This is a genomic window from Oceaniradius stylonematis (assembly GCF_965223445.1).
Classification (GTDB): domain Bacteria; phylum Pseudomonadota; class Alphaproteobacteria; order Rhizobiales; family Rhizobiaceae; genus Roseitalea; species Roseitalea stylonematis.
Genome location: NZ_OZ244994.1, coordinates 3,126,498 through 3,575,521, shown reverse-complemented (window position 1 = coordinate 3,575,521; position 449,024 = coordinate 3,126,498). Strand labels below are relative to the sequence as shown.

At 64.6% G+C, this 449,024-nt stretch carries 451 protein-coding genes, 9 tRNA genes, 1 pseudogene and 1 riboswitch (2 of these 462 cut by a window edge); of the genes and pseudogenes, 189 read left to right on the top strand and 272 right to left on the bottom strand.

Features of this window, described 5'->3' with window-relative positions; genetic code table 11:
• The 26 genes from secY to rpsL all read right to left on the bottom strand — a co-directional run.
• Positions 1-448, bottom strand: partial view of a preprotein translocase subunit SecY gene (gene secY, locus ACOQOU_RS17685; RefSeq protein WP_109768005.1) — the 5' portion only. Its footprint begins 893 nt before the window's first position; only the first 448 of its 1,341 coding nucleotides appear in the window; it begins with the start codon at positions 446-448; the stop codon falls past the left edge of the window.
• Between the two features lie 153 nt (positions 449-601).
• On the bottom strand, positions 602-1,084 hold the full coding sequence (gene rplO, locus ACOQOU_RS17680; RefSeq protein ID WP_109768006.1) for a 50S ribosomal protein L15: 483 nt from the start codon (positions 1,082-1,084) through the stop codon (positions 602-604).
• A gap of 15 nt (positions 1,085-1,099) precedes the next feature.
• Entirely contained in the window at positions 1,100-1,300 is a 201-nt protein-coding gene (gene rpmD, locus ACOQOU_RS17675; RefSeq protein WP_306026307.1) for a 50S ribosomal protein L30, read from the bottom strand.
• A gap of 50 nt (positions 1,301-1,350) precedes the next feature.
• The gene (gene rpsE / locus ACOQOU_RS17670) at positions 1,351-1,929 is read right to left on the bottom strand and encodes a 30S ribosomal protein S5 (RefSeq protein ID WP_109768007.1); all 579 of its coding nucleotides are present in this window, start codon (positions 1,927-1,929) and stop codon (positions 1,351-1,353) included.
• A gap of 101 nt (positions 1,930-2,030) precedes the next feature.
• Positions 2,031-2,393: a 50S ribosomal protein L18 gene (gene rplR, locus ACOQOU_RS17665; protein WP_109768008.1), complete on the bottom strand. Its 363-nt coding sequence runs from the start codon at positions 2,391-2,393 to the stop codon at positions 2,031-2,033.
• A gap of 12 nt (positions 2,394-2,405) precedes the next feature.
• Positions 2,406-2,939, bottom strand: a complete 534-nt coding sequence (rplF, locus tag ACOQOU_RS17660; RefSeq protein ID WP_109768009.1) for a 50S ribosomal protein L6 — start codon at positions 2,937-2,939, stop codon at positions 2,406-2,408.
• Between the two features lie 50 nt (positions 2,940-2,989).
• Positions 2,990-3,388: a 30S ribosomal protein S8 gene (gene rpsH / locus ACOQOU_RS17655; protein WP_109768010.1), complete on the bottom strand. Its 399-nt coding sequence runs from the start codon at positions 3,386-3,388 to the stop codon at positions 2,990-2,992.
• 12 nt (positions 3,389-3,400) lie between these two features.
• On the bottom strand, positions 3,401-3,706 hold the full coding sequence (rpsN, locus tag ACOQOU_RS17650; protein ID WP_109768011.1) for a 30S ribosomal protein S14: 306 nt from the start codon (positions 3,704-3,706) through the stop codon (positions 3,401-3,403).
• A gap of 25 nt (positions 3,707-3,731) precedes the next feature.
• Positions 3,732-4,295 (bottom strand): 50S ribosomal protein L5, encoded by a 564-nt coding sequence (rplE, locus tag ACOQOU_RS17645; protein ID WP_109768012.1) that lies wholly within the window; start codon positions 4,293-4,295, stop codon positions 3,732-3,734.
• A complete protein-coding gene (gene rplX, locus ACOQOU_RS17640) occupies positions 4,288-4,599 on the bottom strand; it encodes a 50S ribosomal protein L24 (RefSeq protein WP_306026306.1) in 312 nt (103 codons plus the stop codon). Before rplX ends, rplE begins: the two co-directional genes overlap by 8 nt.
• A gap of 12 nt (positions 4,600-4,611) precedes the next feature.
• Positions 4,612-4,980, bottom strand: coding sequence for a 50S ribosomal protein L14 (gene rplN, locus ACOQOU_RS17635; protein ID WP_109768014.1), 369 nt, complete (start codon positions 4,978-4,980; stop codon positions 4,612-4,614).
• Between the two features lie 65 nt (positions 4,981-5,045).
• The gene (rpsQ, locus tag ACOQOU_RS17630) at positions 5,046-5,288 is read right to left on the bottom strand and encodes a 30S ribosomal protein S17 (protein ID WP_109768015.1); all 243 of its coding nucleotides are present in this window, start codon (positions 5,286-5,288) and stop codon (positions 5,046-5,048) included.
• 5 nt (positions 5,289-5,293) lie between these two features.
• Complete coding sequence (gene rpmC, locus ACOQOU_RS17625; RefSeq protein WP_109768048.1) at positions 5,294-5,500, bottom strand: 50S ribosomal protein L29; 207 nt, start codon at positions 5,498-5,500, stop codon at positions 5,294-5,296.
• A 12-nt stretch (positions 5,501-5,512) separates the two neighbouring features.
• Entirely contained in the window at positions 5,513-5,926 is a 414-nt protein-coding gene (gene rplP / locus ACOQOU_RS17620; RefSeq protein WP_109768016.1) for a 50S ribosomal protein L16, read from the bottom strand.
• A gap of 21 nt (positions 5,927-5,947) precedes the next feature.
• Positions 5,948-6,655 (bottom strand): 30S ribosomal protein S3, encoded by a 708-nt coding sequence (rpsC, locus tag ACOQOU_RS17615; protein ID WP_109768017.1) that lies wholly within the window; start codon positions 6,653-6,655, stop codon positions 5,948-5,950.
• Positions 6,655-7,038 carry a 50S ribosomal protein L22 gene (gene rplV, locus ACOQOU_RS17610; RefSeq protein WP_109768018.1) on the bottom strand — a complete coding sequence of 128 codons (384 nt, stop codon included), beginning with the start codon at positions 7,036-7,038 and terminating at the stop codon, positions 6,655-6,657. The genes rpsC and rplV overlap by 1 nt, the downstream gene beginning before the upstream one ends.
• Before the next feature lie 2 nt (positions 7,039-7,040).
• A complete protein-coding gene (gene rpsS, locus ACOQOU_RS17605; RefSeq protein ID WP_109768019.1) occupies positions 7,041-7,319 on the bottom strand; it encodes a 30S ribosomal protein S19 in 279 nt (92 codons plus the stop codon).
• 18 nt (positions 7,320-7,337) lie between these two features.
• Entirely contained in the window at positions 7,338-8,171 is an 834-nt protein-coding gene (rplB, locus tag ACOQOU_RS17600; RefSeq protein ID WP_109768020.1) for a 50S ribosomal protein L2, read from the bottom strand.
• 21 nt (positions 8,172-8,192) lie between these two features.
• Positions 8,193-8,486 (bottom strand): 50S ribosomal protein L23, encoded by a 294-nt coding sequence (locus ACOQOU_RS17595; RefSeq protein WP_109768021.1) that lies wholly within the window; start codon positions 8,484-8,486, stop codon positions 8,193-8,195.
• Positions 8,483-9,103 carry a 50S ribosomal protein L4 gene (rplD, locus tag ACOQOU_RS17590; RefSeq protein WP_109768022.1) on the bottom strand — a complete coding sequence of 207 codons (621 nt, stop codon included), beginning with the start codon at positions 9,101-9,103 and terminating at the stop codon, positions 8,483-8,485. The genes ACOQOU_RS17595 and rplD overlap by 4 nt, the downstream gene beginning before the upstream one ends.
• Complete coding sequence (gene rplC / locus ACOQOU_RS17585; protein ID WP_109768023.1) at positions 9,103-9,819, bottom strand: 50S ribosomal protein L3; 717 nt, start codon at positions 9,817-9,819, stop codon at positions 9,103-9,105. Before rplC ends, rplD begins: the two co-directional genes overlap by 1 nt.
• A 34-nt stretch (positions 9,820-9,853) precedes the next feature.
• The gene (rpsJ, locus tag ACOQOU_RS17580; protein WP_026481640.1) at positions 9,854-10,162 is read right to left on the bottom strand and encodes a 30S ribosomal protein S10; all 309 of its coding nucleotides are present in this window, start codon (positions 10,160-10,162) and stop codon (positions 9,854-9,856) included.
• A 71-nt stretch (positions 10,163-10,233) separates the two neighbouring features.
• A complete protein-coding gene (gene tuf, locus ACOQOU_RS17575; protein WP_306051289.1) occupies positions 10,234-11,409 on the bottom strand; it encodes an elongation factor Tu in 1,176 nt (391 codons plus the stop codon).
• A gap of 71 nt (positions 11,410-11,480) precedes the next feature.
• Positions 11,481-13,571 (bottom strand): elongation factor G, encoded by a 2,091-nt coding sequence (gene fusA / locus ACOQOU_RS17570; protein WP_109769366.1) that lies wholly within the window; start codon positions 13,569-13,571, stop codon positions 11,481-11,483.
• A gap of 31 nt (positions 13,572-13,602) precedes the next feature.
• On the bottom strand, positions 13,603-14,073 hold the full coding sequence (gene rpsG / locus ACOQOU_RS17565) for a 30S ribosomal protein S7 (RefSeq protein WP_109769367.1): 471 nt from the start codon (positions 14,071-14,073) through the stop codon (positions 13,603-13,605).
• Positions 14,074-14,164: 91 nt separating this feature from the next.
• Positions 14,165-14,536, bottom strand: coding sequence for a 30S ribosomal protein S12 (rpsL, locus tag ACOQOU_RS17560; protein ID WP_109769368.1), 372 nt, complete (start codon positions 14,534-14,536; stop codon positions 14,165-14,167).
• 389 nt (positions 14,537-14,925) lie between these two features.
• Between rpsL and ACOQOU_RS17555 the strand changes: the two are divergent.
• From ACOQOU_RS17555 to ACOQOU_RS17540, 4 genes and pseudogenes are all read left to right on the top strand, one after another.
• Positions 14,926-15,207 (top strand): annotated as a pseudogene (locus ACOQOU_RS17555) (transcriptional regulator); the annotation flags it as partial.
• Positions 15,208-15,363: 156 nt separating this feature from the next.
• A complete protein-coding gene (locus ACOQOU_RS17550) occupies positions 15,364-16,023 on the top strand; it encodes a hypothetical protein (protein WP_109769369.1) in 660 nt (219 codons plus the stop codon).
• A 2-nt stretch (positions 16,024-16,025) separates the two neighbouring features.
• Complete coding sequence (gene yidD, locus ACOQOU_RS17545) at positions 16,026-16,445, top strand: membrane protein insertion efficiency factor YidD (protein ID WP_109769370.1); 420 nt, start codon at positions 16,026-16,028, stop codon at positions 16,443-16,445.
• A gap of 157 nt (positions 16,446-16,602) precedes the next feature.
• Positions 16,603-17,679 (top strand): NAD(P)-dependent alcohol dehydrogenase, encoded by a 1,077-nt coding sequence (locus tag ACOQOU_RS17540; RefSeq protein WP_306026576.1) that lies wholly within the window; start codon positions 16,603-16,605, stop codon positions 17,677-17,679.
• Between the two features lie 87 nt (positions 17,680-17,766).
• Here the strand turns inward: ACOQOU_RS17540 and rpoC are convergent, their stop codons facing one another.
• The 11 genes from rpoC to tuf (ACOQOU_RS17485) form a co-directional block, all read right to left on the bottom strand.
• Positions 17,767-21,978, bottom strand: a complete 4,212-nt coding sequence (rpoC, locus tag ACOQOU_RS17535; protein WP_306026575.1) for a DNA-directed RNA polymerase subunit beta' — start codon at positions 21,976-21,978, stop codon at positions 17,767-17,769.
• A 109-nt stretch (positions 21,979-22,087) separates the two neighbouring features.
• Positions 22,088-26,230 carry a DNA-directed RNA polymerase subunit beta gene (gene rpoB / locus ACOQOU_RS17530; RefSeq protein WP_109769373.1) on the bottom strand — a complete coding sequence of 1,381 codons (4,143 nt, stop codon included), beginning with the start codon at positions 26,228-26,230 and terminating at the stop codon, positions 22,088-22,090.
• 337 nt (positions 26,231-26,567) lie between these two features.
• A complete protein-coding gene (gene rplL / locus ACOQOU_RS17525) occupies positions 26,568-26,948 on the bottom strand; it encodes a 50S ribosomal protein L7/L12 (protein ID WP_109769375.1) in 381 nt (126 codons plus the stop codon).
• Between the two features lie 60 nt (positions 26,949-27,008).
• Complete coding sequence (gene rplJ, locus ACOQOU_RS17520; RefSeq protein WP_109769376.1) at positions 27,009-27,527, bottom strand: 50S ribosomal protein L10; 519 nt, start codon at positions 27,525-27,527, stop codon at positions 27,009-27,011.
• Positions 27,528-27,865: 338 nt separating this feature from the next.
• Positions 27,866-28,567, bottom strand: a complete 702-nt coding sequence (gene rplA, locus ACOQOU_RS17515; protein ID WP_109769377.1) for a 50S ribosomal protein L1 — start codon at positions 28,565-28,567, stop codon at positions 27,866-27,868.
• Between the two features lie 2 nt (positions 28,568-28,569).
• Positions 28,570-28,998 (bottom strand): 50S ribosomal protein L11, encoded by a 429-nt coding sequence (gene rplK, locus ACOQOU_RS17510; protein ID WP_109769378.1) that lies wholly within the window; start codon positions 28,996-28,998, stop codon positions 28,570-28,572.
• Positions 28,999-29,147: 149 nt separating this feature from the next.
• Positions 29,148-29,678, bottom strand: a complete 531-nt coding sequence (nusG, locus tag ACOQOU_RS17505; protein ID WP_306026579.1) for a transcription termination/antitermination protein NusG — start codon at positions 29,676-29,678, stop codon at positions 29,148-29,150.
• 34 nt (positions 29,679-29,712) lie between these two features.
• The gene (gene secE / locus ACOQOU_RS17500; protein WP_109769379.1) at positions 29,713-29,910 is read right to left on the bottom strand and encodes a preprotein translocase subunit SecE; all 198 of its coding nucleotides are present in this window, start codon (positions 29,908-29,910) and stop codon (positions 29,713-29,715) included.
• Between the two features lie 259 nt (positions 29,911-30,169).
• Positions 30,170-30,245: transfer RNA gene (locus ACOQOU_RS17495), tRNA-Trp, on the bottom strand.
• 120 nt (positions 30,246-30,365) lie between these two features.
• The gene (locus ACOQOU_RS17490; protein WP_306026574.1) at positions 30,366-32,390 is read right to left on the bottom strand and encodes an OmpA family protein; all 2,025 of its coding nucleotides are present in this window, start codon (positions 32,388-32,390) and stop codon (positions 30,366-30,368) included.
• Positions 32,391-32,656: 266 nt separating this feature from the next.
• Positions 32,657-33,832, bottom strand: coding sequence for an elongation factor Tu (tuf, locus tag ACOQOU_RS17485; RefSeq protein WP_306051289.1), 1,176 nt, complete (start codon positions 33,830-33,832; stop codon positions 32,657-32,659).
• 194 nt (positions 33,833-34,026) lie between these two features.
• Between tuf (ACOQOU_RS17485) and ACOQOU_RS17480 the strand changes: the two genes are divergently transcribed.
• The 14 genes from ACOQOU_RS17480 (at position 34,027) to ACOQOU_RS17415 (ending at position 48,286) form a co-directional block, all read left to right on the top strand.
• A complete protein-coding gene (locus ACOQOU_RS17480) occupies positions 34,027-35,361 on the top strand; it encodes a DUF2793 domain-containing protein (RefSeq protein ID WP_306024863.1) in 1,335 nt (444 codons plus the stop codon).
• A 198-nt stretch (positions 35,362-35,559) separates the two neighbouring features.
• Complete coding sequence (locus ACOQOU_RS17475) at positions 35,560-36,147, top strand: GNAT family N-acetyltransferase (protein ID WP_346433261.1); 588 nt, start codon at positions 35,560-35,562, stop codon at positions 36,145-36,147.
• Complete coding sequence (locus ACOQOU_RS17470) at positions 36,144-37,424, top strand: glycosyltransferase family 4 protein (protein WP_420578755.1); 1,281 nt, start codon at positions 36,144-36,146, stop codon at positions 37,422-37,424. The genes ACOQOU_RS17475 and ACOQOU_RS17470 overlap by 4 nt, the downstream gene beginning before the upstream one ends.
• Positions 37,421-38,536: a DegT/DnrJ/EryC1/StrS family aminotransferase gene (locus tag ACOQOU_RS17465; protein ID WP_420578754.1), complete on the top strand. Its 1,116-nt coding sequence runs from the start codon at positions 37,421-37,423 to the stop codon at positions 38,534-38,536. The genes ACOQOU_RS17470 and ACOQOU_RS17465 overlap by 4 nt, the downstream gene beginning before the upstream one ends.
• A 25-nt stretch (positions 38,537-38,561) precedes the next feature.
• Entirely contained in the window at positions 38,562-39,323 is a 762-nt protein-coding gene (locus ACOQOU_RS17460; RefSeq protein WP_420578753.1) for a class I SAM-dependent methyltransferase, read from the top strand.
• Between the two features lie 89 nt (positions 39,324-39,412).
• Positions 39,413-40,213, top strand: coding sequence for a transketolase (locus tag ACOQOU_RS17455; protein ID WP_306024858.1), 801 nt, complete (start codon positions 39,413-39,415; stop codon positions 40,211-40,213).
• A 1-nt stretch (position 40,214) separates the two neighbouring features.
• The gene (locus ACOQOU_RS17450; RefSeq protein ID WP_306024857.1) at positions 40,215-41,174 is read left to right on the top strand and encodes a transketolase family protein; all 960 of its coding nucleotides are present in this window, start codon (positions 40,215-40,217) and stop codon (positions 41,172-41,174) included.
• Between the two features lie 2 nt (positions 41,175-41,176).
• Positions 41,177-41,923, top strand: a complete 747-nt coding sequence (locus ACOQOU_RS17445) for a sugar transferase (RefSeq protein WP_306024856.1) — start codon at positions 41,177-41,179, stop codon at positions 41,921-41,923.
• Complete coding sequence (locus ACOQOU_RS17440; protein ID WP_306024855.1) at positions 41,920-43,359, top strand: O-antigen ligase family protein; 1,440 nt, start codon at positions 41,920-41,922, stop codon at positions 43,357-43,359. The genes ACOQOU_RS17445 and ACOQOU_RS17440 overlap by 4 nt, the downstream gene beginning before the upstream one ends.
• Positions 43,360-43,447: 88 nt before the next feature.
• Positions 43,448-44,326: a D-glucuronyl C5-epimerase family protein gene (locus ACOQOU_RS17435; RefSeq protein WP_306024854.1), complete on the top strand. Its 879-nt coding sequence runs from the start codon at positions 43,448-43,450 to the stop codon at positions 44,324-44,326.
• A gap of 45 nt (positions 44,327-44,371) precedes the next feature.
• The gene (locus ACOQOU_RS17430; RefSeq protein WP_306024853.1) at positions 44,372-45,400 is read left to right on the top strand and encodes a class I SAM-dependent methyltransferase; all 1,029 of its coding nucleotides are present in this window, start codon (positions 44,372-44,374) and stop codon (positions 45,398-45,400) included.
• Positions 45,387-45,623, top strand: a complete 237-nt coding sequence (locus ACOQOU_RS17425; RefSeq protein ID WP_306024852.1) for a hypothetical protein — start codon at positions 45,387-45,389, stop codon at positions 45,621-45,623. Before ACOQOU_RS17430 ends, ACOQOU_RS17425 begins: the two co-directional genes overlap by 14 nt.
• The gene (gene murJ / locus ACOQOU_RS17420) at positions 45,623-46,918 is read left to right on the top strand and encodes a murein biosynthesis integral membrane protein MurJ (RefSeq protein ID WP_306024851.1); all 1,296 of its coding nucleotides are present in this window, start codon (positions 45,623-45,625) and stop codon (positions 46,916-46,918) included. Before ACOQOU_RS17425 ends, murJ begins: the two co-directional genes overlap by 1 nt.
• A gap of 81 nt (positions 46,919-46,999) precedes the next feature.
• Positions 47,000-48,286, top strand: a complete 1,287-nt coding sequence (locus tag ACOQOU_RS17415; protein WP_306024850.1) for a lipopolysaccharide biosynthesis protein — start codon at positions 47,000-47,002, stop codon at positions 48,284-48,286.
• A gap of 71 nt (positions 48,287-48,357) precedes the next feature.
• On the opposite strand, the gene asnB is transcribed toward ACOQOU_RS17415, so the two are convergent.
• The 6 genes from asnB to ACOQOU_RS17385 are packed head-to-tail and all read right to left on the bottom strand — an operon-like array spanning position 48,358 to position 55,274.
• Entirely contained in the window at positions 48,358-50,208 is a 1,851-nt protein-coding gene (gene asnB / locus ACOQOU_RS17410) for an asparagine synthase (glutamine-hydrolyzing) (protein WP_306024849.1), read from the bottom strand.
• A gap of 23 nt (positions 50,209-50,231) precedes the next feature.
• A complete protein-coding gene (gene wecB, locus ACOQOU_RS17405) occupies positions 50,232-51,320 on the bottom strand; it encodes a non-hydrolyzing UDP-N-acetylglucosamine 2-epimerase (protein ID WP_306024848.1) in 1,089 nt (362 codons plus the stop codon).
• Positions 51,317-52,438 carry a DegT/DnrJ/EryC1/StrS family aminotransferase gene (locus ACOQOU_RS17400; RefSeq protein ID WP_306024847.1) on the bottom strand — a complete coding sequence of 374 codons (1,122 nt, stop codon included), beginning with the start codon at positions 52,436-52,438 and terminating at the stop codon, positions 51,317-51,319. Before ACOQOU_RS17400 ends, wecB begins: the two co-directional genes overlap by 4 nt.
• Positions 52,438-53,019, bottom strand: coding sequence for an acyltransferase (locus tag ACOQOU_RS17395; protein ID WP_306024846.1), 582 nt, complete (start codon positions 53,017-53,019; stop codon positions 52,438-52,440). Before ACOQOU_RS17395 ends, ACOQOU_RS17400 begins: the two co-directional genes overlap by 1 nt.
• Positions 53,016-53,966, bottom strand: coding sequence for a Gfo/Idh/MocA family protein (locus ACOQOU_RS17390; protein ID WP_306024845.1), 951 nt, complete (start codon positions 53,964-53,966; stop codon positions 53,016-53,018). Before ACOQOU_RS17390 ends, ACOQOU_RS17395 begins: the two co-directional genes overlap by 4 nt.
• A 12-nt stretch (positions 53,967-53,978) precedes the next feature.
• Positions 53,979-55,274 (bottom strand): nucleotide sugar dehydrogenase, encoded by a 1,296-nt coding sequence (locus ACOQOU_RS17385; RefSeq protein ID WP_306024844.1) that lies wholly within the window; start codon positions 55,272-55,274, stop codon positions 53,979-53,981.
• Between the two features lie 497 nt (positions 55,275-55,771).
• Here ACOQOU_RS17385 and ACOQOU_RS17380 point away from each other — a divergent pair, with 497 nt between their 5' ends.
• Positions 55,772-57,016, top strand: a complete 1,245-nt coding sequence (locus ACOQOU_RS17380) for an O-antigen ligase family protein (RefSeq protein ID WP_306024843.1) — start codon at positions 55,772-55,774, stop codon at positions 57,014-57,016.
• Between the two features lie 76 nt (positions 57,017-57,092).
• Here ACOQOU_RS17380 and ACOQOU_RS17375 read toward each other — a convergent pair whose 3' ends face one another.
• The 8 genes from ACOQOU_RS17375 to hmgA form a co-directional block, all read right to left on the bottom strand.
• Entirely contained in the window at positions 57,093-59,084 is a 1,992-nt protein-coding gene (locus ACOQOU_RS17375; protein WP_420578752.1) for a polysaccharide biosynthesis protein, read from the bottom strand.
• A 227-nt stretch (positions 59,085-59,311) separates the two neighbouring features.
• Positions 59,312-59,512: a DUF2783 domain-containing protein gene (locus tag ACOQOU_RS17370; protein WP_306024841.1), complete on the bottom strand. Its 201-nt coding sequence runs from the start codon at positions 59,510-59,512 to the stop codon at positions 59,312-59,314.
• A gap of 2 nt (positions 59,513-59,514) precedes the next feature.
• The gene (locus ACOQOU_RS17365) at positions 59,515-61,128 is read right to left on the bottom strand and encodes an FAD-dependent oxidoreductase (RefSeq protein ID WP_306024840.1); all 1,614 of its coding nucleotides are present in this window, start codon (positions 61,126-61,128) and stop codon (positions 59,515-59,517) included.
• Between the two features lie 21 nt (positions 61,129-61,149).
• Positions 61,150-62,100 (bottom strand): MBL fold metallo-hydrolase, encoded by a 951-nt coding sequence (locus ACOQOU_RS17360; protein ID WP_306024839.1) that lies wholly within the window; start codon positions 62,098-62,100, stop codon positions 61,150-61,152.
• 3 nt (positions 62,101-62,103) lie between these two features.
• Positions 62,104-63,357 (bottom strand): cytochrome P450, encoded by a 1,254-nt coding sequence (locus ACOQOU_RS17355; protein WP_420578751.1) that lies wholly within the window; start codon positions 63,355-63,357, stop codon positions 62,104-62,106.
• Positions 63,357-64,373, bottom strand: a complete 1,017-nt coding sequence (locus tag ACOQOU_RS17350; protein ID WP_306024838.1) for a fumarylacetoacetate hydrolase family protein — start codon at positions 64,371-64,373, stop codon at positions 63,357-63,359. Before ACOQOU_RS17350 ends, ACOQOU_RS17355 begins: the two co-directional genes overlap by 1 nt.
• A gap of 25 nt (positions 64,374-64,398) precedes the next feature.
• Positions 64,399-64,677, bottom strand: a complete 279-nt coding sequence (locus ACOQOU_RS17345) for a DUF2442 domain-containing protein (RefSeq protein WP_109769050.1) — start codon at positions 64,675-64,677, stop codon at positions 64,399-64,401.
• A 12-nt stretch (positions 64,678-64,689) separates the two neighbouring features.
• Positions 64,690-66,051 carry a homogentisate 1,2-dioxygenase gene (gene hmgA / locus ACOQOU_RS17340; protein WP_306024837.1) on the bottom strand — a complete coding sequence of 454 codons (1,362 nt, stop codon included), beginning with the start codon at positions 66,049-66,051 and terminating at the stop codon, positions 64,690-64,692.
• 71 nt (positions 66,052-66,122) lie between these two features.
• Here hmgA and ACOQOU_RS17335 point away from each other — a divergent pair, with 71 nt between their 5' ends.
• Entirely contained in the window at positions 66,123-66,557 is a 435-nt protein-coding gene (locus ACOQOU_RS17335) for a MarR family winged helix-turn-helix transcriptional regulator (protein WP_306024836.1), read from the top strand.
• 6 nt (positions 66,558-66,563) lie between these two features.
• On the opposite strand, the gene ACOQOU_RS17330 is transcribed toward ACOQOU_RS17335, so the two are convergent.
• From ACOQOU_RS17330 to torT, 9 genes are all read right to left on the bottom strand, one after another.
• Complete coding sequence (locus ACOQOU_RS17330) at positions 66,564-66,869, bottom strand: cupin domain-containing protein (RefSeq protein ID WP_306024835.1); 306 nt, start codon at positions 66,867-66,869, stop codon at positions 66,564-66,566.
• 93 nt (positions 66,870-66,962) lie between these two features.
• Positions 66,963-67,937 carry a biotin-dependent carboxyltransferase family protein gene (locus ACOQOU_RS17325; RefSeq protein WP_306024834.1) on the bottom strand — a complete coding sequence of 325 codons (975 nt, stop codon included), beginning with the start codon at positions 67,935-67,937 and terminating at the stop codon, positions 66,963-66,965.
• Entirely contained in the window at positions 67,927-68,802 is an 876-nt protein-coding gene (locus tag ACOQOU_RS17320) for a 5-oxoprolinase subunit B family protein (RefSeq protein WP_109769045.1), read from the bottom strand. The genes ACOQOU_RS17325 and ACOQOU_RS17320 overlap by 11 nt, the downstream gene beginning before the upstream one ends.
• Positions 68,799-70,184 carry an acetyl-CoA carboxylase biotin carboxylase subunit gene (locus ACOQOU_RS17315; protein ID WP_306024833.1) on the bottom strand — a complete coding sequence of 462 codons (1,386 nt, stop codon included), beginning with the start codon at positions 70,182-70,184 and terminating at the stop codon, positions 68,799-68,801. The genes ACOQOU_RS17320 and ACOQOU_RS17315 overlap by 4 nt, the downstream gene beginning before the upstream one ends.
• Before the next feature lie 3 nt (positions 70,185-70,187).
• Positions 70,188-70,427, bottom strand: a complete 240-nt coding sequence (locus ACOQOU_RS17310; protein ID WP_306024832.1) for an acetyl-CoA carboxylase — start codon at positions 70,425-70,427, stop codon at positions 70,188-70,190.
• A 24-nt stretch (positions 70,428-70,451) separates the two neighbouring features.
• The gene (gene pxpA, locus ACOQOU_RS17305; protein WP_306024831.1) at positions 70,452-71,180 is read right to left on the bottom strand and encodes a 5-oxoprolinase subunit PxpA; all 729 of its coding nucleotides are present in this window, start codon (positions 71,178-71,180) and stop codon (positions 70,452-70,454) included.
• 13 nt (positions 71,181-71,193) lie between these two features.
• Complete coding sequence (locus ACOQOU_RS17300) at positions 71,194-72,219, bottom strand: ABC transporter permease (protein ID WP_109769245.1); 1,026 nt, start codon at positions 72,217-72,219, stop codon at positions 71,194-71,196.
• The gene (locus ACOQOU_RS17295; RefSeq protein WP_306024830.1) at positions 72,219-73,763 is read right to left on the bottom strand and encodes a sugar ABC transporter ATP-binding protein; all 1,545 of its coding nucleotides are present in this window, start codon (positions 73,761-73,763) and stop codon (positions 72,219-72,221) included. The genes ACOQOU_RS17300 and ACOQOU_RS17295 overlap by 1 nt, the downstream gene beginning before the upstream one ends.
• Before the next feature lie 24 nt (positions 73,764-73,787).
• The gene (gene torT / locus ACOQOU_RS17290; protein WP_109769243.1) at positions 73,788-74,861 is read right to left on the bottom strand and encodes a TMAO reductase system periplasmic protein TorT; all 1,074 of its coding nucleotides are present in this window, start codon (positions 74,859-74,861) and stop codon (positions 73,788-73,790) included.
• Positions 74,862-75,215: 354 nt separating this feature from the next.
• Here torT and ACOQOU_RS17285 point away from each other — a divergent pair, with 354 nt between their 5' ends.
• Positions 75,216-76,187 carry a LysR family transcriptional regulator gene (locus ACOQOU_RS17285; protein ID WP_245412903.1) on the top strand — a complete coding sequence of 324 codons (972 nt, stop codon included), beginning with the start codon at positions 75,216-75,218 and terminating at the stop codon, positions 76,185-76,187.
• 261 nt (positions 76,188-76,448) lie between these two features.
• Positions 76,449-77,078: a hypothetical protein gene (locus ACOQOU_RS17280; protein WP_306024829.1), complete on the top strand. Its 630-nt coding sequence runs from the start codon at positions 76,449-76,451 to the stop codon at positions 77,076-77,078.
• 108 nt (positions 77,079-77,186) lie between these two features.
• Here the strand turns inward: ACOQOU_RS17280 and ACOQOU_RS17275 are convergent.
• Both ACOQOU_RS17275 and ACOQOU_RS17270 read right to left on the bottom strand, forming a co-directional pair.
• Positions 77,187-77,260, bottom strand: a tRNA-Gly gene (locus ACOQOU_RS17275).
• Between the two features lie 36 nt (positions 77,261-77,296).
• Positions 77,297-77,381: transfer RNA gene (locus ACOQOU_RS17270), tRNA-Tyr, on the bottom strand.
• Between the two features lie 204 nt (positions 77,382-77,585).
• Between ACOQOU_RS17270 and ACOQOU_RS17265 the strand changes: the two genes are divergently transcribed.
• From ACOQOU_RS17265 to ACOQOU_RS17250, 4 genes are all read left to right on the top strand, one after another.
• Positions 77,586-78,407, top strand: coding sequence for a TrmH family RNA methyltransferase (locus ACOQOU_RS17265; protein WP_306024828.1), 822 nt, complete (start codon positions 77,586-77,588; stop codon positions 78,405-78,407).
• Between the two features lie 133 nt (positions 78,408-78,540).
• Positions 78,541-79,194, top strand: coding sequence for an OmpA family protein (locus ACOQOU_RS17260; protein WP_109769242.1), 654 nt, complete (start codon positions 78,541-78,543; stop codon positions 79,192-79,194).
• A 132-nt stretch (positions 79,195-79,326) separates the two neighbouring features.
• A tRNA-Leu gene (locus ACOQOU_RS17255) sits at positions 79,327-79,412 on the top strand.
• A 297-nt stretch (positions 79,413-79,709) separates the two neighbouring features.
• Complete coding sequence (locus tag ACOQOU_RS17250; RefSeq protein ID WP_306024827.1) at positions 79,710-80,798, top strand: aldo/keto reductase; 1,089 nt, start codon at positions 79,710-79,712, stop codon at positions 80,796-80,798.
• A 21-nt stretch (positions 80,799-80,819) separates the two neighbouring features.
• On the opposite strand, the gene ACOQOU_RS17245 is transcribed toward ACOQOU_RS17250, so the two are convergent.
• The 6 genes from ACOQOU_RS17245 to ACOQOU_RS17220 all read right to left on the bottom strand — a co-directional run bounded on the left by ACOQOU_RS17245 (position 80,820) and on the right by ACOQOU_RS17220 (position 87,035).
• Positions 80,820-81,434 (bottom strand): dihydroxyacetone kinase subunit L, encoded by a 615-nt coding sequence (locus tag ACOQOU_RS17245; protein ID WP_306024826.1) that lies wholly within the window; start codon positions 81,432-81,434, stop codon positions 80,820-80,822.
• A complete protein-coding gene (locus ACOQOU_RS17240) occupies positions 81,431-82,432 on the bottom strand; it encodes a dihydroxyacetone kinase subunit DhaK (protein ID WP_306024825.1) in 1,002 nt (333 codons plus the stop codon). The genes ACOQOU_RS17245 and ACOQOU_RS17240 overlap by 4 nt, the downstream gene beginning before the upstream one ends.
• Positions 82,433-82,445: 13 nt before the next feature.
• Positions 82,446-83,465: an ABC transporter permease gene (locus ACOQOU_RS17235; RefSeq protein ID WP_306024824.1), complete on the bottom strand. Its 1,020-nt coding sequence runs from the start codon at positions 83,463-83,465 to the stop codon at positions 82,446-82,448.
• Between the two features lie 9 nt (positions 83,466-83,474).
• Entirely contained in the window at positions 83,475-84,476 is a 1,002-nt protein-coding gene (locus ACOQOU_RS17230) for an ABC transporter permease (RefSeq protein WP_109769238.1), read from the bottom strand.
• The gene (locus ACOQOU_RS17225) at positions 84,473-85,969 is read right to left on the bottom strand and encodes a sugar ABC transporter ATP-binding protein (RefSeq protein ID WP_306024823.1); all 1,497 of its coding nucleotides are present in this window, start codon (positions 85,967-85,969) and stop codon (positions 84,473-84,475) included. The genes ACOQOU_RS17230 and ACOQOU_RS17225 overlap by 4 nt, the downstream gene beginning before the upstream one ends.
• An 82-nt stretch (positions 85,970-86,051) precedes the next feature.
• On the bottom strand, positions 86,052-87,035 hold the full coding sequence (locus ACOQOU_RS17220) for an autoinducer 2 ABC transporter substrate-binding protein (RefSeq protein WP_109769236.1): 984 nt from the start codon (positions 87,033-87,035) through the stop codon (positions 86,052-86,054).
• A 352-nt stretch (positions 87,036-87,387) separates the two neighbouring features.
• Here ACOQOU_RS17220 and ACOQOU_RS17215 point away from each other — a divergent pair, with 352 nt between their 5' ends.
• On the top strand, positions 87,388-88,344 hold the full coding sequence (locus ACOQOU_RS17215; RefSeq protein ID WP_420578750.1) for a sugar-binding transcriptional regulator: 957 nt from the start codon (positions 87,388-87,390) through the stop codon (positions 88,342-88,344).
• A 12-nt stretch (positions 88,345-88,356) separates the two neighbouring features.
• Entirely contained in the window at positions 88,357-89,208 is an 852-nt protein-coding gene (locus tag ACOQOU_RS17210; protein WP_109769234.1) for a sugar phosphate isomerase/epimerase family protein, read from the top strand.
• Positions 89,209-89,222: 14 nt separating this feature from the next.
• Here the strand turns inward: ACOQOU_RS17210 and ACOQOU_RS17205 are convergent, their stop codons facing one another.
• Together ACOQOU_RS17205 and wrbA are read right to left on the bottom strand one after the other, a co-directional pair.
• Positions 89,223-90,089 (bottom strand): inositol monophosphatase family protein, encoded by an 867-nt coding sequence (locus tag ACOQOU_RS17205; protein WP_342633480.1) that lies wholly within the window; start codon positions 90,087-90,089, stop codon positions 89,223-89,225.
• 68 nt (positions 90,090-90,157) lie between these two features.
• Positions 90,158-90,757: an NAD(P)H:quinone oxidoreductase type IV gene (wrbA, locus tag ACOQOU_RS17200; protein WP_306024822.1), complete on the bottom strand. Its 600-nt coding sequence runs from the start codon at positions 90,755-90,757 to the stop codon at positions 90,158-90,160.
• Positions 90,758-90,915: 158 nt separating this feature from the next.
• On the opposite strand from wrbA, the gene ACOQOU_RS17195 reads away from it, so the two are divergent.
• From ACOQOU_RS17195 to ACOQOU_RS17160, 8 genes are all read left to right on the top strand, one after another.
• Positions 90,916-91,659, top strand: coding sequence for a competence/damage-inducible protein A (locus ACOQOU_RS17195; RefSeq protein ID WP_109769233.1), 744 nt, complete (start codon positions 90,916-90,918; stop codon positions 91,657-91,659).
• Between the two features lie 97 nt (positions 91,660-91,756).
• Complete coding sequence (gene gpt / locus ACOQOU_RS17190; protein WP_306024821.1) at positions 91,757-92,254, top strand: xanthine phosphoribosyltransferase; 498 nt, start codon at positions 91,757-91,759, stop codon at positions 92,252-92,254.
• Positions 92,255-92,264: 10 nt separating this feature from the next.
• Positions 92,265-93,506 (top strand): TCR/Tet family MFS transporter, encoded by a 1,242-nt coding sequence (locus tag ACOQOU_RS17185; RefSeq protein ID WP_306024820.1) that lies wholly within the window; start codon positions 92,265-92,267, stop codon positions 93,504-93,506.
• A 121-nt stretch (positions 93,507-93,627) separates the two neighbouring features.
• Entirely contained in the window at positions 93,628-94,134 is a 507-nt protein-coding gene (locus ACOQOU_RS17180) for an NUDIX hydrolase (protein ID WP_306024819.1), read from the top strand.
• 609 nt (positions 94,135-94,743) lie between these two features.
• Positions 94,744-98,559 carry a vitamin B12-dependent ribonucleotide reductase gene (locus ACOQOU_RS17175; protein WP_306024818.1) on the top strand — a complete coding sequence of 1,272 codons (3,816 nt, stop codon included), beginning with the start codon at positions 94,744-94,746 and terminating at the stop codon, positions 98,557-98,559.
• 10 nt (positions 98,560-98,569) lie between these two features.
• The gene (locus ACOQOU_RS17170; RefSeq protein ID WP_306024817.1) at positions 98,570-98,905 is read left to right on the top strand and encodes a hypothetical protein; all 336 of its coding nucleotides are present in this window, start codon (positions 98,570-98,572) and stop codon (positions 98,903-98,905) included.
• Positions 98,872-99,459 (top strand): ImmA/IrrE family metallo-endopeptidase, encoded by a 588-nt coding sequence (locus ACOQOU_RS17165; RefSeq protein WP_306024816.1) that lies wholly within the window; start codon positions 98,872-98,874, stop codon positions 99,457-99,459. Before ACOQOU_RS17170 ends, ACOQOU_RS17165 begins: the two co-directional genes overlap by 34 nt.
• A 2-nt stretch (positions 99,460-99,461) precedes the next feature.
• A complete protein-coding gene (locus tag ACOQOU_RS17160) occupies positions 99,462-99,668 on the top strand; it encodes a type II toxin-antitoxin system HicB family antitoxin (RefSeq protein WP_306024815.1) in 207 nt (68 codons plus the stop codon).
• Between the two features lie 1,798 nt (positions 99,669-101,466).
• Here ACOQOU_RS17160 and ACOQOU_RS17155 read toward each other — a convergent pair.
• The 17 genes from ACOQOU_RS17155 to ACOQOU_RS17075 form a co-directional block, all read right to left on the bottom strand.
• Positions 101,467-102,657, bottom strand: coding sequence for a long-chain fatty acid transporter (locus ACOQOU_RS17155; protein ID WP_306024814.1), 1,191 nt, complete (start codon positions 102,655-102,657; stop codon positions 101,467-101,469).
• A gap of 308 nt (positions 102,658-102,965) precedes the next feature.
• Positions 102,966-105,827 (bottom strand): valine--tRNA ligase, encoded by a 2,862-nt coding sequence (locus ACOQOU_RS17150; RefSeq protein ID WP_109766118.1) that lies wholly within the window; start codon positions 105,825-105,827, stop codon positions 102,966-102,968.
• A 91-nt stretch (positions 105,828-105,918) separates the two neighbouring features.
• Positions 105,919-106,677 (bottom strand): PopZ family protein, encoded by a 759-nt coding sequence (locus tag ACOQOU_RS17145; protein WP_306024813.1) that lies wholly within the window; start codon positions 106,675-106,677, stop codon positions 105,919-105,921.
• Between the two features lie 121 nt (positions 106,678-106,798).
• Positions 106,799-108,166: a TolC family outer membrane protein gene (locus tag ACOQOU_RS17140; protein WP_109766116.1), complete on the bottom strand. Its 1,368-nt coding sequence runs from the start codon at positions 108,164-108,166 to the stop codon at positions 106,799-106,801.
• Between the two features lie 166 nt (positions 108,167-108,332).
• On the bottom strand, positions 108,333-109,004 hold the full coding sequence (locus ACOQOU_RS17135) for a protein-L-isoaspartate O-methyltransferase family protein (RefSeq protein ID WP_109766115.1): 672 nt from the start codon (positions 109,002-109,004) through the stop codon (positions 108,333-108,335).
• A 93-nt stretch (positions 109,005-109,097) separates the two neighbouring features.
• Positions 109,098-109,171: transfer RNA gene (locus ACOQOU_RS17130), tRNA-Cys, on the bottom strand.
• 92 nt (positions 109,172-109,263) lie between these two features.
• Entirely contained in the window at positions 109,264-110,886 is a 1,623-nt protein-coding gene (locus ACOQOU_RS17125; protein WP_420578749.1) for an alpha/beta hydrolase, read from the bottom strand.
• Complete coding sequence (locus tag ACOQOU_RS17120; RefSeq protein WP_306024811.1) at positions 110,876-111,583, bottom strand: ABC transporter ATP-binding protein; 708 nt, start codon at positions 111,581-111,583, stop codon at positions 110,876-110,878. The genes ACOQOU_RS17125 and ACOQOU_RS17120 overlap by 11 nt, the downstream gene beginning before the upstream one ends.
• On the bottom strand, positions 111,576-112,346 hold the full coding sequence (locus ACOQOU_RS17115) for an ABC transporter ATP-binding protein (protein ID WP_109766112.1): 771 nt from the start codon (positions 112,344-112,346) through the stop codon (positions 111,576-111,578). Before ACOQOU_RS17115 ends, ACOQOU_RS17120 begins: the two co-directional genes overlap by 8 nt.
• Positions 112,343-113,314, bottom strand: a complete 972-nt coding sequence (locus ACOQOU_RS17110; protein ID WP_109766111.1) for a branched-chain amino acid ABC transporter permease — start codon at positions 113,312-113,314, stop codon at positions 112,343-112,345. Before ACOQOU_RS17110 ends, ACOQOU_RS17115 begins: the two co-directional genes overlap by 4 nt.
• A gap of 2 nt (positions 113,315-113,316) precedes the next feature.
• Positions 113,317-114,198, bottom strand: coding sequence for a branched-chain amino acid ABC transporter permease (locus ACOQOU_RS17105; protein ID WP_196780370.1), 882 nt, complete (start codon positions 114,196-114,198; stop codon positions 113,317-113,319).
• A 93-nt stretch (positions 114,199-114,291) separates the two neighbouring features.
• Positions 114,292-115,416, bottom strand: a complete 1,125-nt coding sequence (locus ACOQOU_RS17100) for an ABC transporter substrate-binding protein (RefSeq protein ID WP_306024810.1) — start codon at positions 115,414-115,416, stop codon at positions 114,292-114,294.
• A 27-nt stretch (positions 115,417-115,443) separates the two neighbouring features.
• Positions 115,444-116,331 (bottom strand): isocitrate lyase/PEP mutase family protein, encoded by an 888-nt coding sequence (locus ACOQOU_RS17095; RefSeq protein WP_306024809.1) that lies wholly within the window; start codon positions 116,329-116,331, stop codon positions 115,444-115,446.
• Positions 116,328-116,846, bottom strand: coding sequence for a 3-isopropylmalate dehydratase (locus ACOQOU_RS17090; RefSeq protein ID WP_109766108.1), 519 nt, complete (start codon positions 116,844-116,846; stop codon positions 116,328-116,330). The genes ACOQOU_RS17095 and ACOQOU_RS17090 overlap by 4 nt, the downstream gene beginning before the upstream one ends.
• A 7-nt stretch (positions 116,847-116,853) precedes the next feature.
• Positions 116,854-118,104, bottom strand: a complete 1,251-nt coding sequence (locus ACOQOU_RS17085; protein WP_306024808.1) for a 3-isopropylmalate dehydratase large subunit — start codon at positions 118,102-118,104, stop codon at positions 116,854-116,856.
• A gap of 33 nt (positions 118,105-118,137) precedes the next feature.
• Positions 118,138-119,745 (bottom strand): FAD-binding oxidoreductase, encoded by a 1,608-nt coding sequence (locus ACOQOU_RS17080; RefSeq protein WP_306024807.1) that lies wholly within the window; start codon positions 119,743-119,745, stop codon positions 118,138-118,140.
• Positions 119,742-120,659 carry an MBL fold metallo-hydrolase gene (locus tag ACOQOU_RS17075; protein ID WP_306024806.1) on the bottom strand — a complete coding sequence of 306 codons (918 nt, stop codon included), beginning with the start codon at positions 120,657-120,659 and terminating at the stop codon, positions 119,742-119,744. Before ACOQOU_RS17075 ends, ACOQOU_RS17080 begins: the two co-directional genes overlap by 4 nt.
• Positions 120,660-120,879: 220 nt before the next feature.
• On the opposite strand from ACOQOU_RS17075, the gene ACOQOU_RS17070 reads away from it, so the two are divergent.
• Positions 120,880-121,650, top strand: coding sequence for an IclR family transcriptional regulator (locus ACOQOU_RS17070; protein ID WP_109766104.1), 771 nt, complete (start codon positions 120,880-120,882; stop codon positions 121,648-121,650).
• Positions 121,651-121,683: 33 nt separating this feature from the next.
• Here ACOQOU_RS17070 and ACOQOU_RS17065 read toward each other — a convergent pair whose 3' ends face one another.
• Both ACOQOU_RS17065 and ACOQOU_RS17060 read right to left on the bottom strand, forming a co-directional pair.
• Positions 121,684-122,343 (bottom strand): TetR/AcrR family transcriptional regulator, encoded by a 660-nt coding sequence (locus tag ACOQOU_RS17065; RefSeq protein WP_306024805.1) that lies wholly within the window; start codon positions 122,341-122,343, stop codon positions 121,684-121,686.
• A gap of 10 nt (positions 122,344-122,353) precedes the next feature.
• Complete coding sequence (locus ACOQOU_RS17060) at positions 122,354-123,991, bottom strand: long-chain-fatty-acid--CoA ligase (protein WP_306024804.1); 1,638 nt, start codon at positions 123,989-123,991, stop codon at positions 122,354-122,356.
• Between the two features lie 130 nt (positions 123,992-124,121).
• Between ACOQOU_RS17060 and ACOQOU_RS17055 the strand changes: the two genes are divergently transcribed.
• The 3 genes from ACOQOU_RS17055 to ACOQOU_RS17045 are packed head-to-tail and all read left to right on the top strand — an operon-like array spanning position 124,122 to position 127,220.
• Positions 124,122-124,943 (top strand): SDR family oxidoreductase, encoded by an 822-nt coding sequence (locus tag ACOQOU_RS17055; RefSeq protein ID WP_306024803.1) that lies wholly within the window; start codon positions 124,122-124,124, stop codon positions 124,941-124,943.
• Between the two features lie 16 nt (positions 124,944-124,959).
• Positions 124,960-126,183 (top strand): acyl-CoA dehydrogenase family protein, encoded by a 1,224-nt coding sequence (locus ACOQOU_RS17050; protein WP_306024802.1) that lies wholly within the window; start codon positions 124,960-124,962, stop codon positions 126,181-126,183.
• Complete coding sequence (locus ACOQOU_RS17045; protein ID WP_306024801.1) at positions 126,180-127,220, top strand: phosphotransferase family protein; 1,041 nt, start codon at positions 126,180-126,182, stop codon at positions 127,218-127,220. The genes ACOQOU_RS17050 and ACOQOU_RS17045 overlap by 4 nt, the downstream gene beginning before the upstream one ends.
• 127 nt (positions 127,221-127,347) lie before the next feature.
• Here the strand turns inward: ACOQOU_RS17045 and ACOQOU_RS17040 are convergent, their stop codons facing one another.
• Positions 127,348-127,692 carry a hypothetical protein gene (locus ACOQOU_RS17040; RefSeq protein ID WP_306024800.1) on the bottom strand — a complete coding sequence of 115 codons (345 nt, stop codon included), beginning with the start codon at positions 127,690-127,692 and terminating at the stop codon, positions 127,348-127,350.
• Between the two features lie 201 nt (positions 127,693-127,893).
• Between ACOQOU_RS17040 and ACOQOU_RS17035 the strand changes: the two genes are divergently transcribed.
• Positions 127,894-127,968, top strand: a tRNA-Asn gene (locus ACOQOU_RS17035).
• A 54-nt stretch (positions 127,969-128,022) separates the two neighbouring features.
• Here ACOQOU_RS17035 and ACOQOU_RS17030 read toward each other — a convergent pair.
• A complete protein-coding gene (locus ACOQOU_RS17030; protein ID WP_109766098.1) occupies positions 128,023-129,417 on the bottom strand; it encodes a sensor histidine kinase in 1,395 nt (464 codons plus the stop codon).
• Positions 129,417-130,100, bottom strand: a complete 684-nt coding sequence (locus tag ACOQOU_RS17025; protein WP_109766097.1) for a response regulator transcription factor — start codon at positions 130,098-130,100, stop codon at positions 129,417-129,419. Before ACOQOU_RS17025 ends, ACOQOU_RS17030 begins: the two co-directional genes overlap by 1 nt.
• A 133-nt stretch (positions 130,101-130,233) precedes the next feature.
• On the opposite strand from ACOQOU_RS17025, the gene ACOQOU_RS17020 reads away from it, so the two are divergent.
• The 10 genes from ACOQOU_RS17020 (at position 130,234) to gcvP (ending at position 142,146) form a co-directional block, all read left to right on the top strand.
• Entirely contained in the window at positions 130,234-131,259 is a 1,026-nt protein-coding gene (locus ACOQOU_RS17020) for an ABC transporter substrate-binding protein (protein WP_420578892.1), read from the top strand.
• Between the two features lie 100 nt (positions 131,260-131,359).
• Entirely contained in the window at positions 131,360-132,334 is a 975-nt protein-coding gene (locus ACOQOU_RS17015) for a tripartite tricarboxylate transporter substrate binding protein (RefSeq protein ID WP_306024798.1), read from the top strand.
• A 95-nt stretch (positions 132,335-132,429) separates the two neighbouring features.
• Positions 132,430-132,894: a tripartite tricarboxylate transporter TctB family protein gene (locus tag ACOQOU_RS17010; RefSeq protein WP_120222734.1), complete on the top strand. Its 465-nt coding sequence runs from the start codon at positions 132,430-132,432 to the stop codon at positions 132,892-132,894.
• A gap of 3 nt (positions 132,895-132,897) precedes the next feature.
• Entirely contained in the window at positions 132,898-134,439 is a 1,542-nt protein-coding gene (locus ACOQOU_RS17005) for a tripartite tricarboxylate transporter permease (RefSeq protein ID WP_306024797.1), read from the top strand.
• A gap of 10 nt (positions 134,440-134,449) precedes the next feature.
• Entirely contained in the window at positions 134,450-135,487 is a 1,038-nt protein-coding gene (locus tag ACOQOU_RS17000; RefSeq protein WP_109766093.1) for an AbrB family transcriptional regulator, read from the top strand.
• Complete coding sequence (locus tag ACOQOU_RS16995) at positions 135,484-136,689, top strand: CaiB/BaiF CoA transferase family protein (protein WP_306024796.1); 1,206 nt, start codon at positions 135,484-135,486, stop codon at positions 136,687-136,689. Before ACOQOU_RS17000 ends, ACOQOU_RS16995 begins: the two co-directional genes overlap by 4 nt.
• A complete protein-coding gene (locus tag ACOQOU_RS16990) occupies positions 136,686-137,516 on the top strand; it encodes a citryl-CoA lyase (protein WP_306024795.1) in 831 nt (276 codons plus the stop codon). The genes ACOQOU_RS16995 and ACOQOU_RS16990 overlap by 4 nt, the downstream gene beginning before the upstream one ends.
• A 68-nt stretch (positions 137,517-137,584) precedes the next feature.
• Positions 137,585-137,672, top strand: a riboswitch (glycine riboswitch).
• Positions 137,673-137,807: 135 nt separating this feature from the next.
• A complete protein-coding gene (gene gcvT, locus ACOQOU_RS16985) occupies positions 137,808-138,917 on the top strand; it encodes a glycine cleavage system aminomethyltransferase GcvT (protein ID WP_306024880.1) in 1,110 nt (369 codons plus the stop codon).
• Positions 138,918-138,932: 15 nt separating this feature from the next.
• On the top strand, positions 138,933-139,292 hold the full coding sequence (gene gcvH, locus ACOQOU_RS16980) for a glycine cleavage system protein GcvH (protein ID WP_306024794.1): 360 nt from the start codon (positions 138,933-138,935) through the stop codon (positions 139,290-139,292).
• A 10-nt stretch (positions 139,293-139,302) separates the two neighbouring features.
• Entirely contained in the window at positions 139,303-142,146 is a 2,844-nt protein-coding gene (gcvP, locus tag ACOQOU_RS16975; protein ID WP_306024793.1) for an aminomethyl-transferring glycine dehydrogenase, read from the top strand.
• A 3-nt stretch (positions 142,147-142,149) separates the two neighbouring features.
• Here the strand turns inward: gcvP and ACOQOU_RS16970 are convergent, their stop codons facing one another.
• Positions 142,150-143,085, bottom strand: a complete 936-nt coding sequence (locus ACOQOU_RS16970; RefSeq protein ID WP_306024792.1) for an L-lactate dehydrogenase — start codon at positions 143,083-143,085, stop codon at positions 142,150-142,152.
• A 198-nt stretch (positions 143,086-143,283) separates the two neighbouring features.
• Here ACOQOU_RS16970 and ACOQOU_RS16965 point away from each other — a divergent pair, with 198 nt between their 5' ends.
• From ACOQOU_RS16965 to ACOQOU_RS16945, 5 genes are all read left to right on the top strand, one after another.
• Positions 143,284-144,726: a cryptochrome/photolyase family protein gene (locus tag ACOQOU_RS16965; protein WP_420578748.1), complete on the top strand. Its 1,443-nt coding sequence runs from the start codon at positions 143,284-143,286 to the stop codon at positions 144,724-144,726.
• Between the two features lie 50 nt (positions 144,727-144,776).
• Positions 144,777-146,084, top strand: coding sequence for an NAD(P)/FAD-dependent oxidoreductase (locus ACOQOU_RS16960; RefSeq protein ID WP_306024790.1), 1,308 nt, complete (start codon positions 144,777-144,779; stop codon positions 146,082-146,084).
• A 9-nt stretch (positions 146,085-146,093) separates the two neighbouring features.
• Positions 146,094-146,948, top strand: a complete 855-nt coding sequence (locus ACOQOU_RS16955) for a DUF1365 domain-containing protein (protein WP_306024789.1) — start codon at positions 146,094-146,096, stop codon at positions 146,946-146,948.
• A 78-nt stretch (positions 146,949-147,026) separates the two neighbouring features.
• Entirely contained in the window at positions 147,027-148,307 is a 1,281-nt protein-coding gene (locus ACOQOU_RS16950) for an SAM-dependent methyltransferase (RefSeq protein ID WP_245412897.1), read from the top strand.
• Between the two features lie 78 nt (positions 148,308-148,385).
• Positions 148,386-149,729, top strand: a complete 1,344-nt coding sequence (locus ACOQOU_RS16945) for an MFS transporter (RefSeq protein ID WP_306024788.1) — start codon at positions 148,386-148,388, stop codon at positions 149,727-149,729.
• Between the two features lie 4 nt (positions 149,730-149,733).
• Here ACOQOU_RS16945 and ACOQOU_RS16940 read toward each other — a convergent pair whose 3' ends face one another.
• Both ACOQOU_RS16940 and ACOQOU_RS16935 read right to left on the bottom strand, forming a co-directional pair.
• Positions 149,734-150,558 (bottom strand): SDR family NAD(P)-dependent oxidoreductase, encoded by an 825-nt coding sequence (locus tag ACOQOU_RS16940; RefSeq protein ID WP_306024787.1) that lies wholly within the window; start codon positions 150,556-150,558, stop codon positions 149,734-149,736.
• Between the two features lie 116 nt (positions 150,559-150,674).
• Positions 150,675-151,322 carry a ChrR family anti-sigma-E factor gene (locus ACOQOU_RS16935; protein WP_306024786.1) on the bottom strand — a complete coding sequence of 216 codons (648 nt, stop codon included), beginning with the start codon at positions 151,320-151,322 and terminating at the stop codon, positions 150,675-150,677.
• A gap of 214 nt (positions 151,323-151,536) precedes the next feature.
• Between ACOQOU_RS16935 and ACOQOU_RS16930 the strand changes: the two genes are divergently transcribed.
• From ACOQOU_RS16930 to ACOQOU_RS16910, 5 genes are all read left to right on the top strand, one after another.
• Positions 151,537-152,568, top strand: coding sequence for a cysteine synthase A (locus ACOQOU_RS16930; RefSeq protein ID WP_420578747.1), 1,032 nt, complete (start codon positions 151,537-151,539; stop codon positions 152,566-152,568).
• A 1-nt stretch (position 152,569) separates the two neighbouring features.
• On the top strand, positions 152,570-153,310 hold the full coding sequence (locus tag ACOQOU_RS16925) for an alanyl-tRNA editing protein (RefSeq protein ID WP_306024785.1): 741 nt from the start codon (positions 152,570-152,572) through the stop codon (positions 153,308-153,310).
• A 19-nt stretch (positions 153,311-153,329) separates the two neighbouring features.
• On the top strand, positions 153,330-154,187 hold the full coding sequence (gene sseA, locus ACOQOU_RS16920) for a 3-mercaptopyruvate sulfurtransferase (RefSeq protein ID WP_109766080.1): 858 nt from the start codon (positions 153,330-153,332) through the stop codon (positions 154,185-154,187).
• Between the two features lie 4 nt (positions 154,188-154,191).
• Positions 154,192-154,803 (top strand): GNAT family N-acetyltransferase, encoded by a 612-nt coding sequence (locus ACOQOU_RS16915; RefSeq protein WP_109766193.1) that lies wholly within the window; start codon positions 154,192-154,194, stop codon positions 154,801-154,803.
• A 76-nt stretch (positions 154,804-154,879) separates the two neighbouring features.
• Positions 154,880-155,455, top strand: a complete 576-nt coding sequence (locus ACOQOU_RS16910; protein ID WP_306024784.1) for an OmpA family protein — start codon at positions 154,880-154,882, stop codon at positions 155,453-155,455.
• A 98-nt stretch (positions 155,456-155,553) separates the two neighbouring features.
• Here the strand turns inward: ACOQOU_RS16910 and ald are convergent, their stop codons facing one another.
• Complete coding sequence (ald, locus tag ACOQOU_RS16905; RefSeq protein ID WP_306024783.1) at positions 155,554-156,672, bottom strand: alanine dehydrogenase; 1,119 nt, start codon at positions 156,670-156,672, stop codon at positions 155,554-155,556.
• Between the two features lie 138 nt (positions 156,673-156,810).
• On the opposite strand from ald, the gene ACOQOU_RS16900 reads away from it, so the two are divergent.
• The gene (locus tag ACOQOU_RS16900) at positions 156,811-157,284 is read left to right on the top strand and encodes an Lrp/AsnC family transcriptional regulator (protein ID WP_306024879.1); all 474 of its coding nucleotides are present in this window, start codon (positions 156,811-156,813) and stop codon (positions 157,282-157,284) included.
• A gap of 10 nt (positions 157,285-157,294) precedes the next feature.
• Here ACOQOU_RS16900 and aroA read toward each other — a convergent pair whose 3' ends face one another.
• Both aroA and ACOQOU_RS16890 read right to left on the bottom strand, forming a co-directional pair.
• Positions 157,295-158,557 carry a 3-phosphoshikimate 1-carboxyvinyltransferase gene (aroA, locus tag ACOQOU_RS16895; RefSeq protein ID WP_306024782.1) on the bottom strand — a complete coding sequence of 421 codons (1,263 nt, stop codon included), beginning with the start codon at positions 158,555-158,557 and terminating at the stop codon, positions 157,295-157,297.
• Positions 158,558-158,629: 72 nt separating this feature from the next.
• Entirely contained in the window at positions 158,630-158,941 is a 312-nt protein-coding gene (locus tag ACOQOU_RS16890; protein WP_306024781.1) for an HlyU family transcriptional regulator, read from the bottom strand.
• Between the two features lie 145 nt (positions 158,942-159,086).
• Between ACOQOU_RS16890 and ACOQOU_RS16885 the strand changes: the two genes are divergently transcribed.
• Positions 159,087-160,112 (top strand): alpha/beta hydrolase, encoded by a 1,026-nt coding sequence (locus ACOQOU_RS16885; protein WP_306024780.1) that lies wholly within the window; start codon positions 159,087-159,089, stop codon positions 160,110-160,112.
• On the opposite strand, the gene ACOQOU_RS16880 is transcribed toward ACOQOU_RS16885, so the two are convergent.
• The gene (locus tag ACOQOU_RS16880; RefSeq protein WP_420578746.1) at positions 160,099-161,304 is read right to left on the bottom strand and encodes an MFS transporter; all 1,206 of its coding nucleotides are present in this window, start codon (positions 161,302-161,304) and stop codon (positions 160,099-160,101) included. The two genes, ACOQOU_RS16885 and ACOQOU_RS16880, sit on opposite strands and share 14 nt — an antisense overlap.
• A 166-nt stretch (positions 161,305-161,470) precedes the next feature.
• Here ACOQOU_RS16880 and ACOQOU_RS16875 point away from each other — a divergent pair, with 166 nt between their 5' ends.
• The gene (locus ACOQOU_RS16875) at positions 161,471-162,640 is read left to right on the top strand and encodes an AI-2E family transporter (RefSeq protein WP_109766074.1); all 1,170 of its coding nucleotides are present in this window, start codon (positions 161,471-161,473) and stop codon (positions 162,638-162,640) included.
• Positions 162,641-162,649: 9 nt separating this feature from the next.
• Here the strand turns inward: ACOQOU_RS16875 and ilvA are convergent, their stop codons facing one another.
• Positions 162,650-163,918: a threonine ammonia-lyase IlvA gene (ilvA, locus tag ACOQOU_RS16870; protein WP_109766190.1), complete on the bottom strand. Its 1,269-nt coding sequence runs from the start codon at positions 163,916-163,918 to the stop codon at positions 162,650-162,652.
• A 131-nt stretch (positions 163,919-164,049) separates the two neighbouring features.
• Here ilvA and ACOQOU_RS16865 point away from each other — a divergent pair, with 131 nt between their 5' ends.
• Genes ACOQOU_RS16865 through ACOQOU_RS16855 form a run of 3 tightly spaced genes read left to right on the top strand, consistent with a single transcriptional unit; the run spans position 164,050 to position 166,133 of the window.
• Positions 164,050-165,504, top strand: coding sequence for a TrkH family potassium uptake protein (locus ACOQOU_RS16865; protein ID WP_109766189.1), 1,455 nt, complete (start codon positions 164,050-164,052; stop codon positions 165,502-165,504).
• 48 nt (positions 165,505-165,552) lie between these two features.
• A complete protein-coding gene (locus tag ACOQOU_RS16860) occupies positions 165,553-165,834 on the top strand; it encodes a type II toxin-antitoxin system ParD family antitoxin (protein ID WP_306024778.1) in 282 nt (93 codons plus the stop codon).
• Positions 165,831-166,133, top strand: coding sequence for a type II toxin-antitoxin system RelE/ParE family toxin (locus ACOQOU_RS16855; RefSeq protein WP_306024777.1), 303 nt, complete (start codon positions 165,831-165,833; stop codon positions 166,131-166,133). The genes ACOQOU_RS16860 and ACOQOU_RS16855 overlap by 4 nt, the downstream gene beginning before the upstream one ends.
• 3 nt (positions 166,134-166,136) lie before the next feature.
• On the opposite strand, the gene ade is transcribed toward ACOQOU_RS16855, so the two are convergent.
• A complete protein-coding gene (gene ade, locus ACOQOU_RS16850; RefSeq protein ID WP_420578745.1) occupies positions 166,137-167,963 on the bottom strand; it encodes an adenine deaminase in 1,827 nt (608 codons plus the stop codon).
• 317 nt (positions 167,964-168,280) lie between these two features.
• Here ade and ACOQOU_RS16845 point away from each other — a divergent pair, with 317 nt between their 5' ends.
• The 5 genes from ACOQOU_RS16845 to ACOQOU_RS16825 are packed head-to-tail and all read left to right on the top strand — an operon-like array spanning position 168,281 to position 174,591.
• A complete protein-coding gene (locus ACOQOU_RS16845; protein WP_306024776.1) occupies positions 168,281-169,624 on the top strand; it encodes an ABC transporter substrate-binding protein in 1,344 nt (447 codons plus the stop codon).
• A gap of 57 nt (positions 169,625-169,681) precedes the next feature.
• Positions 169,682-171,010 (top strand): carbohydrate ABC transporter permease, encoded by a 1,329-nt coding sequence (locus tag ACOQOU_RS16840; RefSeq protein WP_306024775.1) that lies wholly within the window; start codon positions 169,682-169,684, stop codon positions 171,008-171,010.
• Positions 171,010-172,239 (top strand): carbohydrate ABC transporter permease, encoded by a 1,230-nt coding sequence (locus ACOQOU_RS16835; protein WP_306024774.1) that lies wholly within the window; start codon positions 171,010-171,012, stop codon positions 172,237-172,239. Before ACOQOU_RS16840 ends, ACOQOU_RS16835 begins: the two co-directional genes overlap by 1 nt.
• Positions 172,240-172,241: 2 nt before the next feature.
• Positions 172,242-173,528, top strand: a complete 1,287-nt coding sequence (locus tag ACOQOU_RS16830) for an MGH1-like glycoside hydrolase domain-containing protein (protein WP_306024773.1) — start codon at positions 172,242-172,244, stop codon at positions 173,526-173,528.
• Between the two features lie 10 nt (positions 173,529-173,538).
• Positions 173,539-174,591 carry an ABC transporter ATP-binding protein gene (locus tag ACOQOU_RS16825; RefSeq protein WP_306024772.1) on the top strand — a complete coding sequence of 351 codons (1,053 nt, stop codon included), beginning with the start codon at positions 173,539-173,541 and terminating at the stop codon, positions 174,589-174,591.
• Between the two features lie 9 nt (positions 174,592-174,600).
• Here the strand turns inward: ACOQOU_RS16825 and hppD are convergent, their stop codons facing one another.
• Complete coding sequence (gene hppD / locus ACOQOU_RS16820; RefSeq protein ID WP_306024771.1) at positions 174,601-175,725, bottom strand: 4-hydroxyphenylpyruvate dioxygenase; 1,125 nt, start codon at positions 175,723-175,725, stop codon at positions 174,601-174,603.
• Positions 175,726-175,845: 120 nt separating this feature from the next.
• Between hppD and ACOQOU_RS16815 the strand changes: the two genes are divergently transcribed.
• Both ACOQOU_RS16815 and ACOQOU_RS16810 read left to right on the top strand, forming a co-directional pair.
• Positions 175,846-176,322, top strand: coding sequence for an Lrp/AsnC family transcriptional regulator (locus ACOQOU_RS16815; protein ID WP_245412896.1), 477 nt, complete (start codon positions 175,846-175,848; stop codon positions 176,320-176,322).
• Positions 176,323-176,389: 67 nt separating this feature from the next.
• Positions 176,390-176,818: a hypothetical protein gene (locus tag ACOQOU_RS16810; protein ID WP_306024770.1), complete on the top strand. Its 429-nt coding sequence runs from the start codon at positions 176,390-176,392 to the stop codon at positions 176,816-176,818.
• Positions 176,819-176,831: 13 nt separating this feature from the next.
• Here ACOQOU_RS16810 and ACOQOU_RS16805 read toward each other — a convergent pair whose 3' ends face one another.
• The 35 genes from ACOQOU_RS16805 to ACOQOU_RS16635 form a co-directional block, all read right to left on the bottom strand.
• Positions 176,832-177,305, bottom strand: a complete 474-nt coding sequence (locus ACOQOU_RS16805; protein ID WP_109766066.1) for a hypothetical protein — start codon at positions 177,303-177,305, stop codon at positions 176,832-176,834.
• Positions 177,302-177,694: a hypothetical protein gene (locus ACOQOU_RS16800; RefSeq protein ID WP_109766065.1), complete on the bottom strand. Its 393-nt coding sequence runs from the start codon at positions 177,692-177,694 to the stop codon at positions 177,302-177,304. The genes ACOQOU_RS16805 and ACOQOU_RS16800 overlap by 4 nt, the downstream gene beginning before the upstream one ends.
• Positions 177,691-178,089 carry a hypothetical protein gene (locus ACOQOU_RS16795; RefSeq protein ID WP_109766064.1) on the bottom strand — a complete coding sequence of 133 codons (399 nt, stop codon included), beginning with the start codon at positions 178,087-178,089 and terminating at the stop codon, positions 177,691-177,693. The genes ACOQOU_RS16800 and ACOQOU_RS16795 overlap by 4 nt, the downstream gene beginning before the upstream one ends.
• Before the next feature lie 8 nt (positions 178,090-178,097).
• Positions 178,098-178,511, bottom strand: coding sequence for a hypothetical protein (locus ACOQOU_RS16790; protein WP_306024769.1), 414 nt, complete (start codon positions 178,509-178,511; stop codon positions 178,098-178,100).
• A 1-nt stretch (position 178,512) separates the two neighbouring features.
• Positions 178,513-179,268: a flagellar biosynthetic protein FliR gene (locus tag ACOQOU_RS16785; RefSeq protein WP_306024768.1), complete on the bottom strand. Its 756-nt coding sequence runs from the start codon at positions 179,266-179,268 to the stop codon at positions 178,513-178,515.
• A complete protein-coding gene (gene flhA, locus ACOQOU_RS16780; protein WP_245412895.1) occupies positions 179,265-181,352 on the bottom strand; it encodes a flagellar biosynthesis protein FlhA in 2,088 nt (695 codons plus the stop codon). The genes ACOQOU_RS16785 and flhA overlap by 4 nt, the downstream gene beginning before the upstream one ends.
• Before the next feature lie 133 nt (positions 181,353-181,485).
• Positions 181,486-181,752: a flagellar biosynthetic protein FliQ gene (locus ACOQOU_RS16775; RefSeq protein WP_109766060.1), complete on the bottom strand. Its 267-nt coding sequence runs from the start codon at positions 181,750-181,752 to the stop codon at positions 181,486-181,488.
• A gap of 28 nt (positions 181,753-181,780) precedes the next feature.
• Complete coding sequence (gene flgD / locus ACOQOU_RS16770; RefSeq protein ID WP_109766059.1) at positions 181,781-182,179, bottom strand: flagellar hook assembly protein FlgD; 399 nt, start codon at positions 182,177-182,179, stop codon at positions 181,781-181,783.
• Positions 182,180-182,183: 4 nt separating this feature from the next.
• Positions 182,184-182,639, bottom strand: a complete 456-nt coding sequence (gene flbT / locus ACOQOU_RS16765) for a flagellar biosynthesis repressor FlbT (protein ID WP_109766058.1) — start codon at positions 182,637-182,639, stop codon at positions 182,184-182,186.
• Entirely contained in the window at positions 182,636-182,983 is a 348-nt protein-coding gene (flaF, locus tag ACOQOU_RS16760) for a flagellar biosynthesis regulator FlaF (RefSeq protein WP_109766057.1), read from the bottom strand. The genes flbT and flaF overlap by 4 nt, the downstream gene beginning before the upstream one ends.
• 20 nt (positions 182,984-183,003) lie before the next feature.
• Positions 183,004-184,047, bottom strand: a complete 1,044-nt coding sequence (locus ACOQOU_RS16755) for a flagellar hook-associated family protein (RefSeq protein WP_109766056.1) — start codon at positions 184,045-184,047, stop codon at positions 183,004-183,006.
• Between the two features lie 4 nt (positions 184,048-184,051).
• Positions 184,052-185,515, bottom strand: a complete 1,464-nt coding sequence (gene flgK, locus ACOQOU_RS16750; RefSeq protein ID WP_306024767.1) for a flagellar hook-associated protein FlgK — start codon at positions 185,513-185,515, stop codon at positions 184,052-184,054.
• A 104-nt stretch (positions 185,516-185,619) separates the two neighbouring features.
• Positions 185,620-186,870 carry a flagellar hook protein FlgE gene (locus ACOQOU_RS16745; protein WP_109766054.1) on the bottom strand — a complete coding sequence of 417 codons (1,251 nt, stop codon included), beginning with the start codon at positions 186,868-186,870 and terminating at the stop codon, positions 185,620-185,622.
• A 35-nt stretch (positions 186,871-186,905) separates the two neighbouring features.
• Positions 186,906-187,643: a response regulator transcription factor gene (locus ACOQOU_RS16740; RefSeq protein ID WP_375567300.1), complete on the bottom strand. Its 738-nt coding sequence runs from the start codon at positions 187,641-187,643 to the stop codon at positions 186,906-186,908.
• A 192-nt stretch (positions 187,644-187,835) separates the two neighbouring features.
• Complete coding sequence (locus tag ACOQOU_RS16735) at positions 187,836-189,272, bottom strand: flagellar hook-length control protein FliK (RefSeq protein ID WP_306024766.1); 1,437 nt, start codon at positions 189,270-189,272, stop codon at positions 187,836-187,838.
• Complete coding sequence (locus ACOQOU_RS16730) at positions 189,269-190,696, bottom strand: hypothetical protein (RefSeq protein WP_306024765.1); 1,428 nt, start codon at positions 190,694-190,696, stop codon at positions 189,269-189,271. Before ACOQOU_RS16730 ends, ACOQOU_RS16735 begins: the two co-directional genes overlap by 4 nt.
• Positions 190,696-192,015 carry a MotB family protein gene (locus ACOQOU_RS16725; RefSeq protein WP_306024764.1) on the bottom strand — a complete coding sequence of 440 codons (1,320 nt, stop codon included), beginning with the start codon at positions 192,013-192,015 and terminating at the stop codon, positions 190,696-190,698. Before ACOQOU_RS16725 ends, ACOQOU_RS16730 begins: the two co-directional genes overlap by 1 nt.
• Entirely contained in the window at positions 192,012-192,842 is an 831-nt protein-coding gene (locus ACOQOU_RS16720) for a hypothetical protein (RefSeq protein ID WP_306024763.1), read from the bottom strand. Before ACOQOU_RS16720 ends, ACOQOU_RS16725 begins: the two co-directional genes overlap by 4 nt.
• A complete protein-coding gene (gene fliF / locus ACOQOU_RS16715; protein ID WP_306024762.1) occupies positions 192,835-194,466 on the bottom strand; it encodes a flagellar basal-body MS-ring/collar protein FliF in 1,632 nt (543 codons plus the stop codon). The genes ACOQOU_RS16720 and fliF overlap by 8 nt, the downstream gene beginning before the upstream one ends.
• A 148-nt stretch (positions 194,467-194,614) precedes the next feature.
• A complete protein-coding gene (locus ACOQOU_RS16710) occupies positions 194,615-195,544 on the bottom strand; it encodes a flagellin (RefSeq protein WP_306024761.1) in 930 nt (309 codons plus the stop codon).
• A 351-nt stretch (positions 195,545-195,895) separates the two neighbouring features.
• Positions 195,896-196,819: a flagellin gene (locus ACOQOU_RS16705; RefSeq protein WP_109766047.1), complete on the bottom strand. Its 924-nt coding sequence runs from the start codon at positions 196,817-196,819 to the stop codon at positions 195,896-195,898.
• Positions 196,820-197,017: 198 nt separating this feature from the next.
• Positions 197,018-197,761 carry a flagellar type III secretion system pore protein FliP gene (gene fliP / locus ACOQOU_RS16700; RefSeq protein ID WP_109766046.1) on the bottom strand — a complete coding sequence of 248 codons (744 nt, stop codon included), beginning with the start codon at positions 197,759-197,761 and terminating at the stop codon, positions 197,018-197,020.
• Positions 197,758-198,354, bottom strand: coding sequence for a flagellar basal body-associated FliL family protein (locus ACOQOU_RS16695; RefSeq protein ID WP_306024760.1), 597 nt, complete (start codon positions 198,352-198,354; stop codon positions 197,758-197,760). The genes fliP and ACOQOU_RS16695 overlap by 4 nt, the downstream gene beginning before the upstream one ends.
• 12 nt (positions 198,355-198,366) lie before the next feature.
• A complete protein-coding gene (locus ACOQOU_RS16690) occupies positions 198,367-199,086 on the bottom strand; it encodes a flagellar basal body L-ring protein FlgH (RefSeq protein WP_306024759.1) in 720 nt (239 codons plus the stop codon).
• Complete coding sequence (locus ACOQOU_RS16685; protein ID WP_306024758.1) at positions 199,086-199,595, bottom strand: MotE family protein; 510 nt, start codon at positions 199,593-199,595, stop codon at positions 199,086-199,088. The genes ACOQOU_RS16690 and ACOQOU_RS16685 overlap by 1 nt, the downstream gene beginning before the upstream one ends.
• A 7-nt stretch (positions 199,596-199,602) precedes the next feature.
• The gene (locus ACOQOU_RS16680; protein WP_306024757.1) at positions 199,603-200,706 is read right to left on the bottom strand and encodes a flagellar basal body P-ring protein FlgI; all 1,104 of its coding nucleotides are present in this window, start codon (positions 200,704-200,706) and stop codon (positions 199,603-199,605) included.
• Positions 200,706-201,152 (bottom strand): flagellar basal body P-ring formation chaperone FlgA, encoded by a 447-nt coding sequence (gene flgA, locus ACOQOU_RS16675; protein ID WP_158585257.1) that lies wholly within the window; start codon positions 201,150-201,152, stop codon positions 200,706-200,708. The genes ACOQOU_RS16680 and flgA overlap by 1 nt, the downstream gene beginning before the upstream one ends.
• 21 nt (positions 201,153-201,173) lie before the next feature.
• Positions 201,174-201,962, bottom strand: coding sequence for a flagellar basal-body rod protein FlgG (gene flgG, locus ACOQOU_RS16670; protein ID WP_306024756.1), 789 nt, complete (start codon positions 201,960-201,962; stop codon positions 201,174-201,176).
• A gap of 12 nt (positions 201,963-201,974) precedes the next feature.
• Entirely contained in the window at positions 201,975-202,289 is a 315-nt protein-coding gene (locus ACOQOU_RS16665) for a flagellar hook-basal body complex protein FliE (RefSeq protein ID WP_109766041.1), read from the bottom strand.
• Positions 202,289-202,705 (bottom strand): flagellar basal body rod protein FlgC, encoded by a 417-nt coding sequence (gene flgC / locus ACOQOU_RS16660; protein WP_109766040.1) that lies wholly within the window; start codon positions 202,703-202,705, stop codon positions 202,289-202,291. Before flgC ends, ACOQOU_RS16665 begins: the two co-directional genes overlap by 1 nt.
• Positions 202,706-202,709: 4 nt before the next feature.
• Positions 202,710-203,084 carry a flagellar basal body protein gene (locus ACOQOU_RS16655; protein ID WP_420578744.1) on the bottom strand — a complete coding sequence of 125 codons (375 nt, stop codon included), beginning with the start codon at positions 203,082-203,084 and terminating at the stop codon, positions 202,710-202,712.
• 63 nt (positions 203,085-203,147) lie between these two features.
• The gene (locus ACOQOU_RS16650) at positions 203,148-203,732 is read right to left on the bottom strand and encodes a hypothetical protein (protein ID WP_306024755.1); all 585 of its coding nucleotides are present in this window, start codon (positions 203,730-203,732) and stop codon (positions 203,148-203,150) included.
• A gap of 19 nt (positions 203,733-203,751) precedes the next feature.
• Positions 203,752-205,110, bottom strand: a complete 1,359-nt coding sequence (locus ACOQOU_RS16645) for a FliI/YscN family ATPase (RefSeq protein ID WP_306024754.1) — start codon at positions 205,108-205,110, stop codon at positions 203,752-203,754.
• Complete coding sequence (gene flgF, locus ACOQOU_RS16640) at positions 205,094-205,825, bottom strand: flagellar basal-body rod protein FlgF (RefSeq protein WP_306024753.1); 732 nt, start codon at positions 205,823-205,825, stop codon at positions 205,094-205,096. The genes ACOQOU_RS16645 and flgF overlap by 17 nt, the downstream gene beginning before the upstream one ends.
• 10 nt (positions 205,826-205,835) lie before the next feature.
• Positions 205,836-206,621 (bottom strand): DUF1217 domain-containing protein, encoded by a 786-nt coding sequence (locus tag ACOQOU_RS16635; protein WP_109766183.1) that lies wholly within the window; start codon positions 206,619-206,621, stop codon positions 205,836-205,838.
• Between the two features lie 158 nt (positions 206,622-206,779).
• On the opposite strand from ACOQOU_RS16635, the gene motA reads away from it, so the two are divergent.
• From motA to ACOQOU_RS16605, 6 genes are read left to right on the top strand one after another with little or no spacing between them, the layout of a single operon-like run.
• Entirely contained in the window at positions 206,780-207,649 is an 870-nt protein-coding gene (motA, locus tag ACOQOU_RS16630) for a flagellar motor stator protein MotA (protein ID WP_306024752.1), read from the top strand.
• A complete protein-coding gene (locus ACOQOU_RS16625) occupies positions 207,646-208,590 on the top strand; it encodes a FliM/FliN family flagellar motor C-terminal domain-containing protein (RefSeq protein ID WP_109766035.1) in 945 nt (314 codons plus the stop codon). Before motA ends, ACOQOU_RS16625 begins: the two co-directional genes overlap by 4 nt.
• A 1-nt stretch (position 208,591) precedes the next feature.
• Positions 208,592-208,972: a FliM/FliN family flagellar motor C-terminal domain-containing protein gene (locus ACOQOU_RS16620; protein WP_158585256.1), complete on the top strand. Its 381-nt coding sequence runs from the start codon at positions 208,592-208,594 to the stop codon at positions 208,970-208,972.
• A gap of 22 nt (positions 208,973-208,994) precedes the next feature.
• Positions 208,995-209,993: a FliG C-terminal domain-containing protein gene (locus tag ACOQOU_RS16615; protein WP_306024751.1), complete on the top strand. Its 999-nt coding sequence runs from the start codon at positions 208,995-208,997 to the stop codon at positions 209,991-209,993.
• Positions 209,994-210,010: 17 nt separating this feature from the next.
• Positions 210,011-211,075 (top strand): EscU/YscU/HrcU family type III secretion system export apparatus switch protein, encoded by a 1,065-nt coding sequence (locus tag ACOQOU_RS16610; RefSeq protein WP_109766032.1) that lies wholly within the window; start codon positions 210,011-210,013, stop codon positions 211,073-211,075.
• Positions 211,072-211,533, top strand: a complete 462-nt coding sequence (locus ACOQOU_RS16605; RefSeq protein ID WP_306024750.1) for a hypothetical protein — start codon at positions 211,072-211,074, stop codon at positions 211,531-211,533. Before ACOQOU_RS16610 ends, ACOQOU_RS16605 begins: the two co-directional genes overlap by 4 nt.
• An 18-nt stretch (positions 211,534-211,551) precedes the next feature.
• Here the strand turns inward: ACOQOU_RS16605 and ACOQOU_RS16600 are convergent, their stop codons facing one another.
• Together ACOQOU_RS16600 and ACOQOU_RS16595 are read right to left on the bottom strand one after the other, a co-directional pair.
• Positions 211,552-212,007 carry a PAS domain-containing protein gene (locus ACOQOU_RS16600; RefSeq protein ID WP_306024749.1) on the bottom strand — a complete coding sequence of 152 codons (456 nt, stop codon included), beginning with the start codon at positions 212,005-212,007 and terminating at the stop codon, positions 211,552-211,554.
• 21 nt (positions 212,008-212,028) lie between these two features.
• Complete coding sequence (locus ACOQOU_RS16595; protein ID WP_109766029.1) at positions 212,029-212,772, bottom strand: helix-turn-helix transcriptional regulator; 744 nt, start codon at positions 212,770-212,772, stop codon at positions 212,029-212,031.
• Positions 212,773-213,456: 684 nt separating this feature from the next.
• Here ACOQOU_RS16595 and ACOQOU_RS16590 point away from each other — a divergent pair.
• Positions 213,457-216,054: an Rne/Rng family ribonuclease gene (locus ACOQOU_RS16590; RefSeq protein WP_306024748.1), complete on the top strand. Its 2,598-nt coding sequence runs from the start codon at positions 213,457-213,459 to the stop codon at positions 216,052-216,054.
• 87 nt (positions 216,055-216,141) lie between these two features.
• On the opposite strand, the gene ACOQOU_RS16585 is transcribed toward ACOQOU_RS16590, so the two are convergent.
• Positions 216,142-217,281 (bottom strand): pyridoxal phosphate-dependent aminotransferase, encoded by a 1,140-nt coding sequence (locus ACOQOU_RS16585; RefSeq protein WP_306024747.1) that lies wholly within the window; start codon positions 217,279-217,281, stop codon positions 216,142-216,144.
• Positions 217,282-217,419: 138 nt separating this feature from the next.
• Between ACOQOU_RS16585 and ACOQOU_RS16580 the strand changes: the two genes are divergently transcribed.
• The 6 genes from ACOQOU_RS16580 (at position 217,420) to aat (ending at position 222,706) form a co-directional block, all read left to right on the top strand.
• A complete protein-coding gene (locus ACOQOU_RS16580) occupies positions 217,420-218,778 on the top strand; it encodes a M48 family metalloprotease (protein ID WP_306024746.1) in 1,359 nt (452 codons plus the stop codon).
• Between the two features lie 34 nt (positions 218,779-218,812).
• The gene (locus ACOQOU_RS16575; RefSeq protein WP_109766025.1) at positions 218,813-219,568 is read left to right on the top strand and encodes a DsbA family protein; all 756 of its coding nucleotides are present in this window, start codon (positions 218,813-218,815) and stop codon (positions 219,566-219,568) included.
• A 132-nt stretch (positions 219,569-219,700) separates the two neighbouring features.
• On the top strand, positions 219,701-220,144 hold the full coding sequence (gene aroQ / locus ACOQOU_RS16570) for a type II 3-dehydroquinate dehydratase (RefSeq protein WP_109766024.1): 444 nt from the start codon (positions 219,701-219,703) through the stop codon (positions 220,142-220,144).
• 52 nt (positions 220,145-220,196) lie between these two features.
• Positions 220,197-220,676 carry an acetyl-CoA carboxylase biotin carboxyl carrier protein gene (gene accB / locus ACOQOU_RS16565; protein ID WP_306024745.1) on the top strand — a complete coding sequence of 160 codons (480 nt, stop codon included), beginning with the start codon at positions 220,197-220,199 and terminating at the stop codon, positions 220,674-220,676.
• A gap of 15 nt (positions 220,677-220,691) precedes the next feature.
• Positions 220,692-222,044: an acetyl-CoA carboxylase biotin carboxylase subunit gene (accC, locus tag ACOQOU_RS16560; RefSeq protein ID WP_306024744.1), complete on the top strand. Its 1,353-nt coding sequence runs from the start codon at positions 220,692-220,694 to the stop codon at positions 222,042-222,044.
• A 44-nt stretch (positions 222,045-222,088) separates the two neighbouring features.
• Entirely contained in the window at positions 222,089-222,706 is a 618-nt protein-coding gene (gene aat / locus ACOQOU_RS16555; RefSeq protein ID WP_306024743.1) for a leucyl/phenylalanyl-tRNA--protein transferase, read from the top strand.
• Between the two features lie 21 nt (positions 222,707-222,727).
• On the opposite strand, the gene ACOQOU_RS16550 is transcribed toward aat, so the two are convergent.
• From ACOQOU_RS16550 to ACOQOU_RS16535, 4 genes are all read right to left on the bottom strand, one after another.
• Positions 222,728-223,105 carry a DUF2155 domain-containing protein gene (locus ACOQOU_RS16550; RefSeq protein ID WP_245412906.1) on the bottom strand — a complete coding sequence of 126 codons (378 nt, stop codon included), beginning with the start codon at positions 223,103-223,105 and terminating at the stop codon, positions 222,728-222,730.
• A 151-nt stretch (positions 223,106-223,256) separates the two neighbouring features.
• Positions 223,257-223,655 (bottom strand): NADH:ubiquinone oxidoreductase subunit NDUFA12, encoded by a 399-nt coding sequence (locus ACOQOU_RS16545; RefSeq protein WP_306024742.1) that lies wholly within the window; start codon positions 223,653-223,655, stop codon positions 223,257-223,259.
• Positions 223,656-223,735: 80 nt separating this feature from the next.
• Positions 223,736-224,116 carry a DUF427 domain-containing protein gene (locus tag ACOQOU_RS16540; RefSeq protein WP_306024741.1) on the bottom strand — a complete coding sequence of 127 codons (381 nt, stop codon included), beginning with the start codon at positions 224,114-224,116 and terminating at the stop codon, positions 223,736-223,738.
• Positions 224,117-224,118: 2 nt separating this feature from the next.
• A complete protein-coding gene (locus tag ACOQOU_RS16535) occupies positions 224,119-224,610 on the bottom strand; it encodes a DM13 domain-containing protein (RefSeq protein ID WP_306024740.1) in 492 nt (163 codons plus the stop codon).
• A gap of 92 nt (positions 224,611-224,702) precedes the next feature.
• Here ACOQOU_RS16535 and ACOQOU_RS16530 point away from each other — a divergent pair, with 92 nt between their 5' ends.
• The gene (locus tag ACOQOU_RS16530; protein ID WP_196780366.1) at positions 224,703-225,122 is read left to right on the top strand and encodes a hypothetical protein; all 420 of its coding nucleotides are present in this window, start codon (positions 224,703-224,705) and stop codon (positions 225,120-225,122) included.
• Positions 225,123-225,147: 25 nt separating this feature from the next.
• Here the strand turns inward: ACOQOU_RS16530 and ACOQOU_RS16525 are convergent, their stop codons facing one another.
• The 3 genes from ACOQOU_RS16525 to gatB all read right to left on the bottom strand — a co-directional run bounded on the left by ACOQOU_RS16525 (position 225,148) and on the right by gatB (position 228,308).
• A complete protein-coding gene (locus ACOQOU_RS16525; RefSeq protein WP_109766016.1) occupies positions 225,148-226,020 on the bottom strand; it encodes a hypothetical protein in 873 nt (290 codons plus the stop codon).
• Positions 226,021-226,211: 191 nt separating this feature from the next.
• Entirely contained in the window at positions 226,212-226,700 is a 489-nt protein-coding gene (locus tag ACOQOU_RS16520) for a GNAT family N-acetyltransferase (RefSeq protein ID WP_109766181.1), read from the bottom strand.
• A 108-nt stretch (positions 226,701-226,808) separates the two neighbouring features.
• Positions 226,809-228,308, bottom strand: a complete 1,500-nt coding sequence (gene gatB, locus ACOQOU_RS16515) for an Asp-tRNA(Asn)/Glu-tRNA(Gln) amidotransferase subunit GatB (RefSeq protein ID WP_306024739.1) — start codon at positions 228,306-228,308, stop codon at positions 226,809-226,811.
• 183 nt (positions 228,309-228,491) lie between these two features.
• Here gatB and ACOQOU_RS16510 point away from each other — a divergent pair, with 183 nt between their 5' ends.
• Together ACOQOU_RS16510 and ACOQOU_RS16505 are read left to right on the top strand one after the other, a co-directional pair.
• A complete protein-coding gene (locus tag ACOQOU_RS16510) occupies positions 228,492-228,776 on the top strand; it encodes a DUF6455 family protein (protein ID WP_109766015.1) in 285 nt (94 codons plus the stop codon).
• Between the two features lie 289 nt (positions 228,777-229,065).
• Positions 229,066-229,320: a YjhX family toxin gene (locus ACOQOU_RS16505; RefSeq protein ID WP_109766014.1), complete on the top strand. Its 255-nt coding sequence runs from the start codon at positions 229,066-229,068 to the stop codon at positions 229,318-229,320.
• A gap of 61 nt (positions 229,321-229,381) precedes the next feature.
• Here the strand turns inward: ACOQOU_RS16505 and ACOQOU_RS16500 are convergent, their stop codons facing one another.
• From ACOQOU_RS16500 to ACOQOU_RS16480, 5 genes are all read right to left on the bottom strand, one after another.
• Complete coding sequence (locus tag ACOQOU_RS16500; RefSeq protein WP_306024738.1) at positions 229,382-230,362, bottom strand: hypothetical protein; 981 nt, start codon at positions 230,360-230,362, stop codon at positions 229,382-229,384.
• A gap of 19 nt (positions 230,363-230,381) precedes the next feature.
• Positions 230,382-230,702 (bottom strand): HU family DNA-binding protein, encoded by a 321-nt coding sequence (locus tag ACOQOU_RS16495; RefSeq protein WP_109766012.1) that lies wholly within the window; start codon positions 230,700-230,702, stop codon positions 230,382-230,384.
• A 61-nt stretch (positions 230,703-230,763) separates the two neighbouring features.
• Positions 230,764-232,248, bottom strand: a complete 1,485-nt coding sequence (gatA, locus tag ACOQOU_RS16490) for an Asp-tRNA(Asn)/Glu-tRNA(Gln) amidotransferase subunit GatA (protein WP_306024737.1) — start codon at positions 232,246-232,248, stop codon at positions 230,764-230,766.
• Between the two features lie 26 nt (positions 232,249-232,274).
• Positions 232,275-232,562 carry an Asp-tRNA(Asn)/Glu-tRNA(Gln) amidotransferase subunit GatC gene (gene gatC, locus ACOQOU_RS16485; protein ID WP_109766010.1) on the bottom strand — a complete coding sequence of 96 codons (288 nt, stop codon included), beginning with the start codon at positions 232,560-232,562 and terminating at the stop codon, positions 232,275-232,277.
• A gap of 103 nt (positions 232,563-232,665) precedes the next feature.
• Positions 232,666-233,373, bottom strand: a complete 708-nt coding sequence (locus tag ACOQOU_RS16480) for a metal-dependent hydrolase (protein ID WP_109766009.1) — start codon at positions 233,371-233,373, stop codon at positions 232,666-232,668.
• A 77-nt stretch (positions 233,374-233,450) separates the two neighbouring features.
• Here ACOQOU_RS16480 and ruvX point away from each other — a divergent pair, with 77 nt between their 5' ends.
• The gene (gene ruvX / locus ACOQOU_RS16475) at positions 233,451-233,927 is read left to right on the top strand and encodes a Holliday junction resolvase RuvX (RefSeq protein WP_306024736.1); all 477 of its coding nucleotides are present in this window, start codon (positions 233,451-233,453) and stop codon (positions 233,925-233,927) included.
• On the opposite strand, the gene ACOQOU_RS16470 is transcribed toward ruvX, so the two are convergent.
• Complete coding sequence (locus ACOQOU_RS16470) at positions 233,903-234,244, bottom strand: DUF6105 family protein (protein ID WP_306024735.1); 342 nt, start codon at positions 234,242-234,244, stop codon at positions 233,903-233,905. The genes ruvX and ACOQOU_RS16470 overlap by 25 nt on opposite strands.
• Before the next feature lie 158 nt (positions 234,245-234,402).
• Between ACOQOU_RS16470 and ACOQOU_RS16465 the strand changes: the two genes are divergently transcribed.
• Positions 234,403-235,338, top strand: coding sequence for an AEC family transporter (locus tag ACOQOU_RS16465; RefSeq protein ID WP_109766006.1), 936 nt, complete (start codon positions 234,403-234,405; stop codon positions 235,336-235,338).
• Here the strand turns inward: ACOQOU_RS16465 and ACOQOU_RS16460 are convergent.
• On the bottom strand, positions 235,320-236,975 hold the full coding sequence (locus tag ACOQOU_RS16460) for an acyl-CoA dehydrogenase family protein (protein ID WP_420578743.1): 1,656 nt from the start codon (positions 236,973-236,975) through the stop codon (positions 235,320-235,322). The genes ACOQOU_RS16465 and ACOQOU_RS16460 overlap by 19 nt on opposite strands.
• Positions 236,976-237,103: 128 nt before the next feature.
• Here ACOQOU_RS16460 and ACOQOU_RS16455 point away from each other — a divergent pair, with 128 nt between their 5' ends.
• The 4 genes from ACOQOU_RS16455 to dprA are packed head-to-tail and all read left to right on the top strand — an operon-like array spanning position 237,104 to position 241,174.
• Positions 237,104-238,066 carry an aspartate carbamoyltransferase catalytic subunit gene (locus tag ACOQOU_RS16455; protein WP_306024733.1) on the top strand — a complete coding sequence of 321 codons (963 nt, stop codon included), beginning with the start codon at positions 237,104-237,106 and terminating at the stop codon, positions 238,064-238,066.
• Positions 238,063-239,361: a dihydroorotase gene (locus tag ACOQOU_RS16450; protein WP_306024732.1), complete on the top strand. Its 1,299-nt coding sequence runs from the start codon at positions 238,063-238,065 to the stop codon at positions 239,359-239,361. Before ACOQOU_RS16455 ends, ACOQOU_RS16450 begins: the two co-directional genes overlap by 4 nt.
• 24 nt (positions 239,362-239,385) lie before the next feature.
• On the top strand, positions 239,386-239,994 hold the full coding sequence (gene plsY, locus ACOQOU_RS16445; protein ID WP_306024731.1) for a glycerol-3-phosphate 1-O-acyltransferase PlsY: 609 nt from the start codon (positions 239,386-239,388) through the stop codon (positions 239,992-239,994).
• A 13-nt stretch (positions 239,995-240,007) separates the two neighbouring features.
• Positions 240,008-241,174: a DNA-processing protein DprA gene (dprA, locus tag ACOQOU_RS16440; protein ID WP_306024730.1), complete on the top strand. Its 1,167-nt coding sequence runs from the start codon at positions 240,008-240,010 to the stop codon at positions 241,172-241,174.
• Here the strand turns inward: dprA and ACOQOU_RS16435 are convergent.
• Positions 241,136-241,339 (bottom strand): hypothetical protein, encoded by a 204-nt coding sequence (locus ACOQOU_RS16435; protein ID WP_109766002.1) that lies wholly within the window; start codon positions 241,337-241,339, stop codon positions 241,136-241,138. The two genes, dprA and ACOQOU_RS16435, sit on opposite strands and share 39 nt — an antisense overlap.
• 240 nt (positions 241,340-241,579) lie before the next feature.
• Between ACOQOU_RS16435 and topA the strand changes: the two genes are divergently transcribed.
• The 5 genes from topA (at position 241,580) to rpmG (ending at position 247,924) form a co-directional block, all read left to right on the top strand.
• Positions 241,580-244,231, top strand: coding sequence for a type I DNA topoisomerase (gene topA / locus ACOQOU_RS16430; RefSeq protein ID WP_109766177.1), 2,652 nt, complete (start codon positions 241,580-241,582; stop codon positions 244,229-244,231).
• On the top strand, positions 244,224-246,503 hold the full coding sequence (rnr, locus tag ACOQOU_RS16425) for a ribonuclease R (protein ID WP_306024729.1): 2,280 nt from the start codon (positions 244,224-244,226) through the stop codon (positions 246,501-246,503). The genes topA and rnr overlap by 8 nt, the downstream gene beginning before the upstream one ends.
• Before the next feature lie 16 nt (positions 246,504-246,519).
• On the top strand, positions 246,520-246,975 hold the full coding sequence (locus tag ACOQOU_RS16420) for a DUF983 domain-containing protein (RefSeq protein ID WP_109766000.1): 456 nt from the start codon (positions 246,520-246,522) through the stop codon (positions 246,973-246,975).
• Between the two features lie 8 nt (positions 246,976-246,983).
• A complete protein-coding gene (locus ACOQOU_RS16415; protein WP_306024728.1) occupies positions 246,984-247,631 on the top strand; it encodes an NUDIX hydrolase in 648 nt (215 codons plus the stop codon).
• A gap of 125 nt (positions 247,632-247,756) precedes the next feature.
• On the top strand, positions 247,757-247,924 hold the full coding sequence (rpmG, locus tag ACOQOU_RS16410; protein ID WP_109765998.1) for a 50S ribosomal protein L33: 168 nt from the start codon (positions 247,757-247,759) through the stop codon (positions 247,922-247,924).
• Between the two features lie 101 nt (positions 247,925-248,025).
• On the opposite strand, the gene ACOQOU_RS16405 is transcribed toward rpmG, so the two are convergent.
• The gene (locus ACOQOU_RS16405; protein ID WP_306024727.1) at positions 248,026-249,402 is read right to left on the bottom strand and encodes a PleD family two-component system response regulator; all 1,377 of its coding nucleotides are present in this window, start codon (positions 249,400-249,402) and stop codon (positions 248,026-248,028) included.
• A gap of 35 nt (positions 249,403-249,437) precedes the next feature.
• Positions 249,438-249,809 (bottom strand): response regulator, encoded by a 372-nt coding sequence (locus tag ACOQOU_RS16400; protein WP_109766176.1) that lies wholly within the window; start codon positions 249,807-249,809, stop codon positions 249,438-249,440.
• Positions 249,810-249,938: 129 nt separating this feature from the next.
• Between ACOQOU_RS16400 and ACOQOU_RS16395 the strand changes: the two genes are divergently transcribed.
• From ACOQOU_RS16395 to ACOQOU_RS16385, 3 genes are all read left to right on the top strand, one after another.
• Positions 249,939-250,250 (top strand): DUF3572 domain-containing protein, encoded by a 312-nt coding sequence (locus tag ACOQOU_RS16395; protein ID WP_306024726.1) that lies wholly within the window; start codon positions 249,939-249,941, stop codon positions 250,248-250,250.
• 50 nt (positions 250,251-250,300) lie between these two features.
• Positions 250,301-251,605, top strand: coding sequence for a DNA polymerase IV (locus ACOQOU_RS16390; protein WP_306024725.1), 1,305 nt, complete (start codon positions 250,301-250,303; stop codon positions 251,603-251,605).
• Positions 251,606-251,678: 73 nt separating this feature from the next.
• A complete protein-coding gene (locus tag ACOQOU_RS16385) occupies positions 251,679-252,155 on the top strand; it encodes a YaiI/YqxD family protein (RefSeq protein ID WP_109766173.1) in 477 nt (158 codons plus the stop codon).
• A gap of 11 nt (positions 252,156-252,166) precedes the next feature.
• Here ACOQOU_RS16385 and ACOQOU_RS16380 read toward each other — a convergent pair whose 3' ends face one another.
• On the bottom strand, positions 252,167-252,940 hold the full coding sequence (locus ACOQOU_RS16380; protein ID WP_306024724.1) for an SDR family oxidoreductase: 774 nt from the start codon (positions 252,938-252,940) through the stop codon (positions 252,167-252,169).
• Between the two features lie 91 nt (positions 252,941-253,031).
• On the opposite strand from ACOQOU_RS16380, the gene ACOQOU_RS16375 reads away from it, so the two are divergent.
• Positions 253,032-253,961, top strand: coding sequence for a LysR family transcriptional regulator (locus ACOQOU_RS16375; RefSeq protein WP_306024723.1), 930 nt, complete (start codon positions 253,032-253,034; stop codon positions 253,959-253,961).
• Here ACOQOU_RS16375 and ACOQOU_RS16370 read toward each other — a convergent pair.
• The 27 genes from ACOQOU_RS16370 to ACOQOU_RS16240 form a co-directional block, all read right to left on the bottom strand.
• A complete protein-coding gene (locus ACOQOU_RS16370; RefSeq protein WP_306024722.1) occupies positions 253,934-254,455 on the bottom strand; it encodes a GNAT family N-acetyltransferase in 522 nt (173 codons plus the stop codon). The genes ACOQOU_RS16375 and ACOQOU_RS16370 overlap by 28 nt on opposite strands.
• A gap of 7 nt (positions 254,456-254,462) precedes the next feature.
• Positions 254,463-257,969 (bottom strand): DNA polymerase III subunit alpha, encoded by a 3,507-nt coding sequence (gene dnaE, locus ACOQOU_RS16365; protein WP_306024721.1) that lies wholly within the window; start codon positions 257,967-257,969, stop codon positions 254,463-254,465.
• 341 nt (positions 257,970-258,310) lie between these two features.
• On the bottom strand, positions 258,311-259,000 hold the full coding sequence (locus ACOQOU_RS16360) for an ABC transporter ATP-binding protein (RefSeq protein WP_306024720.1): 690 nt from the start codon (positions 258,998-259,000) through the stop codon (positions 258,311-258,313).
• A complete protein-coding gene (locus ACOQOU_RS16355; protein WP_306024877.1) occupies positions 259,000-260,226 on the bottom strand; it encodes a lipoprotein-releasing ABC transporter permease subunit in 1,227 nt (408 codons plus the stop codon). Before ACOQOU_RS16355 ends, ACOQOU_RS16360 begins: the two co-directional genes overlap by 1 nt.
• A 98-nt stretch (positions 260,227-260,324) precedes the next feature.
• Positions 260,325-261,650, bottom strand: a complete 1,326-nt coding sequence (gene proS, locus ACOQOU_RS16350) for a proline--tRNA ligase (protein ID WP_306024719.1) — start codon at positions 261,648-261,650, stop codon at positions 260,325-260,327.
• 408 nt (positions 261,651-262,058) lie between these two features.
• Entirely contained in the window at positions 262,059-262,337 is a 279-nt protein-coding gene (locus ACOQOU_RS16345; RefSeq protein WP_109765991.1) for a DUF1467 family protein, read from the bottom strand.
• Positions 262,337-262,747, bottom strand: a complete 411-nt coding sequence (gene mce / locus ACOQOU_RS16340; protein ID WP_109765990.1) for a methylmalonyl-CoA epimerase — start codon at positions 262,745-262,747, stop codon at positions 262,337-262,339. The genes ACOQOU_RS16345 and mce overlap by 1 nt, the downstream gene beginning before the upstream one ends.
• A 9-nt stretch (positions 262,748-262,756) precedes the next feature.
• The gene (locus ACOQOU_RS16335) at positions 262,757-264,427 is read right to left on the bottom strand and encodes a ribonuclease J (RefSeq protein ID WP_306024718.1); all 1,671 of its coding nucleotides are present in this window, start codon (positions 264,425-264,427) and stop codon (positions 262,757-262,759) included.
• Between the two features lie 35 nt (positions 264,428-264,462).
• Positions 264,463-265,251, bottom strand: a complete 789-nt coding sequence (locus ACOQOU_RS16330) for a biotin--[acetyl-CoA-carboxylase] ligase (RefSeq protein WP_306024717.1) — start codon at positions 265,249-265,251, stop codon at positions 264,463-264,465.
• A gap of 3 nt (positions 265,252-265,254) precedes the next feature.
• Positions 265,255-266,700: an NADH-quinone oxidoreductase subunit NuoN gene (gene nuoN / locus ACOQOU_RS16325; RefSeq protein ID WP_109765987.1), complete on the bottom strand. Its 1,446-nt coding sequence runs from the start codon at positions 266,698-266,700 to the stop codon at positions 265,255-265,257.
• Between the two features lie 14 nt (positions 266,701-266,714).
• Positions 266,715-268,235 (bottom strand): NADH-quinone oxidoreductase subunit M, encoded by a 1,521-nt coding sequence (locus tag ACOQOU_RS16320; protein WP_109765986.1) that lies wholly within the window; start codon positions 268,233-268,235, stop codon positions 266,715-266,717.
• Positions 268,235-270,244, bottom strand: coding sequence for an NADH-quinone oxidoreductase subunit L (nuoL, locus tag ACOQOU_RS16315; protein ID WP_109765985.1), 2,010 nt, complete (start codon positions 270,242-270,244; stop codon positions 268,235-268,237). The genes ACOQOU_RS16320 and nuoL overlap by 1 nt, the downstream gene beginning before the upstream one ends.
• Positions 270,245-270,252: 8 nt before the next feature.
• Positions 270,253-270,561 (bottom strand): NADH-quinone oxidoreductase subunit NuoK, encoded by a 309-nt coding sequence (gene nuoK / locus ACOQOU_RS16310; protein ID WP_109765984.1) that lies wholly within the window; start codon positions 270,559-270,561, stop codon positions 270,253-270,255.
• Between the two features lie 10 nt (positions 270,562-270,571).
• Positions 270,572-271,198: an NADH-quinone oxidoreductase subunit J gene (locus tag ACOQOU_RS16305; protein WP_109765983.1), complete on the bottom strand. Its 627-nt coding sequence runs from the start codon at positions 271,196-271,198 to the stop codon at positions 270,572-270,574.
• Positions 271,199-271,309: 111 nt separating this feature from the next.
• The gene (gene nuoI / locus ACOQOU_RS16300; protein ID WP_109765982.1) at positions 271,310-271,801 is read right to left on the bottom strand and encodes an NADH-quinone oxidoreductase subunit NuoI; all 492 of its coding nucleotides are present in this window, start codon (positions 271,799-271,801) and stop codon (positions 271,310-271,312) included.
• A 16-nt stretch (positions 271,802-271,817) separates the two neighbouring features.
• Positions 271,818-272,852, bottom strand: coding sequence for an NADH-quinone oxidoreductase subunit NuoH (gene nuoH / locus ACOQOU_RS16295; protein ID WP_109765981.1), 1,035 nt, complete (start codon positions 272,850-272,852; stop codon positions 271,818-271,820).
• A 36-nt stretch (positions 272,853-272,888) separates the two neighbouring features.
• Positions 272,889-274,976: an NADH-quinone oxidoreductase subunit NuoG gene (gene nuoG / locus ACOQOU_RS16290; protein WP_306024716.1), complete on the bottom strand. Its 2,088-nt coding sequence runs from the start codon at positions 274,974-274,976 to the stop codon at positions 272,889-272,891.
• A gap of 30 nt (positions 274,977-275,006) precedes the next feature.
• A complete protein-coding gene (locus tag ACOQOU_RS16285; protein WP_306024715.1) occupies positions 275,007-275,468 on the bottom strand; it encodes a DUF3291 domain-containing protein in 462 nt (153 codons plus the stop codon).
• A 90-nt stretch (positions 275,469-275,558) separates the two neighbouring features.
• On the bottom strand, positions 275,559-276,668 hold the full coding sequence (locus ACOQOU_RS16280) for a hypothetical protein (RefSeq protein ID WP_306024714.1): 1,110 nt from the start codon (positions 276,666-276,668) through the stop codon (positions 275,559-275,561).
• 199 nt (positions 276,669-276,867) lie between these two features.
• A complete protein-coding gene (gene nuoF, locus ACOQOU_RS16275) occupies positions 276,868-278,172 on the bottom strand; it encodes an NADH-quinone oxidoreductase subunit NuoF (RefSeq protein ID WP_109766170.1) in 1,305 nt (434 codons plus the stop codon).
• A gap of 9 nt (positions 278,173-278,181) precedes the next feature.
• Positions 278,182-279,399: an NADH-quinone oxidoreductase subunit E gene (locus tag ACOQOU_RS16270; RefSeq protein ID WP_306024713.1), complete on the bottom strand. Its 1,218-nt coding sequence runs from the start codon at positions 279,397-279,399 to the stop codon at positions 278,182-278,184.
• A complete protein-coding gene (locus ACOQOU_RS16265; protein WP_306024712.1) occupies positions 279,399-279,707 on the bottom strand; it encodes a hypothetical protein in 309 nt (102 codons plus the stop codon). Before ACOQOU_RS16265 ends, ACOQOU_RS16270 begins: the two co-directional genes overlap by 1 nt.
• Complete coding sequence (locus ACOQOU_RS16260; RefSeq protein WP_109765975.1) at positions 279,704-280,894, bottom strand: NADH-quinone oxidoreductase subunit D; 1,191 nt, start codon at positions 280,892-280,894, stop codon at positions 279,704-279,706. Before ACOQOU_RS16260 ends, ACOQOU_RS16265 begins: the two co-directional genes overlap by 4 nt.
• A complete protein-coding gene (locus ACOQOU_RS16255) occupies positions 280,891-281,502 on the bottom strand; it encodes an NADH-quinone oxidoreductase subunit C (protein WP_109765974.1) in 612 nt (203 codons plus the stop codon). The genes ACOQOU_RS16260 and ACOQOU_RS16255 overlap by 4 nt, the downstream gene beginning before the upstream one ends.
• A gap of 36 nt (positions 281,503-281,538) precedes the next feature.
• Positions 281,539-282,117, bottom strand: a complete 579-nt coding sequence (locus tag ACOQOU_RS16250; protein WP_306024711.1) for a NuoB/complex I 20 kDa subunit family protein — start codon at positions 282,115-282,117, stop codon at positions 281,539-281,541.
• On the bottom strand, positions 282,108-282,473 hold the full coding sequence (locus ACOQOU_RS16245) for an NADH-quinone oxidoreductase subunit A (RefSeq protein ID WP_109765972.1): 366 nt from the start codon (positions 282,471-282,473) through the stop codon (positions 282,108-282,110). The genes ACOQOU_RS16250 and ACOQOU_RS16245 overlap by 10 nt, the downstream gene beginning before the upstream one ends.
• Before the next feature lie 335 nt (positions 282,474-282,808).
• Positions 282,809-282,885: transfer RNA gene (locus ACOQOU_RS16240), tRNA-Asp, on the bottom strand.
• Positions 282,886-283,052: 167 nt separating this feature from the next.
• Between ACOQOU_RS16240 and ACOQOU_RS16235 the strand changes: the two genes are divergently transcribed.
• Positions 283,053-283,128: transfer RNA gene (locus ACOQOU_RS16235), tRNA-Val, on the top strand.
• A gap of 124 nt (positions 283,129-283,252) precedes the next feature.
• On the opposite strand, the gene ACOQOU_RS16230 is transcribed toward ACOQOU_RS16235, so the two are convergent.
• The 4 genes from ACOQOU_RS16230 to ACOQOU_RS16215 all read right to left on the bottom strand — a co-directional run bounded on the left by ACOQOU_RS16230 (position 283,253) and on the right by ACOQOU_RS16215 (position 288,663).
• Positions 283,253-283,528, bottom strand: a complete 276-nt coding sequence (locus ACOQOU_RS16230) for an HU family DNA-binding protein (RefSeq protein ID WP_109765970.1) — start codon at positions 283,526-283,528, stop codon at positions 283,253-283,255.
• Between the two features lie 226 nt (positions 283,529-283,754).
• Positions 283,755-286,184, bottom strand: a complete 2,430-nt coding sequence (gene lon / locus ACOQOU_RS16225; RefSeq protein ID WP_306024710.1) for an endopeptidase La — start codon at positions 286,182-286,184, stop codon at positions 283,755-283,757.
• A gap of 271 nt (positions 286,185-286,455) precedes the next feature.
• Complete coding sequence (gene clpX / locus ACOQOU_RS16220; protein WP_109765969.1) at positions 286,456-287,742, bottom strand: ATP-dependent Clp protease ATP-binding subunit ClpX; 1,287 nt, start codon at positions 287,740-287,742, stop codon at positions 286,456-286,458.
• Positions 287,743-288,027: 285 nt separating this feature from the next.
• Positions 288,028-288,663, bottom strand: coding sequence for an ATP-dependent Clp protease proteolytic subunit (locus ACOQOU_RS16215; RefSeq protein ID WP_109765968.1), 636 nt, complete (start codon positions 288,661-288,663; stop codon positions 288,028-288,030).
• Between the two features lie 182 nt (positions 288,664-288,845).
• On the opposite strand from ACOQOU_RS16215, the gene ACOQOU_RS16210 reads away from it, so the two are divergent.
• Positions 288,846-290,099, top strand: a complete 1,254-nt coding sequence (locus ACOQOU_RS16210; protein WP_306024709.1) for a cytochrome P450 — start codon at positions 288,846-288,848, stop codon at positions 290,097-290,099.
• On the opposite strand, the gene ACOQOU_RS16205 is transcribed toward ACOQOU_RS16210, so the two are convergent.
• The 5 genes from ACOQOU_RS16205 to ACOQOU_RS16185 form a co-directional block, all read right to left on the bottom strand.
• Entirely contained in the window at positions 290,100-290,387 is a 288-nt protein-coding gene (locus tag ACOQOU_RS16205; protein ID WP_306024708.1) for a hypothetical protein, read from the bottom strand.
• 139 nt (positions 290,388-290,526) lie between these two features.
• Positions 290,527-291,813, bottom strand: coding sequence for an O-acetylhomoserine aminocarboxypropyltransferase (locus ACOQOU_RS16200; RefSeq protein WP_306024707.1), 1,287 nt, complete (start codon positions 291,811-291,813; stop codon positions 290,527-290,529).
• 152 nt (positions 291,814-291,965) lie between these two features.
• Positions 291,966-292,406 carry a CoA-binding protein gene (locus ACOQOU_RS16195; protein ID WP_306024706.1) on the bottom strand — a complete coding sequence of 147 codons (441 nt, stop codon included), beginning with the start codon at positions 292,404-292,406 and terminating at the stop codon, positions 291,966-291,968.
• Positions 292,403-293,161, bottom strand: a complete 759-nt coding sequence (locus ACOQOU_RS16190; RefSeq protein ID WP_420578742.1) for a GNAT family N-acetyltransferase — start codon at positions 293,159-293,161, stop codon at positions 292,403-292,405. The genes ACOQOU_RS16195 and ACOQOU_RS16190 overlap by 4 nt, the downstream gene beginning before the upstream one ends.
• Entirely contained in the window at positions 293,158-293,979 is an 822-nt protein-coding gene (locus ACOQOU_RS16185) for an enoyl-CoA hydratase (protein WP_109765963.1), read from the bottom strand. The genes ACOQOU_RS16190 and ACOQOU_RS16185 overlap by 4 nt, the downstream gene beginning before the upstream one ends.
• A gap of 96 nt (positions 293,980-294,075) precedes the next feature.
• Here ACOQOU_RS16185 and ACOQOU_RS16180 point away from each other — a divergent pair, with 96 nt between their 5' ends.
• The 6 genes from ACOQOU_RS16180 to argC all read left to right on the top strand — a co-directional run bounded on the left by ACOQOU_RS16180 (position 294,076) and on the right by argC (position 298,327).
• Entirely contained in the window at positions 294,076-294,531 is a 456-nt protein-coding gene (locus tag ACOQOU_RS16180) for a PaaI family thioesterase (RefSeq protein WP_306024704.1), read from the top strand.
• Positions 294,532-294,758: 227 nt separating this feature from the next.
• A complete protein-coding gene (gene rplM, locus ACOQOU_RS16175) occupies positions 294,759-295,220 on the top strand; it encodes a 50S ribosomal protein L13 (protein WP_109765961.1) in 462 nt (153 codons plus the stop codon).
• Positions 295,221-295,225: 5 nt separating this feature from the next.
• Positions 295,226-295,720 (top strand): 30S ribosomal protein S9, encoded by a 495-nt coding sequence (gene rpsI, locus ACOQOU_RS16170; RefSeq protein WP_306024703.1) that lies wholly within the window; start codon positions 295,226-295,228, stop codon positions 295,718-295,720.
• A gap of 82 nt (positions 295,721-295,802) precedes the next feature.
• A complete protein-coding gene (locus ACOQOU_RS16165) occupies positions 295,803-296,336 on the top strand; it encodes a hypothetical protein (RefSeq protein ID WP_306024702.1) in 534 nt (177 codons plus the stop codon).
• A gap of 10 nt (positions 296,337-296,346) precedes the next feature.
• A complete protein-coding gene (gene speB / locus ACOQOU_RS16160; protein WP_306024701.1) occupies positions 296,347-297,297 on the top strand; it encodes an agmatinase in 951 nt (316 codons plus the stop codon).
• A 100-nt stretch (positions 297,298-297,397) separates the two neighbouring features.
• Complete coding sequence (argC, locus tag ACOQOU_RS16155; RefSeq protein ID WP_109765957.1) at positions 297,398-298,327, top strand: N-acetyl-gamma-glutamyl-phosphate reductase; 930 nt, start codon at positions 297,398-297,400, stop codon at positions 298,325-298,327.
• Here argC and ACOQOU_RS16150 read toward each other — a convergent pair whose 3' ends face one another.
• Positions 298,328-299,446: a COX15/CtaA family protein gene (locus ACOQOU_RS16150; protein ID WP_109765956.1), complete on the bottom strand. Its 1,119-nt coding sequence runs from the start codon at positions 299,444-299,446 to the stop codon at positions 298,328-298,330.
• A 148-nt stretch (positions 299,447-299,594) separates the two neighbouring features.
• Here ACOQOU_RS16150 and ACOQOU_RS16145 point away from each other — a divergent pair, with 148 nt between their 5' ends.
• Together ACOQOU_RS16145 and ACOQOU_RS16140 are read left to right on the top strand one after the other, a co-directional pair.
• Positions 299,595-299,816: a DUF2842 domain-containing protein gene (locus ACOQOU_RS16145; protein ID WP_109766167.1), complete on the top strand. Its 222-nt coding sequence runs from the start codon at positions 299,595-299,597 to the stop codon at positions 299,814-299,816.
• 84 nt (positions 299,817-299,900) lie between these two features.
• Positions 299,901-301,058, top strand: coding sequence for a GNAT family N-acetyltransferase (locus ACOQOU_RS16140; RefSeq protein ID WP_306024700.1), 1,158 nt, complete (start codon positions 299,901-299,903; stop codon positions 301,056-301,058).
• A 24-nt stretch (positions 301,059-301,082) separates the two neighbouring features.
• Here ACOQOU_RS16140 and ACOQOU_RS16135 read toward each other — a convergent pair whose 3' ends face one another.
• Positions 301,083-303,212, bottom strand: coding sequence for a GumC family protein (locus ACOQOU_RS16135; protein WP_306024699.1), 2,130 nt, complete (start codon positions 303,210-303,212; stop codon positions 301,083-301,085).
• Positions 303,213-303,452: 240 nt separating this feature from the next.
• Between ACOQOU_RS16135 and ACOQOU_RS16130 the strand changes: the two genes are divergently transcribed.
• Genes ACOQOU_RS16130 through ACOQOU_RS16115 form a run of 4 tightly spaced genes read left to right on the top strand, consistent with a single transcriptional unit; the run spans position 303,453 to position 308,071 of the window.
• Positions 303,453-304,028: a polysaccharide biosynthesis/export family protein gene (locus ACOQOU_RS16130; protein ID WP_306024698.1), complete on the top strand. Its 576-nt coding sequence runs from the start codon at positions 303,453-303,455 to the stop codon at positions 304,026-304,028.
• A gap of 15 nt (positions 304,029-304,043) precedes the next feature.
• The gene (locus ACOQOU_RS16125) at positions 304,044-305,243 is read left to right on the top strand and encodes a glycosyltransferase (protein WP_306024697.1); all 1,200 of its coding nucleotides are present in this window, start codon (positions 304,044-304,046) and stop codon (positions 305,241-305,243) included.
• A 45-nt stretch (positions 305,244-305,288) separates the two neighbouring features.
• Complete coding sequence (locus ACOQOU_RS16120) at positions 305,289-306,827, top strand: undecaprenyl-phosphate glucose phosphotransferase (protein WP_109765952.1); 1,539 nt, start codon at positions 305,289-305,291, stop codon at positions 306,825-306,827.
• 5 nt (positions 306,828-306,832) lie between these two features.
• Complete coding sequence (locus ACOQOU_RS16115; protein WP_342633482.1) at positions 306,833-308,071, top strand: O-antigen ligase family protein; 1,239 nt, start codon at positions 306,833-306,835, stop codon at positions 308,069-308,071.
• A gap of 35 nt (positions 308,072-308,106) precedes the next feature.
• Here ACOQOU_RS16115 and ACOQOU_RS16110 read toward each other — a convergent pair.
• The 7 genes from ACOQOU_RS16110 to ACOQOU_RS16080 form a co-directional block, all read right to left on the bottom strand.
• Positions 308,107-308,183, bottom strand: a tRNA-Pro gene (locus ACOQOU_RS16110).
• A 67-nt stretch (positions 308,184-308,250) separates the two neighbouring features.
• Entirely contained in the window at positions 308,251-308,814 is a 564-nt protein-coding gene (locus ACOQOU_RS16105; protein ID WP_109765950.1) for a MerR family transcriptional regulator, read from the bottom strand.
• Positions 308,815-308,859: 45 nt separating this feature from the next.
• Entirely contained in the window at positions 308,860-309,177 is a 318-nt protein-coding gene (locus tag ACOQOU_RS16100; protein WP_109765949.1) for an integration host factor subunit alpha, read from the bottom strand.
• Positions 309,178-309,307: 130 nt separating this feature from the next.
• Entirely contained in the window at positions 309,308-310,279 is a 972-nt protein-coding gene (locus tag ACOQOU_RS16095) for a beta-ketoacyl-ACP synthase III (RefSeq protein ID WP_109765948.1), read from the bottom strand.
• Positions 310,276-311,361: a phosphate acyltransferase PlsX gene (gene plsX, locus ACOQOU_RS16090; protein WP_375567224.1), complete on the bottom strand. Its 1,086-nt coding sequence runs from the start codon at positions 311,359-311,361 to the stop codon at positions 310,276-310,278. The genes ACOQOU_RS16095 and plsX overlap by 4 nt, the downstream gene beginning before the upstream one ends.
• Before the next feature lie 102 nt (positions 311,362-311,463).
• Entirely contained in the window at positions 311,464-312,024 is a 561-nt protein-coding gene (locus ACOQOU_RS16085) for a YceD family protein (RefSeq protein ID WP_306024876.1), read from the bottom strand.
• Positions 312,025-312,026: 2 nt separating this feature from the next.
• A complete protein-coding gene (locus ACOQOU_RS16080) occupies positions 312,027-312,581 on the bottom strand; it encodes a ubiquinol-cytochrome C chaperone family protein (RefSeq protein WP_306024696.1) in 555 nt (184 codons plus the stop codon).
• Between the two features lie 109 nt (positions 312,582-312,690).
• Between ACOQOU_RS16080 and ACOQOU_RS16075 the strand changes: the two genes are divergently transcribed.
• Positions 312,691-313,209 (top strand): outer membrane protein assembly factor BamE, encoded by a 519-nt coding sequence (locus ACOQOU_RS16075; RefSeq protein WP_109766163.1) that lies wholly within the window; start codon positions 312,691-312,693, stop codon positions 313,207-313,209.
• A gap of 105 nt (positions 313,210-313,314) precedes the next feature.
• On the opposite strand, the gene ACOQOU_RS16070 is transcribed toward ACOQOU_RS16075, so the two are convergent.
• From ACOQOU_RS16070 to ACOQOU_RS16030, 9 genes are all read right to left on the bottom strand, one after another.
• Entirely contained in the window at positions 313,315-315,450 is a 2,136-nt protein-coding gene (locus ACOQOU_RS16070) for a sodium-translocating pyrophosphatase (protein ID WP_306024695.1), read from the bottom strand.
• Between the two features lie 167 nt (positions 315,451-315,617).
• Positions 315,618-316,871: an MFS transporter gene (locus ACOQOU_RS16065; RefSeq protein WP_109765945.1), complete on the bottom strand. Its 1,254-nt coding sequence runs from the start codon at positions 316,869-316,871 to the stop codon at positions 315,618-315,620.
• A gap of 19 nt (positions 316,872-316,890) precedes the next feature.
• Positions 316,891-317,361, bottom strand: coding sequence for a transcription antitermination factor NusB (gene nusB, locus ACOQOU_RS16060; protein ID WP_109765944.1), 471 nt, complete (start codon positions 317,359-317,361; stop codon positions 316,891-316,893).
• Positions 317,358-317,801, bottom strand: coding sequence for a 6,7-dimethyl-8-ribityllumazine synthase (locus ACOQOU_RS16055; protein WP_109765943.1), 444 nt, complete (start codon positions 317,799-317,801; stop codon positions 317,358-317,360). Before ACOQOU_RS16055 ends, nusB begins: the two co-directional genes overlap by 4 nt.
• A 34-nt stretch (positions 317,802-317,835) precedes the next feature.
• Positions 317,836-318,462 (bottom strand): riboflavin synthase, encoded by a 627-nt coding sequence (locus ACOQOU_RS16050; RefSeq protein WP_109765942.1) that lies wholly within the window; start codon positions 318,460-318,462, stop codon positions 317,836-317,838.
• On the bottom strand, positions 318,462-319,568 hold the full coding sequence (gene ribD / locus ACOQOU_RS16045; protein ID WP_306024694.1) for a bifunctional diaminohydroxyphosphoribosylaminopyrimidine deaminase/5-amino-6-(5-phosphoribosylamino)uracil reductase RibD: 1,107 nt from the start codon (positions 319,566-319,568) through the stop codon (positions 318,462-318,464). Before ribD ends, ACOQOU_RS16050 begins: the two co-directional genes overlap by 1 nt.
• A complete protein-coding gene (nrdR, locus tag ACOQOU_RS16040; protein WP_109765940.1) occupies positions 319,555-320,037 on the bottom strand; it encodes a transcriptional regulator NrdR in 483 nt (160 codons plus the stop codon). The genes ribD and nrdR overlap by 14 nt, the downstream gene beginning before the upstream one ends.
• Before the next feature lie 13 nt (positions 320,038-320,050).
• Positions 320,051-321,367 (bottom strand): serine hydroxymethyltransferase, encoded by a 1,317-nt coding sequence (gene glyA, locus ACOQOU_RS16035; RefSeq protein WP_306024693.1) that lies wholly within the window; start codon positions 321,365-321,367, stop codon positions 320,051-320,053.
• Positions 321,368-321,536: 169 nt separating this feature from the next.
• On the bottom strand, positions 321,537-322,811 hold the full coding sequence (locus tag ACOQOU_RS16030; RefSeq protein ID WP_109765939.1) for a L,D-transpeptidase family protein: 1,275 nt from the start codon (positions 322,809-322,811) through the stop codon (positions 321,537-321,539).
• A 124-nt stretch (positions 322,812-322,935) separates the two neighbouring features.
• Here ACOQOU_RS16030 and ACOQOU_RS16025 point away from each other — a divergent pair, with 124 nt between their 5' ends.
• Complete coding sequence (locus tag ACOQOU_RS16025) at positions 322,936-323,751, top strand: DUF1295 domain-containing protein (protein WP_306024692.1); 816 nt, start codon at positions 322,936-322,938, stop codon at positions 323,749-323,751.
• 72 nt (positions 323,752-323,823) lie between these two features.
• Here ACOQOU_RS16025 and ldtR read toward each other — a convergent pair whose 3' ends face one another.
• Both ldtR and ACOQOU_RS16015 read right to left on the bottom strand, forming a co-directional pair.
• Positions 323,824-324,336 (bottom strand): transcriptional regulator LdtR, encoded by a 513-nt coding sequence (gene ldtR, locus ACOQOU_RS16020; RefSeq protein WP_109765937.1) that lies wholly within the window; start codon positions 324,334-324,336, stop codon positions 323,824-323,826.
• A 188-nt stretch (positions 324,337-324,524) separates the two neighbouring features.
• Entirely contained in the window at positions 324,525-324,956 is a 432-nt protein-coding gene (locus tag ACOQOU_RS16015; RefSeq protein WP_306024691.1) for a DUF6163 family protein, read from the bottom strand.
• A gap of 122 nt (positions 324,957-325,078) precedes the next feature.
• Between ACOQOU_RS16015 and hemB the strand changes: the two genes are divergently transcribed.
• The 4 genes from hemB to ACOQOU_RS15995 all read left to right on the top strand — a co-directional run bounded on the left by hemB (position 325,079) and on the right by ACOQOU_RS15995 (position 328,397).
• On the top strand, positions 325,079-326,095 hold the full coding sequence (gene hemB / locus ACOQOU_RS16010; RefSeq protein WP_306024690.1) for a porphobilinogen synthase: 1,017 nt from the start codon (positions 325,079-325,081) through the stop codon (positions 326,093-326,095).
• A 46-nt stretch (positions 326,096-326,141) separates the two neighbouring features.
• The gene (locus ACOQOU_RS16005; RefSeq protein ID WP_109765934.1) at positions 326,142-326,627 is read left to right on the top strand and encodes an RDD family protein; all 486 of its coding nucleotides are present in this window, start codon (positions 326,142-326,144) and stop codon (positions 326,625-326,627) included.
• 91 nt (positions 326,628-326,718) lie between these two features.
• Positions 326,719-327,468, top strand: a complete 750-nt coding sequence (locus tag ACOQOU_RS16000) for an arginyltransferase (RefSeq protein ID WP_109765933.1) — start codon at positions 326,719-326,721, stop codon at positions 327,466-327,468.
• 41 nt (positions 327,469-327,509) lie between these two features.
• Positions 327,510-328,397 carry a DMT family transporter gene (locus tag ACOQOU_RS15995; protein ID WP_306024689.1) on the top strand — a complete coding sequence of 296 codons (888 nt, stop codon included), beginning with the start codon at positions 327,510-327,512 and terminating at the stop codon, positions 328,395-328,397.
• On the opposite strand, the gene ACOQOU_RS15990 is transcribed toward ACOQOU_RS15995, so the two are convergent.
• Genes ACOQOU_RS15990 through ACOQOU_RS15980 form a run of 3 tightly spaced genes read right to left on the bottom strand, consistent with a single transcriptional unit; the run spans position 328,373 to position 330,947 of the window.
• Positions 328,373-328,870 carry a flavin reductase family protein gene (locus ACOQOU_RS15990; RefSeq protein ID WP_109765932.1) on the bottom strand — a complete coding sequence of 166 codons (498 nt, stop codon included), beginning with the start codon at positions 328,868-328,870 and terminating at the stop codon, positions 328,373-328,375. The genes ACOQOU_RS15995 and ACOQOU_RS15990 overlap by 25 nt on opposite strands.
• An 11-nt stretch (positions 328,871-328,881) precedes the next feature.
• Positions 328,882-329,790: an aldo/keto reductase gene (locus tag ACOQOU_RS15985; protein ID WP_109765931.1), complete on the bottom strand. Its 909-nt coding sequence runs from the start codon at positions 329,788-329,790 to the stop codon at positions 328,882-328,884.
• Positions 329,790-330,947 carry an LLM class flavin-dependent oxidoreductase gene (locus ACOQOU_RS15980; RefSeq protein WP_306024688.1) on the bottom strand — a complete coding sequence of 386 codons (1,158 nt, stop codon included), beginning with the start codon at positions 330,945-330,947 and terminating at the stop codon, positions 329,790-329,792. The genes ACOQOU_RS15985 and ACOQOU_RS15980 overlap by 1 nt, the downstream gene beginning before the upstream one ends.
• 153 nt (positions 330,948-331,100) lie before the next feature.
• Between ACOQOU_RS15980 and ACOQOU_RS15975 the strand changes: the two genes are divergently transcribed.
• Positions 331,101-331,820: a GntR family transcriptional regulator gene (locus ACOQOU_RS15975; protein WP_306024687.1), complete on the top strand. Its 720-nt coding sequence runs from the start codon at positions 331,101-331,103 to the stop codon at positions 331,818-331,820.
• On the opposite strand, the gene ACOQOU_RS15970 is transcribed toward ACOQOU_RS15975, so the two are convergent.
• The 3 genes from ACOQOU_RS15970 to ACOQOU_RS15960 form a co-directional block, all read right to left on the bottom strand.
• Positions 331,799-332,512, bottom strand: a complete 714-nt coding sequence (locus tag ACOQOU_RS15970) for a glutamine amidotransferase-related protein (RefSeq protein WP_306024686.1) — start codon at positions 332,510-332,512, stop codon at positions 331,799-331,801. The genes ACOQOU_RS15975 and ACOQOU_RS15970 overlap by 22 nt on opposite strands.
• Positions 332,513-332,606: 94 nt before the next feature.
• Positions 332,607-333,626, bottom strand: coding sequence for a GH25 family lysozyme (locus tag ACOQOU_RS15965; RefSeq protein ID WP_109766160.1), 1,020 nt, complete (start codon positions 333,624-333,626; stop codon positions 332,607-332,609).
• Between the two features lie 136 nt (positions 333,627-333,762).
• Entirely contained in the window at positions 333,763-337,269 is a 3,507-nt protein-coding gene (locus tag ACOQOU_RS15960) for a PAS domain-containing hybrid sensor histidine kinase/response regulator (protein ID WP_420578741.1), read from the bottom strand.
• A 180-nt stretch (positions 337,270-337,449) separates the two neighbouring features.
• Here ACOQOU_RS15960 and mscL point away from each other — a divergent pair, with 180 nt between their 5' ends.
• Together mscL and parC are read left to right on the top strand one after the other, a co-directional pair.
• Positions 337,450-337,866 carry a large conductance mechanosensitive channel protein MscL gene (gene mscL, locus ACOQOU_RS15955; protein WP_109766158.1) on the top strand — a complete coding sequence of 139 codons (417 nt, stop codon included), beginning with the start codon at positions 337,450-337,452 and terminating at the stop codon, positions 337,864-337,866.
• Positions 337,867-337,958: 92 nt separating this feature from the next.
• Complete coding sequence (gene parC, locus ACOQOU_RS15950) at positions 337,959-340,232, top strand: DNA topoisomerase IV subunit A (RefSeq protein ID WP_306024684.1); 2,274 nt, start codon at positions 337,959-337,961, stop codon at positions 340,230-340,232.
• Between the two features lie 24 nt (positions 340,233-340,256).
• Here the strand turns inward: parC and ACOQOU_RS15945 are convergent, their stop codons facing one another.
• The 5 genes from ACOQOU_RS15945 to ACOQOU_RS15925 all read right to left on the bottom strand — a co-directional run bounded on the left by ACOQOU_RS15945 (position 340,257) and on the right by ACOQOU_RS15925 (position 343,765).
• Positions 340,257-340,940, bottom strand: coding sequence for a response regulator transcription factor (locus ACOQOU_RS15945; RefSeq protein WP_306024683.1), 684 nt, complete (start codon positions 340,938-340,940; stop codon positions 340,257-340,259).
• Between the two features lie 112 nt (positions 340,941-341,052).
• Complete coding sequence (locus tag ACOQOU_RS15940) at positions 341,053-341,361, bottom strand: hypothetical protein (protein ID WP_306024682.1); 309 nt, start codon at positions 341,359-341,361, stop codon at positions 341,053-341,055.
• 233 nt (positions 341,362-341,594) lie between these two features.
• Entirely contained in the window at positions 341,595-342,161 is a 567-nt protein-coding gene (locus tag ACOQOU_RS15935) for a lytic transglycosylase domain-containing protein (RefSeq protein ID WP_306024681.1), read from the bottom strand.
• A 117-nt stretch (positions 342,162-342,278) separates the two neighbouring features.
• Complete coding sequence (locus tag ACOQOU_RS15930; RefSeq protein WP_109765923.1) at positions 342,279-343,058, bottom strand: N-acetylmuramoyl-L-alanine amidase; 780 nt, start codon at positions 343,056-343,058, stop codon at positions 342,279-342,281.
• A complete protein-coding gene (locus ACOQOU_RS15925) occupies positions 343,055-343,765 on the bottom strand; it encodes a J domain-containing protein (RefSeq protein WP_109765922.1) in 711 nt (236 codons plus the stop codon). Before ACOQOU_RS15925 ends, ACOQOU_RS15930 begins: the two co-directional genes overlap by 4 nt.
• A 104-nt stretch (positions 343,766-343,869) precedes the next feature.
• Between ACOQOU_RS15925 and ACOQOU_RS15920 the strand changes: the two genes are divergently transcribed.
• Positions 343,870-344,754 carry a DMT family transporter gene (locus ACOQOU_RS15920; RefSeq protein ID WP_306024680.1) on the top strand — a complete coding sequence of 295 codons (885 nt, stop codon included), beginning with the start codon at positions 343,870-343,872 and terminating at the stop codon, positions 344,752-344,754.
• Here the strand turns inward: ACOQOU_RS15920 and ACOQOU_RS15915 are convergent.
• On the bottom strand, positions 344,751-345,584 hold the full coding sequence (locus ACOQOU_RS15915; RefSeq protein ID WP_306024679.1) for an META domain-containing protein: 834 nt from the start codon (positions 345,582-345,584) through the stop codon (positions 344,751-344,753). The two genes, ACOQOU_RS15920 and ACOQOU_RS15915, sit on opposite strands and share 4 nt — an antisense overlap.
• A 189-nt stretch (positions 345,585-345,773) precedes the next feature.
• Between ACOQOU_RS15915 and ACOQOU_RS15910 the strand changes: the two genes are divergently transcribed.
• Positions 345,774-349,412, top strand: a complete 3,639-nt coding sequence (locus ACOQOU_RS15910; protein WP_306024678.1) for a hydantoinase B/oxoprolinase family protein — start codon at positions 345,774-345,776, stop codon at positions 349,410-349,412.
• Positions 349,413-349,415: 3 nt separating this feature from the next.
• On the opposite strand, the gene ACOQOU_RS15905 is transcribed toward ACOQOU_RS15910, so the two are convergent.
• Both ACOQOU_RS15905 and ACOQOU_RS15900 read right to left on the bottom strand, forming a co-directional pair.
• A complete protein-coding gene (locus tag ACOQOU_RS15905) occupies positions 349,416-349,967 on the bottom strand; it encodes a cytochrome b (protein WP_109765918.1) in 552 nt (183 codons plus the stop codon).
• Positions 349,968-349,995: 28 nt separating this feature from the next.
• Positions 349,996-350,430 carry a hypothetical protein gene (locus ACOQOU_RS15900; RefSeq protein WP_306024677.1) on the bottom strand — a complete coding sequence of 145 codons (435 nt, stop codon included), beginning with the start codon at positions 350,428-350,430 and terminating at the stop codon, positions 349,996-349,998.
• A 256-nt stretch (positions 350,431-350,686) separates the two neighbouring features.
• Here ACOQOU_RS15900 and ACOQOU_RS15895 point away from each other — a divergent pair, with 256 nt between their 5' ends.
• The 4 genes from ACOQOU_RS15895 to ACOQOU_RS15880 all read left to right on the top strand — a co-directional run bounded on the left by ACOQOU_RS15895 (position 350,687) and on the right by ACOQOU_RS15880 (position 352,727).
• On the top strand, positions 350,687-351,070 hold the full coding sequence (locus ACOQOU_RS15895; RefSeq protein ID WP_158585251.1) for a MarR family winged helix-turn-helix transcriptional regulator: 384 nt from the start codon (positions 350,687-350,689) through the stop codon (positions 351,068-351,070).
• Positions 351,071-351,237: 167 nt separating this feature from the next.
• Positions 351,238-351,669 (top strand): curlin, encoded by a 432-nt coding sequence (locus ACOQOU_RS15890; RefSeq protein ID WP_109765915.1) that lies wholly within the window; start codon positions 351,238-351,240, stop codon positions 351,667-351,669.
• An 81-nt stretch (positions 351,670-351,750) separates the two neighbouring features.
• Positions 351,751-352,143: a curli-like amyloid fiber formation chaperone CsgH gene (gene csgH, locus ACOQOU_RS15885; protein ID WP_109765914.1), complete on the top strand. Its 393-nt coding sequence runs from the start codon at positions 351,751-351,753 to the stop codon at positions 352,141-352,143.
• A gap of 176 nt (positions 352,144-352,319) precedes the next feature.
• A complete protein-coding gene (locus tag ACOQOU_RS15880) occupies positions 352,320-352,727 on the top strand; it encodes a curlin (protein ID WP_109766157.1) in 408 nt (135 codons plus the stop codon).
• 59 nt (positions 352,728-352,786) lie between these two features.
• On the opposite strand, the gene ACOQOU_RS15875 is transcribed toward ACOQOU_RS15880, so the two are convergent.
• Positions 352,787-354,160 carry a serine hydrolase domain-containing protein gene (locus ACOQOU_RS15875; protein ID WP_306024675.1) on the bottom strand — a complete coding sequence of 458 codons (1,374 nt, stop codon included), beginning with the start codon at positions 354,158-354,160 and terminating at the stop codon, positions 352,787-352,789.
• A 136-nt stretch (positions 354,161-354,296) separates the two neighbouring features.
• On the opposite strand from ACOQOU_RS15875, the gene ACOQOU_RS15870 reads away from it, so the two are divergent.
• Positions 354,297-355,103, top strand: coding sequence for a GH25 family lysozyme (locus tag ACOQOU_RS15870; protein ID WP_109765912.1), 807 nt, complete (start codon positions 354,297-354,299; stop codon positions 355,101-355,103).
• 8 nt (positions 355,104-355,111) lie between these two features.
• Here ACOQOU_RS15870 and ACOQOU_RS15865 read toward each other — a convergent pair whose 3' ends face one another.
• From ACOQOU_RS15865 to ACOQOU_RS15850, 4 genes are all read right to left on the bottom strand, one after another.
• On the bottom strand, positions 355,112-355,336 hold the full coding sequence (locus ACOQOU_RS15865) for a hypothetical protein (RefSeq protein ID WP_420578740.1): 225 nt from the start codon (positions 355,334-355,336) through the stop codon (positions 355,112-355,114).
• A 456-nt stretch (positions 355,337-355,792) separates the two neighbouring features.
• Entirely contained in the window at positions 355,793-356,401 is a 609-nt protein-coding gene (locus tag ACOQOU_RS15860) for an FMN-dependent NADH-azoreductase (protein ID WP_306024673.1), read from the bottom strand.
• 119 nt (positions 356,402-356,520) lie between these two features.
• Positions 356,521-357,432, bottom strand: a complete 912-nt coding sequence (gene metF, locus ACOQOU_RS15855) for a methylenetetrahydrofolate reductase [NAD(P)H] (RefSeq protein ID WP_109766156.1) — start codon at positions 357,430-357,432, stop codon at positions 356,521-356,523.
• Positions 357,433-357,448: 16 nt separating this feature from the next.
• Entirely contained in the window at positions 357,449-358,483 is a 1,035-nt protein-coding gene (locus ACOQOU_RS15850; RefSeq protein WP_306024875.1) for an ArsR/SmtB family transcription factor, read from the bottom strand.
• 89 nt (positions 358,484-358,572) lie between these two features.
• On the opposite strand from ACOQOU_RS15850, the gene ACOQOU_RS15845 reads away from it, so the two are divergent.
• Entirely contained in the window at positions 358,573-358,899 is a 327-nt protein-coding gene (locus ACOQOU_RS15845; RefSeq protein WP_109766154.1) for a DUF2293 domain-containing protein, read from the top strand.
• A 5-nt stretch (positions 358,900-358,904) separates the two neighbouring features.
• Here the strand turns inward: ACOQOU_RS15845 and ACOQOU_RS15840 are convergent, their stop codons facing one another.
• The 3 genes from ACOQOU_RS15840 to ACOQOU_RS15830 form a co-directional block, all read right to left on the bottom strand.
• Positions 358,905-359,816, bottom strand: a complete 912-nt coding sequence (locus tag ACOQOU_RS15840) for a DMT family transporter (RefSeq protein WP_306024672.1) — start codon at positions 359,814-359,816, stop codon at positions 358,905-358,907.
• An 81-nt stretch (positions 359,817-359,897) separates the two neighbouring features.
• Complete coding sequence (locus ACOQOU_RS15835) at positions 359,898-360,497, bottom strand: MOSC domain-containing protein (protein ID WP_306024671.1); 600 nt, start codon at positions 360,495-360,497, stop codon at positions 359,898-359,900.
• A gap of 67 nt (positions 360,498-360,564) precedes the next feature.
• Entirely contained in the window at positions 360,565-361,461 is an 897-nt protein-coding gene (locus tag ACOQOU_RS15830) for an alpha/beta hydrolase (protein ID WP_245412883.1), read from the bottom strand.
• 224 nt (positions 361,462-361,685) lie between these two features.
• Between ACOQOU_RS15830 and ACOQOU_RS15825 the strand changes: the two genes are divergently transcribed.
• On the top strand, positions 361,686-362,867 hold the full coding sequence (locus tag ACOQOU_RS15825) for a hypothetical protein (protein WP_306024670.1): 1,182 nt from the start codon (positions 361,686-361,688) through the stop codon (positions 362,865-362,867).
• Positions 362,868-362,930: 63 nt separating this feature from the next.
• On the opposite strand, the gene aspS is transcribed toward ACOQOU_RS15825, so the two are convergent.
• The gene (gene aspS, locus ACOQOU_RS15820; RefSeq protein WP_306024669.1) at positions 362,931-364,730 is read right to left on the bottom strand and encodes an aspartate--tRNA ligase; all 1,800 of its coding nucleotides are present in this window, start codon (positions 364,728-364,730) and stop codon (positions 362,931-362,933) included.
• Positions 364,731-364,908: 178 nt separating this feature from the next.
• On the opposite strand from aspS, the gene ACOQOU_RS15815 reads away from it, so the two are divergent.
• Both ACOQOU_RS15815 and rnd read left to right on the top strand, forming a co-directional pair.
• Entirely contained in the window at positions 364,909-366,189 is a 1,281-nt protein-coding gene (locus ACOQOU_RS15815) for an MFS transporter (protein WP_306024668.1), read from the top strand.
• Positions 366,186-367,391, top strand: a complete 1,206-nt coding sequence (gene rnd / locus ACOQOU_RS15810) for a ribonuclease D (protein ID WP_306024667.1) — start codon at positions 366,186-366,188, stop codon at positions 367,389-367,391. The genes ACOQOU_RS15815 and rnd overlap by 4 nt, the downstream gene beginning before the upstream one ends.
• On the opposite strand, the gene ppx is transcribed toward rnd, so the two are convergent.
• The 5 genes from ppx to ACOQOU_RS15785 all read right to left on the bottom strand — a co-directional run bounded on the left by ppx (position 367,327) and on the right by ACOQOU_RS15785 (position 373,632).
• A complete protein-coding gene (ppx, locus tag ACOQOU_RS15805; protein WP_109765904.1) occupies positions 367,327-368,883 on the bottom strand; it encodes an exopolyphosphatase in 1,557 nt (518 codons plus the stop codon). The genes rnd and ppx overlap by 65 nt on opposite strands.
• Before the next feature lie 38 nt (positions 368,884-368,921).
• Positions 368,922-371,060 (bottom strand): RNA degradosome polyphosphate kinase, encoded by a 2,139-nt coding sequence (locus tag ACOQOU_RS15800; RefSeq protein WP_306024874.1) that lies wholly within the window; start codon positions 371,058-371,060, stop codon positions 368,922-368,924.
• A gap of 170 nt (positions 371,061-371,230) precedes the next feature.
• Positions 371,231-371,929, bottom strand: a complete 699-nt coding sequence (locus ACOQOU_RS15795) for an HdaA/DnaA family protein (protein ID WP_306024666.1) — start codon at positions 371,927-371,929, stop codon at positions 371,231-371,233.
• A 24-nt stretch (positions 371,930-371,953) separates the two neighbouring features.
• Positions 371,954-373,057, bottom strand: a complete 1,104-nt coding sequence (locus tag ACOQOU_RS15790) for an AI-2E family transporter (RefSeq protein ID WP_109765902.1) — start codon at positions 373,055-373,057, stop codon at positions 371,954-371,956.
• Positions 373,054-373,632 carry a CDP-alcohol phosphatidyltransferase family protein gene (locus tag ACOQOU_RS15785; protein WP_245412882.1) on the bottom strand — a complete coding sequence of 193 codons (579 nt, stop codon included), beginning with the start codon at positions 373,630-373,632 and terminating at the stop codon, positions 373,054-373,056. Before ACOQOU_RS15785 ends, ACOQOU_RS15790 begins: the two co-directional genes overlap by 4 nt.
• Positions 373,633-373,798: 166 nt before the next feature.
• Here ACOQOU_RS15785 and purM point away from each other — a divergent pair, with 166 nt between their 5' ends.
• The 6 genes from purM to ACOQOU_RS15755 all read left to right on the top strand — a co-directional run bounded on the left by purM (position 373,799) and on the right by ACOQOU_RS15755 (position 378,156).
• Complete coding sequence (gene purM / locus ACOQOU_RS15780; RefSeq protein ID WP_306024665.1) at positions 373,799-374,881, top strand: phosphoribosylformylglycinamidine cyclo-ligase; 1,083 nt, start codon at positions 373,799-373,801, stop codon at positions 374,879-374,881.
• On the top strand, positions 374,878-375,468 hold the full coding sequence (gene purN / locus ACOQOU_RS15775) for a phosphoribosylglycinamide formyltransferase (RefSeq protein WP_306024664.1): 591 nt from the start codon (positions 374,878-374,880) through the stop codon (positions 375,466-375,468). Before purM ends, purN begins: the two co-directional genes overlap by 4 nt.
• Entirely contained in the window at positions 375,465-376,313 is an 849-nt protein-coding gene (locus tag ACOQOU_RS15770; protein WP_306024663.1) for a 23S rRNA (adenine(2030)-N(6))-methyltransferase RlmJ, read from the top strand. Before purN ends, ACOQOU_RS15770 begins: the two co-directional genes overlap by 4 nt.
• A 98-nt stretch (positions 376,314-376,411) precedes the next feature.
• Entirely contained in the window at positions 376,412-376,846 is a 435-nt protein-coding gene (locus ACOQOU_RS15765; RefSeq protein ID WP_109766148.1) for a hypothetical protein, read from the top strand.
• Positions 376,847-376,852: 6 nt separating this feature from the next.
• Positions 376,853-377,527: a ribonuclease T2 family protein gene (locus ACOQOU_RS15760; RefSeq protein ID WP_109765899.1), complete on the top strand. Its 675-nt coding sequence runs from the start codon at positions 376,853-376,855 to the stop codon at positions 377,525-377,527.
• Positions 377,528-377,538: 11 nt separating this feature from the next.
• Entirely contained in the window at positions 377,539-378,156 is a 618-nt protein-coding gene (locus ACOQOU_RS15755) for a glutathione S-transferase family protein (RefSeq protein WP_306024662.1), read from the top strand.
• Positions 378,157-378,214: 58 nt separating this feature from the next.
• On the opposite strand, the gene ACOQOU_RS15750 is transcribed toward ACOQOU_RS15755, so the two are convergent.
• Positions 378,215-378,862 (bottom strand): outer membrane protein, encoded by a 648-nt coding sequence (locus tag ACOQOU_RS15750; protein WP_109766147.1) that lies wholly within the window; start codon positions 378,860-378,862, stop codon positions 378,215-378,217.
• Between the two features lie 261 nt (positions 378,863-379,123).
• Here ACOQOU_RS15750 and ACOQOU_RS15745 point away from each other — a divergent pair, with 261 nt between their 5' ends.
• The 6 genes from ACOQOU_RS15745 to ACOQOU_RS15720 all read left to right on the top strand — a co-directional run bounded on the left by ACOQOU_RS15745 (position 379,124) and on the right by ACOQOU_RS15720 (position 384,390).
• Positions 379,124-380,080 carry a calcium/sodium antiporter gene (locus ACOQOU_RS15745; protein WP_109766146.1) on the top strand — a complete coding sequence of 319 codons (957 nt, stop codon included), beginning with the start codon at positions 379,124-379,126 and terminating at the stop codon, positions 380,078-380,080.
• A gap of 20 nt (positions 380,081-380,100) precedes the next feature.
• Entirely contained in the window at positions 380,101-380,880 is a 780-nt protein-coding gene (locus tag ACOQOU_RS15740) for an SDR family oxidoreductase (protein WP_306024661.1), read from the top strand.
• 76 nt (positions 380,881-380,956) lie between these two features.
• The gene (uvrC, locus tag ACOQOU_RS15735) at positions 380,957-382,954 is read left to right on the top strand and encodes an excinuclease ABC subunit UvrC (protein WP_109766145.1); all 1,998 of its coding nucleotides are present in this window, start codon (positions 380,957-380,959) and stop codon (positions 382,952-382,954) included.
• Between the two features lie 90 nt (positions 382,955-383,044).
• The gene (pgsA, locus tag ACOQOU_RS15730; RefSeq protein ID WP_306024660.1) at positions 383,045-383,641 is read left to right on the top strand and encodes a CDP-diacylglycerol--glycerol-3-phosphate 3-phosphatidyltransferase; all 597 of its coding nucleotides are present in this window, start codon (positions 383,045-383,047) and stop codon (positions 383,639-383,641) included.
• A gap of 1 nt (position 383,642) precedes the next feature.
• The gene (gene moaD, locus ACOQOU_RS15725; protein ID WP_306024659.1) at positions 383,643-383,906 is read left to right on the top strand and encodes a molybdopterin converting factor subunit 1; all 264 of its coding nucleotides are present in this window, start codon (positions 383,643-383,645) and stop codon (positions 383,904-383,906) included.
• Positions 383,907-383,913: 7 nt separating this feature from the next.
• Entirely contained in the window at positions 383,914-384,390 is a 477-nt protein-coding gene (locus tag ACOQOU_RS15720) for a molybdenum cofactor biosynthesis protein MoaE (protein WP_109765893.1), read from the top strand.
• Positions 384,391-384,424: 34 nt separating this feature from the next.
• On the opposite strand, the gene trhA is transcribed toward ACOQOU_RS15720, so the two are convergent.
• The gene (gene trhA, locus ACOQOU_RS15715; RefSeq protein WP_306024658.1) at positions 384,425-385,120 is read right to left on the bottom strand and encodes a PAQR family membrane homeostasis protein TrhA; all 696 of its coding nucleotides are present in this window, start codon (positions 385,118-385,120) and stop codon (positions 384,425-384,427) included.
• Positions 385,121-385,259: 139 nt separating this feature from the next.
• Here trhA and ACOQOU_RS15710 point away from each other — a divergent pair, with 139 nt between their 5' ends.
• Entirely contained in the window at positions 385,260-385,694 is a 435-nt protein-coding gene (locus ACOQOU_RS15710) for an acyl-CoA thioesterase (protein ID WP_306024657.1), read from the top strand.
• Between the two features lie 53 nt (positions 385,695-385,747).
• Here ACOQOU_RS15710 and ndk read toward each other — a convergent pair whose 3' ends face one another.
• Positions 385,748-386,170, bottom strand: coding sequence for a nucleoside-diphosphate kinase (ndk, locus tag ACOQOU_RS15705; RefSeq protein ID WP_109766144.1), 423 nt, complete (start codon positions 386,168-386,170; stop codon positions 385,748-385,750).
• A gap of 161 nt (positions 386,171-386,331) precedes the next feature.
• On the opposite strand from ndk, the gene ACOQOU_RS15700 reads away from it, so the two are divergent.
• On the top strand, positions 386,332-388,203 hold the full coding sequence (locus tag ACOQOU_RS15700) for an ABC-F family ATP-binding cassette domain-containing protein (RefSeq protein WP_306024656.1): 1,872 nt from the start codon (positions 386,332-386,334) through the stop codon (positions 388,201-388,203).
• Here ACOQOU_RS15700 and ACOQOU_RS15695 read toward each other — a convergent pair.
• The 3 genes from ACOQOU_RS15695 to ACOQOU_RS15685 are packed head-to-tail and all read right to left on the bottom strand — an operon-like array spanning position 388,200 to position 390,844.
• Positions 388,200-388,886 carry a hypothetical protein gene (locus tag ACOQOU_RS15695; RefSeq protein ID WP_306024655.1) on the bottom strand — a complete coding sequence of 229 codons (687 nt, stop codon included), beginning with the start codon at positions 388,884-388,886 and terminating at the stop codon, positions 388,200-388,202. The genes ACOQOU_RS15700 and ACOQOU_RS15695 overlap by 4 nt on opposite strands.
• A 4-nt stretch (positions 388,887-388,890) precedes the next feature.
• Positions 388,891-389,343, bottom strand: coding sequence for a DNA polymerase III subunit chi (locus ACOQOU_RS15690; protein ID WP_306024654.1), 453 nt, complete (start codon positions 389,341-389,343; stop codon positions 388,891-388,893).
• A gap of 22 nt (positions 389,344-389,365) precedes the next feature.
• The gene (locus tag ACOQOU_RS15685) at positions 389,366-390,844 is read right to left on the bottom strand and encodes a leucyl aminopeptidase (protein ID WP_306024653.1); all 1,479 of its coding nucleotides are present in this window, start codon (positions 390,842-390,844) and stop codon (positions 389,366-389,368) included.
• A 236-nt stretch (positions 390,845-391,080) separates the two neighbouring features.
• Between ACOQOU_RS15685 and lptF the strand changes: the two genes are divergently transcribed.
• From lptF to rsmA, 6 genes are all read left to right on the top strand, one after another.
• Positions 391,081-392,277, top strand: a complete 1,197-nt coding sequence (gene lptF / locus ACOQOU_RS15680; RefSeq protein WP_109765886.1) for an LPS export ABC transporter permease LptF — start codon at positions 391,081-391,083, stop codon at positions 392,275-392,277.
• Between the two features lie 5 nt (positions 392,278-392,282).
• A complete protein-coding gene (locus ACOQOU_RS15675; RefSeq protein WP_420578891.1) occupies positions 392,283-393,374 on the top strand; it encodes an LptF/LptG family permease in 1,092 nt (363 codons plus the stop codon).
• A gap of 20 nt (positions 393,375-393,394) precedes the next feature.
• Positions 393,395-395,782 carry an LPS-assembly protein LptD gene (locus tag ACOQOU_RS15670; protein WP_306024651.1) on the top strand — a complete coding sequence of 796 codons (2,388 nt, stop codon included), beginning with the start codon at positions 393,395-393,397 and terminating at the stop codon, positions 395,780-395,782.
• Positions 395,783-395,897: 115 nt separating this feature from the next.
• Entirely contained in the window at positions 395,898-396,854 is a 957-nt protein-coding gene (locus ACOQOU_RS15665) for a peptidylprolyl isomerase (RefSeq protein WP_245412881.1), read from the top strand.
• A 21-nt stretch (positions 396,855-396,875) separates the two neighbouring features.
• The gene (pdxA, locus tag ACOQOU_RS15660; protein WP_306024650.1) at positions 396,876-397,904 is read left to right on the top strand and encodes a 4-hydroxythreonine-4-phosphate dehydrogenase PdxA; all 1,029 of its coding nucleotides are present in this window, start codon (positions 396,876-396,878) and stop codon (positions 397,902-397,904) included.
• The gene (rsmA, locus tag ACOQOU_RS15655) at positions 397,901-398,740 is read left to right on the top strand and encodes a 16S rRNA (adenine(1518)-N(6)/adenine(1519)-N(6))-dimethyltransferase RsmA (protein WP_306024649.1); all 840 of its coding nucleotides are present in this window, start codon (positions 397,901-397,903) and stop codon (positions 398,738-398,740) included. The genes pdxA and rsmA overlap by 4 nt, the downstream gene beginning before the upstream one ends.
• Here rsmA and gmk read toward each other — a convergent pair.
• The 8 genes from gmk to ACOQOU_RS15615 form a co-directional block, all read right to left on the bottom strand.
• A complete protein-coding gene (gene gmk / locus ACOQOU_RS15650) occupies positions 398,735-399,415 on the bottom strand; it encodes a guanylate kinase (RefSeq protein ID WP_306024873.1) in 681 nt (226 codons plus the stop codon). The two genes, rsmA and gmk, sit on opposite strands and share 6 nt — an antisense overlap.
• Positions 399,416-399,455: 40 nt before the next feature.
• Positions 399,456-400,343, bottom strand: coding sequence for a YicC/YloC family endoribonuclease (locus tag ACOQOU_RS15645; RefSeq protein WP_306024648.1), 888 nt, complete (start codon positions 400,341-400,343; stop codon positions 399,456-399,458).
• 35 nt (positions 400,344-400,378) lie between these two features.
• On the bottom strand, positions 400,379-401,593 hold the full coding sequence (mltG, locus tag ACOQOU_RS15640; RefSeq protein ID WP_245412880.1) for an endolytic transglycosylase MltG: 1,215 nt from the start codon (positions 401,591-401,593) through the stop codon (positions 400,379-400,381).
• 166 nt (positions 401,594-401,759) lie between these two features.
• Positions 401,760-403,022 carry a beta-ketoacyl-ACP synthase II gene (gene fabF / locus ACOQOU_RS15635; protein WP_109766139.1) on the bottom strand — a complete coding sequence of 421 codons (1,263 nt, stop codon included), beginning with the start codon at positions 403,020-403,022 and terminating at the stop codon, positions 401,760-401,762.
• 44 nt (positions 403,023-403,066) lie between these two features.
• Positions 403,067-403,303, bottom strand: coding sequence for an acyl carrier protein (locus ACOQOU_RS15630; protein ID WP_053998033.1), 237 nt, complete (start codon positions 403,301-403,303; stop codon positions 403,067-403,069).
• 123 nt (positions 403,304-403,426) lie between these two features.
• Positions 403,427-404,164 (bottom strand): 3-oxoacyl-[acyl-carrier-protein] reductase, encoded by a 738-nt coding sequence (gene fabG, locus ACOQOU_RS15625; protein ID WP_306024647.1) that lies wholly within the window; start codon positions 404,162-404,164, stop codon positions 403,427-403,429.
• 37 nt (positions 404,165-404,201) lie between these two features.
• Positions 404,202-405,143, bottom strand: coding sequence for an ACP S-malonyltransferase (gene fabD / locus ACOQOU_RS15620; RefSeq protein ID WP_306024646.1), 942 nt, complete (start codon positions 405,141-405,143; stop codon positions 404,202-404,204).
• A 78-nt stretch (positions 405,144-405,221) separates the two neighbouring features.
• Positions 405,222-406,145, bottom strand: coding sequence for a LysR family transcriptional regulator (locus ACOQOU_RS15615; protein ID WP_306024645.1), 924 nt, complete (start codon positions 406,143-406,145; stop codon positions 405,222-405,224).
• A gap of 75 nt (positions 406,146-406,220) precedes the next feature.
• On the opposite strand from ACOQOU_RS15615, the gene ACOQOU_RS15610 reads away from it, so the two are divergent.
• The 20 genes from ACOQOU_RS15610 (at position 406,221) to ACOQOU_RS15515 (ending at position 426,074) form a co-directional block, all read left to right on the top strand.
• Positions 406,221-406,865, top strand: a complete 645-nt coding sequence (locus tag ACOQOU_RS15610; RefSeq protein ID WP_306024644.1) for an NADPH-dependent F420 reductase — start codon at positions 406,221-406,223, stop codon at positions 406,863-406,865.
• Positions 406,862-407,416: an antibiotic biosynthesis monooxygenase gene (locus ACOQOU_RS15605; protein ID WP_306024643.1), complete on the top strand. Its 555-nt coding sequence runs from the start codon at positions 406,862-406,864 to the stop codon at positions 407,414-407,416. Before ACOQOU_RS15610 ends, ACOQOU_RS15605 begins: the two co-directional genes overlap by 4 nt.
• Positions 407,417-407,430: 14 nt before the next feature.
• Positions 407,431-408,168 (top strand): type 1 glutamine amidotransferase domain-containing protein, encoded by a 738-nt coding sequence (locus ACOQOU_RS15600; RefSeq protein ID WP_306024642.1) that lies wholly within the window; start codon positions 407,431-407,433, stop codon positions 408,166-408,168.
• Positions 408,169-408,275: 107 nt separating this feature from the next.
• Positions 408,276-408,563, top strand: coding sequence for a hypothetical protein (locus ACOQOU_RS15595; RefSeq protein ID WP_306024641.1), 288 nt, complete (start codon positions 408,276-408,278; stop codon positions 408,561-408,563).
• 165 nt (positions 408,564-408,728) lie between these two features.
• The gene (locus ACOQOU_RS15590) at positions 408,729-409,676 is read left to right on the top strand and encodes a calcium/sodium antiporter (protein WP_306024640.1); all 948 of its coding nucleotides are present in this window, start codon (positions 408,729-408,731) and stop codon (positions 409,674-409,676) included.
• An 80-nt stretch (positions 409,677-409,756) separates the two neighbouring features.
• Positions 409,757-410,455, top strand: a complete 699-nt coding sequence (locus ACOQOU_RS15585; RefSeq protein WP_158585250.1) for a hypothetical protein — start codon at positions 409,757-409,759, stop codon at positions 410,453-410,455.
• Positions 410,380-412,683: an efflux RND transporter permease subunit gene (locus tag ACOQOU_RS15580; protein WP_306024639.1), complete on the top strand. Its 2,304-nt coding sequence runs from the start codon at positions 410,380-410,382 to the stop codon at positions 412,681-412,683. The genes ACOQOU_RS15585 and ACOQOU_RS15580 overlap by 76 nt, the downstream gene beginning before the upstream one ends.
• Positions 412,680-413,183, top strand: coding sequence for a hypothetical protein (locus tag ACOQOU_RS15575; protein ID WP_147393314.1), 504 nt, complete (start codon positions 412,680-412,682; stop codon positions 413,181-413,183). The genes ACOQOU_RS15580 and ACOQOU_RS15575 overlap by 4 nt, the downstream gene beginning before the upstream one ends.
• A 256-nt stretch (positions 413,184-413,439) precedes the next feature.
• Positions 413,440-413,856 carry a 30S ribosomal protein S6 gene (gene rpsF / locus ACOQOU_RS15570; RefSeq protein WP_109766137.1) on the top strand — a complete coding sequence of 139 codons (417 nt, stop codon included), beginning with the start codon at positions 413,440-413,442 and terminating at the stop codon, positions 413,854-413,856.
• Positions 413,856-414,104, top strand: a complete 249-nt coding sequence (rpsR, locus tag ACOQOU_RS15565) for a 30S ribosomal protein S18 (RefSeq protein ID WP_109765870.1) — start codon at positions 413,856-413,858, stop codon at positions 414,102-414,104. The genes rpsF and rpsR overlap by 1 nt, the downstream gene beginning before the upstream one ends.
• Before the next feature lie 143 nt (positions 414,105-414,247).
• Positions 414,248-415,225 (top strand): DUF2232 domain-containing protein, encoded by a 978-nt coding sequence (locus ACOQOU_RS15560; RefSeq protein WP_109765869.1) that lies wholly within the window; start codon positions 414,248-414,250, stop codon positions 415,223-415,225.
• A gap of 28 nt (positions 415,226-415,253) precedes the next feature.
• Positions 415,254-415,889 (top strand): 50S ribosomal protein L9, encoded by a 636-nt coding sequence (gene rplI / locus ACOQOU_RS15555; RefSeq protein WP_306024638.1) that lies wholly within the window; start codon positions 415,254-415,256, stop codon positions 415,887-415,889.
• A 277-nt stretch (positions 415,890-416,166) separates the two neighbouring features.
• Positions 416,167-417,678 (top strand): replicative DNA helicase, encoded by a 1,512-nt coding sequence (locus tag ACOQOU_RS15550; RefSeq protein WP_375567753.1) that lies wholly within the window; start codon positions 416,167-416,169, stop codon positions 417,676-417,678.
• A 123-nt stretch (positions 417,679-417,801) separates the two neighbouring features.
• A complete protein-coding gene (locus ACOQOU_RS15545) occupies positions 417,802-418,185 on the top strand; it encodes a nuclear transport factor 2 family protein (RefSeq protein ID WP_306024637.1) in 384 nt (127 codons plus the stop codon).
• A 44-nt stretch (positions 418,186-418,229) separates the two neighbouring features.
• Positions 418,230-419,369 (top strand): alanine racemase, encoded by a 1,140-nt coding sequence (gene alr / locus ACOQOU_RS15540; protein ID WP_306024636.1) that lies wholly within the window; start codon positions 418,230-418,232, stop codon positions 419,367-419,369.
• A 2-nt stretch (positions 419,370-419,371) separates the two neighbouring features.
• A complete protein-coding gene (gene radA / locus ACOQOU_RS15535; RefSeq protein WP_306024635.1) occupies positions 419,372-420,781 on the top strand; it encodes a DNA repair protein RadA in 1,410 nt (469 codons plus the stop codon).
• Between the two features lie 90 nt (positions 420,782-420,871).
• A complete protein-coding gene (locus tag ACOQOU_RS15530; RefSeq protein WP_109765863.1) occupies positions 420,872-421,396 on the top strand; it encodes a CvpA family protein in 525 nt (174 codons plus the stop codon).
• Entirely contained in the window at positions 421,393-422,868 is a 1,476-nt protein-coding gene (gene purF / locus ACOQOU_RS15525) for an amidophosphoribosyltransferase (protein WP_306024634.1), read from the top strand. The genes ACOQOU_RS15530 and purF overlap by 4 nt, the downstream gene beginning before the upstream one ends.
• A 20-nt stretch (positions 422,869-422,888) precedes the next feature.
• Positions 422,889-423,641, top strand: a complete 753-nt coding sequence (locus ACOQOU_RS15520; protein WP_109765861.1) for an SDR family NAD(P)-dependent oxidoreductase — start codon at positions 422,889-422,891, stop codon at positions 423,639-423,641.
• A gap of 69 nt (positions 423,642-423,710) precedes the next feature.
• Positions 423,711-426,074 carry an AMP-binding protein gene (locus ACOQOU_RS15515; RefSeq protein ID WP_420578739.1) on the top strand — a complete coding sequence of 788 codons (2,364 nt, stop codon included), beginning with the start codon at positions 423,711-423,713 and terminating at the stop codon, positions 426,072-426,074.
• On the opposite strand, the gene pssA is transcribed toward ACOQOU_RS15515, so the two are convergent.
• From pssA to ACOQOU_RS15490, 5 genes are all read right to left on the bottom strand, one after another.
• Entirely contained in the window at positions 425,956-426,804 is an 849-nt protein-coding gene (gene pssA, locus ACOQOU_RS15510; RefSeq protein ID WP_306024871.1) for a CDP-diacylglycerol--serine O-phosphatidyltransferase, read from the bottom strand. The genes ACOQOU_RS15515 and pssA overlap by 119 nt on opposite strands.
• 7 nt (positions 426,805-426,811) lie before the next feature.
• On the bottom strand, positions 426,812-427,525 hold the full coding sequence (locus ACOQOU_RS15505; RefSeq protein ID WP_306024870.1) for a phosphatidylserine decarboxylase: 714 nt from the start codon (positions 427,523-427,525) through the stop codon (positions 426,812-426,814).
• 72 nt (positions 427,526-427,597) lie between these two features.
• Complete coding sequence (locus ACOQOU_RS15500; protein WP_306024633.1) at positions 427,598-429,490, bottom strand: ABCB family ABC transporter ATP-binding protein/permease; 1,893 nt, start codon at positions 429,488-429,490, stop codon at positions 427,598-427,600.
• Positions 429,483-429,800, bottom strand: a complete 318-nt coding sequence (locus ACOQOU_RS15495) for a metalloregulator ArsR/SmtB family transcription factor (protein ID WP_346433260.1) — start codon at positions 429,798-429,800, stop codon at positions 429,483-429,485. The genes ACOQOU_RS15500 and ACOQOU_RS15495 overlap by 8 nt, the downstream gene beginning before the upstream one ends.
• A 122-nt stretch (positions 429,801-429,922) precedes the next feature.
• Positions 429,923-431,587: a LysM peptidoglycan-binding domain-containing protein gene (locus tag ACOQOU_RS15490; RefSeq protein ID WP_306024632.1), complete on the bottom strand. Its 1,665-nt coding sequence runs from the start codon at positions 431,585-431,587 to the stop codon at positions 429,923-429,925.
• A gap of 145 nt (positions 431,588-431,732) precedes the next feature.
• On the opposite strand from ACOQOU_RS15490, the gene ACOQOU_RS15485 reads away from it, so the two are divergent.
• Positions 431,733-432,332, top strand: a complete 600-nt coding sequence (locus ACOQOU_RS15485) for a TIGR00730 family Rossman fold protein (protein ID WP_306024631.1) — start codon at positions 431,733-431,735, stop codon at positions 432,330-432,332.
• Positions 432,333-432,418: 86 nt separating this feature from the next.
• Positions 432,419-433,645, top strand: a complete 1,227-nt coding sequence (locus tag ACOQOU_RS15480; protein ID WP_306024630.1) for a glycerophosphodiester phosphodiesterase family protein — start codon at positions 432,419-432,421, stop codon at positions 433,643-433,645.
• Position 433,646: 1 nt separating this feature from the next.
• Here ACOQOU_RS15480 and rarD read toward each other — a convergent pair whose 3' ends face one another.
• From rarD to ACOQOU_RS15445, 7 genes are all read right to left on the bottom strand, one after another.
• Positions 433,647-434,591, bottom strand: a complete 945-nt coding sequence (gene rarD / locus ACOQOU_RS15475; protein ID WP_109765856.1) for an EamA family transporter RarD — start codon at positions 434,589-434,591, stop codon at positions 433,647-433,649.
• Positions 434,588-436,207, bottom strand: coding sequence for a citramalate synthase (gene cimA, locus ACOQOU_RS15470; protein WP_306024629.1), 1,620 nt, complete (start codon positions 436,205-436,207; stop codon positions 434,588-434,590). The genes rarD and cimA overlap by 4 nt, the downstream gene beginning before the upstream one ends.
• 124 nt (positions 436,208-436,331) lie before the next feature.
• The gene (locus ACOQOU_RS15465) at positions 436,332-436,829 is read right to left on the bottom strand and encodes a GFA family protein (protein ID WP_109765854.1); all 498 of its coding nucleotides are present in this window, start codon (positions 436,827-436,829) and stop codon (positions 436,332-436,334) included.
• A complete protein-coding gene (gene cysS, locus ACOQOU_RS15460; protein ID WP_306024628.1) occupies positions 436,826-438,223 on the bottom strand; it encodes a cysteine--tRNA ligase in 1,398 nt (465 codons plus the stop codon). The genes ACOQOU_RS15465 and cysS overlap by 4 nt, the downstream gene beginning before the upstream one ends.
• Positions 438,224-438,615: 392 nt before the next feature.
• On the bottom strand, positions 438,616-439,233 hold the full coding sequence (locus ACOQOU_RS15455; RefSeq protein WP_109765852.1) for a LysE/ArgO family amino acid transporter: 618 nt from the start codon (positions 439,231-439,233) through the stop codon (positions 438,616-438,618).
• 21 nt (positions 439,234-439,254) lie between these two features.
• Positions 439,255-440,034 (bottom strand): SOS response-associated peptidase, encoded by a 780-nt coding sequence (locus ACOQOU_RS15450; protein WP_306024627.1) that lies wholly within the window; start codon positions 440,032-440,034, stop codon positions 439,255-439,257.
• A 33-nt stretch (positions 440,035-440,067) separates the two neighbouring features.
• The gene (locus ACOQOU_RS15445; RefSeq protein ID WP_306024626.1) at positions 440,068-440,631 is read right to left on the bottom strand and encodes a DUF2799 domain-containing protein; all 564 of its coding nucleotides are present in this window, start codon (positions 440,629-440,631) and stop codon (positions 440,068-440,070) included.
• Positions 440,632-440,725: 94 nt separating this feature from the next.
• Between ACOQOU_RS15445 and ACOQOU_RS15440 the strand changes: the two genes are divergently transcribed.
• The 5 genes from ACOQOU_RS15440 to ACOQOU_RS15420 all read left to right on the top strand — a co-directional run bounded on the left by ACOQOU_RS15440 (position 440,726) and on the right by ACOQOU_RS15420 (position 443,860).
• Positions 440,726-441,154, top strand: coding sequence for an NUDIX hydrolase (locus tag ACOQOU_RS15440; RefSeq protein ID WP_109765849.1), 429 nt, complete (start codon positions 440,726-440,728; stop codon positions 441,152-441,154).
• Positions 441,155-441,250: 96 nt separating this feature from the next.
• Positions 441,251-442,249, top strand: a complete 999-nt coding sequence (locus ACOQOU_RS15435; protein ID WP_306024625.1) for a DUF3179 domain-containing protein — start codon at positions 441,251-441,253, stop codon at positions 442,247-442,249.
• Between the two features lie 79 nt (positions 442,250-442,328).
• On the top strand, positions 442,329-442,721 hold the full coding sequence (locus tag ACOQOU_RS15430; RefSeq protein WP_109765848.1) for a TIGR02301 family protein: 393 nt from the start codon (positions 442,329-442,331) through the stop codon (positions 442,719-442,721).
• A 111-nt stretch (positions 442,722-442,832) separates the two neighbouring features.
• Positions 442,833-443,096, top strand: a complete 264-nt coding sequence (locus ACOQOU_RS15425) for a hypothetical protein (RefSeq protein ID WP_109765847.1) — start codon at positions 442,833-442,835, stop codon at positions 443,094-443,096.
• Positions 443,097-443,128: 32 nt separating this feature from the next.
• Positions 443,129-443,860: a hypothetical protein gene (locus ACOQOU_RS15420; RefSeq protein ID WP_109765846.1), complete on the top strand. Its 732-nt coding sequence runs from the start codon at positions 443,129-443,131 to the stop codon at positions 443,858-443,860.
• On the opposite strand, the gene ACOQOU_RS15415 is transcribed toward ACOQOU_RS15420, so the two are convergent.
• The gene (locus ACOQOU_RS15415) at positions 443,861-444,205 is read right to left on the bottom strand and encodes a hypothetical protein (RefSeq protein ID WP_306024624.1); all 345 of its coding nucleotides are present in this window, start codon (positions 444,203-444,205) and stop codon (positions 443,861-443,863) included.
• 113 nt (positions 444,206-444,318) lie between these two features.
• Complete coding sequence (locus tag ACOQOU_RS15410) at positions 444,319-445,650, bottom strand: dihydroorotase (protein ID WP_306024623.1); 1,332 nt, start codon at positions 445,648-445,650, stop codon at positions 444,319-444,321.
• Positions 445,651-445,727: 77 nt separating this feature from the next.
• Here ACOQOU_RS15410 and ACOQOU_RS15405 point away from each other — a divergent pair, with 77 nt between their 5' ends.
• From ACOQOU_RS15405 to ACOQOU_RS15395, 3 genes are read left to right on the top strand one after another with little or no spacing between them, the layout of a single operon-like run.
• Positions 445,728-446,600 (top strand): YgfZ/GcvT domain-containing protein, encoded by an 873-nt coding sequence (locus ACOQOU_RS15405; RefSeq protein ID WP_306024622.1) that lies wholly within the window; start codon positions 445,728-445,730, stop codon positions 446,598-446,600.
• The gene (locus ACOQOU_RS15400) at positions 446,593-447,219 is read left to right on the top strand and encodes a YfbR-like 5'-deoxynucleotidase (protein WP_109765842.1); all 627 of its coding nucleotides are present in this window, start codon (positions 446,593-446,595) and stop codon (positions 447,217-447,219) included. Before ACOQOU_RS15405 ends, ACOQOU_RS15400 begins: the two co-directional genes overlap by 8 nt.
• A gap of 3 nt (positions 447,220-447,222) precedes the next feature.
• A complete protein-coding gene (locus ACOQOU_RS15395; protein WP_306024621.1) occupies positions 447,223-447,756 on the top strand; it encodes a tyrosine phosphatase family protein in 534 nt (177 codons plus the stop codon).
• Here ACOQOU_RS15395 and ACOQOU_RS15390 read toward each other — a convergent pair.
• Positions 447,738-448,913, bottom strand: a complete 1,176-nt coding sequence (locus tag ACOQOU_RS15390) for an alkane 1-monooxygenase (protein ID WP_306024620.1) — start codon at positions 448,911-448,913, stop codon at positions 447,738-447,740. The two genes, ACOQOU_RS15395 and ACOQOU_RS15390, sit on opposite strands and share 19 nt — an antisense overlap.
• A gap of 79 nt (positions 448,914-448,992) precedes the next feature.
• Positions 448,993-449,024, bottom strand: partial view of a carboxylating nicotinate-nucleotide diphosphorylase gene (gene nadC, locus ACOQOU_RS15385; protein WP_375567136.1) — the end only. The gene runs 856 nt beyond the window's last position; 32 of the gene's 888 nt are visible here — the last part of the coding sequence; the start codon falls outside the window, past its right edge; its stop codon occupies positions 448,993-448,995.

Here is a 449,024-nt window from a genome sequence, read left to right as displayed (position 1 = left end):
CGATGTTGGCGCCGCTCTCAAGGCCCACGGCGATACCGTAGGATTGCAGTGTCGCCAAAAGGACCGTCAGATAGCGCGTATACTGGTTGATGACCTTGCGGCCCTGCTCGCCCTCCTTCTTGAGCTGTTCGAGCGTCGGGACAACCGAGGTCATCAGCTGGACGGCGATCGAGGCCGAGATGTAGGGCATGATGCCGAGCGCGAACACGGCCATGCGCTCGACGGCGCCGCCGGTGAACATGTTGAACATGCCCAGAATGCCGCCCGCCTGGTTGGCGAAGGCCTGGGCATAGGCTTCCATGTTGAGGCCCGGAATGGGGATATAGGTGCCCAGCCGGTAGACCAGCAGAACACCGAGGGTAAACCAGATGCGCTTCTTGAGCTCGGTGGCCTTGGCAAATGCGCCGAAGTTGAGGTTTGCAGCCAGCTGTTCAGCAGCAGATGCCATGGACAGTCTCCGTCTTGGGACGCGTTCGCCGAAGGTCGGGCACCGCGCTCGCGGGTCTGGTCGCAGATAGGCGCTGGCCCTTGGGGGCGCAAGTCAATTTTGAGGCCGCACGGATCGCGGCGGCCTCAAGAAGGTGTGTTGTCGTCAGCCTAATTATTCGGCGTCGGCTTCGGCCTTGGGCGCGAGGATCGTCACCGATCCGCCGGCCTTTTCGATCTTGGCGACGGCAGCCTTGGACGCGCCGGCCACTTCCAACGCGAACTTGGTCTTGGCTTCGCCATCGGCCAGAACCCGGACGCCGTCCTTGGCGCGGCGCAGCACGCCTGCCTCGACCAGTGCCTCGGCCGTCACCGGCTTCTTGGCATCGAGCTTCTTGGCCTCGACGGCCTGTTCGAGCCGGGCGATCGACACGATGTTGTAGTCGGTCGGGAACGGGTTGTTGAAGCCGCGCTTGGGCAGACGCCGGTAGATCGGCATCTGGCCGCCTTCATAGCCGTTGATCGACACGCCCGAACGGGATTTCTGGCCCTTGACGCCCCGGCCGCCGGTCTTGCCCTTGCCCGAGCCGATGCCGCGGCCGACGCGCGAGCGCGACTTGCGCGCGCCCTCATTGTCACGCAGTTCGTTGAGTTTCATCGGTCAGCTCCCCGATCAGCTTTCGTCCACAATGCGCACCAGATGGTGCACTTTGCGGATCATGCCGCGCACGGCGGGAGTGTCTTCCAGCGTGCGGCGGCGGTGCATCTTGTTCAGGCCCAGCCCGATCAGCGTCTGGCGCTGCTCGGCGGGGCGGCGAATGGGGCTGCCGATCTGCTCGACGGTGATCGTTGCGCCCTTCTTGCTCTCAGCCATGATCTTTGTCCTTGCCAGGGCCCCTCGCCTTCCGGCGAGCGGCTCATGCCTTACTCTTCGGCGCCGATCAGCTCGCGGCGGCGCGCCTGGAGCGTCGAGTGCTTGATACCGCGCTGGGCGGCGATGTCCTTGGGATGCATCTGATGCTTGAGCGCATCGAACGTCGCCCGGACCATGTTGTAGGGGTTGGACGACCCGAGTGACTTGGCAACCACGTCCTGCATGCCGACGGTCTCGAAGACAGCGCGCATCGGGCCGCCTGCGATGATGCCCGTACCGGCCGGTGCCGCGCGCAGCAGGACCTTGCCCGCGCCGTGACGGCCTTCGACGTCATGGTGCAGCGTGCGGCCCGAGCGCAGCGGCACGAAGATCATGTCGCGCTTGGCGCTTTCGGTGGCCTTGCGGATCGCCTCGGGCACTTCGCGCGCCTTGCCGTGTCCAAAGCCGACGCGGCCCTTCTGGTCGCCGACGACGACGAGCGCGGCAAAACCGAAGCGACGGCCGCCCTTGACGACCTTGGCGACGCGGTTGATGTGAACCAGCTTGTCGACGAATTCGCTGTCGGCTTCTTCGCGATCACGCCGGCGGTCACGCCCGCGGCCACCGCGATCCTGAGGTTGTTGTGCCATGTCCTTGTCCTTTGTTCTTTTCCGGTTCCAGGCAGTGGTTGATGGTGTGGTCGCAAATCCGAACGACAAGCGCTGCACGCTTCCGCCGGCCCTGCTCCGGCTTAGAAGTTCAGGCCGCCCTCGCGGGCAGCGTCGGCCAGGGCCTTCACGCGGCCATGGAAGATATAGGCGCCGCGGTCGAAGACAACGTCCTTGACGCCGGCCTTGGTGGCGCGCTCGGCGACGAGCTTGCCGACGGCGGCGGCGGCATCGGTGTCGGCGCCCGTCTTCAGCGCCTTCTTCAGATCGGCGTCGAGCGTCGATGCGGCGGCAAGCGTCTTGCCGGCGCTGTCATCGATGACCTGCGCATAGATGTTCTTCGAAGACCGGTAGACGGACAGGCGCGGCCGGCCGTCCGAGACCTTCTTGAGCTGGCGGCGGACGCGCTGCGCACGCTTGACCAGCGCCTGTTTGGAAGCTGCCATCGTTCCCGTTCCTTACTTCTTCTTGCCTTCTTTGCGTACGATCGTCTCTTCCGCATATTTGACGCCCTTGCCCTTGTAAGGCTCCGGCGGACGGAACTTGCGGATCTCCGCGGCGACTTGGCCGAGCTGCTGCTTGTCGATGCCGTTGAGCACGATTTCGGTCGGCTTGGGCGTTGCCGCCGACACGCCTTGCGGCAGCTCATAGATCACGTCGTGGCTGAAGCCCAGAGCGAGCTGCAGCTTGGAGCCCTGCATGGCGGCGCGATACCCCACGCCATTGATTTCCAGCTTGCGCTCGAACCCGGTTTTGACGCCGGTCATGATGTTTTCGATCATCGTGCGCGACATGCCCCATTTGGAGCGCGCATCCTTGGAATCGTCGCGCGGGGTGATGTTGATTGCGCCCTCTTCCATCGCCACCAGCACCTCATCATTGACCGCATAGGACAATTCGCCCTTGGGGCCCTTGGCGGTGACGGTGTTGCCGTCCACCGAGGCGGTGACGCCTTCGGGAATGGCAACGGGCTTTTTTCCGATACGAGACATTGTTCAATCCGTCCGTGTTCGTTCCGTCGACTGGGTTGGTCCGGCGCGCGTCAGAAGACGCGGCACAGATACTCCCCGCCGACATTCTTCTCGCGGGCCTCGTGATCGGCCATCACGCCCTGCGGCGTCGACAGGATCGCGATTCCAAGGCCGTTGGCGACGTGTTCGATCGACTTGGCGCCGACATAGACCCGGCGGCCCGGCTTGGAGACGCGCTCGATCTTGCGGATCACCGGGTCGCCTTCATGATATTTCAGCTCGATCTCGAACTCGGACTTGCCCGAGCCGTACTCGACCTGGGAATAGCCGCGGATATAGCCTTCGGACTGCAGCACATCGAGGACGCGCGCGCGCAGCTTGGAGGCCGGGGTGGAGATCGAATTCTTGTGGCGATGCAAACCGTTGCGGATGCGGGTCAGCATATCGCCGACGGGATCGGAAACCGACATGACAGCCTCTCCTTACCAGCTCGACTTGACGACACCGGGCACCTTGCCCAGCGAGCCCAGCTCGCGCAGTGCGATGCGCGACATCTTCAGTTTGCGGTAGTAACCGCGCGGACGGCCCGACACTTCGCACCGGTTGCGGATGCGTACCTTGGCCGAATTGCGCGGCAGCTCGCTCAGCTTGAGGGTCGCGCGGAAGCGCTCCTCGATCGGCAGCGAACGATCCATGACGATCGCCTTGAGACCGGCGCGCTTTTCGGCGTAGCGGTCGACCAGCTTGCGCCGGTGCTTGTTCTTTTCGACTGCGCTTACTTTTGCCATCAGGCTTTCCTTTCTACGCTCGCCGTTAGTGCTGCTGCTGGAACGGGAAGTTGAAGGCACGCAACAGTTCGCGCGCTTCATCATCCGTGCTCGCACTCGTGCAAACGATGATGTCCATGCCCCGGACCTGATCGACCTTGTCGTAGTTGATCTCCGGGAAGACGATGTGTTCTTTCAGGCCCATGGCGAAGTTGCCACGGCCGTCAAAGCTCTTGGGGTTCAGGCCGCGGAAGTCGCGCACGCGCGGCAGCGCGATGTTGATCAGCCGGTCCATGAATTCGTACATGATGTTGCCGCGCAGCGTCACCTTGGCGCCCAGCGGCATCTCTTCACGCACCTTGAAGCCGGCAATCGAGTTGCGGGCGCGGGTCACCACGGCCTTCTGGCCGGTGATCAGCGACAGGTCCTCGGCGGCCGTGGCGGGGCGCTTTGAATCAGTGGTCGCATCGCCCACGCCCATGTTCACCACGATCTTGGTGACCTTGGGGATTTCCATCAGGTTGGCGTACTCGAAACGCTCGCGCATTTCGCCGCGAATGGCGTCGCGATACTGGGCCTTGAGCCGCGGCTCGTAGGATGTGTCAGCCATCGATCAAATCTCCGGAACGCTTGGCAAAGCGCACTTTCTTGCCGTCTTCGACGCGGAAGCCCACGCGGGTGGGCTTGCCGTCCTTGGGGTCGGCGATCGCCAGGTTGGACAGGTCGATCGGCGCCTCCTTGTTGATGATGCCGGCCTCCTGGGCAGCGGTCTGCTTCTGGTGGCGCTTGACCATGTTGATGCCCGACACCAGCGCCTTGCCGTCCTTGGGCATGACGCGGACGACATTGCCCTTGCGGCCCTTGTCCTTGCCGGTGAGCACGACGACTTCGTCGCCCTTCTTGATCTTCTGCATAAGACCCGCTCCTTACAGCACTTCGGGGGCCAGCGAGATGATCTTCATGTGCTGCTTGCCGCGCAGTTCACGCGGGACAGGGCCGAAGATACGGGTGCCGACCGGCTCTTTGTTGTTGTTGACCAGAACGGCGGCATTGCCGTCGAACCGGATGACGCTGCCGTCGGGACGGCGAATGTCCTTGGCGGTGCGCACGACGACCGCCTTCATGACGTCGCCCTTCTTGACGCGGCCGCGCGGGATCGCCTCCTTGACGGAGACGACGATGATGTCACCGACGGACGCATATTTGCGCTTCGATCCGCCCAGCACCTTGATGCACTGAACCCGGCGCGCGCCGGAATTGTCGGCGACATCGAGATTTGTTTGCATCTGAATCATGACGCGATGCCCTTGTTCTTATCGTGCCAGCGCTTCACGCCGGCCCTGATTGTTTCGCTCGTCGTTCAGTCCGCCGCCTGGTCGGCAACCACCGCCCAGCGCTTGTTTCTGGAAATCGGCGCGCATTCCTGGATGCGCACCGTGTCGCCGACCTTGACCTGGTTGCTCTCGTCATGCGCCTGGTAGCGCTTGGTGCGACGCACGGTTTTCTTCATCAGCGGGTGCGCGAAGCGGCGTTCGACGCGCACGACGACGGTCTTGTCGTTCTTGTCGCTGACCACGACACCCTGCAAAATTCGTTTCGGCATGATCGTTATCCCTGCGCCTTGGCGGCGTTTGCTTTCTCGGCGGCGACGGTCTTGACGCGCGCAATGTCGCGGCGCACCTGGCGCACGCGCGCCGAATTCTCGAGCTGTCCCGTCGCGGCCTGAAAGCGCAGCGAGAACTGTTCCTTCTTCAGTTCGGCCAGCTTGTCGGCCAGTTCGTCGGCGGTCATCGCCCGGACATCTACGGCTTTCATCTCGCTCAACTCCTACTCGCCAATGCGCTGGATGAAGCGCGTCTTGACCGACAGTTTGGCAGCGCCAAGGCGCAGCGCTTCACGCGCGACGTCTTCGGGCACACCATCGATTTCAAACATCACCCGGCCCGGCTTGACGCGCGCGGCCCAGTAATCGACCGAACCCTTGCCCTTGCCCATGCGCACTTCGGTCGGCTTGGAGGTGACCGGCACGTCGGGGAAGATGCGGATCCACACGCGGCCGGCACGCTTCATGTGACGGGTGATCGCGCGGCGGGCCGCCTCGATCTCGCGGGCGTTGACGCGGTTGGGCTCAAGCGCCTTCAGGCCGTAGGCACCGAAGTTCAGATCGGTGCCGCCCTTGGCGACGCCGCGGATCTTACCCTTGAACTGCTTGCGGAACTTGGTCCGTTTGGGTTGCAACATCTACTTCACTCCTGCCGGCGATCAGGCGTTGTCGCGGCGGCGGCCACCGCCACCCTGGTTGTCCTGGTCGGTCGCGCGGCGTTCGGACGCCATCGGATCGTGCTCGAGGATCTCGCCCTTGAAGATCCAGACCTTGATGCCGATGATGCCATAGGCGGTCTCGGCTTCGGCGGTGCCGTAATCGACATCGGCGCGCAGCGTGTGCAGCGGCACCCGGCCTTCACGGTACCATTCGGTGCGGGCGATCTCGGCGCCGCCAAGGCGACCGGCCGAGTTGATGCGGATGCCCTGGGCGCCAAGGCGCATGGCCGACTGCACGGCGCGCTTCATGGCGCGGCGGAACGCCACGCGGCGCTCGAGCTGCTGGGCGATCGACTGGGCGACCAGCGTCGCATCGATCTCGGGCTTGCGCACCTCGACGATGTTCAGAACGGTCTCGGCATCGGTGAACTGGCTGAGCTTGCGGCGCAGCTTTTCGATGTCGGCGCCCTTCTTGCCGATGATGATGCCCGGACGCGCCGAATGGATGGTCACGCGGCACTTCTTGTGCGGACGTTCGATCACGATCTTGGAAACGGCAGCCTGCTTGAGCTCCTTTTCCAGATATTCGCGGATCTTCAGGTCCTCGTGCAGCAGCTGGCCATATTCGCCGGTGTTGGCATACCAGCGCGAATCCCAGGTGCGGTTGATGCCCAGACGGAAGCCGACCGGATTGATCTTCTGGCCCATTACGCGGCCTCCTCTTCGACTTCGCGCACGACGATCGTCAGATGCGAGAACGGTTTGGTGATGCGGCTGGCGCGGCCGCGGCCACGGGCATGGAAGCGCTTCATGACGATCGACTTGCCGACATAGGCTTCCGACACGATCAGCGCGTCGACATCGAGATCATGATTGTTCTCGGCGTTGGCGATCGCCGACTCCAGCGTCTTCTTGACCGTGCCGGCGATGCGCTTGCGCGAGAATTCGAGATCGGCCAGCGCCGATTCGACCTTCTTGCCGCGGATCATCTGGGCGACCAGATTGAGTTTCTGCGGGCTGACGCGGACCATCCGCGCCACCGCGCGGGCCTCGTTGTCCGCGAGCCGCCGTTCTGCCTTGGGCTTGCCCATGGTTACTTCCTTCTCGCCTTCTTGTCCGCGCCGTGACCGAAATAGGTGCGCGTGGGTGCGAATTCGCCGAACTTGTGGCCGACCATGTCCTCGGACACGGAGACCGGAATGTGCTTCTGGCCGTTATAGACGCCGAAGGTCAGGCCGACGAATTGCGGCATGATCGTCGAGCGGCGGCTCCAGATCTTGATGACGTCATTGCGGCCGCCTTCACGGGCTTTTTCCGCCTTCTTGAGCAGATAGCCGTCAACGAACGGGCCTTTCCAAACTGAACGAGCCATGAGGCGTATCCCTGTTTCTTACTTCTTGCGCTGGTGACGCGAGCGCATGATGAATTTGTCGGTCTGCTTGTTCGAGCGCGTCCGCTTGCCCTTGGTCGGCTTGCCCCACGGGGTGACCGGGTGGCGGCCGCCCGAGGTGCGGCCTTCACCGCCGCCATGGGGGTGGTCGACCGGGTTCATGACGACGCCGCGCACATGCGGGCGACGGCCAAGCCAGCGCTTGCGGCCGGCCTTGCCCAGATTGATGTTGCCGTGGTCGGGGTTCGACACGGCACCGACGGTGGCAAAGCAGGACTGCTGCACCAGGCGCTGTTCGCCCGAATTGAGGCGCAGGATCGCCATGCCCTGGTCGCGGCCGACAAGCTGCGCATAGGCGCCGGCGGAGCGGGCCACCTGGGCGCCCTTGCCCGGCTTGAGTTCGACATTGTGGACGATCGTGCCGACCGGCATCGCGCCCAGCGGCATCGCATTGCCCGGCTTCACATCGGCCTTGGCGCCGGCGATCACCTTGTCGCCCGCCTGCAGGCGCTGCGGCGCGAGGATATAGCTCAGTTCGCCATCGTCATATTTGATCAGCGCGATGAAGGCGGTGCGGTTGGGATCATACTCGATCCGCTCGACCGTCGCCGAAACATCGTGCTTGCGCCGCTTGAAATCGATCTTGCGGTAGGTCCGCTTGTGCCCGCCGCCGATGTGGCGCGAGGTCATGCGGCCGGCATTGTTGCGTCCGCCGGACTTTGTCAGCCCCTCGGTCAGCGCCTTGACGGGCGCGCCCTTGTGCAGGCCCGACCGGTCGACAATGACCAGCTGGCGCTGGCCGGGCGTCGAGGGTTTGAACTTCTTCAGTGCCATGACTTCTACTCCCGGACCGGCTTAAAGGCCCGTTGCGACGTCGATCGACTGGCCTTCGGCCAGCGTCACAATCGCCTTTTTCACATCGGACTGACGCCCCTTGATGCCGCGGAACCGCTTTTGCTTGCCCTTGCGGACCAGCGTGTTGACGGCCTTGACCTTGACCGAGAAAAGCGCCTCGATGGCGGCCTTTATCTCGGGCTTGGAGGCATCGCGCGCCACGTTGAAGACAACCTGGTTGTTGTCGGAGACGAGCGTCGATTTTTCCGTGATCACCGGCGAGACGATCACGTCGTAATGGCGGAGATCGGTCATTGGAAACGCTCCTCGAGGGCCGCAACGGCATCCTTGGAGAGGACCAGCGTGTTGCGGCGCAAAATGTCATAGACGTTGATGCCCACGACCGGCAGCACATCGACATTGGCGATGTTGGCTGCGGCCTTCCTGAAGCCGTCTTCCAGTTCAGCGCCGCCGATGACCAGAGCGTTGGACAGGCCCAGATCGGCCAGCTGCTTGGCCAGAACCTTGGTCTTGCCGTCCTTGGCCGCCAGTTCGTCGACGATGATCAGACCGCCATCCCTGGCCTTGGTCGACAGTGCGTGGCGCAGAGCCAGCGCACGGACCTTCTTGGGCAGGCCGATGGCGTGATCGCGGCTGACCGGACCATGCGCCTTGCCGCCGCCGCGGAACTGCGGCGCGGACGCGGCATGGTGCCGGGCGCGGCCGGTGCCCTTCTGGCGGTACATCTTGGCGCCGGTGCGGGCAATGTCCGAGCGGCCCTTGGTCTGGTGTGTGCCGGCGCGCTTCTTGGCGAGCTGGTACTGCACCATGCGCTGCAGGATGTCGGCGCGCGGCTCGAGGCCGAACACATCGTCCTTGAGCGTGATCTTGCCGGCGGATTTGCCGGCCAGCGTGGTGACTGCGAGTTCCATTATTCGGCTCCCTCTTGTGCGGGGGCTTCGGCAGCGGCGGCTGCGGCGCGCAGGGCGGCCGGCATCGGCGCTTCGGACGGAACGGGCTGCTTGACGGCGTCGCGGACGAGGATCCATGCGCCCTTGGAGCCGGGGATCGCGCCCTTGACCAGGATCAGGCCGCGCTCATCGTCGGTGGAGACGATTTCGAGGTTCTGCGTGGTCACGCGGGTCGCGCCCATGTGGCCGGCCATCTTCTTGCCCTTGAACACCTTGCCGGGGTCCTGGCACTGGCCGGTCGAGCCGTGCGAACGGTGCGAGATCGAGTTGCCGTGCGTGGCGCGGCCGCCACCGAAATTGTGGCGCTTCATGACACCGGCAAAGCCCTTGCCCTGGCTGGTGCCCGTCACGTCGACCTTCTGGCCCGGCACGAAATGGCTGGCGACCAGTTCGGCACCCACATCGAGCATGTTGTCGGCGCTGACGCGGAATTCGGCCAGCTTGCGCTTGGGCTCGACGGAGGCCTTGGCGAAATGGCCGCGCATCGCCTTGGACACGTTTTTCGGCTTGGCGAAACCGACGCCAAGCTGCACGGCATCATAGCCGTGCTGATCGTTCGTGCGCTGGGCCACCACCTGGCAGTTCTCCAGCCGCAGCACCGTCACCGGCAGGTTGACGCCCTCGTCCGTGTAGACGCGCGTCATGCCCAGCTTCTGTGCAATCACTCCTGAACGCATGGGTTCATTCCTTCTTACGTTCGCCTGCCGCGCCTTACAGCTTGATCTCGACGTCGACACCGGCGGCCAGATCGAGCTTCATCAGCGCATCGACCGTCTGCGGGGTCGGATCGACAATGTCCAAAAGACGCTTGTGCGTGCGCATCTCGAACTGTTCGCGGCTCTTCTTGTCGATGTGCGGCGACCGGTTGACGGTGAATTTCTCGATCCGGGTCGGCAGCGGCACGGGTCCGCGGACGCCGGCACCGGTGCGCTTGGCGGTCGACACGATCTCGCGGGTCGACGCATCGAGCACGCGGTGGTCAAACGCCTTGAGGCGGATGCGAATGTTCTGGCCGTTCATGGGACGGGTTCCTCATTCAAATCAAAGAGCGCGGCATGTCGCTGCCGCGCCCCGAAGGTCGTTGGCCGGCGTTACTCGATGATCTTTGCGACGATGCCGGCGCCGACGGTGCGGCCGCCTTCGCGGATGGCAAAGCGCAGGCGCTCTTCCATCGCGATCGGCGTGATCAGCTCGACATTCATCTCCGCATTGTCGCCCGGCATCACCATCTCGGTGCCGTCGGGAAGCGTCACTTCGCCGGTCACGTCGGTGGTGCGGAAGTAGAACTGCGGACGGTACTTGTTGAAGAACGGCGTGTGGCGGCCGCCCTCTTCCTTGGTCAGGATGTAGGCCTCGGCCAAAAACTTCTTGTGCGGCTTGACCGAACCGGGCTTGCACAGAACCTGGCCGCGCTCGACGCCCTCGCGATCCACACCGCGCAGCAGCGCGCCGATATTGTCGCCCGCCTCGCCGCGGTCGAGCAGCTTGCGGAACATCTCGACGCCCGTGCAGGTCGTCTTGGTGGTGTCGCGAATGCCGACGATCTCGATCTCGTCGCCCACATTGATCACGCCACGCTCGACACGGCCGGTCACAACCGTGCCGCGGCCCGAGATCGAGAACACGTCCTCGATCGGCATCAGGAAGGGCTGGTCGATCGGGCGGTCCGGCGTCGGAATGGCTTCATCGACGGCGGCCATCAGTTCGCGGATCGCATCCTCGCCCTTGGCCTTGTCGCCATCCTCGAGCGCCACAAGCGCCGAACCCTTGACCACCGGAATGTCGTCGCCGGGGAAGTCGTAGGAGGACAGAAGCTCGCGCACTTCCATCTCGACCAGCTCCAAGAGCTCCTCGTCGTCGACCTGGTCGACCTTGTTGAGGAACACCACGATCGCCGGCACGCCGACCTGGCGGGCCAGCAGAATGTGCTCGCGGGTCTGCGGCATCGGGCCGTCGGCGGCCGACACCACCAGGATCGCGCCGTCCATCTGCGCAGCGCCCGTGATCATGTTCTTCACATAGTCGGCGTGGCCGGGGCAGTCGACATGGGCATAGTGGCGCGCATCGGTCTCATATTCGACATGCGCGGTCGAAATGGTGATGCCGCGCGCCTTTTCCTCGGGCGCAGCGTCGATCTGGTCATAGGCCTTGAAGTCGCCAAAATACTTCGTGATCGCCGCCGTCAGCGACGTCTTGCCATGGTCAACGTGACCAATCGTGCCAATGTTCACGTGCGGCTTGTTGCGCTCAAACTTTTCCTTGGCCATTTTCTACTCCATCTGCGCCCCGAAGGGCCTGTAGCTGTCTTTGTTCACGCCGGCATGCCGGCCGATTGCGATCAGGCGAATTTCGCCTGGATTTCCTGGGCCACGGCCTGCGGCACGGGCTCGTAATGGTCGAAATGCATGGTGTACTGCGCCCGTCCCTGGCTCATCGAGCGCAGCGAGTTGACGTAGCCGAACATGTTGGCGAGCGGCACCATGGCGCTGATCACCGTATCGACGCCGCGCGTCTCGGTGCCGGCGATCTGGCCGCGCCGCGAGTTCAGGTCGCCGATCACGTCGCCCATATAATCCTCGGGGGTGACGACCTCGACCTTCATGATCGGCTCGAGCAGCTGGGCGCCGGCCTTCTGGGCGCCTTCGCGGAATGCCGCGCGGGCGGCGATCTCGAAGGCCAGGACCGAGGAGTCGACGTCGTGATAGGCGCCGTCCATCAGCGTTGCCTTGACGCCGAGCATCGGGAAGCCGGCGACCGGACCGGAGTCCATGACCGACTGGATGCCCTTCTCGACGCCCGGAATGTATTCCTTGGGCACGTTGCCGCCGACGATCTTGCTTTCGAACGCGAAATCCTCGCCCTCTTCGTTCGGCTCGAAGACGATCTTGACGCGCGCGAACTGGCCTGAGCCGCCCGACTGTTTCTTGTGGGTGTAGTCGATCTCGGCCTGGCGGGTGATGGTCTCACGATAGGCCACCTGCGGCGCGCCGATATTGGCCTCGACCTTGAACTCGCGCTTCATGCGGTCGACGATGATGTCCAGGTGCAACTCGCCCATGCCCGAAATGATGGTCTGGCCGCTTTCCTCGTCGGACTTGACGCGGAAGGAGGGATCCTCGGCGGCGAGACGGTTCAGCGCCAGGCCCATCTTCTCCTGGTCGCCCTTGGTCTTGGGCTCGACGGCGATCGAGATCACCGGTTCGGGGAATTCCATGCGCTCCAGGATCACCGGCTTGAGCGGATCGCAGAGCGTGTCGCCGGTGGTGGTTTCCTTCAGGCCCGCAATCGCGACGATATCGCCGGCGAACGCTTCCTTGATGTCCTCGCGGCTGTTGGAATGCATCTGCAGCATGCGGCCGATGCGCTCGCGCTTGCCCTTGACCGTGTTCATCAGCGACACGCCGGTTTCCAACTTGCCCGAATAGATGCGGCAGAAGGTGAGCGAGCCGACGAACGGGTCGTTCATGATCTTGAATGCCAGCATGGAGAGCGGCTCGTCGTCGGACGATTTGCGCACGGTCTCCTCTTCGGTCTTGGCATCGATGCCCTTGATGGCCGGCACTTCCAGAGGGCTCGGCAGGAAATCGACCACCGCATCAAGAAGCGGCTGTACGCCCTTGTTCTTGAAGGCCGAGCCGCAGAAGACCGGGAAAAACTGCACGGCACACGTGCCCTTGCGGATCAGGCTGCGGATCGTGTCATTGTCCGGCTCGTTGCCTTCCAGATACGCTTCCATCGCATCGTCGTCCATCTCGACGACGGTCTCGATCAGCTTCTCGCGGAACTCCTGCGCGCGGTCGGCAAGGTCGGCGGGGATATCGACGATATCCCATTCTGCACCCAGGTTCTCGGACTTCCAGACCAGCGCCTTCATTTCGATCAGGTCGACGACGCCGGCAAAGTCGTTCTCGGCGCCGATCGGCAGCTGCATGACGACCGGCTGGGCGCCCAGGCGCTCCCTGATCATCTCGACCGAGCGATAGAAGTCGGCGCCGATCTTGTCCATCTTGTTGACGAAGACCATGCGCGGGACGTTGTACTTGTTGGCCTGGCGCCAGACGGTCTCGGTCTGCGGCTCCACACCGGCATTGGCGTCCAGCAGCGCGATGGCACCGTCCAGCACGCGCAGCGAACGCTCGACCTCGATCGTGAAATCGACGTGTCCGGGCGTGTCGATGATGTTGAAGCGGCGCTTCTTGCCGTCGCGGCCTTCCCAGAAAGTGGTGGTCGCAGCCGACGTGATCGTGATGCCGCGCTCCTGCTCCTGCTCCATCCAGTCCATGGTCGCGGCGCCGTCATGCACTTCACCGATCTTGTGCGACTTGCCCGTGTAGAACAGGATGCGCTCGGTGGTCGTGGTCTTGCCGGCGTCGATATGCGCCATGATACCGAAGTTGCGGTAGTCTTTGAGTTCGTATTCGCGGGCCATGGGAGGGAGCCTTGTTCCGTAGAGCGGGGTGTTACCAGCGATAGTGCGAGAAGGCGCGGTTGGCTTCGGCCATCTTGTGCGTGTCTTCACGCTTCTTGACGGCCGTTCCGCGGTTGTTGGCGGCGTCCATGAGTTCGCCCGACAGGCGATCGACCATGGTGGTTTCGTTGCGCTTGCGGGCCGCCGCGATCATCCAGCGGATCGCCAGCGCCTGACGGCGCTCGGGGCGCACATCGACCGGCACCTGATAGGTGGCGCCGCCGACACGGCGCGAGCGCACTTCGACGGCAGGCGCGACATTCTCAAGCGCGGCGTGGAAAACCTCGACCGGCTCCTGGCTGGTCTTTTCGGCAATGTTGTCGAACGCGCCGTAGACGATCCGCTCGGCGACGGACTTCTTGCCGTCGAACATGATGGCGTTCATGAACTTGGAAACCACCAGATCGCCGAATTTGGGATCGGGGTTGATTTCACGTTTTTCTGCTCTGTGGCGACGGGACATTTCGGTGTCTCAATCTTGTCGGTACAATTCGGTCTGTTGACTGGACCCCGGATCGTCGCTGCCGCTTCGTCCGGGGTAACCTTCGTTCAGATCACTTCGGACGCTTGGCGCCGTATTTCGAGCGGCGCTGCTTGCGGTTCTTGACGCCTTGCGTGTCGAGCACGCCGCGCAGGATGTGATACCGCACGCCCGGCAAATCCTTGACGCGGCCGCCGCGGATCATGACCACCGAGTGCTCCTGCAAATTGTGGCCTTCACCCGGAATGTAGCCGATGACCTCAAAGCCATTGGTCAGGCGCACCTTGGCGACCTTGCGCAGCGCCGAGTTCGGCTTTTTGGGCGTCGTCGTATAGACGCGCGTGCACACGCCGCGCTTTTGCGGGTTGGCCTGCAGGGCCGGAACCTTGTTGCGCTTGACCGGAGCCGTGCGGGGCTTTCGGATCAACTGGTTGACTGTGGGCATCAAGCCGTCCTTCTTCGTCCATCGCGCTTGCGCGCTCGCATTTCGATCATCCGTGCAAACAGAGAAGGGCAATCCCGCTCTTTGCGGATTGCCCGTGCGATACAGAGGAAGCGGAACGCTTCGTGTGTTCGGTTCGGTTTGCGCCGTATGATGAGCCGTGTTTGGAGCGTTATGTCTGGCGCAAGCAAGCGCCGACGCCGATGCTCCACATCGACTCGTTGGCCGCTATGTACTGTCGGTCCCGCCCCGCGTCAACAGGCCCGGCCCCGGTTTTTGGCGATTTTTGCCTCTGTTGGCGCCATTGGGTGCGCATGGGCTTTACCGCGCGGCGGCAGCCATGCGAGGACGAAGGCGATCGCCCTGCCCCAATCCAGCATGAAGGCCGTCCGATGGCAGACACACCGACCGACATGGAGGCCGAGGCCGCCGTCTACATTCTCATCGGCCGCGTCTGGCTCGACAAGAACGAGCCGGAGATACAGGTGCACATCCTGCTGACGGCGCCCGACGACGACACGGCCATCCGCGAGGCGCTCAATGCGCTGGCCGAGGACGGCTATGAAGAGGCCGAGTTCGACCAGATCGGAACGCTGACCGGCATGCCGGACGAAGAGCCGCACGCTTCGGCCTATCAGGGCGCAACCGAAGGGGAAGTGGCGATCGTCACCTTCGTCGACGAGAACGCGCCCTGGACCGACGCGCCCGACGATGACGGCGAGGATGCGGACAATGTCCACCCGTTCGAAGCGCTCAAGGGGTGGAAGGGGGACGCCTAGACAAGCAAACTCAATCGGATAGCATTCATACGGGTTTGGCGGGGGGGCATCATGTCAGGCGAGAAGACGGGCGTTATCGAATATTCGAAGCTGAAGTCGATCAAGTTGAAATCCGGCTTCATATTCAAACGGCGCCGCGATCCGTCCGAAGATCTCGATGCCGAGATCAGACATTTCTGTTCGGAACAGCGCCCGCGCTTCAACTCGATCGTCGCGTCCACCTTCGATCTCCCCGACGACGGTTTCACCAAGTTCGAGTTCATCTGGACGCCCAAGCGGGCGCGCATCGTCTCCGGCGGATCGGACTATATCGACACGACGAAGGTGGCCTTCCGCTCGGAGGCCGACATCACGCTTTTGTATCTGAAGGAACGCTCGCTGATCCTGTTCAACACCAAGTACCGTTTTGCCGTCACCGAACCGGGCTGCGGCGGCAACGGTACGATCTTCCATACCGGCGGAACCAATTTCACGCTCGAGGAAATCTATTTCAACAAGATCACGACGGTCGGCGCCTATCACAATGAGGAAATCTTCAAGGTCGTCAGTCCGGGCTGCGGCGGCGGAACCGAGACCAATTACACGGTGATGAAGGATGGCTTTGTGATCCGCGCGGGCGAATCTTTCCGCATCGTGGCATCGGAAGATGCCACCGACGAGTTGCGGGACGCCCGGCAGCTGATCAACCAGAAGATATCGACGTCGAACTGACGATGATGGCGCTCGGGGCCGTGGCGGCGTGCTACGCGCTCGTCGTCCTGGCCACGATTTCCTATCGGGCGTGGGTGCTGACATCGTCCGGCACCCGCGCGATGGCCTATAGCCGACTGAGCGTGCGCTGGGCCTGGGACTCCGATCTTGTCGAGTTCCACGACGTTCAACTGACGGCCGCAGATCGCTATTGGATCGCCAAACCACACAAGCTCGTGCCGATCTTCGGGATCGTCACTTATCAGTGCGCCACGCGTCTGGTTCCGGGCCGCTTTCGCTGCCCACAGGAGCCGAACTGCTCCAACTACGCCATCGGCTTGATCCGCCGACATCCGATCTTCACGGCCCTTCGCCGCGCCAGCCGACGCGTGCGCGCATGCGGTGCGCATTCCGGCGGTCCGCACTTTGCCGACGACGACTGATCGCCGCGCCGACCCATCCCGCTCTTGCGGTCGGGACGCGTCTTGCCGGTTCGACGAACGCTCTGATCGAAGTCAATGCAGCCAAACCGATCTTGGTTTCTGATTGCAGAGCCGGCGCCAACTGCGCCCGCCATGTTCGTTTTCAGGGGAGGAGCCAATGAGCAGCATGATGAAGGCGGCCATATTCATTGAACCGGGGCGGATCGAACTGGACGAAAAGCCTGTTCCCGATGTTGGGCCGAACGATGCGCTGATCAGGACGACCACGACGACGATTTGCGGCACCGACGTGCATATCCTGAAGGGCGAATACCCGGTCGCCAAGGGGCTGACGATCGGCCATGAACCGGTCGGCATCATCGAGAAGCTGGGCTCCAATGTGGAGGGTTACACCGAGGGCCAGCGCGTCATCGCCGGCGCGATCTGCCCGTCGGGTCATTCCTATGCCTGTCTTGACGGGCTGCATTCGCAGGACGGCCAGTGCGGCAAGCATGGCCTGAAGCCGCTCGGCGGCTGGCGGTTCGGCAACACGATCGACGGGACCCAGGCCGAATATGTGCTGGTGCCCGATGCGATGGCCAACCTGTCTCCGGTGCCGGATCTTCTGACCGACGAACAGGTGCTGATGTGTCCGGATATCATGTCGACCGGTTTTGCCGGCGCCGAAAGCGGCCAGATCCGGATCGGCGATACGGTCGCGGTCTTCGCGCAAGGTCCGATCGGGCTGTGCGCCACCGCCGGCGCCAAGCTGAAGGGCGCAACGAACATCATCGTCGTCGACCAGGTCCCCGCGCGGCTGGAGATCGCCAGGAAGATGGGCGCCGACCATGTCATCGATTTCAGCAAGGTCGATCCTGTCGCCGAGATCATGCGGATCACCGACGATCGCGGCGTGGACGTATCGATCGAGGCGCTCGGTCTTCAGGAAACCTTCGAGGCCTGCCTGCGCGTGCTCAAGCCGGGCGGTACGCTGTCGAGCCTGGGCGTCTACTCGACCGATCTGACGCTGCCGCTGGATGCATTCGGCGCGGGGCTCGGCGACAACAAGATCGTCACCTCGCTTTGCCCCGGCGGCAAGGAGCGCATGCGCCGGCTGATGAACGTCATCGAAAGCGGCCGCGTCGATCTGGAGCCCCTGGTGACGCACCGCTACAAGCTCGATGACATCGTGGAAGCCTATGATCTGTTCGCCAACCAGCGCGACGGCGTGCTGAAGATCGCCATTACGCCATAGCCCCCCGCACGACGGGACAAGCGGCCATGAAAAAGCCGGGGCATCGCTGCCCCGGCTCTGTCATTCGATGATGGACCACGCCCTGCCCTACTCGGCGGCCGGCGCTTCCTCGCCTTCGCGCATGTCGGCGAGCATCGCATCGGCAGCTTCCGCATCGGCCTGCTTGCGGCGCTCTTCGAGGATCAGATCGTCGCGCGCGGTGGCGATGCGGCGGATCTCGTTCATCGCGCCACCGGTGCCCGCCGGAATCAGGCGGCCGACGATGACGTTTTCCTTCAGGCCCTGCAGCGTGTCGATCTTGCCGGCGATCGAGGCCTCGGTCAGCACCTTGGTGGTCTCCTGGAAGGAAGCCGCCGAGATGAAGGACGGTGTCTGCAGCGACGCCTTGGTGATGCCGAGCAGAACGGGATCGCCGCTGGCGGGCTGCTTGCCTTCCTCGACCAGCCGTTCATTGACGTCTTCGAGCTCGATCCGGTCGACGCTGTCGCCGGCGATATAGCCCGAATCGCCAGGCTCGGTGATCTCGACCTTCTGCAGCATCTGGCGGACGATCACCTCGATGTGCTTGTCGTTGATCACCACGCCCTGCAGCCGGTAGACCTCCTGGATTTCGTTGACGAGGTAGGAGGCGAGCGCCTCCACCCCGCGCACGGCCAGGATGTCGTGCGGTGCCGGGTTGCCGTCGAGGATGTAGTCGCCCTTCTCGATCGGGTCGCCATCCTGCAGGTGGAAGGGCCGCGACTTCGGAATGAGATATTCCGCGGGCTCGACGCCTTCCTCGGCCGGCTCGATCGAGATGCGGCGCTTGTTCTTGTAGTCGCGCCCGAAGCGGATCGTGCCGTCGATTTCGGCGATGACCGCGTGATCCTTGGGACGGCGCGCCTCGAACAGTTCGGCCACCCGCGGCAGACCGCCGGTGATGTCCTTGGTCTTGGCGCTTTCCATCGGAATACGCGCGATCACGTCGCCCGGCTTGACCTTGGCGCCCGGCTCGACCGACAGGACCGCATCGACCGAGAGCAGGAACTTGGCGTCGCCGCCGCGCGCCAGCTTGGCCACTTCGCCATCCTTGCCCAGGATCGCCAGCGCCGGCTTGAGGTCGGCGCCGCGCGGGTTGGACCGCCAGTCGATCACCTCGCGCTTGGTGATGCCGGTGTTCTCGTCGGCGGACTCCTGCATCGAAATGCCGTCGACCAGGTCCTCGAACGAAACGGTGCCCTCGACCTCGGTCATGATGGGACGGGTATAGGGGTCCCATTCGGCGAGGCGCTGTCCGCGCTTGATCCGGTCGCCGTCATCGACCATCAGCTTGGAGCCGTAGGTCAGCTTGTGCGTCGCCCGCTCCTCGCCCTTCTCGTCCTTGATGATGACGGCCATGTTGCGTCCCATGGCGATCAGATTGCCGTTGGAATCGCGCACGATGTTGCGGTTCTTGATCTCGACCACGCCGTCATAGGACGCCTCGACGAACGAAGTGTCGACCACCTGCGCCGTGCCGCCCATGTGGAAGGTCCGCATGGTGAGCTGGGTGCCCGGCTCGCCGATCGACTGGGCCGCGATCACGCCGACCGCCTCGCCATGGTTGACGGGCGTTCCGCGCGCCAGATCGCGGCCATAGCAGACCGCGCACACGCCGGACTGCATCTCGCAGGTCAGCGCCGAGCGGATCTTGATCGCCTGGATACCGGCTGCCTCGATGGCGTCGACATCGGGCTCGGAGACCATCGAACCGGCCTTCACCAGCACCTCGTCGGTCTTCAGGTTGACGACATCTTCCAGCACCGTACGGCCCAGCACACGCTGTCCGAGCGTTGCCACCACCTGACCGGCGTCGACGATGGGCGTCATGGTCAGGCCCTTGTCGGTGCCGCAATCGTCGGCGGTGATGATGCAGTCCTGCGCGACATCGACCAGACGACGCGTCAGATAGCCCGAGTTCGCAGTCTTCAGGGCGGTGTCGGCCAGACCCTTGCGGGCACCGTGGGTCGAGTTGAAGTACTCGTTCACGGTCAGGCCTTCCTTGAAGTTGGAGATGATCGGCGTCTCGATGATCTCGCCCGACGGTTTCGCCATCAGGCCGCGCATGCCGGCGAGCTGCTTCATCTGGCGGGTGGAGCCGCGCGCGCCGGACCGGGCCATCATGTAGATGGAGTTCATCTGCTTCTGGCGGCCGCTCTCCTCGAACTGCACCGCCTGAATGCCGGCCATCGTCTCTTCGGTGAGACGATCGTCGCAGCGCGCCCAGGCGTCGACCACCTTGTTGTACTTCTCGCCGAAGGTGATCAGGCCGTCATTGTACTGCTGTTCGTACTCCTTGACGATCTTGTCGGTCTCCTCGACGATCTTGGCCTTGCTCTCGGGGATGACCATGTCGTCCTTGCCGAACGAGATGCCGGCGGTGCAGGCGTGCTTGAAGCCGAGCGCCATGATGCGGTCGGCGAAGATCACCGTCTCCTTCTGGCCGCAGTGGCGATAGACCACGTCGATCATCTTGGAGATGTTCTTCTTGGTCATCTCGGTGTTGCAGATGTCGAACGGCACCTTGACGTTCTTGGGCAGCAATTCGCCGATGATCATCCGGCCCGGCGTGGTCTCGTGCAGTTCCCACACATCGTTGCCGTCCGCATCGACCGTCTTGAAGCGGCCCTTGATCTTGGTGTGCAGCGTCACGACCTTGTTTTCGAGGGCATGGTGCAACTCGCCCATGTCGGCGAACACCATCCCCTCGCCCGGCTCTTTCTCGGCGACGATCGAAAGGTAGTAAAGACCCAGCACCATGTCCTGCGAGGGCACGATGATCGGCTGGCCGTTGGCCGGGTGCAGGATGTTGTTGGTCGACATCATCAGGACGCGCGCTTCCAGCTGCGCTTCCAGCGACAGCGGGACGTGAACGGCCATCTGGTCGCCGTCGAAGTCGGCGTTGAAGGCGGTGCAGACCAGCGGGTGAAGCTGGATCGCCTTGCCCTCGATGAGGACCGGCTCGAACGCCTGGATGCCAAGCCGGTGCAGCGTCGGCGCGCGGTTGAGCAGCACGGGATGCTCGCGGATCACTTCATCCAGGATGTCCCAGACTTCCGGCTTTTCCTTCTCGACCAGCTTCTTGGCCTGCTTGACGGTGGACGAATAGCCCTTGGCGTCGAGGCGCGCATAGATGAACGGCTTGAACAGTTCGAGCGCCATCTTCTTGGGCAGGCCGCACTGGTGCAGCTTGAGTTCCGGACCGGTCACGATGACCGAACGGCCGGAATAATCGACGCGCTTGCCCAGAAGGTTCTGGCGGAACCGGCCCTGCTTGCCCTTGAGCATGTCGCTGAGCGACTTCAGCGGACGCTTGTTGGCGCCGGTGATGACGCGGCCGCGGCGGCCATTGTCGAACAGCGCATCGACCGATTCCTGCAGCATACGCTTTTCGTTGCGGATGATGATGCCCGGCGCGCGCAGTTCCATCAGCCGCTTGAGACGGTTGTTGCGGTTGATCACGCGGCGATAGAGATCGTTGAGGTCCGACGTCGCGAAGCGGCCGCCATCGAGCGGCACCAGCGGACGCAGGTCCGGCGGGATCACCGGAATGGTCTTCATGATCATCCATTCGGGACGGTTGCCCGAATCGATGAAGTTCTCGACCACCTTGAGCCGTTTCATCAGCTTCTTGGTCTTGAGTTCGGACGAGGTGGCATCGAGTTCCTCGCGCAGATCGACCGCGGTCTTGGGCAGGTCGATCGAGGCCAAAAGCTCCTGGATCGCCTCGGCGCCGATCATGGCGGTGAACTGGTCCTCGCCAAATTCCTCGGCGGCCATCATATACTCTTCCTCGCTCAGGAGCTGCTGCTCCTGGAGCGTGGTCAGGCCGGGCTCGGTGACGATGTAGTTCTCGAAGTAAAGAACCCGCTCGATGTCCTTGAGCGTCATGTCGAGCAGCGTCGCGATGCGGCTCGGCAGCGACTTGAGGAACCAGATATGGGCGACGGGCGCGGCCAGTTCGATATGGCCCATGCGCTCGCGGCGCACGCGCGACAGCGTGACCTCGACACCGCATTTCTCGCAGATGATGCCCTTGTACTTCATCCGCTTGTACTTGCCGCACAGGCACTCATAGTCCTTGATCGGACCGAAGATGCGCGCGCAGAACAGGCCGTCACGCTCGGGCTTGAACGTGCGGTAGTTGATCGTTTCGGGCTTTTTGATCTCGCCGAACGACCAGGACAGGATCTTTTCCGGGCTCGCGATCGAGATCCGGATGGAGTCGAAATTCTGTGAAGTGGCCTGAGGATTGAAGAGATTGGCGATCTCTTGGTTCATGCCGGTCTCCTTTGCGGGCTGACGCCCTTTCAGTGTGGTGGCAGGTCAGCCACCGGAATGTCGCGAAAGGCGGCGGCCGGCGCTGGCGCCGGCCACGCATGTTTCGGGTCTATTCGGCCGCGTCGGGCAGCGCTTCCTGGGTGTCGTCGGCCACGGGACGGGTCGAGGACAGCTCCACGTTCAGGCCCAGCGAGCGCATTTCCTTGACGAGCACGTTGAAGCTCTCGGGAATGCCCGCCTCGAACGTGTCGTCGCCGCGCACGATGGCCTCGTAGACCTTGGTGCGGCCGGCCACGTCGTCCGACTTGACGGTCAGCATCTCCTGCAGCGTGTAGGCGGCGCCATAGGCTTCCAGCGCCCAGACCTCCATCTCGCCGAAGCGCTGGCCGCCGAACTGCGCCTTGCCGCCCAGCGGCTGCTGGGTGACGAGCGAGTACGGGCCGATCGAGCGGGCGTGGATCTTGTCGTCGACAAGGTGATGGAGTTTGAGCATGTAGATGTAGCCCACCGTCACCTGCCGGTCGAACGCTTCGCCCGTGCGGCCGTCATAAAGGGTCGACTGACCGCTGTCCTCAAGCCCCGCCTTTTCCAGCATGGCGTTGATCTCGGGCTCGATCGCCCCGTCGAAGACCGGGGTCGCGATCGTCACGCCGTTGGCGAACTGCTCGCCGACCTTGAGCACGCTTTCATCGTCCATCTTGCGCACCGGCTCGTTCCGGTTGTTGTCCGGAATGATGTCTTCGAGCGTCGCGCGCAGCGGCTTGATGTCGCCCGCCTCGCGGTAGGCTTCCAGCATCTCGCCGATCTTCCGGCCCATGCCGGCGCAGGCCCAGCCCAGATGGGTTTCCAGGATCTGGCCGACATTCATGCGCGACGGCACGCCGAGCGGGTTCAGCACGATATCGACATGCTGGCCGTCTTCGAGGAACGGCATGTCCTCGTTGGGCAGGATGCGCGAGACGACACCCTTGTTGCCGTGGCGGCCGGCCATCTTGTCGCCGGGCTGGATCTTGCGCTTGACGGCGACGAAGACCTTGACGGTCTTCATCACGCCCGGAGGCATCTCGTCGCCGCGCTGGACCTTTTCGACCTTGTCCATGAAGCGCTGCTCGAGCTGCTTCTTGGTCTCGTCATACTGGTTGCGCAGCTGCTCCAGACCGTCCTGGCGCTTCTCGTCGGCAACCGCGAACTGCCACCAGTTGGACCGCGGATAGCTGTCCAGAACCTGCTGGTCGATCTTGGTGCCTTTCTTGAAGCCCTTGGGCCCGGCGATCGCCTCATTGCCCGTGAGCATGTCGGCGAGGCGGCCATAGGTGTTGCGGTCGAGGATCGACTGCTCGTCGTCGCGGTCTTTTGCGAGACGTTCGATCTCCTCGCGCTCGATCGCCATGGCGCGCTCGTCCTTTTCGACGCCGTGACGATTGAAGACGCGCACCTCGACGACCGTGCCGAAGCCGCCAGGCGGCATCCGCATGGACGTGTCGCGCACGTCGGACGCCTTTTCGCCGAAGATGGCGCGCAGCAGCTTTTCTTCCGGCGTCATCGGGCTTTCGCCCTTCGGCGTGATCTTGCCGACGAGGATGTCGCCGGGGCCGACTTCGGCGCCGATATAGACGATGCCGGCTTCGTCGAGGTTCTTGAGCGCCTCTTCCGACACGTTCGGAATGTCGCGCGTGATCTCCTCGGGGCCGAGCTTGGTGTCGCGGGCGTTGACCTCATACTCCTCGAGGTGGATCGAGGTGAAGACGTCATCGCGCACGACGCGCTCGGACAGAAGGATCGAATCCTCGTAGTTGTAGCCGTTCCAGGGCATGAACGCGACGAGCACGTTGCGGCCCAGCGCCAGATCGCCCAGGTCCGTCGAGGGACCGTCGGCGATGATATCGCCCTTTTCGATCCGGTCGCCGACCTTCACCAGCGGGCGCTGGTTGATACAGGTCGACTGGTTGGAGCGCTGGAACTTCTGCAGCCGGTAGATGTCGACGCCCGGCTCGCCCGGATCGAGCTCTTCCGTTGCGCGGATGACGATGCGCATCGCATCGACCTGGTCGACGATGCCCGAACGGCGCGCCGCAATGGCGGCACCCGAATCGCGGGCAACGATCGCCTCCATGCCGGTGCCGACATAGGGCGCTTCGGCGCGCACCAGCGGCACCGCCTGACGCTGCATGTTCGAGCCCATCAGGGCGCGGTTGGCATCGTCGTTCTCGAGGAACGGGATCAGCGCGGCGGCGACCGACACGAGCTGCTTGGGCGAAACGTCCATCAGATCGACCGTTTCGCGCGGCGTCATCATCACGTCGCCGGCATGGCGGACGATGACGAATTCGCTCGTCAGTTCGCCATTGTCGCCGATCTCGGCATTGGCCTGGGCAACGTGGTGCTTGGCCTCTTCCATGGCCGACAGATAGACGACCTCGTCGGTCACCTTGCCTTCGACAACCTTGCGGTACGGGCTTTCGATGAAGCCGTACTTGTTGACGCGGGCGAAGGTGGCCAGCGAATTGATCAGGCCGATGTTCGGGCCTTCGGGCGTCTCGATCGGGCAGATCCGGCCATAGTGGGTCGGGTGCACGTCGCGCACTTCAAAGCCCGCGCGCTCGCGGGTCAGACCGCCCGGCCCCAGAGCCGACAGGCGACGCTTGTGGGTGATCTCGGAAAGCGGGTTGGTCTGGTCCATGAACTGCGAAAGCTGCGAGGAACCGAAGAATTCGCGGACGGCGGCGGCCGCCGGCTTGGCGTTGATCAGGTCCTGCGGCATCACGGTGTCGATGTCGATCGAGGACATGCGTTCCTTGATCGCCCGCTCCATGCGCAAAAGGCCGACGCGATACTGGTTTTCCATCAGTTCGCCGACCGAGCGCACGCGCCGGTTGCCCAGATTGTCGATGTCGTCGACTTCGCCATTGCCGTCGCGAAGCTGCAGCAGCGTGCGCACGACCTCGACGATGTCTTCCTTGCGCACGGTGCGCACGGTGTCCTCGGCATCGAGGCCGAGACGCATGTTCATCTTGACGCGGCCGACTGCCGACAGATCGTAGCGTTCGGAATCGAAGAACAGCGACTGGAACATGGCTTCCGCCGTTTCCATGGTCGGCGGCTCGCCCGGACGCATGACGCGGTAGATGTCGAACAGCGCGTCCTGGCGCGTCTCGTTCTTGTCGACGGCCAGCGTTGAGCGGATGTAGGGGCCGACATTGACGTGGTCGATGTCGAGCACCGGGAAGCTGGTCTGGCCGCTCTCGATGAGCACGGCAAGCGTCTTCTCGTCGATCTCGTCGCCGGCTTCGAGGTAGATCTCGCCGGTTTCGGGATTGACGATGTCCTCGGCCAGATAGGAGCCGTACAGCTCCTCATCGGTCGCCTTGAGCGCCTTGATGCCCTTTTCGGCGAGCTGCTTGACGGTGCGCGCTGTCACCTTCTTGCCGGCTTCGACGACGACCTCGCCCGAATCCGCATCGATCAGGTCGACGGCGGGCTTGGTGCCTTTCAGGCTGTCGGCGTTGAACGGAATGCGCCAGGCTTCGCCGTCGCGCTCATAGGTGACGAAGTCGTAGTAGGTCGACAGGATTTCCTCGGCATCCATGCCGAGCGCCATCAGCAGCGAGGTGACCGGGATCTTGCGGCGCCGGTCGATGCGCGCATGCACGACATCCTTGGCATCGAACTCGATATCGAGCCACGATCCGCGATAGGGGATGACGCGGGCGGCGAACAGAAGCTTGCCCGACGAGTGGGTCTTGCCCTTGTCGTGATCGAAGAAGACGCCAGGCGAGCGGTGCATCTGCGAGACGATCACGCGCTCGGTGCCGTTGACGATGAAGGTGCCGTTGGACGTCATCAGCGGCATTTCGCCCATATAGACGTCCTGCTCCTTGATGTCCTTGACCGACTTGGCGCCGGTGTCCTCGTCGATATCGAAGACGATCAGGCGCAGCGTCACCTTGAGCGGCGCCGAATAGGTCAGGTCGCGCTGGCGGCATTCCTCGACGTCGAACTTGGGCGCCTCATAGTCGTAGCGCACGAAATCGAGCTGTGCGGTACCGGCAAAATCCTTGATCGGGAAAACCGACTTGAAGGCAGCCTGCAGGCCTTCGTCCGGACGCCCGCCCTCGGGCTCATCCATCATCAGGAACTGATCGTAGGAGGCCTTCTGCACCTCGATCAGGTTGGGCATCTCGGCGACGTCGGGAATGTCACCGAAGAACTTGCGTACGCGTCTACGACCGTTGAAAGTCATGGTCTGAGCCATTGCCGCTCCTCGTCTTCTCGCCCGGGCCGGGCGGTCAGGGTCCATGCCGGGCAGTCACCACACCGCGCCCGGCCAATCGGTTGGCAGAAGACCCATGCGCCCGGTCCTCCAGCCTGAAGCCGCCTTGCTGATCCGGGGATCGATCAAAGCAGCTCGATTTCCTTGTCTTCGCGCTCTCGAACCGCGAAACCGGTTCCCGGTTTCGCCGAGAGCGCTCTGAAACGGTTAAAACCCGTTTCCGGAAACCTGTCCGACAGGCTTCGGGAAAAGGGTTCACGCACTCCAGACAAGGCAAGGTGCGGGCGCGCCGAAACGCGCCCGCGCAAGCCTTGAACGCTTACTTCATCGCCGCCTTGGCGCCGGCTTCTTCAAGCTTCTTGACGATTTCCTCGGCTTCGCCCTTGGAAATGCCTTCCTTGACCGGCTTGGGAGCGCCCTCGACCAGGTCCTTGGCTTCTTTCAGGCCCAGACCGGTAATCGTGCGGACTTCCTTGATGACGTTGATCTTCTTGTCGCCGGCGGCTTCCAGGATGACGTCGAATTCATCCTTTTCCTCGACCGGAGCGGCTTCGGCGGCACCGGCGCCGCCAGCGGCTGCAACGGCAACCGGAGCGGCGGCGGAAACGCCCCACTTCTCTTCGAGCATCTTGGAAAGCTCGGCGGCTTCCATGACGGTCAGCGACGACAGGTCTTCTGCGATTTTGGCGAGATCAGCCATTTTTCATCTTCCTTCGGATTTTGGTTCGAACAATCGGTGTTGACGGTTTGAAAGACAGCCTCACGCTGCCTCGTCCTTCCGGGCATAGGCCCCGAACACGCGGGCGAGCTGTGCCGCCGGCGCGCTGGTGACCTGGGCGATGCGCGATGCCGGCGTCTGGATCATGCCGACCAGCTTCGCACGCAGCTCGTCGAGCGAGGGCAGTTCGGCCAGAGCCTTCACGCCATTCGCATCGAGAACCGTGGCGCCAAGCGAACCGCCCAGGACGACGAGCTTGTCGTTGCCCTTGGCAAAAGCGCTTGCCACCTTGGGAGCCGTTACCGGATCTTCGGCATAGGCAATCAGCGTCTGACCCGAAAAAAGGTCCGACATGCCTTCGGCTTCCGTGCCCTGAAGAGCGATTTTTGCAAGGCGGTTCTTCGCAACCTTCACGGTTCCGCCCGCATTGCGCATCTGGGTGCGAAAATCACCCATCTCCGCGACGGTCAGACCCGTGTAGTGGGCCACCACCACCGAACCGGACTGTTTGAAGACCGAGTTCAGCTGGGTGACGAATTCGCGTTTTTCCGCTCTTTCCACTTCGTCTCTCCGTTTAGCGATGAACGGCGCATGCGCCCTCACCGCGGTTTGCCTTTGCCGCCTCCGGAACGGATCCCGAAAGCGACGCTCGAGGATCCTGTCCCCTTACGCCGACGCGAACAGGCCGCGCGCGGCACAAGGCAATACGGTTCGAACCTTCATCCGCCCACTCGGGGCCTTTGAACGCTCTTACCCGTCTCATGCAGGCCCATATCGAATTAAGGCGAGCCGCCTGCAATCTCGGACAGGGACCGGTTTCCCGGCCATCCACGCCCCTGTCGGGGCATGGAATTCTTCTGGTGAGCCGGCGTGTTAGCCGCGCTGGCTCACAATTGGATTCACTCGGCGGCCGAAAGGCTCGCCGGATCGACCTTGACGCCCGCGCCCATGGTCGAGGAAATCGCCACGCGCTTGACATAGGTGCCCTTGGCGCCGGACGGCTTGGCCTTCTGCACCGCATCGGCAAACGCACGCACATTTTCGGCGATCGCCTTTTCGTCGAACGAGGCCTTGCCGACACCGGCATGGACGATGCCGGCCTTTTCGACACGGAACTCGACGGCACCGCCCTTGGAGGCCTTCACCGCTGCGGCAACATCCGGGGTCACGGTGCCGACCTTGGGGTTCGGCATCAGGCCGCGCGGGCCGAGTACCTTGCCGAGGCGGCCGACCAGCGGCATCATGTCGGGCGTTGCGATGCAGCGGTCGAACTCGATCTGACCGCCCTGCACCGCTTCCACCAGTTCCTCGGCGCCGACAATGTCGGCACCGGCGGCCTTGGCTTCCTCGGCCTTGTCGCCGCGTGCGAACACGGCCACCTTGACCGAACGGCCGGTGCCGTTGGGCAGGTTGACGACCCCGCGAACCATCTGGTCGGCGTGGCGCGGATCGACACCGAGGTTCATGGCGACTTCGATGGTCTCGTCGAACTTGGCCGTGGCGCGCTCCTTGACCTTGCCCACGGCTTCTTCGAGCGGCAGGATCGCGTTGGCGTCGAGGCCCTCACGCAGGGCCTTGGTGCGTTTTCCGAGCTTTGCCATGATCAGCCCTCCACCTTCAGGCCCATCGCGCGGGCGGAGCCCTCGATCTGGCGCATGGCCGCTTCGATATCGGCGGCGTTGAGATCCTTCATCTTGGTCTCGGCGATTTCCTTGACCTTGTCGCGGCTGATCGTTCCGGCGCTGACCTTGCCCGGCTCCTTGGAGCCCGACTTGAGGTTGGCGGCCTTTTTGAGAAGGTACGATGCCGGCGGGGTCTTGGTTTTGAACGTGAACGACTTGTCCTGATAGTAGGTGATGGTCGTCGGGATCGGCGCGTTCTTTTCCATCTCCTGCGTGGCGGCATTGAACGCCTTGCAGAATTCCATGATGTTGATGCCACGCTGACCGAGCGCCGGCCCGATGGGCGGCGACGGGTTGGCGGCACCGGCGGGGACCTGCAACTTGAGCAGACCTGCAACTTTCTTGGCCATTGATGTCGTCTTTCATTTCCAGGCCGGCGTCACCCGGCGGTTGAGACGTTGGCGGTCCGACCGATGACACCCGGCTCAGGTGCCCCGCATCTCCCGCCTTTTCGGCCAGCCCCCGGGAACCCGATGGTCCCGCAAACCAGCTATCCGGATCAGCCCTTTTCGACCATTCCGAATTCCAGATCGACCGGGGTGGCCCGGCCGAAAATCGAAACTTCCACCTTCAGGCGCGAGCGTTCCTCGTCGACTTCCTGAACGATGCCGTTGAACGAGGCGAAAGAGCCTTCGGTCACGCGCACGCTCTCGCCGACCTCGAACGACACGGACGGCTTGGGGTGATCGACACCCTCCTGGATCTGGCCCAGGATCTGCTCGGCCTCCTTGTCGGAGATCGGCACGGGCTTCTGATCCGAGCCCAGAAAGCCGGTTACTTTCGGCGTGTTCTTGATCAGGTGGTAGACATCGTCGGTGAGCTGCGCGCGCACCATCACATAGCCGGGGAAGAACTTGCGTTCGGCATCGACCTTGCGGCCCTTGCGGATCTCGATGACCTTCTCGACAGGCACCAGGATCTGCTCGAACTTTTCCCAAAGGCCCTTGGCCTTGGCGTTCTCCTCGATCGCTTCGGCCACCTTCTTTTCGAAGTTGGAGTAGGCGTGAACAATGTACCAGCGCGCCGTCATCAGCGTCGGAACCACCCGTGTTCGTGTGTCGTTGTTATCGTGCCGGACCGAAGATCAGATCGAACACCCAGGAGTAGATCTGATCGACGGTGAAGAAGAACAGGGCGGCGATCACCACCATGATCAGCACCATGATCGTCGAGATCAGGGTTTCGCGCCGCGACGGCCAAGTCACCTTGGCTGTTTCCGCGCGCACCTGCTGGATAAAGGTGAACGGATTGGTCCGTGCCATGCCTTAAGTCCGGTCCGATGCGGCGATTGCGCCCGCGCCGCATTCCCTTGCTCTGTCACGGGCGCCTTGTCCGACGAACGCAAGAAACACGCGCTGCCGATGTGAGGACCCGTATTGTTTGTGAAAGCGCATCCCGCCCGCAAGGGCAATACCAGCGCGAGGCTGCATCTAGCGGCGATTCGAGGCGAGATCAAGGGCTGCGGGCAAAAAAGTCAGCCGCGACGAAGGCCGCCGGGCGGATTGCCGCCCGCGGTGACGATGGCAGGGGCACACGGGCTCGAACCGTGGACCTTCGGTTTTGGAGACCGACGCTCTACCAACTGAGCTATACCCCTTGACGTGACCGGTCTGATAATCGCGGTTGGTCGGCAGCGCAAGTGGCATCTTGCGCAACCTTCCACCCGGACCGGCGGGCCGGCATGGCGGCGCGCGGACGCACCGCCGCGCAGAACCGTTTACTGGGCTCCCGCCCTGCGGATCAACGGCGTGATGCGGCGGACCGCCGCGCGCCGGTTTTCGGCCACATCGCCTTCTCTCGCCACCTTGAGGTAGCGCTCGCCATAGCCCTGGGTGATCATGTTCTCCGGCGGCACGTCGAAATATTCGGTCAGGGCCAGCGCGACGCTTTCCGCTCTCCGGTCCGACAGCGCCAGATTGTAGGCCGCTCCTCCCACCGTATCGGTATGGCCCTCGATCAGGAAAATCTCGTCCGGGTCGTCGGCGATCAGATCGGCCATGGCACGGCCGAGCGCTGTCAGCTCCCGCGCCTCGGAAGGCGGAATGGCCGCCGAACCTGTCTCGAAATTGATGGCATCGAGATCGATGCGCGGCATCAATTGACGCAGTTCGCGCAGATCGCGCACCTGCTGCAGCGAAAACGTCCGGTCGATGACCGGCTCGTCTTCGGCGAACACCTGGCGCACCGCGTTCGGATCGACCGCATCCCGGTACTCGATCACGACCGGACGCCGGGACGGCAGCGGGATCGACGCCAGATCGACGGGCTGCGCGTCGCGCTCATCGATCAGAACGATCCGTTGGCCGTCGGGAAAGACCCGCGCGCGGTACAGTATGACGCCATCGGCTGCCCGAACGGTGACGATTCGCTCGCCATTTTCGCGGATCACGACCGTGCGGGTGCTGCCGTCATCAAAGGTGCGGGTCCGCACCTGCGTGCCCGGCCGGCGCAGCAACTGGTTCTCGTCTCGCAACACGACCAGTTCACCGTCGCGCTCGATGACGACGCGATCGCCGCGCCGTTCGACGACCCGGTCGGCATCGTCGATCAGCATGCCGATGGCAACGCCGGCGCCGACGCCCAGGATCGTGCGCAGCAGTTCGTCCGTGCTTTGATCGACGGTCTCCGGCGCGGCGTCCTGATCGCTGGTCCGCGCGGTTTGCTCGGTCACGGTCTGGGTCTGGACATCGGCGTCCGTTTCCGCCGCGCCGGATGCCCCGGCGTCGGGTTCGGTCGCCTGCAGCGCTTCGGAGGCCATCTGGGACTGGCGGCGTTCGGCACGGCGTTCCGCCCGGGCGGCTTCATCGACCGGGTTTGCCTCGGCGTCCGCTGCCGCGGCCGGCGACGCATCGGCGCCGGTTTCGGTTTCGGCGGGTGCATCTTCGGCAAGCGCATCGTCGGCTTGCGTCGTTTCGGTCTGTTCGGCGCCTGGCTCGGTCTCAATGACCGCATCTGCCTCGCTCTCCGCCTGCACCGGTGCGGCCGCGTCATCACCGGGCGTTTCGCCGGCGGCTTCCTCCATCGCCGCATCCAACGCGTCCGAGGCGGCCGGCGTTTCCGTTTCGGGCACGGCGCCGACTTGCGGCTCCATCCCGGCTGCGGCATCGCTTGGCGTTTCGGTCTCGCTTTCGACGATAGTTTCAGTGGCCGGAGCGGGTACGGCGTCCTCGACGATTTCCTGCCCGGCTGCTTCACCGTCCTCTACCGCTTCCATCGCCTGATCGAGCTCGTCAGTGGGGGGCACCTGGGCCGCCGGCGTCTCGGCATCGGTTTGGGCGCTCGTTTCGGTCTGGATTGGCGCTTCGGCGTCCGGCTCGGCGACCGCCTCTTCAATGGCCTGCTCGCCATCGGTTGCGGCGGCATCCGCCTGTGTCTCGGCCTGGGGAACCGGATCGACGGCCACATCCGCGGCGGGCTCTTCGACCTGCACCGCCGCCTCGCCTTCGGTCTCAGCCGGCACCTCCGCAGCGGGCGACTCCCCGGCCTGGGCTTGCCCGCCAAGCGCGGCGCGCACGCGCTGCTCGGCCTCGGACGGTTCGACGCCGGTGACGTCGGCGACGATCTGCGCGGCCGCACCGACTTCGGCCTCCGTGGCGGGCGGACAATTGTCCCGCTCCTCGATGACGCAATCGGCCAGCGACCTGGCGGCGTCCTGCTGCGCGTGCGCAGTGCCGGCCATGCCGCCTCCGATCATCGTGCACAAGCCGATCGCGGTCGTCGCCTTCATCCATCGTTTTGTCATTGGTGTCGTCTCCGTTGGTCGCCCTTCAGGAGACCAACGGGTGGCAAGCGCCTATGTTCCCGCACCATCGCCTGGCGGCGATCACGAATGACGAAGCCCGGTTACGTGCGACGACGGCACTTGCAGGCGGTGGATACGAAAATGGCCGCTCGCGCGGCCATTTTTGCAGTCTATTGTTGCCTTCGGCGCTTGCGGCATCCGCAAGATCATCTTCGCCCTGGCGCGTTCGCGGACGGAAAGCCGGTGTCCACTTTTCCTGCGAACGCTTACTCGATGATCTTTGCGACGATGCCGGCGCCGACGGTGCGGCCGCCTTCGCGGATGGCAAAGCGCAGGCGCTCTTCCATCGCGATCGGCGTGATCAGCTCGACATTCATCTCCGCATTGTCGCCCGGCATCACCATCTCGGTGCCGTCGGGAAGCGTCACTTCGCCGGTCACGTCGGTGGTGCGGAAGTAGAACTGCGGACGGTACTTGTTGAAGAACGGCGTGTGGCGGCCGCCCTCTTCCTTGGTCAGGATGTAGGCCTCGGCCAAAAACTTCTTGTGCGGCTTGACCGAACCGGGCTTGCACAGAACCTGGCCGCGCTCGACGCCCTCGCGATCCACACCGCGCAGCAGCGCGCCGATATTGTCGCCCGCCTCGCCGCGGTCGAGCAGCTTGCGGAACATCTCGACGCCCGTGCAGGTCGTCTTGGTGGTGTCGCGGATGCCGACGATCTCGATCTCGTCGCCCACATTGATCACGCCACGCTCGACACGGCCGGTCACAACCGTGCCGCGGCCCGAGATCGAGAACACATCCTCGATCGGCATCAGGAAGGGCTGGTCGATCGGGCGGTCCGGCGTCGGAATGGCTTCATCGACGGCGGCCATCAGTTCGCGGATCGCATCCTCGCCCTTGGCCTTGTCGCCATCCTCGAGCGCCACAAGCGCCGAACCCTTGACCACCGGAATGTCGTCGCCGGGGAAGTCGTAGGAGGACAGAAGCTCGCGCACTTCCATCTCGACCAGCTCCAAGAGCTCCTCGTCGTCGACCTGGTCGACCTTGTTGAGGAACACCACGATCGCCGGCACGCCGACCTGGCGGGCCAGCAGAATGTGCTCGCGGGTCTGCGGCATCGGGCCGTCGGCGGCCGACACCACCAGGATCGCGCCGTCCATCTGCGCAGCGCCCGTGATCATGTTCTTCACATAGTCGGCGTGGCCGGGGCAGTCGACATGGGCATAGTGGCGCGCATCGGTCTCATATTCGACATGCGCGGTCGAAATGGTGATGCCGCGCGCCTTTTCCTCGGGCGCAGCGTCGATCTGGTCATAGGCCTTGAAGTCGCCAAAATACTTCGTGATCGCCGCCGTCAGCGACGTCTTGCCATGGTCAACGTGACCAATCGTGCCAATGTTCACGTGCGGCTTGTTGCGCTCAAACTTTTCCTTGGCCATTTTCGGTGTCCTGTCCGTCCAATTTTGCGGGCCTCGCCCCTGTACGAGCGCGGCACATAAGGCTTTGTCAGCATATGCGCAAGGGCCGGCGAGGCGGGGCGGCGATCGGGTCGCCAGGCGCGGCAACCCGGACTTATCCAACCGGCGATCGGGCGCGGTTACCATGGCGGGACCTCCAGCCAGAGAGCCAAGCCATGCAAACCAGCCCCAACCTCGCCCTGCCCTACATCATGCCGCTTCAGGCGCAGTCCCACGTGACGCACAATGAAGCGATCCGCAGGCTCGACTGCCTGACGCGTCTGGCGGTCATCGACCGGACGCGGACCGAGCCGCCGCCCGCGCCCGCCGATGGCGACCGCCACATCGTCGCGGCGCCGGCGACCGGCGCATGGGAAGGCCGGGACGGCGCCGTTGCCGCCTTCCAGGACGGCACATGGGCGTTCTACGCCCCCGCCGAGGGATGGACCGCCTGGTGCACGGGCGAAACCGGCTGGCTCCACTTTGACGGCAGCGACTGGCAGCAGCATGCCGGTTCGGGCGGGCTGCCGGGCAATCCGGACCAATTGGGCATCAACGCCACGGCCGACAGCGTCAACCGGCTCGCGGTCGGCTCCGATGCGAGCCTTTTTTCCCACGACAGTGCGGGCGACCACCGGATGGTCATCAACAAGGCGCAAACCGCGGACACGGCAAGTCTCGTCTTCCAGTCCGGCTGGTCGGGCCGGGCGGAACTGGGCCTGACCGGCAGCGACGATTTCGCCTTCAAGGTCAGCGCCGACGGCACCAATTTCGTCGATGCGCTGACGATCGACGGCCAGACGGGCGCCGTTTCCTTTCCCGCCACGAACCTGCCGTCCGACATGGTCGTGAACCTCTATCAGGACAGCGGGCGGATGGCCGGCAACGGCCAGACGGGCGTTACGGTCGGCGGGTTCGTCTTTCCGAGCTATCTGACGCTCTACAACGGCGCGACGGTGACCGGCCACGGCAAGTTCATTCACAACAATACGGACCATGGCGGATCCGCCGGATCGCTGACCCCGTCGGTCGCCGAGCTGATCGCGCAGATCCGGGAGCCCGGCAGCTACCGGCGCTATGGCAACGAGTTCTGGGTGGCCGAGATCGCGGCGGGCGCGGGAACGGCGGGGCCCTTCAGCCATGACGGCGTGACGGGATATGAAGCGTTCTTCAACGCGCAGATGATCCGGATGCCGGCGATGACCTTCCACGGCTATCTGCGGGCGCTCGATGCCCCAATCCTGTTCCGGAAGGCCGCGGGCCAGACGATCCATGTCGGCGGGGTGCCGCAACCGGGCGCGGTGCGGCTCGATCCGGCCGACGGGTGGCAGGCGGTGATGATCCAGGACCTGCAGCCGCCGCGCACCAGCTTCGGCTACATTCCGGCGACGCTGGACGTCTATGTGCCGAGCGCCGGCAACCGGTTCCAGCTGGCCTGTCCCGCCCTTGCCCCCGGCATCGCGCGGATCGACCCCGATACGGGCCTTATCGGCGCTGTGACGAGTTGGTGACGATCCCTTCCGCTTCTCGCCGGCATGGGGCCGTCCAATTGACAGCGCCCCCTGTCTTGCGGCACAGGGCCGTTCGTCAAAACGCTTGGCAGCTTCCGGCCGGACCTGCGCGGCGCTGCGACGGGGCAAAGCATATTCCTCCGAAACGGGTGTCCCCATCACCAATCGGCAACCCACGGTCTGGTTCAGCGAGTGAAGATGCCTAAAGCAGAGCCATCGCAAGAACCGATCCTGTTCTATCGCCTTGCTTCAGTATGGAATTCAGGCGGATCCGAGGCCCTGTCCCGGATCGCAAAGCGATCGCCCGAGCACAAGGTTGAGCACTGGTCGCCGTCATTGACAGAGCCTCGCCCGAGCGGATCGAAGGACGCGGTTTACCTGGCCTACTCTGCGATCAACGCACTTGCACTTTTCCCAAACCGGCACTACGGAGCGATCGCCATCCGGGACGCCAACGGCACTCTGTGTCACACGTCCATGGTTGTACCTCCAAGTCCGAGATTTCCTTTCATGGGTAAAGACGACGTGCAGATCGGAGCCACATGGACGAACCCGGTCGCGCGAGGCCATGGACTGGCGACCCGGGCGCTGCTGGAAGCCGCCCGCCTCTATGCCGACGGGCAACGCTCGCTGTGGTATCTGTGTGCGGCGACGAACCTGGCCTCGCAGAAGGTGGCGAAGAATGCGGGGTTCGCTTGCATCGGTCGAGGCCGGAAAGTGCCTCGGCTGGGCCTTCGGGTCCTGGGCTTTTATGCTGTTACTGCACCGCTTGAACGAGACGGATGATGCGCATCTGGACAACTGTCATCGGTCAGCGGCTTTCAGATGCCGACAACACCCGTTCCATGCTCTTGTGCGACACGCTTCTGAAGCGTGGGCACGAGGTCACCATGTGGACGTCGGCGTTCGACCACATAAACAAGACGCAGCGGCAGGAGTTCCTTGCCGCCGCCGATGGCGTTCACATGATGCCAAACGGGCTCCAGGTTAGGTTCATGGAAGGGTGCGGCTACCGGTCCAACATCAGCCTCAGGAGGTTCATTGACCACTGGCTCTGTGGTCGCGACTTCCGGCGCAAGGCGGAAGGGCTTCCGCTCCCCGACGCGATGGTCGTCAGCATTCCGGATCACTTGACGGCGAGCGCGGCGCTCGGTTTCTGCGTTCGCAAAGGCGTGCCAGCAGTGGCCGACGTTCGCGACAAATGGCCCGATATTTTCGTCGACTACGTCGATGGTGTAGCCAAGAAGGCGCTCGTGCGAACGGCCCTGGCATGGGAGAGCCGACGCGTCGCCCACGCGCTCAGCTCGGCAACCGGCCTTGTCAGCATGATGAACTCGCTCATGAACTGGGGGCTCGACAAGTCAGGGCGAACGAAGTCCAAACGCGATCGCATCTTCTATCTGGCAACGTCACCGCGGAACTACGGCGTCGAGCCCGAAGAGCCTATCTCGCCGACGAGTGCTGTCGCCAAAGCCCTGGAGGCCACAAAGGGCAAGGTCGTTTTTGCTTTCACCGGCACGTTCAACCGAACCCAGCACCCATCCCTCGTTCTCGACGCCGTTGATATGATGACGGCCGAGGGCAATCCACTCGTGGACCGCTTCGCCGTCATAATCGGAGGTACAGGAGAAGGGGCCGACGAGATCAACCGTCGGGCCGACGCATTGCCCAACGTTCATATGACCGGCTGGCTCAGTTCAGTCGAAATGCGTACGTTGTTGCGCGGTGCGGATGTCGGATTGCTGATGATGAACTTCCCCTCCCCGGCCTTCAACAACAAGGCGTTCTCATACCTTTCGAGCGGCTTGCCGATCGTGAATTGCGCGACGGGCGATCTTGCCGACCTGATCAGCGAACATGAACTTGGAATCAACTGCCGCGGCGGCGATGCGAGTGGCGTCAAGGACGCCATCGTCAGATTAATCCAAGAGCCGGAACTTCGTAGGAGGATGGCCGCCAATGTGCGCCACATCTTTGAAGAACAATTCGACACGCCAACGATCTATGGACGATACGCCGACCATGTCGAGCAGATCGCCGCAACGAAAATGCCAGCCGAGTGAGCGATAGCACCATGCAAGTGCCCTTCTTCAACTACCCAGCAATCTACGCCGAAGACGGCGATGGGTATCTCGACACGATACGCGGAGTATTGGAGCGCGGCGCCTTTATCATGCAGAAGGAGCTTGCGGACTTCGAAGCCAACCTTGCCGCCTACCTGGGGTGCAAACACGCGATCGGTGTTGCTGACGGTACGGCCGCGCTGATCATGGCCTTGCGCGCGAGCGGTATCGGGTCCGGCGATGAAGTGATCGTCTCGTCTCACACCTTCATAGCCACGGCGGCGGCCGTGCATCATGTCGGCGCCGTTCCGGTTATCGCCGATTGCCTGCCGGACAGCATGATCGATCCGGACAGCGTCCGACGGATGATCACGCCGCAGACATCCGCAATCATGCCCACGCAGCTCAACGGCCGCACCTGCGACATGACGGCGCTGTCCGCCATCGCCGATGAGCACGATCTGTTGATGGTGGAAGACAGCTGCCAGGCGCTCGGAGCCCGTTACGACGGAACGCCAGCGGGACTGTTCGGCAAAGTAGGTTCCTACAGCTTCTATCCGGCCAAGACGCTTGGATGCTTCGGTGACGGCGGAGCGGTCGTGACCGACGATGACGAGGCGGCGGCCTTCATCCGGCAGTTACGCGACCATGGTCGGGGCGAAGGCGGCAAAGTCACCATGTTCGGCCACAATGGTCGTCTCGACAATGTGCAGGCCGCCATCCTCGACCGAAAGCTTGCCCGCTATGACCGGGCGATCGGCAGGCGCCGTGCGATTGCTTCGCTGTACAATGAGCGTCTCAAGGACGTTGCGGAACTGACACTTCCGCCGGCGCCAGATGCCGACAACGTCCGTTTCGACATCTTCCAGAACTACGAGATTCAAGCCGAGCGCCGCGACGATCTTCGCCAGTTCCTCGCCCAAAATGGCGTCGGCACGATCTGCCAGTGGGGCGGATGGATGCTTCATCAGTTCGACGATCTTGCGCTTCGCGCCGATGCGCCATACGCCGAGCAGATGTCCAAACGGTACATGATGCTGCCGCTGCATCATCTGCTGACCGATGACGAGATCAATTACGTTGCCGACAAGGTGATCGAGTTCCACCGATAGCCGGTATCAAAGGACAGGCTTTGCCATGACTGATCAGCCCGCTTCCGTCTCTGGCGGTTTCCGCACAACAGCCGAACAGCAAGAAGGCGCGCGCAATCAGCGCATCTTCGAGAACAATCCCTCCACTTGGGAAACCAAGATGGAGAACTTCCCGAAGTATGTTCGGCGGCAGAACCTGACGCGATTTCTGGCGCTCTATGAAATCTTCAAGCGTGTGCAGAACGTGAAGGGCTCAATCGTGGAGTGCGGGGTCAATCACGGCTTCGGGCTGATGAGCTGGGCCAAGTTCTCGGCAATCCTCGAGCCTGTGAACTTGATGAGACGCATCTACGGCTTCGACACGTTCGAGGGTTTCCCAGGCCTCAGCAACGAGGACCGGGCGGCAGCCTCCATGCACGTGAAGCAAGGGGATCTGGCCGCAGATGTACACGATGAGCTGCTGCAACTGGTCGACATCTATGATTCGTCGCGCTTCATCGGACACGTCGACAAGGTAAAGCTCATCAAGGGGGATGCGGCCAAGACAATTCCGAACTTCATCGAGGAGCATCCGCATGTTCTGGTTTCGCTCCTCTTCATGGACTTCGATCTTTATGAACCGCTCAAGGTCGCGCTTGAGCACTTCCTACCGCGGATGCCAAAAGGCGCCATTGTCGCTTTCGATGAACTCGACAATCCGATGTGGCCCGGCGAAACCTTGGCAATGATCGAGACTCACGCTAAACGCCCCCTGAGAATTGAGCGCTTGGATTTTGACCCCTACATCGGCTTCGCGGTTCTCGACTGATTTTTCATCCGACCATTATCAAACGCAAAAGGCCAGGCCCCTTGGAAGCTAGCAACTGGCAGCGCGGATTGCCCCAGGACACCGTCGACATGGCCCATCGCATCCGGCGCCATGTTGTCGAGATGACGAGCGCGGGCAAGAGTTCGCACGTCGGATCGTGCCTGTCGATTGCCGACATCTGCGCCGTTCTGTACGGCGAGGTGCTCAATGTCGATCCCGAAAACCCCCGTCATCCCGACCGCGATCGTCTGATCCTGTCGAAGGGTCATGCCGGAGCGGCAATCTATGCAAGCTTGGCCGAGCGGGGCTTCATGCCTCGCCAGATGCTTCGCCAGCACTATCAGAACGGTTCAATTCTTTCGGGCCATGTCTCACACAAGGGCGTACCGGGGGTGGAACTCTCCACGGGATCGCTCGGCCACGGTCTGGGCGTTGGCGTCGGCCTCGCAAAGGCCGCCAAAGTCAAAGGCGCCTCGCACCGCGTGTTCGTCCTGCTTTCCGATGGAGAATGCGACGAAGGCTCGAACTGGGAGGCCATTCTCTTTGCTGGTCATCACCGGCTCGACAATCTCGTGGCGATCATCGACTACAACAAGATTCAGTCCCTCGCTCCCGTGGACGAAACCCTTGGCCTTGAGCCGTTTGGCGACAAATGGCGGTCGTTCGGATGGGCGACGGTGGAGGCAGACGGCCATGATCACGAGTCGTTGAAGGCAGCATTCGCACAGGCTGACAAGACCGATAACCAGCCGACCGTCGTGATTTGTCATACAACCAAGGGCAATGGCGTGTCATTCATGGAGAACACTGTCCTGTGGCACTATCGTACGCCGCAGGGCGACGAGTTCGACAGCGCCATCGCCGAACTCACCGAACTGGCGGCCAAGTGACATGCGCGACGCGTTCATCTCTGAACTGACCAAGCTGGCCGCGGCCGATCCCGCCAGGGTCCTGATCACCGGGGACCTCGGATTCGGCGTCCTGACCGACTTCTGGGAAACCTTTCCGAACCAGTTCATCAATGCAGGTGTCGCCGAGCAGAACATGACCGCGATTGCCTGCGGCATGGCTCTCGAAGGGTTCAAGTGCTACACCTATTCAATTGCGAATTTCACAACGCTGCGATGCCTGGAACACATTCGTAACGACGTCTGCTACCACGACGCCGACGTGACGGTCGTGTCGGTCGGCGGTGGTTTTTCCTACGGTCAGCTGGGCGTCTCCCATTTCGCAACCGAAGACATCGCCATCCTGCGCGCCATCCCCAACATCAAGGTTGTGGCCCCCACGGACCCCTGGGAAGCTGCAGAGCTTACCGTCCAGATGGCTGACATCCCCGGCCCGAAATATCTGCGGCTGGACAAGGGCAAGGCCGGCCTCCCCGAGAAACGGGAGGAAGTGATATTCGGCAAGGGGCGAACCGTCGCAGACGGCCGCGACGTCACGCTGGTGGCAACCGGTGCAATCCTGTCAGAAGCCCTGACAGCCGGTGAACGGCTACGTGAAGCGGGCTACTCCGTGCGGGTGCTGGCTCTTCATACGCTCAAGCCCGTCGATGAAAATCTCATTGTGGCGGCAGCGCGGGAAACCGGTGGCCTCGTGACAGTCGAGGAGCACACGGTCTGTGGCGGTCTCGGCGGCATCGTGGCAGAGGTCTGCATGAAGCACGGCGTCATGCCCGGCTTCCTGAAGTTCATCGGCCTCAATGACGTGTTTCCGACCGTCGTCGGCGACCAGGACTATCTCCGGTCGGCTTACGGACTTGACGCGGACGCCGTTGTCGCCGCGGCATTGAGCGGGCTCGGCCACGAAAAGCAGCCCGCCGGCGCTCGAATCGGTGGATCGGGATAACCATGGCGAAGCGGCTCTTCGATCTCGCCTTCGCCATTGCCTTCCTGGTGGTCCTCAGCCCGCTGCTCGTGGCCGCGTTGTTCGCCGTCTGGCTGCAGGATCGCCACTCGCCGGTCTATGCCGCAAAGCGTGTTGCCCGCGGCAATAGCGATTTCACGATGTACAAGATCCGCTCCATGCGCATCGATGCCGACAAGAGCGGAGTGAACTCGACCGGCGACGGTGACACAAGGGTGACGCGGGTTGGACGTCTGGTCCGCAAGACCAAGTTCGACGAGTTTCTGCAGTGCGTGAACATTCTCAAAGGCGATATGTCGGTGGTCGGACCGCGACCAAATACCCGCGCCTGGGGCGTCGACTTGTACACCGCCGAAGAGATGCGCCTGTTGAGCGTCCGGCCCGGTATCACGGACCTGGCTTCGATCGTTTTTTCGGATGAAGCGGCAATCCTGAAAGGCGCCGATCATCCCGACCTCGCCTATAATCAGCTGATTCGACCTTGGAAGAGCCGCCTCGGCCTCTTCTACATTGACCATATGAGCCTTGGCATGGACCTGCGCATCTGCATGTTGACGCTCGGTGCGTTGACCAACAAGCGCAGGACACTGGACGCCGTTGTGTCGCTGCTCGAGCGATATGGCGCCGATCCGGATTTGATCTCCGTCTGCCGGCGGGAGCGCGACCTGACGCCGACCGCTCCGCCGGGCGCGCAGTCCATACAAACAGAGGCATATGAGCCGGCGATATGACCGCAACCGCAGCATCGTGGCGAGAAGGCGACCCAACGCCGATTAGCATCTGGCTGTTTGGGGCAGCTTTGATTGCCATGGCAGCGGTCAATTACGTACCGCACTTTGCCCTGCCTACCGGCTTTTTCCTTGCGCTCTGCGTCGCGTTCGCGGTCGCAGGCGCAATCGACCTGCTGCGGGGCAGAACGGCAATTACGAAGATCCAATTTTGCTTTGCGGCAATTGCCCTGACGGGATTGGTCTATCTGACGGTTGGGCTTTTCGTCTTCGAATACGACCCTTACAACACCGTCGCCCGAACGAGCCCGCTCATAGCATTCGGCATCGGGGCGTTCCTCAGTATCGGCCGATCGGACGATGTCCGGTGCCTGACTTACTGCATGGTCGCCGCTTTCCTACTGCATGTCGTCGTCGTCTTCATGAACATGATGACGCATGAATCCGTCCTTATGGACGATGTCGAGGCGCTTTCAAACTTTCGACTGTCGCAGCTCGATCCCAATGCGGTCGTTCCGTTTGCGCTTTGCTTCGTTCCGATGTTTGTGAACTATCTCAAGCCACGCCTCTGGGTTCCCTTGCTGTTCATCGCGGGGTTACTCCTGAGTTGGGCCGGCTACCGTGCTTGGTTCCTGCTGATCCTTTTGCAGGCCGTGATGTTCTTCGTCGTCTATGGGCTTCGCAACAGCACGGCATACCTCGCCACCTTCGCCGTCTTCGCCGGCCTTGCTGTCGGCCTCATGTCTACTCCGTCAAACACTTACGAGGTGGTCAGGCTGGACAACCGCGTGACAGCGCTGTGGCAGACGCTCTACAAGGGCCAGACATCAATCGGCCTGCAGGATGGGGAGATCGCTGCCGACGAAGGAGAAACCGGGCCGCAGGCGCTCAAGCGCGGCCTGTTCGGCCGGTCCGGGCAGCCAAGGCCGGCGGTAACCCCCGGTCAGGAAGGCGGCAGATTCCGCAACTTCGACACATATGAACTCCTGCTGAACCGATTCATTTCCGAGGACATCCGCGACGATTCGCGCATCCGCGAAGCCGCTTACGCGTTCGGCGCGTTCCTTGCGCGCCCGGTGTTTGGGGCCGGTTTCGGGCAAATGATACCCGGGGAGGTGATCTACGGCGAGGATCTGGCCCAACTCGAGCAGTATGAAACCGGCGGCTATCTACACCTACAGTTGCCCTACTACCTGATGAGCGGCGGACTGATCGGGTTTCTCATTCTGTATTCGGCACATCTGCTCGTCCTGACCAAGATGCGCAATCGGGCTCGCCTGAGAGGCGCCATGCCAGCACTGACGAGTGTTGCCTGCCTGTTCCTTGCCGCCCAGACATCGGCCATGTACCAGCTTCCACACTATTCGGTGCTTGTCGTCCTTGCCCTCCATGTGGCCTATTTCGAGCTGACCGGAAACGATGATCGCATCAGTTCGTAGGCGCCTCGCCCGATACCTGAATTGGCGCAGCTCGTCCTTGGCGTTCTGGTGGCTGCCGTGCCGTCCATGGCCAAAGGGGGTTCCGGTTGTGAATGACCGCGGCAATGGCCCCTCTTATCCCGACTATTTCATCGACCTGACAGCCAAGACCGAGTATGCGCTGCACCTCGACGCGGACGGCGTTCCGATGCTGGACTACCTGGACGGCGCGCCGCCTCGCTACAACCCTTGCGCAGTCTCTCAATTTGGGTTGGGCGCATTCAGTGTCTGGGCACGGTCCGGTGATGACGTTGCGTTGAACCAGATGGCCGCTTGCGCGCGCTGGTTGCTCGCGAACGGGGTCGACGGGCCTGAAGACAGCTTGCTCTATCTGTATGATTTCGGTGCGGAAATCGTACCCGATCTGGCCGTTCCCTACTGCTCCGCGATCGCACAGGGTCAGGCGGCGAGCCTGCTTTTCAGAGCAGCAAGAGCGCTCGGCGATCAGGCCCTGCACACGCAAGCAATCCGGTCAGCGCGGATTATCCCGGTCCCGGTGAGCGAAGGCGGTCTAATGCGAACCGGGCCGGGCGACGCAACGGTGTTCGAAGAGTTCCCGGCGGCAACGCTTCATGCGGTTCTCGACGGCCATCTTTATGCCGTTGCGGCACTAATCGATGCCAATCATTTTGCGGCTGACCAGTTCCCGGACACGGTTGTCGCCCACGCGCAGAAGGGGGCACGATCGCTTCTGTCAGCCTACGACCTCGGATACTGGTCCCGGACGGACCTCTACGGATCGACAGTCATGGTTGCCAGTCCGTTCTATCACAAGCTGCATGTTACGCAGTTGACGGGCCTTCATGCACAGACCGGCAATCAAGTCTTTGCTGACTATCGTGACATCTTTGGCGCCTACCAAGCGAGCCCAATCTGCCGTGGCCGAGCGTTTGTGGAGAAAGCATGGAAGAAGATCGCCTATTATTGAGCGCTGCCACCTTTCGGAGCCGATGTGCATGACCAGGAGCGGCAAATGCGCGTTTCAGAGGAGTTGGTGAAGCTGGACGGATGCCCGGTTTGCGCATCCCAGTCGGCTGTCCCCGTGGGCTCTGTCCCTGACTCACTTGCCGCAGAGTTGAACCGCAATCGTCCATCCAAGTCTGACGCGTTAATCGAGCTCGAAAACCATGTGGTTCGATGCCGCAACTGCGGCCTAAAATACCTCAACCCGCGACCGTCGGACGCCCTGCTGGAGAAGCTGTATGACGGATGGTATCGCCGCGGCTACAGTCACAACATCGCTTCGTCGGATGGCGATCGTATACGTGAGACCGAGTTCGAACGCCATCATCTGCGCTTCATCGAGCGCGCGTCTCCGCCGGGGCGGACCCTGCTCGATGTCGGAACCGGGACCGGCATTTTCCCCGCCGTGGCGCGCCGAAGCGGCTGGAAGGCCCAAGGGATAGACTTCTCATCGGCTGCTGTTTCACGTGCTGAAGCTGCTGGCCGCCCGGGGGTAAGCCGGGCAAAGTTGTCCGACATTGTCGAACGCGGCGAAAAGTTCGATGTCGTAACCATGTTCGACTATCTTGAACACACGACCACGCCCATGCGTGATATTGCTGATGCATCGCTTTGCCTGAAGCCGGACGGCTTGCTCGCAGTTCGCGTGCCCAACACAGCCGGCCTCCAGTCTCAGATCATGGGTCTGGGCTGGGTCGGCGTTTTCAGTCTCCATCTGTCATACTTCGATGAACAAAGCCTCCGCCGAGCAATGGCGTTTTGCGGGTTTGAACCGGTCTTCCGGTATCGGGGCAACTACCAGAGCCTCGCCAAGCTGCTGCGCGACAAGTATGCGTGGACCAAGGAGAAATTGCGGCAGCGTCGGTTGACAGCGGAAATGACGAATGGATCAATCGCGCGCGAGGAACCGCATGAGCCAAGCCCGCGTGTCGTCGCATTCGCGAAGGGAACGCTGCTCGAGTTCGTCGATCATGCGGGCGGGTGGATCGGCAAGGGCAACCAACTCTATATGATCTGGAGAAATCGTGACGTTCACTAGTCTTTGGTCCTCGGTGAAAAGCCGTGCCACTTCGACCGTCGGCTTGTCGGTCGTCGTCGTTTCGGGTCTCACCGTCCTCTCCACCGCCACCGGATTTGTGCGGGAAGTCGTCACAGGCCGAACCTTTGGCGCTACCGCAGAAACTGATGCCTTCTTCGCCGCCTTCGCAGTTGTCTCATTGGTTTTTTTTTCTTCTCCGGAGGCACAATCCAAGGCGCGCTGATGCCGTCGTACCAGGCGCGCATCGAGGCGGCCGACATCGGTGCAGGGGCCGGCATTTTGCGCTGGTCCACAAGTGCCATCGCACTTGCCGCGGTGGCCAGCGCAGGGCTCATTTTCGTGTTTGCCGACCCGATTGCGCGGGCACTCTACCCGGGTTTTGATTCGAGCACGGTCGGCATGACAGCGACCGCCATTCGCATACTGTCGCCCATCATCGTCTTCTCCGCAATCGGCAACATTTTTCAGTCCGTTCTGCACTCGCGGCGGAGATTTCTTTTGCCCGCGCTGATCCCGCCGCTGATCAATGTGACGATCATTGCCTCAATCGCCACTATGGCCACGGCATACGGGATTTACGCGATTTCTCTGGGGTATCTGGCGGGAAACCTGCTTTGGATCGTCATTCTTCTGCCCTTCACACTCCTCTTCTACTCGGGCTCGGCCGAAGTGAGAGGCGACGAAAAGCGCACGATGGTCCGGGCCTTTGGTTTCCTCGCCGCGCTCATTGTCGTCGATCAACTCAGCGGCATCGTGCAGCGAGCCATCCTTTCGCAGTTCGAAGCGGGGCTTATTTCGGCGTTCACCTATGGCACCCGAATCGCCGGCCTGCCCATCGGAATACTGATTGGCGCCATCGCGATCGTGCTTTTTCCAAAACTGATCTCCGAACTGTCCGAGGGTCAGAAAGAGGGTCGCGAGAGCCTTGTGCAGATCGGCATCATCGCCGTTGTCGGGTTGATCGCGCCGGCGGCGGTCTTCATAGTCGTCAATGCCGAGTTGATCATATTGACGATCTTTGGGTCGACTTCTTTCACGACGCAGGCGCTTCAGAACACCACGACCGTACTGCAGGTGTATGCGGCCGCATTGCCGGCACAGGCCCTCATCCTTTTCATGGCGAAACTCTTCGTGGCAGCACGCAAGACGCAATTGCTGCTGTTCATCTCAATCGCCGCCGGGGCGGTACAGCTGATCCTGACCTATTTTCTTGCGATGCAAATGGGATGGATCGGAGTACCGATTGCGACATTCCTTTATGCCCATGTGCACATGCTTTTGCTGATGGCTCTTGCCCGCAGGTTTACGCAGATCGACTATCGCGGGCTTCTGGCCAGCTTGGCAGTCACCACCGTCACTCTTACAATCTGCGGCGCGGTCTACCTGGTTCCCACCGCGGATTCTTTGACCGACGCAGCGGTCAAGACGATCGTCTTCGTCCTTGCCTACTTCGCTACCCTTTATCTGGCGCGAGAGCGGTCCATCCTCACCATGCTGACGGCGAAGAATGCCAATTGATACAAACATGCCAGGCTCTGGTGGGGCCTCCAACGCGCTCAGTGCTCCGCTGGCGACGGGAACATCACGCAAGCGAAGCAAATGCCGAACCCAATAATAAGAAGCATCGGTATCACGGGAGCATCGGCGGTTGTCGCGCAGGGCCTTGTCGTCCTGTCCATTCCGTTGACGGCGCGGCTGTTCAGCGAGGAGGCGTTCGGCGTCTTCAACCTGTTCACGAATATAGCCAACATCATGGTCGTCCTGTGCCACCTGGGCTTCATGGACGCGATCCTCTCGGCAAGATCACAGCGCCACGCTCGGCGCATCCTCTTCGCAATCAACTCGATCCATCTGTTGACCGTCGCCGTCGCCACCGTCGGAGTGTTTGCTCTCGTACGGTTCGATGTGTTTGGGCTGGGTCAACTGCCGATCTGGCTCGTCGCGCTGTTTCCTGCCCAGATCGTGCTCGTGTCGCTGTGCCTGCAGTTGCAACTGCTGAGGACGCGCTTCGAGCAATTCGGCACGCTGGCCGCATCCAACGTTTCGCTTGGCGCGTCACGTGCGTCCGGGCAGATACTCTTCGGCCTTCTCGGCGGCGGGGTGAGCGGGCTGGTCTTCGGCGAACTGCTCAGTCGACTGGTGGGTATGGTGACCCTTGCATATCCGGACCGCGCGCGGCTTTCTCGGGGAGTGGCCGCTGTCTTTTTCGCCTCACCGACCTCCAAGAGGCTGCGCGTCCTGTCACCCTACCGTGCGTTCGCCGCGGTGCGTTTGCCGACATTGCTGATGGTGAGCCTCAACATCGCGCTTCCCTCGCTCCTGATTGCAAACCTGTTTGAACTTCGCGAGGTCGGCTACTTTGCCCTGATGCATCTGGTCCTGCTCGCCCCGATCGGACTGACCCAGAAGGCATTCGGCGATGTCATCACCGGCACTTTCAGCGGCTACTATCGCAACGACCGACGAAGAGCGCTGAGGTTTGTCCTGATATCTGCGGGCCTGCTCACCGCGGCATCGATCGCCGGGGCGTTGGTGCTAATCGCGATCGCGCCAACCCTGTTCACGGTCCTCTTCGGGGAGAAGTGGGCGCCGTCCGGCGTCATGGCCCAATACTTCGCGTTCGCGATTGCATTCATGACAGCCTCGATACCGCTGTCGCCTATCCTCAACGTGATCGAGCGACCGGGGATTCCATTTGCTTTCAATCTGATCCAGCTGGCCGGCTTTGCAGCAGTCTACGTCGCGAGTTGGAGCATCCAGATCGAGCTTCTGGATGTTGTCCTCCTGCTTGCCGCAAACATCGGCGCTGCCCATGCGCTTTATCTGGCGCTTATTCTTGTACGCGTCGGTTTGTCCTGCCGGGGCGACGGGCCGACAACGAGTTGAAAGACAGGTTCAACCCGTCGCAAGAGATCAGGCCGGACGCTGGCTCCGGCAATGACGCGAGAGCCCCGGCATCAGGCCGCTGCGCGATCACTCAACCAGATGAGCGTTGTTGCCTCTGTGAAGCGGCGCACATTGCTTGCCAGCGCCTCGTTCGAAAACGCTTCGTCAATACCGGTCGCCGGATCGACGAATTCCCGCGTGATGTCCGTCGCATCGTGCAGCCGCGACCGGATGTGGTCACCAAGGCCGCTGTCCATCCATTTGCGAGCCTGAACGTCGAAGCCGCGCTTGTCGCGATTGAGCCGGATGGACTCGGGGATCTTGCCGGCGCCATAGTCGCGCAGGATCGCCTTGCCGAAACCATTGCCCAGCTTGTGTACGATCGGCAGCGCGATGCCGTATTCGAGAACACGGTGATCCATGAACGGCAATCGGCTCTCGATGGAGTTTCCCATCGAGTTGCGATCCTCGTAGCGCAGCAGGGTCGGCAGTGAAAACCGGGTGACATCAAGGATCTGCCGGTCCCGTACCGAACTGCCGGTTTCCAGCCCCGGTGTCGCCACACCCTTCGTTTCAGGCAGTCTGAGGATGGTCTCGATCTCGTCTGACGCCTTGAGATAGCGATGGCGCTCGCCCCAGAAGACGGTCAACCGCTTCATGATGGCCGGAACCGCCGGAGCGACCGCGCGCGCCGAATGCAGCAGCGATCCCGCCGACCGCCGGCGCAAGGCCTCAGAGACGTAGAACATGAAGTACTTGCGATAGCCCATGAAGCCTTCATCGCCGCCCTGCCCGCCCAGCATCACTGTCGTGCCATCGGCCCGGGCCGCCTCAAAGACTGCAAACTGGGCCATCATACTAGGATGCGGAAAGGGCGCTCCCTGGGCCGACATGGTCCGTTCAAACAGCGGGACAATACCGTCGGTTTCCTCCGGCCATACGTAGTGCGGCTCAAAGCCGACCATGCCGGCGAGTTCGCTCACCAGAGGACCTTCGCTGTCGGCGGCATCGGGATGGGCGAAGCTGTAGCCCGTCAGCCGGTCGACCCCACGTTTCATCAGACTGGAGATCAGCGCCGAATCGACACCTCCGCTCACCGAAAGACCCAGGCGCACATCCGAGCGCAGGCGGATCCGGGTGGCCTCCCAAAGCTTGGCGTCCAGCAATTCCAGAGCGTCGCCGCGGGAGATCGATGACAGCGCGTCGATGTGGCTGGCAACACCTTCGGCCAGATCATAGTAGCGATTCGGGCTCGCCTCGATGGCGGGCGCGTTCAGATCAACGATCAGGCAGCACCCCGGCTCAAGCGCGCGCAACCCGACAAACGGCGATGTAGCGCCATCGTCCTCATAGTATTTGAGGCGTATCCCCTTCGCCAGATATTCGAGATCGGGGCTCAGCTCGAAAGTGCGGGCGAGTTCCCCGGGCGTCGATGCAAAGGCCAGTCGCCGGTTGTCGCTGTACCAGTAGAGCGGCTTGACGCCAAACCGGTCTCTTACCAGCGTCAGCGTGTCCTTCTCGCGGTCAAGCACGGCGAAGGCGAACATGCCGCAAAGACGATCGAGGCACGCAAGTCCCCAAGCCTTGAATGCGGCAATAAGAACCTCGGTGTCGGACCGCGTTTCGAACCGGTGCCCCGCCCCTTCGAGTTCGCCGCGCAGTTCGACGTAGTTATAGATTTCGCCGTTGAAGACGATCGTGAAACGACCGTCGCAGGCCGTCATGGGTTGGTTCGCATCGCTCGACAAATCGATGATCGACAGACGCGTGTGACCCAGCGCCAACCGATACCGGCCGGTCTCGATGAGTTCGCTTACCGCTGCGTCCGGACCGCGCATTCGCTGGTCGAGGTTGATCCGATCGACGACCGCAACCGGGTCATCATCGACGTTTGAAGACAGCATTCCGCCGATGCCGCACATGTTCGTCCTCCGGACCCCGTTCGTCAGATGGCCTGTGTGAGGAGCCCAACGATCTTCCTCGCCGAGGCGCCGTCGCCATAGGGCTCGAACCCCTCGGCGGGATTCGCGGCCATTTGTAGTTCGACGGCTTCGAGTATGGCCGGTCGCGCAATGCTCGTCGGCAGCCGGTTCCAGCCGTTTTCAACCAGTTCCTGCCATTCGGTCTCGTCACGCACGGTCACACACTTGGTCCTGTGAAAGAAGGCCTCTTTCTGCAAACCGCCGGAATCGGTCACGACGAGGTCCGCATCCGCCACAAGATCGGCGAGCAATCCGAACCCGAGCGGATCGGTGAAGTGCAGACGCGCCGCGCCGCTCAGCGCGTCGATTGTGTCTTTGCGGGCACCCTTCAGCCGCGGATGCAGCGGAATGACGACCGTATACCGATCGGTGAGCTCAATCAGAGCGCCAAAAATTTCCTCCAAACGCGCGGGATCGTCAGTGTTTTCCTGGCGATGGATCGTGGCCAGCACCATCGGCGCGTCGTCCAGACCCAGCACAGCCCTTGGGTTGTTGCGTTGGGCGCGCGAGGCAGCGATCTCCAGGGCGACGTCGTACATGACGTCACCAACCAGATGCAGCTTGCGGTCGCCCAGCCCCTCATTCTCGAGCATGTCCATCGCGAACTGTGTGGGTGCAAACAGCCATTCGCTGACATGATCGGTCAGGATACGGTTGATTTCCTCCGGCATACGCCGGTTGAAAGAGCGAAGGCCCGCCTCGACATGCGCGACCGGCACATGAAGCTTGGCCGCCGCGAGCGCGCCTGCAAGGGTCGAATTGGTGTCGCCGTAAACGAGAACCACATCGGGCTGCTCGTCGATCAGCACCTCTTCGATGCGAATGAGTTGTTGCCCGGTCATCTGGCCATGCGGCCCGCCGCCGATATCGAGATTGTAGTTCGGACGGCGCAGCTTGAGTTCCTCGAAGAACACGTCGGACATGTTCGCGTCGTAGTGCTGGCCCGTGTGGACCAGGATTTCCTCGATCTCGTCAGTGGCGTCGATGACGCGGGAAACGGCCGACGCCTTGATGAATTGGGGCCTTGCCCCGACAATCGTGCAAATCTTCATGGGAGGCTCGATTTCAGCGCGTCGATGACCCTTTGCTGATCATCGTTCGACAAATAGGGATGCATCGGCAACGCCAGCACGGTTTCGGACAGTTCTTCAGACACCGGGAGCCCTTCGGGATCGCCCCGATGGCCGTTGAACGCCCCTTGCCGGTGCAGCGGCTTGGGGTAGTAGACTTCGGTGGGAATGCCGTCTTCCTTGAGGCGCTCGCGAACGGTATCGCGCTGGTCACGGCTCTGCAGTCGTAGCGTGTATTGCGCCCAAACCGACCCGCAGGCGTCGGGTACGCGCGGCACGGTCACCGTCTCGGCGAGCGCGTCGGTATAGATGTCGGCGATGCGCTGGCGCGCATCGATCTCCTTGGGGAAGTGCGCCAGTTTTTCGAGGAGAATGGCGGCCTGGAGCGTATCGAGCCGCGAGTTTCGGCCCAGCCTGACATTGTCATACTTCTCCCGGCCCTTGCCATGTACACGGTAGCTGCGAATCAGCTCGGCCCAACCGTCATTGTCGGTGAAGACAACGCCGCCATCACCATAGCAACCCAGGGGCTTGGCGGGGAAGAATGATGACGTCGTCAGATCGCCCAACGTGCCAGCCGAGCGTTCCTTGTAGGATGCACCAAAGCTCTGGGCCGCATCGGCGAGGACATGCAAACCGTGTGCAGAGGCAATCTCGGAAATCGCGTCATAGTCCGCCGGCAGCCCGAACAGATCGACCGGGATCACGGCGGCAGCGCGCAGCCCGTCGCGCTTGGCGGCGGCGATGGTCCGATCGAGGCTTTGGACATCGATGTTGAACGTGCTTGCCGAAACGTCGACGAAATAGGGGACGGCCCCGGTACCGGGCACGACCTCGGCTGTCGAGGCGAACGTGAAGGACGGCACGAAGACCGCGTCGCCCGGCGCCACGCCCAGGGCCGCCAGCGCCATTTCGAGCGCGTCGGTGCCATTGGCACAGGTGATGGCATGCCTGGCGCCACAGAAATGCGCAAGCGCCTGCTCAAGCTCGGCGACCTCAGGCCCCATGATGTAGCGGCCGTGGGCCAAAACGGTCTGGATGCGCCGATCGAGCGCATCCTTCATGTGCGCCTGCTGCGCCGCCAGATCGATGAACTGCATCACCGTTCCTCCGCACCGACCAGCCGCAATCGGCCGTCGCTGACTTCATACCGCTCACCTGTCCGGGGACAGACCAGATCGTCACCAAGCCGTTCGCCGCTGCGGCTGACCCAGCCGATCTGACGGGCTGGAATGCCCGCAACGAGCGCGTGTTCCGGAACGTCCTTGGTGACCACGGCCCCTGCCGCAACCATACAATAGGCGCCAAGCCTGTTACCGCAGATCACTGTCGAATTGGCGCCAATGGTGGCACCGCGGCCGACCGGCGTTTCGACGAACTCGTCCTTGCGCTCGACGTGGGCCCGCGGCGTCAGAACGTTCGTAAAGACGCAGGAGGGCCCGCAGAAGACGTCCTGTTCCAGTCTGATGCCACGGTAGAGTGCGACATTGTTCTGGATCTTGCATCCGTCGCCAATCACGACGTCCGGACCGGCCATCACGTTCTGGCCCAGGATACAGCGCTCACCGATCCGGGTGCGGGGCAGCACATGCACGAAGTGCCAGATCTTCGTCCCGGCCCCGATCTCAACGAAGTCGTCCACATAGGCGCTCTCATGGATGAACACATCGTCAGCGATCATGGCCCGGCGATGTCCCTCAGGCGCGGATGCTGCTCACCCTTCCCCGGCTCGATTGGCGCGGTTCGGATGTGATCGACGATCTCGATCGACGGGCGGACGTCTGCCAGCCCGTACCCGCCGCCATCGAGGACATGCTGATAGCTCGCCGTATGCAGGTCGGTGAACCCGCCGGAAAACTCGACCTCCTCGCCATCGACGGTGATCGACCGGTACGTGGTTTGGCCCTTGGGGGTCTGCGGCGGCAGATGGTGGCGGTTGGTCGACAGGAGCCATCGCACGCGCGCCCGATCGAACTCCAAATATCCGGCAGCGCAATCATCAGCCCGGTGATGAACGACGTTTATCTTTGACCGGCCGAAGACGAAGCCGAGCATGTCGTAGAAATGGATGCCGATATTGGTGGCGATGCCGCCCGATTTGTCCTGCACGCCCTTCCAGGAGGCGTGATACCAGGCGCCTCGCGAAGTGAAATAGCCCAGATCGACATCGTGGACCCGATCCGGATCGCCGGCAGCCACCTTGTCGCGCAGCGCAATGATCGCAGGGTGGAGCCGCAATTGCAGGATCGAGAACACCCGGCGCCCGGTTTCACGCTCGACCTTGGCCAATTCGTCAAGGTCGGCCGGATAAAGGACGAGCGGCTTTTCGCAGATCGCATCGGTGCCGGCGTGCAACGCCAGATTGACATGCGCCTTGTGCAGATAGTTGGGCGAGCAGATCGCCGTATATGCGATGCCGGCATCGGTGGCCTGTGCCCTTTGCAGGCTGAAAAAAAACCGCTCGACCTCTGTGAAGAACTCAGCATCAGGAAAATGCGAATCCATGATGCCGACGCTGTCATTGACATCGAAGGCCAACGCCAGATCCCCGCCGGTGTCGCGAATTGCCTTCATGTGGCGCGGCGCGATGTAGCCGGCGGCGCCGATCAGGGCATACCTGGCTGACATGTCTTTCACTCCCTAAGCCCTGACAATGTCCGCTTCGTCGCGGAACCTGCCTCGCGTATCGACAAGTAGAGCGGCGTGCCGGCGCACCATCTCATAGTCAAAGGCATCGTGATCTGTCAGCAGCATGACAACGTCATGATCCGTGATGGTCTCCGGCGTCAGGTCGACCGATGCGAGATCGAAGGCGTGTTCCCGCATGGGCGGAAAGACCGGCACGTGCGGATCGCTGTAACTGATCTCGGCGCCCCAATCCCGCAGCAGCTCCATCACAAAGACGGACGGGCTCTCGCGCATGTCATCGACGTTGCGCTTGTAGGCGATGCCCAGAACAAGCACCTTGGCGCCCTGGAGCGGCTTGCCGCGCTCGTTGAGCGCCCGAACGACCTTGTCGACAACATATTTGGGCATGCCGGCATTGATCTCGCCAGCCAACTCGATGAAGCGGGTATGCAGGCCGAACTCACGCGCCTTCCATGTCAGGTAGAACGGGTCGATCGGTATGCAGTGGCCGCCGATCCCCGGGCCGGGATAATAGGCTGTGAAACCGAACGGCTTGGTCTTGGCCGCGTCGATGACCTCGAAGATGTCAAGGCCCATCGCATCGGCCACCACCTTCATCTCGTTGACGAGACCGATGTTTACGGCGCGGTGAATGTTCTCGAGAAGCTTGACCATCTCGGAGGCCGCCGTCGAGCTCACCGGTACGACGGTGTCGATGAACGCCCCGTACAGGGCTTTGCCCGCCTCCAGGCAAGCGGGGGTCAGGCCGCCCACGACTTTCGGGATCGTCGCGGTGGTGAAATGCGCATTGCCCGGGTCTTCCCGCTCCGGGGAATAGACCAGAAAGACGTCCTCGCCCGGGGTCAGCCCGGCCTGCTCGACGTATGGCCGCAGCACCTCGTCCGTCGTGCCGGGCCAGGTCGTGCTTTCGAGAGAGATGAGCTGGCCCTTGCGCAGGTGCGGCGCGATCGAAGCCATGGTGGCTTCGACGAAGCTGAGGTCGGGCTCTCGATACTCATTCAAGGGTGTTGGCACGCAAATGATCAACGCATCGCACTCGGCTGCTCGGCCGAAGTCGCTGGTGGCAACAAAGCCAGCCTCGCGGATCTGGGCGATCTCGCTGTCGGCAATGTGCTTGATCGGGCTCTTGGCGCGGTTCAGTTCATCGACACGCTTCTGGGCGATGTCAAAGCCGATCACCGGCAGTCCGCATCTGCCTATTGATAGAGCAAGGGGGATGCCGACATAGCCGAGGCCGAGGATACCGACCGTCGCTGTCCGGTCATGAACGCTGCGTTCAAAGTCCATCTTCCTATTTCGATCCTCTCCCTTGGCGACTAGATTGACGGGCCAACTCCGCTGCCCGAAATCCGCCTGCCGCGGTCCGCGAGTCTGATCCACAACAAAGGGCCAACGGAACGAGCGTTGCTACAGAGTTCGAGAAACGTCCCACCGGCCGGCTGCTTTACATCGCCTCACATCTCGGGCACCAATCGTCCACAATCGAAAGAAGTGCGGTGGCGAGTAAGCAGCCAAGCCCCTATTCGTTGACCCTCCAAATTGCAACCCGTTCGTACGGCCCAGTCTTGTTGGTCTGGCAACGGTTCCGCCTGCTGATCGCTGGCACACGTTCGGCTCGCCTGGAAACGGAGGCCGGCCATGCGTACCACTATCGCCGGCCCACACGATCATCTTGCGCCGTGAGCTGCCCGGCTCGTTGCGTTTCGACCACAATCAGCTATCAGACGACGGACGCGGTCCAGAAGAGTCTCGCGTTCGTTTCAAGTTTGGTTTCGCGGCGCGGCATGCTCTCCAACGATCGCCTTAATCGCTCTTACATGGTGCTTCTGTACGGAGCGCTCGGATTCGGCGGGTCTTTATACTCCGTGCTGGTCACCAGTGCGGTTATCTTTTCGGCGCTCAAGCTGGTGGCCGGGAGGTTAAGGGACGAACCTGCGCCAGAGATCGTGACCATGGCCGTAGCTGGACTGGCCTACTATGCCAGCGGCCTGCTGATAATCGTCACCAACCCCGGAGATGCCGGCAACTACCCACTCGCGGTGGAGCGTCTGTTGTTTATCGGTTTCCTGCCGCTCTATCTGCAGATCGCACTGCTCAACAAGGAGCAACTGAGAGAAAGCCTTGAGATCGGTGCAGCGATCGGTGCTGCCGGCGTCGCCACATGGGCGCTCATCCAATGGTCTCTACGACCGTACGAGACATACTATTTTAGGGCGAGCGGCGCTCCCGGAAATCCAGGTCCATTTGCAACGACATGCGCGCTCCTCTTGACCGTGTGCCTTATGGCGGCTGTCCGTTCGGCAAAGACACGACGCAGAGCGATTTTTCTTGTCGCCAGCGTGCTGGCCGCACTGGCTCTCATGTTGACGGGCATGAGAACGCTGTATCCTGCGTTGTTGCTACTGCCCCTACTGATCATCTTTCTGTCGGGAGATGCCAAGACGCTGCTTCGCCGCCGCGGCGCCGTCTGGACGATTGGCACAATGATCCTGGTCCTGATGCCCGTCGGCGGGCTTGTGCTCTACTGGCGGCTGTCGCAGCTCTTTCAGATGATAGACCTGTCCGGCTTCGCACCATCCGCCACCAACTCGCTGGGCCAGAGAATTGCGCTCCTGACCTGCGCCTACGAGGGGTTTCTGGAATCGCCGTTGTTTGGCATGGGCCGGGCCGATGCGTACGAGTTTATGGCAGCCTGCAGCCGGAACCTTGTTGGTGAAACTCTTCAGTTTTCGCACTTCCACAACGCACTTGCGACCGCTGCGGCCTTCGGCGGACTCGTTGAGATATCGGCCATGCTGGCGATGCTGCTTGTGCCGCTTTACTGGTGCTGGCACCACCGTCAGGACCCGGCGAGGCGTTACGGGGTCGTTCTCATCCTGTCCATCCTCACCGTTTATGGGCTGAACGGGACTTCCAACCTGATGCTGGGTCACGACATTCACGATGCCTTGTTCGTCCACCTGATGGCCGTCGGGTTCGTCTTGCTCGCAGGAGAGACGGCTACGGCGCGACGCCGTCAAGCCGCATAGCAGCGGCCGGGGCAGACGTGGAACCGGGTCGTCCCGCTCTCACAGCGATGCGGTCGTAACCGTGGGAAAACACGCCTCAAGCCGTCGTGCCATGGATGGAACCGGCGGCAAGCGGTTCATCCTTGGCGGTGTAACCATCGACGAAGCGGCAGACGATCTGGCGAACGGCATCGCGATCGCGGGTTGCAAGAGCCGCATCGACTTGCCTGGTCATTGCAGCGATCTCGATCTCCGAGAGGCCGGCCTCTTGCGCTCTCAGGATCTTCTCATGCGGCGTGTGAATCAGACTGTCGTCGTCGATCAGCAACTCCTCGAAGAGCTTTTCGCCCGGCCGCAAACCGGTGAAGACGATTTCGATGTCACCGTCGGGGTTGGCCTCGTCGCGCACCGTGCGGTTGGCCAGGCCGATCATCCGGCGGGCGAGATCGACGATCTTCACCGGCGATCCCATATCGAGCACGAACAGGTCGCCGCCTTCCGAATAGGCGCCGGCGAGCAGGACAAGACGGGCCGCTTCGGGGATTGTCATGAAGTAGCGTGTGACGTCCGCATGGGTGACGGTGACCGGTCCGCCGCGGCGGATCTGCTGTTGAAAGAGCGGCACAACCGATCCCGATGAGCCCAGAACATTGCCGAAGCGGACCATCGAGAATCGCGTGACGGCACCGCGGCCCTGAATGTCCTGGACGATCAGTTCCGCCAGCCTCTTGGTCGCGCCCATGATGTTGGTGGGACGCACGGCCTTGTCGGTCGATACCAGGATGAAGCGCTCGATCCGTGCGTCACGCGCGGCCTCGGCAACGGTTCGCGTTCCAAGGACATTGTTCCGAACGCCCTCCAGTTCGTTGCTCTCGACCAGCGGGACATGCTTGTAGGCAGCCGCGTGCAGGATGATGTCGACCTTTTCGGTCTCGATCACCGCATCGACCGACGGGCGGTCGATCACCGAGCCCAGCGTCGCCACCAAAGCGATGCCCGCCTGCTCGGCGGACGGGCGCAGTGTCCGCTCGATTTCGTAAAGGGCGAACTCGCTGCGCTCGAACAGAACGATACGGCTGGGGCGACAATCGATGAGCTGCCGGCAGAGTTCCGATCCGATCGAACCGCCCGCGCCGGTCACCATCACGGAACGCCCGGCATAGGCCTTGGCCACTTCAGGAATGTCCAGATCGACTTTTTCGCGCTCGAGCAGTTCGTCGGGCGAGACCGGGCGCAGATCGTCGACCCAGCTCTTGCCCGAGACCAGATCGACATAGGAGGGTATGGACTGCACCTCGCAGGGCAGCGTCTCAAGGGTCTTGGTCAGCCTTTCCCGCTGGCCGATGGTCATGGAAGGAATGGCGATCAGGACCTGCTCGATCTGTCCGGCGCGCGCCAATTTATCGAGTTCGTCCGGGCGCCCGACGCGGACGCCACCGATAATGATGCCATGCAATGCCGGATTGTCATCAACGAAAATGGCCGGCCTCAACTCGCGAGACTGGCGCAGCGCATTGGCCAGTTGGGTTCCCGCCGCACCCGCACCATAGATGGCCACGGGCACGCGACTGCCGACAGCACGGTTGATCTGCGTGATACCAGAGAGCACGATCATGCGGATCGCCACGGCATTGAGAAAATATACCGCGCCAAAGATCAGCGGCACCGAACGCGGTGCCCAGAGGTCGAAAAAGTAACTGACCGAAATGGCAAGGAAAGTCAGCGTGGCCGCATAGGCGCCGATCCGCGCAACCGCATGCATGTCGAACGCATGCAGTTTCAGGCGATGGAGCCGCATCGCCCACAGGACGGCGATACCGACGACAAACGTGATCGCAAAATAGGTCGGCGACAATTGCGCATACTGATGCGGCATCAACGTGCCGATGCGCAGCGCGAAGGCCATGTAGAGGCTGACCGGGATCAGCAGGGCGTCGGCGCCAAGGACCAGCGCCTTCTTCAGCCAGCGCGGCCAGCCGGCGGGATCCGTCCATTTACTGCGGTTCATTCCGGCCAAGTTCCGACCCTCCGAAGCCCCGGGGTCACCAATCACGCGCTCGCCGCTGCCATCGAGAAGATGAAACAGCACGTGCGCCGACTGTTCACTTGCCGCCTCGTCGGCCCGTCATCCGCACACGGTGCCCGGGCGTTCCAGCCGGCGCCGTCTGGCCTATGACAGATTGAGCCATTTGTCCAGTTGGGAGCGCTGACACGCTTAATGCAGGCCGGTTCGAGCCACATCGAACCGCGTCTTGAGCAGTATGCCACCTTCGCTTCCGACAATTGCAGCGCCGTTGCGCGGCAATCGTCCGGCGGTCAAACGGTCCCGGGCGTGCGGGCGGCGGCCATGGCCTGGCCCAGCACCTCGCGGTCGGCGATCTGGTTCATCAGGATCAGGATCAGCCTCGCATTGGCCGCGTCGCTTTCTTCTTTCGAAAGGCCCTCATGCATCGCCAGCAGTTCGGCATAGAGATCGTCGGGCGCATCGATTGCCGGTTCGGTGTTGAGTTCGCCCATGCTCATGCCCTCCCCGTGGCGCGGTCGATCGCCGCCTCGACCGCCGCCGCGTCGTAGGACGGCCAACGCGCGGCGACATGCTGGTCCGGCCGGATGAGATAGACGGCGCCGGGCGCCGAACCGAGATAGCGGTCGGACAAGGCTCCGGACCGATCCGCGGCCGCCGACAGCGCCAGGCGCGTTGCCGCGATACCACCCGTTTCGACCGTCTCGGGCGCGTCCGCGTCGATCGTCAGCAGCGTGAAGCGGCCGCCGAGCCGATCCAGAAGAAACCCGTTGCCAAGCGGCGCGTCGGGGCATGGCGCACCGGGCCGTGAACGGTCCGGCCCGCCTTCCAATGCGTCCGGGGTATTGAGCGGCGAGCCGTCATAGACGCAGGGCACCGACAGCCGGCCGGAGTTCACCAGAGGTCGGGCGAAGGCATAGTGCTCGGACAGGTCCAACACCGCGTTGCGGAAGATGCGGCTCATGTCCGATTTCGGGGTGATGAAATCGGTCGAGCGGGTGGAATTGAGAATGTTCTCGTCAGCGCCCTGAATGCGCTCCTCATCATAGCTGTCGAGCAGGCTTTCAGGCGCCTTGCCGTCCATGACAAGGCCCAGCTTCCAGCACAGATTGTCGGTGTCCTGAAGGCCGGAATTGGCGCCGCGCGCGCCGAACGGAGACACTTGGTGCGCCGCATCGCCCGCAAACAGCACCCGGCCATGGCGGAACTTTTCCATGCGCCGGCACTGGAAAGTGTAGATCGACACCCATTCCAGTTCGAACTGCGCATCCTCGCCGAGCATCGCCTTGAGGCGCGGGATGACGTTTTCGGGCTTTTTCTCCTCATCCTTGTCGATGTCCCAGCCAAGCTGCAGGTCGATTCGCCAGACATTGTCGGGCTGCTTGTGCAACAGCGCGGACTGGCCGCGGTTGAAGGGCGGATCGAACCAGAACCAGCGCTCTGTGGGAAAGCCCGCCTCCATCACGACGTCGGCGATCAGGAAATTGTCCTCGAAGACACGGCCGACAAAATCGAGCCCCATCATCGCGCGGATCGGAGACGCCGCGCCGTCGCAGGCGATCACCCAGTCGGCCTGCACGGTATAGGGGCCGTCGGGCGTCTCGACCGTCAGCGTCACGCCGTCATCGGACGCATCGATCGACGCCACCTTGTTGCCGCCGCGCAATTCGATCGGGGCGCCGTCGGCTTCCAGCGCCCGCGCGCGGTCGACAAGATGTTGCTCGAAATAATATTGCTGCAGATTGATGAAGGCCGGCCGGCGGTGGCCCTCCTCGGGCAGCAGGTCGAAGTCATAGACTTGGCGCTCGTCATAGAAGACGCGGCCACGGTTCCAGACCACCCCCTTGTCGACCATCGGTTGGCCGCAGCCGAGCCGGTCGAGGATTTCGAGCGGCCGCTTGGCATAGCAGACCGCGCGGCTGCCCCAGCTTACCTTGTCATTGTCGTCGAGCACGACGACTTCGTGGCCGGCCTGTGCCAGATCGATCGCCGCCGCCAGGCCGACCGGGCCGGCGCCGATGACGATCACGCTGTGGCACACGGGCGTTTCCGCATCCTGATCGGCGACACGCGCATAGGGATAGAGCGGGATTTCGAAGACCTTGTTCATCGTTGCTGTTCCCTGCCCGGATCAGCCCTGCAGGGCGTTCCACATGTCCTTGTCGCGCGCAGCCGTCCAGATGCGCGGCGTGTCGATGCCCTGCGCTTCGTCAAAAGCACGGGCGACGTTGAACGGCAGGCAGTGCTCATAGATCGCGTAATCGGCGAACTTCGGATCGCAGGCGGCACGGCAGGCGTCCCATGCCTCCTTGAGCGAACCGCCGCGTGCGGCGACCCTGGCGACGGGATCGTAAGTCGAGCGGACAAAGTCGGCCGTATTGGTCAGCGCCGCATTGACCATGTCGGTGCCGACCAGCGCGTCGCCCCGGCCTGGCGCAATGGCGGCGAGATCGAAGGCGCGAATCTTCTCAAGGGTTTGCGGCCAGTCTTTGAAGTGACCATCGCCGCAATAGCAGGCCGAGTGGTATTCGACGATGTCGCCGGTGAACATCACATTTTCATCGGGCACATGGACGACGATATCGCCGGCGGTGTGGGCGCGACCGAGCTTCATCAGATCGACCCGGCGATTGCCCAGATAGACGGTCATGCGGTCGGAAAAGGTGGTGGTCGGCCAGGTCAGGCCCGGGATCTCGCCATGGCCGTCGAACAGGCGCGGAAAGCGCTCGAATTCGCTGGCCCAGTCCTCGGCGCCGCGCTCGGCAACCATGGCGCGGGCGGTGTCCGACATGATCACCTGCGGCGCTTCGTAGGCCGAGGCGCCGAGCACGCGCACGGCGTGATAATGGGTCAACACCAGATGGCTGATCGGCTTGTCGGTGACGGCGCGGACGCGCTCGATCACCTTGCGGGCCAGCTGCGGCGTCGCCTGCGCCTCGATCACCATGACGCTCTCGTCGCCGATGATGATGCCCGAATTCGGATCGCCCTCGGCGGTGAAGGCCCACAGGTCGCGGCCGATCTCGGAGAAGGAGATTTCTTTTTCGGTCATGTCGCCGGCGGAGGCGAATTGCTTGGTCATGGTCTACCTTTCAAGGCGTGCGGGAATGGAGGTGAAGCCGCGAAAGCGGATGCGCTGCGAGCGGACCGGCGATCCGTCGAGCCGATAGCGCGGGAAGCGCGACAGGAAACGTTCGATGGCGATGCGGCCTTCAAGGCGCGCCACGGCCATGCCGATGCACTGATGCGGCCCGGAGGCGAACGCAAAGTGCCGGTTGGGCTTGCGGCCGATATCGAAGCGCTCCGGATCGTCAAACACGGCGGGATCGCGGTTGGCGGCGCCGATGCACAGCGTCAGGCTGCTGCCTTCGGGCAGTTGAACCCCGCCGATCTCGACGGGCACAGCGGTGCGCCGGTTGCCGAGCTGGTTGGAGCTTTCAAAACGCAGCGCTTCCTCGACCGCCGACGGCACAAGGCCCGGGTCCGCCAGAAGCCGCGCCCGCTCGTCGGGAAACCGGTCGAGCAGTTCCAGCGCGTTGCCGATCAGGTTGGTTGTGGTTTCATGGCCGGCATTGAGGATGAAGACGCAGTTCTGCAGCAGTTCCTCTTCGCTGAGGCGCCCGCCATCGGGTTCTCCGGCCAGAAGCCGGGTCAGCATGTCGCGATCGGGGTCGCCGGGATTGGCGCGGCGCCGCGCGACCAGCGTTTCCAGATAGGCGAGGAAATCGCGCACGGCGTCTTCGCCGGCTTGAAACTGCTCTTGCGTGAGCGCCGGCTCCAGCGCGCCCAGGATCGCCAACGACCAGTCGCGCAAGGGGCCGCGCTCGTCATGGGGGACGTCGAGCAGATTGCCGATGACTTCAACCGGGATCGCGGCGGCGAAATCCTCGATCAGGTCGACGGTGCCGCCCGTCTTCTCCATCTCATCGAGCAACCGGTCGACCAGCGCGATGACATCCGGTTCCAGCGCCTGAACGGCGCGCGGGGTGAGCGCACCGGCCAGGATGCGGCGGACGCGCGTATGCAGCGGCGGATCGTTGAAGACGAGACTCGTCGTGTGGTGGCGGAACAGATAGCCGTCGCCGAACTTGGGCGCAAACTCGGCCTTCTTGTCGGATGAAAAGAGCGTCGTGTCCTTGTAGACACGCGCCAGATCGGCGTGGCGGGTCAGGAACCAGGCATTGTCGCCGATCCGCTTGACCGGCGCGTTCTCACGCAGAGCCCGATAGACCGGGAACGGATCGTCGATGAAGCCGGGCGGCGGCGGTGTCAGCGAGAAACCGGCGGCTATCGCCGTGCCGTCGCTCATTTCCGCCAAGGCCGCGCCGGGGCCGGTCATCAGCCAAGCTCCACGGTCTGGTCGATGGCGCCGAAGATGGAGTGGCCGGACGCATCCTTCATGTCGATGCGCACCGTGTCGCCATTGCCCATGAACGGTGTCCTGGGCGCGCCGTCATTGATCGTCTCGATCATCCGGATTTCGGCGATGCAGGAATAGCCCTTGCCGCCATCCGAGACGGGCCGGCCGGGCGAGCCGTCCGGGTCCTTGTTGGAGACCGTGCCCGAGCCGATGATCGTGCCGGCGGCGAGCGCCCGTGTCTTGGCGGCGTGGGCGATCAGCGTGCCGAAGTCGAAAACCATGTCTTCCCCCGCTTCCGCCCGGCCGAAAGGCTGGCCGTTCAGGTCGACCTCGAGCGGCAAATGCAGCTTTCCGTCCTTGAAGGCGTCGCCCAACTGATCGGGCGTGACGGCGCAGGGCGAAAAGGCGCTGGCGGGCTTGGACTGGAAGAAGCCGAAGCCCTTGGCCAGTTCGCCGGGGATCAGGCCGCGCAGCGACACGTCGTTGACCAGCATGACAAGGCGAATGGCGTCGAGCCCCTCGTCCCGGCTCGCACCCATCGGCACGTCGCCGGTGATCACCGCCACCTCGCCTTCCATGTCGATGCCCCACTCGGTGGCGTCGCTCGGAAAACGGATCGGCGCGCGCGGGCCGATAAAGGCGTCAGAGCCGCCCTGATACATGAGCGGATCGTGCCAGAAGCTGTCCGGCATCTCGGCGCCCCGCGCCTTGCGGACCAGTTCGACGTGATTGACGTAGGCCGAGCCGTCCGCCCATTGGTAAGCGCGCGGCAACGGACTTTCGCATTCATGCTCGTGGAAGCGCTGCACCGGCTGCCAGCCGCCGGCAATGCCTTCGGCGACCCGCTCAAGCCGCGGCGCAACCGTTGCCCAATCGTCGAGCGCGGCCTGCAGTGTGCGGGCGATGTGGCCGACATCGGAGCATTGCGTCAGATCGTCCGAGACGACGACGAGGCGCCCGTCCCGCGTGCCGTCCTTGATGGTGGCAAGTTTCATGGTGTCCCAACTTTTTTGTTTAATCTCATGCGCCGCCGAGCGCCGGCTCCAACTGGCCTGATTTCAGCATCTCGTCATGCAGCGCGATGGCGTCGATGTCGAAGCCGTTCGGCCATGCGATCGTACCCGTCTGGACAAAGGCGCGGGCGAAGAACTCCGGATCGGCGAGCGGCTTCAGCATCGGCCTGTCCTGCCCGACCATTCCGGAAAGATCGCAGATGCCTTCCCGGCCGTTCGAAAAGCGCACCTGAAGCCGATAACCGCCGACCGGATCGACAGAAAGAGTCTTGATGATATCGATCATGACGGCAGCAGCCTACTTCTTGCCCGGCGTGCCGTCGAATTTCTTTTCAAGGTCGGTCCAGCAGTCGATATAGTCGTCCTGCAGGGGCGCTTCCTTGGCGGCGAAGGCCGTCAGATGCTGCGGGAAGCGCGTCTCGAACATGAAGCTCATCGTGTTGTCGAGCTTTTCGGGCTTCAGGTCGGCATTGGACGCGCCTTCAAAGGCGTTCTTGTCCGGCCCGTGCGGCAGCATCATGTTGTGAAGCGACACGCCGCCCGGCACGAAGCCCTCGGGCTTGGCGTCATACTGGCCGTAAATGTTGCCCATCAGCTCGCTCATGATGTTCTTGTGATACCAGGGCGGGCGGAACGTATCTTCCATCACCATCCAGCGTTCGCGGAAGAGGACGAAATCGATGTTGGCGGTGCCCGGCTGGCCGGACGGCGCGGTCAGCACCGTGAAGATCGACGGATCGGGGTGGTCGAACAGGATCGCGCCGACCGGACAATAGTTGCGCAGGTCGTATTTGCAGGGCGCGTAATTGCCGTGCCAGGCCACGACATCGAGCGGCGACTGGCCGATCTGGGTGCGGTGGAACTGGCCGCACCATTTCACGGTCAGCGTCGACGGCACTTCCCGATCCTCGAACGCGGCAATCGGCGTCTTGAAGTCGCGCCGGTTGGCCATGCAATTGGCGCCGATCGGCCCCCTGCCCGGCAGCTCGAACTTCTGGCCGTAATTCTCGCAGACAAAGCCGCGCGCCGGTCCTTCCAGCACCTCGACGCGGTAGACCAGGCCGCGCGGGATGATGGCGATCTCCTTGGGCTCGATGTCTATGATGCCAAGCTCGGTGCAAAAGCGCAGCCGGCCTTCCTGCGGCACGACCAGAAGCTCGGAATCGGCCGAGAAGAAATAGTCGTCCACCATCGATTGGGTGGCGAGATAGATGTGCGTTGCCATGCCGACCTGGGTGTTGACGTCGCCGGCCGTCGTCATGGTCCGCATGCCGCTGACGAATGTCAGCGCTTCGCCGCTGTGCGGCACCGGATTCCAGCGATACTGGCCAAGGCTGATCACATCGGGATCGATGTTCGGCGCCGATTTCCAATAGGGCAGATCGATCTTTTCGTAGCGGTGCGAGTGTTTGACCGACGGGCGGATGCGGTAGCACCAGGTCCGCTCGTTCTGGTGGCTTGGCGCGGTGAACGCCGTGCCGGTCAGCTGCTCGCCGTAAAGGCCGTAATTGCATTTCTGTGGCGAGTTCATGCCTTGCGGCAGCGCGCCGGGCAGCGCCTCGGTCTCGAAATCGTTGCCGAAACCGGGCATGTAGCCCTCATGGGTGCCCACGGGCGTTGCGCCCTGCTGCATGGTGCGGGTCGATGTCTGGCGGTTCATGACTGCCTCCCTGTCGTCTGCGGCCAGCCCTAATAGTTGAATTTGTAACTAACAAGCGCCAATCTGGGGGTATGACCGACCAGCCCGATTTCGACATCCGCTCCTTCCTGCCATACCTCTTGAACCAGGCGGCGGAGGAATCCAGCCTTGCCTTCCAGCACCATTACAAGCAGCGCTACGGCATGCTGCGCACCGAATGGCGGGTGCTGTTCCATCTGGGCCGGTATGGCGCGATGACCGCCAACGCGATCGGCACGCGCGCCAAGATGCACAAGACCAAGATCAGCCGCGCCGTCGCGGCGCTTGAGCAGAAGCGCTATCTGACACGCCAGAAGGTGGAAAGCGACCGGCGCCACGAAAAGCTGACGCTGACCGCGGCGGGACGCAAGGTTTATGCCGATTTGTGCAAGGTCGCGCGCGACTATGACGCGCAATTGCTGGCGCCGTTCAGCGCCGAGGAACAGGCGCTGCTGAAGCGCGCGCTGGAACGTCTGGCCAAACTCTGACGGGCGCTAACGCACGAACTCCACCTCGATGAAGGCGATCTCGGCATCGTTGGCGTTGATGACGTCATGCTCGACGCCGGCCTCGCGGAAGTAAGGCACACCCTCGGTCAGGTCGGCCAGACGCCGCGTGCCGCCGGGCTCGTGCAGTTCGAGCTGGCCGGTGAACATCGGCACCACGACATAGTCATAAGCATGCGTGTGCCAGCCGGTGTTGGCGCCCTTTTCGCGGAACCGCCACTCGGTCACGCGGGTCCGGTCATTGTCGATCAGCACCGTGCCGATGGCGGTGCCTTGGGCGGCATCTGAACACATGGATCGTCTCCCCAGACAAAAAGGGCCGCCGGCACGGGACCGGCGGCACAAGGTCATTTCAATGCTGGTCTTGTTGTTATGCCGCTTGTCCTCTCAGGCCAGCGTCTGACGGATGGCATCGAGCGTTTCGGCCCGTTCCCTGCGCGCCGCCAGCGCGGTGTCCATGTCGACCTTGATGAAGCGGGTCGGCGTGTGCGGCTGAAGCTGGCCGATCAGGTCCATGTCGGCGGAAATCACCGTGCCGATCATGAAATAGCCGCCGCCGGAGACCGCATCGCGGTGCAGCACGATCGGCTCGGTGCCGCTCGGCACCTGAACCGAACCGTAGGGATAGCAGGCATCGGTGATGTTGGACGGATCGGCACCGGCGCCAAACGGCTGCTCGCGCTCGACGAATTCGAGCACGCGCCCGCCCTGAAAGCGGTAACCCATCCGGTCGGCCTCATTGGCGACCTTCCAGGTGTCCTCGAAAAAGCCTTTCTGCGCCGCCTCGGTGATGCGGTGCCAGTAAAGCCCCGGCAGGACGCGCAGTTCGGCCGGCTTGCCCGGCATGCGGCGCATCTCGTCGGGCACCGACTTGCCGGCGCTGGCGCCCACAGGCTGCGCGCCAAGCGGCAGGGCGTCGCCGGGCTGGAGGCCCCTGCCCTCGACACCGCCGAGCGCACCGATCGCATAAGTCGAGCGGCTGCCGAGCGCCGGCGGCGTGTCGATGCCGCCGGAGATGGCGATGTAGGCGCGCGCGCCGTTCTTCAGGAAATCGAACGAGAGCGTCTGTCCGGCCTTGACCTCGAAGCCTGTCCATGTCGGCTGGATCTGGCCATCGAGCTTGGGCGGCAGTTCGGCGCCGGTGACAGCGACGATGGCGTCCTCGGTGAATTCGAGTTCGGGCCCGACAAAGACGGCCTCGAGAGCGGCGGCGCCTTCGTCATTGCCGACCAGCATGTTGGCCGCGCGCAGCGCGAGACGGTCCATCGCGCCGCCGAGCGGAATTCCGAGATGATAATAGCCGGGCCGCCCAAGATCCTGGATGGTGGTGGCGATGCCCGCGGAGATGACGTTAACCGGCATTGAGGGCCTCCATCAGCTTGGCGTTGGTGCCGTCGATATCGGCGTTGAAATCGTCGAGCGAGAAGGTGACCTCGGCCATGCGCGGCATGAAGGTGCCGGCTTCGACGGCCGCGACGTCGGCGTCGTATTCCTCGCGGCTGATCGGCTTCCATTTGACGATATCGCCGGGCTTGAAGAACACCATGAAGTCCTTCAGGTACGACACCTGCTGCTGGGGATCGAAGATCGGCATAGGCGTGATCCCGAACATCTGGTAGCCGCCCGCGCCGCGCACCGAATAGATGCAGGAGAACGAGCCGCCATAGCCGACCGTCAGTTTGGGCGTGTCGGTGCGGGGGCGCAGGTATTTCGGCACCTGGATCTGCCGCTGCCGGTCGACCATCTGGTAGAGGAACGGCAGGCCGGAGACGAAGCCGACCATCGAGACGAACCAGGGCGCGCCCGAATGCGCCTTGATGAAGTCCTCGACGCTGTCATAGCCATTGATGCGCGCGGCATATTCGATGTCGGACGCGTTGGGGTCCTGATGGCGCTCGCGAAAACGCATCAGCGTCTCGTGCGTCCAGGGGTCCTGATAATAGACCGGGATTTCGACGATCCGCGTGTCGAGCTTGGCCTCGGCGCTCTCGGCGGTTGCCTCGAGCCGCTTGAGTTCGGCCATCATGTCGTCGGGATGGATCTCGTCCGGATTGAACTTGATCTGGAAGGAGGCGTTGGCCGGACAGATTTCCGTCACGCCCTTGATCTTCGCCTCGCGGACCGCGTTTGTCATGGAGAGGCTGGTAAAGAACGCCTCCAGCGACATGGCCTCATCGACCTCGACGAAGATGTGCTCATCCCCGCCAAATGTGTAACGGCAACTCATGCTGCGGCGCCTCCCCTGTCCATGATCATGTGTTGGTTTTCCTCGAGCCAAGGCTCGAGCCAGCGCGTGTGCACCGCACTGGCGCGAACGTCGTCGCTGGCGAGCAGCGCCTGAAACAGGGGCGCGGTGGTCGGCAAACCGGTCACCGACAATTCGCCCAGCGCCCGGCCGAGCCGGGCCATGGCGTGCTCGCGATCCTCGCCCCACACGATCAGCTTGCCGAGCAGCGAATCGTAGAAGGGCGGGATCTGGTAGCCGCGATAGAGCATGTGGTCGAACCGCACGCCGGGCCCATCCGGCAGCGTCAGTTCGGCGATCTGGCCGGGGAACGGCATGAAATTGTTGGCCGGGTCCTCGGCGTTCAGCCGCACCTCGATGGCATGGCCGCTGGCGCGCAGACCGGCCTGGGCAAGCCGCAGCTTTTCGCCGCCCGCGATGCGGATCATCTCACCGACCAGATCGACGCCGCAGATCATCTCGGTGACCGGGTGCTCGACCTGGATGCGCGTGTTCATCTCGATGAAGTAATAGTCGCCCGTCGCATCGTCATAGAGATATTCGATCGTGCCGGCGCCCGAATAGCCGACCGATTTGGCAAGCGCGACGGCGGACGTGCACAGCCCTTCGCGCACCTCGGGCTTGAGGGCGACCGACGGCGCCTCCTCCCAGACCTTCTGGCGCCGGCGCTGCAGCGAGCATTCGCGCTCATAGCAATGGACGACATCGGTCCCGTCGCCGAGCACCTGCACCTCGATATGCCGGGCCCGCTCGATGACCTTTTCGACATAGATGCCGCCATCGCCGAACGCGGCGAGCGCCTCGGACGAGGCCTGCGGGGCGAGCGTTGCGAACTCGTCGGCGCTGTGGGCGATGCGGATGCCGCGCCCGCCGCCGCCGGCGGCCGCCTTGATCATGACCGGGAAGCCGAGATCGACGGCCAGCGCCTTGGCAGCGTCCATGTCTTCGATCACGCCATCGCTGCCCGGAACGGTCGGCACGCCGGCCTCCTGCGCCTGCCGGCGCGCGGCGGCCTTGTCGCCCATCAGCCGGATCGTGTCGCCGGAGGGTCCGACAAAGGCCATGCCGGCGGCGACGACCGCATCGGCGAAGTCGGCGTTTTCCGCGAGGAAACCATAGCCCGGGTGGATCGCGTCGGCGCCCGCCGATCTGGCGGCCTCGAGGATCGCATCGACATTGAGATAGGATTTGGCCGCCTGGGGCGGGCCGATATCGATCGCCCGGTCGGCAAGCTGCACGGCGCGGCTGTCGGCATCGGCGGCGCTGTGCACCTGCACCGTCTCGATGCCCAGTTCACGCGCCGCGCGGATGATCCGCACCGCGATCTCGCCCCTGTTGGCGATGAGAAGCCTTTTGATCGGCATCGGTCAGTCGAGCTCCGCGAGCGGCTGGCCGGCCATCACCGGCTCTTCATTGTCGAGCACGAAAGCCGTGATCGTGCCATCGGCGTCGGCTTTCACCTCGTGGAACGTCTTCATCACCTCGACCAGCCCGATCGTGTCGCCCTTGGCAACCGTGTCGCCGACTTCCTTGAACGAGGGCTGGTCGGGCGCCGGCTTGCGGTAGAAGGTGCCGGGGATCGGTGAGCGGATTTCGTGTTTGGCCATGGATGTCTCCCTGGATTTTCGCGGTCAGGCCGCCTTGAGGGTTGATAGCGCGTCGCGGACGGCCTTGGCGATGGCCACCGCGTTGGGCGTGTCGGAATGGACGCAGATCGTCTCGGCGCGCACCGGCAGTCGCTTGCCGCCGACGGTGACGTTGACGCCGTCGCGCACGGCATTGATGGCGCGTTCGGCGGCGACGGACGGCTCCACCGCCTCGTGCTCGCGGGTGATGATCAGGCGTCCGTCATCGGCATAGTCGAGATCGGCGAAGAACTCGGCCTGGAACTCAAGGCCCCGCTCGCCGAACACCTCCTCATGCAGCGTGCCGGCCAGGCCGAGGATCGGCACGCCGAAGGCCTGCGCGGCATCGGCGACAGCATCGGCGATGTGCCGCTCGCGCGCGGCCATGCCATAGAGCGCGCCATGCGGCTTGATGTGGCTCAGTTCCATGCCGGCGACACGCAGAAAGCCGTTCAGCGCACCGATCTGGTAGATGATGATGTTGGCCATCTCGCCGCGCTCGATCTTCATCTCGCGCCGGCCGAAGCCGGGCAGGTCGGGCAGCGAGACATGGGCGCCGACGCGCACATCGTGGCGCTTGGCAAGCTCGACGGTCGAGCGCATGTGGTTGGGATCGGAGCCATGGAAGCCGCAGGCGACGTTGGCCTGCGTAATGAACGGCATGATGCCTTCATCGTCGCCCATCTTGTAGAGGCCGAAGCTCTCGCCCATGTCGCAATTGATATCGACGCTCATCGGTCTCCCCCGGTCAGTCTTTCAGCGAGGCGACGTAGCGCAGGCGGATCTGGTCGGCGATGACCGCCAGGATCAGCAGCGCCCCGAGCACCACGGTCTGCAGATAGGATTCGATGCGGGCAAGGTTCATGCCGTTCTGCACAAGGCCGATGAACAGCGCGCCCAGCACGACGTTTTCAAGACGCCCCACCCCGCCGCGCAGGCTGACGCCGGCGATCACGCAGGCCGCGATCGATTCAAGCGGCATCGAGGCGCCGATATTGGCTTCGCCCGTGTCGAGGCGCGCCGTCAGCAGCATGCCCGCGATGGCGGCGAAGGCGGCGCACAGCACATAGGTGAAGAACAGCGTCGCCTTGGTGTTGATGCCTGACAGGGACGCCGCCTTCAGGTTGCCGCCGACCGCGTAGAAGTAGCGGCCATAGGGGGTCTGGTAGAGAAAGACGTAAAGCGCGACCACGAGCCCGGCCGCGACCCAGACCGGCGCGGGAATGCCCAAAAGCGTGCCGAAGCCGAACACGTCGCCGAACGCCACGGGCATGCCATAGACCGGAACGCCGCCCGTCAGATAGAGCGCGATGCCGAAGCCGACCGAGGCCATGCCGAGCGACATCATGAAGGGCGAGACGTTGAAGAAGGCAACGCCGACGCCGTTGACCACACCGATCAGCGTGCCGGCGGTGACACCGCCCAGGCACCCCAGAAGGATCGCCAGCCACACCATGTCGGGCGCCATCGCGTAAACGGACGCCATCGTCATCGCGCCGACGACCGAACTGATGGCGAGGATCGTGCCGACCGACAGGTCGAACCCGCCGGTCAAAAGCGCCAGCATCTGGCCGAGCGAAACGATCATCAGATAGACCGACTGGCGCAGTACGTTCATCAAATTGCGGCCGGTCAGGAAGTTGTCAGACATCAGCGTGAAGACGACAATGGCGATCACCAGCAGGAACGGCAGGATGCCCAGCCGCACGAACAGGCGCTTGAGCATGTCCGAGGCGCTGCGGCGCGGCGCGGTCGTCGTGGCACTGTCGGCCATCACGCGGCCTCCCGCTCGAAGAAGTGGGACAAGACGTTTTCCTCCGTCAGTTCGCTGGCCGGCAGTTCGGCCTGAACGGCGCCGCGATAGAACACATAGGCGCGGTTCGACATGTGCAGGATTTCCGGAAGGTCGGACGAGATCAGCACGACGGCGACCCCCTGTCCGGCCAGTCCGGCAATGAATTCGTAGATCGAGGCGCGCGTGCCGACATCGACGCCGACGGTCGGCTCGTCGAAGACGATCAGGTCGAAATCGCGCGTCAGCGAGCGGGCCAGCATGGCCTTTTGCTGGTTGCCGCCGGAAAAATGGTCGACGGCACGCTCGATGCGGTTGGGCGACAGGTTGAGCCGGTCGGCCAGTTCGCTGACCATCGCCACCTCGCCGGCGCGACTCAGAAACGGTCCGTTGCGCACCTGCTTTGCGTCCAGCGCGGCGAGCGACATGTTCTCGCGCACCGAGCGCATCATCATCAGCCCCTCGGTGCGGCGGTCGGCGGGCAGGTAGAGAAAGCCGCGGCGAATGTTGGCGCCGGGCGACGAGCCGCCGATCGGCTGGCCCTTGTAGGTCACGGTCCCGGCGCTGGCCGGCCGGGCGCCGAAACAGGCCTGCATGGTCTCCGACTTGCCCGAGCCGACGAGGCCGGCAAATCCGACGATCTCGCCGGCGCGGACCGTCAGCGAGACGTCGCGGACCGCATCGTCCGGCGTCGTCAGTCTGTCGACACGCAGCACTTCCTCGCCCGGCGAAAAGCTGATCTTGGGGAAGATGGCGCCGACCATGCGGCCGGTCATCAGGCGGACGAGTTCGTCCTCGGAGGTGGTCTTGGCGTCGACCGTATCGATGTAGCGGCCGTCGCGCAGCACGGTGATGCGGTCGCCGATGCGGCGGATTTCGGCCATGCGGTGGGTGATGTAGACGATGCCGACACCGCGCGCGGTCAATTCGCCGATCAGCTTGAACAGCTGGTCGGTCTCGTGATTGGTCAGCGACGCGGTCGGCTCGTCGAGGATCAGCACCGACAGTTCGTCGCGGAACGCCTTGGCGATCTCGACCATCTGCTGTTCGGCGCGGGTCAGATGATCGACCGTCTGGTCGGGCGCGATGTGAAAGCCCAGCTCATCGAGGATGGTTTCGGCCTCGCGGCGCAGGCGCTTCTTGTCGAGAAAGCCGTAGCGCGCATGTTCGGCGCCCAGGAACAGGTTCTCGGCCACCGTCATTTGCGGGATCAGGGAGAATTCCTGAAAGACCGCCGAAATGCCCAGTTCGCGCGCCTCGTGCACCGAGCCCAGATGGGTCTCCTCGCCGCGCACGAGAATCGTGCCCGACGAGGGCTGGTTGGCACCGGCAAGGATCGAGATCAGCGTCGACTTGCCCGCACCGTTCTCGCCGAACAGCACATGCACTTCGCCAGGACGGAGCTCGAAATCGACACCGTCGAGCGCCCTGACGCCCGGATAGTCCTTGGTGACGGCGCGCGTCTGGATGAGCGGGCGCGCACCTTGAGCATGCGCGCCCTCGTCGTGATGCAGGGAGGTATTCATCACGGCGTTGCCCCGATTGCCCGCTTATTCGACGCGGAAGACCGGACGGAAACCGTCGGGTGCCAGCGTCGAGGACGGATCGAAGTCGGCATGGCTGTCCTGGGTCACCACATAGAGTGCCGGACCGACATGCTTCTCATAGTCCTCGCCTTCGAGGATGCGCACGGCCTGGTCGATGGCGATGCGGCCCTGGATCACGGTCGAGTCTGTCGGTGCCGCCAGGATCTGGCCACGGCGGATGCCCTGGTCGACGCCCGGCGTGTAATAATAGGACACGATCTTGATCTGGTCGGTCAGCCCGCGCGCGCGCAGGATCGGCACCGCCGCTTCGGCGGTCACCGCCGTGCCGACGATATAGTTGAGGTCCGGATGGGCCTCCAGCGTGTCCTCGACCAGTTTGGCCTGGGCTTCCTTGCCGGTGTCGCCATATTTGGTCTCGACCAGTTCGATGGCGCTGCCCTCGATGGCGCCGGTGAAGCCGGTGTTGCCCGCTTCGACCCAGCCCGCGCCGGCGGGACCGGGGAACCAGGCCGCCTTGACCGCGTCGCTGCCCTCGGGATGCTGTTCGGCGAGGAACGCACCGGCCTTGGCACCCATTTCGCCGAACGACACCAGCGATTTGGCCGACAGTTCGGGAGACGACATGCCGTTGATGACGTCGATCACCGGAATGTCGCGGCCGCGCACTTCGCTGACGATGTTGTTGAGCCCGTCAAACGAGATCGCGCCGATCACCACGGCGTCGGCGCCGGCCGCCACGCAATCCTCGATCTGCGAGATCTGCGTGTTCAGTTCGGTATAGCCGCCCGCTTCAACGAGCTGCATCTTGACGCCCAGGCGCTTGGCCTCCTCGGAGACGCCGTAGTTCACGCCGAGCCAGTAGGCATCTTTCATGTGCGGGAACGAGACGCAGATCTCCCAGGGCTGGGAAGCCGCCTCGAGCGGCGTGTAGTCAAGGCTGGAGCGCGGGCTCGCCATGTCGAACGGCGGGTCCCAGCTTTCGACGGAATAGGGGTACCAGTCTTCGGCCGACGCAACGCCGGTCGCGGCGACGGCAATCGCTGCCGAACACAATAGGGCTGTGAGTTTGGTGCTCATCAAACGCCTCCACTTCGTTTGTCAGATGGGCGGCGCAGGGCCGCTATGGCCGTCAAACCGGGTGAGGCCGGACGGTCCCGAAACGTTAGGGGGCGGCACGGGGCATTGTAAAATACGAATGTCGGCTATCCGAAATCTGATTTTTCGATGCCTGCTTTGTTGCTGTGCAGCGATCTTAGCAAGCGCAGCAAAACCGCTTCGCGTCATCAGGTTTCGTATGAAATCCTTGTTTTATCTTGATTTTAAGCATATCAGCGGACATAATCCCGATGAACCTTGCCTCCTGTAAGGGCAAGGCGTGCTCACATGGTGGGCATAGATCATCGCATCAATCGATATTGGAAATCGAAAAAATTGATCGAACCATCTCTGCGTCAAATCCGCTATTTCATCGCCGTCGCCAATGCCGGCCAGGTCTCGCGCGCGGCCAAGGATCTGAACGTGTCGCAATCTGCGGTGACGGCGGCCATCAAACAGCTCGAGGAGATTATCGGCGCCTCCCTGTTCGAGCGCCATTCTTCCGGCGTGACGCTGACCTATGAAGGCAATTTGTTTCTCGAACATGCGGTGCACATTTCAGCCGCCGTCGACGAGGCGGTGCGGCTGCCGACGCGCATGCGCGACAATGTCACCGGCACGCTGCGCCTTGCGACGACCTACACCGTGGCCGGCTATTACGCGCCGCCCTTCGTTGCGCGCTTTGCCCGCAACTTTCCCAACATCGACATCAAGATGACCGAGACGCCGCGCGGCGAGATCGAGGAAGGGCTGGTGACCGGCCAGTTCGACCTCGCCGTGATGCTGACCTCCAACATCGTCAACCAGGAGGGGATCGCCTATGACACGCTGCTGCGCTCGCGGCGGCGCCTGTGGCTGCCCGCGCAGCACCCGCTTCTGATGAACCCGTCCATCTCGCTTCAGGATGTGGCCGAGGAGCCCTACATCATGCTGACGGTGGACGAGGCGTCCAACACCGCGCAGCGCTACTGGAACCGCACGCGCTACCGCCCCAGGACCATCTTCCGCACGTCTTCGGTGGAGGCGGTGCGCTCGATGGTGGCAAACGGCATGGGCGTCACGGTCCTGTCGGACATGGTCTACCGGCCCTGGTCGCTGGACGGGCGGCGGGTGGAGGTGGTGGCGCTGGCCGACCAGGTGCCGAGCATGGATGTGGGTCTTGCCTGGGCCGCCGACGCGGAACTGGACGAAGCGGCGCGCGCCTTCATCGACTTCATGCATCTGGGCATGGATGGCGACGAGCCGGCGCGCGTGATGCCCCAACTTCGCGCAAAAGGCGAAGAAATACCTGCAACAACCTCAATTTGAATCGAAAAGAGCTGGAGCGAGTAGCGGGAATCGAACCCGCATATCCAGTTTCAGCGCTTTTTGGCTCCCAAGCGAAACTGGTTGATCATTTCGGGCAGGCCTAAGGCCTCTTGGAATCTAGCCTTTGTCGATTTCCAACTATGTCAGCCTGGCTTGCCATCTCCGCGACACTCCAGACCGGTCGGCGCCGCATTCAGCGAAACAGGAGAATTGGTGAACGGCCAACCTCACTATAACGCGCCTTGCGCAGTTTGGAGGCCGATGTCAAACAGGGTGAACGCCGGATGGCTAGTTGATATCAAATGGCCGCGAACTGCCAAATATTTGGGCAGCGACTGTTATCACGTTGAGGCGACTGTGACGCTGGAAAAGGGGCACGCAATGAACCACGAGCGGGTTGTTTTCTCGATGCTGGTCGCACTGGTCTTTCCATTCTTCACCGCCAAATCTCATGCCCAACAGTATGGTACAGAGTTTTGCAATGACAGCGACTCGAAGCTTTACGTGGCGATTGCCAGCCAGGTCGGCATGGATTTTCTGGCAGGCCGCTGGTCAATGACTGGACGATACATCATGGTGCCTGGCGAGTGCATTCGCCGCTCGTCGATCAATTCAGCCGCGGGATGGGCTTACCTCGCCGCTTGGACCGAAGGCCGGCTGTGGGGATATCGAGAAGTAGAATTGTCGCAGGGAAATGTTCGCGGGCGAAATGTTCGTATCGCAAACGCCAATCATGAGCTGTGTGTCAGATTTGACGCCAAATTCGACGCACGAGCCGCTACGCTCAGCGGGCTAAAGAACTGTAGCTTTCCCAATGGCAAGTTGATCAGGTTTGGCGTCAGCTTGGACCTCAGGGACAATTACACGTTCCGGACAGTTTCGATCAGGTAGCACAACTGCTCCTGGTGAAAGCTAGCATCTATTCACACCCCAACAGGGCCGAGGCCTTGCGAGCGACGGCGCTCACAAGACATCTGCAAAACGACAGCGTCGGAAGACTGGAGCGGGTAGCGGGAATCGAACCCGCATATTCAGCTTGGAAGGCTGCTGCTCTACCATTGAGCTATACCCGCACTGGGCGGAACAGGTCCGCCCTTCCGGCACGCCGATGGTGGAGGAGGCTGGATTCGAACCAGCGTAGGCATAGCCAACGGATTTACAGTCCGTCTCCTTTAACCACTCGGACACTCCTCCATGGCGGCGGGTGCCGGGCATTGCCGCGACAGCGCCGCGACGACGCGCCTTATGATGCGCGCCACAGGCGCTGTCAACACGCGCCGCGCGCCGAACGGCCATAAGGCGGCAAATTCCGCCGCAGGGCAATTGGGCGTTCGCTTTGAACGCCCTTGTGTCTATATGTGCGCCATGTCCGACCAGCCCAAGTCCCCTTCCCGGAAAATGCCCCCGACCCCCAAGGATGCTCATTACGCCCGGCTCAGGCGCGATCACCGCGACCGCAAGCGGGCGCGCGGCGAAGGCGGCGACCCGGTAGCCTTGCCCGAGGGACGTGTGGCCCTCTATGGCCTTCACACGGTGCGCGCCGCGCTCGAAAATGACGAGCGCAAAGTGCACCGGATGCTGGCGACCGAGAACGCGCTCGCCCGGCTTGCGGTCGGCGATATCGGCGCCCTGCCCTTTCCGGTCGAGATCGTCCGTCCGCCGGCGATCGACGCGTTCACCGGTCCCGATGCGGTGCATCAGGGCATTGCCATCGAAGCGGACGCGCTGGCGCCGAAAACGCTCGAGGATCTGGGCACGGCAAAGCTCGTCATCGTGCTCGACCAGGTCACCGATCCGCACAATGTCGGCGCGCTGATGCGCTCGGGCGTGGCGATGGCGGCCGACGCGCTGGTGACGACGGCGCGGCACAGTCCGGCAGAGTCCGGTGTTCTGGCGAAGGCCGCCTCCGGCGCGCTCGAACATCTGCCGATCATCCATGCGCGCAATCTCGCCAACGCGATTGGCGAACTCAACAATCGCGGCTTCCAGACGATCGGGCTCGATTCGGACGGGCCGAAGCCGCTCGAACAGACCGTCGCGGGGGACCGGATCGCGCTCGTGCTGGGCGCCGAGGGAAAGGGCCTGCGCGAGAAAACCCGCGCCACGGTGAGCGATCTGGCGCGCCTCGACATGCCCGGCGCGATCCGTTCGCTCAACGTCTCCAATGCCGCCGTTCTGGCGCTTTACATCGCCCGCCGGCATCTGGGCGCGCCGGCATGAACCGCCGCGGCTTGCCCGCAGGGCGGCTGTGCCATAGTGAGGCCACATACGGGCTCGGCAACGCATTTTGGCCGTTTTTTGCCGCCATGCGCCTTGCGGGACGGGAAATTTTCACCGGAAAGGACGGGTTTCCATGAAGACCAAGACACTGATTGCGCTTGCGGCGACGCTGACATTCACCGCCGCCTGCACGACCACCGATCCGTTCACGGGTCAGCAGCAGACCAGCCGCACGGCGATCGGCGCCGGCGCCGGCGCGCTGGCCGGCGCGGGCCTTGGCGTTCTGGCCGGCGGCGACGACCGCCGCAACGCGCTGATCGGCGCGGGCATCGGCGCATTGGCCGGCGGCGCGGTCGGCAACTATATGGACCGCCAGCAGGCCGAACTGGCCGCCCAGCTTCAGGGCACCGGCGTGTCGGTGACGCGCGTCGGCAACAACATCATCTTGAACATGCCCTCCAACGTCACGTTCGCGGTCGACCAGGACCAGGTGATCCCCGCCTTTTTCGCAACGCTCGATTCGGTTGCGCTGGTGCTCAACCGCTACAACCAGACGCTGATCGACGTTTACGGCCACACGGATTCGACCGGCGACGAGAGCTACAATCTGGGCCTGTCGCAGCGGCGCGCCCAGTCGGTCGCCAACTATCTGACCGGCCGCGGCGTCAACGGCCAGCGCATGGTGGTCACGGGCTTTGGCGAAACGCGGCCGGTGGCCGACAATGCGACCGAAGCGGGCCGCGCGCAGAACCGCCGCGTCGAAATCCAACTCGTGCCGCTGAGCTGACCGGCGCAGACCGTTCGATGATGACAACGGGCCGTGCATTGCGCGGCCCGTTTTCGTTCGGCCCGTTGCCGGCGGAACGATGGCGCCCCACCCGTTCCATCGGCCGGCAAAACGGTCTAGGTCTTTCGCCGTGCCCCCTTGGCGGAACTGGTAGACGCAAGGGACTTAAAATCCCTCGGCCTTCGGCCGTGCCGGTTCGAGTCCGGCAGGGGGCACCATCTTTTCGCTCACGCCAGCCTTGCTTCGCTCGGCGGCTCCGCGAGGGCGGGCGAAAGCCCGGGCCACGCTTGTGGCCTTGGAAGCGTTCGAGTTTGAAGCTCGTTCAAGCCATCTGCCCGTGCGCCCAGCCCCCGCCGGCCCGGCGCGCATGTGCGAACCCCCGGAAAAATCAGCATAAATCGTTGCCGAAGCCTTGGCCTCACCGGCGCCATGGTGCACAAATGGACAAGGGCGCGCAGACCGGCGTGCGGCTCTTCTGCCGCATCGGCCAAAAGGGACAGTGCGGGAGGAAAAAAATGCAGTACAGGACGCTGGGTCGGACGGGCCTGAAGGTCTCGGCCATCACCATGGGCACGTTCACCTTCGGCGGCGAAGGCCCGTTCGCCATGGTCGGCAAGCAGGGTGTCGCCGAGGCGCGCGAACTGGTGGCGCTGTGCGCCGACAATGGCGTCAACCTGTTCGATACGGCCAACATGTATTCGACCGGCACGTCCGAGGAAATCCTCGGCGAAGTGCTCGACGGCCGGGCCGACAAGGACGATCTTCTGGTCACCTCCAAGGCGCGGATGCGCATCGGCGACGGGCCGAACGATGAGGGCGCCTCGCGCTTTCATCTGATCCGCGAATGCGAACGCTCGCTCAAGCGGCTGCGGCGCGACCATATCGACATTTACTACATCCACGAATGGGACGGCACGACGCCGGTCGAAGAGACGATGGCGGCGCTCGACACGCTCGTGCAGCAGGGCAAGATCCGCTATCCGGGCTGCTCGAACTATTCGGCATGGCATGTGATGAAATCGCTGGCCGCCGCCGACCGCGCCGGCGGGGCGCGTTTCGCGACCCAGCAGATCCATTACACGCTCGAAGCGCGCGAGGCCGAATATGAGCTGCTGCCGCTGTCTGTCGACCAGGGCCTTGGCGTTCTGGTCTGGAGCCCGCTGGCGGCGGGCCTTCTGACCGGCAAGCACCGGCGCGGCGCCGATGCGCCGGAAGGCTCGCGCCAGGCGGCGGGCTGGAACGAGCCGCCGATCCGCGATGAGGAACGGCTGTGGCGGATCGTCGACGCGCTTGTCGGCATCGGCGAGGCGCGCGGCGTGTCCGGCGCGCAGGTGGCGCTCGCATGGCTGCTCAGCCGGCCGGCCATCTCGTCGCTCGTCGTCGGCGGGCGCAATGCCGGCCAGTTCACCGACAATTTCGGCGCGGTCGATCTGGTCCTCACCGAAGACGAACTGCAGACGCTCAACGATGCCAGCCGGCTGCCGCTGATCTATCCCTATTGGCACCAGCACAATTTCGCGCGCGGCCGGTTCACCGAAGCCGACCAGGCGCTGCATGCCGATTATCCCGACCGGCATTATGGCGGGCGCGACCCGCTGGTCTGACCGGCCCGTCAGCCGGCGGGTTCAATCCTGCCGGTCGGCCAGTGCCTTGACGATGCGGTTCATGGCGAGCATGCCCGGATCGTCCATGCCGATGCTCTTGTCGCCGAAGATGCGGGCGCGGCCGATCGTGGCCTTCTTGTCGCGAAACGCATCGAGCGCCTCCCCGGCGGCGCGCGCCGCCGCGTCCGCCACCGCTTCCGGATCGCCGAGGCCTTCGGTCGCCGACGCCACCGCATCGAGACTGTCGAGTACCGTCTTGCCGCCCAGTTCGGCCTTGCCGCGCGCCTGCATCTGGTCGCGGGCGGCGGCCACCAGTTCGGAAACCCGTCCGGCGCTTAGCTCCGTCTCTCCCTTGACCGCCTTGGCGATCGCCATCAGCCCTGTCGCCAGAAGCGTGCCGTAGGACGAGCCGGACGATTTGGTGAAGGCCTGGGCGCATTGCAGAAGCGCCATGCCGAGATCGTCGGGCAGATCGGGCGCCTTTTCGGCGACCAGCCGCATGCCGCGCGTCATCGTCACGCCCAGATCGCCGTCGCCGAGTGCGCCGTCGGCGGTGTTGAGCATGTCGAAATCGCGCTCCATGGCCGCCGCCAGCCGGTCGATACCGGCGATCAGAGCGGCGCGGTCGATGCTCATCCGACCCTCCAGAAGGCGCAGTCGCAGGGCGCGTTCAACAGCTTTTCGAGTTCATCGTCCAGCTTGCACAGGGTGAAGGAGACGCCGGCCATCTCCATCGAGGTGGCATAGCGGCCGACCAGCGGCATGACGATCTGGGCGCCCTCGCCTTCCAGCCGCTGCTTGACGATGCGGTAGAGGATATAGAGCTCCTCGGGCGGCGTGGCGCCCAGCGAGTTGACCATCACCGAGACGCGGTCGCCCTTTTCGAGCGGCATGTCTTCCAGAAGGCGATCCATCATCTCGCCGGCGATCTCGTCGGCGGTGCGCAGCTTGCCGCGCCAGACGCCGGGCTCGCCATGGATGCCCATGCCCATTTCCATCTCGTCGTCGCCGATCTCGAAGGTCGGCTTGCCCGCCTGCGGCACGGTGCACGGGCTGAGCGCGGCGCCGATCGAGCGGCACGCATCGGCGGCCTTTTGCGCAACGGCGGTGACGGCGTCGAGGTCCCTTCCCTCCTCGGCGGCAGCGCCCGCCATCTTGAAGGCATAGACCATACCGGCGACGCCGCGGCGCTTTTCGGCTTCCTCGGGCGGCGCCGAGGCGACATCGTCGGCCAGAAGCACGGTCGTGCATGTGATGTCCTCGAACTCGACCAGATCGCCGGCCATGTCGAAGTTCATCACGTCGCCGCCATAATTGCCGTAAAGGCGCAGGACGCCGGCGCCCTGGTCGGCGGCGCGGATCGCATCGGCCATCTGCTCGGCGCTGGGCGAAGCGAACACGTCGCCAATCGCGCAGGCGTCCAGAAGCCCGGTTCCGACATAGCCGGTGAAGACTGGCAGATGGCCCGAACCGCCGCCGGTGACGATGCCGACCTTGCCCTTCTTGCCGTCCTTGGCGCGGGCGATCACCTTGCCGCTGTCGCCATGCAGCCGGTAGTGCTCGGGATGGGCGGCCACAAGGCCCGCCAGCATCTCGTCGACATAGGCGTTGGGATCGTTCAGGATCTTCTTCATCGGTTCCTCCCGGTCAGCCCGTGGGCTTGGTCTTTCTGAAAAAGGACGCCAGTCCGGGCCCCTGCCGCGTGTTGACGACCATCACGAAAATCAGCAGCGCGCCCCAGATCAGTTCGCGGGCAAAGTTGGAGACCTGGAGCATGTTGAGCCCGCTCGACAGGAACTGCATGGACAGCACCGCCAGGACGACGCCGATCACGCGGCCATAGCCGCCATAGGGGTTCACGCCGCCCAGAACGGCGATGAGCACGGCCAGCAGCAGATAGCTCGAACCATAGTCCGCCTTGGCCGAATTGGCGCGGCTCATGATCACCAGACCGGCCACCGACGAGAACATGCCGGCGGTGACATAGACGCGGATCAGGAGCCTGTTGATGTCGATGGCGGCGAAGAAGGCGGCGAGCGGGTTGGCGCCATACATGGTGGCCTTCAGGCCGAAGCTGGTCCGCGTCAGGACGATGTGCAGCCCAAGCGCCAGAAGCGCGAAGACGATCAGCGGCACGGGGATGCCGACCAGCCGCTCATTGCCGAGCCAGGCGACCACATCGGGAAAGCCCATGACCGCGCTGCCGCCGGTCATCGCGACGGCAAAGCCGGTGAAGACGAGACCCGAGCCGAGCGTCGCCAGGATTGGCGGCAGGCCGAACCAGGCGACAAGGACGCCGTTCATCAGGCCCGCGGCGGCACCCACTGTCAGCGCGGCGGCGATGGCGATCACCAGCCAGAACAGCGATTGCTGGACGTCCATGTCGGGGCTCGCGAACTGGGTCAGGATGAGCGCGGCGACGACGGCTGAAAGATTGGCGACGCCGACGACGGACAGATCGATCCCGCCGGTCATCATGGTGATGGTCATCGCCAGCGCCAGAATCGCGAATTCGGGGAACTGAAAGGCCATCGAGGTCAGGTTCTGGGCCGACAGGAACCGGTCCGGCGACAGGATCGACATCATCGCAAAGACGACCACGGCGATCACAGCCAGCCTGAACTCGGGCGTGGCGGTCATGGAGGTTCGGGCGTTGGAAGCTGACATCGGATTACCTCATGCGGCCCGCGCGGCGGCGCGCTTGGCCTGCCAGGCGGGAAGCCCGGTGCCCAGAAGGATCAGAAGACCGATCGTCACCGACTGCCATGTCGACGGGATGCCGACGACGATCAGGCTGTTCTGGACCAGAACGATCAGCGCGACGCCCAGAAGCGTGCCGGTGATGGTGCCGTAGCCGCCGATCAGCCGCGCGCCGCCAAGAACGACCGCGGCGATGACCGACAGTTCGAGGCCGACCAGCGAGAACGGGTCGGCCATGCGGCCCATCGCGCCATGGATGATGCCGGCAAGGCCGGCCAGCGCGCCGACATAGACATAGACGAAGAACTGCGTCGCGCGGACATTGATGCCGATGCGCCTTGCGCTTTCCACCGACCCGCCGATGGCGAAGATCGAGCGGCCGAGCATCGTCTTGTGCAGGATGAACCAGGTCAGCACGACGACGAAAACAAGCGCGGCGAACGCCCAGGGCAAGGCGTAGAAGTTGCCCGCTTCGGTGGTGCCACGGGTGATCATCATGCGCGAGAATTCGCGCATCTCCGGCGGCAAGGCGGAAATGCGCTGCGAGCCGACGAAGGTCAGCAGGAACCCGCGAAACACCGACAGCGTGCCAAGCGTGACGATCAGCGTTGGCAGTCCGAACCCGGCGATGAAGATGCCGTTGATCGCGCCAAGGCACGCGCCGATGCCGATCGAAATGCCGAAGATCAGATACCAGGGCAGGTCCGGCATCAGCGCCAGCGTCAGGACCGTCGTCGCATACATGGCAAAGACCGCAATCGCGGTGAAGCTGACATCGATGCCGCCGGAGACCAGCACCAGCATGGCGGCGACGGCCAGGATGCCGAGCACGATGGATGCGCGCAGAAGGTCGGTCAGCGTCGTCGCCGAAAAGAACAGCGGATCGGACGCGGTGGCGAGGACGCAGAAAAGGACGATGACGATCGCCACCAGCGTCTCGTTGCGGGTCCAGAACCCCTCGGGCAGCAGACCGCTCATGATGCCAACCTGTGCGCCAGTTCGTCTTCGGTGACCGAATTGCCGGCGATCTCGTCGACCACCCTGCCCGCCTTCATGACGAGGATGCGGTGGCACGTGGCCAGAAGTTCGGGCAAATCGTCGGAAATGACGATGACGCCGATGCCCGAGCGGGCCAGATCGCGAATGATGTCGTGAATGTCGGCCTTCGAGCCGACATCGACGCCGACGCTCGGCCCGTTGAGCACCAGCACGCGCGGCGCCCGCGACAGCCAGCGGGCCAGCGCGACACGCTGCTGGTTGCCGCCCGAAAGCGAGCGCACCGGCGCCTGCGGGTCGGGCGCCTTGACTTTCAGCCGCGTCAGCCAGTCGGTTGCTTCCGACATGAGCGCGCCAAGATCGAGGAAGCCGCGCCTTTCGTGCGCGTCGAGCCGGCCGACGGCGATGTTGCGGGCAATCGACTGGGTCAGGAACAGGCCCTCGGTCAACCGGTCTTCCGGAACATAGCCGATACCGGCGGATGCGGCGGCGATCGGATCGCCGAGCGCGAACGCCTCGCCGTCGAGCCGGATGGCGCCGCTGTCGGGCGCGACAAGGCCGAACAGAGCCTTGGCGAGCGATGTGCGCCCGCTGCCCAGAAGGCCGGAGACGCCCAGCACCTCACCCGCCTTGAGGGCGAAGCTGACATCGTCGAACGCGCCGTCCTTGGAAAGGTGTTCGACTTCCAGAAGCGTTTTCGAGCCTTCGGTGACCGCGCTTGGCGGCGCTTCGGGCACGTCGCGGCCGGTCATGTGGCGCGTCAGGGAAGCGGCATCGAATTCGGTCGCCGGCCCTTCGGCGACTTTCTTGCCGTTGCGCAAAACAAACACTTTTTCGCAGACCTCGAGCACCTCGGCCAGCTTGTGGCTGACGAAGAGGACCGCGACGCCCTCCTCTTTCAGCCGGCGGATGATGGCCAGAAGCGACCGCACCTCGCGCTCGGTCAGCGCGGTGGTCGGCTCGTCCATGATGATCAGGCGCGCCTCGGAGGCCAAAGCCCGGCAGATGGCGACGAGCTGCTTGTGCGCCACCGGCAGGCTCTCGACCCGCGCATCGAGCGCGATGTCGACGCCGATGCGTTCGAGCACCGATTGCGCGAGCTTGCGCGCATGGCCGCGGTCAAACAGTCTGCGGTTCTCGCCGAGCTGGGTCGAAAAGGCGATGTTTTCTGCGACCGACATGTTCGGAAACAGCGAGAAGTCCTGGAAGATCACCATCACGCCCGCCGCCGCCGAAACGCGCGGGTTCAGATTGGTGCGTTTTGTGCCGTTGATCGAGATCGTGCCGGCGGTCGGCTGTTCGACGCCCGACAGGATCTTGATCAGCGTCGACTTGCCCGAGCCGTTCTCGCCGGCAAGGCACACCGCCTCGCCCGCATTGACGGTGAAATCGACACCGTCGAGCGCCGTGACGCCGCCGTAGCGTTTTGTCACGCCCCTCATGTCGACCAGGGCGCCGTGGGTTGCCGCTGCCATGCAATGACTTCAAGCAAAATCGGAGATGAAAGAAAAGGAGCGGCGCGGACTGGACGCGCCGCTCCCCCGGGAGGCCGTTCTATCAGAACGGATAGTCGGCCATGTTGTCCTTGTTCACATTAACCCAGGCCTGGCCGTAAATGACCTTGCCTTCGAGCGCGACGCTCTCATAGCCCTCAAGGCCCAGATCCATGCCGTCGGTCACTTCCTCGCCGTTCATTACCATCATGGCGAGCTTGTTCATCGCATAGCCGGCCACGGACGGGTCCCAGAAGCCGATGCCGTCGACCGCGCCGGTTTCCAGATACTGGCCGGCGATGGAGGGCAGCGAGGTGCCGAACACGCAGGTGTCGTCCTCCATGCCGCGTTCCTCGATGGCCAGGCCGATACCGGCCACGTCCGTCGAGGCGGAGCCCTGCATGCCTTTGACATTGGGGAAGGCGCGCAGCACTTCCTGCGCCTTCTGGTAGGCGTTCTGGGCGTCGTCGAAGGTCTCGTTCTTGTCGCCGACCAGCGTCATGTTCGGGTAGTTGGCCTCCTGATGGGCGATCGCGCCATCGACCCACTGATTGTGCGTCTGCGAGGTCAGCGAGCCGACGAAGACGGCATATTCGCCCTCACCGCCCATGCAGGTGGCCAGCTGCTCCATCAGGTTGGCGCCGAAATCCTCGTTCCGGAACGCTTCGATGTCATAGTTGGTGTTCTGCTGGGCAGCCGCCTCATGGGTGATGACGGTGATGCCCTGCTCCATGGCGCGGCCGAGCACGGGCTCGAGCGCCTCGGGCGACATCGGCACGACGGCGAGCGCGTCGACGCCCTGCGCAATCATGTCCTCGATCAGCGCCGCCTGCTGCTGCGGATCGGCCTGGGCCGGTCCGACCTGGAAGGCGTTGACGCCATTGTCTTCGGCGAACTGGTTGACGCCCTCTTCCATGCGGTTGAACCACTGGATGCCGGCGATCTTGACGACCGTAGCGATCGACGTCTCGTCGGCCGTGGCGGTCGTCGCCGTGAGCGCGGAACCGGCCAGCAATGCCGCCGCCATGAGGGTGATTCTGGTCTTCATCGTTTTCCTCCCTTTGCCGTCCAAACGCGGACGGGTTTCAAGAACCGTGACCGGTGCGGATGTTCCGCACCGGATCGAACCTTGCCGCATTCGGGCACAGCGCCCTCCTCCGAAGACAGCGCCGGCCGAAACGCCCTGACGGGCGCGACAAGGTCCTCCCAACCCGTGCAGCAAGCGTTCAACCGGTTGGCGCGCCTCGGGAAAATGCGCGCGTGTGCGATTGTGCAACACTTGTGCAACGAGTGCACCTATGTGACTATAAGGGCGCCAAGATCGCGGTCAAGCGCATATTGATGTCCGTGCCTCACGTCCCGACATCATCGCACGCCGCGGCGGGGAGGAGGCAAAGCACATGGTCGCCGGAAGCCGGCATGACGACGACATCGTCCAGGCCGCCTGGCTCTATCATGTCGGCAGACTCAGCCGGCAGGAGGTCAGCGAACGGCTCGGCATCTCCCGCTTCAAGGTGCTGCGCATGCTGGCCGATGCCCGCGAGCAGGGCATGGTGCGCATATCGATCGAACATCGGACGAGCCGGACGCTGGCGCTGGCCGACCGGCTGACCGAACGGTTCGGCCTGCGCGAGGTGCTGGTCGCGCCGGTGCCGGTGGCGCGCGATGACGATGATTATTGCCGCCTTGCGGTCGGCATCATGGCCGCTTCCTACCTGGCGCGCGTCGGAAAGGGCGACGCGCCGCAGACGATCGGGGTCGGCTGGGGACGCACCCTGTCGTCGATGGCCGACAATCTGGTCGGCCTGACAAATCGCGATCTGACTTTCGTGTCGCTGATGGGATCGGTGACCCATGCAACGAGCACCGCGCCAGCCGAGGTGTGCGTGCGGCTCGCCGCGCAGACGGGCGGCCAGGCGCTTTTGATGCCCGCGCCGTTCGTCGCCGACAGCGAACAGGCCTGTCAGATGATCATGGCGCAAAGGCTGGTGCGCGAGGCGCTCGATGCGGCACGCCGGGCAGACCGGATGATCATGAGCGTCGGCGAATGCCGCGACGGCGCGATCCTTTTCGACACAGGGGTTCTGAGCGGCGAACAGATCGCCGAACTGAAGAAATGCGGAGTCGTTGGAGACTGTTGCGGCAATTTCTTCATGCCCGATGGCACGTTGGCGGAGACCGGTCTGAACCGCTGCACGCCGTGCATCGGCGTCGAGGACATGCGCAAGACGGACGTCGCGATCACGGCGGGCGGGCTTTCCAAGGCCGAGGCGACGCTGGCGATCTTGCGGGCCGGGTTCGCCGACCGGCTGTTCGTGGACGAACATCTGGCGGGCAAGCTTTTGGCGATGGGCTGAACGGAGGCATCCATGCGGGGATTTGGGGTTCACACCTCCATGTGGACGATGAGTTGGGACAGGCACGGCTGCGAATTGGCGGTGCAGAAGGCGCGCGATTACGGCATGGACTTTCTGGAGATCGCCCTGCTCGATCCGCCCGCCGTCGATGCGGCGCACAGCCGGCAGGTGCTCGAAGCGGCGGAGATGCGCGCGGTCTGCTCGCTCGGACTGCCCGAAGAATGCTGGGCCTCGCGCCAGCCCGACAAGGCGATCGAGTTCCTGACCGTCGCGCTCGACAAGACCGCCGCCATGGGCTGCGAGGCGCTCAGCGGCGTCGTCTATGGCGGCATCGGCGAACGATCGGGTCAGCCGCCGAGCGAAACCGAACTGGACAATGTGGCCCGCGCGCTGGAAGCGGCGGCGCGGCATGCGAAATCGCTCGGCCTCCTGTTCGGCATCGAGCCGGTCAACCGCTACGAGACCCATCTGATCAACACCGGCTGGCAAGGCGTTGCGATGATCGAGCGGATCGGCGCCGACAACATGTTCGTGCATCTGGACACCTACCACATGCATATCGAGGAAAAGGGCATCGCGCAGGGCGTTCTCGATGCGCGCGAGCATCTGCGCTACATCCATCTGTCGGAATCGGATCGCGGCACGCCCGGCGCCGGCAACATCGCCTGGGACGAGGTGTTTGGGGCGCTGCGCGCGATCGGCTTCGATGGCGGGCTCGCCATGGAGAGCTTCATCAACATGCCGCCGGAGATCGCGCACGGCCTGTCGGTGTGGCGTCCCGTCGCCTCGGGCGAAGCCGAGGTGATGGAGAACGGCCTTCCATTCCTGCGCAACAAGGCGCGCCAGTACGGGCTGATCGGGTAACGCGTACGGGACCTTCAGGCCCCGAACAATTCGTCCGCCATTCCGGCCAACTGCGGATAGACGTTGGGCCCGCCGGCAATCACCTTGGTGCCGTGGTCGAGCGCGGTTTCGGCGTCCAGATCGTTGATCGTGCCGCCCGCCTCCTCAATCATCAAAAGCCCGGCCAGGCAGTCCCATGAATTCATGTGATCCTCGATGAAGCCAAGAAGGCGTCCGGCGGCGACATAGGCAAGGCTCAGCGCGCCCGAAGCGTTGCGGAAGAACATGCCGCCCTCCCCGAGGATATGATCGACCATGGCGACGGCCACCGCCCTGTCGGTGCGGCCGGAGACGCCGGCGCCGACCGATCCGTCGGACAGTCCGAAGGCCTGAGCCACCTGCATCGGCTTGCCATTGACGAAGGCGCCTCCGCCGCGCACGGCATGGAACATCTCGCCCGAAGACGGCTCGTTGATGACGCCGACGACCGGCAGGCCATGTTCGGTGCAGGCGATCGCCACGCACCATTGCGGAATACCGCGCACGAAATTGGCGGTGCCGTCGATCGGATCGATCACCCAGTCGAAGCCGCTCGTGCCATGCTTTCGACCATGCTCCTCGCCGACAATGCCGTCATCGGGCCAGCGCGCCTCGATCGCGTCGCGCACCAGCGTCTCGGTTTCCTTGTCGGCGTTGGAGACCAGATCCTGGTGCCCCTTGCTTTCGATGGAAAGCGAATCGATGGACCTGAAATGCCCGGCGGCGAAATCGCCCGCCGCACGGGCGACCTCGAGCGCGAAGTCCAGCCGTTGCTGATATGTCATGACCTGCCGTACCGGTTCGGGTTGCTCGCGCGGGAGCCGCGTGCCGCCGGTCTGCCGTACCGCGCCCGGTTTGTCCATGGCCTGGCGACCGTGGGGCCCGGGCGCGGCCGCGTGTCTCCGTTTACGGCAGGATCGGTCGCGGCCGGTCAGCCGGCGAGCTTGGCGGCAATCTCGGCGACGCGCTGTCCCTGGAAGCGGGCGCCTTCGAGTTCCTGGTCGGAGGGCATGCGCGAACCGTCGCCATTGGACGTCGTCGTCATGCCGTAGGGCGAGCCGCCGCGCACCACATCATTGCCCATCTGGTCCTGATAGGCATAGGACAGCGGCACGATGATCATGCCGTGATGCTGAAGCGCGGCCTGCGTCGTCAGGATCGCCAGTTCGGCGCCGCCATGCTGCGTGGCGGTCGACGACATGACCGAGGCCACCTTGTTGATCAGCTTTCCTTCCATCCACAGCGGCCCGGTCTGGTCGAGGAAGTTCTTCAGCTGCGCGGCCATCATGCCGTAGCGCGTCGAGACGCCGAATATGATCGCGTCGTAATCGGCGAGCTCCAGCGGCTCGGCGACCGGCGCGTCCTGGTCGAGCTTGTAGTGCGCGGCCTTTGCGACGTCCTCGGGCACGAGTTCGGGCACGCGCTTGACGGCGACATCGGCGCCGGCGGCCTTCGCGCCTTCGGCCGCCGCCTGCGCCATGGCCTCCATGTGTCCCCAGCTCGAATAGTACAGCACCAGAACCTTGGTCATCGGATGGTCTCCATCGGGTTGCATTTGCGGCGCACACAAGCCCAAGACCCGCGCCCGCGAAAGCCGCCAATCGCGCGACACAGCGTTCACCATCACGGCGCGATTGATGACGGGGACCGCGCGCTGTAGAACGCCAATGGAAAGCCGGACCTGCTACGATGAGCGACACAATCGTCACCGCCGCCATGATCGTCATCGGCGACGAGATCCTTTCGGGGCGCACGCGCGAGGCCAACGCGCACCATCTGGCGCGGGTTCTGACCGGCGTCGGCATCGATCTGCGCGAAATCCGCGTGGTCGGCGACGACAAGGCTGCGATCATCGAGGCGGTGAACGTGCTGCGCGCGCGATACACCTATGTGTTCACCTCGGGCGGCATCGGGCCGACCCATGACGACATCACCGCCGATGCCGTCGGCGCCGCGTTCGGCTTGCCGGTCGAGCCCGATCCGGCCGCCTTGGCGATGCTGACCGATCATTACGCCAGGCGCGGACAGGAGTTCACGGCGGCGCGCCGGCGCATGGCGCGGGTGCCCGAGGGGGCTGTCCTGATCGACAATCCGGTCACCACGGCGCCGGGCTTTCTGATCGGCAACGTGCATGTGCTGGCGGGCGTGCCGGCAATCTTCCAGGCCATGCTCGACAACGTGCTGCCGAGCCTGCGCACGGGCCGCAAGCTCCTTTCGGACAGCATCGAGTGCCCGTTCGGCGAAGGGGTGATCGGCGCGCCGCTCGGCGCGATCCAGGCCGAGCATCCCGATGCGATCATCGGCTCCTATCCGCGCTATGAGGACGGACGGCACTGGGCCGAGATCGTGGTGCGCGCCGCCGACCCCTCCGTGCTGGATACCGCGCTTGCCGATGTTCGCGGCATGCTGGACGCGCTGGCACGGGGCGAATAGGGCGCGGCCCGCAACCGGCGCTTGCCATTGCGGCTGTGCGCGGCTATCGCACCCCATCTTTTTTGCCGCCCACCAAACCACCCGCACGGAGCGCGCCATGGCCCTGCCCGACAAATCCTTTCCCGTTTCCTGGGACCAGTTCCATCGCGACGCGCGCGCGCTTGCCTGGCGCGTCGCGTCGGTGAGCAAGGAATGGAAGGTGATCGTCACCATCACGCGCGGCGGGCTCGTGCCCGCGGCCATCGTCAGCCGCGAACTGGAAATCCGGGTGATCGAGACGGTCTGTGTCGCCTCCTATCACGATTATGATACGCAGGGTCAGATCAATGTGCTCAAGAAAATCAGCGCGGACCTGCTCACGGACGAAGGCCAAGGCGTGCTGATCATCGACGACCTGACCGACACGGGCAAAACCGCCGAACTGGTGCGCTCGATGATTCCCAAGGCGCATTTCGCCACCGTTTATGCCAAGCCCAAGGGCATGCCCCAGGTCGATACATTCATCACCGAAGTGAGCCAGGACACCTGGATATTCTTCCCCTGGGACATGGGCTTCACCTATCAGGAACCGATCGCCGGCGCAGGCAAGGGCTGACAGCACCCGCATGGATGCTCCCGCGCCCAAGCCCGTCCTGACGGCCGCGGCCAGACGCCGGGCGCTTGCGGTGATCCTGATGACCGTCGTCATCAACATGATCGGCGTCGGGCTGGCCTGGCCGATCCTGCCCAAGCTCATCCAGACAATGGGGTCCGGCACGGTTTCCGATGCCGCCGCCGCCTATGCGATCATCGGCACCATCTACGCGCTGGCGCAGTTCCTGTTCTCGCCGCTGATCGGCATGATCTCCGACAAATTCGGCCGGCGCCCGGTCATGCTGGTGACGCTCGCCGGGCTGACGGTCGACTACATCTTCGCCGCCCTCGCCCCGACGCTTGTCTGGCTTGCCTTCGCCCGGCTGGTCGGCGGCATTTTCGGCGCGACGGTGACGACGGCCAATGCCTATGTCACCGACATTTCGGCCCCCGAGGAACGCGCCCGCATCTTCGGACTGATCGGCGCGGCGTTCGGCGCCGGCTTCATTCTGGGCCCGCTGCTCGGCGGCATTCTGGGCGAAATCGACATCCGCCTGCCCTTCTACGCGGCGGCGTGCCTGGGCGCGCTGAACCTGGTGTTCGCCTTCTTCTTCCTGCCCGAGTCGCTCGATGAAGACCGCCGGCGCACGCGGCCGGACTGGCGCGAGGCCAATCCCCTCGGCTCCCTGCGCAAGATCGCCCGCTTTCCCGCGCTGATGCCGCTCCTGATCGCGCTTTTGATCACCGCCACCGCGCAGCGCGGGCTCGAGGGCACATGGGTGCTCTACACCGAGTTCCGCTTTGGATGGGGCCTGCGCGAAGCGGCATGGTCGCTGGCCTTTGTCGGCGTGATGTATGTCATCGTACAGGGGTTTCTGGTCGGGCCGGTCGTGCGCCGGATCGGAGACTGGCCGACGGTGATCACGGGCTTTGCGGTGTCCTGCCTTTCCCTGGCGCTCTACGGCATCGCCACCACGGGCTGGATGGTCTATCCGCTGATCGCGCTCTATGTGATCGGCAACGGGTTGGGCGCGCCGGCGCTGACGGCGATCTGCTCGAAAAGCGTCGATGGCGACCGGCAGGGCCAGCTTCAGGGCACGCTGCAGGCGATCAACGCGATGGCGATCGTCATCGGGCCATTGTTCGCCTCTCTGGTGCTGGCGCACGTCTCGTCGGTCGATCCGATCGTCAATGTGCCGGGACTGTGGTTCATTGGCGGTGCGTTCGTGTTCGCGCTGGCGGTTGTGCTCGCCGTTCGCGCGCGCCCGCGCTGACTTTTGCGTCCTTATCCCGGCTATTCACAGTTGAATCGGTACCGGGGCAGGCACATCTGGCAAAATAGGCGATATCATCGAGGCGAATCGCGGACCGGGACGCTGCGCCCGAAAGGACATCATGGCCGAAAACGGCACGCTCGCACGGATATTGAACCAGCTCAAGCGGGCCATCGGCGCCGCGCCCGAGCCCGATCCCATGCGCGCCGAACAGGTCGCGGCGCTTGTCTGGCGCAAGGCCGGCAAGAAGAAAGTCGAGGTGCTGCTGATCACCAGCCGCGGCACCGGTCGCTGGATCCTGCCCAAGGGATGGATCGAAACCGGCGAATCGATGGGCGAGGCCGCCGCGCGTGAAGCCTGGGAAGAAGCCGGCATCGAGGGCAACGTGACCGGCGAGCCGGTCGGCACCTACGATTACGACAAGCTCGAAGATGACGGTCAGGCGATCGCCTGCCGGACCCATGTGTTCGCGCTGGCGGTCACCCGTCAGGCCAAGGACTGGCCCGAACGGGACGAGCGCGAGCGCAAATGGGTGCCCGCCGCGGACGCCGCCGGCATGGTCGAAGAAGCCGAGCTGAAGGTGCTTCTGGACGCATTTGCCACCGGCTGGAAGAAAATGGCGGCCTGACCGGCGGCCCATTCGGCGTCTGCCGGGACGGCGGAGAATCGCGGCAAACCCGACTCCGAACCGGTTAACAAAGTCTGACTTGTCCCCGATATTCAGCGCGCACGACCGCTATATGTTGTGTTTTCGCTTTTGCCTGAATCTAGCCCTTGACCATCGGATACGAGTCGCCTTTTATGACGTTCGTGCGACATTGGGAGCACGTCCGGCGGGCCAGAACCGCTTGGGTTTTTCAGCGTTCATGTTGGCGTTTCAGGCGCGGCAGTGACGGCCATCCGTCGCACCCGCGCGGGGGTTTTCGTGTGCGCCGGACAGATCGGTGCGGGATTCGGTCGAGGGGAAAAAATGGCTGTTAACACAATATTTAGCGTTTGCGGCCCAACTAACCACAAGATAAGGTAGCCGTCGCGACGCAGGCGGCGCCACGCGCGGGCAGGACGTCGAACATTTCTTCTGGTTGACATGGCCTTTGGCCCGACGGTGAAAACCCAAGGGAAACAAGGCCGATGCGGCCGCCGGAGCCGATCCGGCGGACGGCAGCGATTTGCGATCATGCGGGCCGCGTGACGGCCTGTGGAAAAGACACTATATATAGAGGGCACGAGGGACGACATGCACATTGAGCGGCACTACACCAAGGACGGTCAGTCACCCTATGCGGACATCGCCTTCCGCAAGGCGACGAGCGAGATCAGGAACCCGGACGGTTCGGTGGTCTTCAGGCTCGAGAACATCGACGTGCCCGACCAGTTCAGCCAGGTGGCCGCCGATATCCTGGCGCAGAAATATTTCCGCAAGGCCGGCGTGCCCGCGCGCCTGAAAAAGGTCGAGGAGAACTCCGTTCCCTCCTTCCTGTGGCGCTCGGTCGCCGATGAGGCGGCGCTGGCGGACCTGCCCGAGGACGAGCGCTACGGCCCGGAAACCGACGCCCGCCAGGTGTTCACGCGGCTCGCCGGCACATGGACCTATTGGGGCTGGAAGGGCGGCTATTTCGACACGGAAGTCGATGCCCGCGCCTTCATGGACGAATTGTGCTACATGCTGGCCACCCAGCGCGTGGCGCCCAACTCGCCGCAATGGTTCAACACCGGCCTGCACTGGGCCTATGGCATCGACGGCCCCGGCCAAGGGCACCATTATGTCGACCCGTTCACCGGCAAGCTGACCAAGTCGAAGTCGGCCTACGAGCATCCGCAGCCCCATGCCTGCTTCATCCAGTCGGTCGGCGACGATCTGGTCAACGAAGGCGGGATCATGGACCTTTGGGTGCGCGAGGCGCGCCTGTTCAAATATGGGTCGGGCACCGGCACCAACTTCAGCCACCTGCGCGGCGAAGGCGAGAAGCTTTCGGGCGGCGGCAAGTCGTCGGGCCTGATGAGCTTTTTGAAGATCGGCGACCGGGCCGCGGGCGCCATCAAGTCGGGCGGCACGACGCGCCGCGCGGCCAAAATGGTGGTCGTCGACATCGACCATCCGGACATCGAGAAATATATCGACTGGAAGGTGAGCGAGGAGCAGAAGGTCGCCGCGCTCGTCACCGGCTCGAAGACCGTCGCCAGGCATATGGGCGCGATCATGAAGGCCTGCGTCAATTGCGAGGCCGACAATGACAGCGACTGCTTCGATCCCAACAAGAACCCGGCGCTGAAGCGCGAAGTCAAAGCCGCCAAGAAGGCGCTGGTGCCGGAAAACTACATTCAGCGCGTCATCCAGTTCGCGCGGCAGGGCTATACGGACCTCGAATTCAAGACCTACGACACCGATTGGGATTCGGACGCCTATCTGACCGTCTCGGGCCAGAACTCCAACAATTCGGTCTCGCTGTCGGACGAGTTCCTGCGCACGGTCGAAAGCGATGGCGACTGGAACCTGATCAACCGCATCGACGGCAAGGTGGCCGAGACGGTCAAGGCGCGCGATCTGTGGGAGAAGATCGGCTATGCCGCATGGGCGTCGGCCGATCCGGGCCTGCACTACAACACGACCATGAACGACTGGCACACCTGCCCGGCGGGCGGGCGCATTCGCGGCTCCAACCCGTGCTCGGAATACATGTTCCTGGACGACACGGCCTGCAATCTGGCCTCGCTCAACCTGATGCAGTTCGCCGACCGCGACACCAAGAAGATCGACGTGGCCGCCTATGAACACACGGTGCGGCTTTGGACGGTCGTTCTGGAAATTTCCGTCATGATGGCGCAGTTCCCGTCCAGGCAGATCGCCGAACTGTCCTACAAGTACCGGACGCTGGGTCTCGGCTATGCCAACATTGGCGGCCTCCTGATGAGCTCGGGCATTCCGTATGATTCCGACGAGGGCCGGGCCATTGCCGGCGCGCTGACCGCGATCATGACCGGCGTTTCCTATGCGACCTCGGCGGAAATGGCGGGCGAACTCGGCCCCTTCCCCGGCTACAAGCCGAACGCCAAGAACATGCTGCGCGTGATGCGCAACCATCGCCGCGCCGCCTATGGCGAAACGCAGGGCTATGAGGATCTGGCCGTCAATCCGGTGGCGCTGAAGGCAGGCGACTGCCCCGATGCCACGCTGATCGACCGCGCCCGCGCCGCCTGGGACCGGGCGATCGCGCTGGGCGAAAAGAACGGCTACCGCAACGCGCAGGCGACCGTCATCGCGCCGACCGGCACGATCGGCCTGGTCATGGATTGCGACACGACCGGCATCGAGCCGGACTTCGCGCTCGTCAAGTTCAAGAAGCTGGCCGGCGGCGGCTATTTCAAGATCATCAACCGCGCCGTGCCCGCCGCGCTGCGCACGCTTGGCTATTCGGAAGCCGAGATCGCCGAGATCGAGGCCTATGCGGTGGGCCACGGCAATCTGAACCAGGCGCCGGCGGTCAACCCCTCATCGCTGAAAGCCAAAGGCTTCACCGACGAGAAGATCGAAGCGGTGAACGGTGCGCTGGCCTCGGCCTTCGACATCAAGTTCGCCTTCAACAAGTTCACGCTGGGCGAGGATTTCTGCCGCGACGCACTGGGCCTGACCGACGAGCAGCTCGACGATTTCAGTTTCGAGCTGCTGCCGGCGCTGGGCTTTTCCAAGGCCGACATCGAGGCCGCCAACATCCACATTTGCGGCGCGATGACGCTGGAAGGCGCACCGCACCTCAAAGACGAGCATCTGCCCGTCTTCGACTGCGCCAACCCGTGCGGCAAGATCGGCAAGCGGTACCTCTCCGTCGACAGCCACATCCGCATGATGGCCGCCGCCCAGCCCTTCATCTCGGGCGCGATCTCCAAGACGATCAACATGCCCAATGCGGCGACCGTCGAGGACTGCAAGAACGCCTACATGCTGTCCTGGAAGCTCGCTTTGAAAGCCAACGCGCTCTATCGCGACGGCTCGAAACTGAGCCAACCGCTCAATTCGGCGATCATCGAGGATGACGAGGACGAGGACGATGCGGTCGACGCGCTGGTCGAGGCGCCCGCCGCCGCCCGCGCCGTGCAGGTCACCGAGAAGATCGTCGAAAAGGTGATCGAGCGGGTGCGCGAGCAGGAAAAGCTGCCGACGCGCCGCAAGGGCTACACGCAGAAGGCCAAGATCGGCGGCCACACCGTGTTCCTGCGCACCGGCGAATATGACGATGGCAGGCTGGGCGAAATCTTCCTGGACATGAACAAGGAAGGCTCGACCCTGCGCGCGCTGATCAACAATTTTGCCATCTCCGTGTCGCTCGGGCTCCAGTATGGCGTGCCGCTTGAGGAATATGTCGACGCCTTCGTCTTCACCAAGTTCGAGCCCGCCGGCATGGTGCAGGGGAACGATGCGATCAAGAACGCCACCTCGATCCTCGACTATGTGTTCCGCGAACTGGCGATCTCCTATCTGGGCCGGCACGATCTGGCCCATGTCGACCAGTCGGAATTCTCCTCCACCCCGCTCGGCAAGGGCATCGAGGGCGGCACCACCCAGCCCGTCTCCACCGGCTGGACCCGCGGCCACAAGCTGTCGGTCGTCTCGGGCAATGCGCCCAAGAACGCGCCGGCGGGCGCGGGCACGAGCAATGTGACGGCGATTTCGCCCGGTGCCGGCGGCACGGCGCTCGCCACCGCCCAAAAGCCGGTGCTCGAACAGCAGCAGGAGGTGTCGGCCTTCCACCGCGACTATGCCGAGCGCGCCGAGACCTTCAAGGCGGAGACCGAGGCCGAGGCCTCCACCGACGCCCAGGCCGACCGCCAGGCGGCCGCGCAGGCCGCCGCCGCCGCGGCCACCGGCCTGTCGCCCGACACCGCCAAAAAGCCGGACGCGGACGATGCCAGGCAGATCGCCGCCGAACGGCGCATGAAGGCGGTGATGCAGGGCTATACCGGCGACATGTGCGGCGAATGCTCGAACTTCACCATGGTGCGCAACGGCACGTGCCTGAAGTGCGACACGTGCGGGGCGACCAGCGGGTGTAGTTGAGGGCAGCGCTATGAACGAGAAAGCCAAAGCGGTACTAAGCCGCATGGTGCGCGACGCGCTTGATTCGAGACGTGTGCGCGCCTACGTCGCCGGTCAAAACCTGGGCGTGCCTTCATCCTTCGTAAACGCCGTCAAAAACAATGAGTTTGACGTGAACGATGGGCGCCTCGATACTCTCGTTGAGAGTCTCGGCATTGATCCTCGTAACGTTGACGCCGCTCGGAGGCCGCCACCATCGGCGGTGCCAAGGCAGGTGGAAAAGGCGAAACCAGCGAGCAATGTCGTGAGTTTTGACGCTTACAAGGCCAAAAAATGGCGGCAGATGTCTTTGTTCCAAGAGGACTGAACCAAAAAGAGATGGCGGAATTCGCAATTGAGTTCCGCCGAAAACTCGGTATTGGTCGCGGTGAACCGGTTGATATCGTCGATATCTTGGAGTTTGAGCTTGGCCAGTTCTATCCTGGCTATTCATTCCGCGTCCGGGAAGACGACAAGGTCGATTTCCGCGCACAGGCTCGGCCGCTGGAAAACACGATCATAGTGTCGGAATCGACGTACGACGCGGCGTGCGAGGGCGATTCTGACGCCCGTTTCATCTTGGCGCATGAATTGGGGCATTTCCTCCTTCACGCCGATCGCGCATTAAAGATGAACACAAACCGATATGGACTGGACTACGAGAAGCAGTTCGAAAACCTAAACAGCCTAACCAGCACGGAAGCACAGGCCGACATATTTGCACGCCACTTCTTGGCACCATGTTACTTGGCTTTCCAGTATCGGTCAGACCCTCATCAATTGTCTGTCCTCGCGGGAATTCCTCTTCGAGAGGCCAAAGCTGCCTGTACAATCTCTAAGCGAGATGAACTATATAGTTTGAGGCAATCATCAGCCACTTAATCATGCAATTTTCCGTCGTCATCGAGAAGACTGCCAGCAACTATTCCGCCTATGTTCCCGACCTGCCTGGTTGCGTGGCGGCCGGCGTGACAGTAGACGAAACACGCGCTGAGATCGCTGCCGCAATCCGCTTTCACATTGATGGCTTGAGCGAAGACGGCCTGCCCATTCCCGCTCCGCAAACGATGGTTGCCGAGGTCGAGGTTTAGGCGCCAAGGCCATCCCCGTCTGCCGTCATCCCCGTGCTTGCCTGCACTCGCACGTGTTGCGAGTGTCACAGGGATCCATTCCGTGATGCGGACGAGCGGGGCGCGATGGCCCAACCCGGCGACTGTGATTTCAACCACGTCACGCCAGCCAAGGCCTCAGGAATGGATTCCGGGGTCAAGCCCCGGAATGACGGCAGAGAGGTGGCTTTCACCCCGGCAGCCTAACCCCAGACGGCCTGCTTGTTCCCGCGCCGCATACAATCATCACCGAAGTCGATGTTTAGGCGCCAAGGCCGTTACCGCCTCCGTCATCCTTGGCCTCCGAGACAAGGACCCATTCCGTGATGCGGGTGGCGGGTGCCCGAAGACCAAGAACGAGCGGGATCTGCGGCACCGGTGCGCCACATAATCGGAACGGAATGGATCCTTGGGTCAAGCCCAAGGATGACGGTTGTGTCTTTCGTGCCCGCTTGGTGCAAAGCCTCAGGAATGGATTCCGGGGACAAGCCCCGGAATGACGGCGGAGAGTGCGCTTCCACGTCGGAAGGCTGACGCCAGGCAGCCTGCCCATTCCCGCACCGCAATCGATCATCCCCGAGGCCAACGTTTAGGCACCCCGTCTCCCCCTTGAGGGGAGGCACGAGAAGCGACCTTCGGACTTGATCCGAAGGGAAGCTGATCGGGTGGGGGTGGCAATGAAGCGCCGCAGGCAATCATTGCCACCGCCCGGCTCTGTCGCGCTTTGCACGCCATTCGCCTCGGGCTCGCGCCACGCGTCGCTCCCCGTCCTTCGGACCCCGCTCAAGGGGGAGGTTGGGCGCAAAGGCAGCCGGCCACCACCGTCAATCTCCGCCATCAGCGGAAGATGATGGCGCGGGGAGGCAAGGTGCCCCCCACCCTTCCTCCCTCCCCCGCAAGCGTGGGAGGGAGGACGCCAGCAATGTGCGTCGCGCCGGGCTTTGAGCCTGGCTCAAGGCATATGGCGTGTGCCGGGGCGTCGAGGTCCTCCCTCCCACATTCATGGGGGAGGGATGAAGGGTGGGGGGCAAGATGAAAAATGGAGATGTGACCGCGCAGAAAATCACACAGATCCCGACCCGCCCCGAAAAACTTATCCAACCGCCCTCAACCTCCCCTATCCTTGCCGCCATCGCCTTTGCGGAACAGGCCCGGTGTACCCGCCGGGTTGCGAAGGCGGCGACGGCCTGTCGGGTAGCGGAAGCGGTTCCGCCGCTGGGTGCTGAACCCTCACGGCAGGGCGGAATGAAGGTGCGGAGCGTGCCGCATGCGCGGTTCCGGCGATGACCCGCCGGCGCCAGAGCGGATGCGGCCGACCGGAGATGGCCGAGACTCGGTGCGGTGGTCATGCCGCGCGGCAGATGAAGGTGCCACAACATCTCCGGACAGCAGCCCCGAAAGAGCCATCTTCCGGGCCGGCGCTGCGCATGACGATCACCGCAAGCCCGTCGAACGGGCGGTCCGGCGACCGCATTTGTTCTTGTGCACGATGGCGATCACCGGATCGCCCGTTGTTCGCGTTTCTATAGCTCACGGCAGGTTCTCCTGCCGGAGAACGCCTCCGCGTCAGCGGCGAAACGTCGCCGACGCGCAGTCGCGCTTGCGGTCTACGCCCGAAAAGCCTGGCGCAAGGTCTTGCGCGGGCTGACGCCCACGTGCGCCCTGCGCTGGGGGCCAACGCGCACGTTGAGCGCAGCGGGGCGGCACGCCAACGAAAAAGCCCCGCGCCGGAGCGCGGGGCCGATCGTTCGGTCAGGCGGCCCGTCCCCCGGGCCGGCACTTACCAGTTGACGGCGAAGCGCCCGCCGATCGCAAACGACCAGTCGCCGCCAACCGTTGCCGCAAAATCGGCGCCGGTCGGGTTGGCATCGAACGGGTTGGGGTCTGCCGGCTGCGTACCGCCGGTCAGATGGCTGATGGCGCCGCCCAGCGACAGCGAGGCGCGTTCTGCCTTCATCTGGATACCGGTTCCCAGCGTCCAGGTGTCGGTCAAAAGATCTTCGGTGGTCGACACGCCCTGATCCCAGGTCAGGCTGACCGAGCCGGACAGCCAATCATTGAACTGGCGCCCGACACCGCCGGAGACGGTCCAGCCATCCTTCCAGAAATATTCGTTCCGGCTCGGAACGACGCCTGCAATCGTGTAGTCGAGCGTGTCGATGACGCTCCAGTCCGTCCACTTGACTGAACCGAATACCAGCGTGCCCTCGGCAACGCCCGTCTGGAACTTGGCTTCCACGCTCTGCGGCGTCGTGCCCGCGCCGGTGGCGGTGTAGGTACCCAACGGCAGGGCACGCGGAACGAGGCCGGTATATGTGCCGCCTGGACGGTGATTGACCTGGCTGCGGTAGAGGATCTGTGCGCGCAGCGCGATCTCGGGAATCTCGAAGGCTGCGCCCGCGCGGAAACCGGGCGTGTACGAGCCGTTGAACGTCAGCGTTCCGAAATCAGTCACCTCGGTGTAGTCAAACTGCTCAAGGAAAGCGCCGCCGATAAGCCAAATCTTGCCGTCGCCGATACCAAGGTCGCCGACCATGAAGCCGGCCGCACAGGTCAGGCCGAACTCGTCAACGCCCAGATTTGTCGAGGCCGTGGCATTCGACGTCTGTACGCCGCCGATGCGGATGCGATCGGCCTCTCGCTTCTGCGGTCCAAAGCTCGTCGAACCGCCATAGACTTCGGTGTAAGTACCGGCGCAGCGCGCATAGTCGGTCAGGTTGAGCTTGATGGCCGCCGTCGGAACCACATAAGTGTTTGTGTAGTTCGGGTCGGTCGCCGCAACGCCGTTGATCGTCGCATAGCCGCGCTGTGGAGCGACCACCGTTGCGCCGGCGCGCATGTTGAAATTGCCCTCTTCAAAGAGGATGTCCGTGTCGGCCGTGCCGCGCGAAAAGCCGCCGGCCTGGGCCGATGCGACCATGAGCGCCGTGCCCGCAACACCGGCAAGAAAAACCTTGACTGCCCCAACCATGGGATCCCTCCAACTTATGTGTTTTGCCCGTTCTGACCGAAACGCGCCGGACAGATCAAGCACAATTGCGGAGCGGGCGGCCGCGGCCGGTCTGCGCGGAAGTCCAAGCCGGCCGTTGTCGGGTAAATCGTCGCGCGGAACTGCGGCGATGCCGGCGCCGATGGCGAAAAAGCGCAGAATTTCCAAGCAAAACGCGGTCTCGGCGGCTGTTCAAGCCTGCATTGCGGTCACTGTTGCAAAAGCGTCACAATCTTGCCCTTTTTCGCGAAGTGACCCTTACGTGCCCGTAAATGCGCCGCCGCGGCGGTTCAGATGTCGGTGATTCGCGCCAGCGCCGCCTCGAGCTTTTCAAGCGCCGGCTTCGCTTCGGCGAGTTTGTCGCGCTCGGCCTCGACCACTTCGGGCTTGGCGTTGGCGACGAACTTTTCGTTCGCCAGCTTCTTGTCCAGACGCGCGATCTCGTCGCGCGCCTTGGCGATCGCCTTTTGCAGCCGCGCCTTCTCGGCCTCGATGTCGATCAGCCCGCCGAGCGGCAGGCAGACGGTGGCCTCGCGCACGACGATCTGGGCGGCGCCCTTGGGGGCTTCGCTCTCGATGACAATGTCCTCGGCCCTGGCAAGCTGCTTGATCGCCGGATCGTGGCGGAGCAGCCTTGCGCACGTGGTCTGGTTTGCGCCGACGACGGCAAGCGGTGCCTTGGCCGATGGCGGCACGTTCATCTCGGCACGCACCGAGCGGATGCCCGAGACCAGGTCAACCAGCCAGTTGATCTCGTCGGCGGCGCCCGCGTCTTCAAGCGCCGGCTCCGGCCAGGCGGCGTGGCACAGGAGCCCGTCGCGCGTGCCGGTCAGCGCCCACAACTCCTCGGTCATGAACGGCATGAACGGGTGCAGCAGCTTGTAGATCTCGTCGAGCGCAAACGCGGCGCAGGCGCGCGCCTCGGCCTTGGCGTCCTCGTCCTCTCCGGCAAAGACCGGCTTGAGCAATTCGAGATACCAGTCGCAGAACGTGTTCCAGACGAACTTGTAGAGCGCGCCGGCGGCTTCGTTGAAGCGGTAGGTCGCGATCCCGTCGGAGACTTCGCCTATGGTCCGGCCAAGCTCGGTCAGGATCCAGCGGTTGATGGTCAGCTTGGTGTCGGCAGGCCGGAAGCCGGCATCGTGGGCGACGCCGTTCATCTGCGCAAAGCGCGTGGCGTTCCAGAGTTTCGTGCCGAAATTGCGGTAGCCGGCAATGCGCGCCGGATCGAGCTTCACGTCGCGCCCCTGGGCAGCCATGATGGCCAGCGTGAAGCGCAGCGCGTCCGCGCCATAGTCGTCGATCAGCTCCAGCGGATCGATGACGTTGCCCTTGGACTTCGACATCTTGGCGCCGTGCTTGTCGCGCACCAGCGCATGCACATAGACGGTGTGGAAGGGTTCGATCCCCCTGCCCTCATCGTCCTTCATGAAATGCAGGCCCATCATCATCATCCGGGCGACCCAGAAGAAGATGATGTCGAAGCCGGTGACCAGCACCGATGTCGGATACCAGGTGTCGAGCGCCTCGGTCTTCTCCGGCCAGCCAAGCGTCGAGAACGGCCACAGCGCCGAGGAGAACCAGGTGTCGAGAACGTCGGGATCGCGCCTCAGATCGACATCGTCGCCGTAATGGGCGCGCGCCTCGGCTTCTGCCTCGTCCTGCGAGCGTTCGACGAAGACGGTTCCGTCCGGCCCGTACCAGGCCGGAATGCGGTGCCCCCACCAGAGCTGGCGCGACACGCACCAGGGCTGGATGTTCTCCATCCAGTCGAAATAGGTCTTCTCCCAGTTGCGGGGGACGAACTCGGTCCGCCCCTCGCGCACCGAGGCGATGGCAGGCTCGGCCAGCGTCTTGGCGTCGGCGAACCACTGGTCGGTCAGCATCGGCTCGATGACCACGTGGGAGCGGTCTCCGAAGGGCTGCATGATGCGCTTGGCCTCGACGAAGGGGATCGCATTGCCCTCCTCGTCGGTGGTCATCACGGCGAGGCCCTCGCCGGTGATCTGGTCGATCACGCGCTGACGCGCCTCGAACCGGTCGAGCCCGCGCAGATCGTCGGGCACCAGGTTGATCGCGTCCGCTTCCGCCTCGTCGAGCGTGCGCTCGCCGCGCGCCACGGCCTGGGCAATGGCCGCCGCCTCGGCATAGGGCGCGCCGTCGTCGCGCATGGCGGCTTTCGTGTCCATCAGCCGGTACATCGGGATGGAGCCGCGCTTTGCCACGTCATAGTCGTTGAAATCGTGGGCGCCGGTGATCTTCACCGCACCGGAACCGAAGTCGGGGTCGGGATAGTCGTCGGTGATGATCGGGATCAGGCGGCGATGTTCTTTCGGGCCGACCGGGATCTCGCACAGTTTGCCGACGATCGGCGCATAGCGCTCGTCGGACGGATGCACCGCGACGGCGCCGTCGCCCAGCATCGTCTCGGGGCGGGTCGTGGCGATGGAGATATAGTCGCGCGTCTCGCGAAGCGTCTCGTTGCCGTCCGCGTCCTTTTCGACATATTCATAGGTCGCGCCATCGGCGAGCGGATATTTGAAGTGCCACATATGGCCGTCGACCTCGATGTTCTCGACTTCGAGGTCGGAGATCGCGGTCTCGAATTTCGGGTCCCAGTTGACCAGCCGCTTGCCGCGATAGATCAGCCCTTCCTTGTAGAGGCGCACGAAGACTTCGAGCACCGCCTCCGACAAGCCGTCATCCATGGTGAAACGCTCGCGCGACCAGTCGCACGATGCGCCAAGCCGTTTGAGCTGGTTGAAGATCTGCCCGCCGGATTCGTCCTTCCACTGCCAGACGCGTTCGACAAACTTCTCGCGGCCCATCTCGCGCCGCGTCATGTTCTCGCCGCTCTCGGCAAGCTGGCGCTCGACGACCATTTGCGTGGCGATGCCGGCATGGTCCATGCCCGGCTGCCACAGCACATTGTTGCCCAGCATGCGTTGGTGACGGATCAGGACGTCCTGCAGCGTGTTGTTGAGCGCATGGCCCATGTGCAGCGAGCCGGTGACGTTCGGCGGCGGAATGACGATGCAATAGGGATCGGCGCCATCGCGCGCACCGGCACCGGCGGCAAAGGCGTTGGCCGCGTCCCACGTTTCGGCAATGCGCGGCTCGACGCGCGAGGCGTCAAATGTCTTGTCCAGCATGAGAAAGGTTCCGTTGGCGCCGGGGAAAACCCCGCCGCTGTAAACCGGATGCGCCCGGCCCTGTCAACAAAGCGCTCGGCGGGAGGCTGGCTCAGCCCTGGCGCGGGTCGCCACGCGCGATGCGTTCGATTTCGGCGCGCACCAGCCGCTCGACCATCGAGGGCAGATTGTCATCCAGCCATTCGGCCAGCATCGGACGCAACATCTGTTCGGTCATCGCTTCGAGATCGCGGCCAGCCTGGGCCTTGAGCGTCTCCGACAGCGCGCTGAAAGAGGTTTCCACCGATCGGCTGACCTCGCTGGAAATCAGCGGTTCGAGCGCCCTTGCGTCCGCCACGCTTTCGGTGCGCGCATCGACGACACCCGCCGCCGGCGGTTCGTCCGGTTGCACCTCGACCATGACCGGAGCCGCCGCCGGCCCGGGCTGGCCGGCCGAGCGCAATTCACCGGCTGTGGCCGACAGCACGCTTGCCACCTCGGCGAAGGCGCGGCTGTCATCTTCTGAGAAGCGCGCCTCATATTTGCCGTTGGCTCTGGCCGGGGTAACGTTGACGTCGCCGGCTGCCGTATCGACGACGCTCTCGCGGCCGTCGAACGTTCCGGGCGCACGGGCGTCCAGCGCCTCGGCAAAATCATCTAGATCCGAGCGGCTCATCGGCGGCCGTCCGGCACCCGTCTCCTCGTCCGGCACTTCGGCGGCGGCGTCCGGCACAGCTGCCGTCGAGGCCGCCGGGTCCGGTGCCGGCCGTTGAGCGGCATCCTGTGTGTCGCTGCGCTCGATGATCCGGCGGATCGACGAGAGAATGTCGTCCATCGAAGGCTGGTCGTTGGTGGGATTGGGTTGGCCCATGTCGTTCATCGTCCCGCTGCGCATTTGCGAATCACTGGGCCGACATTAGCCAACCGTCCCGGCAATGAGAATCCCGGGGCACGCGATTGCGCCGGCATTCACAGGAATGCGCAGCCGCCGATCAGCGGCCGTCGGGGGTGCGCAAGCCGTACCAGAGATCCTTGACGGCGTTGTAATGCTCTTCGGGATCGTGCTGGCGCACGTTCAGGCCGAGGCGGGACGCGGTCAGGCGGCCGACGGCGGACGCCAGCGCATAGGATGACACGACGAGGTTGCGCTGCGCCTGGATCTGCGCGACCTGCGCGTCGAGCACGGTCGCCTGGGCGTTCAGCACGTCGAGCGTCGTGCGCTGGCCGACATTGCGCTCTTCGATGACGCCGTTGAGCGCCAGTTGCGAGGCGCGCACCGATTCCTGGTTGGCGCTGAGCGAGGCGCGCGAGGCCTCGAGCTGGGTCCAGGCCGAGGCGACCGCGGCGCGGACCTGATCGCGCGCCACGTCGATGTCGATCCGGGCCTGTCCAAGCTGTTCCTTGCGCTGACGCACGGTCGCGCTCGCCTGCCCCCCCTGATAGATGGGTACGGTGAGCTGCGCGCCGATCGAGGCGGCGGTTCCGGAGGTGCTGCCCCGGCTCGTCGAAGTCGTGGCCTGCGAGAGAGACGCGCTCACACCGATCTGCGGCAGGAAGGCGCCTTCGGCGGCCTTGACGCTGAAGAGGCTGGAATCGACCAGCGCATCGCGCACCTTGATCGCCGGATGATGGGCAAAGGCGGTCGAATAGGCGCCATCGAGCGAGCCCGGCAGCAGGCGCGACAGCGGCTGGGCCGGCGACAGCGCGCCGGGATTGACCCCGGTCAGCTGACGATAAACCGCTTCGCTGGAGCCGACCGCTGCGCGCGCGGCGGTCAATTGCGCGCGGGCGCCGGCAAGACTCGCCTCGGCCTGGGCGACATCGGTGCGCGTGCCCTCGCCCACCTCGAAACGCGCGCGGGCTGCGCGAAGCTGCTCCTGCAGGAACTCCAGGTTGCGGGCCCTGAGAGACGCGATCTGGCGGTTCTGGACGACATCCATATAGGCCTGGGCGGTGTCGAACAGCACGTTCTGCTCTGTGTTGCGCAGGTTCTGCCGCTCGGCGCGCACGCCGGCTTCCGCCGCCTGGACATTGTTGCGGGTCTGGAAGCCGTCGAAGATCGCCTGATTGATCTCGATGCCGAAGCTGACCTGCGACTGGCCGCGACCGGTTGCCGGTCCGCCGCGCGAATCCGACGAATAGACGATGCCGGACGTGCCCGTGACGCGGGGACGCATGCCCGACTTGGCCAGCGGAACACCCTCATCGGTGGCCCTCAGGCCGGCACGCGCCGAATTGAGCTGCGCATTGTTCTCATACGCCTTGGCGAGCGCGCCATGGATGGTATCGGCCGCCCAACCGGACACGGGCACCGCCAAAACGGACAACGCCACCATACCCGTAATCCAAACTCGACGCATGAACGTCTCCTGTTCGCGCTCGGCCCACCCACGTCCGCTCTGGCGAACATAAATACTCGGCATCCAATTAGAAGTGTCGGCCGGGACCCGGCAAGTTAACAAAATATAACGTTCCGGCTTTTGGGGGCCCTGTTGCTGATCGGCAACGCCCGCGTCACCCAATCGCTCAGAAGGCGAATTCGGGCTCCTTGGCAAAGCCCGGCAAGGGCTTGGCCGAGACATTGAAAGCCCGTCGATGCGACAGGACGCCCTCATCGTCGCGAATGTGCAGCACCGCGAAGCCGGTCGGACCATGGCCTTCGACGACGACCAGACGGCCGCCCGGCTTGAGCTGGTCGAGCAGCGCGGAAGGAACGAAATCGACCGCGCCGGCCATGAAGATCACATCGTAGGGTCCCTCGCCGACAAGCCCTTCATTGAGCGGGCCGGGTACGACGGCAACGCTGTCAAAACCGTTGTCGCCGAGCGTTTCGGTGGCCCGGGCGGCGAGTGCCTCGTCGCTTTCAAGCGCAATCACCGCGCCGCTGAGGCGCGACAGGATCGCCGATGAATAGCCAAGGCCGCAGCCGACATCGAGGACCAGGTCCGACGGCCGCGGATCGGCAAGCTGGACGAGCCGGGCGAACGGCGCCGGGTCCATCATGTAGCGCGGCACGTCGGCGCCCTCATTGAGCTCGATATCGTCGTCGATATAGGCGAACGGGCGCTGACGGGCCGGCACGAAGGCCTCGCGCGGCACGGTCAGCATCGCCTCGATGATCGCAATGTCGGTCACATCGCTCGGCCGGACCTGGCTGTCGACCATCGCGCGTCGCAGTTCGGTGAAATCCTGGCCCATCTCAATCGTCCCGTTTCAGGCATTGCGCGCGTGAACGCCAACCGCCTGCCGGATCACCGGCCCAGGGGCACGGTTCGCCGCGCACGGAAGGGATGGAGGCCTCGCCCGGAATCGAACCGGGGTACAAGGATTTGCAGTCCTCTGCGTAACCACTCCGCCACGAGGCCGGCCAACGCGCCTATCGCGTTGCTGCGATATGGGTTTTCGGTGCGCGGGTCAACCGGCATTCAGAACAGTCTGCCTGTCCCTCAACGCGCGGTCAGGAAGCGCCGGGCTCCATGTCATCGGCTGCTCCTTCCCGAAGGAACCGATCGTAGACGGCGAGCGTCTGTCGCGCCTCGTCTGGATCCGGATCGGGCCACCAGACCGTCGTCGGCGTCTCGGCGTAGCTCACCAGACCAACCGGCGCGACCGGCCGCGCTTCGGTCAATCCATTCTTGAGCTGGTCGTTCGGCCCGGCGCAGACAAGAGCCGGGCGGGAGAGTTGGGGCAGTCTGGCACGGGTATCGTAACTGAACGCAGTCCGGTACGCCCGGTCGTAAGTCGGACCGCTTTCGACAATGCCGAGCGCGTAAAGATGCAAGTCGCCGGCGGCCGGAACACCAAGCTTCCTGGCGGCGGAACGCTCGACATTGTACCAGGGCCAATACATGAACATGTCGCGGCGCCAGTTCCAGATGGCCAGCAGGTGCTGCCCCCATTTGTCCGGCGTGAAATCGAGAAAATAGTTCGTCAACAGGTCGGTCTGGAAATCGGGCGCGATGAAGACCGGCCCTTCCATCACGATGCGCCCGACCCTTTCGGGCGCGATCACCGCCATTTCGAGTGCCACCAGCGATCCGGTATGCGAGCCCCAGACGTCCGCCTGGTCGATCCCCATCGCATCGAGAAGGGACAGCATGTCTTGCGCAAGCGTGGCCGTGCTCACCTCGCCGGCGGGCGGCGCTGAAAGCCCGTTGCCGGGATAGTCGACGGCAAAAACCCGCCGGCCTTCCGCAAGCCCGGCGATGACAGGCGCGAACTGTGCCGATGAACCGCCTCCGGTGGGGATGACCAGGAGCGGGTCGCCTTCGGCTCCGGCCCGGCGCAGGTGAATGCGGCCGCGCGCCGTCTCGACATAGTCATACCAGATGGACGGTGCCGGCAACGCCTCGGCCGGCGGCGGGAGCGCCACGCCGGCTGGCAGCTGCAGTGCTTCCAACGCTCCGGCAAGGCCGGCCGCGTCGCGAACATCGGCAAGGTTGTCCGCCTCCTCGACCGCATCGGCACACATGGCCCACGCCGCCGCATAACCTTCTGGACGCTGGGCTGCGCCGATGAACGCGTCGGACAGTTCCTCGACGGCGGGAACCGGTCCGCCGTCGGCGGCAGGCAATGACGGATTGTCCGGCACGAGCAAATGCCGGTCCCGGATGAAGGACCAAAGCGCGATCAGATGCGTGCCGTCACCGCGCAGCGACAGGTCCGGCGGCATCACGGCCGACCGCTTCCAGCCGCTGGCCGACCAACGGTCGATGGCGAAGCCGGCGCGCGCATCGAACTGTCCCAGGCTCAGCAGCCGGGCACAGACCGGTGCGGCAAGATCATGGCCGGCGATGACGCAGGGTTCGTCGCCGAGCCAGGCCAACGCCTCCGCCACGCTTTCGGCCATGTCCTCGACGGTTCGCGGCGCAACGCCGGACGAATAGCCGGTGCCGGGCATCTCGACGGCAATCACGCGCCAGCCCGGAATGCAGTGAGCAAGGGTTTTGGCGACCGATTGCGCCGACCGGACCAAGCCGGGCAATACGACAAGATTGGGCCCCTCGCCGTTGAGCCAAAGCCTTATCTGGCCGCGCGATGTCGTCACGTAATGCGGCCGGAGACCGGGCTCACGCGCCAAGGTAGGCCTCCTTGACGCGCGGGTTCTCGAGCAGGCTGTCCGCCGCGTCCTCGATCACGATCCGGCCGGTTTCGAGAACATATCCGCGGTCGGCAAGGCGGAGCGCCAGGTCCACGCGCTGTTCGACCAACAAAATGGTGATGCCGTTCTGGTTGAGTGCCCGGATCGCATCGGCCAATTGATCGACCATGATCGGCGCGAGACCGAGCGAGGGCTCGTCGAGCATCAGGCAGCGCGGATTGGCCATGATGCCGCGCGCGATCGCAAGCATCTGCTGCTGGCCGCCCGACAGCGTACCCGCCTTCTGCTCGCAGCGTTCCCGAAGGATCGGAAAAAGCTCGTAGACCCAGGCAAGACGCTCGGCCTCGGTGCGGCCGCCGCTGTGGGCACGGATGCCGCCCAGCTCGATATGCTCGGCCACGCTCATGTCCTTGAACAGCAGTCGCCCTTCGGGAATCTGAACAACACCTGTCGAGATGATGTCGTGCGGCTCCATGCGTTCGATGGGCTTGCCATCGAACATGATCGTGCCCGACGTCGGCCGGACAAGCCCGGATATGGTTTTCAGGACGGTCGTCTTGCCGGCACCGTTCGAGCCAACCAGCGTGACCACTTTGCCATCGGGAACCGTAATGCAGAGATCGTGGATGACCGCCCTGCGGCCATAGCTCACATTGATGTCGCGCAGTTCAAGCACTGACCGCCTCCCGTCCCAGATAGACGCGGATCACGTCCGGATTGTCGACCACCGCGGCGGGCGTGCCTTCGGCAATCTTCTCACCATGATCGAGCACGACCACACGGTCGCAGACGCCCATGACGACGCGCATGTGATGCTCAACGAGCAGGACAGACGTTCCATTGTCGCGGATCTTGCGGATCATGTTCACCAGCCGCTGTCCCTCCTCGGGGTTCATGCCGGCGGCCGGCTCGTCCAGCAGAAGAAGGGCCGGTTTGGCGGCCAGGGCGATGGCGATTTCCAGCCGGCGTTGATCGCCATAGGACAGCGATTCGGCGTTGTCGTCCGCGTGGCCGGCCAGATCGCAGAAGTGCAACGCCGCCATCGCGTCCCGGTCGACATCGGCTTCCTCGGCGCGATAGGTGGCGGTCCTGAAGATCGACGCCATCCAGCCGGTCTTCTTGGTGCGATAGGTCGCGGCCCGGACATTGTCATGGGCCGACAGCGCCGGAAAAAGGCTGGTGATCTGGAACGTTCGTGCGACGCCCAGCCTGGCAATCCGGTCGGCGCGCATTCCGGTGATGTTCTGCCCCTTGAGGTGGACGGTTCCGGATGTGGGCTGCATCGAGCCGGCCAGCATGTTGAACAGGGTCGTCTTGCCGGCCCCATTGGGACCGATTATGCCCAGGATTTCGCCCGGCTGGACCTCGAAATCGACATCGGAAACGGCGGTCAAGCCACCGAACTTCTTGGTCAGCGTGTTGACAGAAAGGATCGTCATTCGCCCGCCTCCACCTGTGCCTGGCGTGCTGTCCGCACGGTGGACCTGTCCGCAAAGCGGCGCCACAGACTGACAAGCCCGCCGGGAAGGAAGATCACCGAAACCGTCAGCAGCGCTGCGAAAATGACCATCCGCAATGCACCCGTCGCGCGCAGGAGTTCCAGCAGCCCCACATAGATGAGTGCGCCGAGGATGGGCCCGGCGATGGTGCCGCGCCCGCCAACGATCACCATGATCAGGATCGCGACCATGTAGTTCAGACTCATCACTTCCGGCGTGATGACCGTCAGGTAGTGGGCGAAGATCGCGCCGGCAACGCCGGCAACGGCGGTGGCGACGACAAATGCCAGCAGCTTGGTGCGGAAGACATCGACGCCCAGCGAAGCGGCAAGCTGGGCATTCTCGCGTACGGCGATGAAGGCCCTGCCTGTGCGGCTCAGCATGAGCGCATGGCATGCGTAGGCAAAGGCCACCACGAGCAGCAGCGAAAGATAGTAATAGTCGAGCGCCGAGGACAGCTCGAAACCCGCGCCGACGCCCAGCGGCGCGATGTTGGAGATCCCCATCGGGCCGCGCGTCAGGTCGACCCAGTAGTTGGTCGTCGTGAAGATGATCGAGCCGAACCCGAGCGTGAGAATGACGAATTGCGGGCCCTCGATGCGCAACGCGACATAGCCGATGACGAAGCCGAACGCGCCGGCGACGATGCCGGCCATCAGCAGGCCCGGAAAGCCGGGGAAACCGAAGTTCATCCCCAGAATGGCGGCCGTATAGGCGCCGATTCCGAAGAAGGCGGCATGGCCGAAGCTCAGTTCGCCGATATAGCCGACGATGATGTTGAGGCTGAGCGCCAGCAGCGAATACAGCATCCACAGAACCAGCAGATGGTGGAAATAGGTGTTGGACGTGGCCAGCGGCAGAACGAGCGCCGCCGCCACGGCGAGGATGGGAAGAAAACGCGCCATCATGGTCAGGCCCTCCGCGCGGCGCCGAACAGGCCGTTGGGCCGCCAGAGCAGCACAACGATGATGATGGAAAAGCCGATCGCCTGCGCGAAGCCCATCGAGATGTAACCGCCGGCCAGCGCCTCGACGACGCCGAGGATCAGCCCGCCGATCAGGGCGCCTGGTATGCTGCCAAGACCGCCCAGGACGACGACGATGAACCCTTTGAGAACGGCCCAGGTGCCAACCGTGGGAAAGATCATCGCCGTGGGTCCAACGAGTGCTCCGGCAAGGGCGGCCAGTCCGCAGGCGACCATGAAGGTGACGGTGTAGACACGCCGGATGTCGACGCCGGTCAGCGCCGCGCCTTCCGGATTTTGCGCCGTGGCGCGCATCATCTTGCCCATGCGGGTTTTCTGGATGAACAGGTAGAGCAGCACCAGAACGAGCGCGCCGACGGCGAAGATGAGCATGCGTTGCTGGGTGACAATCACCGGCCCCAGGGGAACGATGCCGTCCGCGAACGGGCTTGCGACATATTTCGGATCGGCGCCGAAGATCAGTTCGCCGCCATTGGTCAGCAGAAGCGCAAGGCCAAGGCTCGAGAGCAGGACAGTGAATTCATGCTCCTTGCGCAACGGCCAGAAGAAGAAGCGGTTCGCCAGTATGCCGAGCACCGCCACACCCAGCGTGGCGACGATGCCGGCCGATATGTAGTCGAGACCCAAAAGCTTTGCGGCAAAGAAGGTGAAGAAGGCGCCGAGCATGTAGAACTCGCCATGCGCGAAATTGATGATGTGCAAAACGCCGAAGACCAGGGTCAGGCCGGTCGCGATGAGGACATATGTCATCCCGTTGACCAGCCCGTTCATGATCTGCTGCGTGAGAAGGACAAGCTCCATCTCCATGGGCGTTACCGATCTTCCTGTTGGTTATGGCCGTCTGCGGCAAATGGATGGATGCGGGCCCGCGGCGATGCCGCGGACCCGCCGGGAGGAACGTCAGTTCACCGAGGCGATCTTGCCGTCCTGAATCTGGATCAGGTAGATGTTCTGCTCTGCCTGGCCGATATCATCGAATGTGACGTTGCCCAAAAGCGTGTCCCATTCGTTGCTGCGGATCGTCTCGGCCAGTTCGCCATAGTCGCGGACCGTCCCGGCCGCATCGATCGCTTCGGCGAGCACTTCGATCGATTGGGCGCCGATCGAGCCGATGAAGGAGGGTTCGTTGTCGAACATCTCGTCATACTTGGCGACCCATGCGAGAAGCTCGGGATCCTGGCTGTCGGGGGCAAACAGCGAAACCGAGTACACGCCCTCCAGTGCCGGGCCCGAAAGCTCGACCAGCTTGGGGTTCATGTTGCCGGCGGACGCAATGGTCGTGCCGCGATAGCCGACCTGGCGGATCTGCCGGTAGATGGTCGCGCCCTGCGCCGTATTGATCGCCGATACGTAGATCGCATCGGGATTGGCGGCACGCAACTTGGTCAGCGCGGTGGTGAAATCGGCGTCGTCCTTGTTGTAGTACTCATTGCCGAGCACCTCGATGCCGCATTCGCTGAGCAGCTTTTCATAGTTCTCGACTTCAAGACGGCCATAGTCGTCATTGATGGTGATGAAGGCGATGCTCTCCAGGTCCATCCGGTCGCAGATGAATTGCGAATAGGCGCCGGACATCATGGTCGATGTCGCATTGAGACGAAACAGCCAGTCATGACCTTCGCGCGTCGTGTCGGGATGCTGGGATGTGGTCATGATGGTCAGAATACGATCCCGCGTGACCTCCTTCATCGTCAGGGCCACCGACGAGAACCATCCCCCGACGATGACATCGACATCGTCCTGTTCGATGGCGCGCTTGGCCGCGCTGACGCCTTCTTCGGGGCTTCCCTTGTCATCATAGGTGACAAGTTCGAGCATCCGTCCATCCAGCACACCGCCATTTTCGTTGACGATGGCGACCATGGCTTCCATGCCCTCGACGGCGAGTTGGCCGTCGAACGCGCCCGGCCCCGACAACGGCGCGATTGCGGCAATGCGGACTGGCTCCTCCTGGGCATGAACGGCCATCGTTCCGGCGGCGATGAATGCGGCCGTCGTGGCGGCAAGGATCGATTGGAGTCTCATGGGTTTCCTCCCTTGTAAATCAAGTGGTTATGGTCTGTCTTTGAGATACTTCATCTGCAGTTCCTCGATCTGCGGAAAGCCGATGAAATCGATGAAATCATTGTGCGCAACGACCGGGCGGGGCAGCGCGGCGGCGCTTCTGTCACGGGCAAGCACTTCGAGGTTCTCGCGCAACGCCTTGGCGGCGGTCATCAGCGGCACCAGCGGAAATGTGGCAAGTCCCGCAACCTCGGCGACCTCGTCTGGCGACAGGTCCTTTTCCAGCCAGCCAAGAAGCTGCAACGACAAGGGTACGCCGCAGCCTTCACGCATGGCCCGCAGCCCGTCGATCGAGCTGAAACATTTCGAGATTGGCTGAATGATGTCGGCGCCGGCTGCCACATAGGCCTTGCCGCGGGCGATCGCCTCGGCAGGGTCGACGACGTCGGTACGCGCGACGATCAGCGTATCGGGGTTGCGCCGCGCGGCTGCGGCGGCGGCGATCTTGGCCTCGGCCTCCTCGCTGGAAATCACCTCGACACCGCCCACGCAGATCGGACAGCGCTTGGGCGCGAGCTGATCCTCCAGAATGACCGCGCTTGCGCCGGCGGCCTCAAACTCGCGAACGGTGCGCATGACGTTGATGGCGTTGCCGTAGCCGGTGTCGATATCGGCAACAAGCGGCACATTGATCGCGCCGGCGACATTGCGCACGACGGTCAGGTTCTCCGTCATCGTGTAGAGTTCGGCATCCGGTTCGCCGAGGAAAGAAGCCGAAATACCGAAGCCCGATGTCATCACGGCATCGAAGCCGGCTTCCTCGATGAGGCGCGCTGACATGGCGTCGTATGCGCCGGCCGCCCAAACCGTCTTTTGCGATCTGACCCGGTCGGCCCAATCCGTTGGTGCCGCGCCTGGCGTATTGATGACGTTCATGACGCGTTTTCCTCCGCCTCTCGCTTGAGGTATCCAAGCAGTCCGCCGGCCTCGAGCATGGCGACGTCGGCGTGCGCAAGCGGCTCGAACCCGGTTTCGGTGCCCTGGGTGATGTTGCGAATGCGCACGGCGCGCCAGTCGACTTCAATCTCGTCCCAGCGGTCGACGAATGAGCGGATGCCGGGGCAACCGACCTGGGGAAATCCCATCGATATCTCGCCACGCCAGTAGCCGGGCGAAAACGATTCCGCGATCACGCCGGCGATCCCCAGATGCCGCAGCGCCTTCATCGGCGGATAGTGCGGATGGCCGTAACCGAAATTGTGACCGCCGACGATCAGATCGCCTGGCCGGACCCGGGCGGCGAAGTCCGGGTCGTAGGACGTCATGGCGAGCGCGGCGAGTTCGTCCAGATCCTGGATCTTGATGTTCTTGACGCCGACGATCTGATCGACATCGAAATCGTCCTCGTCGAAGACGAAGGCAACGCGGCCATGCAGGTTCCTCAACGCCATGGTCGCCTCACATGTACTTGCGCGGGTCGGCAATGCGCCCCTCGATCGCCGAGGCGGCGACGGTGGCGGCGTTGCACAGATAGATTTCGGAATCGGGGCTGCCCATGCGGCCCTTGACGTTCAGCGTCCCCGTCGAGACGGCGCGCTGCCCTTCGGTCATGGTGGCGATCCTGCCGTAGCAGAAGTCGCAGCTTGACGTTGAGACGTAGGCGCCGGCTTCGGCGAGCGTCGAGATGTAACCGCGGCGTCCGGCTTCGGCCATGATCTCGTGGCTGGTGGGAATGACGTGCAGCATGAACCCCTGGCGAACCTGACGGCCCTTGAGGATCTTCGCCGCGACCTCGATGTCTTCGAGGCGACCGGATGCACACGAGCCCAGATAGCCGGACTGGACGTCCAGCCCGACAAATTCCGACAGGTTGCGCGTGTTGGCCGGCGTCGGCGGCACAACGATAATCGGCTCCAGATCACCGAGTTCGATCTCGTGGACAGCGGAGTAATGCGCATCGGGATCGCTGCGAACGGGCTCAAGCTGCTTCTTGGCGCGTTCCAGCGCGTAGTCGAGCCGCTCGCCCTCGGGGTTGACGATCGCGGTCAGCGCGCCGGTGAACATGGCCAGACAGGTGATCGACTGAATGCCTTCGGTTGTCAGCCCGTCGAGCCCGTCGCCGCCGAGTTCGAGCACCTGAAACCGGCATGAGGAGGGTCCCAGGACGCGCACGATGTGGTGGAACACATCGCGCGCCATGACGCCGGGCCTCAGCGTGCCATGCAGGTTGACGCGCACCGTCTCGGGAACCTTGATCGACACCTTTTCACGCACGAAGGCCTCAAGGACATTGCGCCGCATGCCGATCGCCAGCGTGCCGAACGTTCCGAGCTGGCTGATATGGCCGTCAAAATGGACGACGAAGGCGCCGGGGGTCGCATAGCCGACCTCGGCGGCGACCTGGTGGCCGATACCCTTTCGTTCATAGAGCGCGACGCCATTGTCGGCGCACCATTGGCGCGTGCCCTTGTGCAGTTCTTCTTCCTTGGGCGTCGCGACCGGGACCATGTGGTCGATGAAGATCCCGTAGCGCTCCGGCTCGGCGACCTTGTCGATGCCGAACTCTTCCTTCATCTGCTGGAAATAGACGTCGGTGTAGCCGGGGAAGTCATAGGCCAGCACGAAGTCGGGCTTGGCCATGATCTCGTCGCCCGCGCGCACGCTCTCCAGACCCGCGGCGCGTGCCAGTATCTTTTCAGTGATCGTCAAGCCCACTTCCGCTCTCCCAACGCAGCCGGTTGTTCAGTTTGATTGCGACGGATCGGCCAGGCCCAGCGAGCCCGGGTTCATGATGCCGTTCGGGTCGACCGACCGCTTGATCGCCGACAGCAAATCCCATGTCGGCGGGTTCAGCACCGAGCGGAACGGATAATCGCGGGCGACCTGCCAGTTCACACCGCCCAGGCTGATGTAGAGCTGCTGGGTGGCGTCCCGCAGTTCGGCAACGGCCTGGCGCGCGGCCGGATTTGCCGGACGATCCAGCCAGGGCCTGGTGATGTCCTCGCCGACGCTCTGGACGTGCAACGGGGTGATCTCGTCATGCCAGTAGAAGGCAGGCTCGATGAAAAACTCGTTGCCCACGGTCAGGCTCATCACCGAATAGACGATGCCGTGCTCGTCCATGAACGGCTTCCTTTCGGCGAAGAAGGCGTCGTTGGCCTCAACGACTTTCCGCCAGTCACCCATCGGGAAGACCGCGTGGATCGGCACCCAGCGCTCGCCGTTCAAGCCGAGCATGCCGCGCACCGGACCGAACGGCTTGGACCGCATGACGCGCGGCACGGACGGGTCGAGCTCGGTGCCGGCGTCGGCGCATATTTCGCGCGCGCGCGCCATGGAGACTGCGAGTTCGTCGTCGTTGCGTGCCTCGAGCACCAGATGCAGCGTGAATTCATGCTTCTTGAGAAACGACGTGCCTCCGGCGGCCACCGCCGCGGCATCCTTGATGCCGCCCATCAGCGTCTTGCCGGTCTTGGCGACGTTGCCGAGCACCTTCAAGCCGTCCGAGATGCGGTTGACGCTGGCCGAATGGGACGCCTTGGTCCTGTCGATGCCAAACCCCTCCGAAACCAGCCGCTCGCGGGCCATGGCCACCTGTGCGCCGGCCATGTCCGCCATCGACCGGAAGCCGAACGACAGAAAACCGACCGCTTGCGGCTTCGGCCAAAGACGCAGGGTCGCCGCGGTCTTGAAACCCAGCGCGCCGGTATCGCCCAGGAAAAGGCCGGTCAGGTCCGGGCCGCCCTCACGGGTGAACGGCTTGGTGTCCCGGCGGCCGCCCGAGCCGGTGGTCACCAACGTGCCGTCGGGCAAGACGACCGACAGGCCGATCACCGATTCGGCGACGGTGGCGTTGAGCGTGGAGCCGAAAAAGGCGCTGTTCTGTGACAGGGCGCCGCCGACCGTCGCGTTGATGCCGGACAACGGTCCCCAATAGCCGGTACGCAGACCGGTTCCCTCCAAGGCCTTGTCGAGGCCGGCCCAGGTGCATCCGGCCTCCACCGTGACGTAGAGGTCATCGGTGTTGACCTCAATGACGCTGTCGAGATCGCAGGCATCGATGACGATGGCGTCTTCGACGGCAGGCAGGTAACCCTTGTTGTAGGACATGCCGCCACCGCGGGGCACGACGGCGATGCCATTGTCGGCCGCGATGCGGACAGCGGCCGCTGCATCGCCGGCCGATGACGGAAACACGATGGCCAGCGGCCGAATGCCGGGCTGCCAGAAGACGTCATTGGCATAGAAGTCCCTCGTCTGGTCATCGGCCCTGACCTTGCCGCCCAGAGCGTCCTGCAGCGCCGCGACGCCCGGATGGCGCCCGCCGGCGATATCGACATGTTCGTTCATTGGATTGGGCCCTTCTTGTCGGACGGCGAAACCGGCTCGAAACGGAAGCCGCCATCGCCTCGATGGGCGATGCGGCCGGCATGCGGCCGGTCGAAATGAGCGGGAAAGATCAGAGCGTCTTCGGACGCCAGAACCTCGAGGAGGCGGGCACGCGTGAGCGGCGCCTGATCGTTGTCCTCGCACAGAAAACAGTTCAGATCCGGCTCGAACACCTGCATGGCGCGATGCATGACGTCGCCTGTGAACCAGCCGGATTGGCCGCCGGAATGCACCCGCAGGACAAGCTGGCCGCTGGTATGGCCGGGAGCGGCGTGAAACGTGAATCCGGGCAGCAGTTCGTCGCCATCGCCGACCCAGCGGACAAGGCCGGCGTCGACGACCGGCTCGATGCTGTCCTCGATGACGGGAACGCCCTCGGGCTGAGCGGTCGCGGTGACGCCGCCCGGCTGCCAATTGCGGTATTCGGCGGCTCCGAAAACGTAGGTTGCGTTGGGAAACGTCGGAACCCAGCGCCCGTCTTCGAACCGGGTGTTCCAGCCCGAGTGATCGACATGCATGTGCGTGTTGATCACGCAGGTGACGTCCTCGGGCTTCACGCCGGCATCGGCAAGCCGGCCGATGAAATCGGTGTCGAGCATATGAAAACGGGCAAACTTCGGATCGGTGCGGCTCTTGGCGTTGCCGCTGGCCGTGTCGACCAGAATGATCTCGCCGTGCGCCCGAACCAGCCAGGCATGGATGGACGCGAACGTGTTGCCGGTCTCGGGGTCGATCCGGTCGATCTGCCGCAATTCGGGGTGACGGTCGAAGATCGCCGGGGTGTAGTCGGGAAACTGCATCTGCGGCGGGAAGCCGGGCGAGGAAAACTCCTCGATCCGCTCAACCGTCACGTCTGCGATGCTCCAGCCAGCCACAAATCCCCTCCCAAGGCGGTTGTCACGACAGGCCTGAGCAAAACAGCTTCATCAAATCGTGTCAACAGCCAAAATCTATTTCATTCTATGAAACGCTATGCGAGGATGACGATGACAGCGACCTTGCCGTAAGGTCTCCGGTCAACAGAGGCGCCGTAACGCGCAAGAATAGGAATGGGGTTGAAGGGTGACACAAAGAAAAGCGGCCGATCCCTCGGCCATGAACGTACGGGCCGTTGTCCGTGCAGCCAGCATTTTGCAGTCGTTCACGGACAAGCCTTTGCAATCGCTGGCGGAGATCGCCGCGGCAACGGGGCTGGACAAAGGCACCACACGACGCATCCTGGTTACGCTGATCGGGTGCGGGTTCGTGGTTCAGGACCCCGTGACCCAGCGTTACGGGCTCGGAAGGGTCATTCGCGTTCTGGCATCGAACGTCGTCGACCATTTTGACCTGCGGTCGGTTGCCGTGCCTGTCCTGACCGAGCTGGCGCACGAACTGCACATGACGATGTTCCTGTCGGTTTTTCATGACCGCTCGGCGCTGTGTCTGGACCGAATCCATGACATGACGGGGATGGAAGTGCGCTGGTGGGCCGTCGGCGGAACCCTGCCCTTCAACAGCGGCGGCGCGCCGAAGCTGTTGCTGGCCTATCAGACGCCGGAGACCATCGACGCCATACTCGCCGAACAGCCGCTGCCGCCGGTCAATGACAGCGTGATCGTCGAGAAGGCCGGTTTCCGGGCCCGGCTCGCCGAGATCCGAAAGCGCGGGTGGGAGTTCGCTGTCGATGACGTGGCCGAAGGTCTTGCGGCACTGGCCGTGCCGGTGCTTGCCGAGGACGGTTCGATCATCTGTGCCCTGTCGATGGCCGGACTGACACCGCAGATGGTCATCGGAGACCGGCCGGCTCACCTCGACATGATGCTCGATGCCGCAAAACGCGTGCGTGCGGCGCTCGGCGTTCGCGAGCGGCCGGCCAGCGAGTAACGCTCGCCGGAACGGGCGGCCCCGCTGCCACCCTTACCGGCGGACGACGCCGTTGAGGACTGTTCGCGTCAGGCTGCGGGCGATCGCCTCACGCTCGGCACCGGATTCACCCGTCCTCGGACGGTACCAGTCCGTCAGCCCGTTGAGTGCGCCCAATATCGCCCGCCCGGCGATCGGAACGTCGTCGACCTCAAGCGTCGCATCGGCAACACCGTCTTCAAGCACCCGTCGGAAAAGACGCTCATACTCATCCCTTATGCCGATGAGTTCGGTCAGCGTCTCGCGCTCGGCCGCGGTGGTCGAGCCGTGCAGATACATTTCCACACCGGAACGAATGCCGCGCTGGAACGGCAAATGCTCCATCATCACCATGGCGTGGGCATCAGCCATCCCCTCAAGCCTCTGAGCGGCGGGCGAATCGCTGGCGAACACAGGTTCCACCGCCTCGAAGCAAAGCTCCATCGCGCGCCGGTAGACGGCAAAGAAGATTGCGTTCTTGGATCTGAAATGATGGTAGACGCGGCCCTTGGTCGAGCCGACCTCGTCGGCGATGTCGTCGATCGTCGCCTTGTCGAGCCCCTTGCGCATGAAGCATTCCGCCGCAGCCGAAATGATGACGGCCCGACTTTCGTCAACGTTCGACACACGGCGCCGTGGCCTTGCCACCTCCGCATCGGCTGACTGATGGTTCATTCTTATGCCCTCAGGTCTCCGGCTCGTCGGGGAAACGGTAGTCAGCCAAGATGGCCCGCAACTCAAGCTTGGAAATCTTGCCGGTGGCCGTCATCGGAAGCGCGTCCATGAACACCACATCGTCCGGCACCTGCCATTTCGCCATGCGTCGGCCAATGTGGGCCAGAACATCCTGCTTGCGGACATCCGCTCCCTGCTCGGCCACGACCACCAGCAGCGGCCGCTCATCCCATTTGGGATGCGGGATCGCAACAGCGGCCGCCTGGGCCACGCCCGCGCATCCGCAAGCGGTGTTCTCGAGGTCGATCGACGAGATCCACTCGCCGCCGGACTTGATCAGGTCCTTGGTGCGGTCGACGATCAGCAGATCGGTGTTGGGGCCGATCCTGGCCATGTCGCCGGTGCTGAACCAGCCATCGGCATCGAAGACCGCCTGGCTGGCCTCGGGCGCATTGAAATAGCCGGAAATGACCGTCGGCCCGCGCACGAACAGTTCTCCCGACCGCTCGCCATCGTGGGGCAACGGTTCTCCGGCCTCGTCGACGATCTTCATGTCCACGCCGAACAGGCGACGGCCCTGCGGCAGCTTCAAGGCCACGTTCTCATCCGCGGTCAGGCCGGGCTCGGGACGGGTCACGGTCCCGACCGGGCTCATCTCGGTCATGCCCCAGCCATGAAGCACTTCGATACCGAACTCCTCTTCGGCCGCGCGGATCATCGCTTCGCTGACGGCGGAGCCGCCGATCAAAAGGGTGGACAGCGCATCCGGCTTGCTGCCGCGCTTGCGCATCTCCGCGATCAATCCGTTCCAGACGGTCGGCACGCCCCACGCCGAGGTCACGCCCTCGCTTTGCATCAGATCGAAGATCGAGGCGCCGTCGAGATGCGGCCCCGGCATGACCAGGTCGGTTCCGGTCAACGGCGCCGAGAACGGCAACCCCCAGGCATTGACGTGAAACAGCGGGACGACCGGCAGAACGCGGTGCCCGCGGCCGAAACACTGCAGTGCGCCGAGCACCACCGAGAAACTGTGCAGAAGCGTCGACCGGTGGGAATAAAGCGCGCCCTTCGGATCGCCGGTGGTGCCCGACGTGTAGCACAAGCCCGACGCCGTGGTTTCGGGCAGATCGGGCCAGTCGAACAGGTCCGGTTTCCCCTTCAGCAGCGTCTCGTAGCACAGCGCGCCTTCGGGCGAGTTGTCCGGAACGTGCGCCTCGTCCGTCATCAGCACCAGTTTGATGGACGGCGGCAGCTTTGGCCTGAGACTTTCGACCAGCGGCGCGAAGGTCAGGTCGAAGAACAGGACCTTGTCGTCGGCGTGATTGACGATCCAGGCGATCTGTTCGGCCGAAAGACGCGGATTGATCGTGTGGCACACAGAGCCGATGCCGGCTATCGCGTAATAGAGCTCGAAGTGCCGGTAGCCGTTCCAGGCAAGCGTGGCGACGCGGTCGCCCCTGCCGACCTCCATCTCCAGCAGAGCTTTGGCCAAACGCGCCACCCGTTTTCGGGTCTGGCCGTAGGTCTGCCGGTGGCGGTCTCCTTCCACGGTCGACGATATGACACCCGTTTCAGGGTAAACGTCGGCCGCATAGTCGAGCACCTGCCGGATCGACAGGTCCCGTTGCATCATCATGCCTTCAAGCATCTGGTCTCCTCCCCGGCTTTGCGATTGTCGCAAACATGACCGAAAAATCGCGATTGACAAGATACTGCTCGGTATGTTGTTGGTAAAGGCATCATTTTTCAATGCCCCGGGCGGCAGGGAGGCAGTTGCGATGACCTTGCTGGAGGATCTCTTCGGCGCACATGGCAAGACCGTTCTGGTCACCGGCGGCTCCAGCGGCATCGGCCGGATGATCGCTTCGGCCTTCGTGGGCGCCGGCGCGCGCGTGATGATCGCCTCGCGCAACGGAGAGGCCTGCGTCGAAGCGGCCGCGGTGATCAACGCCGAGGGCGGCCCCGGTGAAGCCGAGGGGTTCGCAGGCGACGCCTCGACCGAAAGCGGCGTCACGGCGCTGGCTGCCCGCGTCGCCGACCGAACCGACCGGCTCGACATACTCGTCAACAATGCCGGCCGAAGCTGGGGCGAAAACTACGAGGCGTTCCCCTTCATGGCCTGGGACAAGGTGATGAGCCTGAATGTGGCCGGGCTGTTCAGCCTCACCCGTGACCTCACGCCATTGCTGGAGCGTGCCGCCAGCGCCGACAGCCCGGCGCGGGTCATCAATCTGGGGTCGGTGATGGGCGCGGCCACGATCGGCGGCCATGCCTATTCCTATGCCGCATCCAAAGCCGCCGTTCACCATCTGACCCGCATCCTCGCCAAGGAACTGGCGGCGCGCCACATCACGGTCAATGCGCTGGCGCCGGGACCCTTCGAAAGCCGGATGACGGCATTCGTAACCGGCGACGCCAAAACACGCCAGGCGGTTGCGGCGGGCGTGCCGGCCGGCCGGCTCGGACAGCCCGGCGACCTGGCCGGCGCCGTTCTATTCCTGGCCGGACGCGGCGGCGCCTATGTAACCGGCGCGATCCTGCCGCTCGATGGCGGGATCGGCGTGGAATCGGCCGATGATCTGTTTGCGGCCGGACGCTGAGCAGGGAGAAAAGACAATGGATCTGGGCTTATCCCCAGAGGCGGAAACCGTCCGCGACCGGGTGCGCGCCATGGTGCGCAACGACATCATGCCGCTTGACGACGAGTTCGAGCAGGAAGTGGGGCGCGATGGCGACCGTTTCAGCTTCACCGAGCGGCAGGCGAGCATTCGGGAGAGCCTGAAGGACAAGGCGCGCGATGCGGGCCTTTGGAACCTGTGGCGCTCCAAGGCACTGGGCGGGCACGGCCTGACGACCGTCGAATATGCCTATATGGCCGAGGAGATGGGCTGGTCGCGACTGGCGCCGGAAATCTTCAACTGCTCGGCCCCGGATACCGGAAACATGGATGTGCTGCACCGGTTCGGCAGCGAATCGCAGAAGGCCCGTTGGCTCGACCCGCTCATGGCAGGGACGATCCGCTCCGCCTATCTGATGACCGAACCGGACGTGGCGTCGTCCGATGCGACCAACATTTCGATGTCGTGCGTGCGCGACGGTGACGCCTATGTGCTGAACGGCGAAAAATGGTGGGCCTCGGGCGCCGGCGACCCCCGATGCGCCATCTATATCGTGATGGTTCTGACCGATCCCGATGGCGAGCGGCACAGGAGGCACAGCCAGATTCTCGTGCCGGCCGATACGCCCGGCGTCGAGATTTTGCGTCCGATGAACGTCTTCGGTCACGACGACGCGCCGCACGGCCACATGCATCTGCGCTTCACCGATGTCCGCGTGCCGGCAGAAAACCTCCTGCAGGCGGAAGGTGACGGCTTCCGCATTGCCCAGGGCCGACTGGGGCCGGGCCGGATCCATCATTGCATGCGTGCCATAGGCCAGGCCGAGCGGGCCTTGGAGATGATGTGCCGCAGGGCACTGTCCCGCACGGCCTTCGGCAGGCCATTGGCCGAACTGGGCGCCAATGGCGACATCATCGCCGAATGCCGGATGCAGATCGAGCAGGCCCGTCTTTTGTGCCTGAAAGCGGCGTGGATGATGGACAATGCCTCGGCGAAGGATGCCGCACCCTGGGTCAGCCAGATCAAGGTGATCGCGCCACGCGTCGCGACGGCGGTGCTCGATGAGGCCATGCAGATGCATGGCGGAATGGGCATCAGTCAGGACACGCCGCTGGCCTCGATGTGGATCACGGCCAGGACGCTGCGGTTCGCCGACGGACCGGACGCGGTTCACAGGCGGCAGATCGCCCGGACCGAACTCAAGCCGTACCGCCACCGATGAACACGCTCGATCTGGAAGCGCTCGAAGCCTATTTGTCGCCACGCATCATCGGTTTGTCCGGGTTGCGAAAGGCTACCAAGTTCTCCGGCGGGCAATCCAATCCGACATTTCTGATCGAAGCCGATTCGGGGCGTTATGTCCTGCGCCGCAAACCGCCGGGCAAGATCCTGCCGTCGGCGCACGCGGTGGATCGCGAGTACAGGGTCATTGCGGCGCTTGCGGAAACCGATGTGCCGGTGGCACCGGCGCTGCACCTTTGCGAGGACGACGCCGTGATCGGCTCGGCGTTCTATGTGATGGGGTTCGTCGATGGCGTCGTGCACTGGGATCCCGCCCTGCCCGATCTCGAACCGGGCCTGCGCCGCCCGGCGACCCTGGCCATGATCGAGACGCTGGCGCGGCTGCACAGTCTCGACCCGGCGGCGGTCGGCCTGGCCGATTATGGAAGGCCCGCCGGTTACGCCGGCCGGCAGATCGCGCGATGGACGAAGCAGTACCAGGCCAGCGCGGAAAAAACTGATCCGCACATGGAAGAACTGATCGGCTGGCTGCACGAGAACCAGCCGGCAGAGGACGGACGCGCCTCGATCGTTCATGGCGACTACCGCATCGACAATCTGATCTATGCGCCCGGTTCGGCCAATGTCCGCGCCGTTCTCGACTGGGAATTGTCGACAATCGGCCATCCGTTCGCCGACATCGCCTATGTGCTCCTGCACCACAAGCTGCCGCGCGACAGCGTGTTCAAGGGTCTTGCCGGACATGACCGGGACGCGCTCGGCCTGCCGCACGAAGCCGAGATCATCGAGCATTACTGCAATCGTCTTGGCGTCGCGTCGATCGACGCCCTGGATTTCTGGGTGAGCCTGTCGGCCTTCCGTCTGGCAACCATCCTTGAAGGCGTCGCGGCCCGCATCCGGGCAGGCAATGCGAGCGATCCGGAGCGCGGCCGGCGCCTCGTCAATGCAATTCCCGACCTGATCGCGCTTGGTCTTCGCGCCGCGCGCAGCCAGACCGATACAAGACAAGCCGATTGAGGCCGCCTGGCGCGGTCAAACCGGGCAGCCGATTTGCCACTGCTGCGGCCAGGACACCGGGCGGCGCGCACTTCCGTTCGACCAGCGCAGCCCGCGCCATGGACCCTTGCGCCGCGCATGTCCGCTTTCAGTTGCGCGGCGTGCCCGAACGCTTGCGCCCCTGCCGCACGGCAAACCGCCGCCGGATGCGTCGCAACGGGTGCAGTTCGTGCGACAGGATGAACAGGCCGAGCGGGATCATCCAGAAGCCGAGGATCGGCAGAAAGCCGAACACGCCCAGAACGCTCAGCGCGGTGCCGAGCGTCAGACGGGCGCCGCGCGAGCCGGGTTTGGGAAACTCGCGCCCGAACAGACGGTAGACCGGGCGCTCGTCCCGACCGTTCCTGCCGCCCGGATGGTTCAGCCCGTCGTCCTCACCGTTGCCGCCCGTGTCGGTTTCGTGCATCAACGCCAACCGGTTGTGTTCGTCCATCGGAGGGTCCCGTTCATCATCTGCCAGCCATGCAGGCACCCGAGAGGGCGGCGGATCGCCCGGCGTGCCTGACGTGAGCGCCCGCACCGCCCACTTCAAGGCGGCGGCAGCGAAAAAAGGAGGGGAGCGTCGGCGTCGACCGACATTTACCCCTTTTCAACACCACGGTCCGTTTGATATAGCCCGCCGACATTCGAGTTTTCCCCAGTAGCTCAGCGGTAGAGCGCTCGACTGTTAATCGATCGGTCGCAAGTTCGAATCTTGCCTGGGGAGCCAGACCCGAGGGGCCGGCGCAGCGCGCGCCGGCCCCTTTGTCGTTCGGGCCTGGCATCAGGCGGGCATTTGGGCCGCGCGCAACCGCACTTCGACCCGCGTGCCGCGTTCGCGCGCGCCGGAAGCCAGCCGCACGCTGCCCTCGAACAGCGCGGCGATCTCGTTGACGATGGCAAGGCCGAGACCGCCGACACCGCCCGGCCGCGGCGCGGTGGTGCTGTAACGCTCCATGACGGCGGTGCGCAGCTCGGCGGGAATGCCGCAGCCATCGTCCTCGACCGACAAGATTGCCGTATCGCCATCGGTGCGCACCGCAACGACGATGCTGGCGCCGGCTTTGGCATGGCGGATCGCATTGTCGATCAGATTGCTGATCATCTCGCGCAACAGTACCGGATCGCCGCGACAACCGACAGGCACACCGCCCTCGTATGCCAGATCGAAGCCGGCACGCGCGGCGGGCAGAACGAAGCTCCCGGCGGTCGCCCGTGCCACCGCGTCCAGATCGACCGAGTGACCCGCGGCGGCCTTCGACGTCGTCTCGTCCACCCGCGCCAGAAGCAGCAATTGCGCCAGCGTGCGCTCGGCGTCGGCGACGGCCTGATCGCAATCGGCGATGGCGTGACGGGCCTCGCCGAGCGTTTCGGCCTGCGCGGCAATGCCCAATTGGGTGCGGACGATGGCGAGAGGCGTGCGCAACTGGTGGCTGGCGTTGCCGGTGAAATGGCGCAATGCGCTCAGCGCCCCGTCAAGACGGGCCATGAAACCGTTGATCCGGTCGACCAGGCCGCCAACCTCCTGAGGCACATTGTGTTCGATCGGCCGCAAATCTTCGGGGCTGCGGCGACCGATCGCCTGTTCGAGCCGGCCGAGCGGGCGCAGCGAGCGCGTCACCGCGACCCAGACGATGATGGCGGCTGCGAAGATCAGGAGGAACTGGCGCAGCGCAGTGCGCAGCAAGATGCGCTGGGCCAGCGCCTGGCGGGCATTGGTCGTCTCGGCCACGGTGACCCTGAAGGCGACCGACCGCTCGCCGGTCGATGCCGTGCCGCGATAGGTCGCCACGCGGATCGGTTCGCCGCGAAATTCGCCGTCGGCGAAAGCGAACGGATCGCCGGCCTCGGCCCGCGCATCGGGCACCGCCAGACGCTGATAGCCGGTGACGAGCGTGCCGTCGGCATGGTCGATACGGTAGAAGACACGGTCCTGCGCCGACGAGGTCAGCATCTCCAGCGCCACATAGGGAATGTCGACGTCGAGCTGGTCGTCATCATTGATGACCACCCGTTCGGCAATCGCCAGCGCAGAGCCCGACAGCACCCGGTCAAACACTTGGTTGGCGGTCTCGCGCGCCGTGCGATAGGCGTCGAACAGCGCTACGACCCCGATGGTGCACAGGGGCACCAGAAGCATGATCAGCAGCCGCCGGCGCAGCGAATAGCGCGGTCCCATCAGCCGGCACCGCCCTGCTCTTGCGCCATCAGGAAGTAGCCCATGCCGCGTGCCGCGCGGATCGCGATGCCAAAGCCGCCAAGCCGCTTGCGCAGGCGGCTGATCGTCTGCTCGACCGCATTGTCGGATACGTCCAGATCGAAGGTGGACAGCGACTCGGCGATCTGTGCCTTGGGCACCACGTCGGACTTCGACATCAGCATGACGCGCAGTACGGCTAGTTCGCGCGGCGAAATCTCGATCGGCGCACCGGCATGCACCAGCGTGTTGGCCGTGACATCCAGCGTCAGGCCGGCAAATTCGATGGTCGGACGCGCGCGCCCCGCGCCCCGCCGGATCAGCGCTGCCGCCCGCGCCCGCAGCTCCTCGACAGCGAACGGCTTGGTCAGATAATCGTCGGCGCCCAGATCGAGCCCGCGCACCCGGTCGTTGAGGTCGCCGCGCGCGGTGACGATCAGCACCGGCACGTCGAGCCGACGGTCGCGCAGGTTTTTCAACACATCAAGGCCGTCCATGCCCGGAAGGCTGAGATCGAGCACCACCAGATCGAAAGGCGTGGAGGCGAGCGCCGCCTCGGCGTCGGTGCCGTCGGCGACACGGTCGACCTGAAAGCCGCCCGCACTCAGAACGGCGGCCATGCCGGCCGCCAGTTTGGCATTGTCCTCGACAAGGAGAATGCGCATGATCTGTCCTCCCGCGCTCCTTGGTACTGCGCGGGAGCCGGGCTGTGAAGGCCGGCGCGGCAGCGGCAAGGAGAGGCATTTGACGCGCAGGACATGGATCGCCGCGATCGGAGCTGTGGTCTCGCTGGCGTTCATGGTGCCGGCCGCCTTGGCGCAGACGCTGTTTGGTGCGCTGCAGCCGGCCGGCGCATCGACGCTGACGATCTATTCCTCGCTCGATCTGAGCGCGGCGGAACCGCTGATCGACGCCTTCCAGAGAGACAATCCCGGCGTCGCCATCAATTATCACGAACTCCAGACCGTCGATATCTATGAGCGCGTGCTCAATGAGAGCGATGGCGACGGCGCAACGGCGGATCTGGTGATCTCGTCGGCAATGGACCTGCAGATGAAGCTCGCCAATGACGGCTATGCGCGCCGTGTGCCGCTGGCGCACGGCAGTGTGTGGCCAAGCTGGGCCAACTGGCGCGATACGGCGATCGCACTGACCTACGAGCCGGCGGTGATGGTCTATCACAAGCCCAGTTTCGAGGCCGCCGACGTGCCGCGCACGCGCGCCGCGCTGATTTCGTTCCTCGATGCCGAACAGGATGCGTTCTACGGCCGGATCGCGACCTACGACATCGAGCGCGCCGGCGTCGGCTTCCTGTTCCTGGCGCGCGATGCCGAGCACAATCGCGACATCTGGGATCTGGTGCGCGCGATGGGCCGGTCCGGCGTCAAGCTCTATTCGAACTCCTCGTCGATCCTCGAACGCGTGTCGGACGGCCGGTTCGCCATCGGCTACAACATTCTGGGTTCCTATGCCTCGGCATGGGCGGCGCGCAATCCCGATCTCGGCATCGTGCTGCCAACCGACTACACGATCATCATGTCGCGCATCGCGCTGGTTCCCGTTTCCGCACAGGCGCCCGATCTGGCCGGGCGCTTCCTCGATTTCATGATGTCGCGGCAGGGCCAGGACATCATGGCGGCCGAAGCCAAGCTGCCGGCACTGCATCCGCAACTGACGGGCGCGAACACGGCGGACGGGCTGCGCGCCGAGGCGGGCGACAAGCTGCGCCCGATCGCGGTCAGCCCTGCCCTTCTGGTCTATCTCGACCAGGTGCGGCGAGCCCGCTTCATCGACCGCTGGAACGACACGCTCAGCCAGCGCTGACGCCACGTCACTATGCCGGCAACCTGTCAGCGTGTTGACAGCTTGGTGTGGTCAGCTTGCCGCAGCCGGTCACACCGGCGAAGCATTTTGGGAGGATCATATGCTGAAACTGCTGACCGCGGCGCTTGGCGCCGCCGCATTGTCGTTTGCAACGCTGGGCGCTGCCCAGGCCGACGGACACCAGAAGCTCGAAGACGTCCACTTCCTGATCCCCGGCGGCGCCGGCGGCGGCTGGGACGGTACCGCGCGCGGTACCGGCGAAGCGCTGACCAAATCCGGCATCGTCGGATCGGCGACCTATGAGAACATGTCCGGCGGCGGCGGCGGCAAGGCCATCGCCCACCTGATCGAGACCGACGATGCCGGCACGCTGATGGTCAATTCGACGCCGATCGTCATCCGCTCGCTGCAGGGCGTGTTCCCGCAATCGTTCCGCGACCTGACACCGATTGCCGGCACGATCGGCGATTATGCGGCGATGGTCGTCAACACCGATTCCGACATCCAGGACTTCGGTGGCCTGCTTGAAGCCTACAACGCCGATCCGACCAATGTCGCCATCGGCGGCGGCTCGGTCGCCGGCGGCATGGACCATATCGTGGTCGCGCTCGTCATGAAGGCGGCCGGCGCCGATCCGACCCAGGTCAAGTACATCCCCTATGACGCGGGCGGCAAGGCGATGGCCGGCCTCCTGTCGGGCGAGATCAAGGGGCTGTCGACCGGCTTCGGCGAAGCCATCGAACTGGCCCGCCAGGGCGAGGTGCGCATTTTGTGCGTGACCGCGCCCGAGCGGCTGGACGCCTCCCCCGAAACGCCGACCTGCGACGAGGCCGGCGCAAGCGGCGCCGAGTTCGTCAACTGGCGCGGCTTCTTCGGCGCGCCCGGCCTTTCGGACGAACAGGCGAGCGCCTACCAGGATGCGCTGGAAGCGATGTATGAGACCGACGACTGGGCCACCGTGCGCGACCGCAACGGCTGGGTCGACATCTTCAACCGGGGCGATGACTTTACCTCGTTCCTTGAAGCGCAGGAAGAGCAGATCGGCGGCCTGATGCGCGAACTGGGCTTCCTCTGATACCGGCCCGGTGACGGCCGGCGGTCTCACGCCGGCCTTTGGCAAACACGCCGCGCGGGCAAAACCGTCCGCGCGGCACCCCGGGGAGGACGATCATGCCGATTTCCAAGGACAGGCTGGGCGGGCTTCTGCTGCTCGCCTTTTGCATCGCTTATGCGTTTCTGAGCCAGCAGATCCGCCTGCTGCCGTTTCAGGAAAGCAGCGCCTTTCACGCCCGGACCATGCCAGAGGTACTTTCGGTGCTCGGCATCGGCCTGTCGCTGATCGTCATCGCATTTCCCGGCTCGAAGGCGCGGGTCGAACTGGCCGGTCATGACTGGCTCAAGGTGGTGCTGTTCCTCGCGCTTATGTCCGCCTACGGGCTGACCATACGGCCGATGGGCTTCATAGCCTCCACGTCGCTTTTCCTGATGATCGGCTTCTGGATGCTCGGCGAACGCCGCCCGCTCTATCTGATCGCCGTTGCCGTGCCGCTGGTCGTCCTGTTCTGGGTGCTGATGACGCAAGGGCTCGACGTGTTCATCGAACCGCTGCCCACCTTCCTGCGCGAAGGGAACTGAGCCATGCTTGAAGGCATCATGATCGGGCTGACGACGGCCCTTTCCATCCAGAACCTTCTGTTCGTGATGATGGGGTGTCTTGCAGGCACCTTTATCGGCATGCTGCCGGGCCTCGGCCCGATGTCGGCGATCGCGCTGATGATCCCGATTGCGGCGACGCTCGACCCCTCCGCCGGGATCATCCTGATGGCCGCGGTCTATTATGGCGCGATCTTTGGCGGCTCCACCTCGTCCATCCTGATCAACGCGCCGGGCGTCGCCTCGACGGTTGCCACCTCCTTCGACGGCTATCCGATGGCGAAAAGCGGCAAAGCCGGCAAGGCGCTGGCGATCGCCGCCTACTCATCCTTTTCGGGCGGCGTGATCGCCGCGCTGTTCCTTCTGGTCGCCGCGCCGTTCCTGGCCAGCGTGTCGCTCTCCTTCCAGTCGACCGACTACTTCGCGCTGATGGTGCTCGGCCTCGTCGCCGTCGCCGCCTTCGCCGGCAAGGGCGACATGGCCAAAGCGCTCCTGATGACGGTGATCGGGCTGATGCTGTCGACGGTCGGCACCGACCAGACCCAGGGCGTGCCGCGCTTTACGCTCGGCATGATCGATCTGGTCGACGGCATCTCGTTCCTGCTTCTGGTCATGGCGACCTTCGCCCTGTCCGAAGCGCTGATGGCGATCCTCAAACCGAAAGACGACGCCGACCGGCTCAAGGAAAAGGAAGCGTCGGAAAACCTCGGTTCGATGGCCGTCAGCAAGGCCGAGGTCAGGGAAATGGCGCCGGTGATCGGCCGTTCCTCGGTCCTCGGTTTCCTGATCGGCGTGCTGCCCGGCGCTGGCGCGACGATCGCCTCCTTCCTCGCCTACGGCACCGAGCAGCGTCTCGCGGGCCCCGAAAAGGGCAAGCAGTTCGGCAAGGGCTCGGTGCGCGGCCTGGCGGCGCCCGAAACCGCCAACAACGCCGCCGCCACCGGCTCTTTCGTGCCGCTTTTGACGCTTGGTATTCCCGGTTCCGGCACCACCGCGATCATGCTGGGTGCGCTGATAGGCTACGGCATCCAGCCCGGACCGCGGCTTTATATCGACCAGCCCGAAATCTTCTGGTCGGTGATCGTTTCGATGTGGATCGGCAACATCGTGCTTCTGATCCTCAACCTGCCGCTGATCCCCTACATCGCCCGCGTGCTCGCGATCCCGTCGCGGTTCCTGCTGCCGTTGATCCTGTTTTTTTCGCTGATCGGCGTCTATTTTGTCTCGTTCAACACGTTCGATATCCAGCTCATGGTGCTGTTCGCGATCGCCGCCGTCGTGCTGCGCATGCTCGATTTTCCGATGGCGCCGATGATTCTGGGCTTTATCCTGGGCGGCATGATGGAAGAGAATCTGCGGCGGGCCCTGCTGATCAACAATGACAGCTGGTCGTTCCTGTGGGAGCGCCCGCTGACCCTGACGATCCTGATCATCGCGGCCCTTTGCCTGGTCGCGCCGTTCCTGACCGGCAAGATCCGAGAATACCGGGCCAGAGCGGCGGAAGGGACTTCGGCATCGGGCGACTGAGGATGATGGCGTGAAGGCAACGGCACTTGCCCTGGCAATCGGGGCGGCGGGCGGCGCGCTGGCGTTCGCCGCCTCGTTCCCCGCACCCTGGCTCACCGGCCCGGCCCTGTTCGTCACCCTCGCCTCGCTCGCGGGCCTGCGCCTTGCGATCCCCAACGGCCTGCGCAACGCGATTTTCACGATCATCGGCATGACGATAGGCGCGGGCGTGACACCGGACATGGTCGCCACCGCCGCGCAATGGCCGGTCTCGATCCTGATCGTGCTGGTCGCCATGGTCGTCATCATGGCGCTGGGGGCACTGCTGCTGGAACGCGGCTTCGGCTATGATCGCGGCACAGCGCTTCTGGGCGCGGCGCCGGGTCATCTGAGCTTCGTTCTGAGCTTGAGTTCCACCGTCAAGGCCGACCTGCCGGCGATCTCGATCATCCAGTCGACGCGCGTGCTTGTGCTGACGCTGGCCGTGCCCTTCGTCGCGTCGGCAATCACCGACCGCCCCATGCAGGACGCCCTGCCCGACGGTGTGGCGATGACCGCGCCGGTGCTTGTCGGCACCGCGCTGGCTGCCATCGCCGCGGCGCTCCTGTTTCAACGGCTCAGGGTGCCGGCCGCCTTCCTTCTCGGCGGCATGTTCGCCTCTTCGGTGGGCCATCTGACGGAGGCCGGGCCCGGCCTTGTGCCCTTCTGGCTCTCGATTCCCGCCTTCGTCACGATGGGCACGCTGATCGGAACGCGCTTTTCCGGCGTCAGCCTCGCGCTGATCCGCAAGGCGGCCGGCGCGGCCCTCGCCTTCACCGCGCTGGCGGGAACCGTCGCCGTCCTCGCCGGCCTGGTGGCGATGGCGCTGCTCGACGTTCCGCTGGTGCAGGCGCTTGTCGCCTATGCGCCCGGGGGGCTCGAAGCGATGGCGGCGATGGCGCTTCTGCTCGGCGTCAATCCGGCCTTCGTCGCCGCACACCATGTGGCGCGCCTTCTGTTCCTGACAGTGCTGATCCCGCTCGCCATGCAGCGCGTGGTCCGGCCGGCGCCGGGAGATGCGGGCGAATGAGCGACCCAACACCGCTCGCCGGCTATCGCGTGCTCGACCTGACCAATGTGCTGGCGGGCCCGTTCTGCTGCCATCAGCTTGCGCATCTGGGCGCCGAGGTGATCAAGGTCGAGGTGCCGGGTTCGGGCGATCTTGCCCGCCAGCTCGGCGCCGATCCGGAGCTCAACGAAAAGCGGATGGGCGTATCGTTTCTGGCGCAGAACTCGGGCAAGCGTTCGGTGACGGTCAATCTCAAATCCGATGCCGGCAAGGCGGTGTTCGAGAAGCTGGTCGCCACGGCCGATGTCGTGGTTGAGAACTTCCGGCCCGGCGTGATGGACCGCCTGGGTGTCGGTTACGGGCGGCTCAAGGCGATCAGGCCGGACCTCGTTTACTGCGCCATTTCCGGCTTCGGCCAGGACGGGCCGCTCAAGTCGCTGCCGGCCTACGACCAGATCATCCAGGGCATGAGCGGTGTGATGTCGATCACCGGCGCGCCCGACACGGCACCCTATCGGGTCGGCTACCCAATCGCCGACACGATCGGCGGGCTGACGGCGGCATTCGCCATCTCGGCCGCACTGGCCGACCGCTCTGAAAGCTGCGGCCGGTTCATCGATGTATCCATGCTCGAATCGGTGATCGCCACCATGGGCTGGGTCGTCTCCAATCATTTGATGGCCGGGCGAATGCCCGAACCGATGGGCAACGACAATTTCACTGCCAGCCCGTCCGGCACGTTCCAGACCGGCGACGGGCCGATCAACATCGCCGCCAACAAGCAGGAACAGTTCGAGGCGGTGTGCCGCGTTGCCGGACGCTCCGATCTCATCGACGACCCGCGTTTTGCCAGACGGCAGGACCGGCTGGCGAACCGCGCCGCGCTGACCGCCGAATTGGAAGCCGCATTTGCCGGCAAGAGCGCCGCCGAATGGCGCGCGGACCTCAATGCAGCCGGCGTGCCTGCAGGCGAGGTATTTTCCGTGCCGAACATTCTGGCCCATCCACAGATTGCCGAACGCGGCATGATTGGCGGGTTCGCCGATGCGCCCGGTGTCGGCCGCGATGTCAGGCTGGCGCGCACCGGCATCAAGCTGGACGGCGAGGCACCGGCCACGGCAACGCCGCCGCCGGAACTGGGCGCCGACACCAGCGCTGTTCTCGCCGAACTGGGCTATGATGAGGTGACCATCGCAAAACTGAGGAGCGTCGGGGCGATATGAGCGAGCAAGGACCGGCCGGCGACGACAAGTCCGCCCAGTGGTGGTCGACCGCGATCATCGACATGAAGCCCGGCGAAATCCGCTATCGCGGCTATGCGATCGAGGAATTGATCGGCAATGTCGGCTTGGTGCCGATGATCTGGCTGATGCTGCGTGGAGACCTGCCAACGAAGCCGCAGGCGGCGCTGCTCGACGCGGTGCTGATGTCCGCCGTCGACCACGGACCGCAAGCGCCCTCGATCGCCATTGCCCGCATGGCTGCGACCTGCGGCGTCGGGCTCAACAATGCGATGGCCTCGGCGCTGAACACGCTCGGCGATGTGCATGGCGGCGCCGGCGAACAGGCAGTTGCCCACTATCAGGCGATCGCGGCGCGCGTGGAGGACGGCGCGGATGTCCCGGACGCCACCCGCGCTGAACTGGACGCGTTCACTGACGCCGGCGGCAAGCATGTGCCTGGCTTCGGCCACCGGTTCCACCCGGTCGATCCGCGCGCGCCTCGGCTTCTCGAACTGGTCGATGAGGCAGCCGCCAATGGCGATGTTACGGGACGCTTCGCGGAGATCGGCCGGGCCGTCGAAGACGAGCTCATGCGCCGCAAGGGCAAGCGCATTCCGATGAACATCGACGGGGCGACCGCCGTCATCTATGCCGAACTGGGCTTTCCCGCGCCGTTGGCCCGTGGCCTGTTCTGCCTGTCGCGCTCGGTCGGCATCCTCGCCCATGCCTGGGAACAGACCGGCGAAGGTGTGCGCAACAAGGGCCCGATCCCGCGCGATGTTCTGCCCGCCTATACGGGCGCCGGCCCGCGCAGGCTCGACCGCTGATGCGGGCGGACAAGATATGCGCCGTCTTTGCAACTTGACCGCGATGGCCGATTCGCCCTAGCACTTGGATCGTCGCGTTGGGAGAATCCGGCTCTGCCGGTGCCGAAGGAGCAACCGCCCTGGCAAACTCTCAGGCCCAAGGACCACCGCGGCATAGGACTCTGGAGAGAGGCCGTTACGGCCCGCCGACGGGATAACGATCTCAGGCAAACGGACAGAGAGGGCATCATCGGGCGCGGGTCGCGCCCCAACGATGATGCCGGCGTGCCCGGCAGAACCGACGAGGCGCGCATGCCGGACCTGAAACGCACCGCCCTTTACGAGCTTCACCAGGAGCTTGGCGCCAAAATGGTGCCGTTCGCGGGCCATGAGATGCCGGTCCAATATCCGCCCGGCGTGATGAAGGAACATCTGCACACACGGCGCGCGGCCGGCCTTTTCGATGTCAGCCATATGGGCCAGGTCATCGTGCGCGGTGCCGACGCGGCCGCCCAACTCGAGACCCTCGTGCCGGCAAGTCTTGCCGGTCTGGGCGAAAGCCGGCAGCGCTACGGGCTGTTCACGAACGATGATGGGGGCATTCTCGACGATTTGATGATCGCCAACCGGGGTGATCATCTGTTCCTCGTCGTCAACGCCGCCTGCAAGGACGCCGACATCGCACACATGCGGGCGAACCTGTCGTGCCCGGTCGAAGTGGTGGACGACCGGGCTCTCTTGGCATTGCAGGGGCCGGCAGCCGAAGCGGTTCTGACCGACATCGTGCCCGGGGTGTCCGCCATGCGGTTCATGGACGTGATCGTGACCGACAGCGCGTTTGGCGAAGTGTGGATCTCGCGTTCGGGCTATACGGGCGAGGACGGGTTCGAGGTTTCGGTGGCCGATGACCAGGCGGTCGCGCTGGCCCGCGCGCTTCTGGCGAGCGACGATGTGGAACCGGTCGGCCTGGGTGCCCGCGACAGTCTGCGCCTGGAAGCCGGGCTCTGTCTTTATGGCAACGACATCGACACCGGCACCTCGCCCGTGGAGGCCGGCCTGTCCTGGTCGATCCAGAAGGTGCGGCGGACCGGGGGCGACCGTGCCGGCGGATTTCCCGGCGCCGAGCGCATCCTGTCGGAGCTTGACAATGGCGCGGCACGTCGCCGCGTCGGCCTTCTGCCCGAAGGCCGGGCCCCGATGCGCGACGGCACGCCACTGTTCGACAGCGAAACGGCAGACAAACCGGTCGGCCACGTCACATCCGGCGCGTTCGGCCCGACCGTCGAACGGCCGGTTTCGATGGGTTACGTACCGACCGCCATGGCCGAAACCGGCACACGCCTGTTTGGCGAGGTGCGCGGCAAGCGAATGCCCGTCACCGTCGCCGATCTTCCTTTCACGCCGCCAAATTTCAAACGATAATCAAGGAGTTGCGCCATGAAATTCACGGAAGAGCATGAATGGCTGCGCGCCGATGGCGACGTGTTCGTCGTCGGCATCACGGAATATGCGGCCGAGCAGCTCGGAGATGTCGTGTTCGTCGAACTGCCCGAGGAAGGCAGCGACGTCAAAAAGGATGACGAGATCGTCGTCATCGAAAGCGTCAAGGTGGCCTCCGACATCAAGGCGCCGCTCGACGGCACGATCGTCGCGGTCAACGAAAAGCTCGCCGATGCGCCCGCGCTGGTCAATGAAGATCCGCTCGGCGAAGGCTGGTTCTTCAAGATGCGGATCGACGATGCGAGCGCCGTCGAGGCGCTGATGGACGAAGCCGCCTACAAGGCCATGATTTCCTGAGGACCGACCGATGCCGTTCAGCCTGACCGACTACGAGCCCTATGATTTCGCCAACCGGCGCCATATCGGCCCCTCGCCCGAGGAAATGGTCGAGATGCTCAAGACGGTCGGCGCCGACAGTCTGGATGCGCTGATCGACGAGACCGTGCCTGAGGCGATACGCCAGTCGGAACCGCTCGATTTCGGGCCGGCCAAGTCCGAGCACGAGCTTCTGTGGCATTTGCGGCAGATCGCCAAGAAGAACAAGTTGTTCACCTCGATGATCGGCCAAGGCTACCACGGCACGGTGACGCCGCCAGCGATCCAGCGCAATATCCTCGAAAACCCGGCCTGGTACACCGCCTATACGCCCTATCAGCCGGAAATCAGCCAGGGCCGGCTGGAGGCGCTGCTCAATTACCAGACCATGGTGACCGACCTGACGGGCCTTGCGGTCGCCAACGCGTCGCTCCTGGACGAGGCGACGGCAGCCGCCGAAGCGATGGCGATGGCCCTGCGCACATCGAAATCGAAGGCGCGCGCCTTCTTCGTCGATGAAAACTGCCATCCCCAGAACATCAGCGTCATCCGCACGCGGGCCGAGCCGCTCGGCATCGAAATCGTCACCGGTCCGCCCGAGGCGCTCGACGCGGTGACCGTGTTCGGCGCGGTCTTCCAGTATCCGGGCACATATGGCGATTTGCGCGATTTCGGCGTGGAGATGAACGCGCTGCACAAGCACAAGGCAATCGGCATCGTCATCGCGGATCCGATGGCGCTCCTGCTGCTCAAGGAGCCGGGTGCGATGGGCGCCGACATCGCCGTCGGCTCGACGCAGCGCTTCGGCGTGCCGATGGGTTTTGGCGGACCGCACGCCGCCTACATCGCCTGCACCGATGCGCTCAAGCGCGCCCTGCCCGGCCGCATCGTCGGCGTTTCCATCGACAGTCACGGCAACCAGGCCTACCGGCTGTCGCTGCAGACGCGCGAGCAGCATATCCGCCGGGAAAAGGCGACCTCGAACGTCTGCACCGCGCAGGCGCTGCTGGCCGTGATGGCAAGCTTTTATGCCGTCTTCCACGGACCCAAGGGCCTCAAGGCCATCGCCCAGCGCATCCACCGCAAGACGGCCTTCGTCGCCGACACGCTGCGCGAGGCTGGCTTCGATGTCGAGCAGGACGCGTTTTTCGATACGATCACCGTCAATGCCGGCGCGATGCAGGGCGTGATCATCCAGGCGGCGCGCGACCGGCGCATCAATCTGCGCCGCATCGAAGGCGGCCGGATCGGCATCACGCTGGACGAGACGACCCGCCCGGAAACGATCGACCGGCTTCTGGGCGCGTTCGGCGTCACGGGCGGCGATCTGGCGGCCTACAGCGCCGTCTGCCTGCCGACCGCGCTGTTGCGCCAGACCGACTATCTTACCCACCCCATTTTCCACCTCAACCGCGCCGAAACCGAGATGATGCGCTACATGCGGCGGCTCGCCGACCGGGATCTGGCGCTCGACCGGGCGATGATCCCGCTCGGCTCTTGCACGATGAAGCTCAATGCCGCAGCCGAGATGATGGCGGTCACCTGGCCGGAATTTTCCAACATCCATCCGCTGGCCCCCGCCGATCAGACCGAGGGCTATCGCGAGCTGATCGGCGATCTGGCCGAAAAGCTGTGCGTCATCACCGGCTATGACGCGATGTCGATGCAGCCCAATTCGGGCGCGCAGGGCGAATATGCCGGCCTTATGACGATCCGCGCCTGGCACAAGTCGCGGGGCGACACGGATCGCGACATCTGCCTGATCCCGATCTCGGCGCACGGCACCAACCCCGCCTCGGCGCACATGGCCGGCATGGAGGTGGTCGTCGTCAAGTCGAGCGAGAACGGCGACATCGACATTGACGATTTTCGCGCCAAGGCCACCGAAGCCGGCGACCGGCTGGCGGCCTGCATGATAACCTATCCGTCGACACATGGCGTGTTCGAGGAAACGGTGCGCGAAATTTGCGCCATCACGCACGAGCATGGCGGACAGGTCTATCTGGACGGCGCCAATCTGAACGCGATGGTCGGCCTGTCCAAACCCGGCGAGATCGGCGCCGATGTCAGCCACCTCAACCTGCACAAGACCTTCTGTATCCCCCATGGCGGCGGCGGGCCGGGCATGGGGCCGATCGGCGTCAAGGCGCATCTGGCGCCATTCCTGCCAGGCGATCCGGTGGGCGGCGACGGCGCGGTCAGCGCAGCCGCGTTCGGCTCGGCGCTGATCCTGCCGATCTCATGGGCCTATATCCAGATGATGGGCGGCGACGGGCTGACCCAGGCGACCAAGGTGGCGATCCTGAACGCCAACTACATCGCCAAGCGGCTCGAGCGCGGCTACGGCATCCTGTTCAAGGGCAAGGCCGGGCGGATCGCGCATGAATGCATCCTCGACACGCGTCCGTTTGCCGACAGCGCCAAGGTCAATGTCGACGACATCGCCAAGCGGCTGATCGATTCGGGTTTTCACGCGCCGACCATGAGCTGGCCGGTGGCGGGCACGCTGATGGTCGAGCCCACCGAAAGCGAGACCAAGGCGGAACTGGACCGGTTCTGCGAAGCGATGCTGTCGATCCGCGACGAGATCGCGCAGATCGAGAGCGGTGCGATGGACGCGGCCAACAATCCGCTCAAGAACGCGCCGCACACCACCGCCGACCTGATCGCCGAGTGGGACCGGCCCTACAGCCGCGAGGTCGGCTGTTTCCCGCCCGGCAGCTTCCGGGTCGACAAATACTGGCCGCCGGTCGGCCGCGTCGACAATGCCTACGGCGACCGCAACCTTGTATGCACCTGCCCGCCGGTGGCCGAGTACCAGGACGCAGCCGAATAGAAACTAGGCCGAGTCGATCGCGCCCTTCAGGCCGGCGATCGTCTCGGCGCTCTTGCGCAAGGCGGCCCGTTCGCCTTCGTCGAGATCGGGGCGCAGTTCGGCCATGATGCCCTTGGCGCCGACGATGCGGGGCAGCGACAGCGGAACCGCATTGACGCCCTCAACCTCTTCGGTGACCGTGGACACGCTCAGAACCGCGCGCTCGTCGCCGGCGATCGCCTCGACGATGCGGGCCAAACCGGCGCCGATGCCGTAATAGGTCGATCCCTTGCCCGAAATGATGGTGTAGGCCGCGTTGCGCACGGCGTCGGTGATCTCCGACCGCTTTTCGTCGGTCAGGTGCTGCCCGGTCTGCGTGGCGAACTCGGCAATCGGCACGTTGCCGGCCATGGCGCTCGACCAGACCGCCACTTCGCTGTCGCCGTGCTCGCCGAGAACATAGGCATGCACCGAGCTCGGCGCGATGCCCAGATAGTCGCCCAGAAGCACCCGAAAGCGCGCCGTGTCCAGGATCGTGCCGGAACCGATGACCCGCTCGGTCGGCAGGCCCGAAAAGCGCTGCACCGCATAGGTCATCAGATCGACCGGGTTGGAGGCGACGAGATAGATCGCATCGGGCACGACACCCATCAGCGCCTCGACCACCTCGCGGAACACGGCCGCATTGCGCCCCAGAAGCGCAAGCCGCGTCTCGCCCGGCTGCTGGTTGACGCCTGCGGAAATCACGACGATGCCGGCGCCGGCCAGATCGGCATAATTGCCGGCGCGCACGACCATCGGATCGGCGAAGGGCACGGCATGGGAGATGTCCTGCGCATGGGCGGAAGCCAGGTCCGCATTGCGGTCCACAAGAACGATCTCGCTGGCGCTGCCGCGAAGCGCCATCGCGTAGGCGGCCGCACTGCCCACCATGCCCGATCCGACGATACCGATCTTCACCGCTTGCCTCCTGCGTTTGGTGCTGCTTCGCCATAAGTATCGGCTCCACGGGCACGCGCAAGATTTATCGGCCCCGCTGTTGATCCAACCGTTCCCGGCGCGCGTAGCACGACACATGACCCGCCCACTATCGCTTTCATTTCCCACACAAATTTCATCCAACTGAGTGCCCGACGCCCCTTCATGCGCCCGACACAATTGCCTGATGCCCCGATCATCGTCTGGTTCCGGTCCGACCTGCGTCTGCGCGACAATGGCGCGCTGACGGCGGCGGCCGAGGCGGGCCACCCCGTCATCTGCCTGTTCGTCCTTGACGACACCGGCGCTTCGGGACGCCCGCTCGGCGGCGCCCGGCGCTGGTGGCTGCATCATTCGCTTGCCGCCCTTCAAAAGGACCTCGACGAGTTCGGCGTGCCGCTGGTGCTGCGCCGGGGTGATCCGCGCGCGGTGCTCGACGACATCATCGAACAGACGGGCGCGGGTTCGGTCCTGTGGAACCGCCGCTACGATCCCGAAGCCATCGCGCTCGACAGCGAGATCAAGGCGTCGCTCGGCGAACGCGGTCTGACGGTCGCCAGTTTCGCCGGCGCGCTGATGCACGAGCCGACCAAGCTGAAGACCGGTTCTGGCGGCTTCTACAAGGTCTATTCGCCGTTCTGGCGCGCCTTCGTCGGCGAAGGCGAGCCGGCAGAACCCCTGCCTGTGCCGCGATCGCTGACCGCCTTGGAGGACGCGCCCGACAGCGACGATCTGGGTGACTGGGCATTGCTGCCGACCAAGCCGGACTGGTCCGGCGGGCTGGCCGAAGCCTGGACGCCCGGTGAAAGGGGCGCACAACAGCAATTGAAGGCATTTTGCGACGAAGCGCTGGCCGATTACGCCCGGCAACGCGACCTACCGGCAGTCGACGGCACGTCGCGCCTGTCGCCGCATCTGGCCTTCGGCGAAATCACGCCGGCCGACATCTGGCATACGGCGGCCCATACAGACAGTGTGCCCGAAAAGCAGCTCGAAAAGTTCCACAAGGAACTGGTTTGGCGCGAGTTCTCCTATCATCTGCTGGTCAATTTCCCGAACCTGGGCGGCGAGAATTTCAACGGCGATTTCGATGCCTTTCCCTGGGACGGCACGGATGCACAGCTTCGGGCGTGGCAGCGCGGCCTGACCGGCTATCCGATCGTCGATGCGGGCATGCGGCAATTGTGGCAGACCGGCTGGATGCACAATCGCGTGCGGATGGTCGTCGCCTCCTTCCTGATCAAGCATTTGATGACCGATTGGCGCAAAGGCGAAGACTGGTTCTGGGACACGCTGGTCGATGCCGATCCCGCCTCGAACACGGCAAGCTGGCAATGGGTGGCCGGGTCGGGCGCCGATGCCGCGCCCTATTTCCGCGTCTTCAACCCGATCCTTCAGGGCGAGAAGTTCGATCCGGACGGCGACTATGTCCGCACCTATGTGCCCGAACTCGCCGGCCTGCCCAACAAATTCATTCATAAACCCTGGGAGGCTCCGGAAAAAGTGCTTGAAAAATCGAACGTTAGCCTTGGCAGCACCTATCCGGCGCCTATTGTCGATCATCAGCAGGCGCGCAACCGCGCGCTCGACGCCTACCAGACCATGAAGGGGCAAGCCGCGTGAACATCAAACCGGCTCCGGGGCAGTTTTCAGCCGCCGGTCAGAAAAAACGTGTGGCAATCGTCGGCAGCGGGGTGTCGGGCGTTTCCGCCGCCTGGGCGCTGTCACCGGTGCACGATGTCACCCTGTTCGAGGCTGAAAAGCGGGCCGGCGGGCACACCTGCACGGTCGATGTCGACCATGACGGCACGCATATTCCGGTCGATGTGGGCTTCATCGTCTTCAACGAGCGCAACTATCCGGACCTGTGCGCCCTGTTCGATCATCTCGGCATTGCCCGCGAGACCACGAACATGAGCTTTTCCATGTCGCTGGATGCCGGCCGCCGCGAATGGTGCGGGCAGGATTACCTCACCGTCTTCGCGCAGAAGCGGAACCTCGTCTCGCCGAGCTTCTTGTGGATGCTGCGCGAGATCTTCCGGTTCAACAAGCAGGCCAGGATCGACCGTGACGAGGGTGTGCTGAACCGGCTGTCGATCGGCGATTATCTGCGATTTCGCCGGTTCTCGCGACGGTTCCGGGACGACTATCTGATCCCGATGGCAGCCGCGATCTGGTCGACGCCGCGCATCAAGATGCTCGACTTTCCCGCGCGGTCCTTCGTCCAGTTCTTCGAAAACCACCGGCTGCTGGAAACCCGGCCGCCGGTCTGGCAGACCGTGTCGGGCGGATCGCGAACGTATCTCGAAAAGCTCATGGCCCCGCTTGGCGACAATGTGCGCACCGGCGCGCCCGTGACGCGCATAGAGCGGCCGGCGACCGGCGGGGCGATCGTTCAGGCCCAGGGCGGCCCCGCCGAGCATTTCGATGCCGTCGTCCTTGCCTCCCACTCCGACCAGACGCTTGCCATGCTGGCCGACGCGGACGCCAACGAGGCCGATATCCTGTCGGCGATCCCCTACAAGCCGAACCGCGTCATCCTGCATCGCGACCCCAGCTTCATGCCGAAACGCCCCGGCGCATGGGCAGCGTGGAACTATCTGCGCGAAAGCGGCAGCGGAGACGGCAGCGAGATCTGCGTCACATACTGGATGAACCGGCTGCAGAACATCGATCCGCAATATCCGCTGTTCGTCACGCTGAACCCGACGCGCGAACCGGCACCGGGCACGATCTTCGGCGAATGGTCGTTCGATCACCCCCAATATGATGCCGCCGCCTTTTCGGCCCAGGCCCGTCTGCCGCTGATCCAGGGCCGGCGCGACACATGGTTCGCCGGGGCGTGGACCGGGTACGGTTTTCACGAGGACGGGCTGCGCTCGGGCCTCGACGCCGCCGAAGCGCTGGGCGCGGTCGTGCCGTGGCGCGGCGACGAAGCGGCCGGGCCTGACGAATTGCCCTTGCCCATCGCGGCGGAGTAGGCTCTGGCCATGACATTGCACGTTCGAGAACGGCATATCGAAGACGGCGCCCCGATGTTCGCGCCGCCGGAAGAACCTGCCCTGCTCTATCCGGGAACGGTGATGCATGCGCGCCTCAAGCCTTTCGGCCACCGCTTCACCTACCGCGTCTTTACGGCGCTGCTCGATCTCGACCGGTTGGACGAGGCCGACCGCCTGTCGGCGCTGTTTTCCGTCAACCGGCGCAATCTCGTTTCATTTCGTGAAGCCGACCATCTGCCGAGGGATGCGAGCCACACCACACTACGCGCCCATGCGACGGCACTTGCCGAGGAGGCGGGCGTTGCCCGGCCCGCCCGCATCCTGCTGCTGGCCTATCCGCGCATGTTCGGCTTCGTGTTCAATCCGCTGTCGGTGTATTTCTGCTATGACGATGCAGGTGCGCTGACCGCCGCCATCTACGAGGTGCGCAACACGTTCGGCGAACGCCACACCTATGTCTGTGCGGTCGAGGACGGACAGCTCGGCCCGGCCGGCCTGCGGCAGGAACGCACCAAGATCTTCTACGTCTCGCCGTTCATCGATCTGGGCATGCGCTATCATTTCCGCATCGTGCCGCCGGGCGAGAATGTGCGGCTGCGCATCCTCGAGACCGAGGGCGCCGATCCGCTCCTGTCGGCGACATTCGCCGGTTCGGCAAAACCATTTTTGACACCGGTTCTGGCAGGCCTCATCGCGCGTCAGCCGTTCATGACACTTCGGGTTGTCGCCGCAATTCACTGGCAAGCCTTGAAATTATGGCTCAAGGGCGCGAAATTCATCTCGCGGGGCACGCCGCCGCATCCGGTCTCCTATGAAGACGCAGCGCCCGGCCCCGCCGAATGATGGCCGGAACGCGCGGCCGGCCAGTTGGTACCCGCGCGCAGGCCGACGGCCTGCACCCTGTTGAGGCGGACGAGTAAGATGGCATCCACGGACACGATGGGCGGATCGAGCAAGCTGGTGCGCGATTTGATCGCGGCCGCCGAACCGCTGACCCCCAACAATATCGGGCGTCATGTGCGCGGCCTGCCGTTCAAGGCCCGGCTGGCGCTGCGCGCCGCGCTGCACCTGCCCAAGGGCACGCTGACGCTGCGGCTGCCGGACAAGCGCGTCGTCAAGATCGACGGCAAGGCGCCGGGGCCGGACGGCGTGGTGATCCTGCACAACTGGAACCTGCCGCGCATGGCCATCTCCGGCGGGACGATCGGCGCCGCGGAAAGCTACATAGCCGGCGACTGGGACAGCCCGGACGTGACGTCCTTTCTCGAACTTTTCGTCGTCAACGAGGAACTGGGCCACAAGCTGGCGACCGCCGGAGCGACCATGCGGTTCTTTTCGCGCGTCCGGCACTGGTTCAACCGCAACACCAAGACGCGCGCGCAGAAGAACATCGCCGCGCACTACGATCTGGGCAACGATTTCTACGGGCTGTGGCTCGATCCCTCGATGACCTATTCGTCGGCGCTCTACCAGACCGGGGCCAACGATCTGGAAAGCGCCCAGACGGCCAAGTACCGCGCGCTGGCGCAGACAGCCTGCATCACCAAGGACGACCATGTGCTGGAGATCGGATGCGGCTGGGGCGGGTTCGCCGAGTTCGCCGCGCGCGAGATCGGCTGCAAGGTGACCGGCCTGACGATCAGCCGCGAACAGCTCGATTTCGCCCGCGAACGCATCCGGCTGGCCGGTCTCGGCGACAAGGTGACGATCAAGTTCCAGGACTATCGCGACGAGAAGCACACCTATGACAAGGTGGTCTCGATCGAAATGTTCGAGGCGGTCGGCGAGGAGTATTGGGAGACCTATTTTTCCAAGGTCCACGATGTCCTGAAACCTGGCGGAAAGGCCGGCCTGCAGATCATCACGATCGAGGACAAGGCCTTTCCGATCTACCGCAAGCAGCCCGACTTCATCCAGCGCTACGTTTTCCCCGGCGGCATGCTGCCGCCGCCCTCGACCCTTCATGATCTGGGCGAGCGGCATGGCCTGTCGCTGCTCGGCGAGCGTATCTTCCCGCAGGATTACGCCCGCACGCTCGCAGAGTGGCGCGCACGGTTCTGGCAGGCATGGCCGCAAATCAGCCAGATGGGCTTCGATGACCGCTTCAAGCGGCTCTGGGACTTCTATCTTTATTATTGCGAGGCCGGTTTCCGGGCAGAGTTCATCGATGTGCGGCAACTGACCTACCAACGCGCCGCCTGACGCCGCAGTCGCCGTGCTGAACCGCTGCCCGCGGCGATGCGTAACCCCGATATCGCTCCTCCAGCCGAAAGCTGTTCCATGCGCGCGCCGGACCCGTCGGGCACCTCTGACAAGACGCCGCTTGCGCGCGTCATCGCCTATGCCCTGCCGGCGATCCCGCTGGCGGCGCTGACGCTGCCGCTCTACATCCTGCTGCCGGCCTTCTACAGCGAGGCGGTGGGCCTTTCGCTGGCCGCAACCGGTGCGGCGCTGGTCGCCATGCGTATCTTCGATGCGGTCAACGATCCGCTGATCGGCCTTGTCGCCGACAAGTGGCGCACACCGTTCGGCCGCAGGCGCCGGCTGTTCGCGCTGTCGCTGCCGGTCTGCGCGCTTGCCGCCTTCATGCTGTTCTGGCCGCCCGTCGATGCCGGCCCGTTCTATCTTGCCGGCTGGGGCATGTTGCTGTCGCTTGGCTACACGGCGGCCGTCATCCCGTTCTTTGCCTGGGGCGCTGAAATGGCCGGCGACTATCGCAGCCGGTCAACGATCACCGGCTGGCGCGAGGGGTTCACGCTGACCGGCACGCTGATCGCCATCGCCCTTCCCTTCACGCTGGGCTTTGACGATGCGTCGGGCTTTCACGGTCTGGCGCTTCTCGGGGTTGCGATCGCGATCGCGCTTCCGGCGCTGGGCGCGGTCACGGTGTTTGCGGTGCCCGAGCCGCACGAGCATACGCGCGAGGCGGTCGACTGGCGCGCGGGCCTCGGCCATCTTCGGCAGAACACACCCTTCCTGCGGCTGATCGCGGCCTTCTTCGTGAACGGGATGGCCAATGGCATCCCGGCGACGCTGTTCCTGTTCTTTGTCGGCGACTATCTGGGTGCCGAAGCGCTGCAGGGGCCGCTTCTGTTTCTCTATTTCGCCTGCGGCGTCGCGGGCGTTCCGCTTGCCACCTGGGCCTCGCGGCGCGTCGGCAAGCACCGCGCCTGGGCGCTCGGCATGATCGCCGCCTGCATCATCTTTGCGACCGTGCCGCTCCTGTCGGAGGGCGACATTGCCGCCTTCGCTGTCATCTGTGCTGCAACCGGGCTGCTGGTCGGCTTCGATCTGGCGATCCCGCCGGCGATGCAGGCCGACGTCATCGATGTCGACACGGCGGCGTCGGGCGAACAGCGCTCGGGCATCTATTTCGCCGCCTGGAGTCTTGCGACCAAGCTCTCGCTGGCACTGGCGGTCGGCCTCGCCTTCCCGCTGCTCGATCTGTTCGGTTTCGAGGCTGGCGCCGGGCCGGCGCAAGACCCTGGCGCGCTGACCGCGCTGGCGGTGACCTACGCGCTCGTGCCCGTTGCGCTGAAATCGGGCGCCATTGCGCTAATGTGGAACTTCCCGCTCGACGAAACGCGCCAGTCCAAATTGCGCGCCTCGATCGAGCGGGACTGACCGATCACCCGGCCTCGTCCGGCGCATTGCCGGTCTTCAAATTCTTGCGGTCCCAGCCCGTCGCCCTTTTCATCAGCGCGAAATAGACAGGATGCGGCAGCATGCGCAGGAGTTTGAGAAGATAGGTGAAGCGGCGCGGGAAGGTGATCTCGAACCCGCCGCCCTCGATGCCCTTGATCATTTGTTCGACAGCCTTGTCGACCGGCATCAGGGCGGGCATCTCGAAGTCGTTCTTCTCGGTCAGGGGCGTGTCGATGAAGCCCGGATTGACCACCTGGATACGGATGTTCATCAGGTCGAAGTCGAATTTGAGCGACTCGGCCATGTTGTTGATGGCGGCCTTGGAGGCGCCATAGGCCGAAGCCGCCGGCAACCCCGAATAGCCGGAGACGGACGCAACCAGCACGAGCTGGCCGCGGCCGTGATCTTTCATGCGCTCGACGACCGGCACGAGCCCGTTGAGCACGCCGAACAGGTTGATCTCGTAGGTCTTGGCGAAATTGTCGATCTCGAGCCGCGCCCCGCTGGCGGGCCAGTAATTGCCGGCATTGAACACGGCAAGCCGGATCGGGCCGTGCGTCGCCTCGATGTCGGCGACAGCCTCGGCCATCGCATCGCGGTCGGTCACATCGCACGGCCGGGCATGGATGGTGCCCGCCATGCCCGCGCTTTCGGCCGCCAGCGCTTCGAGCTTGTCGGCGCTGCGCGCCGTTGCGACGACCTCATAGCCCTGGCGCGCCATCTGCAGCGCCAGTGCCTTGCCGATGCCCGCGCTCGCGCCGGTGATCCAGACGACGCCGTCGCCGGCTCTGACCCTGTAAAGTCCCATCAATTTCTTCCATGTGATGCCGGGCAGCACGGCCCGGCTGACAAAAAACCCTCTGATGCACTACGCATCAGAGGGTCAATCGGTTGCCCTGCAACACCTTCGAGCCGAAAGAAGGCTCAGATCGACAGAATGTCTCCGAGCCTCTGCCGCAGCGACCCCGTCAGGCGCAGCGGCGCGTCGGTGACCGCAAAGCCGATGCACGGCACGGTGTTCTCAGCGGTCGGGCGGTGGTCGACGGACGGATCGGCGATGGAGATGTCGCCGCGGCCGAACCGGCCGCGTTCGTCGCTGAACGCGCCCTGGATGATCAGCGACAGTTCCATGCCATCGTGCGTATGGGCGGGCACCGTCCGGCCGGGCTTGATCCAGAACATCGAGACGTGACAGCCATCGACATCGTCCATGTCGAACTCGCGAAAGCCCGGCATTTTCGTCTTCCAGGGAATCTCATCGGCCGTGTGGCCAACGAAGTCCTGCAGGGCGCGCGGCATGGTTCCGCAGCGCCTGACCGCATCGCCGGCGGAGAGCGGCGCCGGATCGCTGGCAAAGATCGATGCAAGCGCGGCGTCGCGGCCCGATATCGCCTCGGGTGCGATATGTTCCAGTGCGTCGCCGGCGGCGACTTCCAGGCCGCCGACAATGGCCCGGTTGTCCGGCGACAGTTCCAGATGGGCATCCATCAGCACGTGCACCGGCTTGGGCAGGCTACCTGCCACATAACCGCTCACCAGCGCGTCCAGCGAACTGAATTGACCTTGATACATCAAATTCCCCAATGGGCGACCGCCGTCGCCTTCGTGTCACTCTTGTGTCATGTCTACGCGGGCTGACACAATCCGGATCACCGGCGAAACCGAATTTCGATTGTCATTGGTTTATGGCAAACAATTCGTCAACCGCCTTGATCCGAAAGCACAAATACCTTGCCGGGCCAGAGACGCGCCTTTAGCCTTTGCGCAAAGACTGGAGCCTATTTTCATGCACTCATCGATCATCGATCTCATCGGCAACACGCCCTTGGTGCAGCTCAGGCGCGTATCGGAGGAAACCGGCTGCACGATCCTCGGCAAGGCCGAGTTTCTCAACCCGGGCCAATCGGTCAAGGACCGGGCGGCGCTGGCCATCATCCGGGATGCCGAGCGCAGGGGCACGCTGAAACCAGGCGGCGTGATCGTCGAGGGAACGGCGGGCAACACCGGCATCGGGCTGACCATGGTGGCGCAGGCGCTGGGATACCGGACCGTGATCGTGATCCCCGAAACCCAGAGCCAGGAGAAGAAGGATGCGCTGCGGCTGGGCGGCGCCGAACTGGTCGAAGTGCCGGCGGTCCCCTACCGGAACCCGAACAATTATGTGCGGGTTTCGGGCCGCCTCGCCGAGCAACTCGCCAAGACCGAGCCGAACGGGGCGATCTGGGCCAACCAGTTCGACAACGCGGTCAACCGGCAGGCGCATGTGGAAACGACGGCACCGGAAATCTGGCGCGACACGGACGGCAAGGTGGACGGATTCATCTGCGCGGCCGGTTCCGGCGGCACGATCGCCGGTGTCGCCGAGGGGCTGCGCGCCAAGAATGCGGACATCAAGATCGGCCTCGCCGACCCGCATGGCGCGGCGCTCTTTTCCTATTACACGACCGGGGAGTTCAAGTCCGAAGGCAGCTCGATCTCCGAAGGCATCGGCCAGGGACGGATCACGGCCAATCTGGAAGGCTTTGCCCCGGACTTTGCATGGCGCATTTCCGATGCCGAGGCGCTCGACCTGGTCTTCAAGCTGGCGCTGGAGGAAGGCATGATCATGGGCGGCTCGACCGGCATCAACATTGCCGGCGCGGTGCGGCTGGCACGGGAACTGGGCCCTGGCCACACCATCGTGACGATCCTGTGCGACTATGGCCACCGCTACCAGTCCAAGGTCTACAACCCCGCCTTCCTGCGCCAAAAGGGCCTGCCGGTGCCCGAATGGATGGAGCGCACGGCCGACATCGACGTGCCGTTCGAGGACGCCTGACGTGCCATCGGTGACCGAAGCGCTGTTCCGCGACGATGCCTATCTGACCGGGGCCGAAGCGACGGTTCTGGACGTCAACGATCGCGGCGGGATCGTGCTCGACCGGACGGTCTTCTACGCCACATCGGGCGGGCAGCCGGGCGACAGCGGAACGCTCAGCCGGGCCGACGGCAGCACCATCACGATCGCAACCACCGTGACCGGCGAGACCAAGGACGAGATCGTCCATGTGCCGGCTGAAGGTTCGGCCCTGCCCGAGACGGGCGAAACCGTGGCGCTGGCCATCGACTGGGAGCGCCGGTACAATCTAATGCGCATGCACACGGCCTGCCATCTGCTGACGGTCGCCTGCCCGTTTCCGATCACCGGCGCCGCGGTCGGCGAAACCGAAAGCCGCGTCGATTTCGACATGGCCGAAACGATCGACAAGGCGGACGTGACCGCTGTCCTCATGACGATGGTCGAAGCCGATCATCCGGTCTATGCGCAATGGATCGATGAGGCGGCGCTCGATGCCAATCCGGGCCTTGTCAAATCGAAGAATGTGCGTCCGCCAACGGGCACCGGCCGCATCCGGCTGGTGTGCATCGGCGACGATGCAAGCATCGACAGCCAGCCATGCGGCGGCACCCATGTGAAGATGACCGGCGAAATCGGGCCGATCCATATCGGCAAGATCGAGAAGAAGGGTCGCGAGAACCGGCGCTTCCGGATAAGGTTCGGCGCACCGCCGCAAGCCTGACCGCCGCCGAGGAGCCCTGATGGCCGAAAAGAGCCCCTTCATCGTCTCGCCCGACTGGCTGGAAACCCATCTGCACGATCCGGGCCTGTCGGTGGTCGATGCCTCCTGGTATCTGCCCGCGCAGAACCGCGACGCGCGCGCCGAGTATGATGCGGCCCACATTCCCGGCGCTATCTTCTTCGATCAGGACGCGGTGGTCGATCCTGACAGCGCGCTACCGCACACACTGCCCTCGCCGACCGAGTTCGAGCGCCATGCCAGCGCGATGGGCATTGGCCGGACCGACACGATCGTCGTCTATGACGGTCCGGGCATGTTCACCGCGCCGCGCGTCTGGTGGATGTTCCGTGTCATGGGGGCGGACAAGGTGTTCGTGCTCGACGGCGGGTTCGACAACTGGAAGACCGATGGCCGGCCGGTCACTGACAGACCGACCAAGATTGCGGGCACCGCCTTTGTGCCGCATTTCGACCCCGGCCAGCTCGTCTCCCTCGATGCGATGCAGGCCATCGTCGCCGATGGTTCGGCGCAGATCGCCGATGCGCGCGGTGCCGGACGCTTCACCGGTGAGGAGCCCGAACCGCGCGCCGGCATGCGGTCTGGCCACATGCCCGGCGCCCGCAACCTGCCTTTCGGCGCACTGTCCGAGAATGGCTATTTCAAGGACCTGGACGGGTTGCGCGCCGCGCTTGCCGAGGCGGGGATCGATCCGGGAAAGCCGGTCGTCACCAGTTGCGGCTCGGGCGTGACCGCGGCGGTGATCAATCTGGCGCTGGCCTCGGTCGGCGCCGAGAACCACCGGCTGTATGATGGCTCGTGGAGCGAATGGGGCGGCAGGCCCGACACGCCGGTCGTCACCGGCCCGGCGGATGGGTGACCCCATGAGCTGGCTTTCTCCCGGCCGCACGGCGCTGCGCAACGCTGACCAGGCGCTCGAGACGACGATCACCTATCTGCGCATGGACGGCCCGCCCGCCGTCTACCCGGCAAAACCCGCCAATGTGCATGCGGCGCTGCTCGCGGTGCCCAGGCCGCCCCTGCATTTCTATCGCTATCTCTATTTCCAGGTCGGCATTCACTGGAACTGGGAAGCGCGGCTGCGGATGAACGACAAGGACCTGCGCAAGGCCGTCCATGCCGACACATGCGAGATCACCGTGCTGCATGTGGACGGCGCGCCGGCCGGCTTCTTCGAGATCAACCGCAAGACGGCCACGCTCAGCGATCTGGCCTATTTCGGCATGATGCCGCATGTGCACGGGTTGGGCCTGGGCCGTTGGTTCCTCGGCCAGGCTGTCGAGGCGGCCTGGTCGGCCGGTCCCGACAGCGTCACCGTCAACACGTGCACGCTCGATCATCCTGCCGCGCTGCCGCTTTACCAGAAGATGGGTTTCCGGCCGTACCGGCGCTCGGAGGGACGCGTGCGCCCGATGTCGGCCAATGAGCGTGCCGCCCTCGCCGCCCAGCACGGCATTAGCGCGCCCGGCGGCTGAACGGCGCGTTCATCGGCAATTCAGCCACAATGGTCGAAATTCGCTCCCGACACAGTCTTTCGTGAAGGGAACGATCATGACCCGCATTCTCGATCGCCGCGCCGTCCTTGGCATCCTCGCCGGCGGCGCCGCCACATTCACCGCCCTGCCCCAGGCGCTGGCACAATCGACGCCGACGGCCGCCGAACTGCTCGAACGGCTGGGCGCCGATCCATCCATGGTGATCGCGCCGGACGCACGCGTATCTGTGCGCGAACTCACCCGCCGGCGTGATTTGCGCCGGATCGCGCCGTCGGTCGATATCCAGTCGATCAATTTCGCGTTCGGTTCGGCCCGCATTCCGCCTCGCGAGATCTGGAAGATCGACGAGATCGCCAGCGCGATGCGCCAGCTTCTGCGCCGCCGCGGGCGCGAGCTGTTCCTGATCGAAGGGCATACCGATGCGGTCGGCTCGAACGAGGCCAATCTGCGCCTGTCGCGGGCGCGGGCGCGCTCGGTCGCCGATGAACTGGCCCGGTCCGGCATTCCAAACAATGCGATTGAGACGATCGGTTACGGCGAGGAAGACCTTCTGGTGCCGACCCGGCGCGCCGACTGGCGCAACCGGCGCGTGACGCTGCGCCGCGTCACCGATCTCGTCATCGGCTACTGACAACAACCGGAAGAAACGGGGCCGGCACGCATGGCGTGACCGGCCCCTTTCTCACACCGCGGCGGGAGGAACCGCGGCGCAGATGATCATGCTTTTCCTCAAGCGACCTTGAGCGCGCTTTCCGGCGCCGCCAGATCGTAGCCCAGCGCCTCGGCGACCGGGCCGTTGGTGATGCGGCCGCGATGGACGTTGAGCCCGTTGCGCAAATGCGGGTCGTCGGTCAGCGCCTCAAGGCCATGGTCGGCGAGCGCCAGACCCTGCCGCAGCGTCGCGTTGTTGAGCGCGTGCGCGGAGGTGACCGGCACGGCACCGGGCATGTTGGCGACACAATAATGGATGATGCCGTCCACCTCGTATGTGGGCTCGGCATGGGTGGTGGCCTTGGACGTCTCGAAGCAGCCGCCCTGGTCGATGGCGACATCGCACAGGACAGCGCCCTTTTTCATGCCGCCGAGCATTTCGCGGGTGACAAGCTTGGGCGCTGCAGCGCCGGGTATCAGCACGGCGCCGACGACCGCATCGGACTCGAACACGCTCTCCTCGAGCGCCTCGACGGTCGAGTAACGGGTTTCGACGCGGCCCTGGAAAATGTTGTCGAGTTCGCGCAGGCGCGGCAGCGACCGGTCGAGCATGGTGACCTTGGCGCCAAGGCCGACCGCCATGCGCGCCGCGTTGATGCCGACGACGCCGCCGCCGATGACGGTGACATGGCCCGGCTTGACGCCGGGCACGCCGCCGAGCAGGACGCCGCGGCCGCCATTGGCCTTCTGCAGCGCGGTGGCCGACGCCTGGATCGCCAGACGGCCGGCGACCTCGGACATGGGCGCAAGCAGCGGCAGGCCGCCATGATCGTCGGTGACGGTCTCGTAGGCAATCGCCGTGCAGCCGCTTTCCACCAGGCCCCTGGTCTGATCCGGATCGGGAGCGAGGTGCAAATAGGTGTAGAGAATCTGTCCCTCACGGAGCTGCACCCATTCGGATGGCTGCGGCTCCTTGACCTTGACGATCATGTCGGACTTTTCGAACACCTCGGCGGCGGTGTCGGCGATCTTGGCGCCGACCGCCCGATAGGCGCCGTCATCGGCGCCGATGCCAAGGCCTGCGCCGGTCTCGACGATCACCTCATGGCCGTGGGCGATGTATTCGCGCACGGAGCCGGGCGTCAGTCCGACGCGGTATTCGTGGTTCTTGATTTCCTTCGGGCAGCCGACACGCATCGCGAAACCTCCCATTTTCGTGTTAATGCAAGCATCGCAGAAACGTTGCGCAATGTCCGTGCAAAGAGTGCTGGACGTGCGAACGCTCGCGCAATAATATCCAAACGAACCGATGTTCGATTGGATATTTTTGCAATTATGGCTCTCGATGCGATCGATCGTGCGATTCTGACCGAACTCCAGCAGGATGGCCGGATGCCCAATGCGGCATTGGCCGACAAGGTGGGCCTGTCGCCGTCTGCCTGTTCGCGGCGGTTGGATGCGCTGGAGAAATCCGGCACAATCCGCGGCTATCACGCGCGCCTGTCCAACAAGGCGCTTGGCCACCAGATGACGGCGGTCGTGCACATCTCGCTGTCGGGCCAGTTCCAGACGACGCTGCGCGAGTTCGAGGATGCGGTCAAACGCTGCCCGAACGTCCTGGTCTGCTATCTGATGAGCGGCGAATACGACTATATGCTGCGCATCGCCGCCAAGGATCTGGCGGACTATGAGCGCATCCACCGGGACTGGCTGTCCAACCTGCCCCATGTGGTGAAGATCAACTCTTCGTTCGCGCTGCGCGATGTGATCGACCGGCCCAATGTCGGGATCGATCCCGCGCTGGCGTAGCTGCGGTGCCCTAGCTCAGCGTTACGCCAAGCCCTTCCAGCACATCCCAATAGGCGGGAAACGTCTTCGCCACGCAGCCGGGGTCGAGGATGGTGATCCCTTGGGTGACAAGACCCGCCAGCGCGAAGCTCATGGCGATGCGATGGTCGGCGAAACTGTCGATCCCGGCGGCCACCGTTGCCCCGCGCAGCGACGGATCGGCATGGACGATCAGATCGTCGCCCTCCTCCGTTGCCAGACCGGACCTGATGCGATTGAGGCCCTGGGCGAGCGCTGCGGTGCGGTCGCACTCCTTCACGCGCAAATTCCCGATGCCGACAAAGCGCACGGGCGTTTCATTGTAGGCGGCGAGGACGGCCAGCGTCGGCACCGCGTCCTGCATCTGCGATCCGTCGATTTCCGCCGGCATGTTCGGAAAGCGGGCGATGACGGCATGTGCCTTGGCGTCAGGCTGGGTGAAGGCACCCGGCGCCGTACCGATGTCGATGGCACCGCCGGTCAAGGCTTCGGCAGCCCACAGATAGGTCGCGGCCGAGGCGTCGGGTTCGACATGATGGTCGCCTGGCGCATAGCCAGTCGGTGAGACGCGCCAATGGCCTTCGGAGATCTGTTCCGCGCTGGCGCCGAAGGCAGCCATCGCCGCAAGCGTCAGGTCGATATAGCCGCGCGCGCCGATCTGGTCGCCGGTCAGAACGATGTCGACGGGCGCATCGGCCAGCGGCGCGGCCATCAAAAGCGCCGAGACATACTGGCTGGAGAGGCCGCCATCGATAGCGATCCGCCCGCCGGGCAGCATCCCCCGTCCGCGCACCGTCACGGGCGGACAGCCGGTCGACGCTTCGGCGTCGATACCGATCGACCGCAGCGCGTCGACCAACGGGGCGATCGGCCGCTTGCGCATGTGCTGATCGCCATCGATGACGACCGTGCCGTCGACCGACGCGGCAAGCGCGGTCAGAAACCGTGTCGCCGTGCCGGCATTGCCCAGAAACAGGGAGGTGGACGGTGCCGCGAGGCGGCCATTTCCCGTTACGCGAAAAGAGGTTGAATCCGGTTCTTCAACCGTCACGCCCATGGCGCGCAAGGCCGTGGCCATATGGTGCGTATCGTCGCTCTTGAGCGCGCCGGTGATCGTGCTGACACCCTTGGCGAGCGCGGCGAGCGGAAGCACGCGGTTGGTGATCGACTTCGAGCCCGGAACCGCCGCGCGGCCGACAAGCGGCGCGTTCACGGGGTGAACGGTCAGGCGTTCGGCGGCGAGATGGTCGGGCATGGACGGAACCGGATGGCACAGCGAATGGGTGGCGTCCTTTTGAGGACCCGCGCCCGTGCCGTCAAGCGGCGGTCAGGCGGGGCGGTCCGTGTCGCCCTTCCACAGATCGTCTCCGTTCTGGTCGATGATCAGCCGTGCCTTGGCCAGCGTCGATGACACCGCCAGATCGCGCGAGGCCAGAAGATCGGCGCGCAGGAAGCGGCGCGTGATCGTGGTGCCGTCGGCGGTCCGGGTCAGCGTGCCGGCAATACGCCACTGGCCATCGCTTTCCTTGACCGGCGCGGCACGGACCTCGACGCCCTTGTATTCTTCGTCGGGCGCCCTGCCCGCCGGATCGTCCGTCGCTTCGCCGCCGCCGAACAGGCGCTTGAACAAACCCGCCATTTCACACTCCCTTTGCGCGCGAAGATCGGGTTTCGGAGCGCCGCTGTCAACGCGGGGGCCGCGCCCGTCCGGGCGCGATTGCCAAGCGCCGGACGCGGCGCTACCACATCGGAGCCGAAAACCGGTACAAGGGAGCCGCATCGCCATGACAGACACGCCGCAGCCGGCGCCGCGCGCCGACAGGCCGCCCAGGAAGCGCTCCCGGATCAAGACCGTGCTTTACATCATCATCGCCCTGATCATCGTTCTGGCCGGTCTTTGGGTGTTCGGCCCGCGCGAACCGGTCGATACGGCGCTGCGTTTCGATCCGGCGACGATCGGCGAGGACATCGACGCCTATATGGCCGCGCATGAAGCCCAGTTCGACAACATTGTCGAGGGCGCCGAGATGCAGCTCATCTGGGCATTTCCCGCATCGAAGGCCAAGACTCCGGTGGCGCTCGTTTACATTCACGGCTTTTCCGCGTCGCCCGGCGAAATCCGGCCCGCGCCGGACATGGCCGCCGAGGCTCTCGGCGCAAATCTGTTCTACACGCGGCTCGTCGGACACGGGCGCTCGGACGAGGCGATGGCCGAACCGACCGTTCAGGACTGGCTCGACGATGTGGCCGAAGCGATTGCGATCGGCGAGCGTCTGGGCGAAAGGGTGGTGCTGATCGGAACGTCGACCGGCGGAACGCTCGCGGCCATCGCGGCGCTTCATCCGGACCTCAAGGACCGGATCGCCGGCATCGTCTTCGTATCACCCAACTTCAAGGTGCAGGCGAGCGGAAGCCAGATCCTGACCGCGCCGTTCGCGCGCCAACTGGTGCCGCTGGTCGCCGGTGCGGAGCGCAGTTTCGAGCCCGAGAACGAACTGCATGCCAAGTTCTGGACCGAGCGCTACCCGTCCGTCGCGCTGCTGCCGATGGCCGCATCGGTGGCCCATGCCAATGCGCAATTCTACCAGAACACCGACATTCCGGCGCTTTTCGTCTTCTCGGACGATGATCGGGTGGTCGATCACACGGTGACGCGCCAGATCGCGGACCGGTGGGGCGGACCTGCCGAGATCGTCGCCGTTGCGGAATCGGACGACCCTTACAACCACGTCATCGCCGGCGACGCGCTTTCGCCCTCCAACAACCAGATGATGGCCGACACGATCGCGCGCTGGGTCAGCGCGCTGTGACCGCATCCGGGCGCGGCCTGGCATCACGCGAGAAGAGGTAGACGGCAAGCGCCAGCGCCAGCGTGAGCGCGTAGAAGCCGAACAGCCACTGATAGGCTGTCTCGGGCGCCGCAGGATCGGCGGTGACGGTGACGATTGTGCCGGTCAGGAACTGCATCAGCGCCACGCCGCCGATCGAGAAGAAGTTCATAAGCGTCACGCCGCGGCCGATCAGCGCCGGCGGGATGAAGCTCTTGGCATGGGCGGTCATCACGCCGTAGCCGACGCACGCCGCGCCGATCAGCACCAGTGCGGCGGTGACGGCGGCAAGCCCGCTCTGCGGCGCGGCGGCGAGAAAAATGCAGGCGCCGATGGCCAGGATCACGCCCGCCGACAGCACCCATTTGCGCGTGTTCAGCCAGTTGTCGAGCGGGCCGTAGACAAAGCTGCCCATCGCCATCGCAAGAGCCATCGCAAGCGTGACCTGACCGATCAGGATCGTGTCGGCGTCATAGACTTCGGCGAGAAACGGACCGGTCCACAGGCCGCGAATGCCGCCGGCGGTGGCGTAGTAGACGAGCGTCAGCGGGATGATGAACCACAGTGCACGGATGCGCAGCACGGCGAGAAAGCCGGCAAAGCCGGGCGGACCGTCGGGATCGTCGATCCGCTCGGGATCACGCACCAGAAGAAGGATCGCAAGCGCGACCAGCACGGTGGCGGCGCCGAGAAGGCCGACCACCGGGCGCCAGCCGTACGCCTCGGCGGCTGCGGCCATCGGCGCGGCGCCGATGATGTTGCCCAGATTGCCAAGACCGATGAAGACCGAGGCCATCAGCGCGAATCGCGCCGCATCGTAGCCGCGCGCGATGATCACATAGGACGCCATCAGGACCGGCGCGCAGCCGATGCCGATCAGCGCCATGGCCGCGACGATGGCCGTCGGCGTCCATGCGACAGCAAACAGCGCCACGCCCGCCGCCGCGACCAGCATGAAGAGCGCCGTGGTGCGGCGCGGACCGAACCGGTCGAGCGCGACGCCGACGGCGAACTGCATCAGCGCGAACGCCGCGAACCAGACGCCCGACGCCAGCGACAGGTCCGCCTTGGTCATGCCAAGATCGGCACCCAATGCCGGTGTGAGCACCGCCAGAAAGCTGCGGTAGAACTGAGAAAAAACGTAGGCAAGACACAGTGCCGCCAGTCCGGCCATCTTCATTCCTCCCACCGCGAGCCACCGCCCTTATGGGTCTGGCCGGCGCTTGGCAAGCGCAGGGCGGCATCCACCGGTTCGCCCGCGCGGCGGCCGCGCGGACGATACGATTGTGCACTTGCACAAAGAGGCGGCGATCTGGAAAGATGATCGTGCAGGAGCATCCATGATCTCAGAACGCCACGACCGGTTCCGCAACTTCGTCTTCGGGCTCGCGCTCGCGCTGATGATCGGCTGGATCTTGTATATCGGCCAGAACATCATCATCCCGGTCATCGCCAGCATCATTCTGGCCTATATCGTCACGGCACTCGCCCAATACATGAAACGTATTCCGGCGATCGGGCCGCTGATCCCCTCGCCGCTTCGCTTTGCGATTTCCATCCTGGTCATCCTGCTGATCGTCGGCGCATTCGTCTGGCTGATCATCTCCAACATCAACCAGCTTCTGGCGCTGGCGCCGATCTATCAGGAGCGCCTGCTCGGCATCATCCAGGGACTGTGGCGCAGCTTCGGCGAGGAGTTCGGCTTCGAGACCGAGCCGACCTGGGACACGCTGCGACGCGACATTCTGGGCGGGGTATCGCTGCAATCGCTGATCGGCTCGACCGTTACGTCGGTCGGCGTGCTCGTCGGCACGATGATGGTGGTGTTCGTCTATACCGGCTTTGCGCTGGCCGAGCGGCAGGCTTTCGAGCGCAAGTCGATGCGGATGACGGACAATCCCGACGATTCGCGCCGCGTCGTCGAGATCGTTTCGGTGATCAATGCCCGCATCGGCGACTATCTGGCGACGAAGACGCTGATCAATCTCATCCTGGGATTGATGTGCTACCTCATCATGGCCTTCATGGCGCTCGATTTCGCCGCCTTTTGGGGCGTGCTGATCGCGCTGATGAACTATGTGCCCTATGTCGGCTCGTTTCTCGGTGTCCTGTTGCCGGTGGCCATCGCCATCGTCCAGTTCGGCGACTGGGGCACGGTTCTGGGCATCTTTCTCGCCCTGACCGCGTGCCAGATCTTCGTTGGCAGCGTGCTCGAACCCTCGCTGATGGGCCGTTCGCTCAATCTCAGCCCGTTCGTCATCCTCATGTCGCTGGCCAGCTGGGCGTCGCTCTGGGGCATTGCGGGCGCGCTCCTGTCGGTGCCGATCATGGCGATCCTCGTCATCATCCTGTCGGAGTTCGACGGCACGCGGCCGGTCGCGGTGCTGTTGTCGCGCAACGGGCGCATTCCGCCCAAGCGCCACGACAGGCCGATCCGCGACGAGGTGCAAGGAAAGCCCGGCGCGCCCGGCGACAATCTGATCCTGCCCGACCGGGACGCGGCGGAATAGGCTGCCCGGTCAGACCAGGACGCCGGCGACCAGCTCGTTGTCGGTGATGTCCTGCCAGACAAAGCCCGCATCGGTCATGCGCGCCATCAGGCCGATGAAATTGACGGCGTCGCGCGTCTCGATGCCGATCAGGATCGAGCCGAAATTGCGCGCGGACTTCTTCAGGTACTCGAACCGGCTGATATCGTCGTCGGGTCCCAGCAGATCGAGAAAGTCACGCAGCGCGCCCGGCCGCTGCGGCAGGCGCAGGATGAAGTATTTCTTCAGCCCCGCGTGACGAAGCGCCCGTTCCTTGACATCCGGCAGCCGCTCGAAGTCGAAATTGCCGCCCGATGCCACGCAGACCACCGTCTTGCCGCGCAGGTCTCGCGCGGGCACGTCCTGCAATGCGTCGATGGAAAGCGCGCCGGCCGGCTCGAGAACCACGCCCTCGACATTGAGCATCTGTATGATCGTCGCGCACAGCCGGTCCTCGTCGATGAGCGTCACATCGTCCGGCCGGTAGCGCTTGAGCACGTCAAGCGTATGCGCGCCGATCTCGGCCACCGCGGCGCCATCGACGAAACTGTCGATCCGCGGGAGACGGACGCGTTCGCCCTTCGCGAGGGACGTCTTCAGGCTCGGCGCGCCCTTCGGTTCGATCAGCATCATCTTCGGCGCCACATCCAGGGCTTGGAACAGCAGCGTCATGCCGCTCGCCAGCCCGCCGCCGCCGACGGCGACATGAAGGCGGTCGAGTGTCGCGCCTGCCGGCAATTGCTCGACGATCTCCAGCGCCACCGTCGCCTGCCCCTCGATGATGTCGGGATGATCGAAGGGCGGCACCATGATCGCGTCATTGGCATCGGCATAGTCGAGCGCGGCCTGGTTGCAGACATCGAAAATGTCGCCAACCAGCTCGATCTCGACGAAATCGCCGCCGAAGGCGCGGGTCTTGTCGATCTTCTGCTGCGGCGTGGTGACCGGCATGAAGACGGTGCCCCGGCGGCCGAAATGGCGGCAGACATAGGCAAATCCCTGGGCGTGGTTGCCGGCAGAAGCGCAGACGAAACGTGACGGCGCATCGGCGCCCATGTGCTTGCGCAGGAAGTTGAACGCACCCCGGATCTTGTAGGAGCGTACCGGCGACAGGTCCTCTCGCTTGAGCAGGATGCGGGCACCGTAGCGCTCCGACAGGAAGGCGTTTTCCTGCAGCGGCGTCGGCGGAAACAATGCGCGCATGGCATCGCGCGCGGCACGCACGCCGCTTTCGAAATGGGCCGGGTCGTCGATCTGCATGGCGCCTTGTCCCCTTTGTGCGCCGCCGAAAGTCTTTGGCATTGGCGCGACGCACCGTGTATACGCGCCAGACGCGCTTTGCCAATGGCAGGGGCGCATGGCGGGAACCGGACCGGGGAGCAAACGGCCCAATGAATGCCAACATGCTGCGCAGCGCGGTGCATGTGAGTGCGATTTTCGCCTTTTATCTGGCGACCATGATGCTGATCCCCGGCCTGGTCGACCTCTATTACGACAATGAGGACTGGAAGGTCTTCGCATCCTCGGCAGCGATGATCGGCGGCATCGCCGCGCTCGTCGCCGTGGCCACGCGCTCCAGCCCGCCGGTCGTCTCGACGCGCTTCACATTCCTGGTCGTCAACCTGTTGTGGCTGACCTTTTCGGCGGCCGCCGCCGTGCCCTTCATGTTCGCCACCATCGACATCAGCATCGCCGACGCCTTTTTCGAGGCGGTCTCCGGCGCCACGGCGTCGGGGTCGACCGTCCTGACCGGCCTCGACACGATGCCGCCGGGCATTCTGCTGTGGCGGTCCATGCTGCAATGGATCGGCGGTCTGGGCGTGATCGTCCTGGGCCTGTTCATCCTGCCGTTCCTGAAAATCGGCGGCGCCAGCTTCTTCAAGATCGAATCGTCCGACCGCTACGACCGGCCGTTTGCCCGTTTTTCCACCTATGCCTATTCGGTGGTGGGCATCTATGCGGCGCTGACGCTGCTGTGCGCTTCGCTCTATGCATGGTCCGGCATGAGCGGGTTCGACGCGATCAACCATGCCATGACCACCATGGCGTCGGGCGGCTTTTCGACCCACGACAGGTCGTTCGCCTTTTTCACCAACCCATGGACCCATTGGGTCGCGATCGTCTTCATGATCATCGCCGCCCTGCCCTTCACCGCACTGATCCTTCTGGCATTGCGGGCGCGGTTCGATGCGTTCCGCGACAATCAGGTGCTGGTCTTTCTCGGCTATACGCTCTTCCTGGCGATCCTGTTGTCGATGCAGCTCGACATCTCCGACACGATCGAGTTCCGGGAGGGGTTCACCAAGGCGGTCTTCACCGTCGTCTCCATCGTCACGACGACGGGCTATGCGGTCGACAATTACATGGAATGGAACACCTTCACGGTGGCGTTGATCCTCATGGCGACCGTCCTGGGCGGCTGCGCGGGCTCGACGACGGGCGGCATCAAGGCGACACGCTGGATCGTCCTGTTCGGCATCATCAAGCGGTCGCTGGAGACCTTCATCTATCCGCACGCCATCCGCACGGTGCGCTCGGGCTCGGTCTCGATCCCGGACCAGACGCAATATGTGACGATGATGTATTTCGGCACCTTCTTCATGCTGGCCGGCATCGGCACGGTGCTGGTGGCAATGACGGGCGCGGATCTGGTTACCGCCTTTTCGGGCGCCCTGACGGCGCTTTCCAATGTCGGCCCCGGCTTGGGCGACGTGATCGGCCCGACGGGCACGTTCGGCCCGCTCGAAGACAGCGCCAAATGGATCCTCGCCTTCGGCATGCTGCTGGGCCGGCTGGAACTGTTCACGGTCCTGGTGCTGCTGTCCCCGGCGTTCTGGCGGGATTGATCGGAAGATTCGCATTCGGTATGAACATTGCATACTGGAGAAGACTGCATGGTCCATACCGTCAAACGCACCATAAGCCTGCCTTCGGCGCAGGATGACTATATCGAACGCAAGGTTGACAGCGGCGAGTACGCATCGGCCAGCGAAGTGGTCCGTGATGGACTGCGGGCGTTGCGTGCGCGCGACGAGGTGATCGAGAAATGGCTCAGGGAAGAGGTTGTGCCGACCTACCATGCGGTCAAAGCCGACCCGTCGAAATTGTTGGATCACGACACGTTTTTTGACCAGGTGTTCCAGCGGATCGAAGCACGCGGGAAACCAGATGAATGAAGCGCCGAAATCTGGTCTATGCATCGACTGCCGAGGCGGACCTGCTTTCATTGCACAGTCAGATTGCCAGCGCATCGAGCTTTGTGATCGCAACACGCTATATCGAGCGAATTGAAGCCTTTTGCGCGTCGTTCGACCTCGCCGCCGAGCGCGGTGCGGCGCGCGATGACCTTATGCCCGGGCTGCGGATCGTCGGGTTCGAGCGCCGCATCACCATCGCCTTCACCGTCGATGACGAGACTGTCACCTTCCTGCGCTTCTTCTATGGCGGCCAGGACTGGGACAGCGCGTTCGACTGACCCTCACACAAACACATCCACCTTTTCGAACGTGCGCACGTCCACCAGCCCGACATCGGAGATGCGCAGTTCGGGGATGACGACGAGCGCCAGCAGGGAATGCTGCATGTAGGCGTTGTTGAGCGTGCAGCCCATCTGCCGCATCGCCTCGCCGAGCCTTTCGGCCTTGGCGGCGACGGTCTCGGCGCGTTCGTCGCTCATCAGGCCGGCGATCGGAAGCTCGACCAGCGCCAGAACCTCGCCTTTCGAGACCATGACCACGCCGCCGCCCACTTCGCCGAGAACATTGGCGGCTTTCGCCATGTCGTCATGATTGGTGCCGACGACGATCATGTGATGGCTGTCATGGGCGACGGTCGACGCCATGGCGCAGTCGCCCGCATAGCCGAAGCCGGAGACGAAGGCGTTGGTGACCGCGCCGGTGCCCCTGTGGCGCTCGACCAGCGCGATCTGGCAGACATCGTTCGGCAGGTCCATCTGCACCACGCCACCTTTCACGTGAAGGGTGGCTTCGAGCGCCCGCGTCGGCGCCTGGTTCTCGATGACCCCGATGACACGCACATCGACGGCGCCTTCATTGACGGGCGCCTCGACGACAAAGTCGTCGGCGGAAAGTTCCTTGCCGAGGCGGACCGTGTTCCTGGCCGCCGCCGGATAGTCATAGGGCGCGATCTCGCCGGCCAGCTTGCCGTCCACGGCCATCTGCACACCCCGGGCCCAGACTTCGTCGATCGCCAGGTCTGCGAGGTTCGAAACGATCAGGAAATCGGCGCGGCGACCCGGCGTGATCGAGCCCAGTTCGCGCTCCAGCCGGAAGTGCTGCGCCGTGTTCAGCGTCGCCATCTGGATCGCGGTGACAGGGTTCAGACCCTGCGCAATCGCATGGCGTACGACCCGGTCCATGTGCCCTTCATGCACCAGCGTGCCCGAATGGCAGTCGTCGGTACAAAGGATGACGTTGCGCGGATCGATCCCGTGCTCGGTCACCGCCTTGATCTGCTCGGCGACATCGTACCAGGCCGAGCCAAGCCGCAGCATCGCCTTCATGCCCTGACGCACACGGGCGATGGCGTCTTCGGCGCGGGTGCCCTCATGATCGTCTTCGGGCCCGCCGGCAACATAGCCGTGGAACGGGATGCCGAGATCGGGCGAAGCGTAGTGTCCGCCGACTGTCTTGCCCGCGCCCACGGTGGCCGCGATCGCGCCAACCATGGTCTGGTCGTTGGCGGCGACGCCCGGAAAATTCATCACCTCGCCAAGGCCGATGATGTTCGGCCATGCCATGGCCTCGGCGATCTCCTGCGGGCCGAGCGACGCGCCGGCATGTTCGAGCCCCGGCGCCGACGGCACGCAGGACGGCATCTGCACGAAGACATTGACCGGCATGTCCAGCGCCTCGTCATGCATCATGCGCACGCCGTCGAGCCCGAGGACGTTGGCGATCTCGTGCGGATCGACGAACATGGACGTGGTGCCATGCGGGACCACGGCGCGGACGAATTCGGTCACGGTCAGCATGCCGCTCTCGATGTGCATGTGCGCGTCGCACAGGCCAGGCACCAGATAACGTCCGCCCGCGTCGACCACGACCGTGTCCTCACCGATGCAATGGCCTGCATCGGGCCCGCAATAGGCAAAACGCCCGTCGATGACGGCCAGATCCGTGCCGTCGATGATCTCGCCGGAATGGACATTCACCCAGCGCCCGTCGCGCACGACCAGATCGGCCGGCTTGCGGCCCATGGCGACATTGACAAGATCGCGCTGGCTGTCCTGCCAGGGCTTGAGCGTGTCGCGGATTTCGGCATTCATCGGCGGCCTCTTCGTCATCGGTTCACGCCCACTGTGTCACGCCTCGGGGCGCCTGCAAAGCGCTGCGTGGCAAGGATCACGACCGGTATTCACCACCCGATCCGGGGTCATCGGGGCTATCGAACCTTGATTTCCAAAGCGCTTTAAGTATACAAAATGGCTATCTGGGAGGATGACAATATGCTGCAGCGCCGTTGCCTGCCTTGCCGGGCCGTTCGGTCGAGCCGCACATGTTTCTCCCGCATCCACGATTTGAGCTGTCCAGCCCCGACGAAGACGCGGCAGAGCCTTTTGCTGCGCTGACGAACGGGCCTTTCGCACTGGGAGGTAAGCGAATGAGAAACCTGACGACACTGACCGGAGCCCTTCTCGTCACGGTCTCGATGACCGCGATGGCGAGTGCCGATACGATCCGCTTCTGGACGACCGAGGAGCAGCCCGAACGGCTGGCGATCCAGGAACAGATGGCGGCGACCTTTGCCGAACAGACCGGCCATGAGGTGGAAGTCATTCCGGTGTCGGAATCCGAGCTGGGCACCCGTGCCACGGCGGCCTTCGCCGCCAACGATTTGCCGGACGTGATCTATCACACGCTGCAATATGTCCTGCCCTGGGCCGAAGCGGGCATTCTGGACGTCGAGACCAATGACGAGATCGTCCAGGAACTGGGCGCCGACACGTTCCAGGCCGGCGCCGTTGCGATGGCGCAGTTCGACGGGTCCACCGCCGCCGTGCCGGTGGACGGCTGGACGCAGATGATCGTCTACCGCAAGGATCTGTTCGACGAAGCCGGTCTGGAAGCGCCGGACTCCTATGCCGACATCACCGCGGCCATCGAGGCGCTGCACAACCCGCCCGACATGTACGGGTTCGTTGCGGCCACAAAGGTGGACGAGAACTTCATGAGCCAGGTGCTCGAGCATGTGTTCCTGGCCAACGGCGTCTCGCCGGTCGGCGCGGACGGTTTCGCACCGCTCGACGAGGCGGCGACGCTGGAAGTGCTCGACTTCTACAAGACGCTGGCCGAAGCCTCCCCGCCGGGCGAACTATTCTGGCAGCAGTCGCGCGAACTCTATTTTTCCGGCAATGCGGCGATGATCATCTGGTCGCCCTTCATTCTGGACGAGCTCGCCGGCCTGCGCGATTCGGCGCCGCCGACGATCAACGACGATCCGACCTCGGCCGAGCTGGCGTCCAAAACCGATGTGGTGACGACCTTCTCCGGCCCGTCCAATCCGGACGGCGCGGCATGGGCCGACGTACGCTATTTCGGCGTGACGGCCGACGCAAACACCGATGTCGCCGCCGAGTTCGTCAAGTTCTCGATGGACGAAGGCTATCTCGACACGCTGTCGATCGCGCCCGAGGGCAAGTTTCCGGTGCGCACCGGCACTGCGGACGACCCCAACAAGTTCGTCGACGGCTGGGCGCAGTTGCCGGTCGGCGTCGACCGCAAGGCGCCGCTGTCGGACGTCTATCCGGCCGAAACGGTGGCGCGGATCACCGGCGGACTTGAAACCGCGGCGCGCTGGGGCGTGACCGAGGGGCAATTGTCGCTCGCGTCCAAGATGATCAACAGCCAAATCATCAACCGCATCGTGCGCCAGTACATCGACGGCGAGCTCGACGGCGCGGCCGCCGTCGCGCAGATGAACGAAGAGCTCGGCGCCATCGACTAAGCGCGTTCAAAGCCGGGCGGACCAGAATCCGCCCGGCCGTTCGCCGGCAGCCCAGCCATGGCAACCACCGACCACGCCGATCAGGTGACGACCGCAGCGCCATCGTCAGCGGCAGCGCCGCCCAAAACGCTCGGACCGCTAGCACGCCGCGAGCGGAACCTGGCCTATTCGATGCTGCTGCCGACTTTCGGCATCGTGATGGCGGTCGTGCTCATGCCGCTGCTCGCCAATTTCTGGATATCCTTCAAACCGGTCGGGCTGGGCGATCTGAGGCCCGCAAGCCTGTTCGTCAATGAGCGCCTGCGCGGCGATCTCGAGGCGGCGGGCGATGTGGCGACGCTGGAATATCGCGTCCGCAACTCGTCGCAGGATGCGCCGCTGCGCGATGCCGGCTTTTCCGACACGATCCCCGAGGGGCTCGCGCCAACCGGCGATCTCGATCCGCGATGCACGCTGGACGGCCGGCTTTTGGACTGTGCACTCGGCGAGGTGGAACCGCGCTTTCGCGACCGGATCCGCATCGAGGTGACGGCGACGCAAGCCTACTTGGACAATCCTGTCCGGCCGCGCGACAGCGAAGCGGCCAGCCGCGCCACATCGGACAATGTGCTGACCAGCCTCGAGTTCACGTTCGAGAATTTCACCAAGGTGTTTTCGGCGGCCGAGTTCTGGCACGTGCTGCGCGTGACGATCTACTACACGATCTTCGCCACGCTCGGCGCTTTGGTGCTGGGCCTGTTTGCCGCGCAGATGCTCAACACCGCCTTCCGGGGGCGCACCGTGCTGCGCGGCCTGTTCCTGTTCCCCTATGTGGCGCCGGTGATCGCCGTCGCCTTCACCTGGGTGCTGCTGCTCGATCCGTTCTCCGGCACGCTGAACGCCATATTGCGGCAGATGGGCGTGCTGGAAACGCCGATCAACTTCCTCGGCCAGCGGGCGGTGCCGCTCGATTTCTTCGGCCTGACGATCAACTTCCCCGTGGCGCTATCGGCGGTGATCGGCATCGAAGCGTGGCGCAGCTTTCCGCTCGCCTTCCTGTTCATCCTGGCGCGGATGCAGTCGATTTCGTCCGACATGTACGAAGCAGCCGAGATGGACGGCGCGACGCCGCTGCAGCAGTTCTGGTACATCTCGCTGCCGCAGCTCGTCGGCATTCTGGCCATCCTGTTCCTTTTGCGTTTCATCTGGACGTTCAACAATTTCGACGACATCTTCCTTCTGACCGGCGGCGCGGCCGGCACTCGCACGATGACGGTCAATGTTTATGAGCAGGCCTTTGCGGTCTCGAACCTGGGCGCCGGCGCTGCGGTGGCGGTGGTCGTCTTCCTCGTCCTTTTGTGCTTCTCGCTGATCATCTTCAAATATTCGCCGCAGGACGAGGGCTGATGGCACCGGGGTTCGGCACGCTGACAGGACTTGTCGCGGGCGCCATCTGGGGCCTTGTCTGGATGATCGTGATTGCGGTCACCTTCATGCTCGTCTCCGGCGCGATCACCGTGCCGCCCATCGGCGCGGCGATGCTGGCGGGTGCCGCGTGCGGCGCGCTGATCATGGCGTTCCGGCCCGACGCACGCACGCCGGGGCTGACGATCGCCGCGATCGCCACGGTCGGGATCGTGCTGGTCCTTTTCACCTTCGGTGCTCCGCTCGGCCTGCCGCTCGGCACGGCGCCGATCGCGCAACTGGTCGCGTTCGCCGCCTTTGTCGGCCTGACCTGGCTGGGCGTTCATTCCAGCGTGCACGGGCAACCGTCCGGACGGCTGACCCGCTACCAGTTCGAGGTGATCGTGATCCGGCTCGCCAAGGGGCTGGGGCTGGTCTTCTTCACGGTGCTGGTGGCCCTGCCCTTTTACGTGATGGTGATGACGAGCCTGAAGAACCAGGCGCAACTGATTGCCAACCCGCTCGATTTCTCGATTGACCTCGGCCAGGGCTTTGCCGGGCTGTTCCGCTCCTACATCGAACTGTTCACCATCTACAATTTCGGCACCTTCCTGTTGAACACAGCCATTGTCGCGGTCGGCACTGTGATCATCACGCTCGCCTTTGCCGTGCCCGGCGCTTATGCGGTGGCCCGGCTGCGCTTTCCGGGCCAGCAGTTCCTCTCCCGCTCGATCCTGATGATCTACATGGTGCCGGCGATCGTGCTGGTGATTCCGCTTTACGCCGTCTTCTCGCAGCTTGGGTTGCGCAACACGCTGACCGGACTTCTGATCGTCTATCCGGCGACGACCATCCCCGTCGCGCTCTACATGCTGCAGGGCTATTTCCGCGGCATTCCGTCCGAGCTCGAGGAAGCGGGTCTGATGGACGGGCTGACGCGCGCCGGCGTCATCGGCAAGATCACCCTGCCGCTGTCGCTGCCGGCGCTCGCCTCGGTCGCGCTCTACGTCTTCATGATCGCGTGGAACGAGTTCCTGTTCGCCTTCATGTTCCTCGACAATATCGACCTGTTCACGCTGGCGCGCGGCGTCTACTCACTCGATTCCTCGGAGGTGCCGCGCCAGCATCTGATGGCCGGCGCGGTGATCGCGACCGTGCCGGTGCTGGTGCTGTTCCTGTGGTTCGAGCGGTTCCTCGTGTCCGGCCTGACCGCCGGCAGTGTGAAAGGCTGATCATGGCGCCATCGCTTTCCGAACACGCCATCGCGATCCTCCACGCCAACGACCGGGGCGGCTACACCGTGCCGACCAAGGGTCTCTATCCCTATCAGTGGAACTGGGATTCGGCGTTCGCGGCGCTCGGCTTTGCCGCCTTCGACCGGAACCGGGCGTGGCGCGAGATCGAGACGCTGTTTGAGGGGCAATGGGACGACGGGATGGTGCCGCACATCATCTTCCGCAACCATGATCCGAGCTATTTTCCCGGCCCCGATGTGTGGCAGTCCGACACGGTGCCGCAGACATCGGGCCACTCCCAGCCGCCGGTCGCGGCAACCGTCATGCGCTGGCTCGTGGAGACCGGCGACCGCGACGACGACAAGCGCGCCCACGACCTGTTCGAGCGGCTTTTGGCCTGGCATGACTGGTGGCACCGCTATCGCGATCCCGACGGCACGGGGCTGGTCGGCATCGTCCATCCGTGGGAATCAGGCCGCGACAACTGCCCGGACTGGGACATCGGCATGAACCGGATCACGGTGCCGGACGATCTGGGCGAATATCACCGCCGCGACACCGACTGGGTCGATCCGTCCGAACGGCCGACCAAGATCACCTATGACCGCTATCTGACGATCGTCAAATTCGGCCGCGAGTGCGGCTGGGACCACGAGAAGATCACGCGCGACGGCCCGTTCCTGATGGCCGATCCGTGCGTGCAGTTCGTCCTGATGCGGGCGGACCGCGATCTGCTCAAGCTGGCCGAACGGTTCGAGCATGGCCGGGCGATGAAGATGATCCGGGAGTGGATCGCCCGCGATTTCGACGGCGCTCAGGCCATGTGGAGCGATGAGGCGCGCGGCTTTGTGGCGGTCGATCTGCGCAATGGCGGGTACAAGTCGACCGCCATCACCAATGCATCCATGCTGGCCTGGTATGCCGGCGCGGGCACAAGAGAGCAGCGCGATGAGATGGCCGATCAGGCGCGCGCCATTTTCGACATCTGCCAGTTCGCCTTTCCCAGCTGGGATCCGCGCCATGACAGTTTTGAATCCCGCCGCTACTGGCGCGGGCCCGTCTGGAACATGATGAACTGGATGATTGCCTCGGGTCTGGACATGAACGGCCATCGGGATCTGGCGATGCGGCTGCGGCACGATTGCCGGAAGCTCGTCGCGCAGTCGGGCTTTTTTGAATATTTCGACCCGCTGACGGGCGAAGGGCTGGGCGGGCCCGAGTTCACCTGGACCGCGGCGATCCACCTGGCGCTCGAGCACGAATTCGGCGCGGCCGCGGCGGCATAGGAGACGCACCATGGGTTCGATCACGCTGCACAAGGTGGAAAAGTGGTTCGGCGAACTGCAGGTCATCAAAGGCGTGGACCTTGAGATCGGCGACGGCGAGTTCGTCATCTTCGTCGGCCCGTCCGGATGCGGAAAGTCCACGCTTCTGCGGCTGATTTCAGGCCTTGAGGAGGCCTCGCGCGGACAGGTCTTCATCAATGGCGAAGACGTGACCTCCAAGCTGCCGTCGGAGCGCAAGCTGTCGATGGTGTTCCAGTCCTATGCGCTCTATCCGCACATGTCGGTCGGCGAAAACATGGGGTTCGGCCTGAAGACGGCAGGCGCCCCGCGTGCCGAAATCCGGCATAAGGTTGCAGAGGCGGCCCGCATCCTCAAGCTCGAAGACTATCTGGACCGCAAGCCCAAGGCGCTGTCGGGCGGCCAGCGCCAGCGCGTCGCCATCGGCCGGGCGATCACGCGCGAGCCGGTCGGCTTCCTGTTCGACGAACCGCTGTCGAACCTCGATGCGGCGCTGCGTGTCGAGATGCGGTTCGAGATCGCCAAGCTGCACGAGACGCTCGGCACGACGATGATCTACGTCACGCACGACCAGGTCGAGGCGATGACGCTGGCCGACAAGATCGTCGTCCTCGATTTCGGCGTCATCAAGCAGGTGGGCACGCCTCGCGACCTCTACGAGAAGCCGGACAATCTGTTTGTCGCCCAATTCATCGGGTCGCCCAAGATGAACGTTTTCGACTGCGAGACCGACGGCAATCTGTACCATCTCGACGGCCACGGCACCGGACCGTTCGAGCGCGAGGCGGGCAGAAGCGCGGTCAAGATGGGCGTGCGGCCAGAGCACATCCAGGTCGTCGGGGCCGCCGAAGGCACCGTGACGGGCCGGGTCGAAGTGACCGAATATCTGGGGGCCGACACGTTCCTCTATGTCGATTGCGGCGCACTCGGGCAGATCGTCGTGCGCACCACCGGCGCCAACAACGATCTGCGCGGCAAGACGGTGGGCCTGGCGTTCGATCCGGCCCACCTGCACTTTTTTGACGAGAACGAGCTGGCGGTTTGACCCTGGGCGCTACTCGGCCGCTTCCACTGCCAGTTCGCCGGTCGCGATCTGCTCGGCTTCGATCGACTCGAACAGGGCGCGGAAATTGCCCTCGCCGAAGCCCTCGTCGCCCTTGCGCTGGATGAACTCGAAGAAGATCGGACCGATCACCGTCTTCGAGAATATCTGCAGCAGGATCTTGGTCATCCTGTCACCATTGGCGTTGTCGAAGACACCTTCCCCGTCGATGAGGATGCCATGCTTCTTCATGCGGTCGATCGGCTCGTCGTGGCCGTTCACGCGGCTTTGCGACCTGCGGTAATAGGTCTCCGGCGGGCCGGGCATGAATTCGAGGCCGTTGTCGGCCAGCCGGTCCGTTGCGTCATAGATCGCATCGGTACCGACGGCGATGTGCTGGATGCCCTCGCCCTTGTATTTGCGCAAATAGCTCTCGATCTGGCTCTTGTCGTCCGTGCCCTCGTTGAGCGGGATGCGGATTTTCCCGCAGGGCGATGTGATCGCGCGGCTGATCAGACCGGTCAGCTTGCCTTCAATGTCGAAGAAGTGGATCTGCGTGAAGCCGAACAGGTCGCGGTAGAAGGCCCACCACTTGTCCATGTTGCCGCGATAGACGTTGTGGGTCAGGTGATCGAGATAGTAGAAGCCGAACCCTTCCGGCTTGGGATCGCGCTTGCCGATCCATTCGAACTCGGCGTCGTAGGCCGAGCCCTTGTCGCCATATGTGTCGATGAAATAGATCAGCGATCCGCCGATGCCGACGATGGCGGGGACATCGAGCGCCTTGTCATCGCCGGTATACGGTTCGGCGCCCAGACTGACGGCGTGGGCGAAGGCATGTTCGGCATCGACTACCCGCCAGGCCATGGACGGCGCGCACGGACCGTGCTCGCCGACAAAGCGCATGGCGTGGCTGCCGGGTTCGGCGTTGACGATGTAGTTGACGTCGCCCTGACGCCAGACGGTGATCGCCTTGGACCGGTGACGGGCCACGGGCTGATAGCCCATCCTGGCAAACAGGCGCTCCAGTTCGGCAGGATCGGGATGAGCGAACTCGACGAACTCGAAGCCGTCCGTGCCGGCGGGGTTCTTCTCGGTGATCTCGGCTGTCGGCGCGTCGTGCGGAAACGGACCCATGACACTTCTCCCAAATGGTTGTTTTGCTCCAGTCTACCGCAATCGGGATGCAAGATGCTTGCAAACTTCGCGTCCAGGCATAAGAATACGCACGATGTTTGCATGAATTGGAGGAATTGCGTGAACGATCCAGCACTCGATCGCCAAGACCGCACAATTCTCGCGGCATTGCAGCAAAACGGAAGGCTGACCAACAACGAACTGGCGGACCAGATCGGGCTGTCGCCGTCGCAATGCTCGCGGCGCCGCGCACGGCTCGAGGAGACCGGCCTGATCTCTGGATATCATGCCGTCATCGACCGGGAGCGCGCGGGCTTTGCGCTGGTCTCGATCATATCGGTGACGCTTGCGACACATACCGAGGGCAATGCGGAGCGCTTCGCGCGGCTGGTCCGGGCCTCGCCAAACATTTTGGAAGCGCACGCGCTGACCGGCGAGATGGACTATTCGATCAAGGTCGTCACCGAAGACTTGCACGCGCTGTCCGACTTCATAAACCGCACGCTGCTCGCCCACGAGGCGGTGCAGAACGTCAAGACCGCGATCGTGCTCAACACGGTGAAGGACACGTCGGCACTGCCGCTCGCGGCGGAGTGAGGCGCGCTCCCGCCACCGGCCCCGCGCAAGGCTGGTACGCCATGGTCGCACCGTCAAAGGATGCGGAGTGGCGATGCAGGCCGTCAGCACGATCGGAACCGGGATTGCCGTTGCCCTTCTCGCAGTGGGCGGCGCCTATCTCGGCGCTTTCTGGGACAATCTGTTCGGTGACAGCGGCGCGCCGGCGCCGGTCATCGCCCTGACGCGAACCGTCGAACTGCCGCCGGTCTCGGTTCCCATCTATCAAGACCGGGCACGGGTCGGCTATTGCGTGGTAACCGCATCGGTGGACCTGCCGAACGGCTATTCGGATGAAGATTTCCAGATGGCGGTCACCAGCGTCGCCGACTCCATGCTGCGCAAATTGTCGGTCGTGGCTGTCGGCGAAGACGTTCCTGCCCTTTGCGCCGCGCAACTCGACCAGGCGCCGGACGCCTACACGATCGTCAAGTCTGAATATTTCCAGACCGTGCGTGCCGTTCCCGGCGCGTCCTGACGATCCGATCCGATCAATTGTCGAAGGAAATCACCGGCTGCCGGATTTCCGGCGATTGCAGATAGTCGAGCTGCCGCACCGAAAGCGCGCTAACGAGCGGCGCGCCGGCCGTTTCGTTGATCGCCACTTTCAGCCCGTCCGCCAGTTCGTCCACCCCCATCGGACCGCCGACCCAGAAAGTCTCGGCAGCGTTGCGGTAGAAGAAGATGTTGGCCGCGTGGGTGACCACCGTGGTCAGCGGAAGCTGCCGTTCGTCGACGATGGCACCGTCATAGGAGATCACGTAACGGCCGATAATGTAGCCGTTGATCCGGCCGGGCAGGATCAGCGGCGTGGCGATCAGGTCGGTGCGCAGCGTTGTCGAGGCCTGTTCGGCGTGTTTTTCGTTGACGGCACCATCGGTGCCCGGCGCCATTGTGGCGCCGCCATAGAGCCCGCCGAGCGAGGCGGTGGTTGCGACCGCAACGACGGCGAACCGGGCGATCACAGATAGGCAGCCGGTTTGGCGCGCGCCGGATTCCCATAGGTTCCGTCCGACGGCATGGCGCCCGACAGCTCCTCGACGACGCCGATCGCGTCGCCCACGGCAACGATGTGCGCCTGGAGCAGCGATTCGTTGAGCGCAACCGCCTCGCGCAACTGGCCGAACGCGGTCTTGGCATGGGCGTGAGTGAGAATGGAGCGATCGTCGCCAACCGCAAGCTCCAATTCGTAGAGACATCGGTTCTTGGCCTCGACGAACCCCGACAGGTCGGCGGCGGGATTGTCCCTGATCGCGGCGCACTCGCCCCTGATGATCCCGGTCAGCCGCGCAACGATGCGCAGGACCGTCTCGGTGTCGGCGCCCCCGCCCGGCGCCGCCTGTTCAGCGATCATGTCCCATCTCCCGATCCATAATGCCCCTCAAGCTGTGATGCGATGCCCAGATCGATGCCTTCGGCAATCCGGGCGCCGAACTGTTCGGCCATGAATGATGCGTAATAGTCGCTGCCAAGCCCCTCGCCGAAGAAGCCGCCCTCCTCGGAGGTCATCACGCTTTGCAGCATCTGTTGGACGAGCAGCGTTTCAAGCTGCTTCCAGCCGGGTTTTTCCGCCGGCTGCGCACGAACCGTTTCGGCGCCTGACGCCGCGTCCTGCGCCGCGACCTGATCGACCGCCCTGGCGAACGCCACATCGCCGGCGGAAGCCGCCTGCCTTACCGCCGCTGCGGCGGAATCGGGACGGGCCGCATCGCCGGTGGCGGCGGCTGGTGTCAGGGGAGCAACATCCATGATGTCGACTATGGACGGCGAGGCTTGCGGGAAACTTGATTCGCTGCCGAAAACTGCCGGTCAAGCATCTCGCCCAACTGCTTTTCGGACGCCGAGCGCTCTTCGGCCCGGCGCGCCCTGGCGGCCGCGCGCTCGAGCGGCCTGACGCGTGCGGTTTCTCCGGCCAGCCGTTCGCGAGCCGTTTGCTCGCGCCTGGCCAGCGCGGCCTTTTCCGCATTCAGCGACCGGGCCCGCTCGACATAGAAGTCGAGCAGCGGCAGCGTACGCGCGTCGGGCTCGGCGGCCCAGCGCTCAAGCGAGGCGATCTCGCCCGACTTGGCATCGAGGGCGCCGGCGGTTGCGGCATGCTCGACGCGCGCCATGGCGGCCATCGCCTCCTGGGCGCGGATCAGCCGCTTGATGTCGGACGAGGATCGCTTCATGTCAGTTGCCCGTGTAGAGCGCGGCGAAATTGCCGCCAAAGACGCTGAGAATGAATGGCAGGTTGAAATAGAGCATTGCCAGCGCGCCCAGCAGCATGGCGGGCAGCGCGACGAAATAGATCGGGATCTGTACCGCGAGCTTGTTGAGCGCGCCGACCAGCATGTTGGCGATGATCGCAAAGCCGATGAACGGGCTTCCCAGCCGCAGCGCGATCGAGAATGTCACCGCCAGCGTGTCGACCAGATCGGCCAGCAGCACCGCGGGGTCGGGAAAGCTTCCCGCCGGGAAGATGTCGTAGGAGGCGAGCGCCGCGCGCAGGACGATGTGGTGGAAGTCGGCGGCAAACAGGATCAGGAGCGCGGTAAACGAGACCAGCGTCGTCAAAGCGGCCTGCGGTTCCTGCCCCTCGATGTTGGGGCCGAGCATGCCGCCATAGCCGACCGACATGGCGACCGCCGACATGATGAATTCGAGCGCCAGAATGTAGATGCGCGCGACAAGGCCGATGGCCGCGCCGATCATCAGTTCGGAGACAATGGCGCGGGAGACATCGTCGAGACTGTCGGGATCGACCCGCCCCAGAAGATCGGCCGCCATCAGCGGGAACAGCGCCACCGTCAGCGCGACGGCGGCAAGGAGGCGGATCCGAACCGCCACGCGGGCGCTCGAAAAGCCCGGAATGATCATCAGGACGGCGCCGACGCGGCAGAACAGAAGGAAGCCCGCCATCAGGTTGGCTTCGATCAGCGCGTTCACGACAGCGTGCCCACGATCCGTATCTCGATGCCCTTGCCGATCTCCAGATGCGACATGACCGCGACATCGGGGTGCATGCGTTCGACGATCATGCGCACATAGGGACGCGCCTCGGGCGTGGTGACGATGGCGATCCGGTCGTGGCGGGCCTTCTGCTCGGTGATCTCCCTGCCGATCTCGGTGCCGAATTCCTCGAGCTGGCGGGGGTCGATGTCGAACTGGGCGATCTCGCCGGTGGAGTCGCGCTTGAGCGCCTCGCGGAAGGCCAGCTCCCAGCGATTGCCGAGCCGGACGATGCTGAGCACGCCGTCGACGGTCAGATCCCCGCACAGTTGCTGGGCCATGCGGGCGCGCACATGCTCGACAATGGTCTCGGATTTGCGCGTGGTCGGCGCGATCTCGGCCACGGCCTCGATGATCAGCGGCAGATTGCGGATCGAAACCCGCTCGGCCAGAAGCAGCTTGAGCACCGCCTGGAAGCCGGGATAGGTGGCATGCGTGGTGCAGATCTCGTCGGCGAGCTTGCGGTATTCGGGCTCCATGTCGTTGATCAGCGTCTTCATCGCCTTGTAGGAGAAGAGCTGCGGCAGGTTGTTGCGCACCACCTCGCTCAGATGGGTCAGGATCACGCTGACATTGTCGGCGGTGGCGATGTTCATGCGCCGCAGATCGTCACGGAAGGTTTCCATCACCGATAGCGCCTCGCCTCCGAAGGCGGGCTCGCGCACGGCCGTGTGGGGGATGCCGCGGATCGCCTGCGGATCGGCGAACGCCAAAAGCTCGCCGACACGCAGTTCATGCTCGACCACGGTCGTGCCGTAAATCTTGATGCGATAGGCCTTGGGCGGCACGTCATATTCGTCGACAAGCTGCACGTCCGGCACGACGAACCCGTACTCCTGAGCGAAGCGCTTGCGCATCTGTTTCATCCGGTGCGCCATGTCCTTCTGCTTGGGCAGAAGCTGCGTTGCGAGCTGCTTGCCCAGCGAAAGCTGGATTTCCGGCACGGCGAGCGAGCTCTTGACGGAATCGCGGGTCTCGCGCTTTTTGGCCTCTTCCTCGTCGTCGATCACCTTTTGCTGTTTTTGGGCTTCGACCGAGCGGAACAGCGGCCGCAGATAGGCGATCGCCGTCATGCCGGCGGCGAGCATAAGGAACGGTACGGCCGGAAGGCCCGGCATCAGGCCGAGGATTGTCAGAAGGCCGGCGGCGACGAACAGGGCGCGCGGATAGTTGCCGAGCTGGTCGAACACGATCTTGTCGGCCGAGCCCTGGTTGCCGCCCTTGGAAACCAGCAGGCCCGCGGCGAGCGACACGACAAGTGCGGGGATCTGCGAAACGAGCCCGTCGCCGACAGACAGTTTGGTGAAGACATCGGCCGCCTCGCCCATCGACATGTTGTGGCGGGTAACGCCGATGATGATGCCGCCGACGATGTTGATGGCGGTGATCAGAAGGCCGGCGATCGCGTCGCCGCGCACGAACTTGGAGGCACCGTCCATCGACCCGTAGAAGGAGCTTTCCTCTTCGAGCTCCTTGCGCCGGCGGCGCGCCTCGGCTTCGTCGATGACACCGGCGGAAAGGTCCGCATCGATCGACATCTGCTTGCCGGGAATGGCGTCGAGCGTGAACCGGGCGCCCACCTCGGCGATGCGGGTCGAACCCTTGGTGATGACGACGAAGTTGACGACGACCAGGATCAGGAAGACGACCAAGCCGATGACGAAATCGCCGCTCATCACGAAGCTGGAAAAGCCGGCGATGACGCTGCCGGCGGCATCGACGCCCTCATGGCCGTCCGACAGGATCGCCCGCGTCGTCGCGATGTTCAGCGACAGGCGCAGCATGGTCGAGATCAGCAGGATCGTCGGAAAGGACGAGAAGTCGAGCGGCCGCGGGATCCACAGCGCGACCATCAGGATCAGGACGGAAAAAGCCAGCGACACGGCCAGTCCGACATCGATCATGAAGACCGGGACCGGCAGGAACAGAAGCGACAGCACCATCATGATGCCGATGGCGAAGGTGATGTCGTTGCCGTAGGACGATGGCGCCGATGCCGCCGGGATTTGCACGTTGGCCAAAGCCGTCTCCGAGACCGAGAGGTCCAGCGCGCGTGACCCGTGCGCCGGTCATATCCGCGATCATCGAATCCGGGGCTTGCACGGGGCTGGCGGCAAGCCGGTCAACTGCTGCCCAAAAGCCGGAAATCCGGGCTCAGAAGCCGGTCTGGATGCGGCCGTAGAGCACCTCTGTCATGCGGCCGATCTGTGCGCCCATGAAGGCGGCGGAAAAGGAGATCGTCACGAGGATGACGACGATCTTGGGGATGAAGGTGAGCGTGATTTCCTGAACCTGGGTCAGCGCCTGGAACAGCGCGATCGCAATGCCGACAAACATCGCCGCGAACACGGACGGGCCGGCGGTGACCAGCGTCGTCCAGATCGCAAGCTGGACGATTTCAATGACGTCGGCCTCGGCCATCTTGATGCCTTTTGTGGCCGCAGAGCGGTCAGCTGACGGTCAGGCCCGCGCTCACCGGCACTTCGGTGCCGTCGCTGAGAATGGCGACGGTGCCCTGGCTGAGGATCTTCACCTCGGCCACGGTGCCAGAGGTCAGGCCGTCGGCGGATGTCACCGTCCGCCCGATCAGCGAGCCGGCCTGCTGGAACGATGTCATCTGGATCAGGTAGTCAAGCTTGTCATTGAGCTTGGTCGACTGCTCCACATTGGAGAAGGACGCAAGCTGGGCGATGTATTCGGTGTCGCTGATCGGCTCGGTGGGGTCCTGGTTCTGCATCTGCGCCGTCAGCAGCTTCAGGAAGGCGTCATAGTCCACCGTCTGGGCACTGCCGGTCTGCGATGTGCCGGTCGTTCCCTGGACACCTGTAACTGCGCTGACGTCGGTCATGGCTTCATCCTGCCGCTGCGTGTCGGTCCTCTTGGGCAGGATTATCGCATCCCAGGCTTTCGCCACGCTTGCGTGCAAGAATGCCCGCCTCGACCTCAAAAAGGGCGCGCAGCGCCTTGAGCGCCTCGAAGGTGCGCTCCTCGGCGATCATCACATCGATCTGCTTGAGGCCGTTGAGCACCTCGGCGCTGTCGAAAGTCGCCAGCAGCGCCTTGACCGAATCCTTGTAAAGCTTTGCTGCCGCAGGCTTTTCGGACGGCGACATCAGCATGATCTGGATGATGAAATAGAGCTGTTTGAGCGGCGTGTCGGCGTCCTCGACCTGCAGCACGTGGTTTTCGAGCAGGAAGTCGACATCGTTGAGCAGTTCGATGCCGACCTTGCGGTCGGCCCGCAGCACCGCGCCATTGATGAAGACGCGTTCGTTGGCCTTGAGGAAAAGTTTGAACGTGCCCTTCATTTCAGCCCGTCCCGGATGATGGCCGTGATGTCGCGGATTTCCGAAATCGATCCCTGTTCGCCGATGCGCACCGCATCGGCCTCCTTGAGGATCCAGATGCCGATCGAGATCAGGCTGGCGCGCAGATCGTCGGGCAGTTCGTTTTCCGGTTCGGCCAGGTCCTGCATCAGATGGGTCCACAGCCGCATCGTGAAATGCATCGCCTCGACCGTCGCCATCGAGTTGGGCCCGTCCTTGAGCGCCTGATCCATCAGGGCAATGGACTGGTCGAGCAATTGCTGTTCCCGCTCACGCGAACCAACAAGGGAATCGGACTCGATTTCGGCGTAACTTACTCGGATCATGATGGCCTTCCTGGCTCTTGTCACAGATAGCGCATAATACTCATCTGCTGGATGCGGGCGGTCGTGGCGTAGGACGCCTCGATCTGGGTCAGAAGATTGGTCAGCGCGGTCGACGCCTCATACTGGTCGACCCCTTCGAGATTGTCGGACAGACGTGTCAACACATCCATCTGGCTGGTCATGGTCTTGTTCTGCCGGTCGATGCGGTTCTCCATCAGGCCGACGCTGCTCTCGAGACCGGTGATGCCCGTGCCGCCGGTCTTGGCGCTGGACATGGCGAACAGGGCCGCCGTGTCACGCGCCTCCTGCGACAGCGGCGCGGCATAAAGCTCCTTGGCGACGACCGCGCCCAGCATGAGCTTGCGGAACCCGTCCTCGTTGGCCGAGACCGAAGCGCTGGCCACGGTGTCGATGCCGATGCGCGCGTTGATCGTCTCGTCGGTGGCGGACGAATAGTCGGTCGTCCAGCCGGCGCCCATGAATTGCGGCTCGAGCACGTTTTCGAGGAAGTCGGTCATTTGCGCGGCGGTGATGCCGGCAGCGGCGGCATCGGTCTTGGCAAAGCCGAAATGGCCTGCGAAGGCGGTGTCGAAAGCGGCCTCCCCGGCGCCGCCCGTATGGGCCGCCATCGGCGCGCTGGCGGTGTTCACGCCGCCGAAGATGTGCACGCCGTTGACCTGGGTGTTAAGCAGGCTGGTGATCTGTTCGATGGCGTTCTGCGACTCCGTCAGCACGACGTTCTTCTGCGCCTCGTCGCCCAGCGACAGGCCGAGCGTGTTGACCAGATCGTCGGAGATCGCGTTGAGCTGCCTGAGCGCGGTCTGCGTCATGTCGAGGCGCGAAGCGGTCACGCCATTGGTGTCGATGATGCGCTTGAGCTGGGCAATGTCCGACTTGAACGAAGCCAGGTTCTCCGAGCGGGCACCCAGGACCAGCCCGCTGTCGGCGAGCTTGCCGGTCACCACTTCCTGCTGCAGGCGCACCAGATCGATCTGCATCGACGCGGTTGCGTTGCGCACCGAGTTGAACATTGAATAAGTGGCGACGTGCGGCGTGACCTTCATGGGGTTACCTCACCGCCGCGAACAAGGTGTCGAACAGCCGGTCGACCACGCTCATGATCCGGGCCGACGCCTCATAGGACTGTTCGAGCGCGATCAGCTTGGTCATCTCCTCGTCGATGGACACGCCCGTCTTGGCCAGATAGTCGCCCGACAGCTTGTCGTGCAGCGCCTTCTTGCTCTGCGAGGCCATGTTCGCGGTCGAGCGCAGATTCTCCACCCAGCCGATCGACGCATCGGCGTAGCCGCTGACAGAACGGTCTCCGGCAATGCCGGCGGTCGCATCGATCGCGCGCGGCGTGTCGAGACCCTGCACAAGGGCCAGCAGATTGTCGGAGTAGGCCGCGCCGCCGGTGGTGTTGGCGACATAGGCCGCGCCGTTGGCGCCGCCGTCGCGCAGAAGCGTCGGATCGCCGCCCTGCTCGGGATCGAAGGCGGCGCTGACGGTCAACGAGGCGGCCATGCCGGGCACCAGCGTGCCCGCCGGCGGGATGCCGGGGCCGCCGGCATAGGTGAAAAGGCCCGCCTGCGCCGGCGCGCCGCCGCCGGTCTGGTCGGTTTCGGCAAAGGTCTCGACGAGGCCCCGCGCGATCTCGTCGAGCTGGGACTGCTGCTGCACGGCGACACTGTCGCGCGCCTGCATCAGCGCGGACAGCTTGCCGGAAGCGGAGGTGTTGGCGCCCTGCCCGACGGTCAGCGGAACCCCATCGATCCGCAAGGGATTGCCGGTCGTCGTCGGCGAATAGGCCGTCTGCGGGTCGAAACTGATGTTTCTGGGCACCGTTTCGAACAGCGTGATTCCCTGGCCGGCGTAGAGCACGAAGTCGTTGTTGTCGCGCTGCACCACCGAGATCGATACATATTCAGACATCTGCTTGAGCAGCGCATCACGCTGGTCGAGCGCGTCGTTGACGTCGGTGCGAAGCTGGGTGCCCTGGACGACCAGGCTGTTGGCGGTTTCGAACTGGTCGAGCAGGCTGCGCAGATCATCGACGCCGGCGGCGATGTCGCGGTCGATCTCGGCGCGGTAGGACTGGATGCCCTGCGATGCGCTGCTGATCGAGCGCGCAAGGTCGCGGGCGGCATCGATCGCCGATGACCCGAGAATGGGATTGGACGCATCGGCGGAGTAAATCTGCAGGGCGTCGCGCAGCGCGCCGATCTTGACCGACGCCGAATTCTGGTTGTCGACGCCGTTCACCGCCGTCTGGAGCCGAGAGGCGGCATCGCCGATCACCCCCTGGCCGGCACTGTCGGACAGGGCGGCGAGCGAACTCTTGAACAGGGCTGGCTGTTCGGCGCGGCCGATCGAGTAGGTGCGGGCGCCGTAGGGCGCGGTCGACACATGCGCCTGGCGACGGACATAATCCTCGTTGCCGGCATCGGTGATGTTGCGCGAGGCAAGCTGTGTCTGCTGAGACACGTTGAACAGCGATGACTGCGCAATCTTGATGGCCGCTGTCAGCGTCATTTCATCTACCTGCCAGACATTCCCGGTTCGGGCGTCGTCCCATCCCAATCATTGAGCGGCATATGTGCCGGCAAGCCGCGCAACAAAGCGCGACACGCCAAAGGTTAACGCTTGAGTGTTAACAAGACGTCCATCAACTCCGATCCGGTCTGAAATACCTTGGAGTTGGCGGTGTAGTTGCGTTGCGCCTGGATCATTTCGGTCAATTCCTCGGCGATATCGACGTTCGAGGATTCGAGCGCGCCGGAGACCAGCGTGCCCAACTCGTCCTCACCGGGGAAGCCGAGGCGCACATCGCCGCTTTCCTGATTGGCGACAAAAACGTTGCCCGAAAGCGAGGTCAGCCGGTCGGGGCTGACGACATTGGCGAGCGGCACGCGGAACAGGGCGCGCAGCGTCTCGTTCTCGAATTGCGCATAGACGGTGCCATCGGCGCCGATGTTGAGCTGCTTGACGGTCGCGGGCGCATTGCCGTCAACACTGACTTCGGCGACCGTGAAGTCGGTGGCAAGCTGCGTCGAGTTGGTCATGTCGAACTCTAGCGGCTGGCCGTTGGGGACCGGTACGGTGAAGCTGGTCGCGCCGCTCAACTGACCGGTCGTGCCGTCGAAGGTGACCGTCTGGGTCGCCAGCGGGCCGGCGCCATAGGGGAAGTTGGTGCCGGCGGCCGCCTGGGACTGATCGAACACCGCGATCTCCCACGTATTGGCCGCGGTCTTGGTCATGTAAACGTCGAGCAGTTGGGAGTCGCCCAGATTGCCATAGGCGAGAATCGAGGTTTTCTGCGAGAATTCGGAGGTGGCGGCGTTGGCCGACGGCAGCGTACCGGTGACGACGGGCGCGCCGGACGGGAAGTTCACCTGGAATGTGCCGAACTGGGATGGAGTTGCGTCCATTGCCGTATTGTCCAGGCGGACGATCTCGGTGCCTTCGAGGCTGTTGGCGGTCACGGCCGGTTCGCCGTTCTCGTAACTGTAACCAGCCAGGAAATAGCCGGCCGAATTGACCAGACGGCCCTCGGCATCGGGAACGAAAGCGCCCGCGCGCGTCATGAAGGAACTGCCGTTCTGATCCTTGACAACGAAGAAGCCGCCGCCATCGACGGCCAGATCGAGCGCCGAACTGGTAAACTGCAGCACGCCCTGCTGGGAGACGTGCTGGCGGACATTGGTGACGATGCCGCCAGAATTGTGGCTGTTGGGAAGATTGTTGACGACCAGCGTCGAGAACTCGACGCCGAGCTTCTTGTATCCCGTCGTCGCGGAGTTGGCGATGTTGTCGGCGACCGTGGAAAGCTTGCTTGCCTGCCCCTGCATACCGGACACGCCGGTGCGCATCATACCGTAAAGACTCATGGGCGGACCCCCTTCTCGCGATTGTGCGAGAAAGGTTACACGACCAAACTTGCCTGAGGCTGCTCTGCGGCGGGCTGGGCGGTCGGCACCGGCGTGCGCAGCGAATCCATGCAAAGCCGGTAACCGAGATAACGGCGCGAATCGATGACGTTGACGCCGAGAATGCGGGTCAGTTTCTTGCGCAGTTTGGAGATGTGGCTCTCGATGACGCACTCCTCGACATGGTCTTCGAGCACGCCGTAGACGGCGTTGTAGACCTGGGTGCGCGAGGCGCGGCGCTCGCCATTGCCGGCCAGATACTCCAGAACGCGGCGCTCCCGGCGCGGCAGCGGGAAGGGCTTGCCGTCGATGAGCGGATCGCGCCCGTCCATGAAGACGCGCAGCCGGCCGCAGTCGATATAGGTCTTGCTCTGCTCGGAGCGGCGGCGGATGGCCGAGATGCGCGCGAGTATCTCGCGGACATGGACGGGCTTGCGCACCACATCGTCGGCGCCGATGTCGAAGCGCTGCAGGGTCTCGTCAAGGGAGCCGGTCTCGAGCATGGCGATGATCGGCACGCGCGTCTTGGCACGCAGCGCATTGATCAGCGTGTCTTCGTCGTTTGTTTGTCCAACCAAGAAAGACTGGATCGTTTGCACTTCTTCCGAAGGTGACGACTCAAGCCAGTCCTGTATTTCCGATGAATTCATCCCGTAAACGGAATACCCAATACGCGAAAACATGCTCCGATACGCGTCCAGCACGGCGCGCCGGTCGTCGACAATTACGATCATGTGTGTTGCCCGCCAAATCAGTCCCCAAACGATGACTTATTGGTATGGCCAGCCGAAACCCCTCTCACCCCCCTGTTTTTTGCCTATTGCACTTCAGGAACGAATCGAAAAACGGGCTGACTGAAGGCAAAAGGCCGTTGAACCGCAAGGCTCGGACAAGTCTTAACGATCGCGTTAACGAGCTGTTAACCATCAGATAATGATTCGGCCCTCGGCGCTTGACGGGTGTGCGCCGTTGTGGGCGCCGGCGGGGCCGGTCTCGATGCCGTCGCTCGAACCGCCCGCACCACCCGATGCGGAGCCACGACCGCCCTCACCGGACCGGTCGCCCTGACGGCCCTCGAAGCTGCGCGACGCGGTGTCGTCGCCACCGGTGCGCATCTGTCCTTCGCCGGCAATCTCGATGTTGGCGCCCGCGAACGAGCCGCCAACCGCTCGAAGTACGGTGGCGATGGTCTCCTGATCGGACCCGAGAGCGCGGGCCGCCGAGGCACTGTCGGGCGTTAAGGTGACCGTCATCTGCTCGCCGGACATGCGCATTGTCACGTTGATCTGGCCCAGATGGGCCGGCTGAAGCTGGATGCGCAAGACGGAAACCGGCTGCCCGGCGGTGGCAGGCGCGGCCATAACGCGGGCGACATGCGAGGAGACAGCTTCGCGCATGGATGCGGGCAGATCGCCCTCGCCCGCAAGCGCCCGGCCGAGATCGAGCGGAACGACCACGGGCTGCGGCGGCCGCGCTTCGCCGCCCGCCGGCGCAGCGGCGCTGCCGGCGGCCGGAATGGCGGGGCCTTCGCCGGACGCCGCGCCCAACTTGACCGCGGGGGCCTGGCCGGCGCCGGTCCGGGCGTTGCCGAAGCCGGTGTCGCCCTCCCTGCCGCCCTTGCCGGCGGCGAATGCCATGTCGATCGTTTCCGCCCTCGACGATGCCGCCTGCCCCTTGCCCGCCGGCATGTCGATGGTCTCCGCGCTCGCAACGCGATCGATCTCGATGGCCGACGGCTGTGGCGCTGCCGGCCTGGCCGCGATATCGGCCGAGATGGTGCGCGCGGTCAGATAGGGTGCAACGGCCATCACCGCGACGACCGGCGCGGGGCCGGCGGCGGGAGACTGAACGGTTTCGGCGTCCTTGTCGGTCTGTCCATTGCCGTTCGTCTCAGCCGGTCTGGCCGCTTGCGCTTCCGGCGCCTGCTCGGAGCCCTGAAGTTTCATTGCCGCCTCGCTTTCCCTGGCAGCGGCCGACGATCCGGCTGGACGCGGGACGTGGATCGGCTGCCCGTTTCCGGTCTCGGATCCACCCGCACCGGATAGACCGTCCGCTGTCCGATCGGTGTCGGCTGCGACGTGTTCGCCTTCCCCCGCACGCTCGCGAGGGAGCGCTGTGGCGGGGTCGACGGTCTTCACATCGGGCCCATGGCCCTCCGGCTGACCCGTTTTCTGGACGATGCGCCCGGCCTTTTCGTGCGCGGCGTCCGGCGCCGGCTTGCGCGTTCCGGTTCCCGCATCCTTGACGAGCCTGGCAAACTCCCCGTCGGCCTCGCCCTTGTCCCGCCCCCTGGCGTTGCCCTGGCGCTCGGCAATCGCCGCCGCATCGAGGGGTGCTTTTGCATTGGCAGCAATCTGGGTCACCCGCCGCTTCCTTCCAAGACTGAATCGATTTCCAGCAATACGTCACGCGTGCTGGACATGAACGCACGATGTTCGTCGCCCAGCGCCTCGCCTTCACCATTGCCCGACGCCGCCGCATCGCCGGCAACGTTCTCGCGGCGCGCCGGCGCGGCCTCGGGCGACGGCCGAAGCGCGGCCGGCTCGACGGGCCGTGCGGCGCTGCCATAACCGGGCAGAACGGTTCTGACGCCCTCGGTCTCATCGGGCTGCATCGGCAGGCCGAGGCCGCCTTGCGCGCCGCCCTCATCGGTGTCTGTCGCCGCCGTTTCGGCATCTTGACCGGACGGCGCCGATGGCGCGGGCTCGGGCCGGTTGGATCGCGTCATTTCGCGGATGACATTGCGTGCAACGGCCAGCAGTTGCCGGTCGGCCGGCGACAACTGGCCGGCATCGATCGCGTCGAGTTCGGCGGCGACCGCCTCGTGGTCGGCGGAAGCGATGTTGGCCATCAGCACATAAAGACGCTGGCGCATGGCATCGACCGGATCGGCGGCAGGCGCCCGGCGGCGTGCCGCAGCGGCCTCGCCGGCCTTGATCTCTTCAACGAACTCGGCTTCCAGAAAGCGCACGAGTGCGAAATTGCCATCGATCGTGGCAGCCCGCATCTGCCGGGCGACGATGCTGCGCCGATGGGCCGGCGGCATGAAACGGATGATCTCGGCCAACCGCATCTGGTCCGACGATCGGGTCAGCGCGATGCCGCCATTGACCAGCGAGACGGCGAAGTCCGATGCGTAGGGCGAGTTGACGAAAGTTCGCGCATAGCGGCTGGCAGCCGTCAAAAAATCTTTGTGATCATGACCTTGCGACAAGATCGGCATCAAGCGCCTGAGCGCCGATTCCTCGATCAGCGTACCCGGCGCCAGAAGCGTGACCTGTTGGAGATAGCCGATCTGCTCCTGCGGCGTTTCGGCGTTGATGCCGTTGATCAGGGCAAGACCGGCGCCGAGCATGCCGCCGAGCACCATCGGGCTGGCGGCCGCCTCGTCGCTGACCGATTTGTCCAGCAGCGCTCCGGCAATCGCGGCGGCGAGCGCCTTTTCGTCTTCATCTGACTGCCGGGCCAGCGTGTCATAGAGCCGGGCGAACGTCGCCGGATTTCCGCCGCTGACGGCATAGGCGAGCACCGCGCGGCGTTCGGCCGGATCGGCCAGCGCGTCGGCGTCGAGCGAGGCGAACAGTTCGTCGATGACACGCAACGTACTGGACTGGAGCTGGAATGCGGACGGATCGCCGCGCGCGATCTGGTCCTGTATGTGGTGCAACGACCGCACCGCGCCGAGCGGGCGCGTGGGCAGGTCGGCAAGGGCCGGAAGACCGATGCCGGCCAGTATCGCGGCCGCCAGCGGCAGGCACATGGCGGGACGTGTCGTGCCGAGAGCCATCACGAGCCAAGCTCCAGCAGGATGTCGATGCGCCGGTTGCGGGCGCTGAACGGATCGTCGGGCACGGCCAGATCGCGGTCGGCGCGGCCGGTCACGGCGCGGAACCGGTTTTCCGGGACGCCGCCGCGCACGAGCATGTAATAGGCCGCCTGCGCCCGGGACGCCGACAATTGCCAATTGTCGGAACTGCCCGAGATGAAAGGCCGCGCATCGGTATGACCTTCGATGCGCAGTCCGCCAGCCCTTTCGCCGATCACCGAACCGACCTTTTCGAGCGCCAGGACGAGCGGCGGCGACGGCACGGCCGAGCCGATCTCGAACATCGGGATCTGCAGATTGTCGGTCAGCGAAATCAGGATCGCGTCCGGCTGCGCCTCGACGGACAGCTGTTCGACGAGCACGCTGTCGGCGCCGAACGCCTCTGTCAAAACCTCGGTCAGCGCCGTACGCAACTGTTCGGCTGCCTGCTCACTGGCTGGAGGCACCGTTTCCGGCGTTTCGGTTTCCAGGGAATCGGCCTGGGGCGAATCCATGGTCTCGGCTGCCAATTCGGCCGTCTCGGCTGCTTCGGCCGTGGCGGGTTCCGCCTCGACCGGCTCGCCCGCTTCCATCGCCACTTCCGGCTCCGCCTGAAGCGCACCTTCCGGTGCGGGTTCGGACGGCTGCATCTCGGTCTCGGCGGCAATATCGGCCAGCGCCGTCTCGGTCTGCCCGCCGGGTGCGGGCACCGGCGGCGCGCCGGTTTCGGAAAGCGGCGCGTCGGACAAGGGTTCGCGCGGCATGTCGGACCAGCGCTCGGGCGCGAACGGGTCGAAGAAGGTCTCGATGGAGGCGTCGGTCTGCTCGGCGGACCAGGACCGGGCGCCGCTCTGCGGTTCCAGCCCGCTGGTGCTGCCCGCCTCGAAGCTGCTGGCAATCTGGTCAAGCGCCTCATAGGGATCGGCGAAGAAGGCGGCATCGCCGGTGGGGTTGCCCTGCTCTTCGGCCTGCCCGCTGCCGGACGCGTCGGTCTCGCCGCCGCCCCCCGAGCCGGTGCCCTCGGCGTCGATGACTTCAACCTCCTGGATGCCCTGGGCGTCGTAAAGGCCCTTCACCGACCGGTTGCGGTCCACCAGCTTGACCGGGTTGAAATAGCTGGCGACCGCCTGTTTGGTCTCCTCGTTGGCCGCATTGACCAGCCAGAGCACCAGAAACAGACAGAACATGGCCGTCATGAAGTCGGCGAAGGCGATCTTCCAGGCGCCGCCATGATGATCGTCGTGATCGTCATGACCGCGCTTGATGATGATGATTTCCTGATGGTCCTGCGCGGCGCTCACCGGCCACCTCCAAACAACAGGGCGCGGGCTTCCTCGAGCCGGGTGGACAAGACGGCGGTGTCGGCGATGGCCACGAGTTCGGCCGTTTCGGCCGGCTGCATCTGCGGCGCCGCCAGACCTTCCGGCCAACCCTCGCGCACGGCTTCAAGAAGGCGCTCCGGCCCGCTCAGGCGTACGGCAACCCCCTCGCCGGCTTTCACCATCGTCGCCAGCTCCGTACAGAAACGATTGACAGAGGATTTCTCGATGACGCCCATCAGCGGATGAGCGAGAACCGAACCGAGCGATGACCGGACGGCCGCGGACACTCCGTCGGCCATGGCGGGAACCGCCTGCTCGACAAGCCGCGCGATTTCCGCCGCATGAGCGCTTTCCAGCGCTTCGATCCGCGCGGTCAGTTCGGCGATCCTTTCGTCACGGGCAAGAAGTTCGGGATCGGCCGCCGGCGGCGCGACCTGAGCATCCTGGACGGCAGACGCTTCCGGCTCCGTCAAGACAACGGTATCGGACGGCGCCGCCGCCTGCCCGGCGATGGTTTCCCCATCCGCCGCCGGCGCCATGTCGGCCGAAAAGGCTGCCGACAGCATGGTCTGAAGTGCCGCGGCATCGCCGGGCACACCCGGCGTGTCCGGCTCCGCAAACTCGGGGGACGGTGCCCGCGGCGGCGCATCGACATGCGGTCCATCGAACGCGTCAAAAGCCGCGGGATGCCGCGATGCCCCGATGAAAGGCACGAACCCGTCGGCCGGCGCGGCGGCCGGCGCGCCATGGGCCGGGACCGCATTGTCGCCGAAATCGGGCAGAAGGGCGTGAAACGCCTCACGCATCGCTGGACACAGCCTCGTTGTTCAGCCAGCGGCGGAGGATTTGCGCGGCGCGCTCTTCGTTCATGTCGATGATCCGCGACAGGCGCTCTTCTGGCGCGGGCTTCAAGCGGATGGATTCGGCGGCCATGTCGGCCAGCGCCTCGCCGCTGCCATCGCCAATTCCGCCCGCGCCCTCATTGGCCAGAAGCGGCGTTTCGCCTGCCTCGACCCGCGCCACCTGCTGGGCGAATTCGCCCGAACGCAACACGTTGATCATCGGACGAACCGCCAGGAAGATCACCGCCAGAATGACGGCGATGAAGGCAAACGCGTTGATGGCCGTGCCAAGATGCTCGTTGAGCGATGCCATCGCGCCGGGCGCCGACGAGCCCTCGGCGGCCACGCCTTCCACGAAATCGAACGCGGTGATGTTGAGCACGTCGCCGCGATCCTCGACGATGCCCGCCGCTGCGGCCGCGACCGTCCGGATCTGCGCCAGCCGCTCCTCGACAGCGGCGGGATTGAGCGGCTGACCCTCGGCATCGACCAAGCGCGCGCGGTTGACGACGACGGCGATCGACAGCCGGTCTACATTGTAACCGTTTGATATGGTTGCAGTTCTCGTCGAACTCAACTCATAGTTCGTCGTTTCCTCACGGCGCTCGCTGCGCTCGTTCGTGCTGCCGCCGCCGGCGCCGGCCTGCGCGTCCTGGGGCAGGTCCTGCTCGACGGTCACCGGCTCGGATGCAAGCTGCTCGGTCGCCGCATCCTCGGCGCGCACGATCTGGACAGAACGTTCGATGCGGCTGTCGGGGTCGAAGATCGTCTCCTCGATCTGCCGCTGGTCGGTGTTGATGTCGGCCTGGACGCTGACCCGGAAATTGGCGGCGCCGAGCGTTGCGGCGAGCGCGCGGTGAATGCCGTCGGCAACCTGGTTTTCGACCGTCGCCTCGATGCCGATGGCGCTCGATGCCGAGTTGGTCAGCGGGTCCTCGCCCGCTGCCAGCAGCCGGCCGGCGGAGTCGAGCACCGTCACATTGTCGGCGACCATGCCCGGCACGGCGGCGGCGACCAGATGGCGCACGGCGTTGGCCCGGCTTTCAACACCGGCGCGATCGAAGCGGATGATGACCGAGGCGGTCGGCACCTGTTCGGCGCGGCGGAAATTGCCGCGCTCGGCCATCACGATATGGACGCGGGCGCCCTTGACGCCGCTGATCGTCTGGATCGAACGGGCGATCTCGCCCTCAAGCGCGCGGACGCGCGTGACCTCCTGCATGAAGGATGTCAGGCCGAGCGAGCCGAGATTGTCGAACAGCTCATAGCCGGCGCCGGCGCTGGACGGCAGACCTTTCTCGGCGAGAATCATGCGGGCGCGGCCGGTCATGCCGGCCGGCACCATCAGCGTGGTTCCCTCGGCGTTGACGTCGTAGACGATGCCCGCCTCACCAAGCACCATGCCCATGCGCGTGACATCGTCACGCTCAAGACCGACATAGAGCGGCTGGTAGGCCGGGCGGTTGAGGAATGCCGAGCCGATGCCGACGGCCATCAGGACAAGAACGAAGACGCCGGCCATCAACATGAGCCGGCGCGGGCCAAGCGCGCTGAAATTGGCGGCGAGCATCTTGAGGTTTTCTGGCACGGCTCATCCCCGGAACTGACTGGGCCCAGCCTACCGGTTCAAACTTGCGCGAAGGTGATGAGGGGCCCACCGGCTGCGGAACCGAAAGCGAAAACGGGCCGCCCCATGGACGGCCCGCGATCAGGACGATTGTGGGATGGCTGCGCGGTTATCCGCGGAACAGCGACAGGATCGACTGGGCGTTGCCGTTGGCGATCGACAGCGCCTGGATGCCCAGCTGCTGCTGCACCTGCAGGGCCTGAAGGCGCGTCGATTCGGCGCTCATGTCGGCATCCACCAGCTGACCGACGCCGCGCTCGATGGAATCCATCAGGGTGCCGACGAAGTCGCTTTGCAGCTTGATGCGTTTTTGCGCCGAGCCCAGATCGGAGGCGGCGGTCGTCATCGCCTGAAGCGCGGTCTCGGCGATGGTGATCATGCCGTCAATGTCGGCATCGTTCAGGTTTGCGGTGTTCAGGTCGAGGTTGGACACCGAAGCGGCGACGTTGGCGGCGCCACCGGTGGTGACCGAGTCATCGTCCAGAATGCCGTCCGCAGCGGCGTTGGCATCGAACAGCGCAATGGTCGACTTGTCGACGGTCAGCGTGCCGACGGAAACCGCGCCGGTGGCGTCGCGGTTGAACGAGGAAACGATGCTTTCAGTGGCCGAATAGCCGGCGGCGCTCGAATCGATGTTCAGCCAGTTCTCGCCGTTGAAGGCGGCCGAGGTGGCGATCGAGGTGAGCTGGTTCTGCAGTTCGTCGATCTCGGTCTGTATCTTCGAGCGGTCGACGCCGGGCTCGCGGGCCGCCACCAGCTTGGACTTGATCTCGTCGACGACCTTGATGGCCGAATCGACAGCGGTGTAGGTGATATCGACCTTGGCCGAGCCGAGGCCGAGCGCGTCCTGAACGGTCGAAAGCGCGGAATTGTCCGAACGCATCGTCGTCGCGATCGACCAGTATGCTGCGTTGTCGGACGCCTCGGAGACGCGAAAACCCGTGGAAATCCGGGCCTGCGTCGTCTCAATCGAATCGTTGGTGTTCTGCAGGGCGCGCAGCGCCGTCATCGCAGAAACGTTGGTCATCAAGCTGGACATACAAGGCCCCTTCTCACACTCCGCACCATTGCGACATCCCGGCTTTCGACCGGTACGACGACGTAGCCTCATGCCGCGCCGGCTCGGAAATGCCGACGCACGTCTGTTGTCACTTCATTAAGGTAAACAGGAATGGCTAACAAAAGCTAAACGGGGCGACCCGCGGAAAATCAGGGCGACGGCGCATGCGCAAGCGGCCGCAAGCCAGATGGCCAGCGGCAGCAGAGAGTCATTTTTTTTCAGATACTTATGGGCTGAACGCCCGCTCGGCATGAACGTGCCGAGGCTCACGCACGCAGCATAAAAGGGCCGCCCGAAGGCGGCCCTCCCACAAGCGGAGCTCGCTTGGTGTTAGCGGAACAGCGACAGGATGGCCTGCGAGTTGCCGTTTGCGATCGACATGGCCTGAATGCCGAGCTGCTGCTGGACCTGCAGGGCCGACAGGCGGCTCGATTCGGCGCTCATGTCCGCATCGACGAGCTGGCCGATGCCGCGATCGACGGCATCCATCAGGTTGCCGACGAAGTTGCTCTGAAGATCGATGCGCTTCTTGGCAGAACCAAGGTCCGAAGCGGCCGTGGTCATGGATTGCAGCGCCGTTTCGACGCCCGAGATCATGTCGTCGATATCGGTTTCGTCGACGTTGGCAGCGGTCAGGTCGAGGTTGGCGACCGTGACCGTCACCGCACCGGCGCCCGTCGTGGTGAATTCGGTATCGAGGATACCGGTCGCGGCAGCGTTGCCGTCGAACAGAGCCGTTGTCGACTTGTCGACAGAGATCGTGCCAACCGAAACGGCGCCGGCGGCATCGCGGTCGAACGATGCGACGATGCTTTCGGTGGCCGAGTAGCCGGCGACGCTGGAGTCGACGTTCAGCCAGTTTTCGCCGTTGAAGCCGGCCGACGAAGCGATGGAAGTCAGCTGGTTCTGCAGTTCAGAGATTTCTGCCTGAACCTTGGCGCGGTCAACGCCCGGCTCGCGGGCCGCAACGAGCTTGGACTTGATCTCGTCGACGACTTCGATGGCGCTGTTGACACCGGTGTAGGCGACGTCAACCTTGGCCGCGCCAAGACCCAGAGCGTCCTGAACGGTTCCAAGAGCCTTGTTGTCCGAACGCATGGTGGTTGCGATCGACCAGTAGGCGGCGTTGTCGGAAGCCTCGGCGACGCGGAAGCCGGTGGCGATGCGCGACTGGGTGGTTTCGAGGGCGGAATTGGTCTGCTGCAGCGACTTCAGCGCCGTCATTGCAGATACGTTGGTCATCAAGCTGGACATATGAGTGTCCCTTTCTACTCAAAACAAACAAGGGACATTCCGGGCAAGCCGGTACGGCAGGGGGGCATCATGCCGGCCGCGCATGGCGGCGCCTGCTGTTGACGGGGTTATATGCCGCCAGACCTTAACAAGCGCTGAAACACGCGCCCCGCAGATTTTTGCAGGGCGCGGGTTCGCGCCGGACAATGATGCGGCCGGTCAGACGAAGGAGCGCACCAGACTGCCGACCAGAAGGTTCCAACCGTCGATCATGACGAAAAACAGGATCTTGAACGGCAACGAAATGACCGAGGGCGGGAGCATCATCATGCCCATCGCCATGATGATGGTCGCAACGATCAGATCGATCACCAAAAACGGCAGCACGACGAGAAAGCCGATCTCGAATCCGCGTCGGATTTCCGAGATCATGAAGGCCGGGATAAGAACGCGCATGTCGATCGTGCCGTTGACCACCACGTCCTGACCGCGTTCGCGCGCGAGCCCGGTGAAAAGGTCGAGATCCTCGTCGCGCGTGTTCTCCAGCATGAAGTCGCGAAACGGCGCGACGATCTCCGACAGCGCCTGCTCTTCCTGGATGTCATTGTTGAGAAGCGGCTGAAGGCCGTTCTGCCAGGCGCGGTCGAAGGTCGGCGCCATGACGTAGAAGGTCATGAACAGCGCCAGCGAAATCAGAATGATGTTGGCGGGTGTCGATTGCAGTCCCAATCCGGTGCGCAGGATCGAAAACACGATGATGAAGCGCGTGAAACTCGTCACCATGATCAACAGACCGGGCGCAATCGCCAGCACGGTGATCAGGCCGAAGAGCTGGATGATGTTGGCGCTGGTCAGCCCGCCGATCTCGTCGGGCAGGCCGAATCCGCCCAGCCCCTGCGCAGCGGCCGGCACCGGGACGAGGACAACGAGCATGACCAGCACAAAGGGCGCGATCCGGATCATTCGAGCAACAACGCCTTGACGAACACGCGCTTGACGATGCCGCCGCTGCGCAGGGCGGCGCGGCTTTCAAGGTCGGTCACCATGTGCTGGAACCCGCTGGGAAGGGCCAGAGATTGCAGCCGCGTGGTGCGCATGTAGGCGAGGAAATCGGCATGAATGGCTTCGATCATCACCGGATCGATGGCTTCCTCCTCGTCGACCGGCTCGATGGCCAACGACAGCTCCATGCGCACCCAAACGTCGGATGGAACGCCGATGTTGGTGGTTATCGGTTCGAGTTCGAGCACTTCGAGCGAGGCAAAGTCGAGGCCGCGCAGCGAGGTTTCGCTGTCCGCGCCGTGGCCATCCTCATCGGCGCCATATCCGTCATCGGAGCCATGGCCGCCGTCGGCGGCATTGGGAGCTTGCGGCCCGGTCTCCTGGGCGACGGGCGCGTCGGCACCGGCGATCATCGGCGCGAAAAGCGTCTGGCCGACGCCGAACCCGACACCGCCGGCCAGAAGCGCGGCGACAAGAATGAACACCACCGCCATGAGCGGCGATGAGCCCTTCTCCTCCTCTTCCGGTTCGTCGTCGGCGATAGCGTCGGCCACGTTGCTGGTGCCCTAGAACGGTGAAATGCGGTCGATGAACTGCTGGCCGTAAGCCGGCTGCTGGACCTCGGAAATATGTCCCGTGCCGCCGTAGGATATGCGCGCCTCGGAAACGCGGTCATAGGCGATCGTGTTGGACGGATCGATGTCGGACGGCCGCACGATGCCCGCAACGGTCAGAATGCGGACCTCCGCATTGACGCGCACTTCCTGCGTGCCGCGGATGACGAGATGGCCGTTCTGCAGGACGTCCACGACGGTTGCGGCAACGCGCAGATCGATCCGCTCGGATCGCGACGTGGCGCCTTCGCCGGAGAAATCGGTGTCGCCGCCGAAGTTGGCATCGCCGGATGCGGCACCGCTCGTGCCGTTCCAGTTACCGGAAGCGCCCAGGTTCCACGACCGGGACGAGCTGCGCGACCGCTCGGAATCGCTTTGAAGCTGAGCGCGGTCGGCAATGTCGATGAGGACGGTCAGCGTGTCGCCGCGCGTCAGCGCCTTGCGCGCGGTGAAAAGGCTCGCGGTTCGGTCGTCCCAGGTGGAGTATTTGTTGAGCGGCCGGCCGGGATATTTGGATTCGATCATCGATGGCGGCAACTGGTTGTCGATACCCGAGCCGACCGGCGACAGCGCCGGCGGGCTGCCAAGGTCCTTGGTGGCGCTGCAGCCGGCGACCAAAAACACCGCGGCCATGGCGACGAACAGGCGCAGACGGGTTCGGGCCATCGTCATCAGCCGTCCCCATCCGGAAGGCCGACATCACCGACGGCGGCCATGATCTGGGTGATCAGCGCGGCGTCCTGCGTGGACATCTCGTTGAGAATGGCCGCCGAGGCGCGGGGCTTGAGCTTGGTCAGCAGCGCGGCCGACAGTTCGGCCGGCAGTTCCTCCATGCGCACGGCCGCAGCGTCCGGCCGCATGTTGGCATAGACCGCGACGAGGCCCTCATTGGCCGCTTCGGCGAACTCCTCGCGCTTTTGCGCCCATAGCTCGTAAGCGGCGCGGCGTTCTTCCAGGATGACGATCTTGGCCTCGATATCGGCGCGCAGCGTTTCCAATTCCTCGCGCTGGATGGCGTAGCGCCGCTCGCGCGCATCATCGACAATGTTGGCACAGAAGTTCTGGACGTCTGCCGGCGCCCTGTCCTGGGCGTTGACGGCAACGGGCATGGCCGCCGGCGCCGCAACGGCCCAGACGATGACCAGTGTGCGCACAGCTTTGGCCGGGCGACTCTTTCTCATGGCGTCCTCATTGCACAACCAGTTCCGCGTTCAGCGCGCCCGCGCTCTTGATCGCCTGCAGGATCGAGATGACATCGCGCGGCTGCACGCCCAGACGGTTCAGCCCCTCGACAAGGCTCTGAAGGTCGACGCCGTCGATCGTGCCGATCTGCGTGCCCTCTTCGTCGACATCGATGAAGGTCGACGGCTCGACCGCCGTCACCCCATCGGAAAAGGGTGCGGGCTGGATGATTGTGGGCGCCTCGGTGATCCGCACGGTCAGCGCGCCATGGCTGACGGCGACGCGCGAGACACGCACATCGGCGCCGATGACGACGGTGCCGGATTTTTCGTCGAGCACCACGCGGGCAGGCTGATCGGTCTGCACGCTCAAATTCTCGATCGCGGCGATAAAACGCGCCGGCGACATGCCGTCGGGCTTGCTGAGCCGTACGGTGCGCGAATCGAGTTCCTTGGCCACCGGCGCGCCAAAGGCCTGCCGCGCATGGGCGTTGATCGCGTCCGTGACGGCGACGGCAGTCGAAAAGTCGGGATTGCGCAGTTGCAGAAGGAACGCGCCTTCTTGGCTGAAATTGACCGGAACCTCGCGCTCGACGATCGCACCGCCGGCAATGCGGCCGGCCGTCGGCGTGCCCTGGCTCACCGTTTCGGCCTGCCCTTCGGCGGAAAATCCGGCGATCGAGACCGAGCCTTGTGCAACCGCATAGATCTGCCCGTCGGCCCCCAGCAGCGGCGTCATCACCAACTGTCCGCCGCCCAGCGAAGTGGCGTCGCCCAGCGATGAGACGGTGACATCGATCCGTGCGCCTGAGGTGGCGAACGCCGGCAGGTTGGCGGTGACCATCACGGCGGCAATGTTCTTGAGCCGCGCCCTGCCCTCGGCCGTGGCGACGCCGAGCGTATCAAGCATGGAGCGCATCGACTGTTCGGTGAAGGGCGCGTTGCGCAGGCTGTCGCCGGTCCCCTGAAGGCCGACCACAAGTCCATAGCCGATCAGCTGGTTGTCGCGCGATCCCTGGAGGATGGCGATGTCCTTGATACGTGATGTCGCCGCCGCATCGACCGCCGCCACGACGACGAGACACAGGGCGCAGACCAGCGTGCGGATCATCAGCACACCTCGGCAAGTGATGGCGAGCGCACGATGGCGCAGACCGAGCGGCCATTATGCGCATTGCGCACGCGGATCGTCTCGCCGATCGTGCCGTCCTGCAGCGCGATCGCCTTCATGACGATGGAAAGGGGGCCTTCCTGAAGGCTGACGGAAATCAGTTCGCCCTGCTTGATCGCGAACGGGGCGCGCAGCATGTCGGGTGCGATGGCGCGGCCGGGCAAGAGGGTTCGCGTGGCGACCATGCCGGCCAGTTGCGCCCGTGTGCGCACGACCGGGTAGTCGTCGGGGATGGCGCGCGTGTGCTGGCGCACGGCGACATTGTCCATGCCGATGGTCTGACCGGGATAGACGATGCGCTCGACAACCGCATAGTCGAACGATGCATCAGCGGCGGCACCGGGAAGCGCCACCGCCTGCAGAAAAAATGCCAGTGCTGCGATCAAGCCAGCCGGTCGCACGTTTCATCACCTCAAGCCGTTGGAGACGGTCGACATCATCTGGTCGGCGGCCTGAATGACCTTGGAGTTCATCTCGTATCCGCGCTGGGCGGCGATCAGTTCAGTGATCTCGCGCACCGCATCGACATTGGATTGCTCCAGATAACCCTGACGCACAGTCGCGAAGCCGGGATCGCCCGGCACGCCGACGACGGCGGCGCCGGAGGCCTCGGTCTCGGCGTAGAGATTGCCGCCCAGCGGCTTGAGGCCGGCATTGTTGGAGAAGGTGGCAAGCGTGATCTGACCGAGCTCCTGCAACTGGAGCTGATCGGCGATGCGCGCATAGACCTGGCCGCTCTCGTTGACGACGATCTCGACGGCGTTTTCCGGAACGACGATCTCCGGCTGTACCGTGTAGCCGTCCACGGTAACCATCTGGCCCTCGGCGTTGGTGTTGAACGCGCCGGCGCGCGTGTAGTGGGTGACGCCGCCGGCGCCCTCGATCTGGAAGAAGCCCTCGCCTGTCAGCGCCAGGTCGAGCTTGTTGTTGGTCGAATTCAAAGCACCCTGCAGGTGGATTTCGCGGATCGCGGCGGTGCGCACGCCAAGACCGATATGGCTGCCTTCGGGCACGATGTTCTCGTTGGCCCGGTTCGGCACGCCGGCCACCCGCTCGACCTGGTAGAGAAGATCGGAAAACTCCGCCCGCGCCCGCTTGAAGCCGGTCGTGTTCACATTGGCGATGTTGTTGGCAATGACCTCGAGATTGGTCTGCTGCGCGTTCATGCCGGTGGCGGCGATGGCAAGGGCTTTCATACGCGATACTCCTCAGATGGCCATGCGGGTCATGTCGAGATAGGCGGTGACGATCTTGTCGCGGATGGCGACGGCGGCCTGCAGGCTGCGCTCGGCCTCCATGACCGCGTCGGTAACCGCGCGCGTGTCCATCTTGCCGTTGATGCCGGCCATCGCGGCGCTGTCAGCGGTCTTGACCGAATTGACGGTCGCGGCGATCTGATCGCGCAGAATGTCGCCGAACGATCCGGCACCGGCGATTTCGATGGTTTCGGCGCCGGAAGCCTGCCGGGCCAGTTCGGTGCGGACGGAACCGGCACCGGCGACCGCTTGAAGCTGCTCGATCATCAGCGCGCCCTCATCAGGTCGATGGTCATGGAAATCAGTTCACGTGCCTGTTTGAGCACCTGAAGATTGGCCTGGTAGCTGCGATTGGCCTCGCGCATGTCGGCCATTTCGACGATCGGATTGACATTCGGCAGCTTCACATAGCCGTCCGGGTCCGCGGCCGGGTGGGACGGGTCGAATTTCTGGACGAACGCAGCCTTGTCCGTGTCGATGTCCTTGATGCCGACAAGGGCGGCCTGCGTGGCCCGGTCGACCGTGCTCTGGAAGGCGATCGTCTTGCGGGCATAGGGATCGGCGCCGGGCGTGTCGCCGGTCGAATTGGCGTTGGCGATGTTTTCGGACACGACGCGCAGGCGCGACGATTCCGCATGAAGGCCGGAGCCCGCCACCTTCAGCGCTGTCGTCAACGGATCCATGCGGCTACCCCTTCGAGACCATCAGCGTCATGCGGTGAAAGGCCGAGACGATGGCCGTGTTGAGCTCCATGCCGGCACGGACCTGGCCGGATTTGGCCAGCTTGGTCTCAAGCACCACGGGACCGCCGACGGTCCGCATTTCCGCGCCGGGCGGGGCGCCGGGATCGTCCGCACCCCTGCGAACGCCGACATGGGTTCCATGGGTCGCCTCAAGGCGGACCTGGGCGAACTTGATCTGATCCTCGAAGGGCGTGACGTCCTTGGCCTGATAGGAAGAGACGTTGGCGTTGGCGATGTTGCTGGCCACGGCAGCCTGCCGCACCGACAGCCAGTCGGCCTGACGCGAAGCGAGATCGAACAGTTGCACTGGTGTCATCATGACATCCTTTCACCATTGGTGAGGATATCGGTGCTGACTTGCGCGTGGCTTGCGATCTGCTGGTCAGTCCAGCCGGACCTCGGTTTCGTCGTCGGGAACGATCTGCGCGTGCGGGCCGCGCCCGACAATGGCGGAGACGCGCCGGCCGTCGGGCAAAAGCGTGCCGGGCCGGACAATATAGATGCCGTCCTGGTCGGCGATCAGCGCGAGGCCGCGCCCGGCATCGAGAAGCGTGTAGCTGTGGGCGGCCGCACCCCCGCTCGAAGGCACGCTGGCGGTGGTGATCGGATCGACGCCGGGCGGCAGCTCCCGGGGCTCGGCTTCCTCTTCGCCCGTGTCGAGCGGAATCGCCGCCGTCGTGAACGGATCGACGCCATCGGGGTCGTCAAGCGGGCGCGGCGGCGGGTCGCCGACATAGGTCTCGGCGACCATGTCGAACAATGGCGCCCTGCCCTCTTGCAGCGCGACGACGTCGGCGGGCACTTCGCCGCTGCGCGAGAACTGGAATTCGGGCGGGCCGTAGCGCGCGTGGTTGATGTAGACGTCCCAAGGCAGATAGGCCGACAGGGCCGCCAGCGACAGCGCGCCAGCCCAGAAGGCGAAGTCGCCGGCCCTGGCATTGCGCAGCGTTCGCCATGTGCGGCGCAAAGGACCTCGCCGGCGGGGCTTACGATCGGTTGGCTTCATTGCGCATCACCTCGGCAAGTTCGGCAAACGGATCGGTCGACAGCGGATCGGACGGCGTCTGGTTCAACGCCTTGTAGAGTTGGGGCACGGTCGTAACAGCTTGATCTAGCTGCGGATCGTTGCCCGGCTTCCAGCCGCCCAGAAGCCGCAGATCGCGGGTTTCCTCAAAGCGCGCCATCATCGCCCGGAGACCGGCAACCAGCTCGGCCTCCTGCGGTTTCCAGACGCGGGCCGCCAGCCGCGAGATCGATGCGAGCGCGTTGACCGGCGGGTAGCGGCCGCCGTCGGCGATCGCCCGTTCCAAAACCAGATGCCCGTCCAGAATGCCGCGCACCGTGTCGGCGATGGGATCATTGTGGTCGTCGCCATCGATCAGAACCGTGACGATAGCGGTGATCGAGCCGCCATTGTCGCCGCCCGGCCCGGCCCGTTCGAGCAGCATCGGCAGTTCGGAAAAGACGGTCGCCGGGTAGCCGCGCTGCACCGGCGGCTGGCCTGCGGAAATCCCCGTCTCGCGCAGCGCGTGAGCGAAGCGGGTGACGGAATCGAGCAGGAACAGGACGCGCTTGCCCTGGTCGCGCAGCGCCTCGGCGAACCGCATCGCCAGCGGCGCGGCGCGGCGTCGCATGATCGCGCTTTCATCGCCGGTCGCGACGACGATCAGCGATTTCGCCATCGTCTCCTCACCCAGCGTGTCCTCGACGAATTCGCGCACCTCGCGCGACCGTTCGCCGACCAGCGCGACGACCACGGCGTCGAATTCGCCGCCGCGCGCCAGCATCGACAAAAGCGTGGACTTGCCGACGCCGCTGCCGGCAAAGATGCCGAACCGCTGACCGATGCAAAGCGGCGTGAACAGGTCGATGACCCGGATGCCGGTGCTGAAGGGTTCGGTGACGCGCGCGCGGCCGAGCGCGCCGAACGGCACGAAGGGCGCCGCGGCCCGTCCGGACGGCAACGGCCCGCGCCGGTCGACCGGCTCGCCGAGCGCGTTGACGACGCGGCCGAGCCAGCCCGCATCGGGCACCGGCGCCACATCGCCGGCATGCAGCGCGACATCGCCGACCGAGAGCCGGTCGAGCGGGGTAACGGGCGCAACGACGAATTCGCCCGCCTCGATGTGCAGGATTTCGCCCAGCGCGCGGCGGGCGGCCGGACCGAAGCGGACGATGTCGCCGATGCAGGCCGTGCGCGGCAGGCCTTCGACCACCACGGCGTCGGGCCTGACGGCGGTGACGATGCCGCCATGCGCCACCAGCGCGTCTTGGTCCGGCAAGGCCTTGAGCCCGGCGACCAGCGTGTCGAGATCGACGGCAGCGCGATCAGCGGTGGAATGCATCGATCAGCTTTTTCATGGAGTCTTCGGTGTCGCGGATCATCGCATTGGCGTTCTCGAAGCTGCGCTGCACCATGATCAGCTGCGTCAGTTCCTCGACCGGATCGACATTGGACTGCTCGACATAGCCCTGGACGATGGTCACATCGGGCGCATCGACGACGGGCTGGGGATCGCCCTCGACCAGAATGCCGGAATCGCCATGGCGGACGAAGTCCGCGCCGGGCTGATAGGCGAACACGCCCAGGGCGCCGACCTGATTGCCGTCCTGGCGGATGAAGCCGTCGGCGCCGACATCGAGACGGCCTCCGTCCGGATTGACCTCGAGCGGCGCGCCGCCGGGATCGAGCACGGCGTGGCCGGCCAGCGAGACGACGGCACCGTCGCCACGGACCGTGAAACGTCCGTCGCGGGTGACGGCGATTCCTGCGGGGGTTTCCAGCGCGAACCAGGCATCGCCATTGATGGCGAAATCAAGCGGCGAACCGGTCTTTTCGAGAGCGCCCGACCCGGTGTTGGCGAATTCGGCCCCGTCGGAGGCATAGGCCACCGTGTTGACGCCCTCGATGACCCGCTGGCGCGCTATCAGATCCTCGAACTTCACCTCGGCGGCGCGGAAGCCGACCGTGCGCGTGTTGGCGATGTTGGATGCGATCGTCGTCAGGCGCTTTTCCAGCGCCAACTGGGCGGACAGGCCAACCGTCAAGCCATCATTCATCGCACTGCTCCTATCGCCTCAGTTGCGCGATCTGCAGCATCAGGTCGGCCGAGATGCCCATCGGACTGGCCGGCATCAGCAGCTGTGCCGGCGAACCGGGCGGAATGCCGCCCTGGGTTCCGCCATTCTGGACCTGCCAGAGATTGGCGAAACGCTCGACCAGCTCGTCGAGCTTTTCGGGATCCTTGAGATCGGACAGCGGCAGCCGGTCCGCCATCATGGCGGCTTGCTTGTCGATGTCGATGGCCGCCGTTTCCTGGGGAATGCTGAGGGCGGTGCGCACCACCTGACTCAGGGCCGGGTCGGCCAGAATGTCGAAATAGGAACTGATCTGCGGCGCCTTGCGCTGGAAGTAGAGCGCGAGCCGGACGCCCTGGTCGGTTTCGCCCGCTTCGGTCTCGAGCGTCTGGACGAGATATTTGTCGATCACACCCTGCTGCGCCTTGGTGAAGATCGTCGCCGTCTCGCCGTGCCGGGCAAAGTCGAACGTGTCGGCGAAATCGCGATAGCGGGGATCGGCCAGCGTGTTGGCAAAAGCGTCGTCCGCGTCGCGCCCCTCCTTGAGAACCTTGAGCATGAAGGCCTTGGCGTAGGCCATATCCTCAAGCCCGTGCGCTTTCATGGCAAAGTTGAACAGCCGCGTGTCGCCGACGAGCTGTTCGGGCGTTTTGATCGTCCCGATCGTCTCGTTGTAGTAGTCGACCTCGCGCTGGATATCGGCGCGCGATTCCAGCCGCTCGATGCTGGCACCCATGTCGCGCGTGATCAGATTGAGCGAAACCAGCGTCGTATTCATGCCCGCACCTTGCCCATGACTGGCGCAGGCTAACGCAGACTTCTTGCGCGAACCTTTCCGCTCGCGCCCGCGCGCGTGCCATCTGGAGGCGCGCCGCCAGCACAGGTTCATGCAAGGTTTGCGGCTTAGCTTTTGGTTAACCTCAAGAGGAGTTCCCCGTGGGCATCATCATCGGTCTGGTTGTAACCTTCGGCTGCGTGCTGGGCGGCTACATGGCCATGGGCGGCTACGTCAAAGTGCTCTGGCAGCCCTTCGAGGTGGTCATCATCGTCGGCGCGGCCGTCGGCATCTTCATCGTCGCCAACACGATGTCGTCGATCAAGGACACCGGCAAGGCGATCATGGAAGCGCTGACCAACAAGGTGCCCGGAAGCGACGATTATCTGGAACTGCTCGGGCTGCTCCACCGGCTGATGCGCGAATTGAAGACCAAGCCGCGCAACGAGGTCGAGGGGCATATCGACAATCCGGAGGAATCAGACATATTTGCCGAGTACCCGGCGGTTCTCGATCGGGAGGATCTGACCAATTTCATCTGCGACTATGTGCGGCTGATCATTGTCGGAAATGCGCGCCCACACGAGGTTGAAGCATTGATGGAAGAGGAAATCGCGACCATCAAGGGCGACAAGCTCAAGCCTTACCAGGCCCTGCAGAATTCGTCGGACGGACTGCCTGCGATCGGCATCGTCGCGGCGATCCTGGGCGTGATCAAGGCGATGGGCGCCATCGACCAGAGCCCGGAGATCCTCGGCGGATTGATCGCGGCGGCGCTCGTCGGCAGCTTTCTGGGTATCTTCCTTGCCTATGCGGTGGTCGGGCCGATTGCGACCAAGGTCAAGGGCGTGCGCGAAAAGGGCATCCGGCTCTACTATGTCGCCAAGCAGACGCTGATCGCATACATGAACGGCTCGATGCCGCAGGTGGCGCTGGAGTTCGGGCGCAAGACGATCTCGGCCTACTACCGGCCTTCGCTCGAGGAGGTCGAGGAAGAGGCCGGACGCGCCAATGAGGCCCAGGCGGCGTGAGTACGCTCGCGCACAGATATGATCTGGCGCCGGAGGACCGCGACGTTGCCGACCGCATCTTGCGCAAGCGCGTCAGCGAAGACGGGCTGAAGAACGTCATCAAGCGCCTGGGAACGGCGTTCCAGGCGCACATGACGGCGCGCATGCAGACGCTGTCGCCCGATCTGGTGATGGCGTTCGAGACGATGAGCGACCCGTCGCGGCCCGGCAAGCCCCCCGCCGGAAACGCCGAAACCGCCGGCTTCACATTCTACTATCCCGAGGAACGGTGCCGGCTGGCCCTGCATCTGGACCGGCAGGCGGCCGGCCTCGTCAACGGCGCGCTTCTGGGCTGCGACCCGGAAGCGGACATGCCGCCATCGGCAGGAGAGATTTCGCAGCTTGAGATCGGCGTTCTGCATTCACTGGCGGTCGCCGCCGGGCAGACGCGGCAGACCGACCGGCCGCTGCTCGGGTTCGGACGGGTCGACATCTATCGCGGCGACGATCCCGCATTGATCGACGAGACAGGCGACGCGGTTGCGACGCTGTCCTTTTCGATCACGTTCGGCGTCAACCGTGCATGGTGCTGGCTGGACGTGCCGCACCGGCTTCTGATCGACCTTTCGGCCACGCTTGCCGCCGACGAAGCGCGCGCGGCGCACGCGAACCAGCGCCACGAGTTCAAGGTGCCCGATTTCGATCTCGCCGTGGAGGTGATCCTGCCGCTGGCGGAAATGACGCTGGCCGAGGTTGCGCGGCTCAAGCCGGGCGATGTGATAGAAAGCGCGCCCGCCGCCGGCGGAGATGCCGTCCTGCGTGCCAAGGGCCGCGATCTGTTCACGACGCAGATCGGCCGGGTCGGCCACGCCAACGCCGTGCGCATCCAGGGGCCGATCGCGCCGATCGCCGCCGCCCTGCGCGCGCATGCCCACCAACACACGATCAAAGGGGGTCAATGACATGGCCGATGCCGCCGAAGAAGAACATATCGCGTTCGTCGAGGCCGAAGACGAAACGAAGCTGGACCCGGACGACGCGCTCGAAAAGGCGATCAACGACCTGCAGGACGTGGTCGACAAGGACAATGAGGCAACGACCGCGGGCCTTTCGCGCACGCTGCGTGAGATCCCGCTCGAGGTGCAGGCCGTCATCGGTCGCGCCGAACTGTCCGTTGCCGAACTGAACGCCCTTCAGAAGGGTACGACCATCCCGCTCGACAGCCGGGTCGGCGATCCCATCGACATCTTCGTCAACGGGGTCAAGGTCGCCACCGGACAGATGCAGGTGTCCGAGGAAGAGCCGGACCGGTTCGCCTTCAAGGTCACCAACGTGTTTGCCTGACTTGACCGGGGCTTAGCAGATCATGCAGCAGCGTTACACATTGTCCACCTCGCAGAAGGCGGCCGCCGTGCTGATCGCGATGGGCAAGCCGCGTGCCAAGCAATTGCTGAAATACTTCAAGGGCGATGAACTGCGCCGCATGATCGATGCGGGCCACACGCTCAAGAACCTGCCGCAGACCGACGTCGATGCGCTGGTCAGCGAGTTCGAGGCGGCATTCGTCGAGGGATCGGGCATCATCGACAGCCGCGACGCGATCAACGCGATCATGGACGATTCGCTGCCCGAGGACGAACCGGAGGCGCCCGGCGAGCCCGCCAAGCCGGCGGAGCCGAAAAAGTCGCCCTGGGAGTTGATCGCCACGGTCGACGATGAGGTGCTCGTCGGCCGGCTGGCCAGCGAACCGCCGCAGCTCGTCGCCGCGCTGATGGCGCAACTTCCTCCGGCCAAGGCGGCCGGCGTTCTCGAATCGATGCCCGACGAACGGCAGACGCCCATCGTGACGGCGATGATGACCGCGCGTGACATACCGGGCGAACGGCTGGCCCATGTCGGTCACGCGCTGGTCAAGGACTTCAAGCTGGATGCCAAGGGGAATGCAGGCGGCAGCGACGCAGCACCCATGCGGGTCGCCGAGATCATGAACGCGATGCAGAAGGATGCCAGCGAGACACTGATGAAGAAGGTGCGGGAATCGATCGATCCCAAGAAGCTGGCGGCGCTGGAATCGCGGCTGTTCCGGTTCGACGACCTGGTGCTGCTGGAAGCCGGCGCCCGTACGCTGGTGGTCGACGGGCTGCCGAGCGACCTACTGGTGCGCGCATTGCGCGGTGCCGATGGTGACCTCAAGGAGGCCGTTCTGTCCTCGATCAGCCAGCGGGCGCGCAAGATGATCGAATCCGAACTGTCGGGCGGCGGGCAGGACACGCCGGCGGCGATCGAGGATGCGCGCAAGTCGATCGCCCAACTCGCCATGAAGCTTGCCTCCGAGGGCCGCATCGCGCTGCCCAAGCGCGACTGACGGCATGGTGACCGGCCATGGCCGATGAGGACGACAAGGACAGCAAAACCGAGGAACCGACCGAGAAGAAGAAGCAGGATGCCATCGAAAAGGGGCAGACTGCCTTCTCCAAGGAACTGCCGGTCCTGTTCACGCTGACCGCGATCACCGCGATCATCGGCTTTGCGTCAAACGCGCTGACGGCGAACCTGAAGACCCAGCTCGAGATCCTGCTCGACCGGGCCGGCCAGTATTCCCTGGCGACCACCGCCGACACGATGACCGTCATGACCCGCTACTTCGAGGTCACCATGGTCATTCTGGCGCCGGTGCTGCTCGGGCTCGCCTTTGCGGGTCTCGCCGGATCGTTCGCGCAGAACCCGCCGCGCATCGTCTTCAAGCGCATCAAGCCCGAACTGTCGCGCATTTCGCTGAAGAAGGGCTTCGAGCGCATGTTCGGCGCCAAGGGCTGGGCCGAATTCTTCAAGGTGCTGGCCAAGATTGCCTTTACCGGCGGCTGCGTGGTGGCCTTTGCCGGCGGAATCATGCCGGTGCTCGCAGAAGGGCCGATCACCAGTTCCGAGATCTTTCTGGCGCAGGTGGCACGCATCCTGTTCGGGCTTTTGTTCACCATGGTTCTGGCCATGGCCGTGATCGCGGTGGCCGACCTTTTGTGGACCAACCGCGAATGGCTCAAGGATCTGCGCATGTCGCACAAGGAGATCCGCGACGAGCACAAGCAGGCCGAGGGTGACCCGCTGATGAAGGCGCGCATGCAGTCGGTCGCGCGCGAGCGGGCACGCAAGCGGATGATGGGCGCGGTCCCGAACGCGACGCTGGTGCTGACGAACCCGACCCACTACGCGATCGCGCTGCGCTACAACCCGCCGACCGACCCCGCGCCGGTCGTGGTGGCCAAGGGCCAGGACCTGATCGCCCAGCGCATCAAGGAAATCGCCGCCGAGAACGAGGTGATGGTGCACGAAAACCCGCCGCTGACGCGGGCCATGTACAAGGCGGTCGGCATCGATCAGACGATCCCGCCGGAATTCTTCGAGGCGGTGGCCGAGATCATCGTCTACCTGAACAAGAAGAAGGCGTGACGGCGATGCTGACCGACCCGCATCACATGGCGCTGGAACAGGTATTGGCCAGGCACCTGCGGCCGCTTCTGGACGAGTTGCGGCTGACCGACCTGGCGACTTTTGCCGACCATGTGATCAATGGCCGCGAGGCAAACATGGCCGAGATCGTGGCCGCGGCGGCGGAACTGCATTTCGCGCCCGGCTTCATTCACTACGACCGCGACAGCGGCCTGTCGCTGGACTGGGGGGAACGCCCGAGCGTATCGCTCGGGGTGAGCATTGCCGCTGCACGCTTTGAAGCCCGCGTCCGGCTGATCATCCGCGACGATCACGCGGCGATCGAACTCCAGCATCTGGGTTCGGGCGCCCCTGCCGTGCGTCCGCACAAGGCCAGCCGGGCGACGATGGAGCGCGCGTTCCATTGCAACAGCTTCTCGCCCGGTCATACGCCGGGGCCGCCCCCTGCCCTTTCGTGATCGGGCAGACACGTCGCGCTACTGCTTGATCACCACGCCGCGCACCCCACCGGGGTCTTCCTGGAACGTACCGATCAATTCTTCGCGCCCGTCTTCGTTGACGTGGAACTTGCCGAGCGACTTGACCTTCTTGTAGCGCCCATCGGCCGTCACGATGCGCAGAACGAAATGAAATCCGGATTTGCGCGCCACGACGTCTTCGAGGCAATCGACCACCAGACCGCGGTCATCCGGGTGATAGGCGTCGATCGCCATCTTCACGTTGACGGGGCCGTCCCGGTAGGGGATCTCGTGGATCTCGTAGATGTCGCGGGTCCAGTAGACCAGTCCGGTATCCAGATCCATGCGCCACAGACCGAACGGCTCGAACTGGGCCAGCACTTCCAGGATCGTCGATCCGTCGACGGTCACGTGCTCCATGGGCTGTGCCGGTCGCGGACCGTCATGAACGGCAAATTGCAGCGGTTGGTCCATTTGTCTCCTCCCCCTGGCCCGTCAGTCCAGATAACCCGCGCGCATGGCCTTGTAGACGGCATGGGCACGATTGGTGGCGCCCAGTTTCTGGCATGCGGCCGTCAGATAATGGTTCACCGTGTGCTCGGACAGCTTCAGGATGATGGCGATCTCCGCGCTCGTCTTGCCCGACGCCGTCCACATCAGGCACTCGCCTTCGCGTTGGCTGAGCTTTTGCGTCTTCTGCGGTTTGGAACCCTTGTCCAACTCCAGCAGGCGCTCGTAGATCAAATTCGCGGCGAAGTTCAGCTCGGCCATTTCGGCCTCGCCCGGTGGCGGTCGGTCGCCGGAAAAGCCGACGGCACCCCGCTTGCCACCAGGTTCCTGGACGCTGAAATGCACGCCCTCATACATGCCGAACGAACAGAACATGTCCTGGATTTCGCGGGGATGGCCCTTGATCGAATGGCGGGCACCGGCTCGGTTGGACCAGACGACGGGCTTGGTGCTTGCCCGCAACGCACCGAAAATCGGGCTGTCCTTGAGCAATTCCAACTCGTCGTAACGCCGCAGAAGCTCCTCGGGCCAGTTGGTCAAGACGGCAAGCGGCGCAAGCTTTTCGTCCTTCGCCGACGGCAGCGGGGCAATCGCGAAGAACTTGAAATCGTGTTCGGCGGCGACTTCACGGACCAGGCGCAACAGGTCGTAGGTCGTCGTGCACAGCGCAACCCGTTCGCGGTAGCTGTTTCTGGTATCGTCGAGCGTTGGCGTTGCGGAGCGTGGCATTGCAATTTTCGAATCAGGTTGAGCGCGCGCTCAAATCGTCGTGGGTGATGGATGGCAGCGCGCTGTCGATGATGTCCCAAGGGCAGTTGTTCAGCCGTCTCGGATGCACATCGCGGACCGCCGGCATATGTGGCTAATCGATCTGATATGCAAGGGCATGTGCTGTGTGCGACATGCCCGAGTGTCGTTTTTGACATTGCCGAACTCCTGCGTGGGAGCTGCCGGATGGCCGTGCCAGAATAAAACTGCTTGCGGTTCCAATGGCAAAAACCTAACTTGTACAAAGCGGTTCGGCGCACGATGAATGTGCCGCTTCCGCAACAGAGAATTGCCGACGCGTCGCAATTGCCGCCGCCGAGGTTTGTTCGGAAACCGCTTCGCTGTTTCCCGCTTCATGCTTGAAGCGCATGTCACGGTTCGCCCGAAGGCGGACCCCGTTTGGTAAATTGCTGACCGCCATGTCGTTGAGACATTCGACATTTTCGCACCGCCCGCCCGTTACGGGGCACATCGCCCCGGCGCGGCGTGAGGCGGAGCGCCAGCGGACGGCCACTAACAGAAATCCGGGCAAAGGGCGCACGGTCGGCGAATGCCGTTCCGTCCCTGCACCGCGTGCACTGCCAATCTCGGCCGACCCCGAAAGGGCGTGCCGGCTTGCCGCTCCGCCCGGCGGATACAAAACTTATGTCAAACAGAATGATCATCGATTCCTCCCACCCGGAGGAAACACGCGCAGTCGTCGTCAAAGGTAACCGCCTCGAAGAATTCGACTTCGAATCCCAGCACAAGAAACAAATACGCGGCAACATCTATCTGGCGAAGGTGACGCGCGTCGAACCCTCGCTGCAGGCCGCGTTCGTCGATTATGGCGGCAACCGCCACGGCTTTCTCGCCTTTTCGGAAATCCATCCCGACTACTACCAAATTCCGCTCGCCGACCGGCAGGCCCTGCTCGACGAAGAAGCCGCGCAGGCCGAAACCGATTTCGACGACGATGAGGACGATGGCGACAATGGACGCGGCCGCAAGGGCCGCCGGCGCCGCGGCCGGGGGCGTCGAAACGGGAAGTCCAAACGCCGCGAGACACAGGTGCCGGACGCCGAGCCGGTTGCGATGGACGACATCCTCGCCGCACTCGACGACGAGGATGAGGATGAGGATGGCGGCGATGCGCGGGCCGCACGTGCAGACAATGGCGATACCGTCTCGGAAGATGCCGCGGCCTCCGATGACGGCGATGACGAGGACAGCGATTTCGAGGATGTCGGCGAAGACGATGCGCTCGAGGAGAGCCGCCCGCGCCGACGTCCCTCGCGACGCCAGTACAAGATCCAGGAAGTGATCAAGCGGCGCCAGGTGATTCTGGTGCAGGTCGTCAAGGAAGAGCGCGGCAACAAGGGCGCGGCGCTGACCACCTATCTGTCGCTGGCCGGCCGCTATTCCGTGCTGATGCCCAACACGGCGCGCGGCGGCGGCATTTCGCGCAAGATCACCACCGTGTCCGACCGCAAGCGGCTGAAGGACCTTGTCCGCAAGCTCGATGTGCCCAAGGGCATGGGCGTCATCCTGCGCACGGCGGGTGCCAACCGCACCCAGGCCGAGATCGAGCGCGACTACGACTATCTGATGCGGCTCTGGGACAATGTGCGCGACTTGACGCTGTCGTCGAGCGCACCCTCGCTGGTCTACGAGGAAGGCAGCCTGATCAAGCGGTCGATCCGCGATCTCTACAACAAGGACATCGACGAGATCATCGTCGCCGGCGAAGACGGCTATCGTGAAGCCAAGGACTTCATGAAGATGCTGATGCCGAGCCAGGCAAAGGCGGTCAAGCCGTGGCGCGAAACCGCGCCGATCCTGGCGCGCACGGGCATCGAAGCGCAGCTCGACAAGCTGATCCAGCCGCAGGTGACGCTCAAGTCGGGCGGCTACATCATCATCAACCAGACCGAGGCGCTGGTCGCCATCGACGTCAACTCCGGCAAGTCGACCCGCGAGCACTCGATCGAGGAGACCGCGCTCGCCACGAACCTGGAAGCGGCCGAGGAAGTGGCGCGGCAGCTGCGCCTGCGCGACCTTGCCGGCCTGATCGTCATCGACTTCATCGACATGGACGAGAACCGCAACAACCGGGCGGTGGAAAAGAAACTCAAGGATTGCCTCAAGCACGACCGGGCCCGCATCCAGGTCGGCCGCATCTCGCATTTCGGCCTTCTGGAGATGAGCCGCCAGCGGATGCGCGCCTCGGTTCTGGAAAGCACGATGTCGGTGTGCCCGGCCTGCAACGGCACCGGCTATGTGCGCTCGCCGCAATCGGTGGCGCTGCATGTGATCCGGTCGCTGGAAGAGCATCTTTTGAAAAACTCCAAGCACCATGTGACGGTGCGCACCCAGGCGGCGACGGCGCTCTACGTTCTCAACAACAAGCGCGACACGCTGGCCGAGATGGAAGGCCGGTTCGGCGTCAAGATCACCATCGAGATGGACGATGACATCGGCGCGGAGATGTTCGCCATCGAAAAGGGCGCGATTTCCGATCTGCCGAAGATCGAAAGCCCGGCCATCGGCATCGGTCTTGACGAAGACGACGATGAGGACGCGGTCGCAGCGGTCGATGTCGAGGTCGAGACCACGGACGAAGAAGACGAGGACCGTCCGCGCCGCAAGCGACGGCGCGGCCGTCGCGGACGCGACAAGGACGGTGAGGACGACGGTGCCGAAAGCCGTGCGGACGCCGCCGATGACGGCGAGGATGACGACGAGCAATCGGGCGGGCGGCGGCGCAAGCGGCGGTCCAGGGGCCGCCGCGGCGGTCGCAACCGGCGCGACCGCGGCCCGCGCATTCCGGATGCCGAACCGGTCGGGCCGCTGGCCGACCTGATCGCTGCCGAAGCGCATAGCAAGACCGAAGAACAGGCAAGTGCCGAAGCGCGTCAGGACACCGACACGGAATCCGATGCGCCGGAAACATCACAGGAAAGCGTACCGGTCGCCGAGCAGGCTGGCGAGCCAACACAGGCCGCCGATGTCGTCGAAGCCATCGACAGCGCCCCGGAGGGCAGCTCGGTCACTGCCGAGGATGTGCCGGCGCCGGCCAATGACGACGCCGACGGCGATGCGGCATCGGGGAGCGAAGCGGAAGAAACGCCTGCGCGCAAGCGGGCGACAGCCGCCAATCTCAATCTCGATGTGGAACCGGTCGTCGTATCCGAAACGGACAAGTCGGACGACGAAAAGCCCAAGCGGGCCGGATGGTGGGCGCGCGGCAAGAGCTTCTTCTGATCGCGGGCCTGCGCTTCCGATTCCGAAAACCGCGCCAACCCACTGGTTGAGCGCGGTTTTTCCTTCCTGGACGGCCCTATCGGTGATCTAGAGCCAGGCCTCGATCCGGTCCAGCGCCTCGGCAATCGCTTCGGTCGGGCCGGCGTAGGAAAACCGCATGTGCCGCTCGCCCTCGAACAGGTCGAAGTCGGCGCCAGGTGTCGCCGCCACGTGGATTTCAGCAAGCATGCGGCGCGCGAAATCCATTGAATCGTTGGTGTGCCGCGAGACGTCGCACCAGGCATAGAACGCCCCGTCCGGCTGCGCGGCAAAGCCGATGCCCATCTTCGGCAATCGCTCCAGCAACAGCTTGCGGTTGGCCTCATAGCCCTGCTTGATCACTTCGTAATCGTCAGTGCACGCAAAGGCCCGTGCCGCGGCGATCTGCGACAGGTCAGGCGCGCAGATGTAAAGGCTCTGGGCCAGCCGCTCGACCGGGCGCACAAGCGCTTCGGGCAGCACCATCCAGCCGATGCGCCAGCCCGTCATGCAGTAATATTTGGAGAACGAGTTGATGACGACCGCATCGTCGCCGAAGGCGAGCGCGGTGACATCGTCGCCGGTGTAGCGAAGCCGGTGATAGATCTCGTCGGAGATGAAGGCGATGCCGGCATCGCGGCACGCTTCGACGATCCCGCCCAGCGCATCGCGTTGGATCACCGCGCCGGTGGGGTTGGCAGGACTGGCCAGCAGCAGCACGTCGATCGGTTTTTCCGCATGGGCGGCAAGCAGCGCATCGAGATCGAAATCGCCATCCTTCATCGGCAGTTCGACCGCTTCGAGCGACAGCGCCTTGATGATGTTGCGATAGGCGGGATAGCCGGGCGAGGCTATGGCGACACGGCCGCCCGGCTCCGACAGCGCGAGAAAGGCCAGCGAGAAGCCCGCCGAAGAGCCGGTGGTGACGGCGATCCGGCTTGCCGGGACGGCGATGCCGTACTGGTCGCGATAATGGTCCGAAATGGCCTGACGGGTTTCGAGCCGGCCCAGCGCGTCCGTGTAGCCCAAACGCGCCGTCATGGCCGCGTTCGCGGCGGCCCTGCGCACCGCTTCGGGCGCCTGCGCGCCCGGCTGGCCCACCGCCAGAGACAGGACCGGCTTGCCTTCGGCCGCCAGACGGTTGGCTTCGGCCAGCACGTCCATGGCGTAAAAGGGGGCGACCGTGCCGCGCTGCGATATCCGGATCATGGGTGGACCGAACCTTGATGCGGGCTATTGAAATTCACGTGAACCGCCATGTTTTCGCTGTTATTGATGCGCAAACGGCGGTACCGCCGGTAGGGCATTTGTCCGCTCCGCGCAATCGAAAACGGAAAGTGGGACACCTTGGCCGGTCGTCTTGCCACAGCGCTGATCGCCTTGTGCTTCGCTTTGGCGGGCGTTTTGCCGGCGCATGCGCAATCGGGAAGCGTGCCGATCGTGCGCGATGCCGAGATCGAAGCGCTGCTCGCCGATTATGCCGAACCGATCCTTCGGGTTGCCGGCGTCAAGCGCAGCCGCACCGACATCGTTCTGGTCAACCAGCGCTCGTTCAACGCGTTCGTTTCCGGCCGCAAGATCTTCATCAATATCGGCGCCATCGTGCAGGCCGAGACACCCAACGAGATCATCGGCGTCATCGCCCATGAGGTCGGACACCTGGCCGGCGGCCATCAGGACCGCCTGCGTCAGCAGATCGACCGGGCGCAGACCATTGCCGCCGTCACCGCCGTGCTCGGCGTCGGCGCGGCAATCGCCGGCGGCCTGTCGGGCAATCGCGATGCGGTGGGCGCCGGCGGCGGCATCGCGATGGGCGGCGCGGAGGCGGCGCAGCGCGGCCTCCTGTCGTACCGGCGCACCGAGGAACTGGCCGCCGACCGGGCAGCGGTCAACTATCTGAACAGGACCGGGCAGTCGTCGAAGGGGCTCCTGACCACGTTCGACCGCTTCGAGCGCGAACTGAGCCTTGCCGGCCGGCAGATCAACCCCTACCGGATCAGCCATCCCCTGCCCCGCGAGCGCCGCGTGGCTCTGGAAACGATCGCCAAGGAGAGCCCGCATTTCAACAAGACCGACAGCGCCGCCCTGCAGCGCCGTCACGACCGGGCACGCGCCAAAATCCTCGCCTACAGCTACGGGCCCGGGGCGGTGGAAAGCCGTTTCCGCGACAATCCGGGATCGCAGGCGGCGCGATACGGCAAGGCGCTGTCGACCTTCCTGAACGGATCGCCGCGTGCCGCCGTCCCGATCATCGACCGGCTGATCGCCGAAAGCCCGAACGATCCCTACTTCCATGAGGCCAGAGGCGAAATCCTGCTGCGCGCCCAGGATGCGCAGGGCGCGGTCGATTCGTTCGGCCGCGCGGTGCGGCTCGCCGGCGGCAACGCGCCGACCATGCAGGTGGCGCTCGGCCATGCGCTGGTGCTGGCCGGCGGCGAGGCCAATCTGCGGCGCGCCATCGGCGAACTGGAAGTGGCGATCACGCTCGATCCGGCCAATCCGCGCGCCTACCAGCACCTGGCGATGGCCTATGGCCGGCTCGGCGCGACCGGCGAGGCGGAACTGGCCACTGCGGAAGCCAACTTCCACGCCGGACGCTATGAGGAGGCGCGCCGGTTTGCCGCGCGCGCCAAAAGACGCTTTAACGAAGGCGCACCGCAATGGCTGCGTGCCGATGACATTCACCGTTTCCGCCTGCCGCGCTGAACCCCGGCGCGGCACGCCAACCCAAGGTTTTCCAATGCCCCGATTTGCCGTTCAAGCCATCGCCGCTCTTGCCCTGTGCGTGGCCCTGCCCCTCACACCGGCGTGGGCGCAAAGCTTCGATGAGGCACAGCGCACCGAGATCGGCGAAATCGTGCGCGATTATCTGCTCGCCAATCCCGAGGTGATGATCGAGGTTCAGGAAGCGCTGGAAGCGCAGCGAACCGCCGAGGAGGACCAGCGGCGCAAGGATGTGATCGCGTCGGCGGCCGACGATCTGTTTCGCCATCCCGCGGACCCGGTGCTCGGCAACCCCGATGGCGATGTCACAATCGTCGAGTTCTTCGACTATAATTGCGGCTTCTGCCGGCGTGCGATGGAAGACATGAACGCGCTGATCGAAACCGATCCGAACCTGCGTTTCGTGCTGAAGGAATTCCCGATCCTGGGCGAGGATTCGCAGGCCGCCCACATGGTCGCGCTGGCCTTCAACCGGCTGATGCCGCAAAGCTATGCCGCGTTCCACGAGCAGCTCATGAATGTCGACGGCCGCGCCAACGAAGAGGCGGCGGTGCGGATCGCCGTCGCGCTCGGCGCCGACGAGGCGGCGCTGCGCCGGGAAATGGCCAACCCGCAAAACGCGCGCTCGGTGGAGACCACCTATCTTCTGGCCGAGGCGCTGGGCATCACCGGAACACCGTCTTATGTCATCGGCGACCAGATGGTTCCCGGCGCGCTCGGCGAACGGACGCTGCGCGACACGATCGCCAGTGTCCGCGATGCAACGAACTGACCCGCCAGGCCGCCGATCGCGCGAGAAACGTGTGGTTTTCGGCGTCTCCGACCTTTCGCCGCCGGCCCGGGGCTTGCCGTGGGTTGCGCCCGCGACTAGTCAGTCCTGACGGCAATCGGGGCTGACGGCGCCATGGGCAAACATGTTCTGATCCTTCACGGACCCAATCTGAACCTGCTCGGCAAGCGGGAACCGGAGGTCTATGGCGACCAGACGCTCGACGATCTGAACGCGCAGTGCGAGCGCCTCGGCGCGGAACTTGGGCTGGAAATCTCGCACTTTCAGTCCAATCACGAGGGCGCGCTTGTCGACAAGGTGCAGGAGGCGGGGCTGGCCGGCATCTCGATCGTCTTCAACCCCGGCGCATACACGCACTCTTCGATCGCCCTGCGCGATGCGATCGCCGGATCGAACGCCGAGGTGATCGAGGTGCACATTTCCAACATTCATGCGCGCGAGCGTTTCCGGCACCGGTCCATGCTGTCGGCGGTCTGCAGGGGCACGATCGTCGGGCTCGGGACCGATGGCTATCTGCTGGCGATCCGCGCCCTTGCGGAGACGCCGGACGGCGCTTAAGCGGTACTTTCGACACGCGCGGGCACACGCGCACGGGGCACAAGAGGACAACATGTCTGACAAGAAAACAGCCTTTGACAAGCAGTTGGTCAGCGATCTGGCGCAAATCCTGAACGAGACCGACCTGACCGAAATCGAGGTCGAACAGGGCGACATGCGCATCCGCGTCAGCCGCGAACCGGCGCCGCAGGCGTTCGCCCATGCTGCGATGCCGGCTCCGGCGGCCGCAGCGCCTGCCCACCCCGCCGCAACGCCTTCGGTCACGCCGGAACCCGCGGCGGCGCCGGCGGCCAGCCATGAAAACGCGGTGCCCGCGCCGATGGTCGGAACGGCCTATCTGGCGCCCGCGCCCGAATCCGATCCGTTCGTCAAGGTGGGCGCCAATGTCACCGAGGGCGAAACGCTGCTGATCATCGAGGCGATGAAGGTGATGAACCAGATCGCCGCGCCGCGCACCGGCACGGTGACGGACATTCTGATCGAAGATGGCGAACCGGTCGAATTCGGCCAGCCGCTTCTGGTCATCCAGTAAGCGCGGGCGAAACCCATGTTCAACAAGGTCCTGATCGCCAACCGCGGAGAGATCGCGCTGCGCATCCTGCGCGCCTGCAAGGAGCTGGGCATCCCGACCGTCGCTGTCCACTCGACCGCCGACGAAACCGCCATGCATGTGCGGCTCGCCGACGAAAGCGTGTGCATCGGACCGCCCCCGTCGCGCGACAGCTATCTCAACATCCACCAGATCGTCGCCGCCTGCGAGATCACGGGCGCGGACGCCGTGCATCCGGGTTACGGGTTCCTGTCGGAAAACGCTAAGTTCGCCGAAATCCTCGAAGCGCACAACATTACCTTCATCGGCCCGACCGCACACCACATCTCGATCATGGGCGACAAGATCGAGGCCAAGCGCACGGCAGCCAAGTTCGGCATTCCCGTGGTGCCGGGCTCGGACGGCGGCGTGACGGAAATTGCCGAGGCCAAGCGCATTGCGGCCGAGATCGGGTATCCGGTGATCATCAAGGCGGCGGCCGGCGGCGGCGGGCGCGGCATGAAGGTCGCCTGGTCGGAGGCCGAACTTTCGGTGGCTCTGGACACGGCGCGGACCGAGGCGGGAGCCGCCTTCGGCAGCGATGCGGTCTATATCGAGAAATATCTCGACAAGCCGCGCCATATCGAGGTGCAGATCGTCGGCGACGGAGACGGCAAGGCCATCCATCTGGGCGAGCGGGACTGTTCGCTGCAGCGCCGCCACCAGAAGGTGTGGGAGGAAGCGACCTCGCCGGCGCTGAACGCCGAGGCGCGCGACCGGATCGGCATGATCTGCGCCAATGCGGTGGCGGAGATGGGCTACCGCGGCGCGGGCACAGTCGAGTTCCTCTACGAGAACGGCGAATTCTACTTCATCGAAATGAACACGCGGCTGCAGGTCGAGCACCCGGTGACCGAGGCGATCACGGGCATCGATCTGGTCCACGAACAGATGCGCGTCGCCTCCGGCGCAGGCCTTTCGGCGACACAGGAGCAGATCAGCTTCAACGGCCATGCCATCGAGTGCCGCATCAACGCCGAAGATCCGCGGACCTTCATGCCCTCGCCGGGCACGATCAGCCATTACCATACGCCGGGCGGCCTGGGCGTGCGCGTCGATTCGGGCGTTTATGCCGGCTATGCGATCCCTCCCTATTATGACAGTCTGATCGGCAAGCTGATCGTGCATGGGCGCAACCGCGTCGAATGCATGATGCGGCTGCGGCGCGCGCTGGGCGAGTTCGTCATCGACGGGATTTCGTCGACGCTGCCGCTGTTTCAGGACCTGGTGGAAAACCCGGACATCGCCAATGGCGACTATGACATCCACTGGCTGGAAAAATATCTCGCCCGGCAGGCGGAAGACACCTGACGCGTGCGCGCTGCCCCGCCTCCAATCGGCCGACGGCGGATCCGATGATCGGGCGTGACGGCAATGGCGAGGGCCGTATCACGCCGCAGGTGCTGCTGAAAGCCTATTCGGTCGGGCTGTTTCCGATGGCCGAGGACGCCGGCGACCCGACGCTCTACTGGGTCGAGCCGGAGATGCGCGGCATCATTCCGCTCGACCGGTTTCATGTGCCGAGGAGCCTTGCCAAGACCGTCCGGCAGGCGCGCTATCATGTCACCTTCAACGCCGCCTTCGGTCCGGTGATCCGCGCCTGTGCGGAGCCGGCGCCGGGCCGGCGCAAGACATGGATCAACAAGACCATCCTTTCGCTCTATACGGACCTGCACCGGCTCGGCCACGCCCATTCGGTGGAAGCGTGGGACGACGACCAGCTCGTCGGCGGTCTCTACGGCGTGTCGCTCGGCCGGGCCTTTTTCGGCGAGAGCATGTTCTCGCGCCGCCCGGATGCCTCGAAGATCTGCCTCGTGCATCTGGTCGAACGCCTGAAGGAGCGCGGCTTTGCGCTGCTGGACACGCAGTTCACCACCGATCATCTCAGGCGTTTCGGAGCGGTGGATGTGCCGCGCGCCGAATATGAGCATATGCTTGCGGAGGCGCTCGTCGGCACCGCCAGGTTCGATTGACGCGCGGCCAGCCGCATCGGCTCACGATTGCGGCGGCGGAACGTCCGATTCGGCCTTGCAACTCTTCAGCCACACATCATAGACCGCGTGTTCTATGGCGTTCAGGCCGGGGCTGTCGGCGAACATCCAGCCCGAGAAGATGCGGCGGATCTTCCGGTCGAGCGTGATCTCATCGACCTCGACAAATGTGGACGAACCGGGCGGCGCATTCTGGGCGCGCGAATAGCACACGCGCGGCGTGATCTGCAGCGCGCCGAACTGCACCGTCTCGTCGATGTAGACGTCGAACGTGATGATGCGACCGGTGATCTTGTCGATGCCGGAAAACTCGGCGACCGGATTGGCCGTCTTGGCCGCCGGTTCACCGGCCTGCTGGGCAGCGGCAGACGTGGCGAGCATGCCCAGCATCAGTGCCGGCACAAGCCGCTTCAATCCCGATCGGACCGGTCCCCGGCGATTCATCGATGCGCTTCTCTTCATGGCACGCGGGCTAACCGCCGCTTATGGCCAAAACAGGGTCAATAATTGATTAACCAGTGGAGCGGTCGGGTCAGCTGCCCGGGGTCCAGGCGTCGTAATCGCCGTCGGTGACGGGCCGTGTCTCGGGATTGAGCATCGAGCCCTTGGGCCGGTAGGCGGCCGACGAGCCGGTCAGGTTGGGCAGATGCGGCTTTTGCCACTCGCGCGGCGTATAGTCTTCCTCGCTGGGCGGCGTGTCGACCCGGTGATGGAGCCAGCCGCTCCATCCGGGCGGAACGCTCGACGCTTCGGCGTAGCCGTTATAGATCACCCAGCGCCGCGTGGCGCCATCGGCATCGGTGCCACCCGTGTAGTAGACGTTGCCGAACTCGTCCTCACCGACCCGCGTGCCATGGCGCCAGGTGAAAAAACGCGTGCCCAGCGTCTGGCCGTTCCACCATGTGAAGAATTGCGTCAGGAAGGTTTTCATCGGGTTCGCCTTGTCCGTCTGGCGCGGTTATGGCGCCGCACAAAACGCATTGCAAGAGGGACGAAGGGAGGCATCCGGCGTCAGGCCGCGCTTTGCGTCTCGATCGCCACCCGGTCGGCATAGAAGGCAATGTAGCCCGACAGCACGTCCGCTCCGTCGATGCAGCGATCATAGGTCCATGCCACCTGCCTGCCATCAAGGGCGAGATAGGACGCGTCGCCCTTCAGCGGACAATGGGTCGACTTGCCTTCGACGGGCGTCAGCCCGCTGACATCGGCGGACGGAATGTAGATGACCTCGGGCAGCTTGCCGTACCGGGGTGCTTCCTCGGCGAGGACGAACGCGGCGTCCGACCGGGCTAGCGTCGCTCCACCGGACGTCACGGTCACCGTCCGGCCGAGCGGCCGGATTCGGGCGAGATGATCGCGATTGCCGGGATTGCGGATGATCGTCTCGGACATTGTCAGCCTTCCGTCGCAAATTCGAGCGTTGCAGGAGAGAACAGCACCGAAAACTGCTCGCACCAGATGACGACCGAGCCATAGGCGGAAATGTCGGTTCCTTCCGGGATCACATAGGTCTGGTCGCCGACATTGCCCTTGAGCTGGCCCAGCGACAGCCACTGGCTGGCGGTCACATCGCCTGACGTTTGCGGATCGGGTTCGGCGACCAGCCACACTTCGAGATCGGGACCATTGGTGACCTCGAATTCTGTGAAGCGCAGAAGATGCGCGCCGGTCCCCGTTTCCAGAAGCTGGGCATTGCCGGTGCCGCGATGGGCGCGGTCGGCGTCCCGGAACTGGCCGCTGGCGACCTCCGTGACGACCAGCCCGGCCGGCAGTTCCTCGGAGACGACCTCATCGATGATCAGCGGCGAGAACAGGTACCAGGCCGCCGCGCCGCACACAAAGCCCAGCGCGAAGACGGGGATGGCGATCGCCAGAAACCGGCGCATGGCGTTTTCCTCAAAGGATCAGTTCGCGCCGTCACCTTAGGCCGCTATGGTGCGCGCGAACAGTGCGCGCCGATCACATTGAGGAGACGTCCATGACCGCCCGGACCAAAACGCTTGTTGGCACAGCATTCGCCGGCCTTTTGGCCATCACGCCCGCCCTTGCCGATGGCATCGCCTTCGTTCAGGCGCCCGAACAGGGCAGCGGCGTGGCCATTGGCGCGACGATGGAGGAAGCGTTCGGCAAGGCGGTGGCGCAATGCATGGAATCGGGCGCGCTCAAGGAAGACTGCATCAGGACCAACTGGTGCGAGCCGGCGGGCTTCAGCGTCGATGTCTTCCTGCAGCACTCCGAAGGCCCGCACTGGCACGAGGTGGTGTGCGGTCTGCCGGACGAACAGATTGCCCGAAATGTGGGCGAAGCGCTGTGCGACCGCGACGCGCGGCCCTATCTGATCGAATGCGCGGTGGTGCAGGTCTACGATCCGGACGGCGGAACACTGATGGAGTGGTGAGTGCGGGATTTTTTGCTACAGACCTTTAGTTCTCCGGAAGATCGCCAGCGCGGGCCATTTGGCTAAATTCACCGCTGAAGCGCCAAGCAAACAGGTGTTTTTGTGCATTGTCGAGCTCGCTTCCTGCCGCCAAGATATATCCGATGTCGCATATCCGGTGATATGCTGCCGCGTCTGATATCGCTTCCATCATCGAGTATCTTTCGTTGACCTTACCAACGGCGGGGTCCGGTGCTTTCAGCGGATAGCTTTGAGCAACCAATATTATGCTCTTCATGATGCGCTTGCGCTTTTGAACACCTTCGAACTCTCTCAAGAAAAAGGAGGCTTTCAGAAAGTCGTCATCGAGAAAACCAGCTGATGAGCTGAACGCCCCACGCACTTGCCCGAGAAACTCACTCGCAAGGGAACCTGTGACAACGCCTGCCAGCAACCCGATAGCCTGGTCCAACGCGTTTGCGCCGATCCGCGCACCAACCACCGTGCCAAGCAATCGGTACTGATAATTGCTGCAGACTTCATCTGCGTGCATCATCAGAAGTGTTTGAACCGAATTGCGCAAAGTGCTGTCAACCAGCACTTCTGAGGCACTGGTGACTGACCCGACACCATTGCCTTGTTGTTCGGCTGAATTCGCCGCTGGTATAATCGCGTTCATTCCGTTGATCTGCTCGGCGTGCCTCTTGATCTCACCGATCGTCCTTGGTTTCGGTGCATACCTTTCCGGACACCGTTCTGCCCCGTTCATCTCCTGTTCTGGACAATCGACCCCAAAAATCCAACCAGCTCGACCGATTATGTAATCATCGTCAGCGTACTGGATTGACGGGATTTGAAAGTTGGCGTTGCACGCGCTTAGAAAAAAGACAATCGGAACAATTCTGGCAATGTTGATCATATGTAGCCCCGCTCACTTGGTGATTTGAGCACATATCGAATATCGATCAACGGCTGACGCGGAATCTTCGCAACACTTTTCTAGTTCTTTGAATCTTCTGAAAAATGCACGATCAACGCTGTGGAAAAAGCGTCAGCGTCCAATACATCTGATCGTTACTGGCGCAGAAAAACCGCGAATCGCCCGGCTCGCTACCAGATCACCTTTTCCATGATCACGGCGGGGATGCCGGAGCCCTTGACGCCGCAATCGGGCGTCGTGCCGACCTTCTTGAACCCGTTGTCGCCATAGAATTTGACGGCGCGCTCATTGGCTTCCTCGACTTCGAGGCGGATCTTGCGGACATCGGGGAAGCAGGCCTCGACCTCGACCAGAAGCTTCTGGCCGATGCCCTGCCCCTGGGTGGTCGGGCGCACATAGAGCTGGTGCAGCATGGATGTCTCGCCGTCGACCTGAGTGACATAGGCCATGCCCGATATCTCGGCGCCATCGTCGCAGACGATGAACTCCGAACGGGGCTTGTTCATGCGTTGCTTGAGGGCCGCCACCGAATGCCAGGCGCCGGTCAGTTCGGCCACTTTTTCGCGGCCATAGATCTGATCGTAGGTGTCATGCCATGTCTCGGTCAGCATGGCGGAGATCGTTTCGAGGTCTTCGGTGGACGCGGTGCGGATCCACATCGCTTGTGTCTCGTCCTCTCGGGCGGTTTGCGGGCGCATCCTTGCCACAATGCGTCAAAATGACAAGAGGCGAGGTTTGGCGCGCCCGTTACGGGTCGCGCCCGGATGTCAGTCCTCGATCCCGAGCTTCTGCCTCACAAGCGCCTGAACGGCCTGCGGGTTGGCCTTGCCGCCGGTCGCCTTCATCACCTGGCCGACGAACCAGCCCGCAAGGTTCGGCTTTTCCCTGGCCTGCTCGACCTTGTCGGGATTGGCAGCGATGACGGCATCGACCTCGGCCTCGATGGCGCCGGTGTCGGTGACCTGCTTCATGCCGCGTTCCTCGACGACGCGAGCCGGATCGCCACCCTCCGACCAGACGATCTCGAACAGTTCCTTGGCGATCTTGCCCGATATCGTGCCTTCCTTGATCAGGTCGATGATCGCCCCGAGCTGGTCAGGCGAAACGGGAGTCTCGTCAATGGTTTGACCGGCCTTGTTCAAGGCGCCCAGAAGGTCGTTGATCACCCAGTTGGCCGCCGTCTTGGCATCACGGCCCTCGACGACCTGCTCGAAATAGTCGGCAACGGCCTTTTCGGAGACCAGCACCGAGGCGTCATAGGCGGTCAGGCCCTCGGCCATGAAACGGGCCCGCTTGTCGTCGGGCAGTTCGGGCAGGCCGGCGGCCAGTTCCTCGATGAAGGCGTCGTCGAACTCCAGCGGCAACAGGTCGGGGTCCGGGAAATAGCGATAATCGTGCGCCTCCTCCTTGGAGCGCATCGACCGCGTCTCGCCCTTGCCCGGATCGAACAGGCGCGTTTCCTGATCGATCGAGCCGCCATCCTCGAGGATGGCGATCTGGCGACGGGCCTCGTACTCGATCGCCTGACCGACGAAGCGGATCGAGTTGACGTTCTTGATCTCGCATCGCGTGCCGAAGTCGGCGCCCGGCCGGCGCACGGACACGTTGACGTCGGCGCGCATCGACCCCTCGTCCATGTTGCCGTCGCAGGTGCCAAGATAGCGCAGGATCTGGCGCAGCTTGGTCAGATAGGCCTTGGCTTCGTCCGCCGAGCGCATGTCGGGCTTGGAGACAATCTCCATCAGCGCGACGCCCGAGCGGTTCAGGTCGACATAGGACATGGTCGGATGCTGGTCGTGCATCGACTTGCCGGCATCCTGCTCCAGATGCAGCCGTTCGATGCCGACCTCGACCTCTTCATACTCGCCCTTCTTGTCGGGGCCGACGGCGACCTGCACGGTGCCCTCGCCGACGATGGGCTGCTTGAACTGGGAAATCTGGTAGCCCTGCGGCAGGTCCGGGTAGAAATAGTTCTTGCGGTCGAAGACCGACTTCTTGTTGATCTCGGCCTTCAGGCCGAGACCGGTGCGGACCGCCTGGCGGACGCATTCCTGGTTGATCACCGGCAGCATGCCCGGCATCGCCGCGTCGACCAGCGACACGTTGGCGTTGGGCTCGGCACCGAACGAGGTCGAGGCGCCCGAGAAAAGCTTGGACTGCGAGGTGACCTGCGCGTGCACCTCCATGCCGATGATGATCTCCCAGTCGCCTGTGGCGCCGGCGATCAGGCGTTTGGGATCGGGCGTGCGTGTGTCAACGAGCGTCATGTCGGTCGGTTTCTCGGTCAAACGGGGAAGGGAAATCCACACCGCTCGTTAGTCCAAGCGGGCCCTGCCCGCAAGGGCCGGCACCGCACCGAAGGGCACAGGCCGCACGCGCAGAACGCTTGATCGAAGTCAAAGCCGGCCCGCCGGAATCGCCTCATTTTTGGTCGAAAGGGAGTAACAACCATGTCTCTTCTGGCCATGTACCGGCGCATGATCCGCAAGGCGGACCTGATGGAAAAGATGATCGACACGGTCGATGCGCGCGATGCGCTGCAGAGCCGGGCCGATCATGCCAATGTGCTGCGCCGCGCCGCCAACCGCTGCATGACGTGCGCCGAGCCCGATGCCTGCGAGAAGTGGCTGGCCGGCCATGACAGAGCCGAAGAGGCGCCCGGCTATTGCCGCAACCACGACCTGTTCGAGCGGCTCAAGCACGATATCGAAGCCGAGAAGCTTCAACACGCCTAGAAAGTTTCATCTCTCCCAACCGACTGGCCGGGCTTTCATCGTTCGATGAGCCCGGTCTTTTTTTGCTTGGTGACCGCCGCGGCGTGACGTTGACCTCGCACCTTTACAGGCGCGATGCCGGCGCTTATATGCCCGCCCATCAGGAGTTTTCATGTTCGGTTCCACCGAGACCCGGTAGTGCCCTGACCGTCGCAAGACGATCAGGGCCAGACAAGAGAGCAACCGGCCGCCCGCCGGGCGGCTTGCCTTTGTCTGCGGCCAGACGGCCGCATTTCCGGACCTCAGAACCATGGACATTTCACGCGCCGAACAGCGCATTCTCCACCTGCTCGCGCAAGGCGGGCACATTCAGGCCATCAAGGCTCACAAGCGTTTCGTTCATGTGGACTGCTTCACCCGCGAGGGGTGGCGCTATCCCGGGCTCGATCTCGACCTGTTCCGCAAGCTCAAGCGCCGCAAGGCGATCCGCTCGCTCAACGGCGGCGCCTACCGCATCACGCGGCGCGGGCTTGGCCTCGTGCGCAGCCAGCTCGACAATCGCTGACAGATGATACCGGGGGCCGATTGCGGTTTCGCATTCGGCCTCCTGTTTTTCGGAGCGCCGGCTAGGGCTTCGGCTTGTCTTGGTTGTCAGGCTCCGGCGATTTTCGATAAGCATCGAGACGCTCCCACGCCTTGGCGGAGCGGTACTGAAAGACGCGTGTGACGTCGATCCACATCTGCCGTTCCTCACTGGCGTTCAGCGGCATGGCGAGGCCCAACTGATCGGCGAGCTTTGAGCGATAGAGATCGTAGCATGCCGCCACGGACCGCATGTGCGAACGTCCGGCAAGGCGGGTCAGCCTCAGGATCGCCCAGAGACCAAACAGCGCCAGGGCGATCGCGACGAAACCGGTCTCCAGGTCACCGGCGCGCAAGCACAGCCACACGAGCGCGACGAACGAAACCAGGCTGAGCAGGAACAGATTGACGAAGAACATAAGCTGCGACCGGCTGCCGGCGACGATGGCGCTCATCGCCTCTGGCAGCAGCGGTTGGAGACGTTCCCACGACCCCACCGCATCGAGCCCGTAGACAACGCGCGGATGCACTTCCCCCGCCCGCAGGACATTGCCCAACATGAAGGGCAGGAAGTTACCCGGATTGTCGGGATAGTTCTCCACAGCCTCGCGCATGCGCGCCTGATGACCTGCCGGATCGGCCGGTGCGGGCTCCTTCTTGCCGGTAGCGCGCGCTTTGTCGATGCGCTCCTGGAACTCCACCGCCGGCTTCAGCCGCAGGCGATAGTGGTCACGGTGCCGCGCGATGAGCGCCATGCCGTCGGTCACGCCTTCCAGAACATATCCCTGAACAAACAGAAGGGACAGCGGACCGGCAATCATCAACGTGACCGACAGCGAAACCGCGATCAGCGCGACCGCGGCAACCGTCACCAACTGGTCCAGCCCATCGACCAGACCGAACAAAAGGTCGGTCTGGAACACCTGACCGATGATGAACAGCTGAAACCCGAATATCAGAACGGGATTGAGATAGCCGACGAAGAACTCACGGTCGAACAGGCCAACGATCTTGCTGAAATCCATGTCCGGACCCTTGCGGATGTCAGGGAGGTGTCGTGCCCTTGCCGACCGACATGATGCCGGTGTTTTCGTCGTTCACCGCATCCTTGAGCGTCCTGGCCGGCCCGAACTTCGGCAGCCGCCTGGCCGGGATCGCCAAAGGCTCTCCGGTCGCGGGATTGCGCCCCTGGCGGGCAGCCCGGTCCGCCACGCCAAAATTGCCGAAACCGGGAACCCGCACGGTGTCGCCGCTGGCGATCTCCTGCGCGATGGTTGCGAAAACGGCATCGACGGCGGCCGTTGCTTCAGCCTTGGAAAGACCCGTGCTTGCGGCAACCTGATCGATCAATTCTTGTTTGTTCATCGCCCCGTCGCACTTTTATTGAAAGCGTGGCGACCACTATATTCAGGTTCAACTGGACGGTTCAACCCCACCACTTGTCCGGTTCAAAGCGCCCCGCCGCCTGTTCGATCACATGCGCGGTGCGGAACAGAGTTTCCTCGTCGAACGGCTTGCCGATCAGCTGGAGGCCAAGTGGAAGCCCCTGCCCGTCGAGCCCGGCCGGCACGGCGATGCCGGGAAGCCCGGCCATGTTCACCGTGACCGTGAAAATGTCGTTGAGATACATCTTCACCGGATCGGCGGCCATGTCCTGATCGCCAATGCCGAAGGCCGCCGACGGTGTCGCCGGCGTCAGGATCGCGTCGACACCGTCGCCGAAGACCGTCTCGAAGTCGCGCTTGATCAGCGTGCGGACCTTCTGGGCGCGCAGGTAATAGGCGTCGTAATAGCCCGCTGACAGCACATAGGTGCCGATCATCACGCGGCGCTTGACCTCTGCGCCAAAACCCTCCGCGCGCGTGTTCTCGTACATCTCGACGATGTCCTTGCCGGGCACGCGCAGGCCGTATTTGACGCCGTCATAGCGTGCCAGATTGGACGAGGCTTCCGCCGGCGCGACGATGTAATAGGCCGGCAGCGCATATTTGGTGTGCGGCAGCGAGATCGGCTTGATCTCGGCGCCAGCGTCCTTGAGCCACGCAATGCCTTGCTGCCAGAGCGTTTCGATCTCGCGCGGCATGCCGTCCATCCGGTATTCGGCCGGGATCCCGATCGTCATGCCTTTCACCGAACCGCCAAGCGCCGCCTCGTAGTCTGGAACCGGGCGGTCGACGCTGGTCGTGTCCTTTGCGTCGACGCTGGCCATGGACTTGAGCAGGATCGCCGCATCGCGCACGTCGCGGGCGATCGGGCCCGCCTGGTCGAGCGAGGACGCGAAAGCGGCAATGCCCCAGCGCGAACAACGGCCATAGGTCGGCTTGATGCCGACCGTGCCGGTGAAGGCGGCCGGCTGGCGGATCGAGCCGCCCGTATCGGTGGCGGTGGCGCCGGCGCAAAGATGGGCGGCGACGGCGGCGGCCGAGCCGCCGGACGAGCCGCCGGGCACCAGATCCACGTTCGAGCCCTTGGCGCGCCACGGATTGACAACGGGGCCGTAATACGACGTCTCGTTGGACGAGCCCATCGCGAACTCGTCCATGTTCAGCTTGCCGAGCATGACCGCGCCGTCGGCCCACAGATTGGCCGTGACGGTGGATTCGTAGCGCGGCTTGAAGCCGTCCAGAATGTGACTGCCGGCCTGGGTGTGGACGCCATCGGTCGCGAACAGATCCTTGACGCCGAGCGGGATGCCCTCGAGCGCGCCGACTGTTCCGCTTGCGCGGCGTTCGTCGGAGGCGGATGCCATCCGGCGGGCCTGGTCGGGGGTCGTCGCCACATAGGCGTTCAGGGCACCGTTGGCGCCGTCGATCGCCGCCAGATAGGCGTCGGTCAGTTCGAGGGCGGTGAAATCCTTGGCGGCGAGCCGGTCGCGCGCCTCGGCAATGGTCAGGCTTGTCAGGTCGGTCATGTGTCGGGGAAACCCGCTAATGGCTGTTATTCGACGACTTTGGGCACGAGGAAGAAATTGTCTTCCGAATTGGGCGCGTTGGCGGTGATGTCGGCGGCCTTGCCGCCGTCGGTGACGGCGTCCTGGCGCTTCTTCATCGCCATTTCGGTCACCGATGTCATCGGCTCGACGCCTTCGATGTCGACCTGGGACAATTGCTCGACAAAGCCCAAAATGGCGTTCAGCTCGCCTTCCAGATGGGCAGCTTCATCGTCGCTGACGCGGATGCGCGCGAGCTTGGCGACACGTTTGACGGTGGCGGTATCGACGGACATCGATGGCTCCGGGAAATCGAAAGTGCTGGCCCCGCTATAACGGCGCGCGGTCGGCGGCGCAACGGGGCGCCGGGGGCCTGAGGTCCTCCGTATCCGATCGGCGTCAGAGCGTGATCGGCTTGCCGATTTCCGGCACGGTCACCGTTTCGGCATCGCCCTCCATCGCTTCGAGAAACGCGTCCGCGGTCTGGTCGAGAAGGGGAAACGTGCCGTAATGGCACGGAATGACCGTCGTGAAGTTGAAGTAGCGCCGGCAGGCGAGCGCGGCGGCCGAGGCGCCCATGGTGAACCGGTCGCCGATCGGCACAAGCCCCACCTGCGGGCGGTGGAACTCGTCGATCAATGCCATGTCGGAGAAGATGTCCGTGTCGCCCATGTGATAGACGCTCGGCGCATCGTCGAAGGCGAGCACCAGGCCGCCCGGATTGCCCAGATAGACGTTCTGACCGTCGCCGGTCGGCATGGACGAGGAATGTTCGGCACGGACGAACGACGTCCGGAATGGCCCGCAATCCACCGTTCCGCCAAAGTTTCCGGGGTTGATGCTCGCCTCGTCGGCGCCTTGCCCCACCAGGTACCGGCAGATCTCGAAATTGGCGACCAGCATCGCGCCGCTCGCGTTGAGGATAGCGACACTGTCGCCGATATGATCGGCGTGGCCGTGCGTCAAAAGCACGTGGGTTGCGCCGTCGGCAGCCGCCTCCCAGCCGCCACCCCATGACGGATTGTCCGACAGGAACGGGTCGATGAGGATGTGGGCATCGCCATGATCGATACGAAACGCGGAATGGCCGAACCAAGTGAGCTTCATCGCATTGCCTCCTCGCAATTGGGACCGGCCCATTCTAGAAAGCGCGCCTGACACAGTCCATCGCGCCGGGAACGCAAATGCCGGAAACCGCCATCGAAGCCATCGCCGAAGGCCTCGAAAAGGGCCAGACGCTGGCCGCGATCGATCTGGGTACGAAGACCATCGGCATTGCGGTGTCTGATGCCGGGCTTTCGTTCGCCCATCCCCGGCCCGTCATCCGCCGCAAGAAGTTCACCGCGGACGTGACCGCGCTGGCCGCGCAACTCGACAAGGACAATGTGGGGGCGATCATATTGGGCCTGCCGGTCAACATGGATGGAAGCGAAGGCCCGCGCGCGCAATCGACCCGGGCATTCGCCCGCAACATGGCGAGCCGGATCGCCCTGCCCCATGCGTTCTGGGACGAGCGGCTGTCGACGGTCGCCGCCGAGCGCGCACTCATCGACCAGGACATGAGCCGGAAAAAGCGCGGCGAGCGCATCGATTCGGCCGCGGCCGCCTTCATTCTGCAAGGTGTTCTGGACAGGCTCTATTCGGCCGGCGCAACGATCTGATCAGCCGCCTTCGCTTGGACGGGCGTCGGCGCCGGGCCGCCAGCCTGCCGCTCCTGCCACCATGCGCGGATCGCCTTCCGGCGCCGGAAGGCGAGGATGCCCATGATCAGGAACGTGTCGACGATGCACGCCTTGACCAGAAGCTGGACGACGACATCCTTTTCCACGCCGAGGACGTGGCCATAGATCAGGAAGACGAGGTCATGGGTCTGGCGGGAGAAGAAGCGCAGGCCGAAGCTGATGTCGTGATACGACAGGAAAAACCAGCTCCACAGGAAACCCATGGGCACAAACCAGAACCAAAATACATAGCGCATCCGCTCTCCGCCCGTCGCTTGTGCCCATGGCACTATCGATCAGCGCAACGCGACAGACAAATGAAACCATTTGTTAGGGTTAACGCGCCGCGGACCCTCTCGGGGGCGACTCGGCATGCGTTGCGGGAAACGGCACCGAGGCGTAAGGAGCGGCCATCATGGCCGCCATCTTCGCCTCCATCGCACCGATCTTCATTCTCATCTTCGCCGGCAACGGCCTGAAACGCCTGCCCCTTTTCCAGCCAGACTTCTGGCGCGGACTCGACCGGATGGGGTTCTACGTCCTTTATCCGGTGCTGTTGTTCACCACGATCGTGCGCGCCGACTTTTCCGGACTGTCGCTCGGCACGGCGATGTTCGTCCTTCTGGCGGCGGTGACGGTTCTGGGGTTCCTGGCGCTCGCATTGTGGCCGCTGCTGCGCCGGCAGGGCCTGTCGCGCCCGACCTACTCATCGGTCTTTCAGGCATCGATCCGCTGGAACGGCTTCATCGCGCTCGCCGTTGCCGAAAAGCTGTTTCCGCCCGAAGGCGCGGCCATGGTCGCGCTCGCCATGGCGGTGGTGATCATCCCGATCAATGTGGCGACGGTCTCGGTGGTCGCATGGTTCACCAACGCCAAGCCGAGCCTTGGCGCGACGCTGCGCAAAGTCGCCGTAAACCCGCTTATCGTCGGCACGGCGCTGGCGATCATCGTCCGGCTGCTGCCCTTTCCCCTGCCCGGCCCGATCATGGACGCACTGCATCTGGTCGGTCGTGCCGCCCTCGGCATGGGTCTACTGGCCATCGGCGCCGGCCTGAAGGGCAATGTGCGGATGCTGACCGGATGGGCCGTCATCGCACCCTCCGTCCTCAAGCTTGCCGTCCTGCCGGTGCTGATGATCGGGCTGGCGATCCTGATGGGCATTGACGGTCTCGAGCTGCACTATCTGGCGCTGTGCGCCGCCGTGCCGACGGCGATGAACGGCTATGTGCTGGCGCGCGAGATGGGCGGCGACGCGGAAGCCTATGCGGCGGCGGTAACCGTTCAAACGGCCATCGCCTTCCTGTCGATCCCCGCCGTTCTGGCGATCACCGCTCAACTGGCCGGGACATAGAGCGCGTCAAGGATCGCGCGCGCGTCGAACCGCGCGTCCAGCATGCCGTAGGTCGCCCGCCACGCGCCGCCAAGCCGGGTCTCGGCAAACGCATCGGCGAGCGCGCCCATGCCCAGGCGCCGCAACTCGGCGGCGGCGGCAGCCAGCGCCAGCTGTTCGGTGGCGATCCGGGCCGCGCCTTCGTCGCGCGCGGCCAGCGCCAATGCCGCCCGCACCACCTCGATCGTGCGCGTGCCGGCCTTGCCCAGATCGTGAGACAGGCCGTCGACGATGGCATCGAACGTTTCGGGCGAGCGCGCATGAACGCGCATGACGTCGAGCGCCATGATGTTGCCCGAGCCCTCCCAGATCGCGTTGACGGGAGCCTCGCGAAAATGCCGGGCCAGAATGCCTTCCTCGACATAGCCGTTGCCGCCAAGGCTGTCTATCGCCTCGGCGAGGAGTGGCGGCGCGGTCTTGCAGACCCAGTATTTGATTGCCGGCGTCATCGCCCGGGCAAAGGCGCCTTCGGCCGCATCGCCGCCGGCTCCATCGAACGAGCGCGCCAGCCGGAACGACAGGGCCGTCGCCGCCGCCACATCGAGTGCCATGTCGGCAAGAACCCGCGTCATCAGCGGTTTGTCGACGAGCGCGCCGCCGGCCACCTTGCGATGCCGGGCGTGATGAACGGCTTCGGCGAGACCCGACCGCATGAGGCCCGCCGAGGCCAGCGCGCAATCGAGGCGGGTCAGCGTGACCATTTCGAGGATCGTCCTGATGCCGCGGCCTTCTTCACCCACAAGCTGGCCGATCGCGCCGGAAAACTCGACCTCGGACGACGCGTTGGACCGGTTGCCGAGCTTGTCCTTGAGGCGCTGGAAGGCAAGGCCGTTGCGCTCGCCGCCGGCCAGGTAACGCGGCACGAGGAAACACGAAATGCCGTTTGCCGTACGCGCCAGCATCAGGAAGGCATCGCACATGGGAGCCGACATGAACCATTTGTGGCCGGTCAGCCGGTAGAGCCCGTTGCCGGCGGGTTCGGCGCGGCTCGAAAGATCCGACAGGTCGCTGCCGCCCTGTTTTTCGGTCATGCCCATGCCGATCAGAAGGCCGGCCTTTTCGACCGGTGCGCGGTTGGCGCTGTCATATTGGCGGGTCATCAGGCGCGGGCCCCATTCGCGCGCAAGCTGCGGTGAGACCATCAGCGCGGCCATGGCGGCACTGGTCATGGTGAGCGGGCACAGATGGCCGGTTTCGAGCCCCGCCATCATGAAAAACCGCGCGCCGCGCGTGGCATGGGCATTGCCGGCCTTGCGCGGCCCTTCCTCCCAGACCGAACTGGACAGGCCCCAGCCGACCGAGCGCCGCATCAGCGCGTGCCAGGCAGGATGGAATTCGACCTGGTCGATGCGGCGTCCCTGGCGGTCATGGGTCCTCAAACGCGGCGGGGATTCGTTGGCAAGACGCGCCAGATCGAGCGCTTCCGGCGCCAGAACATAGCGGCCGATCTGGTCCAGTTCGCGCACCGTCTCGCCGCTCATCGCCTTGGTCAGGGCCAGAAGCAGCGCATCGTCGCGATAGGCGTTGCCGCCGGCGCGCGGCGGCGGCTGATTGGTGACGGCATGGGTCGGCGAGGTGTTCACGGCAGCATCCCGCATGGTGATTCCGGTTGTCGGCTGCAGCCTAGCCCATCGGCCGCACACTGCGAATGGGCACCCAAAAAGCTGTGATCGCGCGCCCGCTCGCTTGCGACCGGCACCGATTGCGCTTAAGCGGCACATTCAGCATGACAGCATCCGCAGACCACCCTCTGTACGGCCACCGGCACCTTCTGGGGATCGCCGGGCTCAACTATCCGGACATCGCAACCCTGCTCGACCGGGCCGACGAAGCCGTCGATATCTCGCGCCAGCGCGAAAAGAAGAAGGCCGTGCTGCGCGGGCTGACGCAGATCAACCTTTTCTTCGAAGCCTCGACACGCACCCAGGCCTCGTTCGAACTGGCCGGCAAGCGGCTCGGCGCCGATGTGATGAACATGGCGGTCGCCTCGTCCTCGGTCAAAAAAGGCGAAACGCTGATCGACACGGCGATGACGCTGAACGCCATGCATCCGGACATTCTGGTGATCCGTCACGGCGCTGCCGGCGCCGCCGCGCTGCTTGCCCGCAAGGTCGGCTGCGCGGTGATCAATGCCGGCGACGGCGCGCACGAACATCCGACCCAGGCGCTGCTCGATGCGCTGACGATCCGGCGTCACAAGGGGCGGCTCGACGGGCTGACGGTGGCGATCTGCGGCGACATCCTGCACAGCCGCGTCGCCCGTTCCAACATCATCCTCCTGAACACGATGGGCGCGCGGGTGCGCGCCGTCGGACCCTCGACGCTGATGCCGGCGGGGATTGCAGAGATGGGCACCGAACATCATGTCCGGCTGGAGGACGGCATTCGCGACGCCGATGTCGTCATGATGCTGCGCCTTCAGCGCGAGCGCATGGCCGGCGGGTTCGTGCCGTCCGTGCGCGAATATTTCCGCCATTACGGGCTCGATGCGGCCAAGCTCGCCCATGCCAGGCCCGATTGTCTGGTCATGCATCCGGGGCCGATGAACCGCGGGGTCGAGATCGCCTCGGAGATTGCCGACGGGCCGCAGTCGGTGATCGAGGAACAGGTGGAGATGGGCGTCGCCGTGCGCATGGCGGTGATGGAAGCGCTGCTCGATCCGCGCCGGAACGAGGCGGTGGCGCCATGACGCCCGCCACGGGAACATCGGTCTATGACAATGCCCGCATTGTCGATCCGTCGCGCGGCATCGACGAGACCGGCACGCTGATCGTCGCCGACGGCGTGATCGCCGCATGCGGTGCGGGCGCGCGCAACCAGGGATTGCCGGACGGTGCGACACGCATCGACTGCACCGGGCTGACCATCGTGCCGGGCCTCGTCGACAACCGCGTCCATATCGGCGAACCGGGCGGCGAGCATCGCGAGACGATTGCGTCGGCCTGCGAAGCGGCGGCGGCGGGCGGTGTCACCTCGATCGTGATGATGCCGGACACGAGCCCGGTCATCGACGATGTCGCGCTGGTCGAATTCGTGCTGCGCACGGCGCGCGAAACCGGCGCCGTGCGTGTCCATCCGGCGGCGGCGATCACCATCGGCCTTGGCGGCGCCGAAATGACCGAAATGGGCAATCTGCGCGGTGCGGGCGCGGTCATGTTCACCGAGGGCCGCAAGACCATCGCCAATGCCGCGGTGATGCGGCGCGCGATGACCTACGCGCGCGATTTCGACGCGGTGATCGATCATTGCACGCGCGACGCCGATCTGGCCGGCGCGGGCGTGATGAATGAAGGACTGTTCGCCAGCCTTCTGGGGCTGCCCGGCATCCCGCGCGAAGCCGAACTCCTGCCGCTCGACCGCGATCTGCGCCTTGCCCGCCTGACCGGCGCGGCCTATCATGCGGCGAAGATTTCGTGCGCGCCAGCCGCCGACGCAATCGGCCGGGCCAAGGCCGACGGGCTTGACGTGACGGCCGGGGTGTCGATCAACCAATTGACGCTGAACGAGAACGATATCGGCGAATACCGGACGTTCTTCAAACTGTCGCCGCCGCTGCGCCACGAAGACGACCGGCAGGCGATGATTGCCGCTCTCAATGACGGCACGCTCGACACGATCTGCTCGGACCACGACCCGCAGGATGTCGACACCAAGCGCCTGCCCTTCGCCGAGGCCGAGGACGGCGCGGTCGGCCTCGAGACGCTGCTCAGCGCGGCGCTGCGCCTGCATCATTCGGGCGACGTGCCGCTGCCGCGCCTGATCGAGGCGATGAGCACCGCGCCTGCGCGCCGGCTCGGGCTCGATGCCGGCACGCTGCGCCCGGGTGCGCCGGCGGATTTCGCCGTCATCGATATCGACGAGCCCTTCGTTCTCGATGCGGCGCAATTGCGGTCGCTGTCGAAAAACACCGCCTTCGACGAAGCCCGCCTGACCGGGCGCTCGGTGCGAACCGTCGTTGCCGGACGCACGGTCTTTGCGGCATGATCGGCACCGCGCCGGGAGGATGTGATGGACACGATCGGTGAATTCAGCCTTCTGACCGCTTTGGCTGCGCTTGTCGGCGGATATCTGTGCGGCTCGATCCCGTTCGGCCTGATTCTGACGCGCCTGGCCGGGCTGGGCGACATACGATCGATCGGCTCGGGCAATATCGGCGCGACCAATGTGCTGCGCACCGGCAACAAGGGCCTTGCCGCGCTGACCCTGCTGCTCGATGCGCTCAAGGGGCTGGCGCCGGTTCTCATCGCCAAGGCCTTCGGCACCGAGGCGGCGATGGCGGCGGGGTTCGGCGCCTTTGTCGGCCATCTCTACCCCGTCTGGCTGGGCTTTCGCGGCGGCAAGGGCGTTGCGACCTTCGCCGGTATATCGCTGGGCTATTCCTGGATGGTTCTGTTGCCGTTCGCCGCCGGATGGCTGCTGACGGCTTTCATCACGCGTTATTCGTCGCTGGCCGCGCTTGTCGGCGTCTGCGTGACCACATTGACTTTGTTCATCCTTGGCGAAAACATGCTGGGCTGGCTTTATGTCGGCCTGACCGCTCTGGTGTTCTTCAAGCATCGCGCCAATATTGCGCGGCTGCGCGAGGGCACCGAGAGCCGGATCGGCCAAAAGGGATGACGGGAGACCAGGCGTGCCGGAGGACGGCCAGGCCGATACCGAGCCGCAGGCGGTTCGCTTCGTGTTGTCGGACCGGCAGAGGCTGGCATGGCTGCGCCTTTGGCGCGCGGAGAATGTCGGGCCGGCCACCTTCCGTGACCTGATCAACCATTGCGGGTCGGCCGAACAGGCTCTCGCCATGCTGCCGGAACTGTCGACGCGCGGCGGGCGCCGGCGCCACCCGCACATTCCGTCCGAAGAGGAAGCTGCGGCCGAGCTGGAGGCCATCGCCGCCCATGGCGCGCGCCTGATCGGCATCGGCGAGCCGGACTATCCGCCGCTCTTGCGTCTTGCCGACCAGGCACCGCCGCTGGTGACCGTGACCGGCGAACCAAGCGTCTTGCAGACGCCGGCTGTCGCCATCGTCGGGTCGCGCAATGCATCGATGGCCGGGCTGACCATGGCGCGCCGCCTGGCTTCGGAGCTGGGCGAACAGGGGCACGCCATCGTCTCGGGCCTTGCCCGCGGCATTGACGGTGCGGCGCATGAGGCGGCGCTTGCGACGGGAACAATCGCGGTCCTGGCCGGCGGCCCCGACAAGCCCTACCCGCCCGAGAACGTCGATCTGCTGGCGCGGATCGAGCGGGAGGGCAAGGGTTGCTCGATCACGGAGATGCCGTTTGGCTGGCAGCCCCGCGCCAAGGACTTTCCACGCCGCAACCGGGTGATCGCCGGCCTGTCGATGGCGCTGGTGGTCGTCGAAGCCGCCGCACGGTCCGGCTCGCTGACTTCGGCGCGGCTGGCCGGAGAACTGGGGCGGCTCGTCCTTGCGGTTCCCGGCTCACCGCTCGATCCGCGTGCACACGGCACCAACACGCTGATACGCGACGGCGCCACGCTGGTACGGTCGGCCGACGACGTGATCGAAGCGATCAGCCCGCTCGATCCGGCCGCCGAGTTCTACCAGCCGCCGCCAGCGCCCATGGAGTTGACCGCGATGATGGCATTGCCGCCCGACGACGACGCGCGCGAGAAGGTGCTGGCCCTTTTGGGACCGACCCCGGTGGCAGTCGATGAACTGATTGTCGAAGCGGGGCTGGGCGCACCGCAGATGTTCCTGATCATCATGGAACTGGACCTTGCCGGCCGCATCGAGCGGCATTCAGGCAACCGTGTCTCGCTTCTTGTCCCCGCCCCGTGACGGCTGCTGGCCGCGCATGGCATCGCTGGCCTCGATATAGGCCATCTCGATCAGGTAGGTCAGAAGGTCGCAACGCTCGGCCTCGGCCATCGTCCGCAATTGACCGAGCATCGACTGAATATAGCCAAGTCTGTCGGCACGCGTTTCGCGATGATTGTCTGGCACTGAATGCTCCTGGCGCGACGCGGAAAGAAAAAAGCGGCTTGGCGCGAAGATAGATCACCATAAGTTGCAAAACAAGCGATACTCCGGAAATTATACTCGTAAAGCGTGTATTTTCCCGCACGCCGACAGGCCGTCGGGAGATACAAAACGCCGCGTCCGCCCTTGACCCGGCGCCTTCATGCCGCCATGTCCATGCCCGCCGCGCCCTGCGCGCTGGCCTTTTTCCGGAATGGATCATCCATGGAAGTCGTCGTCGTCGAATCGCCCGCCAAGGCGAAAACCATCAACAAATATCTGGGGTCCGGCTACAAGGTGCTGGCCTCGTTCGGCCATGTGCGCGACCTGCCGGCCAAGGACGGTTCGGTCAAGCCCGACGAAGACTTCGCCATGTCATGGCAGGTCGACACGGCGTCCAACAAGCGGCTCAACGAGATCGCCGCCGCCGTGAAGTCGGCCGACGGCCTTATTCTCGCGACCGACCCCGACCGCGAGGGCGAGGCGATCTCCTGGCACGTGCTGGAAGTGCTCAACAAGAAAAAGGCGATCAAGGACAAGCCGGTCAAGCGGGTCGTCTTCAACGCGATCACCAAGGCGGCGGTGCTCGATGCGATTGCCAACCCGCGCGAGATCGACGGGCCGCTGGTCGACGCATATCTGGCGCGGCGCGCGCTCGATTATCTTGTCGGCTTCACGCTCTCTCCCGTCCTTTGGCGGAAGCTGCCCGGTGCACGCTCCGCCGGGCGGGTGCAGTCGGTGGCGCTGCGTCTTGTCTGCGACCGGGAAACCGAGATCGAACAGTTCAAGCCCGAGGAATACTGGTCGATCCTGGCCAATCTCAAGACGGCGGCCGATGCGCCGTTCGTTGCCCGCCTGACCGGGTTCGACGGCGAAAAGCTGACCAAGATGGGCGTGCGCGACGGCGAAACGGCGAACACCATAAAGGCCATGCTCGAGGCATCGGCCTTCTCGGTCACATCGGTCGAGGCCAAGCCCGTCCGCCGCAACCCGCCGCCGCCCTTCACCACCTCGACGCTGCAGCAGGCAGCCTCGGCAAAGCTCGGCTTTGCGCCGGCGCGAACCATGCAGATCGCCCAGAAACTCTATGAGGGCGTCGATTTGGGCAGCGAAACGGCGGGCCTGATCACCTATATGCGGACCGACGGCGTGCAGATGGCGCCAGAAGCCATCGATGGCGCCCGCGCGGCGATCGGCAGCCGGTTCGGCGGCGAATTCGTGCCCGACAAGCCCCGGCACTATTCCTCCAAGGCAAAGAACGCGCAGGAAGCACACGAGGCAGTGCGGCCGACCGATTTCGACCGCGCGCCGGACGACATTCGCAGCACGCTGACGGACGAGCAGTTCAAGCTTTACGATCTGATCTGGAAGCGCGGCATCGCCAGCCAGATGGAGTCGGCGCGGCTGGAACGGACCACCGTCGAGATCACCGCGGCAGGCGATGGCAAGCAGGCGCAACTGCGCGCGACCGGTTCGGTGGTCCAGTTCGAGGGCTTCTTTGCCGCCTATACAGAGCACAAGGACGATTCAAAGCGCGCCGACGACGACAATGGCGACGACGACAAGCGCCTGCCCGCCATGCGGCAGGGCGAGGCTTGCGCACGCGACTCGATCGAGGCGACCCAGCACTTCACCGAGCCGCCGCCGCGCTATTCGGAGGCCTCGCTGATCAAGAAGATGGAAGAGATCGGCATCGGCCGGCCGTCCACCTATTCGGCGACCGTCTCGACCCTGAAGGACCGTGATTATGTGCGGCTTGAAAAGCGCGCATTGGTGCCTGAACCCAAGGGACGGCTCGTCACGGCGTTCCTGCAGGATTTCTTCGAGCGCTATGTCGAGTTCGATTTCACCGCTTCGCTGGAAGAGAAGCTCGACCTGATCTCCGACGGCAAGCTGGCCTGGAAGGACGTGTTGCGCGATTTCTGGCGCGAGTTCTCGGCCCATGTGGATGAGACCAGGGAATTGCGCATCACCGACGTGCTCGACGCGCTCAACGAGCGGCTCGAACCGCTCGTCTTCCCGGCGCGCGAGGACGGATCGGACCCGCGCATCTGCCCCAAATGCGGGACCGGCAAACTCAGCCTGAAGCTCGGCAAGTTCGGCTCGTTCGTCGGTTGCTCAAACTATCCCGAATGCAGTTTCACGCGCCAGCTCGGCCAGGAAGGCAATGGCGATGCCGACGCGTTCGCCGACGGGCCGAAAGTGCTCGGCAAGGACCCGTTCACCGAAGAGGACATCACGCTGCGCACCGGCCGGTTCGGGCCTTACGTCCAGCGCGGCGAAGGCAAGGAGGCCAAGCGCTCCAGCCTGCCCAAGGGCTGGAAGCCCGAAGAGATCGATCATGAAAAGGCGCTGGCGCTGCTGGCTCTGCCACGCGATGTCGGCGCGCATCCCGAAACGGGCAAGATGATCTCGGCCGGCATCGGACGCTACGGCCCGTTCGTCCTGCATGACGGGACCTATGCCAACCTCGAAAGCGTCGAGGACGTCTTCACGATCGGGCTGAACCATGCCGTCACCGTGATCGCCGAAAAAGCCGCCAAGGGCGGCGGGCGCGGACGGTCGGCCCCGGCAGCGTTGAATGAACTGGGAGAACACCCTGAAGTGGGCGGGCCGATCACCGTGCATGACGGGCGCTATGGCCCTTACGTGAAGCACGGCAAGATCAATGCGACGATCCCCAAGGGCACCGATCCGATGAGCGTCGATTTGGCGAAGGCCGTCGAACTGATCGCCGCGCGCGCCGAAAAGGCGGGCAAGAAGGTGGCCGGCCCGTCGGGCGCCAAGAAGAAGACCGCGGCCAAAAAGAAGCCGGCGCCGAAGAAGAAACCCGCCGGCAAGGCCAAGACCGCCGCCTCGGCGGCTGCAGATGAGTAAACCGCCGCGCGGCGGAGGCGGCCGACCCAGGGGCACGCCCTCGCGCGAGGCGATCGCCGCCTTCATCCGCGACAATCCGCAAAAGGCGACCAAGCGCGACATTGCCCGCGCGTTCGGCCTGAAAGGCGACGCGCGCGTGGCGCTGAAACATGTGCTGCGCGAACTGGAAGAGGAAGGGCTCGTCGAAAAACGCGGCAAGCGCCTTGCGGCGCCCGGCACCCTGCCCCCGGTGATGGTGCTCGAAGTGACCGGCCGCGACGCCGATGGCGGGCTGATCGCGCGGCCGGCCGAATGGGACGAGGAACGCGGCGCGCTGCCGCTCGTGACCATCTCTGCGCCGAAAAAGGGCCGCGCGAAGATCATCCTGCCGGGCGTCGGCGACCGCGTGCTGACGCGGATCGGCGAACAGGCCGGCGACGGCAGCTATCAGGGCCGCGTCATCAAGCGCCTCGAAAGGAAGAAGGCAGCGATCCTCGGCGTCGTGCGCCGCACCGACAAGGGCGGCTACCGGATCGAGCCGACCGAGCGCAAGCAAAACGAACTGGAAATCGACAAGGCCGACCTGGGCGACGCCAGGCCCGGCGATCTGGTCGAGGTCTCGGAGACGCGCTCCGGCCGGCATGGCCTCGCCAAGGGGAAGGTGCTCGAGGTGATCGGCTCGCTGAAAAGCGAGAAGGCGGTGTCGATGATCGCCATTCATGCGCACGGCATCCCGCATATCTTCCCCGAAGAAGTGCTGGCCGAAGCCGAGGCGGCGAAACGGCCCGGGATCGAGCCGCCGCGCGAGGACTGGCGCGACGTGCCGCTGATCACGATCGACCCGGCAACGGCCAAGGATCATGACGATGCGGTGCACGGCATGCCGGACGACGATCCGTCCAATCCGGGCGGCCATATCGTCACCGTGGCCATCGCCGATGTCGCCCATTTCGTCCGGCCCGGCTCGGCGCTCGACCGGGAAGCGCAAAAGCGCGGCAACTCGGTCTATTTCCCCGACCGCGTCGTGCCTATGCTGCCCGAGCGCATCTCCAACGATCTGTGCTCATTGCGGGAGAAGGAAGACCGGCCGGCCATGGCCGTGCGCATGGTGTTCGACGCCTCGGGACACAAGAAGTCCCACTCCTTCCACCGCATCATGATGCGGAGCCACGCCAAACTCTCCTACGAACAGGCGCAGCAGGCCATCGACGGCGCGCCGGACGCCATCGCCAAACCGGTCCTGGACACGATCCTCAAACCGCTCTGGGCCGCCTATGCGTGCCTGCTGAAAGGCAGGCGAAACCGCGAGCCGCTCGAACTGGACATTCCCGAACGCAAGATCCTTTTGGCCGAGGACGGCACGGTCGACAAGGTGGTGGTCCCGCCCCGGCTCGATGCGCACAAGCTGATCGAAGAGTGCATGATCCAGGCCAATGTCGCGGCCGCAGAAACGCTGGAAAAGAAGAAGCAGGCGCTGGTCTTCCGCATCCATGACGCGCCTGCGCTCGCCAAGCAGGAGGCGCTGCGCGAGTTCCTCAAGACGCTCGACATTCCGCTGGCCCGTGGCGCGCAATTGCGGCCGTCCGCCTTCAACGCGATCCTGTCCCGGGTCGAGGACACGGACCATTCGCCGCTTGTGCATGGCGTGGTGCTGCGCTCGCAGAGCCAGGCCGAATATTCGCCAGACAATATCGGCCATTTCGGCCTGAACCTGAAACGCTATGCCCATTTCACCTCACCGATCCGGCGCTATGCGGACCTGATCGTGCACCGCGCGCTGATCGGGGCGTTGGGCCTTGGCGATGGCGGCGACGAACTGCCCGAAATGGAGATCGACCGGCTGCGCGAGATCGCCGGCCTTATCTCGTCGGCCGAGCGCCGCGCGGTCAGTGCGGAGCGCGACACGGTCGACCGGCTGATCGCCGAACATCTGGCCGACCGTGTCGGCGACACGTTCGATGCGCGCGTCTCCGGCATGGCGGGCGCGGGCCTCTTCGTCACCCTTGACGGGCTGGGCGCGGACGGGTTCATTCCCGCCTCGAAACTGGGCGAGGACTATTATCGCCATGACGAGGCGCTGCACGCCATGGTCGGCGAACGCAGCGGCGCCGGCTACCGGTTGGGCGATCCCGTCGAGGTGCGGCTGGCCGAAGTGCAGGCGATGGCGGGCGCGATCCGCTTTGACATGGAGAGCGAACCGCGCGATCTGGGCATGTCGATGACATCGCGCCACAAGGGACGCGGCAAGCAGATGGCGCGCAAGGCCGGCAACCGGGGCCGCAGACGCCGATAGGAGCTTCGGACACCAGATGAGCCAGACGATGGACACGCACATTTTCGGCGGCACCGGACACGAGCCGCGGCGGCCGCTGTGGCGCGCCATCGGGCGCGGCCTCAAATCCCGCTGCCCGCAATGCGGCGAGGGCGCGCTGTTTGCTTCCTATGCCAAATCCGTCGATGCGTGTTCGACCTGCGGCGAGGCCATGCATCATCATCGCGCCGACGATCTGCCCGCCTATCTGAACGTCTTCATCGTCGGCCATGTCGTCGTTGCGGGCTTTCTGATGGTCGAACGGGTCACCGACTGGCCTTCCTGGCTGCATTTTGCGGTCTGGATTCCCCTCACCCTGATCCTGGCGTTCGCGCTGATCCCGCCGATCAAGGGTGCGGTGATCGGCCTCCAATGGGCCAACCGGATGCACGGATTCGGCGGCACCGAGGACGGTGTCGCCGATCCCGACATCGATCCGGCACAGCACGGCTGAAGGCACGCATGTCCGGCCGTCCCCATCTTCGTCCGCGCAACGCCGCTTCGCTGCTTCTGGCGGACCTTTCGGATGGCGCACCGGCGTTCTTGATGGGCGAGCGATCGGGCGGACACGTCTTCATGGCGCACAACCGTGTCTTTCCGGGCGGACGGGTGGAAAAGGCCGACAGCCATTTACCCCTTCCGCCGGTCGTCCCCGATGCCGACATGGCCTGGCTTCGCAACGAACTGGGCACCGGCGCGAGCGACAGCCGCGCCACCGCCTTTGCCGCCTGCGCGATGCGCGAGACCGGGGAGGAAACCGGTCTTGTTCTTGAAAGCAGGGCCCTTTTGACGCCGCTGCGCTACATTGCGCGGGCGATCACGCCGCCCGGCCAGGTGCGCCGCTACGACACCCGCTTCTTCCTCGCCGTCGTCGACCGCGGCCAGGTGCGGTTCGAAGGAACAGACGGCGAACTGTCGGCGATCGGCTGGTACCGCGCCGACACGGATCACGGTGAACGGCTGCATGCGATCACAGCCGAAGTGATGCGTATCGCGACCGCGCGGCTGGCCGACGATCCGCCGCTCGCAACCGATCCGCCGGTGCCGTGTTACCGGGTGCGCAACGGCCGGCGCATCATCGAATATCCGGCGACCGGCTGGTTCCCCTGACCGGGACAAGCGCTTGACTTTCCGGGCCCGATGGGTCATCTGCATCGCAACGCCGGAGCGGCCCTTTGCGCGCGCCGGCTATTTTTTGTCCGACCGTACCGTACCGATCACAAGGCGCATCGACCATGGCCAAGGCCACAACCATCAAGATCAAGCTGCAATCGACAGCCGATACGGGCTTTTACTACGTGACCAAGAAGAACAGCCGCACCATGACCGAGAAGATGGTCAAGCGGAAGTACGACCCGGTCGCCAAAAAGCACGTCGAGTTCAAGGAAGCCAAGATCAAGTAAGGCGCCCGCCTTCACCGATCGGCCCTTGCGGCATCACGCGAACCGCCGGCGGCGCTGCCCCGGCGGTTTTGCTTGGGCCATGATGGAAAACCCCGTGCGCGTCAGGCGGCCTTGGCCACGACCCGGTTGCGGCCGCCGGCCTTGGCCTCGTAGAGCGCGGTGTCGGCCTTCTTGATCAGGTTCGCCGCGGTTTCGCCGGCATCGCTGTCGAGCGTCGCGACCCCGAGCGATGCCGTCACCGCGATTTCCATGCCGCCCTCGCCCAGCCCGAATGGCGTATCCGCGATGTCGAACCGCAGCCGCTCGGCGATCTCGGCGGCCATCAGCGCCGGCGTGTCCGGCATGACGATGACGAACTCCTCGCCGCCATAGCGGCACACCAGGTCCATGCCGCGCACCTGGTTGCGCAGCCGGCGCGCGAACTCGCGCAGCACCTCATCGCCCCCGTCATGGCCATGGGTGTCGTTGACCGCCTTGAAATGGTCGATGTCGGTGATCAGAAGCGACAAAGCGCGGCCGCGCTTGTGCGCCCGTTCCACGAGCGTTTCCAGGTGGGTGTCCAGATAGCGGCGATTGTGCAGGCCGGTAAGACCGTCGGTGACCGCCAGTTCAATCGATTCGGCAACGTTGGACCGCAGCCCGTCATGATAGGCCTTGCGGCGCACCTGCGTCTTCAGGCGCGCGACGAACTCGTTAGGATCGACCGGCCGGACCACATAATCGTTGACGCCCAGTTCGAGCGCGCGGGCAATCAGCGTGTCGTTCTCTATATCGCTGGACAGGATGATCGGCAGGAAGCGTGTCCGGTCAAGCGAGCGAAGCTGGGAAATGACGCGCAGCGGATCGAAATCGGAAAAGTCGGCGGATATGATTGCGCAGTCGAACCGTCCTTCGGCGGCCGCCTGAACACCCGCCTTGGGGTCGTTGACATGGTGCAGCCGGGCCGCACCGCGCATGATTCCGGAAAACCGCTCGAAGACCGAGATGCGCTCGTCAATCAGCAACACCTCGGCAGGCTCGTGGCCGGCCTTGCCCTGATTGCGCAGCAGTTCCTCGATCGCGATGTCGCGCGTTGTGTGCGCGCGCAGGCGCAGCTCGTCGGTCAGCATCTTCAGGCGCACCAGGCTCTTGACGCGAGCCAGAAGCTGCATCTCGTTGACCGGCTTGGTCAGAAAATCGTCGGCGCCAGCCTGAAGGCCGCGCACCCGGTCTTCCATCTGGTCGAGCGCGGTGACCATGACGACCGGAATGTCCATCGTCGCCGGATTGGCCTTGATCCGCTGGCAGACCTCGAACCCGTCAATGCCGGGCATCATGACGTCCAGGAGGACGATGTCGATGTTCTCGCGTTCGAGCGTGTCCAGCGCCTCGGCGCCGTTCATCGCCGTCAGCACCTCGTAATACTCCATCGTCAGACGCGCGTTCAGGAGGTCCAGATTGAGCTGGTTGTCGTCGACGACGAGAATGCGTGCGGTCATGTGTCTTCCATCCCGAACGGGCGAGCGCGGTGCGCTCAAGCCTCGCCAAGATAGGACTTAATCGTTTCGATAAACTTAGGAACCGAAATCGGTTTGGACATATAGCCCTCGCACCCGCCCTGGCGGATGCGTTCCTCGTCGCCCTTCATCGCAAAGGCGGTCACCGCGATCACCGGAATGGTGTGCAGGTCGTCGTCAGCCTTGAGCCATTTGGTGACCTCAAGACCCGACACTTCGGGCAACTGGATGTCCATCAGGATCAGGTCGGGCCGATGGGCGCGCGCCAGATCGAGCGCCTCCAGGCCGTTGCGCGTGCGCACGGTCTCATAGCCGCTGGCCTCGATGATATCGCGGAAGAGCTTCATATTGAGCTCATTGTCTTCTACGATCATGACGGTCTTGGCCATGTCCATCCCCATCCGGCGGTCGGGCGGTGCGAGAATCGCCTTGCGGCGCATTGTGCCCGGGCTTGTCCGCGTTTGGCTATAGCGCCAGATGATTGAAAAAGAGCGAAGGCGGCGATGAGAAAACCGCAGATGCCGGCAACCGATGAAAATGGCGCGATGAACGCCGACGCCGCGTCGGTCGCCATTGCCGCCCTGTCCTGGATTGCCGCCGACGGCGAGATGATGAGCCGGTTCTGCGCGCTGAGCGGCATCGAGCCGGTTCAGATCCGGCAAGCGGCCACCGAACCGGGCTTTCTTGCCGGCGTTCTCGACTTCCTCCTCGCCCACGAGCCGACGCTGATGCGCTTTTGCGACGATAACGGGCTGGACCCGGCCCGGGTGCAGGAAGCCGGCCTGCGGCTGTCGGGCGGCGCGGTGCCTGGTCCCGGCGATGTCCTCTGACACCATTGCGCGCCTTCGTCGGCGGCGCCTGTTCGTGCTATGTTCAAGCGATGAATGAAGCCGATGTTTCAAGCGCCTTCTGCCGCGACTGCCTGGCGCCGGCAACCGGTTCCGAGCGCCGTTGTCTGGCGTGCGGCAGTCCGCGCATGGCGCGCCATGACGAACTGTCCCGGCTGTCGATCGGCCATGTGGATTGCGACGCCTTCTATGCGGCGGTCGAAAAGCGCGACAGGCCGGAGCTGCGCGACCGGCCAGTCATCATCGGCGGCGGAAAAAGAGGAGTCGTTTCAACGGCCTGCTACATCGCCCGCATCCATGGCGTGAAGTCGGCCATGCCGATGTTCAAGGCGCTGAAGGCGTGTCCGGACGCGGTGGTGATCAAGCCGGACATGGCGAAATATGCCGCCGTCGGCCGGCAGGTGCGGGCGATGATGGAAGAGCTGACGCCGCTGGTCGAACCGCTTTCGATCGACGAGGCGTTTCTCGACCTGACGGGCACCGAACGCCTTCACAAGGACACGCCCGCACGCACGCTGGCACGCTTTGCGCGGCGTGTGGAAGACGAGATCGGCATCTCGGTGTCCGTCGGCCTGTCCTATTGCAAGTTTCTGGCCAAGGTCGCCTCGGACCTTGAAAAGCCGCGCGGCTTTTCGGTGATCGGAGAGGCCGAGGCGCTCGATTTTCTCGCCCGCCAGAAGGTGACGCTGATCTGGGGCGTCGGCAAGGCGTTCGCCGCAAAGCTGGAAAGGGACGGCATCACCCGGATCGGCCAGTTGCAGTCGATGGACGAAACCGCGCTGATGAAGCGCTATGGCGTGATGGGCCGACGGCTTTTTCATCTGTCGCGCGGCCACGATACGCGCCATGTGGAGCCGCGCGGGGGCGCCAAGTCGATCAGCCACGAGACGACGTTCAACGACGATCACGGGGATGCGGCGACGCTGGTCCCGGTGCTGCGGTCGCTGACCGAAAAGGTCTCGGCGCGCCTCAAGGCCAAGGGCCTGGCCGGCAAGACGGTGACGCTCAAGCTCAAGGACCGCGAATTCCGGTCCAAGACGCGCAACCGGCAGCTTTCCGATCCGACGCAACTGGCCGACCGCATCTTCCGCGCGGCATTGCCGCTTCTGGAAGACGAGCTGGACGGCACGCAGTACCGGCTTCTGGGCGTTGGCGTCGCCGACTTCGCCCATCCCGCACTCGCCGATCCGGACGATCTGGTCGATATCGAAGCAACGCGGCGCGCAAAGGCCGAGCGGGCGATCGACGCGTTGCGCGGCAAGTTCGGCGATCGCGCCGTGGAAACCGGCTACACGTTCGGGACCGGTCATCGCGGCCGTCCGCAGCGGGACGGCTGAGCCCGTTTGCCGCCGAACCGCTCGGGCCCGTTTGCGGTTGCACCTGGATGCCGGCAGGCCGATAAGGCGGCGCATGAGCCAGGACCCCGAACCGCCCGCACCGCTGATCCTCGTCGATGCCGACGCCTGCCCGGTCAAGGACGAGGTTTATCGGGTCGCCGAGCGCTACGCGGTTGCGGTGACGATCGTTGCCAACAGCTTCATCCGCATTCCGGACGATCCGCTGATCAGCCGCGTGATCGTCTCCGACGGGTTCGACGCTGCCGACGACTGGATCGTCGAGCACGCGCACGGGCAGGCTCTGGTGATCACCGCCGACATACTCCTGGCGGAGCGATGCCTTAAGGCAGGCGCCGCCGCCCTTTCGCCCAAGGGGACGGCCTTCACGGAAAATTCGATCGGCGCGGCGGTGGCGACACGGGCGATCATGGCGGACCTGAGGGCCGGTGGCGAGCAGATCGGCGGGCCGGCGCCGTTCACCAGGGCCGACCGCTCGCGTTTCCTGCAGGTGATGGACGCCTCGCTGCGGCGGCTTCTCAAGCCGCAATAGCGCCGGCTGCCTCAGGCGGCCGGCGGCAGCCCGATTGCGGTGCGGGCGTCTGCGTCTGAGCGCAATTGAAGGTCGTCGCCGAGATAATTGTCGGCCCCCTCGCTCGCCAACCAGGCGATGGCCCGGCCGATCCATTCGGGCGGCGCGTGCACGGACGGGTCCATCTGCGAGACCGGATTGATGCCCGATGCCTTGATGTCGACCTGCATCTGCGTCGCCACGGTTCCCGGGCTCAGCCCGACCGCCCGAATGCCCCGGTCGCGATACTCCTTGTCAACCGCCCGGGTCAGCATCAGAACCGCGGCCTTGGTCGCGCAGTAGTGGCTCCAACCCTCCATCGGACCGTAGGCGGCGCCCGACGACAGGTTGATGATGGTTCCCGAGCCCTTCTCGACCATGACCGGCAGGACCGCGCGAACACCGTGATAGACACCCTTGAGATTGATGTCGACGGCATTGCCCCACGCTTCAGGATCGGATTCCGCAAGCCGCGCTATGGGATTGATAACACCGGCATTGTTGACCAGTACATCGACGCCGCCAAAAGTCTCGACCGTCCGCTCCATCAACGCTTCGACCGAGGCGTGACGCGCCACGTCGCAGACAAGGGCCAGCGCCGTGCCGCCATCTTCGGCGATCCCGGCCGCAACTCGTTCGATGTCGTCGGCCGTCCGCGCCGCAAGCACGACATTCATGCCCGCCTTGGCCAGTTCGCGCGCGGCGGCTTCGCCGATACCGCGCGAGGCACCGGTTACGATGGCTGTCTGACTGGCAAGCTGATCCATGTCCTGTCTCCTGTGACCATGCTTTTCTGCCACAAGGCGCCGGCTGCCGAAAGCGGTGGCGGCGCACCTGGTTCATGCATAATGTGCATGAATGGACCTTCGGAACCTGACGCTTTTCTGCGATGTGGCACGGCTCGGCAGCTTTGCGGCGGCAGCGCGGGCGCATGGCTGCGACCCGTCGGCCGTGTCGCGCGCAGTTGCCGGCCTGGAGACCGAGCTCGGCGCGCGCCTTTTCCACCGCAGCACGCGCAGCCTGGCCCTGACCGAGGCTGGCCGGCTGTTCCTGACGGCGGCACAAGATGCCGTCGATGGGATCGAGGGCGCCCGCGCCCGGCTCTCGGAAGCGGGCGATGCGGTTACGGGCACCCTGCGGCTCGGCGCGTCCGTCTCGTTCGGCCAGATCGTCATTGTGCCGCTGCTCGCGGAGATTCGCGCGCGTTTTGCCGATCTGTCGGTTGAACTGATCCTGAGCGACGACAATGCCGATCTCGCCGCAGAGCGGATCGATCTGGCGGTTCGCCTTGCCCCGCGTGTCCAGGCAGATGTCATCTGCACCCGGCTGATGCCCACGCGCTATCATGTTGCCGCGACCCCGTCCTGGATCGATGCCCACGGTCGGCCGGACCGCCCCCAGGCGCTCGGCAAACTTGATTGCCTGCGCCTGACGCTTTCTCCCTTCAGCGACCGCTGGCTGTTCCGGAGAGGCGCCGGCGACCCCGTCATCGAGGTGCCCGTCAAGGGCAACCTTTCCTTTTCCAACCCGCGCGCCATGGCCGATGCCATGCTGGCGGGCCTCGGCCCGGCGCTTGTGCCGGACTGGCTGGTCAGCGGGCCGCTCGCTTCGGGAGGCGCCATCGACCTGTTCGCCGACCATGAGGTGACGGCCACCAGCTTCGACACGGCGGCCTGGCTGATTTATCCGAGCCGCGCGCATCTGCCGCTCAAGACCAGGGCGATGATTGCATTCCTGCGCGAGAGGGCTGCGCGCGGCCTTCATCCGGAGCCGATGTCGAGGCGATAGGCATCCACGCCATCGCCGGTGACGCCGGCCCGTGTGAAACCGGTCTTGACCAGCACGGCAGCGGAGGCTGCGTTTTCGGAGACGACGCCCGCCTCGAGGCGCGCGTAGCCGTTTCGGGCAGCCCAGCCGGCGACGCCGCGGACAAGCTCGGTCGCATAGCCGCGCCCCCAGTAATCGGTGCTGAAGAGATAGCCGACGATCAACGCATCATCCTCGGACCCCGGCCTGGTCACCAACAGGCCGGCAAGCGCGCCGCCTTGGCGTTCATTCACACAGGCGACTGCGCTCGCCGCGCGCCGCGCGGCGATCCAGCCATCCATGTCTTCGGGCTTGCGTTCGATCTGCCACGCCGGCGGCAGGTGGCGGGTGACTTCCGGCGCCAGCAGGTCGATCAGTGTGGCGACGAAGCCTGGCCGTGCCCCGGCGTCATCGAGAAGCTCATCCCATGGAGACACGTCCAGCCGTTCGGTGGCGAACCGGATTGGAGGAACCATGAATGGCTCAGACAAGTTCGACGTCGACCACGCCCGGCACGGATTTGATCGCGCTGGCAACGGGCCCCGAGACCACATACTGGCCGGGCAGCTCGATCTCGACCTCACCCGCACCATCGGGCTTGATGAGGATCAGCGAAACCGGGCTCGGCCCCTTCTGGCGCAGATGGCGCGCCACCGATTTGGCGGGTTCCGCATCGCGCATGAAGACGCGCAGCACATGGGCCGCATCGGCGCCGGCCTGCTCGTCGAGCGTGCTCATCGAGGTCAGCATCAGCGAGACCGAGCCGTCCTCGCGCTCGCGCACGGTGACCGTCAGGACGAAACTCTTTCCGACCTCGGCCATGTCGCCATACTGGTCGAGCATCTCCGAGAACATCACCACCTCATACTGGCCGGTGGCGTCGGACAGGGTGACGATGCCCATCTTGTTGCCGGTGCGTGTGCGGCGAACCTGCCGGGCCGCCACCGTGCCCGCCAGCCGGCCTGCCTCGGCGCCGCGCTTGATCGCGATGGCGAAGTCGGCATGCGTTTGCACGCGCATCTTTTCGAGAATCGGCTGGTAGGCGTCCAGCGGATGGGCGGAGAAGTAAAAACCGATGGCACGCAGTTCGCGCATCAGCTTTTCGGCGTCGGACCATTGCGCATCCGTCGGTAGCGCCAGCCGTTCGGGCTGCACCGCTTCCATCGACCCGAAAATGTCGCCCTGCCCGCTCGCCGCTTCTTCGGCAACGCGCTGCGACAGGCCGATGATCCTTTCGAGCCCGGCGGAAAGTGCGGCACGATCATGGCCGAAACAATCGAGCGCGCCGGCATCGATCAGCGCCTCGAAGACGCGCTTGCCGACGATCCTGGGATCGATGCGCCGGGCGAAATCCTCAAGGCTGTCAAAACCGCCCTCGGGACGCACGGCGACGATGTGGTCGACCGCCGCCTCGCCGACGCCCTTGATCGCCGCCAGCGCCCAGAAGATGCGGTTCTCGCCCACTTCAAACATCCGGTGCGAGGTCTGCACCGATGGCGGCGTGACCTCGATGCCGAGCCGCAGCGCGTCGCGCCGGAAATCGTTGAGCTTTTCGGTGTTGGCCATGTCGAAGGTCATCGACGCGGCGAGGAACTCGACCGGATAATGCGCCTTCAGATAGGCGGTCTGGTAGGCGACCATCGCGTACGCGGCCGCGTGCGACTTGTTGAAGCCGTAATCGGCGAACTTGGCCAAAAGATCGAAGATGAAGTCGGCCTGCGGCCTGGAGACGCCGCGCTCGACGGCGCCGTCGACGAAGCGCACGCGCTGCTTGTCCATCTCGGCGCGGATCTTCTTGCCCATGGCACGGCGCAAAAGGTCCGCTTCACCGAGCGAATAGCCGGCCAGGACCTGGGCGATCTCCATCACCTGTTCCTGATAAACGATGACGCCTTGCGTCTCCTCGACCAGATGGTCGATCTTCTCGTGGATCGAGGCGATCTGTTCGTCGCCATGCTTGCGGGCATTGTAGGTGGGGATGTTGTCCATCGGGCCGGGCCGGTAGAGCGCGACCAGCGCGATGATGTCCTCGATGCGGTCCGGCTTCATGCCGACCAGCGCTTTGCGCATGCCCGGGCTTTCCACCTGGAAGACGCCGACCGTCTCGCCGCGCGCCATCATCTCGTAGGTGGGCCGGTCGTCGAGCGGCAGCGCCGACAGGTCGATCGTCACACCGCGCCGCGCCAGCAGCTTCACCGCCGTCTCGAGCACCGTCAGCGTCTTCAGACCGAGAAAGTCGAACTTGACCAGTCCCGCATCCTCGACCCATTTCATATTGAACTGGGTGACCGGCATGTCCGAGCGCGGATCGCGGTAGAGCGGAACGAGTTGCGACAGTGGCCGGTCGCCGATGACGATGCCCGCCGCATGGGTCGAGGCGTGCCGGTAAAGCCCTTCGAGCTTGAGCGACATGTCGAGCAACTGGCCGACGATCGGTTCGCGCTCGCGCTCTTCGGCGAACTTGGCTTCGCCCTCTATGGCCTTGGCGAGCGTCGTCGGATTGGCCGGATTGTTGGGCACGAGCTTGCACAGCCGGTCCACCTGGCCATAGGGCATCTCCAGCACGCGACCCACGTCACGTAGCACGGCGCGCGCCTGCAGCGTTCCGAACGTGATGATCTGGGCGACCTGATCGCGGCCATACTTGTCCTGGACGTAGCGGATCACCTCGTCACGCCGTTCTTGGCAGAAGTCGATGTCGAAGTCCGGCATCGACACGCGATCGGGATTGAGGAAGCGCTCGAACAGGAGCGAAAAACGCAACGGGTCGATGTCGGTGATGGTCAGCGCCCATGCAACGAGCGAACCCGCGCCCGAGCCGCGGCCCGGACCGACGGGAATGTCCCTGGCCTTGGCCCATTTGATGAAGTCGGCAACGATCAGGAAGTAGCCGGGGAACTTCATCCCCTCGATGATCGACAGTTCGTGATCGAGCCGCTTGTCATAGTCTTCGCGGGTATAGCCATCGGCCATCCCCTGATGTTCGAGGCGCGCGTTCAGGCCCTCGATCGCCTGCCGGCGCAATTCGTCCGCCTCGGCCTTTTCCGCCTCGGCGGCGGTCGCGCCGTCGGGCACGGCGGCAAAGCGCGGCAGGATCGGATCGATCTTGCGCGGGAACCAGGAACAGCGCCGCGCGATCTCGACCGTGTTGGCGGTCGCCTCGGGCAGGTCCGAAAACAGCCGGATCATGTCAGCCGCCGGCTTGAGCCAATGGTCGGGCGCCAATCGGCGTCTGTCGTCCATCGACAAGAGCGCGCCATCGGCGATGGCGATCAGCGCGTCATGGGCCTCGAAGTCCGCGCGGTTCAGAAAGAACGCCTCGTTGGTGGCGACCAGCGGCAGATGATGGCGGTAGGCCAGTTCGACCGTCCGTGCCTCAAGGGCACGGTCCCACGATCCGTGCCGCTGCAGTTCGACATAAAGCCGGTCGCCGAACAAGGTCCTCAAAGTGACGAGACGCTGTTCGGCCAGTTTGCGGTGCCCGTCGGCAAGGGCGCTGCCGACGGGCCCCGACGGCCCGCCGGTCAGGCAGATGATGCCTTCGGCGCGTTGAGCCAGCCAGCCATCATGGATGCGCACGCAATCGAGATCGTCTTCGTCGAGATAGGCGCGGCTGACCAGTTCGACGAGGTTGCGGTAGCCGGTCTCGTTGGCCGCCAGCAGCACGATCGCCGCGTCGGTCGTCATGCCCTTGCCGCCCCGTCCCTGCCCGCGCTCATCGTCGCCCTCGCCATCGAACCGGATCGGCAACTGGCACCCGATGATGGGCTGGACGCCGGCTGCCGAAGCCTTCTGCGCGAATTCAAGCGCGCCGAACAGGTTGGCGGTGTCGGTGACGGCAATGGCCGGGGCGCCATTGTCTCTTGCCCAATCGATGACACGCGGCAGCTTGAGCGCGCCCTCAAGCAGCGAATAGGCCGAGTGGACGCGCAGATGAACGAAACCGGGCTCGATGAGCGATGCGCCGCCCGCTGGGTCCTGAGGTGCCAAACCGTCTTCTCCCTGCCGCTTCCGCGCGGAATCGCGCGCCTTTGCCAAGCGGACGATCCATCGTCATTTGCGGGCCGGCGAGAGTCCAGAGACGTGCGGCGAAATCCCCGATGTTCAGGCCGCTCGGCTCACAGATATCCAATCATCAGGGCGAGTGTCGCCACGAAGGAAGCGATCGAAAAGAAGGCGGCAAAATCGCGTGCAAGTTCCGGCATTATTCACTCCTATTCCCTTTATGTTCTTATCATGTTCTCTTTCTGCTCGCTTGTAAAGGGTCCATAATGGTGGCCACTGCACGGGGCAGTCCGATGGTTATCAAAGCGTGAAGGGTGCCGGGACGCTCAGGCGGCGGCGAAGGGCACCAGCCGGCCTTCGTCCATGGTGACGATCCGGTCCATCCGGCGGGCCAGCGTATGGTTGTGCGTGGCGAACAGCGCCGCCAGCCCGGACTGGCGCACCAAGGCTTCGAGTGCCTCGAACACGTAGGACGACGTCTCGGGATCGAGATTGCCCGTCGGCTCGTCGGCCAGAAGCACCAGCGGCGCATTGGCGACGGCGCGGGCGATGGCGACGCGCTGCTGCTCGCCGCCCGACAGCTCGGCGGGCCGGTGGGCGGCGCGCGGGCCGATGCGCATATAGTCGAGCAGTTCGCGCGCCCGCGTCTCCGCCTCGCGGCGGGCAAGGCCGCGAATCATTTGCGGGATCATGACGTTCTCGAGCGCCGAGAATTCCGGCAGCAAATGATGGAACTGGTAGACATAGCCGATGTCGTTGCGGCGGCGGGCGGTGCGCTCGCGGTCGCTGAGCGAGCCGCAGGGCTGGCCGGACAGGTACACTTCGCCGCCATCGGGCCGCTCCAGCAGGCCGGCGGTGTGCAGCAGCGTCGATTTGCCGGCGCCGGACGGGGCGACCAGCGCGACCATTTCGCCGGGCTTCAGCGAAAGGTCGGCGCCGCGCAGTACGTCGAGCGTATGGCCGGCTTCCTCATAGGCGCGCTCGACAGCCTCGAGTTTCAGCACCGGCGCCGTCATCACTCGTACCTCAGCGCTTCGACGGGATCGAGCTTGGCGGCCCGGCGGGCCGGGATGATCGCGGCAAGGAACGACAAGGCCAGCGACAGCAGAACGACGGCCAGCGTCTCGCCGGGGTTCATGCGGGCCGGTATCTCACTGAGGAAGCGGATCGTCGGGTCCCAGACCTCGGCGCCGGACACCCAGTTCATGAAGCGCTGAATGCCCTGAATGTTCCAGCATACCATCACGCCGAGCAGAACGCCCGCGGCGGTGCCGACGACGCCGACGCCCGTGCCGGCCATGATGAAGATGCGCAGGATCGACGACTGGCTGGCACCCATGGTGCGCAGGATGGCGATGCCCCTGCCCTTTTCCTTCACCAGCATGATCAGGCTGGAGATGATGTTGAGCGAAGCGACAAGGACGACGATCGACAGGATCAGGAACATGGCGTTGCGCTCGATCACCAGCGCCGAGAAGAACGCTGAGTTGCGCTGGCGCCAGTCGACCAGGAACATCGGCCGGTCGCCGGCCTCCTCGATCAGCGGCCGGTAGGCGTCGACCGCGTCGGGATCGTCGATGAAGATCTCGATCAGTTGCGCGACGCCTTCGGAGTTGAAATAGAGCTGGGCTTCCTCGAACGGCATGAAGATGATCGAACCGTCATATTCGCTCATGCCCATCTCGAAGATGGCCGCCACCGGATAGGATTTGACGCGCGGGGTCGTGCCGAACGGCGTCACATCGCCGTCGGGCGAAACGAGCGTGATCCGGTCGCCGGCGATCAGGCCGAGATTGCGCGCCATGCGGATGCCGATAACGACGCCCTCACCCGCCGCGAACGGCACGAGCGATCCTTCGGTCAGATTGCCGGAAATCGATTCAAGGCGCGAAAAGTCTTCGGCGCGCACGCCGCGCACCAGCGCGCCCGTGCCGGCGCCGACATTGCCCGATGCCAGCGTCTGCCCCTCGATCAGCGGCACGGCCAGCGTGACGCCATCGACGGCGGTGATGCGGGCCGCGACTGCGTCATAGTCGTCGAGCGGGCGCTCGATCGGCTGCACGATGACATGGCCGTTCAGCCCCAAGATGCGGTCGAGAAGTTCGGCGCGGAAGCCGTTCATCACCGCCATGACGATGATCAGCGCGGCGACGCCCAGCGTCACGCCGACCAGCGAGATGATCGTGACGATGGAGACCGCTGCCTCTTTCTTGCGGGGCCGCAGATAGCGCCAGGCGATCATGCGCTCGAAGGCCGAGAACGGTCCGGCGGATCCGTCCGTGCGGCCGTTGCCGGCCGCTTGTGTCTCGGTCGCTTCAGGCGTTGTGGCGCGCACCGCGATCAGGCCTCCGAAACGCGGGCGATCGCGGCGTCGAGATCGAGTTCATGCTTTTCGCCGGTCGCGCGGTCCTTGAGTTCGACCACACCGGATTTGACGCCACGCGGGCCGATGACGATCTGCCATGGCAAGCCGATCAGGTCGGCGGTGGCGAATTTTGCGCCCGGTCGCTGGTCGGTATCGTCCAGGAGCGGATCGATGCCGGCATTGACCAGGGCGCCGTAGGCGCGTTCCGACCAGTCGTCGCAATCGGCATCGCCGGGCTTCATGTTGACGATCACCGCGCCGAAGGGTGCGACGCTTTTCGGCCAGACGATGCCATTGTCGTCGTGCGAGGCTTCGATGATAGCCCCGATCAGGCGCGAGGGCCCGATGCCGTAGGAGCCCATCGAGACCGGCACGTCCTTGCCGTCGGGGCCGGCCACGGTTGCGCCCAGCGGTTCGGAATATTTGGTGCCGAAATGGAAGATGTGGCCGACTTCGATGCCGCGCGCGGAGACCTTGTCGCTCTCCGCGATGCCGGCCCATGCGGCCTCGTCATGCATCTCGTCGGTCGCCGCATAGGGCGTCGTCCACCGATCGACGATCGCCGCGATGGCGCCGTCGTCGCCGAAGTCGATATCCTCTCCGGGCACACCCATGTCCATGAACGCCTTCTGGCAGAAGACTTCCGATTCGCCGGTCTCGGCCAGGATGATGAATTCGTGGCTCAGGTCGCCGCCGATCGGACCCGTGTCGGCGCGCATCGGGATCGATTTGAGGCCGAGGCGGTCGAAGGTGCGCAGATAGGCGACGAACATGCGATTGTAGGCAGCCTTGGCGCCCTCGTAATCGAGATCGAACGAATAGGCATCCTTCATCAGGAACTCACGGCCGCGCATGACGCCGAAGCGCGGACGCACCTCGTCGCGGAACTTCCACTGGATGTGGTAGAGGTTCAGCGGCAAATCCTTGTAGGAGCGCACGTAGGACCGGAAGATGTCGGTGACCATCTCCTCGTTGGTCGGCCCGTATAGCATGTCGCGCTCGTGCCGGTCGGTAATGCGCAGCATCTCCTGGCCGTAATCGTCGTAACGCCCGCTTTCACGCCACAGATCGGCGGGCTGGATGGTCGGCATCAGGATCTCGACGGCACCGGCGCGATTCTGTTCCTCGCGCACGATATCGTTGATGCGCTCGAGCACCTTCTTGCCCAGCGGCAGCCACGAATAGATGCCGGCGGCCTGCTGGCGGATCATGCCGGCGCGCAGCATCAGCCGGTGCGAGACGATCTCGGCTTCCTTGGGGTTTTCCTTCAGGATCGGCAGAAAGTATCTGGAAAGGCGCATGGAGGTTCCGGCTTCAGGCAGGGCGGCATGTAAGCCGCGGAATCAGTCAAGCGTAAGGCCCGCGTGCGGACCTTCTAGACCGGGCGGTACCGAATGCAAAGGCTCAAGGGAAAGCGGCCCGAATTTGTCCGCAACGGAGGCAAAGGGCGCGATTTATGACGTTTGGATCAAAAGTTAGCCTGAATTTACGGGTGACAAGCGCCATCGCTGTTGCTAGCTTCCGGCCTCGACTGCAGGGCGGCTTGCCGCTCGTGGTCGGAAACGGGTCAAGGTCTTGGGAGGAACCGATTTTCTGGCGCTCTTGGAGCTGCCGCTTCCCCTGCGGAAGAGGACGAAAATCACCCGTTTTGAAATGGCAGGACTTCGGTCCTGCCATTTTGCTTGTGGCGGCGCGAAAACGCCCACCGGTCAATCCCGCGAACTGTAGTCCGGCACGATGCGCGGCAGATCGTCGACGCTCCAGCCCATGACGACCGTCAAAAAATAGAAGACCGCGAACACGGCGATTGCGATGGCGGTCGTCAGCAACAGCTTGAAGCCGATGCGCGGCGCGACCGGCGCGCCGGCTTCCGTGCCCGGTTCGACATGGCCGGCCTCGGCCTGCGAGCGCACGCCGATGGGCAGCACGGCGAACAGCGTGACCCACCAGATGATGAAGAAGATGGCGACCGCCGAAAGCCAGCCCATCAGCCGGACACCTCTTCAAGCTCGATCAGCGTGCCGTCGAAATCCTTGGGGTGCAGAAACAGCACCGGATTGCCGTGCGCGCCGATCTTCGGTTCTCCGTCGCCGAGCACCCGCACGCCCTGCGCCGAAAGCCGGTCGCGAGCGGCGATGATGTCGGTGACCTCGTAGCACATGTGATGGATGCCGCCGGCCGGATTGCGCTCGATGAACGCGGCCACAGGCGAGCCCTCGCCCAAAGGCTCGAGAAGTTCGGTCTTGGTGTTGTCGAGTTCGACGAAGACGACTGTCACGCCGTGCTCGGGCAGCGGCTGCGGCTCGGAGACGGTCGCTCCGAGCGTGTCGCGGTATTTGCGCACCGCTGCCGCCAGATCCGGCACGGCGATGGCCACATGGTTCAAACGTCCGATCATGGCCCTTCCCTACACCCGGTCGACCAGCACCGTCACGAGCGGCTTTTTGCCCCAGGCATTGCGGGCGGCTGCGCGCACGGCCCGGCCGACGGCGTCCTCGACGCCGTCGAGGTCCTTGCGGCGCCCGCGCGGCATGCTCTCGACGGCGCCGACAACCGCGTCGAACAGGATGTCTTCGAGATCCTCGCCATGGGCATCGGCGCGGGGCAACCCGATCGCGACGACCTGCGGCTCGGCGGCGATCTCGTGCTTGCGGTCGAGGATCACCGAGACCGAGACATGACCGGCAAACGACAGGCGGCGCCGGTCATTGACACCAACCGCATCATCGTCGCCGATGATCTTGCCGTCCTTGAAGATCTGTCCGTGCGGCACATCGTCGATGGTTTCCGGCGCGCCGGGTGCCAGCCTCACCATGTCGCCATTGCGCGCGTCCATGACGTCGGCAATGCCCTCCTCGCGCATCAGTTTGGCGTGGGCCGCCAGATGGGCCGCCTCGCCATGGACCGGGACACCGATCTTCGGCCGCGTCCATTTGTACATCTGCCGCAGTTCGTTGCGGCGCGGGTGACCCGAAACGTGCACCAGCGCGTCCGTGTCCTCGATCACCTCGATGCCCATGTCGATCAGCCGGTTCTTGGTCTCCAGGATCGCCTTCTCGTTTCCGGGGATGGTGCGCGAGGAATAGACGACCGTATCGCCGGCGGTCAGCTTCACATCGCGCATCTCGTCGCGGCCGAGCTTGGCCAGCGCCGCACGCGGCTCGCCCTGCGAGCCGGTCAGGATGATCACGACCTGGTTGCGGGGAATATGGCCGAACTCGTCCTCGCCGAGAAACGGATCGAGCCCCTCCATGTAGCCAAGGTCGGTCGCGACATCGACGACGCGCTTCATCGAACGACCCATCAGCAGCACGCGGCGTCCGGCGGTCTGCGCCGCCTCGGCGATCGACTTGATGCGGCCGACATTGGACGAAAAGGTCGTCACCGCGACGCGGCCCGAGGCGTTGGTGATGACCTCCGCGAGGCCTTCGGAGACCTGCCGCTCCGACGGCGATTCGCCTTCGCGCATCGCGTTGGTGGAATCGCAGACCAGCGCCAGCACGCCTTCGTCGCCGAGCGCGCGGAACCGTGGCTCGTCGGTCAGCGGGCCAAGCGCCGGGTCGGTGTCGTTCTTCCAGTCGCCGGTGTGCAGCACCATGCCCGCCGGCGTCCGGATGGCGAGCGATACCGGTTCGGGGATGGAATGGGTCACGGCGATCGCCTCGATCTCGAACGGGCCGATCGTGAAGCGCTGGCCGCCATCGTAGATTTCAACCGGAATTTTCGGCGCGCCATGTTCACCCTGCGCCTTTGCCTCCAGCATGCCGGCGCCGAACGGCGTCATGTGAACAGGCATGGCGCCGTCGGGCGAGAGCTTTTCATACAGCGCGAGCAGCGCGCCGTAATGGTCCTCGTGTGCGTGGGTGATGACGATGCCGGCGAGGTTCTTGCGCTCGGCCTCGATGAAACGGATGTCCGGCAGGACCAGGTCGACGCCCGGCAGGTCAGGACCCGGAAAGGTGACGCCACAGTCGACGATCAGCCATTGCCGGCGTTCCTTCGGCCCATAGCCGTAAAGGGCGAAGTTCATGCCGATCTCGCCGACACCGCCCAGGGGTACAAATACCAATTCAGTCATGTAGTTCCTTTGCCGCCAAGCGGCGCGGGCGGCGTTTACCGCCCTGGTTGTTTGAAGAAGACATCGCCTGCGGCAAACGTTGTGGACGTGCCGTCGGGCAGGCGCAAGATCAGATATCCGTCCGCGTCGATATCCTCGAAGATGCCCTGATGGGTCGCATTGTCGAGCGTGACGGTCAGGGGTTGTCCGCGGCCCCGCGCGTGATCGAGCCAGCGCTCACGGATCGCTGTGGTGTTCCGGCCGCGATTCCAGTCATTGAGGACTTTGGCGAATGCGCCGGCCAGATGGTGAAACAACGACCGCGACGTTGCATCCGGCCGATGAGCGGTGAGATGGGTCGCCGGATAGGGCGTATCAAGGGGGTGCGACGTCACGTTGATACCGCAGCCGATGATGACGGCGTTCGTGCCGTCCGGCGCCGACAGGCTTTCAAGCAGGATGCCACAGCATTTTGCGCCATCGATCAGGACGTCGTTCGGCCATTTCAGTGCGATGGATGGACCGCCCTCGCCCAGTTCGGCTGCTACTGCGTCACGCACGGCCAGACCCGTCACCAGTGGCAAAAAGCCGATCCGATCGACGGGAGCCGGATCGACCAGCACGAGCGAGCCGAACAGATTGCCCGGCGGCGACGACCAGGGCCGGCCACGCCGGCCGCGCCCTTGCGTCTGTTCGCCGGCGGTGAGCCACAAGCGTCCCTCGCCCGCTGACCGTTCGCGCACCAGCGCGGCAAGATCGGCGTTGGTCGAGCCGGTGGTCGCCACGTGGGCAGCGCGCCAGTCGGGCAGACCGGGGATCGGCTCGAAGACGAGCGTCTCGGACATGCGTCAGAAGAAGGTCCGGGCGGCCGCTTCGGCATAGGCGGCAATCGGCCCGCCAAAGACGATATAGGCCAGAACGAACACGCCGCTGGCGCCCATCACCAGCCGCAACTCGCCGGCGGGCGCCACGAACCGGCCCTCGGCATCGTCGAACCACATGATTTTGACGATGCGCAGATAATAGTAGGCGCCGACCACGGAGGAGAGAACGCCGATGATGGCGAGCGGCCAAAGGCCCGCTTCGACAGCGGCAAGAAAGACGTACCATTTCCCCCAGAAGCCGGCGAGCGGCGGAATGCCGGCCAGCGAGAACATCAGCGCGGTCAGGATGGCGGCCATCAGCGGGTTGTTGGACGCATAGCCGGCCAGATCGCTGATCTGCTCGACATTGCCTTCGTCCTTGCGCCGCATGGCCAGGATGAAGGCGAACGTGCCGAGCGTCATCGCCAGATAGATCGCCATATAGAGCATGACGCCCTGAACGCCGGCCACGGTGCCGGCGGCAAGTCCGACCAACGCGTAGCCCATATGGCCGATCGACGAGTAGGCCATCAGGCGCTTGATGTTGCGCTGGCCGATGGCGGCGAATGCGCCGAGCACCATCGAGGCAATCGAGATGAAGACGATGATCTGCTGCCAGTCCGCTGTCACGGGCTGGAAAGCGTCCATGACGACGCGCACGAGCATCGCCATGGCGGCCATCTTGGGGGCCGCCGCGAAGAAAGCCGTCACCGGCGTCGGCGCGCCTTCATAGACGTCGGGCGTCCACATGTGGAACGGCACGGCGGAGATCTTGAAGGCCAGCCCGGTCAGCAGGAAGACAAGGCCGAACAGAACGCCAATCGAACGCTCTCCGCCGGTGACGGCAGCGGCGATCTCGTCAAAACCGATATGGCCGGTGAAGCCGTAGATGAGCGAGATGCCGTACAGCATCATGCCGGAGGAAAGCGCGCCGAGGACGAAGTATTTCAGGCCCGCTTCGGTCGACCGGGCGCTGTCGCGGTTGATGGCGGCAATCACGTAAAGCGCCAGCGACTGCAGTTCGAGCGCCATGTAGAGCGACAGGAGATTGTCCGCCGACACCATCAGCATCATGCCGAGCGTCGACAGCGCGATCAGGATCGGGAACTCGAACCGGTCGAACTTCTCCTCGCGGGCAAAGCCCACCGACATGACCAGCGCCACGATCGAGCCGATCAGCACCAGCATCTTCATGAAGAAGGTGAAGGCGTCGTGCACGTAGGCGCCGCCGAAGGCCGGGCCCATGGGCGCGAAGAACACCATCCAGCCGAGCGCGGCGACCAGCAGCGCGACGGTCAGCGAAGTGACGATCGCGTTGGCGCTTTCCTTGCGGACGAAAACGCCGACCATCAGAAGCGCCATCGCGCCGATGGCGATGAGCAGTTCCGGCGCGGCGATCACAAGGCTTTGTGCGAGTTCTTGTGCGGTCATCGGGAGCGGTCCGTTCAGTTCATCTGCGCGGCGACATCGCCGGCCGCGGCTGCCGCCTGGAGCGCCGCATTGTAATCGACAAGAAGGGCCTCGACCGACGGTCCGATCACGTCAAGGACGGGCGCGGGATAGACGCCGAAGAAGATGGTCAGGACGACGAGCGGATAGAGCAGCACCTTTTCGCGCGTCGTCAGGTCGAGCAGCGATTTGAGCGTTTCCTTTTCCAGCGCACCGAAGATGACGCGGCGATAGAGCCACAGCGCATAGCCGGCCGACAGGATCACGCCGGTGGCCGCAAAGACCGCGAACCATGTATTGACCCGGAACAGGCCCATCAGGGTGAGGAATTCGCCGACAAAGCCGGACGTTCCCGGCAGGCCGACATTGGCCATGGTGAAGACCATGAAGGTGACCGCGTAGGCCGGCATGTTGTGCACCAGCCCGCCATAGGCGGCGATTTCGCGCGTGTGCAGCCGGTCGTAGACGATGCCGACGCACAGGAATAGCGCGCCGGAGACAAGGCCGTGCGACAGCATCTGGAAGATCGCGCCTTCGACGCCCTGCACATTGGCGGCGAAGATGCCCATTGTGACAAAGCCCATATGAGCGACCGACGAATAGGCGATCAGCTTCTTCATGTCCTGCTGCATCATCGCGACCAGCGAGGTGTAGATGATGGCGATGACCGAAAGAGCGAAGACAAGCCAGGCCAGATCGGCCGAGGCGAGCGGGAACATGGCGAGCGAGAAGCGGATGAAGCCGTAGCCGCCGAGCTTCAGAAGAACACCCGCCAGGATGACCGAGCCCGCCGTCGGCGCCTCGACGTGGGCGTCGGGCAGCCAGGTGTGCACCGGCCACATCGGCATCTTGACCGCAAAGGAGGCGAAGAAGGCCAGCCACAGCCAGAACTGCATTTGCGGCGGGAAATCGTGGGCCAGAAGCTCGGGGATCGATGTCGTGCCGGCCTCCCAGTACATCGCCATGATCGCCAGCAGCATCAGCACCGAGCCGAGCAGCGTGTAGAGAAAGAACTTGAACGAGGCGTAGACCCGCCGCTTTCCGCCCCACACGCCGATGATGATGAACATCGGGATCAGGCCGCCTTCGAAGAAGACGTAGAACAGGACGATGTCGAGCGCGCAGAAGACGCCGATCATCAGCGTTTCAAGGATCAGGAAGGCCAGCATGTAGGCCTTCACGCGGTCCTTGATCGCGTCCCAGCTCGCCAGGATGCAGATCGGCATCAGGAAGGTCGTCAGGATGACGAACAGCATGGAGATGCCGTCGACGCCCATCCGGTAGGTCAAGCCGCCGCCGAGCCATGCGGCCTCCTCGACGAACTGGAAGCCGGGATTGGACGTGTCGAATCCGGCCCAGATCAGGAGCGAGACCAGGAAGGTGAAGACCGTCGTCAGCAGCGCGACCATGCGAATGTTGCGCAGGCCAAGCTCCGTCTCGTCGGAGATGAAGAAGATGACGAGGACACCGACCAGCGGCAGGAAGGTGACGAGCGAAAGCAGCGGCATGCCGGCCATCACAGGGCTCCTCCGAGCATCATCCAGGTGATGAGCGCGGCCAGGCCGATCATCATCGCAAAGGCGTAGTGGTAGAGATATCCCGACTGCAGACGGACCACGCGGCCGGTCACATCGGTGACGCGTTTGGCGACGCCGTTGGGTCCGAAACCGTCGATCAGCCAGCCATCGCCACGCTTCCAAAGGAAGGTGCCCAGGCGCTTGGCCGGATTGACGAACAGGAAGTCGTAGAGTTCGTCAAAGTACCATTTGTTGAGCAGGAACTGGTAAAGGCCGCGATGCTGGCGGGCCAGAGCCGCCGGCGTTTCGGGCGAGCGGATATACATGTACCAGGCCGTGACGAGGCCGATCAGCATGGCCACCGCCGGGCTGGCCTTCACCCAGAACGCCACCTCGTGGAACTCTTCGAGAATGTGATTGTCCGGACCGGCGAACAAAGCGGTGCGGAAGAAGTCGTTGTACCAGCCCTCATGATGGCCGTGGCCGACAAAGGCCGAATAGAAGAAAAAGCCCGACAGCAGCGCGCCGACGGCGAGGATGTAGAGCGGCACCAGCATCACCGGCGGCGATTCATGGACATGGTGCATGACATCGGCGGTGGCGCGCGGCTTGCCGTGGAAGGTCATGAAGATCAGCCGCCACGAGTAGAACGAGGTCATGACCGCAGCAATCAGCAGCATGCCGAAGGCAAAGCCCGCCGCCGCATTATGGCCGACAAACGCGCTCTCGATGATGGCGTCCTTCGAAAAGAAGCCCGCGGTGCCGATGTAGGTGCCCGGAATGCCGACGCCGGTCAGCGCGATCGTGCCGATGATCATCATCCAGTAGGTCATCGGGATGTGCTTCCGAAGGCCACCCATCTTGCGCATGTCCTGCTCGTCGGAGACCGCATGGATCACCGAGCCGGCGCCCAGGAACAGAAGCGCCTTGAAGAAGGCGTGGGTGAACAGGTGGAACATCGCCGCGCCATAGGCGCCGACGCCCAGCGCGACGAACATGTAGCCAAGCTGCGAACAGGTCGAATAGGCGATGACGCGCTTGATATCGTTCTGAACGAGACCGACGGTTGCCGCAAAGAAGGCCGTGATCGCGCCGACGATGGTGACGACGGTCAGCGCGTCGGGCGAGAATTCGAAGATCGGCGACAGGCGTGCGACCATGAAGACGCCGGCCGTGACCATTGTGGCGGCATGGATCAGCGCGGAGACGGGCGTCGGGCCCTCCATCGCGTCGGGCAGCCAGGTGTGCAGCATGAACTGGGCGGACTTGCCCATCGCGCCCAGGAACAGGAGCAGGCAGACCACGGTCAGCGCTTCGCCGGCGGTCAGGTCCATCCACAGGAAGCGGAACAGCACTTCGCGGGCGGCTTCGGACGCCTCGCCATCGACGGACGCGAAGGCGGCGGCATTGGCAAAGATCGTGTCAAGATTGACCGAGCCGAACAACACGAAAACGCCGAAGATGCCCAGGATGAAGCCGAAGTCCCCCACCCTGTTAACGATGAAGGCCTTCATGGCCGCGTTGTTGGCGGATGCCTTCTTGTACCAGAAGCCGATCAGCAGATAGGAGGCGAGACCGACGCCCTCCCAGCCGAAGAACATCTGGACCAGATTGTCGGCCGTCACCAGCATCAGCATGGCGAAGGTGAACAGCGACAGATAGGCGAAGAAGCGCGGCCGGTGCGGATCGTCGTGCATGTAGCCGATCGAATAGATGTGGACCAGCGACGAGACCGTGTTGACGACGACCAGCATGACGACCGTCAGCGTGTCGATGCGGAACGCCCAGTTGACGTCCAGATTGCCCGAACCGATGAAACGCATCACTTGAACGGTGCGCGGCTCGGCCTCCGAAAAGCCGACCGTGATCAGCGCAATCCAGGACAGGATCGCGGCGATCACCAGGAAGCCGGACGTGATGTATTCGCAGGCCTTGGCACCCAGCGCGCGGCCGCCGAAGCCGGCAATCAGCGCGCCCAGAAGCGGCAGGAAGACGATGGCGTGATACATGGGTGCGATCAGCCCTTCATCATGTTGACGTCTTCGACGGCGATCGAGCCGCGATTTCGGAAGAAGACGACCAGTATGGCGAGACCGATGGCCGCTTCGGCAGCCGCGACGGTCAGGACGAACAGCGCGAAGACCTGGCCGACCAGATCCTGCAGATGCGCCGAGAAGGCGACGAAATTGATGTTCACCGCCAGAAGGATCAGCTCGACGCTCATCAGAATGACGATGACGGACTTGCGGTTCAAAAAGATGCCGAAGATGCCGATGACGAACATCAGCGCCGAGACGGTCAGATAATGGGCAATGGTGATGGTCATGTGATCGGTCTCAAAGTCCCTTGCCGCTTTCGACGTCGACAAGCTCGACCGCCTTTTCGGGGTCGCGGGCGACCTGCTCGCCAATGTTCTGGCGCTTGATGTGCGGGCGCGGATCGCGCAGCGTCAGCACGATGGCGCCGATCATGGCGACCAGAAGCACGAGCCCCGCGATCTGGAAGAAATAGACATAGTCCGTATAGAGGATGTCGCCGAGCGCCGCCGTGTTGGGCCGCGCTGCCGGATCGGGTGTTGGCAGGGCGGGCGTGCCCGACGGCTCGATCGCCAGAGACTGGCCGACGACCACGATGAGCAGCTGGGCTGCGATGACGACGCCGACCAGAACGCCGATGGGCGCATATTCGGCGATGCCCTTCCTGAACGTCACGCGGTTCACTTCCAGCATCATGACGACGAACAGGAAGAGGACCGCGACCGCGCCGACATAGACGGCCAGAAGGATCATGCCGAGGAACTCGGCACCGGTCAGCACGAACAGCGCAGACGCGTTGAAAAAGGTGAGGATCAGATAGAGCACCGAATGCACGGGATTGCGCGCCACCACCACCATGACGGAGCTGGCGACTGCAATGAATGCAAACATGTAAAAGAACGCCGCTGCGATGCCGGTCAACAGCATGTGTTCCCCCGATCGATGGTCTGCCGGCTGCCCTCTAGCAGTCCCGGCCTATCGGGACCAGACGCATTTGGTTGAACGCGTCGGCCCTGTTGTTGTCGTTGTGCCGGCCGGCTAGCGGTAGGGAGCGTCGAGCGCCATGTTGCGGGCGATCTCGCGTTCCCACCGGTCCCCGTTGGCCAGCAGTTTGTCCTTGTCGTAATAGAGTTCCTCACGGGTTTCCGTGGCGAACTCGAAATTGGGTCCCTCGACGATGGCGTCGACGGGGCAGGCTTCCTGGCAGAAGCCGCAATAGATGCATTTGACCATGTCGATGTCGTAGCGCACCGTGCGCCGCGTGCCGTCATTGCGGCGCGGTCCGGCTTCGATCGTGATGGCCTGCGCCGGGCAGATCGCCTCGCACAGTTTGCAGGCGATGCAGCGCTCTTCGCCATTGGGATAGCGGCGCAGCGCATGTTCGCCACGGAAGCGCGGGCTCAGCTTGCCCTTCTCGTGCGGGTAGTTGATCGTCGCCTTGGGCGCCACGAACCGGCGCATCGCCAGGAAGAAGGCGCTGACGAATTCGGCCAGAAGCAGCGACTTGGCGGCTTGTGCGAATGTGCTCATCTGCTCTCTTCCCTTCTTATGCCCAGCCCGTCAGCTTCAGGAAGGCGGCGGTGGCCACCACCATGAACAGCGAGATCGGCAGGAACACCTTCCAGCCAAGACGCATGAGCTGGTCGTAGCGGTAACGCGGCACGATCGTCTTGACCATGGCGAACATGAAGAACACCAGGCACAGCTTGAACATGAACCAGAAGACGCCCGGCAGCCATGTGAACGGCGCGAAATCGAACGGCGGCAGCCATCCGCCCATGAACAGGATCACCGTCAGCGCGCACATCAGAAGGATGGCGATGTATTCGCCGAGCATGAAAAGCATGTAGGGCGTCGAGGAGTACTCGATCATGTGGCCGGCGACGAGTTCGGATTCGGCCTCGACAAGATCGAACGGCGGACGGTTCGTCTCGGCCAGCGCCGAGATGAAGAAGATGACAAACATCGGGAACAGGCCCAACCAGTGCCAGTCCAGCAAGGTGTTGGGCAGGCCGAGACGTGTGCCAAGTCCATCCTGCTGCGACAGGACGATGTCGGTCATGTTGAGCGAGCCGACCAGCAGCAGAACGGTGACGATGACGAATCCGATGGAGACTTCATAGGACACCATCTGCGCGGCCGAGCGCAGGGCGCCGAGGAAAGGATATTTTGAGTTCGAAGCCCAGCCGGCCATGATCACGCCGTAGACCTCGAGCGCCGAGACGGCGAAGACGAACAGGATACCGACATTGATGTTGGCAACCGCCCAGCCCTGCTGAACCGGGATCACCGCCCATGCGGCAAGCGCCAGAACCGCGGAGACCAGGGGCGCGAGCAGGAAGATGCCCTTGTTGGCGCCCGACGGGATGATCGGTTCCTTGATCACGAACTTCAGAAGATCGGCAAACGACTGCAGAAGGCCGAACGGGCCGACCACGTTGGGGCCGCGGCGCGACATCACGGCCGCCCAGATCTTCCGGTCGGCATAGAGGATGAAGGCGGTGAAAACGAGCAGCACCACCAGCAGCGCCAGCGAATGGACAAGGATCAGGATGCCGGGAAGCACGTAGGTCTCAAACATGGCCGGTGGTCCGTTCCATCATGGCTGTCACACCGCTCATTCCGCAGCTTCCGCAAAACCCTTGCGCGCCAGTGAGGAGCATTCGGCCATGACTGCCGATGCGCGCGCTATCGGGTTGGTCAGATAGAAGTCTTTGACCGGCGATGCAAACGCCGATTTGCCAAGGCGCCCACCCTTTTTGGCCAAGGCCTGAACATCGGACGCAAGGCCCGGTTCGATGGCGCCGACATCGGCGAAATGCGGGTGCGCCTCGAAAAGCTTGGCGCGCAGCTGGCCAAGCGAATCGAACGGCAGCCTGTGGCCAAGCACATCGGACAGGGCGCGCAGGATTGCCCAGTCCTCGCGCGCGTCGCCCGGCGCGAACCCGGCGCGGTTGGTGGCCTGCACGCGGCCTTCCGTGTTCACATAGATGGCCGATTTTTCCGTGTAGGCGGCAGCCGGCAGGATGATGTCGGCATGGTGTGCGCCGACGTCGCCGTGGGTGCCGATGTAGATGGTGGTCGCGCCGTCTTTGCGTTTGCGCAGGTCGAGTTCGTCCGCGCCGAGCAGGAAAAGGACATCGGTGTCGGTGACCATCCTGGCGGCGTCCAGACCGCCCTCGCCCGGCACGAAGCTCAGATCGAGCCCGCCGACACGTGCCGCCGCCGTGTGCAGCACCGAAAAGCCGTTCCAGTCTTCGGAAACGGCGCCGACCTGATCGGCCAGCCTGGCCGCCAGTCCGAGTATGGCAGCGCCATCGCCGCGCGCGATCGCGCCCTGCCCGACGATGATCAGCGGGCGTTTGGCCTTTTTCAGCCTGGAGGCGAATTTGTGGTTGCCGTCGGCCAGATCCTTGAGCGTTTCGGGACCGGCGCCGAGCGCTTCGTAATCGTAGCGCAGATCGCCCATGTCGCCGATCACGCCGATCGGGATCGGCGCGGCCCGCCAGGCCTTGCGGATGCGGGCGTTGAGCACCGACGCTTCAAATCGCGGATTGGCGCCGACGATCAGGATCGCGTCGGCATCCTCGATGCCGTCGATGGTCGCGTTGAAGATGTAGGAGGCGCGGCCGCGCGCGGGATCGAGTGCGGCACCGTCCTGGCGGCAATCGATGTTGGCCGAACCAAGGCTCTCCATCAGCGTCTTGAGCGCGAACATCTCCTCGACACCGGCCAGATCGCCGGCGATGGCGCCGACCGCTTCGCCGGACTTGCCGTCGAGCGCCGCCTTGACCGCGCCGAACGCCTCGCTCCACGAGGCCGGCTTGAGCTTGCCGTCAGTGCCGCGCACATAGGGGCGGTCGAGACGCTGGGTGCGCAGCCCGTCCCAGATGAAGCGCGTCTTGTCGGAGATCCACTCCTCGTTCACCGCTTCGTTGACGCGCGGCATGATGCGCTTGACTTCCTTGCCGCGCGTATCGACGCGGATGGCCGAGCCGACCGCGTCCATGACATCGACCGACTCGGTCTTGGTCAGTTCCCACGGACGGGCCTGGAACGCATAGGGGCGCGATGTCAGCGCGCCGACCGGGCACAGATCGATCACATTGCCCTGCAATTCGCTCGTCATGGCCTGTTCGAGATAGGTGGTGATCTCGGCATCCTCGCCACGGCCGATCAGGCCCAGTTCGGAAATGCCGGCGACTTCGGTCGTGAAGCGGACACAGCGCGTGCAGTGGATGCAGCGCGTCATGATCGTCTTGACGAGCGGGCCGATATATTTGTCCTCGACCGCGCGCTTGTTCTCTTGGAAGCGCGAGGAATCGATGCCATAGGCCATCGCCTGATCCTGCAGATCGCACTCGCCGCCCTGGTCGCAGATCGGGCAGTCGAGCGGATGGTTGATCAGCAGGAACTCCATCACGCCTTCGCGGGCCTTCTTGACCATCGGCGTGTTGGTGAACACCTCCGGCGGCTGGCCTTCGGGTCCGGGGCGCAGGTCGCGAACGCCCATGGCGCACGACGCGGCAGCCTTGGGCGGACCGCCTTTCACCTCGACCAGGCACATGCGGCAATTGCCGGCGATCGACAGGCGCTCATGATAGCAAAAGCGCGGAATCTCGGCGCCCGCCTCCTCGCACGCCTGCAACAGCGTGTAGTGGTCCGGGACCTCGATTTCCTTGCCGTCAACCTTGATCAGGGCCATGGAAGCTTTCCGTCATATCCGTCGTTTGTCTCACGCGCAGCGCTGGTCTTGCCACAGCTTGCCGTGCGGCAGATGCGCCCAGTCGAACGCATGGTCCGTATTGCCGTGCCGGGCCAAATGGTCAAGCCGTTCGCGCGCCTCCAGAGGCGAAGGTCGATGCCCATCCTCCACCCACCACATGGCAAAATGGTGTGATGCGATCGCATCAAACCATTCGGCCTTGCGGCGATAGACCTGCTTGTGGACGGTGTTCCACACATAATGTTCGAGGTCGGCCGGCGTTTGCCAGACGCTCAGGTTCAGGATGACGCGTGGATTGCCGAACAGGCGTCTGCCGAGCGCGGCAAGATCGGCGCCCTGGAAGCGCCAGACGAAACCGGGCGACCGGTCGGCAACCGCGTTGACCGCATCTAGGCGTTGCACGAAGCCGGCCATGGCCGGGTCGTCGAGCGGATGCTTCGCGCGGGCAATGTTGGCCTCGGCCAGAAGCACGAGCCTTCCTCCGTGTCCTGCCGGCCTTCTGTCGCGGGCCGGTCAATGGGCCGGCCCGGACGCCTGGGCGCCCGGGCCGATGGGTCCGTCTCAGCGCGGCTCCTTGCCGAACTTTTTGACATATTCGTCGCGGCCGCCCTCGGCGAGCGCGGCAGCCTGCGCGATCCAGTCGTCACGTTCGATACGGCCCTTGAACTGCAGATAGTCATCCACCCAGGCGACTTCGTTGGCGGTCCACTCGGCGATCTGCCCGAAGGTCCAGATGCCAAGGCCGTTGAGCACAGATTCAAGCTTGGGGCCGACGCCGGCAATCATCTTCAGGTCGTCCGGTTTGGCCGGCTTTTCCGCCTTGGAGGGCTGCTTGAAGTCCTCGGGCATGATGTCAGCCGCCGATGCGGGTCCGCCCGGGCGTGCGGGCACGGACGCCACCGGCTCGGCGGACGGCACCAGCCGGACGACCGATGTCTCGGCAGCCTTGGCCTCGGCGGTGCCGTTGGCTTTCTTGGCGGACGCCTTGGGCGCGGCTGCGGGCGCCGGCGCGGCGGCCTTCACCTTGGGTGCCTTGACCGGCTTGGGGGCGGCCGTTGCGTCGGCCTTCATGCCGGACTTGGGCGCGGCTTTGGCGGCCGGTTTCGCCTTGGCGGCAACCGCCGTCTTGACGGCCGTCTCGGCCTTGCGCTTCGGCGCCGGCGTGGCCGCGGTCTTGGCAGCCGGCGCCTTGGCTTCGGCGGTTGCTTCACCCGTGCCGAAGGACCATTCGAATTTCAGCGGGTTGACGCCGTCGAGCGCCGGCGGCGCGAAGGGCGAGATGTCGCGCGTTGCCTTCTGCATCCGCACGGCATTGTCCATCATGCCGGTCATTGCGCCGAACATGGTGCCCATCATCTGGCTGGTCGCGCCCATCGAGACGGCCGCACCCGCCGCCATGGCCGCCATCGGGTGGGTGGCCAGATTGGGCATGCCTTCAAAGCCGGGGACGGCCTTCATCATCGTTTCGATGTTGGCTTCGATCGCGTCAGCGTCCGCCATCATCGGCGAGAACGGCATGGGCGGAAGCTTGGGCATATTGGACACACCCATACCTTTCATGAAGCTCTCGGTGGTCTTCTGCAGCGGCTCCATGCCCGGCATCAGCGCCAGAAACGGGTTTTCCTTCGCCTGCGGGCTGATCATGTTCTCTGCGAACGGAAACATCGACATCGGTTTTCTCCTCAAAGTCGCTTGCGTCCGCCGTTCCGTGGTGTTTCCTCTTGCCGCGTCGCCGCAAAAGCGCCGCACGGCCGGACCGGTTCCGGTCTCATTGTCGTCTTCTATGCTGAAACACGCGGCCCTGTCAGCACGACATTAGGCGCGTGTCCGGCCTCATTTGTTGCATTGCAGCATAAATCGCGGAAAAAAGCTACTCCGCCGCCTCCAGAACCGGTCTGGTCTGGTGCGAATTGTGGGAAAACTCGTCGATCCGCCGCTCGATCTCGGGCCTGAAGTGCCGGATCAGCCCCTGAATCGGCCAGGCCGCAGCGTCACCCAGAGCGCAGATCGTGTGGCCTTCCACCTGCTTGGTGACATCCAGCAGCATGTCGATCTCGCGCTTGTGGGCGTTGCCGACCACCATGCGCTCCATCACCCGCCACATCCAGCCGGTACCCTCGCGGCAGGGCGTGCACTGGCCGCAGCTCTCGTGCTTGTAGAAGTAGGAGAGCCGCGCGATCGCTTTGACGATGTCGGTCGACTTGTCCATCACAATCACGGCCGCCGTGCCGAGACCCGATTGCAGCCCGCGAAGCGAGTCGAAATCCATCGGCGCATCGATGATCTGCTCGGCCGGGACCAGCGGCACCGACGAGCCACCGGGAATGACGGCCAGCAGATTGTCCCACCCGCCGCGAACGCCGCCGCAATGGCGGTCGATCAGTTCGCGGAACGGGATCGACATTTCCTCTTCGACCGTGCACGGCGCGTTGATGTGGCCGGAGATGCAGAACAGCTTCGTGCCGGTGTTGTTTTCCTTGCCAAGCCCGGCGAACCAGCCGGCACCGCGCCGCAGGATCGTCGGCGCGACGGCGATTGACTCCACATTGTTGACTGTCGTCGGACAGCCATAGAGGCCGACATTGGCCGGGAACGGCGGCTTCAGGCGCGGCTGGCCCTTCTTGCCTTCTAGGCTCTCGAGAAGCGCGGTTTCCTCACCGCAAATATACGCGCCGGCGCCATGATGGACGTAGACGTCCATGTCCCAGCCGCACTTGTTGTTCCTGCCCAGAAGGCCGGCCTCGTAGCACTCGTCGATCGCGGCCTGCAGCGCCTCGCGCTCGCGCATGAACTCGCCGCGCACATAGATGTAGGCGACATGGGCATTCATGGCGAAACCGGCGATCACACAACCCTCGATCAGCGTGTGCGGATCGTGGCGCAGGATTTCGCGGTCCTTGCAGGTGCCGGGCTCGGATTCGTCGGCATTGACGACAAGGTAATGCGGCCGTTCGCCCACTTCCTTGGGCATGAACGACCATTTGAGCCCGGTCGGGAAACCGGCGCCGCCGCGGCCGCGCAGGCCCGAAGCCTTCATCTCGGAAATCACCCAGTCGCGGCCCTTGTCGATCAGCGCCCTGGTGCCGTCCCAGTGTCCACGGCTCATCGCGCCCTTGAGCGACTTGTCGCGCAGGCCGTAAATGTTGGTGAAAATGCGGTCCTTGTCAGCGAGCATCATGCACTCCTAGCGCGGCTTCTTGCCGAAGACCCGAACATATTCGTCTACGCCGCCCTTGGCCAAGACCTTCGCCTGTTTGACCCAGTCGTCGCGGTCGATCCGTCCCTTGAACTTCAGATAGCCGTCGACCCATTCGCGTTCGGCCTTCTTCCACTTTGCAACCTGCGCGAACGTGTAGATGCCCAGCGAATGAAGCGTGCCCTCCAGCTTGGGGCCGACGCCGGAAATCAGCTTCAGATCGTCGGGCTGCGCGGGCTTGTCGATCACGGGCGGCCGGTTCTTGTCGTCCAGTCCGGTTTTGCCGGCATCCGTTGTGGCGCCCTTGGTCGTTGCGGCGTCCTTGGCGGTCGGCGCGGCTTTGGCCGATTTTGCCGGCGGCTTGGCGCGCCCCGAGGCGGTGGCGGCCAGCTTCATTGTCGAATTGCCGCCCTCGACGGTCTTCGCCGGCGGCTTGCGCTTGGGGCGCACCGCGCTCGCCGTCTTGGCGATTTCGGCGGTGGAGCTCACCTTGCGAGCGCCGGTCCTGGTTGCGGCACCGGACGTGCCCGCAGATTTGGACGCCTTGCCGCCTGCTTTCGCCGATGCCTTCGCGCGCTTGCCCGAGGCCGGTTTTACGTCGTCGAGAAGGCTGGTCAGGCCGGTAACCGGCGCCGCAAAGACGCGGTCGATCTGCGGGCCGGGCGTGATCGTGTCGCCCTTGCCGGCCTCGAACGCGTCGATGATCTCTTCGAGCCGTTCCGGCGTCAGGTCTTCATAGGCATCGCGCCCGATCATCACCATAGGCGCGTTCACGCAGGCGCCCTGGCACTCGACCTCTTCCCAGGAGAGCGTGCCGTCCGCGTTGCGGTGGAACTGCCGCTCGTTGATCTTGCGCTGGCAGATCTTCATCAGATCCTCGGCGCCGCGCAGCATGCACGGCGTCGTGCCGCACACCTGGATATGGGCCCTGGTGCCGACCGGCTGCAGCATGAACTGGGTGTAGAAGGTGGCAACCTCCATCACGCGGATCAGCGGCATGTCGAGCATTTCGGCGATGTGCTCGATGGATGCCCTGGTGACCCAGCCTTCCTGATCCTGGGCGAGCATCAGCAAAGGGATCACCGCCGACTGCTGGCGGCCCTTGGGATATTTCTTGATCCAGACCTTGGCTTCGGCCGACCGCGCACGGTCGAACCTGAAGCCTTCCGGCTGGACGGTGTCTTCGGCAAGACGGCGAACGGACATTAGGCAATCCCCAAAAATGCTCTGATTTCGGGCGCGAACAGCGAGACCAAGACGCCCATCACGAACCCGACAAACCCCCAAACGCGCGACGCCAGGTTCAACAGCTGCGTGCCGAACCGCTCAAGCCAGACAAAAAGCCAGGAGATGGCGGCGCCAAAGCCGATGACACTCTTGTGCATATCGGTTTGATTGAACATGTCGGCCTCGGCCATCGGGCGCGCATGCTTCAACGCCTGCCCCACGATGGGCAGCACGACGAAAAAGAAGGCTGCCCCGCCGACCACCAGCAGTGCGACCAATGCCGTCACCGGTCGACCTCTCCGAACACGATGTCGAGCGAACCCAGGACCGCCGAGACGTCGGCCAGCATGTGGCCCCGGCAAATGAAGTCCATGGCCTGCAGATGGGCAAAGCCCGGCGCGCGCAGCTTGCAGCGGTAGGGCTTGTTGGACCCGTCGGAGACCAGATAGACGCCGAACTCGCCCTTGGGCGCCTCGACCGCCGCATAGACCTCGCCCTCGGGCACCTTGTATCCCTCGGTGTAGAGCTTGAAGTGGTGGATCAGCGCTTCCATCGAGCGCTTCATCTCGCCGCGCTTGGGCGGCACGATCTTGCCGTCGGTGTTGGAGATGGGGCCCTGCCCGTCCGCGCTCTGCAGCTTGTCCACGCACTGGCGCATGATCGAGGCAGACTGCCGCATCTCCTCCATGCGGATGAGATAACGGTCGAAACAGTCTCCGTTCTTGCCGATCGGGATCTGGAATTCCATTTCCTCGTAGCATTCGTAGGGCTGCGAGCGTCGCAAGTCCCATTTGGCGCCCGATCCGCGCACCATGACGCCGGAGAAACCCCAGGCCCACGCATCGTCCAGATCGACGACGCCGATATCGACATTGCGCTGCTTGAAGATGCGGTTTTCGGTCAGAAGCCCGTCGATTTCGTCGACAACCTTGAGGAACGGATCGATCCAGTCTCCAATGTCCTGAACCAGTTCGGGCGGCAGGTCCTGATGCACGCCGCCAGGGCGGAAATAGGCGGCATGCAGGCGCGCGCCGCAGGCCCGCTCATAGAACATCATCAGCTTTTCGCGCTCTTCAAATCCCCAGAGCGGCGGGGTCAGTGCACCGACATCGAGCGCCTGCGTGGTGATGTTCAGAAGATGCGACAGGATGCGACCAATCTCGGAATAAAGGACGCGGATGAGCTGGCCGCGCCGCGGCACCTCAATCTCCAGAAGCCGTTCGACGGCGAGCGCGAAAGCGTGCTCCTGGTTCATCGGCGCGACATAGTCGAGCCGGTCGAAATAGGGCACGGCCTGCAAATAAGTCTTGGCCTCGATCAGTTTTTCGGTGCCGCGATGCAAAAGGCCGATATGGGGATCGACGCGCTCGCAGACCTCGCCGTCCAGTTCCAGCACCAGGCGCAGAACGCCGTGCGCCGCCGGATGCTGCGGGCCGAAATTGATGTTGAAGTTGCGGACGTTGTGTTCGGTCACTTGCCGTCGGCCTTCTCGTCGCCGGGAAGCACATAGTCTGTGCCCTCCCAGGGGGAAAGAAAATCAAAGTCGCGGAATTCCTGTCGCAGGCTGACCGGCTCGTTGACGACGCGCTTGGCCTCGTCGTCGTAGCGCACCTCGACAAAACCGGTGAGCGGGAAGTCCTTGCGCAGCGGATGGCCCTCGAAACCGTAATCGGTCAGAAGGCGCCGCAGGTCGGGATGGCCGGTGAACAGGATGCCGTAGAGATCGTAGGCCTCGCGCTCGAACCAGTTGGCGCCCGGATAAACGCCGGTCACCGACGGCACGGGCGTTTCCTCGTCGGTCATCAGCTTGACCCGAAGGCGCTGGTTCAGCGTCGGGCTCAAAAGGTGGTAGACCACGTCGAACCGCTTGTCGCGCGCCGGATAGTCGGCACCCGAAATGTCGATGAACGAGACGAACCGCGTCTGCATCGAGTCGCGCAGCCGCGTCAGCACGGCGACAATGTCCTCGATGGCAACCGTGATGGTCAGTTCGCCGTGTGCCATCGCCGGCTCGTAGCCGATCTCGCCCAACGCATCGGAAACGGCAGTCGCCAGATCATCTAGATTTTCAAGCGTGGCCATGCATGGCTTCCCTGTCGTGCCGCCGCCGATACGCCGTCAGCGCTCGATCGTGCCGGTGCGGCGGATTTTCTTCTGCAGCATCAATATGCCGTACAGCAGCGCCTCGGCCGTGGGCGGGCACCCGGGCACATAAATGTCGACCGGCACGATGCGGTCGCAGCCGCGCACCACCGAATAGGAATAGTGGTAATAGCCGCCGCCATTGGCGCACGAGCCCATCGAGATGACGTAACGCGGCTCGGGCATCTGGTCGTAGACCTTGCGCAGCGCCGGCGCCATCTTGTTGGTCAGCGTGCCGGCGACGATCATCACGTCGGACTGGCGCGGCGAGGCACGCGGGGCGACGCCAAAGCGCTCTGCATCGTAGCGCGGCATGGATGTGTGCATCATCTCGACCGCGCAGCAGGCGAGCCCGAACGTCATCCACATCAGCGAGCCGGTGCGCGCCCAGTTGATCAGTTCGTCGGTCGAGGTGACCAGAAAGCCCTTGTCGGCCAGTTCATTGTCAATCTCGCCGAAAAAGGAATCGTCCGCGCCGACCGGCTTGCCGGTTTTCGGATCGATGATGCCCTTGGGCTGCGGGGCGACGAGGGTCTGGTCGTCGTTCAATCCCATTCCAGCGCTCCCTTGCGCCATTCATAGATAAAGCCGACCGTCAGAACGCCCAGAAACACCATCATCGACCAGAAACCGAACATGCCCAGTTCGCCGAACGACACCGCCCAGGGAAACAGGAAAGCCACTTCGAGATCGAAGATGATGAACAGGATGGCGACGAGATAGAAACGCACGTCGAACTTCATGCGCGCATCGTCGAACGCGTTGAAGCCGCATTCATAGGCGGACAGTTTTTCGGGGTCCGGGCTCTGATAGGCAACGATGAACGGCGCGATCAGAAGCGCCGCGCCGATGCCGATACAGACGAGCAGAAAGATGATGATGGGCAGATAGGAGGCGACGACGGCTTCCATGTGTGCAAACCCCGATGAACGTTTATCGGCGTCTTAGCCCGATTTCCCGCGCCGCACCATATGGCCGAAAGCCGCACGGGGCACAAGCCGAACGCCCTTTTTGTCTTGCAGGGGCAGTTATCGGTTTGCCGAGCCGCGCGCAAGGGTGCGGACGGGTGGCCAATACCGATTTCGCGCTAGCGCTTTTTCCGCCTCGGTCTCGCCTGGCACATTGGGATATCTGCGCGCTGGCGCGCGGCCCAGCCAACGCGAAAAATGCTTTGGAAACAAACGTGTCTTGGGAGTTCGAAAAGTGGAGGCCGGATCAATAGAGGCCACCGGACTTTGACAGCAAATGGCGCGAGTGACGGGGCTCGAACCCGCGACCTCCGGCGTGACAGGCCGGCACTCTAACCAACTGAGCTACACCCGCATTTGCTGGCCGCCGGCATGGCCGGCGTTCGGGTCACTTAAGTGGAAGGGCCGATGGTGTCAAGCGGTCCGGAAGGCGATTGTCGGCGGCCGCGCCGGGCGCGCGACGGCGCTTGCATGTGCGCCCCGCGCCCATTAGATCGGAACGGCGCACAAAGGTTGCGCAGGGGGCGATTAGCTCAGCTGGTAGAGCGCTTCGTTTACACCGAAGATGTCGGGAGTTCGAGTCTCTCATCGCCCACCACTATCCTGCCAAACGTCAAGCGGTCGGCGGAGTTTCAGCGACCGCCCCAACGAAAAAAGCCGCCCGGTGGCCCGGACGGCTTGGTCGTTTTCGCATCGACCGGCCTGAGCCGGCGCGAGACACGTCAGCTGTTGACGGCTTCCTTGAGTGCCTTGCCGGCGGAGAACTTCGGAACGCGCTTGGCCGGAATATCGACAGCGGCGCCGGTCATCGGGTTGCGGCCGGTCGTGGCGGCGCGCTGCTGGACGACGAAATTGCCGAATCCAAGCACGCGGACATCGCCGCCCGACGACAGGGTCTCGGTGATGGTTGCAAACACGGCATCGACGGCCGACGCTGCGTCGCCCTTGGCAAGGCCGGCCTTGTCGGCGACGGCTGCTGCGAGTTCATTCTTGTTCATGGGTGATCTCCCCTCGTTCGGAATTGTTCGGCGCGGGCGCGAATCGCTTACCCATCGTCACGATGGCGCGACACTAGCCGGAATCTGGGCGATTCCTAAGCATTTAGGCGTCAAACGATCGGCAATCGGCGGAATTCAACACAAAATCACGCGCTTGAGGTGCACAAATCAAAAAAGGCGCCGTCGAAACGGCGCCTTTCGGATTGTCTGGCAGGCCCTGTGCGGCTCAGTGGGCGACGCTTGGCGCCGAACCGGACGAGGCGGCGAGCGCGGCCGCGGCCATCTTCTCGTCCTCTTCGGTCCACTCGATCGGCTCGGGCTTGGATGTCAGGGCATGGTCCAGAACCTCGCCGATGTGACCGACCGGGATGATCTCCAGCACGCTTTTGACGTTGTCCGGAATGTCGGCAAGGTCCTTGGCATTGTCCTGGGGGATCAGCACCTTGGTGATACCGCCGCGCACGGCGGCCAGCAGCTTCTCCTTGAGGCCGCCGATCGGCAGCACCCTTCCCCGTAGCGTGATCTCGCCGGTCATGGCGATATCCTTGCGCACGGGGATGCCGGTCAGCACCGAGACGATCGCCGTCGCCATGGCAATGCCCGCCGACGGCCCGTCCTTGGGCGTTGCGCCCTCGGGCACGTGCACGTGGATGTCGCGCTTGTCGAAGATGGGCGGCTCGATGCCGAAGTCGATCGCCCGCGACCGGACATAGGATGCGGCGGCGGAAATCGATTCCTTCATCACATCCTTGAGGTTGCCGGTGACGGTCATCTTGCCCTTGCCGGGCATCATGACGCCCTCGATGGTCAGCAGTTCGCCGCCCACCTCGGTCCAGGCAAGCCCGGTGACGACGCCGACCTGATCCTCCTGGTCGATCTCGCCGAAGCGGAACTTCGGCACGCCCAGATAGTCGTCCAGATTGTCCTCATCGACACGGACGGTCTTGACGTCCGAGCGCAGGATTTCGGTGACGACCTTGCGGGCGAGCTTCATCAGTTCGCGCTCGAGATTACGGACGCCCGCCTCGCGGGTGTAGAGCCTGACGATCTTCCGCACGGCCGCCTCGGTCACCTCGAACTCGCCTTCCTGGAGGGCATTGTCGCGGATGGCCTTGGGCATCAGGTGCCGGTTGACGATCTCGACCTTTTCATCCTCGGTGTAGCCGGCGATGCGGATGATCTCCATCCGGTCCATCAGCGGCGCGGGGATGTTGAGCGTGTTGGCCGTGGTGATGAACATCACGTTCGACAGGTCGTACTCCACCTCCAGATAGTGGTCCATGAAGGTGTTGTTCTGTTCCGGATCGAGCACCTCGAGCAGCGCCGAGGACGGATCGCCGCGGAAATCCATGCCCATCTTGTCGATCTCGTCGAGCAGGAAGAGCGGGTTGGACTTCTTGGCCTTCTTCATCGACTGGATGATCTTGCCGGGCATCGAGCCGATATAGGTCCTCCGGTGACCGCGGATTTCCGCTTCGTCACGCACGCCGCCAAGCGCCATGCGCACATATTCGCGGCCGGTCGCCTTGGCGATCGACTTGGCGAGCGAGGTCTTGCCCACGCCGGGCGGTCCGACAAGGCACAGGATCGGCCCCTTGAGCTTCTTCTGGCGCTTCTGCACGGCGAGATATTCGACGATCCGTTCCTTGACCTTTTCGAGGCCGTAATGGTCGGTGTCGAGCACCTCTTCGGCCAGCTCCAGATCGTACTTGATCTTGGACTTCTTGGCCCAGGGAATGGAGAGCATCCAGTCCAGATAGTTGCGCACGACGGTGGCCTCGGCCGACATCGGGCTCATCTGCTTGAGCTTCTTGAACTCCGCCTCGGTCTTTTCGCGCGCTTCCTTGGAGAGCTTGGTCTTTTCGATGCGCTCTTCGAGTTCGGCCAGTTCGCCCTGACCGTCCTCGCCGTCGCCCAGCTCCTTCTGGATCGCCTTCATCTGCTCGTTGAGATAGTATTCGCGCTGGGTCTTCTCCATCTGCCGCTTGACGCGGCTGCGGATGCGCTTTTCCACCTGAAGGACGGAAATTTCCGCCTCCATGTGGCCGAGCGCCTTTTCCAGCCGCTCCTTGACGGGCAACGTTTCGAGAAGCTCCTGCTTGTCGCCGATCTTGACGGCGAGATGCGAAGCGACCGTATCGGCCAGCTTGGCATGATCGTCGATCTGGCCGACCGCACCGACCACGTCGGGCGAAATCTTCTTGTTGAGCTTCACATAGTCTTCGAACTGGCCCACCACCGAACGGGCGAGGGCTGCGACTTCGACCTCGTCCTCATCGGGTACATCGACCGCAACGGCCTGCGCTTCCATATAGTCTTCGCGGTCGGAGAACCGCTCGATGGCGACGCGCTCTACACCCTCGACAAGCACCTTGACCGTGTTGTCGGGCAGCTTGAGAAGCTGCAGCACGTTGGCGAGCGTGCCGGTCGTATAGATCGCATCGGTGGACGGATCGTCGTCGGCCGCATCCATCTGGGTGGCGAGAAGGATCTGCCGATCGTTCTCCATCACCTCTTCAAGCGCACGGATCGATTTGTCCCGCCCGACAAAGAGCGGCACGATCATGTGCGGGAAAACGACGATATCGCGCAGCGGAAGAACGGCATAAAGCCCGTCCGGTCCACCCGCCATCACCGTTTCGTTTGCATCTGTCATGCGTTTCGTCCTTTCAAGGCTTTTGGCCGATATCGGCCATATGCCGGATTGGCCGCCGTACCGAAGTCCCGGCGGCAGGTGCGGGCATGTCATGCCCTGGTGGTTAACTGGCGCCGGAAGACCGTCATTTCAACCATTGCGGCCGGGCCCTGATGTCCACCTTCGCGCCGAACGCAGATTCGCACAATCGCGACAATGGTGCCGCGACGGCGAAACCCAAAGATGATTCACTCATGCACTGGCCGGTGGCCCCGGCAGCCGGGCTAAAACGTCACGCGCTCTCGGCGGTGGCCTCGGCCTCGTCTTCCTTGTCGGAATAGATGTAGAGCGGCCGCGCGCCGCCGGTGACGACCTCGTCCGAAATCACGACTTCGCGAACGCCTTCCAGCGCCGGAAGCTCAAACATGGTGTCGAGCAGGATCGTTTCCATGATCGAGCGCAGGCCGCGCGCGCCGGTCTTGCGCTCGATGGCGCGCCGGGCGATGGCCCGCAGGGCGTCCTCGTGGAACGTCAGTTGCACGTTTTCCATCTCGAACAGGCGCTGATACTGCTTGACGAGCGCATTCTTGGGCTCGGTCAGGATTTGCACCAGCGCTTCCTCATCGAGATCCTCAAGCGTCGCCAAGACCGGCAGGCGGCCGACAAACTCGGGGATCAGCCCGAAGCGCAACAGGTCTTCGGGCTCGACCTTGCGGAACAGTTCGCCGGTCTTGCGCTCGTCGGCGGCCTCGACGGTGGCGGCAAATCCGATCGACGTGTTGGTGCCGCGGTCGGAAATGATCTTGTCTAGGCCGGCGAAAGCGCCGCCCGAGATGAACAGGATGTTGGCGGTATCGACCTGCAGGAACTCCTGCTGCGGATGCTTGCGTCCGCCCTGCGGCGGCACCGAGGCGACCGTGCCTTCCATGATCTTCAAAAGCGCCTGCTGGACGCCCTCGCCCGACACGTCGCGGGTGATCGAGGGATTGTCCGACTTGCGCGAAATCTTGTCGATCTCGTCGATATAGACGATGCCGCGCTGGGCGCGCTCGACATTGTAGTCGGACGCCTGGAGCAGCTTCAAAATGATGTTCTCGACATCCTCGCCGACATAGCCCGCCTCGGTCAGCGTGGTCGCGTCGGCCATCGTGAACGGCACGTCGATGATGCGCGCCAGCGTCTGGGCGAGCAGCGTCTTGCCGCAGCCGGTCGGGCCGATGAGCAGGATGTTGGACTTGGCAAGCTCCACATCCTCGTTCTTCTCGGCATGGGCGAGGCGCTTGTAGTGGTTGTGGACGGCAACCGAAAGGATGCGCTTGGCGCGCTCCTGGCCGATCACATAGTCGTCGAGGACGCCCAGGATCTCCTGCGGCGTGGGTACGCCTTCCTTGGACTTGGATATCGAGGACTTGTTCTCCTCGCGGATGATGTCCATGCACAGTTCGACGCATTCATCGCAGATGAACACGGTCGGCCCGGCAATCAGCTTGCGGACCTCGTGCTGGCTCTTGCCGCAGAATGAGCAATAGAGCGTGTTCTTGGCGTCGCCGCCGCCACCGCTCGAGGAAACCTTGCTCATCGTCTATCCTTTCCTGCGCCGAACCTGGGCGGCCACCTGCCTGGCCGGGCCGGCGATCGCGCAATCACGGAGCACTCAGACCACGCCGGGGTCAAAACCCTTCGGCACCATATACACAAGCAGCAAAGACACAAACCCGACACCCGAATCATCAAAGGCTAAGGCTGCCTTTGTCAACAAGACCTTAACGCGCCAAGCGCTCCGGACAGGAACCCTAGCGCGTCGCGCGCCCAGAGCAATCACCAATGCGTGGCAAATGTGCCGCACCCGGCGCGCATTATCGGCTCAGTCGCCCTTGGCTTCGTTCTCCATCGCCTCGCGCGAGGTGATCACCTTGTCGATGAGCCCGAAGTCCCTGGCTTCCTCGGCGCTCATGAAATTGTCGCGCTCGAGCGCCTTTTCGATTGTCTCGTAATCCTGACCGGTGTGCTTGACATAGATTTCGTTCAGGCGGCGCTTCAGCTTCTGGGTGAATTCGGCGTGGATGAGAATGTCGGTCGCCTGACCCTGATAACCGCCGGACGGCTGGTGCACCATCACATTGGCGTTGGGCAGGCCAAAGCGCATGTCCTTGGCGCCGGCGGCAAGAAGGAACGAGCCCATCGACATGGCCTGGCCGGTGCACAGCGTGGAAATGGGCGGCTTGATGAACTGCATCGTATCGTAGATCGCCAGCCCGGCCGTAACGACGCCGCCGGGCGAATTGATGTACATGGCGATCTCTTTTTTCGGATTGTCGGCCTCGAGGAACAGAAGCTGCGCGCAGACCAGCGACGCCATGCCGTCCTCGATCGGGCCGGTGATGAAGATGATGCGCTCCTTGAGCAGGCGCGAGAAGATGTCATAGGCGCGCTCGCCACGGTTGGTCTGTTCGACGACCATGGGCACGAGATTCATCACGGTATCGATCGGGCTTGGCATGCGTCACCTTTTTCGGGGTTTTGCCGCGCAAACGCGGGCAGGACGGCGGGAATCAGTGTCAAACTGGCCATCTAGATAGGGCGGGCACCGGGCGGTTCGCAAGAGAGGCCGCCCAATTGGTTGCCCGGCGATGGAAAACGCCGCAGAACGCGGCCGGACCAAGCCATCAGGGACACGCAATCGTGAATGCCGGAACCCCACCACGCAACGGCCCGCGCGCACGTTCGGTCGACCCGCGCAATCCGCACTTCGTGCAGGACGTCTATCGCGCCTACGGGCGCTGGCATGCCGATGGTCAGGCTTTGTTCTGGGAGGAATACGGGCATTGGTGCTTTGCCGGATATGAGACCGTCGATCGGCTCCTGCGCGACCGGCGGTTCGGCCGGCAGGTGCTGCATGTGGCCACGCGCGAGGAACTGGGCTGGCCGCCGCGCCCGGCGCATCTGGCCGATTTCGACGCCGTCGAACGGCACTCGCTCCTGGAGTTGGAGCCGCCGGCGCATACGCGGCTGAGGCGGCTGATCACCAAGGCGTTCGTCGCGCGGCAGGTGGAACGGCTACGCCCGCAGATCAACGCGCTCTGCCATGCTTTGATCGACGGGTTCGAGGCCGACGGACAGGTCGAATTGCTGTCGGCCTACGCAACGCCCATCCCGCTGACAACGATCTGCACCCTGCTGGGCGTGCCGGTGGAAGCCGGGCCGCAACTGCTCGGCTGGTCGCATGCGATCGTCAAAATGTATGTGCTCGACCCGCCGATGGGCGACCAGATCGCGGCGAACACCGCTGCTCGCGATTTCGCCGGCTTCCTGCGCGCCCGGATCGCCGAAAAGCGCGCCGATCCGGGCGACGATCTGCTTTCGGCGCTGATCGCTGCGGAAGATGACGGCGAGACGCTGTCGGTGGACGAACTGGTGTCGACGGTGATCCTGCTGCTCAATGCCGGTCATGAAGCGACCGTGCACCAGATCGGCAATGCGATGCGCTCGATCCTGGCTTCGAAGCTTGATCCACGCGGGCTCTTTGCCGATGCCGAGGCGACGGCGACAACGGTAGAGGAGTGCCTGCGCCATGACGCGCCGCTGCACATGTTCACGCGCTATGCGCTCGAAGACATGGAACTGGAAGCCGATGGCACGATGGTCGCGCTGAAGAAGGGCGACCGGATCGGCCTGCTGCTCGGCGCGGCCAACCGCGACCCGCGCCGCTTTGCCGATCCGGACAGGTTCGACCCGTATCGGACCGGTCAGGCCAATGTCACCTTCGGCGCCGGTCTTCACTTCTGCATCGGTGCGCCGCTGGCGCGCATCGAACTGCAGGAAGCGCTGTCGGTCCTGTTCGCGCGGCTGCCGGGCATCTGCTTTGCCGAGACGCCGCGATATGCCGACGCCTACCATTTTCACGGGCTGGAGCGCGCAGTGCTTGGCTGGCGGTGATCAGCAGACCGTGACTTCGCAGATCTTGAGCGTGAATTCGGCTTCCGGCTCGGTGCGCGCCGCGTCGAACTGTCGGCCGTCCCGGCATTGGGCACGTGCCTCGAACGTTCTTCGTCCGGCGAGTTCGCCCTCACGGATGTTGACGAAATACTCGACCTGGCACTGTTGGTCTCGCGCCAACTGCTCGGAGACGGCATCGAGCCACGCCGGGTCGGTGGACTGGGCAAACGCGGGCAGGCTTGCCGCCACCAACACGGTCGCGGAAAAAGCGATGATCTGATGGCGCATCGGCGCACTCCCGTTTTCCTGCGTCTCCTGGGTTCACAAAAGCATCCCGCCGCTCCGTCCGCCTTGCGGCAGGTCAATACGCGCAACCAAAAAGGGCCGCACATGGGCGGCCCTCTAAACAAGCGGTTCTGATGCCCGGTCAGCCGGCCTTGGCCAGCGCCTGGTCGATGTCGGCGATGATGTCATCGACATTCTCGATGCCGACCGACAGGCGCACCACATCGTTGCCCGCGCCGGCGGCGTCACGCTGCTCGTCGCTCAATTGCCGGTGGGTGGTCGAAGCCGGATGGATCACCAGCGAGCGCGTGTCGCCGATATTGGCAAGGTGCGAGAACAGTTCGAGGCCTTCGACGAATTTGACGCCCGCCTCGTAGCCGCCCTTCAGGCCGAAGGTGAAAACCGATCCGCCGCCCTTGGGCGCATATTTCTTCTGCAGGTCCTTGTAGGTGTCGCCCTTCAGGCCGGCATAACGGACCCAGGCGACGGCATCGTGCTTGTTGAGGTGCTTGGCAACCTCGTGCGCATTGTCGCAATGGCGCTGCATTCTCAGCGGCAGCGTTTCGAGCCCGGTCAGGATCTGGAAAGCGTTGAACGGAGAAAGCGCCGGGCCGAAGTCGCGCAGGCCCAACACCCGGCAGGCGATGGCAAAGGCGATGTTGCCGAGCGCTTCGTGCAGCACCACGCCGCCATATTCCTCGCGCGGCGCCGACAGCATCGGATAGTTGCCCGAGGCCGACCAGTCGAATGTGCCGCCATCGACGATGATGCCGCCCATGGAGTTGCCGTGACCGCCGATGAACTTGGTCAGCGAATGGACGACGATATCGGCGCCGTGCTCGATCGGCCGGATCAGGTATGGCGTCGCCATTGTGTTGTCGACGATCAGCGGCAGGCCGTGCTTGTGCGCCACCTTGGCAACCGCCTCGATATCGGTGATCACGCCGCCGGGGTTGGCGATGCTTTCCACGAACACGGCGCGCGTGCGGTCGTCGATCTGCGATTCCAGCGTGGAAACATCGTCCATGTCCGCCCAGCGGACCTGCCAGTCGAAATTCTTGAAGGCCTGGCCGAACTGATTGATCGATCCGCCGTAAAGGCGCGTCGAGGCGACGAAATTGTCGCCGGAATTCATCAGCGTGTGGAAGACCAGGAGCTGCGCGGCATGGCCCGATGCCACCGCCAGCGCCGCGGTGCCGCCCTCCAGCGCCGCGACGCGCTCTTCGAGCACCGCATTGGTCGGGTTCATGATGCGGGTGTAGATGTTGCCGAATTCCTGAAGGCCGAACAGCCGTGCCGCATGGTCGGCGCTGTCGAAGACGAACGATGTCGTCTGATAGATCGGCGTGATGCGCGCATTGGTGGTCGGATCGGGCTGCGCGCCCGCGTGAATGGCGAGCGTCTCGAAGCCCGGCGTGTGGTCTGCCATGATGAAGTGCCTCCCGGATGGTCGGTTGTCGTTGGTCCCGGGGCGTTATCGGCGAGCGGCCGGTCGAATGCAAAGAACAAATTTGCGCGTGGGAGCCATTTCGCGTTGCGCCAACGCTGGCCGGAGCCGTCTGGCGCAACGGTTTTGCGGGATCACAGGCCCAGGCGCGGCATCTCGATCGCCGGGCAGCGGTCCTGGATGACGGTCAGGCCGGCAGCCTCGGCGCGCGCGGCGGCGATATCGTCGCGCACGCCCAACTGGCTCCAGATCACCTTGGGCAGCGGATCGAGGGCGAGCGCCGCATCGACCACAGCGCCCAGATGTTCCGAGCGGCGGAACACATCGATCATGTCGACCGGCTGCGGCAGATCGGCAAGCGCGCCGACGGTCGGCGCGCCGGCGATCGTCTTGCCGGCATGACCGGGATTGACGGCGAACACCGTGAACCCCTTGCGCACGAGAAAGCCGGTCACGCCATGGCTCGGACGCGCCGGATTGGGCGACGCGCCAACGACCGCGATGGACTTGACGCTGGTCAGAACCGAACGGATCAGTTCGTCCGGATAGGCGTCATGGTTCTGTGCGTGGTTCATTGCGTATCGTTCTGCTCCGGCGCATACATGTAGCTGTATGAGAACAACAGCCTGTCAAAGCCCAGCCGCCGGTAGAGCGCCTGGGCTGGCGCGTTTTCGGCGACAACCTGCAGCGTGGCTTGCCCAGCGCCTTGCCGCCGGGCCCAGTTGATCAGCGCACCGACGGTCTGGCGAGCCAGGCCACGCCCGCGGAAGTCAGGATCGGTGGCAACGGCCTCGACGACCAGAAGATCGTCGATGCGAACGCCATAGGCGATGGACGCAACCCGCTCATCAACCTTCGTTTCGGCGAAACAGAGTGGTGCTTCGATCCGCTGCAGCATGGCGCGGAAGCCGCCAGCATCGGGATTGAGCGTTTCCCGCAAGCCAAGCCAGCCCGCTGAGGCATGGTCGTGCAGTGTGGTGTCCGGCCCGATTCCGGCAATATCCGCGTTGAGCCGGGCGTGGAGCGTCCGAGTGATGCTCTCAGAGCGATATCCTTCATTCTCAAGAGCCGTTTGATCCGACGTGGCAAAATCGAGAAGACGGATCACCGTCCGGCGCCCACGACCGGCATAAAAGGACTCGGCGGCTTGGCGAACATCGCGGGTGGGCCCTGTTGCGCCGGGCAGCGGGTTGAGCGAGTTGGTGCGCCGGATCGGACTTCCGTCATAGCGCGCCGTCCAATCTCCGTGCCGCACTTCGATGGCCGCCGGCCATGCCGCCCGGCAAGCCATCTCACATGTCCAGCAAAGGCCGGTTTCGCTGCGGCTCATTGCTCGTCCGTCCATTGCGCCTTGCGCTTCTGCAGGAACGCGCCGATACCCTCCTCCGCATCGGCGGCCATCATGTTCTCGACCATGATCTCGGCCGTGTAGACATAGGCCGCGTCGAGATCCATCTCGGCCTGCCGGTAGAAGGCCTCTTTGCCGGTGCGCACGACGAAAGCCGATTTTTCGGCAATGGCTTGCGCATATTTGGTGACAACCTGATTCAGATATTCGCGCGGCACGATCCGGTTGACGAGGCCGAACTCCCTGGCCGTCGACGCGTCGATCGTCTCGCCGGTCAGCAGCATCTCCATCGCCTGCTTGCGGTGGACGTTGCGCGACAAGGCGACCATGGGCGTCGAGCAGAACAGGCCGATATTGACGCCCGGCGTGCAGAAGCCCGAACTGTCCGTACAGATCGCCAGATCGCAGCTGGCGACAAGCTGGCAGCCGGCGGCGGTCGCCAGTCCGTCCACCTCGGCGATCACCGGCTTGGGAAGGCGGACGATGGCCGTCATCAGTTCGGCGCACAGATCGAAGGTTTTCTTGAAGAACGCCGTTCCGCCGTCGGCGTCGGCCCGATGGGCGGTCAGTTCCTTCAGATCATGGCCCGCGCAGAACACGCGCTCGTCGGAGCGGATCACGACAACGCGGACGTCCTTGTCGGCGGCGGCTTCCTTGAGGGACGCCAGCAGCGTCTCCATCATGGCGATGGACAGCGCGTTCGCGGGCGGGCTGTTCAGCGTAAGGCGGCGGATCGGGCCTTCGGTGCCGGCCAGAACCAGACCGCCGGGCTTTCTCAACGATGTCACGGTGGCGCTCATGGGCCTTGCCTCCCCTGCCGGCGGAACGGTAACAGCGCCCTTGTCGCAAAGCGGCGCCGCCACGGCAAGCCGCGACCAGAGAGCAAGACGGAGATCATGGCGGACACACCCTACAAGCCCATCATGAGCGTGGCCGACCTCGAAGCCTTCATCGAGCGCGATTTCCCGCAGGTGCACATGGACGGGCGGGTGTTTCACATCGCATCCGTCGAGCCGGGCGCGACGACGATGCGGCTCGAACCGAAGGAGCGGCATTTGCGGCCGGGCGGCACGGTTTCCGGCCCGACCCTGTTCACGATGGCCGATGTGTGCGCCTACATGGTGATCCTGGCGCATATCGGGCCCGCCAAGCACACGGTGACGACCAATCTGAACATCAATTTCATGCACAAGGCGGCGCCCGGGCCGATCGTCTGCACCGGACGGCTGCTCAAGCTGGGAAAGCGGTTGGCCGTGGTCGAGGCGACGATCACCGATGAAGAAGGCACCATCGTTGCGCACGCCACCGCCACATATTCGATCCCACCGGGCCGAAAAGATACGGTAAAATAATACCTTATCTCTAAGTTTCTGAAATTGCTGGGCTTTTCTTGGTTCGCTCCCGAAATATGGCTTGACAGTTTGATGTCACGCGTCTAGATGCCCGCCATGACGTGCGGAGCAAGCCTCCGCGCGTTTGTTTTTGCCCGAAGATCACTGGTCTTCTGCCGGCAATCCAAGCAACAAGAAAAGCCCCGACGGCGACAGCCCGACGGGACCGATGAACCAAGGACATTCCCATGCGGACCTTTTCGCAGAAGCCTGCCGACGTGCAGAAGAAATGGGTGATGATCGATGCGGAAGGCCTGGTTGTCGGCCGCCTCGCCACGATCGTCGCCAACCGCCTGCGCGGCAAGCACAAGCCGAGCTTCACACCCCATGTCGACGATGGCGACAACGTGGTCGTCATCAATGCCGACAAGGTGGTCTTCACCGGCAACAAGCGCGGCGACAAGAAATATTACTGGCACACCGGCCATCCGGGCGGCATCAAGGAGCGCACCGCTGCGCAGCTGCTTGACGGACGTTTCCCCGAGCGCGTCGTCGAAAAGGCCGTCGAACGCATGATCCCGCGCGGTCCGCTCGGCCGGCGCCAGATGAAGAATTTGCGCGTCTATGCCGGCGCCGAACATCCCCATGAGGCGCAGCAGCCCGAAGTGCTCGACGTCGCCGCAATGAACGCCAAGAACAAGAGAGCATGACACCCATGGCTGATCTGACTTCGCTTGAAGAACTGGGCGATGCCGTTGCCGGCACCGAGGCGGCACCGGCCGCCGTGCCCGAAGCGCCCGTCCACGTCCAGAAGCTGGACGAGCATGGCCGCGCCTATGCGACAGGCAAACGCAAGGACGCCGTCGCCCGCGTCTGGCTGAAGCCCGGCACCGGCAAGGTGACCGTCAACGACCGCGACATGGACACCTATTTCGCCCGCCCCGTGCTGCAGATGATCCTGCGCCAGCCGGTCGTCGCGGTGAACCGGAACGGCCAGTACGACATCGTCGCCACCGTCAAGGGCGGCGGACTGTCCGGCCAGGCCGGCGCGGTGCGCCACGGCATCTCCAAGGCGCTGACCTATTATGAGCCCGAGCTTCGCTCGATCCTCAAAAAGGGCGGCTTCCTGACGCGCGACAGCCGCGTGGTGGAACGCAAGAAGTATGGTCGGGCCAAGGCGCGCCGGAGCTTCCAGTTCTCCAAGCGCTGATTTTTCGGAACGTGTCAGCAGAGATCGAAGCGGGGCCCCGGCCCCGCTTTTTTTGTGCGCGTTGCACCGCTAGGTTCTCGCCATGGAACCGTTCCGTCACATGCTCACAGGTGGGCACCCCAATTCGCTGGGCCGCACGCTGGACGTGGTCGAGATCGTGCTCGATAAGCCTTCGCGGATGGAGGAGCTCTACCAGTGCTATTTCAGCGATGACGAGATCGTCCGCCTGCGCACGTCCAATGCCTGCCGGCGTGTTTTCAAGGAACGGCCGGACTGGTTCGAGACCTATGCCGACCGGTTCATCGGCGAGATCGCACAGACCGACCAGCCGTCGGCCAAATGGACGCTGGCGCAACTCTTTCTCGAACATCAGAGGCGGCTGACGCCGGAGCAGCGCGCCGAGGCGACGGAAATCCTGATCCGCACCCTGCACGAAGAAGACGACTGGATCGCGCTCAACATGGCGATGAAGACGCTGGAGCGCTGGGTGAAACAAGACGCCGCCATCATCCCGCGCATCGAAATCCGCGCCCGCGCGCTGGGCGACGATCGGCGCAAATCGGTTGCCAACGGGGCGCGAAAGCTGTTGAACGCGATGGACGTGTCACCGCTTTGACGAGCCGACCATGCCTTCCGAGACTGTCGATCATGCCATCACGCCCGGCCCGCTGACCGGCGCCGCAAGCGACCCGACCTATGCGGGCGCGCTGTCCTTCATGCGCCGCAAATACACAAAGGACCTGTCCGGCGTCGATGTCGCCGTGCTCGGCATTCCGTTCGATGCCGCGGTCTCCAACCGGCCCGGGGCGCGGTTCGGCCCGCAGGCGATCCGCCGCGCCTCCGCGATCATGGACAATGATCCGCAATACCCGTTCTCGGCCGATCTCTTCGACACGCTCGCCGTGATCGACCATGGCGATGTCTTGCTCGACTATGGCAATCACGCCGCGACGCCGGGCGCCATCGAAGCTGCCGCGCGCGCGGTGATCGACAAGGGCGTGTTTCTGCTCGCGCTGGGCGGCGACCATTTCGTCACATGGCCGCTTCTCATGGCCCATGCCGCCAGGCACGGCCCCTTGGCGCTGGTCCAGTTCGACGCCCATCAGGACACATGGTTCGACGATGGGCAGCGCATCGACCACGGATCGTTCGTCGGCCGCGCGGTTCGGGACGGCGTGATCGATCCGGACAAATCCATCCAGATCGGCATCCGCACCCATGCGCCCGAGGATTGCGGGATCGAGATCCTCCATGGCCATCAGGTCGAGGAGATGGGTGCCGTCGAGATCGCCGAGGCGATCTACGAGCGGGTCGGCGGCGGCAAGGCCTACATCACCTTCGACATCGATTGCCTGGACCCCGCCTTTGCGCCGGGCACCGGAACGCCGGTCGCCGGAGGGCCGTCGAGCGCCAAGATGCTGGCGACGCTGATGCACCTCAAGAACCTCCAAATGGTGGGCGCAGACGTCGTCGAGGTTGCGCCGGCCTATGATCATGCCGATATCACCGCGATTGCCGGTGCGGCGGTGGCGATGCATTATCTGGGTCTTCTCGCGGCGCGGAAAGCCGGCCGTTGAGAGACTGATTCAAGCGCTTGGCACCATGATTCAACGTGTTTTCACGCTGATTCCGATAGCGCAGGCAAAGAATTGAAAACAAAGAACTTTCGGGACCGACATGGCAGCGACAATCTTCATCGACGGCGAACATGGGACGACCGGACTGCAAATCCGCGACCGGCTTGCGGCGCGGTCCGACATCGCGCTCCTTTCGCTTGCCGAAGCTGACAGGCGCGACATGGACAAGCGCACCGCGCTGTTGCGCGAGGCGGATATTGCGATCTTGTGTCTGCCCGACGATGCGGCCCGCGAGGCCGTCAGACTGGCCGATGGCGCCGGCACGCGCTTCATCGATGCATCGACCGCGCACCGCACCGATCCTGATTGGGTCTACGGCTTTGCCGAGGCCGAACCGGGCCAGGCAACCCGCATCGCCGAAGCGCAGTTCGTCTCCAATCCGGGCTGCTATTCGACCGGCGCGATCGGGCTTTTGCGGCCGCTCGTTTTGGCCGGCATCCTGCCGGTGGATTATCCGGTGACCATCAACGCGGTCTCCGGCTATTCGGGTGGCGGCAAGCAGATGATCCGGCAGATGGAGGACCAGGCCGCCGACGACCGGATCGCCGCGCCGTTCTTTGCCTATGCGCTGCCGCTGCGGCACAAGCATGTGCCCGAGATCATGGAGCGGTCGGGCCTGACCGCCCGGCCCGTCTTCACACCATCGGTGGGCCGGTTCGCACAAGGCATGCTGGTCAATGTGCCGCTGCTGTCGGCGCATATGAACGACCATGCGCCGATGGAACGCGTGCATGAAGCGCTGGAAAACCATTATTCCGGCCAGACGATCGTCGAGGTGGTCGAACTGGATCAGAGCGCGGCGACGGTGCGCATCGATGCCACCGAGATGGCTGGCACCGACCGGATGAAGCTCTATGTGTGCGGCACGCCGGGCGACGGGCAGATGAACCTCATCGCCTCGCTCGACAATCTCGGCAAGGGCGCGTCCGGCGCCGCCGTGCAGAACCTCGACCTGATGATCGGCGCCTGATCAGGCGTGCCGGTGCGGCCGGCCGTCCAGAAGCGGTATGGGGCCGACCATGGCCCGCCAGTGGGCCACCGCAAAGGCCAGCACGAAGAAGGCCAGCCCCTGATGGACCAGCGCCCAGGAAAGCGGCACTTCCATCACCAGCGTGACGATGCCGACCAGCGCCTGGCCGACCACCAGCGCAAGCAGCGTAGCCGCACGGCGCGCATGGGTCGAGCCCGGCGCCCAGCGCCAGCAGGAGATGGCGTGCGCGATCACCACCAGCAGCAGCGCATACGCGCCGGTGCGGTGGGCGAACTGGACGATGGCTGGGTTTTCCACCCAGTTGCGCCAGCCCAGCGTCGGCTCCCACATGATGGTCGGGAACAGCCCCTCGCCCATCATCGGCCATTCATTGTAGACCCAGCCCGCATCGAGACCCGCGACGAGCGCGCCCAGATAGATCTGGACGAAGACCAGACCGGCGATGACGCCGGCCCAGAGCGAGGAGTTCGCCGTCGGCTTGAGATCGGGCGCATGCGGCGCGATGGCGCGCGCCACCCAGACGATGCCGCCCAGGATCAGCGCGGCCATGCACAGATGCACGGCAAGACGATAATGGCTGACATCGACGCGCTCTGTCAGCCCTGACGAGACCATCCACCAGCCGATGAAGCCTTGCAGGCCGCCAAGCGCAAGAAGACCCACGAGCGGCCATTTCAGTCGCCGGTCGAGCCGTCCGGCCAGCCAGAAGAAGGCGAGCGGGACGGCAAAGACGAGGCCGAGCGTGCGCGCAAGGAAACGATGGCCCCATTCCCACCAGTAGATGAACTGGAACTCGGCCATCGACATGCCCTTGTTCACCAGCTGGTACTCGGGGATCTGCCGGTAGCGCTCCAGTTCCTCCTGCCATTGAACTTCTGTCAGCGGCGGTATGACGCCGTGGATCGGCGCCCATTCGGTGATCGACAGGCCTGAATCGGTGAGCCGTGTCGCCCCGCCGACAACGACCAGCACGAGAAGCACGAGCGCGGTGAAATAGAGCCAGCCGCGAACCTGCGCCCTATTGCGCAATTCGGAATCGCGGCCTGTTGCCATGGCGGGCACGGAGACGGTGTCGGCGAGATCAGTGGCGGCGGTCATCGAATGTCTTTCACCAAACGCAGTGTGCGCGCCTGATTGCAAATCGGACTCGGCCTTTCAAGTGCCGCTTTGCCGCATGGCGGCATCACTTGACGGCCTTGGCAATGGCGACCGTCGTGCTACATGGCAGCCCATCGCGGGAGAGAACATGCCCTATCGTCTCAAGAAATTCATCGGCATGCTGGTTTTGGTCGCGCTGGTCGTCATCTACGCGCTTGTCGCCACGGCCATTGCGTCACACCGTCTGGCCGAAAGCGCGTGGTACGTGCATCTCGCCTTCTTCGCCTTTTCGGGCGTCTTCTGGGTGGTGCCCGCCATGTTCGTCATCTCGTGGATGGAACGCCGCCCAAGGGAAACCGACAGCGGATAACCTGTTTGGCCGTTCGCCTTTCAAGCCCCGTCTCAACGGAAAAGAAACCCGATTGGCGTAGATCGGGTGCGGAGGCTTAATTCAATGGTTGACGTGACATCCAATATGGCGGCCCCCCGCCGCGTTTCCAAGGCCGCGCCGGCCAGCATTGCGGTCGATGTCGTCACCGACATCGAGGTCATCCGTGCCACCGTGGCAGCGATCACACCGGACATGGTGTTCACCGGATACCAGCACCCCGCCTTCCTTTCCGCCTGGGTCGGTAGTGCCGGCTGCGCGCCGATGTTCCTCAAGTTCGCGGTTGTCGGACATGGTCCGGTTCTGCTGCCGCTCGAACGGTGCGACAACGGTGTCGCCGGCTATTGCGGCGGGCGGCACGCGAACGGCAATTTCCCCGTCGGGCGGCGCGAGGACATCGCCGCGCTGTCGGATGCCGGCGAAACGGCGATCCTGTCGGCCATCAAGGCGGCCGGCATTCCCGCCAACTCGCTGTTTCTCGAGCGCCAGCAGGCAAAATGGCACAACCTTGCCAACCCGTTCGTCTTCGCATCGAGCGTTGCCAGCCCGAACATCGCATTGTCCTTTTCCATCGATGGCGACCTCGACACGGTGCTGAAGACCCATGGCGGCAAGAGCAAGCGCAAGAAGTTGCGCAGCTACCGCCGCAAGCTCGATGCGAAGGGATCGGTCGAGTTCCTCCATCCGGTTCCGACCGAACAGGTGTCGCGCTATCTCGACAGGTTTCTGGCACTCAAGGCCGAAAGGTTTCGCCAGGCCGGAATTGCGAATGTTTTCGGCGATGACCGGATCAAGGCCTTCCTGCTCGATCTTTTCACCGACGGGGCGCCCGATCACACGCTGCACGGGCTGACGCTTGACGGCGAGATCATCGCGGTTATCGGCTGCACCAGGCACGCCAATCGGATGACCGTCGAATTCGGTTCATTCGAGCCCGAACATGCCCAGTTGAGACCCGGCGAACTGCTCTTTTTCAGCGCGATCGCCCATGCCTGCGAAACCGGCATCGAAATCTTTGATTTCGGGATCGGAGACGAGCCCTACAAGCGGTCGTGGTGCGACATCGAGACGGTTCACATGGACACGACCATCGGCCTGACGCTGGCGGGCAAGGCACGCGCATTCGCGCAGACCAACCGCAGCCGCGCCGTGCGGGCCATCAAGTCCAACGACCGGGTCTGGTCGGCGGTCAAGACGGCGCGCCGGGCTTTGGCCCGGCGCTGACCGCGGGCCGTCAGGCCGCCATCATTATCCGGCCTTGCGCATCGGTTCGGGTTCGACGGGGTCAGGCATTCCACCCTCCTCCTCGATGACGATCAGCACATCGTCATGTCCGCCTTCGGACAGGTCGCGGGCCGCATCGACCGCGCTTTCACCGCTTTGCGCGTCGACCGACAGGACGATCTCGCTGTCGGCGCTGACAAGACGGTTGAGCCCGGCGGCGTCGGTCGCGCCGCAATCGACCAGCACGATATCGTAGGCCGACGACAGCCCGTCGAGGATGATCGGCAGACGTTCGATGCCGGACACGGCCCGGTCGGGATCGGCATTGCCGTCGGCGATGATGTGCGCGCCGGACGCGCCGTCGCCGAAGATCACATCGGAATAGGAAGCCTCGGCCGCCAGCAGGTCGGTGATGCCCGGATCGGCGGGATCGGCGTCCATCAACCGGCTGGCAAGCCCGGTTCCGCTGAGATCGAGCACGATCGCGCGCAGCCCCCTGGCGTCGATCGCGCGGGCGATCGCGACCGTGTTGTGCGCGCCCGATCCGCCTGCCGGACTGACGATCAGAGCGCGGCCGGCACCCCGGCGCACCAGCTTGGACGCAACGGCGGCGACCGAGAAATTGTCGTTGGCCGGCGGCGCGGCAGCCGGCTCATCGACATCTGTCGGCGGCTCGACAGCGACACGGTCCCGCAGCACGGGCGCATCATCGCGATCTGCCGTTGGGATTGCCCCGGACCCCGCGGCAACGGCCGCGGGCACCAGCGCACGTCCGGAGAACAGTTCGCGCATCAGCGTGACCACCACCATCAGAACCAGCGAGACGAAGAGTGTCGCGCCGACCATCGGCACCATGCGCGGGAAGGATGGCTCGAGCGGCACGGTGGCGCTTGAAATCAGCCGCGCCTTGGCTGGCGCATATTCGCCCTGGTCGCGCGACTGGGCTTCGCGGTAGCGCAGAAGATAGGTTTCGAGCAGTGCCCGCTTGGAGGCGGCTTCGCGCTCGAGCGCTCGCAGTTCCACTTCGCTGCCGCTGGCATCGGCGGACGCGGCCTTGAGCGTGTTCAAATCGCCATTGAGCTCTTCCTCGCGGCCGCGCGCAATGCTCGCCTCGTTGCGCAGGCCGGCCAACACGTTGCGCGCCTGATCGCGTATCTGGGCCTCCAGGCCGCCGATCTGCGATTGCAAGGCCTGCATGCGCGGATGGCCGGGCAACAGCGTCGTCGAAAGATCGGCCTGACGCGCCATCAGATTGGCGCGCTGTTCGGTCAGCCGGGCGACGATGGGCGAGGCGATAACGTCGGGAAGCGTGTCGACCGACGTGCCGCTGTCCAGCGCGCTTTCGACGCTGCGGACGCGCGCTTCCAGCGCGGAGCGTTCGGCGCGCACGCGCGACAGTTCCGTCGACAGTTCGGCGAGCTGCTGGGTCGCAAGTACCGAATTGTTCTGGCCCATGAAAAGGCCGTTGGCGGCGCGGTACTCGGCAACGGCCGCTTCTGCGGCGCGCACCTCGTCCTGGAGCGGACCGATCTCGCTTTCGAGATAGTCCGCGGCCGCGCCGGTGTTCTGCAACTGGGCGCGGCTTTCAAGCGCCACATAGGCCCGGGCCAGCGCATTGGGGACGCGTGCGGCAAGCTCCGAATCGGACGAGCGGAAGCCGATGACGATCACCCGCGAGTTTTCGACCGGAAAGACAGTCAGACGCTCGCGCATCGCATCAAGGACGCGCTTTTCCCCGGCAACGTCGGACGGGTCGGCGCCAAGCCCCAGGGCCGCCAGTCCGCGTCCGAACGCCGACATGGACGCGGCGTCGTTGAATTCGCTGCGGGAAGCCAGATCGAGTTCCCCGGCCACCTGCATCAAAAGATCGGTCGATGTAATGATTTCGACCTGGCTGGCCACCGCTTCCTGGTCGAGGCGGGTCTGATCGGCGAGCGGGTCGCGTTCGGGCCGGGTGAAGACGGATTCGCCGGCATCGATGAGCACACGCGCGTCGGACCGGTATTGCGGGGTGGCAAGCATCAGGGCAACCGCGACCAGCGCGGTGATGACCAACGAACCAATCAGGATGATCCACTTGTCGCGCCAGACGGCCGCAGAGAGCCGGCCGATATCGATATCGGCGTCGCGCGACTGATAGGACGAAACGGCCATTTGATTACTCCGGATACGCAGTACTGGCCGTCCGTTCTAAAGGTTTATGGTAACCACCGCGTAAACCGGCCGTTGAGGGTTCGTTCATCTCGATTGACGATAGGTAAACCGACTGCCCCGCCGCTCGGCGCGCGCAATGGTCGTGCCCGCCGCTTTACCGGCCATTAACCCTAACAGGGCGATAACGGCGTCTGATCGAGGTGCACACGCACTTCTGCTTTTCGACGTTTGGATGTGCCAATGGGTGTTCAGTTGCGCTCCTTTTTGACGACAGGCCTTGTAGCCGCCGCCCTCGTCTCGCTGGCGGCCTGTTCGGGGTACCGCCCCGCGCCGGCGGCGTTTCACGAAGCGATCAGCCAGCCCTACACGCTCGATGCCGGCGACAGCGTTCGGGTGACCGTGTTCGACCAGGTCGATCTGACCAATTCTTATGCGATCGACCAGTCCGGCTACATTTCCTTCCCGCTCGTCGGCGCCGTGCCGGCCCGAGGCAGGACCGTCCAACAGATGGAAAGCGCGATCGCCGCCAAGCTGCGGCAGGGTTTCCTGCGCGATCCGGACGTTTCGGTTCAGGTCGACCAGTACCGGCCGGTCTTCATCATGGGCGAGGTCGGTTCGGCCGGCCAATATGCCTATGTTCCCGGCATGACGGTGCAGACCGCGATCGCATCGGCCGGCGGGTTTTCGGCGCGCGCCAACCAGGCCAATGCCGACATCACACGCCATATCAATGGCCGCGTGATGACAGGGCGGGTGCTGATCTCCGATCCGATCCTGCCCGGCGACACCGTCTATGTCCGCGAGCGGCTGTTCTGACGGGAGCTGACGGCCATGTCCGACACGGCCGGCTTGCGCATCGTCCACGTGCTTCGCGCCCCGATGGGCGGCGTGCTGCGCCATGTCCGCGATCTGGCGCTGGCGCAAGCCGACCGGGGCCACCAGGTCGGGCTGATCTGCGATGTTCCGGGCACCGACGGCTACAACGAAACCATGCTGGAACTGCTGGCCGGCGACCTGCCGCTCGGCCTGCACCGGGTCGCCATGGCCCGCGCCGTCGGCATTGGCGACATTGCGAGCGCCCGCGCAACGCTTTCGGTGCTCAAGCGGCTGAAACCCGACATCGTCCATGGCCACGGTGCGAAAGGCGGCGTTTATGCGCGTGCCATCGGCGCGCTGGCCAATCGCGATGCGCGCCCAGCCCGGCTTTACTCCCCGCACGGAGGAAGCCTGCATTTCGACCCGCAAAGCCGCAAGGGAAAGCTCTATTTCACCGTCGAGCGCTTGCTGGAACGCGCCTGCGAAACCATCCTGTTCGTCGCCGACTATGAGCGATCGGTCTATGCGGCCAAGATCGGCACGCCGCGCTGCACGACGCAAGTGGTCCATAACGGACTGACATCGGCCGAGTTCGAGCCGGTAGTGCCCGCCAGCCAGGCCGCGGCGTTCCTGTTCATCGGCGAAATCCGAATGCTGAAGGGGCCGGATCTGTTCGTGGACGCGATCGCCGCGCTGCGCTCCGGCGACCATGATGATGTCAGGGCGGTGATGGTCGGCGCCGGACCCGATCGGGCAGCGATCGCGGAGCGCATCAGGGCGCAAGGCCTTGCCGGGGCCATCACGATGCATGAACCGATGCCCGCGCGGGACGCCTTTGCCCTTGCCCGTACGGTCGTCATGCCGTCGCGGGCCGAAGCCATGCCCTATATCGTCCTCGAAGCGCTCGCCGCCGGCATGCCGCTGATCGCCACAAAGGTCGGCGGCATTCCCGAGATCATGGGCCAGAACAACGCTGCGCTGGTCGAACCGGCGCTTGTCCCCCTGACCGACGCGATGCGCCGGTCGCTCGACCAGCCGGGCTGGCTCGGCAACCAGATGGTGCCCGTGACCACGCTGAAGTCCCGGTTCAGCGCCGCTGTAATGGCCGAAAGCATCGTCAATGCCTATCGCGAGGCGCTGACGCGCGCCCGTCCGGCAGCGATACAGCGTTCGCCGGCCGGCCCGAAGACCAACGGCGCATCAAGCGTTTCTTAAGCCGAACGCGCTAGCGTCCGGCGGCAATCGCCAACGGACAGTATGATGAACGAGATCGATCCGCGCCTGCGTTACACGCCCGAAAGCGTCAGGGCGTATCAGATCGGTGACGAGCTGGTCGTCAAGGATGGCCAACTCAATTCGCTGGCCGCGCGTATCGCCGACGAGTATCGCAAGGACACGGTGTCGCCATCGATGGTGACCGGACTGCTGCGGGTCGGCGAGTTCGTTGGACTGGCGCTCATCTCCACGGCCATCATGCTCGCCTATGTCGGCGTGCCCTATACGATGATGGTCGAGTATCCGGCCGCGATCCTCGCCGGTTCCACGCTTTATCTGGTCTTTGCCGAGATCGTCGATGCCTACCAGATCCGCGCGATCCGCAACACGCTGCGATGGTTTCCGCGCGTCGCCCTGATGTGGACCGCAGCGTTCGCGGTGATGACGCTGGCCGCCTTCTTCATGAAGGCATCGGAGGACTATTCGCGCGTCTGGTTCGGCTCATGGTTTCTGGGCGGGCTGGTCTTTCTCTTCCTGACGCGGCTGTTGCTCAACTGGCGCGTGCGCCGGTGGGCGCGCAATGGCACCATGGAGCGCCGCGCGGTGATCGTCGGCGGCGGCACGCCGGCCGAAAAGCTGATCCGCGCGATGGAAGCCCAACCGGACAATGACGTGCGCATCTGCGGCATCTTCGACGATCGCGACGATGAACGCTCTCCGCTGGTGGTCGCCGGCTATCCCAAGCTGGGAAACATCGAGGAACTGGTCGAATTCACGCGCCGCGCGCGCATTTCGATGCTGATCGTCTCGCTGCCGCTGGACGCGGAAAAGCGCGTTCTGCACATGCTCAAGAAGCTGTGGGTTCTGCCCGTCGACATCCGCCTTTCGGCCCATTCGCACCGGCTGCGGTTCCGACCGCGCACCTATTCTTACATCGGCAAGGTGCCGATGTTCGACATTTTCGACCGGCCGATCCGGGATTGGGACAGGGTCGCAAAGCGCGGCTTCGACATCTTCTTCTCGCTTGTGGGCATCATCGTGCTGTCGCCGGTCATGCTGGCGACCGCCATCGCCGTCAAGCTGACCTCGAAGGGGCCGGCGATCTTCGTGCAGAAGCGGCACGGCTTCAACAATGAGATCATCAACGTCTACAAGTTCCGCTCGATGTATGTGGACCAGCAGGACGCCACCGCGCGCAACGCGGTGACCAGGGGCGATCCGCGCGTCACGCCGGTCGGCCGGATCATCCGCAAGACGTCGATCGACGAACTGCCGCAGTTCTTCAACGCGCTCAAGGGCGATCTGTCGCTGGTCGGCCCGCGCCCCCACGCCGTCCATGCCCAGACCCGCGACAAGCTTTACGGTGAAGTGGTCGATGGTTACTTCGCGCGCCATCGCGTCAAGCCCGGCGTCACCGGCTGGGCGCAGATCAATGGCTGGCGCGGCGAAGTGGACAGCGACGAAAAGATCAAGAAACGCACAGAATATGATCTCTATTACATCGAGAACTGGTCGCTGCTGTTCGATCTGAAAATCCTGTTCCTGACGCCGATGAGCCTGTTCAACACGGAAAACGCCTATTGACCGATGTGGCCCTCACCCTTCCGGCGGTGGACAGGAACCGCGTGCTGGGCGGCCTTCTGGCCGCCTTTGCCATTTGGGTCGGCGCTTTTCTGAGCGGTTTCGTCATCAACGAGCCGGCCCCTTACGAACTCTACATGGTCGGGCTTGTGGGCATCTGGGTGCTGTGCGGGCTGAGGTTTCCCGCCGCGATCATGCCGTTATTGGTGCTGCTGATCGTGTTCAACATCGGCGGCGTCATCTCGATGATGACGATGACAGAATGGCGCGACGCGCCGATGTATGTCGCCGTCGGTTTTTTTCTCGCCTTCACGGCGATCTTCTTTGCCGCCGTGATCGCCGCGGACGGCCGGCGCGCCGAGATCATCATGAACGGCTATCTCACGGCCGCCGTCCTGACCGGGCTTTTGGGCATTGTCGGCTATTTCAATTTGGTGCCTGGCGCCGACCTGTTCACCCGCTACGGCCGGGCCATGGGCGCCTTTCAGGATCCGAACGTGTTTGCGCCGTTCCTCGCCTTGCCCGCGATCTACTGCCTGCACGGCGTGCTCACCCGGTCGCTCGAAGGCGCGCTGTGGCGGCTGCCCATGCTGATCGTCCTGTCGTTTGCGATCTTCCTGTCGTTCTCGCGCGCCGGTTGGGGCCTGTTCGTCCTGTGCGCCCTGCTTCTGACCGCGTTCCTTCTGATTGCATCGCCCTCGCACCGGTTCCGCCTGCGCATCGCGGCATTGGCCGCCACGGCCTTCGTCGCGGTGGTGATCGCGCTTCTGATCGCCATCCAGATCGAGGCCGTGCGCGAGATGCTGATCGAGCGGGCACGGCTGCAGGACTATGACAGCGGCCAGTCCGGACGGTTCGCCAACCATCTGATCGGCTACATGAAGGCCACCGAACACCCGTTCGGCATCGGCCCGCTCGAGTTCGGGGAGCGGTTCGGCGCCGACACCCACAATATCTGGCTCAAGGCGCTGTTCGACTATTCCTGGCTCGGCTTTGCCAGCTACGTCACGCTGGTCGTCTGGACGCTGGGCGCGGGCCTCAGGATCGTCTTCCGCGACCGGCCATGGCAGCCCATCCTCGTGTGCGCGCTGATCGTCTTTTTCGGGCACGCCCTGATCGGCAACGTCATTGACACCGACCGCTGGCGGCACCTGTTTCTGATCTTCGGCGTGATCTGGGGCTGCATCGCGCTGGAAGCGCGGCATCAGCGTGAAGTCGGCCTTACGCTGCGGCACGCAACGGCATAGCGCGCGAAACCGACCACATCTGACAGTGAAAAGACTGGTCGGAGCGGCGGGATTCGAACCCACGACCCCTACACCCCCAGTGTAGTGCGCTACCGGGCTGCGCTACGCTCCGACCGTGGCAGAGCTATAGTGGCGCGCAGCGGCGCGCACAAGCCCTCAATGCGCGATCGAAGGGCCGCCTACCGCGTCTGGTCGAGAAGCCGCTTGCACTCGAGAAGGTCGAACAGGGCTTCCTGGAGCAATGTGCGGTTGTCGCGCGACAGATCGGCCCCTTCGCCGCTTTCGCCACCCTTGCCGCCAAGCCCGAACAGGCCGCGGCCGCGCGGCCGTGCATGGCCAACCACGACATCGGCGTCGGCCTGGGCAGGCGGTGCGTCGGCGCCCGCCTGCGGCGCGGCCGCTTCGGTTTCCGCCTCGGCCTGGCGCGCTTCGGCATTGCGGCGGGTCATCTCCTCGAGTGCCGACATGTCGCCCGTTCCGATGGCGATGGCGAACTGGATGCCGTTCTCGCGCAGGATCTTCTGCACACCCTTGATCGTGTAGCCTTCCTCATAGAGCAGATGCCTTATGCCGCGCAGCAGGTCCACATCGGTCGGCCGGTAATAGCGCCGGCCGCCACCGCGTTTGAGCGGCTTGATCTGCGAAAAGCGCGTCTCCCAGAAACGCAGCACATGCTGCGGCAGGTCCAGATCGTCGGCGACTTCGGAAATGGTGCGGAACGCGTCGGGGCTCTTGTCCGTCATGGTCGTCCTTCACCTGTCGACAGCGGCGGCCTGGCCATTTGCCCCTCAGCCCTTGCCGTGGCGTTTCTTGTAGCCATCGATGATGCGCTGCTTGAGCACGTTGGACGCCTTGAACGTCACCACGCGACGCGGTGAAATCGGCACTTCCTCACCGGTCTTGGGATTGCGGCCGATCCGCTCGGTCTTGGAGCGCACCTGAAAGGTGGCAAACGACGACAGCTTGACCGTTTCGCCCCGCACGACGGCGTCGCAAATTTCGTTGATGACCATTTCGACGAGGGCGGCAGACTCGGTACGTGACAGGCCCACCTTGCGGTAGACGGCTTCGGTCAGGTCAGACCGTGTGACCGTTTTCTCCCCCATCAAGCTGTCTTTCCGAAGCGCACAAAATCAGAGCCAAAAAAATCGTATCGCCAAAGGCCTTGTAAATCAAGCAAATGCCCCGTGATCCGCGGGACGGAAGGAACAGACGAAGCGCGGAAGAAAGGTGCGGTCACCAGCGCACCAATAATGCGCCCCAGGTGAATCCGCCGCCCATCGCCTCAAGCAGAACCAGATCGCCGCGCTTGATGCGGCCATCGGCGACGGCAACGGAAAGCGCCAACGGGACCGAGGCGGCGGACGTGTTGCCGTGCCGGTCGACCGTGATGACGACCTTGTCTTCGGGAATGCCGAGCTTCTTCGCCGATGCTTCGATGATCCGGCGATTGGCCTGGTGCGGCACGAACCAGTCGATCTGGTCGCCCGAAATGCCGGCTGTGGCGAAGGATTGTTCGATCACGTCGGTGATCATGCCGACCGCGTGCTTGAACACTTCGCGGCCTTCCATGCGCAGATGGCCGGTGGTGCCCGTCGTCGACGGCCCGCCATCGACATAGAGCTTGTCCTTGTGCCGGCCGTCCGAACGCAGATGGGCCGCCAGAATGCCCGTGTCCGATGTCAGCCCGACGCCGGCGGCCTCCTCGACGACAACGGCGCCGGCGCCATCGCCGAAGAGCACGGCGGTACGCCGGTCGGTCCAGTCGAGAATGCGCGAGAACGTCTCCGCGCCGATCACCAGGACACGCCGCGCCAGTCCGGCCCTGATGTAGGTGTCGGCGGTGGTCAGCGCGTAGATGAAGCCGGTGCATACGGCCTGGATGTCGAACGCGGCGCCATGGTGCATGCCAAGCCGGTTCTGGATGTTGACGGCCGTGGCCGGAAACGTGTTGTCGGGCGTCGAAGTGGCGACGATGATCAGGTCGATATCGTCGGGGGTCCGGCCGGCATCGTCGAGCGCCGCGCGCGCAGCGGCTTCTCCCAGAGACGCGCTGGTTTCGTCGTCGCCGGCGATATAGCGCTGCGTGATGCCCGTGCGCTGCCTGATCCATGCGTCGGAGGTTTCGAGCTTGGCCTCGAGTTCGGTGTTCGGAACGACCCGTTTCGGCAATGCGGAGCCGACGCCGGTGATGGCTGATCTTATCATTGTGCTGCCTTGGGCCGAGCGTCTTCGCCGTCTTCTTCCGGACCGCCACGGCCAGGACCGTCGTGGAACAGGTGAATGTCGTGGTGGATCTTGTCGACCAGACCGTTGCGCACCATGTCATGGGCCATGTCGACGGCGGCGGCAAAGCCTTCATCGTCGGTGCCGCCATGGCTTTTGACGACGATGCCGTTCAGGCCCAGGAAGACGCCGCCATTGACCTTGCGCGGGTCCATCCGGTCGCTGAGACGACGGAAGGCGCCGCGCGCCAGAACGTAACCGAGGCGCGCCATCAGCGTCCGGCTCATCGCCGCGCGCAGATATTCGCCGATCTGGCGCGCGGTGCCCTCGGCGGTCTTCAGCGCGATGTTCCCGGAGAAGCCCTCCGTGACGACGACATCGACCGTGCCGCGGCCCAGATCGTCGCCTTCGACAAAGCCGTGATAGTCGAGCCCGTCGAGATCGGCCTCACGCAGGAGGCGCCCGGCTTCCTTGACCTCTTCCTGTCCCTTGATCTCCTCGACGCCAACATTGAGCAGGCCGACGGTCGGACGCTCGACCTCGATCAATGCGCGCGCCATTGCCGCGCCCATCACCGAGAAATCGACCAGTTGCAGCGCGTTGGCGCCGATGGTCGCGCCGACATCGAGCACGATCGATTCGCCCCGCAGCGTCGGCCAGATGGCGGCGATGGCGGGACGCTCAATATCGGCCATCGTGCGCAGGCAAAAGCGCGACATGGCCATCAGCGCGCCGGTGTTTCCCGCCGAAACGCACACATCGGCCTCGCCCGACTTGACCGCCTCGATCGCCTTCCACATGGACGACTTCCAGCGCCCGTTCCGCAGGGCCTGGCTGGGCTTGTCGTCCATTTTGACGGCGACATCGCAATGAACGATCGTGCTGGCCTCGCGCAGTTTGGGATGGCCGGCAAGCGCCGCCTCGATCTCGTCCTTCTTGCCGAACAGCAGGAAGCGCATGCCGGGATGCCGCGACAGCGAGATCGCCGCGCCAGGGATGACGACCGAAGGGCCGTGGTCGCCGCCCATCGCATCCACCGAGACCGTTATCACCGTGTTGCTCATCCTGTTTCGCGCGTGTCCGGGCCGGGCGCGGCGTGGGGGCCGGCCGCAGCGTGCGGCACCATAGCGATAATGATCGTCCGCTCAACCGGCAATTTGGCGTTCCTAGCCATCGCCCTTCTGGCGCAACGCCTTGAGCGCGGCAAACGGGTTTTCCCGCTCTTCGGCCGGCTCGACGGCCTTTTCGGAAGGTGGTGCAACGCCTGGCGCGCGGGGATAGGGATCGAGTGCGAGCGCGAAAAATTCCTCGGTCACCGCGCCGATATCGAGCATGGGCGGCTCGAACGGTTCGGGCAGGTCCGGCCCCTCGGCATCGATGATCAGATCGCCGCCCTCGCCCGGTTCCATGCGCCTTTCCAGCGCCGAACCCTGGGGCACATAGATCGCGTCGATCTCGGCTTCGACGGTCGCGGCGACCGGCTCGAGCGAGACGACGCATTGCTGGGTGACGCGCGCGCTGACCCGGCCGGTCAGGCGGACGCCGTCACGCTGCCACCGCCGGACATGGACGGTGGCCTTGAAACTGTCGGCAGCCAGCAGACCGTGCGCGGCGGCCAACTGTTCCAACTGCGCCCCATCGGCTGCGATCGTCTCGTCGCGCCCCTTTTGAGGAAGCACGGACACGTTGATGGCGTGGGAAACCGGCGAACTGCCGGCAGCGGGCATGCTCACGCCACCGCCCCGGCATCGGGGAAGGCCACATCGCCGGTGAGCAGCGTCGCATCGTCCCGGGCGGCGAGCGCCTTGACGGCGGCCAGCATGTAACGGGCGATCGCATCGGCCCTGAAATCGGCGGTTGCGGCATCGCCAGGCATGATGTTGCGGCCGAGGGCGGCTGCCAGCGCCCCGGCATCGCCGGCATCCATCGCCTCCCAGTAGGGTCCCATGCGGCCATAAAACATGCGGGCAAGCTTCTTCATGCGCTTGGGAACGCCGACGTCGCCGACGCCTAGCTCCCGGATCGAGTGATCGACGTCCTTGAAGAACTCGTCGAGCACATCCTGGGCCAGGGCCTGCAGCGGTTCGCTGCTGTCGCGCGTGCGGTGCAGCAGCACGATCATGTGCAGGCCGAGCGATTCATAACGGCCAAGCGGCGTATCGGGGATGCCCCAATCGGCATAGAGAACCGGCTGCCGTGCGGCATCGACGACATGCCGGAACACCCGGTCGACGATGATCCGGTTGGCGTTTTGGCCCTTTCGCCGAAACAGTGACACAATCATGCGCTTATCCAGAACGGGTTCCGGCGGCGAACGGCCGACGGCTTGCACGGCGGCCATAGCTGGGTTACCGGGTGATTTCCAGCGCGGCCGGGTATTGACGGCCAAGGAGATGAATGTGACGGCTCGAAAATTCAAGGCGCATGGCCGCTCTTTTGCCGGCGTGGCCCTCGTGTTGGCTGCGGCAACGGCCCTGTCGGCGTGCAATGCGTCGACGAGCGATGTGCTCAACATGTCCGAAACGTTCAAGCAGGGCTATGTCGTCGACGAACAGACGCTGGCGCTGGTGCCGCCCGGATCGAGCCGCGACCAGGTGCTGCTGACGCTCGGCACGCCGACCACGACCGAGACGTTCGACAATGAGGTGTTCTACTACATCTCCCAGACGCGTGAGCGGCGCGCGCAGTTTCTCAAGCCGCGCCTGGTGGACCAGAGGGTTCTGGCGGTCTATTTCAACGAAGAGAGCACGGTCGAGCGGATCGCCGATTACGGCCTTCAGGATGGCCGCGTGTTCGACTTCATCACACGCACGACGCCGACCGGCGGCCGCGACCAGACGTTCCTGGCGCAAATCCTGTCCGGCTCGATCGGCGGGCCTTCGGCGGAATCCATCTTGCGCGGCGGGCGGTAGGCGGCCGCCGGTTCGGGCCGTCGCCCCAAGGGCAACTATCAGATTCAAAGAAAAACCCGCGCGGATCGCTCCGCGCGGGTTTTTCGTGTCGGGTCGCAATGCCCGCTAGTGGGCGAGAACCGCCAGCAGCAGCAGTGCGACGATGTTGGTGATCTTGATCGCCGGGTTGACGGCCGGGCCGGCGGTGTCCTTGTAGGGATCGCCGACCGTGTCGCCGGTCACGGACGCCTTGTGGGCTTCCGAACCCTTTTCGTGCTTGACGCCGTCCTTGTCGATGAAGCCGTCTTCGAACGACTTCTTCGCATTGTCCCAGGCGCCGCCGCCCGAGGTCATCGAGATGGCGACGAACAGGCCGTTGACGATCACGCCGAGCAGCATCGCGCCGACCGCGGCAAAGGCCGAGGCTTTCGAGCCCGAGATCAGCAGCACGCCAAAATAGACAACAAGCGGCGCCAGAACCGGCAGCAGCGACGGCACGATCATCTCCTTGATCGCGGCCTTGGTCAGCATGTCGACCGCGCGGGCATAGTCCGGGCGCTCGGTGCCTTCCATGATACCCGGCTTTTCGCGGAACTGACGACGCACTTCCTCGACCACCGCGCTCCCGGCCCTGCCGACGGCGGTCATCGCGATGCCGCCGAACAGGTACGGAATCAGGCCGCCGAACAAAAGGCCGGCAACGACATAGGGGTTGGACAGATCGAACGAGATCTCGCCAACATCGGAGAAGTAGCTGTAGGTGTCCGGATTGGCGACGAAGTAGGTCAGATCGTTCGAATAGGCTGCAAACAGCACCAGCGCGCCGAGGCCGGCCGAACCGATGGCATAGCCCTTGGTGACGGCCTTGGTGGTGTTGCCGACCGCATCGAGCGCGTCGGTGGACTTGCGCACTTCCGGGTCGAGACCGGCCATTTCCGCAATGCCGCCAGCATTGTCGGTGACCGGACCGAACGCGTCGAGCGCGACGATCATGCCGGCGAGGCCGAGCATCACGGTGACCGCGATGCCGGTACCGAACAGGCCGCCAAGCTGGAACGTGGAGATGATGCCGGCGACGATGACGATGGCCGGCAGCGCGGTCGATTCAAGCGAAACGGCCAGACCCTGGATGACGTTGGTGCCGTGGCCGGTCACCGATGCCTGGCTGATCGAGTTGACCGGACGCTTGTTTGTGCCGGTGTAGTATTCGGTGATGATCACGATCAGGCCGGTGACGACGAGACCGATCAGGCCGCAGTAGAACAGATACCGGCCCTCGATGGTCTTGCCGGCAACTTCGCCGATCTCGCCCCAGCCGACGGTCAGCGAGGTCGCCGCGCCAAGGCCGAAGACGGTGAGGATGCCGGTCGCGATCAGGCCCTTGTAGAGCGCGCCCATGATCGAGCCGTTGGTGCCCAGACGCACGAAGAAGGTACCGATGATCGAGGTCAGAAGGCACGCGGCGCCGATGGCCAGCGGATAGAGCATGACCGAAGCCAGCACGTCGGTGCCGGCAAAGAAGATCGCGCCAAGCACCATGGTGGCGACGACGGTCACCGCATAGGTCTCGAACAGGTCGGCGGCCATGCCGGCACAGTCGCCGACATTGTCGCCCACATTGTCGGCGATGGTTGCCGGGTTGCGCGGATCGTCCTCGGGAATGCCCGCTTCGACCTTGCCGACCAGATCGCCGCCGACATCGGCACCCTTGGTGAAGATGCCGCCGCCGAGACGCGCGAAGATCGAGATCAGCGATGCACCGAAGCCCAGCGCGACGAGCGCATCGATGACGGTGCGGCTTTCGGGCGAAAGGCCCATCATGTCGGTCAGGACATAGTAGTAGATCGCAACGCCGAGCAGCGCGAGGCCGGCCACCAGCATGCCGGTGATCGCGCCCGACTTGAAGGCGATGTCGAGACCGCCGGACAGCGAGTGGGCGGCGGCCTGTGCGGTGCGCACATTGGCGCGGACCGACACGAACATGCCGATATAGCCGGCGACGCCCGAAAGCACCGCGCCGATCAGGAAGCCGATGGCCGCCGTTGCGCCCAGAAGCGCCCAGGTAATGGCGCAGACCACGGCGCCGACGATGGCGATGGTGGTGTATTGCCGGTTCAGATAGGCCTGTGCGCCCTCGCGGATCGCGCCGGCGATTTCCTGCATGCGCTCGTTGCCCTGGTCGGCTGCAAGCACCGACTGGGTGGCCCAGATCGCATAGACAATCGATACAAGGCCGCAGGCAATAACGGCGAGAAGTATCATCGATTTTCCTCCTGAAGTTCCGCCCAAGGTCCCCCGGCGGATCGGATCAATTCTGAATTGCGGCACCCGGACGGGCCCGCATCGGCGTCGTCTATGCAGAATGGGCGTTTGGGGGTCAAGGCACCAGGCGCCCTATTCCCAAATGGTTGTAAAACGGGCCGTGCGCATCACGGGTGGTGGGCGGCCTCCGAGGCGGCGCGGCGATCGTGAAGGACGAAGATCGCAAGGACGACCAGGCAGACCGCGGCGACCGGCAGCAGGATCCAGTTGAGCGCCGCCCAGCCCAGCTCCACCTGGCCGCCGAACAGATTGAGCGTCGCCCCCGACATCAGCGAGGCGAAGGCGACCGTGCCGAAAAGGGCGAAATCGTGCACACCCTGCACCTTGTTCTTTTCGGCGGGCGTATAGGTTTCGGTCAGCATGGCGGTGGCGCCGATGAAGCCGAAGTTCCAGCCGACGCCGAGCAGGATCAGCGCCAGCCAGAACTGCCAGAGCGCAATGCCCGACAAAGCCACCAGACCACATGCGATCAGGATGAGAAGCCCGGTGGCGACGATCGTCTCCTTGCCGAACCGGGCGATCAGATTGCCCGTGACGAAGCTGGGCGCGAACATGGCCATGACATGCCAGGAGATGCCGAGCGTTGCTTCTTCGGTGGAAAACCCGCAGCCCACCATGGCGAGCGGCGCGCCGGTCATCAAAAAGCTCATCAGCGCATAGGTCGTCACGCCGCAGACGAAAGCGACGACAAAGCGCGGCTGGGCGATGATGGCGCCAAGCGAACGCTCCGGCCCGGTGGGAATGTTGGCCGGATCGGTCTCGACGTGATCCTTGATCTTGAGCGTCGACAAAATCGCCGCGCCGAGAAGACCCAGCCCGATGACCGCCACGAAGGCGCCGGCGAATTCGACCGGCGCGAACATGTCCTTGGTGTGGATGACCGCCTGCGGCCCGATGATCGCGGCGAAGACACCGCCGCCCAGCACCCAAGAGATCGCCTTGGGCTTGAACAGCTTGGGAGACGCGTCGGCGGCGGCGAACCGGTATTGCTGGACGAATGCGCCGCCAAGGCCGATGACCAGAAGTCCGGTCGCGAAAAGGATGAAACTTGTTTGGAACAGGCCGAGTGCGGCGATCGCGCCGCCAAGCGCGGTGACCATGGCGCCCGAAACGAAGCCGTTGCGGCGGCCGACGGCGCGCATCAGCATGGCTGCGGGCAGAGCGCCAAGCGCAACGCCGATGTTGAAGCCTGTCACGGGCAGTGTCGCCAGCGTCTTGTCGGCGCCCAGAAGATAATGGCCGGCGAGCCCGCCCAGCGAGATGGCGACCGGCGCCGCCGCGCCAACGATCGCCTGCGAGGTGGCGATGGTCAGCGTGGTGCGCTTGGCGGTCACAAGGTCCTGGGCTGCGCTTGCGGTCATCGGTCTCGCGCCTGTCCTTTTATTGTTGTCGGTGCTGGCGGGCGATGCGGTCGAGCACCGCATTGACCATGCGCGGCTCCTCGCCCTCGTCGAAGAACGCATGCGCCACATCGACATATTCGGTGACGATGACCGGCACCGGCACATCCTTGCGATGGAGCAGTTCCCAAGCGCCGGCCCTCAGAACCGCGCGCAACGTCCCGTCGAGGCGCGACAGCGGCCAGTCCTCGGTCAGCGCGTCGCGGACAACCGGATCGATCCGGGTCTGTTCGGCGACCACTCCCGAAAGGATCGCCCGGAACCAGGCGGGATCGGCGTCGCGATACTGGAAGCCGTCGATCTCCTTGCCGAGGCGAAAGGTTTCATATTCGGCGGCGGTTTCAAGCACGCCGGCGCCGGACATGTCCATCTGGTAGAGCGCCTGCACCGCGCCGAGGCGCGCCACGCCGCGTTTGTTGGCAGCCTTGGTTTTGGAGGCGCTGGCGTTCATCGCACGTCGAGCCTTGCACGCAGCGCGATCATGGCCAGCGCGGCTCTCGCTGCAGCGCCGCCCTTGTCCTTGCGGGTCTTGTCGGCGCGGGCCCAGCCCTGCTCCTCGTTCTCGACGGTCATGATGCCATTGCCGATGGCGAGCTTGTGGTTCACGGCGAGATCGGTCAGGCCGCGCGCGGATTCGTTGCAGACCAACTCGAAATGATAGGTTTCGCCGCGAATGACCATGCCGAGCGCAACATAGCCGTCATAGCGCGTCCGGCCGTCCTGCGCGAAGGCGATCGCCGCGGGCACTTCGAGCGCGCCGGGCACGGTGACGATGTCGTAGGTTGCGCCCGCGTCCTCGATGGCGCTGATCGCGCCGGCGAGCAGCGCGTCGGACATGTCGTCATAAAACCGTGCTTCAACGATCAGGAGATGCGCTTTTTCAGAGCTCATGGGATACCGGTCTCAAAGAGGTCAGGCCGGAGCCCTACGCCTCTTTTTCGGCAGCCGCAAGACGGTCGGCATAGTGCGCGACATAACGCGCGATCGGATCGATCTCGAGGTTGATCCGGTCGCCGGCACGGCTCTGGCCCCAGGTGGTGACGTCGAGCGAATGGCGGATCAGCAGGACGTCGAACCGGTTGGCGTCGACGCCATTGACGGTCAGCGACGTGCCGTCGAGCGCCACCGATCCCTTGGGCGCGATGAACTTCATAAGCGCCTCGGGCGCCTCGATGATGAAGCGCGTCGCATCGCCTTCGGGCCTGGTTTCGGCAATGGTCGCCATCGCATCGACATGACCCGACACCATGTGCCCGCCATATTCGTCGCCGGCCTTCAGCGCGCGCTCCAGATTGAGCCGTGTTCCTGTCGCCCAGGCGCCGGCCGTCGTCAGGCGCAGGGCCTCCTCCCAGGCCTCGACCTCGAACCAGCGGGCATTTGCGCCTTCTTCGGGGAGTGCGACCACGGTCAGGCAGACCCCCGAACAGGCGATCGACGCGCCGATGTCGATGGTCGCCGGCTCATAGGCCGTGGCGATGCGAAACCGCCGGCCCTCGGGCAAGTCGGTCACGGCGGCCACTTCGCCAATGTCGGTGACGATACCAGTGAACATCAGTCCTGGCGCTCCAGCAGCATGAACCGGTCGGGGCCATAGACCGCGCGGCGCCGGATCGCAAATCCGTCCGGCAGACGACCGCTCGAGAACGGGGCGGCAATGCCACCTTCGCCGACGACAACATTGCTTTCAAAAAGCGCGATGCGGTCGGCGAGCCCTTCGCGCAGGAAGGCGTCTGCAACCTCTGCCCCGCCCTCGACGAGGACGCTCGCGACACCGATCGCGGCAAGGTCTTCGAGCAGTTCGGGCAGCGCGATGCGGCTGTCGTGGCTTTCGCCGGCGATGATCCGAACGCCCTTTTCGACGAGGGCCCGCGCCCGTTCGGACTGCGGATGGAGGGTTGCGACATGGACCGGCGCCCGCCCCGCCGTTGCAACGAGACGCGATTCGACCGGCAGGCGGGCATGGCTGTCGAGCACGATGCGGCGGGGCGATCTGTCCTCGAGGCCTTCCAGCCGGCAGGTCAGCTCCGGATCGTCTTCAAGGACCGTCCCGATGCCGACGAGAATCGCGTCATGTTCGGCACGCATTATGTGCGACTGCGCCCGGGCGACCGGGCCGGTGATTGCGACCTGACCTGCGCCGTGCCGTCCGACCATGCCGTCGGCGGAGACGGCCAGTTTGAGGGTCACCTGTGCGCGCTTTTTCGACGACCGGGTCAGATAGGCGCCCAGCACGTCGCGCGCGCCGACCGGATCGCAATCGGCCAGAACCTCGATCCCAGCGGCGCGCAGGATGGCATAGCCTTTGCCCGCCACGCGGTCGTCGGGGTCCGAGACGGCGGCGATGACGCGCGTCACGCCGGCGGAGACGAGCGCCTCGGCGCAGGGCGGCGTGCGGCCATGATGAGCGCAGGGCTCGAGCGTGACATAGGCGGTGGCGCCGCGCGCCGCCGCACCCGCCTCGTCCAGCGCGATGGTCTCGGCATGGGGCCGCCCGCCAGGGGCCGTGATCCCGCGGCCGACGATGGCGCCGTCGTTGACGATCAGCGTGGCGACGGACGGGTTGGTTCCCGTTTGGCCCAGATGGCGCCGGGCAAGCCGCAACGCCGCATCGAGAAACCGGCGGTCATCCACCGTCAGGCTTTGGTCACTCGGCGGCATCGGGTTCGACATCGGCAATGGGGCCCGCGATCTCGCCCAGCAGATCCTTGAAGTCCTGCGGATCGCGGAAATCCTTGTAGACCGAGGCAAAGCGCACGAAGGCGACCTCGTCCATGCGCTTGAGCGCTTCCATCACCATCGTGCCGATCTCGTCGGCGTGGACGTCCTGCTCGCCGGAGCTTTCAAGCTGGCGCACGATGGCAGAGACGGCGCGCTCGACGCGTTCGGGGTCGACAGGCCGCTTGCGCAGCGCGACCTCGAAGGAGCGTGCCAGCTTGTCGCGGTCGAACGGAACCTTGCGGCCGTTCTTCTTGACGACGAACAGTTCGCGCAACTGGACCCGCTCGAAGGTGGTGAACCGGCCGCCGCAATCGGCGCAGACGCGGCGCCTGCGGATGACGGTGCCGTCCTCGGCGGGACGGCTGTCTTTGACGGCCGTGTTTTCGGTGTGACAGAACGGGCAGCGCAACGCGCTCGGCTCCTCAGTTCAGATGCGGGTAGATCGGAAAGCGCGCCGTCAGGGCGAGCACGTCTTCCTTGACGGCGCTCTCGATGCCGGAATTGTCGCCGTCTTCGCCGGCCTGCGCCAGGCCATCGACGATCCGCACGATCATCTGGCCGACCTGGCGGAATTCGGCCGGTCCGAAGCCGCGCGTGGTCGCCGCCGGCGTGCCGAGGCGAATGCCCGAGGTGATGGTCGGCTTTTGGGGATCGTTCGGAACACCGTTTTTGTTGCAGGTGATGAACGCCCGGCCGAGAGCGGCCTCTGCCGCCTTGCCGGTGACGCCCTTGGGCCGCAGGTCGACCAGCATCAAATGGGTGTCGGTGCCGCCGGAGACGATCTGCATGCCGCCCTCGATCACCGTCTGGGCCAAGACCTTGGCGTTTTCGGCCACCGCACTCATATAGCCCTGGAAATCGGGTTGCAGCGCCTCGCCGAAGGCCACGGCTTTTGCGGCGATCACGTGCATGAGCGGGCCGCCCTGAAGGCCGGGGAAGACGGCGGAATTGATCTTCTTGGCGATCGCCTCGTCATTGGTCAACACCATGCCGCCGCGCGGGCCGCGCAACGTCTTGTGCGTCGTCGTCGTCGCCACATGGGCATGCGGGAAGGGGCTGGGATGGATGCCCGCCGCGACCAGTCCCGCAAAATGGGCCATGTCGACCCAAAGATGCGCGCCGACCGAATCTGCGATTTCCCGGAACCGTGCGAAATCGATGATCCGCGAATAGGCCGAACCGCCGGCAATGATCAGGCGCGGCTTGTGCTCTTCGGCCAGTTTCGCCACCTGGTCATAATCGATCAGGCCGGTTTCCAGATCGAGGCCGTACTGGATCGCGTTGAACCATTTGCCCGACATGTTGGGCCGAGCGCCATGGGTCAGGTGACCGCCGGCATCGAGGCTCATGCCGAGGATCGTGTCGCCCGGCGCTGCCAGCGCGAGCATGACGGCCTGGTTGGCCTGGCTGCCGGAATTGGGCTGGACGTTGGCAAAGCCGCAGCCGAACAGTTCGGTCGCCCGCTCGATCGCCAGGTTTTCGGCGATATCGACATACTGACAGCCGCCATAGTAGCGGCGGCCCGGATAGCCCTCGGCATATTTGTTGGTCATCACCGAGCCCTGCGCTTCCAGCACGGCGCGGCTGACGATGTTTTCCGAGGCGATCAGTTCGATCTCCTGCTGCTGGCGGCGCAGTTCCTTGCCGATCGCATCGGCGATCCCGGCATCGCGGGCCGTCAGATCCTGGCTGAAAAAGGCATCGGCAAAGGCGGTGGCGGCGGCGCTGTCCTGCGACATGGGCGTGTCCTCGGCGTGGGTTTGGCTCCGAAAGCGGCGCAATACCATGGCGCCCCGCCCCTGTCATGTCCCGCACGGACATCGGCTGCCGTCATGTGAACAATTGCCGCGCCAATGAAAAAGGGGCCCGCGGGCCCCTCGATCGGTTTCGTGCTTCGGCTGCGCGCCGTCAGAGTGCGGTGGACGACAATTGCAGCGCGTCCACACCGTCGCGATTGTAGATGTCGTCGCGGAAATGGACGAGCCGGTCTTCGGACGCCCATGCCGAAATGTAGACGAAATAGACCGGCACCTGAACCTCGATCGGGATTTCGGTGTTCACACCCGATTCGACCACCTGTTCAAGCTGGCGGCGATCCCAGCCCGGCGTCGATTCCAGGAGCCACAGGGTCAGTTCCTGAATGTTGTGCACGCGCACGCAACCCGAGGATTCAAACCGCATGAACTTGCCGAACAGGCTCTGCTGCGGCGTGTCGTGCATGTAGACGGCATGCGGATTGTGGAAATTGATCTTGGTCGACGACATCGCGTTGATGAGGCCGGGATCCTGGCGGAAGCGCAGTTCCACGGCCTCTTCGGTCGACCAGTTGACCGCTTCCGGCGGCACCTCGTTGCCCTGACCGTCGAACAGGCGGATCTTGTTGCGCGTCAGATAGGTGGGGTCCTGACGCATCAGCGGAATGATATCCTTGCGGATGATCGACTTGGGTGCGGTCCAGTAGGGATTGAGGATGACCTCATGGATACGCGAGGACAGGATCGGCGTCTGCCGGTCGGTCTTGCCGACGATCGCCTTGTGGCGCAGTGCGACACGGTCGTTTTCGACCGCTTCGATCGAGGCCGCCGGAATGTTCACCATGACGTAGCGGTCGCCCAGATAGCCGGACATGGAACGCAGGCGCACCAGATTGGTCTCGAGCTGGCCGAGCCTGACCGGGGCACTCACATTGAGCGCGGCGAGCGTGTAATTGCCGACAACGCCGTCGGCGGTCATGCCATGGCGGGCCTGGAAGCGCTTGAGCGCGCCGTCAAGGAATGTATCGAACGTGGCGCTGTCGCCCGCATTGCGCGGCAGATCGCCGGACACGATCAGGCGCCGGCGCAGTTCGCGCACCGAATTGTCCTGAACGCCGACCTTCAGAGCTTTGGTCGCGTTGACGCGGGGCCAGCCGCCGGCGGCGACGATGCGCTGGTAGTCGCCGATCGCCCCTTCGACGTGGAATGCGGTTTCCTGGCTGAGGATCGGAACGCGCGTGTTGGCCACCCGGCTGACGCGTGTACCAGCCGCATCGAACTGGTCGTCCCAGTTGCCGCGTTCGGAAGACTGCAAAATCTCCATGATCGAGGACTGGGCGGCCGCAGCGCCCGCCGTTGCCGCCAATGCGCCAGCGGCGCCGGATGCGCGCAAAAATCCGCGCCTCGTCGTCGATTTAAATCCGTTCATGCCCAACCCGCGTAATTGTCTCTGTCGCCTCAAGGGTTCGCCTCGCGCCAGAGTTTTAGCCCCGCCCGCTTAACAAACAGGAAACCATGTAGGTCGGTTCCCTACAGTCTGAAAGGTCCATTCGATGGATGCCTCCCTGACCATAACGCTTGCAATAGGCTGTTTGGCTTTCACAGGAATATGGCTGATTAATGTCATGACCGAGGATGCCGGGGTCATCGACTATTACTGGGGACCGGGATTTTCCGTCATCGCGCTGGTGCATGCCGCCATGCACGGCGTCTCGACGTCCTATCAGTGGATCATTCTGGCTGCGGTCGTCATCTGGTCGGCGCGGCTGGCCGGTCACCTCGTCCACCGCCACCACGGCGCGGTACGCGAGGACGGGAGGTATCGCGCGATGCGCGAAAGCGGCGGGCCGAGCTGGTGGTGGGCCAGCCTGTTCAAGGTGTTCCTGCTGCAGGCGGTGCTGTTGTGGCTGATTGCCGCGCCGCTGCACGTGGCGTTTCGCGCCGGTGGCGCCGAAACAGTGTCCGCGGGGCTGTTCTGGGCCGGAATGGCGCTCTTTATGCTGGGATTCGTCGTCGAATGGATTGCAGATATCCAATTGGCGAGCGGCAAGAGGGCGCTTGGCGCGGCCGCACCGGAGACCGGCATCGTGCGGAACGGGCTGTGGAGCGTCAGCCGCCACCCCAACTATGTCGGCGAGATCATCCTGTGGTGGGGTCTCGGCATCGCCGCGTTCGCCGTGTCGGGCAGTCTCATTGCCCTTACCGGCCCGGCGATCCTGACGGCGGTGATGGCCGGCGTGTCCATGCCCCTGACCGAGCAGCACATGCTGCGCAGCCGACCGGGCTATGCGGCCTACATGGAACGGGTGCCGGCACTGATCGGCCGGCCGCGGCGCGCGCGCGGAAGGCAGAAACTGCCTGCCGAGTGATTTCGTTTCACAAGACGGCAAAGGCCGGGCACGAAACCCGGCCTTTTCCTTGCGCCCCGACAGTCTTGCGCCTCAAAGGCGGTAGAGGATCGTGTCGTTCCAGAAGCGGTCGAGGCGTTGCATGGCCCGGTTCATGCGGTTGAACTCGTCAGCATCGATGCCGCCCACCGCTTCGATCGAGACGATGTGACGTTCGTAAAGATCAGCGACCGCGTCGGCCACTTCGCGCCCCTTCTCGGTCAGCGAGATACGCACCGAGCGCTTGTCGGCCTTGGATTTCTTGTGGTGGATGAACCCGTCCTGCGCCAGTTTCTTGACGTTGTAGGACACGTTCGAGCCCAGATAGTAGCCGCGGGACCGCAGTTCGCCGGCCGTCAGTTCGCTGTCGCCAATGTTGAACAGCAAAATGGCCTGAACGGCGTTGATGTCGTCGCGGCCCGAACGGTCGAACTCGTCCTTGACGACATCCTGAAGACGCCGGTGCAGCCTTTCCACAAGCTGCAGCGTCTCATGATAAAGACGCCTGAGGGAATCGGCGTCCGATTCCACGCGCGGTTGGCCCACAATATTGGACTGGTTGATCATGACTGCCTCACAGGTTTGGTCGGCGATGTTTCCCGCCTTTGATGTGGGCAACCTACGCAATGCCGCTAAAATGCTCATTAATTTGGAGCGTTAACGCAGTGTTGCGGCGGCGCAAAACGGCTTTGTCCTTAACGGAGAGTCAAGTCGTGCGCTTGCTTTGGAGCGTTTCGGGACCGGGCCTGAACCCGTCAATGGGCGGCCAGACGCGCCGCCCGCCGTTCGATCAGCGTGGCTCCGGCCATCAGGATCAGAACGACAAGGCCGATCATGTTGATGCTGGCGATACCCGCGCGCCCGGAAAAGATGTCTGAAAGGAACATGTAGGCGCCGATCTCGGCGGTCGCCGCCAGAACCCACAACACCACACCCCAGCGCGTGGTCAGCCAAAGACCCAGCGCGGCGGCCGGCATCAGGACCGCCAGCGTCGTGAATACGATGCGTACGGGCAGCGCCAGGAGATCGAAACGCCAGGCGCCGTCCCCGGCGATCCCCGTCAGCCCGGCCCAGTAGACCAGGCCGGAGATCAGAGCGTAGAGCGCCAAAATGCGCAGGAAAAAGCCGAAGACGCGCTCGACCGCGCCCTTGCGCGGCTGCTGCAATCCCGTCTCGGCAATGACCATGGAGCGCCACCCGTTCGGCCCGACATCTGACGGACAATTGCCTAACGTAATGGTTTGCGAAAGGCAAAGCGGGTTGTAAACCGCGAACACGCCAGACGTCCAAACGGGGGAGTTGAACAGCGATGAGCGGAACCGGGCCCAAACGCAGCGTTGACGAGATCACCGGCGGCCGGCGCCTGCGCCGGATGCGCAAGGCCGACTGGGCGCGCCGGCTCGTTCGCGAGACCCGCCTTGGCGTCGACGATCTGATCTGGCCGATCTTCATCATGGAAGGCGAGGATACGGCCGAGGCCATCGGCGCCATGCCCGGTGTCGAACGGCTGACACTTGACCGTGCTGTCGCCGCCGCCGAAGAGGCGCACAAGCTGGGCATTCCGGCCATCGCGACCTTTGCCAACATCCCCATGGACCGCAAGGACCAGACCGGAAGCCACGCGCTGGATGCCAACAACATCATCAACCGCGTGACGGCGGCCATCAAGCAGGCGGTGCCCGGCATCGGCATCATCACCGATCCGGCGCTCGATCCGTTCACCGACCACGGCCATGACGGCGTGCTGCGCGACGACATCATCGTCAATGACGAGACCGTCGACATCATCGCCCGTGCGGCCGTCAAGCAGGCGGACGCCGGCGCCGATATTATCGCGCCCTCGGACATGATGGACGGACGGATCGGCGCGATCCGCGACGCGCTGGATGCGGCCGGGCATCAGGATGTGGCGATCATGTCCTATACGGCCAAGTTCGCCTCGGCCTGCTACGGACCCTATCGCGAGGCGATCGGCACGGGCGGACTGCTGAAGGGCGACAAGAAGACCTATTATGTGGATCCGGCCAATACGGACGAGGCACTGCGCGAAGCCGAGCAGGATCTTGTCGAGGGCGCCGACATGCTGATGGTCAAGCCCGCCCTGCCCTATCTGGACGTGTGCTGGCGGATCAAGACAGAGCTGCGTGCGCCCGTCTATGCCTACCAGGTTTCGGGCGAATACGCGATGATCGAGGCGGCCGCCGCCAATGGCTGGATCGACGGCGAACGGGTGATGATGGAAAAGCTCGCCGCCTTCAAGCGGGCCGGCTGCGACGGCATCCTGACCTATTTCGCGCCGCGGGTCGCCCGCATCTTGAACCGATGAAGGGCCATCGCTTGAAGCGGGCGATGCGCACCGCCATGTTAAGACCATGACACAGACGGATACGATCATTTCAACGGCTCCGGCCGGTTTCGACGATTGGCGGCTTTTCGAGGGCGTCCGGACGCGGCGTGTTCTGGCGTTCGCGGTCGATTATGCGCTGGTCATTCTGCTTGTGGCGCTCGCTGTGCCTGTGGTCGGACTTCTCGGCGTCGTCACGTTCGGCATCGCCTGGCTGCTCTATGCGGTCCTCGCCCCGCTGGTCGCCCTTTCCTACATCGCCTGGACGGTCGGCGGTCCCGAACAGGCCACGCTCGGCATGCGTATGGCCGGCATCCGGCTGGTGCGCTATGACGGCCAGCCGATCGACTGGATGACGGCGATCGTCCACGCGGTGCTGTTCTGGGCAGCCAATGTGATCCTGACGCCCTTTATCGTGCTGGTGGCCCTGTTCACCCGCCACAAGCGGCTGCTGCACGATCTGGCGCTCGGCACGACCGTGGTGCGCACGGAACGATTTCTGGCCGTTGCGTAGCGGCGGTTTTTTGGTAGCTTGAGCGGACGCGCCGCCGCGCCTCCGCGATCCGGCGCAACCGACGCGTTTTCGACAGCGGCTGTTGCGGGTGATGACGAAACACAGCGCCAAAGCGCCCCAGTTCTTTTTGACGTCGCCGGCGCCGTGCCCCTATCTGGACGGGCAGTTCGAGCGCAAGGTTTTCACCCATCTGGTGGGTGAAAAGGCCTCCGAAATGAACGATCTTCTGACGCTGGGCGGCTTCCGCCGCAGCCAGAACATCGCCTATCGTCCGGCCTGCGAAACGTGCCGCGCCTGCATCTCGGTGCGCATTCTGGCCGACGAGTTCCGGCCGACCCGCTCGATGCAGCGCATCAACCGGCGCAATCGCGATCTGATCGGCACCGAATACACCGCCGAACCATCCAGCGAGCAATATTCGCTGTTCCGCCGTTATCTCGATGCGCGCCATTCGGGCGGCGGCATGAGCGACATGACCGTGCTCGACTATGCGATGATGGTCGAGGACACGCATGTCAAATCGCGCGTCATCGAATATCGCAGGCGCGGCGCGGACAGTTTCGTCACCGGACAGGGCGAAGGGCCGCTGGTCGGCGTTGCCCTGTCGGACATGATGAGCGACGGCTATTCGATGGTCTATTCGTTCTTCGACCCGGACGAGGACCACCGGTCGCTCGGCACATGGATGATCCTCGACCATATCGAGCGGGCCCGAAAGCAGGGACTCGCCCATGTCTATCTGGGCTATTGGGTCGCCGGATCGCGGAAGATGGAATATAAGACGCGCTTTCTGCCCCAGGAGCACCTGACCGGCAATGGCTGGGAACGCCATGAGGGCTGACGCGGCTTGACACCTTGACGGGCTGCCGCGCAACTGGCCCGATGACCCGGCACGCCAAAGGATTGCTGCTGACCGCCATCGGCGGCGTCGCGCTGAGCTTCGACATTCCGATGATCAAGCTGGGCGGGGGCGACGCCTGGTCGGCGATGGCGGTGCGCGCGGGCAGTGCCTTCATCGCCGCGCTCCTGATCAAGCAGATCGCCCAATGGCTGACCGGCCGCACGATCACGCTGCTGCCGGGCCGTATAGGCGTGGTCATCGCGGCGCTCTACGGGCTGACCGTCGTCGCCTTCGTGATCGCGGTCAAGAACACGAGCGCGGCCAATGTCGCCTTCATCATCGCGTTCACGCCGGCGTTCACCGCAATGACGGCGTGGACGTTCCTGGGCGAACGGCCGTCGCGCGCGACGCTTCTGACGATCGCGGTCATGGTCCTGGCGGTGGGCATCATCGTCTCGGACGGTTTGCAGGCCGGCAGCCTTTTCGGCGATGCGTGCGCGATGGCCGCCGCGCTGCTCATCGCCGCCGTGATCACGCTGTCGCGCGCCGCCAAGGCCGATGTCGGCTTTGCGCCGATGATCGGCGGCATCGTGCCGACGGTCCTGGGACTGGCGGTGCTCGGCTGGCTCGGCGAGCCGGTGCGCGTCGACAATGCGGCCTGGCATGTCTTCAACGGCATGGTGCTGCTGCCGATCGCCTATTGGTGCCTGGCGACGGGGCCGAGATACATCTCCGCGCCCGAGGTGAGCATGTTCTATCTGCTCGAAACCGTGCTGGCGCCGGTCTGGGTCTGGCTGATCTTCTCCGAAGCGCCGCGCCCGGCCGTGCTGATCGGCGGCGCCCTTCTGATCGGAGCGCTGGGCGCGCATGCGCTGTGGCAATTGCGGGTCCATGGACGGCGGGTTCAGCCGTCGGCGAAGTCACCGTGAACATAAAGCAGCGGCGCGTCCGGCGCGGCTGCAAATGACAGCACCCGGCCGACCAGAACATCGTGATCGCCGGCGCTCAATACGTGCTCGATTGCGCAGTCGAACCAGGCAATGGCATCGGCAATGCGCGGCCGGCCGCTCGGCAGCCTTTCCGAGCCGACACCATCGAACCGTTCCTGCGGAAGCCCGCGGGTGAAGCGCTCGGCAAGGTCGCGCTGCCCGGCGCCGAGCACCGAGATCGTGTAGCCGCCGCTTTCCAGGAACGCCGCGCGGCTGGCGCTCTGCTTCCTGATCGACCAGAGCACCATCGCCGGATCGAGCGAGACCGTGTTGAACGAGTTGCACGTCATGCCGTGGTCGGCGCCTTCGTGGTGGGTCGCGGCAATGGTGACGCCGGTGGCGAAACAGCCCATCGCCCGCTTGAGCTCGGCCGTCTCGAGCGCGGTCAGGTTGAGGTGGGCATCGGCGTTCATCGGCTTTCCTCTCAAGGGACTTCCTTGCCCTGCGCCAGGGTCCACAGCTCGAACCAGGTTTCGCGATCGAGCGTGACCTTGAGCGCATCGGCAATGTTGGCGATGCGCTTGAGCGAATTCGTGCCCACGACCGGCATGATCCGCGCTGGATGCGCCATCAGCCAGGCCAGCGCCACGGCCTCGGCCGCAACGCCGAAATCGGCGCCGATTGCGGTCAGCCGCGGCATGGTGCGCTTGCCCACCTCGCTGCCGGGCATGAACAATGCGCCGCCGCCCAGAGGCGACCAGGCCATCAGCGGCATTCCATCCATCTGTGCCTTGGCGACCTGCCCGTCGGTGAAAGCGGACGGGTTCAGCAGACTGATCTCGATCTGGTTGGTCAGAAGCGGGTGCTTCATGGCCGATTGCAGCAGGTCGATGTCCCACGGCATGAAGTTCGAAACACCGACGCCGCGCACCTTGCCCTCGTCCACCAGCGCATCGAGCGCGGCGCCCGTCTCGTGATGGTCCATCAGCGGGTCGGGCCGGTGTATCAGCAACATGTCGATGACATCGACGCCGATCCTGGCAAGGGAATTGTCGACCGAATCGCGGATGTGGGCGGCGGAGGTGTCATAGTGCTTGACCCGGCGGCGCGGAAACTTGCCCGGCGACATCAGCATGATGTCGCATTTGGTGACGATCTGCATCTTTTGCTTGAGCGAAGTGTGGCCATGCAGGGCGCGCCCGAAGATGGCCTCACATTCATAGTCGCCGTAGATGTCGGCATGATCGAAGGTGGTGATGCCCTGATCGAGACACGCCTCGACCTTTTCGACGACATGGCTCAGCGACTGGTCATGATCGCCGGCCAATCTCCAGACACCGTAGATGAGCCGGCTCATTGGCGGCACGCCATGGCCGAATTCGATGGTCTCCATCAGCGTCTTTCTCCAACCCCCAGCGGCGTGGCGGGTGTTTGCTCGGGCACGCGCCCGTAAACATGGGGCAGCGAGCAGGTTTGCAAGTGCGGCAAGACCTTCTGCCCGAAATTGACGCACTCATCCAGATGCGGATAGCCGGAAAAGATGAAGGCGCGGATGCCCATCTTGCGGTAGCGCTCTATCTTCTCCATCACCTGGTCGGCCGAACCGACAAGCGCTGCGCCGCAGCCCGACCGGGCACGTCCGATCCCGGTCCACAGATGCGGCTCGACGAAGCCGAACTCATCGGCATTGTCGCGATTGGCGGCCTGCAGCGACACGCCGTAGGTCTTGGCATCCAGCGCGCGCCCCCGAATCTCGTCGCCCTTGCCGTCATCGAGGCGCGAGACGAGTTCGTCGGCATAATCGCGTGCTTCGGCCTCCGTGTCGCGCACGATCACATGCACGCGCAGGCCGTAATCGAGCACCCTGCCATGGGCCTCGGCGCGCGCATGGACGGTCTTCATGCGCTCGGCGAGCAGTTCCTCGGGCTCGGGCCACATCAGATAGACATCGCAATGGTGGCCGCACAATTCGACCGCATCGGGCGAATAGCCGCCGAAATACAAAAGCGGGCCGCCATTTTGCTGGTAGGGACGCACCGGATCGGTGTTCAGACCCTTGAGCCGGTAGATCTCGCCCTCATAGTCGATCTCGTCGCGGGTCCAGGCCTGCCGCAGGATTTCGACGACTTCGGTGGAGCGGCGATAGCGCAGTTCGCTCGATGCCTCCTCGCCCGGCTGGTTGGACGAGATGACATTCAGCGTCAGCCGGCCCTTCATGACATGGTCGACGGTCGCCACCGCGCGCGCCAGCATCGCCGGATGCACCTCGCCGCAGCGGATCGCCGCCAGCATGTTGATGTTCTCTGTCAGCGGCGCCATCGCCGAGACGAAGCTCCACGTGTCCTGGCCGACCTGATAGGAGGACGGGCACAAAATGTTGCGATAGCCCAGCTCATCCGCGGCGCGCACGATCTCGCTTGTGTGGTCGAACGATGAGCGCAACTCGCCGTCCGGCACCCCCAGAAAACGATAATCGTCCGAACAGATGGGTGCGAACCAGGCGACTTCGGCCGCATCCAGATCGGCGCTCTTTACCGGCACGACGGTCATTGACGATTGCTCCCGACTGACAGTTTCGACCGCATGAGCGGCACATTTCAAAGACAGCTAGCATCCGCGTATATATGTATCAATAGTGAATGAATTGAAGCGGTGACAGCGCTTTTTCAACAGCCTATGGTCGCCGCCAGGGGGGACGCTCAAGTGGCGGAAAAACCGGTCCGGGGCGGCGCGCTACCGCTCTACATCCAGATTTCCGAACTGCTGACCCGCGAGATCGCCGCCGGCATCTGGCCCGACGGGACCCGGCTGCCCACGGAGATCGAACTTGCGGGTAGCCTGGGCGTGGCGGTGGGCACGTTGCGCAAGGCGCTGGCGGAACTCGAAGCCCGCGGACTTCTGGAGCGCCGGCAGGGTTCGGGGACCTATGTGCGGGCCAAGGCCAAAACCGGCGCGATCTACGAATTCTTCCATCTGGAACTGAAGGACGGCGCCGGCTTGCCGACGGCGCGCATCCTGTCGCTCGACAAGATGCCGCATCCGGATTTCGCGCCGCGGCTCGGCGACAGCGCATCGACCGCGGCCTGGCGCGTCCGACGGCTGCGTTTTCTCGGCGAGACACCGGCGGCGCTGGAGGAGATCTGGTTCGATGCGCGCCATGCGGCGAACCTCGATGTCGAGTCAATCAACGAGTCGATGCATCTGTTCTACCGGCAGAATCTGGGTTTCTGGATCGCCCGCGTCGAAGACCGGGTGTCCGTTGCCTCCTGCCCGGACTTCGCGCCGCCGGACAGTCCGTTCCGGCAAGGAGCGCAGCTCGGCCATGTCGAGCGCATTTCATGGGGCAATGCCGGCACGATCGAGGAATATTCGCGCAACTGGTTCGACCCGGACACGGTGGCCTATGTGGCCAGGTGGGTTTGAAACCACCGGTCCAGAAAATCGAAGTACCAAGCCTTGAGCACCGCATCGTGGCGAGCGAACCCGGCATCCTGTTCACTCTTGGACTGCGTTCCCGACCGGCCGATGAGGCCGGCGAACTCGGTTTGCCATTGATCGAGGATCGTCCGCGTCACTTCGGGGTGGAACTGGAACCCGATCGTCGTGTCGCCGGTGCGAAACGCTTGGTTCGGTGTCAGCGCCGGGTTGCCATGGGAAAGCATCGTCGCGCCGGGCGGCACGGTCCAACCCTGCTGATTGCCGCTGAGCGCCATCAGCGGCCCGTCAAAGATGTCGCGGCCCGCCGACGTCACGTCCAGCGGGTAGAAGCCCATCGCCATGCGCCCCTCGGGGTTGAAATCGACCGATGCGCCCAGAACATGGGCGATCAGTTGCGAGCCCAGGCAAACGCCGACCAACGGCACCGACTTTGCCATCGCCTGCTCGATCAGGGCGCATTCCGCCGAAAGGTACGGATAGACAGCGAGGTCAGTGACCATTTGCGGGCCGCCCATGATCATCACGCCGGCCTCGTCGCCGGTCAGAACCGGCAGCGTCTCGCCACGCCATGGCTCGACCACGCGCACATCGTGACCGTGGGCGATCAGGTGCCGCCGCCCCGCATCAGGCTCCGCCACGGCCCAGTGCTCGATCACATAGAGAGGTCTTGCAGGCAAGCGAACAGTTCCATCATTGGCTGAACGCTGCGTTGCAGCCAAGCGGCGCTTTCGTCAACGGGATTCGGTTGACGGCCACCTCATCGCCGATGCCTCAACGGGACAGGTTCTGTGCCAGCCAGCTGTGCCAGCCCTCTTCGGTGCCGTTGAAGACGTTCAGATCGATCTGCGTTTCGACGCCGCGGCGCGCCGTGCCGGTTCCCGAATATTGCCAGAAGGCAAAGCCCCGGTTCGGATAACGTTCGCGGGGATGGGCGGCGACCGAGCGCAGCCAGAACGCATGGTCCTTGAACTGACCGCGCAGATTGTCCTCGTAGAAGTCGGGCGTCGTGTAGATGATCGGCTTCTGCCCGTAATGGGCTTCGATGCGTTCGGAGAAGACCCGCATCTTGGCGAGCACGGTCGAGCGCGGGGGCTTGCGCGGACAGGAGCGCTTGTTGCCGTACCATTCCACATCGAGAACCGGCGGCAGCGCACCGGGCTGTTTGGGCACATGGCGGATGAACCAGTCGGCCTGTTCGGCAGCCGAGCGGCACCAGAAAAAGAAATGGTAGGCGCCGGTCGGAATGCCGGCGGCGCGGGCCGCGTCCCAGTTGCGGCGGAACAGCCGGTCGACATGCTTGCCGCCCTCCGTCGCCTTGATGAAGGCGAAGTTGGCGCCCTGGGTGCGCAGGGCCGGCCAGTCGATCTCCTGCTGCCAGTGCGAGACATCGACGCCATGAACAGCGAATTTGTCGGGCGAGGCGCGGCCGAAATTGACCGGCTTGGCATCGCCGAACCGGGGCGCATATATGCGGCGCCGGTTTTCCGGACGTGCGGCGGGTCCGGCCGGGTTTTCGGGACGCGCAAGCGCCACGTCGACCGGTGCAGGCGTCACGCGCGCTTCATCAGCCGCCTCGAAGGCCGGTTCGGAGACCGCAACCGCCGACGGTGCCAAGGCGGTGGCGGACGGGACCGTTGCGCCAGGGACCGGCGCGCGCGGCGTGATCGAACTCGTCACTTCGCCCGAGGGGCCGGCAAGCTCCAGCGCATCGACGCCCGAGGAGGCCGAACAGCCGGACAGGACCAGAGCGGACAGCACACAAAGACCAGCCGCGACGACAAGACCACGCATGAATGAACACCGGGGTTCGAGGAAAACGACAGCGCGCGCGGCGCGCCGGCCCGCGACGTTAACGGTCAATTACTGCGAAAGAGAAAATTGGATTGGTTAACGGCAGGGGCGCCGCCGAAACTTCCGTCGCGACGCCTTATTCGGCGGCGATGCGCGGCATCGGCACCTGGGTCAGCATGGCGCGCAGCGCGGCCGGCTTGAGCGGCTTGTTGAGCAGGTGGACATTGGCGGCCGACGCCTGTTCGCGCAGTTCGCCGGACCGGTCGGTGGTGATCAGGACGGCGGTGATCGCATCGCCATAGCGCGCGCGCATGTCGGCGATCACCTCCATGCCGGTGCCGTCATCGAGATGATAGTCGGCGATGATGACATGCGGGTCGGCGCCATGATCGTTCAGGGCTCTGGCCAGCATGTCGCGGCGCGGTGCGGCGATCACCGTCGCCCCCCAGCCCGTCAGCAGCACGCTCATGCCCGACAGGATGGTTTCCTCATTGTCGATGCAGGCGATCGTCAGGCCGGTCAACAGCGCGCGACGGGCCTGCGCCGGCGCGGGTTTCGCCGTTACCGCAGGCGCGGCGGCATCGACGACCGGGACCGGGACCTTGAAGGCCGTGCCCGCGCCAGGGATCGATTCCAGCGTCACCTCGAGGCTCAACACGCGCGAGATACGGTCGACGATCGACAGGCCGAGCCCCAGCCCGCTGGCGATGCGCGCACCGTCCGACAGGCGCTGGAACTCCTCGAACACCCGCGTCGCCTTGTCTGGCGCAATGCCGATGCCGGTGTCGTAGACACAGATGACCGCGTCATGGCTGCGCCGGCGCACGCCGATCAAGACGCGGCCCTCATGGGTGTATTTGATCGCGTTGGAGACCAGGTTCTGCAACAGCCGGCGCAGCAGGTTGCGATCGGTCTCGATGATGGCGCCGGTGCGCACCACCGTCAGCTCCAGCCCCTTTTCCTTGGCCATCAGCGCGAAGTCCGACTGCACCTGCTGGAGCAGGTCGGCGACCGGGAACCGCGTCGGATTGGGCGTCAGCGCGCCCGCATCAAGCCGCGAAATGTCGAGAACCGCGCCGATAATGTGCTCGACCGATTCCAGCGCCGTGTCGATCTTGTGGGCGATCTCGCGGTTGGTGCTGTCGCCCTGCCCGCCCATCCGTTCGACCAGCGACGAGGTGTAGAGCCGGGCCGCGTTCAGCGGCTGGGAGATGTCGTGTCCGGCGGCGGCAAGGAACCGCGTCTTGCCGATATTGGCTTCTTCGGCGCTCCGCTGGGCGACTGCCAGTTCCTCGTTGACGCGGGTCAGTTCGGCGGTGCGCGCCCGCACCCGCATTTCCAGGCTTTCCTTGGTGCGTTTGAGCGCCTCGTCCGCCTCCACCCGGCCGGTGATGTCGGTATAGGTGATCACCAGCCCGCCATCGGGCATCGGGTTGGAGCGGATTTCGAGAATGCGGCCGCTGCGCGCCAGCGCCAGCTGCCAGGCCCTGCGGAACCGGGTGACGTTCTCGACCACCTCGCGTTCGGTCTCGGCATCGATCTGACCGGCCTCGACCAGCATGCCGGTGATCGACTTGAGCGGCATGCCGAAATTGCCCATTTCGGGCGGCAGTCCGAGCAGCCTGCGGAACTGGCCGTTCCAGTTGGTCAGCCGGTACTCGTTGTTGAACACCGATATGCCCTGATCCATCTGGTCCAGCGCCTTGTGCAGAAGATCGCGGTTCTGCTGGAGCGCTTCGGACGCATCATCGAGAAGCCGCACGGTCTCGCGCGACGACGCGCCGTCCTTTTCGAACAGCAGCGACAGGACGAGCCGTGCCGACGAGGAGCCGATGGCGCTCGCCAGCACCTGCTCGGCATAGCGGACGACCGATATGTCGGTCGTGTCCGATCCGACCAGCTTTCGCCCCTCGCGCAGTTCGAACGCCTCGAAGGCGCGCTCCATGCGCGCGGTGCTGACATAGCGGGCGATCGACTCCTTCAGTTCGTCGATCGTCGTCGTCGTACGGAACCGCTTGAGCCCGATCGACTGCTGCGCCTCGCGTGGCACGAAGGTGACCGCCTGGATGCGTTCGAGCGGCGTCGGCGTGCGCGACAGCGAGCCGCCGACCAGAAGCGCGATGTTCACCGCCAGCGACCAGAACACGCCATGCACGAGCGGTTCGAACTGGACGCCGAACAATTGGCTCGGCCGAAGCATGGCGATGCCGAACAGGCCTTCGCGCACGATCGCCGCGTCGGCCCCGGCAAGATTGGGCACCAGCAGCGTGTAGGCCCAGACCAGAAAACCGCCGAGCATGCCAAGGAACGCGCCGCGCGCATTGGCGCCCCGCCAGATCAGGCCGATCAGGAAGGCCGGCGCGAACTGGGCGATGGCAGCGAAAGACAAAAGGCCGATCGAGGCGAGTTGGGCGGTGTGGTCGGTCTGCCGGTAATAGGCGAAGGCGGCCAGGATGATCAGCGCCATGGCGATGCGGCGGATGTTCAGGATGATGCGCGACCAGTCGCCCGCCGCCGTGCGCGCGGCCGCGTTGAAGCGCCACAACAGGGCCGGCAGCACAAGATCGTTGGAGACCATGATGGCCAGCGCGACCGAGGCAACGATCACCATGGCCGTGGCCGCCGAAAGCCCGCCGATAAAGGTGATCAGCGCCAGCCAGTCCTGATCGGCGGCGAGCGGAAGCGCCAGAAGATACATGTCGGCGGGCACGTCGGGCTCCAGATTGATCAGACCCGAAACGGCAATCGGCATGACCAGCAGGTTGATGGCGATCAGATAGGCAGGGAACAGCCAGAGGGCACGGCGAAGCTCGACATCGGACCGGTGTTCGACGACCGTCACGTGGAACTGGCGCGGCAGCATGAGGATCGCGCAAGCGCTCAAAAGCGTCATCACCAGCCATGTTTCGCCGGATGTGCCGTTCGAGAGGGAACGCGCGACGGCAGCATTGTCGCCAAACGCCTCGCGCACCGGGCCGAACCCGCCGAACAGGAAGAACAGGATCACCAGCCCGACGCCGACAAAGACAAGCAGCTTGACGATCGATTCAACGGCAATCGCCGTGATCAGCCCGTCCTGGTGCTCGGTGGCATCGGCATGGCGCGTGCCGAACAGGATAGAAAAAGCCAGCAGCGAGATGGCGACCACCAGCGAGACGTCGATCGGCAGGGTCGACGGCGCGCCGATCGAGCCGTCATAATGGCTGACCATCAGCGTGACCGCGTCGCTGACCGCCTTCAGTTGCAGAGCGATGTAGGGGACCGTGCCGATCACCGCGATGCAGGCGGCGAGCGCTGCCACATGCATCGATTTGCCGTAGCGCGCGCCCAGAAAGTCGGCGATCGAGGTAATCCGCTCGGATTTGGACAGATGGACGACCCGCCGGACCAGCCGGTAGCCCAGCGTGAACACGAGGATCGGTCCCAGGTAGATGGCGAAGAACTCAAAGCCGTTGTTTGCGGCGAGGCCGATGGATCCGAAAAACGTCCAGGACGTGCAGTAGACGGCGAGGCTGAACCCGTAGATGAGCGGCCGCGGGCTGCCGACCGGGAGCGCGCGCGCGCGGCGGTCGCCATAGGCGGCAACGGCAAACAAAGTGGCCAGATATCCGAACGCCGCAAGCGCGACCAGCCAGCCCGGCATGCGATACTCCCCGCTTGCGGCATTCAAGCAGAGCCGACCCGGCTTGTCTAACAGGCGGCCGCAACGGTCGGACGATAATGCGTTTCACAATCGGACGCCATGGTGTATGGACCCGCCGGCGCGGGACGGCACTGGTCCGCCGACGCGCACGTTCGAGCAGACCAAAAAAAGGGGGCGCACATGCTCAAGGAATTTCAGGAGTTCATTGCCAAGGGCAATGTCATGGATCTCGCCGTCGGCGTGATCATCGGTGCCGCGTTCGGCGCAATCGTCACGTCGCTGACCGGCGACGTCATCATGCCGATCGTCGGCGCGATTTTCGGCGGGCTGGATTTCTCCAACTACTTCGTCGCGCTCGCGCCGGAAGTAACAGCCACATCGCTGGAGGCCGCCAAGGAACAGGGCGCCGTGCTCGCCTATGGCGCCTTCATCACGGCGGTGATCAATTTCGTCATCCTGGCCTTCATCATCTTCCTGATGGTGCGCGCCGTGAACAAGATGAAACGCTCGCAGGAAGAAGAAGCCGAAGCGGCACCGCCCGCGCCGGCCGAGGACGTCGTCCTGCTGACCGAGATTCGCGACCTTCTCAAGAAGTGACCGGAACGGCATCGTTTGCTGAAAGCCCTGCCCTGCGCGGGGCTTTTTCATGTCGGCTTGCCGCGAATCGCCCGAGCCGGTAGGCAAAATCCATGTCAAAACCCGTCCAGCCGCCCGGCGGCGATGAACCCGGCCGCGAAATCGAGCCCGTCGATCTGAAGTCGGCGCTCGAGGAGCGTTATCTCGCCTATGCGCTGTCGACGATCATGCACCGGGCCCTGCCCGATGCGCGCGACGGCATGAAGCCGGTCCACCGGCGCATCCTCTACGTGATGCGGCTTTTGAAGCTCGATCCGCAGAGCGCCTATCGCAAGTGCGCCAAGATCGTCGGCGATGTGATGGGCAACTTCCATCCGCATGGCGACCAGGCCATCTATGACGCGCTGGTGCGGCTCGCCCAGGATTTCTCGGTGCGCTACCCGCTGGTCGACGGCCAAGGCAATTTCGGCAATATCGACGGGGACAACGCCGCCGCCTACCGCTACACCGAAGCGCGGATGACGGAGGTCGGCACGCTGCTGCTGGACGGTATCACCGAGGACTCCGTCGATTTCCGTCCCAACTACAATGAGGAAGACGAGGAACCGGTCGTCCTGCCGGGCGCGTTCCCGAACCTTCTGGCCAACGGCTCGTCGGGCATCGCGGTCGGCATGGCGACGGCCATTCCGCCGCACAATGCCGCCGAACTGTGCGAGGCGGCGCTGCACCTGATCAAGTTCCCCAACGCGACGATCGAAAAGCTGGTCGAGTTCGTGCCGGGGCCCGACCTTCCGACCGGCGGCATCATCGTCGAGCCGCGCGACCAGATCCTGGAAGCCTACAGGACCGGGCGCGGGGGCTTTCGGGTGCGCGCACGCTGGCACAAGGAGGAGACCGGGCGCGGCGGCTACCGCATCATCGTCACCGAGATCCCCTACCAGGTCCAGAAGTCGAAGCTGATCGAGAAGATCGCCGAACTGCTGATCGCCCGGAAGGTGCCGCTGCTCGACGATGTGCGCGACGAGAGCGCCGAAGACGTGCGCATCGTGCTCGAACCGAAATCGCGCGCGGTCGATCCGGACCTTTTGATGGAATCGCTGTTCAAGCTGACCGATCTGGAAAGCCGTCAGCCGCTGAATATGAACGTCCTGTCGGGCGGCATCGTGCCCAAGGTGATGAACTTGCGCGACGTGCTGCGCGAATGGCTCGATCACCGGCGCGATGTGCTCATCCGTCGCTCCAGGCACAGGCTGGCCAACATCGAAAAGCGGCTGGAAGTGCTGTCGGGTTTCCTCATCGCCTATCTGAACCTTGACGAGGTGATCCGCATTGTCCGCTTCGAGGACGAGCCGAAGAAGGAACTGATCAAGACGTTCGAGCTGACCGAGGTACAGGCGGACGCGATCCTCAATCTGCGCCTGCGGGCCCTCAACAAGCTCGAGGAGGTCGAGATCCGCAAGGAGTTCGACCAGTTGACCGAGGAAAAGGATCAGATCGAGCGGCTGCTCGCGTCCGAGGACGCCCAGTGGAAGACCGTCGGCTGGGAGATCGGCAAAGTGCGCGACCGGTTCGGCAAGGACACCGAACTGGGGGCGCGCCGGACGGACTTCAGCGAGGCGCAGGAGATCGATCTGCAAGCGGTCCAGCAGGCGATGATCGAAAAGGAACCGGTCACCGTCGTCGTCTCGGACAAGGGCTGGCTGCGGGCGATGAAAGGTCACCTTTCCGACTATGACGGGCTGACCTTCAAGGAAGGCGACCAGCTCAGAACCGCCTTTCCCGCGCACACGACCGACAAGCTGCTGGTCTTCACGACGACCGGCAAGTTCTACACGATCGGCGTCGACAAATTGCCCGGCGGTCGCGGCCATGGCGAACCGATCCGGCTGATGGTCGACATGGACAATGATGCGGACATCGCGACCGCTTTCGTGCACAGGCCGGGGCGCAAATTGCTGGTCGCCTCATCGGCGGGCAACGGTTTCATCGTCGGCGAGAGCGAGGTTTCGGCCAACACCCGCAAGGGCAAGCAGGTCATGAACGTCAAGATGCCGGACGAGGCGGTGCTGTGTCGCTTCGTCGAGGCCGGCGACGGCGCAACGCCGGACCATGTGGCCGTCGTCGGCGAAAACCGCAAGCTTCTGGTCTTCCCGCTCGACCAGGTGCCCGAGATGGGCCGCGGCAAGGGTGTCCGCCTGCAGCGCTACAAGGATGGCGGCATAAAGGACGCCAAGGTGTTCGCGATCGAAGACGGCCTGACCTGGCAGGACAGTTCCGGCCGCACCTTCACGCGGACAAAGGAAGAGCTGTCCGAGTGGATGGGCGTGCGCGCCGGCGCCGGGCGCATGGTGCCCAAGGGCTTTCCGCGCACGGGCACGTTCGGCTGAACCACGCCTTCCCGCTGAAGCCGGTCAGGCCGGTGCGGCACCGCCTTCGTCGCCGCGCAGCATGTCGCTGCCGATCTTCGACAGGCGGATCACGGCCTGCGTGCGGCTGTCGACATTGAGCTTTTGCAGAACCGCGGACACATGCGCCTTGATGGTCGCTTCGGAGACGCCGAGCTCATAGGCGATCTGCTTGTTGAGCAGTCCCTCGGCCAGCATGCCGAGCACGCGCGCCTGTTGCGGCGTAAGCGTTCGGATGCGGCCGATCAGGTCCTCGACCTCGGGATCGTGTTCGCTGCCAAGGTCGATGCCTTCCGGCATTGCGATCCCGCCGTCGATAACGGTCTGGACGCTGGACCGGATGGCCTCTGTGGTGGCCGATTTGGAGATGAAGCCCGAGGCGCCAAGATCGAGCGCGCGGCGCACCGTCGAGGGATCGTCACTCGCGGAAACAACGACGACCGGCACCGCCGGATAAGAAGCGCGCACCGCGACCAGAGCCGAGAGCCCGCTGGCGCCGGGCATCGTCAGGTCGAGCAGCAGAAGATCGAGATCGGTCTCCCGGTCCAGGACGGCGATTGCCTCGTTGAAATCACCCGCCTCGATCATCTCGGTGGTTGCCGGGCCGCCATTGATATGGCCCATCAGCGCCGATTTGATCGCATCTCGGAACAATGGATGGTCGTCCGCTATGCAAATTTTCGTTGTCATTACCGCCCTCCCCGAACGACTGCCGCGTTCGTCCAAGGGTCCATGTTCTGACTCGCGCGACAAACGCCGCGTCAATTAGACGTATGGACGGTGCCGCCGTCAAGTCGGCCCGTCAGGGCGCGCGGACGAGCCGGCGGTACAGTTCGGGGAGCCGGACGACGAACCAGATAACCGCCCAGACGTTGCCCAGAAACGGCAGGGGAACGATCCACAGGACCGCGCGGAAACCCCGCTCGAAGCCGGCGATCACGACCGCCGTCAGGACGAAACCGAGATAGAGATCGGCGAGCGTGACCAGCCCCCATGGATCGGCGGTGATCGCATCGAACGACGCCCAGAAATCGGCGGCGAAAGACGCCCAGACGATCAGTCCGAAAAAGCCGATGCCGAGCCCGGCAATCACCACCCGCAACACACCCATGATCGATCTCCCGATGGCCGGGGCCGCCGGCGGCGCACCCTTCTTGGGATAGCTAGGCAGCCGCCCGCCAAATCAATGGAGCCTCCGGCTGTGCGGATCGAATTTGCCGATCGTTCGCCGGCCAAGACATGCCCTGCGCAAGCAAAGATCAAGGGACATCAAAGAGTTAGCGTCCGCTTACGCTGCGGTACCGGCGCCTGGGCGGCTGCTGCGCGGCGAGCGTCGAAATCCCTTTAATTGTCCAGCAGGCGGGCCACCTTGTTGCAATAGCGCTGGGAGACCGGATTCATCCGCCGCGCCGCATGACCGGCATTGTAGCGCAGGATCGTGCCGCAGGTGGAGCCGCCGGCAAGGTCGTGCGCGCCGCCGAGATATTTCATGCCGTAGCGGATATTGGTTTCGGGGTCATAGAGCCCCTTGGCCGAACCGGTGTAGCCGAGCATGCGCGCCGTGCCGAGGCGGATTTGCATCAGGCCGATCTCGCCGGCCGCGCCGCGCGCGTTCGGTCGGTAGCTGCTTTCCGAATAGACCACCGCATGGGCCAGATCGACGGGCACGTCGTTGGCCGCCGCATGCGTGGCGATCAGCGCGGCGAAGGGGCGATCGTCAGCCACGGCCGCGGTGACCGGATTGTCTGCGCGCAGCGCCAGCGTGGTCGTCCCGGGCGTCTCGATCGAGGCTGTGCCGGCGGCGCCTTCATCGCCGCTCCCAGATCCGTCGAGCACCGTCGTTGTCTGGCACCCCGAAACGAGCGCGAGCGTCACCATCAGGCCAAAAAGGCCCACGATCTTTGCATTCATGGAAAAAATCCCGTCTATTTCTGTTTGACGGGCGACAGACTTGGCGAATGCGGCACTTGTGCGCCGCAGCAATTCAATCTGCGCGACAGGCGGTAACAATCCGCGCGCCGATGTCCGTCAAGAGAATGACGGATAGAGTCGCAAGAGGCGGTTCAGCGTCTCGATGGTCGACATGTCGGCAATGCCATCGACCTGTGCCGGGCGGTGCCGGCGCTGGAACGCCTCGACCTGGATGCGTGTCGCCTCGCCGAAGACGCCGTCGGCGTTTGCATCAAAGCCGTAGAGCGCCAGCATGGACTGCAGCGCCGCGACAGGCTCACCCGTGTCTCCGGGAGCCAGAAAGCGGCCGCCGCCGACCGGTACCGGCTCGACATGGAGTGCAACGCCGCGCTCGGCCAAGCCATTCCAGGGAAACCGTTCGCCAGGATCGCGCTTGCGGCCCGGCGCCACATCGGAATGGGCGACCACCACATCCCTGCCCATGCCATGGCGTGCCATGATATCTTGGGTCAGCGCGATCACCGCTGCGATCTGAACGCCGGGAAAATCGGGTAGGCCGAAATCGTGGCCGCCATTGACGATCTCGATGCCGACCGATGCCGAATTGACATCGGTGGTGCCCTTCCAGAACGAGCGGCCGGCGTGCCAGGCGCGATCCTGCTCGCGGACCATCTGCACGATGCGGCCATCCTCATGCACGAGGTAGTGGCTGGACACCTCGCTTTCGGGCGCGCACAGCCAGTTCTCCGCCGCCTCGCCGGTTGCCATGCCGGTATAGTGCAGGACGATCAGCGAGGGCCCCGCACGGCCCCGGCGCTCGCCGAAACTGGGCGACGGGCGTACGATGGCACCGGGATGGTCAGGCGCAAACGTCGTCGGCTCCGCGTCCCCGCTCATGCCCGCTTCAACTCCGGTTCGACGACATCCCAGGCCGCATTGATCGCCGCGACGCGCTCATGGGCGATGGCGTGGAACTCGGCCGGCACACCGCGCGCGGCCATCGTGTCGGGATGATTGTCGCGGACCAGTTCGCGATAGCGTTGCCGCGCCTCGTCGAACGGCGTGCCGGGCGCGATGCCCAGAACCCGCCAGGGGTCTGCGTCGCCCGCATCGACATGGCGGGCGCGGATGCGGTCGAACTCGGCGTCGGAAATCGCAAAGATGGCCGCCACGTCGGCAAGGAACTCGAGCTCTTTTTGGTGGATGACGCCATCGGCCTTGGCGATGTGGAACAGGCCGTCGAGAATGTCGCGCAACATCGGGCAATCGGGCTGGCCCGATCCGCACAGGCCGGCCAGTTGGGCGGCATAGCTCTGGTAGCCCGCAACATCCTGCTTGGCGAGATTGTAGAGGCTGGCGACGCGCTTTGCCTCCTCGTCGGGGATCTCGAAGATCTCCCGGAATGCGTCGACCTCCGAGGTGGTGACGACACCGTCGGCCTTGGCCATCTTGGCCGACAGCGCGATCATCGCGACCGAGAACGCAACGCGGGCGCGGGTTTCCGGATCGCCCTCGAAGACGGTGCGCACCTGCTCCACCAGCGCGCCGAGCGCCTGGCCCGCCGTGCCGGAGACGAAGTCGGAGATGCGCACCCAGATCGACATGCCGCCTGATAGTCCAATGGCCGCGCAAATGTAAGGGCGTTGCGCCCCTTCCGGTGTCGTGACACAAGGCCGGCTGGTCTTTGCCCAGGCGGTTTGTCACAGCGATGAGTCAGGACAGAAACGTGCCGCTTGGCTTTGCGCTCGGTCTGGTGGGCATTGTCATCTTCGGCGCGACACTTCCGGCCACCGTCTTTGCGCTCGAAGTCTATGGCCCTCTGTTCATCGCCTCGGCGCGGGCGGTGGTCGCAGGCGTCCTTTCCCTCATCGTTCTGCTTTCCCTCGGACGTACGCGGCTCTTCCGGCCGAGTTGGCGCCTGCTGCTGGCCGGCGCGATGGTCACGTTCGGCTTCCCCGCCTTTTCATCGCTCGGCATGGTCAGCGTACCGGCCAGCGATGGCGGCGTGGTTCTGGGCATCCTGCCGCTTGCAACCGCCATGTTCGCAGCGCTCCTGACAGCCGAACGGCCCGGCGCCGCGTTCTGGGCGTGGGCCGTTGCGGGTTCGGTCCTTGTCGTCTGGTTCGTCATCGGCCAGGACGGCGGCGCGGTGCGCGACTTTTCCAATCCGGGCTATCTGTGGCTGTTGGCGTCTGCGATCTCGGCGGCGCTCGGCTATGTCGTCATGGCCGAGCTCTCGAAATCCATGCCCGGCTGGGAGGTGATCTGCCGCGTGCTGATCGCCTGCCTGCCGTTCAATCTGGCGATCTCCTGGTTCCTGTGGGAGCCCGAATACGCCTTCATCGAACCGGTGCCGGCGCTGGCGCTTGGCTATCACGCCGTCTTTTCGATGTTTCTGGGATTTTTCGCCTGGAATGCGGGGCTTGCCCTTGGCGGGATCGCGCGCATCGGTCAGATCCAGCTCATGCAGATCTTCGTGACCATCGGCCTGTCGGTCTGGCTTCTGGGCGAGACCGTGACGCTGCGCACGCTCATCTTCGCATGCGCGGTTGCGGCGACCGTGTGGTTCGGCCGCCGCGCCCGAATCGGTTAGTTCTGCGCCGCGCGGCTGAGCGCGATGAGCTGACTGCCCGAGGCGTCGGTCAGCGTCATCGTGTCGCCCTCGACCGAATAAGCGCTCGCCGAGCCCAGCGCCGCAAGGAACGCAGTCTCCGCCGTCATGATCTCGGCCTCGCATGCTTTTCTGGTCGACGCCAGCGGGCCGACCGTCAGGGCGCCGTCCTCGCCGGTCTCATAGCTGCCGGTGAAGTCGTTGCAGCCGCCATTGCCGGAGACGGTGCCGGCATCGAAGGCGACGAACGCCGCGTCGCTGTCGGGCGATACCCAGCGCGTGCCGGCGAGCGGACCGGCCAGACCGGCCGCCGCCAGAGCATTTTGTGCGGTGTCCGCAATGCCTTCCAGCGCTTCGCCAGCCCCTTCGGCGGCATTTTCGAGCATTTGGCCCGCGCCTTCGGCTGTCTCGTTTGCTGCGTCGGCGAGATTGCCGGCGGCGTCGCGGAGCGCGTCACCGGCTTCGCCGGCCATGGCGCCCGCATCTTCGGCTGCCTGCTGAACCGCTTCGCCGGCATCGTCGGCCATTTGCTCGGCCGTGTCGGCGGCATCTTCAGCGGCCTGCGTGGCGTCGTCCGCCAGCCGCGATGCCGTCTCGCTTGCGGATTGGGCCGCCTCGGACGCCGCATCTGCGGCATTCTGCGCGGTTTCCGCAACGGCTTCACCCGTTGCTTCTGCTGCTTCCCGGGTTTCGTTGGCCGCCTGCTCGACGGCGGTTTCGGCGGACGCGCGAGCCGCTTCCTCGTCTTCGCCGCAGGCGGCAAGCGCCAGAAGCGCCAGCACGCTGACCGATGAAATGAGTGCCTTCTTCATGGGATGTCATCCTCTTTTGGACCAGTCATCCGGCAGCAACGCGCCGGGCCGCGATGTGGTTGCGGCCAACTGTGTTCAAAAAATGTGCACTGCAAAACGAGCGGCTGTCGACGACGGAACCCGGACCATCCGCCGGTTGCCGCTGACGACGATTTCCGCCAAGACTGGACGCGAAACGGAGGACCAAGAATGTCTGGGCAGTGGGATTTCTGGATCGATCGCGGCGGCACCTTCACCGATGTGATCGGCCGTGATCCGGGCGGCGCGCTGCATGCCCACAAGCTTCTTTCGGAAAATCCCGAAGCCTATCTCGATGCTGCCGTGCAGGGCATTCGTGATCTCTTGAACCTTGAGCCCGGCGCACCGCTGCCGCCCGGCCTGGTGCGCACGGTGCGGATGGGCACGACGGTCGCCACCAACGCGCTGCTCGAGCGCAAGGGCGACCGGACGCTGTTGCTGATCACCAAGGGTTTCGGCGACGCGCTGCGCATCGCCTACCAGGCGCGGCCGGACATCTTCGCCAAAAAGATCGTGCTGCCCGAGCAGCTCTACGAGAACGTCATCGAAGTGCCCGAACGGGTGCTGGCCGACGGCACGGTCGAGCATGCGCTCGATCCCGAATGGCTGCGGCCGGGGCTGACGGCGGCTCGCGAAGCGGGCATCGATGCCGTCGCCATCGCGTTCATGCATGCCTGGGCGTTTCCGGCCCATGAGCAGGCGGCGGCCGATCTCGCCCGGCAGACAGGCTTTGCGCAGGTCTCGGTCAGCCATGAGGTCTCGCCGCTCGCCAAGCTGGTCGGACGCGGCGACACGACCGTCGTGGACGCCTATCTGTCGCCGATCCTGCGCCGCTACGTGGACCAGGTGGCCGGGCAGCTGGGGATCGGCGCCGACAAGGCCGAAACCCGCCTTCAGTTCATGATGTCGTCGGGCGGGCTGACGGCGGCAGAAACCTTCCAGGGCAAGGATGCGATCCTGTCCGGACCCGCCGGCGGCGTGGTCGGCATGGTCGAGACGGCGCGCGCCGAAGGGTTCGATCACGTGATCGGCTTTGATATGGGCGGCACGTCCACCGACGTCGCCCATTTTGCCGGCGACTATGAACGCGCCTTCGAGACCGAAGTGGCCGGCGTGCGCATCCGCGCGCCGATGATGGACATCCATACGGTGGCTGCCGGCGGCGGCTCGATCCTCAAATATGAGGATGGGCGCTTTCAGGCCGGCCCCGACAGCGCCGGCGCCAATCCCGGTCCCGCCTGCTACCGCCGCGGCGGCCCGCTGACGGTGACCGACGCCAATGTGATGACCGGCAAGCTCGACCCTGCCTTCTTTCCGGCGATCTTCGGGCCGGGCCGGGACGAGCCGCTGGACGCCGACATCGTGCGCGACAAGTTCGCCGCGCTGGCCGACCTGATCGGCGACGGACGAGCGCCCGAGGAAGTGGCCGAAGGGTTCCTGACGATCGCGGTCGAAAACATGGCCAATGCGATCAAGAAGATCTCCGTGCAGCGCGGCTATGACGTGACCGAATATGCGCTGAACTGCTTCGGCGGCGCCGGCGGGCAGCATGCGTGTCTGGTCGCCGATGCGCTGGGCATGGACGCCGTGCTGATCCATCCGCTGTCGGGTTTGCTGTCGGCCTATGGCATCGGCCTGTCGAAGACATCCGCGTCCCGCCAGCATGCACTTGTCAAACCGCTCGAAGAAGCGACGAAACCGGAAATCGAGACTCTTTTGAATCGGTTGGGCGCCGAGGTTGAACAAGAGCTCGAATCCCAGGGCGTCTCCCGTGAGGCGATCGCCACCCGTGCGACGCTGCACATCCGCTATGACGGAACCGATACGAGCCTCGAAGTGCCGTTCGACGGCGACGACATCGTGGCTGCCCGCGCAGCGTTCGAAACGGCCCACAAGGCGCAATTCGGCTTCATCAGCCCGGGGCGGGCGATGGTGGTCGAGGCCGTGGGTCTTGAGGGTGAGGATTCGACCGACAACACACCGCCGCTGGATGCGCACGATGCAACCGAGCACCGGCCCGGACCGGCGCAGCAGGGCCGCATGTTCACCGGCGGCGCATGGCGCGACGCGGGTGTCTACCGGCGCGACAGGGACGGCGCCGGCCCCGGCGCGCGGGTCGCCGGGCCGGCGGTCATCGTCGAAGCCAACCAGACCGTCATCGTCGAACCGGGCTGGGAGGCGCAGGTCACCGAGCGAGACACGGTGGTGATGCGCCGCGTGGAAGCACGGACGACAGCCGCCCCGGTGGGCACCGATGCCGATCCGGTGATGCTGGAAGTGTTCAACAACCTGTTCATGTCGATCGCCGAACAGATGGGCGTGACGCTTCAGAACACGGCTTCATCGGTAAACATCAAGGAGCGGCTCGATTTCTCCTGCGCGGTGTTCGACGCCTCGGGCGCCCTGGTCGCCAATGCGCCGCATATGCCTGTTCACCTCGGTTCGATGGACCGCTCGGTGGAATCGATCATCCGCCAGAACCCCGACATGCGGCCCGGCGACGTTTATGCGCTCAACGCGCCCTATAATGGCGGAACGCACCTGCCGGACATCACGGTGGTGACGCCGGTGTTCGATGATGACGGCAAGGGCATCCTCTTCTTCGTCGCTTCGCGCGGCCACCATGCCGATGTCGGCGGGATGGCACCGGGGTCGGCAACGCCACGCGCCACCCATGTGGATGAGGAAGGCGTGCTGATCGACAATTTCAAGCTGGTCGATCGGGGAACGCTGCGCGACGACGCCTTTATCGACCTGATGACCGGCCATGCATGGCCGGCGCGAAATCCCAAGCAAAACCTTGCCGACATCGTGGCGCAGGTGGCGGCCAACGAAAAGGGCGTCGCCGAACTGCGCCGGATGGTCGGTCATTTCACGCTGCCGGTCGTGCAGGCCTATATGAAGCACGTCCAGGACAATGCCGAAGAGAGCGTGCGGCGGGTGATCGACAGGCTCGCCGATTGCGAGGCGACCTATCCGACCGACACCGGCCAGCAGATCAGGGTGCGGATTTCCGTCGACCACGACAAGCGGGAAGCAACCGTCGACTTCACCGGCACCTCGGCGATGGCGAAAAACAACTATAACGCGCCCGAGCCGGTGGCGCGGGCGGCGGTGCTGTATGTGTTCCGGCTGATGGTTGAGGCAGGCATTCCCATGAATGCGGGCTGTTTGAAGCCGATCCGGATCGTGATCCCCGACGGGTCGATGCTGAAGCCGGTCTATCCGGCCGCGGTCGTTGCCGGCAATACGGAGACCAGCCAGCACGTGACCAACTGCCTGCTCCAGGCGCTGGGCGCTCTGGCCAATGCCCAGGGCACGATGAACAATCTGACCTACGGCAATGCGCGCCACCAGAACTATGAGACGATCTGTTCGGGATCGCCGGCGGGCGTGATGAATGACGGCCATGCCTTCGCCGGCGCCTCGGGCGTGCACACGCACATGACCAACACCCGCATGACGGACCCGGAGATTCTCGAAATGCGCTATCCGATCGTCGTCGAGGAGTTCTCGATCCGGCCCGGCTCGGGCGGCAAAGGCGCCTGGCGCGGCGGCGACGGCACACGGCGCGTGTTGCGCTTTCTCGAGGAAATGGAATGCGCCATTGTCTCGTCACACCGGACGGTGCCGCCCAAGGGGCTGGACGGCGGCGGTGACGGGCAGCTGGGCAAGACCGAGATCAGACGCTTGGACGGCACGCTCGAAGAACTCAAGCATGCCGACCAGACGTCTGTCGCGGAGGGCGAAGCGGTGATCGTGACCACGCCAACGCCGGGCGGCTACGGGGCGGCACGACCCGCCCCGTGAGCGTCAAGACTGACGGTCGCCGAACCACATGCGGCGGAAAAGGCCGTCCTTCCTGATCCATTGGTGCCAGGCGAAGGCAGCGATGTGCAGGACGATCAGCGCCAGCAGAAGATTGCCGATGATAGCGTGCGCATAGCGCGGCGGATAAGCCCAGAAATCGGCTGGCAGCGGATCGCCCGATCCGCCGAAGACGATCGGCGGCAGGCCGGCCAGAACCGAAATACCGATTCCGGAGCCGGCCATCAGGATCACGAAAAGATAGAAGGCCCAATGGGTCCAGGTGCCGGCCTTGTCGAGCATCGGGTTGCCCGTGGCGGCGTGGGCGGGTTTGCTGGTGCGCAGCCGGACGAACAGACGAACCAGCATCAGAAGCAGGATCAGGATACCGATCGACATGTGCGCCCGCAGCATGAAGATCTTGTCGGGATCGGAGTTGGGCGTTTCGGCAAGCAGAACGCCCCCGGCGAACAAGGCTACGCCGATCATCAGCGCCAGCAGCCAGTGCAGGGTGACCAAAAAGGGATGATAGCGTGTCGGTTGGGTCGGTGCGGACATGGCAATGGCCTCCGGTCTTTGGTTGGCGTTATTGTGCGGATACGTCAATGTCGGGCCGGATCGCCGCGCGCATGACGAGATTGACGCTGTAGCCGATCAGATATTCGTCCTGATCGAGCACCGAATCGTCATCGATGTCGGCGCGGCGAAAATCCTGCGACAGCGCGAAGCGATGCTCTGACTGGGTCAACCGGCCATCCCCGTTGCGGTCCCACAGGGCGAACAGAATGCGCCGTGCGGTGAAGATCGCCTCGGGCTTGCCTTCTTCCAACGCAGCCTCTTCGAAGCCGACATCCCAGGCGGAAAACTCCGCGAAGTCCACGCGGTCGTCATTGTCATAGTCCATACCGGCAAAGACGCCTTGGCGGAACTTCTCCATGTCGCCCATGTGGGCGTAGCCCTTGGCATCCTCATCGACCGCGTTGAACGAGGTGACCGGCCACATCACGACCGGGCGTTCCATCCGCGGCCAGGGCCGGCATGGCCGCGCCGAGCAGTGAAACGGCGATGGCAAGCGAAACTGTCTTCATGGGAATTTCCTTTTGGGGGGCAGCCCGCGCCGCCGGGCTTAAAGTCACGGACAGCTCTTATCATGCATATGCAACTGTTGCAATTGCAAATGTTGTGAGTCTGACGCAATCTGAAAGAACCGGAGTATGGATATCTCGATGCGCGCGCGTCTCAGTCGCGAAAACTCGATGGGATGGATGATACAGCGCTTGGCGCGACGGCTTGACGACGCAATGAATGCGCGGCTGGCCGAACACGGGCTCACCCTACAGCAATTCGCAATCCTGATGACCGTCATCGAGCACGGGCGCATGACCCAGGCCGAAATCGGGCGGCTGTTCGCCATGCCGGCCTATGCGATCAGCCGGGCGATCGACGGGCTTGAGGCGGACGGGCTCCTGGTGCGCGACGCCCATCCCTCCTCACGCCGCGCCCACCAGATCCACGCCACCGAAAAGGCGCTGGATATGGCACCGGCGATGTTCGCGATCGTCAAGGCGGTCAATGCCGACCTGACGCAGGGGCTCGGCGACAAGGAGGCGGGCGAGCTTCGGCGCCTTCTTGCAACGGTGGTGGAGACCGCCGCGATCTGACAGCCGCTTTTCGGCTTCTCACCGCCGGCGCCGGACCGAGGGCCGCCGTCCGAACATGGTGAACGCAAACTGAACGACCGGTTCAGCGGCGGTTCCGCCCGCCTCTCCTAGACATGGTTAACGCCTCGAAAACGAGCGTCGCAAACCAAAGTCAAAGGAGAACGTCCATGTCCCGCAAACTCATCATCGCAGCATCCGTTGCCATCGCTTCGGCCTTCGCCGCTCCCGCCATGGCCAACGACGTCAGCATCGACCAGTTCGGCTTCGGCAATTCCGCCGGCGGCGGCCAGACCGGCTGGAACAACAAGCTCGGCGTCTTCCAGGACGGCGTGTTCAACAACACGATCATTGAGCAGTTCGGCTCCAACAACACCGCCGCAACCGGCCAAAGCGGCTGGAACAACAATGCCGAAACCAGCCAGAACGGCCATGGCAATGCCGGCGGCATCGGCCAGTTCGGCGACAACCACAACGCAATCCTGACCCAGGACGGCAACGGCAACGTCGCCGCCGGTGTCCAGGTCGGCAACGGGTGCGACGCCGACGTCACCCAGGCCGGCAGCGGCAATGTCGCCGCCTTCGTCCAGACCTGCCCCTAACGGCACGCAAACGCCCATCGCGAGCGCCGGGGGGAGCGGACCGCTTCCTCCGGCCAACCCGCACCACGAAAGGAGAACGACATGACCGACAAACGTCTCACGGCAGCCGCCGGACTTCTGGCGGCAACGCTGGCCACCGGCTGCTCGGCCATAGCCAGCGACACCGACAATGCCAACGCCGACCCCGTGCGCTGCGAAATCCAGGCCGACGACCAGCGCGGCATGGTGCGCCTTCAGGGCGTCATGCATGCCGATACCGACGTGAACGGCACCTACACGTTCACAGTCAAAAGCGTCGGACGCGGCGGCAGCACCAACATCTCGCAGGGCTCGAGCTTTTATGCCGGCCCCAGCGGACCGACCACGCTCGGCATGGTGATGCTGTCGGCCGGCGGCGCCTATGATGTCGAACTCGACGTCAAGGCGGACGGCCAGCGCTACCGCTGCGCCGAACGGATCGGCGGAGTGATCTGACCGACACCCATCTCGCACCGTAAACAGGAATGCCCCGCCCCATCGGCGGGGCTGTTTTCGTTTACGGCGGGTTAAGGAACTTGGTTAACGCCCGATGAACGGACGGTTCCAGACCGGTTCAGCCGATGGCCTGCAAGGTGGCTTCAACATCGCAAAACCCATCGGAGGACTATCCCATGACCCGCACCCGCCTTACCGCCCTTGCCGCTGCCGCCGCCATCGCCGCAGGCACCCTCGCCCCGCTGGCGCCGGCCCATGCCGGCGGCTCGGTCTCGATCTCGATTGCGCCGGGCTCGGCCGATGCCGAACATGCCATGCGCGCCGGGCTTGGCCTTTTTGCAATCGCCAACGGCATCAAGAACGGCTCGATCACCCAGAACGGCATCGGCAATGCGGCCGGCCTGATCCAGAACGGTTCGGGCAATCTGGGCATCGTCCATCAGGAAGGTAACGGCCATGAAGGCACGCTGACGCAGAACGGCAACGGCAACGCCCATGGCCTGTTCCAGTTCGGCCAAGGCACGAGCGGCCATGTCAGCCAGTCCGGCGGCCAAACCGGCGCGACGTTCCAGTTCGGCTGGTAGGCCCCTCTTCCGCCAACAGCCGCGCCGCCGCCGACCTCACCTCGGCGGCGGTCCTGACCCTAGGGGTCCAGCGCGCCGATCACCGCCTCGATCAGATAGGCGACCTTGTAGCGCTGATCGGTCGGCGTCAGCCCCAGCCGGACGACGACCAGATCCTCGGACGGAATGACCGACACGGACTGGCCGTCATGGCCGTTCATGAAAAAGCCGTCGGTGGGCAGGTCCGGATTGTCGCCCTCCATCCAGGCATTGGCAGCGCGAAGCCACACCTGCCCGTTTCCATAGACGCCATCGGACGCCGGATGCGCCGTCACCATCCAGTCGACAAAGCCGACCGGCAGCAGCGACCGTCCGTTCCAGACGCCGCGCTGCAGCATGAACTGGCCGAAGCGCGCCCAGTCGCGCGCGGTCGCATAGATGTAGGACGAGCCGACGAATGTGCCCGATGCGTCCATTTCCATCACCGCGCTCGTCATGCCGAGCGGGTCGAACAGCGCCGCATAGGGCCAAAAGACCGCTTCGGCCGGATCGTCGAAACTATCCTGCCACAGGCGCGACAGAAGCACGGTGGTGCCGGAGGAATACTCGAAGACATCGCCGACACCTTCGGGCGAATCATCGTCGCGCGGCTGGCCGGCGACGAAACCGGCCATGTCGCGCTCCAGATAGAGCATGCGCGTGACGTCGGAGACCGATCCGTAGCCCTCGTTCCACGCAAGGTCCGGCGCCATGCCCATCATGTCGCGCAGGGTGATGCCGCCGCGCCCGTCGCCGTCCCAGCCCTCGAAGCTGGCCGTCTGATCGAGGTCGAGCCGCCCCTCGCGGATCGCCCGGCCGATCAGCGCGCCGGTCACGGTCTTGGAAACCGACCAGCCCAGAAGCGGCGTGTCGGGTGCGAACCCGTCCGCATATCGCTCGCCGATGATCGCACCGCCCTTGACGATCACGATCGCCCGCATGCCCGGGCCCGTCAGCGCCGGATCGTTAAGAACGGCATCGAGTGCCTCGTTCACCGGCAATTCCACCTGGCTGCCGGCAGGCCACATCGAACCGGTGGCGAGCGCTGTGCGATTGGGTGCCGGCCGTTCGATCAGGCGATCCACGCCGCCCTCGGGCACCGACGAACAGCCCTGCCCCGGCCGGCGCACCGCCAACCCGCCGCCGATCAGCCCGAACAGGCCGGTGCGCACGGTGCCAGCCTCTTCGTCCACATCGACGCGCATCAGCCTCAGCAGCGGATGGCCGGGCGCCTGCACATCGACGGTCAGCACCTCCTGCGCATCGCGGCCGGCGAGGAAGACGTTCGAACAGACGATCTTGGCCGCATAGTTGGCGCCGACGCGAATGAGGTCGGGCGGCGCGAAAAACAGATAGCCGAACCCTCCGGCCACGAGCACTGCCACAATCAGAACGAGGGCTTTGAGGATACGCATCGGCGTTGCGCCTTCATTTATGGTTAACGGAGGTTTAACGGTGGTGCCTGCAAGGTCAACTGCGGCGCACAGGCTGGATTTCACCCGGCTGGGCGCTATAAACCGTTTTCGGGGCGACAACCAAACGGACGTTTTCATGACGCGACTGGCCGGGCTCATTTGTGCCGCGATCATGGCCGTTGCAGCCGCTGGCTGCACCAAGGTCGACTATTCCGCGCTCACCCAATCGCTTGATTCCACCTATGCGGCGGCGACGCCGCGCTACGGTGACAGCGATCCGGTGCATGAATGGGAAGGCGGCGCGCCGTTCGGCTTTCCGGTGCACGGGATCGATGTCTCCAAATGGCAGGGTGTGATCGACTGGCCCACGGTGCGCCGGGCAGGCATCGAGTTCGCCTTCATCAAGGCGACCGAAGGCGGCGACATGCTCGACGACGCCTTCATGCGCAACTGGCACGATTCGCGGCGGGCGGGCATGCCGCGCAGCGCCTATCATTTCTATTATTTCTGCACGTCAGCCAGGCGGCAGGCGCGCTGGTTCATCCGCAACGTGCCGCGCGAGCGCGGCGCGCTGCCGCATGTGCTCGATGTCGAGTGGAACCACAAGTCGCCGACCTGCCGGCTGCGTCCGCCGGCCGACACGGTGCGCAGCGAGATGACGATCTTTCTCAACATGCTGGAGCGCCATTACGGCAAGCGGCCGATCATCTATACGACCGTCGATTTCCACCGGGACAATCTGGCCGGACACATGGACGAGGAGGTCTTCTGGCTACGCTCTGTCAAGGCGCATCCGCGCGTGACCTATCCGGGCCGCGACTGGGCGTTCTGGCAATATACGGGCACCGGCCTGGTGCCGGGCGTCAATGGCGACACCGACATCAACGTCTTTGCCGGCAATCGCAACCAGTGGCGCGACTGGCTGGACGTGGCAACGCGCTAACCAGCCGATTACAACCGGTCGAAATCGTCCTTGGCGGTGGGCATCAGCATCACCGCCGTCGCCAGATAGGCAAAGCCGAACGTGACGCCGAAGCTCATGAACAAGAGGGCGATGACCGCCGGCTTGGCGTCGGAATGCATGAACATGTCGCCAAGGCCGGAAATGTTCATCCACAGAAGGCCCGCCGCGATGGCCCAGCCGATCAGCACGCCGATGGCGGAATTTATCACCACGAACCTTATCAGTTTGGGCATGGACGGGCCTGCGATTGCCGAGGATCACTGTCTCGAAACTAGACCTGCCACCGGCCCGGTCAATGCGACATCTTTCACGGATGTCCACACGCGGGAACAAAAGTTTTCCCACAGCGGCAGCAGGCGCGCACGCCCAGCAATTTCGGGCAGTTGTGCCAAATGGAGACAGATTTTTCCCGCTTGTCTGTTGCATTGCAGCAACGATTTGTGTTGCGTGGCCCGTCACAGAACCTACACTAAAGGGGTAATACACGAGGGAGGTCCCGATGGATCTGACACGCTCTTTGAACGTCGTACTTGTGTGTGCAGCCTTTGTCTTTGTCGGCGCGCTGGTATTCGGCGTCCTGTAAATCCACACAATCAAAACAACACGGCCGTACGCGCGATGAAACGCGCGTACGGCCCGTAATCGTCAGAGAGTTTGGGCCGCTTATGTCAGGCGGCCATTGCGTTGCGTGCGCCAGCGGCCTCGGCAATCGCCGCGCGCGCGGCAGCGAGGCTTCCATCGGCATTCTGGACGAGGCGGTCGGCGGCGATCACGGTCACATCCGTGATGCCGATGAAACCGAGCACCTGGCGCACATAGGGCGTTGCGAAATCGACGGGGCTGTCGACCGGTACGCCGCCGCTTGCAACGACGACAAAGGCGCGCTTGCCCTCAAGAAGCCCCTGCGGGCCGTTCTCGGAGTAGCGGAAGGTGCGTCCGGCGCGGGCGACCTGGTCGATCCAGGCCTTGAGCGCAGCGGGCACGGAGAAATTGTAGAGCGGTACGCCTATGACGATCGTGTCGGCGGCTTCGAGTTCGCTGATCAGCGTGTCCGACAGGGCAAGCGCCCGCGCCTGTTCGTCGCTGCGCTCTTCGGCCGGCGTCCAGTTTGCGCCAAGCCATTTCTCGTCGAGTTGCGGGATCGGTTCGGCCAGATCGCGAACGACGATCGTGTGCTCGGAAGTGCCACCGAGCGCATCGATCAGCTCGGCGCTGAGCGCGCGGCTTTGCGAGCCTTCGTTCCGCGCGGACGACTGGACAGAAAGAATATGGGCCATCGTGCTCTGATCTCCGTTAGGCCCGCCGGGTGCGGGCGATGGGCGGAGAGATAGCCACTCTGGCCGTTCACGAAAGATCGGGTTTCAGCAACACAATGTCTGCGAATTGTGAACGGCGCTCAGGCGGCCGCATCGACATGCTCTTCGCGCACGCCGATCAGCCGGCAGACGGCAAAGACGAGATCGGGCCGGTTCATGGTGTAGAAGTGAAAATCGCGCACGCCGCGATCGACGAGATCGAGCACCTGTTCGGCGGCGATGGCCGATGCGATCAACGCATGGGTCTGCGGATCGTTCTCCAGCCCCTCGAACCGCTCGGCCAGCCAGGCCGGAATGTGCGTCTTGCACCTGCCGGCGAAGTTGGAGACCGCGCGGAAATTGTGGATCGGCAGGATACCGGGCACGATCGGCACATAGATGCCGGCGCGCCGCACACGCTCGACGAAGCGCTCATAGCCGTCATTGTCGAAAAAGAACTGGGTGATCGCGCGCGCCGCGCCATTGTCGACCTTGCGCTTGAGCATGTCGATGTCGGTTGCGAAATCGGGGCTTTCTGGGTGCTTTTCGGGATAGGCGGCGACGGAAATGTCGAAGTCGCCGAAAGCCTTGAGGCCGGCCACCAGATGCGCGGCATTCTCGTAACCGCCCGGATGCGGCACGTAGCGAGTGCCCATGCCGGTCTGCGGGTCGCCGCGCAGCGCCACGAAGCGGCGAATGCCCATCGCGGCGAATTCGCGGATGACGGCATCGGTCTCGTCGCGCGTCGATCCCACGCAAGTGATGTGCGCGGCGGCGTCCATGCCGCCCTGCTTTTGCACATGGGCCAGCGTCCGCTGCGTCGGCTCGCGCGTCGAGCCGCCCGCGCCATAGGTCACCGAGACGAAATCGGCGTTGAGCGGGGCGAGCTTCTCGATCGTGTCGGCAAGCGTTGCCGCCATCGCCTCGTTCTTGGGCGGGAAGAATTCGAAAGACACACGGATGTCGTCGTTCAGGGCGACGCGCTGGGTCCTTGAAAAAACACTTCCGGTCATGATGTCGCCGCGGCTTTCACGCCGCCTCCGTTGTGTCCCGAGCGGGACCGTTTTCATCTGCAATGACGTAGCGCGGATCGTCGGCCGACCAGATCATCACCGTCAGTTGGCCGTCGCCATCGCTCTTGGCCGACGGCAGCGCCTCGGCACGTATGTTCTCAAGGCCGGCGGCCTCGAACCATGAGGCGACGGTCTCGGTGTCGAAGCCGAGCCGGTGATGCTGATGCTCCTCGCGCAGGAACTCGAGATCGTGCGGCGCGAAATCGATGATCATCAGACGCCCGCCGGGCGCAAGACTGCGCGCGGCCTGGGCCACCGCCGCGGCAGGGTCGTCGAGGAAATGCAGCACCTGATGGATGGTCACCAGATCGAATGCGTCGCGCTCGACGGGCATGTTGAACACATCGCCCATCCGGACCTCGGCATTGACCAGACCCGCCGCATCGAGATTGGCGCGCGCGACGTTGAGCATGTTGCGATTGGTGTCGATCCCGACCGCCGAGCGGAAACGCGGGGCGAACACTTCGAGCATGCGACCGGTGCCCGTGCCGATGTCCAGCATCGCGTTGAACGGCCTGTCACCGGCAAGGCGCACAAGCGCCTGCTCGACCTTGCGCTCGGGCACGTGCAGCGAACGGATCGAATCCCAGCTTTCGGCATTGGCGGAGAAATAGGCCGACGCTTCGTCGCGGCGGCGGCGCTTGACGTCGGCCAGCCGCTCGGCATCGCGCGCCAGAACGGGATCGGCCGGATCGATGCGCGTCAGTATGTCGGCGGCGAGCGCGCCCTGCGGGCTGTCATGGGCCAGCCGGAACAGCGCCCAGGACCCTTCCTGGCGCCGCCGGATGAGCCGTGCTTCGAGCAGCAGCTTGAGATGCCGCGACACGCGCGGTTGCGACTGGCCGAGGATCGTGGTCAGGTCGGACACGGTCAGATCCGCTTCCGCCAAGAGCTTGAGCATGCGCAGCCGGCTCGGCTCGGCGGCCGACTTGAGATGCTCGACCATCGCATCGACGCCGAACAGGGTTTCATTGTCGTTCGAAAAAGACATAAGCATATGTTTATATCATTTCGGCGACGCCGACAATATGCAAATGCGACATCGCCGGCAAATTGCGTGCCCTGCTCCGCTGCCGGGTCATGCCGATGACGACAAAGCGCCAGGCCGCCGTCTCGCAAGCGCTTGAAAGGCTGGCGCCGCTGATGCCGCTTGAGGACGCGCTGGCGATCAAGGCGCTGGTCGCCCGACCGCACATGCGCGGCCTGCCGGCCCAACGGGCCGTCTGGCTCGCCACCATCACCCATATCAGGCACACGCACAGTGATTATGACGCGTTGCTCGACGAGGGCTATGACAGGGATGCGGCGCGCTTTTTCGTGCTCGACGAGGTCAATGCGGTGCTGCGGCGGTGGCAGGCGACGCGGTTCCTCGATGCGGACGAAGACGGTGTCGGCGCGGACGGATAAGCCGGCTATTGCCGCAGCGCGATCACGCCGGCAATGACGATCAGCGCCATACCGGTCAGCGACCAGACGTCCGGCACCTCGGCGAAGAAAACGAATCCCCAGACCAGCGCAAAGGCCACATAGCCGAAATCGAAGGTCCCGATCACCGCCGGCGGCGCGTTCTGATAGGCGATCGCGGCGCCGACGCTGCCGACAAGAATCGCACAGGCAAGAAGCGCCATGGCAGCCCATTCGCCAGCCCCCATGGCGGCCCAGGGCCCCAGCAGGAACCCGTCTCGCGTGTCAACGACCGACAGCCCAATCACCGCCGTGGCGACCAGACCGGCCACGACGAAGGTGACATTCAAAAGCAGGGACAGCATCAGCGGATGGACGGCGCGGCACCGCGTCCGTGTCAGGATCATTGCCAACGCATACAATATGGCGGCCACCAGCGGCAGCAGGGCGTACGGGTTGAAGTCGCCCGCGTCGGGGCGCAAAATCAGGAGCACGCCGACAAAGCCCAGAAAGACCGCGCCCCACCCTGCCGCACTGATGCGGTCGCCGATAAAAAGTGCCGAAAACAGCGTGATGAAGATGGGAAGCGTGTAGTAGACCGCCGCTGCCACGGACAGATCGAGCCTCGGCAGCGCCAGATAATAGGCGATCCACATTCCGACCAGCAGGGCACTGCGCACTATGGCCCAGCCCAGCGACGGAGGCAGGGAAAGCGAATCGCGCGCGGTCCACCACAAAAGGCCAACCAGAACCGGCAGCACGATCAGCGAGCGCAGAACGAAGATCTGCCAGATCACGAACTCGCCGCTGGTGAACTTGATCAGCGCATCGCCCAGCGACAGCATCAGCACGGTGAAGACGATGACCGTGACGGCGAAAGGCACCCTGTCGGCCCGCGCCGGGTCTGCCTTCTGTTTCATCCGACGACCTGCCTCTTGGCGCAAGCGGATCAAGGGTCCGCCCGCGCATTGCGATCCCGCCTCAGGTGACTCCCGGCGTCGCTAGACGGGATAAACCCATTGCTCGGGCAGCTGCACGCGGACGCTCTCGCCCATCCGGACCGTACCCGGCTTTTCCACCCAGGCGACGACGCCGCGGCGGCGTTTGGCGATCTTGGGAAAGCCGAGCGCGATATGCTGGTCGCCCTCGCGCCCCACATGGCGGGCGATGGCGTCGCCGGCGACTCGGCACGGGCCGTTCTGCATGTCGATCTTGACCGTCGCGCCGCCCTCGAAGAACAAAAGCGTCGAGGCCGGCAGCATGGACAGCATTGGCACCCCGGCCAGCGTCATGTTGGCGCCGATCCATTCGGGGGCGATCATCGGCAGCTCCATGTCGGCGGCGACCGCTTCCAGCTCGTCGCGGGCGACGATCGACAATTGCCGCTCGTTGCGCATTTCGGTGCCGCGCTCGTACCAGGGTTCGCGACCGCCTGACCCCCGCGTCATGCCGGCGTGCAGATCGCCGGGAACACCCTCGAACGTCAGTTCCAGCGTCTCGACGGGGCTTGTGACGAAATCGTCGCCCGCCGACTTGAAGAGGCCATCGACGCGCGCCTCGATGCGCTTGGCGGGGTGGATGTCCGGCATCACCGTGTCCATGGCGAATCTCCCGTTCGAACCGCTGATGCCGATTGGTAGCCGACCCGAAAAGGGCTGTCGACAAGGGCTAGCGTGTCACCCGTGCCAGAAACTGCTCGATCGCGGCGGTCGCACGATCGCCCGGCCGGCCGAGCCGGGCCGCGATGGCGCCGTGAGAATAGGCGGTACCGTGGAAGACGGTCACGTCGGTGCCGCGCCCCTTGAGCAGGTTCGCATAGCCGATCGAGATCGAACGGCGCCGTTCGCCCTGGCTGCGCGAATACAGGATCAGGTGCGGCGGCAGGCGTCCGTTGCGCTTGGCATGGGTGGCCGGCGACCAGCGAATCCAGTTGGGCGGTTCGTTGGTGAAGGCCGTGCCGAACATCGGGCCGATCGAGCCGCGCTTGGTTGCATAGGCCAGAAGATCGTAGGCCTGCACGTCGTTGGGGATTACGCCGCGCAGCCCGTTGGCCTTGCCCTGCGCTGCAACGAGTGCGGACAGATGCGCGCCGGCGGAATGCCCCATGAGGACCACCCGGTTCGGATCGCCATTGTAGCGGCGAATGTTGCGGCGGACCCAGCTTATGGCCGCCTCCACATCGCGCACCTGGCCGTCAATGTCGGTCCGTGGCACCTTGCGGTAGTCGATGGCAACGAAGATGTAGCCGCGCGAGGTCAGCCATTGCGGCATCGAGAAGACCCGCTTGCGGTCCCCCTTCACCCAGCCGCCGCCATGCACGTACAGCACCACCGGATGCTTGCGGGCGAACAGGCCGCGACGCGCATTTTCCGGCACGTGCACGTCGAGCTTGAGCCCTTGCGAGTAGGTCACCCCGTCAATGGTGCGCATCGCGTTTGCCGGCGGCGTGGCGGCCAGGGCCACGACGGCGACAGCCAAGACGGCCACCAGCCAAACCGTAACCGGCCGCAGGGCCGGCATGATGCGTGCGGACAGGAAGATGCTCATCTCAGTAAGTGCGCCCATGGGTTCAACCGTTTTTCCTATAGCTGATTTGCGGCAAGTGTTGGAACCTCCCTGCGGCCCGTGTCACATCACAAAAGACAAGCGGCGCGATGGCTGCCATATTGGTGTTGGATTCCGCCCTTTAGATCGCGTTGACGCATGCCAAGTCTGTGTGTGCTTGTGCACAGCCGGTCCGGATCGGGATCGGATAGGACACACCTCTGGTTCAAATGAAGGATAAACCGATGATCTTTTCCCGCCCGCTGCTGTCCGCATCGGCCATTGCGCTGACAATGACCGCATTCGCGCCGCCGGCCCTTGCCGATATCGACGGTGCCGATGTCTTCGAGCAACTGGCGACGCAGTTTGCGCTGCAGGGCATCAAGCTGGAAGCGGCGGGTGTTCAGACCAATGGTGACGATGTGGCGATTGCCGGCCTGAAGATGCGCGCGACACCGGAGACCGACCCGTTCCCGCTGGGCGACTATGTGCTCGAGAACGTCACCGAGGCAGACGGCGGTTCCTATCTCGTCGACCGGATCGCCATCGCGCCGATCTCGCAGACGACGGACGGCGTGACGGTCGAGTTCGAGGGCGGCGAGATCAATGACTATCTGATTGCCGGCCCGCAAGTGTCCGATCCGATCCTGCGGTCCGGCCTGTTCGAATCGGCCCAAGCGGGCGCGCTGGCCATCTCGGACGCCGAGGGCACGATCTTCTCGATGGAAGGCGCCAGCACGACCATGGACGGGTACGAGCCGGGCGGCGTCATGACGTTCGATGCCAATGTGGACGGCATGGTTGCCGACATGACCAAGCTGCCCGAGGCACAGGCCCGCGAAACCATGGCCGCGCTCGGCTACGAGGAACTGCGCGGCACGGTCACTTCGAAGGGATCTTGGGACACCGGCACCGGCCGTCTCGCGCTCGACGAGATGATCTACGACGTCGACGATGCCGCGTCGCTTGAAATGACGTTCGACATTGGCGGCTACACGCCTGAACTGGTTGGCGCGATGCAGCAGATGCAGTTGCAGATGGCCGAGCAGAATTCGGAAGCGATGAACATGGCGATGCTCGGACTGATGCAACAGATCGAGATCAACGCGATCAGCATCGAGATCCGGGACGATTCGCTGACCAACCGCATCCTGGATTTCGTCGGCGAGCAGCAGGGCATGAACCGCGCCAATGTCATCGCCATGGCCAAGGGCGTCCTGCCGATCGGCCTTGCACAGCTGCAGGATCCTGCCTTTGCCGCCGAGGCGACGGCCGCGATCGGGCAGTTCCTCGACGATCCGGGGACGCTGCGTATCGCCGCCGAGCCGACCAGCGCGGTGCCGGTGGCGCAGATCATGGCTGTCGCCATGAGTGCGCCACAAGCGCTGATCTCGACGCTGGCCGTGTCGATCACCGCCAACCGGTAAGGGCGACCGGTGGCCAGGCGGCCTGCCGCCGCCCGGCTCAGGTTCGTGTCCCTGACGGAATTGTTATGAGTCGGCGGGCGCTTTCGCCTGCGGATTGATGCGCAAATTGAGTTCGCGCAACTGTGCCGGGCTGGCTTCCGCCGGCGCGCCCATCAACAGGTCCTGCGCCTGCTGGTTCATCGGGAACAGCGTCACCTCGCGCAGGTTCCTGGCGCCGACGAGCAGCATGACGATCCTGTCGACACCGGCGGCCATGCCGCCATGGGGCGGCGCGCCATAATGGAACGCCCGGTAAAGGCCGCCGAAGCGCTCCTCGACCACTTTCCCATCGAGACCGGCAATGGCGAACGCCTTGACCATCACCTCGGGCAGATGGTTGCGGATGCCGCCGGAAGCGATCTCGAAACCGTTGCAGACCAGATCATACTGCCATGCCTTGATCGACAGCGGGTCTTCGGTCTCCAGCGCGCCCAGGCCGCCGCGCGGCATGGTGAAGGGGTTGTGGCCGAAATCGACGCGCTTTTCCTCCTCGTCCCACTCGAAGAACGGGAAATCGACGATCCAGGCCAGTTCGAACCGGTCGCGGTCGACCAGATCGAGTTCCTCGCCCGCACGGGTGCGCGCATCGCCGGCAAAGGAGGCGAACTTGCGCGGATCGCCGGCTGCGAAAAAGCAGGCATCGCCGGCCTTCAGGCCGAGCTGCAGGCGGATCGCTTCGGTGCGTTCGGGGCCGATGTTCTTGGCGATCGGACCGGCGCCGACGACCTGGCTCTCTTCCTCACGCCAGAATATGTAGCCAAGGCCGGGCTGCCCCTGCCCCTGCGCCCAGGAGTTCATCCGGTCGCAAAAGGCGCGGCTGCCGCCGGTTGGTGCCGGAATGGCCCAGACGGCGCCGCGCGCATCGTTGGCCAGAATGTTGGCGAACACCTTGAAGCCCGAGCCGCGAAAGTGCTCGGAGACGTCTTCCATGGTGATCGGGTTGCGCAGGTCCGGCTTGTCGGTGCCGTACTTCAGCATCGCCTCGTCATGCGGGATGCGGCGGAACTCGGGCGTCACCGGCTTGCCGTCGGCGAACTCTTCGAAGACCCCCCGGATCACCGGCTCCATCGCCTCGAACACATCGTCCTGCTCGACAAAGCTCATCTCCAGGTCGAGCTGGTAGAACTCGCCGGGCAGCCGGTCCGCGCGCGGGTCCTCGTCACGGAAGCAGGGGGCAATCTGGAAATAACGGTCGAAGCCCGAGACCATCAGCAGCTGCTTGTAGATCTGCGGCGCCTGCGGCAGCGCGTAGAATTCGCCCGGATGAATGCGCGAGGGGACCAGAAAGTCGCGGGCGCCCTCGGGCGACGAGGCGGTCAGGATCGGCGTCGAAAACTCGGCAAATCCGGCTTCTTCCATGCGCCGGCGCATCGAGGCGATCACCTTGGTGCGCGTCATGATGTTGGCGTGCAGAGTGTCGCGCCTGAGGTCGAGAAAACGGTATTTGAGGCGAATGTCCTCGGGATAGTCCGGTTCGCCGAACACCGGCAGCGGCAGTTCGTCGGCCTTGGACAGCACTTCCAGATCCCGTGCGTAAAGCTCGATCTCGCCGGTCGGCAGGTCGTCATTGACGAGATCGGCGGCACGTTCCTTGACCTCGCCGTCGATGCGCAGCACCCATTCGGATCGGACCGTTTCGGCCTTGGCGAAACAGGGGCTGTCGGGGTCGGCGACGATCTGGGTGATGCCGTAATGGTCGCGCAGATCGATGAACAGCACGCCGCCATGGTCGCGCACGCGGTGAACCCAGCCCGCAAGCCGGACGGTCGAGCCGGCGTCGGATTTGCGCAAGGCGCCACAGGTGTGGCTGCGGTAACGGTGCATGACTGGCCTCATTGTGGATCAGGGCTGCGGCGCCAATGCCGCACGCAATCGCCTGGTCGGGAAAACGGGCGGAAAAGCGCATGCGCGCCCGCTTTTGTCAAGAACCGCCCTTGCCGCGGCGGGCATTTGTTGCTGTACGGGGAAGTCGGCCTTTGCCCGCTCGTCCGGATCGCTCCCCATGTGGCAGCTTCGCCCGCTCATTCCACTTTTCATCGCCGCCGGCATCCTGCTTGCCGGCAACGGCGTCCAGGGCACGGCGATCGCCATTCGCGGCGCGCAGGAGGGCTTTTCCACTTCGCTGATCGGCCTGATGGGCACCGCCTATTTCACCGGTTTTCTTCTGGGCTGCCTCTACATCACGCGGCTTTTGAACGCGGTCGGTCACATCCGCACCTTCGCCGCGCTTGCGGCCATCGCCGCTTCGGGCACGCTTTTCCTGATGATCGTCATCGATCCGGTCGCCTGGATCATCATCCGCTTCATGGTCGGCTTCTGCTTTGCCGGGCTGTTCACGACGATCGAAAGCTGGATCAATTCCGGCGTCGCCAACGAAACGCGCGGGCGGGTCCTCGCCGTCTACCGCATCGTCGACATTTTCGCGGTCACAGGCGCACAGTTCCTGCTGCCGGCACTGGGCGCGGACGGGTTTGTCCTGTTCGCGGTGATGTGCGTGATGATCACGCTGTCGCTGGTGCCGGTTTCGCTGGCCGACCGGTCCAACCCCAAGCCGCCGGCGGAGTTCAAGTTCGATCTCAAGGGCATTTGGACCCTGTCGCCGCTGGCCTGCATCGGCTGCGTGACGATCGGCGCGACCAATGCCGCGTTCCGGCTGATCGGCCCGCTCTATGCGGAGGGAATCGGCCTGTCGATCACCGATGTGGCGATCTTCATGAGCGTCGGCATTGTCGGCGGCGCGGTGCTGCAATATCCGCTCGGTTACCTTTCGGACCGCTACGACCGGCGCGCCGTGCTGATGGTCACGACAGCGGGCGCGGTTGCCGCCGGCCTTTTCCTGTCGCTGGGCGCAGGCACCTCGCCGCTCCTCAACTATCTCGGCATCTTCCTGTTCGGCGCCTTCGCGCTGCCGCTCTATTCACTCTCGGCGGCGCACGCCAACGATCACGCCAAGCCCGGCGAACATGTCATGGTCGCCGCCGGGCTGATGTTCTTCTTCTCGCTGGGCGCCTCGATCGGCCCCTATGCGTCGTCCGCCTTCGTGCAGGCATTCGGCCCCGACGCTCTGTTCACCTATACCAGCGTCGTGCACGGGGCGCTGATCGCCGCAACCATCTGGCGCATGCGGGCGCGCGGGCCGGTGCCCGCCGATGCGCGCGGCCCGTCCTCGTGGCTGCTGCGCACGTCGCCCGTGTTCACGCGGATGGCGCGCGGCAGCAACGGAACCAACAGCGAAAACGGTTCGACAAGCGGCGAGACCTCGGCTAAGGACCCGCACCCATGAGGGACACCCATGAATCAGCGCCCGAGCCGATCGGCACGACGGCGGCGCTCGAAGCGGTCTGCGCGCGCATGGCCGCCCACGACTACATCACCATCGACACCGAATTCGTACGCGAGACGACATTCTGGCCGGTCCTCTGCCTGATCCAGGTGGCCAGCGACGACGAGGCCGTGCTGATCGATCCGATGGCCGACGGCATCGACCTCGCGCCGCTGTTCGCGCTCTTAGATGATGAAAGCGTGATCAAGGTGTTTCACGCCGCCCGGCAGGACATCGAGATCTTCGTCAATCTCAGCGGCCATGTCCCGCATCCGATCTTCGACACGCAGGTGGCGGCGATGGTGCTGGGCTTCGGCGATGCGATTGCCTATGACCAGCTCGTCAAGCGCGTTTCTGGCGCCCATATCGACAAGACGTCGCGCTTCACCGACTGGGCGCTGCGGCCATTGAGCGACAAGCAGCTTCATTACGCGCTGGCCGACGTCACCCATCTGCGCGATGTCTACAAGCGCCTGACGGAAATGCTCGAGGAGCGCGGGCGCGCCCATTGGGTGGCCGAGGAAATGGCCGTCCTGACCAGCCCGGACACGTACGACATCAAGCCCGAGGATGCCTGGAGGCGGCTGAAAATGCGCGTGCGCAAGCCCGCCGATCTGGCCGTCATGCAGCGGCTGGCGGCCTGGAGAGAGCGCCAGGCGCGCGAGCGCAACGTGCCGCGCAACCGGGTTCTGAAGGACGATGCCATCTACGAGGCGGCGCAGCAGCAGCCGCGCGACGCGCGGGCCCTGTCCCGGCTGCGGACCATCCACAAGGGCATAGAGCGGTCTGCGGCGGGCGCGGCCATTCTCGACGCCGTCGCCGAGGTCGCCGCGCTCGACCGCGAAGACCTGCCGAAGGTTCCGCGTCCACCCAATTCGCCCGAAGGGGCGGGTGCCGCAGCCGATCTTTTGAAAGTTCTGCTCAAGCTGACGGCGGAACAGCACAACGTCGCGCAGCGTGTGATCGCCACCTCCGATCATCTCGACCAGATCGCCTCGCACGGCGAAAACGCGGATGTGCCGGCGATGCACGGCTGGCGGCGGGAACTGTTCGGGTCGGAAGCGCTCAGGCTCCTGTCGGGCGAGATCTCGCTCGGTTTCAGCGACCGGCGGATAACGACCGTCGATCTGACGGCGGATCGCCAATCGCCAGACCCACATTGACGCCTGTCACCTTGCCAAGCTGGGACAGCCGCGCCTCGGGCCGTTCGCCGGCCAGAGCCGCCCGGTTTGCCGGAACGACAAGCTCCATGGTGCCGTCGTCGGTCTTGCGCCAGCGCAGATCGGCGATGACACCGGGCATGGCGGCGGTGAAGAGGTAGGCGACCCGCAGGAAGGCGCCCAGACATTTGGCGCGCTGCCACATGCGTTCCGAGGTCAGCGTCCGGATTTCCGGCGCAAGGCTCTCGTTCTTCAGGCCCTCATAGCGGAAGTAATTGGCAAGGGCGATGAAGGCCCTGCCCTCATGGCTGACCTGAATGAAGCTCGAATAGGCGATGATCGCCAGCGACTGGGCCGAGCGATAGTCGGGATGGGCGCGCCAGCCAATGTCTGCCAGCCGGCATGCGGCATCGCGATAGCGCGCCTCGTCGACGGTCTCATCGATGCCGAAGGCGGCGAAACTGTCGGCAGTCCAGCGCGCCAGTTCCCGGGCGTGGCGCGGCGAGCGCGAGCGCAGCACCGCCAGTTCGTCGGCCGCCTCCAGAAGGCCGTCGCGCCGGCGCATGTCGCCGTCGAGCTGGCCGAACAGATAGCCCTCGCGGACGCCAAGCGCCGAAAAGGCGATGGCCGAGGGCTTCATGCGGCGGATGATCTCCAGAAGGACGATCGCGCCGAAAGGCAGCAGCGCCCGGCGCGACGAGGAAATGATGTGAATGCCCTTGAGCTTGTCGAGGTCGGCCTCGACAAGCTTGCGCAGGAACTTCTGCGCCTGATCGGGCGTGATCTGATAGCCGTGGGTGACGCGCAGCGGATAGCCGGTTTCCTCCATGTGCAGTTTGGCGATGGCACGCCAGGTGCCGCCGACCGCATAGAAGACACGGCCCTTGCAGGCGTCGGCCATTTTCGAGCCGGCGATCAGCTTGCGGGCGATCTTCTCGGCCTCGCGCAGATCGCCGCCTGAGGCGTCCTGCAGCCGGATGCCGCCGAGCGGCAGCGTCACGCCGTCGCCGATCGCCTGATCCCTGACATCGACCATCTCGACGCTGCCGCCGCCCAGATCGCCAGCGACGCCGTCGGGCGCGCGAAAGGCGGAGATCACGCCGAAGGCCGAATAGCGCGCTTCCTCGGCACCGGTCAGGATGCGGATTTCGGCGCGCAGGATCGCCTGCGCCCGGCCGATGAAGTCGGGACCGTTTTCCGCTTCGCGCGCGGCGGCGGTCGCCAGCACATGCAACGTCTCGACACGAGCCTGGTCGGCGAGCGCGCGATAGCGGGCGAGGGCCGCAAGCGCCCGTTCGACGGCGTCCTCGTCCATCCGGCCGGTCTGCGCGATGCCGCGCCCGAGCCCGCAGGAGACCTTTTCGTTGAACAGGACCGCCGGCGCGCGGACCATGCCCTCATAGATGACGATGCGAACCGAATTGGAGCCGATATCGACGACGCCGACAGGCGCGCGATTCTTCAGCCGGCCCTGGGCGTCTTCGGTTTCAATCATTGACCAAAGCCCTGTCATTCCGCCCGGTCCAAAACGCGTCAGGCCTTGGTTTGGACCCGTTTGCGGTGCGCGATCAATTGCGGCGCGGAAGATTTCAACGACTTTCCGCGACCCGACAGGCTCGGATTGGTCATGAAATAGGTCTGCGCGTCAAATTCTTCCTCGTCCGCCCCCGGTTCGATCCGGCGCGACCGGCCGTTTTCGAGCACCTCGTAGCTCTGCTGATTGTCGAGCATGTTGGCCAGCATGATCTGGCTGAGCACCTGCTCGTGCACGGTCTCGTTTTCCAGCGGCACCAGCGTTTCCACGCGGCGATCGAGATTGCGCGGCATCAGGTCGGCCGAACCCATGTAGATGATCGCATCCTCGGACGGCAGGGCGTTGCCATTGCCGAAGCAATAGATGCGGCTGTGTTCGAGGAAACGGCCGACGATCGACTTGACGCGAATGTTTTCCGAAAGGCCGGGCACCTGCGGGCGCAGGCAGCAGATGCCGCGCACCACAAGATCGATCTCGACGCCGGCGGCGCTTGCCTCGTAGAGCGCGTCGATCAGATGGCCGTCGACCAGCGAGTTCATCTTCATCCAGATGCCGGCCGGCCGGCCCGCGCTCGCATGAGCCGTTTCGGCCTCGATCAGGCCCACCAGCCGGTCGCGCATATGCATGGGCGAGACGGCAAGACGCATGTCCTCGGGCGGGTCGGCATAGGAGGTGATGAAGTTGAAGACCTGCGCCACATCGTGGGCCAGAACCGGATCGCAAGTGAAGTAGGACAGGTCCGTATAGATCTTCGCGGTTATGGGATGATAGTTGCCCGTGCCCAGATGGACATAGGAACGCAGCCCGTTCTCCTCGCGGCGCACGACGAGCGACATCTTGGCGTGGGTCTTCAGTTCGACGAAGCCGAACACGACCTGCACGCCGGCGCGCTCGAGATCGCGCGCCCAGCGGATGTTGGCCTCCTCGTCAAAGCGGGCCTTGAGCTCGACAAGCGCGGTCACCGACTTGCCGGCCTCGGCGGCGTCCATCAGCGCGCGGACGATCGGGCTGTCGTTCGAGGTCCGGTAGAGCGTCTGCTTGATGGCGATGACGTCCGGGTCGGCCGCCGCCTGACGCAGGAACTGGACGACCACGTCGAAGCTCTCATAGGGATGGTGGACGAGGATGTCCTTCTGGCCGATGGCGGCGAGACAATCGCCATTGTGCTCACGGATACGCTCGGGAAAACGCGCGGTGTAAGGCGCGTAGAGCAGATCGTCGCGCGGCACCTTGACGATCTCCGAGACGGTGGTGAGCGCCAGAATGCCGGGCTGAACGGAGACCCGCGCCTCCGGCACGCCCAGTTCATGGGCGACAAACTCCCTCAGGGTTCGCGGCATCTCATGGTCGAACTCGATGCGGATCACCTGGCCGCGGCGCCGGCGCTTGAGCGCGCTCTCGAAGAACCGCACCAAGTCTTCGGCCTCTTCCTCGACCTCCAGATCGCTGTCGCGGATGATGCGGAACGTGCCCTGCCCGCGTATCTCGTAGCCGGGATAAAGCTGGGCGATGTAAAGGCCGACAATGTCCTCAAGCGAGATGAAGCGGAAATTCGGCGCCTCGGTGGGCAGCGCAACGAAGCGCTTGAGCGCGGTCGGCAGGCGCAGAAGCGCGTTCATGACCTTCTTGGTCGTGCGGTTGACCAGTTGCAGCGCGATCGAAAAGCCCAGATTCGGAATGAACGGGAACGGATGCGCCGGGTCGATGGAAAGCGGCGTCAGAACCGGAAAGATCGTCTGCAGGAACTCGTCCTCCAGCCATTCCCGGTCCTCGTCGGTCAGGCTCTCGGCCCGAACGATCGCGATGCCGGCCTGCGCCATCTCCTCGCGCAGTTCGGACAGGACGACCTGCTGTTCGGTCTGAAGGCGGGCGATCTCCTCGAGCACCATGTCGAGTTGGTCTTCCGGCGTCCGGCCATCGACCGAGCGCTCGGAAACGCCCTCGCGGACCTGACCGGCAAGGCCGGCGACGCGGACCATGAAGAACTCGTCTAGATTGGCCGCCGAGATCGACAGGAACCTGAGGCGTTCGAGCAGCGGCTGACGCTCGTTGCGGGCCTCGTCCAGAACGCGCCAGTTGAACTGCAGCCAGGAAAACTCGCGGTTGATGAAGCGCGAAGGGTCGTCCTGGGCGATCATCGCCACGGGCGACGTCGGTGCGCCGTGCACCTCGCCCTCATTCTCGTAACTGGCGGCGACCTCCTGAAGGTCCGTCTTGTCCATGGCCATTCCCGTGCTGCGGTTTCGCTCCGCCCTAGTCCACAATTACCACGATTTGGTGACAGTGCGAGCGCTTCGGCCGATCATGCTTAAAGGCCCAGCCGGCCCTGATCCTGCTGTGAAATCTCGCGCAGCACTTCGGCGGCCAACGGCCGCGTGATCGACATTTTGCGGGCCAGCGCCACCTCGTCGAGCCGCACCACGATATCGGCGAGTGCCGACAAGGAACGTTCGAGACGCGGCAGCAGGTAGGCGACCACCGCCGGATCGACGGCAACCTGCCGGTCGGCGAAGAGTTTGACGGCCACCGCGCGCAACAGATCGTCGTCGGGCAGGCCCAGACTGGCGACGGTGGCGGCGCGGAAGCGCGAGGCGAGGTCGGGTGTCGCCAATACCCAACCGGACGGGGCGGTCTCAGCGGTGATCAGGATCGATCCGCCCGAGCCGCGCACCGCGTTCAGAAGGTGGAAGAAGGCCGCCTCATCCAGCCCGTCCGGTGCCAGCCCGTCGCACAGGACCGGCGTGCCCGCCTGGGCTGCGTCGAGGTCGGCGGCAGAGGGCCGCCGCGGATCGGCCATCGCATGGGCGCCGGACACCGACCGCCAGACAGAGGCAAGATGCGTCTTGCCGCTGCCCGGGCCGCCTGCGACCGCCGCAAAGGGCGATGCCCATTCCGGCCAGCGATCGACCAGCGCCGCCGCGTCGCGATTGGCATCGGTGACGATCAGGTCCTCGCGCGTCAGAGATGGCGCGCGGCCCAGATCAAGCAGCATCTGTCGGTCGGGCATGACGGTCCCATCATCGCGTCCGGGCTATCGGCCCTGATCTTCGGATGACCCCGCATACAGGTCGGAATCCAGATATCGGCCGACGGCAAAGCGCACCAGAACGCCGACTGCGGCGGCGGCCGGAACGGCGATCAGCATGCCGGTAAAGCCCAAAAACGAGCCGAAGGCGAAAAGGGCGAACATCAGCCAGACCGGGTGCAGGCCGACGCTGTCGCCGACCAGCTTGGGCTGCAGAATGTTGCCTTCGACGGCCTGGCCGCCAAAGAAGATGGCCGCGATGACCAGGATCATGATCCAGTCCGGCCAGAACTGCACCAGCGCAACGCCGATCGAAAGCACAAGCCCCACCAGAGAGCCGACATAGGGAATGAAACTGATCAGGCCGGCGAAAAGGCCGATCAGCAGGCCAAAATTGAGGCCGGCGATGGTCAGGGCGATCGCATAGAACAGGCCGAGGATCAGGCAGACGGTTCCCTGCCCGCGAATGAAACCGGCAATCGCCCCATCGACATCGCGGCTGATCGCGCGCACCGTCTCCAGATGGTCGCGCGGGATGCAGGCATCGATGCGCGCGATCATCCGGTCCCAGTCGAGCAGCATGTAGAAGGCGACGACAGGGGTCACCACGAACAGGCCGACAATGTTCAATAGCGCCATGCCGGACGACCAGATGCCCTGCGCGATGCCGGACAGGAAGCTGGCGCTCTGCGCCAGAAGCTGGTCGACTCCGGCGGGCAGCTGGCCCGATTCAAGATCGAGAAGACCGTTGAGCCAACCCGCGTCGATCGGCAACGCGGCGGCAAGTTCGCGGATGCGGGCGAGGTAGGACGGCAGGCGGTCGATGAACTCGACCAGCTGGCTGGCCAGAACCGGAACGATCACCAGCAAGGCCAGCGCGAACACCAGCACGAACAGCGCCAGGATCAGCGATGTCGCGGCCAGCCGCGACAAGCCGCGGCGCTCGAAGAAGTCAGCGACCGGATCGAGGAAGTAGGCCAGCGCAAGGCCGGCCAGGAACGGCAAAAGGATGGAGCGGAACACGTACAGGAACGCGATCATCACGACGAGCGCACCGACCCAGAAAAACGCCTGGCGGCGCAGCGTGCGCGTTGAGATATGCTCGCTCATCTGCTGTATCCGCCTCGCCCCATATGCCGCACGAACACCACGCCATAGGTGGCAAATGAGGCCAAGGTCAAGGCAGCGGTGGCCCAGACGACCGCCGCGATTGCCGGGCTCGCCGCAATGGAAAAGGCATTGGCGCCCAGCACGAGCGTGATCAGCGCGATCTGTGCGGCCGTGGTCGCCTTGGAGACAAACATCGGGCGGATGGTCAGCGGCTTGCCGCGCCATTGCGCGATCCCGACGCCGGCAAGGATCAGAACATCGCGCAAAACGGCCAGAGCGACGAGCCAGAACGGGACCAGTCCGGCTGCGGCGAGAAGCACGAAGGCGGTGACCAGCAATGCCTTGTCGGCGACCGGATCGAGCCAGGCGCCGAGCACCGAGCCCTGGTTGAACCAGCGCGCGATGATGCCGTCGACCGCATCGGAAAGGCCGGCGGCGGCGAACAGCCAGAATGCAGGCATCCACTGGCCGGTCACCATCAGCCAGCCGAGCAGCGGCACAGCCGCGATCCGAGCCAGCGTTATAGCGTTGGGAACCGTCATCAGGGCCGATGCTGGCGGGTCATGGTGCGTCATGGCTCACATATGGCCGACCGGCGCGGCCATTCCAAGACGGCGGCTGGCCGTTTTTGGCCGCCGGAACGCTCCGATTTTCTGTGGCCGCGGCGGATCGGGCGTGGCATCGCGCGGGCCGATGCCATATGAGCGCGGTCAGACGAACCGCCGATGACGAGAGCAGCCAATGAACGATACGGAAAAGGTCGATGCGCCCAACGGGCTGACCTATGCCGATGCGGGCGTCGACATCGACGCGGGCAATGCGCTGGTCGATGCGATCAAGCCGCTGGTCAAGTCGACGGCGCGGCCGGGCGCGGACGGGGCGATCGGCGGATTTGGCGGCCTGTTCGACCTGAAAGCCGCAGGGTTCGCCGATCCGGTGCTGGTGGCGGCCAATGACGGCGTCGGCACCAAGCTCAAGCTCGCCATCGAAACCGGCATTCATGACACGGTCGGCATCGATCTGGTGGCCATGTGCGTCAACGATCTGGTGGTTCAGGGCGCCGAGCCGCTGTTCTTTCTGGACTATTTCGCCACCGGCGCCCTCGATGTCGCGCATGGCTCGGCCATTATCAGTGGCATCGCCAAGGGCTGCAAACAGGCCGGATGCGCGCTGATCGGCGGCGAGACCGCGGAAATGCCGGGCATGTATGCCGGCGGCGATTATGATCTGGCAGGCTTTGCCGTGGGCGCAGCCGAGCGCGGCACGCTCTTGCCAAGGCAGGACATGAAGCCGGGCGATGTCGTCCTCGGGCTGGCCTCGGCCGGCGTTCACTCCAACGGCTTTTCGCTGGTCCGCCGGATCGTCGAGATGTCCGGCATCGGGTTGGACGATGCTGCCCCGTTCGACGCCGACCGGACGCTGGGCGCGGCCTTGCTGGAGCCGACGCGCATCTATGTAAAACCGCTTCTGACGGCGATCCGCTCCAGCGGCGCGGTCGCGGCCCTGGCGCATATCACAGGCGGCGGGTTGACCGAGAACCTGCCGCGCGTGCTGCCCGAGACGCTTTCGGCCGAAATCGATCTCGGTGCCATCGCCGTCCCGCCGGTCTTTTCCTGGCTGGCCGGGACAGGCGGCGTGCAGACCGACGAGATGCTGCGCACCTTCAATTGCGGTGTCGGCATGGTGGTCGTGGCCGATGCCGACAAGGCGCCGGCAGTCGCAGCCGCGCTGGCCGATGCGGGCGAGACCGTCATGGAGATTGGCCGGCTGGTGCCCCGCGAGCGCGGACCGGCGGTCGGCTATCGCGGGACCTTGGCCCTGTGAGCCAGGTCGGCAAACGCCGCGTCGCGGTGCTGATCTCCGGGCGCGGATCGAACATGGAAGCGCTGGCCGATGCCTGCGCGGCAGACGACTATCCCGCAACAATCGCCGGCGTTCTTTCTGACCGGGCCGACGCTGGCGGTCTGGCGACAGCCGCGCGGCGCGGCATTGCGACCGCTGCCCTGCCCCGCGCCGATTTTGCCGACAAGGCCGCCCATGAGACGGCCATCGGTGACCAGTTGCGCGCCTGGGACACCGAGTTCGTGTGTCTCGCCGGCTTCATGCGCCTTCTGAGCGCCGACTTCCTGGCGCCATGGCAAGGCCGGATCGTCAACATCCACCCCTCGCTGCTGCCGCGCCACAAGGGGCTCGACACCCATGCCCGCGCGCTGGCGGCGGGCGATGCAGAGCATGGCTGTTCGGTGCACCATGTCACCGCCGGCATGGATGAAGGACCGGTGATCGCGCAGGCGCGCGTGCCTGTGCTGCCCGGCGACACAGCGGACACGCTGGCCGCGCGGGTTCTGGTCGAGGAGCATCGGCTCTATCCCGAAGCGCTGAAGATGCTGATCGGGCAAACCGCGCGATGAACTACCGGCATGCCTTTCACGCCGGCAATTTCGCCGACATCGTCAAGCACGTCATCCTGTCGCGCGCGCTGACCTATCTGCAGCGCAAGGACAAGCCGATCTTCGTGCTCGACACCCATGCGGGCGTCGGCTCCTACGATCTGGAAAGCGAGCAGGCCGCCAGGACCGGCGAAGCCGACGACGGCATCGGCCGGCTCTGGCCGCATTTGGCCGACGCGCCGGACGCGGTTGGCGCGCTGCTCGCGCCGTTTGCCGATGCCGTGAAATCGCAGAATGCGGGCGATACGCCGCGGTTCTATCCGGGGTCGCCGGCGCTGATCGCCCGTATGATGCGCCCGCAGGACCGAGCCGTGTTCTACGAACTGCATGCGGACGATCAAGCCGCGCTTGCGGCCCGCTTCGGGCGTGCCAAACGCATACGCGTCAACCACATGGATGGCTGGCAGGCGCTCCGGACGTTGCTTCCGCCGCCCGAGCGGCGCGGGCTTGCCATCATCGATCCGCCATTCGAGGCGCGCGATGAGTTCGACATGATGCTGGACGGGCTCGAGGCGGCCGTGCGCCGCTTTGCCACCGGCACGTTGCTCGCCTGGTATCCGATCAAGCATGAGGCAGCGATCGCGGCGTTCCGCACAGGTCTCGGCCAGCGCTTCAAGGGCGCGCTGCTCGTCGAAACGGCCGTCGCGGCCCCGGCGGCAGATGCGACGTTTCGCGGCTCGGGCATGGCGATCATCAATCCGCCATACACGCTGGCGTCCGAACTGGAGACGCTGCTGCCGTGGCTGATGGCGCGGCTGGAACGGGAGCCGGGCGCCGGTGCGTGGCGGATCGAACCGTTGAGTTGAGGCAACGGCAACAACAAATCCGTGGTCGGCACGTTGCCGCGCTTGGCCTTGGCGGGCCCGCTTGCTATGCATCGCGCAGGCAAGGCACGGACAGGCAGATGATCAAACTATCGCTGAAATGCGCGGCGCTCGCCGTCGCGCTCGTAATGGCCATGCCACAGGCATCGGCGCACGAACCCTATTATCCGTTGCGCGAGAGCGCCGAATGCGCCGATCCGGCGATGATCAAGAAGATCAAGGCGCGTTTTGCCCATCAGGCGCGGCATGTGCACCATCGCGGCGATCTGGCGATCGCCGACATCACCGGCGTCCACCAGCACCGCTACCTGCCACAGGATGCGCATGATGCGCGGCCGATTCCCCGGCGCTACTGCCATGCGACCGCGCACCTGTCGGACGGGCGCGAACGCAAGATCTGGTATCTGATCGAGGGCGGCGCCGGGTTCGCCTCCATCGGTTCGAACGTCGAATTCTGCGTCTCCGGCTTCGATCGCTGGAACGTCTACAATTCGGCCTGCCGCGTTCTGCGCTGAGCCATTATGCGCCCTCTTGCCGTTCTGGTGCTGCTTGCCGCCGCCGTTCTGAGCGCCTGCGACGCGCCGGCTGAGTCCACCGGTTCGCCGACATCGCTTCCGCTCGGCGAGGGTTTCGACTTCTACGTCCTCGCCCTGTCATGGTCACCGGGCTATTGCGCATCGGAAGGCGAGCGCGCCAACAAGCAGCAATGCGGCCAAGGCGCCGATTTCGACTTCATCGTCCATGGCCTGTGGCCGCAGTTCGAGCGCGGATGGCCGGAGTTTTGCGAAACCGGCGAACCGCTGTCGGTGCCACGGGACCGGGCCGAGGCGATGGCCGACATCATGCCGTCGACCGGTTTGGTCCGGCACCAGTGGAAAAAGCACGGCAGCTGCTCGGGTCTGAGCCAGGCCGACTATTTCGCCACCACCCGCGCCGCCCTTGCCAAGATCGCCATTCCCGATGCGTTCCGTGATCGCACGAGGATCGACCGGCTCGAGCCTGAAGACGTCGAACAGGCGTTCCTCAATGCCAATCCGGGCATGCCGGCCGGCTCGGTCGCGGTCACCTGCGACCGGCGGTTCCTGCGCGACGTGCGCATCTGCCTGACGCGCGATCTGGCCGGCTATGCAGCTTGCCCCGAGGTCGATCGCCGCGATTGTCCGTTGCCGACCGTCGTCGTGCCGCCCTCCCAGTGAAAGGAGCCACCATGCCAACTCTTCTTTATTCGCCGGCCTCGCCCTACAGCGCCAAGGTGCGCATGGCCGCGCGGTATCTCGAGATCACGCTCAAGCTCGACATTGCGCTGACGCCGAAGATCATCGCAACCGGCGAAGCGCCGCCCGAACTGACGGGCGCCAACCCGCTGGGCAAGATCCCCACGCTGGTGCTGGACGACGGCGCGGCGATCTTCGACAGCCGGGCGATCATGGGCGAACTGGACCGGATGAGCGGCAACAAGCTCTATCCGAGACCGAAGGACAAGAGGCGCAAGGCCGACATTCTGGAAGCGGCGTCGGACGGTCTGTGCGACGTGCTTTTGGCGCAGGTCTATGAGCGCCGCATGCGACCCGAGGAAAAGGTTCACACGCCCTGGCTCGACTATCAGGCGCGCAAGGCCGAGCGGACTTTCGACTGGCTTGAGATGGAAGTGCCGGCATTGCGCGGCCGCCTGCATGGCGGGCATTTTGCGCTCGCCGCGGCGCTCGGCTACGCCGATCTGCGCTTTCCCGAGCTGAACTGGCGCCGCGGCCGGCCGCGGCTGCGGCGTTTCATCGCCCGGTTTGCCGAGGCATTTCCGGACTATGAGGTTTTCAAACCGTCCTGAAGCAATGAAAAAGGCCGCGCCCGGTGGACGCGGCCTTTCGGTCGACAAGAGCAGATGATCAGAACTTCAGGCCGATACCGGCGCGGATGGTGTTCTCCTGAAAGCCCGAGGAGACGACCGTGCCGCCCAGATTGAAATTCTTGTCCTGATAGTCGGTGTAGCGGTATTCCAGCCGGCCGAACACATTGTCGGTCAGCATGGCGTCCGCGCCGACACCGGCGGTCCAGCCCAGATGGGTGTTCTCATCGGAGTTCACGCCGGCTGTCACCTTCGCCTGCGTGGCCGCGCCACCGGCGGTCGCGTAGATCATGAACGGGTCGAACGAGTAGCCGACGCGTGCGCGCAGCGAACCGAATACGCCCTGCTCGGCGAGCGCGCCGCCCAGCGTGCCCTGTGCGCCCGAATAGCCAAGATCGGCCTCGGCACCGTAGACGAACGCGCCGTCCTGGAAATTGATGCCTGCGAAAGCGCCGCCCGCGGCGCCGTCGGCATTGATGTCACCAATGGAGGCGTCGAACTGGCCGAAATTGTAGGCGCCGAATGCGCCGGCATAGAAGCCGGACCAGGTGGCGGTGGGCGTGAATTCAACCGGCGGGGCTGCCGGCGGCTCGGGCGGAAGGGCGACGGCATCGGCCGCCATTGCCGCGCCGGCACTCGTCAGGACGGCCAGCGAAACGGCCGCCAGAAGCGTCGATGTCTTTTTCATGTCAGAACTCCAAAACTCTGCGTGGTCCCGGCGGCGCGAGCCGCCCATGGGTGCCCCCAAGCTCCATGACGGGAAATGGCGTGCAATTGCGGCAAAGCCGCATCGCAAATTGGGAGTTTCGGTGACGCAAATGTGGCGGTTCCGCAGCGTTGCATTTGTGCCACAGGCCGGCCGTGCCGATTTTCCGGCCGCGCTGTTTCATTTGCCGGCCAAGCGCATATATAGGCGTCTCCACCTCTCACGCGCGCAGTGATCCCTGACATGCTGTTTGACATCGCCATGCTCGTTGCCGGTCTGGTGCTTCTGGTCTTTGCCGGCGACTATCTGGTCAAGGGCGCGGTCGGGCTGGCGGAAAACCTCGGCATTCCGGCGCTGATCATCGGCTTGACGATCGTCGCCTTCGGCACATCGGCGCCCGAACTGTTCGTCGCGCTGCAATCGGCGCTGACCGGTGTCCCCGATATCGCCACGGGCAATGTGGTCGGCTCGAACATCGCCAATGTGCTGCTGGTGATGGGTCTGCCGGCGCTGTTTTCGCCGATCCATGCCAACCAGCGCGGCCTGTCGCGCAACGTCGCCGTGATGCTGGCATTCACGGTCGCGTTCATGTGGCTGATCAGCGACGGGATGCTCAGCCGACTGGAGGCGATGGGGCTGTTCGGCGGGCTGATCGTCTTCATCGTCGCGCAGGGGATCCGCGCGCGCCAAGCCATTGCCGAGGCCGACGAAGAGGAAGTGCCCGGCGACTATCACGACGAAATCGGCGAGGCTCCGCACAGCCCGGCGATGATCGCGGTGTTCCTGATCGGCGGCATCATCGGCCTGCCGGTCGCGGCCCATTTCACCGTCAGCGGCGCGTCGGGCATCGCCACCGCGTTCGGCGTTTCGGAGGCAGCCATCGGCCTGACGATCGTCGCGATCGGAACGTCGCTGCCGGAGCTGGCCACGACGCTTTCGGCGGCCATGCGCAAGGAAGCGGATGTCGCGCTCGGCAACATCATCGGCTCGAACATCTTCAACCTCGCAGCGATCATGGGCATCACCGGCATGGTCATCGCCGTGCCCGTCTCGCCGGACATCATCATCCGCGACAACTGGGTGATGCTGGCGACCTCGCTGCTGCTGGCGACGATCTGCTTTGCCCGCATCACGACCGGCAAAGTGCTGGGTGCGGCTATGCTTGCGGGCTATCTGGCCTATGTCGTGGTGGTCTTCTAACGACCCTTGCGAGGCTGCCCTTGGCCGAACACGACCACAAAAAGAAAAGACCCGCCGTTCTTGTGACGGGCGGCGCCAGGCGGATCGGCCGCGCCATCGTTGCCGACCTTGCCGCCAACGGCTTCGATGTCGCCATCCATGCCAGCTCCTCGATGGCCGAAGCGCGATCCCTTGCCGCATCGCTGTCGGCCTTGGGCGGCCGCGCGGTCGCGCTGCAGGCCGACCTGACCGATGCCGCACAGGCCCGCGCGCTTGCCGGACTTGCGGCCGAGGCGCTGGAACGGCCGATCGATATTCTGGTCAACAATGCATCGGTCTTTCTCGATGATGCCGTCGGCGCCATAGATGACGGCATCTGGGACGCCCATTTCGACCTGCACGTGCGGGCGCCGGTCTTGCTCGCCGGAGCGTTTGCAAAAGCGCTTCCCGGCGACCGTCACGGTCTGGTGGTCAACATGATCGACCAGCGTGTCTGGAAACCGACGCCGCGCTTTTTCTCCTATACGCTGTCGAAATCTGCGCTCTGGACGGCGACGCAAACGATGGCGCAGGCGCTGGCGCCGCGCATCCGCGTCAATGCGATCGGTCCCGGCCCGACGCTGAAGAACCCGCGCCAGAGCGATACCGACTTCGCCGCACAGACCGATTCCGTGCCGCTGGGCCACGGGCCAAACCTCGCCGAGTTCGGCGCGACGATCCGCTATCTGTGGCAGGCGCGCTCTGTGACCGGTCAGATGATCGCGCTCGATGGCGGCCAGCATTTGGCATGGCAGACGCCCGATGCCACCGCCGGAGAATGAGGCGGCGCCTGCAAGGCATTGTCTGCTGACAGGCGCGGACTTGAACCACGCCGCCGACCTGTCCCACATAGATGCCATGGACCAGACCCCGGACACCGATTCCCTGCCCGATGCGGACGCCGCCGTTTCCGGCAAGGCGCTGGCGCGCGATCTGGTCTGGGAACAGCAGACCGCGACCGAAAGCGATCTGGCCGGTCCCGACCTGATCACCGCGCTGGCCAAGCGGCTGCCGAACCGGCCGGGCGTCTATCGCATGTTCAATGCGGGCGGCGACGTTCTTTACGTCGGCAAGGCCAAATCGCTGAAGAACCGGGTGACGAGCTATGCGCGGCTTGGCGGGCACACCAACCGCATCGCGCGGATGATCGCGCAGACCGCGTCGATGGAGTTCGTGACCACACGCAGCGAGACCGAAGCGCTGCTGCTCGAAGCCAATCTGATCAAGCGCCTGAGGCCGCGCTTCAACGTTCTCCTGCGCGACGACAAGAGCTTTCCCTACATCATGCTGACCGCCGACCATACGGCGCCGGGCCTGTTCAAGCATCGCGGCGCGCGCTCGAAAAAGGCCGACTATTTCGGCCCGTTCGCCTCGGCCGGCGCGGTCGGCCGGACCATCAACGCGCTGCAGCGGGCGTTCCTTTTGCGGACCTGCACCGACAGCGTCTATGAGAGCCGGACGCGGCCGTGCCTGCTCTACCAGATCAAGCGCTGCTCGGCGCCCTGCACGGGCGAGATTTCGACGGACGATTATGCCGAACTGGTCGACGAGGCCAAGGCGTTCCTGTCGGGCAAGAGCCGGGCCGTGCAATCGCAGATGGCGCGCACCATGCAGGAAGCAGCCGAGGACCTCGATTTCGAGCGGGCGGCGGTTTATCGCGACCGGATCGGCGCGCTGACCGCAATCCAGAGCCACCAGGGCATCAACCCGCAAGGCATCGAGGAGGCCGACGTCTTTGCCGTCCACCAAGAGGGCGGCGTCACCTGCGTTCAGGTCTTCTTCTTCCGTACGGGCCAGAACTGGGGCAACCGCGCCTATTTCCCAAAGGCAGATTCGTCCATGGAGCCGGGCGATGTGCTCGGCGCGTTTCTGTCGCAGTTTTACGACGACAAGCCCTGCCCGCGCCTGATCCTGCTGTCGCACGAGATCGCCGAAAGCGCGCTGCTCGAGGAAGCGCTCAATCTGCGGGCGGCGCGCAAGGTGTCGATCCTGGTGCCCAAGCGCGGCGAAAAGCGAGAACTGGTCGGCCATGCCCTGGCCAACGCGAAGGAAGCGCTCGGGCGGCGGCTGGCGGAAACCTCCTCGCAGGCCAAGCTGATGAAGGGGCTCGCCGAAACGTTCGGCCTGGAACGGGTCCCGCGCCGAATCGAGGTCTTCGACAACTCCCACATCATGGGCACGAACGCGGTCGGCGCGATGATCGTTGCCGGCCCGGAGGGGTTCGTGAAGAACCAGTACCGCAAGTTCAACATCCGCTCGGAAGAACTGACCCCGGGCGACGATTTCGGCATGATGCGCGAGGTGATGGAGCGGCGCTTTTCGCGCCTGGTCAAGGAGCATGGTCCCGAACGGGACGACAATGGCGACGACACGGACGCGGCAGACCCCGGCACGCTGCCGGCCTGGCCGGATCTGTTGCTGATCGATGGCGGCCTCGGCCAGCTCAACGCGGTCAAGGGCATCCTCAACGATCTGGGCATTGCCGAGCAGATCGATCTGATCGGTGTTGCCAAGGGACCCGATCGCGATGCGGGCCGCGAACGGTTCTTCATGCCCGGCCGCAAGGACTTCTCGCTGCCGCCGCGCGATCCGGTGCTCTATTTCACCCAACGGCTGCGCGACGAGGCGCACCGGTTCGCCATCGGCAGCCACCGCGCCCGGCGCAAGAAGGAGATGGTGGCCAACCCGCTCGACGAGATCGGGGGGATCGGGCCGGCGCGCAAGCGGGCGCTGCTGCACCATTTCGGCACCGCCAAGGCGGTCGCGCGCGCCTCGGCGGACGACATCGCCAAGGTCGAGGGCATTTCGGATGCGATCGCAGCCCAGATTTACGCCCATTTCCATGACAGCACCTAGGTATCCGGTTTCGGCGCGCTTGACGCTCCGGACGGGCGATGCTGATTAGGACGCCGTGACCACCGAAGCCATGAAGGGCTTTTTTCACCGATGGCGAACACGCCGGCACCCCACACTTTCTCGATCCCGAACCTTCTGACCTATGCGCGGATCGTTGCCGTGCCTCTGATGGTGCTGTGCTTTTTCGCCGAGGGCAGCTTTCAGGCGAGCAACGCGGCGCGCTGGTGGGCGCTTGCCATCTTCGTCATCGCCTCGATCACCGATTATCTGGACGGTTATCTGGCACGAAAATGGAAGCAGGGATCGGCCATCGGCAAGATGCTGGATCCGATCGCCGACAAGCTTCTGGTGTCGGTGGCGCTGTTGCTGCTCGCCGCAGAAGGATCGATCGCCGGCTGGTCCCTCTGGGCGGCGATCATCATCCTGTGCCGCGAGATCCTCGTCTCGGGCCTGCGCGAATACCTCGCCGCGGTGAAGGTGTCGGTGCCGGTCAGCCGGCTCGCCAAATGGAAAACCGCCATGCAATTGATTGCCATCGGTTTTCTTCTCGCCGGCCCGGCCGGCGATACGGTCATTCCCCTCGTCTCGGAAACGGGGCTGGTGCTGCTGTGGATTTCCGCGCTGATCACGCTCTATACGGGATGGGACTATTTCCGCTCAGGCATGCGGCACGTGACGGGAGGGTGAAATGAGCCGAAACGTCAAGTTCATCTATTTCGCCTGGGTGCGCGAGCGCATCGGCGTCCAGGAGGAGAGGCTCGACCTGCCGGACGACGTGCGCACCGGCGCCGAGGTCATCACCTGGCTCAAGGGGCTGGGCGAGAATTACGCGCTGGCGCTCGACGATGCGCAGGCGATCCGAATGGCGGTCAACCAGGAGCACATCCACCCCTCCGATACCATCGGCACAGCCCGCGAGATCGCGCTTTTTCCGCCGATGACCGGGGGCTGAACCGGCGATGCGCGCAACGCCCGACATCCGGGTTCAGCCCGAGCCGTTCGATGCGGCGCGCGAATGTGCGGCGATCAGCGCCGCCAGCAACGGCATCGGGGCGCTGGTCACCTTCACGGGCCTGTGCCGCAACGAGGGCGGACGTCTGGCCGCGCTCGAACTTCAGCACTATGCGGGCATGGCCGAAGCACAGATGCGGCGCATCGCCGACGAGGCGTGCGATCGCTGGCCACTCGACGCGCTCGCCGTGATCCACCGGCACGGGCTGATCCGGCCGGGCGAGGGAATCGTCCTCGTCATCGCCGCTGCCGCGCACCGGCGGGCTGCGTTCGAGGCAGCCGACTTCATGATGGACTATCTGAAGACCAGCGCCCCGTTCTGGAAACGCGAACATCTCGCCGACGGCACCCTTGGCGGCTGGGTCGCGGCAAACGAAGCCGACGACGACGCCACGGCGCGCTGGCAAGGCGCCGCGGATCGCTAGAGCCGACAGTCATTGGCGGAAAGAGCTTGTGCGCCTATGCGCCCAGCGCAAACGAGGCGTGGACGATGGCGATGAAGTGGCACGCGGAGGCGGACAGGACGAAGCCGTGCCAAACCGCGTTCTGGTATTTCAGCCCGTCCCACTGGTGGAAGATCACACCGACCGAATAGATCAGGCCGCCGGCGACGATCAGCCAGGCATCGACGAAGGGAACTGTGGCGAACATCGGCCAGACCAACAGCAGGCTCGCCCAACCCATGGCCAGATAAAGCAGCACTGTGTAGCGATCCAGAATGCCGCCGGAAAACAGCTTGCCCGCCGCACCCAGCAGCGCGGCAGCCCAGATCATCGCCAGCAGCGAATAGGCCAATCCCCCGCCGATCAGGACGACGACCGGGGTGTAGGAACCGGCGATCTTCAGGAAGATGGCGGCCTGGTCGAAACGGCGCAGCAGCGGCCGCGTCTCCGGCCAGGGCGTCATGTGGTAGGCTGCCGAAAAGCAGAACAGGCCAAACACCGTCAGGCCGTAGACGATCAACGCGGAATTCAGCGGCACGGACAGCGTCGTGAAGGCAAAGGCGTAGACGAAGGCGAAGCCGATCAGGCTGGCCGCGACACCCAGAACATGGATGGCGCCATCGGCGATGCGCTCCTCGCGCGCATAGTCCGGATAGTCCGCGCCGCGTGTGGCGACAAACTCGGTATCAGAGGCGACTGCACTCACGTCCATTCCACTTCGCAACTCAACATACTGACGATAACTGAAAAACCTTAGAACGCCCTTAACGGCTTTCCTATGACGTTTTCGTCGCACCCGGCATTGCTGTAGAGCAAGTGCGCACACGCCTTTCGACACGACCGGAGAGACAATGACAGCCGCCGAACCACCGCGCAGCCCATCCGCCTACCCCCATCAGATCACCGAAAGGCTGCGCTTTGGCGACACCGACATGCAGGGCCATGTCAACAATGCCGTGTTTGCGACCCTGTTCGAAAGCGGCCGAGTCGCGTTCCTCTATGATCCCGAACACGGCCTGCCGCCCGAGGGCACGCAGTTCGTCATCGCCGAACTGACCGTCCGATTCGAGCGTGAACTGATGTTCCCCGGAGACGTTCTGGTCGCCAGCGGCGTATCGCGCATCGGCAATACGTCGATGACGCTCGGCCAGGCTCTGTTCGCCGGTGACCAGCGCGTCGCAACCGCCCATAGCGTCATCGTCCTCACCGATCTGAAAACCCGCAAATCGACGCCCCTGCCCGATGCGGCACGGGCGCGTTTCGAGGCGCTGGCCATCGACGCGTGAAAAAGCCGGGCGCTGGAACGCCCGGCCTCAATTGATAGCGCGCGGCTTTCGGTTCAGCCGACGATTTCGGTCTCGGCGAACCAGTAGGCGATTTCCTCGGCGGCGGTTTCCGGCGCGTCGGAGCCGTGCACCGAGTTCTCGCCGATCGAATTGGCGTAGAGCTTGCGGATCGTGCCTTCGGCGGCATCGGCCGGGTTGGTCGCGCCCATCACTTCGCGGTTCTTGGCAATGGCGTTTTCGCCCTCAAGCACCTGAACGACAGTCGGCCCCGAGGACATGAAATCGCACAATTCGTCGAAGAAGGGGCGTTCCTTGTGGACCGCGTAGAACCCTTCGGCCTGCCGGCGGCTCATCCAGACGCGCTTGGAGGCGACGACGCGCAGGCCGTTCTCTTCGAAAATCTTGACGATCGCGCCGGTCAGATTGCGCTTGGTGGCGTCCGGCTTGATCATGGAAAAGGTGCGCTCGATGGCCATGGTGGTACCCTTTGTCAGCGTGTTTGGGGGAGGATCGGGAAGGTTGGGCGCCCTATAGCTCCGGCGACCGCCCTTGCCAAGGCTTGCGCGCCCGAAATCGGACGCCATGCAGGACCTTGCAAACACTTGCACACGTCCCGGCGCTCGGGCACATGACGGCCATGCTGCAGATCGCAAACATGACCTACCGGATCGCGGGACGGGCGCTGTTCGAGGGCGCGTCAGCCACCCTGCCCGCCGGCTCCAAGTGCGGCTTTGTCGGTCGCAACGGCACCGGCAAGACGACCCTGTTCCGCCTGATAACCGGCGAGATCGCGCCCGAGAGCGGCGATGTGACCGTGCCCGCGAACCTGCGCATCGGACAGGTCGCGCAGGAAGCGCCGGGCACCGACCGGTCGCTGCTCGAAACGGTCCTTGAAGCCGACACGGAACGGTCAAGCCTGCTTGCGGCCGCCGAAACCGAGACCGATCCGGACGCGATTGCGGCGATCCACACGCGCCTTGCCGACATCAATGCGCATTCGGCCGAAGCGCGCGCCGCCTCGATCCTGGCGGGTCTGGGGTTCGATGCCGAGGCGCAGGCGCGTCCATGCGCCTCGTTCTCTGGCGGGTGGCGGATGCGCGTGGCGCTCGCATCGGTTCTGTTCACCGCGCCGGACCTGCTGCTGCTGGACGAGCCGACAAACTATCTCGATCTCGAAGGCACGCTGTGGCTGGAAAATTACATACAGCGTTATCCGCATACGGTTTTGATCATCAGCCACGACCGCGATCTTCTGAACAGTTGCGCCAGTTCCATCCTGCATCTCGAACACCGCAAACTGTCGGTCTATCGCGGCAATTACGACCGGTTCGCGCGGACACGCGCCGAAAAGGCGATGCTGTCGGCCAAGATGGCCGAAAAGCAGGCCGCCAAGCGCAAGCACATGCAGGCCTTTGTCGACCGGTTCCGCTACAAGGCATCCAAAGCGCGGCAGGCGCAAAGCCGGCTGAAAGCGCTCGAACGGATGGGCGAGGCGTCGGTTCTGGTGGACGAGCATGTGGCGCCGATCCGCTTTCCGTCACCGCAGCGGCCGGCGGCATCGCCGATCATCGCTCTTGAAGGCGCAAGCGCCGGATATGAGCCCGGACGGCCGGTACTGAGCCGCCTCAACCTCAGGATCGACCATGACGACCGGATCGCGCTTCTGGGCGCCAACGGCAACGGCAAGTCCACCTTTGCCAAGCTCCTGGCCGGGCGGCTCGATGCGCAGGGCGGCAAAATCACCCGTGCCGACAAGCTGCGCGTCGCCATGTTCGCCCAGCACCAGCTTGATGATCTCGATCCCAAGGCGAGCGCCTATCAGCACTTCCGCGCGCCGTTTCCCGACGAGGCCGAAGCCAAAGTGCGGGCGCGCGTTGCCAATTGCGGGCTGACGGCGGCCAAGATGGATACGCCGGCGGCCGAACTTTCGGGCGGCGAACGGGCGCGGCTGACGCTGGCGCTGGCCACCCACGACGCCCCTCACCTTCTGATCCTCGACGAGCCGACCAACCATCTGGACATCGACAGCCGCGCGGCGCTGACCGAGGCGCTCAACGCCTATGAAGGCGCCGTCATGCTGATCAGCCATGACCGCCATCTGGTCGAGACGTCCGCCGACCGGCTGTGGCTGGTCACGGACGGCACGGTCACGCCCTATGAGGGCGACATGGACGAGTATCGCGCGCTGATCCTCAAGCGCGACGCGGCGCCGCGCGCCGACAAGGCCGAAACGGGCGGCGGCAAGGAAAAACGGCGGGAGGCCGCGGCCCGGCGGGCCGAATTGGCGCCGATGCGCAAACGGATCGGCGAACTGGAAGGGCTTGTCGAAAAGGCCGACAAGGTGATCGCAGCGATCGACGCCGAGTTTCTCAAGCCGGAGGTGGTCGCCGATGGTTCGCGCGTCGCCGAACTGTCCCGCAAGCGTGCAGAGGCCGAGCAGAAGCGGGCGGCGTGGGAAGACAAATGGCTGGCGCTGTCGGCCGACTATGAAGAGATCAGCGCCGGCTAGCTGTCCTCGCCGCGCCCCCACTGCCGCGCCGGCTTTTCAGGTTCGCGCCCGGCCTTGTCGAGCGGGACACGGCGGCCGATGTTCGACGTGCTCGCGCGTGTGTCGTCATTGTCCGTCCTGCCGCCCGCCGGTTTGCGCCGGCGCCGCCCGCCGACCGCCATGATCGCGATGCCGGCGCCCAAGAGCCCGTAGGAGGCCGGCCGCACGCGCGGGTCGGGCGCCGCGATCGCGCCCGTCAGCGTCATGTCGAGAAAGGCGATCATGTCGGCCGGGCGGTCGCCCTCGGCAAAGACAAAGGTGTGGAGCCCGTTGCCGATCCCGCTGTCGATGGTGAGTTGCTGCTCCAGAGCGATGTCGGCGGCGATTTCGCCATCGCTGCGCGGGTCCAGGTCCAACACGGTTGCGGCGACAGAGCCTTGCGGGCCGTTGAGAACCAGCGTCAGGTTCGGCATTTCGGCGCCGCCGGGGGGGACGCGGCCGCGACCGGAAATGTCGATGCGCAGCGGCATGGCGGCCGGCGACAGCGAGACATCGGCGATGGTGCGGAACCCGTCGCGCGCCTCATGGATGCGATAGGTGCCCAGATCGACATTGTGATAGGTGCCGAACCAGACCGGATAGAGAACCAGCCCGGCAAGGCCGGCGAGAAAGGTCGTCAGGCCGATGCGGCGCAAAAACGTCATCGTGCTAGGCCGCCCTTTCCCATCGCCCTTCCGGCGTCTGTTTCCAATAGGCCAGATCGTGGCCCTGCGCCTTCAGCGCTTTCCACTGCCCGCGCGCCTGGCCCACGGCCTCGTCGTCGCGCCCGTCGAACATCACCGCGACGCGTTCGTGCGACGACAGATCGGCGGGCGCCTCGGCGCCGCGCACCAGAAAGCGGATCGCGGCGTCGTTGGGATTGGCATCGGTCGCCGTCACGAAGACGGGATGATCGGATGCCGGCTCGTCGCCGTCACGCCCGTGCGGAAGGAACGAGACCGGTTCATAGCTCCACAAAAGCTGATCGACCGCGTCGCGCGCGCCCTCATCGGGCACCTGGACGATCGCATTCCAGCGGCGCGCCAGCGATTTCTCGACAAGTCCGGGCAAGGCCGCATCGAGCGCCGTTTCGGTCAGGTGATAGAAGGTGATCTCGGTCATCGCACGATCCCGGCTGCGCCGTTCAGCCTTCGCAAGTGTCGCGCACCCAGCGGTCGAGCAGGCGCACGCCGAAGCCCGATCCCCAGGAGCGGTTGAAGTCGTTCGACGGCGAGGACATGGCGGTGCCGGCGACGTCGAGATGCGCCCAAGGCGTGTCGCCGACAAAACGCTTGAGGAACTGCGCAGCCGTGATCGAGCCGGCATTGCGGCCGCCGACATTCTTCATGTCGGCAAACTTGGAGTCGATCATCTTGTCATAGTCGGGGCCCAGCGGCAGGCGCCAGACCTTCTCGCCGCTTTGCGCGCCGGCCCGCGTCAGGCCGTCGGCAACCGCGTCATCATTCGAGAAGAGCCCGGCATGGTGCTGGCCAAGCGCGACCATCACCGCGCCTGTCAGTGTCGCCAGATCGATCATCACGCGCGGTTCGAAGGTCTGGTTGCAATAGGTCAGCACGTCCGCCAGCACCAGGCGGCCCTCCGCGTCGGTGTTGATGACCTCGATCGTCTGGCCCGACATGGAGGTTACGATGTCGCCCGGGCGCTGGGCGTTGCCGTCGGGCATGTTTTCGACAAGGCCGATAATGCCGATCGCATTGACCGCAGCTTTGCGTGCGGCAAGCGCGTGCATCAGGCCGACGACCGCCGCCGCGCCGCCCATGTCCCCCTTCATGTCCTCCATGCCGCCAGCCGGCTTGATGGAAATGCCGCCGGAGTCGAAGACGACACCCTTGCCGACGAAGGCGATCGGCTTGTCCTTCGCCTTGCCGCCGTTCCATTTCATGACCAGCAGGCGCGGCGGACGGACCGACCCCTGTGCCACGCCCAGAAGCGCGCCCATGCCGAGCTTCTTCATCTTCTTTTCATCGAGAATATCGGTCTCGACGCCAAGCGCTTCGAGCGCTTCGCCACGGGCGGCAAATTCCTCGGTGCCGAGAATGTTGGCCGGCTCGTTGACCAGATCGCGCGCCAGCATCACGCCGCGCGCGACGGCTTCGGCATCGCGCCAGGCTGTCTTTGCGGCGGCGGCGTCGGCGCTCTGGATGGTCAGCTTCTGTGCCTTCGGCTTTCCGTTCTGACCGTTCTTGGCCGTCTTGTACTTGTCGAATGTGTAGGCCCGCATCAGATAGCCCTGCGCGAAGCTGGCGACCACCGCCGCATCCATGTCCTCTCCGGCGATCATTGTGACGAGCGGCTCCTTGGCGAGCGCGCCGCGCGCGGCACCGCCCAGCGCGATCCAGCCCGGCTCGGAGGCGTCCTCGAGCTTGCCCTGTCCAATGATGACGATACGGCTGGCGGGGCTGCCCGCCGGCGCCAGCACATCGAGCACGGTCTTGGCCTTGCCGGAGAACTCCGCCAACTCGGCGGCGCGGGCGACCACGCCTTCCCCATCCAGATCGCCGGCAAGCGCGGCGATATCGGCGCCCTCCGGAGCAACCAGCAGCGCCGCACCCTTCTTGATCGGGGCCGGTTTGGAAATGGTGATTGTCGGAAGCATGGACATGGGATGACAAAACCTTGAAATCGGTTGCGGGGGGAAAGCCTTGATTTTGGCGCTGCCCGCGGCGATAGCAAGGACCCGATGGTCTCGCAATGGTTCATTAACCGTCGGATTTTCCGGATTGTTAGCCCTGACGGGCGACATTGGGCCGGAACCGGCGAGCCGCGCAAGCGCGGTCCGGGACGGGGTGCCGACCGGGACCGGCACCCGATTCACGAGCGCGAGACCCGGCGCAAAGGATGGCCGCAGCGTTGACCACCGTCGAGCGTTACATATTCCGCCGCGTCGCCATTGCCGCGCTGAGCGCGTTCACGGCGATCCTGGCGGTGGTGTGGATCACCCAGGCGATCACGCGCATCGATTTCGCGACAGGCTCGGCCGGCTCGATCGGCGCGTTCCTGACGATGATGGTACTGCTGACGCCGCAATTCATAACCCTGACGCTGCCTTTCGGGTTGCTGATCGGCGCGGTGAACGTGCTCAACGCGATGAACGCCGACAGCGAGATGCCGGTGATGGCAGGCTCGGGAATCAGCCGCCTCGCCATCGCCCGTCCGATCGTCATCCTGTCGCTGGTGCTCGGGGCGACGGTGTTCCTGATCAGCCATTTCGTCGAGCCGCGGGCAAACCGGGCAGTGCGTGACGTCGTGATCGACATGCGCACCGACCTTCTGGCGACACTCATCCAGGATGGCCGCTTCACGCAGATCGAGGACGGGCTGACGATCTATGTGGACCGCAAGGAGGCCGGCGGCCGCCTGAACGGCGTGCTGATCGCCGACCGGCGCGACGCGGAGATGCATCTGACCCAGTTTGCCCGACAGGCGCAGGTCGATGAAAGCACGGGCGTCAGCCTTCTGGTGCTGCAGGACGGCCAACTGCACAGGAAAGACGTCAAGACCGGACAGGTCTCGATTATCCGGTTCAGGAGCTATGCGCTGGATCTGGCGCAGTTCGGCAGCGCTGGCGAAGGCATAGACTACTTTCTGCACGAGCGCGAAACCGGTTACCTCTTCGATCCCGACCCGAACGATCCCTGGGTGCAAAGCTGGCCAGGACAGGCACGCGGCGAACTTCATCGCCGGATGACGGAATGGCTCTATCCGGTGCTGTTCGCCCTGGTCGCGCTGGTTGTCGCCGGACAGCCGCGCACGCACCGCTCGGCCAGCATCATGGCCTTGGTGCTGGCGTTCGGAGCCGGGCTCGGCTACCGCTGGGCCAGCTATTTTTCCTACAATGAGATCAAGACCGACGGCACGCTGTTCTGGCTTCTTTATGCGATTCCGATGGCCGGTATCGGCCTGTCCGCGCTGATGTTCCTGCGCGGCTGGGTCATGCAGGTGCCCGATCCGGCCGTGCGGTTGGCCGGGACACTCAATGAACGATGGCAGCGCGTGCGCCGGCGCACCGCGCGCAGGCAGTTGAACGAAGCATGACCGGCGTGGCAGGGCGGACATTTCAGGTCTATGTGTTCATGCGCCTTGTGCGCATGGTGCTCTATTTCTTGGCCGGCATTGCCGCGCTCGCGCTGCTGGTCGATTTTACCGAACTGTCCAACCGCACGGGCGCGCTGGCCGACTATTCCGCCCTCAAGGCGCTTGGCGTGTCGGCCATGCGCGTCCCGTTCATCCTTCAGGTCACGCTTCCGTTCGTCATGCTGTTTGCGACGATCGCCACGCTTATCGCGCTGAACCGCAAATATGAGCTTGTCGTTGCGCGTTCGGCCGGCATGTCTGCCTGGCAGTTCCTGGCGCCGACCTGGGTCGCGGCCCTGTTTGTGGGCCTGGCCGGGGTGCTTGTGCTCAATCCGCTCGCCGCAAACGGGTTCTCCCTGGCCCAGGCGATCGAGGGGAGTTGGAAGGGCAGTTCCCAGAACCGGCTCTTCAACACCAAGGAGCCCTGGATGCGGCAAAGCCGCGATGATGGCGGGTCGATCCTGATTACCGCCAAAACGGTCGCCAACCAGGACATCACGCTCTACGAGGCCGTGTTCATCGAGGTTGGCGAGGATGGGCGCGTCGTCGCCCGTCACGACGCGGCCTCCGCGCATCTTGCGGAAGGCGAGTGGGTGATCACCGACGTGACGACCAGCGCGCCGCGGCGGCGGCCCGTCCTTGCCGAACGCATGACGATTCCCACAAGTCTGCATAGGGAAGTCGTCCGCCAGGCGCTGGTGCCGCCCGACATGGTGCCGATCTATGCGCTGGGACGCCAGATCGATGCCGCCCGCTCGTTCGGCGTGCCGTCGGCCCCGTTTTCCATGCAATATCATTCGCTTGTCGCGCTGCCGGCACTGATGGTCGCAATGGCGATGATCGCCGCAACCGTCTCACTTCGCTTCGTCCGCTTCGGTCAGTCCGCGGGCATGATTGTGGCTGGTGTCACCGCCGGCTTTCTGCTTTATGTCGTCACGGCGTTGGCGAAGTCGTTCGGCAGCGCAGGCGCAATGCCGCCTGTCGTGGCGGCGTGGCTGCCGGTGGTGGGCGGCATCTTGTTCGGGATCGGATATCTTCTCAATCACGAAGACGGGTAATGCGTAACCGAAGGGCACACATGGCGGACGATCGCCACACCGGATGTCGGCGCGGCTACAGCAGCTCACCGCGCTCAAGACGCCTGTGCGCCGGTGTCGGGCTGGCCGCGCTCGTGGCCGGGCTTGCCATGCCCGCCATCCTGTCCCCAGCATCGGCCCAGACCGGCATCGACCAACTGGCCGCGACCAGCCCGGACGCGCCGATGCTCCTGCAGGCGGACGAACTCGTCTATAACAATGATGCGGGCACGATTTCTGCCGTCGGCGATGTGCGCATCGACTATGACGGCTCGAGGCTTGTCGCCCGCCAGGTGACCTATGTCGAGCAGACCGGCCGGATGGTTGCCATCGGCGATGTCGAGATCCTGCAGCCGGACGGCACGCGTCTGGTGGCCGACGAGATCGACATCACGGATGATTTCCGCGAGGGCTTTTTGAATTCCCTGCGTGTGGTCACGCCCGACAACACACGTTTCGTGGCCGAGAGCGCCGAGCGCCGCGACGGCAATGTGACGGTGTTCAACCAGGGCATCTACACCGCGTGCGAGCCGTGCGAGGAACAGCCGGAAAGGCCGCCGCTCTGGCAAATCAAGTCCCAGCGCACGATCTGGAACGCGGAGGAAAAGACCGTCCGCTTCGAGCATGCACGGTTTGAGTTTTTCGGCGTTCCGATCGCCTATATGCCGGTGTTCACAACGGCCGACCCCACGGTCAAGCGCAAGACCGGCTTCCTCGCACCGAGCTTTCGCTTTGCCGAAGAGCTGGGTTTTGGTATCCGGGTGCCGTTCTTCGTCAATCTGGCGCCGAACTATGACGTGATGCTGACCGGCACCGGCTATACGCGTCAAGGTTTTCTCGGCGAGGCCGAATTCCGCCACCGGCTGCACAACGGCATCTACAACCTCAAGATCGCCGGCATTCAGCAGCAGCGGACGGGCGCGTTCGGCGCCGGCACGGTCGACAATCTCAATGCCGATCGCGGCATGATCGGAACGTCGGGCGCGTTCACGATCAACCCGCGCTGGCAGTTCGGTTGGAACGGCATGCTCCAGTCCGACAAGAACTTCGCGCGGACCTACTCGATCTCCGGTTTCAACACCGAGGTCGTCCGCAACGAGGCGTGGCTGACCGGCCTTTCCGGACAAAACTTCTTCGACGCGCGCGTTATGCATTTCGACGTTCAGGAAAGCACGCTCGATCCGGGGGGGCGCAACACCCAGCAACCCAATGTGCTGCCCAGCACGGACTACAATTACGTGCTGTCGCGCCCGGTGGCCGGCGGGCAGCTATCGTTCAACGTGAACACACGCGGCATCGTGCGCGAAACCGCCGAGACGCGTCTTGCGGCAGGCCCTGCCAACGACAATTTCGCGACCTTCGGCACAGACGGCAATTCCTGGCGGTTCACCGCCGAGACCGAGTGGAAACGCACCTTCACCGCTCCGGGCGGTTTGCTGGTCACGCCGATCCTGCACGCCCAGGGCGACAGCACAATCCTCGACATCAATGCCGCAGGACCGCTGTCGCAGACCATGGAGACCACCGGAACGGCGCTCGCCGCAAACGGAACCCACTGGCGCGGCATGGCAACCGCCGGCGTCGAAGCGCGGCTGCCGCTTCTGGTGACCGCGCCCGGCTCCACTCACGTGTTCGAACCGATCGGACAGGTGTTCGTGCGGCCCGATGCGCCCAACAATGTCGTGCTGCCCAACGAGGATGCGCAGAGCCTGGTCTTTGACGCCTCGACCCTGTTCGATCGCGACAAGTTCTCGGGCTATGACCGGATCGAGGGCGGCATAAGGGCCAATGCCGGCATCCGCTACAGCGGCACGCTGGGTGAGAGCTGGAGCACTACCGGCGTCTTCGGACAATCGTTCCATCTGGCCGGCGACAATCCCTACGACGATGCCGATCTGGTCAATGCGGGCGCCGATTCGGGCCTCGAAACCGACCGGTCCGATTATGTCGCCCATGCCGGCGTCAGGCATGCCAGCGGTTTTGCCGCGAGCGCCGACGCCCGGTTCGACGAGACCGATTTCGATTTGCGCCGTGCCGATGGGGGCATATCCTTCACCAACGCCACGATCGCGCTTGCCGCCAACTATGCATTGATCAAGGCCCAGCCTACCTACGGTTTCAACACGGACCGGCAGGAAATCTCCGGATCAGGATCGCTCAGGTTCGCCGAATACTGGCGGGTGCTGGGTTCGGCGACCTTCGATATCTCGAACAATCGCATGACCAACCGGTCGATCGGGCTTGCCTATGACGATGAGTGCTTCCAATTCGGCCTTTCCTATACCGAAACCGTCGATACGGCCGATGCCGTGAAGCGCACCTTCGGCATTACGTTCGCCGCCCGCACGCTCGGCGATTTCGGGATCACGTCGTCCGGTCTCGATTTCTGATTGCCGTCATCGTTTCGCCCCGATAGGGCGTCAGGCACCCGGGCACACTTGTGATCGACGCCGCCGGTCGGATAAGACCGGAACGTTCCGCCAAAGACATTTGCCGAGGCCCGCCATGGTTCAGACCCGTTTCCGATACCGCAACCGCCTGATGGCGTTCGCCGTCGTCCTTGCCGCAGCAGTGGCGCCGCTCGGGCCGGCCGGGACGGCGCTCGGCCCCTCGCCCGCCTTGGCCTCCGAGATCAAGGTCGTGGTCAATGACGAGGTGGTCACGAGCTACGACATCGCCCGCCGCTCCGCTTTTCTTCGGCTGCAACGGCGGCCCGGCAATGTGCGGCAATTGGCAACCGACGAGCTGATCGACGACGCGCTCAAGCGAAGCGCGCTGCGGCGCGCCGGCATCAACATCCCGGACTCGATGGTCAGCAGCGCGTTCGGCAATTTCGCCAGCCGCAACAATATGAGCACCGGCCAGCTTACGCAGGTGCTGAACCAGGCCGGCGTGACGGCCGACCATTTCAAGGAGTTCATCCGGCTGCAGATCGGCTGGGGCCAGCTCGTCCAGTTGCGCGCGCGGTCCGAGAGCCAGATGATGAGCGAACAGGATGTCGTCGCCCGGATGCTGGAGCAAGGCGGCCAGAAGCCGACATCGACCGAATACATCCTCCAGCAGGTGATTTTCGTGGTTCCCGAGGCCAATCGCGGCCAGCTTTCCGCCCGCCGCACCGAAGCCAACCGCATGCGCGGCCGCGTCAGCAGTTGCGACCAGACGCTGGCGATGGCGCAAAACCTGCGCGATGTCACCGTGCGCGATCTGGGCCGGATTCTCGAGCTGCAACTGCCGTCCAACTGGGCCGATGACATCAAGGGGCTGCGGGCCGGCCAGACCACCAACATCAAGGACACCGAACGCGGCGTCGAGTTCATCGTCGTCTGCCGGGCGCGGCAGGTCAGCGACGACCGTGTGGCGCAGCTCCAGTTCTCGACCGAAGCACTTGAAGGCGATGGCGGCGATGCCGGCGCCAGCCTGTTGGCGGAACTGCGCGAGAATGCCCGCATCCAGCGCCGCTGAAGCGGTGGTCACGGCCCGCCCATGACGACACCGTCAACGCGTCTGCCGCTGGCCGTCAGCTGTGGCGAGCCGTCCGGTATCGGGCCGGACATCATCCTGACGGCGTGGACGATGCGCGCCGAATCGGACCTGCCGCCCTTCTTCTGCGTTGGCGATCCGGCCCAGCTCGCAGCAAGAGCCCGAATGTTGAATTTCGATGTCCCGGTTACCATCGTCGAACCGGGGCAGGCGATGGCGACATTCGCCGACGCGCTTCCGGTCGTTCCGCTGTCGCACCGGGTGGAGGAGAGGCCGGGAACGCCGCTTGCCGGAAATGCCGCCGGCACGATCGAGGCGATCGACCGGGCGGTGGCACAGACCGTTGCCGGTGAGGCATCCGGTGTCGTCACCGCGCCGATCGCCAAGAAACCGCTTTATGATGCGGGTTTCGCCCATCCGGGCCACACCGAATATCTGGCCGAACTGGCGGCATCGCATACCGGAACTCGGGTGCGACCGGTGATGATGATCGCAGGTCCCCGCCTGCGCACCATCCCGGTCACGATCCACATTCCGCTGGCCGATGTGCCGGTTGCGCTGACGACGGATCTGATCGCCGAGACGATCCGCGTTGCCGACGGCGATCTCAAACGCAGATTCGGCATTGCCCGTCCGCGCATCGCGGTCGCCGGGCTCAATCCGCATGCCGGCGAAGACGGCGCGCTTGGCACCGAGGACACGGCCATCGTCGCGCCGGCGGTCGATCAGGTGCGTGCCGAAGGCGTCGACGCGAGCGGTCCCCTGCCCGCCGACACGATGTTCCACGCCGCGGCGCGCGAGACATATGACGTTGCGGTGTGCATGTATCACGATCAGGCCCTGATCCCGGCCAAGGCGCTCGACTTCGATCTCGGCGTCAACGTCACGCTTGGCCTGCCCTTCATCCGCACATCGCCCGATCATGGCACGGCGTTCGCCATTGCCGGCACCGGCGCGGCGCGGCCCGACAGCTTCATCGCCGCGCTGACGATGGCGGCGCAGATGGCAGCGAACGGCCGGGCGCCGGCGTGACCGACCGGTTTGCGATCGACGGGCTGCCGCCCCTGCGCGATGTCATCGACGCGCATGGGCTCGCCGCCCGAAAGGCGCTGGGACAGAACTTCCTGCTCGACCTCAATCTGACATCGAAGATCGCGCGGCAGGCGGGCGATCTGTCGAACACATCGGTCATCGAGGTCGGGCCCGGACCGGGCGGGCTGACACGGGCGCTTCTGATGGAAGGCACGCGTCACGTGATCGCCATCGAACGCGATGCGCGGTGCCTGCCGGCGCTCGCAGAGATCGAAGCGCATTATCCGGGACGGCTGACGGTGATCGAAGGGGACGCGCTGACACAGGATTTTGCCGCGCTGGCCGCCGATGACGGGCCCACGGCGATCGTTGCCAACCTGCCCTACAATGTCGGCACGGCGCTGCTGACGACCTGGCTCGGCGGGGTGCAATGGCCGCCCTTCTACGTATCGATGACATTGATGTTCCAGCGGGAAGTCGCCGAGCGTATCGTCGCGGGCCCGGGCGAAGCGGCCTATGGAAGGCTCGGCGTTCTCGCCGGATGGAGGACCGATGCGGCGATCTGCTTCGACGTGCCGCCGCAGGCGTTCCGGCCGCCGCCGAAGGTGACCTCGTCGGTCGTCCACCTGACGCCAAAATCCGCGCCGATCGCGTGCGATGTCGCCAAGCTTGAAACCGTCACGCGGCATGCGTTCGGGCAACGCCGCAAAATGCTCCGACAAAGCCTGAAGCCCGTCGGCGGCGCGGACCTGCTCGACCGCGCGGGCATCGAGGCGACCCGCCGTGCCGAAACGCTTTCGATCGCCGAATTCTGCGCCCTTGCCAACGCCCTATGAGGCGCTGCCGTCCCGCCAGTCCGACGCCAGAAGGCCCGAGACGAAATCGAACAGCCCCGGACGGCGGTCGCGCCTGAGGCGTTCGGCGCGGACGATCGCGCGCACCGCCTCGAAAGCGCGATCGAGATCGTCATTGACGATCACATAGTCGTATTCGCGCCAATGCTCGATCTCGAGGGCGGCGTTCTTGAGCCGTTGCTCGATCACGTCGGGCCTGTCCTCGGCGCGCCGCATCAGCCGGGCGCGCAGTTCGGCCATCGAGGGCGGCAGGATGAACACCGAGACCACATCGGCGCGCATCTTCTGGGTCATCTGCTTGGCGCCCTGCCAGTCGATGTCGAACAGCATGTCGCGGCCGGCTGCCATGGCCTGCTCGACCGGCGCCCGGGGCGTTGCATAATGATTGCCGTGCACTTCGGCCCATTCGAGCAGATCGTCATCGTCGCGCATGCGCATGAAGGTCCGCTCGTCGACGAAGCGATAGTGAACGCCCTCGATCTCGCTGCCCCGGCGCGCGCGGGTGGTGACAGATACAGACAGTTCGAAGCCGGCATCGATCTCCATCAAGTTGCGTGCGATGGTCGACTTGCCCGCACCCGAAGGCGAGGACAGGACGAGCATCAGGCCGCGTCGCGCGATCGGGACGCTCACCGCGTCCGCGTCATCTGTTGTCATGGCTGCCACGGCACCCTCTCCGTCGTGACCGTTTCTTGGTCTATTGCAGGTTTTGCACCTGTTCGCGCAACTGGTCGATCACAGATTTCAGCTCCAGGCCGATGGCGGTCAGGTCCGAAGACGCCGATTTCGAGCACAGCGTGTTGGCTTCCCGGTTGAACTCCTGGGCCAGAAAATCGAGCTTGCGGCCGATCGGGCCACCCTTGGCCAGATGATCGCGCGCGGCCGCGACATGGGCCTTCAGACGGTCGATCTCCTCGGTGACGTCAGCCTTGGCGGCAAGCAGCGCCACTTCGGCGTTCAGACGTTCGGAATCCAGCGTGGAATCGCCGAGAAGCCGCTCGAGCTGTGCCGAAAGGCGCGTTCCGATCGCGTCCGGCTGGCTTTCGGGCTCGTCCGCCGCACGGTCGACCAGCGCCTCGATCGCCGCGATATGGCCGGCAACAAGCGCGGCCATCGCCGCGCCTTCCGATCGGCGGGCGGCGATCAGCCCGTCAAGCGCGGCATCGACCAGCGCGCCGATTTCTTCGCTATCGTCCGGGGCCAGACTTGCGGTGCCGTCCTCGGTCAGCACAACGCCACGCACCTGCAGAACCCCGTCCGTGGTCGGCGGCGCGAGCCCGGTCTCGACCGACAGCGCCATTGCCTGCGCGGCCACATGGCGAAACGCGCCGGCATCGATGGCAAGCGGCACCGTATCGGCAGGCGCCTCGGCGCCGATCGAAACCTGGATGTTGCCGCGCGCTACGCGGCCGGCGATCCGTTTCTTGAGGACGGGTTCCAGCGCTTCGAGCCCCGGCGGAACACGGAGCTTGATGTCCAGCGAACGGCCATTGACGGAGCGGATGTCGCAATTGACCCGAACGGTGCCGATGGTCCGGTGTGCCGTGGCAAATCCGGTCATCGACTGAATGTCCGCTTCGCTCATCGCTTCCCCCTGCCGGCCGATGCGCGTCTGCCGTGTCAGTTCTGCGTGGCCTCGCCCTCGGCGGGCTGTTCGGCCGCCTCCCGCGCCGCCTCGCGCTCGGCCTCGATCTGCCGCCATCGGCGCACATTGGCGTTGTGTTCGTCAAGCGTCCTGGAAAATGCGTGTCCGCCGGTTCCGTCGGCAACGAAGAACAGGTCTTCCGTTTGCGCCGGGTTGGCGACCGCTTCCAGCGATGCGCGGCCGGGAATCGCGATCGGGCCCGGCGGCAGGCCGTCGATCTGATAGGTGTTGTAGGGTGTGGGATTGTCGATGTCGGACTGGTAGATCGGCCGGTCGGCGGGTTTCCCCTCACCGCCGAAAATGCCGTAGATGATCGTCGGGTCGGATTGCAGCCGCATGCCGCGCTCGAGGCGGTTGACGAAGACCCCGGCGACACGCGGGCGCTCCTCGGCAAGCGCGGTCTCCTTTTCCACGATCGATGCCAGGGTGACGAATTCGTTGATGTCGTTCAGCGGCAGATCCGGATCGCGCTTTTCCCAGATCTGCGCAATCAGCCGCTCCTGCTGATCGATCATGCGCGCGATGATGTCGCTGCGTTCGGTGCCGCGCGTGAATTTCTGCGTGTCGGCGATCAGCATGCCCTCGGGCGGCATGTCGGACGGCATGTCACCGGAGAGAAACTCGTTCTCGGCGATCCGCGCGAATGCCTGGGCGACGGTCGTGCCCTCGACGATCGTCAACGGATGCAGGATGGCGACGCCCTGCACCATCGTCTCCATGATGTCCTTCATCGAGGCGCGGGCGGTGATCTCGAACTCGCCGGCCTTGAAGGCGTCCTGGTTGCCGTAGGCGCGCGCGCCCAGCTCGAAAATGCGCGCATTGGTGATCATGCCGCGCCGCTCCAGCCCGTTGGCGATCTGGATGAGCGTGGCACCGGGGCGGACCATATAGGTCGACGAGGCCGCAAGCGGCCCGGGCTGCTCGAAGCGCAGTTTGCCCAGATACAAGGCGCCGCCCAGCGCGACCATCGACATGATGAGCAGCGTGAACAGGAAATTGGCGAAGACGACGACCTGGCTGCGCGCGGCACGCGCGCGCCGGCGCTTTGGCGGCTCGACACCGCCGTCGGGGCGCAGGGCCTGCGCCGGAGAGCGCGGAATGGGCCGCTGACCGGTGTCCGGCGCCACTGGATCGGCGCCCGGCACAGCCGGCTTGCGGCCCCCGCGCCCGAACTTGATCTTGTCACTCACGTCGCATCCCCTGATGGCGAATGGTGGCGGTTCGCACACTGTCGCTCCGGCTTGGCCGGGTTGGCTTGTCGCTTCGACAGAATGTCATGGTTTGGCGTATCGACGCGCACAATAAAAGCCTTTGTGGCGAAAAACCGGTGGCCCCTTGCGGAACCTTGGCGCTGCGTCAGGCGTCGAAGCGGCGCAGGACCAGCGAGGCGTTGGTGCCGCCAAAGCCGAACGAGTTGGACAGGGCGATATCGACCCGACGCTGGCGTTTTTGATGCGGTACAAGGTCGATCGCGGTGTCCACATCGGGATTGTCGAGATTGATCGTCGGCGGCACGACCTGATCACGGATGGCCAGCGTGCAGAAGATCGCCTCGACCGCGCCAGCCGCGCCCAGAAGATGGCCGATGCACGACTTGGTCGACGACATGGACACCTTGCCCGCCGCATTGCCCAGAACCCGCTCAACGGCACCCAGTTCGATCGTATCGGCCATGGTCGATGTGCCGTGGGCGTTGATGTAGTCGATTTCGGCGGGCGCGATGCCGGCGCGGGCGAGCGCGGAGCGCATGCAGCGTTCGGCGCCCTCACCGTTCTCGGACGGAGCGGTGATGTGATAGGCATCGCCCGAAAGGCCGTAGCCGACCACTTCGGCGTAGATCTTCGCGCCGCGCGCCTTTGCGTGTTCGAGTTCCTCGAGCACGACGACACCGGCGCCCTCGCCCATGACGAACCCGTCGCGGTCGCGGTCATAGGGACGCGAGGCGGCAGCCGGATCATCGTTGCGGCCGGTGGACAGCGCCTTGCAGGCGGCAAAGCCAGCCAGCGAAATCCGGCAGACCGGCGATTCCGTGCCGCCGGCAACCATCACGTCCGCATCGCCCAGCGCGATCAGGCGGCTGGCATCGCCGATGGCATGCGCGCCGGTCGAACAGGCGGTGACGACCGAGTGGTTCGGGCCGCGCAGCTTGTGGCGGATCGAGACATGGCCGCTGACCAGATTGATCAGCCGGCCGGGAATGAAGAAAGGCGAAACGCGGCGCGGACCGCGGTCGCGCAGCACGTATCCGGTCTCGACGATGCCCTCGATGCCGCCAATGCCCGATCCGATCAGGACGCCGGTCGCGATCTGGTCCTCATCGCTTTCGGGATGCCAGTCGGCATCGGCGAGCGCCTGTTCGGCCGCGGCAACGCCATAGACGATGAAATCATCGACCTTGCGCTGCTCCTTGGGCTCCATCCAGTCGTCGGCATTGTAGGTGCCGTCGCTGCCGTCGCCGAACGGCAGACGGCAGGCAATCTGCGCCGGCAGGTCGTCGACCTCGAACTCGGTGACCTTGCGCGCGGCGCTTCGGCCCTCGAGCAGGCGGGCCCATGTGGTTTCGGCGTCCGCCGCGAGCGGCGAAACCATGCCGATCCCGGTGATGACAACACGGCGCATCTGCATCGGAAACGCACCCGGCGCGAACGACCGGGCGTCTGAGGTCAGGCGTTGGCTTTTTCGATGAACTTGACCGCATCGCCCACGGTCAGGATCGTTTCGGCGGCATCATCGGGGATTTCCACGCCGAACTCTTCCTCGAACGCCATCACGAGTTCGACCGTATCGAGGCTGTCGGCGCCCAGATCGTCGATGAAGCTTGCGCCTTCGGTCACCTTGTCTGCGTCAACACCGAGGTGCTCGACGACGATCTTCTTGACCCGCTCTGCAACATCACTCATGTCGGAAATCCTTGATTGGTTCTATTCGGTTCGCTCGTGACTATCCGCACCCGCCAGCCTAATCAAGATGAAAGAGCGGAGCGAAAAGAAGTTTGTGGACGGCCCAAATGCCGAAACGCGCCCTCAGATCATCGCCATGCCGCCATTGACGTGCAGCGTCTGGCCGGTGACGTAAGACGCTTCGTCGGAGGCGAGAAACGCCACCGTCGCAGCCACCTCGGCGCCGGTGCCCATGCGCTTCATCGGGATGGCACCCATAATGGCATCGGTCTGTTTTTCATTGAGTTTTTCGGTCATCGCGCTCTCGATGAAGCCCGGCGCGACGGCATTGACGGTGACATTGCGCGAGGCAATCTCCTGGGCCAGCGACTTGGTGAAGCCGATCAGTCCCGCCTTTGAGGCGCAATAGTTCGCCTGGCCGGCATTGCCGGTGACGCCGACAACCGAGGAGATGTTGACGATGCGACCGTTGCGACGGCGCATCATCGGGTGGGTCAGCGCCCGCGTCAGCCGGAACACAGCCGTCAGGTTGACCTCGATGACCGTGTCCCAGTCGTCGTCGGACATGCGGACGAACAGGCCGTCACGGGTGATGCCGGCATTGTTGACGAGGATGTCGATGCCTTCCAGGTCCGCCTCGGCCTTCTTGGCCAGTTCATCGACTGCGGCACGATCGGACAGGTTGGCGGGAAAGATTTGCACCCGGCCGCCGAGCTCGCCGGCCAGCGCTTCGAGCCTTTCTTCGCGCGTGCCGTGCAGACCCACGGTCGCGCCCTGGGCATGCAGCGTGCGGGCAATCGCCTCGCCAATGCCTCCGGACGCGCCGGTCACCAGCGCCTTGCGGCCGCTCAGATCGATCATGGCAGTTCCCGTTCCGTTGTTTCGCTCAGGCTCTTGGTCAGGCGTTCTTTTCGAGGAACGCTTCTATATCGGCGGGCGATGAAATGGCAACGGCATCGACAGACCGGTCTATGCGGCGCGCCAGCCCGGTCAGCACCTTTCCCGAACCGGCCTCGACCAGATTTGTGACGCCCTGTGCGGCCAGCCACTGCACCGTTTCGCGCCAGCGCACCTGCCCGGTGACCTGTTTGACGAGCGTTTCGATGATGGCGTCGGCTCCGGTCACGGGCGCCACCGTCACATTGGCGATGACGGGCACCATCGGCTCGGACACGCGGACATTGGCCAAGGCTTCGGCCATGGCATCGGCGGCCGGCGCCATCAGCGATGAATGAAAGGGCGCCGAGACAGCGAGCAGCTTGGCGAGCTTTGCGCCATTGGCCCTGGCGATGTCGGCAGCAGCCTCGACCGCCTGCCTGCCGCCGGAAATGACGATCTGCCCGCCGCCATTGTCATTGGCGATCTGGCAGGGCCCGTGGGCTGCGGCCTCGTCGCAGGCTGCCTGCACGCCCGCATCGTCGAGACCGATGATCGCCGCCATCGCTCCTTCGCCGGCCGGGACGGCGGCCTGCATGGCGTTGCCGCGCACCCGCAGCAGCCGCGCCGCATCGGCGATGGTAAAGGTGCCGGCGGCGGCGTGGGCGGAGTATTCGCCCAACGAGTGTCCGGCGACGAAAGCGGCCTTTTCCCAGACCTTGTAGCCCTGGGCTTCCAGCACGCGGACAACGGCCATCGAGACGGCCATCAGGGCCGGCTGGGCGTTGGCGGTCAGGGTGAGCGAATCGTCCGGCCCTTCCCACATCGTCTTTGAAAGGTTTTCGCCCAGCGCCGCATCCACCTCCTCGAAGACGGCCCGCGCTTCTGCAAACGCATCGGCGAGGTCCTTGCCCATGCCGACGGCCTGTGAGCCCTGACCCGGAAACGTGAAGGCAATTGTCATGATCGGTCCTCGTCAAAAGCGCGCGCTTGGTGCGGGAGAAGGGCTGGAGTGTCAAGGCCAAACGGCCGCGACGCCGCGTCAGGATGCACCGAACAGTTCGCGGAACGCGCCAACCAGCCAGCGATGCAGCGGGTTGGCCGCGTTGCGTCGGTGAATGACCGCCGAGATGACGATCTCGCGCAGCGACAATGGCGGTCGATGGACGATGAGCCCGAAGCGGTGCGCGTAGATGCCGACGAGCCTTTCGGGAAGCGTGGCGACCAGATCGGTGGTCGCCGCCGTCTCGAGCGCCGGCATGAAGAGCGGCACAGCAGCGGCGACATCGCGGCGCCGACCCTGCCCGGCCAGCACATCGTCGACGATGCCTTCCAGATCGCCCGACGGCGAGACGACCAGGTGGCGGCAGGCGCAATAAGTCTCAAGGTCGAGCGCCTGTCCGACAAGCGGATGTCCGGACCGGGCAACCACACGATAGCCCTGACCATAGAGCGACCTCGCTTCAAAACCCGACGGCAGGTCCCAGAAGAAGCCGGCGGCAAGATCGATCTCGCCCTGCGCCAACGCCGCCAGAGCCGCCTTGCGCTCGAGACTGCGGACGGCGACCCGCAAGCCGGGAGCCTTGTCGCTCAGCCGCGCCAGAAGCGGCGGCAGCATGGTCATGATCTCGTTGTCGTTGGCGGCGATACGCACAATGGCTTCGGCGCGCGCCGGTTCGAACGGCGCGGGCGGCTTCAGCGCCTTGTCCAGCGTCTCCACCGCCTCGCGCACCACCGGTTCGAGCGCCAGGGCAACCGATGTCGGCTCCATGCCGTGCGGCTGGCGCAGAAAGAGGGGGTCGCCGAACGCATCGCGCAGGCGCTTGAGCGCATGGCTGATCGCCGACTGCGTCAGCCCCATCTCGCGGGCGACGGAGACCGCCTTGCGGTGGCGCATCATCGACAGGAAGACGAGCAGCAATGTCATGTCGAGGCGGCGTAATGCAATTACATCGATATCAGACATCGATCGATTTCATTTTCATTGAACTGTGTGGCGCTTTATCTCTCCGCACATGGAAAGCCAAGCGGAAACCGGTTCATGACAATCGCGATCATCGGCGCCGGCCATGTCGGCCGCGCGCTTGCAGCGGTGTGGGCGCGTGCCGGTCACGACATCGTTCTCGGCGTCCGGGCCCGTCGATCGACGGACGGCGCGTCCATCGGCGACGCCCCCGGCGTGCGGCGGGAAAACCCCCGCGATGCAGCGCGGGCGGCATCGACAGTGGTGCTCGCCCTGCCCTGGGCTGCGGCTGAAACCGCACTGCCGACGCTCGGAGACCTGAGCGGCAAGACCGTCATCGACTGCATGAACCCGATCGCCCGCACGCCGGACGGCATGGGCCTCGCGGTCGGCCACACAACATCAGGCGCCGAACAGGTCGCGAACTGGCTGCCGGGCGCCAACATCGTCAAGACGCTGAATCAGGTGGGCGCGGAGATCATTGCCGACACGTCCGGTTTCGCGATGCCGCCCGTCATGTTCATGGCCGGCGACGATGACGGTGCGAAAGCCGTGGTCGCCGGGCTTCTGACCGATCTCGGATTCGAGCCGCTCGATGCGGGCGATCTGGCAAGGGCGCGACTGTTGGAGCCTTATGCGCTGGTCTGGATCAACCAGGCGATCCTGCGCGGCAAGGGCCGCAGCTGGGCCTTCGCCGCCGTCGAGCGGGCCGGCACGTCATGAGCGAGCCCGTCACAGTCATCGCGCGCCGGCGGGTCAAGGCCGACTCCGAGCAGGTTTATGAAGACTGGCTCGAGCGCCTGACGACCGAGGCAAAGGACCTTCCCGGCTATGTCGGCGCCGAGTTCCATCGGCCCGAGGCGGGCGAGCGCGAGTACAGAAGCGTCTTCCGGTTCGACAGTCTGGAAAACCTTGAAGCCTTCGAGCGCTCCGACCTGCGGGCGCGATACCTGGAAGAGATTGCGCCGCATGTGGATGGCGATGCCGCCTGGGACCGGATGACAGGGCTCGAAGTCTGGTTCGACCCCCCGCCAGGCACCGTGGTGCCGCAGCCCTCGCCTCATCGTATGGCGGCGCTCCTGATCGCGGTCGTCTTTGTTCTGGTGCTTGCGCTGAACCTTGTTCTCGACCCGCTCATCGGCGGCTGGCCGCTGGCCTTGCGCCTGCTGCTGACCGTCACGCTTCAGGTGCTGGCGATGACCTACCTGATCATGCCCCGCCTGACCCGCGCACTGGCGCGGTGGATTTATCCCTCGACCCAAACCGTCTCCTGAAAGGACCTTGCGCAATGAGTGCATCCATCGACACACACGGCGAAAAACGCATTCTCATGATCGCCGCCAACCCCGCCACCTCGCCGACCACGGGCTGGCCGGTCGGCTTCTGGTGGGCCGAACTGACCCACCCCTACTGGGTGTTCACCGAGGCCGGCTACACGGTCGACATCGTATCGCCCAAGGGCGGCGACCTTGCCGCCGACGGCTTTTCCGACCCCGAAGATGACAGTCAATACTCGGCCCACGACATCGTCTCGCTGGGCTTCAAGAAATCGCCAGCCCATGCCGCGCTGCTCACGGGCACCAAGTCCATCGCCGATGTGTCGATTGAGGATTATGACGCGATCTTTCTTGCCGGCGGCCAATCGCCGATGGTCACCATGATCGACGATGGCGACCTGCACGCCTTCGTCGCCAAGGCCCATGAGGCGGACAAGGTGGTGGCCATCGTCTGCCATGCAACCTGCGTGCTGCTCAAAACGAAACTGCCGGACGGCTCGCTTCTCGTTGCCGGCAAGACATGGACGGGCTTTGCCGATGCCGAAGAGAAGTTCGCCGACGATTTCGTCGGGCAGAAGATCCAGCCGTTCTGGATCGAGGAGGAGGCCCGGAAACTCGACGGAACCAACTTCGTCGTCAACTCGCCGTTCAAGCCGTTCGCGGTGCGCGACGGCAATCTGATCACCGGCCAGCAGCAATTCTCCGGCGCGGCTGCGGCCGAACTGGTCATCGACACGCTCGGTCGATAGGCAGGCCGCAACCCCGCCAAGGCAGGGCTTGCAAATGCCGCAATCAGAGCCTTGAGTATCGGTCAGCCAGCCGGAAACCGGCGCGCACCAACACTCAAGGCCCTTTCATGACCGACACCCAATCAACGACCGACATTGGACCCGAAACCTCGGGGGAAACCGCCGTGCTGACGACGTCGGCGCTGTTCACCGCGATCGCCGGCATCATTCTGGTCGATGCGGAAATTCTGGCCGTCGCCGGAACCGCGGCCTATGCGCTGTCGGCCGCCATCGGCACCGGGCCGGTGGGACTGGCCGTCATCGGCGGACTGGTCGGCCTGCCGACGCTCTGGCTGTGCTGGATGGTGGCGCGGCTGGCGATCGCGGGCGAGCGGGATGCGGCAAACGACGAATGATCGACCCGGCCACGCTGATCGCCTATCTGGCCATTCCGCCTCGCATTCGGGAACAATGGCGACGCCCCTTGCGCGCCGCCGCGGACACACCATCTGATCGTCGACAGGCCAGCCGCCCGGTCCTGTTGGCACGGTGAAACGTGCCTTCTGCGTCGTTGGCGCGGCATGGACCTGATTGTGAACTCCTATCTGCTTGTTGCCGCAGGTCTGGCGGCTTTGTTTGTGGGCGGCGAACTGCTGGTGCGGGGCGCCGTGGCAGCGGCGCTTCGCCTCGGCATCAGCGCGTTTGTGGTCGGCGTGGTGGTGGTCGGCTTCGGCACGTCGATGCCCGAACTGCTGGTGTCCGTGCGCGCGGCACTGGCCGGAACGCCGGCGATCGCGCTGGGCAATGTCATCGGATCGAACATCGCCAACATCCTGCTCATCGCCGGGATCGGCATCGCGATCGCGCCGGTTGCCGCGCTCGACCGGGCAAACCGAACCGACGTGATCGTCATGCTGGTGGCCGGGCTCGCCGCGACCGGGCTGCTGTTCTTCGACACGATCGGACGGGCCATTGGGCTCGGTCTTCTGGTCCTTCTGGCCGTCTATCTGGGAAATGCGGTCCGATCGGACAGCGATGCCGGCGCGGCTACTGAACAGCCGGTGGCCGGATCAGGCGCGGCCGCCGTCCCCGTCATCGCATTGCTGCTTGTCGGCGGTCTGGCCCTGCTGTTTGCGGGCGCGGAGATGCTGATCAACGGGGCGACCGCCATCGCGCGTGGCCTCGGCATATCGGAAGCGGTGATCGGGCTGACGATCGTCGCCGTCGGAACGTCCCTGCCCGAGCTTGCGACGACACTGGTCGCCGCCATCCGCCGCCAGGGCGACGTGGCGATCGGCAACGTCATCGGCTCGAACATCTTCAACATCTTCGGCATTCTGGGAGCCACCGCGCTTGTCGTGCCGATCCCGGCAGCCGGTGTGCTCGCGCCCGGCGACGCCCTCATGATGGGCTTGGCAACGGCAGTTTTCGCCGCGCTCCTGCTGAGCGGCCGGACGATCGGACGGGTCTGGGGCATTGCGTTGCTCGCCACATATGCCGGCTACACGGCCTGGCTGTTCTGGACCTGACGGCAGTCCCCCTCCGCTCGCCGCTTGCCGCGGGCCCGGCCCTCCCATACAGTCTTTTCGGCTGAGCAGGGGGCCCGGGGATGACGATCACGGCAGCCGCACCGACACGCGCGATCACCGGAGGGGCCACGCCCTTCCCGGAGGCAGCGGCCGAAACGGTCGCTGCCAGGCTCGGCCAACGCGTTGCGTCACTCGATGGCACGCCGCATGAGCTGTTCGCCCGCCTCTACCGGTGCTCGACCATACATTGGCTGGATCGTCTGAGCGGCCAGCCGGACGCCGACATCGTCTTCCGCCTGATTCCGCATTTCTTCGCACTGTATGAAGAGCGCGTGGGCGCGGTCATCGCCGGCCGCGGCCCCTGCTCGGCCCACTGGAAGCCCTATTTCGACGCCTGCCGCAGTCCGCACTGGCGGCACCGACCGGCCGATGCATGGCGGATCGTCGTCGCCGGCGTGCACGCCCACACGACCATCGATTTGCGCGACGCGATCGTGCGCACGGTCTCCGACCACCGGCTGAGCTATGGCCGGCCGCCGGATCTGGACGTGTTCGAAACGCTGATGTTCGGCTCGGTTTGCGACCGGTCCTTCGCCGCGGCAGCGGTCGCCTTTTGCGATCACAATCGCCGGACCGCAGGGCCGCTCCTGGGCTCGCGCCTTGCGGCGCAAAGCCCAAACGGGCTGATCGCGGTCTGGGGACGATGGCTGCACGCCTGGCGCTGGTCGGCATGGACGGACGCGCGGGCACGCATCGCTTGGGCGCACGGGCCGTCGTGAAGCAGCCTCTCGCGCTTTTCGATGTCCTGGGGTTTCCGGGCGTCTGGGCGTCGCGAAATCCGGTGCGAGCGGTGCTCGTTCTGAGCCTGATCATGCTCGGCGCAGTTGCGGTCCTGCCGCAGCTCCGCTTCGACGACAATGTGGTGCGCACGCTGTCATCGGACAGCGCCGTCTCGCGCGACTATCGCGCCCTTTCCGAAGATCTAAGAGGGGCCGAACAGGATATCCTCGTTCTCGCCGAGCATCCGGCCGGCTTTTCGGCGGATGCCTATCGGCAGATGCGCGACCTTGCGCTCGAACTCGAGCTGACCGGCCGCGTCAACTACGTCCTGTCGCCGTTCGCGCTGCGCTTTCCGCCCGACCACGAGGCCTATCCCGGCGCGCCGATGGTGCCCGAACCGATCGATCCGGACACGCTGGAGCCCCGGATCGAGGCCTTTTCGGAACTCACCGGCACGCTGCCGCCGCTGATCAGCCCGGATCGGACCGCTCTGTTGATGGCCGTCGCCATAGACCTGCCCCACGGCAGCCCAGGGACGCGCCCGCTGCTCGCGACGATCGGGGCGCTGACCGATGCGTTCGGTGCGCCCGGCCTTGCCTATACCGTCGCCGGCGAACCGGCGATGGCGGTCGACATCGTCGAAGCGCTGCGTGTCGACCTGATCCGCCTGAACGTGGCCGGGGGCCTCTTGGGTGTCCTGATGTGCTGGGTGATCTTCGGCGATCTGCGCGTTGCGGCGCTGACCGCCGCACCGGCGGCGGCCGGCCTGCTGGTCACGCTCGGGATATTCGCGGCGACGGGACTGCCGATCACCGTGATCACCAATGTCGTGCCGGTCCTGGTGCTGGTGCTCGGCCTTGCCGACAGCGTGCACCTGGTCATGCATCTTCTTGAAGACGCACCGGCGACCACTCCGACCCCTGAGCGCATCGCCGATACCGCCGGCCGTGTCGGTCCCGCCTGCGGGTTGACGGCGATCACCACCGCCGTGGCATTCGCCGCCATCGCCATCGCCGACAGCGAGCCCTTGCGGGAACTGGCGCTGCTCGGCGCGCTGTCGACGATATCGGCCTATCTCGTCGTTCTGGTCGGCTATGCCCTTCTTGCGCGGTTCGTTCCCGCCGGGGCCGCGGCGCGCCTTCGGCGGCGGCGCACGGTCGGCGTGCCGCCCCTGTTCGGCCGGCTCGTCTTCAATCACGGGCGCGTCGTCATCGCTTGCGGCGCCTTCATCGGGCTTGCAGCGACCTTCGCCGTGTCGCTGACCGAACCCTGGTTCACATATCGCGGAAATCTGGCGCAGGACAGCGCCGTCTACCGCGCATCCGATGTCATAGAACGGGATTTTGGCGGGTTCTTCCGTGCCTGGGTCGACTTCGATCTCGAGGCCGAGGGCGGCTGGACAACCGGATCCGGCTGGCGGAGCCTGGTTGCCTCGACCGAGCGCCTTCAGGCCGAAAACCCGCAGCTGGCCGTCATCTCGCTGGCGACATTGGCGGCACAGCTTGGCGTTTCGGGACGGCCGCCGGGACCTGAAGACCTCGCCGACGTTCCCCCGGCACTTCTGCGCCAATTGGCCTCCGAAGAAGGACAGACCACGCGCGTGATGGTGCCCATCGGAGACCCGATGCGCGATGAAGCGGCGCTCGCCAGGTTCGACCGGTTCGAACAGAGCGCGCGGGCAAGCGGGGCAGCCCGTGTCAGCGGTCTGCCGGTGCTGATGCGCCACGAACCGCTCGACATCATCCAGCAGTTGTCGATCGGGCTGGTCATGGCGTGCCTTGCCTCCGTGGTGCTGGTCGCGGTCGCGCTTGGCTGGCCGATGCTGGCGATCGCCCTCTTGCTTCCGAACCTGTTGCCGCTGGCGTTGGCCGGCGCGGCGCTGCACCTGATCGACGGCGGACGGATGATACCGACGGCCGCGCTTGCGCTGACCGTCGCATTCGGGATCGCGGTCGACGACTCGATCCACTTCGTCAGCCGGTTCGACCGCGAGCGGCGCGACGGACATGCCATCGACGCTGCCCTGCGCCGATCGCTCGAGGGAACCGGGCGGGCGATGATCGCGACGACGCTGCTGTTGTGTGTCGGCCTGCTGGTCGTTTATCTGAGCGCATTCGCCACGGTCCGGCTGTTCGGAACCATGCTGATCCTTACCTTCATCACGGCGCTGCTGGCCGACCTGGTCTTCCTGCCCGCGCTTCTGCGACAACGATGGTTTCGCCGATGATCCGCCCGGCCCTGCTTGTGCTCCTGATGGTCGGCCTAGCGTGGCCGGCGAAGGCCGAACCCCTTCTGTCGCTTGGCGGCAAGTGGGCGGGTGCGGGATGGGCGAGCCGCGAACCCGGTGCGCCGCGCGAGCGGGTGCGCTGCCGCCTGACCAACCGGGTCGATCACGCTCTTGGGCGCTTGTCGGTTTCGGGCACGTGCGCGGCGCCGGGGCGGCGGTTCGACCTTTCGGGCCGGATGACCGCCGAAGGGGGCAGACTGAGCGGTCGCTGGTCGAACCCGTTCGGCGCGGGGGCCGCCAATGTCTCCGGACGCAGCCGTGGCCAGACGATGACGGTCTCCTTCCGGGGGCGCGATCCGGACACCGGCGAACGCTTCAAGGTACAGATGCGGTGGACAATCGGCGACGATCGCTTCTCGATCACAACCGCAAGCGCGCCCATTGATGGAGAAACCTACCGTGTCGTCGGCGAGATCGGTTTCGCACGGACGGACGGCTGACGGCGCACCTTCCGACGGCCGCCCCCTTGCATGGCGGCCGAAAATCTGTATATCAGCGCCAGCCGGTCAGCCGGGGGCTGAACGGGGGATGGCTCTCCATTGGGGAGCCATTTTGCATCGCACAAGCGCTGCGCCTCCTGAAGATCCCGCTCTCGACCCGTCGAGTTCTTTCGCCTTTCGTGCCGCTGACGCGGATCGGACAGGCCAGGAGGCTTCGCCGCTGACAGGCTGGAATGAAACGAAAGGCAAGGATCAAATGCCACTTTACGAACACGTGTTCCTGGCGCGCCAGGACATCTCATCGAACCAGGTCGAGGAACTCGTCGACCAGTTCAAGGGCGTTCTGTCCGAACTTGGCGGCAGCGTCGACAAGGTGGAAAGCTGGGGGCTGAAATCGCTCCAGTTCCGCATCAAGAAGAACCGCAAGGCGCATTACACGCTGCTCAACGTCAACGCGCCTGCCGCCGCGATCCACGAACTGGAGCGCCAGCAGCGCATTCACGAGGACGTGCTGCGCTACATGACCGTCAAGGTCGACGAACTCGAGGAAGGCCCCTCGGCCATGATGCGCCGCGACGAGCGCCGTGACCGCGACCGGGGTCCGCGCCGCGATGGCGGACCGCGCCGTGACGGCGGGCCGCGAGGCGACAGGGGCGAAGGAGGCCGCAGCTAATGGTCGATATCAATCAACTTCCGACGCGCCGGCCCTTCCACCGCCGCCGCAAGACCTGCCCGTTCTCGGGCGCCAACGCGCCGAAGATCGACTACAAGGACGTCAAGCTGCTGCAGCGCTACGTCTCCGAACGCGGCAAGATCGTGCCCTCGCGCATCACCGCGGTGTCGATGAAGAAGCAGCGCGAACTGGCAAAAGCCATCAAGCGCGCGCGCTTCCTGGGCCTTCTGCCCTACGTGACCAAGTAAGGTCGCCGACCACGCCAACGACATCGTCCCGGGACACGCTCCCGGGATGACGACCGAAGACCATGCCGGGGCGGACCCGGTGCACTGAAAACCGAGTTGGGGCCGGCGCCGGTCCCTAACTGCCGGAGCGCAGGACAGCGACCATGAACGCCAACACGATCGGCATCGGCCTGGTATCGGGCGCGGCAACCGCGCTTTTGTGCCTTGGCGTCGTTTCGGGCTCCGGGCTGTCCGTTATCCTTTATTTCCTGTCCGCCGTGCCGCTGATGGTGGCCACGCTTGGCTGGGGCTTTGCCGCCGGCGTGAGCGGCGCCATCATTTCCGCCCTGCTGATTGCGGCCTTCGCCAACGTGCCGATGGCTGTCTACATCGTTATGACCACGATCCTGCCGGCGACGGCGGCGGGCTACTGGATGAACCTGGCCCGGCCGGCCGAAGAGGTGGGCGGGCCGGCGGGCAAGCTGGCCTGGTATCCCCTCTCCGATGTCGTCGTCCGTCTCGCGGTGATCACGGCGGGCGCCTTCATCGTCGCCGGCGCCTTGATCGGCTACGGGCCGGCGCTGGTCGACGAACTGGTCGGCGAGATGATCGCCCGGCTGCAGGAGGCCAATCCCGAATTCGCCTTCACGCCGGAAGGCCGCGAGAGCTTTCTCGCCTTCATGACCGGGGCGATCCCGTTCATGCAGCCGGCGCTGTGGCTGATGATCCTGATCGGTTCGCTCTATCTGGCGCTTGCGATCACCCGCGCATCGGGCCGGCTCAGGCGTCCGAAAGACGATTGGCCAGAGGCGCTGCGCCTGCCGCGCGCCGGTGCGATGATCCTCGCCGTGGCGATCGCCGGCAGTTTCGTCTCCGGGCCGCTCGGCCTGGCCGCGACGACCTTTGCCGGCGCGCTGACCGGAGGTTTCACCATGGCCGGTTTTGCCATCTTCCATGCGCGCACGCGCGGCCAGCCCTGGCGCCCCTTTGCGATGATCGTCGTCTATGGCGCCGTGGCGATCACGCTCGTCGCCGCCCTTCCCTTCTTTTTTGCGGGCGTTCTCGCCACGGCCCGCCCCATGCCGGTCTCCCCCGGCGGCGGACCCAATCCGCCGACCGGAACACCACCGGCTTCCACCTGACAGCAGCATTGAACAAAGGACAAAGACCATGAAAGTCATTTTGCTGGAACGCATCGCCAAGCTCGGCGCCATTGGCGACGAAGTCACCGTCAAGGACGGGTTCGCCCGCAACTATCTGCTGCCGACCGGCCGCGCGCTCAGGTCGAACGATGCCAACCGGGCACGGTTCGAGGCCGAGCGCGAGCATATCGAAGCGCGCAATGCCGAGCGCAAGTCGGCCGCGTCGGAAGTGGCCGAAGGCCTTGACGGCAAGGATTTCGTCGTCGTCCGGTCGGCCGGCGAAACCGGTCAGCTCTACGGTTCGGTCTCGACCCGCGACATCGCCGATTTCCTGACCGAGGAGGGCTTCCGCGTCGGCCGCAACCAGGTCGATCTGAAGCAGCCGATCAAGACGATCGGCATGCATGAAGTCGATATCGTGCTGCACCCCGAAGTCGAAACCCGGATCACGCTCAATGTCGCCCGTTCGGCCGACGAAGCCGAGCGGCAGGCCGCCGGCGAGGACCTGTCGTCCGCCGAGGCGATCTACGGCGCCAATGAAGACGCGTTCGAATCGCTGGCCGATTTCGACGAGGACGGCGCACCGATCGATTCCGACGCGTTCGAAGAGGGTGCCGCACCCGAGGCCGCGCCTGCCGAGGAAGAAGAACAGGCAACCGCCTGAGGCCGCAGGCGGCGCCCTCGTCCGGTCGCCCGAACAGAACCGAACCCGGTGCCCCGCGCGCCGGGTTTTTTGTATGCTGGGTGCGATTCGCCGCCAGATGATGGTCAAGCGAAAGCTGCTCCGGCGGGCGAAAAAGTCAGCGTCCTGTGAGTTGGTGTGAATCACGGGCGGTTTGCCGAAAGGACGCTTGGCCGCGGCGCGCCACGCGCTATAGATCGCCCTTCCCAGGTGATGACCTGAAACGAAAGACGACCCGATGGCCGATGCTGCTCTCCAGATGACCTCCGACACGGGCGCGCAGGACGATGGCGCGCTTTACCGGGAGGCACCGGGCAACATCGAGGCCGAACAGGCGCTGCTCGGCGCGATCCTGATCAACAATGATGCGTTCTACCGCGTCTCCGATTTCCTGAAGGCGGAGCATTTCCTCGAGCCTCTGCACCGTCGGATCTTCGCGGTCGCCGGCGAGCAGATTCGCCTGGGCAAGACCTCCAACCCGGTCACCATTAAGACCTTCCTGCCGGCGGACGAAAAGATCGGCGAGATGACCGTCGCGCAGTATCTGGCGCGGCTGGCAGCCGAGGCCGTCACCATCATCAATGCCGAGGATTATGGCCGGGCGATCTACGATCTCGCCATCCGCCGGGCGCTGATCGGCATTGGCGAGGACATGGTCAACATCGCCTATGACGCGCCGGTCGAGATGGCGCCGTCGGACCAGATCGAGGATGCCGAACGGCGGCTGTTCGAACTGGCCGAGACCGGCCGGTACGATGGCGGGTTCGAACCGTTCAACGAGGCGGTGCGCACCGCCATCGACATGGCCAACGCCGCCTTCCAGCGCGAGGGGCATCTGTCGGGCATCGCGACCGGGCTGCATTCGCTCGATACGCGCATGGGCGGACTGCAATCGTCGGACCTGATCATCCTTGCCGGGCGGCCCGGGATGGGCAAGACGTCGCTTGCCACCAACATCGCCTTCAACATCGCGCACGCCTTTCGCGGCGAGCAGCAGGCGGACGGCTCGGTCAAGGCCGTCGATGGCGGCGTGGTCGGTTTCTACTCACTCGAGATGAGTTCGGAGCAGCTTGCCACGCGCATCATCTCCGAGCAGACGGAAATCTCCTCGTCCAAAATCCGGCGCGGCGATATCAACGAGGCCGATTTCGAAAAGCTGGTCGGCTGCGCCAACATGATGCAGCGCCTTCCGCTCTATATCGACCAGACGGGCGGCATCTCGATCGCCCAGCTTGCCGCCCGCGCGCGGCGGCTCAAGCGCCAGCGCGGGCTCGACGTGATGATCATCGACTATGTGCAGCTGATGACCGGCTCCTCGGCCAAGGCGAGCCAGAACCGCGTGCAGGAAATCACCGAGATCACAACGGGCCTGAAAGCGCTGGCCAAAGAGCTGAACGTGCCGATCATTGCCCTGTCGCAGCTCTCGCGCCAGGTGGAAAGCCGCGACGACAAGCGCCCGCAGCTGTCGGACCTGCGCGAATCGGGCTCGATCGAGCAGGACGCCGATGTCGTGCTGTTCGTCTATCGCGAGGAATATTACGTCAAGAACCAGGAGCCGCGCCGCTCGCCCGAAGAGATCGCCGCCGACATCAGGACCGAGGAATACCTCGCCTGGGAGGAGAAGATGCGCAAGGTGGAAGGCACGGCCGACGTGATCATCGCCAAGCAGCGGCACGGGCCGACCGGAACGGCGGCGCTCGGCTTCCAAGGCGAGTTCACCCGCTTCTTCGACCTTGCCGACAGCGGCCACCTGCCGGAACGGTTCGAATAGGCGGCTCGCCGCCGCGCCCATCCAGGCCCTTTCCTCAAGATCACGCGAACCGATCCGCCTGTCTTGCCTGCGCCGCCCTGCCGCGCTAGAATGGAACATAAAGCGAACATATGGGAGCGCATCATGACCAATCCGGCACAGAAGATCGGCGAACAGCTTGTCGAACACTGCCGAAAAGGAGACGCCGCATGGTGTCTCGACAATCTCTATGCGAACGACGCCGTATCGGTCGAGGCGGCGGCCAACCCCGAAGGCGGCTCGGCGGTAACCGAGGGGCTGGACGGCATAAGGGGCAAGCACGCCTGGTGGGATGCCAATTTCGAGGTGCATTCGGCCCATGTGGACGGCCCCTTTCCGCATGGCGAGGACCGGTTCGGCGTGATCTTCGAGATGGACACGACCGACAAGAACAGCGGCCAGCGCAGCCAGATGAAGGAACTGGCGGTCTACCATGTCGCCGACGGCAAGATCGTGCGCGAAGAGTTCTTCTATCCAACCGGCGCTTGACGTTTCGCTTTGCGCCGGTGCGTCAACGGTCTATCAGCGCCTGCATGACGGGGCGGACGGACAATGGCGACCTGCGCGGCGGACGGCTGACGATTGATCTTGGTGCGATCGTCGCCAACTGGCGCGATCTCGACCGGCGGTCGCGGCCCGGACGGGCGGCGGCTGTCGTCAAGGCCGACGCCTATGGGCTCGGTGCCGAACATGTCGTTCCGGCGCTCGCCGCCGCGGGATGCGACACATTCTTCGCGGCGATGCCGGACGAAGGGGTGTCGATCCGGCCGCTTGCGCCGGAGGCCCGCATTTTCCTGCTCAATGGCATTCAGCCCGGCGCCACCGATGCGATGATCGCAGACGGGCTCATCCCTGTGCTTGCCAGCTTGCAACAGGTTGAGAGTTGGGCCGCCGGAGGTGACCGTCCGCCATGCGCGCTGCAGATCGACACCGGCATGAACCGGCTGGGCCTGACGGTCGATGAAGCCCTGGCGCTGGCCGGCGACGATGTGCTGCGCTCAAGGCTCGATATCGTCCACGTCATGAGCCATTTTGCCTGCGCCGATATGTCGGACCATCCGATGAACCAGCACCAAATAGAGTCGTTTCAGGCGGTTATGGCGTCTTTTGGAGACATCGAATCCAGCCTCTCCAACTCGGCAGGCGTGCTCACTGGCGGCGCGCACGGCCTTGCGGTCACCCGTCCGGGTATCGCGCTCTACGGTGGGGAGGCCGTCGACGGCATCGCCAATCCGATGCGGCCGGTGGTCACGCTCGAGGCGCGCATCATGCAGGTCCGGTCGGCGGCGGCGGGAGAGACCGTCTCCTATGGCGCGACGCACCGTCTTGCGCGCGACAGCCGTATCGCCATCGCCTCGGTCGGCTATGCCGACGGCTATCCCCGCTCGGGGTCGGGCAGCGGCGTACCCCTGCGCGACGCGGTGCCCGAGGGCCTTTGCGGCATCGTCGGCGGCCATCGCGCACCGGTGCTCGGACGCGTCACCATGGACCTGACCTGTTTCGACGTCACCGGCGTGCCCGACGACGCCCTTGCCGAAGGTTGGATTGAACTGATCGGGCCGAACATGCCGCTCGACGATGTGGCGCGCGCCTGCGGCACGATCGGCTATGAGGTCTTGACCGGCCTCGGTCCACGCTATGCCCGGCACTATCGGCACAAGGAAGAAGACTGACCTTGGCCAAGCCCCGCACACAATTCATCTGCCAGAATTGCGGCACCGTTCACGCCCGCTGGTCGGGCAAGTGCGATGCGTGCGGCGAATGGAACACGATCGTCGAGGAAAACCCCACCGCGGGGATCGGCGGCGGGCCTAACCGCAAGCTGCGCAAGGGGCGCCCCGTTGCGCTGGTGCCGCTCTCCGGAGAAAGCGAGGACGCGCCGCGCATCATTTCGCGCGTCGGCGAGCTGGATCGGGTGACCGGCGGCGGCATCGTGCGCGGCTCGGCGCTTTTGCTTGGCGGCGATCCGGGGATCGGCAAGTCGACGCTTCTGATGCAGGCCGCAGCCGCCCTCGCCCGCGCCGGCCATTCGGTGATCTATGTGTCGGGCGAGGAGGCGGTGGCGCAGGTGCGCCTGCGCGCCCAGCGGCTCGGCGCGGCCGACAGCGACGTTCAGCTGGCCGCCGAAACCAATGTCGAGGATATCCTCGCGACGCTCGATGCTTCGGAGAAGCGGCCCGATCTCGTTATCCTCGACTCGGTGCAGACGCTGTGGACCGAAAGCGTCGAAAGCGCGCCGGGTACGGTGACGCAGGTGCGCGCGTCGGCACAGGCGATGATCCGATATGCCAAATCGACCGGCGCGGCGGTGGTGCTCGTCGGCCATGTGACCAAGGACGGCCAGATCGCCGGCCCGCGCGTCGTCGAACACATGGTCGATGCCGTTCTGCATTTCGAGGGCGATGGCGCACACCAGTATCGCATCCTGCGCGCGATCAAGAACCGGTTCGGGCCGACCGACGAGATCGGCGTCTTCGAGATGGGCCAGAGCGGCCTGCGCCAGGTGCCCAACCCGTCCGAACTGTTCTTGGGCGAGCGGTCGGGCAAGGCGCCGGGCGCGGCGGTGTTCGCGGCCATGGAGGGCACGCGGACGGTCCTGGTGGAAATCCAGGCGCTGTGCGCGCCGACATCTTTGGGCACGCCGCGCCGCGCCGTGGTGGGCTGGGATTCGGCCCGCCTTGCCATGGTGATCGCCGTGCTGGAGGCCCATTGCGGGGTGCGGCTTGGCCAGCACGATGTCTATCTGAATGTTGCCGGCGGCTATCGGATTTCGGAGCCGGCGGCGGACCTTGCCGTTGCCGCGGCGCTCGTCTCGTCGCTGGCCGGGCTTGCCCTGTCAGCGACAAGCGTCTATTTCGGCGAAATCAGCCTGTCGGGTGCCGTCCGGCCGGTGCCGCATGCCGCAAACCGGCTCAAGGAAGCCGAGAAGCTGGGCTTTGGCGAAGCGGTGCTGCCGCTGGCCGGCGGCGAGGCAGAAACGGCACGCGATGGTTTGCATGAAATGGAAACGCTGATGGACCTTGTCGCGCGCATCGCCGGTGGAAAACAGCTTTCGCGCGAAGCCGACCAGGACCGGCAGGCTTGAGCACACACGCCGAACACGGCAAGACATTGAAGGCCGCTGCTCTGCGCTCACACAAAACACACACGACAGCCCGCAAAGAGACACCAGACCATGCCCATCACGCTTCTTGACGGACTGTTCCTCGGCCTGGTGCTGATTTCGGCCGTGCTCGCCATGGTGCGCGGCTTTTCCCGCGAAGTGCTGTCGATCGGCTCATGGGTTGCCGCCGCGGTGGCCGCCTTCCTGTTCTACCGGACGCTGACACCCTATGTGCAGAATTATGTCGACAACGAACTGATTGCCCAGCTCGTCGCCGCCGGTCTGATCTTCCTGATCGCGCTGATCGTGGTCACGCTGATCACCATGCGCATCGCCGACATGATCATCGACAGCCGGATCGGCCCGCTCGACCGGTCGCTCGGCTTCGTGTTCGGCGCCGCACGGGGCGTGATCGTCGCCGCCGTCGCCATCTGGTTCATCAACTTCTTTGTCGGCGACCAGGAGATTGCCTGGATCGACAACGCCAAATCCAAGCCGTTCCTCGACCAGGTGGCCCAATCGCTGGTCGACCTGCTGCCGGACGATCTGGGAGCGGTCGTGCCCGGCGGCGAAACCGCCGAAACCACCGACACATGACCAATCGCGCCGACAGCGTCGCCGAGGCCGACGAAACGGACGATCATTTCCACGACGAATGCGGCGTGTTCGGCATTTTCGGGCGCGCGGATGCGGCCTCGTTCACGACGCTCGGCCTGCATGCGCTCCAGCATCGCGGCCAGGAAGCGGCGGGCATCGTGTCGTTCGACGGCACGCAGTTCCACGTCGAGCGCCATGTCGGCCTGATCGGCGACAATTTCACCAAGCCGTCGGTGCTGGCGCGTCTGCCCGGCGACCGTTCCATCGGCCATACGCGCTATGCGACGACCGGCGGCGCGGGGCTGCGCAATGTCCAGCCTTTGTTCGCCGAACTGGACGGCGGCGGGTTGGCCATCGCCCATAATGGCAACATCACCAATGCGCTGACCGTGCAGCGCAACCTTCAACGAAAAGGCGCGATCTTCTCGTCGACCTCGGATACCGAAACCATTCTGCATCTGGTCGCCACCAGCGAGGAAAAGGATCTGCTCGCCCGCTTCTGCGATGCGGTCGGCCAGCTCGAAGGCGCGTTTTCTCTGGTCGCCCTGTCGTCCAAGAAGATGATCGGCTGCCGCGATACGCTCGGCATAAGGCCGCTCGTTCTGGGCGATCTCGACGGGTCGTGGATCCTCGCCTCGGAGACCTGCGCGCTGGACATCATGGGCGCGCGTCATGTGCGCGACGTCGAGCCGGGTGAAGTCATCGTCATCACCGAAAAAGGCATTGAGAGCCATTTCCCGTGGGGCGAGCAGAAACCGCGCTTCTGCATCTTCGAATATGTCTATTTCTCGCGCCCCGACAGCCGCGTCGAGGGCCGCAACGTCTATGAAGTCCGCAAGCGAATCGGCATGGAGCTGGCGCGAGAGGCACCGGTAGGCGCCGATATCGTCGTGCCGGTTCCCGACAGCGGCGTGCCGGCCGCGGTCGGTTTCGCGCAGGGCGCCGGACTGCCGTTCGAACTCGGTATCATCCGCAACCATTATGTCGGCCGCACCTTCATCCAGCCGACGGACTCGATCCGCCACATGGGCGTCAAGCTCAAGCACAATGCCAACCCGTCCGTGCTCGAAGGGCGCTCGGTGGTCCTCGTCGACGATTCGATCGTGCGCGGCACGACCAGCCAGAAGATCGTGCAGATGGTTCGCGATGCCGGCGCGCGCGAGGTGCATATGCGCATTGCGTCGCCGCCGACCATGTCGTCGTGCTATTATGGCGTCGACACGCCCGAGACGTCGAAACTGCTCGCCTCGCGCATGTCGGTCGCCGAAATGGCGCAGTTCATCCGCGTCGATTCGCTCGAATTCCTGACCATTGACGGGCTTTACCGCGCCGTCGGCGAGGCCGGACGGGATCATGACGCGCCGCGCTTTTGCGATGCCTGCTTCACCGGCGCCTATCCGACACGGCTGCTCGACCATGAGGGGCCGGACAATGTGCGCAAACTGTCGCTTCTGGCCAACCCCAACGCCTGACCCGATCCGGAAAACGCTCCATGACGTCAACGCCAGACCTTACCGGCAAGCTCGCTCTTGTGACGGGTGCCTCGCGCGGCATCGGCTACGAGATCGCTCTGCAGATGGCGGCGGCTGGCGCCCATGTGATCGCCGTCGCGCGGACGGTCGGCGGGCTCGAGGAACTGGACGACAAGATCAAGGCGGCCGGGGGCGAAGCAACGCTGGTGCCGCTCGATCTCAAGGATCTGGAGGCGATCGACCGGTTGGGCGGGGTGATTGCCGAGCGCTGGGGCAAGCTCGACATTCTGGTTGCCAATGCCGGCATCCTGGGCGCGCTGACGCCCGTCGGGCAGATGAAGGCCAAGGATTTCGAAGCGGTCATGACGGTCAACGTCACCGCCACCTGGCGCATGATCCGCTCGGTCGATCCGCTGCTGCGGCTGTCCGAGGCCGGTCGCGCGATCGTCGTGTCGTCGTCGGTCGCCCACAAGGTCAAACCCTATTGGGGTGGCTATGCGACATCGAAGGCTGCCATCGACATGCTGACGCGGGTCTGGGCGGCTGAGAACGCCAAGGGGCCGATGCGCATCAATCTGGTCAATCCCGGCCCGACGCGGACCGCGATGCGGGCTCAGGCCGTGCCCGGCGAAAAGCCCGAAAGCCTGCCGACGCCGGCGCAGACGGCGGCGAAGATCGTGCCGATGGCGGCCAAGGATCTGACCCATACGGGCAAGATCTTCGACGTGCCGACCGACACGTGGACCGATGCGGCGCTGCCCACGCCGCTTTGAACCAGCTTCGCCGAGACCACGGTCAGGCGCGATTGACGTCAACTCCCATTGCGCTAACGTGATTGCCTGATGCCGCCGGTCATCACGGGAGGAGCCGACATGGTGTGGGCGCTGGTCGCGATTGCCGTGCTTGCGGCGCTGCTCGGCGGGCTCGCGATGCGAGAAAAAAGCCGTACCGGCGTGAGCATGCGGCAGGCGCTGGCGCTTGCCCTGCCCGCGCTGTCTCATCGGCTCGACGCACGGGCCGTCCGCGCGGCGGGCGCGGCCGAAGGGCCGGTGATCTACGCGATTTCCGAGCAGGCCAGGCTCGATGCGGCGCTGTTTCTGGCCGCGCTGCCCGACGATACGCTGCACATTCTCGATCCCGCCTCGGCCGGCCATTGGGCGGTGGAGGCGTGCCGGCCGCTGGCCAAGTCGGTGATCTTCGACAAGGAGCGGATGATCGCCAACCGGCGCCTCGTCAGGCACCTCAAGGGCAAGGGCCGGCTGGCGGTCTATTTTCCCGAAGCGGTCGAGCCAGATGCCGACGCGTTTCGCCTCTACCGGGCCGTGGCGCTTCTGGCGCGAAAGACAGGCGCGAAAATCGTGCCGCTGACCGTCCGCAATGCCCGCTTCCTGCGGTCCTCTTTGACGCCGGCCGAAAAAGCGCCGCGCCAATGGTTCCCGCGCCTGACCATGCATACGCTCGCGCCCGCGACGATTGGCGAGATCGTCGCCATGCGCGGAAGGGACATGACGACGCCCGCCAACGCTCTGTTCGACCGCATGGCCGAACTGCGCTTCACATCGACCGACCCTGCGCAGACCCTGTTCGGCGCGCTGGTTCTGGCGGCACGCACCTACGGGCCAAGCCGGGTGATCGTCGAGGACGCGGTCACCGGCGCGCTCGCTTACAAGCGGGTCCTGATCGGCGCGCGCGTGCTCGCAAAGCGGTTCGCCGCCATGTCGGCGCCGGGCGAGGTGATGGGCGTGCTGCTGCCCAACGCAAATGGCGCGGTGGTCACCTTCTTCGCGCTGCAGTCGGCCGGCCGGGTGGCGGCGATGCTGAACTACACCGCCGGACCGGCCAATGTGGTCTCGGCGATCAACACCGCGAAGATCCGCACGGTCCTGTCGTCACGCGCCTTCATCGAAAAGGCGGACCTGCAACCGCTGGTCGTCGCGATCGAGGAAAACGGCACCAAGATCATCTGGCTGGAAGAAATGCGCGAAACGGTCACGCTGCCCGAAAAACTGTCGGCCGCAGCGCTGTGGTCCCGACCGATCGCGGAGACCAGGGCCGGCGAACCGGCGGTGGTGCTGTTCACCTCGGGTACCGAGGGCTCGCCCAAGGGCGTGGTCCTGTCGCACCGCAACCTGGTGGTCAATGCGGCGCAGTCGGAGGCGCGCGTTTCCATCTCGGTCGAGGACAGCCTGTTCAACGTGCTGCCGCTGTTCCACTCGTTCGGCCTGACCGGCGGCATGGTGCTGCCGCTGCTCTACGGCGTGCGGCTGTTCCTTTACCCTTCCCCGCTGCACTACAAGCTGATCCCGCAGGTGGCGGCTCGCGTGCAGCCGACCATCATGTTCGGCACGGACACCTTCCTGGCCGGTTATGCGCGCACCGCCAAGGACACCGACTTCGCCTCTCTGCGCTTCGTCGTCGCCGGGGCCGAGGCGGTCAAGCATGAGACCGAGGAGGTCTACAGAAGCCGGTTCGATTGCCATATTCTGGAAGGCTACGGCATGACCGAAGCCTCGCCCGTCGTCGCGGTCAACTCGGCGACACACAGCCGGCTGGGGACCGTCGGACGCGCCCTGCCCGGCATCGCGATCCGGCTCGAACCGGTCGAGGGCATCGAGGGCGGCTTCCGCATGTGGGTGCAGGGCCCGAATGTGATGCTGGGCTATCTGAAAGCAGACCGGCCCGGCGAACTGCAACCGCTCGAAGATGGCTGGTACGACACGGGCGACATCGTCCATATCGACCATGAAGGCTTCATCGAGGTGCGCGGGCGGGCCAAGCGCTTTGCCAAGATCGGCGGCGAGATGGTGTCGCTGGGCGCCGTCGAGATGCTGGTGCAGTCGCTCTGGCCGGCCGACCGGCACGCCGCGCTTTCGGTCGCCGACCGGCGCAAGGGCGAAAAGATCGTGCTTGCGACAACCACCCGGGACGCCGACCGGCAGCGCATCGCCGAAAAGACGCAGGCCGAGGGCATGACCAAGCTGATGGTTCCGTCCGACATCGTGCCGATGGACGACATACCCGTGCTCGGCTCGGGCAAGACAGACTATGTGACGACGCAGGAACGGGTGATGGCGCTGCTCAGGCGGATCAGCCGGGTTGGCTCGGGCCGGAACCGGAAGTCGAATGACGATGCGCCTGACGCCGCCAAAGACGCAGCGAAAACGGCAAAAAAGCCAAATAGGCGAGCGCGGAAAAAGTCAGCGTGAGCCAGGTGAAATTGGCAAGCGCCGCCACATAGAGCACAATCGTCAGGATGAGCGGCATGACGGCGGTGCGCGGAATGCGCGCGCCCAGCGTCTTGCCCGACCAGACGGGCAGGTTCGAGACCATCAGAAAGGCGATGACGATGGTGTAGAGCGAGACCATCGAGGCGGTGAACCAGTCGGGCGAGAACCCCAGAAAGCCCAGATAGACCGGCAGCAGCACGACCAGCGCAGCGCCGGGCGCCGGAACGCCGACGAAATAGCCCTGCTGCCATTTGGGCCGGTTCACGTCGCCGGCCATCACGTTGAAGCGGGCGAGCCGCAGCGTACAGGCGATGACGTACAGGAGCGCCGCGATCCAGCCGAACTGGGCGGCCTCGTCGAGCACGAAGATGTAGAGAACAAGTGCCGGGACGACGCCGAAATTGACCGCATCGGCCAGCGAATCCATTTCGGCGCCGAACCTGGAGGTCCCCTTGACGAGCCGCGCCATGCGCCCGTCCAGACCGTCCAGAACCGCGGCCAGAAGGATCAGCCCGATGGCAGCGTCAAAGCGCTGCTCGAACGCCATGCGCACCGCGGACAGACCGGCGCAGATCGCCAGGACCGTGATGATGTTGGGCAGAACGAAGCGCAGCGGCACTTCCCGCAGGCGCCGCCGTGTGGCCTCATCGCCATTTTCGCGCTCGTTCTTGGGGCCGTCGGGCTCGAACGGCGGAAAGGCATCGTCCATCGACATGTCAGGAGACCCGCGTAACGGGCGCGGGGCGCGGCCGTCCGTAGGCGGCGATGACAGTCTCGCCCGCCACAGCCATCTGTCCGGCGAACACCTGCGGCGTCGCCTCCGGCGGCAGATAGACATCGACGCGCGAGCCAAAGCGGATCAGGCCGATCCGTTCGCCGGCGCCCAGTTCCTCGCCCTCCTCGCAGAAGGAGATGATCCGCCGCGCCACCAGCCCGGCCACCTGGACGGCGGCGACGGCGCCGTGCGGGCTGTCGAAGACAAAGCCGTTGCGCTCGTTCTCGCGGCTGGCCTTGTCGAGATCGGCGTTCAGGAACTTGCCGGGCTTATAGGCGAGCGTCGTGATCCGGCCGCGCACGGGTGCCCGGTTCACATGCACCGAAAAGACGTTCATGAAGACCGAGATGCGCGTGCGCTCCGCATCGCCCAGACCGAGTTCGGCAGGCGGCACGGCCGGTCCGATCGCCGAGACGACGCCGTCGGCGGGGCTGACGACGATGTCATCGTCAAGCGGCGTGACGCGTTGCGGATCTCGAAAAAAATATGCGCACCAGCCGGTCAGCGCCAGGCCGATCCAGAACAGCGGATCCCAGATCAGGCCGAGGACGACGGCGGCTGCGAAGAACGCGCCGACGAAAGGCCAGCCCTCGCGCCGCACGGGGACGAAGGCTTTGGTCACGGTGTCGAGCAGGCTCATGGCGGCATCCGGAATGGGTGTTGTGGCACGGACATATGGCGTGCGGACGGCGCGCGCAAGACGCGCGTGCCGCCCATTGTGTGACGCCTACTCCGCCGGCGCGGCGGGCGCCTTGCGCTCGATGATGCCCAACTCGTCGGCCTCGCGGGCCGCGCGCAAGCGGGCCTCGGCCTCGATCGCCTCGGACTGGCGCGCCCACATCTGCGCATAGAGCCCATCGGGAATGCCCAAAAGGTCGGCATGGCGACCCCTTTCGGCGATCTGTCCGTCGCGCAGCACGATGATCTCGTCGGCGCCGATCACCGTTGAAAGGCGATGCGCGATGACCAGCGTCGTCCGGCCCCTGGAAACCAGATCGAGCGAGGACTGGATTTCCTGTTCGGTGGCCGTGTCGAGCGCCGATGTCGCCTCGTCGAGGATCAGGATCGGCGGCGCCTTGAGGATCGTGCGGGCGATGGCGACGCGCTGCTTTTCGCCGCCCGACAATTTCAGGCCGCGTTCGCCGACCATCGTCCGGAACCCCTGCGGCAATCCCTCGATGAACGGGCCGATCTGCGCCATTTCGGCCGCTTTTTCGACTTCCTCGTCGGTCGCATCGGGACGGCCGTAGCGGATGTTGTAGGCGATCGTGTCGTTGAAAAGGACCGTGTCCTGGGGAACCATGCCGATCGCCGCGCGCAGCGATTCCTGCGTGACCGCGCGCACATCCTGACCGTCGATCGTCACCGCGCCGTCCTGCACGTCGTAAAAGCGGAAGAGCAGCCGCGAGATGGTCGACTTGCCGGCGCCGGAAGGGCCGACAATGGCCACGGTCTTTCCCGCCGGCACATCGAACGAAATGCCCTTGAGGATCGGCCGGTCGGGGTCATAGGCGAACTGAACGTCCTCGAAGCGGATGGCGCCGTCGGCGATGGCGAGAGGCTGGGCATCGGGGCGGTCGGTCACCTCCGCTTCGACATCGAGCAGATCGAACATCTGCTCGATGTCGGTCAGCCCCTGCCGGATCTCGCGGTAGATGAAGCCGATGAAGTTGAGCGGCACGGAGAGCTGCATCAGCATGGCGTTGATGAAGACGAAGTCGCCGATCGTCTGCTCGCCGGCCTGGACGGCGCGCGCCGACATGGCCATCATCACCAGAAGGCCGATGCCGAAGATAACGCCCTGGCCGAAATTGAGCCAGCCGAGCGACGTCCAGACCTTGGTCGCCGAATGCTCGTAGCCGGCCATGGAGCGGTCGTAGCGTTCGGCCTCCATCCGCTCGTTGCCGAAATATTTCACCGTCTCGAAATTGAGCAGGGAATCGATCGCCTTGGTGTTGGCGTCGGTGTCCGAATTGTTCATGTCGCGCCGGATCTGGATGCGCCAGTCCGACGCGCGCACCGTGAACACCGAATAGGCGGCAACCGTCGCCGCGGTGACCGCGACATACTCCCAGCCATAGGCAAAGCCGAAAACGATCGCGATCAGGCCGAACTCGATGATCGTCGGGGCGGTGTTCAGGATGGTGAAGCGGACGATCGCCTCGATGCCCTTGGTGCCGCGCTCGATGATGCGCGACAGGCCGCCGGTGCGGCGCTCGAGATGAAAGCGCAGCGACAGGGCGTGCATGTGCACGAAGGTCTTGTAGGCCAGTTGGCGCACCGCATGCTGGCCGACACGGGCGAACAGCGCGTCGCGCAACTGGTTGAACGCCACATTGACGATGCGGAAGACATTGTAGGCGACGACCAGCATGATCGGCGCCAAAAGCGCTGCCGGGATCCAGTCGGCCGCCGTCAGTTCGCCATTGAGCGCGTCCGTCGCCCATTTGAAGCCGAAGGGCACCAGCATCAGGACCAGCTTGGCGAGCAGCAGGTAAAGCAGCGCCCACAGGACGCGGGCCTTCAGGTCGGGCCGGCCATCGGGCCACATATAGGGCCACAGGTTGAGGATTGTGCGCAGCGTGGCGCCGCTGTCGGCGGAGACGGTCTTGTCAGACAAAAGGCGTTTCTTTCAAATCGGGTGCAGACATCGTATCGGCCGGCGACAGGCACTCGCCGGAAAAGTCGGAAAGGCGCATACACAGCCCCGCAAGCGCCTCCCTGTCGAGACGGTAATGGGAATGGGGACGGCGGCGGTCGACCTTGACCAGACCGGCCTCGGCCAGGACCTTGAGATGTTGCGAAACGGTGGACTGGGCGAGCGGCAGACGATCGACCACATCCTTGCAGCAGCTCCTTTCCGAACAGGCAAGCGCGCGCAGGATGGTCAGCCGCACGGGATGGGCCAGTGCAGCAAGCTGCCGCGCCAAGATCTGATCGTCGCGGGCCGGGGCCGGAGCACACTTGGTCATCGCCAATCGACGATAAACGATGAACAGGGCATGCGCCAGCGGATTCTGGCGGGCTCAACCGGACCGTCCGCAGCGAAACGTCAGTTGGCGCTTCGCAATTGCCGGTGCACGTCCTCGGCATCGGCACGCGCCTCGTCCGGCACGGCGAACACCTGGCCCGGCCAGATGCGGTCCGGATCGGATATCTGCTCTTCGTTCGCCAGATAGATGGTCGTGTATTTGACGCCCTGGCCGTAAACCCGCCGCGATATCTGCCACAGCGTGTCGCCGCGGCGGATGATCACCGACTGACCGGTGGGCACCAGTCCGCCGGATATTTCGGCCGGCGCGGTGTCGATTGGCGGCGGCCCCTGCAGCACGCCGAGTGCCTGCGGCACGGCTGTAGAACCTGTCGCACGGTCGGCGGGTTGCGCAGCCTCGTCGCCGGCCGAACCGGATGGCGCATCGAGGCTTGCCGTCTCGTCCGCCGGCTTCTCAGGCGCCAACGCGTCGAAAGGCACGGTGGGCGGTGAGGCAGGCAGGCGCGCCGAGGGCGCGACGGCAATCGCCGCCAGCCGTTCGCCGGCCTGACGCGTGAACGGCACGGAGACGCGCTTGAGCACGTCGCCCGACACCGGATCGATGGCATCGGCGCGGATGATGTAGTCGCCGACCGGCAGGTCACGGCGCACCTGAATCAGGAAGCGCCCGCCGTCGCTGGACGTCGTGTCGCCGAGCAGCATCTCGTTGGCATAAAGCCGCAGGCGCGTTCCGGCGGTTGCCGCGCCCGCCACGAAAAGCTCCGCCCCGTCGATTTCGACGGCCTCGATGCGCAGGTCTGGCGCGGTGCCCGCTGGCTCCGGCGCGGAGACGGCGGCCGGTTCGTCCGTGTCGGGCAAGGCGGCCAGTTCGACCGTAGGCGCGCCTTCGGGTTCCTCGGTTGCGCCGGCCGTCTCGCTCTCATCGGTCAAAGGCGTGTCGCTTTCGGCCGCGGCAGCCGTTTCCGGCTCGGGCGTTACGGTCTCGAGCACCGGCGTCTGCGGACCAGGCGTGGTGATCAGCCGCGATGCCTCGCCCGGCGCCTCGACCAGCGCAAGAACCTCGTTGGAGCCGGCTTCGGGGATGGCGACGACGGCGGTTTCGAGCGATGTCACCACAAGCCCGTCGGGCGCGGTCGCCCGCAGCACGATCTGATAGTCGCCGGGGGCCAGCGGCTCGTCGAGCACGGCAGCGAAATCACCCGTTGGGCCGGCGGTCGCCGTCGCGATGGTGCGGCTGCCGGCGATGATCTCCATGGTCGCGCCGGCCGGTCCGGAGCCCGCAATGACCAGCGATCCGTCCGGCTCGGCGCGCAAGAGATCGAAACGGGGCACGACGGCGGCGAGCGTTGCATCGCCATTGTCCCGCATCTCGTCAGGTTGCGTCGCGACATCGGGCAAGATGCTCTGATCGCCAAGCGTCGGCGGTTCGGCCGTCCGGTCGACCATCGCGACCTCGGTGCCCGTTTCGGCGTCCGGTGAGACTTCGTCTGGCGCCGCGTCGGCGACCGGTTGCGTATCGTCTTCGGTGGGGGTGCCGGCATCGCCGGCAGTTTGCGGCGCCGGATGCTCCAAAGGCTCGGTCGCGACGGTTTCAGTGGGCGCGCCGAAGCGCGACTGCCATGCCTGCCGAACATCGTCGAAATCGACGACGGCCGCCGTCGAGGCGATCGCCGTGCCGGCGGTCAGGGCACCAAACAGCCAAAGTCCCGCATAGGGGTGTGCCATCCATGTCACTCCACGACGCACCGGCGCCCGCAAATCGGTGCGCAGAATCTTACGCGTTCAATCTAGGCCGTTTCGCCGGGGGCTGCAAACGCGGGCCCGGCACAGCCCGCTTGACCTTTTCCCGCACCCGCGCCACAGATCGGCGATGACCGACATTCAATCGATTTGCGTTTATAGCGGCTCCTCGCCCGGCACCGACGACGACTATGGCCGGTCGGCCCACCGGCTCGGTGCTGCGATCGCGGCAGCCGGGCTGCGCCTCGTCTATGGCGGCGGCACCAAAGGACTGATGGGCGCGGTTTCGCGCGGCGTGATGGACAATGGCGGCAAGGTCACCGGCATCATTCCAAAGTTCCTGATGCACAAGGAGGCGACCGAAGACGCGCTCGGCACGCTCGACGAACTGATCGTCACCGAAGACATGCATGAGCGCAAACACGCCATGTTCGAGCGGTCGGACGCCTTCGTGACGCTGCCCGGCGGCATCGGAACGCTTGAGGAGGTCATCGAGATCATGACCTGGGCGCAGCTCGGCCGGCACACCAAGCCGATCGTACTGGCCAATATGGGCGGCTTCTGGAATCCCCTCACCACGCTGCTCGATCACATGCGCGACAGCGGCTTCATCCACACCGGGCACCGGGTCCGGCCGCTGGTGCTCGATACGGTGGACGAAATCGTGCCCGCCCTGCTGGCCGCGGCCAACGGCGCCGAGGGCGACCCGGCGGTGATCGGCAGGCTTTGACCGCCGCCGGACTTCCATCGTTGCATTGACAGACGGATGTCATCGACGTGTGGTTTTGAGGGCGAACATCACCTTCGGAGCCCGCCATGCCACGCCAACTCGCCCTCGCCCTTCTCGCCGCCGCCGCCACGGGTGCGGCCATCGCCGACGGATTTGCCGACACACCGGTGCAACTCGGGCCGCGGCCGTTCTTCCTGATCGACAATATGGACGATGGCGCGCTCAAGGAAGCGCTGGCTGCCTGCCAATCGGGGCCCTTCACGCGCTCGAACTGGTCGATCGGCCATCGCGGCGCGCCTTTGATGTTCCCCGAGCACACGGTCGAATCGAACCGGGCCGCCGCGCGCATGGGTGCTGGCATTCTTGAATGCGACGTGACCTTCACGATGGACAAGGAACTGGTCTGCCGCCACGCGCAGAACGATCTGCACACGACCACCAACATTCTGGCCACCGATCTGGCCGCGACGTGCGTTACACCGTTCACCCCGGCGTCGAACGGCCAGCCGGCGAGAGCCGAATGCCGCACGTCGGAGATCACGCTCGACCAGTTCCGCACCCTGACGCCCAAGATGGACGCCGCCAACCGCAGTGCAACCACGGTCGAGGACTATCTGGACGGCACGGCCGGCTGGCGCACGGATCTTTACGCCGCCGATCCCGCAACGCTGATGACGCATGCCGAATCGATCGAACTGTTCGCGTCGCTCGGTGCGAAGTTCACGCCCGAACTGAAGACGCCATCGGTCGAGATGCCGTTCGGCGGGTTCAGCCAGCAGGACTACGCGCAAAAGCTGATCGACGAATACAAGGCCGCCGGAATACCGGCTTCGGAGGTCTGGGCGCAGTCGTTCAATCTCGAGGATGTGCTCTACTGGATCGAGAACGAGCCGGAATTCGGCGCGCAGGCGGTCTATCTGATCGACCATTATGCGATCGAAGGATGGGACCCGATGGACCCGGCCACCTGGCCGCAGACGATGGAAGAACTGAAGGCCATGGGCGTCAACCATGTGGCGCCGCCGACATGGGTTCTCGTCACCGTGGACAGTGATGGCGCCATGGTTCCGTCCGTCTGGGCCGAGGAAGCCAAGGCGGCCGGTCTCGACATCATCGCATGGACCGTCGAGCGCTCGGGGAACCTGCGCCATGGCGGCGGCTGGTACTATCAGTCGGTGGCCGAGGTCACCGACAATGACGGCGACGTCTTCAACCTGCTGCATGTGCTGCACAAGGCTGTCGGCGTGGTCGGCGTCTTCTCGGACTGGCCGGCAACGACCACCTATTACGCCAACTGTTTCGGTCTGGAATAGATCAGGCGGCGGGCGGCGAGCGTCCGACGATCCGGGCGGCCGCGCGCGCGCTTTGAAAGAGCGACAGGGTGTAAAGCGCGAGCGCGCCCCAGATGAAGCCGAAGGCGACAAGCTGCCAGAACGAGAACGGCTCGCCGAAGATGAAGATCGCGACCAGGAAGATCAGCGTCGGCGTCAGATACTGCATCACGCCGATCGTCGTGAAGCGCAGCAGTTTGGCACCGTTGGCGTAGAGGATCAGCGGGATCGCAGTGACCGGTCCGGCAAGCAGCAACAGCCAGATGTCGCTCCATCCAGTGAGGCCGAAATGGCCGGTGCCCTGCGCGGTCATCCAGACGACGATGGCAAGGCCGGGCACCGACAGAAGCAGCACTTCGAGCATGAACCCCTGCGAGGCGCCCACCGGCAATGTCTTGCGGAAAAAGGCGTAAAGGCCGAACGAAAAGGCCAGCGTCAGCGACACCCATGGCAGGCCGCCCGCGCGCATTGTCAGGATGGCGACGGCGATGACGGCACAGCCGACCGCCAGCGCCTGCAGCCGGTTAAGCCGTTCGCCGAGAAACACCGTCGCCAGGAGCACATTGACAAGCGGGTTGATGTAATAGCCGAGCGCGGCCTCGACCGTGCGTTCGGCGGCGATGGCCCAGACATAGACGCCCCAATTGATCGAGATGAGCCCGGCGGTCAGCGCCGCCTGCGCAAGGGTTTTCGGATCGCGCAGCGCGGCGCGCAGATCGGCGGTGCGGCGCATCAGGATCAGAAGAAGGCCCGCCACCGGCACAGACCAGATCACGCGATGGGCCACCACTTCCCAGGCCGGCATATGGTCGACCGCCTTCATGTAGAAAGGCAAAAGCCCCCAAAAGAGGAACGCGCCGAGCGCAAAGGCAAAGCCGGCGGCGGGTTCGGTGCCCGAACCGGCGCCAGTCTGCCGGTCAGCGCTCATTCCGCCGCCATCAGGCCGGCGGTGCCCCTGTTCTTCATCAGCTTGAAGGTGATCGAATCCATCAGCGCCTGGAAGGAGGCATCGATGATGTTGTCGGACACGCCGACCGTCCACCAGCGCCGGCCGGTCATGTCGGTGGATTCGATCAGGACGCGGGTGATCGCCTCGGTGCCGCCGTTCAGAATGCGCACCTTGTAGTCGACCAGTTCGAGATCGGCGATCTCGCCCTGGTACTTGCCCAGATCCTTGCGCAGCGCCAGATCGAGCGCGTTGACGGGCCCCTGCCCTTCGGCGACCGACATGCGCTGCTCGCCATCGACCGTCAGCTTGACCACCGCTTCGGACAGCGTGATCAGCGCGCCGCGCGCATTGTGGCGGCGTTCGACCACGCAGCGGAACGAATCCACCTCGAAGAAGTCCGGCACTTCGCCGAGCGTCCTGCGGGCCAGAAGCTCGAAGCTGGCGTCGGCCCCCTCATAGGCATAGCCGTCCGCCTCGCGCTCCTTGACGATGGCAATCAGCGTGTCGAGGCGCGGATCGTCCTTGGCGACGGCGATGCCGCGCCGCTTGAGCTCGTTGATGAAGTTGGACTTGCCGCCCTGGTCGGAGACCATGACACGCCGCATGTTGCCGACGCATTCGGCAGGCACGTGCTCGTAGGTCTTGGGGTCCTTGACCAGGGCCGAGGCGTGGATGCCGGCCTTGGTGGCAAAGGCCGATGCGCCGACATAGGGCGCCTGCGCGTCCGGCGCCCGGTTGAGCAACTCGTCAAAGGACCGCGACAGGCGCGTCAGCCCGGCCAGGTTTTCGCCTGAAATGCCGGTCTCGAAGCGCTCCGACCAGACCGGCTTCAGCCCCAGCGTGGCGATCAGCGTGACCAGATTGGCGTTGCCGCAGCGTTCGCCGATGCCGTTCAGCGTGCCCTGCACCTGCCGCACGCCCGCATCGATGGCGGCCAGCGAATTGGCGACCGCCTGACCGGTGTCGTCATGGGCATGGATGCCAAGCCGGTCGCCGGGAACGCCGGCCTCGATGACCGCACGGGTGATCGCACGCACTTCGCCCGGCTGGGTTCCGCCATTGGTGTCGCACAGGACGATCCAGCGCGCGCGAGCCTCAAGTGCGGCGCGGGCGCAATCCAGCGCATAGTCCGGATTGGCCTTGTAGCCGTCGAAGAAATGCTCGCAATCGACCATCGCCTCGCGCCCGGCAGAGATGGCGGCCGCGACCGAGTCGCGGATCGAGTCCAGATTTTCCTCGAGCGAGCAGCCGAGCGCCACATCGACATGATAGTCCCACGCCTTGGCAACAAAGCAGACCGCGTCCGCCGCAGCGCCCGTCAGCGCGGCAAGGCCGGGGTCGTTTGAGGCCGAGACGCCGGCGCGTTTGGTCATGCCGAAGGCGACGAAAGCGGCGTCGCTGGTTCGCTTGCGCTCGAAAAAGGCCGTGTCGGTGGGGTTGGCGCCGGGATAGCCGCCCTCGACATAGTCGATGCCGAACTCGTCCAGCAGCCGCGCGATGGTGATCTTGTCCTCGACCGAAAAATCGATGGCCGGCGTCTGCTGGCCGTCACGGAGAGTGGTGTCGAACAGATAAATGCGATCGCGGGCGGGCATGGATGGCCTCGTTCAGAAAACCCCGGCGTAGTAGAGCACGGCGAGCGTGATCGCAACGACGGCGATACCCTTGGCGATCAGCCCGTAGAGCAGCCATTTGGGCATCTGCGTCTGCGGATTGCGCTCAGCCATGGCCGTGTCTCGGCGGCCAGACATCTGTGTCGTGATCGGGATGCTGCCGGTTTGTTGCGGCGATGTCGCGGACGCGCTGGCCGTCGAGATACTCCTCTTCTTCAGTGGTGCGGCCGTCGCGTTCGACCGCCTCTACAATCCACGGCATCCTCGATTCCACGCCATAGGTCGAAACCGGCGGCACCGATGCCGGATCGTCCAGTGAGCCGAGCGTGATCGTCATGCCGTCAAAGCCAACGGTCTCGAACAGAAGCGGCGTGCCACAGTCACGGCAGAAACCGCGCCGCACCGGTCCCGATGAGTGAAACCAGGCCGGTTCGCCCCGGGTGATTTCAAAGGCCGCCCGTTCGACGCTGGCCAACGGCACGAAATAGTTGCCGACCGCCTTCTGGCACATGCGACAATGACACAAATGCGGGTCTTTGAGCGGCAACGTGACGCGGTAGCGCACCGCGCCGCACTGGCACCCGCCGGAGAGCGATTCGCTCATCGTCTGACCTCCCATGTCGTCACGCGTTCGCCGGTGTCCGGGTCCTTGCCGTCCTTGAGCTGGATGCCCCGTTCAAGCAATTCGTCGCGGATGCGGTCGGCTTCGGCCCAGTTCTTGTCGGCAATCAGGGCGAGGCGGGCATCGATGGCCGTCTGCACGGCATCGAGGTCGACGTCGCCGACCGGAGCCGCCGGCGGCAGACCGAGCAATTCGAGCGCGTCGCGAAGCGGTTCGCCGGCAAGTCCATTGAGGGCGTGGATCGCGTCGACACTGTTGAGGTCGTCGCTCAGCGCATCGATCACGGCTTGCCGCGTGCCATTGCTTATGGCTTCGCCGGCCCGCCGCCACAGGCGCGCCATAAGCGCTTCCGCCTCCTCCAGCCGCCGGACCGAAAAATCGATCGGCTCGCGATAATGGGTCATCAGCATGGCAAGGCGCAGCACCTCGCCGGGCCACGCGCGCCCGCCGAACTTCTCCGTCGCCAGCAGTTCATGGACCGTGACGAAATTGCCGAGCGACTTCGACATCTTCCTGCCCTCGACCTGCAGGAAGCCATTGTGCATCCAGACATTGGCCATGGTCGCCGTCCCATGGGCGCAGCGGCTCTGGGCGATCTCGTTTTCATGATGGGGAAAGACCAGATCGATGCCGCCGCCATGAATGTCGAACACCTCGCCCAGATGATGCGCGCTCATCACCGAGCATTCGATGTGCCAACCCGGGCGGCCGCGAATGTGCGTGCCGCCGAACTCTGCATCCCAGCCCGGCTCGTTCGATCCGCTCTGCTTCCACAGCACGAAATCAGCCGCATCGCGCTTGTGATCGGCGACGGCGACGCGCGCGCCGGCCTTCTGATCGGCGAGATCGCGCCCCGAAAGAGCGCCATAATCCGGCATCGAGCCCACATCGAACAGCACTTCCGCGCCCTCGTCGCCAGTTGCGACATAGGCATGGCCGCGCGCAATCAGGTCGTTGATCATCGCGATCATGCCGGCGACATGTTCGGTGGCGCGCGGCTCATGGGTCGGCGGCAGACAGCCGAGCGCCAGCGCGTCGGCCTGGAACTGGGCGGCGGTCTTCTCGGTCACCGCGCGAATCGCCTCGTTCAGCGGCAGATCGGGATAGTCGCGCAGCGCCCGCGCGTTGATCTTGTCCTCGACGTCGGTAATGTTGCGGACATAGGTGACATGATCGGCGCCATAGACGTGCCGCAGCAGCCGGAACAACACGTCGAAGACGATGACCGGCCGCGCATTGCCGATATGGGCGTAGTCATAGACGGTCGGTCCGCACACATAGAGGCGGACGTTTTCCGGATCGATCGGCGTGAACGGCGCCTTGGCGCGCGTCAGCGTGTTGTAGAGGCGGATCGTGCTGCCGGCGGTTTCGGCCATCTCAGATTATCCTTCCATGCGCCCTCGCGCGCGCCGCTCTTGCCATGCCGGCGACGGCGATGCCAAGCGCCCAACGGCCCCAAGCGGGCGATTTTTGCTTCCGTACGCCGCCACCCGCGTCGCGAGAGCGATGGACGCCTTGCACGCAATCCGTGGTTGCCATTGGTACAATTGAGACGCTTTTTTTGCCCTCCCCCGAAAAATCCCCTGTTCAAGATCGGCAACGAACGGCTACCATGGGCGCCTCTGCGCAAGGCGGAGCCGGGTATCTCGCGGTGGAGTTTGCGCCCCATCTTCCACTGTGCTCGGCCATTTGCTTCTCACGGACCAGGAGCGGCAAATGGCAGATGCCTGGGGCGCCTGCGCAGAGATCACGCCTTGCGGCTGGCGGTTCAGCCCCCCAGGCTGGCCAGCAGCCCGATGGCGAGCGCCGTCATGATCACCGCAATCAGCACGTCGAGCACGCGCCATGCGCCGGGCTTTGCGAACAATGGCGCCAGAAGCCGCGCGCCATAGCCGAGCGAAAAGAACCAGACGAAACTGGCCGTCATCGCGCCGCCGCCAAATGCCACGCGCGCCGCGCCCTCATACCGTCCCGACAGACTTCCCAGCAACACGACCGTGTCCAGATAGACGTGCGGGTTGAGGAAGGTGAACGCCAGGCACGTTGCAATCGCCGCCTTGAGCGGCAGCGGCTTGCCACCCGGCGCCTCGGCCAGAAGGACTGACGGCCGCAGGGCGCGGCGCAGCGCCAGCGCCGCATAGACGAGAAGGAACGCCGCGCCGCCCAGTGTCACGATGGTGATCAGGGACGGGTTGGCGGCGATCAGCGTACCGAGCCCGGCGACGCCGGCGGCGATCAAAAGCGCGTCGGACAGTGCGCAGATCAGGCACAGGATGAACACATGGCTGCGCATCAGCCCCTGACGCAGGATGAACGCGTTCTGTGCGCCAATCGCGATGATCAGCGTCGCGCCGAGCAGGAATCCGGAGAAAGCGGCGGAAAACATCGGACAGAGGCGCCAGAGAGGTCAGAACAGGCTGGGTTGGCTCTCTTCGCCGCCAGTGTCGGTTTTTGCAACCGTTTTCGCCGCGCCCGGCAGCGCGAAGGCGCGCGGTTCGACCGGCTCCTGAACGTCGGGGCCGGCATTGGCCACCTTGTTGACCTTGTCGGACACCGCGATGGCGTCGAACATCACCTGCGCGTCGGGCGCAAAAAGATCGACAATGTCGGCGGGGCCCTGACCGCGCACATCGAGCCAGCGGTCATGGTGCTCGGGCCGCAGCGCGACCGGCACACGGTGGTGGATATGGGACAGATCGTCGGGCGCGGCCATCGTCATGATCGCGCACGTGTCGATCTCGCTGCCATCCTTTCCGATCCATGTTTCATGCAAGCCCGCAAAGCCGACGGGGCCGCCGTCGCGCGGCCGCACCCAAAAGGCCTGCGACTGGCCGGACGCCTTGTCCCGTGCCCATTCGTAAAAGCCCGATGCGGGAATGATGCAGCGCCGGTGACGCATCGCCGCGCGGAACGAGGCCTTTTCCGCCGCGGTTTCCGAACGGGCATTGATCAGAAGCGGGAAGTCCTCGGGATCCTTGACCCAGGCGGGCAGCAAGCCCCAGCGCATCAGAAGCGCGTTGCGATCGGGCAGGTTCGAGCCCTCCGGACGCGTCTCGGCAGCGGTGACGACCAAAAGGGGCTGCGTTGGCGCGATGTTGTAGCGCGGGGGGAAGTCCTCGACCTCGGCCACCCTGAAATAGCGTTCAACCTCTTCGCGAGCATGGGTCAGAGCAAGGCGGCCGCACATCAGCTGTCCCCGTTCATCGGGCGCGCCAGCCGATCATTGCGCGTGGGCGGCGCGGAACTGGTAAAGGTCGGCCGTGCGCTCGGCGCTGAAGACATCGCCTTGAGCCGACGAAAGCCGGTTGCGCTCAAGCTCGATCTCGAGCTGGATGCGCCGGCGATCTTCCTCCGCTGTCGCGGCGGACAGTTCGCGTATCAGCCTGTCGATTTCCTGCTGGGCCGAGTCGCGTTCCGAGCGGGCGTCATGAACCCGGCGGCCGACGGTGTAGGCCTCGTTGAAGGCCAGCGCCATGTCGGCCGGACAGGCATTGCGGTTGATGCCGCCCGTACGGCCCACATTGAGCCCGTTGGCCGGCGTGCAATAGGTGCGGATGCCGCGTTCCCAACCTGTCTGCCAGCTTGCCGCATCGACCGAGATGCCGTGCTTGGTGCAGGCTTCCTGATGCTGGCCGACATAGGTGACGGGAAACCCGCGCGTGCCGTCGGACTCGCCCAATTGCTGCCAGTCGACCACCTGGCACTGTTCCTCGCTGAGCGTCGCGCAGGACGACAACGCCATCATCGCCGCGCCCAAGACGCCGGCCGCCACCAAGTATCGCATTTGAAACCCCATTTGCCGCCCCGGCGGAGCCTATCGCCAAGAGCGGCAATGTGGCAAATGCCGATCGGTCGAATTGGGGGAGCTTTTCACGACAATGGCCGATGCGCGCCATCCAGCGGCCGCCGTTTCGGTGGTGATCCGCGACGAGCAGTCCGGTGCATTCCTGTTGGCGCGGCGCGCCCGTCCGCCTGCCCAGGACCTTTGGGCTTTTCCCGGTGGCCGGGTCCATTGGGGGGAAACGATTCGCCAGGCGGCCATGCGCGAACTGGCCGAGGAAACGGCGCTGACGGCCGATCCCGACAGCCTGAGGGTGGCCGAAGTGGTCGACCTGATCGGCGACGAGAACCTTCGGGGCGCGCCCGAGCACCATTTCGTCCTGACCGTTTTCACCGGAACCGCAACCGGCACGCCGGTGGCCGGCGACGATGCCGCCGAACTGCGCTTCGTCACCGTCGATGAAATGGACGGGCTGGCGATGACGCGAACGACACTTGCGACAGCGAGGCGCCTTGCCGGCCTTTGACCGGCAGCCCACGTAATCGTGACCGGGTGTCATTGGCGCCGAAGGCGGCGGGGCCATAGGCTCTCGGGCATCCCGCACTTGATCGAGGTGCCGCCAATGCCCCGTATCGACCGCTTCGCCGGCCCCATCGCCGCCCTTGCCCTGCTGCTGGTGTCGGGGATGATGATGGCGAGACCCGCCCATGCCGATCCGATCCGTTGGTCTATGGAGGGCTGGAAAACCGACTTCGAAAAGAGTTCCGTCGATCTGGCGCGGATCCTGTCCGGCGGGCCGCCGCGCGACGGCATTCCGTCGATCGACAATCCGGTGTTCGAGTTCGTGCCCGGCCATGACGACCTTGCACCGCAGGAGCCCGTCGTCGGCCTGACGATCGACGGAGACGCGCGCGCCTATCCGCTGCGCATCCTGACATGGCACGAGATCGTCAACGATGTGGTCGGCGGCACGCCCGTTGCGGTCACCTATTGCCCCTTGTGCAATTCGGCGCCGGTCTTCGAGCGGACGGTGGACGGCCGGGTGCTCGAATTCGGCACGACGGGAAAGCTCAAGGATTCCAACCTGATCATGTATGATCGGCAGACCGAGACTTGGTGGCAGCAATTCACCGGCGAAGCGATCGTCGGCGAGATGACCGGCGCAGAACTGACCCTGGTTCCGGCACGGCTGCAATCCTGGGCCGAGTTCTCAGAGGAAAACCCGAACGGGCGCGTGCTGGTGCCCAACAATCCGAACATGCGCGATTACGGCCGCAACCCTTACCGCAGCTATGACACGTCACGCCCCTTTCTCTATGACGGTCAGTTGCCCGAGGGCATCGAGCCGATGGAACGCGTGGTCATCGTGCCGCGCGGCGACGAGGAGCCGCTGATCGTGACGATGCAAACCGTCTCTGAGGCCGGCACCTGGCAAGCCGACGGGCTGGATTTCGTATGGACCGCCGGCCGCGCATCGGCGCTGGACACGACGCGGATCGCCGAAGGCCGCGATGTGGGCACGGTTCTGGTCACGCGCGAGGGGAGCGACGTGCCTTATGATGTGACGTTTGCCTTCGTTGCCCATGCCTTTCATCCCGGTGTCACGATCGTCGGCCAGTGATGGCGGCAGAACCTGCAAGCTTGTTTGTGCCCCAATTGGATGCCAGATACCGACGCGACAGGTGAACAGGGGATTGACGATGCTGCGCGCATTGTGTGTCAGCAAACCGGCGGTCGTGGCCGGACTGGCGTGGATGATGGCGCTCGCTCCGGTTGCCGGAAATGCACAGCCGGTGGCCTATGACGAGAAACTGGGCAGGCTGGCCGAAGTTCTCGGCTCGATCCATTATCTGCGCAACCTGTGCACGGAGCCGAGCAATCGCTGGCGTGACGAGATGGAACAATTGCTGTCGGTCGAAAAGCCGGAACCGCTGCGGCGCGCCCAGCTCATCGCGGCCTTCAACAAGGGCTATCGCAGCTTCGACAGCGTCTACACGCGCTGCACCGACCAGGCGCGGCTGTCGGCCGACCGCTATGTCGAGGAAGGGCGGACGCTGGCGCTTGACCTTGCGAGCACCTATGGCGCGCAGTAGCGCGCGATCGTTAACGATTGTACGATCTTCGCAATTACAAACGGGCGGCGTGTGTTAGATAGGGACAGTGCGTACCGGCGGGCTTGTGCCGGAGAAGACGGGAATTGCATCATGGAAACAGAACAGAAGATCGATGCGCTGGACGATGCGATCGCCCTTGAAAAACGGCGTGCCGCCCGCGAGATGCAGTCCGAAATCTGGGCAGATGGCATGCTTGAGGGCATCGAGACCGATATTCTGGCGGACGCTGCCATGGCGACCGCCCTTGAAGAGATCGTCGGCGAAAATGGCGAGGATGCCGCACTGGCGGTGATCGACGACATTCGCCAGCGTCTGGTGGCCGGCGAGTTCACCCGGCTGCGCACGCTGCAATAGGAACCCCTGTACGCGGCGAAAGCCGGGAGACAATGGCTGTGCCGACCGACATCCGCTCCGAGGCAAACCGAGCCGTCCGGGCGACGGTCGCGGCACTGGCTGCGATGGCGCTTCTGGCGACCGGTCCGGCTGCGGCCAGCAATGCGCAGGATGTCATCGCACCGCCGCCCTCCGGTGTCATTCCCGTTCCTGCGCCGATGATCGGCGCCGAAGACCCCGACAACCCGCTGGCCGCGCCGCCCGCCATCCCGCGCGGCGGCGATCCGGCGCGCAACCAGGCGGGCGCCAGCGAGACCACGGTCGAATTTTCCGACGACGTATCGCTCCTGCCCGCGCCGGTCAGGCGAATGCGCGAACTGATCATGGAGGCGGCCCGGTCGGGCGATCCCGAACGGCTGCGGCCGCTGATCGGCACCGGCGCGGACACGACCCGGCTGTCGCTCGCCGAGGTCGAAGGCGATCCGGTGGACTATTTCAAGTCGATATCGGGCGATTCGGAAGGCCATGAGATGCTGGCCATCCTGCTGGAGGTCTTCGAGGCAGGCTATGCGCGGTTCGATGCTGGCGGCGAGGCCGAACTCTATGTCTGGCCCGATTTCTTCGCCAAACCGCTCGACTCGCTGACGCCCGAGGAGCGGGTAGACCTGTTCAAGCTGGTCACCGCCGGCGACTATGAGGACATGGTCGGCTTCGGCTCCTACATCTTCTTCCGCGCCGGCATCACCCCCGAGGGCCGCTGGCTGTTCTTCGTCGCCGGCGACTGATCAGGGGATCTGGGTCTGGTGATGCTGGACCAGGCTCCAGTCATCGTTTTTTCGGGCATAGGTCGATGTGCACAAGGCCCTGTAGGGCGCGGAGCCGCGGCGGCGCCCTTCGGCGCGATAGGCAAGCACGATGACGCCGCTTGCCGGGCTCGCGGTCGTCTGATCGGTCATGGCGACGAGGTCCCAGCGCGGGACATGCTCCGTCCGTTGCTGTAGCTGGGCGCCCAGCATCATGCCGACGGGTTCGGGAAATGCCATTACGCAGAGGCCGGACATGGCGGCGCTCAGGCGTTCGCGGCACCCGGTCCACAACTGCTCTTCCATCTGCCAGATCGTCTCGCTCATCGTTCTCCCCGGTCCACCGTCGACATCGTCACAAACATGACAGTTCTAGGCGCGGCACCGGGCGGTGGCCACCAACCAAAGGATGAACCGAAAGGAGCGGTCGCCCGACCGTTTCAGACCGGAAGTGCCTCGTTGAACAGCACTTTTTCGCCCTTTGACGGGGTGACGATCTCGCCCTCCCACATGACCCGTTCGCCGCGGACAATCGTGCCGACCGGCCAGCCGGTCACGTCCATGCCGTCGAACGCGGTCCAGCCCGCCTTGGTTCCCGCATCCACATGCCGGATGGTTTCGCTGCGCTTGAGATCGACGATGGTGAAGTCGGCATCATAGCCCTTGGCGATGCGCCCCTTGGTGGCGATGCCGAAGAGGCGCTGCTGGCCGTGCGCGGTCAAGTCGACGAACCGTTCCAGGCTGAGCCGGCCCTTGCTGACATGATCGAGCATGACGGGGACCAGATACTGGACGCCCGGCATGCCCGAGGGCGAGGCCGGATAGGGCTTTTGCTTTTCTTCCAGCGTGTGCGGCGCATGGTCCGAGCCGAGCACGTCGATCACGCCCTGCGCGATGCCCTTCCATATCCCGTCGCGGTGGCGCGCCTCGCGGATCGGCGGGTTCATCTGGATCAGCGTGCCGCGTTCCGCATAGTCGTCGGCGGTGAAGGTCAGATGGTTGGGCAGCGCCTCGCAGGTGGCCACATCCTTGTTCTGCGCGAGGAACTCGATCTCCTCGGCTGTCGAGATATGCAGGACATGGATGCGCGCGCGGTTGTCCCGCGCGATCCGTACGAGCCTTTTGGTGCATTTGAGCGCCGCCTCGACATCGCGCCACACCGGATGCGACGACGGATCGCCCTCGATACGTTCGCCCGCACGGTCGCGCAGCCTGTATTCGTCCTCGGAATGAAAGGCAGCCCGACGGCGCGTGTTGCGCAGGATCGCCGCAACGCCCTCATCGTCCTCGACGAGGAGATCGCCGGTCGACGAGCCCATGAACACCTTGATGCCGGCCGCCCCCGGCAACCGTTCCAGTTCGCCGACGATGCCGGCGTTCTCGTGCGTGCCGCCGACCCAGAAGGCAAAATCGCAGTGCATCCGTCCGGTGGCGCGCGCGATCTTGTCGGCCAGCGCCTCCTCTGTGACGGTCAGCGGGTTGGTGTTGGGCATCTCGAACACGGTCGTCACGCCGCCGAGCACGGCCGCGCGCGAACCGGTCTCCAAGTCCTCCTTGTGCTCGAGGCCAGGCTCGCGGAAATGCACCTGACTGTCGATCACGCCGGGCAGAACGTGCAGGCCGGTGCAGTCGATGACATCGCCGGCTGCGGCGGTATCGATCGTGCCGATGGCCGCGATGCGGCCGTCGGCGATGCCGACATCGCGCACGCCGATGCCGTCATGATTGACCACGGTTCCGCCCTTGAGAACCGTGTCGAACGTCTGTGTCATCTGCCTGTCCCCGCTGTCTTGCCGTTGCCGTGTGATCGGCTTACGTATCGGCCAATCGGTTTGCAAGGAAAGCTGACATGCCGTCTCTGGTTTTGCCCGGCCGGGCCGTGATCGCCGTGACCGGCGAGGACGCCGCGCACCTTCTGCACAATTTGCTGACCTGTGATATCGAGGCACTTTCGCCGGGCGTGGCGCAGCCCGGCGCGCTGCTGACGCCGCAGGGCAAGGTGATGTTCGACTTCCTCGTCGCGCGTGACGATGACGGCTTCCTGATCGATATCGATGGCGCGCAGGCCGACGCTTTCCTCAAGCGCATGACGCTCTACAAGCTGCGCTCCAAGGCCGATTTTTCCGTGCGCGATGAACAGGTTGTGACCGTTTCCTGGGACGATGAATCGGGCGGTTCGCAGATTGATTCAAGCGTGCACCTGCGTGACCAACGGTTCGCGGCCACCGCCGTGACCCGCGCCATCGTTCCGTCGGGCACGGTGCTGGCGGACGCGGCATCGGAGCGGGACTGGCACCGTCTGCGCATCGACAATGGCGTCGTGGAAAGCGGCACCGACTTCGCGCTGGGCGATGTGTTCGGCCATGACATCTCGCTCGACCAGAATGGCGGGCTCGACTTCAAGAAGGGCTGCTATGTCGGCCAGGAGGTGGTGAGCCGGATGCAGCATCGCGGCACGGCGCGGCGGCGCGTGGTGATCGTATCGGGCGACGCAGCGCTGCCTGCGACCGGGGCGGAGATTACCGCCGGCGGCAAGCCGGCGGGCACGCTGGGTACCGTGGCCGGCGACCGCGCTCTGGCGATCGTCCGTCTCGACCGGATCAGGACAGCGGCCGACACGGGCGCGCCGGTGCTTGCCGGCGATATTGCGGTGCGCGCGGATCTGCCGCCGGGCGTCAGCTATCGGTGGCCGGCGAGCACGGCGGACACCGGCAATGCCTGACAAGGCCGGCGCTCCGCCGCGCGCCTGGCAGCGCATGCTGTCGGGCCGGCGGCTCGATCTGCTCGACCCCTCGCCGCTCGACATCGAGATCAGCGACATCGCGCACGGGCTCGCGCGCGTGGCGCGCTGGAACGGGCAGACCCGCGGCGATCATGCCTTTTCGGTTGCGCAGCATTGCCTGGCAGTCGAGCAGATCGTGCGCCGGCTGAAACCGGATGCGGACCGGACGCTGCTCTTGATGGCGCTGCTCCACGATGCGCCCGAATATGTCATCGGAGACATGATCTCGCCGTTCAAGCACGTGATGGGCGGCGACTACAAGGCGGTCGAAGGCCGGCTGCACATGGCGATCCATCTGCGCTTTTCCCTGCCAGCCGAAACACCTTCCGCCGCCAGGAAACTGATCAAGCGCGCCGACATGATCGCCGCCTTTCACGAGGCGACGCGGCTCGCCGGTTTCACAATTGCCGAGGCGGGCACCTATTTCGGCCGGCCGCGCACGGTGACTGCCGACGGTTTGCCGCTGACGCCGCAGCCCTCGGCCACCGTCGAGGCCGCCTTTCTGGCGCGGTTCGCCGAACTGGAACAGCCGCCGGCTCGACCCGGCGAAAAGGGCTGAGCGATGCCCTATCTCGCCGTCTGTTCGCTCGCCCGAATTGCCGATACGGCACGCCGTCACGCGCCGAGCCACATGCTGACGGTGATCAGCGGCGATCCGGACGTACAGCGCCCGGAATCGGTGGAGCCTGACCATCATCTGCGCCTTGCCATGAACGACGTGTTCCGGGATGTGCCCGGCCTCGTTACGCCCGCCGAGGACCATGTTCGGGCGATCATCGACTTCGGCCGCAATTGGGACCGGACCGCGCCGATGCTGATCCACTGCTTTGCAGGCGTGTCGCGATCGACGGCCAGCGCCTACATGATCGCGCTGGCGCTCAATCCCGATCTCGATGCGATGATGGCAGCGCGGCTGTTGCGGCTGCGTTCATCGACGGCGACGCCGAACCCGAAACTTGTCGCCATTGCCGACGATGTTCTGGGGCGCGGCGGCGCGATGGTCGACGCAATCCGGTCCATCGGACGCGGCGCGGATTGTTTCGAGGGCGCACCGTTCGTCTTCCCCGTGTCGGACGATCACGCCGGCCAGTTCTGAAATTTCAGCGCATAGGCGTTTTCCAGGCCCGGGCGGACATTGCAGCGGTCGACATCGCCCCTGGCCCACTTGCAGACCTTGGGGTCCATCACCTTGCGCCAGAGCGGCGGAATGGCCGCCAGCACGAACGAGCCGGGATAGCCGCTGGGCAGATGCGGCAGATCGTCGAAATTGCGCAGCGCCTGATAGGGCCTGAGCGGATTGGCGTGGTGGTCCGAATGGCGCTGCAGATGGAACAGCATCAGGTTGGAGACGATGTGGTTGGTGTTCCACGAATGGCGCGGTTCGCACGGCCCGTAGCGCCCGTTCGGCTTGCGGTCGCGCTTGAGGCCGTAATGCTCGACATAGTTGGCCATCGACAGATGGAACCATGCCACCGCATGGCTGATCGCGATGAAGGGCAGGACGATCCAGCCGAGAAACGCGACGAGCAGCGCGGCGACCGCAAGCGCGATGGCGTAGCCCTGCAGGAGATCGTTGCGCCAGTGCCAGAAGGGCAGGCCCTTCTTTTCGAGCCGCTTGCGCTCCAGCGCCCAGCCTTCGGCGACGACGCTGGGGATCTCGCGCGCGGCGAATGCGTAGAGGCTTTCGCCGAGCCGGCCCGACGCACGGTCTTCGGGCGTTGCCACCTGCACGTGATGGCCGCGATTGTGCTCAAGGCAGAAATGGGCATAGCCGCTCAGCGCACACATGATCTTGGCGCCCCACTGGTCGAGACGGTTCGGCTTGTGGCCGAGTTCATGGGCGACCGTCAGCCCTGTGCCGGACGAGGCGCCCGCACCGACGGCGAGCAACAGCCACGCCCAGACCGGCACGGGCTGGGTGGATGCGACGATTGCCGGTACGAGAAAGCTGGCCCAGAAGACCGGCACCGACAAAAACAGCAGCGCCCGGTAATATTGGTCCTCGGACAGCGCGCCGACGACCGCTTCGGGCGGATTGTTGGGGTCGCTTCCGACCACCATGTCGATCAGCGGCGTTGCGACGTAATAGACGAGCACGGGAAGCAGCGCCCAGACCGGATTGCCGGTAGCCCAGAGCGCCAGCGCGCCGATCGCCGGGACTGACGGTGTCAGGACCGAGATGATCCAGAGCCATCGCTTCCGGTCGACATAGCGGATTTCGCCGCCATCATCGGTGGTTGCCACGAAGATCATGCAAACGCATTCCGTTGGTTGACGTTTACGTCAACTGTGCCCGAGAACCGGGGGCGAGTCAAAAGGGGCCTGCCGTCGTTCAATCCCGGTCCAGAACGATGTCGAGGCCCA

Bases quoted from the DNA above. Each gene is read 5' to 3' on its own strand.
- ACOQOU_RS16065 (WP_109765945.1), bottom strand. From the start codon at position 316,871: ATGACCGCAAGCGCAGCCCAGGACCTTGTGACCGCCAAGCGCACCACG.
- gmk (WP_306024873.1), bottom strand. From the start codon at position 399,415: ATGACAACAGATGACGCGGACGCGGTGAGCGTCCCGATCGCGCGACGC.
- ACOQOU_RS17205 (WP_342633480.1), bottom strand. From the start codon at position 90,089: ATGGACAAACCGGGCGCGGTACGGCAGACCGGCGGCACGCGGCTCCCG.
- uvrC (WP_109766145.1), top strand. From the start codon at position 380,957: ATGGACCAGACCCCGGACACCGATTCCCTGCCCGATGCGGACGCCGCC.
- ACOQOU_RS15965 (WP_109766160.1), bottom strand. From the start codon at position 333,626: ATGCGTGGTCTTGTCGTCGCGGCTGGTCTTTGTGTGCTGTCCGCTCTG.
- ACOQOU_RS16590 (WP_306024748.1), top strand. From the start codon at position 213,457: ATGTCAAACAGAATGATCATCGATTCCTCCCACCCGGAGGAAACACGC.
- fabG (WP_306024647.1), bottom strand. From the start codon at position 404,164: ATGATCGATCTGAGCGGCCGCAAGGCGCTGGTGACCGGCGCGTCCGGA.
- ACOQOU_RS16335 (WP_306024718.1), bottom strand. From the start codon at position 264,427: ATGACTGAATTGGTATTTGTACCCCTGGGCGGTGTCGGCGAGATCGGC.
- ACOQOU_RS17300 (WP_109769245.1), bottom strand. From the start codon at position 72,219: ATGGCCGACAGTGCCACGACGACCGCGCCGCGCCGCAGCGCCTCGGAC.
- csgH (WP_109765914.1), top strand. From the start codon at position 351,751: ATGACCGACAAACGTCTCACGGCAGCCGCCGGACTTCTGGCGGCAACG.
- ACOQOU_RS15905 (WP_109765918.1), bottom strand. From the start codon at position 349,967: ATGTCCGCACCGACCCAACCGACACGCTATCATCCCTTTTTGGTCACC.
- ACOQOU_RS16495 (WP_109766012.1), bottom strand. From the start codon at position 230,702: ATGAACAAACAAGAATTGATCGATCAGGTTGCCGCAAGCACGGGTCTT.
- ACOQOU_RS15560 (WP_109765869.1), top strand. From the start codon at position 414,248: ATGAACGCCAACACGATCGGCATCGGCCTGGTATCGGGCGCGGCAACC.
- rplA (WP_109769377.1), bottom strand. From the start codon at position 28,567: ATGGCAAAGCTCGGAAAACGCACCAAGGCCCTGCGTGAGGGCCTCGAC.
- gpt (WP_306024821.1), top strand. From the start codon at position 91,757: ATGGCCCTGCCCGACAAATCCTTTCCCGTTTCCTGGGACCAGTTCCAT.
- ACOQOU_RS16305 (WP_109765983.1), bottom strand. From the start codon at position 271,198: ATGCTGTTGACCGGCATCGCAGCGGCGTTCTTTTACATGTTTGCATTC.
- ACOQOU_RS17295 (WP_306024830.1), bottom strand. From the start codon at position 73,763: ATGAATACCTCCCTGCATCACGACGAGGGCGCGCATGCTCAAGGTGCG.
- ACOQOU_RS15945 (WP_306024683.1), bottom strand. From the start codon at position 340,940: ATGACAACGAAAATTTGCATAGCGGACGACCATCCATTGTTCCGAGAT.
- ACOQOU_RS17315 (WP_306024833.1), bottom strand. From the start codon at position 70,184: ATGCCGATCAAAAGGCTTCTCATCGCCAACAGGGGCGAGATCGCGGTG.
- aat (WP_306024743.1), top strand. From the start codon at position 222,089: ATGATCGGGCGTGACGGCAATGGCGAGGGCCGTATCACGCCGCAGGTG.
- ACOQOU_RS15425 (WP_109765847.1), top strand. From the start codon at position 442,833: ATGGAAACAGAACAGAAGATCGATGCGCTGGACGATGCGATCGCCCTT.
- ACOQOU_RS17215 (WP_420578750.1), top strand. From the start codon at position 87,388: ATGGTCGCCGGAAGCCGGCATGACGACGACATCGTCCAGGCCGCCTGG.
- flgF (WP_306024753.1), bottom strand. From the start codon at position 205,825: ATGAATGATGGCTTGACGGTTGGCCTGTCCGCCCAGTTGGCGCTGGAA.
- ACOQOU_RS16945 (WP_306024788.1), top strand. From the start codon at position 148,386: ATGCGCGCGCCGGACCCGTCGGGCACCTCTGACAAGACGCCGCTTGCG.
- ACOQOU_RS17345 (WP_109769050.1), bottom strand. From the start codon at position 64,677: ATGATCGATATCATCAAGACTCTTTCTGTCGATCCGGTCGGCGGTTAT.
- ACOQOU_RS15610 (WP_306024644.1), top strand. From the start codon at position 406,221: ATGACAATCGCGATCATCGGCGCCGGCCATGTCGGCCGCGCGCTTGCA.
- rpsJ (WP_026481640.1), bottom strand. From the start codon at position 10,162: ATGAACGGCCAGAACATTCGCATCCGCCTCAAGGCGTTTGACCACCGC.
- fusA (WP_109769366.1), bottom strand. From the start codon at position 13,571: ATGGCCCGCGAATACGAACTCAAAGACTACCGCAACTTCGGTATCATG.
- ACOQOU_RS17070 (WP_109766104.1), top strand. From the start codon at position 120,880: ATGAACGTACGGGCCGTTGTCCGTGCAGCCAGCATTTTGCAGTCGTTC.
- ACOQOU_RS16890 (WP_306024781.1), bottom strand. From the start codon at position 158,941: ATGGCGGGTTTGTTCAAGCGCCTGTTCGGCGGCGGCGAAGCGACGGAC.
- ACOQOU_RS16255 (WP_109765974.1), bottom strand. From the start codon at position 281,502: ATGGCCACGCTTGAAAATCTAGATGATCTGGCGACTGCCGTTTCCGAT.
- ACOQOU_RS16075 (WP_109766163.1), top strand. From the start codon at position 312,691: ATGAATGTGACGGCTCGAAAATTCAAGGCGCATGGCCGCTCTTTTGCC.
- ACOQOU_RS17235 (WP_306024824.1), bottom strand. From the start codon at position 83,465: ATGTCAGCTTCCAACGCCCGAACCTCCATGACCGCCACGCCCGAGTTC.
- ACOQOU_RS16270 (WP_306024713.1), bottom strand. From the start codon at position 279,399: ATGTCCGTTCGCCGTCTTGCCGAAGACACCGTCCAGCCGGAAGGCTTC.
- ACOQOU_RS16680 (WP_306024757.1), bottom strand. From the start codon at position 200,706: ATGATCCGCACGCTGGTCTGCGCCCTGTGTCTCGTCGTCGTGGCGGCG.
- ACOQOU_RS15785 (WP_245412882.1), bottom strand. From the start codon at position 373,632: ATGACGCACCATGACCCGCCAGCATCGGCCCTGATGACGGTTCCCAAC.
- ACOQOU_RS16165 (WP_306024702.1), top strand. From the start codon at position 295,803: ATGGAACCGTTCCGTCACATGCTCACAGGTGGGCACCCCAATTCGCTG.
- rnr (WP_306024729.1), top strand. From the start codon at position 244,224: ATGAGTAAACCGCCGCGCGGCGGAGGCGGCCGACCCAGGGGCACGCCC.
- ACOQOU_RS15685 (WP_306024653.1), bottom strand. From the start codon at position 390,844: ATGTCCATGCTTCCGACAATCACCATTTCCAAACCGGCCCCGATCAAG.
- ACOQOU_RS16000 (WP_109765933.1), top strand. From the start codon at position 326,719: ATGACGAAACACAGCGCCAAAGCGCCCCAGTTCTTTTTGACGTCGCCG.
- ACOQOU_RS17400 (WP_306024847.1), bottom strand. From the start codon at position 52,438: ATGCAGTTCATCGATCTGGCGGCGCAGCAGGCGCACATGAAGGATGCG.
- ACOQOU_RS15935 (WP_306024681.1), bottom strand. From the start codon at position 342,161: ATGAATGCAAAGATCGTGGGCCTTTTTGGCCTGATGGTGACGCTCGCG.
- ACOQOU_RS17195 (WP_109769233.1), top strand. From the start codon at position 90,916: ATGAGCGACACAATCGTCACCGCCGCCATGATCGTCATCGGCGACGAG.
- ACOQOU_RS16070 (WP_306024695.1), bottom strand. From the start codon at position 315,450: ATGATACTTCTCGCCGTTATTGCCTGCGGCCTTGTATCGATTGTCTAT.
- ACOQOU_RS15395 (WP_306024621.1), top strand. From the start codon at position 447,223: ATGCCCTATCTCGCCGTCTGTTCGCTCGCCCGAATTGCCGATACGGCA.
- ACOQOU_RS16900 (WP_306024879.1), top strand. From the start codon at position 156,811: ATGGCTCTCGATGCGATCGATCGTGCGATTCTGACCGAACTCCAGCAG.
- gatB (WP_306024739.1), bottom strand. From the start codon at position 228,308: ATGACGCTCGTTGACACACGCACGCCCGATCCCAAACGCCTGATCGCC.
- ACOQOU_RS17060 (WP_306024804.1), bottom strand. From the start codon at position 123,991: ATGCTTGAAGGCATGATGATGCAACGGGACCTGTCGATCCGGCAGGTG.
- ACOQOU_RS17595 (WP_109768021.1), bottom strand. From the start codon at position 8,486: ATGACCGATCTCCGCCATTACGACGTGATCGTCTCGCCGGTGATCACG.
- ACOQOU_RS15980 (WP_306024688.1), bottom strand. From the start codon at position 330,947: ATGACCGTCGTGCCGGTAAAGAGCGCCGATCTGGATGCGGCCGAAGTC.
- ACOQOU_RS17240 (WP_306024825.1), bottom strand. From the start codon at position 82,432: ATGAAGAAGATCCTGAACGATCCCAACGCCTATGTCGACGAGATGCTG.
- rplD (WP_109768022.1), bottom strand. From the start codon at position 9,103: ATGGAACTCGCAGTCACCACGCTGGCCGGCAAATCCGCCGGCAAGATC.
- ACOQOU_RS17250 (WP_306024827.1), top strand. From the start codon at position 79,710: ATGCAGTACAGGACGCTGGGTCGGACGGGCCTGAAGGTCTCGGCCATC.
- flgG (WP_306024756.1), bottom strand. From the start codon at position 201,962: ATGAAAGCCCTTGCCATCGCCGCCACCGGCATGAACGCGCAGCAGACC.
- ACOQOU_RS16185 (WP_109765963.1), bottom strand. From the start codon at position 293,979: ATGAGCGCCACCGTGACATCGTTGAGAAAGCCCGGCGGTCTGGTTCTG.
- rplM (WP_109765961.1), top strand. From the start codon at position 294,759: ATGCGGACCTTTTCGCAGAAGCCTGCCGACGTGCAGAAGAAATGGGTG.
- ade (WP_420578745.1), bottom strand. From the start codon at position 167,963: ATGACGAAGAGGCCGCCGATGAATGCCGAAATCCGCGACACGCTCAAG.
- ACOQOU_RS15900 (WP_306024677.1), bottom strand. From the start codon at position 350,430: ATGGAACGCCCGGTCGTGATGTGGCCGGTCACCTCGTTCAACGCGGTC.
- accC (WP_306024744.1), top strand. From the start codon at position 220,692: ATGTTCAACAAGGTCCTGATCGCCAACCGCGGAGAGATCGCGCTGCGC.
- ACOQOU_RS16500 (WP_306024738.1), bottom strand. From the start codon at position 230,362: ATGGATTTCAGCAAGATCGTTGGCCTGTTCGACCGTGAGTTCTTCGTC.
- mce (WP_109765990.1), bottom strand. From the start codon at position 262,747: ATGATCGGACGTTTGAACCATGTGGCCATCGCCGTGCCGGATCTGGCG.
- ACOQOU_RS16100 (WP_109765949.1), bottom strand. From the start codon at position 309,177: ATGGGGGAGAAAACGGTCACACGGTCTGACCTGACCGAAGCCGTCTAC.
- ACOQOU_RS16140 (WP_306024700.1), top strand. From the start codon at position 299,901: ATGGTTGACGTGACATCCAATATGGCGGCCCCCCGCCGCGTTTCCAAG.
- flaF (WP_109766057.1), bottom strand. From the start codon at position 182,983: ATGATCCGAGTAAGTTACGCCGAAATCGAGTCCGATTCCCTTGTTGGT.
- ACOQOU_RS16835 (WP_306024774.1), top strand. From the start codon at position 171,010: ATGGCACCGGGGTTCGGCACGCTGACAGGACTTGTCGCGGGCGCCATC.
- ACOQOU_RS16465 (WP_109766006.1), top strand. From the start codon at position 234,403: ATGGCCGCCATCTTCGCCTCCATCGCACCGATCTTCATTCTCATCTTC.
- ACOQOU_RS16595 (WP_109766029.1), bottom strand. From the start codon at position 212,772: ATGCCACGCTCCGCAACGCCAACGCTCGACGATACCAGAAACAGCTAC.
- ACOQOU_RS17110 (WP_109766111.1), bottom strand. From the start codon at position 113,314: ATGATGGCGCGTTTTCTTCCCATCCTCGCCGTGGCGGCGGCGCTCGTT.
- gcvP (WP_306024793.1), top strand. From the start codon at position 139,303: ATGCCGTTCAGCCTGACCGACTACGAGCCCTATGATTTCGCCAACCGG.
- ACOQOU_RS16795 (WP_109766064.1), bottom strand. From the start codon at position 178,089: ATGGATGTTGCTCCCCTGACACCAGCCGCCGCCACCGGCGATGCGGCC.
- ACOQOU_RS17145 (WP_306024813.1), bottom strand. From the start codon at position 106,677: ATGGGCCAACCCAATCCCACCAACGACCAGCCTTCGATGGACGACATT.
- gatC (WP_109766010.1), bottom strand. From the start codon at position 232,562: ATGTCCGTCGATACCGCCACCGTCAAACGTGTCGCCAAGCTCGCGCGC.
- ACOQOU_RS15615 (WP_306024645.1), bottom strand. From the start codon at position 406,145: ATGTCTGATATCGATGTAATTGCATTACGCCGCCTCGACATGACATTG.
- ACOQOU_RS16005 (WP_109765934.1), top strand. From the start codon at position 326,142: ATGACACAGACGGATACGATCATTTCAACGGCTCCGGCCGGTTTCGAC.
- parC (WP_306024684.1), top strand. From the start codon at position 337,959: ATGTCAAAACCCGTCCAGCCGCCCGGCGGCGATGAACCCGGCCGCGAA.
- ACOQOU_RS16710 (WP_306024761.1), bottom strand. From the start codon at position 195,544: ATGTCCAGCTTGATGACCAACGTTTCTGCGATGACGGCGCTGCGCGCC.
- pxpA (WP_306024831.1), bottom strand. From the start codon at position 71,180: ATGAGCGTCGATATCAATTGCGACATGGGCGAGAGCTTCGGCCTCTAC.
- accB (WP_306024745.1), top strand. From the start codon at position 220,197: ATGTCTGACAAGAAAACAGCCTTTGACAAGCAGTTGGTCAGCGATCTG.
- ACOQOU_RS15435 (WP_306024625.1), top strand. From the start codon at position 441,251: ATGCCCCGTATCGACCGCTTCGCCGGCCCCATCGCCGCCCTTGCCCTG.
- ACOQOU_RS17370 (WP_306024841.1), bottom strand. From the start codon at position 59,512: ATGGGCGAACTCAACACCGAACCGGCAATCGATGCGCCCGACGATCTC.
- ACOQOU_RS17430 (WP_306024853.1), top strand. From the start codon at position 44,372: ATGCGCGTTTCAGAGGAGTTGGTGAAGCTGGACGGATGCCCGGTTTGC.
- speB (WP_306024701.1), top strand. From the start codon at position 296,347: ATGCCTTCCGAGACTGTCGATCATGCCATCACGCCCGGCCCGCTGACC.
- ACOQOU_RS15835 (WP_306024671.1), bottom strand. From the start codon at position 360,497: ATGGACACGGTGATGCCGGACATCCACCCCGCCAAGCGCATCGAGGCG.
- ACOQOU_RS17175 (WP_306024818.1), top strand. From the start codon at position 94,744: ATGCACATTGAGCGGCACTACACCAAGGACGGTCAGTCACCCTATGCG.
- cysS (WP_306024628.1), bottom strand. From the start codon at position 438,223: ATGGCCGAAACCGCCGGCAGCACGATCCGCCTCTACAACACGCTGACG.
- ACOQOU_RS17490 (WP_306026574.1), bottom strand. From the start codon at position 32,390: ATGACAAAACGATGGATGAAGGCGACGACCGCGATCGGCTTGTGCACG.
- ppx (WP_109765904.1), bottom strand. From the start codon at position 368,883: ATGATTGAAACCGAAGACGCCCAGGGCCGGCTGAAGAATCGCGCGCCT.
- ACOQOU_RS16840 (WP_306024775.1), top strand. From the start codon at position 169,682: ATGGCAACCACCGACCACGCCGATCAGGTGACGACCGCAGCGCCATCG.
- ACOQOU_RS15880 (WP_109766157.1), top strand. From the start codon at position 352,320: ATGACCCGCACCCGCCTTACCGCCCTTGCCGCTGCCGCCGCCATCGCC.
- hmgA (WP_306024837.1), bottom strand. From the start codon at position 66,051: ATGAACCGCCAGACATCGACCCGCACCATGCAGCAGGGCGCAACGCCC.
- rpsG (WP_109769367.1), bottom strand. From the start codon at position 14,073: ATGTCCCGTCGCCACAGAGCAGAAAAACGTGAAATCAACCCCGATCCC.
- ACOQOU_RS15390 (WP_306024620.1), bottom strand. From the start codon at position 448,913: ATGATCTTCGTGGCAACCACCGATGATGGCGGCGAAATCCGCTATGTC.
- ACOQOU_RS15850 (WP_306024875.1), bottom strand. From the start codon at position 358,483: ATGTCTTTTTCGAACGACAATGAAACCCTGTTCGGCGTCGATGCGATG.
- fabD (WP_306024646.1), bottom strand. From the start codon at position 405,143: ATGACAATTGCCTTCACGTTTCCGGGTCAGGGCTCACAGGCCGTCGGC.
- ACOQOU_RS16405 (WP_306024727.1), bottom strand. From the start codon at position 249,402: ATGACCGCACGCATTCTCGTCGTCGACGACAACCAGCTCAATCTGGAC.
- ACOQOU_RS16995 (WP_306024796.1), top strand. From the start codon at position 135,484: ATGAGCGACCCAACACCGCTCGCCGGCTATCGCGTGCTCGACCTGACC.
- sseA (WP_109766080.1), top strand. From the start codon at position 153,330: ATGGCCGAAAAGAGCCCCTTCATCGTCTCGCCCGACTGGCTGGAAACC.
- plsX (WP_375567224.1), bottom strand. From the start codon at position 311,361: ATGAGCAACACGGTGATAACGGTCTCGGTGGATGCGATGGGCGGCGAC.
- rpmG (WP_109765998.1), top strand. From the start codon at position 247,757: ATGGCCAAGGCCACAACCATCAAGATCAAGCTGCAATCGACAGCCGAT.
- ilvA (WP_109766190.1), bottom strand. From the start codon at position 163,918: ATGCAGATCGACGACCCGGCCCATTTCGAAAGCGGCGTGCGTGCCGCG.
- ACOQOU_RS15590 (WP_306024640.1), top strand. From the start codon at position 408,729: ATGGACCTGATTGTGAACTCCTATCTGCTTGTTGCCGCAGGTCTGGCG.
- ACOQOU_RS17015 (WP_306024798.1), top strand. From the start codon at position 131,360: ATGCTGAAACTGCTGACCGCGGCGCTTGGCGCCGCCGCATTGTCGTTT.
- ACOQOU_RS15400 (WP_109765842.1), top strand. From the start codon at position 446,593: ATGCCTGACAAGGCCGGCGCTCCGCCGCGCGCCTGGCAGCGCATGCTG.
- ACOQOU_RS16025 (WP_306024692.1), top strand. From the start codon at position 322,936: ATGGATGCCTCCCTGACCATAACGCTTGCAATAGGCTGTTTGGCTTTC.
- ACOQOU_RS16505 (WP_109766014.1), top strand. From the start codon at position 229,066: ATGGACATTTCACGCGCCGAACAGCGCATTCTCCACCTGCTCGCGCAA.
- metF (WP_109766156.1), bottom strand. From the start codon at position 357,432: ATGACCGGAAGTGTTTTTTCAAGGACCCAGCGCGTCGCCCTGAACGAC.
- ACOQOU_RS16775 (WP_109766060.1), bottom strand. From the start codon at position 181,752: ATGGCCGAGGCCGACGTCATTGAAATCGTCCAGCTTGCGATCTGGACG.
- ACOQOU_RS17080 (WP_306024807.1), bottom strand. From the start codon at position 119,745: ATGAACGAACATGTCGATATCGCCGGCGGGCGCCATCCGGGCGTCGCG.
- ACOQOU_RS17390 (WP_306024845.1), bottom strand. From the start codon at position 53,966: ATGTCAGCCAGGTATGCCCTGATCGGCGCCGCCGGCTACATCGCGCCG.
- plsY (WP_306024731.1), top strand. From the start codon at position 239,386: ATGGACACGATCGGTGAATTCAGCCTTCTGACCGCTTTGGCTGCGCTT.
- rplX (WP_306026306.1), bottom strand. From the start codon at position 4,599: ATGCAGAAGATCAAGAAGGGCGACGAAGTCGTCGTGCTCACCGGCAAG.
- ACOQOU_RS15485 (WP_306024631.1), top strand. From the start codon at position 431,733: ATGACCGACATTCAATCGATTTGCGTTTATAGCGGCTCCTCGCCCGGC.
- ACOQOU_RS15580 (WP_306024639.1), top strand. From the start codon at position 410,380: ATGGCTGCACGCCTGGCGCTGGTCGGCATGGACGGACGCGCGGGCACG.
- ACOQOU_RS16145 (WP_109766167.1), top strand. From the start codon at position 299,595: ATGCCCTATCGTCTCAAGAAATTCATCGGCATGCTGGTTTTGGTCGCG.
- ACOQOU_RS17415 (WP_306024850.1), top strand. From the start codon at position 47,000: ATGCCGAACCCAATAATAAGAAGCATCGGTATCACGGGAGCATCGGCG.
- ACOQOU_RS15845 (WP_109766154.1), top strand. From the start codon at position 358,573: ATGCCGATGACGACAAAGCGCCAGGCCGCCGTCTCGCAAGCGCTTGAA.
- ACOQOU_RS16415 (WP_306024728.1), top strand. From the start codon at position 246,984: ATGTCCGGCCGTCCCCATCTTCGTCCGCGCAACGCCGCTTCGCTGCTT.
- ACOQOU_RS15405 (WP_306024622.1), top strand. From the start codon at position 445,728: ATGCCGTCTCTGGTTTTGCCCGGCCGGGCCGTGATCGCCGTGACCGGC.
- ACOQOU_RS17470 (WP_420578755.1), top strand. From the start codon at position 36,144: ATGATGCGCATCTGGACAACTGTCATCGGTCAGCGGCTTTCAGATGCC.
- ACOQOU_RS15605 (WP_306024643.1), top strand. From the start codon at position 406,862: ATGAGCGAGCCCGTCACAGTCATCGCGCGCCGGCGGGTCAAGGCCGAC.
- tuf (WP_306051289.1), bottom strand. From the start codon at position 11,409: ATGGCCAAGGAAAAGTTTGAGCGCAACAAGCCGCACGTGAACATTGGC.
- ACOQOU_RS17540 (WP_306026576.1), top strand. From the start codon at position 16,603: ATGAGCAGCATGATGAAGGCGGCCATATTCATTGAACCGGGGCGGATC.
- ACOQOU_RS16250 (WP_306024711.1), bottom strand. From the start codon at position 282,117: ATGGGATTGAACGACGACCAGACCCTCGTCGCCCCGCAGCCCAAGGGC.
- ACOQOU_RS15700 (WP_306024656.1), top strand. From the start codon at position 386,332: ATGCTGCAGATCGCAAACATGACCTACCGGATCGCGGGACGGGCGCTG.
- ACOQOU_RS17150 (WP_109766118.1), bottom strand. From the start codon at position 105,827: ATGCTGGACAAGACATTTGACGCCTCGCGCGTCGAGCCGCGCATTGCC.
- proS (WP_306024719.1), bottom strand. From the start codon at position 261,650: ATGCGCCTTTCCAGATACTTTCTGCCGATCCTGAAGGAAAACCCCAAG.
- ACOQOU_RS17335 (WP_306024836.1), top strand. From the start codon at position 66,123: ATGACCGACCAGCCCGATTTCGACATCCGCTCCTTCCTGCCATACCTC.
- nuoI (WP_109765982.1), bottom strand. From the start codon at position 271,801: ATGAGCACATTCGCACAAGCCGCCAAGTCGCTGCTTCTGGCCGAATTC.
- ACOQOU_RS16125 (WP_306024697.1), top strand. From the start codon at position 304,044: ATGTCCGACACGGCCGGCTTGCGCATCGTCCACGTGCTTCGCGCCCCG.
- ACOQOU_RS17320 (WP_109769045.1), bottom strand. From the start codon at position 68,802: ATGAGTTGCCGTTACACATTTGGCGGGGATGAGCACATCTTCGTCGAG.
- wrbA (WP_306024822.1), bottom strand. From the start codon at position 90,757: ATGACCAAGGTTCTGGTGCTGTACTATTCGAGCTGGGGACACATGGAG.
- ACOQOU_RS15815 (WP_306024668.1), top strand. From the start codon at position 364,909: ATGTGGCAGCTTCGCCCGCTCATTCCACTTTTCATCGCCGCCGGCATC.
- nusG (WP_306026579.1), bottom strand. From the start codon at position 29,678: ATGACGGCGCGCTGGTACATTGTTCACGCCTACTCCAACTTCGAAAAG.
- ACOQOU_RS16370 (WP_306024722.1), bottom strand. From the start codon at position 254,455: ATGGTTCCTCCAATCCGGTTCGCCACCGAACGGCTGGACGTGTCTCCA.
- ACOQOU_RS16215 (WP_109765968.1), bottom strand. From the start codon at position 288,663: ATGCCAAGCCCGATCGATACCGTGATGAATCTCGTGCCCATGGTCGTC.
- ACOQOU_RS17165 (WP_306024816.1), top strand. From the start codon at position 98,872: ATGGCGGCAGATGTCTTTGTTCCAAGAGGACTGAACCAAAAAGAGATG.
- gatA (WP_306024737.1), bottom strand. From the start codon at position 232,248: ATGACCGACCTGACAAGCCTGACCATTGCCGAGGCGCGCGACCGGCTC.
- yidD (WP_109769370.1), top strand. From the start codon at position 16,026: ATGATGGCGCTCGGGGCCGTGGCGGCGTGCTACGCGCTCGTCGTCCTG.
- ACOQOU_RS15870 (WP_109765912.1), top strand. From the start codon at position 354,297: ATGACGCGACTGGCCGGGCTCATTTGTGCCGCGATCATGGCCGTTGCA.
- ACOQOU_RS15755 (WP_306024662.1), top strand. From the start codon at position 377,539: ATGCCAACTCTTCTTTATTCGCCGGCCTCGCCCTACAGCGCCAAGGTG.
- ACOQOU_RS15575 (WP_147393314.1), top strand. From the start codon at position 412,680: ATGATCCGCCCGGCCCTGCTTGTGCTCCTGATGGTCGGCCTAGCGTGG.
- ACOQOU_RS16400 (WP_109766176.1), bottom strand. From the start codon at position 249,809: ATGGCCAAGACCGTCATGATCGTAGAAGACAATGAGCTCAATATGAAG.
- ACOQOU_RS16080 (WP_306024696.1), bottom strand. From the start codon at position 312,581: ATGATTGTGTCACTGTTTCGGCGAAAGGGCCAAAACGCCAACCGGATC.
- ACOQOU_RS15770 (WP_306024663.1), top strand. From the start codon at position 375,465: ATGAACTACCGGCATGCCTTTCACGCCGGCAATTTCGCCGACATCGTC.
- flgD (WP_109766059.1), bottom strand. From the start codon at position 182,179: ATGACCGACGTCAGCGCAGTTACAGGTGTCCAGGGAACGACCGGCACA.
- ACOQOU_RS15490 (WP_306024632.1), bottom strand. From the start codon at position 431,587: ATGGCACACCCCTATGCGGGACTTTGGCTGTTTGGTGCCCTGACCGCC.
- ACOQOU_RS16880 (WP_420578746.1), bottom strand. From the start codon at position 161,304: ATGGCCGGACTGGCGGCACTGTGTCTTGCCTACGTTTTTTCTCAGTTC.
- ACOQOU_RS15825 (WP_306024670.1), top strand. From the start codon at position 361,686: ATGATCTTTTCCCGCCCGCTGCTGTCCGCATCGGCCATTGCGCTGACA.
- ACOQOU_RS15445 (WP_306024626.1), bottom strand. From the start codon at position 440,631: ATGCGATACTTGGTGGCGGCCGGCGTCTTGGGCGCGGCGATGATGGCG.
- ACOQOU_RS16875 (WP_109766074.1), top strand. From the start codon at position 161,471: ATGATCTCAGAACGCCACGACCGGTTCCGCAACTTCGTCTTCGGGCTC.
- ACOQOU_RS15985 (WP_109765931.1), bottom strand. From the start codon at position 329,790: ATGGAGACCATCGAATTCGGCCATGGCGTGCCGCCAATGAGCCGGCTC.
- ACOQOU_RS16470 (WP_306024735.1), bottom strand. From the start codon at position 234,244: ATGCGCTATGTATTTTGGTTCTGGTTTGTGCCCATGGGTTTCCTGTGG.
- ACOQOU_RS15860 (WP_306024673.1), bottom strand. From the start codon at position 356,401: ATGGCCCATATTCTTTCTGTCCAGTCGTCCGCGCGGAACGAAGGCTCG.
- ACOQOU_RS15665 (WP_245412881.1), top strand. From the start codon at position 395,898: ATGGTTCAGACCCGTTTCCGATACCGCAACCGCCTGATGGCGTTCGCC.
- pssA (WP_306024871.1), bottom strand. From the start codon at position 426,804: ATGGACGATGCCTTTCCGCCGTTCGAGCCCGACGGCCCCAAGAACGAG.
- rplI (WP_306024638.1), top strand. From the start codon at position 415,254: ATGAAAGTCATTTTGCTGGAACGCATCGCCAAGCTCGGCGCCATTGGC.
- ACOQOU_RS16205 (WP_306024708.1), bottom strand. From the start codon at position 290,387: ATGCGCCATCAGATCATCGCTTTTTCCGCGACCGTGTTGGTGGCGGCA.
- ACOQOU_RS17185 (WP_306024820.1), top strand. From the start codon at position 92,265: ATGGATGCTCCCGCGCCCAAGCCCGTCCTGACGGCCGCGGCCAGACGC.
- rpsH (WP_109768010.1), bottom strand. From the start codon at position 3,388: ATGTCGGTTTCCGATCCCGTCGGCGATATGCTGACCCGCATCCGCAAC.
- rplL (WP_109769375.1), bottom strand. From the start codon at position 26,948: ATGGCTGATCTCGCCAAAATCGCAGAAGACCTGTCGTCGCTGACCGTC.
- flgK (WP_306024767.1), bottom strand. From the start codon at position 185,515: ATGACGCTGACAGCGGCCATCAAGATTGCGCAGTCATCGCTGTTCAAC.
- ACOQOU_RS15995 (WP_306024689.1), top strand. From the start codon at position 327,510: ATGACCCGGCACGCCAAAGGATTGCTGCTGACCGCCATCGGCGGCGTC.
- ACOQOU_RS16885 (WP_306024780.1), top strand. From the start codon at position 159,087: ATGACAGACACGCCGCAGCCGGCGCCGCGCGCCGACAGGCCGCCCAGG.
- ACOQOU_RS16665 (WP_109766041.1), bottom strand. From the start codon at position 202,289: ATGATCGAGCAGCTTCAAGCGGTCGCCGGTGCCGGTTCCGTCCGCACC.
- ACOQOU_RS17350 (WP_306024838.1), bottom strand. From the start codon at position 64,373: ATGAAACTTGCCACCATCAAGGACGGCACGCGGGACGGGCGCCTCGTC.
- ACOQOU_RS17330 (WP_306024835.1), bottom strand. From the start codon at position 66,869: ATGTGTTCAGATGCCGCCCAAGGCACCGCCATCGGCACGGTGCTGATC.
- ACOQOU_RS17230 (WP_109769238.1), bottom strand. From the start codon at position 84,476: ATGAGCGGTCTGCTGCCCGAGGGGTTCTGGACCCGCAACGAGACGCTG.
- ACOQOU_RS15875 (WP_306024675.1), bottom strand. From the start codon at position 354,160: ATGCGTATCCTCAAAGCCCTCGTTCTGATTGTGGCAGTGCTCGTGGCC.
- ACOQOU_RS16460 (WP_420578743.1), bottom strand. From the start codon at position 236,975: ATGCGGGATGCTGCCGTGAACACCTCGCCGACCCATGCCGTCACCAAT.
- ACOQOU_RS15415 (WP_306024624.1), bottom strand. From the start codon at position 444,205: ATGAGCGAGACGATCTGGCAGATGGAAGAGCAGTTGTGGACCGGGTGC.
- asnB (WP_306024849.1), bottom strand. From the start codon at position 50,208: ATGTGCGGCATCGGCGGAATGCTGTCTTCAAACGTCGATGATGACCCG.
- rpmD (WP_306026307.1), bottom strand. From the start codon at position 1,300: ATGGCTGAGAGCAAGAAGGGCGCAACGATCACCGTCGAGCAGATCGGC.
- ACOQOU_RS16345 (WP_109765991.1), bottom strand. From the start codon at position 262,337: ATGGGCTGGCTTTCGGCGGTCGCCATCTTCTTCATCATCTGGTGGGTC.
- ACOQOU_RS16990 (WP_306024795.1), top strand. From the start codon at position 136,686: ATGAGCGAGCAAGGACCGGCCGGCGACGACAAGTCCGCCCAGTGGTGG.
- ACOQOU_RS17280 (WP_306024829.1), top strand. From the start codon at position 76,449: ATGTCAAACAGGGTGAACGCCGGATGGCTAGTTGATATCAAATGGCCG.
- ACOQOU_RS15960 (WP_420578741.1), bottom strand. From the start codon at position 337,269: ATGCCGGGCTGGCTGGTCGCGCTTGCGGCGTTCGGATATCTGGCCACT.
- rpsI (WP_306024703.1), top strand. From the start codon at position 295,226: ATGGCTGATCTGACTTCGCTTGAAGAACTGGGCGATGCCGTTGCCGGC.
- ACOQOU_RS15765 (WP_109766148.1), top strand. From the start codon at position 376,412: ATGATCAAACTATCGCTGAAATGCGCGGCGCTCGCCGTCGCGCTCGTA.
- ACOQOU_RS15790 (WP_109765902.1), bottom strand. From the start codon at position 373,057: ATGAGCGAGCATATCTCAACGCGCACGCTGCGCCGCCAGGCGTTTTTC.
- ACOQOU_RS17010 (WP_120222734.1), top strand. From the start codon at position 132,430: ATGCCGATTTCCAAGGACAGGCTGGGCGGGCTTCTGCTGCTCGCCTTT.
- pgsA (WP_306024660.1), top strand. From the start codon at position 383,045: ATGGCGAACACGCCGGCACCCCACACTTTCTCGATCCCGAACCTTCTG.
- ACOQOU_RS16720 (WP_306024763.1), bottom strand. From the start codon at position 192,842: ATGCGTGAGGCGTTTCACGCCCTTCTGCCCGATTTCGGCGACAATGCG.
- tuf (WP_306051289.1), bottom strand. From the start codon at position 33,832: ATGGCCAAGGAAAAGTTTGAGCGCAACAAGCCGCACGTGAACATTGGC.
- hppD (WP_306024771.1), bottom strand. From the start codon at position 175,725: ATGGGTCCGTTTCCGCACGACGCGCCGACAGCCGAGATCACCGAGAAG.
- ndk (WP_109766144.1), bottom strand. From the start codon at position 386,170: ATGGCCATCGAGCGCACCTTTTCCATGATCAAGCCGGACGCCACCAAG.
- rpoC (WP_306026575.1), bottom strand. From the start codon at position 21,978: ATGAACCAAGAGATCGCCAATCTCTTCAATCCTCAGGCCACTTCACAG.
- ACOQOU_RS16955 (WP_306024789.1), top strand. From the start codon at position 146,094: ATGACATTGCACGTTCGAGAACGGCATATCGAAGACGGCGCCCCGATG.
- ACOQOU_RS16385 (WP_109766173.1), top strand. From the start codon at position 251,679: ATGAGCCAGGACCCCGAACCGCCCGCACCGCTGATCCTCGTCGATGCC.
- ACOQOU_RS16585 (WP_306024747.1), bottom strand. From the start codon at position 217,281: ATGATCCGGATATCGCAGCGCGGCACGGTCGCCCCCTTTTACGCCATG.
- ACOQOU_RS16085 (WP_306024876.1), bottom strand. From the start codon at position 312,024: ATGCCCGCTGCCGGCAGTTCGCCGGTTTCCCACGCCATCAACGTGTCC.
- ACOQOU_RS15925 (WP_109765922.1), bottom strand. From the start codon at position 343,765: ATGTCGATCTGGGTGCGCATCTCCGACTTCGTCTCCGGCACGGCGGGC.
- ACOQOU_RS15710 (WP_306024657.1), top strand. From the start codon at position 385,260: ATGACAGCCGCCGAACCACCGCGCAGCCCATCCGCCTACCCCCATCAG.
- ACOQOU_RS15920 (WP_306024680.1), top strand. From the start codon at position 343,870: ATGAGTCAGGACAGAAACGTGCCGCTTGGCTTTGCGCTCGGTCTGGTG.
- ACOQOU_RS17480 (WP_306024863.1), top strand. From the start codon at position 34,027: ATGCAAACCAGCCCCAACCTCGCCCTGCCCTACATCATGCCGCTTCAG.
- ACOQOU_RS16855 (WP_306024777.1), top strand. From the start codon at position 165,831: ATGAAGCGCCGAAATCTGGTCTATGCATCGACTGCCGAGGCGGACCTG.
- gcvT (WP_306024880.1), top strand. From the start codon at position 137,808: ATGCCGGACCTGAAACGCACCGCCCTTTACGAGCTTCACCAGGAGCTT.
- ACOQOU_RS16395 (WP_306024726.1), top strand. From the start codon at position 249,939: ATGCCGGCAACCGATGAAAATGGCGCGATGAACGCCGACGCCGCGTCG.
- ACOQOU_RS15690 (WP_306024654.1), bottom strand. From the start codon at position 389,343: ATGACCGAGATCACCTTCTATCACCTGACCGAAACGGCGCTCGATGCG.
- ACOQOU_RS15915 (WP_306024679.1), bottom strand. From the start codon at position 345,584: ATGAAGAAGGCACTCATTTCATCGGTCAGCGTGCTGGCGCTTCTGGCG.
- nuoG (WP_306024716.1), bottom strand. From the start codon at position 274,976: ATGGCCCTGATCAAGGTTGACGGCAAGGAAATCGAGGTCCCGGACCAC.
- rpsR (WP_109765870.1), top strand. From the start codon at position 413,856: ATGGTCGATATCAATCAACTTCCGACGCGCCGGCCCTTCCACCGCCGC.
- ACOQOU_RS17065 (WP_306024805.1), bottom strand. From the start codon at position 122,343: ATGAACCATCAGTCAGCCGATGCGGAGGTGGCAAGGCCACGGCGCCGT.
- ACOQOU_RS15990 (WP_109765932.1), bottom strand. From the start codon at position 328,870: ATGAACGCCGATGCCCACCTCAACCTGACCGCGCTCGAGACGGCCGAG.
- lptF (WP_109765886.1), top strand. From the start codon at position 391,081: ATGGCCGCAGCGTTGACCACCGTCGAGCGTTACATATTCCGCCGCGTC.
- ACOQOU_RS16620 (WP_158585256.1), top strand. From the start codon at position 208,592: ATGGCCGATGCCGCCGAAGAAGAACATATCGCGTTCGTCGAGGCCGAA.
- ACOQOU_RS15940 (WP_306024682.1), bottom strand. From the start codon at position 341,361: ATGGGTGTGTTGCGGGTGGTGATTGCCGGGCTCGGCATCGGCTTTTTC.
- ACOQOU_RS15890 (WP_109765915.1), top strand. From the start codon at position 351,238: ATGTCCCGCAAACTCATCATCGCAGCATCCGTTGCCATCGCTTCGGCC.
- ACOQOU_RS16790 (WP_306024769.1), bottom strand. From the start codon at position 178,511: ATGAAGCGATCCTCGTCCGACATCAAGCGGCTGATCCGCGCCCAGGAG.
- murJ (WP_306024851.1), top strand. From the start codon at position 45,623: ATGCCGTCGTACCAGGCGCGCATCGAGGCGGCCGACATCGGTGCAGGG.
- ACOQOU_RS16915 (WP_109766193.1), top strand. From the start codon at position 154,192: ATGAGCTGGCTTTCTCCCGGCCGCACGGCGCTGCGCAACGCTGACCAG.
- ACOQOU_RS17045 (WP_306024801.1), top strand. From the start codon at position 126,180: ATGAACACGCTCGATCTGGAAGCGCTCGAAGCCTATTTGTCGCCACGC.
- ACOQOU_RS17105 (WP_196780370.1), bottom strand. From the start codon at position 114,198: ATGGAGATGGAGCTTGTCCTTCTCACGCAGCAGATCATGAACGGGCTG.
- ACOQOU_RS17090 (WP_109766108.1), bottom strand. From the start codon at position 116,846: ATGGCGTTGAGGAACCTGCATGGCCGCGTTGCCTTCGTCTTCGACGAG.
- ACOQOU_RS16150 (WP_109765956.1), bottom strand. From the start codon at position 299,446: ATGACCGCCGCCACTGATCTCGCCGACACCGTCTCCGTGCCCGCCATG.
- rpsE (WP_109768007.1), bottom strand. From the start codon at position 1,929: ATGGCACAACAACCTCAGGATCGCGGTGGCCGCGGGCGTGACCGCCGG.
- ACOQOU_RS16280 (WP_306024714.1), bottom strand. From the start codon at position 276,668: ATGTCGATGTTTCCGTTCGCAGAGAACATGATCAGCCCGCAGGCGAAG.
- ACOQOU_RS16935 (WP_306024786.1), bottom strand. From the start codon at position 151,322: ATGTATCAAGGTCAATTCAGTTCGCTGGACGCGCTGGTGAGCGGTTAT.
- ACOQOU_RS17365 (WP_306024840.1), bottom strand. From the start codon at position 61,128: ATGAACAAGGTCTTCGAAATCCCGCTCTATCCCTATGCGCGTGTCGCC.
- ACOQOU_RS15630 (WP_053998033.1), bottom strand. From the start codon at position 403,303: ATGAGTGATGTTGCAGAGCGGGTCAAGAAGATCGTCGTCGAGCACCTC.
- ACOQOU_RS17550 (WP_109769369.1), top strand. From the start codon at position 15,364: ATGTCAGGCGAGAAGACGGGCGTTATCGAATATTCGAAGCTGAAGTCG.
- ACOQOU_RS16055 (WP_109765943.1), bottom strand. From the start codon at position 317,801: ATGAGCTCTGAAAAAGCGCATCTCCTGATCGTTGAAGCACGGTTTTAT.
- rplK (WP_109769378.1), bottom strand. From the start codon at position 28,998: ATGGCCAAGAAAGTTGCAGGTCTGCTCAAGTTGCAGGTCCCCGCCGGT.
- ACOQOU_RS15420 (WP_109765846.1), top strand. From the start codon at position 443,129: ATGGCTGTGCCGACCGACATCCGCTCCGAGGCAAACCGAGCCGTCCGG.
- ACOQOU_RS17325 (WP_306024834.1), bottom strand. From the start codon at position 67,937: ATGCCGGTTAACGTCATCTCCGCGGGCATCGCCACCACCATCCAGGAT.
- fliP (WP_109766046.1), bottom strand. From the start codon at position 197,761: ATGATCCGGATCGCGCCCTTTGTGCTGGTCATGCTCGTTGTCCTCGTC.
- purF (WP_306024634.1), top strand. From the start codon at position 421,393: ATGACCAATCGCGCCGACAGCGTCGCCGAGGCCGACGAAACGGACGAT.
- alr (WP_306024636.1), top strand. From the start codon at position 418,230: ATGACGGGGCGGACGGACAATGGCGACCTGCGCGGCGGACGGCTGACG.
- ACOQOU_RS15760 (WP_109765899.1), top strand. From the start codon at position 376,853: ATGCGCCCTCTTGCCGTTCTGGTGCTGCTTGCCGCCGCCGTTCTGAGC.
- ACOQOU_RS16030 (WP_109765939.1), bottom strand. From the start codon at position 322,811: ATGAACGGATTTAAATCGACGACGAGGCGCGGATTTTTGCGCGCATCC.
- ACOQOU_RS16610 (WP_109766032.1), top strand. From the start codon at position 210,011: ATGGCCGATGAGGACGACAAGGACAGCAAAACCGAGGAACCGACCGAG.
- ACOQOU_RS15550 (WP_375567753.1), top strand. From the start codon at position 416,167: ATGACCTCCGACACGGGCGCGCAGGACGATGGCGCGCTTTACCGGGAG.
- flgC (WP_109766040.1), bottom strand. From the start codon at position 202,705: ATGGATCCGTTGACGACAGCGCTGAAGGTGGCGGGCTCCGGCCTTCAT.
- ACOQOU_RS15455 (WP_109765852.1), bottom strand. From the start codon at position 439,233: ATGTTTTCCGCCGCTTTCTCCGGATTCCTGCTCGGCGCGACGCTGATC.
- ACOQOU_RS16540 (WP_306024741.1), bottom strand. From the start codon at position 224,116: ATGTCCGAGACGATCATCCGCAATCCCGGCAATCGCGATCATCTCGCC.
- ACOQOU_RS16450 (WP_306024732.1), top strand. From the start codon at position 238,063: ATGACGCCCGCCACGGGAACATCGGTCTATGACAATGCCCGCATTGTC.
- ACOQOU_RS17160 (WP_306024815.1), top strand. From the start codon at position 99,462: ATGCAATTTTCCGTCGTCATCGAGAAGACTGCCAGCAACTATTCCGCC.
- ACOQOU_RS15595 (WP_306024641.1), top strand. From the start codon at position 408,276: ATGACCGACACCCAATCAACGACCGACATTGGACCCGAAACCTCGGGG.
- nuoK (WP_109765984.1), bottom strand. From the start codon at position 270,561: ATGACCATCACCATTGCCCATTATCTGACCGTCTCGGCGCTGATGTTC.
- ACOQOU_RS17140 (WP_109766116.1), bottom strand. From the start codon at position 108,166: ATGCGTCGAGTTTGGATTACGGGTATGGTGGCGTTGTCCGTTTTGGCG.
- ACOQOU_RS15515 (WP_420578739.1), top strand. From the start codon at position 423,711: ATGCCGCCGGTCATCACGGGAGGAGCCGACATGGTGTGGGCGCTGGTC.
- ACOQOU_RS17440 (WP_306024855.1), top strand. From the start codon at position 41,920: ATGACCGCAACCGCAGCATCGTGGCGAGAAGGCGACCCAACGCCGATT.
- ACOQOU_RS16575 (WP_109766025.1), top strand. From the start codon at position 218,813: ATGCCCCGATTTGCCGTTCAAGCCATCGCCGCTCTTGCCCTGTGCGTG.
- rplR (WP_109768008.1), bottom strand. From the start codon at position 2,393: ATGGCAGCTTCCAAACAGGCGCTGGTCAAGCGTGCGCAGCGCGTCCGC.
- ACOQOU_RS15545 (WP_306024637.1), top strand. From the start codon at position 417,802: ATGACCAATCCGGCACAGAAGATCGGCGAACAGCTTGTCGAACACTGC.
- ldtR (WP_109765937.1), bottom strand. From the start codon at position 324,336: ATGATCAACCAGTCCAATATTGTGGGCCAACCGCGCGTGGAATCGGAC.
- ACOQOU_RS15410 (WP_306024623.1), bottom strand. From the start codon at position 445,650: ATGACACAGACGTTCGACACGGTTCTCAAGGGCGGAACCGTGGTCAAT.
- ACOQOU_RS17385 (WP_306024844.1), bottom strand. From the start codon at position 55,274: ATGGACTTTGAACGCAGCGTTCATGACCGGACAGCGACGGTCGGTATC.
- ACOQOU_RS16120 (WP_109765952.1), top strand. From the start codon at position 305,289: ATGAACGAGATCGATCCGCGCCTGCGTTACACGCCCGAAAGCGTCAGG.
- ACOQOU_RS15480 (WP_306024630.1), top strand. From the start codon at position 432,419: ATGCCACGCCAACTCGCCCTCGCCCTTCTCGCCGCCGCCGCCACGGGT.
- ACOQOU_RS17040 (WP_306024800.1), bottom strand. From the start codon at position 127,692: ATGGACGAACACAACCGGTTGGCGTTGATGCACGAAACCGACACGGGC.
- mscL (WP_109766158.1), top strand. From the start codon at position 337,450: ATGCTCAAGGAATTTCAGGAGTTCATTGCCAAGGGCAATGTCATGGAT.
- ACOQOU_RS16355 (WP_306024877.1), bottom strand. From the start codon at position 260,226: ATGATCGCCTGGCGCTATCTGCGGCCCCGCAAGAAAGAGGCAGCGGTC.
- clpX (WP_109765969.1), bottom strand. From the start codon at position 287,742: ATGAGCAAGGTTTCCTCGAGCGGTGGCGGCGGCGACGCCAAGAACACG.
- ACOQOU_RS16755 (WP_109766056.1), bottom strand. From the start codon at position 184,047: ATGAAGGTCACGCCGCACGTCGCCACTTATTCAATGTTCAACTCGGTG.
- gcvH (WP_306024794.1), top strand. From the start codon at position 138,933: ATGAAATTCACGGAAGAGCATGAATGGCTGCGCGCCGATGGCGACGTG.
- ACOQOU_RS16320 (WP_109765986.1), bottom strand. From the start codon at position 268,235: ATGGCCGGCATGCCGCTGCTTTCGCTCGTCACCTTCCTGCCGCTGGTC.
- torT (WP_109769243.1), bottom strand. From the start codon at position 74,861: ATGAGCACCAAACTCACAGCCCTATTGTGTTCGGCAGCGATTGCCGTC.
- ACOQOU_RS17210 (WP_109769234.1), top strand. From the start codon at position 88,357: ATGCGGGGATTTGGGGTTCACACCTCCATGTGGACGATGAGTTGGGAC.
- ACOQOU_RS17380 (WP_306024843.1), top strand. From the start codon at position 55,772: ATGCTCTCCAACGATCGCCTTAATCGCTCTTACATGGTGCTTCTGTAC.
- rarD (WP_109765856.1), bottom strand. From the start codon at position 434,591: ATGAGCGCTGACCGGCAGACTGGCGCCGGTTCGGGCACCGAACCCGCC.
- ACOQOU_RS17355 (WP_420578751.1), bottom strand. From the start codon at position 63,357: ATGACCGGCCCCGGCGCGGCCTTGGCGGAAATGAGCGACGGCACGGCG.
- ACOQOU_RS16600 (WP_306024749.1), bottom strand. From the start codon at position 212,007: ATGGACCAACCGCTGCAATTTGCCGTTCATGACGGTCCGCGACCGGCA.
- ACOQOU_RS16865 (WP_109766189.1), top strand. From the start codon at position 164,050: ATGAATGCCAACATGCTGCGCAGCGCGGTGCATGTGAGTGCGATTTTC.
- aroA (WP_306024782.1), bottom strand. From the start codon at position 158,557: ATGCCCGACCATCTCGCCGCCGAACGCCTGACCGTTCACCCCGTGAAC.
- ACOQOU_RS17180 (WP_306024819.1), top strand. From the start codon at position 93,628: ATGGCCGAAAACGGCACGCTCGCACGGATATTGAACCAGCTCAAGCGG.
- hemB (WP_306024690.1), top strand. From the start codon at position 325,079: ATGAGCGGAACCGGGCCCAAACGCAGCGTTGACGAGATCACCGGCGGC.
- rplN (WP_109768014.1), bottom strand. From the start codon at position 4,980: ATGATTCAGATGCAAACAAATCTCGATGTCGCCGACAATTCCGGCGCG.
- ACOQOU_RS15440 (WP_109765849.1), top strand. From the start codon at position 440,726: ATGGCCGATGCGCGCCATCCAGCGGCCGCCGTTTCGGTGGTGATCCGC.
- ACOQOU_RS16690 (WP_306024759.1), bottom strand. From the start codon at position 199,086: ATGACGATGGCCCGAACCCGTCTGCGCCTGTTCGTCGCCATGGCCGCG.
- rpsN (WP_109768011.1), bottom strand. From the start codon at position 3,706: ATGGCAAAAGTAAGCGCAGTCGAAAAGAACAAGCACCGGCGCAAGCTG.
- ACOQOU_RS15465 (WP_109765854.1), bottom strand. From the start codon at position 436,829: ATGAGCGAATCGCTCTCCGGCGGGTGCCAGTGCGGCGCGGTGCGCTAC.
- ACOQOU_RS17445 (WP_306024856.1), top strand. From the start codon at position 41,177: ATGGCGAAGCGGCTCTTCGATCTCGCCTTCGCCATTGCCTTCCTGGTG.
- ACOQOU_RS16190 (WP_420578742.1), bottom strand. From the start codon at position 293,161: ATGAGCCGCAGCGAAACCGGCCTTTGCTGGACATGTGAGATGGCTTGC.
- ACOQOU_RS16105 (WP_109765950.1), bottom strand. From the start codon at position 308,814: ATGACGGACAAGAGCCCCGACGCGTTCCGCACCATTTCCGAAGTCGCC.
- wecB (WP_306024848.1), bottom strand. From the start codon at position 51,320: ATGAAGATTTGCACGATTGTCGGGGCAAGGCCCCAATTCATCAAGGCG.
- aspS (WP_306024669.1), bottom strand. From the start codon at position 364,730: ATGCACCGTTACCGCAGCCACACCTGTGGCGCCTTGCGCAAATCCGAC.
- ACOQOU_RS16330 (WP_306024717.1), bottom strand. From the start codon at position 265,251: ATGTCCGAGACGCTCGTCTTCGAGCCGATCCCCGGTCTGCCCGACTGG.
- ACOQOU_RS16390 (WP_306024725.1), top strand. From the start codon at position 250,301: ATGAATGAAGCCGATGTTTCAAGCGCCTTCTGCCGCGACTGCCTGGCG.
- ACOQOU_RS15670 (WP_306024651.1), top strand. From the start codon at position 393,395: ATGGCGGACGATCGCCACACCGGATGTCGGCGCGGCTACAGCAGCTCA.
- ACOQOU_RS16950 (WP_245412897.1), top strand. From the start codon at position 147,027: ATGGCATCCACGGACACGATGGGCGGATCGAGCAAGCTGGTGCGCGAT.
- ACOQOU_RS16830 (WP_306024773.1), top strand. From the start codon at position 172,242: ATGGCGCCATCGCTTTCCGAACACGCCATCGCGATCCTCCACGCCAAC.
- ACOQOU_RS16685 (WP_306024758.1), bottom strand. From the start codon at position 199,595: ATGAGAAAGAGTCGCCCGGCCAAAGCTGTGCGCACACTGGTCATCGTC.
- ACOQOU_RS16380 (WP_306024724.1), bottom strand. From the start codon at position 252,940: ATGGATCAGCTTGCCAGTCAGACAGCCATCGTAACCGGTGCCTCGCGC.
- ACOQOU_RS17360 (WP_306024839.1), bottom strand. From the start codon at position 62,100: ATGACCAAGCAATTCGCCTCCGCCGGCGACATGACCGAAAAAGAAATC.
- ACOQOU_RS16615 (WP_306024751.1), top strand. From the start codon at position 208,995: ATGCAGCAGCGTTACACATTGTCCACCTCGCAGAAGGCGGCCGCCGTG.
- purM (WP_306024665.1), top strand. From the start codon at position 373,799: ATGAACGATACGGAAAAGGTCGATGCGCCCAACGGGCTGACCTATGCC.
- ACOQOU_RS17225 (WP_306024823.1), bottom strand. From the start codon at position 85,969: ATGGCAGCGGCAACCCACGGCGCCCTGGTCGACATGAGGGGCGTGACA.
- ACOQOU_RS15450 (WP_306024627.1), bottom strand. From the start codon at position 440,034: ATGTGCGGCCGCCTTGCTCTGACCCATGCTCGCGAAGAGGTTGAACGC.
- rplF (WP_109768009.1), bottom strand. From the start codon at position 2,939: ATGTCTCGTATCGGAAAAAAGCCCGTTGCCATTCCCGAAGGCGTCACC.
- ACOQOU_RS17310 (WP_306024832.1), bottom strand. From the start codon at position 70,427: ATGGCCAAACACGAAATCCGCTCACCGATCCCCGGCACCTTCTACCGC.
- ACOQOU_RS16655 (WP_420578744.1), bottom strand. From the start codon at position 203,084: ATGATGACACCAGTGCAACTGTTCGATCTCGCTTCGCGTCAGGCCGAC.
- rpmC (WP_109768048.1), bottom strand. From the start codon at position 5,500: ATGAAAGCCGTAGATGTCCGGGCGATGACCGCCGACGAACTGGCCGAC.
- ACOQOU_RS16230 (WP_109765970.1), bottom strand. From the start codon at position 283,528: ATGAACAAGAATGAACTCGCAGCAGCCGTCGCCGACAAGGCCGGCCTT.
- ACOQOU_RS15520 (WP_109765861.1), top strand. From the start codon at position 422,889: ATGACGTCAACGCCAGACCTTACCGGCAAGCTCGCTCTTGTGACGGGT.
- ACOQOU_RS16130 (WP_306024698.1), top strand. From the start codon at position 303,453: ATGGGTGTTCAGTTGCGCTCCTTTTTGACGACAGGCCTTGTAGCCGCC.
- ACOQOU_RS16510 (WP_109766015.1), top strand. From the start codon at position 228,492: ATGTCTCTTCTGGCCATGTACCGGCGCATGATCCGCAAGGCGGACCTG.
- ACOQOU_RS17115 (WP_109766112.1), bottom strand. From the start codon at position 112,346: ATGACGATCCTTTCTGTCAACACGCTGACCAAGAAGTTCGGTGGCTTG.
- rpsS (WP_109768019.1), bottom strand. From the start codon at position 7,319: ATGGCTCGTTCAGTTTGGAAAGGCCCGTTCGTTGACGGCTATCTGCTC.
- rpsC (WP_109768017.1), bottom strand. From the start codon at position 6,655: ATGGGCCAGAAGATCAATCCGGTCGGCTTCCGTCTGGGCATCAACCGC.
- ACOQOU_RS17055 (WP_306024803.1), top strand. From the start codon at position 124,122: ATGACCTTGCTGGAGGATCTCTTCGGCGCACATGGCAAGACCGTTCTG.
- ACOQOU_RS17170 (WP_306024817.1), top strand. From the start codon at position 98,570: ATGAACGAGAAAGCCAAAGCGGTACTAAGCCGCATGGTGCGCGACGCG.
- trhA (WP_306024658.1), bottom strand. From the start codon at position 385,120: ATGGACGTGAGTGCAGTCGCCTCTGATACCGAGTTTGTCGCCACACGC.
- ACOQOU_RS16480 (WP_109766009.1), bottom strand. From the start codon at position 233,373: ATGAAGCTCACTTGGTTCGGCCATTCCGCGTTTCGTATCGATCATGGC.
- fabF (WP_109766139.1), bottom strand. From the start codon at position 403,022: ATGCGCCGTGTTGTCATCACCGGGATCGGCATGGTTTCGCCGCTCGCG.
- ribD (WP_306024694.1), bottom strand. From the start codon at position 319,568: ATGCCGCCGAGTGACCAAAGCCTGACGGTGGATGACCGCCGGTTTCTC.
- ACOQOU_RS16015 (WP_306024691.1), bottom strand. From the start codon at position 324,956: ATGGTCATTGCCGAGACGGGATTGCAGCAGCCGCGCAAGGGCGCGGTC.
- rpsQ (WP_109768015.1), bottom strand. From the start codon at position 5,288: ATGCCGAAACGAATTTTGCAGGGTGTCGTGGTCAGCGACAAGAACGAC.
- rplP (WP_109768016.1), bottom strand. From the start codon at position 5,926: ATGTTGCAACCCAAACGGACCAAGTTCCGCAAGCAGTTCAAGGGTAAG.
- ACOQOU_RS17220 (WP_109769236.1), bottom strand. From the start codon at position 87,035: ATGAAGACCAGAATCACCCTCATGGCGGCGGCATTGCTGGCCGGTTCC.
- ACOQOU_RS15645 (WP_306024648.1), bottom strand. From the start codon at position 400,343: ATGAGCGAAGCGGACATTCAGTCGATGACCGGATTTGCCACGGCACAC.
- ACOQOU_RS15585 (WP_158585250.1), top strand. From the start codon at position 409,757: ATGACGATCACGGCAGCCGCACCGACACGCGCGATCACCGGAGGGGCC.
- ACOQOU_RS15600 (WP_306024642.1), top strand. From the start codon at position 407,431: ATGAGTGCATCCATCGACACACACGGCGAAAAACGCATTCTCATGATC.
- ACOQOU_RS15430 (WP_109765848.1), top strand. From the start codon at position 442,329: ATGCTGCGCGCATTGTGTGTCAGCAAACCGGCGGTCGTGGCCGGACTG.
- ACOQOU_RS16530 (WP_196780366.1), top strand. From the start codon at position 224,703: ATGACCGCCCGGACCAAAACGCTTGTTGGCACAGCATTCGCCGGCCTT.
- rplE (WP_109768012.1), bottom strand. From the start codon at position 4,295: ATGGCTGACACATCCTACGAGCCGCGGCTCAAGGCCCAGTATCGCGAC.
- ACOQOU_RS15840 (WP_306024672.1), bottom strand. From the start codon at position 359,816: ATGAAACAGAAGGCAGACCCGGCGCGGGCCGACAGGGTGCCTTTCGCC.
- ACOQOU_RS15695 (WP_306024655.1), bottom strand. From the start codon at position 388,886: ATGACGTTTTTGCGCCGCATCGGCCTGACGACCTTTCTCGCCGGCCTT.
- nuoN (WP_109765987.1), bottom strand. From the start codon at position 266,700: ATGACCGCACAAGAACTCGCACAAAGCCTTGTGATCGCCGCGCCGGAA.
- ACOQOU_RS15930 (WP_109765923.1), bottom strand. From the start codon at position 343,058: ATGAGCGGGGACGCGGAGCCGACGACGTTTGCGCCTGACCATCCCGGT.
- ACOQOU_RS16825 (WP_306024772.1), top strand. From the start codon at position 173,539: ATGGGTTCGATCACGCTGCACAAGGTGGAAAAGTGGTTCGGCGAACTG.
- moaD (WP_306024659.1), top strand. From the start codon at position 383,643: ATGAGCCGAAACGTCAAGTTCATCTATTTCGCCTGGGTGCGCGAGCGC.
- ACOQOU_RS17265 (WP_306024828.1), top strand. From the start codon at position 77,586: ATGCCCCCGACCCCCAAGGATGCTCATTACGCCCGGCTCAGGCGCGAT.
- ACOQOU_RS15530 (WP_109765863.1), top strand. From the start codon at position 420,872: ATGCCCATCACGCTTCTTGACGGACTGTTCCTCGGCCTGGTGCTGATT.
- ACOQOU_RS16135 (WP_306024699.1), bottom strand. From the start codon at position 303,212: ATGGCCGTTTCGTCCTATCAGTCGCGCGACGCCGATATCGATATCGGC.
- ACOQOU_RS17475 (WP_346433261.1), top strand. From the start codon at position 35,560: ATGCCTAAAGCAGAGCCATCGCAAGAACCGATCCTGTTCTATCGCCTT.
- aroQ (WP_109766024.1), top strand. From the start codon at position 219,701: ATGGGCAAACATGTTCTGATCCTTCACGGACCCAATCTGAACCTGCTC.
- ACOQOU_RS17020 (WP_420578892.1), top strand. From the start codon at position 130,234: ATGGTGCCGGCCGCCTTGGCGCAGACGCTGTTTGGTGCGCTGCAGCCG.
- ACOQOU_RS16645 (WP_306024754.1), bottom strand. From the start codon at position 205,110: ATGCATTCCACCGCTGATCGCGCTGCCGTCGATCTCGACACGCTGGTC.
- ACOQOU_RS15745 (WP_109766146.1), top strand. From the start codon at position 379,124: ATGCTGTTTGACATCGCCATGCTCGTTGCCGGTCTGGTGCTTCTGGTC.
- ACOQOU_RS16195 (WP_306024706.1), bottom strand. From the start codon at position 292,406: ATGAACCACGCACAGAACCATGACGCCTATCCGGACGAACTGATCCGT.
- ACOQOU_RS16200 (WP_306024707.1), bottom strand. From the start codon at position 291,813: ATGGCAGACCACACGCCGGGCTTCGAGACGCTCGCCATTCACGCGGGC.
- ACOQOU_RS16050 (WP_109765942.1), bottom strand. From the start codon at position 318,462: ATGTTCACTGGTATCGTCACCGACATTGGCGAAGTGGCCGCCGTGACC.
- ACOQOU_RS16180 (WP_306024704.1), top strand. From the start codon at position 294,076: ATGGCGGACACACCCTACAAGCCCATCATGAGCGTGGCCGACCTCGAA.
- ACOQOU_RS15795 (WP_306024666.1), bottom strand. From the start codon at position 371,929: ATGCCCGACCGACAGATGCTGCTTGATCTGGGCCGCGCGCCATCTCTG.
- nuoF (WP_109766170.1), bottom strand. From the start codon at position 278,172: ATGCTCGCTGACAAGGACCGCATTTTCACCAACATTTACGGCCTGCGC.
- ACOQOU_RS17395 (WP_306024846.1), bottom strand. From the start codon at position 53,019: ATGATCGCTGACGATGTGTTCATCCATGAGAGCGCCTATGTGGACGAC.
- ACOQOU_RS16910 (WP_306024784.1), top strand. From the start codon at position 154,880: ATGACCCGCATTCTCGATCGCCGCGCCGTCCTTGGCATCCTCGCCGGC.
- ACOQOU_RS16095 (WP_109765948.1), bottom strand. From the start codon at position 310,279: ATGATAAGATCAGCCATCACCGGCGTCGGCTCCGCATTGCCGAAACGG.
- ACOQOU_RS16245 (WP_109765972.1), bottom strand. From the start codon at position 282,473: ATGGAAGCCGTCGTCGCCTCCTATCTGCCCATCATCATCTTTCTGCTC.
- lon (WP_306024710.1), bottom strand. From the start codon at position 286,184: ATGACAGATGCAAACGAAACGGTGATGGCGGGTGGACCGGACGGGCTT.
- nuoH (WP_109765981.1), bottom strand. From the start codon at position 272,852: ATGTTTGAGACCTACGTGCTTCCCGGCATCCTGATCCTTGTCCATTCG.
- ACOQOU_RS17030 (WP_109766098.1), bottom strand. From the start codon at position 129,417: ATGGGACCGCGCTATTCGCTGCGCCGGCGGCTGCTGATCATGCTTCTG.
- cimA (WP_306024629.1), bottom strand. From the start codon at position 436,207: ATGCCCGCCCGCGATCGCATTTATCTGTTCGACACCACTCTCCGTGAC.
- ACOQOU_RS17450 (WP_306024857.1), top strand. From the start codon at position 40,215: ATGCGCGACGCGTTCATCTCTGAACTGACCAAGCTGGCCGCGGCCGAT.
- ACOQOU_RS17095 (WP_306024809.1), bottom strand. From the start codon at position 116,331: ATGAACGTCATCAATACGCCAGGCGCGGCACCAACGGATTGGGCCGAC.
- ACOQOU_RS16740 (WP_375567300.1), bottom strand. From the start codon at position 187,643: ATGATCGTAATTGTCGACGACCGGCGCGCCGTGCTGGACGCGTATCGG.
- ruvX (WP_306024736.1), top strand. From the start codon at position 233,451: ATGCCGGAAACCGCCATCGAAGCCATCGCCGAAGGCCTCGAAAAGGGC.
- topA (WP_109766177.1), top strand. From the start codon at position 241,580: ATGGAAGTCGTCGTCGTCGAATCGCCCGCCAAGGCGAAAACCATCAAC.
- ACOQOU_RS17100 (WP_306024810.1), bottom strand. From the start codon at position 115,416: ATGAGACTCCAATCGATCCTTGCCGCCACGACGGCCGCATTCATCGCC.
- ACOQOU_RS16745 (WP_109766054.1), bottom strand. From the start codon at position 186,870: ATGAGTCTTTACGGTATGATGCGCACCGGCGTGTCCGGTATGCAGGGG.
- ACOQOU_RS16420 (WP_109766000.1), top strand. From the start codon at position 246,520: ATGAGCCAGACGATGGACACGCACATTTTCGGCGGCACCGGACACGAG.
- ACOQOU_RS16375 (WP_306024723.1), top strand. From the start codon at position 253,032: ATGGACCTTCGGAACCTGACGCTTTTCTGCGATGTGGCACGGCTCGGC.
- ACOQOU_RS16455 (WP_306024733.1), top strand. From the start codon at position 237,104: ATGACAGCATCCGCAGACCACCCTCTGTACGGCCACCGGCACCTTCTG.
- ACOQOU_RS16360 (WP_306024720.1), bottom strand. From the start codon at position 259,000: ATGACGGCGCCGGTGCTGAAACTCGAGGCTGTCGAGCGCGCCTATGAG.
- ACOQOU_RS15750 (WP_109766147.1), bottom strand. From the start codon at position 378,862: ATGAAAAAGACATCGACGCTTCTGGCGGCCGTTTCGCTGGCCGTCCTG.
- ACOQOU_RS17005 (WP_306024797.1), top strand. From the start codon at position 132,898: ATGCTTGAAGGCATCATGATCGGGCTGACGACGGCCCTTTCCATCCAG.
- rpoB (WP_109769373.1), bottom strand. From the start codon at position 26,230: ATGGCTCAGACCATGACTTTCAACGGTCGTAGACGCGTACGCAAGTTC.
- ACOQOU_RS16545 (WP_306024742.1), bottom strand. From the start codon at position 223,655: ATGAAAACCTTCCTGACGCAATTCTTCACATGGTGGAACGGCCAGACG.
- glyA (WP_306024693.1), bottom strand. From the start codon at position 321,367: ATGTCGCAGGACAGCGCCGCCGCCACCGCCTTTGCCGATGCCTTTTTC.
- rpsF (WP_109766137.1), top strand. From the start codon at position 413,440: ATGCCACTTTACGAACACGTGTTCCTGGCGCGCCAGGACATCTCATCG.
- argC (WP_109765957.1), top strand. From the start codon at position 297,398: ATGGCAGCGACAATCTTCATCGACGGCGAACATGGGACGACCGGACTG.
- ACOQOU_RS17260 (WP_109769242.1), top strand. From the start codon at position 78,541: ATGAAGACCAAGACACTGATTGCGCTTGCGGCGACGCTGACATTCACC.
- secE (WP_109769379.1), bottom strand. From the start codon at position 29,910: ATGGCACGGACCAATCCGTTCACCTTTATCCAGCAGGTGCGCGCGGAA.
- flbT (WP_109766058.1), bottom strand. From the start codon at position 182,639: ATGAAGGGCACGTTCAAACTTTTCCTCAAGGCCAACGAACGCGTCTTC.
- ACOQOU_RS16550 (WP_245412906.1), bottom strand. From the start codon at position 223,105: ATGCTCGCCACGTCTGCCGCTGCCCAGCAGGCCGGTGAACCGGCGGCC.
- rnd (WP_306024667.1), top strand. From the start codon at position 366,186: ATGAGGGACACCCATGAATCAGCGCCCGAGCCGATCGGCACGACGGCG.
- ACOQOU_RS16730 (WP_306024765.1), bottom strand. From the start codon at position 190,696: ATGGCTCTCGGCACGACACGTCCCGCCATGTGCCTGCCGCTGGCGGCC.
- ACOQOU_RS16535 (WP_306024740.1), bottom strand. From the start codon at position 224,610: ATGCGCCGGTTTCTGGCGATCGCCATCCCCGTCTTCGCGCTGGGCTTT.
- ACOQOU_RS15720 (WP_109765893.1), top strand. From the start codon at position 383,914: ATGCGCGCAACGCCCGACATCCGGGTTCAGCCCGAGCCGTTCGATGCG.
- pdxA (WP_306024650.1), top strand. From the start codon at position 396,876: ATGACGACACCGTCAACGCGTCTGCCGCTGGCCGTCAGCTGTGGCGAG.
- ACOQOU_RS15910 (WP_306024678.1), top strand. From the start codon at position 345,774: ATGTCTGGGCAGTGGGATTTCTGGATCGATCGCGGCGGCACCTTCACC.
- nusB (WP_109765944.1), bottom strand. From the start codon at position 317,361: ATGAACGCCAGCGCCTCCAAAACCAAGGCTGCCAACAAACGCGGCGTG.
- rplV (WP_109768018.1), bottom strand. From the start codon at position 7,038: ATGGGCAAGCCCAAGGCAGAACGGCGGCTCGCGGACAACGAGGCCCGC.
- ACOQOU_RS17245 (WP_306024826.1), bottom strand. From the start codon at position 81,434: ATGAGCATCGACCGCGCCGCTCTGATCGCCGGTATCGACCGGCTGGCG.
- ACOQOU_RS15800 (WP_306024874.1), bottom strand. From the start codon at position 371,060: ATGATCGCCCAGGACGACCCTTCGCGCTTCATCAACCGCGAGTTTTCC.
- ACOQOU_RS17460 (WP_420578753.1), top strand. From the start codon at position 38,562: ATGACTGATCAGCCCGCTTCCGTCTCTGGCGGTTTCCGCACAACAGCC.
- rplC (WP_109768023.1), bottom strand. From the start codon at position 9,819: ATGCGTTCAGGAGTGATTGCACAGAAGCTGGGCATGACGCGCGTCTAC.
- ald (WP_306024783.1), bottom strand. From the start codon at position 156,672: ATGCGTGTCGGCTGCCCGAAGGAAATCAAGAACCACGAATACCGCGTC.
- ACOQOU_RS16525 (WP_109766016.1), bottom strand. From the start codon at position 226,020: ATGATCAACATTGCCAGAATTGTTCCGATTGTCTTTTTTCTAAGCGCG.
- nuoL (WP_109765985.1), bottom strand. From the start codon at position 270,244: ATGTATCACGCCATCGTCTTCCTGCCGCTTCTGGGCGCGCTGATTGCC.
- ACOQOU_RS16635 (WP_109766183.1), bottom strand. From the start codon at position 206,621: ATGAATACGACGCTGGTTTCGCTCAATCTGATCACGCGCGACATGGGT.
- ACOQOU_RS16845 (WP_306024776.1), top strand. From the start codon at position 168,281: ATGAGAAACCTGACGACACTGACCGGAGCCCTTCTCGTCACGGTCTCG.
- ACOQOU_RS16860 (WP_306024778.1), top strand. From the start codon at position 165,553: ATGGTCCATACCGTCAAACGCACCATAAGCCTGCCTTCGGCGCAGGAT.
- ACOQOU_RS16800 (WP_109766065.1), bottom strand. From the start codon at position 177,694: ATGATCGCTGAACAGGCGGCGCCGGGCGGGGGCGCCGACACCGAGACG.
- ACOQOU_RS16940 (WP_306024787.1), bottom strand. From the start codon at position 150,558: ATGGGACTTTACAGGGTCAGAGCCGGCGACGGCGTCGTCTGGATCACC.
- ACOQOU_RS16930 (WP_420578747.1), top strand. From the start codon at position 151,537: ATGCACTCATCGATCATCGATCTCATCGGCAACACGCCCTTGGTGCAG.
- ACOQOU_RS17135 (WP_109766115.1), bottom strand. From the start codon at position 109,004: ATGGGCCAGGATTTCACCGAACTGCGACGCGCGATGGTCGACAGCCAG.
- ACOQOU_RS17025 (WP_109766097.1), bottom strand. From the start codon at position 130,100: ATGCGCATTCTCCTTGTCGAGGACAATGCCAAACTGGCGGCCGGCATG.
- ACOQOU_RS16705 (WP_109766047.1), bottom strand. From the start codon at position 196,819: ATGTCCAGCTTGATGACCAACGTATCTGCAATGACGGCGCTGAAGTCG.
- ACOQOU_RS16520 (WP_109766181.1), bottom strand. From the start codon at position 226,700: ATGTGGATCCGCACCGCGTCCACCGAAGACCTCGAAACGATCTCCGCC.
- ACOQOU_RS17050 (WP_306024802.1), top strand. From the start codon at position 124,960: ATGGATCTGGGCTTATCCCCAGAGGCGGAAACCGTCCGCGACCGGGTG.
- ACOQOU_RS17455 (WP_306024858.1), top strand. From the start codon at position 39,413: ATGGCCCATCGCATCCGGCGCCATGTTGTCGAGATGACGAGCGCGGGC.
- rplB (WP_109768020.1), bottom strand. From the start codon at position 8,171: ATGGCACTGAAGAAGTTCAAACCCTCGACGCCCGGCCAGCGCCAGCTG.
- ACOQOU_RS15830 (WP_245412883.1), bottom strand. From the start codon at position 361,461: ATGGGCGCACTTACTGAGATGAGCATCTTCCTGTCCGCACGCATCATG.
- ACOQOU_RS17155 (WP_306024814.1), bottom strand. From the start codon at position 102,657: ATGGTTGGGGCAGTCAAGGTTTTTCTTGCCGGTGTTGCGGGCACGGCG.
- rplO (WP_109768006.1), bottom strand. From the start codon at position 1,084: ATGAAACTCAACGAACTGCGTGACAATGAGGGCGCGCGCAAGTCGCGC.
- rpsL (WP_109769368.1), bottom strand. From the start codon at position 14,536: ATGCCCACAGTCAACCAGTTGATCCGAAAGCCCCGCACGGCTCCGGTC.